This is a genomic window from Fodinicola acaciae (assembly GCF_010993745.1).
Taxonomy (GTDB): Bacteria; Actinomycetota; Actinomycetes; order Mycobacteriales; family HKI-0501; genus Fodinicola; species Fodinicola acaciae.
In genome coordinates, this window is record NZ_WOTN01000004.1 from 1 (window position 1) to 451,366 (window position 451,366).

The 451,366-nt window shown below is 66.6% G+C and carries 468 protein-coding genes, 7 tRNA genes and 3 pseudogenes; 230 read left to right on the forward strand and 248 right to left on the reverse strand.

Translation table 11 applies throughout. From position 1 onward, the window contains the following. Positions 1-117 precede the first annotated feature (117 nt). Positions 118-399, forward strand: coding sequence for a hypothetical protein (locus GNX95_RS35195; RefSeq protein WP_163512133.1), 282 nt, complete (start codon positions 118-120; stop codon positions 397-399). Positions 400-442: 43 nt separating this feature from the next. On the opposite strand, the gene GNX95_RS35200 is transcribed toward GNX95_RS35195, so the two are convergent. From GNX95_RS35200 to GNX95_RS44530, 6 genes are all read right to left on the reverse strand, one after another. Beyond that, positions 443-1,495 (reverse strand): Fic family protein, encoded by a 1,053-nt coding sequence (locus GNX95_RS35200; RefSeq protein ID WP_163512134.1) that lies wholly within the window; start codon positions 1,493-1,495, stop codon positions 443-445. A gap of 127 nt (positions 1,496-1,622) precedes the next feature. Beyond that, positions 1,623-2,114 carry a DUF3846 domain-containing protein gene (locus GNX95_RS35205; protein ID WP_163512135.1) on the reverse strand — a complete coding sequence of 164 codons (492 nt, stop codon included), beginning with the start codon at positions 2,112-2,114 and terminating at the stop codon, positions 1,623-1,625. Positions 2,115-2,283: 169 nt separating this feature from the next. After that, positions 2,284-2,541: a hypothetical protein gene (locus GNX95_RS35210; RefSeq protein WP_163512136.1), complete on the reverse strand. Its 258-nt coding sequence runs from the start codon at positions 2,539-2,541 to the stop codon at positions 2,284-2,286. 109 nt (positions 2,542-2,650) lie between these two features. Next, the gene (locus tag GNX95_RS35215; RefSeq protein ID WP_163512137.1) at positions 2,651-3,055 is read right to left on the reverse strand and encodes a hypothetical protein; all 405 of its coding nucleotides are present in this window, start codon (positions 3,053-3,055) and stop codon (positions 2,651-2,653) included. A 202-nt stretch (positions 3,056-3,257) separates the two neighbouring features. After that, complete coding sequence (locus tag GNX95_RS35220; protein WP_163512138.1) at positions 3,258-3,662, reverse strand: hypothetical protein; 405 nt, start codon at positions 3,660-3,662, stop codon at positions 3,258-3,260. After that, on the reverse strand, positions 3,646-3,834 hold the full coding sequence (locus GNX95_RS44530; RefSeq protein WP_163512139.1) for a hypothetical protein: 189 nt from the start codon (positions 3,832-3,834) through the stop codon (positions 3,646-3,648). The genes GNX95_RS35220 and GNX95_RS44530 overlap by 17 nt, the downstream gene beginning before the upstream one ends. 52 nt (positions 3,835-3,886) lie before the next feature. Here GNX95_RS44530 and GNX95_RS44535 point away from each other — a divergent pair. Next, positions 3,887-3,970: pseudogene (locus GNX95_RS44535) on the forward strand (hypothetical protein); the annotation flags it as partial. 117 nt (positions 3,971-4,087) lie between these two features. On the opposite strand, the gene GNX95_RS43600 reads toward GNX95_RS44535, so the two are convergent. From GNX95_RS43600 to GNX95_RS43940, 6 genes are all read right to left on the reverse strand, one after another. After that, positions 4,088-4,225, reverse strand: a complete 138-nt coding sequence (locus GNX95_RS43600; protein ID WP_246281892.1) for a hypothetical protein — start codon at positions 4,223-4,225, stop codon at positions 4,088-4,090. A 166-nt stretch (positions 4,226-4,391) separates the two neighbouring features. After that, on the reverse strand, positions 4,392-4,733 hold the full coding sequence (locus tag GNX95_RS35235; RefSeq protein WP_163512141.1) for a hypothetical protein: 342 nt from the start codon (positions 4,731-4,733) through the stop codon (positions 4,392-4,394). Then, complete coding sequence (locus GNX95_RS35240) at positions 4,717-5,106, reverse strand: hypothetical protein (protein WP_163512142.1); 390 nt, start codon at positions 5,104-5,106, stop codon at positions 4,717-4,719. The genes GNX95_RS35235 and GNX95_RS35240 overlap by 17 nt, the downstream gene beginning before the upstream one ends. After that, the gene (locus GNX95_RS35245) at positions 5,103-5,435 is read right to left on the reverse strand and encodes a hypothetical protein (RefSeq protein ID WP_163512143.1); all 333 of its coding nucleotides are present in this window, start codon (positions 5,433-5,435) and stop codon (positions 5,103-5,105) included. Before GNX95_RS35245 ends, GNX95_RS35240 begins: the two co-directional genes overlap by 4 nt. Continuing rightward, positions 5,435-5,704: a hypothetical protein gene (locus GNX95_RS35250; RefSeq protein WP_163512144.1), complete on the reverse strand. Its 270-nt coding sequence runs from the start codon at positions 5,702-5,704 to the stop codon at positions 5,435-5,437. Before GNX95_RS35250 ends, GNX95_RS35245 begins: the two co-directional genes overlap by 1 nt. 475 nt (positions 5,705-6,179) lie before the next feature. After that, positions 6,180-6,311, reverse strand: coding sequence for a hypothetical protein (locus GNX95_RS43940; protein ID WP_281356994.1), 132 nt, complete (start codon positions 6,309-6,311; stop codon positions 6,180-6,182). A gap of 213 nt (positions 6,312-6,524) precedes the next feature. Between GNX95_RS43940 and GNX95_RS44540 the strand changes: the two are divergent. The 4 genes and pseudogenes from GNX95_RS44540 to GNX95_RS35265 all read left to right on the forward strand — a co-directional run. After that, positions 6,525-6,737, forward strand: a pseudogene (locus GNX95_RS44540) (helix-turn-helix domain-containing protein); the annotation flags it as partial. A 47-nt stretch (positions 6,738-6,784) separates the two neighbouring features. After that, the gene (locus GNX95_RS35255; RefSeq protein WP_246281893.1) at positions 6,785-7,375 is read left to right on the forward strand and encodes a DUF5753 domain-containing protein; all 591 of its coding nucleotides are present in this window, start codon (positions 6,785-6,787) and stop codon (positions 7,373-7,375) included. Positions 7,376-7,391: 16 nt separating this feature from the next. Beyond that, positions 7,392-7,604 (forward strand): DUF397 domain-containing protein, encoded by a 213-nt coding sequence (locus tag GNX95_RS35260; RefSeq protein ID WP_163512145.1) that lies wholly within the window; start codon positions 7,392-7,394, stop codon positions 7,602-7,604. An 844-nt stretch (positions 7,605-8,448) separates the two neighbouring features. Further along, a complete protein-coding gene (locus tag GNX95_RS35265; RefSeq protein WP_163512146.1) occupies positions 8,449-9,330 on the forward strand; it encodes a hypothetical protein in 882 nt (293 codons plus the stop codon). Positions 9,331-10,383: 1,053 nt separating this feature from the next. On the opposite strand, the gene GNX95_RS35270 is transcribed toward GNX95_RS35265, so the two are convergent. Then, the gene (locus GNX95_RS35270) at positions 10,384-10,821 is read right to left on the reverse strand and encodes an NUDIX hydrolase (RefSeq protein ID WP_163512147.1); all 438 of its coding nucleotides are present in this window, start codon (positions 10,819-10,821) and stop codon (positions 10,384-10,386) included. 86 nt (positions 10,822-10,907) lie between these two features. Between GNX95_RS35270 and GNX95_RS35275 the strand changes: the two genes are divergently transcribed. From GNX95_RS35275 to GNX95_RS35300, 6 genes are all read left to right on the forward strand, one after another. Then, positions 10,908-11,684, forward strand: coding sequence for a GntR family transcriptional regulator (locus GNX95_RS35275; protein WP_425483934.1), 777 nt, complete (start codon positions 10,908-10,910; stop codon positions 11,682-11,684). 517 nt (positions 11,685-12,201) lie between these two features. Beyond that, positions 12,202-12,774 (forward strand): ATP/GTP-binding protein, encoded by a 573-nt coding sequence (locus tag GNX95_RS35280; RefSeq protein WP_163512148.1) that lies wholly within the window; start codon positions 12,202-12,204, stop codon positions 12,772-12,774. Beyond that, positions 12,771-13,361 carry a dTMP kinase gene (locus tag GNX95_RS35285; RefSeq protein ID WP_163512149.1) on the forward strand — a complete coding sequence of 197 codons (591 nt, stop codon included), beginning with the start codon at positions 12,771-12,773 and terminating at the stop codon, positions 13,359-13,361. The genes GNX95_RS35280 and GNX95_RS35285 overlap by 4 nt, the downstream gene beginning before the upstream one ends. Further along, complete coding sequence (locus GNX95_RS35290; protein ID WP_163512150.1) at positions 13,358-13,840, forward strand: HhH-GDP family DNA glycosylase; 483 nt, start codon at positions 13,358-13,360, stop codon at positions 13,838-13,840. The genes GNX95_RS35285 and GNX95_RS35290 overlap by 4 nt, the downstream gene beginning before the upstream one ends. Before the next feature lie 26 nt (positions 13,841-13,866). Then, on the forward strand, positions 13,867-14,790 hold the full coding sequence (locus GNX95_RS35295) for a radical SAM protein (RefSeq protein WP_163512151.1): 924 nt from the start codon (positions 13,867-13,869) through the stop codon (positions 14,788-14,790). Continuing rightward, positions 14,790-15,260 carry a hypothetical protein gene (locus GNX95_RS35300; RefSeq protein ID WP_163512152.1) on the forward strand — a complete coding sequence of 157 codons (471 nt, stop codon included), beginning with the start codon at positions 14,790-14,792 and terminating at the stop codon, positions 15,258-15,260. Before GNX95_RS35295 ends, GNX95_RS35300 begins: the two co-directional genes overlap by 1 nt. 1,642 nt (positions 15,261-16,902) lie before the next feature. Here the strand turns inward: GNX95_RS35300 and GNX95_RS35305 are convergent. The 4 genes from GNX95_RS35305 to GNX95_RS35320 all read right to left on the reverse strand — a co-directional run bounded on the left by GNX95_RS35305 (position 16,903) and on the right by GNX95_RS35320 (position 20,617). Then, positions 16,903-17,763 (reverse strand): hypothetical protein, encoded by an 861-nt coding sequence (locus GNX95_RS35305; RefSeq protein ID WP_163512153.1) that lies wholly within the window; start codon positions 17,761-17,763, stop codon positions 16,903-16,905. After that, complete coding sequence (locus tag GNX95_RS35310; RefSeq protein WP_163512154.1) at positions 17,760-18,356, reverse strand: hypothetical protein; 597 nt, start codon at positions 18,354-18,356, stop codon at positions 17,760-17,762. The genes GNX95_RS35305 and GNX95_RS35310 overlap by 4 nt, the downstream gene beginning before the upstream one ends. A 333-nt stretch (positions 18,357-18,689) precedes the next feature. Beyond that, positions 18,690-19,184, reverse strand: a complete 495-nt coding sequence (locus tag GNX95_RS35315; RefSeq protein WP_222854197.1) for a DUF3846 domain-containing protein — start codon at positions 19,182-19,184, stop codon at positions 18,690-18,692. Between the two features lie 335 nt (positions 19,185-19,519). Then, on the reverse strand, positions 19,520-20,617 hold the full coding sequence (locus GNX95_RS35320; RefSeq protein ID WP_163512156.1) for a hypothetical protein: 1,098 nt from the start codon (positions 20,615-20,617) through the stop codon (positions 19,520-19,522). A 239-nt stretch (positions 20,618-20,856) separates the two neighbouring features. Here GNX95_RS35320 and GNX95_RS35325 point away from each other — a divergent pair, with 239 nt between their 5' ends. After that, positions 20,857-21,105 carry a helix-turn-helix domain-containing protein gene (locus GNX95_RS35325; RefSeq protein ID WP_163512157.1) on the forward strand — a complete coding sequence of 83 codons (249 nt, stop codon included), beginning with the start codon at positions 20,857-20,859 and terminating at the stop codon, positions 21,103-21,105. Between the two features lie 46 nt (positions 21,106-21,151). Here the strand turns inward: GNX95_RS35325 and GNX95_RS35330 are convergent, their stop codons facing one another. Further along, entirely contained in the window at positions 21,152-21,520 is a 369-nt protein-coding gene (locus GNX95_RS35330; protein WP_163512158.1) for a hypothetical protein, read from the reverse strand. A 279-nt stretch (positions 21,521-21,799) separates the two neighbouring features. Here GNX95_RS35330 and GNX95_RS35335 point away from each other — a divergent pair, with 279 nt between their 5' ends. From GNX95_RS35335 to GNX95_RS35350, 4 genes are all read left to right on the forward strand, one after another. After that, complete coding sequence (locus tag GNX95_RS35335) at positions 21,800-22,234, forward strand: hypothetical protein (RefSeq protein WP_163512159.1); 435 nt, start codon at positions 21,800-21,802, stop codon at positions 22,232-22,234. Positions 22,235-22,594: 360 nt separating this feature from the next. Continuing rightward, entirely contained in the window at positions 22,595-24,244 is a 1,650-nt protein-coding gene (locus GNX95_RS35340; protein WP_163512160.1) for a DUF6119 family protein, read from the forward strand. Positions 24,245-24,520: 276 nt separating this feature from the next. Then, entirely contained in the window at positions 24,521-24,733 is a 213-nt protein-coding gene (locus GNX95_RS35345; RefSeq protein ID WP_163512161.1) for a hypothetical protein, read from the forward strand. A gap of 138 nt (positions 24,734-24,871) precedes the next feature. Next, positions 24,872-25,348 carry a pentapeptide repeat-containing protein gene (locus GNX95_RS35350; protein WP_163512162.1) on the forward strand — a complete coding sequence of 159 codons (477 nt, stop codon included), beginning with the start codon at positions 24,872-24,874 and terminating at the stop codon, positions 25,346-25,348. 158 nt (positions 25,349-25,506) lie between these two features. Here the strand turns inward: GNX95_RS35350 and GNX95_RS35355 are convergent, their stop codons facing one another. Genes GNX95_RS35355 through GNX95_RS35365 form a run of 3 tightly spaced genes read right to left on the reverse strand, consistent with a single transcriptional unit; the run spans position 25,507 to position 29,392 of the window. Beyond that, a complete protein-coding gene (locus tag GNX95_RS35355) occupies positions 25,507-26,751 on the reverse strand; it encodes a M24 family metallopeptidase (RefSeq protein ID WP_163512163.1) in 1,245 nt (414 codons plus the stop codon). Continuing rightward, a complete protein-coding gene (locus tag GNX95_RS35360; RefSeq protein WP_163512164.1) occupies positions 26,748-27,869 on the reverse strand; it encodes an arginase family protein in 1,122 nt (373 codons plus the stop codon). The genes GNX95_RS35355 and GNX95_RS35360 overlap by 4 nt, the downstream gene beginning before the upstream one ends. Next, complete coding sequence (locus GNX95_RS35365) at positions 27,866-29,392, reverse strand: N,N-dimethylformamidase beta subunit family domain-containing protein (RefSeq protein WP_163512165.1); 1,527 nt, start codon at positions 29,390-29,392, stop codon at positions 27,866-27,868. Before GNX95_RS35365 ends, GNX95_RS35360 begins: the two co-directional genes overlap by 4 nt. Before the next feature lie 386 nt (positions 29,393-29,778). On the opposite strand from GNX95_RS35365, the gene GNX95_RS35370 reads away from it, so the two are divergent. Next, entirely contained in the window at positions 29,779-30,384 is a 606-nt protein-coding gene (locus tag GNX95_RS35370; RefSeq protein WP_163512166.1) for a TetR/AcrR family transcriptional regulator, read from the forward strand. 153 nt (positions 30,385-30,537) lie between these two features. Here the strand turns inward: GNX95_RS35370 and GNX95_RS35375 are convergent, their stop codons facing one another. The 6 genes from GNX95_RS35375 to GNX95_RS35400 form a co-directional block, all read right to left on the reverse strand. Continuing rightward, on the reverse strand, positions 30,538-31,002 hold the full coding sequence (locus GNX95_RS35375) for a MaoC/PaaZ C-terminal domain-containing protein (RefSeq protein ID WP_163512167.1): 465 nt from the start codon (positions 31,000-31,002) through the stop codon (positions 30,538-30,540). 4 nt (positions 31,003-31,006) lie between these two features. Next, positions 31,007-32,635 carry a class I adenylate-forming enzyme family protein gene (locus GNX95_RS35380; RefSeq protein WP_163512168.1) on the reverse strand — a complete coding sequence of 543 codons (1,629 nt, stop codon included), beginning with the start codon at positions 32,633-32,635 and terminating at the stop codon, positions 31,007-31,009. A gap of 507 nt (positions 32,636-33,142) precedes the next feature. After that, positions 33,143-34,477: a flavin monoamine oxidase family protein gene (locus tag GNX95_RS35385; RefSeq protein WP_163512169.1), complete on the reverse strand. Its 1,335-nt coding sequence runs from the start codon at positions 34,475-34,477 to the stop codon at positions 33,143-33,145. A 112-nt stretch (positions 34,478-34,589) separates the two neighbouring features. Then, entirely contained in the window at positions 34,590-35,978 is a 1,389-nt protein-coding gene (locus GNX95_RS35390) for an NAD(P)/FAD-dependent oxidoreductase (RefSeq protein WP_163512170.1), read from the reverse strand. Between the two features lie 328 nt (positions 35,979-36,306). After that, on the reverse strand, positions 36,307-37,572 hold the full coding sequence (locus GNX95_RS35395; protein WP_163512171.1) for a flavin monoamine oxidase family protein: 1,266 nt from the start codon (positions 37,570-37,572) through the stop codon (positions 36,307-36,309). A 154-nt stretch (positions 37,573-37,726) separates the two neighbouring features. Further along, on the reverse strand, positions 37,727-39,154 hold the full coding sequence (locus GNX95_RS35400) for an amidase (RefSeq protein WP_163512172.1): 1,428 nt from the start codon (positions 39,152-39,154) through the stop codon (positions 37,727-37,729). A 374-nt stretch (positions 39,155-39,528) separates the two neighbouring features. Here GNX95_RS35400 and GNX95_RS35405 point away from each other — a divergent pair, with 374 nt between their 5' ends. From GNX95_RS35405 to GNX95_RS35440, 8 genes are all read left to right on the forward strand, one after another. Further along, on the forward strand, positions 39,529-41,139 hold the full coding sequence (locus GNX95_RS35405) for an ABC transporter substrate-binding protein (RefSeq protein WP_163512173.1): 1,611 nt from the start codon (positions 39,529-39,531) through the stop codon (positions 41,137-41,139). A gap of 20 nt (positions 41,140-41,159) precedes the next feature. After that, positions 41,160-42,143 (forward strand): ABC transporter permease, encoded by a 984-nt coding sequence (locus tag GNX95_RS35410; protein ID WP_163512174.1) that lies wholly within the window; start codon positions 41,160-41,162, stop codon positions 42,141-42,143. Next, a complete protein-coding gene (locus tag GNX95_RS35415; RefSeq protein ID WP_222854198.1) occupies positions 42,140-42,991 on the forward strand; it encodes an ABC transporter permease in 852 nt (283 codons plus the stop codon). Before GNX95_RS35410 ends, GNX95_RS35415 begins: the two co-directional genes overlap by 4 nt. Before the next feature lie 80 nt (positions 42,992-43,071). Further along, on the forward strand, positions 43,072-44,040 hold the full coding sequence (locus GNX95_RS35420) for an ABC transporter ATP-binding protein (RefSeq protein ID WP_425483952.1): 969 nt from the start codon (positions 43,072-43,074) through the stop codon (positions 44,038-44,040). Beyond that, on the forward strand, positions 44,037-44,849 hold the full coding sequence (locus GNX95_RS35425) for an ABC transporter ATP-binding protein (protein WP_163512176.1): 813 nt from the start codon (positions 44,037-44,039) through the stop codon (positions 44,847-44,849). The genes GNX95_RS35420 and GNX95_RS35425 overlap by 4 nt, the downstream gene beginning before the upstream one ends. Before the next feature lie 89 nt (positions 44,850-44,938). Next, entirely contained in the window at positions 44,939-45,433 is a 495-nt protein-coding gene (locus GNX95_RS35430; RefSeq protein WP_163512177.1) for a hotdog family protein, read from the forward strand. 83 nt (positions 45,434-45,516) lie between these two features. Next, a complete protein-coding gene (locus tag GNX95_RS35435; protein ID WP_246281894.1) occupies positions 45,517-47,112 on the forward strand; it encodes a class I adenylate-forming enzyme family protein in 1,596 nt (531 codons plus the stop codon). Positions 47,113-47,154: 42 nt separating this feature from the next. Next, on the forward strand, positions 47,155-47,757 hold the full coding sequence (locus GNX95_RS35440; RefSeq protein ID WP_163512178.1) for a TetR/AcrR family transcriptional regulator: 603 nt from the start codon (positions 47,155-47,157) through the stop codon (positions 47,755-47,757). Between the two features lie 275 nt (positions 47,758-48,032). Here GNX95_RS35440 and GNX95_RS35445 read toward each other — a convergent pair whose 3' ends face one another. From GNX95_RS35445 to GNX95_RS35465, 5 genes are all read right to left on the reverse strand, one after another. Further along, the gene (locus tag GNX95_RS35445; RefSeq protein WP_222854200.1) at positions 48,033-49,298 is read right to left on the reverse strand and encodes a flavin monoamine oxidase family protein; all 1,266 of its coding nucleotides are present in this window, start codon (positions 49,296-49,298) and stop codon (positions 48,033-48,035) included. 40 nt (positions 49,299-49,338) lie between these two features. Continuing rightward, positions 49,339-49,800: a cupin domain-containing protein gene (locus tag GNX95_RS43605; protein ID WP_246281895.1), complete on the reverse strand. Its 462-nt coding sequence runs from the start codon at positions 49,798-49,800 to the stop codon at positions 49,339-49,341. Then, on the reverse strand, positions 49,784-51,130 hold the full coding sequence (locus tag GNX95_RS35455; protein ID WP_163512179.1) for an aminotransferase class III-fold pyridoxal phosphate-dependent enzyme: 1,347 nt from the start codon (positions 51,128-51,130) through the stop codon (positions 49,784-49,786). The genes GNX95_RS43605 and GNX95_RS35455 overlap by 17 nt, the downstream gene beginning before the upstream one ends. Positions 51,131-51,329: 199 nt before the next feature. Beyond that, on the reverse strand, positions 51,330-51,995 hold the full coding sequence (locus GNX95_RS35460; protein ID WP_163512180.1) for a TetR/AcrR family transcriptional regulator: 666 nt from the start codon (positions 51,993-51,995) through the stop codon (positions 51,330-51,332). A 560-nt stretch (positions 51,996-52,555) separates the two neighbouring features. Next, the gene (locus tag GNX95_RS35465) at positions 52,556-52,810 is read right to left on the reverse strand and encodes a hypothetical protein (protein WP_163512181.1); all 255 of its coding nucleotides are present in this window, start codon (positions 52,808-52,810) and stop codon (positions 52,556-52,558) included. Between the two features lie 7 nt (positions 52,811-52,817). Here GNX95_RS35465 and GNX95_RS35470 point away from each other — a divergent pair, with 7 nt between their 5' ends. The 5 genes from GNX95_RS35470 (at position 52,818) to GNX95_RS35490 (ending at position 55,770) form a co-directional block, all read left to right on the forward strand. Then, the gene (locus GNX95_RS35470; protein WP_163512182.1) at positions 52,818-53,411 is read left to right on the forward strand and encodes a DUF5753 domain-containing protein; all 594 of its coding nucleotides are present in this window, start codon (positions 52,818-52,820) and stop codon (positions 53,409-53,411) included. Further along, positions 53,404-53,619, forward strand: coding sequence for a DUF397 domain-containing protein (locus GNX95_RS35475; RefSeq protein WP_163512183.1), 216 nt, complete (start codon positions 53,404-53,406; stop codon positions 53,617-53,619). Before GNX95_RS35470 ends, GNX95_RS35475 begins: the two co-directional genes overlap by 8 nt. A 327-nt stretch (positions 53,620-53,946) precedes the next feature. Next, positions 53,947-54,285, forward strand: coding sequence for a pyridoxamine 5'-phosphate oxidase family protein (locus GNX95_RS35480; protein ID WP_163512184.1), 339 nt, complete (start codon positions 53,947-53,949; stop codon positions 54,283-54,285). 464 nt (positions 54,286-54,749) lie between these two features. Beyond that, positions 54,750-55,346 (forward strand): hypothetical protein, encoded by a 597-nt coding sequence (locus GNX95_RS35485; protein WP_163512185.1) that lies wholly within the window; start codon positions 54,750-54,752, stop codon positions 55,344-55,346. Then, positions 55,336-55,770: a hypothetical protein gene (locus GNX95_RS35490; protein ID WP_163512186.1), complete on the forward strand. Its 435-nt coding sequence runs from the start codon at positions 55,336-55,338 to the stop codon at positions 55,768-55,770. Before GNX95_RS35485 ends, GNX95_RS35490 begins: the two co-directional genes overlap by 11 nt. Positions 55,771-55,848: 78 nt before the next feature. Here the strand turns inward: GNX95_RS35490 and GNX95_RS35495 are convergent, their stop codons facing one another. Genes GNX95_RS35495 through GNX95_RS35515 form a run of 5 tightly spaced genes read right to left on the reverse strand, consistent with a single transcriptional unit; the run spans position 55,849 to position 59,690 of the window. Further along, positions 55,849-57,066 (reverse strand): metal-dependent hydrolase family protein, encoded by a 1,218-nt coding sequence (locus GNX95_RS35495; RefSeq protein ID WP_163512187.1) that lies wholly within the window; start codon positions 57,064-57,066, stop codon positions 55,849-55,851. 26 nt (positions 57,067-57,092) lie between these two features. After that, the gene (locus GNX95_RS35500) at positions 57,093-57,572 is read right to left on the reverse strand and encodes an aminoacyl-tRNA deacylase (protein ID WP_163512188.1); all 480 of its coding nucleotides are present in this window, start codon (positions 57,570-57,572) and stop codon (positions 57,093-57,095) included. 9 nt (positions 57,573-57,581) lie between these two features. After that, a complete protein-coding gene (locus GNX95_RS44545) occupies positions 57,582-58,040 on the reverse strand; it encodes a threonyl-tRNA synthetase editing domain-containing protein (protein WP_425483937.1) in 459 nt (152 codons plus the stop codon). Between the two features lie 20 nt (positions 58,041-58,060). After that, positions 58,061-58,954, reverse strand: coding sequence for a cyclase family protein (locus GNX95_RS35510; protein ID WP_163512190.1), 894 nt, complete (start codon positions 58,952-58,954; stop codon positions 58,061-58,063). Beyond that, positions 58,944-59,690 carry a TauD/TfdA family dioxygenase gene (locus tag GNX95_RS35515; protein ID WP_163512191.1) on the reverse strand — a complete coding sequence of 249 codons (747 nt, stop codon included), beginning with the start codon at positions 59,688-59,690 and terminating at the stop codon, positions 58,944-58,946. The genes GNX95_RS35510 and GNX95_RS35515 overlap by 11 nt, the downstream gene beginning before the upstream one ends. Positions 59,691-60,377: 687 nt before the next feature. On the opposite strand from GNX95_RS35515, the gene GNX95_RS35520 reads away from it, so the two are divergent. Both GNX95_RS35520 and GNX95_RS35525 read left to right on the forward strand, forming a co-directional pair. Then, positions 60,378-61,700: a hypothetical protein gene (locus GNX95_RS35520; RefSeq protein ID WP_163512192.1), complete on the forward strand. Its 1,323-nt coding sequence runs from the start codon at positions 60,378-60,380 to the stop codon at positions 61,698-61,700. Between the two features lie 475 nt (positions 61,701-62,175). Further along, the gene (locus tag GNX95_RS35525; protein ID WP_163512193.1) at positions 62,176-62,706 is read left to right on the forward strand and encodes a hypothetical protein; all 531 of its coding nucleotides are present in this window, start codon (positions 62,176-62,178) and stop codon (positions 62,704-62,706) included. Positions 62,707-62,924: 218 nt separating this feature from the next. On the opposite strand, the gene GNX95_RS35530 is transcribed toward GNX95_RS35525, so the two are convergent. Then, positions 62,925-63,131: a hypothetical protein gene (locus tag GNX95_RS35530; protein ID WP_163512194.1), complete on the reverse strand. Its 207-nt coding sequence runs from the start codon at positions 63,129-63,131 to the stop codon at positions 62,925-62,927. A 348-nt stretch (positions 63,132-63,479) separates the two neighbouring features. Here GNX95_RS35530 and GNX95_RS35535 point away from each other — a divergent pair, with 348 nt between their 5' ends. The 6 genes from GNX95_RS35535 (at position 63,480) to GNX95_RS35560 (ending at position 68,644) form a co-directional block, all read left to right on the forward strand. Further along, positions 63,480-64,538, forward strand: a complete 1,059-nt coding sequence (locus GNX95_RS35535) for a ComEC/Rec2 family competence protein (RefSeq protein WP_163512195.1) — start codon at positions 63,480-63,482, stop codon at positions 64,536-64,538. Continuing rightward, on the forward strand, positions 64,531-65,229 hold the full coding sequence (locus tag GNX95_RS35540) for a hypothetical protein (RefSeq protein ID WP_163512196.1): 699 nt from the start codon (positions 64,531-64,533) through the stop codon (positions 65,227-65,229). Before GNX95_RS35535 ends, GNX95_RS35540 begins: the two co-directional genes overlap by 8 nt. A gap of 127 nt (positions 65,230-65,356) precedes the next feature. Further along, a complete protein-coding gene (locus GNX95_RS35545; protein WP_163512197.1) occupies positions 65,357-65,566 on the forward strand; it encodes a hypothetical protein in 210 nt (69 codons plus the stop codon). 191 nt (positions 65,567-65,757) lie between these two features. Continuing rightward, the gene (locus GNX95_RS35550) at positions 65,758-66,453 is read left to right on the forward strand and encodes a hypothetical protein (protein ID WP_163512198.1); all 696 of its coding nucleotides are present in this window, start codon (positions 65,758-65,760) and stop codon (positions 66,451-66,453) included. 635 nt (positions 66,454-67,088) lie between these two features. Then, on the forward strand, positions 67,089-67,694 hold the full coding sequence (locus tag GNX95_RS42790) for an NYN domain-containing protein (protein WP_222854201.1): 606 nt from the start codon (positions 67,089-67,091) through the stop codon (positions 67,692-67,694). A gap of 215 nt (positions 67,695-67,909) precedes the next feature. Beyond that, positions 67,910-68,644 carry a hypothetical protein gene (locus tag GNX95_RS35560; RefSeq protein ID WP_163512199.1) on the forward strand — a complete coding sequence of 245 codons (735 nt, stop codon included), beginning with the start codon at positions 67,910-67,912 and terminating at the stop codon, positions 68,642-68,644. Between the two features lie 62 nt (positions 68,645-68,706). Here the strand turns inward: GNX95_RS35560 and GNX95_RS35565 are convergent, their stop codons facing one another. Next, the gene (locus tag GNX95_RS35565; protein ID WP_163512200.1) at positions 68,707-69,444 is read right to left on the reverse strand and encodes a GntR family transcriptional regulator; all 738 of its coding nucleotides are present in this window, start codon (positions 69,442-69,444) and stop codon (positions 68,707-68,709) included. A gap of 302 nt (positions 69,445-69,746) precedes the next feature. On the opposite strand from GNX95_RS35565, the gene GNX95_RS35570 reads away from it, so the two are divergent. Beyond that, entirely contained in the window at positions 69,747-69,992 is a 246-nt protein-coding gene (locus tag GNX95_RS35570; protein ID WP_163512201.1) for a hypothetical protein, read from the forward strand. A 37-nt stretch (positions 69,993-70,029) separates the two neighbouring features. Here GNX95_RS35570 and GNX95_RS35575 read toward each other — a convergent pair whose 3' ends face one another. Both GNX95_RS35575 and GNX95_RS35580 read right to left on the reverse strand, forming a co-directional pair. Further along, positions 70,030-70,809 carry an oxidoreductase gene (locus GNX95_RS35575; protein ID WP_163512202.1) on the reverse strand — a complete coding sequence of 260 codons (780 nt, stop codon included), beginning with the start codon at positions 70,807-70,809 and terminating at the stop codon, positions 70,030-70,032. A 63-nt stretch (positions 70,810-70,872) separates the two neighbouring features. Then, positions 70,873-71,754, reverse strand: coding sequence for an MBL fold metallo-hydrolase (locus GNX95_RS35580; RefSeq protein WP_163512203.1), 882 nt, complete (start codon positions 71,752-71,754; stop codon positions 70,873-70,875). Positions 71,755-71,836: 82 nt separating this feature from the next. Between GNX95_RS35580 and GNX95_RS35585 the strand changes: the two genes are divergently transcribed. After that, entirely contained in the window at positions 71,837-72,265 is a 429-nt protein-coding gene (locus GNX95_RS35585; protein ID WP_222854202.1) for a MarR family winged helix-turn-helix transcriptional regulator, read from the forward strand. A gap of 321 nt (positions 72,266-72,586) precedes the next feature. On the opposite strand, the gene GNX95_RS35590 is transcribed toward GNX95_RS35585, so the two are convergent. After that, positions 72,587-73,510, reverse strand: a complete 924-nt coding sequence (locus tag GNX95_RS35590; RefSeq protein WP_163512204.1) for a hypothetical protein — start codon at positions 73,508-73,510, stop codon at positions 72,587-72,589. Between the two features lie 505 nt (positions 73,511-74,015). Here GNX95_RS35590 and GNX95_RS44550 point away from each other — a divergent pair. Next, positions 74,016-74,213 (forward strand): Lsr2 family DNA-binding protein, encoded by a 198-nt coding sequence (locus GNX95_RS44550; RefSeq protein ID WP_425483953.1) that lies wholly within the window; start codon positions 74,016-74,018, stop codon positions 74,211-74,213. 376 nt (positions 74,214-74,589) lie between these two features. After that, on the forward strand, positions 74,590-76,161 hold the full coding sequence (locus GNX95_RS35600) for a hypothetical protein (protein ID WP_163512206.1): 1,572 nt from the start codon (positions 74,590-74,592) through the stop codon (positions 76,159-76,161). A gap of 103 nt (positions 76,162-76,264) precedes the next feature. Here GNX95_RS35600 and GNX95_RS35605 read toward each other — a convergent pair whose 3' ends face one another. The 3 genes from GNX95_RS35605 to GNX95_RS35615 form a co-directional block, all read right to left on the reverse strand. Beyond that, a complete protein-coding gene (locus GNX95_RS35605) occupies positions 76,265-76,612 on the reverse strand; it encodes a hypothetical protein (protein WP_222854203.1) in 348 nt (115 codons plus the stop codon). A gap of 85 nt (positions 76,613-76,697) precedes the next feature. Next, complete coding sequence (locus tag GNX95_RS35610; protein ID WP_246281896.1) at positions 76,698-77,738, reverse strand: DNA-methyltransferase; 1,041 nt, start codon at positions 77,736-77,738, stop codon at positions 76,698-76,700. After that, complete coding sequence (locus tag GNX95_RS35615; RefSeq protein ID WP_163512207.1) at positions 77,716-79,455, reverse strand: antirestriction protein ArdA; 1,740 nt, start codon at positions 79,453-79,455, stop codon at positions 77,716-77,718. Before GNX95_RS35615 ends, GNX95_RS35610 begins: the two co-directional genes overlap by 23 nt. Before the next feature lie 127 nt (positions 79,456-79,582). Here GNX95_RS35615 and GNX95_RS35620 point away from each other — a divergent pair. Further along, positions 79,583-79,659 (forward strand) — tRNA-Lys (locus tag GNX95_RS35620). Positions 79,660-79,764: 105 nt separating this feature from the next. Here the strand turns inward: GNX95_RS35620 and GNX95_RS35625 are convergent. The 4 genes from GNX95_RS35625 to GNX95_RS35640 all read right to left on the reverse strand — a co-directional run bounded on the left by GNX95_RS35625 (position 79,765) and on the right by GNX95_RS35640 (position 82,849). Continuing rightward, positions 79,765-81,276: a tyrosine-type recombinase/integrase gene (locus tag GNX95_RS35625; RefSeq protein WP_163512208.1), complete on the reverse strand. Its 1,512-nt coding sequence runs from the start codon at positions 81,274-81,276 to the stop codon at positions 79,765-79,767. Further along, positions 81,276-81,551: a helix-turn-helix domain-containing protein gene (locus GNX95_RS35630; RefSeq protein WP_163512209.1), complete on the reverse strand. Its 276-nt coding sequence runs from the start codon at positions 81,549-81,551 to the stop codon at positions 81,276-81,278. Before GNX95_RS35630 ends, GNX95_RS35625 begins: the two co-directional genes overlap by 1 nt. A 37-nt stretch (positions 81,552-81,588) precedes the next feature. Next, the gene (locus GNX95_RS35635; protein WP_163512210.1) at positions 81,589-82,275 is read right to left on the reverse strand and encodes an ImmA/IrrE family metallo-endopeptidase; all 687 of its coding nucleotides are present in this window, start codon (positions 82,273-82,275) and stop codon (positions 81,589-81,591) included. An 82-nt stretch (positions 82,276-82,357) separates the two neighbouring features. Continuing rightward, the gene (locus GNX95_RS35640; RefSeq protein ID WP_343035072.1) at positions 82,358-82,849 is read right to left on the reverse strand and encodes a helix-turn-helix domain-containing protein; all 492 of its coding nucleotides are present in this window, start codon (positions 82,847-82,849) and stop codon (positions 82,358-82,360) included. Positions 82,850-83,296: 447 nt separating this feature from the next. Here GNX95_RS35640 and GNX95_RS35645 point away from each other — a divergent pair, with 447 nt between their 5' ends. Together GNX95_RS35645 and GNX95_RS35650 are read left to right on the forward strand one after the other, a co-directional pair. Continuing rightward, on the forward strand, positions 83,297-85,513 hold the full coding sequence (locus GNX95_RS35645) for a type IV secretory system conjugative DNA transfer family protein (protein ID WP_163512212.1): 2,217 nt from the start codon (positions 83,297-83,299) through the stop codon (positions 85,511-85,513). Between the two features lie 79 nt (positions 85,514-85,592). Further along, entirely contained in the window at positions 85,593-86,564 is a 972-nt protein-coding gene (locus GNX95_RS35650; RefSeq protein WP_222854204.1) for a replication-relaxation family protein, read from the forward strand. 94 nt (positions 86,565-86,658) lie between these two features. Here the strand turns inward: GNX95_RS35650 and GNX95_RS35655 are convergent, their stop codons facing one another. Then, positions 86,659-87,093: a hypothetical protein gene (locus tag GNX95_RS35655; protein WP_163512213.1), complete on the reverse strand. Its 435-nt coding sequence runs from the start codon at positions 87,091-87,093 to the stop codon at positions 86,659-86,661. A gap of 768 nt (positions 87,094-87,861) precedes the next feature. Between GNX95_RS35655 and GNX95_RS35660 the strand changes: the two genes are divergently transcribed. The 3 genes from GNX95_RS35660 to GNX95_RS35670 all read left to right on the forward strand — a co-directional run bounded on the left by GNX95_RS35660 (position 87,862) and on the right by GNX95_RS35670 (position 92,556). Continuing rightward, a complete protein-coding gene (locus GNX95_RS35660; protein WP_163512214.1) occupies positions 87,862-90,162 on the forward strand; it encodes a DEAD/DEAH box helicase in 2,301 nt (766 codons plus the stop codon). A gap of 864 nt (positions 90,163-91,026) precedes the next feature. Next, the gene (locus GNX95_RS35665; protein WP_163512215.1) at positions 91,027-91,953 is read left to right on the forward strand and encodes a hypothetical protein; all 927 of its coding nucleotides are present in this window, start codon (positions 91,027-91,029) and stop codon (positions 91,951-91,953) included. A 264-nt stretch (positions 91,954-92,217) separates the two neighbouring features. Then, the gene (locus GNX95_RS35670) at positions 92,218-92,556 is read left to right on the forward strand and encodes an anti-sigma factor antagonist (protein WP_163512216.1); all 339 of its coding nucleotides are present in this window, start codon (positions 92,218-92,220) and stop codon (positions 92,554-92,556) included. A gap of 163 nt (positions 92,557-92,719) precedes the next feature. Here the strand turns inward: GNX95_RS35670 and GNX95_RS35675 are convergent, their stop codons facing one another. The 5 genes from GNX95_RS35675 to GNX95_RS35695 all read right to left on the reverse strand — a co-directional run bounded on the left by GNX95_RS35675 (position 92,720) and on the right by GNX95_RS35695 (position 95,792). Further along, positions 92,720-93,007 carry a hypothetical protein gene (locus tag GNX95_RS35675; RefSeq protein WP_163512217.1) on the reverse strand — a complete coding sequence of 96 codons (288 nt, stop codon included), beginning with the start codon at positions 93,005-93,007 and terminating at the stop codon, positions 92,720-92,722. A gap of 1 nt (position 93,008) precedes the next feature. After that, on the reverse strand, positions 93,009-94,001 hold the full coding sequence (locus tag GNX95_RS35680; RefSeq protein ID WP_163512218.1) for a caspase family protein: 993 nt from the start codon (positions 93,999-94,001) through the stop codon (positions 93,009-93,011). A 6-nt stretch (positions 94,002-94,007) separates the two neighbouring features. Beyond that, positions 94,008-94,379 (reverse strand): TIR domain-containing protein, encoded by a 372-nt coding sequence (locus tag GNX95_RS35685; RefSeq protein ID WP_163512219.1) that lies wholly within the window; start codon positions 94,377-94,379, stop codon positions 94,008-94,010. A 280-nt stretch (positions 94,380-94,659) separates the two neighbouring features. Beyond that, a complete protein-coding gene (locus tag GNX95_RS44555) occupies positions 94,660-95,040 on the reverse strand; it encodes a TIR domain-containing protein (protein ID WP_163512220.1) in 381 nt (126 codons plus the stop codon). Positions 95,041-95,105: 65 nt separating this feature from the next. Then, complete coding sequence (locus GNX95_RS35695) at positions 95,106-95,792, reverse strand: DUF6338 family protein (RefSeq protein WP_163512221.1); 687 nt, start codon at positions 95,790-95,792, stop codon at positions 95,106-95,108. A 426-nt stretch (positions 95,793-96,218) separates the two neighbouring features. Here GNX95_RS35695 and GNX95_RS44560 point away from each other — a divergent pair, with 426 nt between their 5' ends. Beyond that, positions 96,219-96,629, forward strand: a complete 411-nt coding sequence (locus GNX95_RS44560; protein ID WP_163512222.1) for a helix-turn-helix domain-containing protein — start codon at positions 96,219-96,221, stop codon at positions 96,627-96,629. Further along, a complete protein-coding gene (locus GNX95_RS35705; RefSeq protein WP_246281898.1) occupies positions 96,535-97,080 on the forward strand; it encodes an ImmA/IrrE family metallo-endopeptidase in 546 nt (181 codons plus the stop codon). The genes GNX95_RS44560 and GNX95_RS35705 overlap by 95 nt, the downstream gene beginning before the upstream one ends. 75 nt (positions 97,081-97,155) lie before the next feature. Here the strand turns inward: GNX95_RS35705 and GNX95_RS35710 are convergent, their stop codons facing one another. From GNX95_RS35710 to GNX95_RS35755, 10 genes are all read right to left on the reverse strand, one after another. After that, a complete protein-coding gene (locus GNX95_RS35710; protein WP_163512224.1) occupies positions 97,156-97,875 on the reverse strand; it encodes an ImmA/IrrE family metallo-endopeptidase in 720 nt (239 codons plus the stop codon). 2 nt (positions 97,876-97,877) lie between these two features. After that, positions 97,878-99,638, reverse strand: coding sequence for a toll/interleukin-1 receptor domain-containing protein (locus GNX95_RS35715; protein WP_163512225.1), 1,761 nt, complete (start codon positions 99,636-99,638; stop codon positions 97,878-97,880). Positions 99,639-99,770: 132 nt separating this feature from the next. Further along, the gene (locus GNX95_RS35720) at positions 99,771-100,520 is read right to left on the reverse strand and encodes a replication-relaxation family protein (RefSeq protein WP_281356996.1); all 750 of its coding nucleotides are present in this window, start codon (positions 100,518-100,520) and stop codon (positions 99,771-99,773) included. A gap of 43 nt (positions 100,521-100,563) precedes the next feature. Then, a complete protein-coding gene (locus GNX95_RS35725) occupies positions 100,564-100,746 on the reverse strand; it encodes a hypothetical protein (protein WP_163512227.1) in 183 nt (60 codons plus the stop codon). A 281-nt stretch (positions 100,747-101,027) separates the two neighbouring features. Beyond that, positions 101,028-101,297, reverse strand: a complete 270-nt coding sequence (locus GNX95_RS35730) for a hypothetical protein (protein WP_163512228.1) — start codon at positions 101,295-101,297, stop codon at positions 101,028-101,030. A gap of 3 nt (positions 101,298-101,300) precedes the next feature. Further along, positions 101,301-103,463 (reverse strand): type IV secretory system conjugative DNA transfer family protein, encoded by a 2,163-nt coding sequence (locus GNX95_RS35735; RefSeq protein ID WP_163512229.1) that lies wholly within the window; start codon positions 103,461-103,463, stop codon positions 101,301-101,303. Positions 103,464-103,527: 64 nt separating this feature from the next. After that, positions 103,528-103,683: a hypothetical protein gene (locus GNX95_RS35740; RefSeq protein WP_163512230.1), complete on the reverse strand. Its 156-nt coding sequence runs from the start codon at positions 103,681-103,683 to the stop codon at positions 103,528-103,530. Next, the gene (locus GNX95_RS35745; RefSeq protein WP_163512231.1) at positions 103,680-103,892 is read right to left on the reverse strand and encodes a hypothetical protein; all 213 of its coding nucleotides are present in this window, start codon (positions 103,890-103,892) and stop codon (positions 103,680-103,682) included. Before GNX95_RS35745 ends, GNX95_RS35740 begins: the two co-directional genes overlap by 4 nt. Continuing rightward, entirely contained in the window at positions 103,889-104,098 is a 210-nt protein-coding gene (locus tag GNX95_RS35750) for a hypothetical protein (RefSeq protein ID WP_163512232.1), read from the reverse strand. Before GNX95_RS35750 ends, GNX95_RS35745 begins: the two co-directional genes overlap by 4 nt. Positions 104,099-104,210: 112 nt before the next feature. Then, a complete protein-coding gene (locus tag GNX95_RS35755; RefSeq protein ID WP_163512233.1) occupies positions 104,211-104,543 on the reverse strand; it encodes a hypothetical protein in 333 nt (110 codons plus the stop codon). 113 nt (positions 104,544-104,656) lie between these two features. On the opposite strand from GNX95_RS35755, the gene GNX95_RS35760 reads away from it, so the two are divergent. Continuing rightward, the gene (locus GNX95_RS35760) at positions 104,657-105,361 is read left to right on the forward strand and encodes a hypothetical protein (RefSeq protein ID WP_222854205.1); all 705 of its coding nucleotides are present in this window, start codon (positions 104,657-104,659) and stop codon (positions 105,359-105,361) included. A gap of 19 nt (positions 105,362-105,380) precedes the next feature. Here GNX95_RS35760 and GNX95_RS35765 read toward each other — a convergent pair whose 3' ends face one another. After that, a complete protein-coding gene (locus GNX95_RS35765) occupies positions 105,381-106,895 on the reverse strand; it encodes a hypothetical protein (protein ID WP_163512234.1) in 1,515 nt (504 codons plus the stop codon). 229 nt (positions 106,896-107,124) lie between these two features. Between GNX95_RS35765 and GNX95_RS35770 the strand changes: the two genes are divergently transcribed. Both GNX95_RS35770 and GNX95_RS35775 read left to right on the forward strand, forming a co-directional pair. Then, positions 107,125-107,478 (forward strand): hypothetical protein, encoded by a 354-nt coding sequence (locus GNX95_RS35770; protein ID WP_163512235.1) that lies wholly within the window; start codon positions 107,125-107,127, stop codon positions 107,476-107,478. Between the two features lie 377 nt (positions 107,479-107,855). Next, positions 107,856-108,824, forward strand: coding sequence for a hypothetical protein (locus tag GNX95_RS35775; protein WP_163512236.1), 969 nt, complete (start codon positions 107,856-107,858; stop codon positions 108,822-108,824). 265 nt (positions 108,825-109,089) lie between these two features. Here GNX95_RS35775 and GNX95_RS35780 read toward each other — a convergent pair whose 3' ends face one another. From GNX95_RS35780 to ssd, 4 genes are read right to left on the reverse strand one after another with little or no spacing between them, the layout of a single operon-like run. Next, entirely contained in the window at positions 109,090-109,845 is a 756-nt protein-coding gene (locus tag GNX95_RS35780; protein ID WP_163512237.1) for a type II secretion system F family protein, read from the reverse strand. Next, positions 109,836-110,654: a type II secretion system F family protein gene (locus GNX95_RS35785; protein ID WP_163512238.1), complete on the reverse strand. Its 819-nt coding sequence runs from the start codon at positions 110,652-110,654 to the stop codon at positions 109,836-109,838. Before GNX95_RS35785 ends, GNX95_RS35780 begins: the two co-directional genes overlap by 10 nt. Continuing rightward, a complete protein-coding gene (locus GNX95_RS35790; protein WP_163512239.1) occupies positions 110,651-111,841 on the reverse strand; it encodes a TadA family conjugal transfer-associated ATPase in 1,191 nt (396 codons plus the stop codon). Before GNX95_RS35790 ends, GNX95_RS35785 begins: the two co-directional genes overlap by 4 nt. Next, on the reverse strand, positions 111,838-112,947 hold the full coding sequence (gene ssd / locus GNX95_RS35795; protein WP_163512240.1) for a septum site-determining protein Ssd: 1,110 nt from the start codon (positions 112,945-112,947) through the stop codon (positions 111,838-111,840). Before ssd ends, GNX95_RS35790 begins: the two co-directional genes overlap by 4 nt. A 741-nt stretch (positions 112,948-113,688) precedes the next feature. Between ssd and GNX95_RS35800 the strand changes: the two genes are divergently transcribed. Beyond that, complete coding sequence (locus GNX95_RS35800) at positions 113,689-114,456, forward strand: HAD family hydrolase (protein ID WP_163512241.1); 768 nt, start codon at positions 113,689-113,691, stop codon at positions 114,454-114,456. Positions 114,457-114,733: 277 nt separating this feature from the next. Here GNX95_RS35800 and GNX95_RS35805 read toward each other — a convergent pair whose 3' ends face one another. Continuing rightward, complete coding sequence (locus GNX95_RS35805; protein WP_163512242.1) at positions 114,734-115,468, reverse strand: Fic family protein; 735 nt, start codon at positions 115,466-115,468, stop codon at positions 114,734-114,736. Positions 115,469-115,566: 98 nt separating this feature from the next. On the opposite strand from GNX95_RS35805, the gene acs reads away from it, so the two are divergent. The 3 genes from acs (at position 115,567) to GNX95_RS35820 (ending at position 118,819) form a co-directional block, all read left to right on the forward strand. Continuing rightward, on the forward strand, positions 115,567-117,537 hold the full coding sequence (acs, locus tag GNX95_RS35810; protein WP_163512243.1) for an acetate--CoA ligase: 1,971 nt from the start codon (positions 115,567-115,569) through the stop codon (positions 117,535-117,537). Positions 117,538-117,788: 251 nt separating this feature from the next. Next, positions 117,789-118,160, forward strand: a complete 372-nt coding sequence (locus tag GNX95_RS35815; protein WP_163512130.1) for a hypothetical protein — start codon at positions 117,789-117,791, stop codon at positions 118,158-118,160. A gap of 149 nt (positions 118,161-118,309) precedes the next feature. Continuing rightward, a complete protein-coding gene (locus tag GNX95_RS35820) occupies positions 118,310-118,819 on the forward strand; it encodes a winged helix-turn-helix domain-containing protein (protein ID WP_163512244.1) in 510 nt (169 codons plus the stop codon). Here the strand turns inward: GNX95_RS35820 and GNX95_RS35825 are convergent. Genes GNX95_RS35825 through GNX95_RS35850 form a run of 6 tightly spaced genes read right to left on the reverse strand, consistent with a single transcriptional unit; the run spans position 118,812 to position 126,328 of the window. Then, the gene (locus GNX95_RS35825; RefSeq protein WP_163512245.1) at positions 118,812-120,305 is read right to left on the reverse strand and encodes a class I adenylate-forming enzyme family protein; all 1,494 of its coding nucleotides are present in this window, start codon (positions 120,303-120,305) and stop codon (positions 118,812-118,814) included. The two genes, GNX95_RS35820 and GNX95_RS35825, sit on opposite strands and share 8 nt — an antisense overlap. Before the next feature lie 21 nt (positions 120,306-120,326). After that, complete coding sequence (locus GNX95_RS35830; RefSeq protein WP_163512246.1) at positions 120,327-120,950, reverse strand: hypothetical protein; 624 nt, start codon at positions 120,948-120,950, stop codon at positions 120,327-120,329. 51 nt (positions 120,951-121,001) lie between these two features. Beyond that, entirely contained in the window at positions 121,002-121,943 is a 942-nt protein-coding gene (locus GNX95_RS35835) for an AIM24 family protein (protein ID WP_163512247.1), read from the reverse strand. Positions 121,944-121,954: 11 nt separating this feature from the next. Then, positions 121,955-122,632: an AIM24 family protein gene (locus GNX95_RS35840; protein ID WP_163512248.1), complete on the reverse strand. Its 678-nt coding sequence runs from the start codon at positions 122,630-122,632 to the stop codon at positions 121,955-121,957. A gap of 9 nt (positions 122,633-122,641) precedes the next feature. Continuing rightward, entirely contained in the window at positions 122,642-124,024 is a 1,383-nt protein-coding gene (locus GNX95_RS35845; protein ID WP_163512249.1) for a TerD family protein, read from the reverse strand. A gap of 15 nt (positions 124,025-124,039) precedes the next feature. Continuing rightward, positions 124,040-126,328: an AAA family ATPase gene (locus GNX95_RS35850; protein WP_163512250.1), complete on the reverse strand. Its 2,289-nt coding sequence runs from the start codon at positions 126,326-126,328 to the stop codon at positions 124,040-124,042. A gap of 359 nt (positions 126,329-126,687) precedes the next feature. On the opposite strand from GNX95_RS35850, the gene GNX95_RS35855 reads away from it, so the two are divergent. The 12 genes from GNX95_RS35855 (at position 126,688) to GNX95_RS35905 (ending at position 141,244) form a co-directional block, all read left to right on the forward strand. Continuing rightward, positions 126,688-127,266: a TerD family protein gene (locus tag GNX95_RS35855; protein ID WP_163512251.1), complete on the forward strand. Its 579-nt coding sequence runs from the start codon at positions 126,688-126,690 to the stop codon at positions 127,264-127,266. Between the two features lie 227 nt (positions 127,267-127,493). Next, positions 127,494-128,654 carry a DUF475 domain-containing protein gene (locus GNX95_RS35860; protein WP_163512252.1) on the forward strand — a complete coding sequence of 387 codons (1,161 nt, stop codon included), beginning with the start codon at positions 127,494-127,496 and terminating at the stop codon, positions 128,652-128,654. A gap of 38 nt (positions 128,655-128,692) precedes the next feature. Continuing rightward, positions 128,693-129,673, forward strand: coding sequence for a tellurium resistance protein (locus GNX95_RS44095; RefSeq protein WP_187369755.1), 981 nt, complete (start codon positions 128,693-128,695; stop codon positions 129,671-129,673). After that, positions 129,670-130,332, forward strand: a complete 663-nt coding sequence (locus tag GNX95_RS35870; RefSeq protein ID WP_163512253.1) for a nucleotide exchange factor GrpE — start codon at positions 129,670-129,672, stop codon at positions 130,330-130,332. Before GNX95_RS44095 ends, GNX95_RS35870 begins: the two co-directional genes overlap by 4 nt. Positions 130,333-130,356: 24 nt before the next feature. Continuing rightward, positions 130,357-131,982 carry an Hsp70 family protein gene (locus tag GNX95_RS35875; RefSeq protein ID WP_163512254.1) on the forward strand — a complete coding sequence of 542 codons (1,626 nt, stop codon included), beginning with the start codon at positions 130,357-130,359 and terminating at the stop codon, positions 131,980-131,982. Between the two features lie 250 nt (positions 131,983-132,232). Then, positions 132,233-134,641 carry a zinc ribbon domain-containing protein gene (locus GNX95_RS35880; RefSeq protein ID WP_163512255.1) on the forward strand — a complete coding sequence of 803 codons (2,409 nt, stop codon included), beginning with the start codon at positions 132,233-132,235 and terminating at the stop codon, positions 134,639-134,641. A 203-nt stretch (positions 134,642-134,844) separates the two neighbouring features. Next, a complete protein-coding gene (locus GNX95_RS35885) occupies positions 134,845-135,999 on the forward strand; it encodes an HpcH/HpaI aldolase/citrate lyase family protein (protein WP_222854341.1) in 1,155 nt (384 codons plus the stop codon). A gap of 3 nt (positions 136,000-136,002) precedes the next feature. Continuing rightward, on the forward strand, positions 136,003-137,205 hold the full coding sequence (locus GNX95_RS42795) for a phosphoribosyltransferase family protein (RefSeq protein ID WP_222854206.1): 1,203 nt from the start codon (positions 136,003-136,005) through the stop codon (positions 137,203-137,205). A 1-nt stretch (position 137,206) separates the two neighbouring features. Continuing rightward, on the forward strand, positions 137,207-138,349 hold the full coding sequence (locus tag GNX95_RS42800; RefSeq protein WP_222854207.1) for a cysteine protease StiP family protein: 1,143 nt from the start codon (positions 137,207-137,209) through the stop codon (positions 138,347-138,349). Then, positions 138,346-139,161 carry an HAD family hydrolase gene (locus GNX95_RS35895; RefSeq protein WP_163512257.1) on the forward strand — a complete coding sequence of 272 codons (816 nt, stop codon included), beginning with the start codon at positions 138,346-138,348 and terminating at the stop codon, positions 139,159-139,161. The genes GNX95_RS42800 and GNX95_RS35895 overlap by 4 nt, the downstream gene beginning before the upstream one ends. A 10-nt stretch (positions 139,162-139,171) precedes the next feature. Next, positions 139,172-140,398, forward strand: a complete 1,227-nt coding sequence (mycP, locus tag GNX95_RS35900) for a type VII secretion-associated serine protease mycosin (protein WP_163512258.1) — start codon at positions 139,172-139,174, stop codon at positions 140,396-140,398. A gap of 9 nt (positions 140,399-140,407) precedes the next feature. Then, positions 140,408-141,244 (forward strand): alpha/beta fold hydrolase, encoded by an 837-nt coding sequence (locus GNX95_RS35905; protein WP_163512259.1) that lies wholly within the window; start codon positions 140,408-140,410, stop codon positions 141,242-141,244. Positions 141,245-141,275: 31 nt separating this feature from the next. Here the strand turns inward: GNX95_RS35905 and GNX95_RS35910 are convergent, their stop codons facing one another. The 16 genes from GNX95_RS35910 to GNX95_RS35985 all read right to left on the reverse strand — a co-directional run bounded on the left by GNX95_RS35910 (position 141,276) and on the right by GNX95_RS35985 (position 158,457). Then, positions 141,276-142,427: an SWIM zinc finger family protein gene (locus tag GNX95_RS35910; protein ID WP_163512260.1), complete on the reverse strand. Its 1,152-nt coding sequence runs from the start codon at positions 142,425-142,427 to the stop codon at positions 141,276-141,278. Then, entirely contained in the window at positions 142,424-145,168 is a 2,745-nt protein-coding gene (locus GNX95_RS35915; RefSeq protein ID WP_163512261.1) for a DEAD/DEAH box helicase, read from the reverse strand. The genes GNX95_RS35910 and GNX95_RS35915 overlap by 4 nt, the downstream gene beginning before the upstream one ends. A 76-nt stretch (positions 145,169-145,244) precedes the next feature. Beyond that, positions 145,245-145,823 (reverse strand): hypothetical protein, encoded by a 579-nt coding sequence (locus GNX95_RS35920; RefSeq protein WP_163512262.1) that lies wholly within the window; start codon positions 145,821-145,823, stop codon positions 145,245-145,247. 18 nt (positions 145,824-145,841) lie between these two features. Continuing rightward, positions 145,842-146,864: a WXG100-like domain-containing protein gene (locus GNX95_RS35925; RefSeq protein WP_484489526.1), complete on the reverse strand. Its 1,023-nt coding sequence runs from the start codon at positions 146,862-146,864 to the stop codon at positions 145,842-145,844. Positions 146,865-146,867: 3 nt separating this feature from the next. After that, positions 146,868-147,152 carry a WXG100 family type VII secretion target gene (locus GNX95_RS35930; protein ID WP_163512264.1) on the reverse strand — a complete coding sequence of 95 codons (285 nt, stop codon included), beginning with the start codon at positions 147,150-147,152 and terminating at the stop codon, positions 146,868-146,870. A gap of 32 nt (positions 147,153-147,184) precedes the next feature. Next, complete coding sequence (locus GNX95_RS35935; RefSeq protein WP_163512265.1) at positions 147,185-147,616, reverse strand: YbaB/EbfC family nucleoid-associated protein; 432 nt, start codon at positions 147,614-147,616, stop codon at positions 147,185-147,187. A gap of 36 nt (positions 147,617-147,652) precedes the next feature. Then, complete coding sequence (locus tag GNX95_RS35940; protein WP_163512266.1) at positions 147,653-148,267, reverse strand: hypothetical protein; 615 nt, start codon at positions 148,265-148,267, stop codon at positions 147,653-147,655. Between the two features lie 11 nt (positions 148,268-148,278). Then, on the reverse strand, positions 148,279-148,683 hold the full coding sequence (locus GNX95_RS35945; RefSeq protein WP_163512267.1) for a YbaB/EbfC family nucleoid-associated protein: 405 nt from the start codon (positions 148,681-148,683) through the stop codon (positions 148,279-148,281). A 63-nt stretch (positions 148,684-148,746) separates the two neighbouring features. After that, positions 148,747-149,805 carry a WXG100 family type VII secretion target gene (locus tag GNX95_RS35950; RefSeq protein WP_163512268.1) on the reverse strand — a complete coding sequence of 353 codons (1,059 nt, stop codon included), beginning with the start codon at positions 149,803-149,805 and terminating at the stop codon, positions 148,747-148,749. Between the two features lie 83 nt (positions 149,806-149,888). Further along, a complete protein-coding gene (locus GNX95_RS35955) occupies positions 149,889-151,013 on the reverse strand; it encodes a S8 family serine peptidase (RefSeq protein ID WP_246281944.1) in 1,125 nt (374 codons plus the stop codon). Between the two features lie 59 nt (positions 151,014-151,072). Then, a complete protein-coding gene (locus tag GNX95_RS35960; RefSeq protein WP_163512270.1) occupies positions 151,073-152,239 on the reverse strand; it encodes a hypothetical protein in 1,167 nt (388 codons plus the stop codon). After that, positions 152,232-152,852 carry a hypothetical protein gene (locus GNX95_RS35965; protein ID WP_163512271.1) on the reverse strand — a complete coding sequence of 207 codons (621 nt, stop codon included), beginning with the start codon at positions 152,850-152,852 and terminating at the stop codon, positions 152,232-152,234. Before GNX95_RS35965 ends, GNX95_RS35960 begins: the two co-directional genes overlap by 8 nt. Positions 152,853-152,978: 126 nt before the next feature. Beyond that, on the reverse strand, positions 152,979-153,272 hold the full coding sequence (locus GNX95_RS35970; RefSeq protein WP_163512272.1) for a WXG100 family type VII secretion target: 294 nt from the start codon (positions 153,270-153,272) through the stop codon (positions 152,979-152,981). Positions 153,273-153,312: 40 nt separating this feature from the next. Then, positions 153,313-153,630: a WXG100 family type VII secretion target gene (locus GNX95_RS35975; protein ID WP_163512273.1), complete on the reverse strand. Its 318-nt coding sequence runs from the start codon at positions 153,628-153,630 to the stop codon at positions 153,313-153,315. A gap of 109 nt (positions 153,631-153,739) precedes the next feature. Next, positions 153,740-157,708, reverse strand: coding sequence for a type VII secretion protein EccCa (gene eccCa, locus GNX95_RS35980; protein WP_163512274.1), 3,969 nt, complete (start codon positions 157,706-157,708; stop codon positions 153,740-153,742). A gap of 194 nt (positions 157,709-157,902) precedes the next feature. Next, positions 157,903-158,457, reverse strand: coding sequence for a hypothetical protein (locus GNX95_RS35985; protein WP_163512275.1), 555 nt, complete (start codon positions 158,455-158,457; stop codon positions 157,903-157,905). 290 nt (positions 158,458-158,747) lie between these two features. On the opposite strand from GNX95_RS35985, the gene eccD reads away from it, so the two are divergent. Then, complete coding sequence (gene eccD, locus GNX95_RS35990) at positions 158,748-160,139, forward strand: type VII secretion integral membrane protein EccD (protein ID WP_222854208.1); 1,392 nt, start codon at positions 158,748-158,750, stop codon at positions 160,137-160,139. 36 nt (positions 160,140-160,175) lie between these two features. Here the strand turns inward: eccD and GNX95_RS35995 are convergent, their stop codons facing one another. Both GNX95_RS35995 and eccE read right to left on the reverse strand, forming a co-directional pair. After that, positions 160,176-161,114 (reverse strand): hypothetical protein, encoded by a 939-nt coding sequence (locus GNX95_RS35995; protein WP_163512277.1) that lies wholly within the window; start codon positions 161,112-161,114, stop codon positions 160,176-160,178. Between the two features lie 95 nt (positions 161,115-161,209). After that, entirely contained in the window at positions 161,210-162,481 is a 1,272-nt protein-coding gene (eccE, locus tag GNX95_RS36000; protein ID WP_163512278.1) for a type VII secretion protein EccE, read from the reverse strand. A 63-nt stretch (positions 162,482-162,544) separates the two neighbouring features. On the opposite strand from eccE, the gene eccB reads away from it, so the two are divergent. The 4 genes from eccB to nhaA all read left to right on the forward strand — a co-directional run bounded on the left by eccB (position 162,545) and on the right by nhaA (position 166,851). After that, the gene (gene eccB / locus GNX95_RS36005; protein WP_163512279.1) at positions 162,545-163,951 is read left to right on the forward strand and encodes a type VII secretion protein EccB; all 1,407 of its coding nucleotides are present in this window, start codon (positions 162,545-162,547) and stop codon (positions 163,949-163,951) included. Between the two features lie 97 nt (positions 163,952-164,048). Next, positions 164,049-164,423: a hypothetical protein gene (locus GNX95_RS36010; protein WP_163512280.1), complete on the forward strand. Its 375-nt coding sequence runs from the start codon at positions 164,049-164,051 to the stop codon at positions 164,421-164,423. Between the two features lies 1 nt (position 164,424). Continuing rightward, positions 164,425-165,603, forward strand: coding sequence for a hypothetical protein (locus tag GNX95_RS36015; protein ID WP_163512281.1), 1,179 nt, complete (start codon positions 164,425-164,427; stop codon positions 165,601-165,603). A gap of 57 nt (positions 165,604-165,660) precedes the next feature. Beyond that, positions 165,661-166,851, forward strand: coding sequence for a Na+/H+ antiporter NhaA (gene nhaA / locus GNX95_RS36020; RefSeq protein ID WP_163512282.1), 1,191 nt, complete (start codon positions 165,661-165,663; stop codon positions 166,849-166,851). Between the two features lie 84 nt (positions 166,852-166,935). On the opposite strand, the gene GNX95_RS36025 is transcribed toward nhaA, so the two are convergent. Together GNX95_RS36025 and GNX95_RS36030 are read right to left on the reverse strand one after the other, a co-directional pair. Continuing rightward, positions 166,936-167,394 (reverse strand): universal stress protein, encoded by a 459-nt coding sequence (locus tag GNX95_RS36025; protein WP_163512283.1) that lies wholly within the window; start codon positions 167,392-167,394, stop codon positions 166,936-166,938. A gap of 50 nt (positions 167,395-167,444) precedes the next feature. Next, positions 167,445-167,981: a MarR family winged helix-turn-helix transcriptional regulator gene (locus GNX95_RS36030; protein ID WP_163512284.1), complete on the reverse strand. Its 537-nt coding sequence runs from the start codon at positions 167,979-167,981 to the stop codon at positions 167,445-167,447. A gap of 76 nt (positions 167,982-168,057) precedes the next feature. Between GNX95_RS36030 and GNX95_RS36035 the strand changes: the two genes are divergently transcribed. After that, positions 168,058-168,945, forward strand: coding sequence for an alpha/beta fold hydrolase (locus GNX95_RS36035; RefSeq protein ID WP_163512285.1), 888 nt, complete (start codon positions 168,058-168,060; stop codon positions 168,943-168,945). A 9-nt stretch (positions 168,946-168,954) separates the two neighbouring features. Here the strand turns inward: GNX95_RS36035 and GNX95_RS36040 are convergent, their stop codons facing one another. Genes GNX95_RS36040 through nth form a run of 4 tightly spaced genes read right to left on the reverse strand, consistent with a single transcriptional unit; the run spans position 168,955 to position 172,056 of the window. Then, on the reverse strand, positions 168,955-170,148 hold the full coding sequence (locus GNX95_RS36040; RefSeq protein WP_222854209.1) for a MarP family serine protease: 1,194 nt from the start codon (positions 170,146-170,148) through the stop codon (positions 168,955-168,957). Next, positions 170,145-170,846: an NUDIX hydrolase gene (locus GNX95_RS36045; protein WP_222854210.1), complete on the reverse strand. Its 702-nt coding sequence runs from the start codon at positions 170,844-170,846 to the stop codon at positions 170,145-170,147. The genes GNX95_RS36040 and GNX95_RS36045 overlap by 4 nt, the downstream gene beginning before the upstream one ends. After that, on the reverse strand, positions 170,843-171,379 hold the full coding sequence (locus GNX95_RS36050; RefSeq protein WP_163512286.1) for a TlpA family protein disulfide reductase: 537 nt from the start codon (positions 171,377-171,379) through the stop codon (positions 170,843-170,845). The genes GNX95_RS36045 and GNX95_RS36050 overlap by 4 nt, the downstream gene beginning before the upstream one ends. Next, the gene (gene nth / locus GNX95_RS36055) at positions 171,376-172,056 is read right to left on the reverse strand and encodes an endonuclease III (RefSeq protein WP_163513760.1); all 681 of its coding nucleotides are present in this window, start codon (positions 172,054-172,056) and stop codon (positions 171,376-171,378) included. Before nth ends, GNX95_RS36050 begins: the two co-directional genes overlap by 4 nt. A gap of 251 nt (positions 172,057-172,307) precedes the next feature. On the opposite strand from nth, the gene GNX95_RS36060 reads away from it, so the two are divergent. After that, complete coding sequence (locus tag GNX95_RS36060) at positions 172,308-172,982, forward strand: Crp/Fnr family transcriptional regulator (protein WP_163512287.1); 675 nt, start codon at positions 172,308-172,310, stop codon at positions 172,980-172,982. A 39-nt stretch (positions 172,983-173,021) separates the two neighbouring features. On the opposite strand, the gene GNX95_RS36065 is transcribed toward GNX95_RS36060, so the two are convergent. Both GNX95_RS36065 and GNX95_RS36070 read right to left on the reverse strand, forming a co-directional pair. Next, the gene (locus GNX95_RS36065; protein ID WP_163512288.1) at positions 173,022-174,401 is read right to left on the reverse strand and encodes a serine/threonine-protein kinase; all 1,380 of its coding nucleotides are present in this window, start codon (positions 174,399-174,401) and stop codon (positions 173,022-173,024) included. Next, positions 174,398-175,087: a TetR/AcrR family transcriptional regulator gene (locus GNX95_RS36070; protein WP_163512289.1), complete on the reverse strand. Its 690-nt coding sequence runs from the start codon at positions 175,085-175,087 to the stop codon at positions 174,398-174,400. The genes GNX95_RS36065 and GNX95_RS36070 overlap by 4 nt, the downstream gene beginning before the upstream one ends. A 52-nt stretch (positions 175,088-175,139) precedes the next feature. Here GNX95_RS36070 and GNX95_RS36075 point away from each other — a divergent pair, with 52 nt between their 5' ends. The 8 genes from GNX95_RS36075 to GNX95_RS36110 all read left to right on the forward strand — a co-directional run bounded on the left by GNX95_RS36075 (position 175,140) and on the right by GNX95_RS36110 (position 184,620). Beyond that, a complete protein-coding gene (locus tag GNX95_RS36075; protein WP_163512290.1) occupies positions 175,140-176,672 on the forward strand; it encodes a glycoside hydrolase family 3 protein in 1,533 nt (510 codons plus the stop codon). Then, the gene (locus GNX95_RS36080) at positions 176,669-177,790 is read left to right on the forward strand and encodes an exo-beta-N-acetylmuramidase NamZ family protein (RefSeq protein ID WP_222854211.1); all 1,122 of its coding nucleotides are present in this window, start codon (positions 176,669-176,671) and stop codon (positions 177,788-177,790) included. Before GNX95_RS36075 ends, GNX95_RS36080 begins: the two co-directional genes overlap by 4 nt. After that, positions 177,791-178,486: a PIG-L deacetylase family protein gene (locus GNX95_RS36085; RefSeq protein WP_163512292.1), complete on the forward strand. Its 696-nt coding sequence runs from the start codon at positions 177,791-177,793 to the stop codon at positions 178,484-178,486. A 155-nt stretch (positions 178,487-178,641) separates the two neighbouring features. Then, positions 178,642-179,565: a GNAT family N-acetyltransferase gene (locus GNX95_RS36090; protein ID WP_222854212.1), complete on the forward strand. Its 924-nt coding sequence runs from the start codon at positions 178,642-178,644 to the stop codon at positions 179,563-179,565. Positions 179,566-179,574: 9 nt separating this feature from the next. Continuing rightward, on the forward strand, positions 179,575-181,209 hold the full coding sequence (locus tag GNX95_RS36095) for an ABC transporter substrate-binding protein (RefSeq protein WP_163512294.1): 1,635 nt from the start codon (positions 179,575-179,577) through the stop codon (positions 181,207-181,209). Then, complete coding sequence (locus tag GNX95_RS36100; protein ID WP_163512295.1) at positions 181,206-182,189, forward strand: ABC transporter permease; 984 nt, start codon at positions 181,206-181,208, stop codon at positions 182,187-182,189. The genes GNX95_RS36095 and GNX95_RS36100 overlap by 4 nt, the downstream gene beginning before the upstream one ends. After that, a complete protein-coding gene (locus GNX95_RS36105) occupies positions 182,186-183,877 on the forward strand; it encodes a dipeptide/oligopeptide/nickel ABC transporter permease/ATP-binding protein (protein ID WP_222854213.1) in 1,692 nt (563 codons plus the stop codon). The genes GNX95_RS36100 and GNX95_RS36105 overlap by 4 nt, the downstream gene beginning before the upstream one ends. Continuing rightward, on the forward strand, positions 183,874-184,620 hold the full coding sequence (locus GNX95_RS36110) for an ABC transporter ATP-binding protein (RefSeq protein ID WP_163512296.1): 747 nt from the start codon (positions 183,874-183,876) through the stop codon (positions 184,618-184,620). Before GNX95_RS36105 ends, GNX95_RS36110 begins: the two co-directional genes overlap by 4 nt. Here GNX95_RS36110 and dhaL read toward each other — a convergent pair. The 3 genes from dhaL to GNX95_RS36125 all read right to left on the reverse strand — a co-directional run bounded on the left by dhaL (position 184,609) and on the right by GNX95_RS36125 (position 187,110). Then, complete coding sequence (gene dhaL / locus GNX95_RS36115) at positions 184,609-185,226, reverse strand: dihydroxyacetone kinase subunit DhaL (RefSeq protein WP_163512297.1); 618 nt, start codon at positions 185,224-185,226, stop codon at positions 184,609-184,611. The two genes, GNX95_RS36110 and dhaL, sit on opposite strands and share 12 nt — an antisense overlap. Before the next feature lie 177 nt (positions 185,227-185,403). Next, on the reverse strand, positions 185,404-186,213 hold the full coding sequence (locus GNX95_RS36120) for an alpha/beta fold hydrolase (RefSeq protein ID WP_163512298.1): 810 nt from the start codon (positions 186,211-186,213) through the stop codon (positions 185,404-185,406). A gap of 9 nt (positions 186,214-186,222) precedes the next feature. Then, positions 186,223-187,110, reverse strand: a complete 888-nt coding sequence (locus GNX95_RS36125) for an AurF N-oxygenase family protein (RefSeq protein WP_163512299.1) — start codon at positions 187,108-187,110, stop codon at positions 186,223-186,225. Positions 187,111-187,232: 122 nt separating this feature from the next. Here GNX95_RS36125 and GNX95_RS36130 point away from each other — a divergent pair, with 122 nt between their 5' ends. Both GNX95_RS36130 and GNX95_RS36135 read left to right on the forward strand, forming a co-directional pair. Then, a complete protein-coding gene (locus GNX95_RS36130; RefSeq protein ID WP_163512300.1) occupies positions 187,233-187,550 on the forward strand; it encodes a DUF4873 domain-containing protein in 318 nt (105 codons plus the stop codon). Between the two features lie 10 nt (positions 187,551-187,560). Then, on the forward strand, positions 187,561-188,478 hold the full coding sequence (locus GNX95_RS36135) for a small ribosomal subunit Rsm22 family protein (RefSeq protein WP_163512301.1): 918 nt from the start codon (positions 187,561-187,563) through the stop codon (positions 188,476-188,478). On the opposite strand, the gene GNX95_RS36140 is transcribed toward GNX95_RS36135, so the two are convergent. The 5 genes from GNX95_RS36140 to sp36 all read right to left on the reverse strand — a co-directional run bounded on the left by GNX95_RS36140 (position 188,475) and on the right by sp36 (position 194,314). After that, positions 188,475-191,996, reverse strand: a complete 3,522-nt coding sequence (locus tag GNX95_RS36140) for an adenylate/guanylate cyclase domain-containing protein (protein ID WP_222854214.1) — start codon at positions 191,994-191,996, stop codon at positions 188,475-188,477. The two genes, GNX95_RS36135 and GNX95_RS36140, sit on opposite strands and share 4 nt — an antisense overlap. Further along, a complete protein-coding gene (locus GNX95_RS36145; RefSeq protein ID WP_163512302.1) occupies positions 191,997-192,674 on the reverse strand; it encodes an MBL fold metallo-hydrolase in 678 nt (225 codons plus the stop codon). After that, positions 192,671-193,540: an NUDIX hydrolase gene (locus GNX95_RS36150; protein ID WP_163512303.1), complete on the reverse strand. Its 870-nt coding sequence runs from the start codon at positions 193,538-193,540 to the stop codon at positions 192,671-192,673. The genes GNX95_RS36145 and GNX95_RS36150 overlap by 4 nt, the downstream gene beginning before the upstream one ends. A 159-nt stretch (positions 193,541-193,699) precedes the next feature. Further along, on the reverse strand, positions 193,700-194,155 hold the full coding sequence (locus GNX95_RS36155; RefSeq protein WP_163512304.1) for a RidA family protein: 456 nt from the start codon (positions 194,153-194,155) through the stop codon (positions 193,700-193,702). Beyond that, positions 194,156-194,314, reverse strand: a complete 159-nt coding sequence (sp36, locus tag GNX95_RS36160; protein WP_163512305.1) for a Sp36 family protein — start codon at positions 194,312-194,314, stop codon at positions 194,156-194,158. A gap of 90 nt (positions 194,315-194,404) precedes the next feature. Here sp36 and GNX95_RS36165 point away from each other — a divergent pair, with 90 nt between their 5' ends. The 5 genes from GNX95_RS36165 (at position 194,405) to GNX95_RS36185 (ending at position 198,491) form a co-directional block, all read left to right on the forward strand. Continuing rightward, positions 194,405-194,995 carry a flagellar basal body-associated FliL family protein gene (locus GNX95_RS36165; RefSeq protein ID WP_163512306.1) on the forward strand — a complete coding sequence of 197 codons (591 nt, stop codon included), beginning with the start codon at positions 194,405-194,407 and terminating at the stop codon, positions 194,993-194,995. A gap of 124 nt (positions 194,996-195,119) precedes the next feature. Then, a complete protein-coding gene (locus GNX95_RS36170) occupies positions 195,120-195,821 on the forward strand; it encodes an Rv0361 family membrane protein (protein ID WP_163512307.1) in 702 nt (233 codons plus the stop codon). A 17-nt stretch (positions 195,822-195,838) separates the two neighbouring features. Next, the gene (gene bagA / locus GNX95_RS36175) at positions 195,839-196,864 is read left to right on the forward strand and encodes an ATPase BagA (RefSeq protein WP_163512308.1); all 1,026 of its coding nucleotides are present in this window, start codon (positions 195,839-195,841) and stop codon (positions 196,862-196,864) included. Beyond that, on the forward strand, positions 196,857-197,969 hold the full coding sequence (bagB, locus tag GNX95_RS36180) for an ArsA family ATPase (protein WP_163512309.1): 1,113 nt from the start codon (positions 196,857-196,859) through the stop codon (positions 197,967-197,969). The genes bagA and bagB overlap by 8 nt, the downstream gene beginning before the upstream one ends. Before the next feature lie 57 nt (positions 197,970-198,026). Continuing rightward, entirely contained in the window at positions 198,027-198,491 is a 465-nt protein-coding gene (locus GNX95_RS36185; protein WP_163512310.1) for a MarR family winged helix-turn-helix transcriptional regulator, read from the forward strand. Positions 198,492-198,509: 18 nt separating this feature from the next. Here GNX95_RS36185 and GNX95_RS36190 read toward each other — a convergent pair whose 3' ends face one another. Continuing rightward, the gene (locus tag GNX95_RS36190) at positions 198,510-198,821 is read right to left on the reverse strand and encodes a WhiB family transcriptional regulator (RefSeq protein WP_246281945.1); all 312 of its coding nucleotides are present in this window, start codon (positions 198,819-198,821) and stop codon (positions 198,510-198,512) included. A 225-nt stretch (positions 198,822-199,046) separates the two neighbouring features. On the opposite strand from GNX95_RS36190, the gene GNX95_RS36195 reads away from it, so the two are divergent. After that, positions 199,047-201,359 (forward strand): transglycosylase domain-containing protein, encoded by a 2,313-nt coding sequence (locus GNX95_RS36195; RefSeq protein WP_163512312.1) that lies wholly within the window; start codon positions 199,047-199,049, stop codon positions 201,357-201,359. Positions 201,360-201,991: 632 nt separating this feature from the next. On the opposite strand, the gene GNX95_RS36200 is transcribed toward GNX95_RS36195, so the two are convergent. Next, positions 201,992-202,435, reverse strand: coding sequence for a GNAT family N-acetyltransferase (locus GNX95_RS36200; RefSeq protein WP_163512313.1), 444 nt, complete (start codon positions 202,433-202,435; stop codon positions 201,992-201,994). Beyond that, positions 202,428-202,880, reverse strand: coding sequence for a GatB/YqeY domain-containing protein (locus GNX95_RS36205; RefSeq protein ID WP_163512314.1), 453 nt, complete (start codon positions 202,878-202,880; stop codon positions 202,428-202,430). Before GNX95_RS36205 ends, GNX95_RS36200 begins: the two co-directional genes overlap by 8 nt. Positions 202,881-202,943: 63 nt before the next feature. On the opposite strand from GNX95_RS36205, the gene GNX95_RS36210 reads away from it, so the two are divergent. Further along, positions 202,944-203,831, forward strand: coding sequence for a metallophosphoesterase (locus tag GNX95_RS36210; RefSeq protein ID WP_163512315.1), 888 nt, complete (start codon positions 202,944-202,946; stop codon positions 203,829-203,831). A 50-nt stretch (positions 203,832-203,881) separates the two neighbouring features. Continuing rightward, positions 203,882-203,955: transfer RNA gene (locus GNX95_RS36215), tRNA-Pro, on the forward strand. A 910-nt stretch (positions 203,956-204,865) separates the two neighbouring features. Here GNX95_RS36215 and GNX95_RS36220 read toward each other — a convergent pair. Further along, entirely contained in the window at positions 204,866-205,303 is a 438-nt protein-coding gene (locus GNX95_RS36220) for a heavy metal-responsive transcriptional regulator (RefSeq protein ID WP_163512316.1), read from the reverse strand. Positions 205,304-205,338: 35 nt separating this feature from the next. After that, positions 205,339-206,700, reverse strand: a complete 1,362-nt coding sequence (locus GNX95_RS36225) for an FAD-dependent monooxygenase (protein WP_163512317.1) — start codon at positions 206,698-206,700, stop codon at positions 205,339-205,341. A 59-nt stretch (positions 206,701-206,759) separates the two neighbouring features. On the opposite strand from GNX95_RS36225, the gene GNX95_RS36230 reads away from it, so the two are divergent. Both GNX95_RS36230 and GNX95_RS36235 read left to right on the forward strand, forming a co-directional pair. Beyond that, on the forward strand, positions 206,760-207,350 hold the full coding sequence (locus GNX95_RS36230; protein WP_222854215.1) for a TetR/AcrR family transcriptional regulator C-terminal domain-containing protein: 591 nt from the start codon (positions 206,760-206,762) through the stop codon (positions 207,348-207,350). Between the two features lie 58 nt (positions 207,351-207,408). Next, positions 207,409-207,618 (forward strand): hypothetical protein, encoded by a 210-nt coding sequence (locus GNX95_RS36235; RefSeq protein ID WP_163512318.1) that lies wholly within the window; start codon positions 207,409-207,411, stop codon positions 207,616-207,618. Here the strand turns inward: GNX95_RS36235 and GNX95_RS36240 are convergent. Further along, the gene (locus GNX95_RS36240; RefSeq protein WP_163512319.1) at positions 207,615-208,466 is read right to left on the reverse strand and encodes a DUF2268 domain-containing putative Zn-dependent protease; all 852 of its coding nucleotides are present in this window, start codon (positions 208,464-208,466) and stop codon (positions 207,615-207,617) included. The two genes, GNX95_RS36235 and GNX95_RS36240, sit on opposite strands and share 4 nt — an antisense overlap. A 54-nt stretch (positions 208,467-208,520) precedes the next feature. Here GNX95_RS36240 and GNX95_RS36245 point away from each other — a divergent pair. Beyond that, positions 208,521-208,861 (forward strand): annotated as a pseudogene (locus GNX95_RS36245) (YciI family protein). A gap of 39 nt (positions 208,862-208,900) precedes the next feature. Here GNX95_RS36245 and GNX95_RS36250 read toward each other — a convergent pair. The 3 genes from GNX95_RS36250 to GNX95_RS36260 all read right to left on the reverse strand — a co-directional run bounded on the left by GNX95_RS36250 (position 208,901) and on the right by GNX95_RS36260 (position 211,004). Beyond that, positions 208,901-209,968: a hypothetical protein gene (locus GNX95_RS36250; RefSeq protein ID WP_163512320.1), complete on the reverse strand. Its 1,068-nt coding sequence runs from the start codon at positions 209,966-209,968 to the stop codon at positions 208,901-208,903. 190 nt (positions 209,969-210,158) lie between these two features. Further along, on the reverse strand, positions 210,159-210,575 hold the full coding sequence (locus GNX95_RS36255; RefSeq protein WP_222854217.1) for a hypothetical protein: 417 nt from the start codon (positions 210,573-210,575) through the stop codon (positions 210,159-210,161). A 186-nt stretch (positions 210,576-210,761) separates the two neighbouring features. Further along, positions 210,762-211,004 (reverse strand): hypothetical protein, encoded by a 243-nt coding sequence (locus GNX95_RS36260; RefSeq protein ID WP_163512321.1) that lies wholly within the window; start codon positions 211,002-211,004, stop codon positions 210,762-210,764. 75 nt (positions 211,005-211,079) lie between these two features. Between GNX95_RS36260 and GNX95_RS36265 the strand changes: the two genes are divergently transcribed. Further along, a complete protein-coding gene (locus GNX95_RS36265; RefSeq protein ID WP_163512322.1) occupies positions 211,080-211,292 on the forward strand; it encodes a hypothetical protein in 213 nt (70 codons plus the stop codon). Here GNX95_RS36265 and GNX95_RS36270 read toward each other — a convergent pair. Continuing rightward, the gene (locus GNX95_RS36270; RefSeq protein ID WP_163512323.1) at positions 211,278-211,784 is read right to left on the reverse strand and encodes a DinB family protein; all 507 of its coding nucleotides are present in this window, start codon (positions 211,782-211,784) and stop codon (positions 211,278-211,280) included. The two genes, GNX95_RS36265 and GNX95_RS36270, sit on opposite strands and share 15 nt — an antisense overlap. Positions 211,785-211,917: 133 nt before the next feature. On the opposite strand from GNX95_RS36270, the gene GNX95_RS36275 reads away from it, so the two are divergent. From GNX95_RS36275 to GNX95_RS44565, 5 genes are all read left to right on the forward strand, one after another. Next, positions 211,918-213,678: a methylmalonyl-CoA mutase family protein gene (locus GNX95_RS36275; protein ID WP_163512324.1), complete on the forward strand. Its 1,761-nt coding sequence runs from the start codon at positions 211,918-211,920 to the stop codon at positions 213,676-213,678. Next, a complete protein-coding gene (gene scpA / locus GNX95_RS36280; RefSeq protein WP_163512325.1) occupies positions 213,675-215,849 on the forward strand; it encodes a methylmalonyl-CoA mutase in 2,175 nt (724 codons plus the stop codon). Before GNX95_RS36275 ends, scpA begins: the two co-directional genes overlap by 4 nt. A gap of 3 nt (positions 215,850-215,852) precedes the next feature. Then, positions 215,853-216,839, forward strand: a complete 987-nt coding sequence (gene meaB, locus GNX95_RS36285) for a methylmalonyl Co-A mutase-associated GTPase MeaB (protein WP_163512326.1) — start codon at positions 215,853-215,855, stop codon at positions 216,837-216,839. Positions 216,840-216,954: 115 nt separating this feature from the next. Continuing rightward, a complete protein-coding gene (locus tag GNX95_RS36290) occupies positions 216,955-218,346 on the forward strand; it encodes an OFA family MFS transporter (protein WP_163512327.1) in 1,392 nt (463 codons plus the stop codon). After that, the gene (locus GNX95_RS44565; protein WP_425483939.1) at positions 218,343-218,450 is read left to right on the forward strand and encodes an MFS transporter small subunit; all 108 of its coding nucleotides are present in this window, start codon (positions 218,343-218,345) and stop codon (positions 218,448-218,450) included. The genes GNX95_RS36290 and GNX95_RS44565 overlap by 4 nt, the downstream gene beginning before the upstream one ends. Before the next feature lie 1,411 nt (positions 218,451-219,861). Here the strand turns inward: GNX95_RS44565 and GNX95_RS36295 are convergent. Together GNX95_RS36295 and GNX95_RS36300 are read right to left on the reverse strand one after the other, a co-directional pair. After that, positions 219,862-220,029: a hypothetical protein gene (locus tag GNX95_RS36295; RefSeq protein WP_163512328.1), complete on the reverse strand. Its 168-nt coding sequence runs from the start codon at positions 220,027-220,029 to the stop codon at positions 219,862-219,864. Then, entirely contained in the window at positions 220,029-220,238 is a 210-nt protein-coding gene (locus GNX95_RS36300; RefSeq protein WP_163512329.1) for a hypothetical protein, read from the reverse strand. The genes GNX95_RS36295 and GNX95_RS36300 overlap by 1 nt, the downstream gene beginning before the upstream one ends. A gap of 196 nt (positions 220,239-220,434) precedes the next feature. On the opposite strand from GNX95_RS36300, the gene GNX95_RS36305 reads away from it, so the two are divergent. The 4 genes from GNX95_RS36305 to GNX95_RS36320 all read left to right on the forward strand — a co-directional run bounded on the left by GNX95_RS36305 (position 220,435) and on the right by GNX95_RS36320 (position 223,903). Further along, on the forward strand, positions 220,435-221,238 hold the full coding sequence (locus GNX95_RS36305) for an ABC transporter substrate-binding protein (RefSeq protein WP_163512330.1): 804 nt from the start codon (positions 220,435-220,437) through the stop codon (positions 221,236-221,238). Between the two features lie 114 nt (positions 221,239-221,352). Then, a complete protein-coding gene (locus GNX95_RS36310) occupies positions 221,353-222,204 on the forward strand; it encodes an ABC transporter substrate-binding protein (protein ID WP_222854218.1) in 852 nt (283 codons plus the stop codon). 87 nt (positions 222,205-222,291) lie between these two features. Further along, positions 222,292-223,095 (forward strand): amino acid ABC transporter permease, encoded by an 804-nt coding sequence (locus GNX95_RS36315; protein ID WP_163512332.1) that lies wholly within the window; start codon positions 222,292-222,294, stop codon positions 223,093-223,095. Positions 223,096-223,099: 4 nt separating this feature from the next. Beyond that, positions 223,100-223,903, forward strand: a complete 804-nt coding sequence (locus tag GNX95_RS36320) for an amino acid ABC transporter ATP-binding protein (protein ID WP_163512333.1) — start codon at positions 223,100-223,102, stop codon at positions 223,901-223,903. Positions 223,904-223,972: 69 nt separating this feature from the next. On the opposite strand, the gene GNX95_RS36325 is transcribed toward GNX95_RS36320, so the two are convergent. The 8 genes from GNX95_RS36325 to GNX95_RS36355 form a co-directional block, all read right to left on the reverse strand. Then, positions 223,973-224,344: a YccF domain-containing protein gene (locus tag GNX95_RS36325; RefSeq protein ID WP_163512334.1), complete on the reverse strand. Its 372-nt coding sequence runs from the start codon at positions 224,342-224,344 to the stop codon at positions 223,973-223,975. A 59-nt stretch (positions 224,345-224,403) separates the two neighbouring features. Further along, the gene (locus GNX95_RS36330) at positions 224,404-225,621 is read right to left on the reverse strand and encodes an RtcB family protein (protein ID WP_163512335.1); all 1,218 of its coding nucleotides are present in this window, start codon (positions 225,619-225,621) and stop codon (positions 224,404-224,406) included. 21 nt (positions 225,622-225,642) lie between these two features. Further along, positions 225,643-225,714 (reverse strand) — tRNA-Met (locus GNX95_RS36335). Positions 225,715-225,729: 15 nt separating this feature from the next. Beyond that, positions 225,730-225,852 carry a hypothetical protein gene (locus GNX95_RS43945; protein WP_281356997.1) on the reverse strand — a complete coding sequence of 41 codons (123 nt, stop codon included), beginning with the start codon at positions 225,850-225,852 and terminating at the stop codon, positions 225,730-225,732. Between the two features lie 64 nt (positions 225,853-225,916). Continuing rightward, positions 225,917-226,354 carry a hypothetical protein gene (locus GNX95_RS43625; protein ID WP_246281900.1) on the reverse strand — a complete coding sequence of 146 codons (438 nt, stop codon included), beginning with the start codon at positions 226,352-226,354 and terminating at the stop codon, positions 225,917-225,919. Positions 226,355-226,429: 75 nt separating this feature from the next. Beyond that, entirely contained in the window at positions 226,430-227,503 is a 1,074-nt protein-coding gene (locus tag GNX95_RS36345; RefSeq protein ID WP_163512336.1) for an aspartate-semialdehyde dehydrogenase, read from the reverse strand. Further along, positions 227,500-228,765: an aspartate kinase gene (locus GNX95_RS36350; protein WP_163512337.1), complete on the reverse strand. Its 1,266-nt coding sequence runs from the start codon at positions 228,763-228,765 to the stop codon at positions 227,500-227,502. The genes GNX95_RS36345 and GNX95_RS36350 overlap by 4 nt, the downstream gene beginning before the upstream one ends. A 137-nt stretch (positions 228,766-228,902) precedes the next feature. Next, positions 228,903-229,766: an EamA family transporter gene (locus GNX95_RS36355; protein ID WP_163512338.1), complete on the reverse strand. Its 864-nt coding sequence runs from the start codon at positions 229,764-229,766 to the stop codon at positions 228,903-228,905. 71 nt (positions 229,767-229,837) lie between these two features. On the opposite strand from GNX95_RS36355, the gene GNX95_RS36360 reads away from it, so the two are divergent. The 9 genes from GNX95_RS36360 to leuA all read left to right on the forward strand — a co-directional run bounded on the left by GNX95_RS36360 (position 229,838) and on the right by leuA (position 235,445). Then, positions 229,838-230,566: a hypothetical protein gene (locus GNX95_RS36360; RefSeq protein WP_163512339.1), complete on the forward strand. Its 729-nt coding sequence runs from the start codon at positions 229,838-229,840 to the stop codon at positions 230,564-230,566. Positions 230,567-230,616: 50 nt separating this feature from the next. Next, positions 230,617-231,093, forward strand: coding sequence for an Asp23/Gls24 family envelope stress response protein (locus tag GNX95_RS36365; protein WP_163512340.1), 477 nt, complete (start codon positions 230,617-230,619; stop codon positions 231,091-231,093). Continuing rightward, a complete protein-coding gene (locus tag GNX95_RS36370; RefSeq protein WP_163512341.1) occupies positions 231,093-231,395 on the forward strand; it encodes an Asp23/Gls24 family envelope stress response protein in 303 nt (100 codons plus the stop codon). The genes GNX95_RS36365 and GNX95_RS36370 overlap by 1 nt, the downstream gene beginning before the upstream one ends. Beyond that, complete coding sequence (locus GNX95_RS36375) at positions 231,392-231,607, forward strand: hypothetical protein (protein ID WP_163512342.1); 216 nt, start codon at positions 231,392-231,394, stop codon at positions 231,605-231,607. The genes GNX95_RS36370 and GNX95_RS36375 overlap by 4 nt, the downstream gene beginning before the upstream one ends. Positions 231,608-231,618: 11 nt before the next feature. Then, positions 231,619-231,801: a hypothetical protein gene (locus tag GNX95_RS36380; protein WP_163512343.1), complete on the forward strand. Its 183-nt coding sequence runs from the start codon at positions 231,619-231,621 to the stop codon at positions 231,799-231,801. Then, positions 231,798-232,166, forward strand: coding sequence for an Asp23/Gls24 family envelope stress response protein (locus GNX95_RS36385; protein WP_163512344.1), 369 nt, complete (start codon positions 231,798-231,800; stop codon positions 232,164-232,166). Before GNX95_RS36380 ends, GNX95_RS36385 begins: the two co-directional genes overlap by 4 nt. Then, positions 232,166-232,681 (forward strand): DUF6286 domain-containing protein, encoded by a 516-nt coding sequence (locus GNX95_RS36390; protein ID WP_163512345.1) that lies wholly within the window; start codon positions 232,166-232,168, stop codon positions 232,679-232,681. The genes GNX95_RS36385 and GNX95_RS36390 overlap by 1 nt, the downstream gene beginning before the upstream one ends. Further along, a complete protein-coding gene (locus GNX95_RS36395) occupies positions 232,678-233,220 on the forward strand; it encodes an alkaline shock response membrane anchor protein AmaP (protein WP_163512346.1) in 543 nt (180 codons plus the stop codon). The genes GNX95_RS36390 and GNX95_RS36395 overlap by 4 nt, the downstream gene beginning before the upstream one ends. Positions 233,221-233,741: 521 nt before the next feature. After that, on the forward strand, positions 233,742-235,445 hold the full coding sequence (gene leuA, locus GNX95_RS36400) for a 2-isopropylmalate synthase (RefSeq protein WP_246281901.1): 1,704 nt from the start codon (positions 233,742-233,744) through the stop codon (positions 235,443-235,445). A 101-nt stretch (positions 235,446-235,546) separates the two neighbouring features. Here leuA and GNX95_RS36405 read toward each other — a convergent pair whose 3' ends face one another. Then, the gene (locus tag GNX95_RS36405) at positions 235,547-236,671 is read right to left on the reverse strand and encodes an alpha/beta hydrolase (protein WP_163512348.1); all 1,125 of its coding nucleotides are present in this window, start codon (positions 236,669-236,671) and stop codon (positions 235,547-235,549) included. A 70-nt stretch (positions 236,672-236,741) separates the two neighbouring features. On the opposite strand from GNX95_RS36405, the gene GNX95_RS36410 reads away from it, so the two are divergent. The 4 genes from GNX95_RS36410 to GNX95_RS36425 all read left to right on the forward strand — a co-directional run bounded on the left by GNX95_RS36410 (position 236,742) and on the right by GNX95_RS36425 (position 240,881). Further along, on the forward strand, positions 236,742-238,058 hold the full coding sequence (locus tag GNX95_RS36410; protein ID WP_163512349.1) for an MFS transporter: 1,317 nt from the start codon (positions 236,742-236,744) through the stop codon (positions 238,056-238,058). Between the two features lie 170 nt (positions 238,059-238,228). Continuing rightward, on the forward strand, positions 238,229-238,930 hold the full coding sequence (locus GNX95_RS36415) for a response regulator transcription factor (protein WP_163512350.1): 702 nt from the start codon (positions 238,229-238,231) through the stop codon (positions 238,928-238,930). Then, positions 238,927-239,955, forward strand: coding sequence for a sensor histidine kinase (locus GNX95_RS36420; protein WP_163512351.1), 1,029 nt, complete (start codon positions 238,927-238,929; stop codon positions 239,953-239,955). Before GNX95_RS36415 ends, GNX95_RS36420 begins: the two co-directional genes overlap by 4 nt. A gap of 26 nt (positions 239,956-239,981) precedes the next feature. Beyond that, entirely contained in the window at positions 239,982-240,881 is a 900-nt protein-coding gene (locus GNX95_RS36425; protein WP_222854219.1) for a cytochrome c oxidase assembly protein, read from the forward strand. Here GNX95_RS36425 and GNX95_RS36430 read toward each other — a convergent pair. Further along, positions 240,855-241,976, reverse strand: a complete 1,122-nt coding sequence (locus tag GNX95_RS36430) for an FAD-dependent oxidoreductase (RefSeq protein WP_163512352.1) — start codon at positions 241,974-241,976, stop codon at positions 240,855-240,857. The genes GNX95_RS36425 and GNX95_RS36430 overlap by 27 nt on opposite strands. 82 nt (positions 241,977-242,058) lie before the next feature. On the opposite strand from GNX95_RS36430, the gene GNX95_RS36435 reads away from it, so the two are divergent. Together GNX95_RS36435 and GNX95_RS36440 are read left to right on the forward strand one after the other, a co-directional pair. Continuing rightward, positions 242,059-242,580, forward strand: coding sequence for a TetR/AcrR family transcriptional regulator C-terminal domain-containing protein (locus GNX95_RS36435; RefSeq protein ID WP_163512353.1), 522 nt, complete (start codon positions 242,059-242,061; stop codon positions 242,578-242,580). A 33-nt stretch (positions 242,581-242,613) separates the two neighbouring features. Further along, positions 242,614-244,500: a propionyl-CoA synthetase gene (locus tag GNX95_RS36440; protein ID WP_163512354.1), complete on the forward strand. Its 1,887-nt coding sequence runs from the start codon at positions 242,614-242,616 to the stop codon at positions 244,498-244,500. Between the two features lie 99 nt (positions 244,501-244,599). Here the strand turns inward: GNX95_RS36440 and GNX95_RS36445 are convergent, their stop codons facing one another. The 5 genes from GNX95_RS36445 to GNX95_RS36465 form a co-directional block, all read right to left on the reverse strand. Next, entirely contained in the window at positions 244,600-246,522 is a 1,923-nt protein-coding gene (locus GNX95_RS36445; protein ID WP_163512355.1) for an ABC transporter permease, read from the reverse strand. Next, complete coding sequence (locus tag GNX95_RS36450; protein ID WP_163512356.1) at positions 246,522-248,957, reverse strand: ABC transporter permease; 2,436 nt, start codon at positions 248,955-248,957, stop codon at positions 246,522-246,524. Before GNX95_RS36450 ends, GNX95_RS36445 begins: the two co-directional genes overlap by 1 nt. Positions 248,958-248,964: 7 nt before the next feature. Continuing rightward, positions 248,965-249,732 (reverse strand): ABC transporter ATP-binding protein, encoded by a 768-nt coding sequence (locus tag GNX95_RS36455; protein WP_163512357.1) that lies wholly within the window; start codon positions 249,730-249,732, stop codon positions 248,965-248,967. A 218-nt stretch (positions 249,733-249,950) separates the two neighbouring features. Beyond that, positions 249,951-250,619: a response regulator gene (locus GNX95_RS36460; protein ID WP_163512358.1), complete on the reverse strand. Its 669-nt coding sequence runs from the start codon at positions 250,617-250,619 to the stop codon at positions 249,951-249,953. A gap of 16 nt (positions 250,620-250,635) precedes the next feature. Further along, positions 250,636-252,387, reverse strand: coding sequence for a sensor histidine kinase (locus GNX95_RS36465; protein WP_163512359.1), 1,752 nt, complete (start codon positions 252,385-252,387; stop codon positions 250,636-250,638). Between the two features lie 172 nt (positions 252,388-252,559). Between GNX95_RS36465 and clpB the strand changes: the two genes are divergently transcribed. From clpB to GNX95_RS36480, 3 genes are all read left to right on the forward strand, one after another. Continuing rightward, the gene (gene clpB / locus GNX95_RS36470; protein ID WP_163512360.1) at positions 252,560-255,178 is read left to right on the forward strand and encodes an ATP-dependent chaperone ClpB; all 2,619 of its coding nucleotides are present in this window, start codon (positions 252,560-252,562) and stop codon (positions 255,176-255,178) included. A 76-nt stretch (positions 255,179-255,254) separates the two neighbouring features. Beyond that, positions 255,255-256,013, forward strand: coding sequence for a GntR family transcriptional regulator (locus GNX95_RS36475; RefSeq protein ID WP_163512361.1), 759 nt, complete (start codon positions 255,255-255,257; stop codon positions 256,011-256,013). Between the two features lie 9 nt (positions 256,014-256,022). Next, the gene (locus tag GNX95_RS36480) at positions 256,023-256,508 is read left to right on the forward strand and encodes a DUF456 domain-containing protein (RefSeq protein ID WP_163512362.1); all 486 of its coding nucleotides are present in this window, start codon (positions 256,023-256,025) and stop codon (positions 256,506-256,508) included. Here GNX95_RS36480 and GNX95_RS36485 read toward each other — a convergent pair. Next, on the reverse strand, positions 256,495-257,346 hold the full coding sequence (locus tag GNX95_RS36485) for a choline kinase family protein (RefSeq protein ID WP_163512363.1): 852 nt from the start codon (positions 257,344-257,346) through the stop codon (positions 256,495-256,497). The genes GNX95_RS36480 and GNX95_RS36485 overlap by 14 nt on opposite strands. A gap of 10 nt (positions 257,347-257,356) precedes the next feature. Further along, positions 257,357-257,827 (reverse strand): DoxX family membrane protein, encoded by a 471-nt coding sequence (locus tag GNX95_RS36490; RefSeq protein WP_163512364.1) that lies wholly within the window; start codon positions 257,825-257,827, stop codon positions 257,357-257,359. A gap of 67 nt (positions 257,828-257,894) precedes the next feature. On the opposite strand from GNX95_RS36490, the gene GNX95_RS36495 reads away from it, so the two are divergent. Next, positions 257,895-258,668, forward strand: a complete 774-nt coding sequence (locus GNX95_RS36495; protein ID WP_163512365.1) for an SDR family NAD(P)-dependent oxidoreductase — start codon at positions 257,895-257,897, stop codon at positions 258,666-258,668. A 60-nt stretch (positions 258,669-258,728) separates the two neighbouring features. Beyond that, positions 258,729-259,622 (forward strand): TIGR03621 family F420-dependent LLM class oxidoreductase, encoded by an 894-nt coding sequence (locus GNX95_RS36500; protein ID WP_163512366.1) that lies wholly within the window; start codon positions 258,729-258,731, stop codon positions 259,620-259,622. A gap of 4 nt (positions 259,623-259,626) precedes the next feature. Here GNX95_RS36500 and GNX95_RS36505 read toward each other — a convergent pair whose 3' ends face one another. After that, the gene (locus GNX95_RS36505; protein ID WP_163512367.1) at positions 259,627-260,727 is read right to left on the reverse strand and encodes an acyl-CoA dehydrogenase family protein; all 1,101 of its coding nucleotides are present in this window, start codon (positions 260,725-260,727) and stop codon (positions 259,627-259,629) included. A gap of 4 nt (positions 260,728-260,731) precedes the next feature. Then, positions 260,732-261,898, reverse strand: coding sequence for an acyl-CoA dehydrogenase family protein (locus GNX95_RS36510; RefSeq protein ID WP_163512368.1), 1,167 nt, complete (start codon positions 261,896-261,898; stop codon positions 260,732-260,734). A 217-nt stretch (positions 261,899-262,115) separates the two neighbouring features. On the opposite strand from GNX95_RS36510, the gene GNX95_RS36515 reads away from it, so the two are divergent. From GNX95_RS36515 to GNX95_RS36530, 4 genes are all read left to right on the forward strand, one after another. Further along, entirely contained in the window at positions 262,116-262,943 is an 828-nt protein-coding gene (locus GNX95_RS36515; RefSeq protein ID WP_163512369.1) for a hypothetical protein, read from the forward strand. A 76-nt stretch (positions 262,944-263,019) separates the two neighbouring features. Beyond that, positions 263,020-263,625: a hypothetical protein gene (locus tag GNX95_RS36520; protein ID WP_163512370.1), complete on the forward strand. Its 606-nt coding sequence runs from the start codon at positions 263,020-263,022 to the stop codon at positions 263,623-263,625. Between the two features lie 9 nt (positions 263,626-263,634). Next, positions 263,635-264,171 carry an orotate phosphoribosyltransferase gene (gene pyrE, locus GNX95_RS36525; RefSeq protein WP_163512371.1) on the forward strand — a complete coding sequence of 179 codons (537 nt, stop codon included), beginning with the start codon at positions 263,635-263,637 and terminating at the stop codon, positions 264,169-264,171. 126 nt (positions 264,172-264,297) lie between these two features. After that, complete coding sequence (locus GNX95_RS36530) at positions 264,298-264,744, forward strand: DUF6319 family protein (protein ID WP_163512372.1); 447 nt, start codon at positions 264,298-264,300, stop codon at positions 264,742-264,744. A gap of 64 nt (positions 264,745-264,808) precedes the next feature. Here GNX95_RS36530 and GNX95_RS36535 read toward each other — a convergent pair whose 3' ends face one another. Continuing rightward, positions 264,809-265,105 carry an ArsR/SmtB family transcription factor gene (locus GNX95_RS36535; RefSeq protein WP_163512373.1) on the reverse strand — a complete coding sequence of 99 codons (297 nt, stop codon included), beginning with the start codon at positions 265,103-265,105 and terminating at the stop codon, positions 264,809-264,811. 57 nt (positions 265,106-265,162) lie between these two features. Here GNX95_RS36535 and GNX95_RS36540 point away from each other — a divergent pair, with 57 nt between their 5' ends. Beyond that, a complete protein-coding gene (locus GNX95_RS36540) occupies positions 265,163-266,188 on the forward strand; it encodes a questin oxidase family protein (RefSeq protein WP_222854220.1) in 1,026 nt (341 codons plus the stop codon). Here the strand turns inward: GNX95_RS36540 and GNX95_RS36545 are convergent, their stop codons facing one another. The 4 genes from GNX95_RS36545 to GNX95_RS36560 all read right to left on the reverse strand — a co-directional run bounded on the left by GNX95_RS36545 (position 266,189) and on the right by GNX95_RS36560 (position 269,899). Continuing rightward, positions 266,189-267,826: a hypothetical protein gene (locus GNX95_RS36545; RefSeq protein WP_163512374.1), complete on the reverse strand. Its 1,638-nt coding sequence runs from the start codon at positions 267,824-267,826 to the stop codon at positions 266,189-266,191. Positions 267,827-267,838: 12 nt separating this feature from the next. Further along, positions 267,839-268,711, reverse strand: coding sequence for a TIM barrel protein (locus tag GNX95_RS36550; RefSeq protein WP_163512375.1), 873 nt, complete (start codon positions 268,709-268,711; stop codon positions 267,839-267,841). A gap of 358 nt (positions 268,712-269,069) precedes the next feature. Further along, positions 269,070-269,561: an SRPBCC family protein gene (locus GNX95_RS36555; protein WP_163512376.1), complete on the reverse strand. Its 492-nt coding sequence runs from the start codon at positions 269,559-269,561 to the stop codon at positions 269,070-269,072. Beyond that, positions 269,558-269,899, reverse strand: coding sequence for a metalloregulator ArsR/SmtB family transcription factor (locus GNX95_RS36560; RefSeq protein WP_246281902.1), 342 nt, complete (start codon positions 269,897-269,899; stop codon positions 269,558-269,560). The genes GNX95_RS36555 and GNX95_RS36560 overlap by 4 nt, the downstream gene beginning before the upstream one ends. Before the next feature lie 127 nt (positions 269,900-270,026). Between GNX95_RS36560 and GNX95_RS36565 the strand changes: the two genes are divergently transcribed. The 6 genes from GNX95_RS36565 to GNX95_RS36585 all read left to right on the forward strand — a co-directional run bounded on the left by GNX95_RS36565 (position 270,027) and on the right by GNX95_RS36585 (position 273,637). Further along, positions 270,027-271,166, forward strand: coding sequence for an inorganic phosphate transporter (locus tag GNX95_RS36565; protein WP_246281903.1), 1,140 nt, complete (start codon positions 270,027-270,029; stop codon positions 271,164-271,166). Between the two features lie 7 nt (positions 271,167-271,173). Further along, a complete protein-coding gene (locus GNX95_RS36570; RefSeq protein WP_163512379.1) occupies positions 271,174-271,413 on the forward strand; it encodes a hypothetical protein in 240 nt (79 codons plus the stop codon). A 93-nt stretch (positions 271,414-271,506) separates the two neighbouring features. Further along, positions 271,507-271,725 (forward strand): hypothetical protein, encoded by a 219-nt coding sequence (locus GNX95_RS36575; RefSeq protein ID WP_163512380.1) that lies wholly within the window; start codon positions 271,507-271,509, stop codon positions 271,723-271,725. After that, the gene (locus tag GNX95_RS43950; RefSeq protein ID WP_281356999.1) at positions 271,722-271,847 is read left to right on the forward strand and encodes a hypothetical protein; all 126 of its coding nucleotides are present in this window, start codon (positions 271,722-271,724) and stop codon (positions 271,845-271,847) included. Before GNX95_RS36575 ends, GNX95_RS43950 begins: the two co-directional genes overlap by 4 nt. 33 nt (positions 271,848-271,880) lie before the next feature. Next, complete coding sequence (locus GNX95_RS36580) at positions 271,881-273,005, forward strand: sensor histidine kinase (RefSeq protein WP_163512381.1); 1,125 nt, start codon at positions 271,881-271,883, stop codon at positions 273,003-273,005. Continuing rightward, positions 273,002-273,637: a response regulator gene (locus GNX95_RS36585; RefSeq protein ID WP_163512382.1), complete on the forward strand. Its 636-nt coding sequence runs from the start codon at positions 273,002-273,004 to the stop codon at positions 273,635-273,637. The genes GNX95_RS36580 and GNX95_RS36585 overlap by 4 nt, the downstream gene beginning before the upstream one ends. On the opposite strand, the gene GNX95_RS36590 is transcribed toward GNX95_RS36585, so the two are convergent. Further along, positions 273,630-274,280, reverse strand: a complete 651-nt coding sequence (locus tag GNX95_RS36590) for a TetR/AcrR family transcriptional regulator (protein WP_163512383.1) — start codon at positions 274,278-274,280, stop codon at positions 273,630-273,632. The genes GNX95_RS36585 and GNX95_RS36590 overlap by 8 nt on opposite strands. Before the next feature lie 75 nt (positions 274,281-274,355). Between GNX95_RS36590 and GNX95_RS36595 the strand changes: the two genes are divergently transcribed. Continuing rightward, complete coding sequence (locus tag GNX95_RS36595; RefSeq protein WP_163512384.1) at positions 274,356-275,369, forward strand: medium chain dehydrogenase/reductase family protein; 1,014 nt, start codon at positions 274,356-274,358, stop codon at positions 275,367-275,369. A gap of 27 nt (positions 275,370-275,396) precedes the next feature. Here GNX95_RS36595 and GNX95_RS36600 read toward each other — a convergent pair whose 3' ends face one another. The 8 genes from GNX95_RS36600 to GNX95_RS36635 form a co-directional block, all read right to left on the reverse strand. Further along, positions 275,397-276,146, reverse strand: a complete 750-nt coding sequence (locus GNX95_RS36600) for a DedA family protein (RefSeq protein WP_222854221.1) — start codon at positions 276,144-276,146, stop codon at positions 275,397-275,399. A 149-nt stretch (positions 276,147-276,295) separates the two neighbouring features. Continuing rightward, positions 276,296-278,044 (reverse strand): serine hydrolase domain-containing protein, encoded by a 1,749-nt coding sequence (locus GNX95_RS36605; protein ID WP_163512385.1) that lies wholly within the window; start codon positions 278,042-278,044, stop codon positions 276,296-276,298. Then, complete coding sequence (locus tag GNX95_RS36610) at positions 278,041-279,336, reverse strand: exo-beta-N-acetylmuramidase NamZ family protein (RefSeq protein WP_163512386.1); 1,296 nt, start codon at positions 279,334-279,336, stop codon at positions 278,041-278,043. Before GNX95_RS36610 ends, GNX95_RS36605 begins: the two co-directional genes overlap by 4 nt. Continuing rightward, complete coding sequence (locus GNX95_RS36615) at positions 279,336-280,190, reverse strand: endonuclease/exonuclease/phosphatase family protein (RefSeq protein WP_222854222.1); 855 nt, start codon at positions 280,188-280,190, stop codon at positions 279,336-279,338. Before GNX95_RS36615 ends, GNX95_RS36610 begins: the two co-directional genes overlap by 1 nt. Beyond that, positions 280,187-282,007 carry a glycoside hydrolase family 3 protein gene (locus tag GNX95_RS36620; protein ID WP_222854223.1) on the reverse strand — a complete coding sequence of 607 codons (1,821 nt, stop codon included), beginning with the start codon at positions 282,005-282,007 and terminating at the stop codon, positions 280,187-280,189. The genes GNX95_RS36615 and GNX95_RS36620 overlap by 4 nt, the downstream gene beginning before the upstream one ends. Positions 282,008-282,175: 168 nt before the next feature. After that, positions 282,176-282,829: a hypothetical protein gene (locus GNX95_RS42275; RefSeq protein WP_187369757.1), complete on the reverse strand. Its 654-nt coding sequence runs from the start codon at positions 282,827-282,829 to the stop codon at positions 282,176-282,178. Beyond that, on the reverse strand, positions 282,826-283,524 hold the full coding sequence (locus GNX95_RS36630) for a hypothetical protein (protein ID WP_163512388.1): 699 nt from the start codon (positions 283,522-283,524) through the stop codon (positions 282,826-282,828). The genes GNX95_RS42275 and GNX95_RS36630 overlap by 4 nt, the downstream gene beginning before the upstream one ends. Continuing rightward, the gene (locus GNX95_RS36635) at positions 283,517-284,098 is read right to left on the reverse strand and encodes a hypothetical protein (protein WP_163512389.1); all 582 of its coding nucleotides are present in this window, start codon (positions 284,096-284,098) and stop codon (positions 283,517-283,519) included. Before GNX95_RS36635 ends, GNX95_RS36630 begins: the two co-directional genes overlap by 8 nt. A 226-nt stretch (positions 284,099-284,324) precedes the next feature. Between GNX95_RS36635 and GNX95_RS36640 the strand changes: the two genes are divergently transcribed. From GNX95_RS36640 to GNX95_RS36660, 5 genes are all read left to right on the forward strand, one after another. Further along, positions 284,325-285,743, forward strand: a complete 1,419-nt coding sequence (locus tag GNX95_RS36640) for an FAD-dependent oxidoreductase (RefSeq protein ID WP_163512390.1) — start codon at positions 284,325-284,327, stop codon at positions 285,741-285,743. A 243-nt stretch (positions 285,744-285,986) separates the two neighbouring features. Beyond that, positions 285,987-286,157, forward strand: coding sequence for a 50S ribosomal protein L32 (gene rpmF / locus GNX95_RS36645; protein ID WP_163512391.1), 171 nt, complete (start codon positions 285,987-285,989; stop codon positions 286,155-286,157). Between the two features lie 208 nt (positions 286,158-286,365). Next, positions 286,366-287,391 (forward strand): class II fructose-bisphosphate aldolase, encoded by a 1,026-nt coding sequence (fbaA, locus tag GNX95_RS36650; protein WP_163512392.1) that lies wholly within the window; start codon positions 286,366-286,368, stop codon positions 287,389-287,391. Between the two features lie 5 nt (positions 287,392-287,396). Continuing rightward, positions 287,397-287,879 carry a sigma factor-like helix-turn-helix DNA-binding protein gene (locus GNX95_RS36655; RefSeq protein WP_163512393.1) on the forward strand — a complete coding sequence of 161 codons (483 nt, stop codon included), beginning with the start codon at positions 287,397-287,399 and terminating at the stop codon, positions 287,877-287,879. Then, positions 287,876-289,153 (forward strand): hypothetical protein, encoded by a 1,278-nt coding sequence (locus GNX95_RS36660; protein ID WP_163512394.1) that lies wholly within the window; start codon positions 287,876-287,878, stop codon positions 289,151-289,153. Before GNX95_RS36655 ends, GNX95_RS36660 begins: the two co-directional genes overlap by 4 nt. Here GNX95_RS36660 and GNX95_RS36665 read toward each other — a convergent pair. Next, positions 289,150-289,710, reverse strand: a complete 561-nt coding sequence (locus tag GNX95_RS36665) for a TetR/AcrR family transcriptional regulator (protein ID WP_425483941.1) — start codon at positions 289,708-289,710, stop codon at positions 289,150-289,152. The two genes, GNX95_RS36660 and GNX95_RS36665, sit on opposite strands and share 4 nt — an antisense overlap. A gap of 106 nt (positions 289,711-289,816) precedes the next feature. Between GNX95_RS36665 and GNX95_RS36670 the strand changes: the two genes are divergently transcribed. Further along, positions 289,817-290,764 carry an NADP-dependent oxidoreductase gene (locus tag GNX95_RS36670; protein WP_163512396.1) on the forward strand — a complete coding sequence of 316 codons (948 nt, stop codon included), beginning with the start codon at positions 289,817-289,819 and terminating at the stop codon, positions 290,762-290,764. Positions 290,765-290,818: 54 nt separating this feature from the next. Here GNX95_RS36670 and GNX95_RS36675 read toward each other — a convergent pair whose 3' ends face one another. The 6 genes from GNX95_RS36675 to GNX95_RS36700 form a co-directional block, all read right to left on the reverse strand. After that, on the reverse strand, positions 290,819-291,238 hold the full coding sequence (locus GNX95_RS36675) for a heat shock protein transcriptional repressor HspR (RefSeq protein WP_163512397.1): 420 nt from the start codon (positions 291,236-291,238) through the stop codon (positions 290,819-290,821). Next, positions 291,231-292,409: a molecular chaperone DnaJ gene (gene dnaJ / locus GNX95_RS36680; protein ID WP_163512398.1), complete on the reverse strand. Its 1,179-nt coding sequence runs from the start codon at positions 292,407-292,409 to the stop codon at positions 291,231-291,233. Before dnaJ ends, GNX95_RS36675 begins: the two co-directional genes overlap by 8 nt. Before the next feature lie 27 nt (positions 292,410-292,436). Next, on the reverse strand, positions 292,437-293,168 hold the full coding sequence (gene grpE / locus GNX95_RS36685) for a nucleotide exchange factor GrpE (protein WP_163512399.1): 732 nt from the start codon (positions 293,166-293,168) through the stop codon (positions 292,437-292,439). After that, a complete protein-coding gene (gene dnaK / locus GNX95_RS36690; RefSeq protein WP_163512400.1) occupies positions 293,165-295,039 on the reverse strand; it encodes a molecular chaperone DnaK in 1,875 nt (624 codons plus the stop codon). The genes grpE and dnaK overlap by 4 nt, the downstream gene beginning before the upstream one ends. Positions 295,040-295,192: 153 nt before the next feature. Next, entirely contained in the window at positions 295,193-295,681 is a 489-nt protein-coding gene (locus GNX95_RS36695; RefSeq protein WP_163512401.1) for a pyridoxamine 5'-phosphate oxidase family protein, read from the reverse strand. A gap of 1 nt (position 295,682) precedes the next feature. After that, on the reverse strand, positions 295,683-296,174 hold the full coding sequence (locus GNX95_RS36700; RefSeq protein ID WP_163512402.1) for a pyridoxamine 5'-phosphate oxidase family protein: 492 nt from the start codon (positions 296,172-296,174) through the stop codon (positions 295,683-295,685). Positions 296,175-296,282: 108 nt separating this feature from the next. On the opposite strand from GNX95_RS36700, the gene GNX95_RS36705 reads away from it, so the two are divergent. Together GNX95_RS36705 and GNX95_RS36710 are read left to right on the forward strand one after the other, a co-directional pair. Further along, positions 296,283-297,611, forward strand: coding sequence for an APC family permease (locus tag GNX95_RS36705; protein ID WP_222854224.1), 1,329 nt, complete (start codon positions 296,283-296,285; stop codon positions 297,609-297,611). Positions 297,612-297,623: 12 nt separating this feature from the next. Further along, entirely contained in the window at positions 297,624-298,586 is a 963-nt protein-coding gene (locus tag GNX95_RS36710; RefSeq protein ID WP_163512404.1) for a helix-turn-helix transcriptional regulator, read from the forward strand. 30 nt (positions 298,587-298,616) lie between these two features. Here the strand turns inward: GNX95_RS36710 and GNX95_RS36715 are convergent, their stop codons facing one another. Continuing rightward, complete coding sequence (locus GNX95_RS36715) at positions 298,617-299,216, reverse strand: NADPH-dependent FMN reductase (RefSeq protein WP_163512405.1); 600 nt, start codon at positions 299,214-299,216, stop codon at positions 298,617-298,619. Positions 299,217-299,410: 194 nt separating this feature from the next. On the opposite strand from GNX95_RS36715, the gene GNX95_RS36720 reads away from it, so the two are divergent. Together GNX95_RS36720 and GNX95_RS43630 are read left to right on the forward strand one after the other, a co-directional pair. After that, entirely contained in the window at positions 299,411-301,612 is a 2,202-nt protein-coding gene (locus tag GNX95_RS36720) for a (Fe-S)-binding protein (protein ID WP_163512406.1), read from the forward strand. 83 nt (positions 301,613-301,695) lie between these two features. After that, on the forward strand, positions 301,696-302,253 hold the full coding sequence (locus GNX95_RS43630) for a hypothetical protein (RefSeq protein WP_163512131.1): 558 nt from the start codon (positions 301,696-301,698) through the stop codon (positions 302,251-302,253). Here the strand turns inward: GNX95_RS43630 and GNX95_RS43635 are convergent. Beyond that, positions 302,250-302,402: a hypothetical protein gene (locus GNX95_RS43635; protein ID WP_246281969.1), complete on the reverse strand. Its 153-nt coding sequence runs from the start codon at positions 302,400-302,402 to the stop codon at positions 302,250-302,252. The two genes, GNX95_RS43630 and GNX95_RS43635, sit on opposite strands and share 4 nt — an antisense overlap. Between GNX95_RS43635 and GNX95_RS36730 the strand changes: the two genes are divergently transcribed. Both GNX95_RS36730 and GNX95_RS36735 read left to right on the forward strand, forming a co-directional pair. Next, positions 302,373-303,665 carry a hemolysin family protein gene (locus GNX95_RS36730; RefSeq protein ID WP_246281946.1) on the forward strand — a complete coding sequence of 431 codons (1,293 nt, stop codon included), beginning with the start codon at positions 302,373-302,375 and terminating at the stop codon, positions 303,663-303,665. The two genes, GNX95_RS43635 and GNX95_RS36730, sit on opposite strands and share 30 nt — an antisense overlap. Further along, positions 303,662-304,699, forward strand: a complete 1,038-nt coding sequence (locus GNX95_RS36735) for a hemolysin family protein (RefSeq protein WP_163512407.1) — start codon at positions 303,662-303,664, stop codon at positions 304,697-304,699. Before GNX95_RS36730 ends, GNX95_RS36735 begins: the two co-directional genes overlap by 4 nt. On the opposite strand, the gene GNX95_RS36740 is transcribed toward GNX95_RS36735, so the two are convergent. The 3 genes from GNX95_RS36740 to GNX95_RS36750 are packed head-to-tail and all read right to left on the reverse strand — an operon-like array spanning position 304,692 to position 306,839. Next, complete coding sequence (locus GNX95_RS36740) at positions 304,692-305,678, reverse strand: DUF4240 domain-containing protein (RefSeq protein WP_163512408.1); 987 nt, start codon at positions 305,676-305,678, stop codon at positions 304,692-304,694. The genes GNX95_RS36735 and GNX95_RS36740 overlap by 8 nt on opposite strands. Positions 305,679-305,688: 10 nt before the next feature. Then, positions 305,689-306,309, reverse strand: coding sequence for a GNAT family N-acetyltransferase (locus GNX95_RS36745; RefSeq protein WP_222854226.1), 621 nt, complete (start codon positions 306,307-306,309; stop codon positions 305,689-305,691). Beyond that, positions 306,306-306,839, reverse strand: coding sequence for a mycothiol transferase (locus GNX95_RS36750; RefSeq protein WP_163512409.1), 534 nt, complete (start codon positions 306,837-306,839; stop codon positions 306,306-306,308). Before GNX95_RS36750 ends, GNX95_RS36745 begins: the two co-directional genes overlap by 4 nt. A 53-nt stretch (positions 306,840-306,892) precedes the next feature. Here GNX95_RS36750 and GNX95_RS36755 point away from each other — a divergent pair, with 53 nt between their 5' ends. Beyond that, positions 306,893-307,810, forward strand: coding sequence for a helix-turn-helix transcriptional regulator (locus tag GNX95_RS36755; protein ID WP_222854227.1), 918 nt, complete (start codon positions 306,893-306,895; stop codon positions 307,808-307,810). On the opposite strand, the gene cutA (GNX95_RS36760) is transcribed toward GNX95_RS36755, so the two are convergent. The 4 genes from cutA (GNX95_RS36760) to GNX95_RS36775 form a co-directional block, all read right to left on the reverse strand. Then, positions 307,784-308,749 (reverse strand): divalent cation tolerance protein CutA, encoded by a 966-nt coding sequence (cutA, locus tag GNX95_RS36760; protein ID WP_163512410.1) that lies wholly within the window; start codon positions 308,747-308,749, stop codon positions 307,784-307,786. The genes GNX95_RS36755 and cutA (GNX95_RS36760) overlap by 27 nt on opposite strands. After that, positions 308,742-308,891 (reverse strand): hypothetical protein, encoded by a 150-nt coding sequence (locus GNX95_RS36765; protein ID WP_163512411.1) that lies wholly within the window; start codon positions 308,889-308,891, stop codon positions 308,742-308,744. Before GNX95_RS36765 ends, cutA (GNX95_RS36760) begins: the two co-directional genes overlap by 8 nt. Before the next feature lie 417 nt (positions 308,892-309,308). Continuing rightward, positions 309,309-309,698, reverse strand: a complete 390-nt coding sequence (locus tag GNX95_RS36770) for a hypothetical protein (protein ID WP_163512412.1) — start codon at positions 309,696-309,698, stop codon at positions 309,309-309,311. Between the two features lie 540 nt (positions 309,699-310,238). Further along, entirely contained in the window at positions 310,239-310,490 is a 252-nt protein-coding gene (locus GNX95_RS36775) for a CopG family transcriptional regulator (protein WP_163512413.1), read from the reverse strand. A 336-nt stretch (positions 310,491-310,826) separates the two neighbouring features. Between GNX95_RS36775 and GNX95_RS36780 the strand changes: the two genes are divergently transcribed. Further along, positions 310,827-311,081, forward strand: coding sequence for a hypothetical protein (locus GNX95_RS36780; protein WP_163512414.1), 255 nt, complete (start codon positions 310,827-310,829; stop codon positions 311,079-311,081). Between the two features lie 498 nt (positions 311,082-311,579). Then, the gene (locus GNX95_RS36785) at positions 311,580-311,810 is read left to right on the forward strand and encodes a hypothetical protein (protein WP_163512415.1); all 231 of its coding nucleotides are present in this window, start codon (positions 311,580-311,582) and stop codon (positions 311,808-311,810) included. A 59-nt stretch (positions 311,811-311,869) separates the two neighbouring features. Here the strand turns inward: GNX95_RS36785 and cutA (GNX95_RS36790) are convergent, their stop codons facing one another. Both cutA (GNX95_RS36790) and GNX95_RS36795 read right to left on the reverse strand, forming a co-directional pair. Further along, on the reverse strand, positions 311,870-312,193 hold the full coding sequence (cutA, locus tag GNX95_RS36790) for a divalent-cation tolerance protein CutA (protein ID WP_163512416.1): 324 nt from the start codon (positions 312,191-312,193) through the stop codon (positions 311,870-311,872). Beyond that, positions 312,186-312,788 carry a helix-turn-helix transcriptional regulator gene (locus tag GNX95_RS36795; protein WP_163513772.1) on the reverse strand — a complete coding sequence of 201 codons (603 nt, stop codon included), beginning with the start codon at positions 312,786-312,788 and terminating at the stop codon, positions 312,186-312,188. Before GNX95_RS36795 ends, cutA (GNX95_RS36790) begins: the two co-directional genes overlap by 8 nt. Before the next feature lie 155 nt (positions 312,789-312,943). On the opposite strand from GNX95_RS36795, the gene GNX95_RS36800 reads away from it, so the two are divergent. From GNX95_RS36800 to GNX95_RS36845, 10 genes are all read left to right on the forward strand, one after another. Then, entirely contained in the window at positions 312,944-313,387 is a 444-nt protein-coding gene (locus GNX95_RS36800) for a hypothetical protein (protein WP_163512417.1), read from the forward strand. Next, positions 313,387-313,596: a hypothetical protein gene (locus GNX95_RS36805; protein WP_163512418.1), complete on the forward strand. Its 210-nt coding sequence runs from the start codon at positions 313,387-313,389 to the stop codon at positions 313,594-313,596. The genes GNX95_RS36800 and GNX95_RS36805 overlap by 1 nt, the downstream gene beginning before the upstream one ends. Next, the gene (locus GNX95_RS36810) at positions 313,593-314,453 is read left to right on the forward strand and encodes an ABC transporter permease (RefSeq protein ID WP_163512419.1); all 861 of its coding nucleotides are present in this window, start codon (positions 313,593-313,595) and stop codon (positions 314,451-314,453) included. Before GNX95_RS36805 ends, GNX95_RS36810 begins: the two co-directional genes overlap by 4 nt. 77 nt (positions 314,454-314,530) lie before the next feature. After that, entirely contained in the window at positions 314,531-316,762 is a 2,232-nt protein-coding gene (locus tag GNX95_RS36815) for a cell division protein FtsK (RefSeq protein WP_163512420.1), read from the forward strand. A gap of 175 nt (positions 316,763-316,937) precedes the next feature. Further along, positions 316,938-317,309 (forward strand): hypothetical protein, encoded by a 372-nt coding sequence (locus GNX95_RS36820; protein ID WP_222854229.1) that lies wholly within the window; start codon positions 316,938-316,940, stop codon positions 317,307-317,309. A 47-nt stretch (positions 317,310-317,356) separates the two neighbouring features. Then, entirely contained in the window at positions 317,357-317,833 is a 477-nt protein-coding gene (locus GNX95_RS36825; RefSeq protein ID WP_163512421.1) for a single-stranded DNA-binding protein, read from the forward strand. An 84-nt stretch (positions 317,834-317,917) separates the two neighbouring features. Further along, on the forward strand, positions 317,918-318,814 hold the full coding sequence (locus GNX95_RS36830) for a bifunctional DNA primase/polymerase (RefSeq protein ID WP_222854230.1): 897 nt from the start codon (positions 317,918-317,920) through the stop codon (positions 318,812-318,814). Between the two features lie 217 nt (positions 318,815-319,031). After that, positions 319,032-320,156: a DUF3631 domain-containing protein gene (locus tag GNX95_RS36835; RefSeq protein ID WP_222854231.1), complete on the forward strand. Its 1,125-nt coding sequence runs from the start codon at positions 319,032-319,034 to the stop codon at positions 320,154-320,156. A gap of 136 nt (positions 320,157-320,292) precedes the next feature. Continuing rightward, positions 320,293-320,514 carry an excisionase family DNA-binding protein gene (locus tag GNX95_RS36840; protein ID WP_163512422.1) on the forward strand — a complete coding sequence of 74 codons (222 nt, stop codon included), beginning with the start codon at positions 320,293-320,295 and terminating at the stop codon, positions 320,512-320,514. Positions 320,515-320,517: 3 nt separating this feature from the next. Further along, positions 320,518-321,762 (forward strand): tyrosine-type recombinase/integrase, encoded by a 1,245-nt coding sequence (locus tag GNX95_RS36845; RefSeq protein WP_163512423.1) that lies wholly within the window; start codon positions 320,518-320,520, stop codon positions 321,760-321,762. A gap of 83 nt (positions 321,763-321,845) precedes the next feature. Here the strand turns inward: GNX95_RS36845 and GNX95_RS36850 are convergent. After that, a tRNA-Ser gene (locus tag GNX95_RS36850) sits at positions 321,846-321,935 on the reverse strand. A 67-nt stretch (positions 321,936-322,002) separates the two neighbouring features. Between GNX95_RS36850 and GNX95_RS36855 the strand changes: the two genes are divergently transcribed. Then, positions 322,003-322,788, forward strand: a complete 786-nt coding sequence (locus GNX95_RS36855) for an HAD-IIA family hydrolase (RefSeq protein WP_163512424.1) — start codon at positions 322,003-322,005, stop codon at positions 322,786-322,788. Here the strand turns inward: GNX95_RS36855 and GNX95_RS36860 are convergent. The 8 genes from GNX95_RS36860 to GNX95_RS36895 form a co-directional block, all read right to left on the reverse strand. Continuing rightward, positions 322,778-323,455: an alpha/beta fold hydrolase gene (locus GNX95_RS36860; protein ID WP_163512425.1), complete on the reverse strand. Its 678-nt coding sequence runs from the start codon at positions 323,453-323,455 to the stop codon at positions 322,778-322,780. The two genes, GNX95_RS36855 and GNX95_RS36860, sit on opposite strands and share 11 nt — an antisense overlap. An 18-nt stretch (positions 323,456-323,473) precedes the next feature. Beyond that, complete coding sequence (locus tag GNX95_RS36865) at positions 323,474-323,905, reverse strand: nucleoside deaminase (protein WP_163513775.1); 432 nt, start codon at positions 323,903-323,905, stop codon at positions 323,474-323,476. 23 nt (positions 323,906-323,928) lie between these two features. Next, the gene (locus GNX95_RS36870) at positions 323,929-324,621 is read right to left on the reverse strand and encodes a tRNA adenosine deaminase-associated protein (protein ID WP_163512426.1); all 693 of its coding nucleotides are present in this window, start codon (positions 324,619-324,621) and stop codon (positions 323,929-323,931) included. 53 nt (positions 324,622-324,674) lie between these two features. Next, complete coding sequence (locus GNX95_RS36875; RefSeq protein ID WP_163512427.1) at positions 324,675-325,169, reverse strand: tRNA adenosine deaminase-associated protein; 495 nt, start codon at positions 325,167-325,169, stop codon at positions 324,675-324,677. A 2-nt stretch (positions 325,170-325,171) separates the two neighbouring features. Continuing rightward, positions 325,172-325,354, reverse strand: coding sequence for a hypothetical protein (locus GNX95_RS36880; RefSeq protein ID WP_187369783.1), 183 nt, complete (start codon positions 325,352-325,354; stop codon positions 325,172-325,174). Between the two features lie 65 nt (positions 325,355-325,419). Further along, complete coding sequence (locus tag GNX95_RS36885) at positions 325,420-325,761, reverse strand: hypothetical protein (RefSeq protein ID WP_187369758.1); 342 nt, start codon at positions 325,759-325,761, stop codon at positions 325,420-325,422. After that, entirely contained in the window at positions 325,739-326,545 is an 807-nt protein-coding gene (locus GNX95_RS36890; protein ID WP_163512429.1) for a creatininase family protein, read from the reverse strand. Before GNX95_RS36890 ends, GNX95_RS36885 begins: the two co-directional genes overlap by 23 nt. Positions 326,546-326,575: 30 nt before the next feature. Beyond that, positions 326,576-327,826, reverse strand: coding sequence for a helix-turn-helix domain-containing protein (locus tag GNX95_RS36895; protein ID WP_163512430.1), 1,251 nt, complete (start codon positions 327,824-327,826; stop codon positions 326,576-326,578). Positions 327,827-328,388: 562 nt separating this feature from the next. Between GNX95_RS36895 and GNX95_RS36900 the strand changes: the two genes are divergently transcribed. From GNX95_RS36900 to GNX95_RS36935, 8 genes are all read left to right on the forward strand, one after another. Continuing rightward, positions 328,389-328,691, forward strand: coding sequence for a hypothetical protein (locus GNX95_RS36900; protein ID WP_222854232.1), 303 nt, complete (start codon positions 328,389-328,391; stop codon positions 328,689-328,691). 228 nt (positions 328,692-328,919) lie between these two features. After that, positions 328,920-329,936 (forward strand): LacI family DNA-binding transcriptional regulator, encoded by a 1,017-nt coding sequence (locus GNX95_RS36905; protein WP_163512431.1) that lies wholly within the window; start codon positions 328,920-328,922, stop codon positions 329,934-329,936. Then, entirely contained in the window at positions 329,929-330,900 is a 972-nt protein-coding gene (locus tag GNX95_RS36910) for a prephenate dehydrogenase (RefSeq protein ID WP_163512432.1), read from the forward strand. Before GNX95_RS36905 ends, GNX95_RS36910 begins: the two co-directional genes overlap by 8 nt. Positions 330,901-330,962: 62 nt before the next feature. Continuing rightward, positions 330,963-331,325: a hypothetical protein gene (locus tag GNX95_RS36915; protein ID WP_163512433.1), complete on the forward strand. Its 363-nt coding sequence runs from the start codon at positions 330,963-330,965 to the stop codon at positions 331,323-331,325. Then, a complete protein-coding gene (locus GNX95_RS36920; RefSeq protein ID WP_163512434.1) occupies positions 331,325-332,353 on the forward strand; it encodes a PHP domain-containing protein in 1,029 nt (342 codons plus the stop codon). The genes GNX95_RS36915 and GNX95_RS36920 overlap by 1 nt, the downstream gene beginning before the upstream one ends. 105 nt (positions 332,354-332,458) lie before the next feature. Then, a complete protein-coding gene (locus tag GNX95_RS36925; RefSeq protein ID WP_246281947.1) occupies positions 332,459-335,350 on the forward strand; it encodes an AfsR/SARP family transcriptional regulator in 2,892 nt (963 codons plus the stop codon). Positions 335,351-335,504: 154 nt separating this feature from the next. Further along, positions 335,505-336,944, forward strand: a complete 1,440-nt coding sequence (gene gndA / locus GNX95_RS36930) for an NADP-dependent phosphogluconate dehydrogenase (protein WP_163512436.1) — start codon at positions 335,505-335,507, stop codon at positions 336,942-336,944. Positions 336,945-337,128: 184 nt separating this feature from the next. Further along, positions 337,129-338,952: an AMP-dependent synthetase/ligase gene (locus GNX95_RS36935; RefSeq protein ID WP_222854233.1), complete on the forward strand. Its 1,824-nt coding sequence runs from the start codon at positions 337,129-337,131 to the stop codon at positions 338,950-338,952. Positions 338,953-339,024: 72 nt separating this feature from the next. Here GNX95_RS36935 and GNX95_RS36940 read toward each other — a convergent pair whose 3' ends face one another. From GNX95_RS36940 to GNX95_RS36960, 5 genes are all read right to left on the reverse strand, one after another. Next, on the reverse strand, positions 339,025-340,164 hold the full coding sequence (locus tag GNX95_RS36940; RefSeq protein ID WP_163512438.1) for a serine hydrolase domain-containing protein: 1,140 nt from the start codon (positions 340,162-340,164) through the stop codon (positions 339,025-339,027). A 71-nt stretch (positions 340,165-340,235) separates the two neighbouring features. Next, positions 340,236-340,397: a hypothetical protein gene (locus tag GNX95_RS36945; protein WP_163512439.1), complete on the reverse strand. Its 162-nt coding sequence runs from the start codon at positions 340,395-340,397 to the stop codon at positions 340,236-340,238. Further along, a complete protein-coding gene (locus tag GNX95_RS36950; protein WP_163512440.1) occupies positions 340,394-340,765 on the reverse strand; it encodes a hypothetical protein in 372 nt (123 codons plus the stop codon). Before GNX95_RS36950 ends, GNX95_RS36945 begins: the two co-directional genes overlap by 4 nt. Further along, positions 340,729-341,103 (reverse strand): hypothetical protein, encoded by a 375-nt coding sequence (locus GNX95_RS36955; RefSeq protein ID WP_163512441.1) that lies wholly within the window; start codon positions 341,101-341,103, stop codon positions 340,729-340,731. Before GNX95_RS36955 ends, GNX95_RS36950 begins: the two co-directional genes overlap by 37 nt. 37 nt (positions 341,104-341,140) lie before the next feature. Next, the gene (locus GNX95_RS36960) at positions 341,141-342,022 is read right to left on the reverse strand and encodes an alpha/beta fold hydrolase (protein WP_163512442.1); all 882 of its coding nucleotides are present in this window, start codon (positions 342,020-342,022) and stop codon (positions 341,141-341,143) included. Positions 342,023-342,108: 86 nt separating this feature from the next. On the opposite strand from GNX95_RS36960, the gene GNX95_RS36965 reads away from it, so the two are divergent. Next, complete coding sequence (locus tag GNX95_RS36965) at positions 342,109-343,488, forward strand: MFS transporter (protein WP_163512443.1); 1,380 nt, start codon at positions 342,109-342,111, stop codon at positions 343,486-343,488. Here GNX95_RS36965 and GNX95_RS36970 read toward each other — a convergent pair. From GNX95_RS36970 to GNX95_RS37005, 8 genes are all read right to left on the reverse strand, one after another. Next, positions 343,471-344,817 (reverse strand): serine hydrolase, encoded by a 1,347-nt coding sequence (locus GNX95_RS36970; RefSeq protein WP_163512444.1) that lies wholly within the window; start codon positions 344,815-344,817, stop codon positions 343,471-343,473. The genes GNX95_RS36965 and GNX95_RS36970 overlap by 18 nt on opposite strands. Before the next feature lie 47 nt (positions 344,818-344,864). Further along, complete coding sequence (locus GNX95_RS36975; RefSeq protein WP_163512445.1) at positions 344,865-345,176, reverse strand: hypothetical protein; 312 nt, start codon at positions 345,174-345,176, stop codon at positions 344,865-344,867. A 14-nt stretch (positions 345,177-345,190) separates the two neighbouring features. Beyond that, positions 345,191-345,472: a hypothetical protein gene (locus GNX95_RS36980; protein WP_163512446.1), complete on the reverse strand. Its 282-nt coding sequence runs from the start codon at positions 345,470-345,472 to the stop codon at positions 345,191-345,193. A gap of 232 nt (positions 345,473-345,704) precedes the next feature. After that, positions 345,705-346,340, reverse strand: coding sequence for a GntR family transcriptional regulator (locus tag GNX95_RS36985; protein ID WP_163512447.1), 636 nt, complete (start codon positions 346,338-346,340; stop codon positions 345,705-345,707). Further along, a complete protein-coding gene (locus GNX95_RS36990; RefSeq protein WP_163512448.1) occupies positions 346,337-348,577 on the reverse strand; it encodes a xanthine dehydrogenase family protein molybdopterin-binding subunit in 2,241 nt (746 codons plus the stop codon). The genes GNX95_RS36985 and GNX95_RS36990 overlap by 4 nt, the downstream gene beginning before the upstream one ends. After that, on the reverse strand, positions 348,574-349,065 hold the full coding sequence (locus GNX95_RS36995) for a (2Fe-2S)-binding protein (protein ID WP_163512449.1): 492 nt from the start codon (positions 349,063-349,065) through the stop codon (positions 348,574-348,576). Before GNX95_RS36995 ends, GNX95_RS36990 begins: the two co-directional genes overlap by 4 nt. Beyond that, positions 349,062-351,365 (reverse strand): xanthine dehydrogenase family protein molybdopterin-binding subunit, encoded by a 2,304-nt coding sequence (locus GNX95_RS37000; protein ID WP_163512450.1) that lies wholly within the window; start codon positions 351,363-351,365, stop codon positions 349,062-349,064. Before GNX95_RS37000 ends, GNX95_RS36995 begins: the two co-directional genes overlap by 4 nt. After that, positions 351,362-352,216 carry an FAD binding domain-containing protein gene (locus GNX95_RS37005; protein ID WP_163512451.1) on the reverse strand — a complete coding sequence of 285 codons (855 nt, stop codon included), beginning with the start codon at positions 352,214-352,216 and terminating at the stop codon, positions 351,362-351,364. The genes GNX95_RS37000 and GNX95_RS37005 overlap by 4 nt, the downstream gene beginning before the upstream one ends. A gap of 72 nt (positions 352,217-352,288) precedes the next feature. Here GNX95_RS37005 and GNX95_RS37010 point away from each other — a divergent pair, with 72 nt between their 5' ends. From GNX95_RS37010 to GNX95_RS37025, 4 genes are read left to right on the forward strand one after another with little or no spacing between them, the layout of a single operon-like run. Next, positions 352,289-352,957 carry an enoyl-CoA hydratase/isomerase family protein gene (locus tag GNX95_RS37010; RefSeq protein ID WP_222854234.1) on the forward strand — a complete coding sequence of 223 codons (669 nt, stop codon included), beginning with the start codon at positions 352,289-352,291 and terminating at the stop codon, positions 352,955-352,957. Continuing rightward, positions 352,954-355,620 carry an amidase family protein gene (locus GNX95_RS42805; protein WP_222854235.1) on the forward strand — a complete coding sequence of 889 codons (2,667 nt, stop codon included), beginning with the start codon at positions 352,954-352,956 and terminating at the stop codon, positions 355,618-355,620. The genes GNX95_RS37010 and GNX95_RS42805 overlap by 4 nt, the downstream gene beginning before the upstream one ends. A gap of 10 nt (positions 355,621-355,630) precedes the next feature. Next, on the forward strand, positions 355,631-356,428 hold the full coding sequence (locus GNX95_RS37020; protein ID WP_163512452.1) for an SDR family oxidoreductase: 798 nt from the start codon (positions 355,631-355,633) through the stop codon (positions 356,426-356,428). Then, positions 356,425-356,904: an SRPBCC domain-containing protein gene (locus tag GNX95_RS37025; RefSeq protein ID WP_163512453.1), complete on the forward strand. Its 480-nt coding sequence runs from the start codon at positions 356,425-356,427 to the stop codon at positions 356,902-356,904. The genes GNX95_RS37020 and GNX95_RS37025 overlap by 4 nt, the downstream gene beginning before the upstream one ends. A 5-nt stretch (positions 356,905-356,909) precedes the next feature. Here the strand turns inward: GNX95_RS37025 and GNX95_RS37030 are convergent, their stop codons facing one another. Continuing rightward, the gene (locus tag GNX95_RS37030; RefSeq protein ID WP_163512454.1) at positions 356,910-357,632 is read right to left on the reverse strand and encodes a mycothiol-dependent nitroreductase Rv2466c family protein; all 723 of its coding nucleotides are present in this window, start codon (positions 357,630-357,632) and stop codon (positions 356,910-356,912) included. 32 nt (positions 357,633-357,664) lie between these two features. On the opposite strand from GNX95_RS37030, the gene GNX95_RS37035 reads away from it, so the two are divergent. Then, positions 357,665-358,255, forward strand: a complete 591-nt coding sequence (locus tag GNX95_RS37035; RefSeq protein WP_163512455.1) for an MFS transporter — start codon at positions 357,665-357,667, stop codon at positions 358,253-358,255. Here the strand turns inward: GNX95_RS37035 and GNX95_RS37040 are convergent. Next, positions 358,137-359,402, reverse strand: coding sequence for an MFS transporter (locus GNX95_RS37040; protein ID WP_163512456.1), 1,266 nt, complete (start codon positions 359,400-359,402; stop codon positions 358,137-358,139). The genes GNX95_RS37035 and GNX95_RS37040 overlap by 119 nt on opposite strands. Positions 359,403-359,458: 56 nt before the next feature. After that, positions 359,459-359,884, reverse strand: a complete 426-nt coding sequence (locus GNX95_RS37045) for a MarR family winged helix-turn-helix transcriptional regulator (RefSeq protein ID WP_163512457.1) — start codon at positions 359,882-359,884, stop codon at positions 359,459-359,461. Between the two features lie 91 nt (positions 359,885-359,975). On the opposite strand from GNX95_RS37045, the gene GNX95_RS37050 reads away from it, so the two are divergent. From GNX95_RS37050 to GNX95_RS37060, 3 genes are all read left to right on the forward strand, one after another. Further along, positions 359,976-360,701: an SDR family oxidoreductase gene (locus GNX95_RS37050; protein ID WP_163512458.1), complete on the forward strand. Its 726-nt coding sequence runs from the start codon at positions 359,976-359,978 to the stop codon at positions 360,699-360,701. A gap of 85 nt (positions 360,702-360,786) precedes the next feature. Further along, entirely contained in the window at positions 360,787-361,680 is an 894-nt protein-coding gene (folP, locus tag GNX95_RS37055; protein WP_163512459.1) for a dihydropteroate synthase, read from the forward strand. Positions 361,681-361,794: 114 nt separating this feature from the next. After that, entirely contained in the window at positions 361,795-362,100 is a 306-nt protein-coding gene (locus GNX95_RS37060; RefSeq protein WP_163512460.1) for a hypothetical protein, read from the forward strand. Positions 362,101-362,143: 43 nt separating this feature from the next. Here GNX95_RS37060 and GNX95_RS37065 read toward each other — a convergent pair whose 3' ends face one another. The 4 genes from GNX95_RS37065 to GNX95_RS37080 form a co-directional block, all read right to left on the reverse strand. After that, a complete protein-coding gene (locus GNX95_RS37065; protein ID WP_163512461.1) occupies positions 362,144-362,623 on the reverse strand; it encodes a cupin domain-containing protein in 480 nt (159 codons plus the stop codon). Between the two features lie 141 nt (positions 362,624-362,764). Then, positions 362,765-362,837, reverse strand: a tRNA-Arg gene (locus tag GNX95_RS37070). An 18-nt stretch (positions 362,838-362,855) separates the two neighbouring features. Then, positions 362,856-362,946: transfer RNA gene (locus GNX95_RS37075), tRNA-Ser, on the reverse strand. A gap of 75 nt (positions 362,947-363,021) precedes the next feature. Then, a complete protein-coding gene (locus tag GNX95_RS37080; RefSeq protein ID WP_163512462.1) occupies positions 363,022-364,737 on the reverse strand; it encodes a phosphatidylglycerol lysyltransferase domain-containing protein in 1,716 nt (571 codons plus the stop codon). A gap of 165 nt (positions 364,738-364,902) precedes the next feature. On the opposite strand from GNX95_RS37080, the gene GNX95_RS37085 reads away from it, so the two are divergent. Continuing rightward, positions 364,903-365,607, forward strand: coding sequence for an EcsC family protein (locus GNX95_RS37085; protein ID WP_163512463.1), 705 nt, complete (start codon positions 364,903-364,905; stop codon positions 365,605-365,607). Here GNX95_RS37085 and GNX95_RS37090 read toward each other — a convergent pair. From GNX95_RS37090 to GNX95_RS37105, 4 genes are all read right to left on the reverse strand, one after another. Further along, complete coding sequence (locus GNX95_RS37090) at positions 365,594-366,370, reverse strand: reverse transcriptase family protein (protein ID WP_343035078.1); 777 nt, start codon at positions 366,368-366,370, stop codon at positions 365,594-365,596. The two genes, GNX95_RS37085 and GNX95_RS37090, sit on opposite strands and share 14 nt — an antisense overlap. After that, positions 366,267-366,779: a hypothetical protein gene (locus tag GNX95_RS37095; RefSeq protein WP_163512465.1), complete on the reverse strand. Its 513-nt coding sequence runs from the start codon at positions 366,777-366,779 to the stop codon at positions 366,267-366,269. The genes GNX95_RS37090 and GNX95_RS37095 overlap by 104 nt, the downstream gene beginning before the upstream one ends. 413 nt (positions 366,780-367,192) lie before the next feature. Continuing rightward, complete coding sequence (locus GNX95_RS37100; protein WP_163512466.1) at positions 367,193-367,804, reverse strand: phosphoribosyltransferase; 612 nt, start codon at positions 367,802-367,804, stop codon at positions 367,193-367,195. A gap of 3 nt (positions 367,805-367,807) precedes the next feature. Continuing rightward, a complete protein-coding gene (locus tag GNX95_RS37105; RefSeq protein WP_163512467.1) occupies positions 367,808-369,412 on the reverse strand; it encodes a Na+/H+ antiporter in 1,605 nt (534 codons plus the stop codon). 212 nt (positions 369,413-369,624) lie between these two features. Between GNX95_RS37105 and GNX95_RS37110 the strand changes: the two genes are divergently transcribed. The 3 genes from GNX95_RS37110 (at position 369,625) to GNX95_RS37120 (ending at position 371,954) form a co-directional block, all read left to right on the forward strand. Continuing rightward, positions 369,625-369,885: a UBP-type zinc finger domain-containing protein gene (locus GNX95_RS37110; protein WP_163512468.1), complete on the forward strand. Its 261-nt coding sequence runs from the start codon at positions 369,625-369,627 to the stop codon at positions 369,883-369,885. Between the two features lie 169 nt (positions 369,886-370,054). Further along, positions 370,055-371,068, forward strand: a complete 1,014-nt coding sequence (locus GNX95_RS37115; RefSeq protein ID WP_163512469.1) for a LacI family DNA-binding transcriptional regulator — start codon at positions 370,055-370,057, stop codon at positions 371,066-371,068. 70 nt (positions 371,069-371,138) lie between these two features. Further along, positions 371,139-371,954 carry a polysaccharide deacetylase family protein gene (locus GNX95_RS37120; RefSeq protein WP_163512470.1) on the forward strand — a complete coding sequence of 272 codons (816 nt, stop codon included), beginning with the start codon at positions 371,139-371,141 and terminating at the stop codon, positions 371,952-371,954. Between the two features lie 187 nt (positions 371,955-372,141). Here the strand turns inward: GNX95_RS37120 and GNX95_RS37125 are convergent, their stop codons facing one another. Then, positions 372,142-372,477 carry a hypothetical protein gene (locus tag GNX95_RS37125; RefSeq protein ID WP_163512471.1) on the reverse strand — a complete coding sequence of 112 codons (336 nt, stop codon included), beginning with the start codon at positions 372,475-372,477 and terminating at the stop codon, positions 372,142-372,144. Positions 372,478-372,542: 65 nt separating this feature from the next. Here GNX95_RS37125 and GNX95_RS37130 point away from each other — a divergent pair, with 65 nt between their 5' ends. Beyond that, a complete protein-coding gene (locus tag GNX95_RS37130; RefSeq protein WP_163512472.1) occupies positions 372,543-373,169 on the forward strand; it encodes a bifunctional 4-hydroxy-2-oxoglutarate aldolase/2-dehydro-3-deoxy-phosphogluconate aldolase in 627 nt (208 codons plus the stop codon). 115 nt (positions 373,170-373,284) lie between these two features. Beyond that, positions 373,285-374,487 (forward strand): ornithine--oxo-acid transaminase, encoded by a 1,203-nt coding sequence (gene rocD, locus GNX95_RS37135; protein ID WP_281357000.1) that lies wholly within the window; start codon positions 373,285-373,287, stop codon positions 374,485-374,487. Here the strand turns inward: rocD and GNX95_RS37140 are convergent. The 4 genes from GNX95_RS37140 to GNX95_RS37155 are packed head-to-tail and all read right to left on the reverse strand — an operon-like array spanning position 374,484 to position 377,722. Then, positions 374,484-375,578, reverse strand: coding sequence for a hypothetical protein (locus tag GNX95_RS37140; RefSeq protein WP_163512474.1), 1,095 nt, complete (start codon positions 375,576-375,578; stop codon positions 374,484-374,486). The genes rocD and GNX95_RS37140 overlap by 4 nt on opposite strands. Beyond that, entirely contained in the window at positions 375,575-376,084 is a 510-nt protein-coding gene (locus GNX95_RS37145; RefSeq protein WP_163512475.1) for a SigE family RNA polymerase sigma factor, read from the reverse strand. Before GNX95_RS37145 ends, GNX95_RS37140 begins: the two co-directional genes overlap by 4 nt. Before the next feature lie 50 nt (positions 376,085-376,134). Beyond that, positions 376,135-376,545: a DUF3151 domain-containing protein gene (locus tag GNX95_RS37150; RefSeq protein ID WP_343035079.1), complete on the reverse strand. Its 411-nt coding sequence runs from the start codon at positions 376,543-376,545 to the stop codon at positions 376,135-376,137. 34 nt (positions 376,546-376,579) lie between these two features. Next, on the reverse strand, positions 376,580-377,722 hold the full coding sequence (locus GNX95_RS37155; RefSeq protein WP_163512477.1) for a sialidase family protein: 1,143 nt from the start codon (positions 377,720-377,722) through the stop codon (positions 376,580-376,582). Between the two features lie 120 nt (positions 377,723-377,842). Here GNX95_RS37155 and GNX95_RS42810 point away from each other — a divergent pair, with 120 nt between their 5' ends. Then, positions 377,843-378,307, forward strand: a complete 465-nt coding sequence (locus tag GNX95_RS42810; protein ID WP_222854346.1) for a DUF5753 domain-containing protein — start codon at positions 377,843-377,845, stop codon at positions 378,305-378,307. 3 nt (positions 378,308-378,310) lie between these two features. Here the strand turns inward: GNX95_RS42810 and GNX95_RS37165 are convergent, their stop codons facing one another. From GNX95_RS37165 to GNX95_RS37180, 4 genes are all read right to left on the reverse strand, one after another. Continuing rightward, on the reverse strand, positions 378,311-379,255 hold the full coding sequence (locus GNX95_RS37165; RefSeq protein ID WP_163512479.1) for an alpha/beta fold hydrolase: 945 nt from the start codon (positions 379,253-379,255) through the stop codon (positions 378,311-378,313). A 164-nt stretch (positions 379,256-379,419) separates the two neighbouring features. Further along, on the reverse strand, positions 379,420-380,226 hold the full coding sequence (locus GNX95_RS37170; RefSeq protein WP_163512480.1) for an alpha/beta fold hydrolase: 807 nt from the start codon (positions 380,224-380,226) through the stop codon (positions 379,420-379,422). Between the two features lie 19 nt (positions 380,227-380,245). After that, on the reverse strand, positions 380,246-380,878 hold the full coding sequence (locus tag GNX95_RS37175; RefSeq protein WP_163512481.1) for a response regulator: 633 nt from the start codon (positions 380,876-380,878) through the stop codon (positions 380,246-380,248). After that, positions 380,875-382,029 (reverse strand): sensor histidine kinase, encoded by a 1,155-nt coding sequence (locus GNX95_RS37180; RefSeq protein WP_163512482.1) that lies wholly within the window; start codon positions 382,027-382,029, stop codon positions 380,875-380,877. The genes GNX95_RS37175 and GNX95_RS37180 overlap by 4 nt, the downstream gene beginning before the upstream one ends. A 132-nt stretch (positions 382,030-382,161) precedes the next feature. On the opposite strand from GNX95_RS37180, the gene GNX95_RS37185 reads away from it, so the two are divergent. Further along, positions 382,162-382,731 carry a hypothetical protein gene (locus tag GNX95_RS37185; RefSeq protein ID WP_163512483.1) on the forward strand — a complete coding sequence of 190 codons (570 nt, stop codon included), beginning with the start codon at positions 382,162-382,164 and terminating at the stop codon, positions 382,729-382,731. Between the two features lie 129 nt (positions 382,732-382,860). On the opposite strand, the gene GNX95_RS37190 is transcribed toward GNX95_RS37185, so the two are convergent. Beyond that, positions 382,861-383,409: a hypothetical protein gene (locus GNX95_RS37190; protein WP_163512484.1), complete on the reverse strand. Its 549-nt coding sequence runs from the start codon at positions 383,407-383,409 to the stop codon at positions 382,861-382,863. A 141-nt stretch (positions 383,410-383,550) separates the two neighbouring features. Between GNX95_RS37190 and GNX95_RS37195 the strand changes: the two genes are divergently transcribed. Further along, positions 383,551-384,978 (forward strand): amino acid permease, encoded by a 1,428-nt coding sequence (locus GNX95_RS37195; protein WP_163512485.1) that lies wholly within the window; start codon positions 383,551-383,553, stop codon positions 384,976-384,978. Here GNX95_RS37195 and GNX95_RS37200 read toward each other — a convergent pair. Continuing rightward, entirely contained in the window at positions 384,975-385,913 is a 939-nt protein-coding gene (locus GNX95_RS37200; RefSeq protein ID WP_163513778.1) for an acyl-ACP desaturase, read from the reverse strand. The two genes, GNX95_RS37195 and GNX95_RS37200, sit on opposite strands and share 4 nt — an antisense overlap. A gap of 169 nt (positions 385,914-386,082) precedes the next feature. Then, entirely contained in the window at positions 386,083-386,532 is a 450-nt protein-coding gene (locus tag GNX95_RS37205) for an Lrp/AsnC family transcriptional regulator (protein ID WP_163512486.1), read from the reverse strand. A gap of 67 nt (positions 386,533-386,599) precedes the next feature. Here GNX95_RS37205 and ddaH point away from each other — a divergent pair, with 67 nt between their 5' ends. The 5 genes from ddaH (at position 386,600) to GNX95_RS37230 (ending at position 392,003) form a co-directional block, all read left to right on the forward strand. Further along, entirely contained in the window at positions 386,600-387,472 is an 873-nt protein-coding gene (ddaH, locus tag GNX95_RS37210) for a dimethylargininase (RefSeq protein ID WP_246281904.1), read from the forward strand. A 309-nt stretch (positions 387,473-387,781) separates the two neighbouring features. Next, on the forward strand, positions 387,782-389,602 hold the full coding sequence (locus tag GNX95_RS37215) for a dynamin family protein (protein WP_163512487.1): 1,821 nt from the start codon (positions 387,782-387,784) through the stop codon (positions 389,600-389,602). Continuing rightward, positions 389,599-391,224, forward strand: a complete 1,626-nt coding sequence (locus GNX95_RS37220) for a GTPase (protein WP_163512488.1) — start codon at positions 389,599-389,601, stop codon at positions 391,222-391,224. The genes GNX95_RS37215 and GNX95_RS37220 overlap by 4 nt, the downstream gene beginning before the upstream one ends. A gap of 55 nt (positions 391,225-391,279) precedes the next feature. Further along, positions 391,280-391,549 (forward strand): type II toxin-antitoxin system CcdA family antitoxin, encoded by a 270-nt coding sequence (locus tag GNX95_RS37225; protein ID WP_163512489.1) that lies wholly within the window; start codon positions 391,280-391,282, stop codon positions 391,547-391,549. Positions 391,550-391,559: 10 nt separating this feature from the next. Then, complete coding sequence (locus GNX95_RS37230; RefSeq protein WP_163512490.1) at positions 391,560-392,003, forward strand: PIN domain-containing protein; 444 nt, start codon at positions 391,560-391,562, stop codon at positions 392,001-392,003. Between the two features lie 7 nt (positions 392,004-392,010). Here the strand turns inward: GNX95_RS37230 and GNX95_RS37235 are convergent, their stop codons facing one another. Both GNX95_RS37235 and GNX95_RS37240 read right to left on the reverse strand, forming a co-directional pair. Further along, a complete protein-coding gene (locus GNX95_RS37235) occupies positions 392,011-392,640 on the reverse strand; it encodes a trimeric intracellular cation channel family protein (RefSeq protein ID WP_222854236.1) in 630 nt (209 codons plus the stop codon). Positions 392,641-392,792: 152 nt separating this feature from the next. Beyond that, entirely contained in the window at positions 392,793-393,794 is a 1,002-nt protein-coding gene (locus GNX95_RS37240; protein WP_163512491.1) for a hypothetical protein, read from the reverse strand. Positions 393,795-394,169: 375 nt separating this feature from the next. Here GNX95_RS37240 and pdhA point away from each other — a divergent pair, with 375 nt between their 5' ends. The 6 genes from pdhA to GNX95_RS37270 all read left to right on the forward strand — a co-directional run bounded on the left by pdhA (position 394,170) and on the right by GNX95_RS37270 (position 399,844). Continuing rightward, on the forward strand, positions 394,170-395,285 hold the full coding sequence (gene pdhA, locus GNX95_RS37245) for a pyruvate dehydrogenase (acetyl-transferring) E1 component subunit alpha (RefSeq protein WP_222854349.1): 1,116 nt from the start codon (positions 394,170-394,172) through the stop codon (positions 395,283-395,285). After that, positions 395,282-396,271: an alpha-ketoacid dehydrogenase subunit beta gene (locus GNX95_RS37250; protein ID WP_163512493.1), complete on the forward strand. Its 990-nt coding sequence runs from the start codon at positions 395,282-395,284 to the stop codon at positions 396,269-396,271. Before pdhA ends, GNX95_RS37250 begins: the two co-directional genes overlap by 4 nt. A gap of 26 nt (positions 396,272-396,297) precedes the next feature. Then, positions 396,298-397,674 carry a dihydrolipoamide acetyltransferase family protein gene (locus GNX95_RS37255; protein ID WP_163512494.1) on the forward strand — a complete coding sequence of 459 codons (1,377 nt, stop codon included), beginning with the start codon at positions 396,298-396,300 and terminating at the stop codon, positions 397,672-397,674. A 70-nt stretch (positions 397,675-397,744) separates the two neighbouring features. Continuing rightward, positions 397,745-398,494: a DUF899 family protein gene (locus tag GNX95_RS37260; RefSeq protein ID WP_163512495.1), complete on the forward strand. Its 750-nt coding sequence runs from the start codon at positions 397,745-397,747 to the stop codon at positions 398,492-398,494. A gap of 137 nt (positions 398,495-398,631) precedes the next feature. After that, entirely contained in the window at positions 398,632-398,772 is a 141-nt protein-coding gene (locus tag GNX95_RS37265) for a hypothetical protein (protein ID WP_163512496.1), read from the forward strand. Positions 398,773-398,929: 157 nt separating this feature from the next. Next, positions 398,930-399,844 (forward strand): LppU/SCO3897 family protein, encoded by a 915-nt coding sequence (locus GNX95_RS37270; RefSeq protein WP_163512497.1) that lies wholly within the window; start codon positions 398,930-398,932, stop codon positions 399,842-399,844. 278 nt (positions 399,845-400,122) lie between these two features. On the opposite strand, the gene GNX95_RS37275 is transcribed toward GNX95_RS37270, so the two are convergent. The 12 genes from GNX95_RS37275 to GNX95_RS37330 form a co-directional block, all read right to left on the reverse strand. Continuing rightward, entirely contained in the window at positions 400,123-401,760 is a 1,638-nt protein-coding gene (locus GNX95_RS37275) for a phospholipase C (RefSeq protein ID WP_222854237.1), read from the reverse strand. Positions 401,761-401,768: 8 nt separating this feature from the next. Continuing rightward, positions 401,769-403,016: an iron uptake transporter deferrochelatase/peroxidase subunit gene (gene efeB, locus GNX95_RS37280; protein ID WP_163512498.1), complete on the reverse strand. Its 1,248-nt coding sequence runs from the start codon at positions 403,014-403,016 to the stop codon at positions 401,769-401,771. Next, positions 403,013-404,182 carry an EfeM/EfeO family lipoprotein gene (locus GNX95_RS37285; RefSeq protein ID WP_222854238.1) on the reverse strand — a complete coding sequence of 390 codons (1,170 nt, stop codon included), beginning with the start codon at positions 404,180-404,182 and terminating at the stop codon, positions 403,013-403,015. Before GNX95_RS37285 ends, efeB begins: the two co-directional genes overlap by 4 nt. A 242-nt stretch (positions 404,183-404,424) precedes the next feature. Further along, positions 404,425-405,282 carry a carbohydrate ABC transporter permease gene (locus GNX95_RS37290; protein ID WP_163512499.1) on the reverse strand — a complete coding sequence of 286 codons (858 nt, stop codon included), beginning with the start codon at positions 405,280-405,282 and terminating at the stop codon, positions 404,425-404,427. Then, positions 405,272-406,222, reverse strand: coding sequence for a carbohydrate ABC transporter permease (locus tag GNX95_RS37295; RefSeq protein WP_163512500.1), 951 nt, complete (start codon positions 406,220-406,222; stop codon positions 405,272-405,274). Before GNX95_RS37295 ends, GNX95_RS37290 begins: the two co-directional genes overlap by 11 nt. Beyond that, entirely contained in the window at positions 406,219-407,562 is a 1,344-nt protein-coding gene (locus GNX95_RS37300; protein WP_163512501.1) for an ABC transporter substrate-binding protein, read from the reverse strand. The genes GNX95_RS37295 and GNX95_RS37300 overlap by 4 nt, the downstream gene beginning before the upstream one ends. A 16-nt stretch (positions 407,563-407,578) precedes the next feature. Further along, positions 407,579-408,652 (reverse strand): glycoside hydrolase family 172 protein, encoded by a 1,074-nt coding sequence (locus GNX95_RS37305; protein WP_246281905.1) that lies wholly within the window; start codon positions 408,650-408,652, stop codon positions 407,579-407,581. 143 nt (positions 408,653-408,795) lie between these two features. Beyond that, positions 408,796-409,638 (reverse strand): amidohydrolase family protein, encoded by an 843-nt coding sequence (locus GNX95_RS37310; protein WP_163512502.1) that lies wholly within the window; start codon positions 409,636-409,638, stop codon positions 408,796-408,798. After that, positions 409,638-410,627 (reverse strand): ABC transporter permease, encoded by a 990-nt coding sequence (locus GNX95_RS37315; RefSeq protein WP_222854239.1) that lies wholly within the window; start codon positions 410,625-410,627, stop codon positions 409,638-409,640. Before GNX95_RS37315 ends, GNX95_RS37310 begins: the two co-directional genes overlap by 1 nt. Further along, complete coding sequence (locus GNX95_RS37320; RefSeq protein WP_163512503.1) at positions 410,611-412,125, reverse strand: sugar ABC transporter ATP-binding protein; 1,515 nt, start codon at positions 412,123-412,125, stop codon at positions 410,611-410,613. Before GNX95_RS37320 ends, GNX95_RS37315 begins: the two co-directional genes overlap by 17 nt. Continuing rightward, positions 412,110-413,150: a sugar ABC transporter substrate-binding protein gene (locus GNX95_RS37325; RefSeq protein ID WP_163512504.1), complete on the reverse strand. Its 1,041-nt coding sequence runs from the start codon at positions 413,148-413,150 to the stop codon at positions 412,110-412,112. Before GNX95_RS37325 ends, GNX95_RS37320 begins: the two co-directional genes overlap by 16 nt. Before the next feature lie 65 nt (positions 413,151-413,215). Further along, complete coding sequence (locus tag GNX95_RS37330; protein ID WP_163512505.1) at positions 413,216-414,199, reverse strand: aldo/keto reductase; 984 nt, start codon at positions 414,197-414,199, stop codon at positions 413,216-413,218. Positions 414,200-414,254: 55 nt separating this feature from the next. Between GNX95_RS37330 and GNX95_RS37335 the strand changes: the two genes are divergently transcribed. From GNX95_RS37335 to GNX95_RS37345, 3 genes are all read left to right on the forward strand, one after another. After that, positions 414,255-414,947 (forward strand): GntR family transcriptional regulator, encoded by a 693-nt coding sequence (locus tag GNX95_RS37335; protein ID WP_163512506.1) that lies wholly within the window; start codon positions 414,255-414,257, stop codon positions 414,945-414,947. A gap of 79 nt (positions 414,948-415,026) precedes the next feature. Next, positions 415,027-416,322 carry an enolase C-terminal domain-like protein gene (locus tag GNX95_RS37340; RefSeq protein WP_163512507.1) on the forward strand — a complete coding sequence of 432 codons (1,296 nt, stop codon included), beginning with the start codon at positions 415,027-415,029 and terminating at the stop codon, positions 416,320-416,322. After that, on the forward strand, positions 416,319-417,071 hold the full coding sequence (locus GNX95_RS37345; protein ID WP_163512508.1) for an SDR family NAD(P)-dependent oxidoreductase: 753 nt from the start codon (positions 416,319-416,321) through the stop codon (positions 417,069-417,071). The genes GNX95_RS37340 and GNX95_RS37345 overlap by 4 nt, the downstream gene beginning before the upstream one ends. A 54-nt stretch (positions 417,072-417,125) precedes the next feature. On the opposite strand, the gene GNX95_RS37350 is transcribed toward GNX95_RS37345, so the two are convergent. Further along, positions 417,126-419,147: a S53 family peptidase gene (locus GNX95_RS37350; RefSeq protein WP_163512509.1), complete on the reverse strand. Its 2,022-nt coding sequence runs from the start codon at positions 419,145-419,147 to the stop codon at positions 417,126-417,128. A gap of 250 nt (positions 419,148-419,397) precedes the next feature. Between GNX95_RS37350 and GNX95_RS37355 the strand changes: the two genes are divergently transcribed. The 3 genes from GNX95_RS37355 (at position 419,398) to sthA (ending at position 422,131) form a co-directional block, all read left to right on the forward strand. Further along, the gene (locus GNX95_RS37355) at positions 419,398-419,826 is read left to right on the forward strand and encodes a hypothetical protein (protein WP_163512510.1); all 429 of its coding nucleotides are present in this window, start codon (positions 419,398-419,400) and stop codon (positions 419,824-419,826) included. A gap of 367 nt (positions 419,827-420,193) precedes the next feature. Then, entirely contained in the window at positions 420,194-420,454 is a 261-nt protein-coding gene (locus tag GNX95_RS37360) for a hypothetical protein (RefSeq protein WP_163512511.1), read from the forward strand. A gap of 228 nt (positions 420,455-420,682) precedes the next feature. Further along, entirely contained in the window at positions 420,683-422,131 is a 1,449-nt protein-coding gene (gene sthA / locus GNX95_RS37365) for a Si-specific NAD(P)(+) transhydrogenase (RefSeq protein ID WP_163513785.1), read from the forward strand. Here the strand turns inward: sthA and GNX95_RS37370 are convergent. The 5 genes from GNX95_RS37370 to GNX95_RS37390 all read right to left on the reverse strand — a co-directional run bounded on the left by GNX95_RS37370 (position 422,119) and on the right by GNX95_RS37390 (position 426,624). Then, positions 422,119-423,255, reverse strand: a complete 1,137-nt coding sequence (locus tag GNX95_RS37370; protein ID WP_163512512.1) for a PLL family lectin — start codon at positions 423,253-423,255, stop codon at positions 422,119-422,121. The genes sthA and GNX95_RS37370 overlap by 13 nt on opposite strands. After that, the gene (locus GNX95_RS37375; protein WP_222854241.1) at positions 423,252-423,749 is read right to left on the reverse strand and encodes a SigE family RNA polymerase sigma factor; all 498 of its coding nucleotides are present in this window, start codon (positions 423,747-423,749) and stop codon (positions 423,252-423,254) included. Before GNX95_RS37375 ends, GNX95_RS37370 begins: the two co-directional genes overlap by 4 nt. Positions 423,750-423,908: 159 nt before the next feature. Further along, positions 423,909-424,940, reverse strand: coding sequence for a DUF8189 domain-containing protein (locus GNX95_RS37380; RefSeq protein ID WP_163512514.1), 1,032 nt, complete (start codon positions 424,938-424,940; stop codon positions 423,909-423,911). An 11-nt stretch (positions 424,941-424,951) separates the two neighbouring features. Next, positions 424,952-425,941 (reverse strand): DUF8189 domain-containing protein, encoded by a 990-nt coding sequence (locus GNX95_RS37385; protein WP_163512515.1) that lies wholly within the window; start codon positions 425,939-425,941, stop codon positions 424,952-424,954. Positions 425,942-426,030: 89 nt separating this feature from the next. Then, positions 426,031-426,624 (reverse strand): TetR/AcrR family transcriptional regulator, encoded by a 594-nt coding sequence (locus GNX95_RS37390; protein WP_163512516.1) that lies wholly within the window; start codon positions 426,622-426,624, stop codon positions 426,031-426,033. Between the two features lie 43 nt (positions 426,625-426,667). On the opposite strand from GNX95_RS37390, the gene GNX95_RS37395 reads away from it, so the two are divergent. Further along, positions 426,668-427,372, forward strand: coding sequence for an SDR family NAD(P)-dependent oxidoreductase (locus GNX95_RS37395; RefSeq protein WP_163512517.1), 705 nt, complete (start codon positions 426,668-426,670; stop codon positions 427,370-427,372). Between the two features lie 6 nt (positions 427,373-427,378). Here the strand turns inward: GNX95_RS37395 and GNX95_RS37400 are convergent, their stop codons facing one another. Then, positions 427,379-429,232 (reverse strand): acyl-CoA dehydrogenase, encoded by a 1,854-nt coding sequence (locus tag GNX95_RS37400; RefSeq protein ID WP_163512518.1) that lies wholly within the window; start codon positions 429,230-429,232, stop codon positions 427,379-427,381. Between the two features lie 245 nt (positions 429,233-429,477). Here GNX95_RS37400 and GNX95_RS37405 point away from each other — a divergent pair, with 245 nt between their 5' ends. The 3 genes from GNX95_RS37405 (at position 429,478) to GNX95_RS37415 (ending at position 431,503) form a co-directional block, all read left to right on the forward strand. Continuing rightward, positions 429,478-429,975: an RNA polymerase sigma factor gene (locus GNX95_RS37405; RefSeq protein WP_163512519.1), complete on the forward strand. Its 498-nt coding sequence runs from the start codon at positions 429,478-429,480 to the stop codon at positions 429,973-429,975. Further along, positions 429,968-430,723: a hypothetical protein gene (locus GNX95_RS37410; protein ID WP_163512520.1), complete on the forward strand. Its 756-nt coding sequence runs from the start codon at positions 429,968-429,970 to the stop codon at positions 430,721-430,723. Before GNX95_RS37405 ends, GNX95_RS37410 begins: the two co-directional genes overlap by 8 nt. Positions 430,724-430,792: 69 nt before the next feature. Next, the gene (locus GNX95_RS37415) at positions 430,793-431,503 is read left to right on the forward strand and encodes a hypothetical protein (protein ID WP_163512521.1); all 711 of its coding nucleotides are present in this window, start codon (positions 430,793-430,795) and stop codon (positions 431,501-431,503) included. Between the two features lies 1 nt (position 431,504). Here the strand turns inward: GNX95_RS37415 and GNX95_RS37420 are convergent, their stop codons facing one another. After that, on the reverse strand, positions 431,505-432,617 hold the full coding sequence (locus tag GNX95_RS37420) for a PP2C family protein-serine/threonine phosphatase (RefSeq protein WP_163512522.1): 1,113 nt from the start codon (positions 432,615-432,617) through the stop codon (positions 431,505-431,507). Positions 432,618-432,760: 143 nt separating this feature from the next. On the opposite strand from GNX95_RS37420, the gene GNX95_RS37425 reads away from it, so the two are divergent. Continuing rightward, positions 432,761-433,165 carry a VOC family protein gene (locus tag GNX95_RS37425; RefSeq protein ID WP_163512523.1) on the forward strand — a complete coding sequence of 135 codons (405 nt, stop codon included), beginning with the start codon at positions 432,761-432,763 and terminating at the stop codon, positions 433,163-433,165. A 135-nt stretch (positions 433,166-433,300) separates the two neighbouring features. Here GNX95_RS37425 and GNX95_RS37430 read toward each other — a convergent pair whose 3' ends face one another. Next, positions 433,301-434,470 carry a hypothetical protein gene (locus GNX95_RS37430; protein WP_163512524.1) on the reverse strand — a complete coding sequence of 390 codons (1,170 nt, stop codon included), beginning with the start codon at positions 434,468-434,470 and terminating at the stop codon, positions 433,301-433,303. A gap of 104 nt (positions 434,471-434,574) precedes the next feature. Here GNX95_RS37430 and GNX95_RS37435 point away from each other — a divergent pair, with 104 nt between their 5' ends. Continuing rightward, positions 434,575-435,843, forward strand: a complete 1,269-nt coding sequence (locus GNX95_RS37435) for an amino acid deaminase (protein ID WP_163512525.1) — start codon at positions 434,575-434,577, stop codon at positions 435,841-435,843. Here GNX95_RS37435 and GNX95_RS37440 read toward each other — a convergent pair. Beyond that, positions 435,807-436,268, reverse strand: a complete 462-nt coding sequence (locus tag GNX95_RS37440) for a TIGR03618 family F420-dependent PPOX class oxidoreductase (protein ID WP_163512526.1) — start codon at positions 436,266-436,268, stop codon at positions 435,807-435,809. The two genes, GNX95_RS37435 and GNX95_RS37440, sit on opposite strands and share 37 nt — an antisense overlap. Before the next feature lie 64 nt (positions 436,269-436,332). On the opposite strand from GNX95_RS37440, the gene GNX95_RS37445 reads away from it, so the two are divergent. From GNX95_RS37445 to GNX95_RS37460, 4 genes are all read left to right on the forward strand, one after another. Beyond that, positions 436,333-436,698 carry a winged helix-turn-helix transcriptional regulator gene (locus tag GNX95_RS37445; protein WP_222854243.1) on the forward strand — a complete coding sequence of 122 codons (366 nt, stop codon included), beginning with the start codon at positions 436,333-436,335 and terminating at the stop codon, positions 436,696-436,698. Between the two features lie 15 nt (positions 436,699-436,713). Next, positions 436,714-437,628: an RNA polymerase subunit sigma-70 gene (locus GNX95_RS37450; protein WP_163512528.1), complete on the forward strand. Its 915-nt coding sequence runs from the start codon at positions 436,714-436,716 to the stop codon at positions 437,626-437,628. Between the two features lie 69 nt (positions 437,629-437,697). Beyond that, entirely contained in the window at positions 437,698-438,264 is a 567-nt protein-coding gene (locus GNX95_RS37455; RefSeq protein ID WP_163512529.1) for a dihydrofolate reductase family protein, read from the forward strand. 10 nt (positions 438,265-438,274) lie between these two features. Beyond that, the gene (locus GNX95_RS37460; protein ID WP_163512530.1) at positions 438,275-439,195 is read left to right on the forward strand and encodes a DNA-processing protein DprA; all 921 of its coding nucleotides are present in this window, start codon (positions 438,275-438,277) and stop codon (positions 439,193-439,195) included. On the opposite strand, the gene GNX95_RS37465 is transcribed toward GNX95_RS37460, so the two are convergent. Both GNX95_RS37465 and GNX95_RS37470 read right to left on the reverse strand, forming a co-directional pair. After that, entirely contained in the window at positions 439,141-440,448 is a 1,308-nt protein-coding gene (locus tag GNX95_RS37465) for an APC family permease (RefSeq protein WP_163512531.1), read from the reverse strand. The two genes, GNX95_RS37460 and GNX95_RS37465, sit on opposite strands and share 55 nt — an antisense overlap. Then, a complete protein-coding gene (locus tag GNX95_RS37470; protein ID WP_163512532.1) occupies positions 440,438-441,277 on the reverse strand; it encodes a carbon-nitrogen hydrolase family protein in 840 nt (279 codons plus the stop codon). Before GNX95_RS37470 ends, GNX95_RS37465 begins: the two co-directional genes overlap by 11 nt. A gap of 122 nt (positions 441,278-441,399) precedes the next feature. Between GNX95_RS37470 and GNX95_RS37475 the strand changes: the two genes are divergently transcribed. After that, entirely contained in the window at positions 441,400-441,921 is a 522-nt protein-coding gene (locus GNX95_RS37475; protein WP_163512533.1) for a SigE family RNA polymerase sigma factor, read from the forward strand. Then, positions 441,918-442,433: a hypothetical protein gene (locus GNX95_RS37480; RefSeq protein WP_163512534.1), complete on the forward strand. Its 516-nt coding sequence runs from the start codon at positions 441,918-441,920 to the stop codon at positions 442,431-442,433. The genes GNX95_RS37475 and GNX95_RS37480 overlap by 4 nt, the downstream gene beginning before the upstream one ends. Positions 442,434-442,503: 70 nt before the next feature. Here GNX95_RS37480 and GNX95_RS37485 read toward each other — a convergent pair whose 3' ends face one another. Continuing rightward, complete coding sequence (locus tag GNX95_RS37485) at positions 442,504-444,036, reverse strand: alpha/beta hydrolase (protein WP_163512535.1); 1,533 nt, start codon at positions 444,034-444,036, stop codon at positions 442,504-442,506. 224 nt (positions 444,037-444,260) lie between these two features. On the opposite strand from GNX95_RS37485, the gene GNX95_RS37490 reads away from it, so the two are divergent. Then, entirely contained in the window at positions 444,261-444,575 is a 315-nt protein-coding gene (locus GNX95_RS37490) for a hypothetical protein (protein WP_163512536.1), read from the forward strand. A 26-nt stretch (positions 444,576-444,601) separates the two neighbouring features. Continuing rightward, positions 444,602-445,249, forward strand: a complete 648-nt coding sequence (locus GNX95_RS37495; RefSeq protein WP_163512537.1) for a class I SAM-dependent methyltransferase — start codon at positions 444,602-444,604, stop codon at positions 445,247-445,249. Here GNX95_RS37495 and GNX95_RS37500 read toward each other — a convergent pair. Continuing rightward, on the reverse strand, positions 445,233-445,631 hold the full coding sequence (locus GNX95_RS37500) for a GNAT family N-acetyltransferase (RefSeq protein ID WP_163512538.1): 399 nt from the start codon (positions 445,629-445,631) through the stop codon (positions 445,233-445,235). The two genes, GNX95_RS37495 and GNX95_RS37500, sit on opposite strands and share 17 nt — an antisense overlap. A gap of 47 nt (positions 445,632-445,678) precedes the next feature. Here GNX95_RS37500 and GNX95_RS37505 point away from each other — a divergent pair, with 47 nt between their 5' ends. The 5 genes from GNX95_RS37505 to GNX95_RS37525 all read left to right on the forward strand — a co-directional run bounded on the left by GNX95_RS37505 (position 445,679) and on the right by GNX95_RS37525 (position 449,330). Then, positions 445,679-446,149 carry a MerR family transcriptional regulator gene (locus tag GNX95_RS37505; protein ID WP_163512539.1) on the forward strand — a complete coding sequence of 157 codons (471 nt, stop codon included), beginning with the start codon at positions 445,679-445,681 and terminating at the stop codon, positions 446,147-446,149. Positions 446,150-446,184: 35 nt separating this feature from the next. Further along, complete coding sequence (locus GNX95_RS37510) at positions 446,185-447,147, forward strand: aldo/keto reductase (protein ID WP_163512540.1); 963 nt, start codon at positions 446,185-446,187, stop codon at positions 447,145-447,147. Positions 447,148-447,173: 26 nt separating this feature from the next. Further along, positions 447,174-447,845 (forward strand): alpha/beta fold hydrolase, encoded by a 672-nt coding sequence (locus tag GNX95_RS37515; RefSeq protein WP_163512541.1) that lies wholly within the window; start codon positions 447,174-447,176, stop codon positions 447,843-447,845. A gap of 84 nt (positions 447,846-447,929) precedes the next feature. Further along, on the forward strand, positions 447,930-448,100 hold the full coding sequence (locus tag GNX95_RS37520; protein ID WP_163512542.1) for a hypothetical protein: 171 nt from the start codon (positions 447,930-447,932) through the stop codon (positions 448,098-448,100). A gap of 42 nt (positions 448,101-448,142) precedes the next feature. Next, positions 448,143-449,330, forward strand: coding sequence for a winged helix DNA-binding domain-containing protein (locus GNX95_RS37525; protein WP_163512543.1), 1,188 nt, complete (start codon positions 448,143-448,145; stop codon positions 449,328-449,330). Here GNX95_RS37525 and GNX95_RS37530 read toward each other — a convergent pair. Further along, a tRNA-Gly gene (locus GNX95_RS37530) sits at positions 449,319-449,392 on the reverse strand. The genes GNX95_RS37525 and GNX95_RS37530 overlap by 12 nt on opposite strands. Positions 449,393-449,466: 74 nt before the next feature. Between GNX95_RS37530 and dcd the strand changes: the two genes are divergently transcribed. Further along, positions 449,467-450,045 (forward strand): dCTP deaminase, encoded by a 579-nt coding sequence (dcd, locus tag GNX95_RS37535; RefSeq protein ID WP_163512544.1) that lies wholly within the window; start codon positions 449,467-449,469, stop codon positions 450,043-450,045. Positions 450,046-450,347: 302 nt separating this feature from the next. Next, positions 450,348-451,310, forward strand: a complete 963-nt coding sequence (locus GNX95_RS37540) for a Fic family protein (RefSeq protein WP_222854244.1) — start codon at positions 450,348-450,350, stop codon at positions 451,308-451,310. Positions 451,311-451,366 lie beyond the last annotated feature (56 nt).

Sequence of the window (451,366 nt, forward strand, 5' to 3'; positions counted from 1 at the left end):
CCCCCCCCCCCCCCCCCGCTGGATTTTGATTTCAGCGTGGAGGGTGACTGTTTGCGCTGTGGAGCAGGTCTGGGGATAGGTCCGACCATCTATCAGCTCTAAACGAGGTAGTACGTCATGCATCGTGTTCCGCACAGCGAATTTCTCGAAGACTTCGTTCGTCCAATACAACTCAGGCCGCGCCAGACATTGGGACTTAAGATTGGCCCATTCGGCAGAGCCATTCGAACACCAAAGATCGAGTTCGATATCGAACCTGATGACGATGATGTCATAGTCTTCGGCCCGACCCGGCTCAATATCGACGATGACAGCTTCGTGCTGTACTACACGATCGACAACTACGCCGACCGGTCAGTACAGCTGATCGTTCATCGCATGCCGCTGCAGGGCTTCTGAGTGTTGTCACTTCTTGATACGGATATGTGACCCGAGCCGTATTTCAGGCCACGTCAACACTTCCGATCGGAAAATAATAGTTCTCGGCCGACTCCTGAAGCTGCTTCAAGTACAGCTCACGGAAGTTGGCCAGCGTGCCTTGTTCGTAGAATAGGATCAGGGCACCTTTGTATTCCTGTTCATCGACGCCACGGTAGGACAACGGCGGATAGCCGTACGCCAGTAGGACGGCGTTTGCCACGAGTCGAGAGGTTCGTTTGTTGCCGTCAGCGAAAGGTTGCAGGTAGGCCAGCAGCACCAGACAGGCCAATGCCTTCTCGACCGGCTGCTGCAGCTCATTGATGACTGCGATGACCTGGTCGAGTTCGGCAGCGATCTCGGTCTTACTGCCTGGCGGCGTGTAGACCGTGCCTGTAATGCCGACCGGCCGCGTACGCAAGCCGAGCGGAACGTCGAGACCTGCTACTAACAGCTCATGGACCTGTAGCACTTGCTGGCGGCTCAGCTGGCGAAAGTCCACCTGGTGCTGCCAGACATAGTCAAAGGCCCGCTTGTGGTTGAGGATCATGACCGCTTCGGCATGGTCGTGGCCGGATGCCTCTTGCGCGTCTCTCAGCAGGCGTTCGGTGTCCAGCAAGCTATAGGTGTTGCCCTCGATCTTGGAACTCTTCCAGCTCAACTCAATGACGAAGCGCTCCAGATCTCGCCGTGCCGTCAGACTGTCACCGACCCGCCGGCGAGCGCGCGCCGCTGTCTCAATGAGCGCGGGCAGCTGGCCGATGCTGCCGTCGAACAGCTGGAATAGATCCGGTTCCAGATGGCGGTAGCGAGCACCACGAGCGTCCGGATCCTGAGCCAAGTAAGCGTTAGCATCCCAGAGCACTACAGCCCCGGCCGGCCCAGTCAGCCGGTACTTCGTGGCGCGGGCTTCGCCGCGGGAGTGGATCAGGCCTTTGGCAAGCAGGTCATTGAGAGCCCGGATGGTCGTGACCCGACTTTCGCCGATGGACGTAGCGATGTCGGCACGCGACAAAGATACGCCTGCAGCCAGCAGACGCAGTATTGCTTGTTCTCGTGGGGAAATCGGCACATTCATGTATAACTATCGTAACAAAATGTGACGATTTTACCAAGCCATTGAGTCGATCGCACACCAGACCGACAACGAAACTCGACCGCTCGCGTAAGGTAAAACCCCGGTCGAACCTCGGCCGGGGCAAACGTTAGGCAGCGGGTACGACTCGTACGTCGGCAACCAAACTCCAGCGCTGACCAAGATCGACGGCGTAGACGTAGGCGCTGAACCAGTCATCGAACGTCCGCCGGTTCCGATACCAGCCATCGTCGCCATGGACCATGACCTCGACTCGAAACCGATCGCCATGAAAGAACAATCGGACGTAGTCGTCAGGCACGTTCCGGTCCTGGCTATGCCGGTCTGGTGCTCCGACCAGCAGCGCATCGCCGCAGATCGGGTCACGACCGCGGAAGGCACTGTTGTGCACCCAGAGGAGAACAGTCGCCCGTTGGTTGAGCGGCATGTGGTTCCACTTGCCGTGCTCGTTGACGTACAGCGAGGCACCCGGCCGCGCCAACGTCACCAGCTGCAAGTCACCCTCGACCGCAGCCCGATACGCCGCGATGTCGCCGGGAACAATCTGCTGTTTGCGCACGGGTTGTTCATCATCCGCCGGCAGATAGATTGCGGTGATCACCGATCACGCACCTAACGAGACCGCACGAACCTGTGCCTGATGGGCGGTCTGTCACCACCAGGCCCACACGCGAAATGGGTCTGCGCGTACGAGTCTGCCGGTGAATGTATGCGCCAAATATATCGCGCTACTGGTCGGACAGCCGCTCTAAGCGGGGCTTGTCCGTCATCTACGTCAGTTGCTCATCTATCGACCTGACCAGTTGACGGGCAGCATCGTCGTAGTGCATACGAAGCTCATTCGCCACGCACTGAGCTTTAGCCGCATCGCGCTCGGTCAACCGAAAAACCAACTCCGAGTAGAGCAGACGCTTGTACTCCTCGGCTTCGTTCGTACGCTCGGCGACATTCTGTATCTTAGGGAAGAATCCGGCCTCAATTCGGCCGACAATTTCACGTGAGCCGATATACAACGCAACAATCTGCATTGGCGTAAGCAAATCGATCGCAGCTGCTAAATTTGTTCAACTGATGACATGTACGACTTGATAGTGGCATGGAATGTCTTTTATAGCAAGCGCAAGCACCACACAGCGCTTACGCGCCGAGAGGCACCGTTGTGTACACCACACCGCCTTGGACCTGAAGTTGAGCGTCCGATGTCCATTCCGGATAAAACTGCGGCTTAACCATACCGTACGACGGATCGATCATCTCTACACCGTACGTATCTTGGCGCCATACCCGATGCCATTCGGTGTTGAATTGACAGGCTTCGGATTCCGGGAGTATCCGGCCGTGCGTCACCTCGGCAAACAGTGGCGTGAGATCCTTTGCCACAACCACGATGCGCAGGTTTGTGTTCTGGCAGGGGCCATATATTACCTGGACGGTGATATCGCGCTGGTTGGACGAGTACCAAGCAGCAGCGCCGAGCCCGATGCCGGAGGCCAGGACACAAGTCGCAAGCAGTGCCGCGACAAGCACTAACCCCTTCGACATACCGGCCAGTTTCGCGATACCTGACGATCGCTGCCTATCCGCCGTACGGACAGTCTGGACAGAGAAGAAAGTCCATGCGGCGCCGCCTAGACGAGCGTCAGGACCGACGATCGCACGGCGCCTGATCGGGAAGTCCGCGTCGCGAGCTGGGACGCCGCTGCGACGTCGGTGGATGGCCGCGTGCCGATGCCGGCGCTGGCGACTAGCCCTCCTCCTCGTCAGCTGCGGTCTTGGGTTGCGGCCGAATCCGCGGTAGCCGGCTGGCAGCAGTGCCGACCGGCGTAATCGTCAAGGAAGCACCACTCGGCAACTGCAATCTTTGTTGCGGCTGCGGCGAGCGGCGGTGGCTCTTGGGCCGCGGTTGAGTGGTGTCGACGGTGACGGGCTTCGGCAGCGGCTGGGGTTTCGGTTGGCAGATGTCGAAATCAGCCAACGGCAGCCCAGCTTCCGTGACCACCAGCTCGGCCTGGAGGTGCGCGTCGCATTTCCACGGCTCGCCACAGCGGCGGCAGGTGGTCTCGCCGGCGTCGGCAAACGGCAGATGGCGCTCCAGGCGAGCGATGGCGGCCTCGATCAGCAGCGGCAGATTCTCAGTCACGGCAGCCATCCACCAGCGAGGCGTCGTCCAAGGCGGGATTTCCGTACGACGCAATGAACGTCGCGGTATCCAGCTGCAAGAGATACGAGGCCCAGCTCTGGCAGGCATGAGCCGCCAGGTCTTCGCCATAGGCGGTGTAGTGTCTGGCCACGGCCAGGTAGATGGCGCGCTCGCGCTGCATCGTTGCCTGCAGCTGGTCGGCTGCGTGCGTCGAGCGGTCGGCTCCATTCCGGATGGAGGCCAGGAGTTCGTTCTGCTCGACATGGACAGCCAGCAGCTCGCACCAACGGCGGCGCAGAAAGCCGTGGCCATCAACCAGCACATCCGGCCGGCCGCGAATCCAGTCCGCCAGCTGCCAGCGCAAGCGGGCCACGGAGCTGCCAAATTCCGTGCGCAAATATCGCTGCGCCACGGGGCCGACCGGCATAGGCACCCTAGCCACGGCGGTCACAGCCACATGGCAGTTCGCCGTCCAGCAGCTTCTTGCAGCCGATGCACGTCCGCATTGAGGCATTGGTCGTGGCTAAGACTCCAGCCAGAAAGCCAAGCAGCACACCGAAGAAGAGATCCATAGGTTCTCCTTGACGCTGGAAGAAATACGGTCACCAACGCCAGCCCGGATACAGCGGCCCGCCAAACAAAACGGGTCACTGCTCGCCGGCTCCGGGCTGGCGTTGGGGTTGAGCTGCCGGCGAGCTTGGCGCGGTATGGCCGGCAGGGAACTGTGCGGTGGCGGGCTCACGCCGAGTTGTCCAAGTCAGTGCCGAGCTCGGCCAGCCACAGCTGCTCGACGTACCGCTGAGCGTCGAACGTTCGTAGATGTGCCGCCCAGCTCCAGTGCACGTACGCGGCCGGGACATCGTCGTCGCGAGCCCTTAGCTCACCAAGTTGCTGGCAGATATTGGCTTCACGCTGCACCAGTTGGTGCAACTGGTCGGCCAAGGCCGGCAGGCTGACACCTTCGCCGACACGAGCGCGTACGGCGTCCTTATCGTCCAGCACGTCCAAGAGCTGGTTGGACAACGCGGCGTACACGTGTCGCCCCAGCGTCGATCGCTGGCCGTCAGTCACGCTTGCCACCCAGTGATTCTTCGGCCTGTTCCAGCCAGATCTCTTCGACGTATTGCTGCGCATCCACCGTCCGCAGATAACCGGCCCAGGCATCGGCCAGGTACGAGGCGCAGGGGTCGCCGTCGACTAACCAGAATTTGCTCAGCCGCTGGCAAGCCGTGGCCTCGCGCTCCAGAATCTCGTTCAGTTCGCTCGGTAATTCAGCCCAGCTGCCATCTCGCCGCTCTACCCGGTCGATGAGCGCATATTTGGCCATGACGACGCCTTCCAGGTCGTCCAGGAGGCTGGAGTACTGCTTGTAACGCGCCGACGATGCTGGTGCCGATACCTTCGTTCGCCGGCGTCGGTGCCAAGCCGGCAAGACACGGCCGGAGGCAATCACGCCGGCACCTCGATCGAGGTGAGGCCAAACTGGGCCAGCCACAGCGTTTCGACGTATCGCTGGGCAGCAAGCTTGTTCAGGTAGCCAGCCCAATTCCAACTGGCGAGGGCGGAATGAATCTCGTCGTCGACCGTCCAGAAATCCGCCAGCCGGTCGCAGAGAACAGCTTCGCGTTGCACCAAGTCGTGCAATTGGAGCGCCAGTTCGCTCAGACTGCCGTCCCGCCAGGTAATGCGGCGACGCACAGTGGCCTTGGCATCCAGGATGGCCTGGAGCTGTTGCCAGGTGTCGACGTACTGCTGTTCCCGCTCGGCTAACGACGAGGCCATCACGAGCCGGCTTCCAGGCTCTGACCAGTGGTGCCGAGCAGCTGTTCGGCAACCTCTTGCCGCCGGTACCGCCGGACCGTACGCACGATCTTGCTGACTTCAATCCATTCCTGCGGCAGGCGGGAGTTGGTGTAGAGCGCGACGAGCGTCTGGCCACAGCGATCGCAAGCCCCGGCCAACAGCTCGGCGTGGCCATCCAAAATGGCCCGTGCGTCAATACAAGCTGAGACGGTGACGGTGTGGACGCAGTCCACGCTGGCAGCTGCCATAGCTGACCTTTCACTTAAGAAGACTGGAAAAACATCGAGTGCGGCTCATCTGGCCGGCCGAACAGTTCGATCATGGGAGCCCAGTTGCCGGGTCCAATGCGGTCGCTCAAGCCGCCCAGCAAGCACTGGCAAAACCAGCAGCGCGCCGCCAGAAGGAGCACCTTGCTGTCGGCCGGTACCCAGAGCTGCAAGCCGACACCGGGGACGTAGCGGTCGTACGGCTGGTGGTAGCCGTGGCGGCAACGCATGAATTCAGATCTCCGTTCGGCCGCACTGCAGCAAGTTCGACGTGGCCTGCCACTCACCGATGCGCTCTGGCGATTCGCGTCGGCCCAAGCCCAGCAAGTTGGCGCCGCAGCGCTGGCACGTCGCGCCGATCAGTTCGACGCGGACGCCGCCGACCCAGGCACAGAGGCCGAGACCGGGTAGGTAGAAGCCCATTGGGCGGTGCTCGCGACTGGCACAGGTGTGCATGTCAGATCAGGGAGTTCGGCGAGGCCGGAAACTTCCGGCAGATGTAGTCGGCGACCGTGTCCCAGGCCGCGGTGGGATCGCCTTCCGGCTTGACCAGCATCTGGCGGCAGTGCTGGCAGCGTGCCAGTTCCAACGTCTCCTCTGGTCGGCAGATCGCACCGGCAGATTCGCCGAGTAGATGGCGGTGGTGGCGGTTTAGGGGCATTTGCCCTCCCTGGCCCGGTCGCCCGTGTTGGCCCCGTTACGGTGATGGACACCCTGCCAGGGTTCGGCCCAGAATGCAATTCCCGATTTTCAACAGACCCGGAATGGTGCTGACCCGCCACCGTGGTGCACACTGACCGCCATGCCACCAAGGACAAGCCCCACCGTTCGCCGGCGCCGCCTGGCCGCAGAGCTGAAGCGGCTGCGAGTTGCGACCGGTATGACGATCGAGCAAGCCGCCAAGCAGGTCGACATCTCGAAGTCGTCGTTGTCGCGCATCGAGAGCACGGAAGTGTCGGTACAGGTGCAGAACGCCAAGGCGTTGCTGGAGCTGTACGGCGTCGACGAGGCGGACATCGAGCCGCTGCTGCAGATCGCGCGCGAAGCTCGCAAACGCGGCTGGTGGCGCATAAGTACAGCGACGTGTTGCCGGACTGGTTCGAGGTCTACGTCGGGCTGGAGGCGGCGACGTCAGAGATCAACAAGTACGAACCGGCGCTGGTGCCAGGCTTACTGCAGACTCCCGACTACACGCGCGCCATCATCCGAGCTGAACATCCCAACATCACGCCGGCCGAAGTCAACCGGCGGACGGAGCTGCGGATGCAGCGCCAGCAGCACGACGATGAACCGCCGAAGCTGTGGGTTGTGCTCGATGAAGCCGTCATCCGGCGGCCCGTCGCCGGTCGAGCCATTATGAAGGCCCAGTTGGAGCACTTGATCGAGGCGGCCAGCCTGCCCGGCAACGAGATCCAGATCTTAGGGTTCGCTGGCGGCGAGCATGGCTCGATGGGCAGCTCGTTCTCGATCCTGCGCTTCCCTGATCCGCAGGACACTGGAGTCGTCTACCTGGAGATGCGCGCTGGTAGCCTGTACTTGGAAGAACTGCACGAGATCGAGCAGTACACGACCCTGTTCAACCACTTGCGCGCCAGCGCACTTGGCCTACGCGAGTCGCTGGCCATGATGAAAGAGGCGGCAAAGGCACTGTGATTGGGAAGGGGGACAGATGAGCAGCATCGACCTGTCCCAAGCCGTATGGCGCAAGAGCACCAGGAGTAACGGCTCCGGTGACTGCGTTGAGGTGACCGACCACCTGCCGGGTGTGATCGGACTCCGTGACTCCAAGAACCCGGCCGGCTCAGCGCTCGTCGTACCAGCTGCCGGTTGGACGGCGTTCGTACGGCACGTTGGCGGCGGCAGCTTAGCCGCCGATCACTAGTCTCAACGTACGCAATGCAGCGCTCCGGCCGATTTGGCTGGGGCGCTGTTCGTTGTGGAGGAGAAGCATGCGCCGCTGATAGCAGCACTGGCTCCAACACTTCGGCCTTTTCCGCTACTACGATTGACGACTTAGAGGAAGCCGACCACGGCCCAGCCGATGGCGAGCCTCTGGCATGAAGTGACCTCTGCTTTTGATGACGTACCTGCCGACGAACTGGATCGGTCGTTGGACATGGCGAGACTGTGGTCCCAGCCGCGCAGTACTTCTTACGGCTCCCCCATGGCGTCCGCAGCCAGGCCAGTTTGCAGCCTTCGGCAAGCCTAACTCGGTGGCTGCAACAGCCGAGGGACGAAAGCAATCCACCGTAGAGAATGCGCTGGATGTTGTGTGTGTCGACGACATTGCTTACGACTGCCTGAGTCGGCCGACGCAATCGGCATAGAAATAGAATTATCTGATCGATATAGACGCATCGACCGAATCGAGATGATCGCACCACTACGCTTGGTCCGCGTCAACCTTGGACCCAAAACCGGCTAGGCGCCTGACCACAATTCCAGTCGAGTGCTCCTGCTCTGCTGCGCTATGCCTCAGCCGCACGCCGGCTAAGGTGATGGCGTTTGGCCCTAGTCAGCTCGTTACTCTGGACTAATCTGATCGAACTTTCGGCTGAACGACTGTGCCAAGGACTGGCCAGGTCCATACTTAGCAAAACAGAGGATACTACTTAACACAGAAGCGGGCATCCTTGGGTTAGCAACCAGGCACACGCCGCAGCGTCGAAGACGTCCACGTAATGGGTGATCACCCGCATGGAGAATCGAGGTAGGGAGCGTCATAGGTGTTAGACAGTTTCGTCGCATGGTTGGACGACTACCTCATCGGCAAGCATCCATCCGTCGTCGTAAGGTCCATCGTCGGTCTATTGGCCTTTGCTTCGCTTCTGGGCGTCATCATCGGCAACACCGCCGTGAGATTGGGGATTCTCCTCGCCGCACTTCTGCTTATTCTGGCTGCCGCACTAATCTTACTTGCAGATCGGCGAACGCTTCAGCAAACGTCGGACCGTTACCAACGCCTTCTCGCTCGATATTGCGAGTTCATCAACGCCGATCCCCAGCCAACGATACTGATCAAACATTGGGATCAGCATGTCGCAGTAGACTCAAAAGGAGACACGCACGAGTTCGTGACAATTAAGGCTGTGTCATTACGGGAAAATCTCTACTTTGTGACGCTACGCATTGGGCCAAGCTGGAGTCAACCCAAAAAGTATCGCGACAAGGTAAAGGTCGACATTCGTAGCCTTCTCATCGACGGGAATACCGGCACCAGCTGGGATGTTACTTCGTCATGGCTACACGACGGACGCATTAACATCGTTGCACATCTCCATGATCCCGTGAAGCGCGACAGCGAGATGACCATCCGCATGGAGCGGACCTGGCCAGGAAAATGTCTACCCCTGATGATGAACCATCAGCCTGATGAGTTCATCTTACGATTCAACGAAGCCATGCCCATAGAAGCGGCGAGGTACATCGTCGTTCTGCCGGCGGGAGCAGACGCCCACTACGAGCCCATAGGCTTTGCTCAATCGGATGCAGGGTTCGGTCTAGAAGCCGGAACGGATGCCGAAAACCGCCGGACGTTCACATTGACGACAGCGTCTTTCGACTCTAATCGTCGAGTAGGAATGAGGCTGGAGCTGAAGCGAAAATAGGAAAACACAGCCTTCACTGCTGAAGTGGCTGTGTTTTCGAAGCAAACCGCTTGCTAGTTGCCGTCTTCGCCACCAGATCGAGTCATGTGTCAATCCTCCTTCCATACAATCATGCACTGCGGGCCGAACCATGTCAAACCTGGATCAAATCGGACTCCGTGACGTCGTGGAGCTCGTCAACGCGCACAGACTACAGCTACCGGGCAGGACTGTTCGTGAGGACGCGCCGACTGGCACCTCATCGATCACTGCGATCCGGGTCGTACGAACGAGCGCCGAGATGTGGACTCAAGAATTTCGCCTGAATGCCCTCGCGCCAAATTTTCCAGCCCTTCGTTCAGAACCCATACGAACGCCACACCGATCGTGGAAAGATCCATCCGTCAAAACTGACATCAACGGTTTTGGCGGGCACTGCCGTCGGCGACGCCTCAAGCGTGAGCCGGAGCAGCTCGACGTGGTCGGCGGCGGTGCCTGACCCAGCATCGCCCGGCCACAGGGATCGCCGCGAGTGTCGCACCGCCAGCGTCTTCCGGACGGTCAGAAATGTCAACAACGGATGGAAACCCCACGTATGTTTCAGGTCGCGGCGGCGTTCTCCTTGTCCGGATGAGCCACCACGATCGTGGCATCCGCGTCAATAGTCAACTCCTCGGTCAGATCCGGCACCGCGCCAGCCGCCCACGCGGCTTCCCACGCCTGCTCGAAAGATCTCGATCCCGGTCAACCGGCGTCGCAGTCCGTGCGACTGTACGAACCTCTGTCATGTGGCGTGATTGAACGCAAAGGTCTACGGACTGATCGCATCGCCCTAGGTTTGCAACTGCGTGCTTCCGGCCTCGGTAATCTCCCATTTCGTACCGCGACGGTCTGGGTCCGTCCTGCTGCCAGGCCGGATGAGTCCCCAAAGACTCCTACGCGGTCACGTCATCACGGCTGCTGGTCCGGAAGGCTACCGAACATCACCCACGCACACCTCAAACCCGCAGCCTAAAACTTGACACAAATGTGAAGAAGCTGGCGACCAAGTTGATCTAGGAGCTACTGGCATCGCTACGTCGGGTCGGCTAAGAGATTGACACCATCGTGAGATCGAACGTGCGGTGCATCCGCATCCAGGGCATCGAGAACCCGGACGGCGTACGCCGGCGTCATCGCTTTAGTGACCTCGGCAGCATTCATCCAGGCGACCTCGCGCGCCTCGCTCGTTGGACGCGGTACTTCTAGACCTGGGTAGCAGCGGAAAACGAGAGCGACGATGCCGCGGACGAGGTTTTTGTAGACGCCAGTCAATCGCTCGACGGTCACGGTGATGCCGGTTTCCTCAGCAATCTCACGACGGAGCCCATCCTCGATACTCTCGTCGAGTTCCAGTACGCCACCTGGCATCTCCCAGTGGCCGTTGTCAGCCCGGCGGATGACAAGCACTTGGTCGTCATCGTTGACGATGATGCCGGCGACGCTGACGGAGTGCCGTGGCAGAGCGTTCACTGCGGTGCACCTCTCCGAGTTGCGATGTACACGGTTTCAGGTCGTGCCAGACTAGGACACATCTAGTGTTCTAGAGGAGTGACCTGGTGCTTTGGGGGGCCGTCGACCGGCGAGGTGATCGGCCAGCGTATCGGCAGATCGCGGCCATGATTCGCGACGCCATCCACGCTGGCCAGTTGACACCTGGCGAGCAGCTCCCCTCGTACGGCGAGCTGGCTGACCAGTTCGGGGTTGCCCTGATGACCGCCCGTCAGGCCGTGCAGGAGCTGAGCACCGAGGGCTTGATCTCGATCGAGCAGGGCCGTGGTTCCTTCGTCCGGCCGCGGGTGCCGGTCCGCCGGCTGGCCTCGGACCGGTTTGCTCGTCGACACCGCGAGGCCGGCAAGGCAGCCTTCCTGATCGAGGCGGAGAAGAGCGACTACACGCCAGGCGTCGATCAGATCCAGATTAGCCGCGGCTCGGCGCCAGCAGGCGTCATCGAACGGCTGCGCCTGGAGACGGGCGACGAGGTAGTCATCCGAGCTCGGCGCTATCTAGCGAATGGTCAACCAGTCGAGCTGGCCACGTCTTACATTCCAGTGGCACTGGCCGACGGTACGCCGATCAGCGAGCCCAATCCTGGTCCCGGCGGTATCTATGCTCGCTTGGAAGAGGCAGGTCACACCCTGGCGCGCTTCAGCGAGGACGTCGGCGCGCGCATGCCAACAGCCGAAGAAGCGCGCCAGCTGAAGTTGCCATCATCGACACCGGTACTCACCGTCATCCGAACGGCATACGACACGAACGACCACGCGGTCGAGGTCTGCGACACGGTCAAGTCGGCGTTGGCGTATGTCCTGCAGTACGACTTCTCGGCCCACTAGCGCAGCTAACGCTCCGTAGCTCACCAGCTCTCAACCGTTGCTGAAACTTATAGAAGACTAGTAGTATCGTCCGCAACTGAGGGAGGCCCCTTGTCTCGTACCTGCACCAGATTGCACCTCCACCGGCCGCCAAGACCCGACTCACCTGGTCCGCGTTAGATGGCGACTGGCAATGCCGGTTCGCCGGCTTGGACAACGTCGCGTCGTCAGCTTCCGCGTCACGGCGCCGAGCCGGTGACGGGCACCGGACAACGACGACTTTCGGAAAGCAAGTGTCCAGGCGGCTTCCGTCAACAATCAAGGCGAAGAGCCTCGACAAGTTGACGCCTGCTACAGGCGGTCGGCAATTGATCACCTGCGCAGGCATTCTTGCAACCAAAAATTGACGCTGCAAGAAGTGTCCCATCGCGCGGTCCTCGCGCCTATGGTCGCGTTGCCGGAGCGCTGCGCCCCCGCACGGCCAAAGACACACCCTTGGGCGGCGGTCAGTACGGAGTAGGACAAGGGATAGGACCAAATGACGAGGCGGGTGGCAGTGAAACGGGCGTTTAAAGTACTCGTCACCGGCACTCACTCGACCGGAAAAAGTACGTTAGTCGGCGAACTGGCTCGAAAGGTCAGCTTGACCGACTCGACGGTGTTGCCCGAGTCAGCCCGCGATTGTCCCTTCACCCTGAACAGGGAACAAAACGACATCAGTACAGCCTGGCTCCTGGCGGCACAGCTGTTGACCGAAACCGACTACCAGACTCGCCTGAATGTGCGCTGGCTGATATGCGATCGCGGCTTGCCAGACATCCTCGCGTATCACCAGGTCGCGACAGGCAATACACCGCCTTGGATGGATGCGCTGGCCGCGGAGTGGATGCCGTCTTACGACCTCGTCCTGCTGGCTCGTCCCGATCCAGGGAGATTCATGCAACCCGACGCGCTGCGCCTGGCTGACCGCAGGTTCCAAGCCGAGGTCCAGGCCGCAATCGAAGAACGGCTAACAACAACGGGCGTCAACCATTCACTCTTGCCTCACGATTTTAATGGTCGGATCGCTCTCGTGCGCGAGATATTGGCGAATTCGGGAGTGTCTGCATGAGCGGCATTCTCGTGGCGCTGGAAGGGCCAAAGTCTGTCGGCAAGACCACCCTGATCGGGAAGTTGCGACAGCAAACCACGACTCCTGACTGGCTATTCACCAAAGAGCCAACGGACAGCTTCAACCTTGGCAACGAACAAAAGTACGCCGGTGAAGATCTGGCCGCGCGTATCGCCTTGGATCGAGCTCGTCATGTCGAAAATGTGATTCGGCCTGCCCTGGATGAGGATCGCGTTGTCGTGACTGACCGGTACATCTTGTCGTCGTTCGTCTTTCACTGCCTCGACGGAACCGACGAAGACACCGTTAGGCGACTAAATAGCCAGTATCCCCATCCGGACATCATGCTTGTTTTACTTTGCTCTCCCCCAACACTGGAGCTTCGACGGAGCCAGATCGAAAGTCGCACGCGATTGTCCAATGCCATACCGCCGGAGCGGGAAATCCTTGGCTACCTTCGCTATCTGCGCGCGTGTCGGAGTCCAAGTACGGAAACATTGATTTGCTACAATGAAGAAATGAGAGATTGTGAGTATATCGCGCAAAAATTAGCCGTGTCAGTTGCAGTGCGGAGGCATCAGTCATGAGCGACTGGCTGCCGGATGGCAAGCTGCCAGATGTGGCAACAAAGCACGGCTCGTTTCTGTTTTTGGTCGGCACTATTCTCAATCAGAACATCTCCGGCGAACTGGCCTGGAAGGGCGTTGCCCGCCTGTCTGAACGAGTGAGTTTGGCACCGGAACAGCTCGTCGCCTGTCCGCTCGATGAGCTGACTGACAAGATTCGCCAGGCACCATCAATCCACCCGTTCGCAACTGCGATGGCGCGAGCTATTCATGCCGCCGCCGATCGGGTCTGTGAACAGTACGACGGCGACGCTCGGTCGCTCTGGCGTCAGACGGCCAGTGCTGATCATGTTGCGACTCGACTGATCCAGTTTCGGCAAATCGGCCAACACAAAGCTGACGTAGCGGTGTTTCTGCTCACCACCGTCTACGGCGAATTGGATACGGCACCAGAAGGGGTCGAGCACGCCTGCCCCTCACTTCTTGCCTACTTAAATTAGGCGCGTCCACGACAGGAGGTCGAGCAATGCTGACTGAGACCATCGCCTTCGACGACGAACGGCAGATCTTCACCGCCGACGACACGTCCACCGAGGAATTGGTCAGCCGGATGACCATCCCGCTCAGCTTGACCTTCCAGCTCACCCGCAACTGCAACTTCCGCTGCGTCTACTGCTCCGAGCCGCCCGGCATTCGCACCCGTCCGGTCGAGGAAGTGCTAGAGATGGTCGACAAGCTGTCCGGTATGCGTCGCATCATCTTCTCCGGCGGCGAGCCGATGGCTTACAAGCACTTCTGGCGGGTGCTGGAACACGCTCAAGGCAAGTTCGAGCGGATCGTCCTGTCGACCAACGCCAGCATGATCAAGCCAGGCGACGGCGACCGGCTCAAGGAGCTGGTCCACTACGTCGACATCACCGTCGACGGTCCACGCAAACAGCATGACGCCATCCGTGGCCAGTACGACAAGGTGATCAGGGGCTTAAGGCGAGTTGCCGAGGCCGAGATCCCGCTGTCGGTCATCTGCGTGTTCATGCAAGGCAACCGCAACGTCATTCACTACATCGCCCAGACTGGCGACATCTTCGGTGCCAAGAAGGTCAAGGTGCTGACGACCATCCCGAAGGGCATGAGCAAGAACCTGTTTGAGGACTTCACCTCAAGCGAGGACATCGAGGCACTTGAGGTGCGGCTGCGTGAGGAGAAGGAGCGTAACGGCTGGACGCCGCGGATCGTGATGACTGACTGGATGAAGGTCGGCCAGGGCCATGCCATCCTGATCGAGCCGAACGGCCGCGCGGTCGCCTCGCCGGTCTGGAACGAGCCGGAGTGCATCGATCCCTTCGCCGATCTGTCGAAGTGCACGGCCGAAGAGTTGTGGCAGGCCTTCCCGTATAAGATCAACCACCTGGCCAAGTACCTCGAACGGACCATGATTGTCATCGACTGATGCCACGACCTGCTGCCAAGAAGCCTGCTGATCGGCCACAAGCAACGGAGCTGCGCGAGATCAGCGAGTTCGCGCAGCAGCAAGCTGTCTTGCTCAAGTCGCTGTTTGGTTTCACGACGGACACCGAGTTTGCCCAGCTCAGCCTGCTGAAGCTTCAGGAGGAAGCTGGCGAAGTGGCGGAAGCCTACCTCGCATACCGGAAGCTCCAGCGGGCCGACAAGCTCAAATACACGGACGCCGAACTCAAGGCCAACCTCGGCAAGGAGCTGGCCGATGTCACAGTGGTCATCGCGCTGCTGGCTCACGCTGTCGGACTGGAGTTTCATGACATCCTGTCCAGCCGCCTCGACGATCTCTACGCACGTCGTCCTGGCATGAAGAAGACGATCAGTGACCGGCTGATGGCCTCATGGGAGAAGTCATCCCCGGTGGGCGATCAGTTGGAGCTCCCCCTGCCGGAGCCGTATTGAACCGAGGTTCCCGGACCCGCCAACAGAAGTGTGTTCTGCGTCGTCACTCGCTCCCTTGCTTGGACTGAGCAGGATGGTTCCACAGACCAGGATGCCTGCTGCTGCCCGAACAGGCAGACGCGCAGCAAGGACTTGGCGCACAGGCTCTGAGTCGGGATCCTGAGGTGACTAAATTGCGGGAGGTGGGATGTTGCCGTTGCCCGACGCCGTCGCTCGAACCCCGGATGTCGCAGCTCAGAGACGAGACGTGCCCGCAGCTGCAAGCCCGGGTATCTCGCACAATCGCCATGACTTCTTCGTCCTGCAGCGTCTGGCCGGAAACAGGGCAGTGTGTCAACTGGCGGCCACATCCATTGCGGTTCAGCGACAGCGTCGCCGCGCTGGAGCGGCCGCAGCCGTGCCGACTCCTCAGCGTTACCGGCCAACAACGGGTATCGGACAGTTCGACGTGGTGCTGCAGGACACTCCGCCAGGCAGGCCCGACATCCTTCGGGCTGAACTAAGACTCTTCTTCGACTTCGTTAATTCCAGGTTCTGGACCAATACACAACGACAAGCGTATATCAGCAATTACAGGCATCTTGCTCACAGCCAATGGTCGGATCGATTTGTTCTTAGGCAGATCGGTGGCCGTCGAAGGCATCGAGATCCGGTTCACGTTCAACTGTACGTCGTACCTGTCCTGGCAAACGAGCCTCGCCACTTTGACCTACTTATCCAGCGCCCAACTGGCAGCGATGACGATCGGGACAATGTCTACCCGCCGAGTCCGCTGACATCAACCGCAACCCCTGCAACCGTATTTGAGCGCGATTCTGGACCGCTACAAGCCGTTCCTGACGCAAGGCATCCTCGCGCTGGCTCCACATCAACGAGGGTCATCGGCGGACCCGTCCGAATTATGTTCTCGACCGGATCCGATCAGCTGCTACCGGTCGATGAAGGTTCACTGCGGACGGCAGCCGCCTCCATACAGGCTGGTCAGGCGGCTAGGATTCGCGCATTCACGGCACCGCCTCAGAACGAGACACTGGCAGCCGGCGGTTCACCTCCCGATCCGGAGGCGTTGTCGCTCAGACGCGCCGAAAGCGTACGTGACAGCATGGCCGCGGCAAATCCAGCTGCGCAACTTGAAGTCATTCCAATGGGTGTCGACAGTGCGGCGATATACCCACCCAGCGCGATGAGAGCCGAGGTCTCGATCGTTTCGCTTGAAGGCAGGAGAATCCTCGTACACGAGGTTGGCCACATGATTGGCCTTGGCGACGAGTACGAGGAGCCAGATCCTGCTAAGCGTGGACTCCAGTTCCACCATCGCGCCGGCGACTTGGTCGAGCACTCAGACTTGGCGACGCGCATCCGCCATTTACCGCCAGCAGATCCTGCACGAGGAGCTCAGCGAGGCCCAAGACCAAGGACACCCACAGTTGGCACTTTGATCGGTCCAGTGCACGCCGCCACCGACAACGCCAGCATTATGGAGGCTGGAGACGAGGTACGAGCTCGGCACTACGTCATCTTCGTTGAAGCTGTGGCCACATTGACGCACAGCACGCCGGCCGACTGGCAGATTGAGGGTTAGCGGATCGCTTTATCGAAGATGCAATGCTCACGTGCATCGATTCGAGCTTTGGTCGGCCGCCTACTTGTCTGGACGTTTGGGCGTCGCTCGTCCGACGTATCCCGTTGGCGTTCCAAGGCTCGGGCTGTTGTTTGTCGTACCGGTGTTTGTCTTACCTGCCTGTCCAGATGCTTGTTGTCGGGCCGCCTTAGCGCGGGCGAGAGCGTTATGAGCTTGCTGTGCCTGCTGCGGCGTCAGGTAGTTCGGACCTGCGGCAGCAGTCTGCTGAGGCGTACTTGCGACTGTCCCGGCAGGCACTTGTGATGGAGCCGAAGACATCGGCCAGCCGGTCGGATGCATCCGTGTCTGCTTGAGCTCAGCAACCTCACCGGCCAGATGGTCGATGAGCTGCATCGCTCCGGCGAGTTGTTGCTCCAAGTTGTGGATCTTGACGTGTGGATCAGTGTCCACGTCTACGCCCTGGGCACGCGGCTCGGCCAGTTTGTCTTGTTCGGCGCGCGCCTCCTCCTTTGCCTTGTACGCGTCGCCGACGTAGCTGACGCCTGTGCTAGCTGCAGCCGGCAGTAGCGTCGGCGACGCCGCCTTGACGGCACCCACGAGATCGGCACCACCCGGCCAGGACGAGATCTGCCCCGCCACAGCATGGAAGACTTCGCGCAGATGGTGGCCGTGGCCAGTCGGAATGGCGCCAACGTACTTGTAGAGAGCCGCTTGTGCGATAGCAACGCCGGCGCTGACTGACATCCGCAGCAAGAAGTCCAGGCGCATCTTGCCGCGGTTGAGCGCCATCTTGGTGTAGAAGCTTGCCAGGACCTTGGGATCGGTGATTCCAGTCGCCAGCGTCTGATGCCAACGCGGAACTCGATGTTGGTCTGAATGGGCGCCCCGTGGCCGTTTTAGAAAACCGCCCGCCGTACTCATGACACTGGCTGTAAGTGCGCTAACTGCATCGCCACCAGCATCGGCACTGCCTGGACGAACAGCTGGCCGGTCTGCTCGGTGTTCAACGGACCGTTGCGGTCGTTGAAGTGCTGGACGTAGTCCCAGATGCAGCGATCCGGCCAGCTCAAGCCCCAGATGGCATAGATGTCGTAATGGACCTCGACCTGCACATCGCCGCCGCGGCCAATCCGGAAGAGGTCCGGCCGGTCGGCTCGACTTCCCATGCCGCTGCCGAGCGGAAATAGCCGATGTGTCTGCAGGAACTCGATCGCTGATGCCGTCTCCGGCTCGAACTCGGTCAGCAGCCCGGTCTCGATCAAACGATCGATGTCGTCGACAATCTGTTCGACGGGATCGACGCCGGCCGCTGCCAGCTTAACCAAGCGCTCGCGGGTGAAAGTAAGGTCCTGGTGAGCCGGTACGTCGGCGAAGGCCAGCACCCAGGTGCGGTAGGCCGGCGGCGGCAGCTCAACGGTGTCGTTGCCGAGTACGATTTCGTAGTGCTCGACCTCGGTGGCATCGGCCGCGTGCCAGATGCCAAGATCGAAGCCGACTGGCAGAATAATGGCCACCGGAACTCCCCGTGATGGCGTACAGGTTCATCGAAGCTAACAAATGCACTGTAGGCAGGCGAGACGTCACACGGAATTGACCGCTATCCGAACGAAATACTCCTGAATGAGCATTTGCACGTGCAGCTGCACGTGAATTTCCTTATACTCGACTAGCGAGACGATACCTCTTCGATTGAGCAAGTTGCGAATCGCTTGTAGTCGTAAGATGTTCACTCGCGCGTCGACTCATTGGCTAACGAGGCCAACGTGAATTGTCAGCAAAGTTGGTTGCGAAAGTCTAGCGGTCAGCGCAGAGAAAAGCCCCGGTCAGATCCTGACCGGGGCGGTGCGTTAGGGCCGGATCACCCGCACCTCGCGGATCATTGGCCATCGTATGGTGGCGCCAAGCGCGTACCGATACGCCTGGAACCAGTCCGAGAACGTTCCGTTGCTGCGCTGCCAGCCACTCTCACTGTCGAACTGGGCTTCAATCACCAAAATGGCAGCCTCGACCAGATCGACATAGTGTTCCGGCGCCGACAGATCATCACCGTGCGGATCAGGCGGACCAACCAACAGAGCGTCGCCGCAAAGCACGTCCTGATTTCGGAGTCGACGGTTGTGTAGCCACATCAACGCTGTCGCGCGTTCGTTTACTGGCATCTCAAGCAGCTTGCCTTCTTCGTTGGCATACAAGGTCGCCGACGGTTGCTCTAGCTGAACAGCCTCCAGATGACCGCCGACCGCTGCCTGATAGGCATCGATATCTTGATTATCGACCTGACGCTTCTCGATCTGCCGGGTCACGTCTGCGGGAACGTGCAGTGCCGTGATCAAGTTGCTCACGCACCTAACCAGACCGTGAAATGCAGTGCCTGCTGGCCGGCCCGTCACCACCAGGCGGACATGCGCACTCGCAGATTTGCTGCGCATGTCCGCCTGGTGGTGAGATCGGGTAACGTCACTGAGCACTCGACGGTGCTCAAGGACAGGTTAGAGGCGGACTCATAGTGGCAACTGACAGTTGCCACTATGACCACTGTTCTGCACGCGCATCTCCATCATCGCCTTCATCGAGATACGTCTTGAATCCCGCGAACGTCATTTGGTTATGACTACCAGAAGGCGAGAGTTAGCCTCGATCGCTCACGAAACCATTATATAGCGCTCTAGCTATGCAATCAACCTCGCTGAGATAGCTCGTCGTTCAGCACCCAAACGAATGCCACGCCAGAGCGGGGAAAGATCCAACCATCGTAAGATACGCCGACAGTCCTAGCGGCCACAGTTGCCGGCGACCGGTCAATCCTGGCGCGCTCGACACCAGCGATGAAATCTAAGGTGTTGACTCGTTGAATACCTGCATCACCGTATGCCAGCTGCATCCGCCAGCCCTTGGTCGGCCGTGGCAATTCTAGATAGAGCAGATGACCGTGGCGCCGCACCAAAGCCCGGTATGTGAATGAAATCGTGATTTGCCTACCGTCGGCTATACCTAAATCGACAATATAGTGTTGGGAACCGGTGCGCTTGGCGCGCCGCAGCTTCCGCGGCTTACCGTCGACGGCAACGTCAAGCAGCTCGTAGGCCTCGGTCGTGCTGGCATCAATGCCCGAGGCCGGATCGAGGTACCAGACCGAGCTAGTTGCCGGATCGCGCAATAACTCGTTGTACTCCTCTAGGCCCGAGACGCAGGCAAAGCGCATCGTCGGGCTAGCTGGCGTGACCTTGTACTGGCAGCGGAAGGTGACCTCGAACATCGCGCCTTTGCCGCTACGTGGTCCGCCGTTCCACGGATTAAGCGTGACGGAAGTGTCAACGTCGTACCAGCGTTCCGGCGCACGGATGATCTGGTCCCGGAGATCGGCATATACCTCACCGGCGAGTACGGGGTCGCCGAGTCGTAGACCGAGCGCGTTAGTAGTCACCTGATCGAGGAGTTCGTCGGAAGCGACCCGCCGTAGCGTATCCGGACTGGCCGCCAGGCTCTCGACCACAGCGTCACGGATAGCTGGCGCCTCAGAGTGGACGACCTCCCGCAACTGCTCCCGTGTCCGCGCACCTTCATCTTGCCGATTGACGTACTCGAAGAAGATGGCCAGCAGACCTGTAGCGAACAAGGTCGAGCCGAGCTCAGTCAGTGGCAAGAAGGCCAACCAGGTCTGACCGGTCAGGCTGAGCCAGCGCACCAGCAGAAGCGTGATTATCCCGACGGCCGTCGAAGCAACAGCCAGCAGCTGCAATTTCGTTTTGTAGAGCCGATCAAGCGGGTTAGCCATTCACTAACCAATATAGCAAGATTCGCATTATTCTTGAACCTGCACGTGCAGCCTCCGGACACTACCGATGTCCGGAGGCTGTACGGCCTGAGATCAGGCGAGGCTCGGCTTAACCGCCACCGCCGCTCGTCTTCGACATCTGGTCACCCCCTGCCACCGGTCTCGATCGGGCACCCATTACCCGAACCAGAGAATATCCGATTTTGGGATATTGACAAGATGGACGGTCGTCTTGACTGGTGGACAAGTCGATCTACACCGCCGAGTACCAGCGGCTGTGCCAGGTTCTGCGGGATCTGCGGCGCGAGGCTGGGCTGACCCAGGTAGAGGTCGCCGAGCGCCTGGAGGAGCCGCAGTCGTTTGTGAGCAAGTATGAGTCCGGCGAGCGGCGATTGGATGTTGTGGAGTTACGACACGTCTCCGTTGCCCTCGGTGTATCTCTTGGCACCGTCCTCGACCGCCTCGCGCCTGAGTGGCTGAACGGCTAGTAAGTCACGCTAAGGAGGGATCCCGCGACAGTCCGCTCAACTGGCGCTATTCGGCCTTCGCCCAGTCCCACTTGCCCTTGATCTTCGTGATCACGTCGGCCAATTCGCGGTCTGTCCCGATGTCGGGCCGCGTGATGATGCTTATCAAGTTGCTCAACACTGTCCCGGCGCGGTAGATCCGAACGGTGTCGCCAGTAGTAGTTGCGGTCAGCGTTGGGTAGACCCTCAACCCCTCGTCGGCCAAGACAGTTTCCAGCTTCGTGGCGATCACTTTCTTGATTCGCGTGGTCGACTCGCCAGAAATGGCTCGCAGCCGGTCGGTGATCTCCACCCTTGGCAACGTGTAAAAGGCCTTATTGTCGAGCTCAGACTTCAGCTCACGGACCAACTTTAGCAGGTCGGTGTACGTCGGCATCGTCACACTTCCTCACGGGAGACGGCTGTTCCTGCGAAGTTACTCGCCAACGTTAAGAAATAAGATCGCCCGACTGCCTGCCTGAGTAGGGCCGTTGGTCCCTCCGCTAGCGATCCGCTGGTCGTCGGCAGCTCACCGAATGGCTCGCATGTAGCTGAATCTTCAGCCAAGACAGCCCTAATGCGACTTTCTCGGCGGACACTCATTTCACCAAGCAGTCAAAGCATTGTCTGCGGCGGCAGGAACACCGCGATATGCGGACGAGTGGGAGGGTATCCCGTGAGCAGTGGACTCGATCAGGCGATCAACGCACTCAACCTGGTGACGCGCAACATCGACGTCGACCGGTCTGGTTTTGACGAGGCACTTCAGGCCGAAGGCATCGATCCGGATACGGTCGTCGCCACGACAGTCTGTTCGTTTGGCCGTGTCAATATCGAGGCCAACGTCGACGCAGACACCTTGACCATCATCCATTATGGCGGCCGGTTCTCATCCCTTGGTCGGCGGAAGACATTTGGTGGCGGTATCAAGTACAACGCGCCGCAATTCAAGCAGTGCCGCGCATACGGCCCAGCAGAACACACAGATCACGAGGATTTGGCAAGTACTGCGCCGAGTTCGCCGGCGCCGATGACATCTTGCTCGGCAGACTCCAATGGCGCTGGCAAGCGAAACGGTTTCACGACAACCGAAACGAGATCGTGGCGGTAGCAGAGGAACGTGATCGCGTTCTGTCCATCCTCAGCAGCTGCGGCTACAGCCCGTATCCAGCATTGGGTGGAACTGCAGCCTGTTCTCAATGCAACGGCACCGGCGCCATTTGCATGAGTTCGACACATCTTTCGAATAAAGGCGGTCAGACTGTTAACCATTGCCACAAGCTGCGTGACCAGTCGCGCGAGGGCCAACACCGACTTGCGGCACAACTTTAAGACTGGTCAGCCGCCTAGTCAAAAAGCGGTGATGATCCTGGAGAGTTCCCGAACCTGCCGACGCCACTCGATCTTGACATGTACTCTTAGGCATCGACCAATCGCTTAGTGTCGCTACCTTCTGACCCAGGCGGTACCTATGCGCATCACTCTGTACCTATTACGTGAAGAAGCCGAGTTCGATCGCTCAACATTGCGCAACAGTTCGTCCTACACACCTTGGGCCGTCCGCGCGCCCGACGAAGATGACCTGGACTGGCAGTTGTTCGTGCGCCAAGCGCCGTCGAGCCCGCCCAAGTGGATGCCGGCGCTTGCGCCGATCATCGCCGACAGCGACGCGACAGAGCGGCAGCTGCTGACACGATCTGCCGGCGCGGTATTGCTGGCTCGTACCAGCGGACGCGTCTTCGTGCTGACGTTCGGTACGGGTTATCACGCTGTCGATGAGTCGCAGATGGAGCCGGACTTCGGCCTGATCGTGGCCGCCAACAGCGTCGATCCCCGCAAGCTCAAAGTGGCCGAAGCCCGCGGCATGGACAAGGGCATGCGGAACGCCGTCAGTTCGCTGCCGGTCCCCAACGAGATCTTCGCTCTCGGTCTGTCGACCAACGAAGAGTGGATCAAGCGATTAGGCGGCAAGGTCAGTGACGAGACCTTCGCTGCAAGCATCTCCGGCGCTGACTCGCTACGGCTGAGCATCGAGGACTTCAGCCTCGATCAACTCGGCGCCAAGCTCAAGCAGGTCCTGACTGTCTTTCAGCGCGACAGCTACAAGCAGGTGTTTCCCTTCCTCAACTACTTCCGCCGACTGCCAGCGAAGGACCCACTTATCGCCGAACTCGACGCTCAGCTGCTGAGTGATATGACCAGTCGGTCCGAGCAGGTCGGCTTCGCGGCACCCGACGAGTTCGAGTTCGCTACACCCGATTTCTACATGCTGCGCCGCCGCGGCCGCCGCAAGGAAGTCGAAGTCGGCGAGCTGAGTTCCGAGGCCGTCTACGATGCGCTCGATCAACTCGGGGCCTGGGACGACCCCCTACGCGGCGTGGACGTTGCCGCGTTCGGTGGCGCCGACCATATCGACGACGAGCGGATGCCGCTGGACCGTTACACCGTGGTCAATGTCCGCCGCCAGGTTGACGGGGTCGAGGATCGCTTCGCCCGGACGGCCGGTGCATGGTTCCGCATCGACCGCGACTACGTCGAAACACTGGAGCGGTTCATGGCCGGCGTTCAGGACATCACGCCGGACTTCCCGCTGCCGGTATGGGATGAGGACTGGCTCGTCGCCAACAACATCGAGGGCAAGTACGGCGAGGAGCGCTACAACAACCACGTCGGCAAGGAGTGCGGCTACGCCGTGCTGGACCGGAAGTTCTATCGTGGCCGGGCCGGTCAGAAGATCGAGGTCTGCGATCTTCTGACGCCTGCCAGGCAGCTGGTCTGCGTCAAGCGCCTGGACGGCGCCGACCGACTGAGTCACCTCTTCCAACAGGGATCCGTATCCTCGCGACTGATGCAGGACGTTGCCTACCAAACGAAGGTCCTCGACGCTCTCGATAGCGTCGGCGGCGGCCATGACTTCGGCGATCGATCCGGCTGGACGTTCGTTTTCGCCATCGCCACCAGTCGCACAGGTGCACTTCACGATATCCTGACGTTCTTCGGGCGCGTCGCCCTCATGACGCACGCTGAGGCGATCGCTGAGTTGGGATACAAGGTGGCGATCGCCAAGGTCGACTACGTCGCCGCGACGAAGCCACCACCGAGTGATCAAACAGACGACTGATCGTTCGCCAAAGCGATGGGCACCTGCCGCCGGCACGACAAGCAGCCGAACTACGCCTCTGAATCACAGAAGCTTGTCATTCCGCCCGACCAGTCGAGCCTAGGCAGGCAGCCTGTGCTTCTGCGATATCTCGTACCGCGCTGACTATCTGTAGCTTCGCGCGCATTAACCCGCATCTTCATACTCCCCTGCGGCTCCTGGCCAGTCGCGTGCGACAGGCCTGCGACAGGTGCGCTCTAGCATTTGCATGTCTTCGATTGGCGAGAGGAGGTAACAATGATGGGCAAGGCTTACGACCCGAATACCGGCGAGCCGATTGGCGAGCAGTGGGAATCCGGCGGCACAACCTACACCGCTAAGTCAACGGATGATCCAAAGGCGCCGGGCGGCTACTTCCTGTCTCAGCAGGACGAGCGCGGCAAGGAAACGGCCGTCTACAACGCTGACGGCACGCTCGCGGACGTTGACGCCAACAAGAACTGGCAGTAGCCAGGACTAGTGCAGACCTGGGCATGTCTGCGCGGACCAGTCGAATTGACAAGCGTCGAACAAAAACTACCCATCTTTGCCGTCTGGAGTATAATAGTACTTAGAACTATGAATAGGTACCGTTACCCACCAGCTTTCATGAACCAGTTAGTCACGGCGCTACGCTACGGTGACCGTGATTCCTTTGTTCAGCTGAAGTACCAACGCCTCCAAGAGGGCGACGTTCTCCGCTTCGACAACCTGGACTTGCGCGGCGTCGATCTGAGCACGGTACCGCTCAGTTTTACGTATTTCGTTGCCTGCAATCTAAGTAGTGCTAGCTTTCGCAGTAATTACTTACTACCCACAGCCTTCCAGCACTGTGATATGCAGCGTGTCGACCTGCGCGGTACAGGCGGAGTCGTCGATATGTACGCATGCGATCTACGCGATGCCGTATGGGATGAGCAGACGAGCCTTGGACCGATGAAGCTCGACTCCGAGCCGTCTAGACTTGAGGCAGTGCAGATGGACCAAAGGCTCCATCACTTCCTAGCCAATCAGGGCGTCCGGTTCAAGCTACGTAAGCCACTCGATGCCATATACGACATGGCGCAGAACTGCGCGTATCAATAGTACGCCGCCGGAACAAGCGCGGTACGGACCCATGCGGGAGATGCCACCTCCCGCTGCAACCAGTTTCCATCACCGAAACGGGGAATCTGACCGGCGCTCAATTGTCCTTTGACTCCTCACCAGGTGCAGCGAGGTCGAGCCGCGCAACAAGCCAGATCTCAGCCGCCGATGACGAAGAAGTCATTCGGCGTCGACTGTAGGAACTCTGCGCCGCTTGGGGTAACAAGCAGTGTGTTGATGCCCATGGTGAGTCCGGCGTGTTTGGGGAGGTAGAAGTTCGCCTCGAAGTTGAGGACTTCGTTTTCGATGAAGGCCGCCTCTGGGTCGGTGTCCTCGTCGTAAACGAACTCGCCGACCCAGTCCGGGGGGAAGGCGATGCCGAGCTCGTAGCCGCCGACCCACCAGCGGTCGTCCCAGACGCCAACCTCCTGGTAGTAGGCCTGTAGCGGCTGCATGACCTGGTGAACCGTCGCCCCTGACTTGAGGTGACCGCGGACGATGTCGAGCGCAGCGAGCGTGGGCTTGATGTAGTCGCTTATCACTGGGTCGGGCTCTCCGAGGGAGAAGGTCCGTGCCATGTTGGCGTGGTAGCGGAAATACACCCCGCTGACGTCGATGTTGACGATGTCGCCGGGCATGATCTTGCGCCGGGAGGCGAGCGCGTGGACGCATGCGCTTTTTGCTCCCGAGCAGACGGGCATCGTGATGCCCGGGTTCTCCCCGCCGGCCTTGGCCATGGCGTAGACGATCTCGGCGTAGACGTCGAGCTCGGTGATGCCGGGTTGGAGTGCCGACCTGGCCGCGGCCATGCCGATGTCGGCGATGCGTTGAGCGGTGCGGATGTGCGAGATCTCCTGGGGGCTTTTGTGCCGACGAGCCCGTCGGACGATCTGGGTTGCGTCGCTGATGACGCCGCCGGCGGCCTCGATGGCTGCCTGGAATGCCTCGCTGTCCAGGCGGTTGGGTCGGTAGCTGCCCATCTCCAGGCCAACGCGTGTGCCGCTGCGGACCCATCCCGCGTGCCGCAGTCCTGAGATGATGCCGTCGAGCAGGTCCCTGTCGCCGGCGAGGTGGATATGGGTCGATGCGGACGTGATCCGCGCCAGCAGCAGCTCGTCTTCGGTCTCGAAGTGCAGCCAGTGGTCGTGGTCGACGTGCACGGCGACACCGGATAGCGCCGGCCAGGCTGACGGCGACTGCCCGTGGTACCACTCAGCCTGGTAGCCGGTCAGCCAGCAGATCGCCTCGGGCGATGACAGGTAGATGAGGTCAAGGTCGATCTCGGCCATTGCCTGTCGCAGTCGCTGGTGGCGGTTTTGGTATTCCCCGATGGAGAAGGCGGGCTCCTGTTCGGGGTAGGCAGCGGCGAGGAACTGTTCCTTGTTAGACGTGGTGGCGGTCATGAGGGGAACTCCCAGAAGCGCGAGAGGTAGGTCTGGGTCAAGGTGATGCCGGCGTCTCCGTGGTGCGGGTTGTCGGGGAGGTAGCCGATCGGGTCACCGAGTTCGGCGGGCCGTCCGAGGAATCCCTCGCAGGTTGCGTGCAAGCAGTAGGCGGCGTACGAGAGGTGATAGCCGCCCTCCTGGACCGCGACGAATCGACCGCCGGTGACGGCGGCGGCGAGTTCTCGGGTGAGCATGCCGAGCCGATGGAAACCGCGCATCGTCAGGCACTGACGACCGTTGGGGTCGTAGGCACTGGCGTCCTGACCAGAGGAGATGATGAGCAGCTGTGGGTCGTACTGTTCGATGATCGGTCTGACGACCAACTTCCAGCCGGCGGCGTAACCAGCGTCTCCTGTGCCGAGAGGTAGTTCGATGTTGACGTTGTAGCCCATTCCGTCGCCCACGCCGATCTCGGCGGCGGAGCCGGTTTGGGGGTGGGTCGGGCTCCAGGTTCCGTGGCGCATGTGGAGGGAGACGTAGAGGACGTCGTCTCGGTGGTAGAAGAACTCCTGTGTTCCGTTGCCGTGGTGCACGTCCCAGTCGATGATCGCGACACGTTCCAGGCCGCTTTTGAGGGCTTTTTCCGCCATGAGGGCAGCGTGGTTGAACGCCCCGTATCCCTCAGCTTGTGTGGGCTGAGCGTGATGTCCGGGAGGCCGGACTAATGCGTAGGCGTGGTTGGTCTGGTGTGTGAGAACCGCGTCGACCGCTTCGAGTGATGTCCCTGCCGCCGCCAGGATCGACTCCCAGGCGTTTGACGATAGGACGGTGGTGTCTTCGATGTATCCCCCGCCGTTTTGGATGAACTGCCGAACGGATGCGATGTGGGTCTCGGGGTGCGCGGTCGCCAACTCCTCCACGGTCGCTAGCCGCCCGTCGCGCCAGGTGATGTGCTCTGCGATCGGTCCACGCTGGAGCACCGATCGCATGTTGATGATGCGATCTGCGTTCTCGACGTGGTTCTCGGCTACCTCGATCAGCGGTGAAGCGGCAACCTCCCCGAATGCCATTCCAGTGTCGTTGAGCAGGACACGGTCATCCCAGAACAGCCAGAGATCGTCGCTGGTGTCGGTCATGTCGCAGTTCCAGCCGAACCGCGGCCGGATTTTCCGATCATCCGGTTGAGGACGTTCTGGGTGATCTGCTGAACTCGCCGGTCTGGTAGTGCGGAGGGCAGTCCTTGCCACGTGGGGCGCTGGAATCCTGGTGGGTGTGACAGACCGGTTCCCCACCAGCAGGTGGCGGCGTTGAACACGATGTTGTTCGCGTCGCCGTAGTAGACGGTCGCCGCGTACGCACCGTCCCCGAGCAGCGGCTCCCAGGTGGGACCCGAGGAGATGACTTCCAGTCCTGGGATGTCGGTCGGCCCACCGTGCCACTCATGGCCGACCAGATTGGGGATGGACTCGCCCGCGTTCATGCCGGTCCCGTTGAAGACCCAGTGGTCGGGTGCGTCGCAGACCCAGTCGCCGACCCCTTCGATGGGCCAGTGGTTCCGCGCACCCATCAACAGCCCGTCGTTGGGGGCCTTCAGAGGGAACGGGTAGCTGGCGCTGTAGGCGAGTTCTGCCTCAGAGGGCACATAGCCAGACTCAGGGGATCGGTCTGGGCCGAAGGCGTCAACCCGAGAAAACACCCGCTCTGGCGTCCCCGTGGACGAGGGACGCATTCCTACCTCGAAGCAGTAGCTGTTCCCGGCGAAGAACCCGAGGCTGAGGCCTGAGTCTCGGGCGGCCGTCAGGTTGTCGTACATGCTGCGGGTCACGTACTCGTCGTGCCCGATCACCAGCGCGGCTCGTGCCCGGTCGAAACGTGCGGTCCCGCGGTGGGTGTCAATGTCAGCGCAGTAGGTGACGTCGTACCCCATCTGCTCAAGCCAGTAGATGAACGGGTACTCGAACACGAAGTACTCGCCCGTGCCCGGCAGCGGGGAAACGAAGTAGGTCGTCGACATGTAGGGGCGGTCGTGGCTGACAAAGACGTCGGTTCCGTAGTAGCCGGTGAGGTCGTCCTCGCCGTTGGAGTACAGAGAGAACGCCGTGGGCCAGCGGTTGTACGCCTGCCAGGTGAACTCGGAGGTCTGAGCAATCAGGTCGGCCTGCCGCTGGTCACGAACCACGAAGATGACATAGCTTTCGACGCCGTTGTCAGCTCGGGTCAACTTGCCGATATATGTGCCGCTCGTCCAGTCCTTGGGAATGTCGAGCGCGTAAGAGGGCTCCCAGTCACATTCGATCAGCCGGCCAGGCTTTGGGGACGGATCGGGCTGCTGCGCGCCGGCAATCGGACCGACCGAGGCCATGTGCCGGGCGCCGAGGCCCTGGTAGTAGCCCATCCGATAGAAGTCGATGGTGAAGTCGGTGGCCGGCGCGGTGCTGACGTGGATGGTGAGCGTGTCGCCGGGCAGGACGCTCGTCGCTGCGCACCAGCCTTCGATCTCGGCGTTCCGCCCGGAGTCCTGCCAGATCAGCCTGTCGGCGCCAGGCTTCTGTCCTGCGCTCACGCCGGGCCGGTAACTGAGCCGTCGCGGCAGCCAGTCGACCGTGCCGGGCTTGGCGTTTTCGACCGCGATCACATGTGGGCGGGTCGTGCTACTCAAGAGGACTCTCCTCAGGCTATGGAGCGTATGTGCCTCGCGCTGCGCAGGTGAGCGACATCCGCAGCGACACTCGCAGACCCGGCCGGCCAAGTGAGGCGAAGCATGGAATGCACTGTTCGCCGGCGCCGATCACGTCCAGCGGTGGCGTCGCGTATAGCCAGTGCACCGTGCCGACGGCCACACGCTAACAGAAGTAGTACGAAGATTCTACAACGTCTGTATCATTTCGTTGGTGGCGATCACTCTGATGGGCCTGGAGAGCTGATGGGCCGGGAGAGCGTGATTCCTCATTGAGTGACGCCAACTTGGCCCGCTGATGTGGGCCAGCAAGCTGTTAAGCTGCAGCTCGCAACATTGTCCGCCACAACAGTCGACGACGGTCAGGGATGCCTCGCTACGTAGATCATGAAGTACGCAAGCAGGCCATCCTCGACGCCGCCTTGGAGATCATGGCGAACGAAGGTTCCGACGGGCTCTCATTCCGCCGGATCGCCGAGATGGTCGGCGGAAACTCAACGACGGTCGTCACGCACTACTATGCCACTCAGCGTGAACTTCTCGATGATCTCCACGCGCGTCTGTCCGATGCGTGGGAGAGCCAGATTGCCTCTCTTGATCTGATCTCGGATAGCCCGCAAGAGCGGCTGCGGCAGCTGATCCTCTGGTTCATTCCCGAGACCGATGCAGACATCACCATGGAACGGGCTCGCATTCAGTTGATGGCACAGACCGAAGTCGATGAGGTATTCCGGTTGGCGTATCAGCGGTGGAACGCGTCGATGCGTGAACACCTCCGTGAGCGGTTGGTTCCGCTCGCGCCGGCCGAGCAGTTGGACAGTCTGGTCGACCTACTCCGCATCTTCACCCGCGGAACGGTTCTGTCGATGCTGGAATACCCCGGAGAGTGGCCCAGCGAGCGCCGAACCGCCGTGGTGGATCGTCTGATCTGCCTCATCGACCAGACGACCACCAATCCGGCCCTGCCTCACTGATTCCGCCTCACTGATTCCGCCACATTGGGTTCCGCCTCATTGGGTTCCGCCTCATTGGTTTCCGCCTGGGTTGACGGATCTTCGCAAAGGGCGGTAGCTGAACTGTCGGCGGGGATGACAGAGCCAGCCCCGTCACACACGCCTTCACTCGCGTTAGGCCGTCAGGTCATCCGGGACTCGGGGCAGGACGAGGACCCATAGGGCGGCCGTGAATCCCGGTCGGTCGTGACCCTGGACCTCGCCGACAAACTCGGTCAGGATGAGGTAGCCGCCGTTCTTCTGTTTGATTTCCGTGACTTCGCCGCGAGCCCGCAGCTTCTGCCCAACAAATACCGGAGTCACGAACCGGACTCGATCCAGTCCGTAGTTCATCGCGAACGCGTTGGGGTCATGCAACCGCGCAGTGGTACTCACCAGGTATGGAATCAGCGCCAGCAGGTGGAATCCCTCGATCATCCCATCCGGGAAGCTGTCGACATCCCATTCGTAGTCGTCGCGCACGTAGAACGTCGCCTCGTCGAAGAGCTCGAGCCGACGCTGGTCAACGGTGATCCACGGGCTCACGAATGTGCTGCCAAGACGCTGCGGAATCTCATCGAATGTGTAGCGATCAGGCACGCATTTACCTCCAAACGCCGTCGACGCGGTCATAGCTGTCTTCGCGAAGGTCGCCTTTCTCCTCTCTCAGAACACCTTTCGCGACTTTGTCCGAAGGGGTCAGCGGCAGTTCGTCCCGATACTCGACGTAGCGCGGAACCTTGAAGGACGCAAGCCGATCAGCCGCCCAGTTGGTGATCATGTCTGGAGTGACGGAAGCCTTGTCGAAACCGTCCATGAGCACGACGTAGACCTTCACCTCTTCGTCACGCCACTCGTCTGGCACCGCCAGGACGGCACAGTCCCGAACCTCGGGCATCAGGCAGATCGCCGCCTCAACCTCGGCGCATGAAATGTTCTCGCCGCTGCGGCGAACCATGTCCTTGGCGCGGCCGAGGAAGTACAACCAGCCCCGGTCGTCGCGTCGGGCGATGTCACCGGTGCGAAACCAACCACCGTCGATGAGCAACTCGGCGTTGGCGTCCGGGCGATTGTGATAGCCGAGGAACATGCCTGGTCCTCGCACGCACAGTTCACCGGCCTCGCCATTGGGAAGCTCATTGAGCTCCTCGTCAACGATCTTGAACTCTCGCAGCGGCATCGGAATACCAATTGACCGGTCGTACATCATCTCTGGCTGGTCGCGCGGCACATAGGTGCCAAAGCCGGTCTCCGTCATGGACCACGCGTCCCGGACAGCGACGCCGAACCTCGCCTCGATCGCCTTGATCTGCTCCGGCTCGGTCGCGTAGATCGACGCCGCATCAAGGTTGTGCGCTCGATCCAGCTCGCTCTCCGGAAACTTCAACAACTGCGGCGGGAGCCAACACCAATCGATGTCGTATTCGGCCAACCAGCTCAGCAGGCGCGTCAGGCTCGGCCGGTTCGGGATCATCGTCGTTCCTCCCGACCAGATGGTCACGGTGAGAAGCAGCGGTCCCGACATGTAGAAGTACGGCGAGTCCTCCAACGCACGCGCCCGGCCACGACCGGTAGCGGCATAACTCGCGGCGGCCGTCAGCCAGTATCGCTGGGTCAGCAGGCACCCCTTCGGGAACCCGGTGGTGCCCGAGGTGTACTGGATGTGGGTGACCTCGTCCAAGGACACCTGATGATCCAGGCCGCCGATGTCGTCGCGGACGGCACCGTTGAGTTCAAGCCGAACCTCGTTCGTGTGTGGTCTGAGAATGTTGGAGTCCGGAAGCCGGTTGAAGACCTCGGCGTCCGAGACGGCGCCACGAAGGTCGTCACTGACGATGAGCCAGTCGATGGCAGCATCGTTTGCGACATAGTCGAGTTCGGTGCTGGTGTATCGAGTGTTGATCGGCACGCAGATGGCACCGACCCTTGCCAACGCGAACGTCAATACCGGGAACAACGGAATGTTGGGCAAGAGCACGCCAACTCGGTCGCCGGGCTGAACACCCGCGGCCACCAACGCGGATGTCGCCTCGTCCACGAACCGCGAGAACTCGCTGTAGGTGACCGTACGACCCTTCTCGAAATAGTCCAGCAACGGACGATCGGCGAACCGCTCGACGCGATCAGCCAGGAAGGCATCGAGAGACTCCGGGACGCTCTCCAGAACTGCCGCTGCGATCCCATCCGGTGGTCCATCCGTCGGTTCGCGGTCCGACATGTAACCGACACCCATCGAAGTCCTTTCGACGAAACTGCTCCAGCTCGAAGCACGGGCGGCGAGCCGCCGACCGGAAATAGAATGCTCGTTGTACTACGTACGTGTCAATACCGCTCCAAGGTTCCAGCCAGGCGGTCGCAGGTCATCTCACCCACGACATGGGTGTCGAGACCACTGCCGGAATGACAGCGCCGGCGCGACGTACTCGAGGACGCCAAGGCGCCCAACCGGCGACGGATCGCAGGACCGCGCGCCACTACTCGGTCCGCCTGCCGCTCTTGACGCGCTTCCTCGTCGTCGCTAGAGACGAGACGGGTCGCGATGGGTCGGCGGCAAGTCGGCGGTGGCCACTAGCCCGCGGGCAGATCACTCACTTGTTGGACGCGCTCGACCAGCTCGGCGAGATGTCTCGCCGAGCGTCGCTTCAGCGCCACGTGATCACGTCCTCGCGCGTGCCAAAGCGGTAATCGCGGCTGCCGATCGACATGCCGACTATGCTGCGACGTCGGAAAACCGCAGGTATCAGGAGAGAATGCTCAGGACCGCGTCGGCGGCGGCCCGACCTGAGCGTATGGCCCCCTCGACGTGCATGAAGCCCACGCCTGCCAGCTCGGTCGAGGCATAGCGCACCGGGCCGCTCAGTTCGGCCAGCCGCGGCCGGAGCGCGACAGTGTCGCCCATGCCAAGGGTGGCGCAATAGGCGCCTTGCGTCCATGGGTCCGCGATCCAGTCGTGCTCGCGGAAGTCGACCGCAGAGGCTGCCTCTGGGCCGAAGTACGCTTGCAGAGATTCCAGGACCTGCGCTCGGCGCTGGTCGCGTGTCAGCTGTTGGGCGGCGAGCGCTCGGGCGCCGGCGATGAAGCCGACGAGTGTTGCGTGTCCGCTGCTGTGGCAGGTGTTGTCGTACACCTCATGCACGAGCTGTCCCGGACCGAAGCCCGTTCCCGAGAGTCCGGCCTCGCGCCAGAACGGCCGGTCATAAACGGCCTGGACCTTAATCACCCAGCCCTGTGACATCCGCTGCCCCAGTTGGAGCAGCCAGCCCGGCGGGGACGGCTGCTGGCGAATGGTCGACCACAAGTTCGGTGGCACTGCCACGATGACTGCCCGCGTCCGCACGTGCGTGCTGGTGGCCCGCACATGCACCTGCCCACCTGGGAGGACGTCAATAGAGTGCACAGCTTCCCCGAGCCGGACGACATCACCAAGTCCGGTGGCCATCGCCTCGGGAACCCGATGCAGGCCGCCCTCGACCCGCATGGCGAGCACCCGGTCGGGGTCCAGGAGGTCGTGCACATCGCCGCTGCCGCTGCCGAGCAACGCGATCACTTGCAGCGTCGAGAAGGTGGATGCGGGCTTGGTCATGAATGCCTCGGCCACCTCAAGCTGCAGCGTCGCACGCGCGTCTTGGTCGGTCACGTGGCACCTGAGCCATTCGGCGAAGGAGAGGTGGTCCAGTTCTGCTGCACGGGGGTGTTCCCATGGGCGCTGCGGGTCCAGCTGCGCCACCAGGGCGCCAAGACTCGTTACCGCTTTCGAGTGCGCCGCGCCGTGGTCACCTCCGAGATATACCGGCGCTCCGTCGCGGTAGCGCTCGAAGAGGCGGAGACCAAGTTCCTTCACGAGGTCGAGAGCGGCGTGCTGGTAGGGGGCCAACCACTGCCCGCCGTACTCGACGACCATGCCGTTGACCATCCGACCGTGCAACCGGCCACCGACCCGATCTCGCGCCTCCAACACAAACACCGACCGGCCCGCCGCGCGTAGTGCGCGTGCCGCACTGAGACCGGCAGCCCCCGCTCCAATGACGACGACATCGGCGTCCAGCTCGATCCCCCGCTGGTCAGTGGTCTGCATGGCTGCGCCTCCGGAGTTGGTGAACACAATGAGTGGTGGCCGCGTGCTCTATCGGTACCGACGGCGTCTCAATCAGAAATGCTCGTCGCCGCACGCACCGGAATGTGGCTGGTCAAGAGTCGAAACCCACGCCGAATCGATCCAAGGTCCGCAGCCACAGGTTGCGGTGCCCCGCGTGCTCATCTGCGCGTGCGAGCGCGGCCCGGGTCGCTTGGATGCCGAGCCAGGCGAGCGGCTCCGGCGGGAACGGCAGTGGTCTGTGTCGAACGATCTGCAGCTGCGTTCGTTGCGTTGGCTCGCCGGAGAGCAGATCAAGCATGACGTTTGCGCCGAACCGAGTGGCGGCGACACCCAAGCCGGTGTAACCGAGCGCGTATGCGACCTTCCCATGGAGTGCGGTGCCGAAGAACGCGAAGAAACGGGTGCAGGTATCGATCGCGCCGCCCCACGCGTGGGTGAAGGACAGTCCGGCAAGCTGCGGGAACGTGGTGAAAAAGTGTTCGGCCAGCCGGGCGAAGGTCTCCGGACGCTGGTCGTACTCGGTTCGAACGTGCCGGCCGAAGTGGTAGATCGCGTCGTAGCCGCCCCACAAGATCCGGTTGTCCGCGGTGAGCCGGTAGTAGTGGAACTGATTATTGATGTCGGCGAACCCTTCGCGGCCGTCCCAGCCGATCGACGCCATCTGCCCGTCAGTGAGCGGCTCAGTGACCAGGACGTGGTCATACACCGGCACGGTGTATAGCTTCAGTCGGCGAAGCAAGGGCGCGAACGCGTTGGTGCCCAACGCCACTTGGCGTGCGCGAATCGTTGAACCAGTGTCAGTGGTCAACTCGACCGCGTTACGGCGGCCGGTCATGCCGGTGACGCGGGTGTGCTCGGCGATGGTCACGCCCAGCCCCTCCGCCGCCTGCGCGAGGCCCCAGGCCAATCGCGCGGGGTCCACCAACGCGGCATCCGGATCATGCGCACCGGCAAGATAGGTCGGCGAGTTCAGCCGGGCCCGCACCTGGTCACGATCAAGGAATCGGTCGCCGGCGACCCGTAGGAAGTCCACCTGATGCGGCTGCAGCGCAACAGAGATCGTCCCGGTCCGCGCGAAATCGCAGTCGATCCCATACCGGGTGAGCGTCGACTGAATCTCGTTGAGGTTCTCGACGCCGAGCTTGTCGAGCAGTTCGATCTCATCCGGAAAGCGGCTGGCACCATTCTCACGTCCGTGGGTCAGGCTAGAGTCCGCGAACCCGCCGTTTCGTCCGGAAGCAGCCCAACCGAGTCGTTCGGCTTCAACCAAGATCACCCGGCGGTCCGGATGGCGTTCCTTGGCCAGTAGGGCCGTCCACAGCCCGCTGAAGCCGCCACCAACGACGGCCAGATCGGTGTCCAGGTCGGTGTTCCGGTCCGCCAGCAGCGCCGGTCGCGGCGCTGGCCGGGTATCGCTATCCAGCCAGAACGGCGTGGCCGAGGCGAGCGCCAGGCTCTGGCGAATGTCGCTGCTACGCATGAGCGCGGCCTGCGGTGGTCGTGTCGAGTATGTCGGCCGCCTTCGCCGCGCCGCGCCGGCCGATGACACGTCCTGCTCGCCGTGTCACCGTTGCCTCCGCGGACGGCACATCGCCGGGCGGGGCACGGCTGGCCAATGCGTCAGCAGATCGTCTGGCGCCAGCAGCACATGCGTCCAAGGTCCTAATGGAGGGAGTGCCGAGTCTTCAGGTTCGTCTAGCTGGGTGAGTGTGGTCATGGATCTGTGTCCATTCAGGTTTGTCGATTTGGGTTGGCGCGCGGCGCGTTCCGACAGGTTCGGAGTCGTGGCGCAGCAGCGGGCAGGCCCTTCAGCCGGTCGCTGCCGGGGTGATGCCCGTGGAAAGGTAGGCCTGCGCTCGACGTGCGGCGTCCGTCCCCGAGGTGATGGCGCCGTCCATCCAGCCGATCCATTGGCGTGAAATGTCCCCGCCGGCGAAGAGCACTGGGCCGGGATGCTGAGACAGGTCGTAGAGACGGTCGAGCTGCGCCGGTCGGGCGGTGCACCACGTACCCCGCGCAAAGTTGTCGCCGCTCCAGTCATGCCAGTGGTGTTGACCCAACCTCGCGTCCGGGAAACGTTCACCGAGCTGGGTGCGGAGCAGAGCCAACTGTTCGTCCGCCGTGCCGGTCCGAAGCTGGAAGCTGGCCAGCGCCGAACTGGTTGGTCCGGGCACGACGTAGGTCTCCACCAGGCCCGGCCATCCCCGAGTGGTCAGCGCGGCGTCGTGACCGTCGATCTGAGTCCACACCTTCGCCGCTCGCCCGGCGTGCCGACCGACAACGGGAACGGATTCGGGCAGATCTACAGCGTCCAAACAGTTGACGGGCACGGCCATGATCACGGCCTGCGCCTGCCAGGTGGAATCGTCGTCCAGGACGACCTCGCACCCGGGTGCGGCATGCCGTACGCCGGTGACGACGTGATTGAACTGGACGATGTCACCGAGGTCGGCCGCGACAGCCGCGGCGAGTTGACCGGACGGCACCCGAAGCGACTCGTCGGATTCCGCGTGAGCGAACGATCCATAGCCGGCGAACTCGTGCAGGAGCTGAAGGGCCGTGTATTCGTGCTCGTCGGCGCCGGCTAACTCGAATGACACGGCCAGGATGAAGTCACGGACGCGACCGTGCGCTCCGATTCGGTCCAGGTATGCGGCGAACGGGACATCGAGGTCGTCGAGACCGACGTGCCAGGCCGGATTGGCGAAGTCGATTCGCTTGGCGTCGGCGTCGATACGATTGCACAGCGCTGCTGACGCGGCGCCTTCTCCGGGGGCAAGGGCGCTGTCGGCAACCGCCACGCCGTTCGACACCCATGTCCCATCGCTGCTGCCGGGCCTCGCCGCAGACAGCCCATATCGCGCCAACTCGGCGGCAACCGCAGTGTGCACGCTAGGGCTGAACCATTCGGCACCCAGTTCGACGCGTGCCCCTGTTGCCGGGAACACCGTGCTCCAGGTGCGGCCGCCCGGACGGTCGCGCGCTTCCAGCACACGAACATGGTGGCCGTCGGCGCGCAAGTCTCGCGCTGCCACCAGGCCCGCCAGACCCGCACCTACGACGATGATGTCCATTGTCTGCCCTTCGTTAGTCTGCCCCTCGTTGACATGCGCTGCCGGCCGTTGGCGGTGTGGCCAAGCCACCGCAGCCATCGCGAGGCGACTTTTGCTCGTACTGCGAGGTTTGCCAGTGGCTGGGTCGAGTTAGCTGACGAGCTGTCCGCCGTCCCTACCCGCCGAGCTGGGGGTGGCGCTCGTACCACTTCGTGGCCCGCTCGAAGCGAGCGCACACCGAGATGAGGTCGGCGTCGGCCCACAACGGCCCGATGAACTGCAATCCGACTGGCAAACCGTCGTCGGTGAACCCGCCGGGCACCGAGATCGCCGGCAAGCCGGCGTGCGCGGGCGGCTCGGTCATCGCGTGGATGAAGTGACCCAACGCCGGGATCTGTTTGCCCTCGACGATCGCCGACGGACCGTAGTCGCCTCCGTGTGGGAACGCCGGGACGGCGGTCGTCGGGCTGACGAGCACGTGGGCGTCGGCGGTGGCCATGGCCGCGCGGAACGCGTCGTAGATCGCGGTCTTGCCGGTCCGGAACGCCGCGCTGACCTGGCGGCCGGTCACAGGGTCCGCCCGTCGCGCCAAGTCGATGATCGCGGGCCAGATCTCGAGGCCCCAGTTCTGCATCTCCTCGGCGAACTCCTGGTACGCGTGGCCGTTGATGTGGTCGAAGAACACTTCGGTGTCGGGGAGTTCGATCGACACCTCCTCCACGACGGCGCCAGCAGCGCGCATGTCGTCCAGCGCCGCGGCGAACACCTGGCGAGTCCGGGGGTCGAGCACTTCCTGGCCCAGGTCGAAGCATGCTGCGATCCGCACACCGGAGAGGTCGCCGGCGGCGTGAGCGGCGTCGATGTAGTTGTGCGTGTCCCGCGGCACGGCGAATCGGTCCCTGGGGTCATGTCCAGAGGTGACCTGCAGCACCATCGCCGCGTCGAGAACGGTCCGCGCGAGCGGTCCGTCGGTGGAATCGCCATCGGTGCAGTTCGCCGTCGGGATCCGGCCGATCGACGGCTTGATGCCAACCACTCCGCACAGCGCCGCGGGCACCCGAATCGAGCCGCCGCCGTCGGATCCCCACGCGATCGGACCGACACCGGCGCTCACGGCGGCGGCGCTGCCGCCGCTAGAACCGCCCGATGTGAAGCCCGGACGCCACGGCGTGCTCGTCGACCCGGTCAGCTTGCTCTCGGTGACGCCGATGAGTCCGAACTCAGGTGTGGTGGTCTTGCCCAACAGGATGACGCCCTCGTCCTTGAGCCGCGACCAGCCGATGCCATCGGTGTCCGGGACGTGATCTTTGAACGCGACGCAGCCGTAGGTCGTGCGCACGCCCTTCGTGTCGTGGTCGTCTTTGACCGTCATCGGCACGCCGTAGAGCGGCGGCAGATCATCGCCCGCGCGGAATCGCTTCTCCGCCTCGGCCGCGTTGGTCCGGGCTTGCCCAGCCGTCGGGGTCACCATGATGTTCAGCGTCGGCTGCACCTGGTCCATGCGCTCCAGCACCGCGTCGACGACCTCCACCGGAGACACGTCACCACGTCGATACAGCTCGCCGAGCTCCGCAGCGCTGGCCCAGATGAGGTTGTCAGTCATGCCGTCTCCTTAAGTCGTGAACGGGGAAGCGATAGTCGTGAAATCGCTGCTCAAGCTGGCGGCATCCAGCAGTGGTGGCAGGCGCGCGGACCGGTGGGACTGCGCGGTGCGGCTCGATCAGCCTCGCGGTCTCGCAGCTGATCTAGCTGCGATGAAGCGCACGGGAAGTTCTGGCTCGCACTCTAGCCTTGATATGACAAACGATATACAGTGCTTGTCACATTACGTGGATGAGACCTGCGCCACAACCCTTGTCCCGCCCGCTCGTCCCGCTCGTCACGACGCCGAAGGAGTACTCCTTGACAGCGACTCACGGTTCATCCGTCCACGTTCGGCGCCGTCCAGCCGTCGCGGCAACCGTCGTGGTTGCCGCGATGTCGCTCGCCGTTTCGCTTGCCGCCTGTACGGGTCCAAGTAACAAGAGCGCGAGCGCAGACAGCAACGCGCCGTCACCACCGGTGCCGGTGGTCGCGCAGTTGCCCGCTAGCGACAAGCCCGTCGCGACGGTGAGCTGGGTCCTCCCGGCCGGCGAGCCGAACACCATCGATCCAATGCTCGCCGTCGACTACAGCCCGGACTTCGTGGAGTCCAACCTGTGCGACTCACTGCTCACGCAGGGCTCCGACTTTTCCATCCGCCCGAACCTGGCCACAGCCACGCAGGTCAACCCGATGACTCTGCAGCTGACGCTGCGCTCGGGGGTGAAGTTCTGGGACGGGACGGCCCTGACGGTCGCGGACGTGGCGTACAGCCTTAATCGCATCAAGAACAACCCCGACTCGCCCGCCAACTACGGCTTCCAGTTCGTCAAGTCTGTGGCTGTCAGCGGCCCCAACCAGGTGACCGTCACCTTCACTCAACCCAACGAACTCTTCGTCAAGGAGTTGGCCACACCGACGGGTGCCGTCATCCAACAGGCGTACGCGGCCAAGGCGGGCGCCAAGTTCGGCACCGCCAGCGGCGGGGTGATGTGCAGCGGGCCTTACAAGCTGCAGTCATGGATCGCCGGTAACTCCATGACCCTGGTCAAGAACACCAGCTACTGGAACCCCGCGCTGCAACCCAAGATCGCCACGGTCAAGATCTCTTTCGCGACCGATACCTCCGCGATCACCCAGGGCCTGCTCTCGGGTGAGTTCGATGGCGCCTACGAACTCCCGGCCTCGGTCATCCGCGCACTCACCGGCGCCTCCACCGGCAGCGTCCACCTCGGAGCCTCGCCGCAATCTCTGGAACTCAACGTCACCCATCCGGGCGGCCTCATCGCCAACACCAACCTACGCAAAGCAATCATGACCGGCATCGACCGCGCGGCCCTGGCCCGCGCCGTCTACAACGGCGCCGCGCAACCCAACTACACGACCATCGCCAAGACCTCGTGGGACCCCGCCGCATTGCCGATCTATAAGGCTGCGTACGCCAAATTCGAGAAGGCCAACGCCTACAACCCGACCGCGGCAAAGGCCGCCGTCACGGCCAGCGGCTACCGCGGCCAGACCCTCAATCTGGGCATCCTGGCCGGCGACGCCACCCAATCGGCAGCCGCCCAGATCATCCAACACGACCTGGACACCATCGGCATCAAACTCGCGATCAAACAGCTGCAGCCCACCCAATACTCCCAAGCCGGCTCCCAAGCCTCGGGTCGCGCCGGGCTCGACCTGCTCCTGGGCAACACCTTCAACCAGGTCGCCGACCCCCTGGAATTTATCAGCCTGACGGTGCAAAAGGGCGGGCCGTTCAACTACACCAATTACGACAGCCAACAAACCACTAACAACATCAACCAAGCGTTGGCCACCTTCGACCCGGCCAAACGCGCACAGCTCATCATCGCCGCCCAGGACCAATACGAAGCTACCTACGGCTCGACGTCGCTGGTCAACATCTACGAGATCAGCTTTCTGAATAAGCGGCTCACCGGCGCCATCACATCATTCCCCTACATGTTCGTCCCATCCCTGGCCTACATCGGAGGCAAGTAGTGGCTCAGGTAGCGGCTCGCGTGGTGGCGCACATCGTCCCGCGGCTGCCGCGACCGATCCAGCCATTACTCCGGCCACTACTGCGATGGGTACTCGCGCCGCTGCTGACCGTGCTCGTCGCGTCGTTCGTGATCTTCGCGGCGCTAGCTCAAGCACCAGGAGACCCCGTGTACCGGCTCCTAGGCAACCATGCGACACCGGCCCAGGCGGCGTACCTGCGACATACGCTCGGGCTCGACCAGCCCATGTTGGTCCGCTACGGGCATTGGCTGGTCGGCGCGTTGCACGGCAACTTCGGTGATTCGATCACCTACCGCGCACCGGTGAGCACGCTCCTGGGCTCCCGGATCGAAACCACGCTGTTTCTTGTCCTGTACGCCGGCGCGCTGTGCCTCATCGTCGGCGTGGTCCTGGGCGTGATGAGCGCGACGATCCGGCCATTGTCGCCGGTGATCGCCGCGACTAGCGGGATCGGCGTCGCCATTCCCGGATTCGTGGCAGCGATCCTGTTGATCTCGATCTTCTCCTTGGCTCTGGGCTGGTTTCCCACTGGCGGCGCCGGCAGCGGGTTTAGCGACCGGCTCTGGCACATGACGTTGCCGGCGGCGGCGCTGGCGACCTCCTGGGCGGCCTACCTCACCCAGGTCACCCGCAGCGCTCTCGTCGAACAGCGTGGCAAAGAGCATGTGGAGACCGCGCGCATGCGGGGGCTGTCCACCACGCGGATCTTCCGCCACCACGTCGCCCGTAATGCCGCCCCACCGGTACTGACCGTGTCGGCGTTGACAGTCGCCGGTCTGATTATCGGAGCGGTGACCGTGGAGGCCGCTTTTGGCATCGACGGCGTTGGCTCCTTCCTGGTCACCTCGATCCAGGCGAAGGACTACAACGTCGTCGAAGCGTTGAGCGTGCTCATCGTCGTCGTGTTCATCGCGGCCACAACCCTGATCGACATCGCCGAGGTCCTCCTGGACCCTCGCCTTCGCGGGAAGGCCAGCCAATGACGACCCTGACCAGTGCGTCCAAGATCGCTCGTTTGCGACTGCCCACGGTCGGTGATCCGGCGATGCCGCTCATCGCCGGCGTGTGTGTGTTGCTGGTGCTGTTCGCCGTCGTGGGGCCATTGCTCACGGCGTGGGAGCCATCTGCCCTGGATCCGGCCAGCGCCAACGTCGGCCCGAGCGCGAATCACTGGTTGGGAACGGACTACCTCGGCCGTGATCTGTACAGCCGGGCCGCCTACGGTGCACGCATCAGCTTGCTCGGCGCGGCGCTGGTCGTGGCCGTGACGACCATCTTCGCGGTCGCCACGGCGCTGTCCGCGGCATGGTTCGGTGGCTGGGTCGACACGGTGCTCAGTCGCGCCATGGACATCCTGTTCGCGTTTCCGAGCCTGCTGTTCGCTCTCATCGCTGTCGCCGTGTTCGGCACCGGGCTCACCGCTCCCGTCATCGCCCTGGCGATCGCGTACCTGCCCTATCTCGGCCGTGTCATGCGCACGGTCGCACTGCGCGAGCGGAACATGGCCTACATCGAAGCTTGCGCGCTCGCGGGTATTCCGACCTGGCGGATCTGGTTGCGCCACCTCCTACCGGCCTTGCTGCCCTACCTACGTGCCCAAGCCACGATCGCGTTCGGCTACGCGATCGCCGACCTCGCCGCGATCTCTTTCATCGGGCTGGGGGTTCAGGCGCCCATCGCCGACTGGGGTGTGATGGTGGCCGAGGGCCGTGAGCCGTTGCTGAGCCGCTATCCGCTCGAATCGGTCGTCGCCGGCCTGCTCATCGTCGTGACCGTCGTCGCGTTCAACCTGCTCGGTGAGCGACTCAGCGCCCGGGCCGAGGCCCAATGAGCACTCGGAGCACAATGAGCACCCGAGCCGCCGACCCACAGCATGCCGACCGGCCCCACGAGCACACCTCGTTGCTGGAGGTGTCCGAGTTGAGCATCGACCTGCCCGTTGGTCGCGAACGCCGCAGAGTCGTCGGTGATGTGTCGCTCTCGCTGGTCAAGGGCGAATCTCTCGGCCTGGTTGGCGAATCCGGCTCCGGCAAGAGCATCACCTCACGTGCGATCTTGCGGGTGCTGCCCCGCACCGCACGCGTCGGTGGCAACGTCACCTACGACGGCTCGGACGTCTACCGCATGGGCCGCAAGCAACTGCGGGCATGGCACGCCAGCCGCGTCGCCATGATCTACCAGGACCCCAGGGCCCACATCAACCCTCTGCACACGGTGGGTGATTTCATCACCGAGCAGCTACGGGAAACCGCCGTTAGTCGCGACGACGCGGAACGGCGCGCGGCGTCCCTGTTGGCGCAGGTCGGCATCCCCGACGCGGACCGACGGCTGCGCCAATACCCGCATCAACTGTCGGGTGGGTTGCTACAACGCGTCATGATCGCGTCGTCGCTGTTGTGCGAGCCGGAGATGTTGATCGCCGACGAACCCACCACCGCGCTGGATGTCACCACCCAAGCCGATGTAGTGGCCACCATGAACGAGCTGCGCGACCAGCGTGAACTCGGCCTGATCTTCATCACTCACGACCTCGACCTGGCCGCCGCGGTGACCAACCGCATCGCCGTCATGTACGCCGGCACCGTCGTGGAGGTCGGAACGTCGGCGGCGGTGACCACCACTCCCCGTCACCCCTACACGGCCGGGCTGTTGCGCTCGCGGCCCAGCGCCGTGCGCAAGGCTGTGCTGGAGCCGATCCCCGGACGGGCGTTGAGTTCCTGGGAGGTGGAGCGCGGATGCGCGTTCGCCAGCCGCTGCACCTTCGCCACCGACCACTGCCGACAGCAGGCACCGCAACCACGTCAGCTCGAATCCACCACCGTCGCGTGCCACCGGGCCGACGAACTCGCCGACCAGCTCAGCCTCGGGGGTGAGCGATGAGCACATTGCTGACGGTGCAGAACCTGCGTAAGCAGTATGACCTACCCGGCGGCGGCCAGCCGCTCATCGCCGTCGAGGACGTGTCCTTCTCTCTGGCCTCCGGCGATTCGCTGGCGGTGGTCGGCGAATCAGGCTCAGGCAAGACCACCTGCGCGCGCATCATCGCCGGGCTGGAGCACGCCACCTCAGGCACGGTGACCGTCGCCGACAAAACCGTCAGCCGTGGACGCAATATCCGTGCCGGCGCAGCACAGATGGTCTTCCAAGATCCGTACGCCTCCCTGGACCCCCGCCAACGCGTCGACGCCGCCATCGAAGAAGTCCTGGCCGTGCATGGACACCGGCGTGGGCCGCAACGCAAGCAGCTGGCGGCAGAGCTCCTTGACAAGGTCGGCCTCGACGAGCGTGTCGCCGGCTCCCTACCCAAGCGGCTGTCCGGCGGGCAACGGCAGCGCGTCGCCATCGCACGAGCCCTGGCGGCGCGCCCACAACTGCTCATCCTCGATGAAGCCGTCGCCGCGTTGGACGTCTCAGTGCAAGCACAGGTACTCAACCTGCTCGCCGACCTGCGCGAGCGCGAAGGCCTGACCTACCTGTTCGTCTCCCATGATCTGGCGGTCGTACGTCAGGTCAGCACTCACTGCATCGTGATGTACCAGGGACGCATCGTCGAACGAGGCCGGACCGAGGACGTCCTCGACCACCCAGCCGACCCCTACACACAGGGACTGCTGGACGCGCTACCCCGGCCCGGCTGGATCCCACGACACCGCTCCACCCTGTCCACGGCTACCCAGCCCACCTCCTAAGCGGTCCCTTACCCCTTTAGCCCCACCCCTGCGCACCCCTGTGAGCCCTGCGCTCGCCGCCCCAAGAGCAATTAGGAGAAAAACGCCCCATGCCACTCGACCTCAACAACACCGAGGACGTCCAGACCATCCATATCGATCACCCCCGCGACGCCCTCAGCCTGATCGGAAAGAGGTTCGTCTCGCCCTGGTTCTCCATGGACCATGACCGCGCCGAGCTGTGGGAACAAGGCACCTACCTCGATCTGATCCCGGATGCCTATTACGAGGAGGGCTACGGCGACGGCCTCGTCGAGGGCTACCACCTCCTCGGGATGCTCGACTACCTGATGAATCAAGTGCTGACCACCGGCGGACGGTGGGTCACCTGGAACTACGGCCTCGACCGAGTCCGCTTCGTCAGTGTCATCCGCGAGCGCGACCGTTTCCGACTCACCGGGTCGATCGTCAACGTCGAAGAGCGAAAACAAGGCTTCCTGGTCACCAACGACATCGTCGCCGAGGTCCACGGCCGCGAGAAACCCGGCTTCATCGCCACGCAACTGGCCCTCTGGACCACCATCGGCGAGCCCGACCCGACCTGAACCACCCACGGCGGCACTGCCACCAGCGTCGCCGTCGCCTACACCCCTTGTATCCCCCGGCCGCACCACACATCGGAGCACACGTGACCACCCAGCAGTCCCTACAGATCAAGCTTGCCGACCACCACCTGGCGTTGCTCGGCAAGACCATCCCGCAAGCCCTCGACCATGCAGCACGGACGTGGGGCGACCGGCCCGCACTGTCGTTCGTCGAAGCACCCGACCGTCTGTCCTGGACGGAGCTCGCTGATGAGGTCGCGCGTGTCCGGACCGGATTGACCAATCTCGGTCTGGTCCGCGGTGAGCGGGTCGGCATCATGACGATGAACCAGATCGAGTTCCCGCTCGCGTGGCTGGCCGTCATCGACGCCGGCGCGGTCGCGGTGCCCCTCAACCCGAAATACACCCGCCGCGAGATCGAGTTCCTGCTCGACGACGTCGACGCGAACTGGCTGATCACCACCAACGACGTGCTGCGCGAACACGACAGCGCCACGTTCGCCACCGTTCCGGCCGAGCACGTGATCGTCGCCGGCGACAGCGCGCCGGACACGGCGACGCGGTTCGCTGACTTACGGGCCATCCTGGCGACGTCGCGCACCTACGAGGCAGATGTGCTGGACCTGATCGGCATCCAGTTCACCTCCGGCAGCACCGGACTGCCCAAGGGATGCATGCTGACCCATCAGTACTGGGTCGACGCTGGCGCCTATGGTGCCGCGTTGTTCGGGGACCCGCAGCACATCCTGGCCGACCACCCGTTCTACTACATGCAGAACCAGGCATACTTCTTCCAGGCGCTCGCCTCCGGCGGACAGCTTCACATCACGCCCGGCCTGAGCCGCCGCAAGTTCATGCAGTGGTTGGTCGACTACGAGATCGATCACGCGTGGATCGACGAGGACCTGCTCGAACAGCCCGTGACCGAGCTCGACACGCAGCTCAAGCTCAAGCTGGCACCGGTGGAAGGGATGCCGCCGGAGTTGCACAAGGCACTGGAAGAACGCTTCGGCCTCAAGGCCCGCGACCTGTACGCCAGCACCGAGGTGCACGGCGGCACGTTTCACCCGTGGGATCGTGACGACCTCGTCGGGTCGGGAAGCATGGGTCTGGCCTTCCCCAACCGTGAAACCAAAATTGTCGACTCGGACTTCAACGAGGTACCCCCTGGCGCTCCCGGAGAATTGGTCATCCGCGGACCGGGAATGATGCTCGGCTATTGGAACCGGCCCGAGGCCAACGCCGAGCTGTTCCTTCCCGGCGGTTGGTTCCGGACCGGCGACATCGTCCGCAAGACCGACGACGGCTACCACTACTACATTGGCCGGGTACGGGACGTGATCCGTCGAAGCGGCGAGAACATCGCCGCCGCCGAGGTCGAACAGCAGATCCAGTCAATGCCCGGCGTCCAGGAAGTGGCCGCCATCCCCGTCCCGGACGACGACCGGGACGAAGAGGTCAAGGTGATCATCGTCGCTTCCCCCGGCGCAGAACTCAGCGCCGAACAGGTCATCGCATGGGCACGGGAACGACTGGCAAAATTCAAGGTGCCCCGCTATGTCGAGTTCCGCGACAGCCTGCCGCACCTCGGCAGCGGCAAAATCGCCAAGGCAGAACTCAAAGCCGAGGAGCCGTTCACCGACGCGGTGATCGACACCAAGCCAGGCGCACGGCAGTAGTAGCTCGGCAGCTCGGTACGCGAATAGGAAAGGGACGATGCGTTGCCTCGATCGATAGATCGGACTCAGCGGCGACTTGAGGTAGCCAGGGCCGCCGCCCGCCTGTTGGCGGCCGGTGGCCCGAACGCGGTAACACTGCGTTCGCTCGCCGACGAACTCGGCGGATCGATCACGCTGGTCACGCATTACTTCCCCAACCGCAGCGCGATCTTCGAGGCGATTCAGGAGCTGTTGCTGATGGAAGGCGTGCGAGAACTCGCCGAAATCAGCGAGGATCTGTCGCAGACAGACAGGTTACGAGCCTTCCTGGAATGGCTGCTGCCGACCACCATCGAGTCCCTGGAGCTCGAGCGCATCCGCGTCGCGATGGTCACGGAGGCCGATCCGTCACTCAACCTCCGCCAGATGGTCGACCGGTGGGAGCGGGAGATGCGCGAGGCGATCTCCCGCTTCGTCGCGCCACTGGTCGGCCGGTCGGCGCTGCCGTTCTACGTCGACCTCGTCCGCGTGGTGCACAACGGCGTCGCGCTCTCGGCTGTCGAGCATCCCGATTACTGGACGCGTGAGCGGCAGCTGGCGTTCATCGACGCTGTCGTACCGCTCATCGAACACACCGGATCAGCACTGACACCTCGTCAAAGCTAGTGAGCCCCGGCCGCCCCGTTGTCCGTCGCTGTCGCTGCGTCACGACACCGTATATCCCTCCCGGGAGCACCATGCCTGAACGGACATGAACATCCTCCTCCACCACCGAAAACCTTCACCACGCCAAACTCGGGGTGCCGTGCCACCACCGCCAGCTCTGGCCGTCAGCCTCGTGCAGCCGTCCTGGTCCCGGCTCGACGACGTCGAGCTCCACGTCAACGCATTTGTGACGACCGTGACCGCCGATCTGGCGTCTATGGGGAGTCGCTATGCGGTTATGTGCTCGTTCCTTTCGTGTTCGCGGCCTTGAGCGTCAGGTCACCGCTTATACGGTCGGCCGCGTGCTCGCCGCTGCGGATGGCGCCTTCCATCAGCCCGGTGAACTTGGCGTCGGCGTACTCGCCGGCGAAGTAGATCGGTCCCACCGGCGCCACCAACTGGACGAAGTCATCGGCGGTGAACCCAGGGCTGGGTGCGGAGTAAGCACCCCGGGCCAGCGGATCGAGACTCCACATAGTCATCACCGGAGTGCGTGCCCGGTCGAATGCGAGATTCGGTCGCATGCCGTGGGTAGCGTTGATCCACAACATCGGGCCGTCCCGCAGTCCAGCTTCTGTCATCGCCGGCTCTGAGCCCATGAACCCGTTCAGGACGGGGGCCACCTTCCCGGCGGCGTCGATCGCTGTCCAGTTCCAGCACCGGTGGCGCACCGACATCACCGCGCTCGTGGCTGGGCGCTCGCGCAACGGGAGGTGGAGCTTGGCCGCATGCCCTTGCCTCGTCCGGCCGAGCACAGCACGTTTCCAGGACGGCAGCGGCAAGGCGATCGCATCGTCATCATGCACAAGCGGGAGCGGCAGAGCGATCACGACAGCGTCGAAGACTGCCTCGCCAGTTTCCGTGCGAATCACCGCGCCACGTTCGTCATATGAGACGCTGCGGACACGCTGGCGAAGTCTGACCACGTCGCCCAGGAGCTGGGCGAGCCGGTCCGGCAGGCGTTGGTTACCGCCGCCGACACGCCAACTCGGCAGCGGCTCGAATGACGCCGCATGCTCCAGCGCAGACGAGGCGACCTCGCCAGCGTTGACTGCCGCCGAGATCTCGATCCGTGCCCGGAGCGCTTCGATCAACGCAGGCGTCGAATCGAGCAGCTTGATGGCCTCAGCAGCGGTCGGCATGCCGGACAGCGAGCGGGCGATCTCAGCCGCTCTCCGCCCGGCCGAAGCGATCTCGTCCGTACCGATCTCGGGCGTCTCGGCGAGAGCGCGTACGTAGTAGCTCATGCCGGTGTCGACGAGAGAAAGATCCACCCGTTCCAGCAGGCGCCGCATGGCATCGTAGCCGTGGAGGACGAACTCCGCCCCGCGCTCGATGACCGCAGGTCCCAGAGCCGTATCGAGCGCCTCGGACCAAACTCGCCCTCCAACACGGTCGCGCGCCTCGAAGACCTCGACGATGCAGCCGCGCTCACGGAGTCTGATAGCGGCGGCGAGACCAGCAAGACCAGCACCGACCACCGCGACGCGAAAAACCATCATGAGAGCCTCTCCGCGACGTTATTTATCCAGCGGACAATGCCTAGGCTGCCGGTGTGACGTAGATTTTTCGGATGCGTTCCTTGACCGTCCAGGTGGTCCGATCGCCTCGCCTGAAGCGCATCATGTCGCCAGGTTTCAGCAGTTGAGGCTGGCCGTCGTTGACGGTCACGACCGCGGACCCCGCGATCACGACAAGGAACTCGTCGGCTTCCACGTCGCGGCATCCGCCCGCCGACATTTCCCACACACCGACCTCAACTGGTTCCGCGTAGGTCAGCAGTTCCATCAAACCGGCTTGTGGCAGCCCCTGGATCACGGTGGACGCGTCAATCGGTTCGAGCCGGATATCGAGGTCGTCAACCGACTTCGACGCGGTCAGATCGATCCTTGTAGCGTCACGCTGCCCGTCATTCTCATTCATCGTCGTCGCCGTCCCTGTTTCGAGGTTATAAATCAGATCCGAAACCGAGGCTGCTCGTAGACCATCATGAATCCAGCACATCGCCCACAGCCTGCACGAGCTGTTCACAAGACCAACGGAACAGCTCCGGTGCCATTGTCAACGCCGGTTGCACTCGGTACACCCATTTCTCAGGTGCACTGATCCCGAACACGCCTCGACGTAACGCGGCCTGATGGAAAGCGGCCTGGACCGCAGTATTTGGCTGCTTGGTCTCTTTGTTGGTGACGAATTCGATGGCCGCCCAGGCTCCATACTGACGCACGTCACCCACCTCCTTATATTGATCGATGAGCGGCGGGAGTATGTCGAGGCCGATTCGCTCCAGCTCAAGGGCATTCCGCCGAGCTGGTTCGAGAAGATCCAATCCGGCGAGGGCCCCGGCGACCGCTGCCGGTTCCCACACATAGGTGCCGGTCGTGTAGACGTGAGAGTCCGCCATGATCTCGTCGGTGCCGAGAATTGCCGCCATCGGCTGACCGCCGGCGGAAAATCCCTTTCCTACCAGCAGCATGTCGGGTTCCAGGCCCCACAGGTCGCCGGCCCACACCGGACCGGAACGTCCCATCCCTGACTGGATCTCGTCGCAAATGAGCAGCCAGCCGTGCTGCCGGCGCAGCCGCTCAAGGCCGTCCCAGAAGGCTTGCGAGGGCGCGTAAACGCCGAGCTCACCGGCGATCGGCTCGATCAGGACCGCGCCGATCTGCGTCGGCTCGACTTGGTGCCGGAGCAGCCACTGCTCGATGTAGTCGATGACGACGGTGTCATCGTGCGGACCAGGACCGGAGGTAAACGGGGCCCGGTAACGACTGGGATACGGGGCAAATACCAGGCCCGGAACGTAGGAGGCGTACCCAGAGGACTCAGAGGAGAGCTCGGTCGACGTCGTGGCCGCCAGGTAGGTCGACTCGCCGTGGTACTGCCCCAGGAACGCGAGGACCATCGGCCGACCTGTCCTCTCGCGAGCGAACTTGATCGAACCCTCAACCGCCTCCGTTCCGGTGACCGTCGGCGCGACACGAGTGATGTTCCTCGGCGCCAACGCGATCAGCCGCTCGGCCAGCTCCACCACCGGGGGCGACTGTAGGAAACACGAGATTTCCATGCCGTATCGATCCCATGCCTCCACAGTCGCCTCTCTGACCTCCTTAGGGAACGCGCCGTACGGCGAGGCGCCCCAGGCAGAGAGATGATTCGCGAACGTGTTTCCATCGACATCGCGAAGGAAATCCTCCGAGGTCTTGCCGTCCAAGATGAATGGCGACCCTTCGCTCAGGTGCATTTGCCGGTAGAAAACTCTCCCCTGGCGTTCGAAGATCTCCCTCGAACGGGGGCCGGGAAGTTCGGTCGTTACCTTTGGAAAGGACGTCATCAACTGCTCCCTTCTAGTATGCGTCCGCAGTCCTGATCTCGGTATCGGCGGCGAAGATCCTCTTGGAAGAGCGGTTTCGCGGCGAACGCCAAAGCAGGCGAACTTCAAGAGAATGCCAGCGCTGACGTGCCTGATCCGATGACGTTGGCGCCTCTTGTTGAGCCCGCGGCGTATTCCTGTGGTGAGGCGAGAATCATGCCTATCGAACTTTGTGCGAATGCCCAGACAAATCGCAGGTGAATCCGAGTTGGCCCGCCGCATAGCGGATGGCCAGCTCGTAGGCGCGTGAGGGTGGCACGTCAGGATCTTCCAGTGCTATCTGTACGGCCATTCCATCGAGTAGAGCTGACAGGGTCACCGCGAACTCTGCGGCGTCAACCGCTGTACTGAATTCACCGCTTTCCTGCCCCGAAAGCACAGTAGACGAGATCGTTTCCCGCCACCGCTCGTCAAACTTGCGACGCACCATTGCCACACCGGGATTGCGCGGCGACAGTGCCCAGAGGTCGAGCCAGAGCAGCCACGCTGTGCTCGCCGCAGGGTCAGTGTCCGGCAGGCAGGTCATCGCGATCAGTTCGGTGAGCCGCCCCGCGGCCGTCGGGATGGCGGCGAGCCGCTGAGTTCCCGCGGCGTACCACCCGTCCTCGGAGTACCGCAGCGCTTCGGTGAGCAGCTGGTCACGGGTCTTGAAGTAATAGATGACCAAGGCAGGCGACGCCCCTGCGTGCTCGGCGACATCGGTGATCCGAGTGTCGGCATAGCCACGCGCCACGATTACCGCAAGCGCGGAACGCAGCAACTGTTCCCGCCTAGCCGTCGAATCCTGCGCCGTACCGCTGCGACTGTCCGCAGTTTCCTGCGCCATCTGTCCTCGCAACCTGCCGCTCCGTGTCGCCAACGCCACCTAAGCCGACCTGTGTTTGACGGCACCAGACGCCTTGCCCCGGCGGCCTTGTCCAAGCTCTTGTAGTTGCCTTGCCGCCGATCATAACACCTTAACTGAATATTCAGTCAAGCAGCGGGCGGCAGCGACTACTCGGCCCGACCACCAGTGGATCAGCCCAGTTGGCGGTCAAATCGACGCCAACTGAGTGCCGCCCACATCGCGGCACGACACCCACCTGGGTAAGCGGCTGGTCCTTGAGCGTGAGGAGGCCAGCTCGCGCGGAAATGTCAGCCGATAAGCGCGGCTGTCCATGCCCGCGGCCACCAGCGCGCGGCCTTCCTCGCCGGCGAGCACGTCAGCCAGCGGATCCTCGAACAAGCGATCCGAGCGGGCACTCTCGCGGGCTCGTTCAGCGGCAGTGCAGCGAGCCGTACCGGCAACCGGATCCAGGTGGACAAGCGAGCGGCCATCCGTTTCGGATGCCGCGCCATGACTTTCCGTATTTTCTCATTGACGTGTCACCTTTCTAACGACGACGTTCAGGTGGTACGGGAATGCGGAAGGCCGGTGTTGGTTTGTCGGCTCGGCTGGTTCCGCCGGTGAGTGTCCGCGCGGATGAAGTGGATCAGGACCTGTACTGCGGTGGCACCGAACCCGCAGGTGAGCCCGATCCATACACCTGCGGCATGCCAGCCGAGCGCGTAAGCGCACAGCAGTATCGCCGGTACACCGACGCCCCAGTAGCCGACCAGGCTGGCGCGGAAGCTGGTCTTGGTGTCGCCGAGTCCGCACATGAGCCCAATGGCGATGTTCTGGCCACCTTTGGTGGCTTGCTGGGCGATGGCGATAAACAGCAGAGCTGAGGTGGTGCCCGGTCTACTCCAGACCGGCGCCTACGCCGAGACGCTGTTTCGCGCTGGCATGCGTCACCCCGAGGACGAGGAGATCGAGAAGCTCGTCAATGTCCGACTGGAGCGGCAATCGTTGCTGACGCGGCCACGAGCGCCGCATCTGTCAGTCGTTCTCAATGAGGCCGTCATCCGTCGGCCGACCGGCGGCCCAGCCGTCATCGTCGAACAGCTCCAACACCTTTTGGACATGATGCAGCGCACCTCGGTCTCGGTGCGCATCGTGCCGTTCGATGTCGGCACTCATGCTGGTGCTGCCAGCGGCCCGTTCTCCATCCTCAACTTCCCGATCGACCACCGAACCCAAAAACCGATCGAACCGCGCACCGCGTACGTCGAGACTCTGATTGGGTCGCTGTTCTTCAACGATCCGGATGAGGTTCAGTCGTATCAGAACATCCGCGAAGGTCTGGAGGCGTGCGCGCTTGACCAGAAGGCATCGGCCACACTCATCACAGAAGAGATAGAAAGGCACTCCCGTGAATGACCTGAGTGGCGCAACGTGGCGCAAGAGCACCCGCAGCAACGGCGGTGGTGGCAACTGTGTCGAGGTGAGTGACTACCTCACCGGCCACTTACTTGTCCGCGACAGCAAACTGCGCGACCAGAGTCCCATCCTGACCGTTTCGCCGACCAGCTGGGGCGCCTTCGTCATCGGCGTTCAAGCCGATCGCTTTGCGGTCGACGAGCACTAGCAGCCCATACACGCAACGGAGTGCCCCGCCAACATCGACCGGGGCGCTGTTGCGTTTAGGCATGGCCGATTGCAGCGCGTCCCGACTCGCGAACAATCCGTAGCCTTGCGTATGCTCATTCGCGGACAAACCACGTGCTCATAGGCACGACAGCTTGTCCGGAGGGGTCTCATCTCGGTTCCACGCTGGCGGTTCGGTCTTGAGGGAGGGCCCGAGCAGCCGCCGGAGCCGAGGTGGGCACCGCTTGGTCGCACTGGCCGATCTTCCGCTGTCGCGCCGTCGTATGCAGACTGTCCCAACCTGCTTTCCAACGTTGGGAAACATGCCATGCACGACAGCAACGGCCTTGAACTGCTTGACCATGATCAGTGCCTTGACCTGCTGGCTACTCAGCCAGTTGGCCGGCTCGCCACCGCAGCCCGCGGTGCCATCGTTGCCTTCGAGGTCGACGAGTACGACCAAGCCGTCGGGCACGGCTGGGGTGTGGTGGCCATCGGACCATCCGAGAAAGTCACCAACCCGACCGAGCTGGCCGCCGTCAGCAAGTTGCCACTCAGACCGTGGACTAGCATCGAGCGGCAGATCTTCATCTGCATCCGGGCGCATGTCGTGACTGGTCGCCGACTGCGGCACGCTACAACCAGCAGGCCTAATGGCCATACATAGTCTGCCTGTTGAGTTACGGTCAGCCGTCGTTCGGCGTAGCCGACCGCACCTTTGACCGCTGGTTCAGACCGGCCGCCAGGCTCACCCTTGACGACATGGACAGTGGTGCGACGCTTGTCGGTTGGGACCGGCTCCAACTGCCGGAACGTGTAGCCCCGCGCCGTGACTGCGCTGTGGCCCATCTCGCCGCCGACAGTACGCAACTCGCCCTCTGTGGCACCGAGCTGCTGGTACTGACACCCCAGCTGGCCTGGTGGGACATCCCTAATCCGCATCGTTGTCGGGACTGCACTCGCGTACGGCTGGCCGCCTGATTAGGCAATCCCGCGGTCTTCGACGCCGCGTAGGCATCTCGACGATGTCGTCCGACCATCCGGCCGAGTTGCGACCGGCAGCAGTCTCCTGACGTACGGAATGCGCACGGTTGGTTACAATCCGCACCTAATGCTGGCACAATGCCGGCTATGCGCGGGGAGCATCCATTTGACAACGATGGGATTGCTCGCCTGCTGGCTGTTCAGGCCAAAGGCCGTCGGTCACTACGCGGTGTTGGCGAAGAGTGGAACGACTGGACAGCTCGGATGTCCAGCGAGGGCCAGGCGGCTGTGCCGTGGGACTGGTCACCGCGGCTCAACATGTACATCCAGCGCACCTGCATCGGCGCCATGGTCATGACCGACCCCGACGGCCGCAACCCGCAACGGCTGCTCATGGCCAGCGGTCGCAGCGGTGAGTTCCCGGAGGCTGTCAACGAGCTGATCGAGGCCCGCAACCTTCTGACCGTGCCGCCGGACAACGAGTGGCTCGACGCTGAGATGCGCGGTATCCGCTACCTGAAGAAATTAGGCAAACGGCTCGGTGCCATGGGCGCGGGTTTTGACATTTGTTACGAGTGTGACGACGCCATTCGGGCCGAAGGCATCGTGCCGAGCACGCTGACAAAACGCCAGCGCGAGACCAACCAATTGCCGACACGCAAGCGTCAACCACCGCCACCAGACCTGCGTCCGCCGTATGATCCACCACCACGCCCGTCCGGAGGACCAAAGCATGGCCGCTAACCGACTGAAGCTGCTGTCGAAGGAGTTGTACGAGCAGTTGGCCGCTGCTGACGACGCCATCTGCCGGCGCGTCGCCGCGGTAGTCGTCGACCTGGCCATGGACACGGCGGCCGTCACCACCGGCCGCGAGGAGGCGACGGCCGCGCTCAACGCTGGACAGTACGGCGACAGCGAACTGCGGCAGTGGTTGCTCAAGGCCAGCAAAGACGCGGCCATGGCCAGCCACGAAGCCGAAGAACTGGATGGCAACCGCGCCGAAGCCGAACGGACGTGGAAGCTGGCGCGGGCGTACGAAACGGCCTACCAAGCCCTCGCCGCTGACGCGACGCATGCCGCTGGTGAGGCCCTTTACGAAGTAGCTGTCCTTGTTGGGCAAGATAGGGCTTTGGCTGTGGCTCGGCAAGTTCTAAGCGACGAATCATGATCGCGCACCCCGTCAACGGGGACACTGGCTGCTACGCACTGATACCTAGCCGCTGCATAGGAAGGCGCTCGACGGTACCTAACCGACAACTCGACCATCTTTAACGACAGCCCTTATTGATTTAAGAACATGAATGTTCTCATGAGGGTTACCTTGCACCGCAATCATGTTCGCGCGTTTTCCGATTGTTAAAGTACCGACTTCGTCAGCAATCCCCAGCGCATTCGCGCCACCAAGTGTGAGAGCCTGCACTGCGTCGGCTGGGGCTAGTCCCATCTTAACCATTGCAATTGGTTCGTCAGCGTTTTGGCCGTGAACACGCGGTGGCACCCCTGTGTAGTCACTCCCGCAGGCTAGAGGTATCTGACACCGCCTCGCCAGCTGGAACCCAGCCTCAATTGCGTCAATCGCCTCGGACTGCTTTCTACGGCGCCAAGTCGGAACGTTCACAAAATCCTTCTGGGTCTGCACAAAAATATCCCTGAGCGCGACCGTTGGGACCAGGATAGCGCCAGTTTTCAGAAAGAGAGTAGCTGATGCATCATCGAGATATGTTCCGTGCTCAATCGTATCGACGTTGGCGACAAGGGCAGTCATGATTCCCTTCGCTCCCTGTGCATGGGTTGCGACTCTTCGACCAAGCCGATGTGCCTCCTCAACGAGCGCTGTCGCCTCGGAGATGGTGTAGTGACTGTCCGAGGGGTGATCACCTTCGGAGCCGACGCCACCTGTGGTGCAGAACTTGATTAGATCAGCGCCAGCCCTCACAGCGATACGGACCGCTCGACGGCATTCGTCAATACCGTCTGCGAGCATCGCACCCTCAAATTGCCGCGCTTGTTCGAGCGGCAAGTATCGGTGATCACTATGTCCACCAGTCTGGCCAATAATCGGGCCGGCCGCCAAAACATCCGGGCCTTCAATCAACCCATCACGAATAGCCCTTGTAAGCGATAAGGCGATGTCGCTACCCACGTCTCGCACCGTTGTAAATCCGGCCCGGAGAAGCGCACGCAGATCATCGGCCGCACGTAGCACCCTGACATCGCGACTGACTATCACGCGATCGCTCATCTCGTACGACCGGCGACCTGACAGGTGGACGTGTGCGTCAATCATGCCAGGCATAAGCGTACAGTCACCGAGGTCAATGACGTCCTTTAATGACCCTGTAAACTTTCCAGAGTCCATGTCCGAGATCACACCGTCGGTGACACAGATATAGGCGTACGGGACGACTCTACCAGTCTCATCAATCATCCGGCGCGCAACGAACCGCTGGTCAGGCCCGGTCATCGAACTCCTTCAACTTGGCGGACTGGTTATTCAGCTTTCGGAGGCTTTGAGTAGGAGCCCCATTCACCTTCGACTGCGTTCAAGAGGTCGCCACCAGGCATCTCAATTGAGCTGGTCAACGAACCTGCATTGAATCGCACGAGTTCTTCCTCACCTAGATCACCGTCGACGTAAACGGGTAAGCCAAGGAGGTTGCCGAATGGTGGTACGCTCCCCTTGATGAGTCCGGTTTTCTCAAGGAGTTCTTCCTCAGTAGCGAGTCGTGCATTCTTGCAGGTCAACGTCGCCTTAACGGCCCGCCAGTCGAGTTGCCGATTGGCGGGCACGACGAAGAGCGCGTACACCTCGTTCGCCTTGACTAAAAGTGCCTTTGCTCCGCTCGATAGGGCGACACCTCGTACGCGCGCGGCGTCAGCGCTCGTTGCGACCGGCTCGTGATGACTTAGCTTGTATGCCACTCCAAGCTCCTTCAGCCGGCTCTCGATCTTCTGTGTGAGGTTGTCCATTTCTTTCTCCTATAGGTGAATAAATTTCTGTGACCACGGACCGACAGCGACAGCCATGTTCAATTCCTTATGCCATCCAAATGGCGTCGATGACACCTCCCAGTCTCCCGAGTCAGCCATCTTAGCGACCAGCTCCGCCAGGAGTCGACTCGAAACCTCTGGATCAGCAAGATCCTCAGACAAGTGGGCGAAGGCGTTGAAGACCAACTGTTGCGTACCGACATTTCGCGCGATCCGCCGGATTGCCTTGACTGCCCTGTTGATCTTCGACGCGTCAGCGGTCTCGATTGAGATTAGTAACAGAAGGCAGTGGTCCCAGCTTCCAGAGCGGTTCTCATCCGCGGTAACGGGATCCGCAAACTCTAGTCGCTGCTTACACGCGAAACTAAATTCGTTGCACTCTAACGTCAGTATACGCATTTCCATCATCCATGATACCAGAAATGTTTCGTCGAATAAATTCCGCATCTACGCAGCGGCATGAGGACCTAGTCTACAACGAAGTACGGGCGAACCAGCGCATTGTCGTTCAAGCTCTCAAGCTGAAGATTCAGAGGTGGCCCACTAAACGTCCCACACTTATTCGCAAGAGCGGCGGGTACATTTAGGTTTTCGTAAATTACGACCGACGCTTCGAAGAGTTGTTGATGCACGCTGCGTTCGCGCCAATGGGCGACTGCGGCCTTTACCATCGTCCGCACGCCTCGTTTGGCTTCGATGACACTCAGCTCATTCGAAATCAAAGGCAGCTCGTCTCCGCGGAGATTCGAAATTGGATCCTCCAATTGAAAAGCGTCGATTCCCACAAACGTTAGGGCCGAGGCTTCGCCAATGAGGAATTCTATCGCGTCTGACATCAGGAATGGTGCATAGAAGTACGCATGTTCCCATGATTCAAACACTCCGTTGGTCCAGAATCTCGACAGGCCGGAGTAAAGGAGGACCCCTTTGAGGTCCGGTATGACCGCGTCAACGCTCTTGAGTGCACCTTCAAGCTCTAGGCGCGACACACCAAGACCTCTACCGAGGGCGAGGAACTCATCAAAACGTTCTAGCCTACCGCGCCGAAAGACGCCTTCGTCCGTGAACCAGTCTTGTAGGGCTTCACACCGATGTGAAAAATCGAGGATTGCGCACGGCCCGATGAAGCGATCGATTGGTATCTGACCTACAGTCGGCCAACCGAACCGCGCACTCTCGACAAGGTGCCCAGGAAGGTCAACATGCGTCGCGGTGTTGGAATATAGATTGTCGATTCTTGACGTGATGAATAGGTGTCCATGCGAGTCACCCTCCTCGAATGACACCCTAGGTCTCTTATCGTTGGTAGCAAACGTGCAAGGGCCAACGTCGTTGACCGGGTGAGAGAGGTCATACAACACTGCGATTCCTTTCGAATGTCGGCGCGAAGTACAGTCGATTGATGTGACGAGGAGCAGCCTCGTTACTAATGAAAGCTGTTCGAGAATGCAGAACTCGTCGATTATTTACGATCGCCACAGATTGCGGTTCAAGAAAAATCTCCGATGTCGTCTGCTCGATCACGCTGCACAAGCGTAGGACCGCCTCGGCACCCTGGCGGGTAGCACTTCTAAGGTTATCCCGTCGAAAGCGGATAGCATAGCCGGGGGCGTTCGCGATTTCAGTCAGGATTGAACACTTAACCGAACCGCTGCCGGCATAGTGTGGTGGCGCAGGGAATAGAAACTGCTCCCGAAGCAACTCTTCGATTGTAGCCGCAGACAGGAGAGGCAAAATATCCGCCAGGTCGCAGAATCCTGAAATGCCTCCGCTGCCAGAGTCGTTCGTAATACTATGAAGGCACATGAATATCGGCGGGTCTTCTGCATATGACAAGTCCGTGTGACCGAAGAACTCCTTAGAGTTGTTAAACCCCGGCCGCTGACTGCGAACCGCAGGCTCCTCCTTGATCTCAATCAAATAGTCGCCCTCGTTGGGAAACTTGACCACATGACCGAGAATTTCACCGAGAACCATCAAAGCAAGATCGTGCGCTCGCGGCCGAGGTAAGCCAAGTATCAACGCTAAGCCAGCCTGAGCGTCACCACTGACGAAACCCGCGAGTGCAGGGTGAGCCTCCAAGAGCTCGCCTCTCACCTCGGGATGGTCAGCCACCATTGAGCTTGTTAGCTCTAGAATTCGTTCCTGACCGAGACCGCGATCCATCAAGTTGGAGCGCGAGAGAGTCTGAACCAGGAAGCCCTCTAGCGCCGAATCGCGGAGGTCGAACTTTAGGATATTCATCTCACGTCCCCAATGTCCTGAATCTTAGCCTAGCTTTACTGAAGCTTCTGAAATCCGTGTTTAGTCCACCTCTCCGCATCATTACCTGCGAGACAGCTGAACAATCTCTGGAAGACTTCTGCCGAGATGGACGATACGCTCGCTCACAAAACGTGGTGTACTTCTTGCATCACCAGTTCAAGATCGCAAAAACCCCACAGCACGGGGGTGCTGCTCATGACCCAGCAAGCTAGTCGTCCACGACCTAGCGGCCGGCCACCACGCACTACAACGTTGCAGGTTCGGCGAGTCGGTTCTGGCTCAGAGCGCGTGCTCGCTGCTTGGCTCCTGCGAGTAAGCCGTCTCGGCGCCCCAGGCAAGCCCTTTCCGACAGTTAGCGTCTTCGCCGCGGCTTTCCACGGTGGTCGCTGGTCCGAGCCAGTTGATGCCTACAAAATCTCGCGCTGGGAAACCGGCGTTGCTGTCGCACCTGAGCCAGCCGTAGCCCGCTACGAGGAGCTGCTACACCTCCTGCCCGGGTCCTTGGTATCAGTCCTCGACATGATCAACCGCTACCTGGCACCACACCTGGAGAGTGCATCGCGGCTGCTTCGACCGGGAGTTGAGAGCCTGACTGAAAATGACCATGACCACTTGGCCGATATCCTCGACAAAGTCCACCAGGACGCAATTGTCACCGGCAGCGAGTGGGACGAGCTGACCAGTTTCGTCGCCCGACAGCCGCACATCGGTCTCCTACGGCGCGGCAGCTGGCCACGGATGGCTGAGCGCCTGTTGTCCGAGCTAATCATCGCTGACGGCACTGCCTGGACCCAGCGCTACGAGTCGTTCAGTCGGCTGCTGGCTCACCCGACTGGTCAACGTGCCGCAGTCGCCGCTTGCGCCGACCTGGCAGCCGATCCGAGCAACCAGGTTTTCATCGACACTCTCTCGATTCTGGATGCCAGCCCACACCCTGACGCTGGCTATCAGCTGGTGCGACAGCTCAAACATCCCACCAATGACCAGGCATTCTACGGCGCGCTCCTCGGCTGCGTGCGGAAGAGCCAGTACGGGCACTTCAGTCCTGAGGATCGCCACCAGCTACTCAGCCTTACTGCCGACCTCAGCCGCAACCTGCCGCGGAGTGCCCGCCGCAGGCGGCTCGCCGAGCAAATCCACGGTGCGCTCCTCACCGAGGCGTCCGGCACGGTCCGCATTCTCCGCGCAGATGAAGTGTTTGAGCGGCATCGCTTGGCCGACCCCCATACAGCTGAGGTGATTACAGGTCGGCTATTAGTCTGCATCCGTAGTGCCATGACTGCCGAGCACGACGACTTCCATGATGATCTCCTGCCGGTACTGCTCGATGAACTGCTGTTCGGTCCGCTGTCCGACATCCGGCTCTTCCTCGCCATGCTGCTGGCGGCCAGTCCCTACCGCCGCGGCATCGCCGGCGCGCTAGCGGCCGAACTCCGACGGTCGACAGCAACAGCTGACGCTAATGTCGCCATCGCACTAATCACGGCACTGGCAGTCATCGGCGATAAGACGGAAGCGGACGTACTCCGCACCCTGATCATCCGACAGGACGTACCAGCAAAGGTCCGGTCCACAGCTGCGCGCTACATCGGGCACATGACCGCCGGTGACCCCAGTGACGCGTGTCGAGATGCCGCCGCGTTCCACCTCCATCGATGGCGGTCACGACAGGACGCGCAGAGCGCGGATCTGCTGGCTGACCTCACGTACGCACTCGGCATTACCGGTGACAACGCTCAACTGGACGTACTCGCCCAGCGCGACATACCGGCTAGCGCACGGATCGCCGCCGCCTGGTGGCGAAATATGCCTACTGCAGTTCGTTCATCAGCACAACGATGAACGTCCACGGCTACGAAGATCGCCTTTGCGGTCGTATCAAGGTCTTGCGGTCGTCGCGGTCGTCGCACGACGAGGTTTCGCTGCGGTACCTTACGCCCGCAGAACCGCGAGTTTCGGATAGCCAAACGATGGCATTCACCTTGTTCGTCCCAACGTTCTACCTCGTTCAGAAGTGGTCTTCAGCCACGGGACGCAGTGCGTAATTTATTGTCGGCAGTCTCATCTGTCCAGGGCAAGTGTCAGTAGTGGCCGAGGTATCCAACCATGTGCCAGCGAGGGACGGCAGCACGGTGGAAGTGGCGACGCTGGCGGTGCCCAGGAACTGACGGCCACCCGGCCAGGACGAGATCTGCGCGGCAACGGCGTCGAAGACCTCTTGAAGGCCACCAGCGCGTTGCAACAGTCACTGCGCAGACACGAATTGCTGGCTGTTCGGAGAAGTCACGAATCGCAGTCGACTCCCTACACTTCCGCCATGGACTGGAAGACCATCTTGCCACCGCTGATCGGTGCAGGTACTGGGGCTCTGCTGAGCGGTTTGATCTCATTCTGCGTGGCCCTCGTTGTTTTGTACAGGACCCGCAATAACACGCGGCTACTTGCGCGCGAACAGGCTGGGCTGGCGGGGGCTAGGGAGCTTCTCGGAGCAATGTTCGGCCTAGCTGAATATCTCGGACGAGAGATATCAAGTGAATGGCGCGATGGATTGCGGACGGCGTGGGAGCAATATATGCGAGCGGCGACGATCAACGGTGCCTCGATCCCGGACAGCGATCTATACAGACTCCTAGCGGACGTCGATGAATCACTAGGTAAGGCAGTCCCAGGCATGACCGAGCTTAACGATGAGGAATGTGAGTCAGTCAGATCGGCAGCATTGACTGCGCTTGGCTCTCTTATCACTCAGGTCGAACGTTGGCATAAGCGCGGCACTTTCCATACATTTGAGAATATTGCAGCAAATCTCAGGTCAGCTCTGGAAGAGAGTCGAGCACCGCACGGATAGCCCATCCACCTAACAGCGGCACAACGACAGCAACCCAGCACTGGCGCCGATACGACGGAGGCACTGCAGCCAGGTGGGCGGCGGAGCCGGCAGCGGTGGGGTCGGCGACGCCATCGTGATCCCGTCCTTTTCCCTCAGCCAGCGGACCCCGGGCTCGGCAGCGGAATGGCGCGACCGGTTGGCACCTGCCGGGCTGCCACTGCGTGAATGAGGAATACTCAGCCCCAGCCGCCGCACAGCCAGAACGTCAGAACCGTAAGCACGGAATGCAATGCGATGATGCCCGGTTTCGTAGCCGGCCGCCCCTCGATATACTGCGGGCCTGTTTCGGCAACCCACCAAGTACGACCGTTCAAGTAGGCCTGGCGGCCATCAGGCATGGGCTGCCAGCCCACCGGACGGTCGGAGGGAATGGCGAGCGTCATGATTTCTCCCAGAACTACAAGATTGCGGCCAAGCGGCCTACGTCGGCAGTACGCCGACGACAGCACCGGCGTGCCGTCGCAGAAGATCTGCGACTAGAGCCCTTTGCCTCGGTGTATCCACCCAATGGTGGCACCGACACCTCGGTCGGTCGGCGACAACACTGGAGCAAAGTTGCGGCCCGCGGGATGCGAACGGTAACGGCTGCTAGCTGGCTCGTCCTTATATACGGAGGTGGTTGAATCTTCAGTCAACAGCGCCACAGTCCTCCTGGTTGGCCGCACACTACGTCAAACGGGACTGCCAGGGCGAGCGTATGGACGCGCTGGTATACATGATGGAGGATTGGGATGTTCGAGCTCGACTTCCTGCCGGTCGAAACGACCTCAGGTACGGGATCCAAGAGCGGTGATGCCATCGCGGCTCGCTTCACGGTGCCGTCACTCGGCCGAGAGGCGGTACTGGTCGTCGACGGCGGGTACAACGAAACCGGCGATGCGATAGTTAAGCATCTCGCCGATTACTACGACACGGATCATGTCGACCTGATGATCTCCACTCATCCGGATATGGATCATCTCAACGGCCTCGAAGTTGCACTGAGCCAGCTCGACGTTGACGAACTATTGATCCACCGGCCGGGACTTCATCGTCGGAACCTCGAAGGTGACTTCAGCAACTATGCCGCTGTTAAGAGCCTTCTAGAGACGGCATCGAATCAGGGGGTGCTGGTGACTGAACCTTGGACAGGTCTCACTCGTTTCGACGGCCAGGTAGCAGTTCTGGGACCTACTAGGACATACTACGAACAACTACTGGACGACTACCTGGCCGAGGTACGCGGCAAGGCCGTATCGTTGGCGAGCAGGGCCCTGACTGCTACGTTCGGTAAAGCGAAGTCACTGCTGCAACGGGCGCTGAACTCCTATCCTCCCGAGACACTAACCGACGACGAAGGCGATACCAGCCATCGCAACAATATGTCCGTCATCACGCTGATCAGAGCCGACAATGAACGGCTCCTCCTTACCGGCGATGCGGGCATTCCGGCTCTAACGCAGGCTGTCGACTACTACGAGAACACTACGGTAGGTGTCTTTTCGAATTATCCGTTGCATCTGTTCCAGGTGCCACATCATGGCAGTCGCCGCAACCTCGGCCCAACGCTCCTAGACCGCATGTTCGGCACTGAGTTCGCACCCTTCTCGACAACATCAGCTTGCATAAGTTCAGCCAAGGCGGACGAAAAGCATCCGGCCCCGAAGATCGTTAACGCGCTCGGCCGTCGAGGATGTCGCGTAGTGGCGACCGAAGGACAAACGATCTGCGTCTATGGCGGCAAGTCTCCACGTCCTGGGTGGGGACCGATTCAACCGTTCCCGCCGCTCGACGAAGCCGACGATGATTAGCCTTGGCGGGCTCTTCAACAAGTACGAACGTAAGGCCCGCCTGTATCCAGGCCTCATCACACTCGCACCCATCCTGGTGCTCGCCGCGGCATTCTGGCGCGAACAGCTGACATGGATCTGGCCAATTGCGGCTTCTCTTGGCGGACTCTTCTTCCTGGCCCACTACGTTCGCGGTCGCGGCCAGACGGTGGAGCAGCGGCTCGTACGTCGCTGGGACGGCATGCCGACAACGCGGCTACTGCGATGGCGCACCGCCACTAACAGCGTCACGCGGCAGCGTCGGCGGACCAAATTGGAGGCCATCCAGCAACGCACCTTGCCTGATCAGCTAACAGAGCAACAGGATCCAAAGATCGCCGACGAACACTACGTTGACGCCACTCGGGCACTCATAGTCCGCCTACGCTCAGACGAAAAGCGATTCGGCCAGGTCCTAGACGAGAATATCGGGTACGGTTTTCGGAGGAATCTGTACGCTCTTAAGCCCGTAGCTTTGACGTTGCTGGCGTTTGCCTTGATTGCTGACGCATCCATCATGGGTCTGCGGGGCTTCCGCGGTGAGGTTGCTACCGTCGCTGTGATCCATCTGTTACTTACGCTCGCCTGGTTGAGCATCGTTCGCGCATCGTGGGTTCGCCAAGCCGGTGAGACCTACGCAGAGAGACTCTTCGAAGCACTCGATGACCTTTAACACGCTTCCAGCGAGGTCGAAGCACCAATCTTGGCGAATGGAGTATCGATCGACGTCTCAACCTGGACTAGTCGGCGGCGATAGCAGCGGCAACGTCCGCTAAAGGCTGCTGCATGGGAGGCCGAGAATGATCGTTGCAATAATCCTAGGTGCTATCGGGCTGATTGCAGCCTTTTATGCTCTAAGTGGGACCCTGATGGTCATCGAACGGCTCGGAGACTGGCTAAGGCCCAAGTGGGAACATTTCATCGAAAAAAATGGCGGCTTTATCTTCCTCTTGGTGCTCGCAGCATTTGGAGGCGTTATTGGAATAGTTGTGTATGTCGTCAGTCGGTAGATGCACACCTCGATCGGTTCGCGGCTGAGCGCTGAACCGAACGCGCCTTGCTCGGTTGCGTACGCAAGAGCCAGTACGGCCACTTCAGCGCCGACGACCGGCAACGGCTCCTTAGCATCACCGCCGAGTTGACACATGATCTACCACCAGGTGCCCGCACCCGGAGACTTGCCGAGCAAGTTCGCAGCGCGTTGCTTACCGACGCACGCGGGACCAAATGCATCAATCGCGCCGACGAGCTGTTCGAACAACAGCGGTTGGCCGACACAACGACGGCCGACGTGATCATCCGCCGCGTCTTACTCGGTATCCAGAACGCGGCGGACGCGGACCGCCAAGACTTCCATGACGACCTGCTGCTGGTGCTCCTGGACGAGCTGCTATTTGGGCCGCTGTTCGATATCCGCCTGTGCTTGGCCATGCTCCTGGCCGCCAGCCCGTACCGCCGCAGCGTCTCGCATGCTCTGGCTGACGAACTGCGTCGGCCGTCCACCATGGCGGACGTGAATATCGCCGTCTCTCTGGTCAACGCTCTCAGCGTTATCGGTGACGACGCTCACGCCGGCGTACTGCACAACCTGATAGTGCGACGCGACGTACCAGAAAAAGTTCCCTCCGCGGCTGCGCTTTACGTCGGCCACATGACCGCTGGTCGCTCTAGCGACATCTGGCGCGGCGCCGTGTCCTTCCATCTCCACCGCTGGCACGCTCAACGTGACCAACGGAGTGCCGATGTTCTGGCGGATCTGGTGTACGCCCTGGGTGTCAGCGGTGACGACGCGCAACTCGACGTGCTCAGCCAGCGGGAGGCTCCGATTGCTGCGCGGACGGCTGCCTCCTGGTGGCGCAACATGTCTAGTACGGTTCGCTCATCCGCCCGCGTCTGAAGCCGGATGGATCCGCGCGAGAGACGACGCGATGCGCACGATCTAGGTGTCCTCAACCCTCAGCGATAGCCAGCTCGAAGACACAGGGGCAGCGTCCGGCTGAATGTGCGGCTGTCGGCCTTGTCGACCAGCTGCGCAGACTGGCTCTCGCCCTCGGCCTGATCGTCATTGGACTTTCTGTCACGTGGCGGATGCCCTCGACCTGCCGATACGAGCAATCCTAGAGCGCCTAGGTCCGCAGTGGGATTGCTCGTCAGAGTAGGCGAAGCCCCTCAGGTCGACGCGTGTCACACTGTTCATCGGTTGGGCCTCCCAATCACCCGAGACGACTGTAGTTCGATCATTCGTTCGGATGGTTACGCTCAGCCATTTGGCTAAGGTGGCCGCAGGTCGTGGTTTCCTACGGCACACTTGGAGTGATGCAGGCTCTACATAGCAGTAGGAGTGCAGATGGGGCCAACCTCCCGCTCGCAGAGGTCAAGACCGCCCGTTGACGGTGCCGAGATCTTGAGCTACCGTTTGACTCATTCCAACCCCGCGACAACGGATCGTTGTACGCGCATGGCACCGCCGGGGAGTCCGAACTGGGCTCCCCGTATTGCTGCCTGGAGGGTTCTGTACTGAAAGGGTTGGAGATGGCACGTCGTACTAGGATCTTCATTGACTTCTGGAACTTCCAACTAAGTTGGAACGCAGCCACGACTAACGCCAAATGTGACTGGAAAGCGTTGTCGCCAGCGATCATCAATGCCTCAGCCAGTGTATTGTCGACTGTGGGACTGCTTGACCCGCTAGATCTTGAAGAAACACTTCTGTATGCCTCTGTCGATCCAATTGGTGAAACCGGCCTTCGCGAATGGCTCACTAACACAATAGATCGTCTACCAAGTTGGCACGTGTCAATAAGGGAAAGAGCGCCGCAGCCACGTAAGGTGTACTGCAAAAGCTGCAAACATACAATGAGCAATTGCCCTCAATGTGCTCACGCGTACGTATCAAAGCCGGAGAAGGGCGTTGATGCGGCGATCGTCACCGATATGCTCTCCCTTGCGTGGCAGGACGCATACGACATTGCCGTCCTAGTCACCAGTGACGCAGACTTCGTGCCTGCTGTTGAGCGAATTCAGGCTCGTGGCCTGAAGGTCATCAATGCGGGATGGGCAGGCCGCGGGCATGAACTGAAAGGCGCTTGCTGGGGCGCATTCGACCTTAATACTATTGCGTCCTCCCTTTATCGCTGACGTACATTGTTGGCGCGGCTAGGCGGCAAAGGCAAAGACTGACTAGACGCATTCGCTGGATGGCGCGAGCGTGTGGGGTCTGCTTCGCAACGCAGAAAGAATAGCGCACCACGGGGCTCAGCAAAAGAGACGTAAGGCGAACCACCACCATGATGAATGCAGGCGTACAATGTACAGATCAAGCGGTACTAAATTCACTGGTCAAAATACTCGTCTTGACAGATCCTTGGTTACGTCGGGCGCAGACCTTACCTCGCGATCCGGCGGCCGGCAGCTCGTTGCTTGGCGACGACAATGCGACAGCTCCGTACCATATCTCCCACGCCGTGATCAGCGCTCTGGTAAGCGCCGTCGACCATCTCGACGGCCTCCGGCAGCTCATCACAAGGGCCCAAGTCATCCATGGTCGCGTGCCGTTTACCCTGCTTCGAGCGGCGCTTGAGAATGCGTCCATCGCGGTCTGGCTACTGGCACCGCAGTCCCGCAACGAGCGCGTCTTCCGCAGGCTCCGGCTTCAGTGGGCTGATTTCAGTGATGGTGAAAATGCACGCGCGCTCACCGACGTACCTGCGAACAAGTCTTTGGAGGAGCGCAAACAAAAGTTACAAGATCTAGCGCGGGCTAGAGGGTTAGAGCAAGAGCGGATTGCCCAAATCGCAGCCCGCCCGGTGGCATGGAGCACCATCGTTGGCTTGGCCGCGGAGGAAGGGACACCGCTTGACCGCAATGATGCGACCTTAATCTGGATGCTCTGCAGCGGGATTGCTCACGGTCGCACCTGGGCAGCGCTCAACCTGCTCGACCGCGAGGAGGTCTCCAGGGCGGCGGAGCGGGTGCTTCATGTCAAGCTAACCGCCTCCGAGAAGAATATCCTTGTGATAGCCCAATGCACCGCGGCCATGATCCAGGCCGGATGGTCACTACTCGACCAGCGTAGCCTCGCACCCTGACCTATGACGGTCAGCAGCTCGTCAGCTGGTTTTGACTGATCAGCGAAGTCGTGCCGCAGCGATCACGTCAACCTGACCGACTCATACCGAATTCGATTGCGGTCTGCAGGCAGGACATGCCGCGTCAGCAGGATCGGCCTTTCCGCAATCCTGGCCAGGCGATCGTGGATCATAACCGCAGTGGTCTCAGCCGCGAGGTTGAAATCGCGAATTTCTACTGACGTGGCATTGCGCGCATAGACCGTGTCGGAATAGCCGTCCTCTTCAAGCCCACATCGAGCCATCTGGCGCTTGGCGCCTTCGGCTATCTTCGCCGGCGTCTCAAGGCCGGCTCGTCCGGCAATGTCACGTGGATAGTAAGAGATTTCGGTGAACCATGGCTCGCGGTCGATAAGTCGGTGGCACCGGCGCTCACACACCAGCTCGTCAGTGCCCAATTCCAGAAGCCGCGCGACATTAGCGTCCGGGCGATGGATGATCATCTGAAACTGCTGAGACGGCGTCCAGCCAGCAGACTCGATCTGGGTCCATGTATCACCAGTCGATGCGTCGTACTCGAAGTGTCGGATAAGGCGCACCCGCGTACCAAGCCGACCCTTCGATTCGACCAAGCCTTCGCGCTTGAGCACCGCCACAGCATTCCGAACTGTGGTGCGGGACATACCGTACTGATCTATCAACGCATCTTCGGTTGGCAGTTGATCACCAGGTTCGAGCTGCTGGTTGTCGATTTGTCGCCGTAGATCATCGGCGATTCGCCGATAGCCGTACCGACTCCGGCCTGTCTGTTGATCAATCATTGGGACCTCCTTTTCACCCTGCCGCGGCTGCGGTACGCCGCTCAGCATGACGCTTAACCGAGGCGATGACAACGGCGCCTGGCCACGACAGTGTTGTCATGTAAGGGAAAACTCTAAGGATCTTTAGAGTGGACTTGACGATGATGCAGGTCACGTCGTGATCAAAAGAGTGTGTGACGTCGATCCCATTTATGCCTGCCCTGCCGTAGGCAAGGCGGGCGACGCAGTGAACTGTCGGCGACCGCGCCAGGGGAACGTGGCCACCGACAGTTCGCGCTCTATCCACGCGGCGGATACGGATCGTGCTCGTAGGTGCGCTCGTCCTCGATCGTGCCGTTCTGACACATGATCTTGAGCTGACTCAGCGCGTTGGCGCGCGCGACCTTTACGCCGGCGTTGATCGCGCCCGACTTCAGCAGGTGCTGCGACAGGACCTGCAGCTCGTGTTTGACCTGCAGCGCGATGGTGGGTGGGGGCTCCGAGTACTCGCCTGGGCCTTCGCCACGCTGTTCGTCGCTGGCTTCAAAGGGGCGGTACGCAAGACCTGACTGGACGTCGGAATTTGGATGTCGTCCTTCTTGTGGCTTAGATCGTTTTGATTGTGCCGCCGTCGATGACGTAGTTGGCGCCGGTGATGTTGCCGGCCGCGTCGGACAGCAGGAATGCGATGAGGGCGGCCACTTCTTCGGGTTCGGTCATGCGGCCGGTCGTGACGTTCTGGGCTTGCACCATCTGCTGGACGAAGTCGTCAAGGCTCACGCCGGCCGCGGCGGCCCACTGGCCGACCTGGCCGTTCGGGTCTTGGTAGACGGAGGTGCGGACCAGCCCGGGAGAGATTGTGTTTACGCGCACGCCTTGAGGGCCGAATTCCTCGGCCAGGGACCTGCCGACCGCGCTGAGTGCCGCTTTGGCCGAGCTCATCGCCACCGGGAAGCCTCCAGGCATCAGGCCGAGGATCGAGGAGACGTTGACGATCACGCCGCGGCGCCGGATGAGGCTGGGCAGGGCCGCCCGAGTGGCACGGACGGTGGCGAGCACGTTGAGGTCGAACATGCTGGTCCATTCGGTGTCGTCGACATTAAGGAAACCGACGGTCGCCTTGTCGCCGCCTCCGACGTTGTTTACGAGCAGATCGATACCACCCAGCTCGGCCAGAGCGCTTTCGATGACGGCGGCGACTCCGTCGGCGGTGCTCAGGTCTGCCGGCACCGTACGCGCGCCGGTTTCCTTCAGTTCGGGCGTGATGGTCCGAGCGGCGCCTATGACTTGAACGCCTTCGTCAATCAGTGTCTGGACGGTGGCAAGGCCGATGCCGCGGCTGGCGCCGGTGACGACGGCCGTCTTGTTGGTGAGGTTGAGGTTCACGACACTCCAATTTCTGAACTATGGATACAAATTCAGCCTGCCCGGTAGACGGCCCGGCCGAGTTCAGGCGTCGATGGGCCGCCAGGCCGATCGGCCGTGTTCGATGTGGACGTGGCCGAAGGGCACGTCGGCGAAGTGGACGCCGAAGCCGATGGTGTCGGGTTTGGCCAGTTCGAGGACGAGGTCGTGGCGGAGCCTGGTGGACAGCTGGTGATCGTGGTCGAAGGTGTTCTTCCATAGCGGGTGGCTGATCTGGAGCGGGGAATGGAAAGCGTCGCCGAAGGCGACGACCCGTTGCCGGTCGGCGGTGATGACGTAGGCGGCGTGTCCGGCACTGTGGCCGGGGGTGAGCTTGACGGTCACACCAGGGAAGATCTCCTCGCCGTCGGCGACGGTGCGCACGTGCGGCTCCAGAGCCTTGATCATGTCGCCCAGGCCCTGCGCTTCGGCGAAATGGCGCTGGGTCCACTCGGGTTCGGCAACCAGGTAGTCGGCCGCGGTGAACGCGGGGTGGTCGCTGCCGGAAGCCGGGTGCCAGGCCCAACCGAAGTGGTCGTTGTGCAGGTGGGTGAGCGCGACGGCCTCGATGTCGGCAGGGCGCCGGCCCAGGGAGGCGAGGCTGTCCAGCAGCGCGCCGCCAGTGATGACGCCGAACGGATTCATCGGCGGCCCCACCGTCAACGGGCCGACCCCGGCATCGATGAGCAGGCCGCGGCCGTCGCGTTCGACGAGCAGCCCGCCGACGCTGGCCACCAGGTGCCCGCTTTCGTCCAGGTACGCGGCGTGCGTGACCCAGTCCTCCTCAGTGGGATCGGGCAGCAACATCCGGGCCTTGAGCGTGGCCACACCGTCGGGCACGTAGCTCAGCCTCGTATCCCCGAGGGTGAGGGTCCGGATGCCCGAGGGCCGCCGGAGCCGGTCGCCCAGGTGCGATGCCTTGTCCATGTGTCCAACCTCCAACTAGCTATGACTTCAATGTTTCAAGTCATAACTATCATGGGTTGAAGGAGATTGCTAGAGTCGACTCATGACCATGTCGGATGCACAGGTAGCCGAGGACTGGGAGCTGGGCAAGCTGGTGCATGAGCTGGACATGCAAAACAGCGCGCGGCAGCGCGAGCGAGTGGGCAAGCTCGGCCTCACCGTCGCGCAGGCCGCCGCGCTCCGCGAGCTGACCGGCCCGATGACCATGCGGGAACTGGCCGAGCGGATGAGCTGCGAACCGTCCAACGCCACCGTCGTGATCGACCACCTCGAAAATCAACGCCTGCTCGAACGGCGCCCCCATCCCACCGACCGCCGAGCCAAACAGCTGATGCTCACCCCCGAAGGTGCCCAGCGCCGGGAAACGCTGCTGACATCTCTACGGGACGAGGAACCTCTCCTGACCGGCCTGACCCAGCAGGAGCAAGACACGCTCCAAGACCTGCTGCGGCGAGCCCTCTCCCGCCACTGAAGGGGCCGCCCCGACCTAACGGCGCGCGCCAGCCGCAACCAATGGCGCGATAAGCACCGACCCTTCGGCGTACCGGCCAGTTTCCCGATACGTAGCGATCGCTGCTTACCCGTCGTGCGAACATCCGTACAGAAAGGGAAGGCCAAGCGGTCAGGTAGCCGTCGTGTCTAACTGAAGAACGGCATTTACGTCCACAACGTAATCAACGTTATGACGTGACAGAAAAATACGACATCCCGATTACAAAACGCCGTCCCGAAGCAGCGACATGGTGCCAGCCGGCCAGTGTTCCAAGCACCGGACATGACTGCCGTCACCGGCCTACTCGCCGAGCTGGCGCAGCATCGTCTCGGCCAGCTTGCGATGAGAACCAGATAGACCTTGGATGTCCTTCAGGCCGGCTAAGGACTCATAGCTGTCGGGCCTTACCGGTACGCCGCGGCGCACCCACACGTCATCCGGGCGGATCAAGGTGTTGGTTGTCAGGATCTGCGAGTCGTAGGCCAGCGTGATCTCGATGATGCGACAGAGATTATTGCTGTTGCGGGACAAGCGGCTCAGCGCCGGCACGAACAGCGTCGTCGGCTGGCCGTCGACTGCCAGTTGCAGTCGTTCGACGATGTACCGATCGAAGCGTGGCTCGATGGCGCTCAAGACCAGGTGTTGGTCGTTCTCTTCTGACGGCTTCGAGTCGACCAGCGCATCGCCGGCGGGCAGCTCCGGCAGCGGCGCTTCTGGCAGGCGGTAGGCGTGACGGCCACCCGCTGGGATAGCTTCGACCAGGGCCGTCAATGCAGCCCAGGCGCGCGGGTAGCGTTGCGCCAGTCCGCGGAACGGGTCGGGTCCGGGCAGAGCATCAAGTGGCGTACGTCGTCGCGAGGCCAGCAGGTGCGACAGCGGTCCGGCCGCCGCCGTCGTGATCAGCCGGATATGTTCGGCCTTGACGGCACGGTCGACATGCGCCTCTTCGAGGAGGCTGTTACGCACCACCACCGTCACGGCGGCTCGCAGTTCCAGTGCCGCGTTCCGCGGATCGTGCCAAGCGGCTTCCTCGATGAACGGGGCGATCAGGACGTCACGAGTCGGTTCGTCGTAGCTGGCGAAGGCTTCGGCCCGGTTGAGGATGTCCTGACCAATGGCTGCGGCCCGGTCGCTCGTCAGCCCACAGTCGTTAACCAGCAGCTGCGGCAGTTCCTGTCGACAGAAGGTGATCATGAGTTCGGGATCAGGCTGGTCTTGGCTCATCGCCTTGTTCTACGCCTGGCCGCCTCGATCATCTTTATAGAATACCGGTCATCGATGATGTACCGGCAAGACTCACGTCACCGCGTAGATGCTCGACAGCTTTTTGCGAATTTATTATACTAATGGCATTAGTATGTCAAAGATGCCATCTAAATACCAGCCCATTGAGTATCCATATTCGCCAGGTCCGCGACTACCCGCCGGTGACGTATCGATTAACCGACGCGGCCGCATTAGCCTTGCCATGCACTTCCTGCAGACCAACCAGCTGTCGGCCAGTAAACGAGTCCATATCTACTGGGAAGCAGCCCATCAATGCGTCGTCCTAGCCTTCACGACTTCAGATAATCCGAGAGCCTTCCCGCTCTGGCGCGTCTCGGGAATTCGATCCAGCTCTGATAGCCACGCCGTCTGGTTTGGAGGATTCTTCCACCCAAACAAAATCGACCCAGAACCATATGTCGGCCGGTACATCTGCCGGCCGACCAGCGCCGACGCCATCGGTATGACCGAGCGTGCTGGCGAGACGGTTTATGTCATCGATCTCAAACGGCCAGTCGGAACTGTTCGACGGACACGCCGTGACTCTCAGCCAGCCGCCGCCGAGATCCGGAGTTGGGCACAAGCCCACGATCTTCCTTTCCCTCGCCGCGGCCGACTACCTACTGCACTTGTCGAACGGTACCTCGCGTCCGAGCGTTGATTGCCATTTCACCCTATGTCAGTCGAGGTGGCGCGCCTTGTTTAGAATTCGTCGGTACGCTTCTTGTAATGGTCGACAGTCCGCTTGTAAACCTGGCCATAAAGTGCGCACTTGCCATCCCTAGATAATAGTCGAACATGGCGTCGACAACGTCTTGGCGCGCAGAAGACATCGGCGCCGATGTGACCGAGGGCTACCTCAGGTGATCACTCAAATCGGCGAGATGCGCCACCGGCCGGCATCGCAAATGCCCGCCGCTATTCGGTGCCAACGGTTGACCTTCGCGTTTCAAGCAATCTTTGATAGCGCCACGTATACGTGGCGATGAATAGATCACTTGATTTATTAACACATCGAAGTCACAATATGTACAGTAATGCTCGACGAATCCGATTCACTTTCACTCCTGCTGGCGCCGCATAAAGGCGGCCGTCAAGTTGACTGGCCAACTGAGCTAAGGAACCTTGCTGCAGCACAGCTTGAGGCCGCAACGGATGAACAGTTTCAATACCTACTCATGGAATTGGGATCTGAGATCATCCTAGAGACTGATTTCGACAACAAACCTCGGCACGACCTTATCCTGACCATCCTCACTAAGGCATCACCGAGTGAGCTAGCCGATGCCTGGGAGATGGCGCTTAGCTGGTGCGAGCTGGTGTCCAATTATAATCTTGAAGACATTGTCGATGACGACGACATCTGGGATGAGGATGCGATCCCCTCAGCTGTTGAGTGGCTCAAGGTGAACGCCGCCGATGAGCAGTTGGCCGCGATGTACGCACGAAATGGCCTGTCAATGCCACAAGCAAAGGATCACGGTTCCGCTCGCAATCACGGCCGCCAAGTGGCCGAGCTGGTTGATCAGATCACGCCACGTCAGCTGCTGGCATCCTGGCGAGTAGCGGTCGGCGTCAACCTCGAATCTCGTCGGGTTATACCGACGAGCGGACTCGTCAAGTTCGGCACTCATTGGAATTTCTACCTGAACCCTAAGTTGGCCGGCCAATCGCTGGTGATCCGAGCCGACGTCGACAGGATTGGTCTCTTCCTCGACGATCGATGCGTCTTTCTCGCACCGTCGGAGTTGAGTGAGGCGGACCTTAGCTTTGTTAGTGATGCAACTCGTACTCCGGAACCATTTGATTGGGCTAGTTTCGACGTGGTGGTTCCACCGGCAATCGAGACCACACGGACTCTGCCACCGTCAGGCGCTGTAGTACTCCGCGATAGGGTCCGCGTTTTCCTTGGTCCGGAACATGGTGGCCAGGTCGCAAAATTGCGTGTCGATGCAAACGAGACTGATGTTTATCTGGACGGTATGTTTCTCCATACCATGCGCGTAGGCCTGCCAGATCCTGACCGACAGGCGCTGGTCTTGGCGGGCAAGGCGCGGCCGATCGATCGAGTTCGTCCGACGCATGCTCGCGACAGGTCAGTAGCCGCGGAGTCTCCAGCTGATTCCTTCGACATCGACAGAGCGCGCAGGCTGTACGAGGATGACAAACTCACACTTGAGCAGACCGCCGAAGCGATGGCTGTTAAGCTATGGAAGGTACGGGCCCGTCTCATGGAGGCGGGGGTAGTGATGCGCCCTCGACATGCGATCCGGAACTCGAAATTTACTCCTGAATTGCTGGCCAAGGCTCGGAAAATGTATGAGGATGACCAACTGACCACGACTGTGATCGCTCAGCGCCTAGGCTTCAGCGCGTCCACGGTCGGACATAGCTTGCACGTTGCCGGTGTTCGGTTGCGCCCTGGCGGGCATACCACCATCCAGTTCACTCCCGATCAGCTGCGCCTGGCCCGCGACATATACCTGAACCAAGGCAAAGGATATAGAGCAGTCGCGAAGGCGCTTGGCACAAACTACAACGCCGTACGCCGGGCTCTTATCGAGGCCGGTGTCAAACCGCGGCCGCGAGTGGGAACCAGTGCTCGTTGAGCCCACTGCCGGTCAAACTCTGGTGGACACTGCAGAGGTGATAAGCCGGGAGTCTGGATGACTCCCGGCTTCTTGCTGCGCCTGTCGACGGTAATGCGAAGAGCTAGCCCTTCGCGCCGTCCGGCGGCGCAGCCTTCTTGCTACCGACGCTCTTGAGCGCCGGCTTGGCCGGCGGTCCATCCGCGGCCTGAGGCACGTCGTCCCCAAACAACGACTGGATGGCCGCCTGGCGGGCTTGAGCTTCGCGCTCGATCGATTCCAGCGCGGCCTTGGCCCTGGCGCCGAACGTCGGTTCGGCGCGCTTGGTCTTGACGTAGTGCTCGACTGCCAGCAGGGCGGCGTCGGCGAGCGACATGTCGTCAAGTTGGGCTACCAGCGTGAACTGCGCGTGCAATCCGGCCGGCAGCTTGATCCCCAGCGTCTTGACGCCAGGGCCGGTTAGTTCGGTCATGGTGACCGACCTCCTCGGTGTGGTGCGATCGGCCAGCTCCGGGTGAGCTGACGAGGTCGATCGCAGGCCACCGACGAGGTGCGACCTATGCCGCCGGCGAGGCTCGTGTCGCTAGCAGCCGCTGCATCGCCAGTTGCGCAAAATCTGTGTTCAGCTCGATGCCCAACCAGTCGCGATGCAGCTGCTCGGCGACCAGGGCGGTGGTGCCGCTGCCGAGAAACGGATCGAGTACTAAGCCAGGTTGAATACCAGCGTCACAGTCACATGTCGGCCCAAGTGCGCCACGACGAGCCGACCCGCCTAGCCCGCGTAGCATTGGCCGCTGCCAGGGCAAATAGCAGGTGGCGCACCGTTGCTCTGGACAGCCGGCGCGGATGGCACGTTCGGCCAATGCGCGCGGGAAGGTGGCGAAGTGGGCTCCCTTGAAGCCAACCGTCGGCAGGCGCCAGACATCGCCGGGATTCTTGCCGAGTGGATGTCCCACTAGGCCGGCAGCCTTGAGCTTGGCCAGTCCGGAGCCGCCATCACTGTTCGGTCCGCGCCAGTGCTCCGGCACGCTGTCTGTCGCCGTCGTCGACCGCGGCGGCCGGGTGACACTGACATGCGGCTCTCGGATGGCGTCCAAGTCGAAGAAGTACCGCTTCTGCCGGGCGAAGACGTAGACGTACTCGTGGGTGGCGCTAAGCCGATCACGCACCGGACTGGGCATCGGGTTGGTCTTGCTCCAGATGACCTTGTTGCGCAGCGTCCAACCGTCGGCCAGCAGGGCCGCGGCAAGTCGTTCTGGTGCCAGCAGCAGGCTTTTGGCTGGCGCGCCTTGGTTCTGGTGCAGGCTGTAGCTGTCGCCGAGATTCAGCCAGAGGGTGCCGGTCGGCACCAGTAGGCGAGCTACTTCGGCCATGACCTCGCGCAGCATCCCGACCCAGGTGTCGACATCTGGCTCCAGGCCGAACTGTCCGTCGACGCCGTAATCTCGCAGCCGAAAGTACGGCGGGCTGGTCAGCACCATGTCGACGGACGCATCCGGCAACCTACACAACTGCGCCTGCGCGTCGCCAACCAGCACCGTGTTGCGCGGCAGCTCGTCGACGCGGCTGGCGAGCTCAGACATCCGTGCGGAAGACATAAATGCCTCCTCCCGGCCGGTCAACGACGTCGAGGTAGTGGCTTCGTTCTTCCGCCAGCCCTTCGTAGTCAATGTGCACATGTTCGGCTAGCCAGTCTGGGATGTACTGCTGGAAGTTGCTGTCGTCCATGGCGGCAACGTGGGCCTCAGCCCAGGCATGCATGGAGTCGTACGCACCTTCGTAGGCGTCGGCAAAGGTGTCCAGGTCGTTCGGGTTGTGCAGGCCGACCACGGCGACGTAGGCCGCATACGCTTCGCCGTGCTCACGTAAACCGTTGGCCAGCTTGGAAACCGTGGCAAAGCTGGGATGCTCGCCGAGATCGTCATCCAGTCCCAATCGGCCAAAGTCGCTGTAGTCGAAGATGGCTGGTTCCTCGGCACCGAGTGTGCGGCTGCCACGCAACAGAAAGTTGGCCGCATCCTGGAGTTCTTCGGCGCTGAGCGTGGCGTCGAACCAGGCGCCGTGCAGGTGGCCGTTGGTGTAGTCGGCCAGACTGGCGACCCAGATGGTTGGCTCCAGCGGTTCGTTAGGCGAGCGCTGGCCCAACCCCGCACCGGCCACGGCGGACTCGTATGCCTCATGCTCGCGTTCCAGCGTCTCCCACTCCGCTTGCAACGCCTCGTCGGAGTCTGTCTCGAAGACCCGCACGTCGGCGTACGGCGTGCGCAGCATGACGATGCCGCCAGGCCGGCCATCTTGATACGGACAGCGGCCCGCCCAAAGGTCGTCTAAAGATGTGCGATCGCCAAGTTCGGCGTCGACGTGGTCGGCCAGCTCGAACAGGGCTTGCAGACGGGCGGCGTAGACTTCCGCTTCGTCCAGCTCACTGTTCTGCTGGTCGTCGGTGTGCCAGGTGGCAGCGTCTGCCCAGTGAAATGGGTCAGGTTCGTTTAGATTGTGGTCGGATTCGGTGGTTGAGGCGCGAAGCGTGGTCGTGTCGATGTCTGCAGCTGCCGGCTGGCGGCGTGGCGCATGGTTTGTCAGCTCAGTCCACCCTGGAACCGCGGCGGTCTCGCCGGCTTCTGCACGGCTGTTGACGTACGAGCCGAGAAACAGAATTTCCAGGTCAAAACCGCTATCGGCGTTGACCAAGGCGTCCAACTCCTGCATGACGCCATGTGCATCAACGACACCGGTAGCGGCCAAGGCAGCCAGCGGGCCATCGCTGCCTCGCATGAGGCGGCGGGCAATTTCACGTGCGGTGAGATGGTCGATATCGCAGCTGGCGGCTTCGGCAGCGGCCATACCGTCGGCGATGAGCCAATCGCGGTTCCGCTCAGCTTCCGCCACATCCCAAATGGCATGGCGGCGGCTGAGTTCTTCACTCGCCCGTTCGGCCCAACCGAGCACAGCAGCTGTTTCGCCAGCGGCCGCGCGGTCAGCGCAGTAGGCGGCCAGCGCGTCCATGGCGCCTTCGTAGTCGATGTCTTCGGCATTGGCGGCGGCGATTTCGGCGGCTAAGCGCTCGGCGTCGACCTCGCCAGTCCGGGCCAGCCGCAAGAACGCCGAGTCCAGACCGTCGTGGTACATGAAGGCAATCACGGCGGCCGTGGTGTCGTCGATGAGACGGTGCTCGGCTTCGGCCGACGTGACGCCTTCGCGGATGTGACTGTCGAACGGGTCGTCTAGGTAGGGCGGCTCTAGCTGCGGATCGTAGCCAGTGAAAGGGTTTCGGGAGGGTTCCGCCTCAAAGGGTCTGAAGGGATGTTGTTCCATAGCATGGTGGTTCCTATTTAGAGCTTGATTTTGGGTGCACGAACACTCACCTCATTTAGGTGCGAAAAACGATCTTGAAAAGAGTGATGCAGATGATAAAATAGAAGCGGCGATTTCAAATACTCATGGAGCCATAGCTCAGCTGGTTAGAGCAGTTGCCTCTTAAGCAATTTGTCCCGGGTTCGAGTCCCGGTGGCTCCTCCAAAGGGTTTGGAGTCGTTTTTGGTTGCTCAAACTCTCCTGGCGTAGTACGCCAGGGAGCGCGCTCACCAGTCGGCGGACCGCGCCCTGCAAGTTGCTGATCCCGGTTCACTCCGCAACCTCCTGTTCATCGCCCGTGTCATCGAGGTGCTCAAGAATCAGCCCTCCGTTGTTGGATGCTTCTTGAGTGACTTGAATCAGCGCACCACAGCACGGACACAAACCTTCCGCAGGATCTGGATTCTGACGGCACCCGCTGACGGCGGTGAGGCCAAGAACCCAGCGTCTTGTACGCGCCCGCATCACACTCTGCACAGAGGCGACTTGGTCGCTCCAGCGACCCCTGTTGGACCTCTTAAGACTCGGTTTTCCACAGGTTCGAAGCCGCAGGTCACCAGAGGTCATAGCAGAAAAATTGCCCGAAAAGTCGTTGTTTGACGGCGGTAGTTGACTGCTAGACGTTCTCTGGGTAACCACCTGACCGTCACCGAATACGAAGTTTGCGACCCTATCCAGGGCATCACGACGGGAGTCTATATCGTCGTGCTGATAGATCTGCTGCGTGACGGAGATTTGTGAGTGTCCGAGGATAAGCTGCGCGTCGCGCGCCGGCACGCCGAGCTTCTTGAGCAACGTCGCGGCGGTGTGACGCAAATGGTGCAGCTTGATAACCCGGACGCCAGCCTGATCGCACAGCTGCCAATACGTCCGCACCAGGTTTCGCGGTTCGATCGGTGTGTAGACGTCGGTCGTGAAGACGAAGTCATCGTCACTCACCGCGGACGACTCCGACGCGGAAGCATGGATCTTAGTCTGTCGAGCCTGATGGACGAGTAATGTCTGCCGAACGACATCGAGCATGGGCAAGTCACGTCGGCTGGCTCGTGTCTTCAGCTGCCGGTGCAGCAACTCGCGACCAACTCGTTGGAGTTGCTGACGAACGTGGATCTCGCCTTCTTCAAAGTCGATGTCTTGCCAGCGGAGGCCCAATACCTCGCCGCGCCGGAGGCCATACATGAGGAGCAGCAAGAAGATCGGGTACCAGCGATGGTCGACAATGGCGGACAGAAATTTCGACACTTCATCGCCCGACCATGGCTTGACCTCGGCCGGCTCATAGCTTGGCAGTTCGACCAAACGAGCCACGTTACGGGTCACGAGCTCTTCCTTCATGGCGCGAGTGAGCGCCGAGCTGAGCGTCTTTCTAATGATCTGGACGCGCCGAACGGAGCAGCCAGCTTCGAGCTGCTGGTTCAGATACGTCTGCACCATCGGCACATTAAGCCGGGTTAGTAACTTAGTTCCCAGAGCCGGCTTGAGATATAGCCGCGTGGCTACCTCGTAGTGCTCATAGGTCTTCGGGCTGAGGCTCGGACGGACGATGTGTTCGAGCCAGTAGTCAAGATAGGCGGCGAGCTTCCAACTCTTATCTGGAATCGGATTACCGCGGTGCGCGCGTGCCTGAGCCTCGACCAGCTTGGCGTGGGCCTCTTCACGCGTCTTGCCATAGACGCTGAACCGCTTACGAGCACCAGCGACCGTCCGAAAGAAGGCGGCGCCTTCATACCGGCCATCTTTCCGCTTATATATGGTCCCCTCGCCGATCGCCCGGCGAGCCATCAAAGGGTCTCCCCTTCGGCCGCCAGGCGCTTCAGCATCTCGTCCACAGCAACGGCCGGGATAAGTCGGCGGCGGCCGATCTTGATCGTGTTCAACTGGCGAGCCCAGATCAGCCGGTACAAGGTCCAGGAGCTGATCCTGAGCACCTCGCAGGCCTCAGTTACGGTAAGAAGTCGCCTCGGCGCGGCTGCAGCCGGCTGAGCGCCACCGCGCTTGAGCTTGTCGTCGTTGTCCCTACCACTGCCGCTATGCCAATTTGTCGTGTTGTCTTTCATACATTGCTATCTCCATTAGGTTTTCTTACTGAGTAGTCTAAGTCTGTGCTCCGGATAAGGCTGGTCGGTTGGCGGCAAGATGCTCGACCTGCTCGGTGATTGCCTGCCGCCCCTTCCGACAGACACATCTGGTGTAGCCGCGCCAACAGTTCGGCGCCAGATCGGCCTGACAAAGCCGAGTGCGAATCAGCTGCTCAGATACGTGAAAGAGAGTGGCTAGACCACTGACGCTGTGAGTACCCTTTTCCCGGGCCTGAATCAGCCATGGCGTCGGCACCAGCACACAACCGGCGAAGTACTTAGCGATGGCTTCGGTGCTCTCCGGCCGCCGCTGCGCAGAATCGTGATGCGACCAGTCTGGGTAAAGTGCTTCACGGAACGGATCGTCCAGGATGTACTTCAGCTTCTGAGCCAGAGCCTCGCGAGCCTGCCACACGTCATAGTCGGCGTTGACATGGATCTTCCAATGATCGCCGGTCCACTCGGTGACGCCAGCAAGTGGCTGCCAGACGAACTCAATGACGAGTTCAGGCCGCTCCATGACCAGCTCGATCTCAACCGGCGGCTTGGTGATGTCCAGCAGCCGCAGCAGCGTCGCCGCCTGGCGCTCAGCGATATCACGCGCTTCATCTCGACGTAGCTGCCGTGGCAGATAGCTGAGAATTGAGCTGGGCATAACAGCTCGAATGTCGTCGATAATGTTGGGTGGTGGCGTTTGTTCCATAACGTTCTCCTCGTAAGTTAGCTTGTTGTGCTGTTGCTTGGCGATTCGATCTTTATTTGTGAACAGGCTGGCTATGTCCGTCTTAGAGTTCCCTCCAGTCGACGCTCTTTGGGTCGAGCGGCGGGTCCTTGGCGACACGATCCGACTGGCGCTCGGTGATGCCGTGTTGCGACTGGAGTAGTTGAAAGTAGTCGGCCAGCCGCTGCGCATCTTCCTGGCTGAGATCGTATTTGGCATGAAGGTACGGCAGAAAGCTCGGCAAGGTTTCCGGTACGGAGTAACCAGCCAGACTGAACAGATCGTCATAGTTCAGGTCGAGGGCCGCTGCCAACCGTTGCAGCTTTTCTGGTGACGGATGTCTAAAGTATCCGGCTTCAAGACGCGAGATGTAGGCGACGTTCATGAACATCACCTCAGCCAGTTGGCGGGCTGACATTCTTTTCGCTTCGCGTGCTCGGCGGACGCGCTCACCGAGCTCACTTGAGGATGGTTCATTTTTGTGTTGACGTTTACCCATAGACACCAAGCTCCTCTCCGTCTCGTCAATTGCTATTCTTTCTCGATTATCGGTCATTTGAAACGCATAGGAAATAGTAGAATTTACAATGCCTTCTGCGCACCGTCTCCATATACCGCCGGGCAACAATAACTCATGTCATCAAGTTTGACTGTCCAGGGCGCATCTGCGGCCAGTACCAGGCAGCTGTCAATTTGACGCTTGCCTGGCCGGGCGGCGGCTGGCTTAGTAGAGCCCGGAGTGCGCTCAGTTTTCTTCCCAATCCGTCTACGACTCGGGAGGTCGTATGCATTGACCAAGCAGTATTTCAACAGGAACTCGCTCCATGTCCACGTCTAAGAAGAACATTCGCATTATCGGCCAGCGTCGGACCGAACTCGATCTGGACCGCCTGGCCGCCGCCCTGATCGCTCTGGCCGAACACCGTCGGACCACCGCGGAGAGCGAGGCAAACACCTGTCGGCGGCTACCAAAACCACGCAGCAGTCCCGAGGGTGAGACGCCATGAGCGTCGCCATCCTCGCCGGCATTGCTGGCTTCGTCCTGCTGAGCGTTGTCGTCGGTGACCGCTGGTTGGCGGCCCGTCGCTGGCAAAGTCACCTGACGGCCTACCGCTTCGTACCACCACGCGGCCTGACGAGCGGTCAACTGACCGCTTGGCTCGACATGTTGGCCAGCGCCAGCCGGCACCGACCGGTCGGCCTGGAAATCCGTGCCGACAACCGAGGTATCGCCTTCTTCCTGCTGATCTCGGCCGGTCAAACCGAGCTGTTGGCCCAACTGCGCGCCGGTTTGCCGGGCGTACGCATCGACGAAGCTCCGGATTATCTGACCGATCGCCCCGATCTGACCGCCGCCTGTGAACTGCGGCTGACCAATCTGGCCCAGCCGCTGGCACACGAGCGCGCCGAAACGACCGTCACCGCCTTGCTATCGGGCTTGTACCCGCTCCGCGGCCGCGAATCCATTCGCCTGCAATGGCTATTGTCCGGAGCCCGGGCCGTCGCACTGCGGCGAGATGCGGAGGACCAGGCACTTGTCCAGGCCCTGCGCCAAAAACAGACCGGCTCGCTGTTCGATGCTGTCGGCCGGATCGGCGTCAGCGCCAGCCAGCCAGAGCGGGCCGGTCATCTGCTGAACCAGCTGACGAACGCGCTCAGCACGCTCGACGCCCCCGGCGTGGCCGTCGTCCGGCGGCAGTTGTCATCTCGTCTGGTGATTCGGCGGCTCTACCAACGCGCTTTGCCGCTCACTACCTGGCCGCTGCGCCTCAACACCAGCGAGGCGGCCGGCCTGCTCGGCCTCCCGACCGGTACGCAGCAGCTGCCCGGTTTGGATCTGGGTCGAGCTCGCCAGTTGCCACCACCGCGCGACACGGCCCGCAGCGGCGTTGTCCTAGCCGAATCCAATTTTCCAGGCTTCCAGAACCGACCACTGGCGCTCAAGACGACCGACCGGCTACGCCACACCTACCTGGTCGGCCCGACTGGCGGCGGCAAGTCGACCTTGATCGCCAATCAGGCGCTGCAGGACATCGCCCGCGGCGACGGCCTGATCCTGGTCGATGCCAAGGCCGACTTGGTGAACGAAGTCCTGAGGCGCGTACCGGAGGACAGGACGGACGACGTCATCGTCCTCGATCCGTCCCGCACCGACCGGCCGATCGGCTTCAACCTGCTGCAAGCCGGCAATTCCGAGCACGACCGCGAGCTCGTCGTCGACCAGGTCGTCAATACCTTCTCGGAGCTGTGGCGCTCGTCCTGGGGACCCAGAACCAGCGAGACCTTGCGCTCGACATTGCTGACGCTCATCCACACCACAGCACCGCATGGCTCGGCCTTCACCTTGGTCGAGGCGGCCGAACTGCTGACCAACCCGGTTTTCCGGCGCAGCGTCTTGAGTCAGCCGACCGTGCCGGCCATGCTGCGGCCCTTCTGGTACGGCTACGACCAGCTAACCGACGCCGAGCGCTGGAAGATTATCGGGCCGAGTCTCAACAAACTGCGTCAATTCTCGACCCGTACGGCTCTCCGGCTGATGCTTGGCCAGAGCGACGGCATCGACATCGGCCAGATCTTCCACCAGCGCAAGATCCTGTTGGTACCGCTCAGCGCCGGCATCATCGGCAGCGACACGGCCCAGCTGCTCGGCTCGCTGCTCGTGGCCGGCCTGGCTCAAGCCACCCGCGCCCGCGCCGCCGTACTGCCAGACAAGCGCCGACCGACTTGGGCTTACTTGGATGAGTTCCAAGAGATCCTGCGCCTCGGCAGCGACCGTCAGCTGGCCGACATGCTGGCCCAGGCCCGCGGTTACGGCCTCGGCCTGATCCTGGCCAACCAGTTCCTCGACCAGCTGACGGAGCCGGTGCTGCGAGCCATTTTCGGGACGGTTCGCAGCCAGATCGTCTTCCAATGCGACTACGACGACGCCAGGATCCTGGAGCGCCGGTTCGCGCCCAGCCTGACGGCCGCCGACCTGATGGGCCTTGATGCCTACGAGGTGGCCATCCGACCGTGCATCGACGGCAGTACGCGGTTGCCGACCACGGGCAAGACGCTGCCGCTTTCCGAACCGCTGCGTGAGGCCGAAGAACTGGCGGCTCTCAGCCGTCAGCAGTACGGACGGCCGCGCCGTGAGGTCGAAGCCCAGTTGCAGGCCCGGATCGCCGTCGACACGGCGCAGCGACCGATCGGCCGTAGCCGGAAGGCCGGTACGTCATGACCGGCTTGCCCCACCCGACCGTTGGTATCGCCGTTGGGGTCGCTGCCGACCTCCGACGCCGGCGAGCGGCATATTTTCAGTGGTCAGCCGGCTGCTGTTTTCGAGTGCAGCCAATGAAAGACCTCGGCCTCTGCGAGGCCGAGGTATGACCGCGCGCAATCGGCCACAGGCAAGCCGAGCCAGCAAGGCGGCTATAGCTGACCTGGCCGCCCGGCTCAGCCCGCGCGACTGGGCCGTCATCGACAGCGTCAACCAGCTGCGCCTGCTGACCGGCCAGCAGCTGGAACGTCTGCACTTCAGCGACCTACATGGCAAGAGCCGAGCTGTCATGCGCTGGCGGGTACTCAAACGGCTGGCCGACGCCGAGATCCTGACGCCCTTGCCGCGCCGCATCGGCGGAAGCCTGCATGGTTCCGACCAGCTGGTCTTCGCCCTTGACGTCAACGGCCAGCGGCTACTGCGCCGGCGCAACCAACAGGCGGACGAACGCCGGCGCATCCGCCGACCAAGCCAGCCCGGCCAGCACTTCACCGCCCATACGCTGGCCGTCAGCGAGCTGTACGTCCGGCTTGTCGAGCAAGCCAGAGTTTGTGGTGTCGACCTCGACATGTTCCAGGCCGAGCCAGCTTGCTGGTGGCCGGCCGGCAACGCCGGCGGCTGGATCAAGCCGGACGGCTACGTCGCCATCTCGACGGCCGAGTTACGCGATCATTGGTGGCTGGAAGTCGATCTGGCCACCGAGGCATTGACGACGTTGGCCAACAAATGCCGGGTCTACCTCGACTTTTTCACCCGCGGCGGTGTCGGCCCGGACGGCGTCATGCCGCGCCTGCTGCTGACGGTGCCGACCAGCAAGCGGCTCGATGCCATCAACCGGATGCTCACCAGCTTGCACGTACCGGCAGACCTATTCACCGTCGTACGACACGAGGAGGCCGCTGGCGTCATCATCAGCAACCTGACCGCAGAGGACCCGGCTGCTAACGACTGTGGCTCGCCTGCCCGCGACTCGACCGATACGCTCAACAAAAATATAGTCTCACCAACATAGAACCGACAACCATTGGCGCGTCACGTCAGTAGCAATGGAAGGCGGCGGAAGCTGAGATCGCGCATGCAATCCAGTAACATCGCAAATTGGAGTCTCACCAGTCCCAACGGAAGCCGACGACCGTCTGTTCGATGTACGGGACAAATCGATGGAGCTCTCCGATCTCAGTGATTTCAACCTCCTCGGTGTGGACTGGAGTACCCCCTAGATAAGAATCCCAGACTGTCCACCAAGCCCGCTGCGGCTTCACACCTTCAAAGCAAACTCGCATGTCTACGTTCTCAGCTCTGCCGCGTGCGGCGCGCCGCACCTCAGTGCGGGGATTCGACGTCGGATAGTACGTAGATATATATTGCAGTGACGTCGGCTCATGTTTTGCAAGCGGCGGAGTAAGTCTGAATTCGACGCTAACGAAACCTGGAGCGCTTTCGCGGATTTCGGCCAGCGTCCCGCCCGTGACGACAACAATCTCGGCGAGGTTGTCTCTCGGATTATGTGTATAGGTGTCAACTCCGTCTTCGAGCGCCACGATAATATGGTTAGTCTCCTTCCTGGACAGCATGCGATTGTCGTCAATATAATATCTATTAAAGATAGCAACGCTTCGGTGCGGTTGCGGCGTTACTCTCGGCGCTATAACGTTCGTTACGGTGAAGGCAACACCATCTCCACCCGGTCCACCCCCGGCAAAAGCTCGCCAAACCGCATGACTGTCGTCAGCTCCAAACTCAAACGCTTCGGTGATCCAAGTGAGTGTCTCGTGTGTCAGGTGTTCTCCGTTAAGGGCACGCCCAATACGATCACGTAGCCGACGCGGGAGATCCTGATCCGCCTCAGCCCGGAGGCCGCGATCCCAGAGGTAGAGTGCAACGACTTGAGCCACACCGGCGTAGCTGATTTCAGATCCACGAGTCATCCTCCGTACGTGGCGCTGCCACCGGCGCCGGTACTCCTCGCGACTGACGAGCAACCCTCGCAATACCTCACCCGAACGGGCGATCCGAAGCTGCATTGAGCTCTCGGCCATGAGTCTCCAGACTCTACCGTGCGACGTAAGCGCGCCTATAGCGTGATCGACTGACACTGTAAGTGTAGGACCGAATTCCCTCCCGGCGCGACCGTGAGACCACCGAGCGGCCAGCGTCTAGGCCAAATCGGACACGAGGGAAAGAACGCACAAACGTGTCAGTAGTCGATAGAGCGGAGGCGGAGATCGAAATTGCCGAGTCCTTTCTATGATCAGCCAGCTAATCCCCGATTTGCATTGGGCTCCAACCAAGTCCACGTACTGAAGATAGTGGACTTTCTGCGCTGGGTTATCAAACGCGACCATCTATCTATCGCTGACTATTTGGACAAGATGGGACAGGAACCCTTCTTTTTGGTCGCAGCGACAGGGCTGGGCAAGACTGTGGCGGTCCCAATTCATGTTCTCATACGTGTGATGGAGAGGGTCGGTCAACAGCCCAATCCTCAACCTCGCGTTTGGGTCGTCGAGCCGCGCATTCCGATCGCGGAAGACCAAGCACAGTTCATGAATTCACTCTGGTTCAAGTATCTAGCGACCAAGCACGAACGGAAATTGCCGGCACTGTTTGGCAGCATCACTTCCAAAGGAAAGAAATTCCGCGACGCTCCGATACAGTTCGTGACAACCGGAATCTTCGAACTAATGGCCAGGCAAGGTGAGCTAGGCCCGGATCGCGACCGAGTCATCATTGACGAGGCTCACGTAACCATCGAGCAAAACGCCGGTGTCGAGCTCGGCATCGCGCTGGCCAGGAAGGCCAACGTTCCAGTCGACTACATGTCCGCCACCGTCGACACCACTACACTCGCTGACGATCTCCACCTCGGTAACATCATCAAGGCCGACCAACAACGATTCGTCGTCTGGAAGCACAATCTGATTCAGCCTCTCCGCGATGCCCTGCCACAGCTCATCAAGCTCACTCTCATCGAACCAGACACATCATCCGTCTACTTTCCACAAGCTGCCGAATACAGGCAGGCGGCGGAGGTAGTTGCTGGCGTCACAGAAGCTGGCCGTTCACATGGCCTCCTAGCCGTCGTCAACTCGTTCGCCGGCGAACATAGTGACGTCAAGCGGCTCGCGGACATCATCGGCCAGACTGCACCTGGCCTTCTAGTCCTCGAACTAGCCGGCGAGGTGGTGCGGGACGAACGGCGGATCGCCGAGTTCGAGCGCCGGCTTCGGGCAGCCGAAAACGCGCGACAGAACTACGTAATCTTGGCCACAAGCGTGGTCGAGATGGGTATTACCTTTCCTACGCTCGACTTCGTAGTCACGATGGACAGCGGGTATGACCAGGAGACGATCGGTGATCAAACGTTCCCTGTCGTAGCGCCGCTCGGCGTCAACTCGTTGCTCCAGCGGATCGGCCGCGTTGGCCGTCGTCGACCCGGCATCGCTTACATCAGCAACGAGGTCGGCGCCCCGTATGCCGAGTTAGACGACGACGCTCTGAATCGTAATGCACTTCGATATGAGCCGATTCACTTCCCTTTGGCGGCAGCACCGCTGACGGATTTAGCCTTCTATGCCTGTAAGCAACAATGGGACGATCTTGAGCGATGGGTGGCTGACCTTGAGCTGCCATCGAAACTGCACGTGAGCGCGGACCGCATGGAATATTTGCGCGAACAGCTCGACATGCTCGAAGGCCTTGGCATTGCCAAGAACAGGCAGATCACAGCGTTCGGTGAACAAATGGAGCGCTGGGTTGGTCAAGCCGACTTGGCCTACACTGTTCAACTCCAAAAGCGCTTCAACGAGGGTGCCACCCTCCCTGAGCTGATTTTCTGGACCGTGGCAACTGCACTCAGCACCACGCCACTTCGCACACTCCGTTCACAGCACGACTTCTTCGTTGATTACACTGGCGAGCATCGCGCGATCGCCCACGAGCTTGACGCCTGGCAAGGATTTGCGCATGAGGATATCGCGGCGTTCGGGATGATCTGTAGGGCTGCCGCCATGGCACCACAGATGCTGTTCGCCGGAGGTGGCGAGCTGGACGATTGGGACGAGCACGAGTTCCGACGCTGGTGCAACCTGTCTGGCACGGATAGCCGCAAACTCCGAAAGGCCGCGGCTGCAATCTCGGACGTGTGGAAGCTGTTTGGCAGGATCAACGGCGGCAATGAGCGATTTCCGGAGCTGCTTGGTTCGACTACGTCGACAAACGTTGCATCCTTGCCCTGGAGCACCTTGCTGATGGATCTGCCGGCCGCTGACCTCCATAGGCAGCTCATCGATCTGCCTGGAACTACGGTGGTCACGATCAGCAGAAACGACAGCGGCGTCCTGACTTGGCGAGACACGGTCCATGGTCACACCGGTCTAGTCCATCAGGACGATACACCGGTCTTCATCCAAGAAGGTGACTACACTGCCCGCCTCGTGCCAAGTCGCGACACAAAGGACGACGTAACGGCGTGGCGTCTTGCTCACCTCGGAACACTAGCGATTGAGGTTTCTGAGACGGACGGCGCAAATCCCGCATCGCCACCAACGGAGCTGGCAGGAAAAGGTTGGGTTCAGCAAGTTCTTTACAAGCTTGGCATCAAAGGCTAGTCCGTATTCGTTCTCCGGCGACAATAGGAGGAGACCACGTGGAACGTCCGAGTCAGACTTACTATTGCCAGAATCTTGGCTGCCCTAACGGGCACGGCTCCCCGTTCCAGAAGGCTCCTAGTGATTGGTGGGCGCAGAAGGGGCTACCTCTACCTAGAAACTGTCCTGACTGCAAAGAGTGGAAAGACTCACAGGCTGACGAGCGGATCCGTTGCCTTCAGTGCCAGCGGACTATTCCGATCGCCGCCAACTACAAGAAAAGCTACCACAAAAGTGTAGGCAGATATTCGCCGCCCGAGAAATGCTCGTCTTGCGAGCGGGGCGTTAAACCAAGGACAGGCACCAAGCCTCGGCCTCCGAGTCGAGCGATGAAGCATAAGGCTCAGCTCGTACTCGAGCTGCCGTCGAGCCGGCCGCTCGGGGTCTATCCGTTGGAGACCGACCTGAGTGCATATCAGCATAGGTTGAGGCACGGCGAGACGCGGCAGGAGCACATCGAACGGCACACTACCTGGTCGCCACATTCGATGGTAGACGGGAACAAGTCGCCAACGGCACTGGGAACTCAAGAGCCGTCAGTCGAGGCACTGCTGCGCTCCGCTGATATTGTGTCGCGTAGCCAAAACTCTGATCGTATTGCAGAGTATCGCGCTAAGAACGGTTACATTGTCAGAGTAACCTTGACCGACAGCGAGCAGCTTGAAGTTACCATCATAAATCATCGACAGCGCCGGAATGGCCAACATGAACTCGTGACCACCTACGACGGATACACGATCGAGAAGGTGCATAGCAAACTTCGCTCCGGCGACTGGGGATAACATGCGCCTTGCATGATATAATCAGTTAGGATTATGACTAGCTATGAGTAGACGTGAAAACGATCCGCTGGTCAGATGGAAGGCAGCTAACACGCCAGACCAAGCGACGCGGACCTTAATTACAATGTGGCTTGAGGCCGCAGTTGCACCAGAGTATGCCCTACAGATTGAGGAAGCTTATAGCGACTGGCTGACACATCGCACAGGGGAGCCGCCGGACCTTGTTGCCTGTGCAGCGTGGTATGGACTGACACGGCTGATGCTCCATGAATTTGATGTTCCACCAATTGCCGTCCCGGCGTTGGAATCTCCGTCCTGGCGCGACGCCGGGTATCACATGACCATCGACGATTTTGAGGACCGTTTGGCCGGTGTGGCCGGCGGTTTCCTTGAGCTGTGTGGCAACGATCCACAGCTATGCACGAGTGTTATCAGCCGGCAACTAATCAGCAAACTAGTCGAGCTAGATGAGCTGGCCGATCGGCCCGTGGAGAATACCTACACGAGTGGCGGATACACGCCGACCAACTTCGAGGCCAACCTGCGGGATGAGCTCTCTAGGGCTGGAGTCTCAGGGCAGGACTTTGAAGATGCTCTCGTCGAAGGGCTCGAAGACGGCGACGACTCTGCCGAACAAGACGTGTTTGATAGGCCTTTCGCTCTTCGTGAACAGCTTGAATGTTTCGCCTGGGCCATGGAGAAATTCCGCATCTTTGCAATAAGCGAACACAACGAAGAGTTGCGGTTGCCTAGTCAGGCGGTTTACGACGCGCTGATGCAGATCGACCTCAACAATCTGCACAAAAGTCTGATTGATATCGACCCGAAGCTCCGACGCATCTGGCAACATCTCGCGAGCCATGACTACTTCAAACTGAATTCGGTTACCGCTCCGGCGCGCTTCTGGTGGCGACATTGGGTGCAGCGTCGCCCTTCAGGACCGCAAAGGAAGCGTCAGAGCACTCGATAGAATTCGACCAACGAAAGCCGCACAGCCTCGGCAAACCGCCTCCAGCCATCGGGCAGTCAGTCTGGCCGTGCCGGCAGCTGTGGCTGCCGTCGTGGTGGCCGTCCTGGGGGCAACAGCCCCTTTAGGACAGCTATGTGGTAATACGGCTATCCCAATTTACCCGTGCGCTCCCGAACTGGATGAGCGGACGGGCGACTGAGCGACAATGCAGGTACGGCAAAATCCACACCAGATGTTCGGTGTGTCCAGCGAGGAGGTCGCGAGGTGGAGTTGAAGCTAGCTACCCGGTCGGAAGGAGCACGCACCATCGTCGAGGTCGGTGGGGAGATCGACGTCTATACCGCCCCGCGGCTGCGGGAGAAGCTGATCGAGCTGGTCGGCGCCGGCAACACGCACATCGTGGTGGACATGGAGCGGGTCGAGTTCCTCGACTCGACCGGTCTGGGCGTGTTGGCTGGCGCGCTCAAGCGGGTCAATGCGCAGAACGGGTCGTTGCGGCTGGTGTGCACCCAGGACCGGATCCTGAAGATCTTCCGGATCACCGGCCTGGAGAAGGTGTTCCCGATCTTCGCCACAGTGACCGAAGCGGTGGCCGCCGACTAGCTGATGGCCACCGTTCGCCTGGAGATCTCACCCACCCCCGCGCACGTACGCACCGCCCGGCTGGTCGCCGCAACTCTCCATACATCGTCTAATGAGGGTCTTCTTGTGATTCTGAAACTAAAACCGGTACCAAGACCACCCTCGCGAAAATGTCGAGGTGAGATCATACTTCGGTGAGCGCATCGGCAACCACGGGCAGATATCGCTGTACCTGCTCTCGGTCGCTCTCCTTCTCCTGGTCGGACAGCTCGGCGTAGGACATGTTCATCTGCGTAGTCCAACGCTCGACGAGTTCAGCAGGAATGATGAGGGAGCCGTCGTTAGCCCGCTCGCACTGCGAGTGTAGGTAGCGTTGCCAGTGTGACCACCGCTCGTGTTCGATCGCAGCCAACCGTTCCAGCAGGCTGGTGCTGTTGAGGACGCTGACGAGTCTTTCCGATGAGCCGGGCAAACTAGATTCGCCCTTTCTTCACAAGATTCCAATAATGCTGACCAAGTACCGTCAGCTCACATGACCTGCTCTCCATCGCAGCATGCCACATGTGAGGAGCGCCGACGGGACGAACGAGGTTTACGCTAACATACTTCTGCAACACCTTGAACGTAGCATTATTTGCCGGGTCGGGTGGCAGGATTGATTTATCCTTAAGCTGATCGGAGTTACGCTCCGGCTCATAGGAAGGGTCGAGGTGAAAGTCGTAGTCAGCGGTGGGAAAATGGTTGATTAGAGCTTGCAGGTCGCCGAGCAGAATTGGCGGCTCGGCCTTTCGAAGAGATACGAAAGTTTTTACGTTCGTCTTGAATACAGGACGCTGCGCCCATGGGCCGAGTGACTGATCGATATGTGCATATACACTTCCGGGCGTTATGTCTCCAACAAGATTTGCCGCTGCTCCATTGAGTGCATCGATGAACAAGCTCGTGAAGACACCGGACGTACCGTCCAGCGTCTCAAAGGCTGACTGGTCGGCGGTTGAGGCGGTGAGGATAGTAAGTCCATCGGAAAGTACAGCTAGTTGAGGTGTCACAGCGTTGTTAGCTGCGGCACCGCTGTGACAGCTATCCAAGATGACGATCTTGTTTTTCGCCCTAGAAGAGTTGGCCATCTTCATTACATCATCCAGGGCCAGTCCGTCGTCACCCGTCTCGGAGTCGCTTGCGCAAAGATAGCCGCCTGTATCCTCAATATAACCGTGGCCCGCAAAGTAAAAGAGGGCCACATCTGAGTCATCGGCGAAGAGCTCTCTAACAGAGTCCTTGAGGTGCCGTTTCTGCACTTGCAGTGGGAAGCTTGCCCCGGTAAGTACCTGTGGATTAGCGAAGTTCAAGGTGCCATCCGCATGGCGTTCCAGAACGGCCTTTACCGCGTTCGCGTCGTTGACACAGCCCCTGAGGCTTCTGAGGTTCGCGTAGTAGTCAATTCCGACGATCAGTGCTTTCCGCATAGCTTCCTACAAAGAGTCGATGAAGTTGCTTATGTTGACATCGGTCCACGGGTAGATCGAGATGCCGACAATATTCGTACGGTCGTCCTTGTAGGCCCAGATGCCGCGGATCGGTTTGCCTTCATCCTTCGCGCACTGGATCTCCCATTTCTGCCCGTTGGAGGTGAGGGAATTCTTGCTGACGAGGACGATCACACCGTCCGACCGTCGGATCCGGGTACGGACACGATCCTTCCATGCGGTGTCGTAAGGCTCCTTCACCGACATGTCAACGAACTCGAACGGCGCCCGCGGATGCAGGGACTGGCCTTTGAGAAAATCTCGCTGACGCTCATCTTCGATAGCAAACGCCACGAAGATCACTTTCTTGTCTGACACTTCGTCCCCTTTGACTTTTTGCGGGTTGTTGATCCCCGGCGTGGGAGTGACGACTGACCTCTCGTCAGCATCTGCCCGGCCGTGGCGGGGAGCCTAGCTGTGGCAATCGTTCGCAACTGGCGAGCTTGCATTACTGCACCCGAACGGATGATCTGGTATCAACGATTCGTGGAGACCAACGCGAAGTAACGCGCGTTCAGCACGATCGGGACTACCATTTGAAATGACAGCCGACCAATCGCTTGCCCTGGCCGTCGGTAGCCACGCTGCAAGCGCGGGATCAGGACAGACGGTCGATAAAGCTCGCAATATTTGACCACTTCCACAGCCGACAGGGTGCGGAGCCCATTACAGCAGGCTTCGTGCGGTATCCGTCATCTAGCCAGATTCCTAGAAGCGGCTTGCCCTCCTCGGCAGCGCATTTGATCTCCCGCAGCTGGCCGCTCGCCCTCGGCGTACTGCGGCTAATGAGAGCGATCACTCCGTGAGAGCGGCGGATTCTGGTCCGCACACGGGTTTTCCATGCCGAGGCGTACGGTTGCTTCACAGCCATATCTGTGAACTCAAACGGCGTCTTGGGATGAACTCTCATGCCCGTGAAGAGATTTCTCCGTGCCTCATCTTCCTTTGCAAACGCGATAAAGACAGTCTTCCTTGACATTGCTTCCTTCAACTCTCTTATGGATCGTCGTCGCTAGACGTGACGCGGCTTCCATCGCTATGCAATCAAGATCCATCGGGATCTTTAACGTACGTAACCATTAACGAGACGATCCTACGCGCGCTGATTACCGCCCCACTGACGCTGCCACATTTCTCGACTACAGCATCTCCTGGCGCGCGGTACTTGATGTCGCCGATGAGCGTGAGGTCCCGATCAGGCAGATCCTCCGACGATCTGGTCCAACTGTCGAGATAGCCGGAAATGAAACTCCCATCATCGAGGTTGCAGCCGACATGTACGTATGCGTCTGGCTGACCAACGAAGATCTTGGTCCAGGCCGAAAAGAATGGTTCGTCGGCGCGCTCACCCAGGACAGCTCTCACCGCCCTTAATGCGCGGATTGATCGCGAGGTCCAAGGCAGCGCGGCGACTGAGGTCATCACCGTGGCGCCGACGACAAGCAAGGCGCATGTCAGGATGATCTGCCGGTAGTTGACCTGAAAGTATGGCTCAGGTTGACGCACCAACGCGTCGAAATCGATCCTCCATATCGATACCAGAGTCGAGACGGCGATGAAGAGGGCCACCGCGGCGGCCTCGGAGACGATGCTGACGAACGCGATCGAGATGGTCTCTCGAAAGATCGAGTGGCGCCGGTCCGGTGCCACGCGTTCACGAATAAGTGTGTAGGTGAAACCCGGCACCAGAAGCACTACAAACAGAACGAGGCCCACCAGGGTCGTTGGCACGGCAACTCCGTCTTAAGCCGACTTGATTGGTGACGTCTTAGCTCTTCTTTGGCGGTGGTGGCGGAGGCGGAGGCTGAGTGGCGACCGTCGGCTGCCTTCGTCGTGGCGCGTTTTGCTGACCACCACGCTTCTCACCATCTCGCGGTGGCGGTGGCGGGGGCGGGGGTGTGCGGTTGATCATTGTTGTCTCCCTCGAATTCACGCTCCAACAGACCCGGGTTCTGCGTACGCGGGTGTCGGCGCCTCGCACCCCGGTCGGCTGAGTCCGGCCCTCGATCCAGTAGTTGTACGGACGGCACCCTACCGAACGTTGTCCGTGTAGTCGGCAGCGACACGCCGTCAACTACACGGACACTCCTCGACACGCATCCGTTGATACCTGTCCGTGTCGTTGACAACCTCTGCACTAGCCCGCAAGATCGGGGCGTGCCGAAGATCGAGAGCGAGTACAGATGGCTGGGCGCTACGATCCGCCGGCTACGCCTGGACCAGGCCCTCTCGCAGGAACGTCTGGCAGCTGAGACCGATATGAGCCGCTCCGCTCTTGCCAACGTCGAAGCTGGCCAGCAGCGGGTCGCCTTCCACCTCGTGCTTGCCCTGGCTCGTGCACTCCATGTCGATCCTGTGGAACTCCTGCCGCCGGCCCCCTCGGAGGACCTGTCCGTGGATGAACATTTGCGGCGACTAGGTGTACCGACAGACACAGCGCGTGCCGTCGCTAAGGTCGTAAACGGAGTGGCAGATGATCACAACGACGAGGACGATGACGAAACAAGAGCGCGCCGCATACCAGGTTCTCGCCACACATGGAGTCACGAAACCAGCAGTTCCCGTTGACCAGTTGGCGCGAGCCGAAGGCATCACAGTCGCCTATGAGGACGTCGGCCGCGCCGATGTGTCGGGTATGTTCTATCGCCAGCGCGATACCGCTGTCATCGTCGTCAATAGAGACCATTCATCACACCGACAGCGCTTCACAATCGCCCACGAAATCGGACATGCGCGACTGCACGACTCCGACACTTTTCTGGACGGTCTGGCAACACTTCGTTTTCGAGACGGCAAGTCCGCAACCGGGACTGACATAGAGGAGCGCGAGGCCAATGCCTTTGCGGCTGCGTTGCTTATGCCAGCGGAATGGGTGCGCGATCGCTTTCTTGGACTGGTTTCAGCTCACCGCGCGACCGGAGAGGACCAGGCGATCAGCCAACTGGCAGGTCACTTCGACGTCAGCGAACAAGCCATGCGGTTTCGTCTGGTAAACCTTAGTCTGATTGATCCGGCCTGAAGTCAGTAAGGTTTCGGCCATGCAAGCACAAATCGGCGGCGCCAAGTCTGGGCATCAAAAGCAAGCGAGTCTACGCTAGTCTGTGCGACGCCGGATGACGTATACATACTTTCTACCTAAGTAACCCACTTCGAGGGTCCACGCCTCCGAGACAGGGACTTCCTGGAAACGAGCACCACCACGATGCACTATTCCTGAGAGGTGCGCCTGAGTATCGATAGATTTTGGCATCGAGCTATACTCTTTGACGATCGTGCCATCTTTAGATGCAAATCCAGCAGTACATGGAAAGCACTCCGTTACTCGCAAGCATGTTGACGTGAGGGACGCCCCTGACCTTGCTGATAGAGCAAGGAGCTTACGCACCAATGGACCACCGTCACCCTGCTCCTCAACATGAGCCCTCGGCATAAGGAGTTCGGCAGCGAAAAGGTTGCATAACTTCTCCGTGGGTTGATTCTGCTGGTCCAGTCGCGGTGCTATCCGATAGAGCGCAGCGTGTCCAAGCTCATGTGCCATCGTGAAATTCTGCCGAGCCTTGTCGACATGGCCGCCGAGGAAGATGACGGACTGCCCTTCGATGAGCCGCAGCTCTCCATCAAAGGGTAAGTCTGGATCGGATCTAATCTCGACATCCAATACCGTGGCCGCTCGCTTAATTGCTGCTTCACCAAGGCAGTCGGAGCGGTTTGAGGTACCCACCGCGAAATCCACCCAGGTTTCCAGGAGTCGCTCCTGCCGCGCATCACCGAATTTTTCCCGGAGAAGGTCAGTTGCTCGCGTCTCCGGCAACATGACTATCCTCTGCTCCGAACCGTTGTCCGCGGAAGTTTTCGCAGAATTGGCTTCCAGTTGACCTTATTGACCCGCCGTCCAATAGTGACTCCTACCCGCGCGGCTTCTTGAGCGTTCAACATGTAGATGGCGTCAAGACGGCGCTTCGGGTTTGGCTCCTGGCGGGCCAGTTCATCGAGCTGTTCGCGACTAATCGGCACCTGAGTGATGCGTGTAGGATGCGCGAGCACCTGCTGCCATTTGCAGTCCGCAGCGAGATGCTCCTGTCCCAACCGGGTATAGATCTCTTCAGCTTCGACAAGCTGGTCGAGTGCTTGCACAAGACCAGTCTTCGGATGTGACTTGTGGATGATGCTGGCGCTGACACACAGTGCGCGAGCGAGAATTTCAGACCGAGGCGCGTCCGATTGGCCGCGCAGGCGTTTTACAACGTGGCTCACCAACTTTGCCGCCTCGCTCACACGCCGTTTTTCGTGCGCGACTTCGGCTTTAAGCAGGACCAGATCCATATACGCCTTCGAGCCCGCTGGGGGAATGAGCTTCTCAGCTTCATCGGCGCATCTAGCTGCATTCTCTAGATTATCGCCTCTGTCGCGAAGTCGGGCATTGACGAGCCAGGCCCGACCTTCAAGACTCAGACAGTCGCCAGCTTCTTCCGAGTCTTCACCGTCCAGCGCGAGGAACAAGCGCCGCGCCGTGTCAAGTTGCGACAAGCTACTTTCAAGGCATACAGATGCCGCAGCGTTATCGTTGACAAGGTCTTCAGCCATAATCCGTTGAAGCCTTCCGGCGCATTTTCTACCAAACGCCTCTGTACGACGGTCGCCGAGGTCTGTCGCCAAGTTCACGCCGTGCCGGATGGACTCCAGTCCGGCCTCAAGCTCATGAGCCCGCTGGAGGTACCAGGCTTCGCCACAAATCAGAACCCTTGCTTCATGCTCCAACTCGGACCGAAGCCTAGGCTCAGATCGCCGAGCGATCCTTAGGCACGCATCAGAGATCCGCTTCATAAGGACCAAGTCACCAGCCGCTTTGGCGATCTTCTCAGCGTCCGGAAACCCTTCGGCACATGTGGCCACCTCGACGCCGTCACCGGACTCAAGCAGGTTGAGCCAGACATTGACCGCTTCAAGTTGTCCCTCTCCGCGACGCTCCTGGAGCTCAGAGAGGATGCGCCGAACGTCAACGGACGATGCTTCCGGACGGCGGCCGTCCGGCTCGACGCCCTCGACGACCGGTCTATGTAGGGGTGCAGTTTCACCATTCATTTCTCCCCCAGTATTATCCAACGCCCGGATTCGTGTCAATAATTCCGTTATGCCTGCGGCGTCGTCAAAAGACACATACGTGACGAGAAGCCGACGCAGCGGCCCCGGCAATTCGTGGATCTGATCGGCTAGAACGACAGGAATGACCGGGCAGTTTTCGGTCAGTGTGTGATCGTGAAGCCGTAGGCTAATCGCTCGACTCTCATACAAGACACCTTTCCTGCTTTGCCTCTCGTCACCCACCCCGAAGCGGCTCGCGTAGTCCGGCGAAATGGCACAAACAACGATATCTTGGCGCGCCCGGTTTTCCATCCATTCCTGGATGGAGGACGGGTTTACGGTCACCAAGGCACGATCCCAGTGCACCGTGAGTCCCGCATCCTGAAGCTGGCCAACAAGCCACTGCGCCAGGTCGCGCCCTAGCTGATCATGAGCGTAGCTAACAAATACGTCCACGGCTTCGATATCCCCTAACGCTGAAGCCTTCGACGGCATTTCGAATGATGGGATGTCATACGAAAATGACGCCTAGGATCAGAGATATTCTATCTAGGCGCCCGAACCGAGCCCGCACGGGGAGGTGTCACTGGGAACGCTGCGGCACTGCCACGCGGACCACGATCGGCGTCATCGGTTTAGTAAGACACTCGCCGCCTCCTGAATTCGGCAGACCTCGAAAAGATCTCGCGCTTCTCTCGGCCCGAACGACGTGATGGCCTCGATCGCCCGTGTTCGCCGTTCGTCCGGCACAACGAAGACCACTCGCGGAAAGTAGGCGTCCGTCCAGACTCCGTACGCACGCCAATAGCGCTGACACTTCTCCCTGATCGTCCTGGAGTGCTCGGTGCCACGATCAACTTCCAGCCAGAAGGCGAACTTCAAGCCTCGCTGTCGGTCGCCGATCTCCACATACGCGTCCGGCGTCAATGTCACGTCGCCGACGACACGGTGGCATCCCGGCTCCGGCCGGAACTCGATCAGCTCGACACCGATGATCGGCAGCTCTGTCCGCAGCCGCACGAAACAGTCGGCGATCGCCAGGGTGTGCAGGCTAACTGCGCGCGGCGCCCAGTACGCACCTGACTTGCCGAGCATTGTCCAGCCACGGCGGCCGAGCTGGTAGACGTACTGGGCCGAGCCGCCGCCGTCACCACCGACTAACCGCCCGAGCCGTACGAGGTAGCCGCGCTCCACCAGCCGCTTCAACGCCCGCTCCCGCGGTGTCGCTGATGCCAGTCCGTCGAAGAGCGCACTGCCGATCTGTCGGGCACTCATCTGTCGGAAGCGCCCGACAAGCCGCACCACCTCGACATCCCTGGAGGAGACCGGCAACTCGCCCTCATGCCGCTCGCTCCTTCGGCTGTTTTCACTGCTCATGGGCCGTCACTCCTGTGGAGCGATCGACACGGCGACGCACACATCAGAGTTGCTGGTTTGCTAGCAGCATCTGCAACTGGTCGTACCACTCGTCGGCGTGCTGAGCTGCCAGCTCCACGTATTCCTTGGCGCCCCCGCCGTAGCGATCGTTGACTGCGGCAATCGCCTCCAACTGGCCGGCCGTCAACTGGTCGTACCCGGTGACCAAGCCGTCGAAGCGATCCAACCGCTGTAGCAGCAGTTCACACGAGCGGCGGAGATACGCCGTCTCCCCGACAACGTCTCGCGTTGATCGGTACATCGTCTTTTCACTCCCCACCAAGGTTTGGCTTCGGTTCGGTCCACAACTGCAGAGGCCCTGGCTCGATCAACAGGCACAGAAAGCCCTGGACATCGTCTGAACACAAGAAACCGTCGACCGAACCGCCAACATGGACACAAGCCGGGCTCACGGTTGAACTGCTCACGAGTGCCACATCCCAGACGATCTACGTGGCGACGCACGGATCAGAGATTCGGATGTGTCAGCACCATCTGCATCAGGCCGAACCATTCGTCGGTGTACTTAGTGGCCAACTCCAGGTGTTCCTTGGCACCGCTGCCGTAGCGGTCGTCGGCGGCAGCGATCGCCTCCAATTGCCCAGCCGTCAAATGCTCGTCGTATTCGGAAACCATGTCCTCAAAGCGATCAAGCTGCTGCAGCAGCAGTTCACACGAGCGACGGAGACAAGGCAGACATGCCGTCTCCCCAAGAACATCTGGTCTCGATTGGTCCATCGTTCAGTTCCACTCCTGTCCACCGATCTTCGGCTTCGGTCTGGATCCGCCACCATGTGGGCGGCGTCGCGCTGCAATGTCGGCTTCGACCTGCGCCGAGGGGCGCCCGTACATACGAGCCGACCGCACGCGCACGTCCCCAGCGCGACTGGTCGTCGCGGCCGGCGGCAATGTCTTGCCAGTGACCGGTTGACCGACCGCCGCGCCGGTCGCCAACCGGCAGATGACCTCGTACTGGCCCAGCTGCATCAGGTCGTCCTGACTGACCCAGCGGCCAAATTCGCGAGAGAAACTCAGGGCATCGTCGGCAGAGAGTTGGAAGACCACCTTGCTACGCGCGTTGGCCATCACCGCAGCTCGGAGGTCGTGCGGCAACGGTGCCAGCAGCTGATGAGCCAAGATCAGCCCGAGGTTCAGGCTGCGCGCCCTGGCCAGCATGTCGCCCGGCTCGATCGGCAGGCGCAGAAAGTCCTGGAATTCGTCCAAGTGCAGGAAGACCGGCCTGCGCAAGCCGCCGGCTTGGACGTGCGCCCAGATTGAGTTGATCAGCAGCGTGCCGACCAGACTGGCCGTCGCCTGGCCAACGCCGGCGAGGTTGACCAGCAGGATCTTCCCAGTCCGCAGTACCTCCGCCATGTCGAAGCTCGACGTGCCCTGGCCGATGATGTTCCGGATCTCCGGCCGCGCATTCAGCTGCCAGATCCGATCCAGCACCGGCTGGACAGCGGCGTACTGCCCTGGCTTCTTGTCGAAGCGCTGCCAGAAATGCTGGATCTCTGGCTCATGCACCTCGGCCAACAGCCCAGAACGCCAGGCCTCTTCGTCGGCGCTCATCGGCTGCAGCAGTGGCGCCAGGTCGACGAACGCCGAATCCGGCCGCACGGTCAATGTTCGCAACCCGTGGTAGAGCACTTCGCGTACCCAGACACCGCGCTGATCTCCATATAGGCGCTCGAACAGTGCGCAGATCCGCTCAATTGCCGCTCGCGATTGGCCGTCCCGCAGGATGTTGAAGCCGACCGGCCGCCCCGTGTCGGTTACGTCCAGGACGATGACCTCGTCCATCCGATCCTTCGGTACCAGCTGCAAGGCCTGCCGGAAGAGATCGCCCTTGCTCTCGATCAGGACGACGCCGTGACCGGCGGCCATATCTTGTGCGAGCAGGTTGGCCAGCAGGGTTGTCTTGCCGACGCCGGTCGGCCCGATCACCTGAAGATGCTTCAACGAATCCTCTGCGCTGATCGCCAACGGCCGCTCAGCGCCGGGAAAGTTCGACGTGGCCAGCACCCGCCCCGTCCGCGGCACTGCCTCGGTGGCGGGCATGTGCTTGGTCTGCGCTGGTGGCAGTCCGGCGATGTACGGCTGCCCGACCGGCCAGCCGAGTAGAGCCAACACCTCGCTGGCCGAGAGTTCCATTGGGAAGATCAACGGCGTTTTGGCGTCGACCACCCGCTGACGAACGACGCCGGCCGGGAGCCAGCGCCGGCGCAACTGCGTGTTGGCGTTACCGAATCCGTCCAGCGTCTGTCCGACGCGACGAACCAGCTGCGCGGCCTGCACTGGCTGATCGGCACCGGCTGCCAACCGCAGCACCGCCAAGAAATTCGGCTCCGCGAGCTTGGCCTGCCGGTCAGCCAGCTCCTCCCGGTTAGGGCGACCCAGCCGCTCTAGGTAGTTCAGGGCCGGGTGCAACGTCAGGACCGGCTTGTCCGACTCAGCCGGCGGATTTTCGGGCGCGGCCGGGCAGAGGACCAGTTGCAGCAGGACGGCCTCGCCAACGGCCAGCGTCTGGACCGCGGCCAACAGCGAGGCCACCATCGTCTCGACGTTGGCGGTGCGCAAACGCCGCTGCGGACGGGTCATCGCGACTTCGGCGACGGCCTGCCAGACCGGTCGAGTCAAGGTTCGGGCCGGCATCACCCGGATACCCGGCATCAACGTCCGCAACTGGCGGACGGCCAGTTCGGACTCCGACGCCGGCAGCTGCAACCAATATTCGATGCCGGCGCTGTTCGCCAGCAGCTCGAATGTCACGCTGCGGGTCTTGAGGACACCGAACCGCCAGCCACGGCCCAAGCCGGCGACGGCCGCCAACCAGGCGGTGACCTGGTTCGCCCGCAGATCAGCCGGAAATACCAGTCGAAAGACACGCCGCTCGCCGCTCATGGGTTCGCCTCAGCTGCGACGGAGCACCGGCGTCCAATGTGAACACCGGTGCTCTTCCTACCGGTCACCACCGCCATCGGCGGATGATGAAGCCAAAAATCCAGACCGTCAACAGGCCGACCAGCACGTACGGCAGCATCGGCTCGATCGTCCACCAGACGACGTTGACGACGACGGCTGTCAAGAGGACGAGCAACAAGCCGGATCGGATCCGCCTCACGATGACCACCACTCTTCAGCAGTCCGCTCGATCTCAGCCTTAGCCTTGGCGTGCTCACGATCGAGTTCAGCTACCGCGGCTTGTTCGCGACGAACAGCCGCCCGTACTTCTCGTCGCAGTCGTACGGCAGGATGCCGCAGGACGAAGACGACCGTCGCGACCGACAGGAGCACCGCCAGGACCATGCCGATGGCCAGCCAACCGATCACGACGGCTGGCCCGGATCATCCAGCCGACGCCGTGCGTGCCGAGCAGTCTGGATATAACCCTGCTGGATCCGCCGCAGCGCCTCGGCTTTGCGATCGTCGCCGCCAGCAATCAGGTGGCGCCGGTCTTCCAGATCGCCGTAGTCCTGAAGCACGCGCTGCACGAACGCCGCGTCCGCTTGGACTCCAACTTGATCGACTTCCGGCACCGTTCTGATGGCCGTCTTTCGCAACCGCTGTCCACAGGCCGAGCAGTAGCTAACCTGCTGCTGTGGTCGGCGCCGGCGCCATCCGCTAAACCACTTCATCGCGATCCCTGGCCTAGAACGCGAAGGGGTCGACTTGGCGACGCTGGACCTTCTCTACGACCGTGCCGTAACGCATGACGATGTTGAAGAGCGCCATGAACTTGGCTTCGTTACCACCGGCACGCTGCACGGCGTGGTCGAAGAGATCGGCGGTGTTGTCCATGCCGCGCTCGGCAATGCTGCGGCCGATCTCCAGCTCAATGGCCGCGATAGCCGCCTGGCTCCATTTCTCGCGGATCTGCGCCACCATGGCGCGGCCCTGTGAACTCAGGGCCAACCCGCCAAACGTTCGCATGATCGGCTGCATCTCAGCCCGAGCGGCGAACCGCTCCATGTCTCCGTTCACGCCATCTCCCCACCTCGGCATAGCCAGCTCCCAAACGGAGCTTGCTGATCGGGAAAGGTAGCGAGCGGTTGTCGCAGGCTTGTCGCATCAAGCCGCCGGGTACGGTCACGGGCATGACGCCGTCGAAGGCCGTTTTCTACGTCATGCCGCCGACGCGACCAGTGTCATTGGACCTGCCACCGCAGCTGGCCAGTTGGGATAGACACGATGCACCAGCTCAGCATCGCCTCACGGCCTTCGTTGACCACGTATACGCGCTGATCGGCGACCAGCTATGCCGGCTGCCAGACCCGCTCGGACTACAACTCGAAGTCGGCTTGCCCGTCGGGCAGGCGTTGCTGGACCAGCGAGACCTCGACAACTACCTCTTCCCGCTGGCCAGCCGGCTTCGCCGGCGCAGCGGTCGGACATTCGCCATGGTCAGCGGTACCAAGCGGCACGCCAGCCGTTCCTCGGTGCAGGTGGCGACGGCGTCAGTCGCCTTCGCAGCCGAACCGCTCTACAGCCTGCGGACAAGCGCCTCCCATACCTCGGAGCGCTACAAGCAGCAGATTTACGACCAGCTCCGCGGAACATCGCCATTGCCCGCCGGCGCCGTCGAGTTGGACCTCAGCTTCACCGTCGGATCCGGCCGGACGTGGCTGAACTTATGGAAGCCGACGATCGACGCGCTCGGGCCGCTGCTCGGCCAGGACGACCCGAAGCGCCACTGGCATCCGCGTGACGGCCGGATTACCCGGCTCGGCCTGCACAGCCAGGTCGATGCCGCACTCGGCTACGACGTTCTGATCGCTGTCCGAGCCGCTCCAGTTGCGTAGCACCCGGCGCAGGCGCGACCTAACTCTGAGCACTCGTACGAACAATTGTCGGCACGTTGTGCCACCACTGAGCCGCCGCACGAACGCTGGCTGGCCCAGCCTGGCTGAGCTGATCGAGTATCGACGTGTCCGAGATGCCGAGGCCGTGCGTGAGGCCGCCGAGAATCTCCGCAGAGGCCTCGTCACCACACGTTCGCCAGCGACTAACGTGGACGGAAGCGACCTCCTGCCAGGCAGTATTCGATGCTGTCTCGTCGAGATGGCCCAGAGCGCGCGCCGCAGCAACACGTCCACCGATAGGCAGGTCAGGCCGATCGACCAACAGCTGGAAGACACTGACGTGCCGCACCGCCGCCACCATTCGCATGGCGTTAATGAGCGAAAGCAGCAGCGCCGTATTCTCAACATCTTTAAATCGAGCCAACTCAGCGGCCAGCCCATCGGCCAACCGCTCGCGGTACGGACTGACACGGAACATCAGCACCAAGAGCATGCGGACATCGAAGACAGGACTGAACAACAACTCACGCAGAAGCACCGGCAGATCGTCGTCAAGGAGATCCCGGCCGTCAGTGGTGATCGGATGCATACCGGTCACCAGCCGGCTGACGATCACCTCCTCGACTGTCTCAGCGGCCAGGCGCCCATCGCCAGTGCCGGCCGACGGCGGCGAGCATCGCAGGCTTGAGAGGATCTGAGCAGCTAGTCGTCCATTTGGATCGCAGGTCGGCATACTCCTCTGCAGCTCGCGCAGCAATGGAACAAGGCGCCGGAGCTCAGGCCCGCCAAAGTGGCTCAGCTGGCTCTTGCGTGGACAAGCCAGCAAAGCCGCATAGAAGGCCCGATCATTTGTCGGATTAGTCAGCTGCCGGAGCACTTCTAGGCTGGCGTCTGGATGCGGGCTGGCATCGAGTACCGATATCACGTCGATAAATACCTGGTTGGTTGGGTCGGCGCCAAGCGCACCGCAGGCGGCGATCGCCGGTTGTTGACCACGAGGATGGGACAGCAGCCGGCTGTAGGCTTCGAAGCGCTGCACCCAGGCGCGATCAGTCGCGACGATCATCTCCGACAGCAGACGTTCGGCCATCCGATCCCAGCCATCCGTCCGGAAAGTGGCGTACGACGGATTTTGAGCGAGGTTGGCTGTCAACTCATCCCACTCGTGGCCAGTGATGACCGCGTTTTCGTCGATCTTGTCCAGCAGCGTCGTCAGCCGTCTTTCGCCGACTTCATCTATGGCCGCTGGCGTCCGCTCCAGCAACGGTGCACTCTTGATGGTCGGACTCAAGTACCGGTTGATCATGTCGACGACCGCTACCAGCGAATTCGGGCTGAGATTCAGCAGTTCCTCGTAGCGCCGGATCATGCAATGCCGAATCTGGAGCAGGCCACCTTCCCATTTGGAGATGGTGGCATCGCTGATCTCGTCCGGACAACATCCTCCCTTGAAGGCAGCAGCGAACCGGGTTGCGGTTGGAAAAGGATTACCTGCAGCGCCGACGCGGTTTACGTACAGCAGCCAGGCCGTCAAAGCGCGGCGCGCGTTCTGATCGACGACACGTCCAGGAAGACGACCACTCCGTGGCGGGCGCCCGCCACCAGAACGACGAGGTCTCGTAGCTGACACGTCACCACCTCGCCGCAATTCTTGCGAGCGGCCGACGGAGAGGCAAGAACTACGCCGCACCGACACCGCGGCACGTACGGTCCGCTCAGCAGCGCGCCAGGTTTCACAAGGGCATCACTTGCAGAGGAGTCTGATGAAGAAGCACTTGATGGCGGTCGTACTGGCTCTGGCGACGGCGGTGGGGCTGGTCTTGACGGTCGCTCCGCCAGCCCAAGCGGCAACAACCGGCTGGGTGTATGTCGTCTACGGCGACTGGAACTGCGCGAAAGGTGGCACAGTCACCGGGATCCAAGCCTTCAACGGCGGACTCTGGTCGACTAACTGGGACTGGGGCGACAACATCATCTACCCGCGGGTGTACTTCAACCAGCAAAATACGCTCAATGCCAATCTCTACTGCTCAACGGGGTGGTTCAGCGGGTACTACATCTACTCCTTGAACCGCAGATTCACACCTACGGCGAATAACCAGACGTTCTGGGTCTAGCTGGGCAGTCGCGGTGTATCTTGACGCCTCGCGCATGCTGTTGAGCGCGAGGCATCAAGAGTTTTCTAGTTTTCCAATATTGGGCATGGACGCGGAGTCTTTGCGTCGTCGATACAGGCCCGAAGGCTGTTTATAAGCCGCGAATCGAGAACAAGGTCCTTGCGAATCCGCTCATCGGCCGTCCGCAGATCACTGACCTGGAGATACCAGGCGATGTTGGTGACGATAAGGGCGGCGATCGTAATGATTACTAACACGAATAGATTGCTGCTATTTAGTTGTTTACTCATACGTCCATAATATATCGGTTACCCGCGCGCGCCAAGCCCGGATGGCTTCGCGCGAGACATACACTGACACGAATTGGAAGCCAATCTATGGCGCTCAAGGATTTACGGCAACGCTACCGGGAGGCTGCCGGCAAATATTTGGAAGATCTATTGCTACAGCCGGGACCAGCTCGCGATCAGTGGGTTCGTTGGGCTCGACGCCGGCACGTCCAAATCCAGCCCGGTGTCGTCTCACAGGAAGCCGTCCGCCTGGCACTTGTCGACCATCTGGATCAGACAGGCCAACTTAGCTTTGAGCAGCGACAGGCCATCCGCGGTGATGTCCGCATCTTGAAGGATTTGGTCAGCCGGGCTTTTCGGGGAGCTCAGCTGGAGGAAGATACGCTCAAGCTATTCCGAGAAACGTTCGGTCTGAGTTCGGATCAGATCGAGCGAGTTCGCCTAGTACGAGACGGCACTGAGGATTCGCCTATCGTGATCGGCACGATCGAGCGACCGCCATCGGTGGAGACACCGAGGCACCAGACGCTGATGCTTATGGAGGAGCACTACCTTGGCCCCGATGGCATTCCTGTCGGCCACGTCACGCACCAGACCATCCGCGCACTCGTCGACGGCCTGGACCACTTGCCTTACAGCTTTGACACCGATCAGGTCGAGGTCAAGGCGCTACAAGGCGGCACGGAGCGGGCCATGTACCGGACCGAGGTGACAGGCGAGCCGCTGTGGACAGTGCCGATTTATTTCTCGCGGCCCTTGCGCCGCGGCGAACGGAGGCGTCTGAAGTATCGGACCCGCTTCCGCTATGACAGCCCGCCGCCGCCTGACTTCCGACGTGGCGTCACCGGCCGACTGGAAGGCCTTGATATCCACGTCCACTTTCACCAGCGGCACTTGCCGAGGCAGGTCTGGTGGACACAATGGGAACACTGGGACCAAGACAGCGCGATCATCAGTGAGGAGCCGGTCTTGCTCGAAGACGGCGCCGTTCACCGCAATCTTCGCTACGTCGAGCGCGCGGCCATCGGCTTTCGTTGGGAATGGATCGACATATGAGCAGTGCCCGTTAGCAACGTTGGAAATCGGCCGCCATTTTCAGGCTAGGCTCGCCTTATTTCCAACAAATTCGCCGCTTTGACCATCAAATCCATCACCCGAGTCCTGGTAAAATACAGGGGTCGGCAGGGATGCACAGACAGACATTTGACTACTCCGCCGTGGACATCCCGTCCTCGGCCCGCAGCCGCTGGATCAACCTGCGCATCCGCGCACTCCTCTCGCTCTGCGGCCGGGACGGTCCCGGTCGCGGGTCGCCGGCCGGTCACCGCAGCACTCCGGCCAGCACCGAACCGACCACCGGCATCACCCCGAGCAGGACGAAGGCCGGCAGGAAACACAGGCCGAGCGGCAGCACGACCAAGACGCCGGCGCGGCGTGCGGACGCCTCGGCGGTCGCGTCGAGGTCGGCGCGGATCCGCTCGGCGACCGCCGTCGCTGTGTCGGCGAGCGCGGCGCCACTGCTCGCCGAACGCACGCCGGCCTGGATGAGGGCGGACGCCTCCGGCAGGTCGGCCAGCGACTGCCACGCCTCGTCCGGCGGAGCGCCCATGGACAGCGCATGGCCGACCGCCGCGAACCGCTCTCCGACCGGACCACCGACAGCGTCGGCGACCACACGCAAGGCGCTCTCGGTGGTCGCGCCTACGCGTACGGCGGCGGCAAGCAGGTCGGCGGCGAACGGCAGCCAGCCGGTCGCGGCGGCCCGCTCGGCGCGTGCGCCGGCCGGCTCCAGCCGGCCGCTGACCCGATGGATCGCCAATGCCGCGACCGCACCGACCGGCAACCCCCACCAGTCGCCGATCAGGACCCAGGTGGCGACACCGGCAAGCACCGCGGCCGCCACCATCCAGTGCCGCTTGCGCGCGGCCGGCGGCTCGGTCGGCATGCTCACCCCGCTGCTGACGACCGCGGTCAAGCGCGCCACGGCGACCGCGCGCCGAGCCGTCGGAGCCGTCCACATGACCAGCGCGGCCGCACTCAGCAACGCGGCAGCCGCGATCGCGGCACTCAGCTCCATGCCGGACCTCCGGCGGAGGCGATGATGCGGCGGCTCCACCGCAGACCCGCGGCCTGCAGCGCGACCGCCACGACACAGCAGGCCGCGCCGACCGGTGTGTGCAGGAGCATCCGCAGTGGGTCCGCAGACAGCGCGTAACCCATCGCCACGCCGGCCAACGGCAAACCGGCCAGCAACCGCGCCGTCATCGACGCTCCGGCCGCCTCAGCGGCCATCCTGGCCCGCCGCCGGCGAGTCGCGGCGAGATCGGCCTCCAGCCGGTCGAGGACGGCCGCCAGGCCGGCGCCTGTCGCGTCCGCCACTTCCCACGCCGCCGCGAGCCGGCGAGCCGAGTCACCGGCCGGTCCGCCGGCCGCCGCCCGCAGGTTGGCCGGCGTGCCGGGGCTGTCGAGAAAGCCGGCCTGCACGATGGCGTCCGGCGGATGCGCGCCGGCCCGCAGGTCCGCGGCCAGGGCGGCCAGCGAGGTCTCGACGCGACGGCGGTCGCTCTCGTCGGCCCGGCGGGCGGCACGGTCGAGCACGGCATTGGTGGCCAAGGTCGCGTACACGGCCGCGCAGAATCCGGCCACCGGTCCCTGCCATAGCAGGAACGGCAGGCCGGCCACTGTGGCCGTCGCGGCAACCGTACGGCGCGGCGCGGTCACGATCGCCGGCCAACGCTCGCGGACCGCCGCGCGCAGCCCTGCCAGCGAAACCGCCGGGGTCGGCGAGCCGAGCGCCTGGCCAAGCCTTGCGGTGACCGTACGCGCGGGCCACAGCACTACCACGGCCGCCGCCAGCAGCGCGACCGCCGCGACAAGCCCGTTCATGACCGCACCGCCGGAACCGCATCGATGCCGGCGCGGTCGGCCACCAATGCGCGCAGAGCCGACCAGCCGCTCGTCGGACCACCGCCGAGGCGCCACGCCGGCACGACCACGGCCCGGCCGGTCGCACGGTCGCGATCCAGGATCGAGATGCTGTCGACGACCCGCACACCGTCACGCCGGACCATGTGGATCAGGCAACGGACCGCCGGCAGCAGCTGAGCGTGCACGGCATCGCGGCCGAGGCCGCCGAGCGCGGCGAGCGCCTCCAGCCGTGCTGGCGCGTCACCGGCGGCGTTGGCGTGCAACGTGCCGGCTCCACCGTCGTGGCCGGTGTTGAACGCGGCGAGCAGGTCGATCACCTCAGGGCCGCGACACTCGCCGACGACGATCCGGTCGGGCCGCATCCGCAGCGCCTGCCGGACCAGGTCTCGCAGGGTGATCTCGCCAGCGCCTTCGGCGTTGGCCGGCCGGCCGCGCAGCGACAGCACGTGCGGATGCGCCGGACTGAGCTCGGCGGCGTCCTCGACGACCAGCACGCGCTCGGCCGGCGACACCTCGCCGAGCAGGGAGTTGAGCAGGGTCGTCTTGCCGGTGCCGGTGCCGCCGGTGACCAGGAACGCCAACCTGGCCCGGACGATGGCGCGCAGCAGACCGGCCGACTCGACGGTCAGCGACCGCCGCTCGCGCAGATCCTGCAGGGTGAAGGCGACCGGCCGGAACGTACGCAGCGACAGGCAGACGCCGCTGCCCGAGACAGGCGGCAGCACGGCATGCAGCCGCGTGCCGTCCGGCAGCCGGCCGTCGACATACGGGTTGCTGTCGTCCAGCCGGCGGCCGCAGGCGGCGGCCAGCCGCTGCGCGAACCGGCGCAGCGGCTCCTCGTCGGCGAGGTCGGCGGCCGCCTCGACCCGCGTCAACCCGGTGCCGCGGTCGATCCACACCTCGCCGGCGCCGTTGACGAGTACGTCGGTGACCTCCGGATCGGCCAGCAGATCGTCCAGCGGGCCGGCGCCGGCGATGTGCGACCGGAGCCGGCCGGCGATCTCCAGCACACCCTGGTCGGTCAGCGCGGCGCCGTGCTCGGCTCGTACGGCGGCCGCGACGTTGCCGGCGCTCGGATCGCGGCGGTCGGCCACCAGACGCCGGCGGACCCGGCCGACCAGCGAGGTCTCGGCGACGGCGGTCATGCCGCCTCCGCGACCGGCAGCATCTCCAGTGAGGAAAGCAGGCTGCGGCACACGTCGGCCAGCGGTCCGGCGCCTTTGCCGGCCGGCGGCTCGCCGCGCTCCAGCGCCGCGGCCAGGCCCGGCTCCGGCCGCAGCAGACCGGCCAGCGGCAGGCCGAGCGCCTTGGCTAGGTCGCGCGACTTGAGGCCGGCCGGAGCCGGGCCCCGTACGACGATGCGCAGGTCGGCACAGTGCGGCTGGAGCACCTTCGCCATCCGCGCGGCTGCCGCGCAGCCCCGCACCTCCGCCGGCACGACCAGCAAGGTGGTGTCACTGGCCTGCACGGCGGCCGTGGTGGCGTCGTCCGGCCGGCGCGGCAGGTCGACCACCACCAGATCGCGACCGCGCCTGCCGGCCTCCAGAACGGCTCGTACGGCCGCCGGGTCGGCCTCCAGCACGTCGCTGCGGTCCCAGGACAGCACACACAGCTCGCCGACCCTGGGCAGCGCCTTCAGCAGGCTCGGTGCGTTGAGCCGGCCCGGCGGACCGGCGGTCAGGTCCGGCCAGCGCAGGCCGGCGGTCTGCTCGCCGCCGAGCGCGAGGTCGATGCCGCCACCGAGCGGGTCGGCGTCGACCAGCAGCGGGCGCAGGCCCATCCGGACGGCGGTGACCGCCAGCCCGGCGGCGAGCACGCTCGCTCCGGCGCCACCACGACCACCGACCACCGCCACGACTCGGCCGTCCGCGCTCGGTCCTCCGTCGGCCGCGGTCAGCCGGTCGACCAGCCACGGCTCCGACGCCGGCAGCGGCATCACATGGTCGGCGGCGAGCTCGGTGGCCGCCTCCCAGACGCGGCTGTCGTCGGCCTGGTCGGTCACCACGACCACCCAGTCGCGCCGCGGCAGCCGCGCTCTGGCGCAGGCCGCGGCTGCCGCCGCGTCGAGCACGACGAGCGGCGCGGACTGCCAGTGCGGGCGAGCGGCGGCGGGGTCGTGCGCGACCTCCGGCTCCACACATGCGGCCGCGGCCAGCCGCAGCACGTCGTCGAGCAGGTCGGGCCGCTCGAAGACGAGCAACGGTCGGTTGGTCAGCTCGGTCAGCCACGGATCGGTCGTTCGGCGGGACACGGCGCTCCTCCTCGGTCTGGATCCGCACGCCGCGGTGTCGGGACGCCTGGCGTGGCGGTGACTCCAGCCTGGCCGGATCCGGCCGCCGGACAAGGGGGTCGACGCGAATCTGTGGATGGCCGATCGAGCTGTGGATAACGCCTGATCAGCGAAAATCTGTGCTACGCGCGCGGGCGCTGTCGGGAGAGCTGGCGACGCGCCGAAAGTGGCCTGGACGCTCGGGCGTGTCGCGCGCGCGTACGAACGCAAACAATGGGACACATAGCGCTTTAGAGGTACTAAACGTGCGAATAGCGGCGTAAGGTCAAAAACGCCGAGAATCACCCATGCGCGGGCAGGCGAGACTATGTAACGAAAATTTTACTCTGGCGGCCTCTCAACCCACCCCCCGCCCGATCTGGGTGGGGGTCCAGATTGAGACACAGGTACGACAGTTTCGGCCTGGATCGAGGTCGCGCGGCGGTGAGCTGCGGCGTGTCGTGCCAGACACGCGGCGGAAAGGGGACGACCCCCGCCGGGGGGTGACGGGGGTCGTCTGGGTCCGACTCCGGGGGGGGCCGAGCCGGACCCGCTCGGTGGGTGCTGGGGGAAGCACCTCACCGAGGGATCATCAGGGCACGGCTTGGACCAATGCCCCAGCGCGGATACTAATACCGCATCACGGTCTGTGGTGGCATAAAACCGAACTGTGTCCCGCCTACTGGTCTGACGACGGTTGGTGCCGACGATTACGATCTTCGCATGGGGCGCACCGCCGCGTTCTTCGATCTTGACAAGACGGTGATCGCGAAATCCAGCGTGCTGGCCTTCGGCCGCGCGTTCTATCGTAACGGGCTCATCACTCGAAAGATGGTGGCCCAGGGTGCATACGCGCAGTTCCGGTACGTGTTGCGCGGCGCCAGCCACGGCCAGATGGACCAGGCCCGCGACCGGCTCGCGGCCGTCACCCGCGGCTGGTCGGCCGCCGAGGTCAGCGCCATCATCGAGAGCTCGGTGCGGGAGCGGATCGGTCCGATCGTGTACGCGGAGGCCGCCGACCTGATCGACGAGCACCGCGCGGCCGGTCGCGATGTGGTCATTATCTCTACCGCCGGGGTCGAGGTGGTCCGGCCCATCGCCGCCATGCTGGGGGTCGACCAGGTGGTCGGCACCGAGCTCGCGATCGTGGACGGTCACTACACCGGCGAGGTGGTCAGCTATCCGGCCGGCGAGGGGAAGGTCGAGGCGATGATGCGGCTGGCCGAGACGGCCGGCTACGACCTCGCCGACTGCTACGCCTACAGCGACTCGGTGACCGACGTGCCGATGCTCGCCGCCGTCGGTCATCCGACCGCCGTCAACCCCGACAAGGCGCTGCGCGAGATCGCCGCCGACCGCGGCTGGCCTGTCCGGGATTTCCACCGGCCGAGCCGAAAAAAGCTCAACGCGTTGGCGATCGGCGGTGTCGCGCTGGCCGCCGGCATGATCATCGGCTGGCTCTGGATGGAGCGCCCGAGCCGCCGTCTCTGAACCGGTCAGGAAAAGAAAACCCGCTGGTAGGGGTTCCATCACTGGCCGTAGAAGGCGTACAAAAAGCACACGGACTTCTTGAGCGAGCGGACTGGTTTCCCTCCTTCCAAGAGCTCCGTGCACGAACACCGGGAACCCACGCGCGACCGGCCGCGAAACGGCAGTTCGGCGACGGACTTTTCCAGGCCCGTCACCGAAATGATGGTGCACGCATGTTATCCCGGATCGTCCGTGGCATCGGCGGCGTCTCCGTTGAGGCGCCGCCTTTTACCGCGTTCTAAGCGTTTTCCGACACGCGATCACAGATCGCCCGGCCTTCGGCGGCACCGGCGGCGACCGCGGCGCAACAGTGTTTCAGCCACGCGCGTACGCCGTCGGGCGTGCCGGTCGCGTACGTGCCAGCCGCACCGCGATATTCCGGTTCACGCGCCAGATGGCCAGCATCGGGCACCGACACCGCTTTGGGATCCAGGCCACGCTGGATGAGTACGAGCCGGCTGGCGGCTCGCGCGACCACCCCGTTCGGCCCCGGAAATGCCTGCGACGTGAGGATTTCACCGTGTACGACCGCCGCGACGACGACCGCCGGCGCCTCGGTCGGCGCGGCGAGCACGTCCATCAACGCGTCCAGCCGCGCGACATCGCCGCTGGGTCGGCCGAGCTGCTCCTCGGGCAGAATGTCCCGCGCGGCCAGCAGATGCAGCCGCGCCAACGCCTGCCGGGGCGCGCGGCCCCAGGTCTCGGCCAGCGACCCCAGCGCTCCGCTGACCCGCAAAGCCCCTTGTACGACGCTGTCGGTCACCGCGCCGGACCGCACGGCCTCAAGGTCGTACGAGGCGCCTTCCAACGCCGCCGACGCGTGCGCGCCACGCAGCGCCGCCTCGGCGCTGACCGGGGCCGACTGCCGCCGCAGCCGGTTGTGGCCGAACAGCCGGTCGATCTCCTGACGCGCCTGCTCAGCGGCCTCGGCGACCTCCGGCAGGTCCAGCAGAGGTCTCAGCACATCGGTCACGAACGGCCAGCGTACGGCAGGCCCTGATGGCGTGACCAAACGCGTTTGACTAGGTTTTCCTTCGAAGGCTTTCATGCGCAACCCGCCGGAGGAGATGTATGAGTTCGCCAGAGAACCCCACCCTTTCCAACCTGCTGAGCGAAACACGGCGGTTCGACCCTCCGGCCGAGCTGGCGGCGGCCGCCAACGTCACGGCAGACGCGTACGAGCAGGCCGCGGCCGACCGGCTCGCGTTCTGGGAGACCCAGGCCCGGCGGCTGGACTGGAGCCAGGAGTGGGACAAAGCGCTGGAGTGGGACGCGCCGTTCGCGAAGTGGTTCGTCGGCGGCAAGCTCAACGTCGCGGTCAACTGCCTCGACCGGCACGTCGCCGCCGGCCGCGGTGACAAGATCGCGCTCTACTGGGAAGGCGAGCCCGGCGACACGCGCGAGATCACGTACGCGCAGCTGCTCAAGGACGTCAGCAAGGCCGCCAACGCGCTGACCGAGCTCGGCGTCAAGGCCGGCGACCGGGTGATGATCTATCTGCCGATGATCCCGGAGGCGGTGGTCGCTTTCCTTGCCTGCGCACGGATCGGCGCGCCGCACTCGGTGGTGTTCGGCGGATTTTCCGCCGACAGCCTGCGAAACCGGATCAACGACGCGCAGGCCAAGGTGCTGATCACCGCCGACGGCGGCTATCGGCGCGGAAAACCCAGCGGTCTCAAGCCAAACGTGGACGAGGCCATCACCGACACGACGATCGAGACCGTGCTGGTGGTCAAGCGTACGGAGCAGGAGATCGGCTGGACCGAGGGTCGCGACCGGTGGTGGCACGATGTGGTCGACCACCAGCCCGACACGCACGAGCCGCAGATGTTCGACTCCGAGCACCCGCTCTACATCCTCTACACCTCCGGTACGACCGCCAAACCAAAGGGAATCCTGCACACCTCCGGCGGTTATCTGACCCAGGTGTCCTACACGCATCACGCGGTCTTCGACCACAAGCCCGAGTCGGACATCTACTGGTGTGCGGCCGACATCGGCTGGGTCACCGGCCACAGCTACATCGTCTACGGACCGCTGTCCAACGGCGCCACCCAGGTGATGTACGAAGGCACACCGGACACGCCGCACCAGGGCCGGTTCTGGGAGATCATCCAGAAATACCGGGTGACGATCCTCTACACCGCGCCGACGACGATCCGTACGTTCATGAAGTGGGGTGCGGACATCCCGGCGAAGTTCGACCTTTCTTCGTTGCGGGTGCTGGGAAGTGTCGGCGAGCCGATCAACCCGGAGGCGTGGATCTGGTATCGGGAGAACATCGGCGGCAACAAGGCGCCGATCGTGGACACGTGGTGGCAGACCGAAACCGGCGCGATCATGATCAGTCCGCTTCCCGGCGTCACGTCGACCAAACCCGGCTCGGCGCAGACGGCGTTGCCGGGCATTTCCGCGGATGTGGTCGACGACACCGGAAAACCGGTCGGCAACGGTGGCGGTGGCTATCTCGTGCTGACCGAGCCGTGGCCGTCGATGCTGCGGACGATCTGGGGTGACGACGAGCGGTTCAAGGAAACCTACTGGTCGCGTTTCCACGAGCAGGGTTTCTACTTTGCCGGTGACGGCGCCAAAAAGGACGAGGACGGCGACGTCTGGCTGCTCGGCCGGGTCGACGACGTCATGAACGTTTCCGGTCACCGGATCTCCACCACCGAGGTCGAGTCGGCGCTGGTCTCACATCCGAAGGTGGCCGAGGCCGCGGTGGTCGGCGCGACCGACCCGACGACCGGCCAGGCCATCGTCGCGTTCACGATCCTGCGCGGCGACGCCGGCGAAGGCGGCGACGAACTGGTCGCCGAGCTGCGCAACCACGTCGCCAAGGAGATCGGACCGATCGCGAAACCGCGGCAGATCCTGGTCGTACCGGAGCTGCCGAAGACCCGGTCCGGCAAGATCATGCGGCGGCTTCTGCGCGATGTCGCGGAAAACCGGCAGATGGGTGACGTGACCACGCTCGCCGACCCGACGGTGATGAACCTGATCCGCGACGGCGTCGACAAGGGCACCGGCAAGGAGGACTAGTGTCATGCGCCGGGAATTCGCTGAAGATATGAGGCGAATTCCTGGCGCAGGACACTAGCCACCACGGGTGGTCCGCCGCCGGCGGCCCACCCACCATGTCGGCTAGGTCCGCGCCCGAAGGCGAGGACTGACCGCGAGTCCGGAAGTCGTGTCCGAACGGGTGATTCCGGTACGTCGCGCGGTGGACTGAAATGACCGAGGTTTGTCGGCGGTCACACCGGTGTGCCGCCCCACAGGTACGGGGAGATGTCATGGGCCAGCCCGGTTATCCGCAACAGCAGCCGAACGTGCCGCCGGTCCCGCAGCAGGGTGGCTATCCGCAGCAGGGTGGTTATCCGCCGCCGCCGCAAGGCGCGTATCCGCCACCGGGCCTGGGTTACCCGCCGCCGGCCTATCCGCCGGCGCCTCAGCCGGCCGGCAACCCGCAGCGTGCGGCGGCCAACAAGAGTGGCCTGATACAGATCGGCGTCGGTGCGGCCATGATTCTCGGCGGCATCGTGATCTCCGTGGTGACGTACGCGCTGGCCGCCAACGGCGGCGTCTACTTCGTCGCCTGGGGCCTACCGGTCTTCGGCGTCATCTCGATCATCCGCGGCATCATCACCATGATCCGCGGTCGTTGACACGGGGACAAACAGACTGGTCTGATGGTGGCGTGACTCGCCCGGAGCTGACCAGGCGCCGGCACGTGGACTTCGCGCGTGTCGGGACCCAGGCGTGTGCGGGATCGGTTCGTCTCTGACCGATCCGGCCCGCACCCACCGAGGACACCATGTCACCCAGCTCCACACTCGAACTGTCCGTCGCGCCTGACGTCGTACGCATTGGCGACCGCGGCAGGCCCAGACAGCTGACCGTCGTCATGCACATCAGCGCCGACCACGGCAACGCCTCGACCCTGGCGGCGCAGGTGATCGACGCGGTCCGTACGGCGGTGGAGACACCGCCGGCGCCGCTGCGCGTGGTCGACTTCGGAAAGACCGCCGACCTGCGGATCGACACCGAGGCGCGGCAGGTTTCCTATCGCGGCGACGTGATCGCCTTCACCAGGCTGGAATACGACCTGCTGGCATTCCTGTGCCAGCATCCGCGCCGGGTGCACCGCCGCGCCGCTTTGCTGGCCCAGGTGTGGAAGTTTCCCGACAACTCGCCATCAGAGCGCACCATCGACATCCACGTACGCCGGATCCGCAAGAAACTCGGACCGGAGTTCGACCTGATCACCACGGTCCGCGGCATCGGCTATCGGCTCGACCCCGGCGACCAGGTGGAGATCAGCTGAGGCGCAGCGCGGACAGCAGGCCTTTCTTGTCCGGCTTGCCACTGGGCAGTGTCGGCACGTGCGCCACCAGCGTCATCGTGGCCGGCACCGCGGCCTCGCCGAGCTCTGCCGCGACCAGCGTTCGCAGCTCGTCCAGGTCGGGCTCACGATCGCCGGCCGCGACAAGGAAAGCGTGCGCCGCCTCACCGGTCCTCTCGTCCGGCGCGCCGACCACGTATGCCTGGTCGACGTCCGGATGGGAGGCCAACACCTGCTCGATCGGTCCGGCGTAATGGATGATCGCGTTGACGATGATGACGTCACGCGTGCGTCCGGTCAGATAAAGGAAACCGTCCTCGTCGAGGTGGCCGAGATCGCGCGTACGCACCCAGCCGTCGACCAGCACCTCCGCCGTTTCGGCCAGATCGCGCCAATATCCGACCAGCGCGTACGGCGCGCGTACGAAGATCTCGCCGACCGTGCCGGTCGGCACCGGGTTTCCGTCCTGGTCACGGATCTCCACGTCGATCTCGGCCACCGGCCGGCCGACCGAGTTGATGCTGTGCGGCCAGCGCCGGACATCCTGCGCGGTCAGCCAGGTGAGTACGCCGATTTCGCTTTGTCCGTAACCTTCTCGCATCGCGCTGCCGATCCGCTCGAAGGCCTCGGCGCGGCGGTGCGGCGCGAGCGGCGATCCGGCCACCTTGAGCATCCGCAGGGTGCTCAGGTCGACCGTACGCGTGCGCAAGACGTCGAGCACGCGATGCAGCCGCGGCACCGTCAGCAGGCACGCGCTGATCCGCAGTCTTTCGATGATCCACGGAAAATCCGGCAGACCGGCCGGCACGACGGCGGTGCCGCCGGAAAGCAGGCACAGTGCCAGGTGCTCCTGCATGACCGCACTGAACAGCGTGCCAAACAACAGAAAACGCCGATAGCCGGTGGCCAGCTCGGCGGTCACCGGGCTCCATCTCGCCGGCTGCCACGACCAGTGCACGCTCATGCCGGCGTACGAGAACACGACCCCTTTCGGGTCGCCGGTGCTGCCGCTGGTGAACAACACCTGCGCGACATCTTCCGGGCGGCCGCCAGCGACCGGTTTTTCGTACGACGACAGCAGTTCCGGACCGATCCGTAAAACCTTCGCGCCGTCGGCCGCGGACAACAATTCCTCGGTCGCCGCCGCGTCATCGACGACCAGCGCGGCCAGATCACTGCCGACGACGTGCCGCAACTGCTTCGGCGTCAGGCCGGCGCGTACGCCGACGACCCGGCAGCCGAGCGTGTTCGCGGCCATGATGGCGGCGAAACCCTCCGCGGTGACACCGGTGGCGATGCCGACACCGGACCCCTGACCGAGGCCGGCGGCGCGAAAACCGGCGACCATCCGGCCGATCAGCTCCAGCAGCTCACCTCGGCTGACCACCCGCGCGCCGAGCTCGAAAGCCGGAGTGTCCGGCGCCTGCTCCAACGCATCCAGCAGCGCCTGCGGAAAGACGGATTCCACCGGTCGTGCAACTCCTTCGTTCTATGCCACGCTTCGGACCAGGCCGCGCAGCCACTGTGGCCACCGCGGACCGGTGTAAAACCGTTCCGGCACCAGGAAACGCAGGTCGCGGACCCGGCGGACCCGCTCGTCGAGCACCGGCAGCAGGACGAACTCGAGCTCGAACGGCGCGGCGGCGTGACCGAGCTCGGCTTCCACGTCGGCGACGATATCGCCATTCGTCCGCGATGGCATGAGTTCGGCCGCACCACGCCGTTTTCTCCGGTGGTTCCACCGCTCGGCCTCGGTCCACCTGGCGCGGACGATCCGGGCCAGGTCCGGCCAGTCGGCCAGGCCGGCGAAATCCGGCGGCGCGTACGACAAAGCCGACGGCCCGTGCACGCGTACGTGCCGGTAGTCCTCACTCGGGATGGTCGCCCTGGACGCGTCGATCACGTCGTGCCACCACGCGTGCCAGCCCTCGGCGAGACCCGTTCGCTCGCCTTCGCTGGCCGCCGGCAGCGGATCGACGTCGAGTGGTCCCGGGACCATCCCACCGGCCGGCACGTTGATCCGCTCCGCGGCGCGGATCCACAGCGGCAGCTCGAGCGCGAAGTTCCACTCGTCGATGGCAATCCGCCACGACGGGATCGCTTCGTGCTCCATCCCTCAACGATAGTCCCGCAGAACGCGAGTCGATCAGGCGATGGCGTTTTTCTAGCGACCACCCAGAAGTCCGCCAAGACCCCCGAAACCACCGCCGCCACCGCCGAAGCCGCCACCCTGGCCACCGAAGAAGTTGCCGGGCGCGCCACCGGGTTGCTGCGCACCGCCGAGACCGAAGCGCTCGGCGAGGCCACCGGCGGCCAGCGCGTTGTACGGCGGCAGCAGCTCACACGGCTGCACGACCACAAAGCCTTCACCGCTGAACTGCATCTGCCAGGACTCGCCGGTGTTCCCGCGCGGCTTCCACACCGACGACGTGGTGACCGCCGCCTGCATCGCCACCTGCAGGCTGGTCGACCAGCCGATGACCGCGTCCGCGTCGGCGAAGTAGTAGTTCTGCGGGTTGACGTTCATCACCAGCGGAGCACCGGTGGTCGTCACCACGAGCCGGCCGCGACCGGTGAACTCCAGGTTGAACGCACCGGCGCCGGCGACCCCGGGGCCACCGGTGTCGATCCGTACGATGTCCCAGTTGAGGCCGGTGGTGAAGGCCAGCACGTTCTGGCTGTCGACGGTGAAACCGTCGTTTGCGTTGGACAGGTCCAGAATGTGTACGTCCTGCGCCTGGTTGGCCAGATAGACCGTGCCGCTGCCGTGGCATTTCATCAGGCCGAGGTGCTCGCCGGCCAGCAGGCCGCGGAAATGGTGCCCCCAGCCCTCGTAGTTGCCGTCGAAGCTGACCGCGCCCTGATAGGCCACCATGGCACCGGTCCGCGCGTAGAACTCCTGCATGCCGGACTGCTGACTGAGGTTGGCCTTCAGCATTTTCCCGTTCTGCAGGGCAAACGCGTCGGCCGACGGGTTGGGCTGGTTGCCGAGCAGTGTGCCAGAGCCCTGTCCGCCGAAGCCGCCGAATCCGGCTGGCGCGCCTGGCATCGGCGGCGGCATGGGCGGCATGCCCGGTTGCGGATATCCCTGTGGTGGATAGGTCATCTCTGTCCCCCTCAGCCCCGGACCGAGAACGTCGGCCTGGCGTCCTCACTCGGCTGTACGATCACGAATCCCTGGCCGGAGAAACCCAGCTGGAAGGCCTCGCCGGAACCCCGGCCGATCAGGCCGCCGAGCTTCATCGTGCGCTTCGGCTGCACCTGCAGGCCGTCGGTGTAGGCGACCAGCGCGTCGGTGTCGACCAGCGTCTGCGCCTCGCGCGTGTCCAGCATGATCGGCGTGCCCTTGCTGGTCAGCGCGACCCAACCGTGGCCGCGGACGACCACGTTGAACATCCCCATGCCGGACAGCATGCTGACGCCCTTGACCCGCTCGATGCCCCACTGCAGGTTCATGTCGAAGGCCAGGATGTTCTTGCCGTTGACCGAAAGTCCCTCACCGGCCAACTGCAGGATGATCACGTCCTTGCCATAGTCGGCCAGATAGAGCAGGCCCTGTCCGGTGGCGATCATCAGCGGTACGCCCTCGCCGGTGGCCCAGGATTTCAGCCACTGACCCAGCTGCGGCGGGTTCGGGTTGAAGTCGATGAGTCCCTCGTACGCGATCATCGAACCGGTGCGGGCAAACAGGTCCTGGCCCGGCTGCATGACCACCTTGGCGATTTTGGAGCCATGGTTGGACATCCGGTCGAACAGCTGGGTCGGACCGTAGTTCTGCAGCAAACTCGATTCCACGGTTTCCCCCTAGACCTCGTACGGCTGCACGACGACGAAATGGCCCTGCAGGCCCATGAACTGCAGCGCGGCCGGCTCGCCGGACACACCGGCGTAGATGTTGCGCTGGATGCGCACCTGGCTGGCGACGCTGACCCGCATGCCGGCCGTCCAGGCCACCACCGCGTTGACGTCGGCGAAAGTCGGGCCCTGCACCGGGATCGTCACCGGCGTGCCGTGCGTCATGATCACCATCGTCCCCTGGCCGCTGACCAGCAGGCTGAACATCACGCCACCGGGGATGCCGGCCGACTCGATGCGCTGGATTTCGGTGCGCAGGGTGGCGTCGAAGGCGAGAACGTTGTTCGCGTTGACCGACAGCGACTGCCCGTTGAGCTCCACGATGTGCAGATCCGTGGCGTCCTCGGCGAAAAACACCTCGCCGTTGCCGGTGCACCGCATCAGCTGCAGCTTCTGGCCGGTCATCCTGGCCTCGAAAAACTGCCGGAGGCCGCCGGAGCCCTTGTAGTCGAAGTCGACGTTTCCCTGATACGCGACCATCGAGCCGCGTTTCGCGTACGCCTCCGGGCCGAGCGTGCACTTGACCATCTTCGAGCTCTGCTTGGTCCACCTGCCGGTGGTCGGCGCCTCCTTGTATTTCTGCAGGCTGACCATCGCGCCAGGCCGGGTCGGCTGCGCGTTGATCGGCAGGTCCGGTGCGGCGGCCGCCGGAGCGGCGCCACCAACCGGCGCGGCGGCAGCCTGCTGCGGTGGCGGAGGTGGTGCCTGTTGTGGCGGTGGACCCGGTGGCGGAGCGAATCCCGGCGTGCCACCGGCCGGAGCCGGCGGCGGCGCGAAACCGGGAGCGGCGGCCGGCGCCGGCTCCTCCTCGGCCACCTCGCCACCGAAGGACTTCAACAACTCGGCCAGGCCACCGGCGAAACCCTGTCCGACCGCGGCGACCCGCCAGACGCCTTTCTTGTAGACGTCCGCGATCATCACCGCGCGCTCGGCGCTGAAATCGTTGCCACTGAACGAATAGCGCATCACCTCGGTGCCGCCGGCGACCAGCCGGAGATAGCCGCGGGTGATCGCCTTCGCGCTGCCAGGTCCGTCCAGCGCCGCGCAGAAGGTGAGTTTTTCGATCTTGGCTGGAATCTTGTCCAGAGTGATACGGAACGAGTCGGTGTCACCAGACTGCGGCCCGAGTTTCTGGATTGCCCCTTCCGGTGACTTGGGCTGGTTGAAGAAGACGAAATAGCTGTCGTCGGACAGCTGGCCGTCCTTGTCCAGGCCGAAACACGAGATATCCCAGTCGCCGGGAGCCTCCAGCACGATCCCGACGTAGAGGTCCGTGCCGTTGGTCAGCGCGGACAGCTGGCTTTTCTGCCCGCGTACGAACTCAGTTGCCACTTGCCTTCCCCCTCATCAAGCGGACCACTCCTGCGGCGAAGGCACATCGTCGGGAGTGATCACTCGGGCCAGCGCGGCCTGTTGTTCCTCGGTCAGCTTCTCACCCATCAGCTCGGCGACCTCCAGCTCGCCGACCAGTCGCCGGGCCTGCCGGACCAGCACGTCCTCGTAGACCGTGCGGGCCGTACGCGCACTGGCCCAGCCTTCGCGGCCGGCCAACTGGCCGAACAGCGCGGCCAGCGCCTCGGGCACGCCGTCGGCGAGCTCCAGGCCGGACTCCTTGGCGAACAGCTCGACGACTTTGGTCGCGTCCGTCGCGGACATGTCCGAGAACGTAAGCGTTTTGGTGAAACGCGAACGCAAACCCGGGTTGGAGTCGAGGAAATCGGCCATCGGCGAGGGATATCCGGCCGCCACGACGACCAGGTCGTCGCGGTGGCGCTCCATCGCCACGATCAGCTCGGCGACCGCCTCCGGACCGAAGTCGCGACCGTCCCCTGTGGACAGTGCGTACGCCTCGTCCACGAACAGCACGCCGCCGAGCGCCGCCTCGATCGCCGCACGGGTCCGCTGCGCGGTGTGGCCGACATAGCCGGCGACCAGGTCGCGACGGGTCACCGTGTGCACGTGACCGCGCGAAAGCACCCCGAGCGCGGCGAAAATCTGGCCGAGCAGCTCGGCGACGGTCGTCTTGCCCGTACCCGGATTCCCCACCAGGACGAGGTGATGGCCGCGGCTCGGCGCCGACCCACCGACCGACTGGCGCATCCGGGTCACCCGTGCCAGGTCGACCAGGTCGCGCAGCGCGCGTTTCACCTCGTTGAGGCCGACCAGGCTGTCGAGTTTGGCCAGCGCGTCAGCCAAAGCGCTGTCCGATCCCGGCGTCTTCGATCCCGCGTCGGCCGTCACCGGCAGGTCGTCGACGGTCAGCAGACCGAGCTTGCGCAGGTCGGTCAGCGTGCCGTCGGCCAGCCGGTGCGCCTGCCGCTCGACGGTCGCCTCGTACAACCGGCGGACCGTACGCGCGCCACCTTCGCGCAGGTCGGCGGGACCGGTGCGCAGGTGCTGGGTGAGCCGGTCTGCGACGCCGTCGTCCAGGCTGTACTCGCCGAGCTTGGCCAGTCGCTCGAACAGCGACACCTGCTCCTCGACGGTCAAAGCCGGCAGCCGTACGACCGTGGCGACCCGCGTCTTCAGCACCGGATAGGCCTCCAAGAGCCGGTCGCCGCCGGACGGCTTCCCGGCCAGGATCACCACGGTGTCCTCGGCCTGCGCGTCCATCAGACGCGCGATCAGGTCGATGACCGGGTCGAGCGCCTCGCGCGGGATCTCCGGCGAGTTGAACGCCTGGATGTCGTCGATCAGCAAGGTGCCGCCGCGTGCCGCGTCGAAGGCAGCGTTGACCGCGTTGGTCGCCTGGCCATAGCCACCGGAGAACAGGTAGTCGGGGTCGACCACCGCGAGCTGGCCCTGCGGCAGCAGCCGGAGCGCGCCGAGCAGGTCGGCGACGATGCCGGCGCCGGTGGACGTGCCGGTCCCCTGCGGTCCGAGCAGCGCCAGGTGCCTGGCCGTACGCGAGGCCTTCATGCCGGCCTCACGGCGGCGCTGCTCGACCCGCGCGACACCGGTCAGCCGCTTGACCTCCGCCTTCAGCGGCTCGGCGCCGACCATCGCGGCCAGCCGGCTTCGCACCTCCTCGAGCCGAGCGTCCTCCGGCGCGCGGCTGGGATCGCGTACGCGACCGGGCAGCGGCGTCGTGTCGACCGAAAGTCGCAGCTCGGAGGTGCTGGGCCGCTTGTCGACCGGCACGCCGCATGCGTCGGCGAGCATGCCGGCCAGGTCCGCGGCGGCGCGGTCCGGCACCGGGCCGGCGACCACGACCACCTCGCGGCCCGGCAGGTCGATGGCCAACCGGCGGACCTGCGACACCAGCTCGCGCGCGGTCGCCTCGGCGCCGGTGTCGTCGCGCGTACGCGTGAAGGTCATCGTGCCTGGCTTGTCGGAACGGGTCGTGCGGTGCCAGGCCGGCAGGATCGTACGCATCTCCTCCTTGCGCACCGACGGCACGTCGACCGTGAAGGTGACCTGGCGGGCCACCCGCGGACCCGGCTGGTAGGGGTTCATCCGCACCAGGTATTCGACGCCGACCTGTCCGCCGCCCGCGCCGTCCCACCGCAGGCCCACCGCTGACTCCGGCCAGGTCGTGCGTACCGAGGTGAGGGTGCGCTCCAGCCAGCTCCAGCCAGGCAGCGCGGTGGACGCGGCGACCTCGCGCATGCCGCTGGCCGGGTCGCGGTCGGACACGTCGACCCACCCGGTGGCGCTCTCGCTGATGACGTCCTCCTGTGGTTAGTGCTAGCCAGCAGTGTGCCAGGGCGGCGCAGCCCGGCCGCACCGAAGCAGCCATCCGTCCACACCACAATGCCCGACGGGGCAAGTGGTCGTACCGAGCAGCCAGATGGCCAGCCGATGGTCGGTGGCCGGCCGTACGGCTGGCTGGACCTCGGCTGAACAGGCTTAGAAGCTGCTGAGAGCGCATGCCGCGCTGCGGAGGTTTGGGAACGATGGATACAGTCAGGCTCGTTCTCTGCATGTCCGGCGTACGACGACCGCGCGAGAGGCAACGGCACGGTCGGCCTCGCCTCAAATCGGGAGGAATTCCAGTGGGAGTCAGTCTCTCCAAGGGTGGCAACGTATCGCTGACCAAGGAGGCCGGCGGCAGTCTGACCGCGGTCACCGTCGGTCTGGGCTGGGACGCGCGTACGACCACCGGCGCCGACTTCGACCTCGACGCCAGCGCGCTGCTGCTCAACACCGGCGGCAAGGTGCCGACCGACCAGCACTTCGTCTTCTTCAACAACCTGAACTCGCCGGACGGCTCTGTCCAGCACACCGGTGACAACCTGACCGGTGAGGGTGAGGGTGACGACGAGTCGATCAAGGTCGGCGTCGCGTCCGTACCGGCGGACATCGACAAGATCGTCTTCACCGTCTCCATCTACGACGCGGAGAACCGCGGCCAGTCCTTCGGCCAGGTGCGCAACGCCTACATCCGGGTCGTCAACGACGCCAACGGCCAGGAGCTGGCCAGGTACGACCTCACCGAGGACGCGTCCACCGAGACCGCGATGAACTTCGGCGAGCTCTACCGGCACGGCGCCGAGTGGAAGTTCCGCGCGGTCGGCCAGGGCTACGCCTCCGGACTGGCCGGCATCGCGCGCGACTTCGGCGTGAACGTCTGAGACGTTCCGTCAGCGCCCGACCACGCAACGCATGGGGTCCTTTTCGTGCATGTCCGGCACGATGGGACCCCTGTGTTGTTCCAGGCCGGGCCACGTACGGCTGGCGTCGCGGGGATGCGTCGTACCGATAGGCTGGCCGGACCGATGGCCGGTGGCTCCGGGTGATTTCTTGGCCAGGACTTGACCAGACCGGTCGCGGCCGTACTGGCGTCAACTAGGGGGACCCCTTGATCCTCAAGACCTTCCGCTGGGCTTTCGTGGTGACCGCGATCGGCCTCGCCGGCGGCTTCCTGCTCGGCTTCCGCGAAGGTGGTGGCATCGCCGGCGCCTTCGAGTCGCTGGTCCTGGTCGCCATCCTGACGATCCTGGAAATCTCGCTGTCGTTCGACAACGCCGTCGTCAACGCCACGATCCTGGAGCGGATGAGCGCCTTCTGGCAGCGCATGTTCCTGACCGTCGGCATCCTGATCGCGGTCTTTGGCATGCGGCTGATCTTCCCGCTGATCATCGTGTCGATCACCGCGCCGCTCAACCCGGTCACGGTGATCGAGCTGGCGGTCGCCGGCGGCACCGGGCCGGGCAGCTACGCGCAGCACCTGCACGAGGCGCACCCCGCGATCGCGGCCTTCGGCGGCATGTTCCTGTTCATGATCTTCCTCGGCTTCGTGCTGGAGGAGCAGGAGCACAGCTGGCTGGCCTGGCTGGAGAAGCCGCTGGCCCGGATCGGCAAGCTCGACCAGCTCAACGTCGTCATCGCGCTCATCGTCCTGCTGATCGCCAGCGCCACCCTGAGCACCACCGCGGCGCACCAGACCGCGGCCGTCGTACTGATCGCCGGCGTGCTCGGCGTCGTGACGTACCTGCTGGTGAACGGCCTCGGCGAGCTGTTCGAGACCTCGGCCGACGAGGCGCACGAGGAGGAGCACGGCGAGGCGGTCGCCAAGTCCGGCAACGGCAACCTGGTCAAGGCCGTCGGCAAGGCCGCGTTCTTCCTGTTCCTCTATCTGGAGGTCCTGGACGCGTCCTTCTCCTTCGACGGCGTCATCGGCGCGTTCGCCATCACCTCGGACATCTTCATCATCGCGATCGGTCTCGGTGTCGGCGCCATGTACATCCGGTCGCTGACCGTCTACCTGGTCCGCAAGGGGACCCTGAACGAGTACGTCTACCTGGAGCACGGCGCCATGTGGGCCATCGGCGCGCTGGCGGTGATCCTGCTGATCACCATCCGGTACGAGGTGCCCGAGGTGGTCACTGGCCTGATCGGTGTCGCCTTCATCGCGGCGGCGTTCATCTCCTCGTTGGTCCGCAACCGGCGGCTCGGTGGCGACGATTCCAGCGACGATGCCGGCGAACCCAGCGGCGACCAGGAAGCCGTGAAGGTCTGACGTACGACTTGGCACAGCCTGAGGAGGACTGACCAGCAATGCCTATCGACTACACCCGGCCCCCGAAGAAGCCGCAGGGTGGCGGCCAGCCACCGGCGGCGCCTCCGGCCGCGCCTCCAGCGGCACCGCCAGCCGCGCCACCGGCGGCACCACCGGCCGGTGGTGGCTATCCGCCACCGGCTCCTCCGGCCGCGCCACCGCAGGGCTACCCACCGCAGGCTCCGCCGGCGGCACCGCCACAGGGTTACCCGCCGGCGCCGCCGCCGCAGGGTGGCTATCCGCCGCCGCAGGGCTATCCGCCACCGCAGCAGGGCTATCCGCCGCCGCAGGGTCAGCCGTACCCGCCGCAGGGCCAGCAATACCCGCCGCAGGGTCAGCCACCGGCACCGCAGGGTGGCGGCGTGAACCTGAGCAAGGTGACGCTGACCAAGCAGGCGCCGGCGGTCTCGCTGACCAAGCAGGGTGGCGCGTCCGGCGTCATCCGGGTCAACCTCAACTGGTCGCAGCGCCAGGGTGGCGGCTTCTTCAAGCGGCTGGCCGGCGGCGGTGACGTCGACCTCGACCTGGGCTGCCTGTTCGAGTTCAGCGACGGAGACAAGGGCGTCGTACAGGCGCTCGGCAACGCCTTCGAGGCGATCCCGCTGTCCGGCGGCAAGCCGCTGATCTGGCTGTCCGGCGACGACCGGTCCGGCGCCAGCCAGGGTGGCGAGGACATGTTCATCGACCTGTCCCGGTCGAACATGATCCGCCGGATCCTGGTCTTCGCCTACATCTACGAGGGCACGCCCAACTGGGCCGCCGCCAACGGTGTGGTGACGATCTTCCCGCAGAGCGGCCCGCAGATCGAGGTGCACCTCGACGAGCACGACCCGCGCGCTCCGATGTGCGCGATCGCGCTGCTCACCAACCAGAACGGCGAGATCGTGATCAACCGCGAGGTCCGCTACGTACGCGGCGCGCAGCGGATCCTGGACCAGACCTACGGCTGGGGCCTGAACTGGACCCCGGGTCGTAAGTGACCACGCCTGAGGAGGAGCAGCCGTCCGGCGGGGAACCGCCGGACGGCGAGTCGCCGCCGGACGGCGAGCTCGGCACGCCGGATCCGGTCGAAGTGGTGAAGACGGCGGTCGAGGATCTGAAGACCGACGTGAAGACCGAGCTGGTCATGCTCGGCACCGACCTGACGGCGCTGCGCAACGACCTCAACGGCCTGCCGGACGTGCTGGAGGAGCTGCGCCGGCTGCGGTCCCGCGACGCCGACCTGGTCGACCGGCTGCACAGCGAGAACACCAAGCTGCGCGAGGGTGAGCTGGCCAAGGCGCTCGCGCCGCTGCTGTCCGGCCTGCTCCGGCTGCACGACCAGATGGTGCAGCTGGCCGGCGACGACAAGGCCAGCGACGCGGCGATGCTGCGCAAGCAGCTGCTGCAGATCCTGGACACCGCCGCCGGCGTACGTTCGTACGAGCCTCAGCCCGGTGATCCGTTCGACTCCGAGCGCCACCTCGGCGTCGGCCGGGTGAAGACCGGCGACAAGGCGGCCGACGGCACGATCGTCCGCACCGTCCGGCTCGGCTTCGGCCGCGACGACGGCTCGACCGTACGGGTCGCCGAGGTCGAGGTCGCGCAGTACGTCCCAACCGCGCTGACGCCGGGAACCGAGTCGGCCAGCGATTCGTAACACGTTCATGATGGAGGCAGTCCGGTGACCAACCCCGGCACCAACAAGGTCTACGGGATCGACCTGGGAACGACATATTCGTGCATCGCACAGGTCGACGAGTACGGCCGGCCGGCGGTCATCCCCAACGCCGACAGCCAGCCGGCGACGCCGTCCGTGGTGATGTTCGACTCGCCGACCGACATCGTGGTCGGCATCCAGGCCAAGCGCAACGCGCGCGTACGTCCCGACGATGTCGTCAGCCTGGTCAAGCGGCACATGGGTGACGACGACTGGCGCGTACGCGTGCACGGCCAGGACTACTCGGCGCCGGCGATCTCGTCGCTGATCCTGCGCGCGCTGACCACCGACGCCGAGCGCGCGACCGGCCAGACGGTGACCGACGTGGTCATCACGGTGCCGGCGTACTTCGGCGACGCCGAGCGCAAGGCGACCAAGCTGGCCGGCGAGCTGGCCGGGCTGAACGTCGTCGACATCATCAACGAGCCGACCGCCGCGGCGTTCGCGTACGGCTTCGCGCAGGCCGGCGACACCGCCGAGGAGACCGTGCTGGTCTACGACCTCGGCGGCGGCACCTTCGACGTCACGGTCATCAAGCTGGCCGCCAAGAAGATCCAGGTGGTGGCCACCGACGGCGACCACGAGCTGGGCGGCGCCGACTGGGACGACCAGCTCACGACCTACCTGTCCGCGCAGTTCGTCGCCGAGCAGCCGGACGCCGGCGATCCGCTGGACGACACCTACGGCGCGCAGGACCTGCTGACCATGGCCGAGGAGACCAAGCAGTCGCTGACCGGCCGCGAGCAGGTCGACGCGTTCGTCATCCACAACGGCGGCCGCGCGTCGATCACAGTGACCCGGCAGGCGTACGAGGAGCTCACCGCGAGCCTGCTGGAGCGGACGATCGAGCTGACCAAGCGGGTGCTCGCGACCGCCGCCGAGCGTGGCGCGCCGACCATCGACAAGGTGCTGCTGGTCGGCGGCATGTCGAAGTCGCCGGCGGTGGCGCGGCGGCTGCAGGAGGAGTTTGGCTTCACGCCACAGCTGGCCGACCCCGACCTCGCGGTCGCCAAGGGTGCCGCGATCTACGGCCAGAAGAAGGAGCTGGAGGCCTTCGTCGAGTCGGCCGGCGGCACCGACAAGGCCGCCGCCGTACGAGACGCGGCGGCCAAGTACGGCCTGTCCGCGACTGCCGCCGCGGTTTTGGTCGACACCGAGGTCTCGAACGTGACCAGCCGCGGTTTCGGGTTGGCGCTGGCCGACGGCAGCGGTCAGCTCTACGTCGAGTTCCTGGCGCACGCCAACGACACGTTGCCGGTCGAGAGCGAGCAGCGGTTCTTCACCGTCGCCGACAACCAGACCGAGGTGCTGGTCGAGGTGTACGAGCAGGCCACGGCCGACGAGAGCGAGCGGATCGGCGACAACAAGAAGATCGTCGAGGGCCGGCTGCTCGGCATCCCCGCCGGCCAGCCGAAGGGCACGCCGGTGGACGTACGGTTCGCGATGGGCCGAGACCAGACCATCGAGGTCACCGCGCGGCACTCCGCCGTACACGAGCCGCTGGTGCTGCGGGTCGAGGCCGGCATGGCCAGCGACGAGGTCCGCAACGCCGAGCGCGCGAAGGTCGACCTGCTCAAACCCAAGGCCTAGCGGTGCCGCTGGACATCAGCCGACGCAATCGGATTCCGATTGCGTCGTCCGTACCGGTTCTACCTGCGCTTTTGCCGCGCCACGCAGCAATCGGACCTCGCTGTCGGCGTCCGTTTGGAACCTTGTCGACCGCCTACCCGCGAGCAGCGGTCAACAAGGTGACAAACGGACACCCGGTCGCCGGCCAGAATGCCACCCCGAGGCGAGAAACCGCAGGTCAGGCCGCCTCTGGCGAAATGGAGGTGGCGCGGTGACCCTCGACACCAACGCTTACCGGAAGAACGTACTGGCCCGGCTGCTCAACGAGCCGGGCCTCGCCGACCCGCAGACCGGTGACCCGTTCCTGGTCTGCGCGGTCGACCCGGACGCCGACGACGCGACCGCGGCCAAGCAGTTGGACGAGGTCCTCGCGTTCTGGAACAAGGAACGCAACCATCCGCGCTACCGCGGCCTGGCCGCGCAGCTGGTCGGTCGCCGGGCCGAGTACGAGTCGATCCTGCTCAACAGCGGCGCGCGTAAAGCCGCCGCGCAGCGGGTCACCCAGGCGAGAGAGTCGGCGCAGGCCGAAGGCCTGGCCGTGCTGGACGACCTGGCGCACCGGCTCGGCGACATTCCGCGCTCCAAGCTCGACGCGCTGAAGCGGATCGCCGCCCACCACGGCGTCGACGCCACCACCTTCGCCGGCTGGAGCGCACGTCGGCGCATCGTCGAAGACACCGAGGCGGTGCCGTGGGACGACGCCGTACGCCGGCAGATCCGCCGCAGCCTGGACGAGCTGGCCACGCTGGAGCACCATCGTCCCGGTTTCCCGACCCTCTACTCGCTGCTCAACCTGGAGAACGACGCGCCGGTCGAGCGGATCCGGCAGGCGGCGGATGAGCTCAACCAGATCAACGCCGGCGCACGGCGCGACCGTCGCAAGACGCTGCTCGGCGACCTGCTGGCGACCATCAAGACGCGGCTGCTGGCCGCCGACGGTCCGGCGCGCTATAAGGCGAGCCTGAAGGCCGACGCGCGTGACCTGATCCGTCCGGAGATCGAGATGCTGGCCGTGGTGACCGGCGAGATCTCCGCCGAAGACCACCAGACGCTGGTCACCGCGCTGGTCGGCAACGACTGGGGCTTCTCGGCCGCCGACGCGCGCGAGATCATCCGGCAGGTCGCGGCACAGGCCGGCGCCGCCGTCTCGGTCGCCGTACACACACGCGACATCATCGTCTGCGGCCTGTGCGAGCGTCCGCAGACCGAGACCGCGCCGACCTGCCGTTACTGCGGCACCGCGCTGCACCTCACCTGCCCCTCGTGTGGCCAGCAGCAGCCGTCCGCGGCGATGCTCTGCGGCAACTGCGGCACCTCGCTCGCGGCCTATCGGCGCACGTACGACGCCATCCGCATGGCGCAGGAGCTGCCGCCGACCGAGGCCGAGACCGAGCTGACCAAGCTGCTGACCACCGCACCTGACGCGCGGATCGTACGAGACGCGCTCAACCGGCTGCCGCTCGCGCCACCGACCGCGGTCACCGCGCTCGCCGAGGCCGACGCCGTACGGGTGCGGTGGCAGCCGTCCGCGTCGACCGGCGAGGTCGCCTACCGGTTGGCCAGGCAGATCACCGCCGCCGGTCAGGAGGCGACCCGCGGCCTCGGCCGTACGACGGCGACCGACTTCGAGGACGCCGGCGCGCCCGGCGGCCTGCCGTTGCGCTATCAGGTCACCGCGGTGGCCGGCGACCGCTCGAGCGTGCCGGTGCACTCCGACGAGGTGCTGGTCGCGCGCGAGATCGAAGGCCTGGCGGCGCGCACCGTACGCGTCGACGGGGCGCCGGCCGTGCGGATCAGCTACCGCGACCCCGGCGGCGCCGGCCTGGTCGCGGTCGAACGGCTCGGCGACACGGTCACGCCGATAAAGGCTGCCAGCGGCGTCGCCACCGACACGTCCGTACGGCCAGGCGACACGGTCACCTACCGCGCGCGCGTCACGTATCGCGGCGCCGGCGAGCCGATCGCCACCGAGGGCCGCACGGTCGAGCTGACCGTCGACGCGCTGCCGGTGCCGGTGCCGGAGATCTGGTTCAGTCCGCAGGCCGACGGCAGCGTACGGCTCAGCTTCGACCATCCACCGGCCGGCCAGGTGAGCATCTACGCGACGACTGGGCCGACCGCGACGCCGGTCGCCGCGTGGGGGACGGATGTCGACCTGCAGTCGCTCCGGCGGCAGGCGCGGCTGGTCGGCACCGGCACGCGCCGGATCATCGACCGTGCCGCGTCCGGCCGGGTGATCTACACGCCGGTCACGATCGTCGGCGACCTGGCCGTAGCAGGCAACTCACGTACCGTCATCGCCGCGCCACCGGTGACCGGACTTTCCGGACGAGATCAGGGAAACCAGATCGTCGTCATGTTCACCATGCCGATGGGTGTGACCGAGGCGGCCGTACGGTGGCGCCGCGACCAGTTTCCGGAAAGTGCCGACGATCCGGCCGCGACCGGTGAGAACATCACCAACACCAAGCTGGAAATAGCCGGTGGCCTGACAATTCCGGCACCTGACGACGGACGTCCAGTGTTCATTGCGGTTTATCCCACAGTTCGTCTCAGCACGTCGGGCCGGCCCGTCCCAGCTAGTGTGTCGACGACTTTGGTCATGCGCGGGGGACGTTAGGGCAACACGAGTGGACGGCTGGCGGTTATTGCCGTCATACTCTCTGCTGGCCTGAACCTTAGTTGATGTTGTTACGAAACTGTTTCGTGCTGCTGTGAACAGGCTTGCTGGACAACGGGTTCTACCCTTGGACGGCCGCACAACCAGGCCACCAACGACAAACTGCCTAATCCGATGGGGGTGCCGCCGTGCGTCACTTCGCCATGCTGACCGACTTCGAACGGTCGGCGCTTTTCCACCGTCAACCGACGCCGTTCCACCGTGACAGCGACCGCGAGGTGCTCTCGGTCGCGCTCGGCGCCACCTTGTACGCTCCGGCCACTCGACCGCGACTCACCGAGGACATCCGCCGGCAGGCCATTCGTGGCGTCGCGAGCATGGTGGTCTGCCTGGAGGACGCGATCTCCTCCGACGACGTGCCGGCCGCGGAATACAACGCGATCGAACAACTCAAGGCATATCGGAATTCCACCGAAGAAGGCCCGCTGCTGTTCGTACGCGTTCGCGCTCCCGAACAAATCATCGATCTCACCCGCCGGCTCGGCGACGCCGTCGACGTCCTGACCGGTTTCGTACTGCCGAAATTCACCGGCGATCTCGGCAAGGAGTTTCTGGACGCCCTGGCCAAAGCGTCGGCCAATTCCGGCCATCGCCTGCTCGGCATGCCGGTGCTGGAGTCGCCGGACATCATCCATCGGGAAACCCGGGTGGAAAGTCTGGCGCGGATCGCGGAAATGCTTGAACAACACCGGGAAAACGTGCTGGCCGTACGGATCGGCGCCACCGATCTGTGTTCCGCGTACGGCCTGCGCCGGCCGCGCGGCATGCCGATATACGACATCCGGCTGGTCGCCGACGCGATCGCCGACGTGGTCAACGTCCTCGGCCGCGCGGACGGCAGCGGATTCGTGGTGACCGGCCCGGTTTGGGAATATTTCGACCCCAACAACGCGGTTTTCGACCAGCGCCTGCCGGAGGAGCCGTTCGACGAGTCCAAGCGCGGCCGCCGGGTCTACAAGCAGATCATCGACCGCGACCTGGAAGGTCTGCTGCACGAGATCGAGCTGGACAAAGCCAACGGATTGGTCGGAAAAACCATTATCCACCCCAGTCACGTCGCGGCCGTACACGCTCTGAGCGTGGTCACTCACGAAGAGTATGTGGACGCCAACGACATTCTGGCCGCGACCGGCGGGGGCGTACGCGCCAGCGAGTACGCGAACAAGATGAACGAGGCCAACCCGCACCGTGCGTGGGCCGAGCGGATCCGCATCCGCGCACGGGTGTTCGGCGTCACGAACCCGGAGGTTTCCTGGGTGAACGTACTCGGCGCACTGCTGTCTCCGGTACCGTCCTGATTGATGGCAGATGCGGTTTTCCCCGAGTCGGACTGGTCGGGCACCTGGGTGTCGGACCGGCTTGGCGTACGGTTGCGCACCACCGCCGGCCGTGCTCTGCACGACCTGCTCGGCCTCGCGGTGCGGCGCAACCCGAAGCGCGCACATCTGCTGGTCTCGACCATCCTCGGCAAACACGTCCCGACCGATCCACGCGCGGTGCACGGCGCCGGCGTCGAGCTCGGTGAGTTGGTCGCCCGCGAGCTGACCGGCCCGGCGGTCGTCATCGGCAACGCCGAAACGGCGACCGCGTTGGGACATTGTGTCGCCGAAGCGCTCGGTGCGCCGTATCTGCATTCCACTCGGCGGCCGATCGACGGTGTCGAACCATACGGCGGTTTCGCCGAGGCGCATTCGCATGCGACCGACCATCTCCTGCTGCCGACCGAGCCATCGGTTTTGGCCGCGCTGAACGATCCCGCGACCACCGTCGTCCTGGTCGACGACGAGCTGTCGACCGGCGCGACCGCGCTGGGGACGATCGCCGAGCTCGACCGGCTGGCGCCGCACCGGTCGTATTTGTTGGCGAGCCTGGTGGACGTGCGGTCCGAGGCCGACAAAGCGCGGGCCGGCGAGGTCCGCTCCGTGTCGTTGTCCAGCGGCGTCGTCGAGCTGCCTGACGGCGTATTGGAGGCCGGTCAGCGGCTGGTCGCGGAAATGACAACACCCTCGCCGGTTTTGGCTTCGTCAAAGGCTTTCGAGCGCGTCCAGGTCGAGTGGGACGCGCCGGTCGGTGGACGGCAGGGGATCACCGCCGCCGGCACGTCGCAGCTCGGAGCGTGCGCCGATCTGGTCGGCAAGACCATCGCCGGTCAGCTTTCCGGTGCGGAATCGGTGCTGGTGCTGGGATTCGAAGAGCTGATGTATGCGCCGTTGCTGATCGCTTCGGCGATGACCGAGGCGCTGCCGGGCGTACGCTATTCCACCACCACACGGTCTCCGGTGCTGGCCGTCGACGATCCCGGTTATGCCATCCGTACGAGCCTGAGCTTTCCGTCGCATGACGACCCCGCCGACGGACCTGGTGCGCGTTTTGCTTACAACGTCAGGCCTTGCGACGCCATCGTGCTCGTCGTCGACGCGCCGGCCGACACACCTGCGCTGCACCATGGCCTGCTGGCTCAGCTGACCGCGCTCGCCGACCGCGTGCTGCTGGTGGTGATCTGAGTTGAGCACGCTTCCGTCGCCGCTGGCCGGTCCGGCGTTTTCGTCGTACGCCTCGGAAGAGGTCAGCTGGCTGCTCACCGATCTGTCCAATGTGGAGCTTGAAGCGCCGACAGAGGAACGCGAGGAGGCGATCCAGTCCGGCGGCGCACATTATGCCGAGTCGCTTCCGGTGGAATACCAGCCGAGCGAGGAATACCAGCACCTTTTCCGGCAGGCGCTGAAAACTTCGGCAGGCCGGGTCGCGTACGCGGTCGGGCTGGTCACCGAACTGGTGCTGGCCGAGCGCGGACCGCGGCCGGTGTTGGTGTCGCTGGCGCGCGCTGGCGTACCAATCGGCATCCTGATGCGCCGCTGGGCCGCGTACGCACACGGACTTTCGTTGCCACATCACGCGATCAGCATCGTACGCGGTCGCGGCATCGACACCGTCGCGCTGCGCTGGCTGGCCGCCAACCACGATCCGGCGACCGTCATGTTCGTCGACGGCTGGACCGGCAAAGGCGCGATCACCGCCGAGCTCGCCGACGCGGTCGCCGGCACGGCCTTCTCCGGCCGGCTCGCCGTGCTGGCCGATCCCGGCAGCTGCGTCGATCTTTTCGGCACGCGCGAGGATTATCTGATCCCATCGGCGTGCCTCAACTCGACGGTGTCCGGCCTGGTGTCGCGTACGGTCCTCAACCGCGAGCTGATCGGACCGGACGATTTCCACGGCGGCAAGTTCTATGCCGATCTCGCACCCGCGGATGTCTCGGCCGAGTTCCTCGACACGATCTCCGCCGAGTTTCCCGCCGTCGCCGAGAAAGTCGCGCGCGACGCTCTGTCCACAGTGGACCGTACGCCGACCTGGTCCGGCTGGAAGGCGGTCGAGGCCATCTGCGCGGAATACGGGATCGGCGAGACCACGCTGGTGAAGCCCGGGGTGGGCGAGACCACTCGTGTGCTGCTTCGGCGCGTACCATGGAAAATCCTGGCTCGGCGCGGCGCGGGCGACGACCTCGCGCACGTGCGACTGCTGGCCGAGCAGCGCGGTGTCGAGGTCGTCGAGGTCGACGACCTGGCATACACCTGCGTCGGCCTGATCCATCCGAAGTTCACCCGCGGCGCGACCGGCAGCGCCGGCACGTCGGTTGGTGCGCACTCATGACCGTGCTGGTGGCCAGCGACCTGGACCGTACGCTCATCTATTCGCGCGCCGCGGCCGAAACCGACGCCAGCGACCTGATGTGTGTCGAGCTCTACGACGGCGAGCCGCTGTCCTATCTGACACCGCGCGCGGCCGACGGCCTGCGGCGGCTCGCCGAGCGCACCGAGCTGGTGCCGGTGACGACGCGTACGCGCGAGCAATACCAGCGGATCACTTTGCCCGTGCCACCAAGGAAATACGCCATCTGCGCCAACGGTGGTCACCTGTTGGTGGACGGCGTGCCGGACGTGCGCTGGCACCTCGCCGTCCGCCGCCGGCTCGCCTCGGTGTCCGCCGAGCTGGCCGAGGTGTCGGAATGGCTGGCGAAGACCGCCGATCCACAGTGGACACTCAAGCACCGCGAGGCCGAGGACCTGTTCTGCTATCTGGTGGTCGACCGGGCCGCGATGCCACTGTCCTATGTGGACGAGATGATCGGCTGGTGCGAGCCGCGCGGTTGGGAGGTCTCGGTGCAGGGCCGCAAGGTCTACGCGGTGCCGCGCGAGCTGACCAAGAGCGGCGCGGTCGCCGAGGTCGCCGGCCGGATCGACGCCGACACCGTACTCGCCGCCGGCGACTCGCTCCTGGATGCCGAGCTGCTCGCCGCCGCTGATGCGGCCGTACGACCAGGCCATGGCGAGCTGGCCGACTCCAACTGGACCGCTCCGCGGGTCACCGCGCTCAGCGCGCGCGGCGCGGCCGGCGGCGAAGCCATCATCGACTGGCTGCTCGCCGCCGCCGAGCACCGCGTCGGCGGTGGCACGCTCGGCTAACCTGAAGACCGTGAGACGGATCGCGGGGGTTGTGATCGCCGGGCTGCTCGTCCTCGTGCCGACCGGCGCCTGGGCCGCGCCGTCGCCGACGCCGAGCGCGGACAGCTCCGGCTCCTCGTCGAGCAACAACGCCAAGTGCGTGCAGCGCGGCGACCCGTATCCGCAGGTGCCGTGGGCTCAGACGCGGCTCGACCCGGAGGCGGCCTGGCCGCAGTCACGCGGTCATGGTGTCAGGGTCGCGGTCGTCGACTCCGGCGTCTCGGCCGTTCATCCGCAGCTGCGCGGCCGCGTCGAAGGCGGCGCCAGCGTCATCCCCGGCGGCGGCTCGCCGACCGAGGACTGCGTCGGGCACGGCACGATCGTCGCCGGCATCATCGCCGGCCAGGGCGAGAACGGCACCGGTTTCCACGGCGTCGCGCCGGAGGCCGTCATCGTGCCGATCAAGACGCTGGAAAACCTGCAGGTCCAGGAGGGGCTGGAGCCGCGCATCGCGGCCGGCATCCGGGCCGCGATCAGCCAGCACGTGCAGGTGATCAACCTGTCGCTGACGACCACCAACGACGATCCGCAGGTGCGAGCGGCCGTCCAGGACGCGATTGACAGCGACATCGTCGTCGTGGCCGCCGCCGGCAACCAGAACCAGCAGGGAAACCAGAAGCAGTATCCGGCCGCCTATCCCGGCGTGCTCGCCGTCGCCGCCATCAAGCGCGACGGCACGCGCGCCGACTTTTCCGAGACCGGCGACTACGTGGCGGTGTCGGCACCTGGCGCGGAGATCGTCGGACCGTCCGGTGCCGGCAGCGGATACGTCGGCGACCAGCAGGGCGGCACGAGCTACGCGGCGCCGTACGTGTCCGGCGTCGCCGCGCTGGTGCGTGCGTACTATCCGCGGATGCGCGCCAAGGAGGTCGTGCAGCGCATCCTGGAGACCGCAGACCGGCCCGGCACCGGTCCCAACGAGCAGGTCGGATACGGCGTGGTCAACCCGTATCGTGCGGTCAACGCGATCCTCACCACCGGCGGCCAGGCACCGCCGCGAGCCGGCGCGCTGCCGGCGCCGTCGGAGTCGGACAAGGACGCGCTGACCCGAACCGTCGCGCTCATCGTGGCCGGCGTGCTGCTCTTCGCCGGCATCCTGGTGCTGGTCGGCGCGTACGTCGTCCCGCGCGGCCGCGCGCGCGGCTGGCGGCCTGGCCGGCTGATCGTTTCGACCGGTAAACCGGGTCCGAAGCCGTAGACTGCGGCCATGCCGTTGCGCGCGACCGTCACGGTCAACAACCTGGAGTTCCAGTATTTCGAGGACGGGCCGCCCGACGGTCCCGCAGTGGTCCTGCTGCACGGTTTTCCGCAGAACCACCGCGAATGGGACGCCGTCGTCGACCGGCTCAACGACGCCGGCATCCGGTCGATCGCGCTCGACCAGCGCGGTTACTCACCCGGCGCCCGGCCTGCCGGCGTCGCCAACTATGCCGTGCCGCTGCTGGTCGGCGACGTGATCGGCCTGCTCGACGCGCTGAACCTGCCGACCGCGCACGTGGCCGGCCACGACTGGGGTGCGATCGTCACCTGGCAACTGGTGGCGCATTTCCCGGACCGGTTTCTGGGCGCCGTGCCGGTGAGCGTGCCGCATCCGGTGGCGTTTGGCGAGGCGCTTCGCGCCGACCCCGACCAGCAGCAGATGTCGCGCTATTTCGAGCTGTTCCGCACCGAGGGCAAGGCCGAGGAGGTGCTGCTCGGCAACAACGCGGCCGCTCTGCGGACCATCTTCACCGGCCTGGAGCCGGACGCCGTCCAGGCGTACGTGGAGCTGCTCAGCCAGCCGGGGGCGCTGACCGCCGCGCTGAACTGGTATCGCGCGGTCGACTTCAACGCGATCCCGGAGATGCCGGAGATCCGTAACCCGATCACCTTCGTGTGGGGCTCGGACGACGCGGCGCTCGGCCGGGTCGGCGCCGAGGCGACCGGGTCGAAGGTCGCTGGACCGTACGAGTTCATCGAGCTGCCGGGCGTCGACCACTGGGTCCCGGAGCGGGCTCCGGACGTCGTCGCCAACGCCATCATCAAGCAGGTGCACGCCGCCTAGGTGTACCCGGCCAGGACGTTTACACCTAGGCCTAACCATCGATCAGGTCGGCCGGGTCGTCGGCGGCCGGGCCGTCCAGGTCCCAGCCGGCGCCGGACCGCAGCAGCCGATACCACCGGCCGTCGTGGCCGAGCCGCAGCTGTACGTCCCCGCAGGTCACCTTGTTGCGCTGGACGCGCGCCTCACCGCCCCACTCGGTCATCGCCTCGCGCGCGGGAGCGAGCGCGGACGGGTCCGGCAGCCAGTCGTCGCGTACCACCGCGACGCCGCCGGCGCCGGCCTCGCGCCAGGCGATGGCCCACCGGACCAGCGTCTTGGTCGGCACACCGAGCCGCTTGGCCAGCGCCGGCACGTCCGCGCTGCCGAGCATGCCGGCGGCACGCCTGGCGATGTCGACCTCGGTCTCCAGCGCGAGACCGCCGTCGCCAACGCCGACCGCCACTTCCCACGCACGCGAGGCGGCATCCGCGGCAAGCGCCGTCAACATCGGCACGGTCACGCCACTCTCGGCCGGCGGGTCGACCGGCAGCGGCGCCGGCCGGCCCGGAGTGGCAGGCGGCAACTGCGGCCTCGGCAACGGCGACAGGTCACCGCGGCCGTACGCCTCGGCCGGATCGATGCCGACCGGCTGGCGGCGCGGCAGCGACGCGCTCGACCGGTTGCCTCGACGCGCCCGCAACGCCGCCAGCACCTCGTCCTTGGACCGGCCGCGCAGCAGCAGGAACGCGAACGGGTCGGCGTCGATCGCGTCGGCGACCAGATAACAAACGGCCGCCGCGTGCTTGCACGGATCGGCCCAGTCGGGACACGAACAACGCGGCTGGATCTCGCCGGCACCCGGCAGCAGGTCGCAGCCGGCCTGCTGCACGTCCTGCGCCACCTCGGCCGGCAGCTCGCCATCGAGCAACGCCGCCAGCCGACCCATTTTCGCCGCGATGGAACCGAAAACACGGTCCCAGGCAGGGTCGTCGAAGGTCGCCACCCGGATGACCACCTTGTATGGCTGCGGACGGCGGCCGCGTACCGTCGCGGTGATCCGGCCGCGGCCGATGGTGAGGCCGCTGACCGTCCCCTGGCGCGCGTACGTCCGGCCACGCGGCAGCCGGTTGCTGTCCAGCTTGGCCCGCTGCTCCAGGCCGACGATCCACTGCCGCCCCCACCAGGTGCCACCGAAGCGCTTCACGCCGCCACCTCCACGTCCTGTCCGAGCCGGACCAGGTCGGCCAACTCCTGGTTGGAGAGCTCGGTCAGCCAGGTCTCGCCACCACCGACGACGGCTTCGGCCAACGCGCGCTTGCTTTTCACCAGCGTGTCGATCCGGTCCTCGACGGTGCCTTCGGTGATCAGCTTGTGCACCTGCACCGGCTTGGTCTGACCGATCCGGTAGGCGCGGTCGGTCGCCTGATCCTCGACCGCCGGATTCCACCAGCGGTCGTAGTGAATCACGTGGCTCGCCCTGGTCAGGTTGAGCCCGACACCGCCGGCCTTCAACGACAGCAGGAAAACCGGCACCTCGCCGCGCTGGAACCGCTCGACCATCTCGTCGCGCTGGCGCGGACTCGTGCCGCCATGCAGGAAAAGCGTACGAATGCCGCGGCCGGCCAGGTGCTTTTCCAGCAGCCGGCCCATTTCCACGTACTGCGTGAAGACCAGCACCGACTCGTTTTCCGCCACGATCACATCGAGCAACTCCTCCAGCGCAGCCAGCTTTCCGGACCGATTGCCGATCGGGCCGTCCTCGTGCAGATATTGAGCGGGGTGGTTGCACACCTGCTTCAACGCGGTCAGCAGCTTGAAAATCAGGCCGCGGCGGTCCATGTCGCCCTGCGCCTCCTCTATCTGCGCCAGGATTTCCTCGACGATGGCGCGATAAAGCGTCGCCTGCTCGACGGTGAGCTGGACGATCTGGTCGGTCTCGGTCTTCGGTGGCAGCTCCGGCGCGATGCCGGGATCGGTTTTCTTGCGCCGCAACAGGAACGGACGTACGACCTTCGCGAGCTTCTCGGTCGCCTCCTGGTTGCCATAGCGCTCGACCGGAATGGCGACCTTTTTCCGGAAGCTCTCCTGGCTGCCGAGCAGGTGGGGAGTCGTCCAGTCCAGGATGGCCCACAGCTCGGACAACCGGTTTTCCACCGGCGTGCCAGTGAGCGCGAGCCGAGCCGCCGCCGGGATCCGCCGCAGCGACTTCGCCGTACGGGACAACGGATTCTTGGCGTGCTGCGCCTCGTCGGCCGCGACCAGGCCCCAGTCGATCGTCGCCAGCGTTTCGGCGTCGCGGCGTACGACGCCATAGCTGGCCAGCACCACCTCGTCATGCCGCAGATCGTCGAGGTGGCGCTGGCCGCCGTGATAGCGGCGTACGGGCAGATGCGGCGCGAACTTGGCCAGCTCACGTTCCCAGTTGCCGAGCAGCGTCGTCGGACAGATCACCAGCGTGGGGCCACTCTTCCGGTGCAGATGCAGCGCGATCAGCTGGATGGTCTTGCCCAGACCCATGTCGTCGGCCAGGCAGCCGCCGAGACCGAGCTCGGTCATCGCGTTGAGCCAGGCGAGGCCACGCTGCTGATACGGCCGGAGGGTGGCCCGCAGCTCCGCCGGCGTATCGATGCTTTCGGTGTCCATTGTGGACAGCCGGTCGGCCAGCCGGGCGATCTCGGGCGCGGCCTCGAACTCGATGGTCTCACCGTCGACGTCGATCTCACCGGTCAGCGCCGCGGACAGCGCCTCCAACCCGGTGAGCTGGCGGTCGCGCTGCTTGCGCAGCTTGCCGATCAGCGCGCGATCCACCTTGACCCAGCGGCCCCGCAACCGGATCAGCGACCGCTTGGCCGCCGCAAGCTCGGCGATCTCGTCCTCGGTCAGGACCTCACCGCTCAGCGTCGGCCGCCAGGAGAACCGGAGCAGCGACCGCATCGTCATCGCCGGCTCGGTCAGGCTCTTCGGCGCCTCCATGCCGCCTTTCAGCTTCACCTCCTCGACCAGGAGGTTCGCCGGCCACAGCACGTCGATGCCGGCATTGTTGAGCCGCGCGGCGCCGTCGCCGAGCAGGTCCTCGACCGACTCGTCGTCGAGCGGGATCGCCGTCGGGCTTTCCTGCTCCAGGATCGGCCCCATCGGCGGCCACGCGCGCGCACCTCTCCTCAGCGCGAGCAGCAGGTCCGACTCGGCGTCCTCGCCAAACCTGGCAACCACCGCCGCCGGCGCGTGCCACAGCTCCTCCGCGTCGAGGATGAGGCTCGGATCGGCGATGCTGCGCAGCTGGACGACCGCCATCCAGCTCTCCGCATCGTCGTCGGGCACCTCAAGGCGCAGCACGACGCGTACGCCGGCGTGCTCGGACTGGTCGAGCGCGTCCAGCCAGTCGAGCGGACCGGCGATCTTCGCCGGCTCTGCCGTGGTGAACGCCGGGGCATCGACCGCCGTCGGCGCGCCGCTGGTGCGTACGAAGGTGTCGGCGAGCGCGTCCCAGAACAGCCTGACCAGCTCGCCCGGCTGGTGGATGTGCTTGTCGCCGAGCGGCACCGCGTACGCTCTGACCGGCATCGCCGTCGTCATCCGGGCCAGCCAGTCGTGGTCGTACGGATCGAGCGGGCCGACGCGCCAGCTGCCGTAACCGTCGGCCGTACGCGCGGGCACGATCCGGCCCCTGGCCATCAAGCCCAGGCCGGCCAGCGCCGCCACCGACCACACCCTGACCGTCAGACTCGCGTCGGTCGGGTTGGTCAGCAGCAGCGGCAGCGCCTCCTGCACCGGCACCATGCGTGCCGGCACCTGCCGTCGCCTGATGCCGGACCTGCCGCGCAACACCAGCTCGATCCAGCCGTCGTTGTCGACGTCCGGACCCCAGAACGCAACCCTGCCATGCCGCGCCACCCCGTCAGCGGCCGGCACGAACACCGCCTCGGTGCCAGGAGTCAACCTCATAACCCGACCGTAGACACCCCCGCCGACAAAACCGCGCCGGTGGCCCCTCAGCCACACCGTGAGAGGCAAGCAGCACTCAGCCGACCGGCGTCACGGAATCGCGATCAAGTCTCATCGCTGCAGCGAACTCCAGAATGACCGCACCGGCCGGAGCCGAGCCTTGACACAGCAGGGTCAGATCAGGCCGATCCTGATCCTTTGCCAACGCGACGATCGCACCTGACCTCAGCACGACCACCGCAACGAGCAGATCCCGGTCGTCCTGCGCGACCTTCTCGAACAGAAACGGAAAGCGGTTGACGCTCGCCTTCACCTCGGCGATCGGCCGGTAGTCCGACCAGTCCCAGATGGACAGGTCCGCCGCGGTGAATGCCGAGACCGGCCACGGCCGGAAGTCCTCCAAGCTTTCCACGACCCGGTTGAGGAAGAACCGGAAGTCCGCGTCCGGAATACGCTGGTCCGGCACCAGCTGCGCACCTGAAGCCAGGGCCGCACGAATACCCTCGAGCTGAACGGCTGGCGGATCGCCGAACATGCGACTGTCTATCATCGCCCGAGCAATCTCGTCCGCAACGTGGCGATCGTGGATGTCTCGAAACTGCACGGCGTACAGAATGCGTTGCACGATAAGCTGCCAGTTGACACTGTCGGACATCATCTCACCTTAACGCGACTAGCCAATGGACACCGAATCCGGGACGATGCCGGCGGCTTTGAGCCGGCTCAGAGCCTGGTTCGTGAACTCCGGCGCTGGTTTGTAGTGTCCGCTTCGGTCGGTCAGCTCGACGAGTTTTCCATTGCGTACGCTCAATTCGCCAGCCGACGCGACCGGCTTACCACCCAGGAAACTGGAATGGTGAAACTGACCAGGACTGTGAAAGTTCGACGCATAGAGGTTGCCGTCTTTGTCCATCACGAAAATAGCCTTGCCGCCGCCGCTGTGGGCCGAATGACCGAGGCTCGTGTCGAACGGATTCCCGTTCGCGTCGTACAGTTTTCCATCCTTGGTGAACAGCCGGAACTGCTGTCTTCCCGCGTCGTCGAGGTAGTGGACCTGACTGCCCGGCCACACCTTGTTTCCGGGAAGGTGCTCGCCGGCGTAACGCGAGTCCATCGCCGTGGTCTTGAACTCCTTCTTCGCGAACTTGAACTTCTTGAAGAGCTTGCGAAGATATTCGGCCGCGTGCTTGAAAAGTCTGACCACACCGTCGCGGATCATCTTGATAATCCGGCTCATCACGGTCTTGAGCGCGACCCTGGTGGCCGCGATGTTCGGCGGAATGCTGGCGAGCGAGGCACCCAATGTCTCGATCGCGGCAGCGATCGCGATCGCGATACGAATCGCCAGGAAGATGAGCTGAACGATAACAATGATCTTGAGTATCAGCACGATGATCGCCGCCACGATCAAAGCCGCGCCGATCAGGTACGCAGCGACGACCCCGTCCGACATCGCCTGCTCAGGCCCGTCCTCAGCCGTCCACGAATTCTGGAAAGCCGTTATGTCGCCACCGGTGTTCTGCGTCCACACCGACTGCGCGTGACCACCGGAAGTCACGACGGCTGTCTCCAGCTTTCCGGCGAACTCGAGCCAGTGCTGGCCAGCCTCGAACAACTTCTCCTCGTCGGCCTCCGGCCAGTTGAAGCCGACCAGATTGAGGACCTCGACAAGCTCACCAGGAAGTTGCAAGCCCACCGTTTACACCGAAAATCCACCGAAACCGAGCTCATTGCCGGTCTCGGTCGCCTCGTGGTTGTTCGCCGCGTACGTCACCTTTGCGCCGTGCATGTCAAGCGTCTCCGCAAAAGATGCGTACGTCTGCAGTGCGATGTCCATAACCTCCGTGTACGCCGCGCCGATCAGGCTGCCAGCCTCGTCACCGCCCCACGGCGACCCGTCACCGGTCACCTGCGCCGCCAGCGTCTGCACATCCCGCGACAACGTCCCGCCTGTGTCGGAAATCCCACGCGCGGAGGACCGCATCCACTCTGGCGTAACGTCGAAACCGCCGCTGGTCATCGCCGCTGCTCCAGGCGACGTACGATGCCTTCGAGCGCCTCGCCGAACACGTCCAGCTGCCTGCTCGCATGCAACTGAGTCTCATCGAGCCTGTTCCCCAACTGGCCCGGATCAACCACCGGCAGACCTTCGGCGGCCACCTGCTGCCGCGCAATCGCCTCGTCCTGCGCCTTCTGGACAGCCTTCGTCAGCTCCTCCGCGAGGGTGTGGCTGTCCAACCGCATCGCCTTGGCGTCGATCGTCAGCTTCTGCAGTCGGCCTCCTGACGCCACCTCCGCGCGCACCAACTCGTTGGCCGCCGTCGCCGTGACCGGAGCCGTCTCGGCTTTCCCTCCTGGCCGTACCTCACCCAGCCCGGCCAACGCCTGCCGGGCTTCACCCAGCAGCCGATCGATCTCGTTCGCCCCAAGGCGTCCAAACTCTGACACGTCCAGGATGATAACCGCCTGCGGCCAACGCGCCGCCTACTCATTGCGACCTGGGTCACCGATTCGGCCGACCCTAGCGTCCAGCATCGACAAGATCGGTTGGTAAAGGTCTCGATTGACCAGGTCGACTCTGACAACCAGAGGCGCGCCAAAGACTCGTTGGTTGAGGGCCATTTCATGCTGGGCGGCCGGTAGTAGACCTTTGAACGATGTGCTGTCGGCGGGATACAGGACGAACATCCTTCGACCTTTGCTGTCGAGAGTCTGCCTCCAGCGTTCGATGTCAGTCCAACTCAACGAGACATCGTATTCCGGCTTGCCAACTTCGGGTGCGAGTCGAGCGCGTTCCTTCGCCGTCGCGGGCCGCAGCCTGATCGCCACTCCGCTCTGGTCGAACCTGGCGACCGGCAACGCGGCCCATCGATGAATAAGACGACGTGTGATCGGACCAGTCAAGGCGAACAAAATCGCTCCGACGACCGCCAGCGCCACCAAGAACTCGAACCGCCCTCTTGATACGACGAGAGGTACACCAACCACGAGGAGGAGCACAAAGACAAGCGTCGGCCAGATTTCCGGGAATCGCCATCCGATGAGGCGCCAGAGCGTACGAGGCGACTGCAGCGTGACAACCGTTTCATCACTACTCATCGAAGGCCGCCTTAGCGCAGCTGACGCATAACGTGATCGATCGTTGACTGCAGATCCTTGCTCTGGCGCTGAAAATCTTCCATAGCGCGCGCGACGACGCCACTGCTGTCATGACGCCTGGCGAGCTCGAGTGGATCGACATTGGAGCCCAGGCCGCCAATTGTTTCCGTTATCTTGTGAGCCACGTCGTCGATTGCGGCCGTGACCGCTTTCATGAGCTCCTCACTCAACGCTTCCGAACCCAGCCGCATTGCCCTTGGATCGATCTTGATCTCTGATGGCTTGCCACCGGGCTTCACCCGAGCGGTTACAAGTCCATCAGCCGCTTCGCCGCTGCCTTCCAGGTCCGCGAGAGGCATATGTTGACGCGACAATTTCTCGATCTGCTCTCGAGCCTGTCGCATCGCGTCGTCCATATCTGCCGGATATCCCGTTGGCATCTTCGGTTCCCTTTCAACAAGCATTTGACATAAGTGCGCTCACCAACTGATGACGAACTCCTGCAGGTCAGGAACACCCTGCTTTCCTGAGTCGCTCAAGGTGAAGGAGCTCAGCGCGCTAAAGACGGCTTGGATGACCGCTCCGGCAGCGGCCGCTATGCCGGCGACTACTCCGACACTCGTGCTGGTTGTTGCGCTCGTCGCCGTTCCTGCTTCAACCGAAGCGGCCTCTGCCTCAGCAGTGGTCGGAGGAAATGCCTTGAAAGGCAGCAAACTGATCAGGAACGTGAGCAGCGGCAGCGCGAGCTTCGCGAGGAAGAGCCAGAGCACAACGAGTGCGCCAGCGAAAACCCGCAACGCCGTTCCGATGATCTTGAGGGAGTCCGCTGCCTGCGTCAATTCGGCGCTGACCTTGTTCATCCAGTCGGTGAACTTGTTGACTGCGTCGCCTTCCCAGCCACCTCGTGCCAGGACGACCTGAGCGTCGAATCGCTTGACGATATCCGTGGTGAGAGTGCTCGACGCAGTCAGAATAGTGTCGGAAGCCGACCAGATGCTGTCGATCCGTGCGAGGCACGTCCCCAGCGCGATTGCCGCGACGATGCAGGTCGGTTCGAGCGCGGAGCACACCCCCATGATTGCCAGGATCGCTATCTGCGCCTCAAGTGCCAATCCACCAGCGACACCGATAGCCGTTGTCGGATCCACCGAGCTTCCAATGTCTGTTGCCGTACGCACGATGCCCGTATCACCGAGAGCGTCTCCATACGAATCCTCGTGGTACTTTGTGCCAGCCGAAAACCCGCGAACGTGAACATTTTCGACACGATCATAGTTGTTCGCGGCCGTCGTCAGGTTCGACCCGATCTGGTGGAACAGGCTGACTCCAGCGGAAAGATTTTTAATGAGATAATCCATTTGCTGGATGTAAGCCGCTTCAAGGAAAGAGAAAGCCGCACCGAAACCTGGCGCGTCGATCTGCGAACCGTTGGTCAAGTTTGTAACGATCTCCTGCAGATCTTTCTTCAGTTGGCCGTCCAGAACTCCAGCTGCGGAACGCAGATTATTGGAGTTTACCTTGTATCCTCCGCCACCCATGAAGATAGCCCTTCGTTATACTCTGGCTGCGGAACAGCAGCCGGCCACAAACGAAAGTCGCGTCGTCCGTGGCCGTCGGTCGGTCACGAGCTGTTGCGTCCCTGCCTTCCCCGTGCACTAGCCACCAGCACGATCACGACAACGAGAACAATCAAGAAGAGAACTGCACCGAAGATCGCCAACCCAATGGGGTTGATGCTGATGCCGAGCCCCTCGGAGCTGGTGTGCGAATCCGATGACGATGGCTGCGCGGACGGCTGGCCCGATGCGCTGGCCGGCGCACCGAGCGGGTTACTGGAAACCTCAGGCACGGGCGCGGTCAAGGCGCCGATGACATTGACCGTGCCGTAGCCGAAGTACTGATCACGACCTGGATCGCCTTGATCCTTCGCCGTCTTGATCAGCCGATTGATGACACTCGGCGCATTAAGACTCGGGTATTTGGACCGAATAAGTGCCGCGACACCAGAAACGATCGCCGTCGAGTTACTCGTACCATCCGAGACCAGATATCCGTTGTCACTTGCGGCCCGTGGCACTGGCGCGATGATCCGATATCCAGGCGCGGCGATGGCGACCTGCGGACCACGGCTCGAGCCCGACCAGAAACTCGCCGATTTGTCCGTCGCAGAGACCGCGACAACGCCGGGGATGTTAGCTGGAGAGCCAACAGCCTGACCCGTTTGTTCGACATTTCCCGCACCGGCCACAACTACAGCATCATGCTGCTGTGCATATCGGACTGCGTCGACCAGTGCAGGCGGTGGAGTCTCGGGGGCTGCGACGGAAAGGTTCACCACCTTCGCACCGTGGTCGACCGACCAGCGAAGGCCATTAGCGATGTCGTCATCGCTTTTCACCGCGACAGGAAGAATCTTTGCGCCAGGAGCGATGCCCAACATGTCGTTCTGGCCGCCACCCTGCCCGGCGATGATTCCAGCCATCGCGGTGCCGTGACCTTTGGTCGTATCGCTGTCGGTAAGACCGTCTGGGCTTGCTGGAACGCCGAACTCAGTGCCCTGGAGAAGGTGTCCACGCAGGGTCGGTGTCGTTCGGTCTGTTCCAGTGTCGAGGACGGCGACGATGACCCCATCACCACGACTAATCTGCTGGGCCTGCGAAATCCTCAACGCGCCGATATGCCACTCAAGACCGCGAACCGTGTCGGCGCTGGCCGGCGTCGGTGTCACGAACATGAGCGCGGCCACACCGAGCAAGGCCATTAGCCTGCTCGCTAGGTGGCCACCTTTGTTGCAGCGAGTCATAACTAGGCATTCCCGCCGAGGACAGGCGGAGCCGCGTCAGTGCCTTCGCCCCAGACGTCGTCGTCCTCCTGCAGCCAGGTCGAGCGTTCATCACCGCCGTCGCCTTCTTGACCATGTCCGCCACGCCCCAAGAGACCTGCGCCTCCCCGACCGGCTCCTCGTCCCGCTCCACCGGCACCGCGTCCAGCCCCGGCGCCGAGCGGCAATGCACCGAAACCAGCCGGACTCACCGCTTTGCCGAGCGCTCCGCCTCCCGGGATTCCGCCGCTGCCGAGCCCACCAGAACCCAGCCCTGACCCGCCGCCGAGCCCGGCCGTACCGATGCCGCCTCCACCACCTGCCAGTCCGGAGCCAGTCGGCAGATGACTGCCACCGCCCGTCGGTGTGTGCGTGGTGGGGAGATGTGGCGGGGTGCTCGGTGGATACGTCGGCGTCGTAGGTGGATGTGTGGTCGTCGGTGGATGTGTGGTTGTCGGCGGAGGTGTGTTTGGCAGATGAGTCGACGGTGGCTTGGGGGTCTTCCCGAGGTCCGGGCTTCCGGTGCTCCCTGGTGGGGTGGCACCACCTGTGAGGTCCGGCTTTTCTGTGTGGGTATCGACGCTCGACGGTGGTGCCGCTGCGCCAGGTGCGCCGTCGGAGGTCGCGCCGGTCTTCTCGACCAGCGGGTCGTAGATGCGGCGCGCGTCGTCGGTTTGGTCGTTGAGCCAGTCGGTCAGGCCCGCCAATGCGTCGTACGCGAAGTTGTGCTTCACCGAGAGCTCGAAGAAACCAACCTGGATCTCGGCATGCGAGTTTCGTGCGGCGAGTACGTCCGGGAGTGCTGACGCGGGGATCGGCATCTCGCTCTGGGCCTTCGTCAGATCCGACGCAGCGGTCGACAGCGTCTGTACGATGCCGGCCCCACCGGGCCCGGTTCCTTTGTTGGCCGCCTGGATCGCCGTGTCGATGTGCGTCGCGATCGTCTTGATGTGCTTGGCCCAGGCGTCGTAGCCAGGCCCGCTCCACACCTTGTTGTCCTTGAGGTCGGTCACGTTCTTGTTCAGGTTCTGGACGACCGAGTCAAGGTTGGCGAGCAAGGTCTTCCAAGCATCGCTGGCCGCCGTGATGTCACCAGGCCGCCCCTGTACGACGACCTGGCTGACCATGGTCTCCCATGGAACGTCAGACATCGTATCCGCTCCCCGAGGTTGAAGACGACGTTGACGACGTCGAGGTCGTAGACGAATGACCGTTCTTGTTGCTGGCGTCAGCGAACGCCTTGTCGATCGCCGCGGCATTGGCCTCGTTCAGGTCTTCACCGCTCTGGTAATTGCTCTTCAGCTGTCCAGTCGCCGTCGCCGCGTCCTGGAGCTCCGGCATCACCTGTTCGTACATCTTGATGAAGCTGTCGTAGAGCGACTTGTGCTTTTGCCAAAGGGTGCTCGCTGACGAGAAAGTGCCGAAGTGAGAGTTTTCCTGCGTACGACCGGTCAGCTCAAGAAACTCTGGCATCTTGTTGTACAGGCCGTTCAGATATGTGTGCATGTCGTTCAACCAGGTGATCGTCTGGTCCAACGACGTCAGGTCCCACTGCGACGGGTTTTCCGCGCCCCCGAGGTCCTTCGACACGTTCTTTGACTTGTTGCTTCCCACGGTCAGCGAAAACCCACCGTAGAGCGTCGGCCCGCCGAACTCGTGATGCTCGATCGTGGTCTCGCCGCCATGATGCGTGACCGTGTCATGACTAAACGCGCCACCGGCCGGTCCACCGGGGCTCCAGTCGTCCTTGTCACCTTTGCCCATGGCACTTTCCGCCTTTCACCGGCGTGCGCTCCGCGGCGCAGTCCCCGTTCGTACGTGCAGAGTCTTCAATAACACGATGGCCCCGGCCCATGGTGGGGCGGGGCCATCGACACAATGCGATCTGGTTCAGCTGAAAGTGTTCTTGTTCGCCGTCTCGACAGCCTTGTAGTTGTCGTTGGCCGCGGACACCGAGGTGCCGATCGCGTTGAGAATGTTGGCCATGTCGTTGAACTTCTGGTCGACGATGCCCTGCTGCGTGTGGTACGCGGTGGACGCGTCACCGGTCCACTGGCTCTGGAAGTTCTTGATGAACGTCGTCAGGTCGTTGAGCTGCGTGGAGATCCGGCCCCACGCGAGCTTGATGTCGATGTGACCCTGCTCCAGGATCGCGTATTCGACTTTGGTCTGGTCGCCAGACATGGATTGTCACCCGTTCCTTGAGGTCAGTCGATAAGTCGGATCACTTGACGTTCAGCGAGCTGAGAATGTTCGAGAACGTCGCCTGCTCGTTGTCCTCGGACGCGTCGTACGTCGCACCGACCTGCTGGAGCAGATCCGCGATGTTGTTCAACGCGTTGATCAACTGAACGGTGTCGTCATTCCACCGGGTCCGCACCTCGTGGAACTTCGCGGCCGCCTTGCCGGCCCATCCGCCGTGCATGGCGTCCAGCTTGTTGGCAAGCTGGTTGAGCTCGCTCTGCAGGTCACCAGCAACCTGTCGGACATGGTTAGAGGCTGACGCGTGCGCGCCTTGTTCATAGGCTTGGCCGCCGGCCATGGTCCACCCCGTTCCCTCTCGTCAACTGGCCGTCCACCGGCCCCAACGGAACTGAGAGTACCCGAATGGTGCAACCCCACGTGGAAAGTTCTCCACAGGGGAGGACTCATCACGAATCAGGCGGACAGTAGGCCAGCTGCACCAGCTGTACGCCATCCTTACGACGCACCATCGTGCCGCGGCCGGGCGGCTGTGTCGACGGCCGTACGTTACCCATCAGCGGTCCCTCGTCGCGGCTGCCGGACATCACCAGGCCGGGACTGCCAATCTCCTTGATTCGCTGGATAACCGGCTCGTAGATGGCCCGTCCGGCGCCACCGGACCGGCGCGCGATGATCAGGTGCAGACCGATGTCGGTCGCTTGCGGGATGAACTCCAGGAGGGCTTGGACCGGGTTGCCGGACGGTGTGACGACCAAGTCGTAATCGTCGATGACGACGTAGAGATCCGGTCCTTTCCACCAGCTGCGCGTGCGCAACTGCTCGGCGGTCAGATCGGGTCCCGGCAGCCGTTGCGTCATGGCTGTCTTGACGTCGTTGACCATTGGCTGGAGTGTCGCGCTCGACGCCGCATAGCCGATGACGTGTTCCGTTTCCACGGCTCCGAGCAGACTGCGTCGATAGTCGGCGATGAGGATCCGTGCCTGGTCCGGTGTGTAGCGCTGGACGAGGCCCTTCAGCACGTGCCGCAGGAATGCCGACTTGCCGCATTCCGAGTCGCCGAAGACCAGGAAATGCGGATCGGTCTGGAAGTCCAGCATCACGGGCTTCAGCTGAGCTTCATTGATACCGATCGGCAGGCCGGCCGGGTCGTCCGGCGGCGGGATTTCGGAGACCTGCAAGAGCGTCGGCAGCAGACGTACGGCCGGTGCCGGCGCGTGCGGCCAGGCTTCACGCATGCGGTGTACGAGATCCGCGACGCCGTCAGTGAGGTCTTCGGAGGAACGTTTCCCGTCAATACGCGGCAGCACACCGAGAAAATGCAGCTTTCCCGGCGCGAGGCCGCGGCCCGGCGAGCCGGTCGGCACATTCTGCGCGGTCCGCCGGTCGATCTCGGACTCGCTGGCGTCGCCCAGTCGCAGCTCGAGCTTTGTGCCGAGCAGGTCGCGGATGTTCGTGCGCAGCTCCAGATAACGCGCGACGGAGATGACGACGTGTACGCCGTAGCCGAGACCTCGAGCGGCGATCTGCGTGATCGTCTGCTCCAAGTCCTCGTATTCCTGCCGTACGGTGCCCCAGCCGTCGACAACCAGGAAGACGTCGCCGAACGGATCGTCGGTGATCTCACCGGCGGCGCGGCGGCGCCGGTAGGTCGCCATCGAATCGATGCCGAGCTCGGCGAACCGCTTTTCGCGCTCGTCCAGGACCGTGGTGACCTCCGCGACCACTCGGCGGACCACCTCGGCCTCGGTACGTGCGGCCACGCCACCGAGATGCGGTAGTCCGCGCAGGCCGGCGAACGTGCCGCCACCGAAGTCCAGGACGAAGAACTGCACCTCGCGAGGGGTATGCGTCAGCGCGAGCGATGTCACGAGGCCGCGCAGCATCGTGCTCTTGCCGCTCTGCGGACCACCGATGACGGCGACGTGACCGCCGGCGCCGTCGAGTGGAGCCCACATCGTGTCGCGTCGCTGGTCGAAGGGCCGGTCGACGATGCCGACAGGCACGGTCAACCTTCCCAGTCCCGGCCAGCCGGCCGGGCAGAGGCCGCGGTTGGGGTCGGTGCTGAGGGGTGGAAGGAGGTCGTCCAAGGTCGGCGGGTCATCGAGCGGCGGCAGCCAGACCTGGTGCGCTGGCGGGCCCTGGCCGGTCAGGCGGCGTACGACGACGTCCAGCAAGGTCTCGCCGACTCGGTCCTCGTCGTCGCCGTTGTCGGCATCCGGCGTCTCGTCCGGGCGCGGCACCTCGACCGGCGCCAAGGTGTACGGGACGACCTGTTTCGCGGCGGCGGCGACGCGACCGGCGGACGGGGTCTCGCCGGGAGCGTGGTACGCGCCGGAGACGTACGCCGCGCGGAACCGGATCATCGTCTGCGTGTCGATTTTGAGATAGCCGTGGCCAGGTGCGGACGGCAGCTCGTACGCGTCCGGCACGCCGAGCACGATCCGTGACTCGACGGCGGAGAAGGTGCGCAGGCCGATCCGGTACGACAGATGCGTGTCCAGGCCGCGAAGTTTGCCTTCCTCCAGCCGCTGCGACGCCAGAAGCAGATGCACGGCGAGCGACCGGCCGAGCCGGCCGATCTGGACGAAGATGTCGATGAAGTCGGGTTTTGCCGACAGTAGCTCGGAAAACTCGTCGCAGACCACCAGCAGGCTCGGCAACGGCTCCAGATCGGCGCCGGCCAGCCGAGCGCGTTCGTAGTCGCGTACGGACGAATAGTTGCCGGCCGCGCGCAGCAGCTCCTGACGGCGCACCATCTCGCCGTTGAGCGCGTCCTGCATCCGGTCGACCAGGTGCAGCTCGTCGGCCAGGTTGGTGATGACGGCGGAGGTGTGTGGCAGGTTCACCAGCGGCGCGAAGGTGGCTCCACCCTTGAAGTCGACGAGGACGAAGTTCAACGTCTCGGACGAGTGCGTGATGGCCAGGCCGGCGACCAGCGTACGCAGCAGCTCGGATTTACCCGAGCCGGTCGCGCCGATCAGCAGGCCGTGCGGTCCCATGCCTTCCTGTGCCGACTCCTTGATGTCCAGGTCGACCGGCAGGCCGTCCGGACTCAGACCGATCGGGATCCGCAGCCGCTCGCGGTTGGGCCGCGGCCGCCAGGTCACCGCCGGCGTCAGCGCGCCGACCTCGCCGACGCCGAGCAGGTCAGGCAGCTCGGTGGCGACCGACAGAGGTTCGTCGCCTCCGCTCGCCTGGCTCATCCGGTACGGCGCGAGCTGGCGCGCCAGGCCGTCGGCCTGCGACCAGGACAGCTGATCCGGTGCGCCGACGGAGGACGCGCCGGTGCGGCTGACGATCGACACCGTCGGCATGCCTTTACGGTCACGCTCCAGGCGCAGCACCAGCGTCGACCGCGTCACGTCGCGCGGCACATGGCCGGACATGTCGATCACCGTGGCGCCTTGCAGGCCGGCGCCGACCAGCTGGCACTCCGCCGTGACCTCGCCGCCGTCGAGCACGACCATCAGGTGTGGCTGGTCGGTGACGTGCGGGTTGTTCGGCGAGTGGCGGGACCGGCCGGCCAGCAGGTCCTCGAACTCCGACTCCAGCTCCTCCAGCGTCTCGGCGACCCTCCGGCCGGGACCCGCCGCGTCGCCGGCACCGGCACGCAACGCGTGCGGCAGCCACTTGCACCACTCCCAGTCGGCCCACCGGTCGTACGGCGAACAGATCGAGACCCACAGGTCGTCGGGCGAGTGCAGCGCGGCCGCCTGTGCGAGCATCGAGCGTACGAAGTCGGTCGCCAGCTCGCGGTCGCCTTGGACGATGATCCGGCCGAAGGCACGGATCGAGAGGGCCACCGGCAGGTCCGGCACGGTCGTGTGCGTGCGGACAAACCGGCGCAGCGCGATCGCCGACATCGGCTCGAGGTCTTCGACCGGCTTGGTCTCCGGCGTCACCAGCTTGACCGCCAGCCGCTGCGGACCGACGGCGATCCGCAGCTCGCCGAAGTCGTCGTCGGTGACCCGGCGTTCCCACAGCCGGCTGCCGGAAACGACCGACCACAACGCGTCCGGCGCCGGATGCCGCCAGGTGAGCGAGGCCCGCTGCTGCTTGGACGCGCGGCGGACCTGCCGGCGTACCTGCGCCAGATAACGCATGTAGTCGCGGCGCTCGGCGTTGAGCTCGGCTTTCTCGTCGGCTCCGCCGCCGCCGAAGCTGCCGAGCATCGCGCCCAGCATCGACACGCCGAACAGGCCGCCGGCGATGTAGGTGATCGGACCGCCGCCGCGGCCGGCGTAGAGGAAAGCGAGCGCGCCGGCGCCGGCGATCGCCGGCAGAATCTGCAGGAACCGGCCGAGGCTCTTGGGCAGCTGCTCCGGCAGCTCGGGTGGCGACTCCAGCAACACCTCGCCGCGGGGCATGGCCGGCCCGTTGCGGCGAGGAGGACGGCGAAAGAGAACGGTCGCCATCGAGTCAAGCCCCCGTCCAGTCCGTACTGTCAGAGTGATGCGTGGTCACACGCCTCTGGCCATGTTAGGTAGTCCGTACACGATCAGGAATCACCAGGAGGCCCTCGGCCCGCCAGCATCATCGCAGAAAGCCGGAGCCGCAGAGCGTTTCTCGTTTTCGTAGCTGATTCGCCAGCTCTTCGTCCGAGGACACATCATGATGTCTCGCCGTCGGGAAACGCCGGGGTACGCACAGGTACGGAAGTCCATTGCCGCAGGTCCTCGACGAAGGACCGAATATCCGTGTCAGCACCGCTCAGCTCGCCAGCCCAAATCCTTCCGGCCCGGCCGGTCGAGCGGCCAACGGCCGATGTGCGCAGGTTGACCAGGACGAGAAATCTGTCTCGCGGCCCGGAAACAACGTCGATGCTTTCGAGATCTGACCACGCCAGTCGCAAATGGCGACCCAGCCGATGCGCGACGACGACTCCGGAAGCGGAAAAGGTGCTCGCTCCAAACTGGCCGGTGCTCATGTACAGGACGACCGACAGGAGAGCGATCAGGCCGCCGGCGACAACCAAACCGATCCGTATCGACCCGATGAAGGTGAGGATGTCGTTTGGACCGCGCGCCGGGCCTCCCGACGCGCCGACCACGACCGAGACGATGCCGACGATCGCAGCGGCTATGCAAAAACCCGCCAGCCCTGTCGCTCGAATTGACCGGTGACATACAACGATCTTGTCGGCACCCCGATCGGAGCTGTTCATCGCCACTCAGCCCTTTGGCTCACGGTAGATGGAGGGGCTCTTGTAGTGGATCGTCAACTTCTGGAAGTCCTCACGGTCCGCTCAGGTCGTACGGCTTCGCCGCATCGGTGTCACAATGGTTTCCCGGGTATTCCTGAGCGGAACTCCCCTGTCCCGTTGCAGGCTGTCGCGGCCTCACCGTACTACCCCGCGTCACCCGCCTACCGCTTGTCGCGGGCCGGGGAGGTCAGTGCCGGCCTGGCCTGCGGTGAGTAGTCTGCGCACTGCCGGGAATGACGGGGAGGACGATCGTGCCAAGCGCAGGCGCAGGGCTGTGTCGCGTCACCGTGGTGGCGCCGAAGACCCGGATCGACCTCGCTCTTCCGGAGGACGTGCCACTGGCCGAGCTGGTGCCGACGCTCCTCCGGTACGCGGGCGAGGAGATGGCGGAGTCCGGCTGGGCCAACGGAGGCTGGGCGTTGTCCCGGCTCGGCGCGGCGCCGCTGGACACCGGTCGCAGCTGCGTACAGCTGGAGATCCGGGACGGCGAGCAGCTGCACTTCACGCCGCGTTCGGCGGCGCCGCCCGAGGCGGTGTTCGACGACGTGGTGGACGCGATCGCGACCGCCAGCAACGACCGCGGTGGCCGGTGGGACAAGCAGACCAGCCGGTTGGCCGGGTTGACCGCGGCGGTCGTCGGGCTGGTGTTGATGGCCGTGGTGATCACCACTGCCGGGCCACCGCAGTTCTTCGGCGCGGCGATCGCCGGCTTCGTCACGATCGGGCTGATCGGTGCGTCGGCGGTCATCTCTCGCGCTCTGTCCGACGCACGCACCGGCAGCGTGCTCGGCGTGATGGCCATCCCGTACGCGTTCGTGACCGGTCTGCTCGCGCTCGGCGGCTCTCGTACGCTGCCGCAGCTCGGCGCGCCGCACGTGCTCGTCGGATTCACCCTGATGACCGTGGTCGCGATCCTGGTCGCGTTGGCGGTGGCCGAGTCGGTGCCGCTGTTTCTGGCGATCGCGATCGCCAGCTTTTTCGGAGCGGTCGGCGCGGCGTTCGTCGTGCTGACGCCGGCCAGCGCGGCAGGTGTGGCGGCGGTCGCCTCAGCCGTGGCAATGGGGGCCGCACCGGCGTTGCCGCTGTTGTCCTTCCGGCTGGCTCGGCTGCCGATCCCGACGATCCCGACCGGCCCGGAGGACCTCAAGACCGACACGCAGACGGTGCCAGGCGCACAGGTGCTGCGGCGCAGCCAGCTCGCCGACCGGTTCTTCACCGCACTGCTGGTGGCGACCGCGTTGATCGTCGGCGTGACCGAGGCACTGCTCGTGCTGGACGGCTCGGTTTACGCGTGGTCGTTGTGCGCGGTCATCGCCTTCGCGCTGCTGCTGCGCGCACGTGTCCTCCGCAGTACGAGCCAGCGGCTGCCCGTACTGATCACCGGTCTGGTCGGCCTCGGTCTGCTCGCGCTGGGCGCCGCGGCCGGCGGCAATCTGCTGATCCGGCTGGCGGTGGTCGTCACCAGCATGCTGGCCGTGGTGATCGTGATCCTGCTGACCGGCCTCGTGCTACCGGGCCGGCGGTTCTCGCCGTTCTGGGGACGCGCGCTGGACATCATCGAGGTGCTGCTGGTGGTGGCGATCGTGCCGCTGGTGGTCGGTGTGCTCGGGCTCTACTCGTACGTGCACGGCCTCAACGGCTGAGCCCAGCGACACAATCGGAATCCGATTGCACCGCGGTCAGTCGCCGCGGCGCGGCCGGCCGAAGGCCTCCTGCTCGATCTTCGTCGCGTTCATCCACAGGTAGCGGTCGGCGCCGCCACCGAGCAGCGCCATCATGTCGTCGCGCATCGCCTGCATCAGGCCGGCGGTATGCGGCGTCAGGCGCAGCACGGCACGTGCCGCCGAGGCCTCGATCGGCGACAGCCGCTGCATCATCACCAGGTCCGACTCGCCGACGGCGCCGAAACCGTACGCGGACAGCTCCGGCAGCACGGTCAGCTGCGTCTGCCACATCCCCAGCGCCGGCGCGACCGGCCGCGGACTGTTGCCGGTGTCGTTGACGACCAGACCTGGAGCCGACGCCGTGCCGCCGACCATCGCGGCCTCGGCGGCTGGTACGACCTGCACGCGATCGCGCTCGCCGGTCGCCCACAGGCCCCAGTCACGCCACGCCTCCGGCCGCTGGGTCTGGATGACGATCCGCGCACCGACCGCCAGCGCGCGAAACAGGACGACCCGGGTGATCCACAGGCCGCCGATCAGCGTGAGCCGGGTCGACTGCTCGCGGAACAGCCGTACGACCACCGGCTTGGTCTCCACGTCCACGCCGAGCAGGACACCGGCCGGATCGACCGGAAACGCCAGTCGGTCCAGCTCGGCGACCGCCAGGCCGTGCGCCGGCAACTGAGCGGCGGCCGGTGTGCCGAGGTTGAGGTCCGGATCGGTCGGCCGCAGCGGTCGCAGGCCGCGACCGTAGACGGTGCCGCGCGAGACCGGCGATGAAACCGGTGAGGTGCCGGAGGACGGGCCGCCGGACACCGCTCCCGACGGCGCCGAGCCTGGCCGCGTCACGACGCCGAGGCCGGATGCCGGTCCGGCCGATCCGGACGCCGGTGCGGCGCCGGAGACCGGAGCGCCACCAGCCGGCAGCACCGGTCGCGGCTGCGGCGGCGGCACCTGTGGAGGAGGTCCCTGTGGAGGAGGTCCCTGTGGAGGCGGTGGTACGGACGCTCGACCGCCTGGCCGCGGCGGAGGCGGCTGGCCCGGACCTGTCATCGCAATCCCCCCGCTGTCGGTGCCGTTGCATACATCCCGGCGGCCTGCTGACCGGGCAACGCGCTCAGCCTGGCGCCGGCGCGCTGCGCGATGCCGCGCGCGGCGTCGACCGCGGCCGGCAGCACCGACGACGGCGCGGCCAGCCGGATCGCCGTACGGATGCCGGCGACGCCGTCGACCGGGTCGTCCATCGTGAGCGCCACGGTCGTGCTCGCCCCAGGCGTACGCGCGAGCGCGGCGATCAGACCCGGCTCGCCGGGACGCTGGTCCGGCCACCGGCTCACCGCGAGGGTGCGGTGCGCGAGACCGCTGACCGCGACGTGGTCCCAGCGCTCGTCGAACCGGCGCTCGGCGGTCAACCCGGCCGCGTCGACGCCGCAGCACCGAGCCAGCGCGTCCAACAGCGCGGGCGCGTCGAGTACGCGGTGGTCGACGCCGGCCGCCGCGAACACCTTGGCCAGCCGGCCGACGGTGGCCGCCAGCGCCTTGGCCACGCCGTCCGGACCGCCACCCCGGCTCGCCGCCGCGGCCGCCGCGACCTCGGCCGGCAGTCGTACGGCCAGCCAGGTGTGCCGTTGAGCGGCGATGGCGCCAGCGTCCAGGCCCGGCAGCTGCGCGTACGAGGCGACCGCCGGACTGGCCGCCGGCAGCTGCGCCGTCGGCGCCGGCACGGCATGTGTCACCAGCTGGATGCGTACGCCTCGGACACCGCCTTCGACGAGCACCTCGGCCAGAGCGTCCAGCGGCAGCCCGGCGCTGCCGGCCGCGCGCAGGCCGACCGGGTTGGCGATCGCGATCGCGGCGAACCAGCCGTCGCCGTCCGAGCCGATGCCGACCCTGTTCATCCGGTCGAGCACATCGTGCAGCACCAACGTCGGCGCCAACTCGGTGAGCGCGCGCAGCCGCGGATCCTCGACGTTCGGCCGCGGCCGGCGGCGCCGCCGGCCGGCCAGTTCCCAGCGCAGGCCGATCGCCTCGAACAGCCACCGGCCGCCGGTCGGTACGAACGCGAAGACCAACAGGACGACGGCGACGAACCCACCTGCGGCCAGGCCGATCGGCCCGAAGGCGAGACCGAGCAGCACACCGGCCGCGGCGACCTGCAGCGTCACCACCTGACCGACGGCGACCGCGCCGAGCCGGCCACGGCGCCGCTGTGCCACCGGCCGGACCGGACCGCTCGGCGGCGGCTGACCCGGCGTGCCCACCCTGGCGGCACCTCGTGCGGCCGGCGGCTGAGCCGGAGGGTTGGCCGGAGGGATCGACATGAGCCCGTATTGTAGGGACGCCTGGCGACAGATCAGGCGAGAGCCAGAACGGGGAGTCCGGACGTGACCTCACGCCGCGAGCAACTGGAGGCGTACCGGTTCGTCACCCGGCGGATCGGGTCCGCGCTGCTGTTCGGCGAGCCGGAGACCAACGAGCTGCCGATGCGCCGGCTCGGCCTGTCCACCTTCGGGTCGGTGATGATCGCCGTGCTGGTGGTCGCCGCGGTCGGGGTCATCGGCTTCATCAACCCGTCCGGCAACACCAGCTGGAAGAACTCCCAGTCGATCACCATCGAGAAGGAGACCGGCACCCGGCTCTATTATCACGACGGCAGGCTCTCGCCGATCCTCAACTTCTCCTCGGCGCTGCTGATCGTCGGTTCGCCGAATCCGCCGGTCAACACCGTCTCGCGCAACTCGCTGGCCGACGTGCCGCGCGGCGCCGCGTACGGCATCGTCGGCGCTCCTGACCTGCTGCCCAGTCCGCAGCAGCTGCTGAAAGACCCGTGGTCGGTGTGCGCCGGCACGATCGTGGACCCCTCCACCGGTCAGAAGAAATACGTCGGAGTGTCGGTCGGTGGCGGCATCAACGGCGACGACCTCGGCGACAAAGGCGTACTCGTGCAGCCGACCGGCTCCTCGGACGTCTTCCTGCTGTGGAACAACCAGCGGCTGAAGGTGCCGGACGCCAACGTCGAGCGCGCGTCGCTCGGCTGGGCCACAGCGTCGGTGGTCGAGGTCGGAGCGGCCTTCCTCAACGCCGTGCCCGCCGGCCCCGACCTGGCCAAGCCGACCATCGACAACGCCGGCCAGGCCGGCCCGCCGATCGGCGGCCGCGCCACCAGGATCGGCGACGTCGTCGAGCTCGGTAACACACCGCAGTTCTTCGTCGTGCTGTCCGACGGCCTGGCGGTGCTGCCGGCGACGGCGGCCAAGCTGATGCTTGCCGGCGGGCAGCCGATCCAGCTGGACCCGACGACGTACGCGTCGGCGACCAAGTCGCAGACCCAGTCGGTGGTGCCGAAGGGCTATCCGCTCGGCGACGTGCCGCAGCTCGCCGCGATGAACGCGCCGACCTCGACGGTCTGCGCGTCGCTGTCCAGTTCGAACGGCTCGGACGTGCGGATCTCGACGCTGGCCAGTACGCCGCCGGCGTTCACCGACAAGGATCCGACCGTGCCGCCGTCCAACTCGACGGCGACCACCCCGACCGCCGACCGGGTGTACGTGCCAGGCGGCCGTGGCGCGGTCGTACGCGACCTGCCGGCGCCCGGTGTCACCACCGGCACGCTCTATCTGGTCACCGACTCCGGCGTACGCTTCCCGATCGCCTCGCAGACCGACCTCGGCGCGCTCGGCTACGGCGACGTGACGCCGCAGGCGGTGTCGACGAACGTACTCAGCCTGCTGCCGACCGGGCCGACGCTGTCGATCCAGGCGGCCAGGAATGCGGTCGTTACCGGTCGATAACGGCCTGTGGACAAACCACCGCACGAGGTTGTCACGGCCGGCTACGCTGTCCGGTGAAGCGGCCTTTGACCTTCAGATGACGACGGGGAGATCGACGATGAGCGTCGAGTTCGACATCCACTCGCTGCAGGACTTTCGTAAGGCGTTGGCGCAGCGGCAGAAGCAGGCGCAGGCGATCGTGACCGCGGTGACCAACCACCTGCAGCCGAGCAGGCCACCGGTCGGCGGGTTCGCCGACGCGAGCCTCTACGCCAGCGACATGCGGACGAAGAACTCCGCCTATCTCGACCGGGTCACCAAGCTGCGCGACGCGCTCGACGTGGCGCTCACCGGCACCGACCAGATCATCAAGAACTACCAGACGGTGGAGGCGCTCAACCACGCCAACGCCGCCGACATCGCCGACCGGGTGGACACCATCGCCACCACGCTGAACCCGAAGAAGGACCAGAACACGAACGGGGCCGTGTGAGATGACCGCGGACAAGTACCTGAAGACCGACTACAGCAAGATCCCGCACGAGCAGCTCTACAACCAGCTGCACGAGGGTAAGGCCGGCAAGGACTTCGACGACGCCGCCGCGCTGTATGACAAGCAGCGGCTCGACGCGCACACGCTGGCCGGCGACATCGGCGGCGACCTGCGCAAGCTCGAGCAGGTGTGGAAGGGCGAGGCCTTCGACGCATACAAGACTGCGGTCGGCGCGATCTCGACCTTCGCGGAGAAGCTCGGTGACGACTTCAGCACCACGTTCCACACGCTGAGCGGTCTCAAGCCGCACCTGGCGCAGGCGCTGAAGGACATGCCGAACCCGAAGGACACCGACGACAACGACTCGACGATCGGCGGCGCGGCGGCCGGCGCCGCGGCCGGTACGGTCATCGCCGGCCCGGTCGGCACGGTGGCCGGTGGCATCGTCGGCGGCATCTTCGGCCACGACCGGGACGAGCAGCAGCGCAAGGCCGCGCACGCGAAGGCCGCGCAGGTCGTCTCGACGTACGCGCAGTATCTGGCCGGCGCCGGCGTCAACGCCACCGCCGAGGTGCCGCAGCAGCCGCCGCACCTGCCAACCCACGTCAACACCAGCAGCCCGACGCTGACCAGCACCAGCGCCGGTCCCGGCACGACGGGCGCACCGGCGCACCTGACGGTGGACAAGCCGGCGGATCCCAAGCACGGGCCAACGACCACACCGGTGTCCGATCCGCCGAACCTCGACCAGGACCGGCCGACGACCACGCCGCCGCCTTCGACGGTTGGTACGCCGCCGGTCGGCACGCACACGCCGAGTGGAGCCGGCCTCGCCGGTGGTGGGGTCGGCGCACTGCCGGCCACCGGTCTCGGCGGTGGTGGCCTCGCGTCCGCCGGCATCGGTGGCGCGAGCGCGGGCGCTCCCGGCCTGGCCGGTGGCACCGCCGGTGCCGGTGGCGCCGCTGGCCTGTTCGGCACCGGCTCCGGCCAGAACCTCGGCGTCGGTGGCGCCCGCGGCGCGAAGAAAGGCGCTGGCAAAGGCACTCGTGGCGGTGCCGGAGCGGGTCGCCGTGGCGAGGACGACCAGCCGGAGGAATACGAGACCTGGTTGACCGAGGACGAGATGGTGTGGGGCAACGACACCGACGCGCCGCCGCCGGTGCTCGGCGAGAAGTCCTGACGACTCCGTTTCGCTGAGCGGCGCGATCTGTGCTGTATTGGCGCAATGGCCCGCCGCGTGTCCAAACCCAGCCGTGCCGCCGCGATCGCGGCGGCGGAGTTGGCGCGACTGCTGCGCACCGAGACCGTCGGCGGCGCGTTGTTGTTGGCCGCCGCGGCTCTCGCCTTGGTCCTGGCCAACACGCCGCTGGCCGGCGCGTACGAGTCGATCCAGAAGCTGACCGTCGGGCCGGACGTCCTGCATCTGCGGCTGAGCCTGTCCAGCTGGGCCAAGGACGGCCTGCTCGCCGTCTTCTTCTATGTCGCCGGCTGCGAGCTGAAACGCGAGCTGGTCACCGGTGAGCTCTCGTCGGCGCGCCGGGCGGCGCTGCCGGCGATCGCCGCCATGGCCGGCATGGTCGTGCCGGCGGTGGTGTGCCTCGCGGTCGGTTTCGGCGCCGACGGCATCGGTGCGGCGTGGCCGGTGCCGGTCGCGACCGACATCGCCTTCGCGCTTGCGGTGCTGGCGATCAGCGCACCGGGCCTGCCGCCGGGCGTACGGATTTTCCTGCTGTCGCTGGCCGTCGTCGACGACCTCGGCGCGATCCTGCTGATCGCCGCGCTGTTCACCGGCAAGATTTCGTTGCTGGCACTGGGGATCGCCGTGGTGCTGCTGGCGGTTTTCTGGCTGCTCCAGTATGGCCGCGTGCGCAGCACGTGGATCTATCTGCCGCTGGTGCTCGGTGTCTGGATCGCCGTGCACGCGTCGGGACTGCACGCAACGCTCGCCGGCATCGCGTTGGGTCTGCTCACGCGCGTACGCACCGATGCGGACGAGGACCTGCCGCCGGCCGTACGGATGGAACACCTGCTCAGTCCGCTGTCGGCCGGTGTGTGCGTGCCGCTGTTCGCGTTTTTCGCCGCCGGCGTCCCCGTCGACGGCAAAGCGCTTGGCGGTCTTTTCACCGACCGGGTGGCCATCGCGGTGATCGTCGGGCTGGTGGTGGGGAAACTGGTCGGCGTCGCCGGTGGTGCGTTGCTGGCCGTACGACTGCGGCTGGGGCGGCTGCCGGACGGGATGGGGATCCGAGACCTGCTGGCCGTGTCGCTGTTGGCCGGCTGTGGATTCACCGTGAGCCTGCTGATCGCCGAGCTGTCGTTTGGCGAGAGCGCGCGCGGCGAGCGGATTACGCTCGCGGTCATGGTCGGGTCGGTGATCGCGGCGGTGGTCGCCGGCATCGTCCTGCGCGTACGCGCGCGTTCGAGCTAGTGTCCGATTGTCACCTCGCGAGACATCGCCGCAGGTCAACCGCCATCCGACGACGCAATCGGAATCCGGTTGCGTCGTCCGTGGTCAGGGGACGACGACGACCGGCTGGTCGCAGCGGCGGACGATCCGGCCGGCGACCGAGCCGACCAGGCGGTGCAGCCGCGACGCGGACCGGCCGACCACCACGGCGTCGGCGCGCAGCTCGTCGGCGACGGCGAGCAGCTCACGGTCCGGCGATCCCATCCGCTCGACCAGTTCCCACTGCACGACACAGCAGGACAGCACGTCGCCGACCTGGCCGATGAGGTCGGCGTCGGCGATGTCGTCAGGCAGCACGTCGAGGGCGCCGAAGCCGGTCGGCATCACCGTGCCGGTGGAGCGTACGTAGACGACGACCAGCCGGGTGCCGAGCCGGCGCGCCAGGCCGGCGGCGTACGCCAGCGCGTGCTCACTGGACGCGGACCCGTCGAAGCCGGCTATGACCGGCGCGGGTGACGGCGAAAACGATTCCTCACCGTGCGCTGATCCAGCGGGGTCCCTCACCGGTTCGTATCCCACCGCTGTCGCCTCCTCGGCTTCCACACGACGTCGAGTCAGGCGTCCGGCCCGGAGCCGGACACGTGGTTTCTATCACCTATCCCGGCGGACGGCCCGCCGGACAGCCCTAAAAGTGACTGAATTTCCGTGACCGCACGACCCAGCCGACGCTGTTGCTCGGCGGTCAGATCGTCCAGGATCGCCATAATTCGGACGCGGAGCGCGTCGCGCGACTCGTCCAGCCGGGACAGGCCGTACGACGTCACCGAGACCAGCACGGCGCGCCGGTCGGACTCGTCGGACCGGCGGGTCACCAGGCCCTGCGCCTCCAGCCGCGCCACCAGCGCGGTCATCGCCGGCTGTGAGCAGCGCTCGTAGTCGGCCAGCCGGCTGATCCGGGTCGGACCGAGCTCGTCCAGCAGCGCGAGCACCAGCACCTGCGAGGTCGACAGCGTGCCGGCACCGACGCGCTCGCGCGCCACCAGGCGGATCAGCCGACTGGCCGTGTCGACCAGGCCGTCCGCGACCGCGCGCCGCGGATCCTCACCCAGTCCCAGCCGGAACGGGTCGACCGCGCGTACGTCGACGCTCACCCCTTGAGATTACATAGCCTGGTTATGTATCCGCAACCGGTCCCGCCCGCCAACCTCCGTGTGACACGCTGGATCGGTGCAGCGAGCCGACGACTCGTTGGTGCTCATCGACGGTCCCTGGCGGCACCGCGGCGTCGACGCCAACGGCAGCCGCTTCCATGTGGCCGAGACCGGTGACGGACCGCTGGTGTTGTTGCTGCACGGCTTCGGCGAGTTCTGGTGGACCTGGCGCCACCAGCTGGCGCCGCTCGCGGCCGCCGGCTATCGCGCGGTGGCGGTGGACCTGCGCGGCTATGGCGGCAGCGACAAACCACCGCGCGGATACGACGGCTACACGCTCGCCGCCGACATCGCCGGCCTGGTACGCGCGCTCGGCGAGCGCGACGCTGCCGTGGTCGGCCACGACCTCGGCGGCTATCTGGCCTGGTCGACCGCCTGCCTGCATCCGCGTACGGTCCGGCAGCTGGCGCTGGTCGGCAGTGCTCGCCCGCGCATCGCCGACCTGCGCCGCGACCGCGACTTCGCGCTCTTCCAGCTGCCGCGCTACGAGCATCGGCTGACTAGCGACGGCGGCGCGGCAATCGGGACCCGATTGCGCACCCGTTCCGGTCCACAGTGGACGCGGACGGCGGATTTCGCCGCGTACGAGCCGGTCTGCCGGCAGGCCTTCGGCATCCGGCAGGCGGCATTCTGCGCGCTGGAATACCACCGCTGGGCCGGCCGGTCGATGGTGCGGCCGAGCGGTTGGCGGTTTGCGCGGCTGCTGGCGACACCGTTGGCGCAGCCCGTCCTGCAGCTGCACGGTGAGGCCGACCCGTACGTCCTGCCGGCGACCGCCGCCGCTGCCCGCACTTACGCGGACGGGCCGTACGAGTGGCAGCTGGTGCCCGGCGTCGGCCACTTTCCGCACGCAGAGGCGCCTGCCGAGGTCACCGCGCACCTCATCCGCTGGCTCGCGACGTGAATCCGCCGCTCATTCGTGCGTGCAGGTGCGCGTGGAGACAGGGGTGGTGAGCCGGGAGGCGGCGTCGACGACCGGCTGCGCCTCCTTGGCGGTCAGCGCGAAGCCCGTGTCGGCGTCGTCCAGCGACGCGGCGAAGACCACGCCGTAAACCTGGCCGTCGGTGCTCATCAGCGGACCGCCGGAGTTGCCGCCGATCACCTGGGCGCGCAGCGAGTAGATGTCGCGCGTGACGCGCTGCGACTTGTAGATGTCGGGTCCATACAGCGAGCGGTTGTCCCGGATCCGCGCGGGAGTCGCCGTGTAGCCGCCGTCGGCCGGATAGCCGAGCACGATCGCGTCGGCGCCGTTGGACGCCGAGTCGTCGAAGGTGAGTTTCTTGGCGGCCAGGTCCGGCACGTACAGCACCGCGAGGTCGCGCTCGGGGTCGAAGTAGACGACGTTGGCGTCCAGCCGGTGGCCCTGCTTGTCGATGACGTGCAGGTTTTCGGTGACGCCGGCGACCACGTGCGCGTTGGTGAGCACGTGCTGCGGCGAGATGACGAAGCTGGAGCCCTCCAGCTGCTTGCCGCAGCTCGGTGCGTCGCCGACCACCTTGACGACCGACTCCCACGAGTTGAGCACGACCCGAGACCTGGCCAATGCCGCGTCCGGCGCGTTGACGTTGGGGACCTTGGTCGGGGTCAGGGGGTCGAAGATGTCCGGGAACTCGCCGGAGTCGATGATGTCGGCGAAGTTCATGTAGAGCTGCCGCACCGGCGGCGGTACGACGCCGTTCACCGCCGGGATGATCGCCGAGTGCCTGACCTGGTATGACAAACCCGGAAACGGCGCGCGGGCGAGCGGCACGGCGACCATCCAGCCGACCAGCAGCACCGCGATCACCGACAGGCCGGCACCGGCGACGCTGTCCACCGCGCGCGCACCGTGGTTGTGCAGCCGGTCGCGCAATGCGGAGCCGAGGATCACCGCGAGCGCCTGTCCGGCACTGGCGACGAGGAACACGACGACCAGGGCCAGTACGAGCCGCCACAGCTGGTCGTTGACCCGCTCGGCGAGCAGCGGCGCCAGCTGCAGGCCGAGCAACGCGCCACCGATGAAGCCGACGAAGGACAGCAGGCCGACGACGAAACCCTGCCGATAGCCGTTGATGGCGAAGAGGATGGCGATGACCACCAGGACGATGTCCAACACGCTGCCGGTCACCGGCGTCCCTCCTCGAGCCCGCGGTCTCTCGCCGTAGATGGAACGTCCCGGACCCGCTCGGCGTGCCACGGTACGGTCCAACCGCCCAGATCCAGCAGCGCGGCCACCAGAAACCCGGTGAACCCCCACACCAGCATGCCGCGCACCTGGAAGCCCGGCCCCTGGTAGCCGGACGGATGGCGGACCATCACGCGGTTGGCCGGGTCGGCCAGCTCCGACACCGGTACGCGGGTCACCGTGGCGACCTCTGCGGCGTGCACCGGCGCCACCGGATGCGGCCGCTGCCACCACGCCAGCACCGGCGTGACCAGGAACTTCGACACCGGCACCGGCAGTGGCCGGAGCTGACCCAGCACCCGTACGGTCGTGGTGTCCAGGCCGGTCTCCTCGTACGCCTCACGGAGCGCGGTGTGCGCCAGGTCGCGGTCGCCGGGATCGGCGGCACCACCCGGAAACGCCGGCTGGCCGGCGTGGTTGCGCAGCGTATCGGCCCGCTGCAGGAGCAACAGGTCCGGACCTGGTACGACCCCGTCGCCGTTGGCGTCCGGCGCGTTCTCGCCGAAGAGCATCAACACGGCGGCCGTACGGCCAACCGCGGCCGTCACGCGCCGATAGTTGCTGAGCGGCCCCTCCAGGCCCTCGCCGACCGCGTCGGCGAGCTTTCGCATCCAGTCCGGCGGCTCCGCTGGTTGGCTCATCCGACGACCACGCCGAGATACCGTTTGACCAGGTCAGCCAGCGCTTTGTCGGTCAGCACCGGACCGGCGTACAGGTAGGTCACGGCGCCTTTGGCGTCGACGAAGACGGTGACCGGCAGGTTGGCGCGACCCAGGCCGCGTTCCACCGCGGCGTTGGGGTCGAAGACGTTCGCGAACCGGATGCCGACGTCCTGAGCCGCCTGCACCGACCTCGTCGGGTCGTCTTTCGTCGCCACACCGAGCACGACGAGATTGTCGCGCGCCTTGCTGTGCAGCCGTTGGAACGCCGGCATCTCCTGGCCGCACGGTGCGCACCAGGAGGCCCACAGGTTGACGACCATCGGCCGGCCGGTGAGCCGGTCCAGGCTGACCGTCTGTCCGCTGCCGTCCATGCAGGTCACGGTGACCGCCGGCAGCTTCCCCCCGGCGGCCGGCCGCGGACACGCGGCGAAGCCGGAGCCTTGGAACGGCACGGGCGCAGCGGCGCAACCGGCCACCACGGCCACGGCGAGCATGGCCGCCAGCCACCTCATGGCTTGACCATCGCCGCCAGTTCCTCGACGCGCGGGCCTTTGAGCAGCTTGACGGCGTCGGCGTACGCGGTCGGACCGGTGCCGTACGACGGACACAGCGACGCCAGGGTGCAGGCGCCACAGGCCGGCTTGCGCGCGTGGCAGACCCGGCGGCCGTGGAAGATCACCCGGTGCGACAGCATCGTCCAGTCCTTGCGCGGGATCAGCTCGCCGACGAGGTGCTCGACCTTGACCGGGTCCTCCTCGGCGGTCCAGCCGAACCGGCGGACCAGCCGGCCGAAGTGCGTGTCGACGGTGATGCCCGGCACGTCGAAGGCGTTGCCGAGGATGACGTTGGCGGTCTTGCGGCCGACGCCCGGCAGGGTGACCAGGTCGGCCAGCCGGCCCGGCACCTGTCCGTCGTACCTCTCCACCAGCGCCTGGCCGAGCTTGATCAGCGAGGAGGTCTTGTTGCGGTAGAAACCGGTCGGCCGGATCATCTCCTCCAGCTCGACCCGGTCGGCGCCGGCGTAGTCGGCGGCCGACCGATAGCGCTCGAACAGCGCCGGGGTCGTCTCGTTGACCCGCTTGTCGGTGCATTGCGCGGACAGGATGGTCGCCACCGCCAGCTCCAGCGGCGTGCGAAAGTCCAGCTCACAGTGCGCGTCGGGATGCGTCTCAGCGAGGATCTTGTGCATCTTGCGGGCCCGGCGGGTGAGCGCCAGCGCCGACTCCGGCTTGGTTTTGGCGGGGCTGACGACACCAGTCACCTTGCAGAGCCTACGGCGGGGATACGACAGAATGCCGGGCCGGGGGTGGCCGACGACATAGGCTCAAGTGGCCACATTCCACCCGCCGGAGCGTGCCTAACCGCACATGCCGGCGGAAAGAGCCCTAGACTCACGGCGCGGTCTCTCGATGATCGTTCACAGCACGCGGAGGTGCGGACATGGAGGAAGTGCTCGCGCGGGCGGGTCTGTTCCAGGGGGTTGACCCGGAAGCGGCCGAGGCGCTGGCAGCTCAGCTGGAGCATCTCGACGCGCCACGCGGCCAGGTCATCTTCTCCGAGGGGGACCCCGGCGACAGTCTCTACATCGTGGAGTCCGGCAAGGTCAAGGTCGGCCGCCGGGCCGCCGACGGCCGGGAGAACATGATCGCCGTGTTCGGTCCGAGCGACATGTTCGGCGAGCTGTCCCTGTTCGACCCGGGCCCGCGCACCGGTACGGCGGTCGCGGTGACCGACGCGCGCATCGCGCGGCTGCGCCAGCAGGCGTTGCGGCCGTGGATCACCAATCGGCCGGAGATCGCCGAGCAGCTGCTGCGCGTACTGGCCCGCCGGCTGCGGCGTACGAACGACGCGCTGGCCGACCTGATCTTCACCGACGTGCCCGGCCGGGTCGCCAAGAACCTGCTGCAGATGGCCGCGCGGTTCGGCTCGCGCGAAGGCAACACGCTGCGCGTCACGCACGACCTCACGCAGGAGGAGCTGGCGCAGCTGGTCGGCGCGTCCCGCGAGACTGTCAACAAGGCGCTCGCCGACTTCGCCTCCCGCGGCTGGCTGCGGCTGGAGGGCAAGAGCGTCGTGCTGCTCGACCACGAGCGGCTGGCCCGCCGCGCTCGCTAGCGGTCCAGTTCCGGGCAACCGGATGCGGAGGACGCCAGGTCAGTTGTTGACGATGAGTACGGCCGTGACGATCGCGCCGACGATGATGCCGGCGGCGACCACGATGCCGGCGGTGATCAGGATCAGCTGGCCGTTGCTGAACCTGTCCAGGAACGACTCGCTCTGCGCCGGCGGCGGCGGCGCCGGATGCGCGGTCACCGAGTACGGCTGGGACGGCGGGCCGACCGGAGGCGGCGGCGCCGGATAGCCGCCGGGCCGGCCACCGGCGGACACCGGCCGGTGCGGCGGACCAGGCGGCACCGGAGGAACGCGTGGCGGGCCTTGTGGCGGATACGGTCCCGGCGTACGGAACTGCGGCGGACGCACCTGCTGCGGCGGCTGTGGATAACCCGGCGCGCGTACCAGCGGACCAGGCACCGGAATGCGGCCGGTCGGAGCCGTCTGCGGCACCTGAACCGGCGAGGGCGAGGGTGACGGTGGCGCGCTCGGCGGTCCGCTCACCACCGCCGGACTCGCGACCGGCGACGGCGGATGCGCCGACGGCGGCGAGGTCTTGTGCAACGACGTCGTCGACCCCGGCGGCGGCAGCGACAGCGACTCCAGCGCATAGCGGAGCTCTTCGGCGCTCTCGTACCGGTCGTCGACGTGGCTGGCCATCGCGTGCCGCAGCACGTCCACGAACTCCACCGCGACACCGTCGATGTCGGGGATCGGCCGGTCCTGCAGCATCACGACGGTGGCCAACGACGGCGTTCCGGTGGCCGGCCACCGCGGCGGGCGGCCGGTCAGCAGCGCGTAAAGCGTCGCGCCGAGCGAGTAGACATCGGCGGCCGCGGTCGGATGCCGGTCGGCCTTGAAGACCTCCGGCGCCGAGTACGCCGGGGTCAGCGCGTCGAGTGCCAACGACGTGTAGCGCTGCGAGTGCAGCATCGACGCCAACCCGAAGTCGGCCAGTCCCGGCTCGCCGAACGCGCGGATCAGGATGTTGCCCGGTTTCACGTCGCGGTGCAGGATGCCGGCGCTGTGTGCGGCCGACAGGGCGCGCGCGATCTTGACACCGACATCACGTACGCGCCGCTCCTCCAGCGGCCCCTGGCGCTTCAGCAACGCGGCGAAGGAACCGCCGGTGCACAGCTCCATGACCAAGTACGGGTGGTGGTCGCCGGTCACGCCGGCGTCGTACACCGGCACGATGTGCGGATGCGCGGACAGCCGGCCGGCCGCCTGCGCCTCGCGGAGGAACCGCCGCCGGTCGCGCTCGTCGTCGACCGACCGCGTGTCGATCTTCAGCGCGACCTCACGGCCGATCGAGGTCTGGGTGGCGACGTAGACCGTCGCGTATCCCCCGCGGGCCAGCACCCGAAGGTTGCTGTAGCCGGGAACCGGCGAGATCGGGACCCGGCCGGTCGGTCCGGTCACTCCTGCAACCAGGGAAGCGGCTCGTCCGGATCAAGCTCGAGCCCGCGGTCGCGCAGGGCGCCGCCGATGCTGCGCAGGATGCTGCCGTTGATCAGGTCGGCGATGCCCTGCCGGTCCATCGTCCGGTGCTCCAGCCACCAGTTGCCGACCGACTCGACGAAGCCGACCACCCCGAAGGCCATCGCGTCGACCAGCTCGTCGTCGGTGCCTTCGTGCCGCAGGAAGCGGTGGAACATCGTCGCGATGTGGGTGGCGAGCGCACTCTTCATGTTGTCGACGACGTCCGCGCCGGTCCTGGTGAACGCCGCGTACTGCACGACGAAACGATACAGATGCGGGTGTTTTTCCAGGAACTGCAGGTAGGTGTCCACGGTCTGGCTGACCAGCTCGCGGGCCGACCCGACCTCGGACAACCGCGCGGTCAGCTGCTCGACCAGCATGCGTACGGCCCGCTCGGAGATCGCGCGGTGCAGGTCCTGCTTGTCCTTGAAGTGCCGATAGAGGATCGGCCGCGCCACTCCGGCGAGGTCGGCGATCTGCGCCGTCGACGCGTCCGGACCGAACTCCTCGACCGCTGAGGTCGCCACCTCGACGAACTCGGCGCGCCGCTGAGCCCGGTGGTTGTCCCAGCGGGACCGGCGACCATCCACCCGGCCACCGGTTTTGCGCTCGACCGTACCCGCCATCAACCCACCATAACGAAGGGGACAATGACTCCGCTTCGATAAGGTCCTATCAATGGATTCCATGACGGTGGCGCAGAAGGTCGGACAGCTTTTCGTGGCGCCAGTTGGCCGGCACTCGCCGACCGCGCTCCGGTTGCCGCCTGACCAGCGCAGCGGCGCGGTGCACGTCGACACGGTGGCCGCGACCTGCGAGTTGGTCGAGCGGTACGGCCTCGGCGGCGTCTGCTATTTCCCCTCGCGGGCCGGCGGCGACGACCTCGACACGGTCGCCGAGCTGACCCGCGCCGTCCAGCACGCCGCCGACGTGCCGCTCCTGGTCGCGACCGACCAGGAAGGCGGCACGGTCGCGCGGCTTCGCGTGCCGGAGCTGGCGGTGCCCGGTGCGATGGCGCTGGCCGCGACCGGTGACACCGGCGCGGCGCGAGAGGCGGCGCGGATCATCGCCTCGGCGCTGCGTTCCCTGGGAATCAACCAGAACTACGCGCCGGTCGCGGACGTCAACGTCGATCCGGCCAACCCGGTCATCGGCGTACGGTCCTTCGGCTCCGACCCGCAGGCGGTGGCCGCGTATGTGACCGCGCAGGTGCAGGGCTACCAGGAGTCCGGTGTCGCCGCGACGGTGAAGCATTTTCCCGGCCACGGCGACACTTCCGCGGACAGCCACGTCGGCCTGCCGGTCGTCTCGCACGACCACGACCGCTGGCGCGAGGTCGACGCACCGCCGTTCCGGGCCGCGATCGCCGCCGGCGTCGAGGCGGTGATGACCGCTCACCTGGCCATGCCGGCGCTGGACCCGTCCGGCGAACCGGCCACCATGTCACCGGCGATTCTCGGTGGCCTGCTGCGAAAAGAGCTCGGTTTCGACGGCATCGTCGTCACCGACGCGCTGGACATGGCCGGTGCTCGCGAGCGCCACGGCGACGCGGAGGCGGCCGTACGAGCGTTGCTCGCCGGCGCCGACCAGCTGCTGATGCCGGCCGATCTGGAGGTCGCCGTGGCGGCGGTCATCGAGGCGGTGGAGTCCGGCCGCGTGTCGATGGAACGGCTCGACGAGTCCGTACGGCGTGTGCTGACTCTCAAACGAAAACTCGGACTCTTCGACGGCCTGCATTACGAGGTCGACAGTCCGACGCATCCCGGCGGCGCGCTGCGACTCGCGCTCGCCGGTGTCACGACCGTCGGAGATTTCCAGCCACTCAACGGATCCGTCGCACTGGTCGGCTGTCTCGGCACCGGTGCCGACGCGTTGTCGGGCGCACTCGGCGCGACCAAGACGGTCGACACCGGCAGCGATCCAGACGCGGAAACCGTTACCGCCGCTGCGCAAGCCGCGAGCGGCTGCGACCGCGCCGTCGTCGTCACCCGGTCGGCGTGGCGGTGGCCGGGCCAGAAAGCGTTGCTGGACGCGATAAACGTGCCGTTCGTCGGCGTCGCCATCCGCGAGCCGTACGACGCCGGTCTCGCCTCGCGCGCGCGGAGCTGGGTCCTCAGCTATGGCGACGACGCGCTGGCGATCGAGGCACTGGGATGGGTCCTGACCGGCCACGCCACCGCCGGTGGCCGGCTGCCGGTCGACCTGCCGTGAGCGTACGGACCGGCATCGAGCGGCTGTGTGCTCAGCCGGACCTGCTGGCTGGTCCGGTCGGCCTGGTCACCAACCACACCGGCGTTTTGCCAGACCTGACACCAGGTGCGGTCGCCGCTTTGCGCGCAGGCGTACCACTGACCGCGCTTTTCGGTCCGGAGCATGGCATCGGTGGCACCGCGCAAGCCGGAGACAGCGAGGACGCCGACCGCGATCCGGTCACCGGACTGCCGGTTTTCGACACGTACAAACACAAAGGCGAGGCACTCGAGGCGATGCTGGCCGCGTCCGGCGTACGCACGCTGGCCGTCGACCTGCAGGACATCGGCGCACGGTTCTACACCTACGTGTGGACGCTGCACGACCTTATGGCCGCCGCCGCTCGCGTCGGGATCGCTGTCGCCGTGCTCGATCGCCCCAATCCGATCGGCGGATTGCTTGCCGAGGGACCGTTTCTCCAGCCGGGTTGGGAGAGTTTCGTCGGCCGTACGGCGATCCCGATCCGGCACGGACTCACCTATGGCGAACTGGCACGGACGTTCCCGATCCCGGACGTGGATCTCACCGTCGTCGAGATGACCGGCTGGCGCCGCGGCACTGTCCACAGTGGACAGCCGTGGGTCTTTCCGTCGCCGAACATGCCGACGCCGGACACGGCGCTGGTCTATCCGGGGACCGGCCTGTTCGAAGGCACCAACCTGTCCGAGGGACGCGGCACCACGCGGCCGTTCGAGATCGTCGGCGCTCCGTACGTCGACGCCGGTCTGGCGCCGGCGCTCAACGCCCTGGAGTTGCCGGGCGTACGGTTTCGTGCCCTGTCGTTTGTCCCAACATTCGGGAAACACGCCGGAGAGGCGATTTCCGGCGTACAACTGCACGTCACCGACCGGCAGGCGTTCCGGCCGGTGCGTACGGCGGTCGCGATGATCGCCGAGATCCGCGAGCGCTATCCGGACGACTTCGGCTGGCGGCCGGCCGCATCCGGCCGCCGGCACATGATCGACCTGCTGTGGGGAAGTCCTATCCTGCGTGAGTCGGCGGCATCGGTCGACGAGCTGGTCGGGACGGTCGACTCGCCGCGATGGGCCGAGTCGTTTCTGCTGTATCCGGAGGAATAGTTGAGCCGCACGGTGCTCGCGGTCGGCGCGCATATCGGCGACATGGATCTGGCGGCCGGGCCGATGCTCGCGCAGCACGTGCTCGACGGTGGTCGTGCCGTGCTGCTCGCGCTGACGCCAGGCGAACGCGGACATCCGAAGATGTCGCCGGCCGACTACAAGATCCAGAAGATTTTCGAAGGCCGCCGGTTCGCGGCCGCGATTGGCGCCGACTTCCAGGTCTTCGACGACCAGTCGGACGGGTTTCTCGGTCTCGACGACGAGATCTGCCTGCGTGTCGCCGACGTGATCAGGGACGTGCGCGCCGACGTGGTGATCGCGCACTGGCCGCGCTCGATCCATTCCGACCACGAGAACGCGTCGCGGATCGCCGAGCGGGCTCGCTTTCTGGCCGGCCTGCCCGGCGTCGAACGCGAGCAGCCGCGGCATCCGGTCGGATCGCTGCTCTACGCGGAAAACTGGGAGGACGCGGAGGGGTTCGCACCGACCGAATACCGGCTGGTGAGCCCGGAGGCCAAGCAGAGGTGGGCCGCCGCCATGGAGGGTCAGGCATTCGCGCGCGGTGAGACGTACGGCTTTCGTTACAACGATTACTATGCCGCTCAGCTGCGAATGCGCGGCTGCCTGGCCGGCACGGATTTCGCCTGTGCGGTGGCATCCGCGGACGGTCACCGACGGCTGGTCGAGAAGTTCTGAGATTTACGAACCATGTTCGGCGACGACTTACGCACCTCTTTACGTAAATCGTTGACATCAGTAATGACGCATCCGTAATCTCGCCACACGGACATCCGACGTCCGGAAGGCGGAGAATGGCGGAAATCTGTTACCGGTCGTTTCGATCGTCCGATGTGGACACCATCGTGGCGGCCTGGAACGAGAGTCTCCGGCCGGATCCGGTCGACCGCGAGTGGTTCGTCGAGTACGTGCTGCTGGACGAAAACTTCGATCCGGCCGGCCTGTGCGTGGCCGAGGCGGACGGCGAGCTCCTCGGCTGCGCCTACGCCGTACGGCGGCTGACGCCGGCCAGCGGCACCGATCTGCAGCCAGAGCTGGGCTGGATCCCGTTCGTTTTCGTTGTGCCACAGGCGCAACGCAGTGGTGTCGGCCGCGCACTGCTGCGGAAGGCCCTCGACTTCCTGCACGCGGCTGGCCGGACGACCGTCGACTTCGGTTGCTACACACCAAACTACTTCGTGCCGGGCCTGGACGCCGAGGCGTATCCGGCCGGCCTCGCATTCCTGCGGGCGGCTGGTTTCGCCGTACGCGGCGCACCGGTCGCGATGGACCGGTCACTGGTCGGCTATGTCATGCCGGACGAGGTCGCCGATCTGCGGCGTATCCGCACGGCCGAGGGTTTTCGCTTTGGTCATCCGGAAGCCGGCGACATCCCCGACCTGCTGGCCTTTGCCGGTCGGGGTTTCGCACCTGACTGGGCCGAAGCGATCCGTGCGTCGCTGCTGCGCGGCGACCTCGGCTTTGGTCTGCGGCGCATTCACCTCGCCTGGCGGCGGGAGGAGATCGTCGGTTTCGCGATGCACGCGGCCTATCGCGGGATCCCGGACCGGTTCGGACCGTTCGGCGTCGCCGGCGACCTGCGCGGCACCGGACTGGGGAAGATCCTGCTGCACCAGACGCTGACCGCGATGCGCGCAGAAGGCCTGCACTCGGCCTGGTTTCTGTGGACCGGCGAGGAAAGCCCGGCCGGGCGGCTCTACAAACAGGCCGGTTTCGCGGTCACCAGGCGGTTCCAGCTCATGCGCCACGTGTTGTAAGGAGAGTCCATGCGATCGAAGGCAGCCGCCGTCTGCGCCGCGGTCATCGCCGCGACTTCGTTGACCGCGTGCGGTGGCGGGCAGGGGTCCGGCACGAAGGACACGCTGGTGGTGATGGCCGACTCGGCGGCCAGCTACCAGCGGCTGTTCAACCCGTTTTCCACCTCTGTCAACAAAGGCGCGCAAGGCCTGATCTACGAGCCGTTGATCGCGTACACGCCGATGCGACCGGGCCAGGGCATTCCGTGGCTGGCCACCTCGCAGCAATGGTCGGACGGCGGCCGCGAACTGACCCTCGGCATCCGCGAGGGCGTGCGGTGGTCGGACGGAAAACCGTTCTCCAGCAAGGATGTCGCCTTCACCTTCGATATGCTGCGGAAAAACCCGGCGCTGAACATCTCCAACATCGCCACCACCTCGGCGACAGCGCCGGATCCGAAGACGGTGGTGCTGAGCTTTCCGCAGCCGGCGTACGCGCAGGCGGTCAAGATCGGCGGCATCACGCCGGTGCCGGAGCATGTCTATGCCGGCAAGAACCCGCTGACCTTCGCCGATCCCAACCCGGTCGGCACCGGACCGTACACATTGGACACTTTCTCGACCCAGGTCTACACCTTCAAGGCCAACCCGAAATACTGGCAGAAGGACAAGATCAAGGTCCAGCGCATCCAGTATCCGGCGGTGTCCGCGAACAGCTTCACCAGCCTGCTCGGCCAGGGTCGGCTGGACTGGGCCGGCGGCTTCGTCGCGCACGTCGACCGGATCTTCGTCGACAAGGACAAGGTGCACAACAAGTACTGGTATCCGGCCGACGGCCTGGTCAACCTGGTGTCCAACCTCAAGCGCGCACCGCTGGACAATCTGGCCGTACGCAGGGCGATCAGCGGCGCCATCGACCGCGCGGCGCTGTCCAAGGTGGCCGTGCTCGGCTATGAGCAGCCGGCCTCACCGACCGGCCTGGTCCGTCCAGCGTACGACTCCTTCCTTGACCCGCAATACAAAGACCTGCGGTTCAGCACCGACGCCGCGGCCGCCAACGCGGCCCTCGACCAGGCCGGTTTCCGGAAAGGCTCCGACGGCATCCGCATCGGCCCCGGCGGAAAACGGATGGCCTTCACAATCCTGGTGCCGAGCGGATTCAGCGACTGGGTCACCATGGCGCGGCTGATCCAGAGCCAGCTCAAGGCGATCGGCATCGAGATCGACCCGCAGGGCAAGTCGACGCAGGCGTGGAAAGCCGCGCTGAAGACCGGAAACTACGACATGGCGATCGCCGGCTCGGTCGGCGGCTCCACACCGTATGACCTGTATCGCGCGTTCCTGTCCAGCAAGCTCACCGCTCCGGTCGGCCAGCAGGCGCTGTCCAACTACTCGCGCTGGTCGGACCCGGCGACCGACAACTTCCTCGGCACTTTCGAGCGCACCGACGACAAAGCGCAGCTGAGGGCGGCCGTTTTCGGCCTGGAGAAGGTGATGGTCGAGCAGCTGCCGGTGATTCCGTTGCTTGGCAGCGCCAACTGGTCGCAGACCCGGACCACCAAGTTCACCGGCTGGCCGTCGGCGCAGGATCCGTACGCGTTGCCGGCGCCGTACCAGTATCCGGACAACCTGCTCGTCCTCACCCATCTGAAGCCGGCCGGATGAGGTTCGTCGCGCGGCGGCTCGGGCTCTATCTGGTGATCGCCTGGGCCGCCATCACGATCAACTTCCTGATTCCCCGGCTGATGCCCGGCGATCCGGTCGATCTGCTGGTCGACCGGCTCAAAGGCAACGTGGACCCGGCCGCCATCGCCTCGCTGCGCGAGGCCTTCGGCCTGAGCGATGCCGACCTTTTCACGCAATACGTCGACTATCTCGGCCACCTGTTCCGCGGCGACCTCGGCCGGTCGATCAGCTTCTATCCGACCGCGGTCTCCGACGTCATCGCCACCACGCTGCCGTGGACGCTCGGCCTGATCGGCGTCTGCACGGTCATCAGCTTCGTCCTGGGCACCTCCGCCGGCATCGTCGCCGCATGGCGGCGCGGCGGCTGGACCGACCTGCTCGTGCCGTCGACGACTTTTCTCCACTCCATCCCGTATTTCTGGATGGCGCTGCTGCTGGTTTTCGTTTTCGGTGTCCTGCTTGGCTGGCTGCCGATCAGCGGCGCGTACGACACCGAGCTCGCGCCGAGTCTCAGCGGTGAGTTTCTCGGAAACGTGGCCTATCACGCGCTGCTGCCGGCGATCACGATCGTCGTCAGCTCGATCGCCGGCTGGCTGCTCGGGATGCGTAACATGATGATCACCACGCTCGGCGAGGACTATGTGACATTGGCGCAGGCCAAGGGATTGTCGCGGCTGCGGGTGATGACGATGTACGCAGCGCGCAACGCGATCCTACCGAGCTTCACCGGTTTCGCGCTGTCACTGGGGTTCGTGGTCGGTGGCTCGATGCTGACCGAGGTCATCTTCTCGTATCCGGGTGTCGGCTACACGCTCTACCAGGCCGTCCAGAACGAGGACTTTCCGTTGATGCAGGGGCTGTTCCTGGTCATCTCGCTGTCCGTACTGGCCGCCAACCTGCTCGCCGACCTCGGCTACGTACTGCTCGACCCACGTATCCGGATCGGCGGCGCGACGTGAAGAAATTCCTTCCGCGATCGCGAAAAATCACTGTCGGCGCCGCGATCATGCTGTTTTTCGTCCTGCTGGCGGTCATCGGACCGTTGGTCGTCGGCATCGACCCGACCGCGACCGGCGCCGACTCGATGCAGCCTCCTTCGGCTGAGCACTGGCTGGGCACGACCCAGGCCGGGGAGGACGTGTTCGCTCAGCTTGTCTACGGCAGCCGCGTATCGCTGGCCGTCGGCCTGCTCGCGTCGGTCGTCGCGACCGTCGTGTCGGCGGTCGTCGGCCTGGTCGGCGGCTATCTGCGCGGAGTCGTCGACGAAGCACTTTCGTTGGTCACCAGCATTTTCCTGGTGATCCCGGCACTTCCGCTGCTGATCGTCATCGCCGGCTATCTGCCGGCGAAGGGCATCGAGTCGGTGGCGATCATCATCAGCGTCACGGCCTGGGCCTCCGGCGCCCGGTCGATCCGTGCACAGACACTGTCGATCCGCAACCGCGACTACATCACCGCCGCACGCGCCAGCGGTGAGACGCTGCCGCGGATCATCTTCTTCGAGGTGCTGCCAAACGAGATTCCGTTGCTGGCCAGCAGCTTTCTCTTCACCATCGTGGTCGGCATCCTCGCCGAGGCCGGACTTTCCTTTCTGGGGCTCGGCAGCCTGACCACGATCAGCTGGGGCTCGATGCTCTACTACGCGCAGCAGGCGCAGGCTCTGCTGGCCGGCGCGTGGTGGTGGTTCCTGCCGCCGGGCCTGTGCATCGCCTTGATCGGCACGGCTTTGGCGCTGGTCAACTTCGGCATCGACGAATACGCCAACCCGCGGCTGCGGACCGTACGCGCCAGCAAAACGGCACCGATCGACCCGCCGGACTCCGAGCCGGCGCCTGGTCCTGGCTTCGACGCGCCGCCGGTGCTGGATATCCGTAACCTGTCGGTGGACTACCTGACCGCCGACGGACCCGTACACGCCGTGAAAAACGTGAGCCTGACGCTGCACCGCGGCGAACTTCTCGGCCTGGCCGGCGAAAGCGGCAGCGGAAAGTCGACGCTGACCGGCGCGGTCGCCAGGCTGCTCGGCCGGTCGGCGCGCGTCACCGCCGGATCCGCGGTTTTCGCCGGTGGCTCGGACATTCTCACGATGGGTCCGGCGGAGTTGTCGCGTTTTCGCTGGAACGAGCTGTCGATCGTGTTGCAAAGCTCGATGAACGCACTCAATCCGGTGCTCAGCGTCGGCGCGCAGTTTGACGACGTGATCGCTCGCCATCGGCCGGAGATGCCAAAACCGAAGCGGCGCGCTCTGGCGGGGCAGCTGTTGGAAGACGTCGGGATCGACGCCGGCCGGCTGCGTAGTTATCCGCACGAGCTGTCCGGCGGCATGAAACAACGTGTCGGCATCGCGATGGCGTTGGCACTGGATCCAGCGATCGTCATCCTCGACGAGCCGACCACGGCGCTCGACGTGCTCGTACAGCGGCAGATCCTGGATTTGTTGCTGGACCTGCGAAAACGGCACGACTTCTCGGTCGTCTTCACGACCCACGACCTGTCGCTGCTGTTGGAGATCTGCGACACGATCGCCATCATGCGGCGAGGCGAACTGGTCGAGTACGCGACCGCCGACGACGTGCTGCACCGGCCGAAACACGAATACACCAGGAAACTGCTGGACTCCCTGCGCGCGCTCGGAGTCGCCGTATGACCGTACTCGAAGCGCGTGGCCTGGTCATGGACTTCGGCCGGTTCCGAGCCGTCGATGACGTAAGTTTCGCGTTGCAGCCTGGGAAAATGACCGCGTTGGTCGGTCAGAGCGGCAGCGGAAAGAGCACGGTCGCGCAGTTGCTGGCCGGTCTGCAGACTCCGACCGCCGGCGAGATCCTGCTGGACGGCACGCCCGCGCGCGTACGCCGGCGGCGCGACTTTCGGCGCTACACCGGCGATGTGCAGATGGTGCTGCAGGACCCGTTTGCCTCGTTGAACCCTGCGCACACAGTGCGCTATCACCTGACCCGCGCGTTGCGTAACCACGGATTCTCACCGGACGGTGAGGTCGAGCGGTTGCTGGAAACCGTACGCCTGGCGGCAAAACTCGCGAACCGATTTCCCCATGAACTCTCCGGCGGCGAGCGCCAACGCGTCTCACTGGCCCGCGCTCTGGCTGCGCGTCCGCGCGTTTTGCTTGCTGACGAACCGGTGTCGATGCTGGACGTGACGATCCGGCTCGGCGTACTGACGCTGATCGACCAGCTGCGCGAGGAAAACAACCTCGCGGTGCTCTACATCACCCACGACCTGGCGACCGCGCGACAGTTCACCAGCGAGCTGATGGTCATGCACAAAGGCAAAATCGTCGAACGCGGCGACAGCTCCTCGGTGATCGACAAGCCTCAGCACCCCTACACCCGCGACCTCCTCGCCGCCATCCCGCACCCCTCACGAAGGTGACTTTCGTGGTGGTTGGAGGGTGGTGGCCAGTGCGCGGAAGATCAGTGCGGTCGAGGTGGCGCCGGGGTCCTGGTGGCCGATGCTGCGCTCGCCGAGGTACGACGCGCGGCCTTTCCTTGCCTGCAGCGAGATCGTGGCTCGCGCGCCCTCTTCGGCCGCGTCGGCGGCTGCCGACCACGACCGCTCACGTTCGAAGGCGGCGACGGCCGGTGCGTACGCGTCGACGATCGTCTTGTCGCCTGGCGAAGCCTTGCCAAGCCGGGTGATCGCGGCCAGGCCAGCTTGGAGTGCGGCGAGCAGCTGCTGGTCGTCGGCGGACGGCTCCGGCAGCGCCGCGCCGATGGCGCGGAACGCACTGCCGTACAACGGTCCCGACGCGCCACCGACCTTGCTGATCAACGTACGGCCGATCGCACTGAACACCTCGCCGACGGCCTTTGGCTCCAGGTCGTCGAGCATCTCCAGCACGGCAGTGAATCCTCGCCGCAGGTTGGTGCCGTGGTCGGCGTCGCCGATCGCCGCGTCCAGCCGGGTCAGCTCGTCCGCTTGCTCGCCGACGCTCGCCGCGATGGCCCGGATCCACCCCTCCGCCGCGTTGACATCCACCTCGCCACTCTCGCACACGCGGCGATGTCCGATCGAGACTTTGTTGACCTTCTCCAACGTTGGAGAAGGTCAACAAAGCGGCATTCGGACACCGAATCGCGTGTCCGATTGTCACGTCCGACAGCATTTGTGCAGGTCAGGGCACCTCCGACGACGCAATCGGATTCCGATTGTTTTTTACGTACGCACGGCCAGGTCGGCGCGGCGGCAGGTGGCGAGGATGGTACGCGCGACCAGGCCGGGGTCGTCCTGCATCGGCACGTGACCGCAGCCGGGCAGCGGTACGTGTCGCGCGTCCGGCAGCGCGCGGGCGGCGACTTTTGCCTGTCGTGGCCACAGGATCCGGTCACGAGTCCCCCAGGCGACGGTCGTCGGTACGGTCGGCGGCGGCGCGGCGAAGCGATAGTTGCGGCCGGCCGAGGCGACCGCGTCGAAGGCCGGCGCGTGCGCCATCGACTCGAGGTCGCCGCGCATCTCTTCGATGTCCAAAGTGGACGGACGGCCGTACAGCAGGCTGGCGCCGGCCAGCCGCAGCCGCGGATTGCCGACCAGCATGTCCCGGCTGCGCGACGACATCGCCGAGCGACGCATGTTGGACAGCACACCGATGGCCCACACCCGACCGGCCGGGCCGAAGAAACCGGCCGGCGATAGCGCGGTCATCGACGCGGCACAACCGCGCGAGGCGACCTCGAGGCCAAGCGCGCCGCCGAGCGAGTTGCCGGCCAGATGCGGCTTCGACAAGCCAAGTTGGTCAGCGATCTCAAGAAAAGTGTCGACCGCCGCGAGCATGTTGTACGGCCGGTCCGGGTCCGGCGGCGCCGACTTTCCAAAGCCCGGCAGGTCGATCGCCCACACGTCGTGCTGCTCGGCCAGCAGGTCGAGCACGGGTTTCCAGGCCTGCCAACGATGTCCGATGCCGTGCAACAGCACCAAAGGCGTGCCGGTGCCGCGCCGCTCGTAGACCAGGTCCTCCACGCGATACATGGCGGCCTCCTAGCCGATCAGTCCGGAACGCCGCCACCACGGCCGTCCCGGCCCTTTCGTCAGACCGACCTCGTCGAGAAAGTCCACCAGCCGCTCACCCGACCAGCGCAGTGTCTCGCGGAAATGCGGATTGCGCCGAGCCTCGCGCGCGGCCTCGCGCGGATTCAGGCCGACAGCCGCATAACACTGCGGTCGTACGAGCGTGCCGGCGATGACCTTCGCCGCCGCACCGGTGATGAACTGGTGCCAGGCTCGTGCGATCGGCGACGCCGCGGCCATCTGCCGGACGATCTCCTCACGTGCGAAGGTGACGTGCCGAGCCTCCTCCAGCACGTGGATCCGGCTCACCATCCGCACCAGCGGCTGGACGTTCTCGTCCCTCATCCCCTCACGCTGATAGCGGTCGAGGATCTCCTCGGCGATCAGGATCGCCGCGTAATTGCTCGGTCCGAAGCCAAAAGTCTTGATGAACCGGCCGAGCTCGTGGGTCAGCCGCGGCGCGCGATAGGCCGGTACGCCGATCCGCTCGACCAGCCGGCCGAACATCACCGAGTGCCGGCACTCGTCGGCGATCTCGGTCAGGGCCCACTGCGGATGCCGGGTGGTGGGGTCGGAGCTGTACGTGTCGCGCAGCAGCATCTGCATCAGGATCATCTCGAACCAGATGCCGGCGGTCGCGATGCTGGCGACCTCCTGCTTGGACAGCTCGACGCGCTGCTCGTGGGTCATCTGCTCCCACAGCCTGGTGCCGTAGAGCGAGACGCGGTGCTCCGGCAGGTAGAACATGCCCTCGACCAGCGGCGCTTCCCAGTCGATGTCGACGTCCGGGTCGTAGGAGTTCTTGGCCGACGAGTTGAGCAGCCGTTCCGCAGTCTTCTCTCGAATCGCGGCGGTCATCGCGTACCCCTCCGGGTTCGTGCTTCCAAAAGTAAGCGCTACATCTGGTAGCATGTTCTGCGTCGTGGCCGGTTGTCAAGCCGCCGGCACGCCGAGACGACGCCTGCTCACCGGAGTGACAAATGACCGAGCACGAGCACGACGAAGAGGGCTACACCGGGCCCGCCACGCTCGTTTCCAGCGACGCCGAGCTGGCCGTCCAGGTCGAGCTGCGCGGCTACTTCCAGCCGATCGACGGCCGATATCACTGGTACGGCCGGGTCGCCGCGGACCCGGCGGTGACCGAGCTGGCCGGCAACGGACGCAAGCAGGTGGTGGTGCGTACGCCGGGCGGCGAGGCGGTCGGCACGCTGTCCGACGTGGACCCGTGGGGCCGCTTCCGCGTCACCGGCACGAGCCGCCCACCCTTCGCCGTCGAGACCGCACCGGCCGACGCATAACCTCTCATGTGTGGATCTGGCTGACGCGCTCGAGGAGCTGGCAGGTGAGCTGCCCGCGCGGCGACTGGCCGACGAGGTCGAGCGCTGGCAGCGGATCTATCGCGATCCGGCGGCGGACCTTGCGGCGGCACCGCGGCTGACGCCGGAGCAGGCGATCGCGTACGCGGTCTATCGGATGCCGGCGACGTACGCGGCGACCACGGCGGCGCTGACCGAGGTCGCTGCCGCGATGCCGGATTTCGCGCCGGTCAGCATGCTCGACATCGGCGCCGGCGCCGGCGCGGCGAGCTGGTCCGCGACCGATGTTTTCCCATCGATGAAAGACATCACCGCGATCGAGCGCGACCCGGCGATGCGAGCGGTCGGCCAGCGGCTGGCGGAGCGGACGTACGTCACCGCCGATCTCGCGACCAAGCGGGACTTTCCGAGCGCCGACCTGGCGGTCGCCAGCTACAGCCTCAACGAACTGTCCACTGTGGACACTGTGATCGCCGAGCTGGCACGGAAAGTCCAGACCATCGTCATCGTCGAGCCTGGCACGCCACGCGGTTTCGCCGGCATCAGAGCGATCCGTCGACAGCTCGTCGACCTTGGCATGCGCGTCGCGGCTCCGTGTCCGCATGACGGCGAGTGTCCGATCGTCGACCCGGACTGGTGCCACTTTTCCGTACGCCTGCAGCGATCGGCCGTCCATCGGCGGGCGAAGCGAGCCGATCTCGGTTACGAGGACGAAAAGTTCAGCTATGTCGCGGCCACCCGGCTGCCGGTCGAGCGCGCGTCGGCCCGCGTACTTCGCCATCCGCAGATCCGCTCGGGTCACGTGATGTTGCGGCTCTGCCGGGACGGCATCGAGGACGTGACCGTCTCGAAACGCCAAGGCGACGCCTACAAACGCGCGCGGCGCATCTTGTGGGGAGACGCGTTTTAGCGGCAGAGCAGCCGCTCGGCCAGGCCGTCGGTGGCGCGGCGCTCGCTGACCTGCTCGGTCGCGTACGCCAGCGTGCAGGCCTCTTCCATCGCCTCGCACGCCAGCTGTGTGGCACCGGTCGCGGCCAACGCCTTCGCCAAAGCACGTGCGGCGACGACTCGGCTGCGTACGTCCTCGGCTGGCACGTCACGCGCGCGCTGGGCCCATGACAACGCCTCGTCGGAGCGACCGGCATCGACCAGCATCGCCGCGTAATGCGCCAAGGCCTGGCGGCGCGGAAACACCAGCGACGGACTGGCGGCGGCCTTCGCGACATCGGTGAGCAGGCTGATCGCCTCGTCCAGATCGCCCTGCGCGCGCCGCGCACGAGCCAGCAACACGACCGGACCGACCGCGGCGGCCTCGGTGACCTGCAGCGGTGTGATCAGCTCCAAGGTCACGCGCGCGTCCGCCTCGGCACCGACCGCGTCGCCGGCGTCGAGCTTGCAATAGCCGAGCAGCGTACGCGCGACGCCGAAGGTCAGCGGATGCGCCGCCTGCTCGGCAATCCGTACGGCCTCGACGAAAATCGGCGTGGCCGTGCCGGCCAGAGCGGCCGGATCGGCGCACCGATCGCGTGCGACGACGCCGCGTACGACCAGCGCCAGCGACCGACCCCAGGCATCGTCCAGCTGCTCGAAGGCACGCAGCGCGACCCGGGCCTCCTTGTCGGCCTTGGCCAGCTCGCCGAGCTCGGCCGCCGCGTACGCGTCGACCATCCGCACCGCCGCGCCACCCCACTCGTCGCCGAGCCGCTCTGCGTACGGCAGAAACTCGGCGGCGAGCGCTCGCGCTTGGCGCAGCCGGCCCTGCAGGAGCCGTACGAAAGCCTCGGTGCCGGTGACCCACGACCGACCGGCGACGTCTTTCAGGTCAACGAAAAGCGTCGCGGCGCGATCCAGTGCCACCTCGGCGCGGTCGAAATCGCCGCGTGAGGTCGCCGACCAGGCGATGTTCTGCAGCGCCCAGCCCTGACCGGGACGGTCGTGCTGGGCCAGTGACAGCTGATAGGACTGCAGGAATCGCTCGTCGGCGTCGGCGAGCCGCCCGGTCAGATAGTCGAGCATGCCCAGCCGGCGCAGCGCCTCGGTCTCGTACTCCGGCAGCTCCGCCTGCTGCGCGACGGTCCGCCACGCGGCCGCGGCCTCCTCGAAGTGGCCGAGCGCCCGCTCGGCCTCACCGATGATCAACAGTGAACCGGCCGAGGTGACCTTGTCGCTGGCCGACACGTCCTGATGCAGCCGCTCGGCCAGCGCCAACGCCTCGGCGTAACGGCCCGTGCGTACCCATGCGCGCGCTCGCGCCAGCGTCAGCTCCACCGGCAGCTCGTCCTTGGCCAACGCGGCCGCGCGGTCGAGGAAACCGGCCGCCTGCGCCGGCTGCGAGTCGGCGAAAGCCGCTGCGGCGAGCCGACCCAGCGCCGCCACGCCGATCGAGGCGACCGCGCGCGGATCGGCGCCGGGCGCCAGCCGCATCGCGTCGGCCAGGCTCAGCGCCTCCTCGGCGTGCCGGGCGACGAACGTGTCGCGCTCGATGCCGGCCAGCTCCGGGTCGTCAGGCGCCAGCGTCTCGGCCCAGCGGGCCAGGTGCGCGTGCCGGGCGGCCAGGTCGGTCTTGCCGACACCGGCGTACGCGGCCTGGCGCATGAACGCGGTGACGAACGTGTAGCCGCCGCGGTTGGACGGCCGCAGCATCCGCCGCGCGACCAGCTCGGCGATGTCCTTTGGCAGCCGCTCCAGCTGCAGCGGGACGCCGACCGCCTGCTCCGACCGCAGCACCGCCAACGCGCGTACGGGGATGCGCTCGCCGACCACCGCCGCGTCTCGCAGCACCGCGCGAGCGCCGGCCGGCAACGAGTCGATGCGAGCGGTCAGCACGGCGGCCAGGTCGACCGACAGCAGCCGGCCGGACAGGCTGCCGGGCTTGAGCTGCCAGCCGGCGCTGCCGCCGGTCAGCGCGCCCTGCTCGACCAGCAGCGCGACCAACTCGGCCAGATAGAACGGGTTGCCCTGCGCCATCGCCAGCAGCCGTTCCTGGTCGGCCGCCGGCAGCTGGCCGCCACCGAGATACGCGCGGAGCAGCCGCGCGGAAGCGGCGCCGGACAGCGGCGCCAGGGTGGTGACCTCGGCGTCCGGAAAGCGGCTGAGCAGCTCGCTGCCGCGCGCCAGCTCGGCACGGCCGAGCAGCAGCGTCAGCACCGAGCACCCCTGCAGCCTGGTGATCACGTCGGCCAGCGCGGTGGCCGTCTCCGGCGGCGCGTTGTGCGCGTCGTCGATGATCAGCACCACCGGACAGGTCTCCTCCGACATCGCGCGCAGCAGGTTGGCGACCGCGGCCGGCACGATGTCGCGCGCCTCGGTGCCAGGCGGCCGGCCACCCGGCACGACACCTGACCGTGGCGGCGTCTCCGCGGAACCGACCAGCTCCAGCAGCGGCTCGAGCGCGGCCTGCAGGTCGGCGCCGTCCGTGTGCGTGCGCAGCCGCTCGACCGTGCGGCGCACCCGATCGGCGACCTCGGCGCGGCTGTCGTCCGGCTCCACGCCACAGGCCTGCCGGACCAGCCGGACCAGCGGACCGAGCCGGCCGTCACCGTACGCGGCGCAGCGGACCCGCAACGTGCAGCCGTGCAGCGTGTTTTCCGCGTACCGGCCGAACTCCGTGCCGAGCCGCGTCTTGCCGATGCCGGCGTCGCCGGTGACCACGAGCAGGTGGCTCGACTCGCGGTCGGAGACCTCCAGATAGCGGCCGGCGAGGCGTCCCATCTCGGCCTCGCGGCCGATGAACGGCGCCTCGTCGCCGAGCCCCGGCCGCGCACCTGGCGCATCGCGCAGGCTGAGCAGCTCGTACGCCTCGACCGGCTCGCGTTTTCCCTTGAGCCGCAACGGCGGCAGCCGCCGCCAGGCGGCACGGTCACGGGTCGCGCGCTGGGTCGCGACGCCGGCGTACACGCCGCCGACACCGGCCGCGTCGGCCAGCCGCGCCGCGGTGTTGACGGTGTCGCCGATGACCGTGTATGACAGCGCCGCCTGCACGCCGGCCGCGACCTCGCCGGTGTTCAGGCCGACGCGCAGGCCGAGCCGGCGGCCACCGCCGACCTCGTCCTCGACCATCCGGCGTACGGCTCGCTGCATGGCGAGCGCCGCGCGTACCGCCCGCTCGGGATCGTCCTCGTGTGCGACCGGCGCGCCGAAGACCGCCATGATGCCGTCGCCGACCAGCTTGTCGACGTTGCCGCCGAAGGCCGTCACGGCCTGCGCGCAGGCGGCCATCACGCGGTCGGTGACCGCGCCGACCCGCTCCGGGTCGAGCTGCTCGGACCACGCGGTGAACTCGGACAGGTCGCCGAACAGCACCGTCACCACCCGCCGCTCGGTGGGGATGCCGACGGTGGCGGCCGGCAGAGCCGCGCCGCAGGCGTGACAGAAGTGCGCGCCGGGGACCGCGACGGTCCCGCACACCGGACATCTCACCCCGGTCACCTACGGCAATCCACGGAGATATTCCAGCTGCGCGCGTACGGATGCGGTCGCCGCCGGCCACACCGACCGGTCGACCTCGGCGTACACGCGCTCGACGACCTGCTCGGCGGTCGTGTCTCCGGCCGCCAGCGCGTCCCTGACCTGCTGCAACCGCTCCTCGCGATGGCGCAGATAGTCGCCGGCGACCGCCTGCAGGTCAGGCAGTGTGGGGCCGTGGCCGGGCAGCACCTCCAGCGGACCGAGGTCGCGCAGGACCCGCAAGGTCGACAGATAGGGACCGAGCTTGTCGACGACCGTCGTGCCGCGGCCGAGGATCGTGTCACCGGTGAACGCGGCCTGGTCGCGCCAGACGAAGGTGTACGAGTCGTCGGTGTGGCCGGGCGTGTGGATCGCGGTCAGGCCGGGGACGACCTCCTCGCCGTCCTCGTACGCACCTGGCTCGCGGACCGGTGCGTTGGTCAGCTCGGCGAGCCGCGGCACCGCCTCGGTGTGGTCGAAGTGGTGGTGCGTGGTGATGATCAGGCTGACCGGACCGAGCGCGGTGATCGCCTTCAGATGGCCGTCGTCGAGCGGCCCCGGGTCGATGACCACGCCGCCGTCCAGGACGTACGTGTTGGTGCCGTCGAGCGTCATCGGGCCGGGGTTGGGCGCGAGGATCTGGGTGACGCCGTCGGTCATTCCGCCTCCCGTACGTACGCCGGATCCTCCGGGGTGACGAACCGGAACGCGCCGCTCTCGGTCGGATGCAGCTGCGGCGTGATCCGCTCGATGTGCCGGCCCTCGGCCGCCTTCAGCGCGTCGGCGGCCGTGGCGAACTCGGCCAGGTCGAGCAGTGTGTAAGCGGTCGGCGGCACCATGATCCGCTCGCCCGCGTCCAGCTCGGCGATCGCGTCGGCCGGCCGCACCCAGGCCACGTCGGACGCCTCCGCGGCGACCGCGCCGGTGCGCTGGCCGGGCGGCAGCGCGGCGAGCAGGAAGCGCGTGTCGAAGCGGCGGATCTCGACCTCCGGTGTCAGCCAGTGCGACCACGGCCGGAGCAGGTCGGCGCGGATCCTCAGGCCGTGCCGGGTCAGCAGCTCGGTCAGGCTGGTCCCGCGGTTTTCCAGCGCTCGCGCGGCTTCCTGCCACTCCGGCGTACTCGTGTCGCCGACGACCGTCTCGTCATCGGGGCCGGCCAGCAGGACACCGGACTCCTCGAACGTCTCGCGTACGGCCGCGGCTATCAATCCGCGAGCCAGCGGCTCGTCGGCGGACAGGCTCGCGGTCCACTCCACCGCGGGCGGCCCGGACCACGGCACGTCGACGGCCCCGATGTCGGCCGGATCGACCGTGCCGCCGGGAAAGACCGTCATGCCGCCGAATGCCTTCATCGAGCCCTGCCGGCGGAGCAGATAGGTCTCCAGGCCGCGCCGGCCGTCGCGCAGCAGGATCACCGTCACCGCGTCCCGGACCGGCGCTTTTTCGCGCGGTTGCGACGGATCCCGCGCACGCGCCTTCGCGGCCTGGGCCGCGATCGCGGCGGGGATCTCGAACTGGCGCCTCACAACAGCACATCGTATGTGCTGGGACCGACGTTTCGATGTCCTTAATGCGCGGCTTGCACCGCCTTGAGGCGCATCGCCGCTGCTCAACGGTGGTTTGTCACACTCGTACGCGCCACCGGGACGACGCGATCGGAATCCGATTGCGTCGTCCGTGGACGGCTATTCGACCTCGAGGATGGCTTCGACTTCGACTGGTGTGTCCAGCGGCAGCTGGTAGACGCCGACGGCGCTGCGCGCGTGCTTGCCGGCCTCGCCGAAGACCTCGCCGAGCAGCTCGCTCGCGCCGTTGATCACCACCGGCTGGCCGGTGAAGCCGTCGGCCGACGCGACGAAGCCGACCAGCTTCACCACGCGTACGACGTTGTCCAGGCCGACCAGGTCCTCGACCGCGGCCAGGATGTTCACCGCGCACTGCCGCGCGTGCTTGGCGGCGTCCTCCTGGCTGACCTCGGCACCGACCTTGCCGGTCACCGGCAGCTTGCCGTCCACGAACGGCAGCTGGCCGGAGACGTAGACATAGTTGCCGGTCCGCAGCGCCGGCACGTACGCGGCGGCCGGCGGCACCACCGGCGGCAGGTCGATGCCGAGCTCGGCGAGCTTGTCCTTGACGCTCATCTACGCCTCCTTCGGCCGCTTCAGATAGGCGACCAACTGCTCGGTGTTGGGCCCGGGAATGACGGCCACCAGTTCCCAGCCGTCCTCCCCCCAGTTGTCCAGGATCTGCTTGGTGGCATGCACCAGCAGCGGCACGGTCACGTACTCCCACTTCTGCATGGCCGCACCATAACCCGGCGCACGCTGAGGTTTAAGGCAGCCCTAATCACCCCTGGTTACCGTCACCGTCCGTTAACCGAGGGGGAATCCATGAGCTACCCACACCAATCGGGCTTCGACCCACAACCTCCGCCGAAGAAGTCGCGCACAGGCCTGATCGTCACGCTCAGCGTCGTCGGTGCGGTCGTCCTGTTGCTCTGCTGCGGTGGCGTGGCCGGCATCTTCCTGTTCAACCCGCTCAAGCCGGCGAGCCAGCCACGGCCACAGACGCAGACACCCGCCGCGCAACCAAGCAGCAGCGCGAGTACGCGCAGTCAACCTGACAACAACACGGGCGGCGCGTCCACCGCACGCGATGCCGCCGATCGCTATCTGACCGCGGTGAAGAGCCGCGACGACAAGGCAGCGGCACCGGTGACCTGCGCGTCGCTCGGTCAACAGCCGCCACCGGGAATGCCGGCCGGCCTCGACCCCTCCACCATCCAGGTGAAGAGTTTTACTTACACCATCAGCAAAGACGACGCCACCAGCGATACGCACCACGACGTCACCGCGCCAACACAGATCACGCTCACGGTCGCCGGTGAGGACTACGACGCCACCGGCACGTACAAGCTCGGCGTCGACAAGCAAGGCGGCGGTTGGAAGGTCTGCCAGGCGAGCTTCAGCCTGGACGGCTGACCAGCGCGGTTGGCAGCTTCCGCCGGCCCGCGCTGCGGGTTCGCCACATACGACTACCCTGGACGCCATCGAGGCGAGGCCGTCGCATTTCGACCGCGACGGGGATCTTTGAGGGGAAATCGCGATGAGCTACCCGCCAGGGCCGTACGACAAGGGATACGGCGGCCAGCCGGACCCTGGATACGGCGGACAGCCCTCCGGCCCGGGATATGGACAGCAGCCCGGCTACGGCCAACCGGACTACGGACAGCAGCAGCCGGGCTACGGCCAGCCGTCCGGTCCGCCGGGGTTCGGCCAGCCGTCCGGAGCGCCCGGCTTCGGTGATCCCAACGCCGGCTTTCCGCCGCCTCCGCCGAAGAAGAGCAACACCGGCCTGATCATCGGCATCGTCGGTGGCGGCGCGGCGTTGGTGCTGTGCTGCGTCGGCGTCATCGTCGTCCTGTTCATCACCGGCGTCTTCGGCGGCGGCGGAAGCGCGCGGTCGGCGGCCGAGACGTATCTGAAGGGCTTCGCCGACAAGGACGGCAGCAAGGTCTCCAGCGTGCTGTGCAACAAGCTCAAGAGCGGCAGCTCGTCGGACGCTCCCGGTCCGATGTCGACCTCGTCGTCCAGCTCCGGCTCCGGCTACTACACGTTCAGCTACACCATCACCAACGACGAAGAGGTCTCCAGCAGCGAGCACCAGGTGAGCGCCAGCATCAACTACTACGGCAGCTACAACGGCACCTCCGCCACGCTCTCCGGCACGCTGAAGATCGAGGTCGACAAGGAAGACGGTGCCTGGAAGGTCTGCGACTTCGACACCAGCGGCCTGAGCCAGGGATAGCCGACCACGGTCTGTTTATGGGGTCGGGCACTTCTGCGAGCGTCCGACCAGCCGGCCGACTAGCCTGTCAACCCGTGTCCACACGCAGCGACTGGCCGACCGCTCGGCTGCACGTGGTGACCGGCAAAGGCGGCACCGGCAAGACCACCGTCGCGGCCGCCATCGCACTCGCGCTGGCGGCCGACGGCAAGCGCACGCTGCTGGTGGAGGTCGAAGGCCGGCAGGGGATCGCGCAGCTGTTCGACGTGCCTCCGTTGCCGTACGAGGAGCGGAAAATCGGCTCGGCGCCGCGCCGCGGCGAGGTGTGGGCCCTGGCCGTCGACGCCGAGGAAGCGCTGCTGGACTACCTGGAGATGTTCTATCGGCTCGGCCGCGCCGGAAAGATCCTCAAGCGGTTCGGCGCGATCGACTTCGCCACCACGATCGCGCCAGGCGTACGCGACGTGCTGCTCACCGGCAAGGTGAAGGAGTCGGTGACCCGGATGGAGCGCGGCCACCGGCGATACGACGCCGTGGTGCTGGACGCACCGCCGACCGGCCGGATCGGCCGCTTCCTCAACGTCACCTCCGAGGTCGCCGGCCTGGCCAAGGTCGGCCCGATCAAGACCCAGAGCGACGGCGTGGCCGCGGTGCTGCACTCGCCGCTGACCGCCGTGCACGTGGTCACACTGCTGGAGGAAATGCCGGTGCAGGAGACCGCCGACGCGATCGCCGAGCTCGGTGAGCTGTCGCTGCCGGTGGGTACGGTCGTCGTGAACCAGGTGCGCGAGCCGCGGCTGGCCGGCACCAAGGTCAGCCAGGCGGAGCTGAGGCGCGGCCTGACCGCGGTCGGCCTGCCGGTCGACAAGCCGACGCTGACCGCGCTGGTCGAGGAGGCGACCGACTATCGCTCGCGCGTGGAGCTGGAGCAGCGCCTGCAGGGTGAGCTGGAAGCGCTGGAGCGGCCGATGCTGCGGCTGCCGTTCCTGCCGGACGGCGTCGACCTCGGCGGCCTGTACGAGCTCGCCGAGACGCTGATCGAGCAGGGAGTTCAGCGTGCCTGAGCTCGACGTCGACGCGCTGCTGAAAGATCCGAAGACGCGGATCGTGGTCTGTTGCGGCTCCGGCGGCGTCGGCAAGACCACCACGGCCGCGGCGATCGGCGTACGCGCGGCCGAGCTCGGCCGGCGTACGGTCGTGCTCACCATCGACCCGGCCCGCCGGCTGGCGCAGGCACTCGGACTCACCGAGCTGGACAACACCCCGCGTCCGGTGTCCGATGTGGACGGTGACCTGCACGCGATGATGCTGGACATGAAACGCACCTTCGACGAGGTCGTTCTGGCCCACACGGACGCGAAAAAAGCCGAGGAGATCTTCGCCAACCCGTTCTACCAGGCGATGTCGTCGACGTTTTCCGGCACGCAGGAATACATGGCGATGGAAAAACTCGGCCAGCTGCGCGCGGCCGACGAGTGGGACCTGATCGTCGTCGACACGCCGCCGTCCCGGTCGGCGCTGGATTTCCTTGACGCTCCACAACATCTGGCCAAGTTCCTGGACGGCCGGATGCTGCGCATCCTGCTCACGCCGGCGCGCGTCGGCGGCCGCGGCATGTTCAAGATGCTGGCCGGCACGCTGTCCTTCTTTTCCAAGGCGATGACCAAAATCCTCGGCGCGCAGCTGATCGGTGACCTGTCCACCTTCGTGTCCGCGCTGGACTCGATGTTCGGCGGTTTTCGGGAGCGCGCCGACGAAACCTACCGGCTGCTGCAGACGCCGGGCACCGCCTTCCTGGTGGTCGCCGCGCCCCAGCCGGACGCCGTACGCGAGGCGGCGTACTTCGCCGACCGGCTGGTCGAGGAGGACATGCCGCTGGCCGGCCTGGTGCTCAACCGGGTCGACCAGGTCGCCGCCGCCGAGCTGACCGCCGAGCAGGCACTGGCCGCGGCGCAGCAACTCGAGGCCTCCGGCGAGTCGCCGACGACCGCCGACGTGTTGCGCGTACACGCCGACCTGGTGGCTTTGGTGCAGGCGCAGGCCAGGATCGCCGACCGGTTCACCGCGGCGCATCCGACCGTGCCGCAGGCGACCGTACGCACGCAGCCGGAGGACGTACACGACCTCGCCGGCCTGCGCCGCGTCGGCGCCGCCCTGGCCGGCGACTGACCGCGTTCCGCCGTGTCGGCGGCATGTCGCGGGCGGACGTACGGCCATAATGCCGGGATGAGCGACGAACCACGCTGGCTGGACACACAGGAGCAGGCCGCGTGGCTGGGGTTCGTCAAGATCACCAGGCTGCTGTTCGCCCGTCTCGACCAGGAGCTGTCGGCGCGCAGCGGCCTCTCACACAGCGACTACGTCGTGTTGGTCGTGCTGTCGGCGCAGAGCGACCGGCGGATGCGGATGGGGATGCTCGCCGAACTCACCACGGAGTCGCGCAGCCGCCTCTCGCACCACATCGCGCGACTGGAGCAGGCCGGCTGGGTGCGCCGGGAGGACGACGCCACCGATCGTCGCGGCTCGGTCGCCATCCTGACCGACAAGGGCTTCGCGACGCTGGAGAAGGCGGCACCGGGACACGTCGAGGACGTACGCCGCCACCTGTTCGACCACCTGAGCGCGGCCGAGGTGCGTACGCTCGCGGAGATCACCGCCAAGGTGAACGCCGCGCTGGAGCGGAAGGCCTGACGACCAGCCTCGCCCTGGTCAGGCGGTCGGCTGGAGCTGGTGTTGCTTGCGTGCGGAGTCGAGCAGCTTGGACCAGGACTGTACGTCCGGACGGCGGCGCAGCAGTGCGCGGCGCTCCCGTTCGGTCATCCCACCCCAGACGCCGAACTCCACCCTGTTGTCCAGGGCGTCGGCCAGACACTCGGTCCGCACCGGGCACCCCATGCACACCATCTTGGCCTTGTTCTGCGCAGCCCCCTGAACGAATAGCTCATCCGGGTTGCGCGTGCGGCAAGCCGCTCTGGAAGCCCAGCCCTCGACCCGATCGGTCACGTCCGGGACCCCCCTCAGTGTTGTGGTCTTAACCCCTGGAGAGACGGTAGGAAACCGGACACCAGGTGCCACACCGGCTGATCGGTCCGATCTGACATCAGCCGAACGGTTGAGTTGGTGTGTCCAGCACCACCTTGACAACCCGCTTACAGCTTCGAAACAAGCGTGTAACCTGCGACTACTCGCCGTACGTGCGCGACCGCGGCTCAACTCCTCCGTCAATCGCCGCGTACTCTCGATCGGGTGACCAGCGTTCGAAGTTCCAGCCTGATGTCCAACCTGGTGTCGCTGTTGATGGCCGGGTTGCTCGCCGGAGTGGTCGTCGCCGCCGCAGCATTCCCGGCCGCCGCGGTCGCCGGCCTGACCGCCAAGGCTGGCGCCAACACCTTCGAGTCGCTGCCGAGCGAGCTGCAGACGCCGCCGCTGCCGCAGACCACGACCGTACTCACCGCCGACGGCAAGTTCGTCACGCAGCTGCACGGTGACCAGAACAGGCTGCCGGTGTCGCTGTCCAAGGTGCCGAAGGTGCTGCAGAACGCGGTGGTCGCCATCGAGGACAGCCGGTTCTACGAGCACCACGGCGTCGACCTCAAAGGCATCCTCCGCGCGTTTGTCAGCAACAGCAACGGCGGCAGCGGCACGCAGGGCGCCTCGACCATCACCCAGCAGTACGTCCGCCAGGACCTGGCGCTGACCGCCAAGACCGAGGCGCAGGTCGAGGCCGCTACGGCCAACACCATCGGCCGCAAGCTGCGCGAGATCCGCTACGCGGTGGCGCTGGAGAAGAAGAACACCAAACAGGACATCCTGGAGAAATACCTCAACACCGTCTACTTCGGTAAGAGCGCGTACGGCGTCCAGGTCGCCGCGCAGCGATACTTCGGCAAGGACGTGAGCCAGCTCGACCTCAGCGAGGCGTCGTTGCTGGCCAGCTTCATCCAGAGCCCCACGTACTATCCGAAGCACCCGAAGGAGGCCGAGGTCCGCCGGCAGTACGTGCTGACCCGCATGCAGCAGCTCGGCTACGCGTCCGCGAAGGACGTGGCGGCCGCCAAGGCGCATCCGCCGACGATCAAGCTGCAGTCGCTGCCCAACTCCTGCCTTCCCAACGGCTCGATCACCGAACGGAACAACTGGGGTTACTTCTGCGACTACCTGCGGATCTGGGCCCAGCAGAACCCGGCGCTGGGTCAGACCGCTGACGAGCGCTGGAACAACATCCTGTCCGGTGGCTACACCATCAAGCTGTCGATGGACTCCGGCATCCAGTCCGACGCGCAGGACGCGGTCGACAACCGCGGCGCCGGTCGCGGCGCCAGCCTGACCCAGGGCATCGCGATGATCCAGCCGGGCACCGGCAAGGTCAAGGCGCTCGCGGTCAACCGTACGTTCGCCAAGGGCAACGGCGACCAGTACGACCAGTTCCCGCTGCTCACCGGCGACCCGGCACACCAGAGCACCGCCGGCTATCCGTCTGGTTCGACCTTCAAGATGTTCGTCATGCTCGCCGCGCTGGAGCAGGGCATCCAGCTGGACACCGGTTTCTACTCGCCGCAGACCTTCTGTCCGCCGGGCCGTACGGACGGCTATTGCACGACCAACGCCAACAAAGACGGCTCGATGAACGGCTATCGCAACATGTGGAGCGGTTTCGGCGAGTCGGTCAACACCTACTTCATCCAGCTGGCGATGAAGGCCAAGATCACCAATGTCGCCAAGGCGGCGCAGAAGGCCGGCATCACCTTCTGGGGCACCAACAGCCTCAAGTCCATCCTGGACCAGGGTGACGGCACACACTCGCGGCTCTCGCTGACCTTCGGCCAGGGCTCGGAGACCTTCCCTCTGTACATGGCCAACGCGTACGCCACAGTGGCCGCGCGCGGCATGTATTGCGCGCCGACGCCGATCCAGTCCGCCACCGCACCGGGCGGCAAGCCGGTCGACTGGGCCAAGCCGGACTGCAAGCGCGTGTTCTCGCAGGGTGTCGCCGACGCGGCCACCGACGCGGCGCGTTGTCCGGTCGGACAGTCGGCCAAGACCGGCTCCTGCGGCTGGCCGACCGGTGGCTCGGTCGGCGGCGCGATCAGCCGGCCGGTGGCCGGCAAGACCGGTTCGACGCCAGAAAACCGGCAGGTCTGGTTCGCCGGCTTCGTGCCACAGCTGGCCGGCGCGTCGTTCTCCACGGACTCGAAGAATCCGTTCGGCGGGGCCACCAACAACGGCAACACCAACGTCGCCAACCAGATCTTCAGCTCGGCGATGTCGCAGGCCGTCGAGAACATGCCGGAAGAGGACTTCACCGCACCGCCGGACAACCTGGTCAGCGGTGGCACGCACGACCACTCCGGTGAGCCCGACCCGACACCGAGCGGCAGTAAGGCCACCCCCGACTCGCGGCACACCGGTGGTGGAAACGGTGGCGGCGGCAACGGTCATGGCGGCGGCAACGGTGGCGGCAACGGCACCGGCCACGGCGGTGGCATCCCCGGCCTGCCGTTCGGCTACTTCGCCAACAATGCCGCGACCACCAGCCGCCGGGTCAGCCCACAGGTCTGAGTGACCGTGGGGCCTCCCCACGTGCGCCAGTCTTGAGTTTTAACCTCTGGGCTGGTGACTGGTTCCGCGCCACTGGACACCCGACGGCTGGCAACGTGAGGGTCCCCGGCTGGCCGACCCCGCTCCCAGAGCTGCCCATCCGGGTCATCGTCGGGCAGCGCAGCGACCGCGTGATGTCCTTTCAGCCATCGGCTGCGCGGACCGGCCCGGAAGGTGTCACGGCGTCCCGATAGGTGGCGAAAGGGTCCACGCAATGGGAGCCAAAGGTCCGCGGCACGCTAAATGTCCGTCTTGTGAGGTTTGCCAGAGGGGTGAATCTCGAGTTACTGGCGCTAGACGCACGAAACACGGCTTTCAGCCTGCGTGACCGCCAGCCCCTGCGGTGGGTGTGACTGCCGAGGCCAGTAATGCCGTTGTGACTGCTCGCCGGGCCGAACTCAATGTCCAGGGGAGCCAATTGCCCGGTTTGATGTCACCACCCTAGCCGCCGCTGGATGTTCACAGAGAGACTCCTTACGCGCGCCTGGATCGCGACGGCGTGGAAGTCGCTGCGTCCCATACTGGTCCGCCGCGACAGCTGACCCGATCACAGTCCAGGACCTGCGATGCACGTAGGGAAGCCCTGCGGCGTTTCAGAGGTGCTTGGTGAAGAAGACGCGGTGGAAGCCGTCCTCGTCCGCCCGGTGGGTCTCGACGTAGCCGCGCCGCGGGTAGTACGCGAGGTTCTCGGTCATCGCGGCGTTGGTGTAGAGCCGGATCTCACGGAATCCGAGCCGGACGGCCTCGTGCTCGGCGTGCGCGAGCAGCTGCCGGCCGATCCCGCCGCCCTGCGCACCTGGACGTACGGCGACGTTCTCCAGCAGCAGGTGGTCGGCCTGCGGCACGAGCACGAGCAGTCCGACGATCCGCTCGGTCTCGGCGACCCAGGTGTGTCCGGCGCGTACGGCTGCGCCGTAGTCGGCCGTCATCGGCTCCGGCAGCCGTCCGATGCGCGGCACATAGTGCACGTACGCGGCGCGGGCCAGCTCCACCAGCACCGGCACGTCCTCCGGTGTGGCGAGCCGCAGCTCAGCCAAGCTGCCGGCGTACTTCCGCCGACACGCGGCCGCCGTCGGCGCGGCCGGTCACCTTCGGCATCAGCGCCTTCATGACCTGACCCATCGCCTTCATGCCGGCGGCGCCGGTCTCCTCGATAGTCTGTGACACCAGGCCGGTCAGCTCCTCGTCGGACAGCTGCGCCGGCAGATAACGCTCGATGATCGTGTTTTCCGCACGCTCACGCGCGGCCAGCTCGCCGCGGTCACGTGAGTCGAACACGTCGGCGGCCTCGCGGCGCTTCTTGGCCTCCGCGGTGAGCACCGCGAGCACCTCGTCGTCGGCCAGCTCGCGGGCCGACTTGCCGGCCACCTCGGCGGTCTTCACCGCGGCCAGCATCATCCGCAGCGTGGCCGTGGTCAGCTCGTCGCGTGCCTTCATCGCGGTGGTCAGGTCGGCCGTCAGGCGGTCCTTGAGTGCGCTCACGGTAGAAGAGGCTATTCCCTGGCACCTGCGAGCCGCAGCTTGGCCACTACTAGCCTGGTGAGCATGAAGTTGCGCACCGGGTTGACGTTGGCCGCAGTCGCCGGCGGGATCGCCACCGTCGGATACGCGGCCGGGATAGAGCGGACACGGTGGACGCTGCGCCGCTTCGACGTGCCAGTGCTGCCGCCGGACGCCGAGCCGCTGCGGGTCCTGCACATCTCCGACCTGCACATGACCCCCGGCCAGCGGTCGAAGCAGGAGTGGGTCCGCGAGCTGGCCGCACTCGACCCCGACCTGGTCGTGGTCACCGGCGACAACCTCGCGCACGTCGAGGCCGTCCCGGCGGTCGTACACGCGCTGACCCCGCTGCTGGAGCGGCCTGGCGCCGTGGTCTTCGGCAGCAACGACTATTACGGTCCGCTGCCGAAAAACCCGTTCCGCTATTTCGGCAAACCGCAGGTGCGCAAGTTTGGACCGGACCTGCCGTGGCAGGATCTGCGTGACGTGTTCACAGCCTCCGGCTGGGCCGACCTGACCAACGCGCGCGCCACCATCAAGGCCGGCGGCCGCCACATCGCGCTCGCCGGCGTCGACGACCCGCACCTTGCGCAGGACGACTACGACCGCGTCGCCGGCCCCGCCGACCCGACCGCCGACCTGCGTATCGGCCTGTCCCACTCACCGGAGCCCCGCGTACTCGACCGCTTCGCCGCCGACGGCTATGACCTGCTGCTCTGCGGCCACACGCACGGCGGTCAGCTGCGCGTACCCGGCTATGGCGCGCTAGTCACCAACTGCGGCATCGACCGCGACCGAGCCCGCGGCCTGCACCACTGGTCCGGCGACACCTGGCTGCACGTCTCGGCCGGCATGGGCACGTCCCCGTACGCGCCGATCCGGTTCGCCTGCCCGCCGGAGGTGAGCCTGCTCACGCTGATCCCGAACGGCTGAGCCTGCTGCACGACCGGTCATCGGCCTCGGCTAGACTTGTCGACGCACCCCGGGGTGTGGCGCAGCTTGGTAGCGCGCTTCGTTCGGGACGAAGAGGTCGTGGGTTCAAATCCCGCCACCCCGACTCGGGTTAGTGCAGCTCAGGGCCGGTTCTCCAACAACGGAGACCGGCCCTGAACGCGTCACGACACGTGCCGGTGAGAGATTTGATGAGAAACCTGCGAGACGATCCTGAAGGCCGGCACCTAGCTCGGCCGACTACGACTACAGCGAGTCGCCGTCGTCAACATGCTGCGCCATATTCCGCGATGACCTTGCGTAGTGGAGGCGCTGGAAGGGCATCGACGTCGTAGCCGGGGTTATCGGCAGCTCGCGCTATCTGAGTGCAAAATCCAGTGTCGTCGGGAGAGTCGTCACGAAACGTCTCCAGCGTTGGCCGACAGTGAATGATATCGACATCGCCGACCAGCTGAGCGACGGGCGGATATCGCGGTGTCACAAAGCGCTCAATCAGGTTGTTATCCGATGTTCGTAAGGTGCAGCTCGCAGTTGGCATCGGGTCCGACGACTCTGAGTCTGGGGTGTCAGCAACTGCGGGTTGACTGGAGTCGTCCACGGATGGCGCGCTCGTTGACGATGTCTGATCGCTGCCGCACGCTACGCCGCCGATGGCGATGGTGACAGCGGCAGTCAGAACGCCGATGGACCGAAGTAGGCGGTCTGGCAGGTGCATCGTTCGTTCTCCGCTCAGAGCCGGCTGGGAGACTTCTGAAGGTAGGTGGATCACGACCGACGCGTTGGACGATGGAGCGAAAGTCGAACGATCGCTACCGGAGACTGGACGTTTGCCGTCCGACCAAGGACCTTTGACCTGGAGAGTTGGGAGATGACCTTGGCTCCCGCCGCCCTGACTCGGGTTGGTGCAGGTCAGGGCCGGTTCTCCGGCAACGGAGACCGGCCCTGATCACGTCAGCAGCCGCAGTCGCAGGTCGGGTCGAGGCAGTCGGGGTCGCAACAGCAGGACAGCATGGTGGTCACCTCCATTCCGGGCTTGGGCACCAGGTGCCGGGGGTTGGATCGGCACAGTTGGCGGTGGGGATGGTGGACAACATCGTGACCATCTGGGTACGAAGAGCGGCGAGTCTGGCCATTTCGGTGTCCAGCTCGGCCAGCCGGCGACGCAGGAGGTGTTCGGCTGGTTCGCAGGGGCAGGCGCCGGTGTCGCGTACGGCCAGGAGGTCGGCGATGTCGTGCAGGGTCAGGCCGAGGCGCTGGCCGCCTTGGATGAACTTCAGCCGGTCGATCGCCTGGTGGTCATAAATCCGATATCCGGCCGGCGTACGTGCCGGCGGAGGCAGCAGGCCGGCGCGTTCGTAGTAGCGGATGGTGTCCGCGCTCAGGCCAACAGCCCTGGCCAGTTCGGCGACTCGCAGGCCTCGGATCGGTGCCGCCGTGGTGGTCGTGTCGCTCATGTCCTCGACGGTAAACCTTGGAGCAGGCTCCAAGGTCAAGCCGGAATTCGCGGCTTTCCGAACCATTGGTGGAGGGCGGCGGCAAGAGTCGTTGGCGCGGAAGGCTGCCAACAGACATAGCCGTCCGGACGTACGAGCATCGAGACGCCGCCCGGCAGAGCGGTGACTCGGTCGCGCCATGGTTCGGCGGCGGCGAGGAGCGTGCGGTCCGACGTCGCGTCCAGAAGGACGCCGCGACCAGTGACGAACGGCTCGCGCGGCACCTCCATGGGCGCGAAGCCGCCGCAGTCGTACGACACGTCGAGTCCGCTGATCATCTCGCCGAGGAAGGTGTTGACCGCCGGAAGATCCATCATTGTCGCGAAAACCTCGCGCAACGGCGTGACCTGCGGTCGCGGGTCCATCAACGCGACCTGAGCGCGGGTGTTGTGCAGTACGCGCTCGGCGACCGGCCTGCGTTCGACGGCGTAGGTGTCGAGCAGGTCGGCCTGGCCGCGGACCGCGTACGCGAGCTTCCAGCCGAGGTTCATCGCGTCCTGCAGGCCGAGGTTGAGGCCCTGCCCACCAAACGGCGAATGGACGTGTGCCGCGTCTCCGGCAAGGAAGACGCGACCGCGCCGGTAGTCGTCGGCAAGTCGTGTGTTGTCAGTAAAGCGTGACATCCACACAGGTTGTGCCGGGATGTCGACGTGACGGCCGGCGACGCGGTCGACAGCAGAGGAAAACTCATCGAGTGTCATCGGTTTGTCCTCAGGCGGCCCGTCGAACTCAACGACCACGACGCGCGCTGGCGTGATCTGCATGATGCCGCCGCTCGTACGATGCCAGCCAAGACCCGGATTTTCGTGCAGCTCAGGCACCGACACGTCGCCGAGCCGGCCAGTCAGCGTCGGTCCGCAGCCGTCGAAGGAAAAACCGGCCAGCTTACGGACAACGCTGCGGCCGCCATCGCATCCCACCACATAATTGGCACCGTACGTCTGACCGTCCATTGTGGATAGCCGAACACTGGCACCGTCCTGCGCAAGACCGACGACCTCCTGACCGCGCAGGATGACCGCACCCAGCTCGACAGCGCGCTTTTCCAGGAAAACCTCCAGCTCCGCCTGCGGAATGCCGACGAAGTCCGGCCGACTCGTGTCGAGCCGGTCCAGCCGGATCTTGCGTATGCCGGCGAAATGCGCGAGAGGCACCCGACGCGAGTGGCTTTTGCGCAGGTCGCCAAGGAGTCCGCGGATATCCAGGCACTCGGCCGTACGCGCGTGCAGTCCGCCGGCCTTCGAGAAGCCGGTCGGCGCCGGCAGTCGCTCCAGGACAGCGACCTCGAGGTCCCACAGCCTGAGCTCGGCAGCCAGCATCAGGCCAACCGGCCCGGCGCCGACAACGATAACGTCCATGTCGCTCTCCTTAACTTGTTAAACAACGAGACTGCCTTTAACTTGTTAAGGTGTCAACCGTGGAACGGGAACCCCTGACCAGAGACCGCGTGGTGGCGGTGGCGCTGAGGTTGCTCGACGAGGACGGCCTGGAAAAGCTCACGTTGCGGCGGATCGCGACCGCGCTGGAGGTCAGGGCGCCAGCGCTTTACTGGCACGTCGCCAACAAACGAGCGCTGCTCGACTATCTCACCGACGCGATGCTGGCACGTTCAGTGGCGGCATTGCGACCGCCGACCGCCGACGAGCCGTGGCCGGAGTGGCTGCACCGCGCGGCGGCCGCGCTGCGACGGTGCCTGTTGCGTCACCGCGATGGCGCCAGGGTCGCGTCCGGCGCCGACCTGACGCGTGCGGTCGCGCTCGCGGAGTGGTTGAAGCGTACGGTCAACGTCCTCTGCGACGCCGGGTTCGACCGGCACGACGCGCTGGTCGCCGGCGGCGCGCTGATGAGCCTGGTCATCGGTCGTACGGCCGAGGAGCAGGCGCTGCCCGCCGGCGGCATGATCGAGACCGGCCGCCGGCAGTCCGCCGACGCTCGCGCGCGTCAGGCGGTCGGCATCATGATCACCGGCCTGCGGACGATCCTGCACGAGTCGGGGTCGGCTCGGTGACTTGCGGTGACCTCCTAGACTCGCCTCGCCGATCGACGAAGTCACAGGAGTTTCCGTTATGAACAAACGCATTCCGACAGTGATCGCCGCCGCGATCGTGCTCGCCGGCAGCCTGTCCGCGTGCGGCGGCGGACAGAGCTGTACGACGACGACACGGTCCCCCGGCATCGGCGCTCCGTCGCCGAGCCCGACGCAGACCTGCCGCGCGACCCACAGCTCCACACACGACTCGTCGAGCACGTCCAGGAAGCGCAAGCGCAAGTCCTAGACGTACGCGAGGAGGTCTTCGAGCGGCTGCGCCACGCTTTCGGCGGCCGTACGACCGGTCGCGGCCAGGTAGGCGTCGACGATCCGCAATCCGACCGCATAGCCGGCGAAGTCCGGCACACCGACCGGCTGCTGACCCATCTCCGCGGCGACCGCGTCGCCGAAGATGTATGGCGTCAGGTTTTCCATTCCGGCCACGTCGATCGAGCCGGTGATCCGCTCGTACGCGGCATCCAGCTGCGCACCGCCGAGCGCGGTCGTCCACGGACAAAGCCCCTGCGGTCCGGCGAGCTCCCGCGCGAACGCCTCGGCGAGACCTTCGGAAATGACCCATTCGCCGACGGTCACGGTCGCCGGATTCCAGACCACGTTGGCATAGCGGACGTTGTGATGCAGCTCGTGCGCCGCCGCGTGACTGATTTTCGCCAGGCTCGTCTCGGTCGGCCACATCGTCAGCATGACAACTCCGGGAATGCCACCCATTCCCAGATAGCCGGAGCTGCGCCCGACCAGATGGGCATCGTCAGGATCGCCGAGCAACAGCACGACGTGGATCTCGTCGGCATGACGTACGCCGACCGGCTCCAACCTGTCCCACGCCGCAGCCATCGACTCGCTGATCCGGTCCCACACCTTCGCTTCCCGCAGCTGCTCCAGAGCGGCGGCGAAACGCGCGTCGTCACCGTCCAGGAGCTTGGCGAGGCCGCGGTGCATTTCCGGCCGGTCCATCGGTACGTACGGATTGCCGAGCGGCCTGACCAGCTCCAGGAGTGCGTCCCTGCGCTGGCCGACCGGCCGGTCCAGCAGCTCGCGCATGCCGGCGTCGGTGTCGTGCACGATGATCTTCATAACTCTGGACCGTAATGTCTCCACCCACTGGAGACGCAATGCCGAGGAGCCCAGGTGAAGCGGTATTTGCTCAGCATCTACCAGCCCGACGGCGACCCGCCACCACCGGAAGTGCTGGAGCCGATCATGCGCGACCTGGCAGCGGTCAACGAGGAAATGCGCGCCGCCGGGGCGTGGGTTTTCGCGGCCGCTCTGAGTCCGCCGGACACCGCCACCGTGTTGCAGGCAAAGGACGGCGAGGCGCTGTCGACCGACGGGCCGTACGCCGAGGGCAAGGAACACATCGGTGGTTTCACCGTCCTGCAGGCCGAGGATCTGGATGCCGCGCTGGGATGGGCCGCCGGATCGCCGCCGTGCTGAATCCGCTGGCCATCGAGATGCGGCCGATGGAATAAGGCGGTGGAGGGTGGCGCCGGCGCGCCACCCTCACACGACTAACCGGTGTAGTGCTTGATGGTCTGGTGCGCGTTGTCCTTACCGTGCGCGAACAAAGCCCACGGCCGCGCCTGTGTCGTGGCCGCGGCGTACTGGAAGACCAGGTCGGTGCCGACGCCGGAGATGCCTGGCACCTCCTGCCACTGGCCGCCGGTCCAGCGTACGAGCGTCACGACCGGATAGCCGGAGTAGGACGTGGACTTGTTTGCCCAGACGGTGCCGGTGGCGGCGATCCGCGGCAGATAGCTCGTCCACTGCTGTTTGTCGTCGACGGCCGTCCAGGCATGGCCGTCCCAGTGCAGCGGGTTGCTCTTGATGCCACCGTTGCCGTCGTTGGTGACGGTCGGGCCAGCGGCCCACGCCTCGTTGCCGGTCAACGCGACGATCGACGACGCGGCGCCGTCGACCTGCGTCCAGGTGGCGCCGTTTCCGTGCAACAGTACGGATTTTCCGCTCTCGGTGAACTTCGCCCAGAGGTCGTCGGCGCCACTGCCGGCCAGCTCGACGCCGGGACTCGCGAAACCCGCCGCCGGTGCCGGCGTGACGATTTTCCACGACGAGCCGTCGAAATGCACCAGCCGCTGGCCGTCGTACGTCGGCTGGTTGCCCGGCGTCTGCGTGACACCCCAGACGTTGTTGGCGCCGACGGCCAGCAGGCGTACGACATTCCACTGGTTTGGCACCGGATGCGTCGTCCACTGCTGTCCGTCGAAGTGCGCGGTGCCGGCGGCCACGTCGCCGCTGCCGCCGATCCAGATGTCCGACGACGACGTGCCGGAGATGGCACGCGCGTCACCGACGTTCGGGACGGTGACCGACGACCACGACGCGCCGTCGAAATGCCGCAGCACCGTGCCTTCGGTCGGATACGGGTTGACCGTACCGACGACCCACGCGTCGCTCTCGCTGGCCGCGTAGATCCCGTAGTACGTCGCGTTCGGCGTGTCCAGCGTGTAGCTCGTCCAGGGGTCGGCCGCCGCGACCGGCCCGCTGACGCTCGCCACGGCGAGGACGGCGGCACCGGCCACCGCGGCCCCGGATCTGGCGAGCTTTCCGACAATTCCCACAAGCACCTCCTGAGAAATCGTTTCCCGGGAGTACGTTGGCATGGGTTTCTCAGAGTTTTATGAGCTTTGGACCAGATTGCCGGTCGGACCAGCGACTTTCGGGTTCCGCCGGGAAATCCTCGGCATCCGCCGCAGCGGCCGACCATCGTCTCGCTTGCGCAACGTCGCAAGATTTCGATCTACGACCGCCTCATCGCGCGGACGACGCGTCGGCGGCGGCACGCGCTTCCTCAGACATCCACCAGCCGACGAAAACCCACAGCGCCAGACCGGCGAGACCGTCGGTGATGATCGTGGAAAACCAGTACCACTCGACCGACGGCACGCCGGAGGTGAAATGACCGAGGCTGACCAGGCCGGTGAACGAATAGATCAGCAGGCAGGCACGTGCCGGCCAGGTGCGGCCGCGAAGGAAGTGGCGATAGCCGAGCAGTCCGACGACCGTCAGCACCGGCCAGGCCACCACGATCGCTATCTGGGTGGCGACCAGCGGCACCAGCGCCGGCTGCGGATAGCGGTCGACGCGCAGGAAGTTGTCGGTGTAGTGCAGCCCCGTCGAGACGATGTTGGCGATGAGGATCACCAGCAAAACCCGCTGTCCACGCATGGTGTCGCTCCTCGGGGGGACGAACTTCTACGACTCGTAGAATACGACTGGATCACCTTGCGCACAACCAACGCCGTCACCTACGCGCTGGCGCCGCAACCGGTCAGCGTCGAGGTCGACGGTGTTCGTGGCACCTGGCGCGGACTGCCTCGGACTCGGCCGCACGGTGTTGACGATCGACACGGTCTAAGGAGGCAGGCACGCCTCACAGACTGTCCGCACGTAGACGACGCGCGTGCTGCCGTTGTGGCCGTGGATCGCCTCGATGTCGGCGACCGAGTCCCACACCATGATCTGCCGGATGCCGGTCGTCGCGCCGGTCCACTGCGTGACCGCCTTGCCGTCCGGGAACACCACACCCCACGCGACGATGCCGACGCCGGAGACGCCGGACGGGTCCGCGGAGCGTACGAGCGCGAAAGCCTTCATGCCTCCACGATGCGGACCCGCACCGACAGTTTCGGCGAGCACAAACTGTCAGACCGGGCTGTCAGGATCGGCGGCATGGAGCTCATCCCGTACGCCAAGGAGGATCGCTGGCTCACCGCGGCGATCGACGGCGACGACGACATGATGAAGCATCTCGGCGGCGCGATCCGCGAGGACCAGATCGACGCGCTGTGCCGCAGGTTTGGCTTCCGGCTGGTCGAGGAGCGCGATCTGGACTTCCGCGGTCACCGGCTCCGCGTCAACGACTGGGTGCTAGTCGCCGGTTGAGCCGTCGGCCATCTCGCGCAGGATGTCGAGATGGCCGTTGTGCCGCGCGATCTCCTCGATCAGATGGAACAGGATCCACCGCAGGTTCATGATCCTGCCGTCGCGCAGCGGCAGCTGAGCCGGCGTGTCCAGGTCCACGTCGGCCAGCCGCTCGTCGAAGCGGCGGCTCTGCTCGTCGTACTCGTCGAGCAGCTGCGTGATCGGATAGTCGACGGCGATGCGGAACTCGCGATCCGGATCCTCGTCGGTCCACGGACCGCGGTCCGGCTCACCGAAGAACCGGTTCTCGATCCAGCTGTGCTCGACCCAGCGTACGTGGTTGACCAGACCGGACAGCGTCATCAGCGGCGAGCCGGGCAGCTGCACCAGCTTGGCGTTGTCGGCGGACACGTCCTCGCACTTCGCGCGCACGGTCGCGCGTACGTAGTTGAGCATCGTCAGCAGCACGTTGCGCTCGTCGAGCGCGCCTTCAGGCAGGTCAGTTCTTGTCATCGCGGGGAATGATCCTGCCGTACGACACGACTGTCGACCGATATTCGTCTGAAGCGATTCCGTAGGCGGGCAGGGACGAATCTCATATCGTTCAGGAGAGCGGAACACCGCCAACCCTCCCTACGATCCGGTTATGACGGCGTCCGAGAAACCCCTGACGCTCGCCGCGGACTTCCCGCCGGCCAGCAGGGACGACTGGCGCGCGCTGGTGGAGAAGGTGGTCGGCAAGGCCGGTCTGACGCCGGACGCGCTGGTCAGCCACACGTACGACGGCATCGAGCTGCGGCCGCTCTACACGATCGACGACTCCGTCGGCGACATCGGTCTGCCCGGCCTTTCGCCGTACGTGCGTGGCAGCCGCCCGCAGGGCGCCGTGCCGGACGGCTGGGACGTGCGGCAGCGGCACGCGCGGCCCGATCCGGCCGCGGTCCTCGCCGACCTGGAAAACGGCGTCACCTCGCTGTGGCTCGCCGGCATCGCGCCGGAGCACCTGCCGGCCGTGCTTTCCGAGGTATATCTCGATCTCGCGCCGGTCGTTTTGGACGCTGGCGAGCAGGCCGAGGCCTCGGCGGCCGCGATGTTCGAGCTGTATGAGGAAAAGTCGGTGCCGGCCAGTGCGGCGCGCGGCAACCTCGGCGCCGATCCGATCGGTCTGCGGGCGCGCACCGGCCGTGTGCAGGACCTGGATGTGGCCGTACGACTGGCAAAACGCTGTGTGGCCGACTTTCCGCAGCTGCGCGCGGTCGTCGTGGACGGCACTCCGTATCACGAGGCCGGCGCGTCCGAGGCGCAGGAACTCGGCGTCACGATCGCGACCGGTGTTGCGTATCTCCGCGCGCTGACCGACGCCGGTCTGAGCATCGACGATGCCTTGCGGCAGCTGGAATTCCGCTACGCGGCGACCGCGGATCAGTTCCTGACCATCGCAAAACTGCGCGCCGCTCGCCGGCTTTGGTCTCGTGTCGCGGATGTGAGCGGTGGCTCGTCCGGCGCTCAGCATCAGCACGCGGTGACCTCGGCGGCGATGATGACGCGGCGCGATCCGTGGGTCAACATGCTGCGTACGACGCTGGCCTGTTTCGGCGCCGGCATCGGTGGCGCCGAGGCGATCACGGTGTTGCCGTTCGACGCGGCGCTCGGCCTGCCCGACGCGTTCGCGCGCCGGATCGCGCGGAACACCCACGCGTTGCTGATGGCCGAGTCGCACGTGGCACGCGTGATCGACCCGTCCGGCGGTTCCTGGTATGTCGAACGGCTCACCGACGACCTGGCGCGAGCCGGCTGGACGTTCTTCCAGGAGCTGGAAAAGGCCGGTGGTCTGCCGGCCGCTCTGCGGCTCGCCGCCGAGAAAATCGCGGCGACACAGGAAAGACGGCGTGACGACATCGCGCACCGCCGGCAGCCGATCACCGGAGTGAGCGAGTTTCCGCACCTGGCCGAGAAACCGGTCGTACGGCCGGCCGCACCGACGACCGAAACCGGTGGCCTGCCACGGATCCGCTACGCCGAGGACTTCGAGCGGCTGCGCGACCGCAGTGATGCCGTGCTGGAGAAAACCGGTGAACGGCCGAAGGTTTTCCTGGCGACGCTGGACAAGGTGGCCGTACACACCGCGCGGTCGACCTTCGCGGCCAACCTGCTCCAGGCCGGCGGCATCGAGCCGGTCGCCGGACCGCCGGAGGATTTTGCCGGCAGCGGCGCGAAGATCGCCTGCGTCTGCTCGTCGGACGAGGTCTATGTCGAGCGGGCCGAAGAAACCGTCAAGGCCCTGCGCGCGGCGGGTGCCGAGCGGGTGCTGGTCGCCGGCCGCCGGTCGTACGGCGCCGACCAGCGGATTTTCGCCGACTGCAACGCGATCGAGGTCCTCACCAGCCTCATGGAGGTGCTGGCATGATCCCGGACTTCACCACCGTCGACCTCGGCGAGCCGATCACCGACGGCAACACCGAGCGGTGGCAGGCGGCCGTCCAGGCCGAGACCGGCAAGGGACCGGACGCGCTGGTCTGGGAGACGCCGGAAGGCATCGGCGTGCGACCCGTCTACACCGGCGACGACCTGGCCGGCCTGGATTTCCTGCGGACCTATCCGGGAATCGTGCCGTATCTGCGCGGGCCCTACCCGACGATGTACGTCAACCAGCCGTGGACGATCCGCCAGTATGCCGGATTTTCCACCGCACAGGAGTCCAACGCCTTCTATCGCCGCAATCTGGCCGCCGGCCAGAAAGGCCTGTCGATCGCCTTCGACCTGCCGACGCACCGCGGCTATGACTCCGACCATCCGCGGGTGGCCGGCGACGTCGGCATGGCCGGCGTGGCGATCGACTCGATCTATGACATGCGGCAGCTCTTCGACGGCATTCCACTCGACCGGATGAGCGTGTCGATGACCATGAACGGTGCCGTCCTGCCGGTCCTCGCTTTGTACGTCGTGGCCGCCGAGGAGCAGGGTGTGCCGCCGGAGAAACTGTCCGGGACCATCCAGAACGACATCCTCAAGGAGTTCATGGTCCGCAACACCTACATCTATCCGCCGCAGCACTCGATGCGGATCATCTCCGACATTTTCTCGTACACGTCGCAGAAAATGCCGCGGTTCAACTCGATCTCCATCTCCGGCTACCACATGCAGGAGGCCGGCGCGACCGCCGACCTGGAGCTCGCCTACACGCTGGCCGACGGCGTCGAATACATCCGCGCCGGCCTCGACGGCGGCCTGAGCATCGACGCGTTCGCGCCGCGGCTGTCGTTTTTCTGGGCCATCGGGATGAACTTCTTCATGGAGGTCGCGAAAATGCGCGCGGCCCGGCTGCTGTGGGCCAAGCTGGTCAGGCAGTTCGAGCCGCGGAGCGACAAGTCGCTGAGCCTGCGTACGCACTGCCAGACCTCCGGCTGGTCGCTGACCGCGCAGGACGTCTACAACAACGTCGTACGCACCTGCGTCGAGGCGATGGCCGCGACGCAGGGGCACACGCAGTCGTTGCACACCAACGCTCTGGACGAGGCACTGGCACTGCCGACCGACTTTTCCGCGCGTATCGCCCGAAACACACAGCTGCTGTTGCAGCAGGAGTCGGGCACGACCAGGGTCATCGACCCGTGGGGCGGCAGCGCGTACGTCGAACGGCTCACCTACGACCTCGCGCGCCGAGCCTGGGACCACATCACCGAGGTCGAGCAGGCCGGTGGCATGGCCGCCGCGATCGAGGCGGGGATCTCGAAACTGCGCATCGAGGAGGCGGCGGCGCGTACCCAGGCACGCATCGACTCCGGCCGCCAGCCGGTGATCGGCGTGAACAAATACCGCGTCGACAAGGACGAGGAGATCGAGGTCCTCAAGGTCGACAACACCTCGGTACGCCGTCAACAGGTGGAAAAACTGCGCCAGCTGCGCGAGGAGCGCGACGACCGGAGCGTACGGGCCGCGCTCGACCGGCTGACGAAAGCCGCCGAAACCAAGGAAAACCTGCTGTCGGCGGCGATCGACGCGGCGCGCGCGATGGCGACCGTCGGCGAGATCTCCGACGCGATGGAGAAGGTCTACGGACGGCATTCCGGTCAGATCCGGACGATCTCCGGCGTCTATCGCGACGAGGTTGGCAAGGTGGCGAACGTGGAGGCGGTACGCGAGAAGGTCGAGGCTTTCGAGGCGGAGGAAGGCCGCCGGCCGCGGATCCTGGTGGCGAAGATGGGGCAGGACGGCCACGACCGCGGCCAGAAGGTGATCGCCACCGCCTTCGCCGACCTCGGTTTCGACGTCGACGTCGGTCCGCTTTTCCAGACGCCGGCCGAGGTCGCCATGCAGGCGGCCGAGGCGGACGTGCACATCGTCGGCGTCAGCTCGCTTGCCGCCGGTCACCTCACTCTCGTGCCGGCTTTGCGCGAAGAGCTCGACAAACTCGAGCGCTCCGACATCCTGATCGTGGTCGGTGGCGTGATCCCGCCGCAGGACCATGAAAAGCTGCGCGAGGCCGGCGCCGCGGCGATTTTCCCGCCGGGGACGGTGATCGCCGACGCGGCCGGCAAGCTGCTCGACGACCTGGCCGACAGTCTCGGCCACCACTGAGTCATGGCGCGGGCCGTCGATGTCCAGGAGTACGCCGAAAAGGTGCGCGGCGGCTCGCGTACGCACCTGGCCAGGGCCATCACTTTGGTCGAGTCACGGCATCCCGAGCATCGCAGGCAGGCGCAGGAGCTGCTGGTCGAGCTGATGCCGGCGGCCGGCGGCGCTCACCGCGTCGGCATCAGCGGCGTGCCAGGTGTAGGAAAATCGACCTTCATCGACGCGCTCGGCACCCGGCTGACCGGCGACGGACACCGGGTCGCGGTGCTGGCCGTCGACCCGTCGTCGAGCCGGTCCGGCGGCAGCATCCTCGGCGACAAGACGCGGATGACCCGCCTTTCGGTGGATCCACACGCGTTCGTACGCCCGTCGCCGACCTCCGGCACGCTCGGCGGCGTCGCGACCGCGACCAGAGAGTCGATCGTGCTGGTCGAGGCGGCCGGCTATGACGTCGTACTCGTCGAGACCGTCGGCGTCGGGCAGTCGGAGATCACCGTCGCCGGCATGGTGGACTGTTTTCTCTACCTCACGCTGGCCAGGACCGGCGACCAGCTGCAGGGGATCAAGCGCGGCGTGCTGGAGATCGCCGACATCATCGCGGTCAACAAAGCCGATGGCGAGCACGAAAAGGAGGCAAGGAAGGCGGCGCGCGAGCTCGCCGTCGCGTTGCGGTTGCTGCAACAACCGGACGCCAGCTGGCAGCCGCCGGCGTTGACCTGCAGCGGTCTCACCGGCGCCGGCCTGCCGGAATTGTGGGCCGAGGTGGACAAACACCACAGGATCGGCGTCGAAACCGGAGAACTGGCGGAAAAACGCCGGCGCCAGCAGGTGGACTGGACCTGGGCGATCGTGCGTGACCGGATCGAGGACCGGCTGCGCCACCATCCGGACGTACGCCTTCTCGTGCCAGACCTGGAGAAACAGGTGCGCGCCGGCGACCTCACGCCAAGCCTGGCCGCGGCCGAGATTCTGAAAGCATTCGGAGCGTCGTAAGAGCCTGTTGGTAAACAATTTCGTTCAACAGTAGTGTTGCGCGGCAGCGGCCGATCTGTGGTAGGAACGTCGTTGCATACTTCATACTGCTTTCCGGCCGTACCGGAGGTGGGTAGTGACCAGCTTTCTCTCCCGCGAGCGGACGATCGCCGGGCCGGAGTTCAGCCGCTGGCTGATCCCGCCGGCCGCACTCGCTGTCCACCTGTGCATCGGCCAGGCGTACGCCACCAGTGTTTACAAGACCGCGCTGGTCAAACACCTCGGCGCCGACCAGACCTCGGTCGGCATCGTCTTCTCCATCGCGATCGTGATGCTCGGGCTGTCGGCCGCCGTCGCCGGCACCTGGGTCGACCGCAACGGCCCGCGTAAGGCGATGTTCACCGCCGCGTGCTTCTGGGCCGCCGGCTTCCTGGTCGGCGCGCTCGGCATCGCGACCAAACAGCTCTGGCTGATCTATCTCGGCTATGGCTTCATCGGCGGCATCGGCCTCGGGATCGGTTACATCTCGCCGGTTTCCACCCTGATCAAGTGGTTTCCGGACCGGCCGGGACTGGCCACCGGCCTTGCCATCATGGGATTCGGCGGCGGCGCGCTGATCGCCAGCCCGCTCTCGACGCAGCTGATGAGCCTGTACGACCCGGCGTACGTGCCGTCCGACCCGAAGTCGGTGGCCAGCGGATCGGCCGTGGCGCTGCTTTTCGTCACGCTCGGCATCGTCTATTTCATCGTGATGATGTATGGCGTTTTCACCGTCAAAGTGCCGGCCGACAACTGGAAGCCGGCCGGCTTCGACCCGGCGGCCGAGACCGCGAAACCGTTGGTGTCAAAGGCGGACGTGTCGGCGGCGAATGCGATCAGGACGCCACAGTTCTATTTCCTCTGGCTGGTGCTTTTCTGCAACGTCACCGCCGGCATCGGCATCCTGGAACAGGCCGCGCCGATGATCCAGGACTTTTTCCGTGGTGACAACGGCGTTTCCACCGTCGCGGCGGCCGCGGCGACCGGTTTCGTCGGCCTGCTCTCGATCGCCAACATGGGTGGCCGGATCCTCTGGTCGACCACCTCGGACCTGATCGGCCGCAAGCCGATGTACATGATCTATCTCGGCGTCGGCATCGTCCTCTATCTCGTGCTCGCCTTCGCCGGCCACCTGCACACCGCGCTGTTCGTCCTCATCACCGCGCTGATCCTGTCGTTCTACGGTGGCGGTTTCTCGACGGTGCCGGCGTATCTGCGTGACCTGTTCGGCACCTACCAGGTCGGCGCGATCCACGGCCGGCTGCTCACCGCGTGGTCGGCCGCCGGCATCGCCGGCCCGCTGATCGTGAACGGTTTCCTTGACGCACAAGGAAAGCCCGGCACACTGACGGCCAGCGCGTATCAGCCGGCGCTGTTCACCATGATCGCCATCCTGCTGGTTGGCTTCGTCGCCAACCTGCTGATCCGCCCGGTCGCCGAGCGCTTCCACGAGCCGAAGAGCGCCACCACCGAAGGGGCCACGGCATGAACATGAAGGTCCGCGTCGCGATCGGCTGGGTCCTGGTGAGCATCCTGCTCGCGTACGGCGTCTACCAGACGCTCACCAAGGCGTTCCTGCTCTTCACCGCATAGGCGGTTTTGTCATACGCTGCGCGGCGTCGTACACCAGACTCCCGGCAGCGAGGCCCAAGCGTAAGCGAGTAATGATGTTTGTGCCCGCCACGCTTCTCGACGACGCGGCGTACGCCTGACAGACCGGCGAGAACGTCGTCCGCCGTGCGTGACGGTCGCCAAGTATGGTTTTCCGCCCAGCCGATGAGTTATCGTCGAGTCACGGAGGGTCGTCATCGTAGATCGGGTTGTATGGGCAGTACGAGACTATGGAAGGACGTTGATAGGCCACTCATCGGCGATAAGAGGCTCAATGAATGTCCAACGGCTGATCACAGACGGCCAGTTGGAGGTGATCGTTCCAGCCGACAAATATCGAGAGAGTCTTCCGTCCAGTTCATTGCCTGCGTACGACGCTCTACTCATCATCTGACCGGTTGTTGGCCGGTTGGGATGGCCAACCGGCGCGCGGATTCGGTGGAACGGCCGATGTCGTCGCCTTAGCGCGAACGAATGGCACGCCAGTCACGGTCGTCTGACCTAAAGGCGTTTCGCGCGGTAGCTAGTCTTCGGTCTCGACATGCCGATATTGCCCGGAGAGCAGGACCTTCCGGCGCACATGGAAGGGTTCGCAGTGGATGCCGGACCGGCGGAGCCGAGATGCCGAGATGCCGAGAACAGGATGGCCGAAGCGCGCGACTCCCTGAATGAGGCTCGATCGCATTTCCGAGTGCGGCCGCCGGATTGGCGAACGAACAGCGTTGCGTGGACAGTATGGATGCCCCAGCAACTACAGAAAGCCCTCCCGGCACGCATGGCCAAGCGCTGCATGGCCGCCGGAATCGTCATCGCTGCTGATGGAAGGCCTTTCCCAGTGGCGCCGGATCAGTCCGGAGCGGAAGCTGTCCTGACGGCGTTGCGAACAGGCCAGTACGGCGAGACACCACTCCGGGCATGGCTCCGGGAGCAATGGCTAGACGCAGAAGCGCACAGCGACAACGCGGCTGAAGCCGGCGACGATGCCGCCGGAGTCGGATACGCGCGACGCGCACGCGCCTTTGCGGCCAGCTACCACGCAGTCGCGGCCGACACTGAAGCTGCGGCCCTCGACAGCGTGTACGAAGCCCGGAACATGGCCCGGCCACGAGACCAAGTCGACGCCATCGTTAGCGGCATACTCGACAGTGGTCCACGATAGCCGCCGTCACACTTGCTCGGCACTCGGTAGCGTTTTCCCTGGTCGCAGGAACTCATGGTGACGAAACTGGGAACCAAGTCTGGTGACCGGTTTGCGTGCGGCGGAGCCGCTCGGCGTGGCGGCGCGACGTGGGCAGTTTCGCCGTGCCGGCAGGGCGGCCTCGGTCGGAGGGATGTAACAGCGGCTCGACTGTCGCCCCTCGGAAACGGCGACCGGCCTCGGGACCAAAGCTCCCTAGCGAGGGCGCTTGACCAGGATGCGGCCGGTGGCCGTACGGATGGCGACGAGGCGATAGCGAGCCGGTGCGACCGGCGCCACCGGCTCGCGGCGCGGCCACTCGCGGTGCCGCTCGTGGCGGCCGAGCACGGTGAACAGGGTCCGGGATGGCGCGGCGACCGGCATCAGACGGCCTCCAGCAGCCGGACCGGCATCGGAAACTGGTACGCCGACACGTCCGACCGCTCACACGGCCACGCCGACCCGCAGTCCGCACACAGGCCGTCGAGCTGGACGTGCGTACCGGTCTCGGCCTCGACCGACGGCGCGGTGACGATCATCATCCAGCCACCTGGTTGTTGCGGACAGCGATGCAGAAACCTCCGCGCGTTCATTTCCCCATCCCCCCTCGACGCGGCCGCCACTCACCCGAACGGCCACTAAGGGTTCAGTCTTATGGACAAGGCGTGATCGGCCGCGCCCAAGCCGCGCATATCGGTCATACTTCCTTCGCATAGTCGATGGGCCGGCCGATGGCCGCGGCCGGCCAGCTGCGACTATGCGTATCTGGTTTCAACGTTGGAGGAGCCGGTGACCCGCAGATTCGTCCGCCTGCTGGCGATTGGCACAGCCGCGCTGGCCATCGCCGCGTGCACCAAGACCACTGCCGGAGCGACGCTCGGCAACGGGGTGAAGCTGGTCAAAGCCGGCACCCTGACGGCGTGTACGCACCTGCCGGCGCCGCCGTTCGAGTCCAAGGACGCGAGCGGCAAGTTCGTCGGGTTCGACATCGACCTGGTCGGCCTGTTCGCCAAGAAGCTGAACGTGCAGCCGACGTTCATCGACACGCCGTTCGAGGGCATCCGGACCGGCGCCGACCTGCGCACCGGTAAGTGCGACCTGGCCGCGACCGGCATCACCATCACGCCGGAGCGCAAGGCGGTGCTGGACTTCTCGGTGCCCTACTTCGACGACGCGCAGGGCCTGATGGTCAAGGCGACCACGCCGTACCACCAGCTGACCGACCTGCGCGGCAAGAAGGTCGGCGCGCAGAGCGGCACGACCGGTCTCGACTATGCCAAGGCGCACGAGAAGGCCGACGGCTACAGCACCGTCGAATACCAGGACGTGGCGGCCATGCAGCAGGCGCTCGCGACCGGCCAGATCGACGGAGCCGTCCACGACCTCTCGGTCTGGACCGACTTCGTCAAGCACAACACCGGCTACCGGATCGCGTCGACGTTCACCACCGGCCAGCAGTACGGCATCGCGCTGGCGCGTGGCGCCAACCCGAAACTCCTTAGCGTTGTCAACGATGTCATCACCACGGCCAAGGCCGATGGCACTTATGCGGCGATTTACAAGAAATGGATCGGTACGGCCCCACCGGCGTAATCACACCGTCACACCGCAAAATATGCAGGTTAACAGCGCGGAAACCGAATCTCTGCGACGATGGTCGCCGGACGGCGGTGCTCGGCCGCCGCGGAAAGTTGGGAGGTGGCGTCGGTGCGGACGCTTCGACGCGTCGGCGGACTGATCGGTGTCCTCGCACTCGCGGTTGGTGCGAGTGCCTGCGTGAAAAGCGAGGCACCGGCCACGTCGTCCGACGGTCTGTCCCTGGTGAAGGCCGGGACCCTGACGGTCTGTACGCACCTGCCGTTCGCGCCGTTCCAGGAGCGCAACACGGCGGGCAAGATCGAGGGCTTCGACGTCGACCTGATGGATCTGGTCGCCAAGAAGCTCAACCTGACCCAGGAGATCATCGACACCCCGTTCGAGGGGATCAAGTCCGGCCAGGACCTCAAGACCCGCAAGTGTGACGTGGCCGCGGCCGGCATGACGATCACCAAGGTGCGGCAGAAGGTCATGGACTTCTCCGTGCCGTACTTCGACAACACCCAGTCGCTGTTGGTGAAGGCGGGCTCGCCGTACAAGACCTTGGCCGACTTCAAGGGAAAGAAGATCGGTGGCGAGACGGCCACGACCGGCCTGCAGTACGCGCGTGACAACGCCGCCAAGTATGGCTACGAGGTGGTCGAATACCAGGACACCACATCCATGCAGCAGGCCATCGCCACCGGCCAGGCGCAGGGCGGCATGGAGGACCTGCCGATCTGGACCGTACTGGTGGAGAAGGAAAAGGGCTTCAGCATCGCCGCGAAGTTTCCCACCAACGAGCAGTACGGTTACGCCGTCGGCAAGGGGATGAACCCGAAGCTCCTGTCGACCATCAACGACGTCATCAGCACCAGCCTGAAAGACGGCTCGTACGCCAAGCTCTACACCAAGTGGATGCACCTGACGCCGCCGAACCCGCTGGTCACCCAGGGCCAGACGCCGCCGGAGGGCAGCGCCTAGCGGTTTTCCCGTCCCGGCCGGAGCTTTCCGGCCGGGACGTTTTCTTTTGTCGTTCCTTTTGTGTTCTGCCGAGAAACAGGAGACCGGATGGCCTCGTTCACGCTGACGCGTACCCAGCGCCGGCGGACCTCGCTGGGGATCCAGTACGCGATCTTCGTCGTCATCGTGCTGGCGCTGCTGTTCAGCGCGAACTGGAAGCAGTTGGCGGACAGCTTCTTCCGGCTGGACATCGCCGCCAGGCTGTTCCCACAGATCATCACCGTCGCGTTGGTCAACACCGCGCTTTTCACCGTGCTGGCGTTCGTTTTCGGCCTGACACTGGGGTTGCTGATCGCGCTGATGCGGCTGTCGCCGGTCGCGCCGTACCGGTGGGTCGGCACCGTCTACGTGGAGATCTTCCGCGGCCTGCCGGCGTTGCTGTGGCTTTTCATGGTGGCGTACGCGATTCCGACCGCCTTCCCCGGCTATCAGATCGCCGGCGGCGTCTACGGCAACGTCGCGATCGGTCTCGGCATGCCGGCCGCGGCGTACATGTCGGAGACCATCCGCGCCGGCATCCAGGCGGTGCCGAAAGGACAGACAGAAGCCGCACGGTCGCTGGGCATGTCCGGCCCGCGCGCGATGTTTTCCATCGTGTTGCCGCAGGCCTTCCGGATCGTGATCCCGCCGCTGACCAACGAGATCATCCTGCTGGTCAAGGACTCCTCGCTGGCGTACGTGCTCGGCGTGACGGCAAGCAGCATCGAACTGACGAAATTCGGCTCCGACCAGACCAACGCCAACGTCAACCCCACGCCGTTGGTGATCGCCGGTCTGTGTTACCTGATCATCTGCCTGCCGCTGTCACAGCTCGTCCAGCGCCTCGAGCGCCGCTATCAGAAGGCACGGTGAGAAAATGGCCGAACTGACCAAGAAAACCGAGCCGACTGCGACGACCGACGCCGATGTCGCGATCGAGATCCGTGAGCTGCACAAGTATTTCGGCCAGTTGGAGGTGCTCAAGGGCATCGACTTCTCGGTACGCCGCGGCGAGGTCGTCTGTGTGATCGGACCGTCCGGCTCAGGAAAGTCGACGCTGCTGCGCTGCGTCAACATGCTGGAGCAGCCAACCAGCGGCAAGATTTTCGTCAATGGCGCGGAAGTGACCGACCCCAACGCCGACATCGACCGGCTGCGCCGCTCGATCGGCATGGTTTTTCAGCAGTTCAACCTGTTTCCGCATCTGTCGGTGCTGAACAACCTGACGATCGCGCAGCGCCGCGTTCTCAGGCGCAACCGCGCCGAGGCGGAGCGGATCGCGATGGAAAACCTGACCGTCGTCGGCCTTGCCGACAAGGTGCACGCGTATCCGGCGCAGCTTTCCGGCGGCCAGCAACAGCGCGCGGCGATCGCTCGCTCGCTGTCGATGGGGCCGGCGCTGATGCTTTTCGACGAGCCGACCTCGGCGCTTGACCCCGAGCTGGTCGGCGATGTGCTTGCGGTCATGCGAAAACTCGCCACCGACGGCATGACGATGATGGTCGTCACGCACGAGATGTCCTTCGCTCGCGATGTGGCCGACCGGGTGGTATTCATGGACGGCGGTGTGGTGGTCGAGCAGGGACCGCCCGCCGACGTACTCGGCAACCCGCAGCACGAGCGCACCAAGACCTTCCTGGCCCGCGTACTCAACCCCACCAAGGTCGACACCCCGACCTGACCACCGCGAGGGTGACGCTTTGGCGGTCACTTGCCGCGTGGCGACCGTCAAACGTCACCCTCACGTCGGTCAGACCTCGACGATGTCCTTGCCGAGCGGCACCAGCGAGACCGGGATCAGCTTGAAGTTGGCGATCCCGAGCGGGATGCCGATCACCGTGACGCACAGGGCGATGCCGGTCATGATGTGGCCGATGGCGAGCCACCAGCCGGCGACGACGATCCAGATGACGTTGCCGAGCACGGACATGATGCCCGCGCTCGGCTTGTCGACGATCTTGTGTCCGAACGGCCACAACGCATAGCCGGCGATCCGGAACGAGGCGATGCCAAACGGGATCGTCACGATCAGGACGCAGCAGATCACGCCGGCGATGCAATAGCCGATGGCCATCCAGATGCCGCACAGCAGCAGCCAGATGACGTTCAGGATGGTACGCACGACACCCATCCTGACGCGCCGTCAGCCGGTCCGCATCGGGGAAGTCACCGATTTCGGTGTCAGCCCTTGACGCAGATGACCTGCTTGATCCTGGCCACCACCTCGACGAGGTCGCGCTGCGCCGAGATGACCTCCTCGATGTCCTTGTACGCACCGGGAATCTCGTCGACCACGCCGCGGTCCTTCCGGCACTCCACCCCGGCGGTCTGCTCGGCCAGATCGTCGGTGGTGAAGGCCCTCCGCGCCGCGTTGCGACTCATCCGCCGGCCGGCGCCGTGCGACGCCGACTCGTAGGAGTCGAGGCTGCCGAGGCCGCGCACGATGTAGCTGCCGGTCCCCATCGACCCGGGAATGATGCCGAGATCGCCGGCGCCGGCCCGGATCGCCCCCTTCCGGGTGACGAGCATCTCCACGTCGTCGATCCGCTCCCGCGCCACATAGTTGTGGTGACAGGAAATCGGCTCGTCGAAGGCGACCCGCGGCAGCGCGCCCGCCACCGCGATCTGGAACAGGGCCATCATGACGTCCCGGTTGCGCCGGGCATAGTCCTGAGCCCAGAACAGATCGTTGCGGTAGGCGTCCATTTCCGCTGAGCCGGCAAGGAAAACCGCGAGGTCGCGGTCTGGCAGGTCGGCATTGTGCGGCAGCTTGCGGGCCACCGACATGTGCCGCTCGGCCAGTTCCTTGCCGATGTTGCGCGAACCCGAGTGCAACATCAGCCAGACCCGGCCGGCGTCCGCGCCGTCCTGCTCCACGCACAGCTCCAGGAAATGGTTGCCACCGCCCAAAGATCCAAGCTGCGACTGCGCGCGCGTGCGAAGTTTCTCGACGCCACCGCGCAAACCGTCGAACCGCTTCCAGAAATCGGTCCAGCCACGGGAACGTACGAGCAGCTTGCCGTGCTTGTCGCGCAGCCTGTTCGGATCGACCGGATTCTTGTGCGCGTTGAACCCGACCGGGATGTTCTTCTCGATGGCCGTCCGCAGTTTTCGCAGATCGTCAGGCAAATCCTCGGCGGTCAACGACGTGCGTACGGCCGTCATGCCACAACCGATGTCGACCCCGACCGCTGCCGGCGCCACGGCGTCGGCCATCGCGATGACACTGCCGACCGTCGCTCCCTTGCCGAGATGCACATCTGGCATCACGCGTACGCCGTGAGTCCACGGCAGCGACGCGATGTTGCGCAGCTGGTCCAAAGCCTGCGATTCGACGGTGGCCGGATCAGCCCACATCCACACCGGCGCCTTCGTGCCGCCGAGCACGTGATAGGACATTTTTCGCTCCAATGTTGGGTGTCCCCCGAGCAGGACTCGAACCTGCGCACACGGCTTATGAAACCGCGGCTCTGGCCGCTGAGCTATCGGAGGATAAGGACGAGTTTTCTAGCGAGCCGGCCGGCGGCGCCACTGACCGGCCGGCAGCGAGGTGCGCCGGAATCCGCGCAGCCTCAGCCGCTCTGGACAGCAACCGAGCAGAACGCGCCGCTGACGCGTCAGTTTTCGCACCGGCACAGCGTCCACCTCCCGATCAGTGTCTCGTCCTTACGAAGTCGCCGCCCACCATACGCGGTCACAGCAACCCACACGCAAGCCATTTCCGCGTCGACAGACCCGCCTCGAGATGTCCACGATAACGATGTGTAGCCCGTCTGCTGAGCTCCGTCAGCTTCATTACCTGAAAGCTCTTGTCGAGCATTGCCCCCTCGTGCGGATTGTCGATGGTCGCTTCCAGGAGAAGCAGATGGTGTGTCGGAACTGTCGAGCGTGCTGGACGAGTTACGAAGAAAAGGGGACGAACGTCAGCATCGCGGTTGCGTTGGTCGAGGACGCGGCGCTCGATCGATACGACACAGCCGTCATCGTTTCGGCAGACAGTGACCTGTGTTGTCCGGCGGTCCGTTCGGTCAACCGCGTGGATCCCGCCAAGCGCGTGATAGCGGCCTTTCCGCCGAAGCGGTTTTCGAGCGAGTTGAAGGTAAACGCCGACGGCGTTGGCCACGTTGGCCACGACAAGGTCCGCGAATGTCAGCTTCCGAAGCGCATCGTACGGCGCGACGGGACGGTTTTGGAGCGGCAAAAAATGCTACGCGGTGAGTTCGGCGGCGACCAGCTCGGCGATGTGAGCCGTGTTGAGCGCGGCCCCCTTGCGCAGATTGTCGCCACAGACAAACAGATCCAGCGTGTTCGGAAAGTCGAGCGCCTGGCGTACCCGGCCGACGAACGTCGGATCGGCGCCGACGGCGTCGGCCGGCGTGGGAAACTGCAGCGAAGCCGGCTCGTCGATGACAACCACGTTCGGCGCCGCGGACAGCACCTCGCGCGCCTCGGAAACCGTGACAGGCGAAGCAAAAGTCGCGTGTACGGCCAACGAGTGGGTCGTCACCACCGGCACGCGTACGCAGGTGGCGGACACCTTCAGGTCGGAAATGCCGAGGATTTTCCGCGACTCGTTGCGGACCTTGATCTCCTCGGAGGCCCAGCCGTCGTCCTTCAGCGACCCTGCCCACGGCACCACGTTCAACGCCAGCGGTGCGGGGAAAGGCGACGGCGCGTCGCCGAGTTTGTCGGCCAGCGCGGCGCGTACGTCCCCGGCGCGTACGCCGAGATCGCGCCGGCCGCCGACCACGGCGAGCTCGTCGTAGAGCCGGTCGACGCCGGCCTGGCCAGCGCCGGAGGCGGCCTGGTAGGACGCGACGACCAACTCGGTCAGTGTGAAGCGCGCGTGCAGCGCACCCATCGCGTCCATCATCGTCAGGGTCGTGCAGTTGGGGTTGGCGATGATGCCCCGCGGACGTACGCGCGCGGCGGCGGCGTTGACCTCCGGGACGACCAGCGGCACGTCGGGATCCATCCGGAAGGCGCCGGAGTTGTCGACCGCGACGGCACCGGCGGCGGCCGCGACCGGCGCCCACTGCGCCGAAATCTCGTCCGGCACGTCGAACATCGCGACGTCGACGCCGTTGAACGCCTCGGCGGTCAGCTCCTGCACGACGACTTCCTCGCCGCGTACGGTCAGCCGCTTGCCGGCCGACCTTTTCGAGGCCAGCAGCCGGATCTCGCCCCAGATGTCGGCGCGCTCGGACAGGATCGACAGCATCACGGTGCCGACCGCTCCGGTGGCGCCGACGACGGCCAGGGTTGGTTTGCGCTCGCTCATCGGCCGGTCCCTGCGTAGACGGTGGCTTCCTCGTCGCCGGACAGCTCGAAGGCCTCGTGCACGGCGTGTACGGCGGCGTCCAGGTCCTCGGAGCGTACGACCACCGAGATACGGATCTCCGAGGTCGAGATGATCTCGATGTTGATGCCGGCGGCGGCCAGCGCGCTGAAGAACCTGGCCGACACACCTGGCTGCGACCGCATGCCGGCACCGACCAGTGACACCTTGCCGACGTTTTCGTCGTAGATCAGATGTGTGAAGCCGAGCTCGTCCTGCAGCGTCTCCAGCGCCGCGGTGGCGGCCGGCGCGTCCGCCTTCGGCAGCGTGAAGGACACGTCCGTGCGGAAGGTGTCGGCGGACGAGACGTTCTGCACGATCATGTCGAGGTTGATCTCGGCGTCGGCGACGACCTCGAAGATCCGCGCGGCGACACCGGGCCGGTCCGGCACGCCGACGACGGTGATCTTGCCTTCGCTGCGGTCGTGGGCGACGCCGACGATGACTGCCTTTTCCATGCTCAGGTCCTCAATCGAGCCGGTCACCATGGTGCCCGGTTTGTCGGAGTACGACGAGCGCACGTGGACGGGGATCTGGTTGCGGCGCGCGTACTCCACCGACGGCAGGTGCAGCACCTTGGCACCGCACGCGGCCAGCTCCAGCATCTCCTCGTACGTGACCTCGGGCAGATGACGCGCGTTCTGCACGATCCTCGGGTCGGCGGAGTAGACACCGTCGACGTCCGTGTAGATCTCGCAAACGTCGGCGTTCAGCGCGGCCGCGAGCGCGACCGCGGTGGTGTCGGAGCCGCCGCGACCGAGCGTGGTGATGTCCTTGGTGTCCTGCGCGACGCCCTGGAAGCCAGCCACGATGGCGATCGCACCGGAGGACAACGCGGAGGTGATCCGCCCCGGCGTGATGTCGATGATCCGCGCCTTGCCGTGCTTGGAGGTGGTCAGTACGCCGGCCTGCGACCCGGTGAACGAGCGCGCCTTGGATCCGAGCGAGTGGATGGCCATCGCCAGCAACGCCATGGAGATCCGCTCGCCGGCGGTGAGCAGCATGTCCAGCTCACGTCCTGGCGGGTTGGGCGCCACCTGGTTGGCCAGATCGCGCAGCTCGTCGGTGGTGTCCCCCATCGCGGAGACGACCACGACGACGTCGTCGCCGTTCTTCTTCGTAGCGACGATGCGCTCGGCGACTCGCTTGATCCGTTCCGCGCTCGAGACCGAGGAGCCGCCGTATTTCTGCACGACGAGTCCCACGGGTGGTCCTCTCGGTTTCGGCGGTTATCGACGGGGCAAGGTTACCGTTGAGCGGGGGCCGGTCCACAATTCAGATAACCGCCGGTGTGATCAGGCTCGCGAAGTTTTGTGGCGTACGGGGGCCGGCGCGTGAAGCCTTATCCCGCCGTGATCAAGGCCACGGCCAGCCCGGCCAGCAGCAGGCCGGCACCCTGCTGCCGGCTGATCCGCTCGGACAGGACAAATCGCGCCAACGCGATCGTCGCGGCCGGATAGAGCGAGGTCAGCACGGCGACGACGGTCAGCATGCCGACGTGGGTCGCCAGGAAGTACGTCATCACCGCGACCGCGCCGAGCACTCCGACCGCGGCAGGACCGGCGAGCGTACGCACGGTCAGCACGTCACCGGGTGGCGGCGCGCCGGTCGCGGCGACGATCCGCCGCCTAGCGACCAGATAGAACAGCAACGCCGGCGGCACCGACAACACCTGCTCGGCCGCCGTCGGCCACAAACCGGAGCCGCTGCCGGCCTGCTGCAACGCGATGAAGAGCAGGCCGAAGCCGACGCCGGCCATCAGGCCATCGAGTACGCCGGACGGCCGGTCAGGCTGCTCGTCCTTCGCGGCCGACACCAGCCAGACCGCCGGCAGCGCCAGCACCAGGCCGATGCCGGCGACCGGGCCCGGCCGGTCGCCGATCGCCAGGCCGACCAACGCCGGCAGCACCGCCGCGACCACGCCGGACAGCGGTGCGACGACGCTGATCCGAGCGCGCGCCAGACCGCGATAGAGCGCCAGGCTGCCGAGCGCGCCGCCGAGTCCGCCGAGCCCTCCCCAGAGGATCGCGCCGATCGTCGGAGATCCGCCGACGATGAGCGAGACGATGACGGTGATAAGAGCGGCACTGACTTGGCCGAAGACGCCGACCAGCGCGTAGTGCATGCGTCGCGACGCGACCCCGGCGACGAAGTCGGAGCTGCCGTACGCGATGGCGGCCAACACCGCCAGGATCACCGCGACCATAGCCCCATCCTCACCCAACACGGACGTACGGTTAACCGGGATCTTGGCCGGCTGCTGACACACTGGGACAGATGCGTACGACGTTGTGTGCACTGGCCGGCGTGGCCGCGGTCGCCACTCTGGCCGGCTGCTCGGGGTCCGCACCGCCGGCGCCGGACACGTCCGCGAGCTCCGCTCCGCCGCCGCTGCCGGCGCGCCAGCTGCTCGCCGCCAGGGCCGCGCAGGCCACCGCGCTGACCTTCACCGCCACGTACGCGTTGACCGACGGCAAGGCGCAACCGGCGGCCGACACCTCGGCCAGTCCGTCGCCGAGCGGAGCGCCGCCGCAGGCCGCGCAGAGCGTCACGATCGCGCGTACGCAGGACGGCTACAAGCTCGACATCGTCAGTCCGACGCAGGTGATCTCGCTGGTGCACACCGGCGCCGGCACGTACAAGTGCGCGCTGAGTGGCGCCACGCCGGGCTGCACACAGGTCGCCGCGGCCGGTCAGTCACCGCCGGCCGACGACGACTTCACGCTGCTCAAGGTCTTCACCAGCTGGCCGCAGCAGCTGGCCAGCCCGGCCACCGCGATCTCGGTCAGCCAGGCCGGCAACTCGGTCGCGGCGACCGGCGCCTGCTTCGACGTCGACGTCGTGAGCGCGTCGATCGCCGCTCCGGTCGATCCGGGTACGTACTGCTATGACACCAACGGCGTGCTCACCGGCCTGCGTACGGCCAGCGGCACGCTCAAGCTCGTGTCGTCCGGCCAGGCGCCGGCGGCGATCGCGCTGCCGGCCCCGCTGGTCGCCAACGGGTGACTGGTTTCACATAAGCTGGTCACCACAAACTGGATGAAAGGAACGCCGCCATGCCGGAGTCCGCGGGTGCCAGCAAGGCCACCGCACCGTCGACCCCCACGTTGAAACCCGGCGGTGCCATCGAGAGCCTGACCGGCCCGGAGGGCCGCACGATCATCGCCGACGGCGTCGTCCAGAAGATCGCCGGCATCGCGACCAGGGAGATCTCCGGCGTCTACGACCTCGGCGGCTCGATGGGGCGCGCGCTCGGCGCACTCCGTGAGCGCATCCCGGTCGGCGGTGGCGGGCCGAGCCTGACCGCCGGCGTGTCCGTCGAGGTCGGCGAGCGGCAGGCGGCGGTCGACCTGAACATCGTCGCCGAGTACGGCGTGTCGATCGCGGACCTGGCGGCGGCGATCCGGCGCAACGTCATCGACTCGGTGGAGCGGATGACCGGCCTGGAGGTGACCGAGGTGAACATCGCGGTCAACGACATCCACATCCCCGGCGACGAGCCGGACGCCGAGGAGCCGGCCAGGGTCGTCTGATGGCGACGACAGTGTCAGCCACGGAGACGCACAGCGCGCTGGCGTCCGCCGTCGCGGAGGCCGTGCTGGCCTGTCCCGGCGTCGCCGGACTGCGCGGTGGCCGGTTCGGAGACATCGCGACCTACCTGCCGGGCCGGCGGATCGACGGCGTACGGCTGCGGCCGGACGGTGTCACCATCGGCCTCGCCGTCCACTTTGGACAGTCGGTTTTCGCCGTGTCGGCGGCGGTCCGTCTGGTCGTACGCGATGTCATCGGCGACGTGCCGGTGGACGTGGCGGTCGACGACGTGGTGGCGGCATGACCGCCGAGGCGCGGCGGCGGCGCGCTTTTCGTGAGTTCGTCAAGGAAAATCATCCGGACCGGGGCGGCGACCCGGCGATTTTCGCGGCCGGCGTCGAGGCTTTCCGTGCCGGACCGGCGGTGACCACGGCGTATCGCGACCGCTGGTATCTCGGCATCGCCGGCTGGGTCAACCGGCGGATCCAACGACGTTTCCACCCGCGCGTCCGGTGAGAGGAATGCGTATGTCACGCGCCACGATTGGGTTGTTCGCTGGTCTGCTGGTGGCGGTCGCCACCGCGGTCGGCGGCTTTTTCGGCTTTCTCGCGGCGATCGTCTTCGGCGCGGTCGGCCTCGGCGTCGGGATGATCCTGGACGGCCACATCGACATCTCCAGCTATCTCGGCGGCGGCCGGCGGCCGCGATGACCGCCGTCGCTCCGGCCGAGGAACGCGGTTCGCTGGACATCGAGGACCGGGTCGTCGAGCGGATCGCGGCCTTCGCAGCGGCCGAGATTCCGGAGGTGTCCGGGCCGCCGCGGCGCGTACTCGGCGCGTCCTTCGGCTGGATCGGCACGCCGCCTCGCGCGAGCGCGCGGATCGTCGCCGGCCGCGCGTCCGTACACCTGCAGATGTGCGTGCGGTGGCCGTGCGGCATCCGGTCGGTGTCCGAGCGCGTACGCGAGCACGTCACCGAGCGGGTCACCGCGCTGACCGGCCTGCGGGTGAGCACGGTGGACATCACCGTCTCCGCGCTGGAGGACGACACCACGACCGGGCCGCGGGTGGTCTGATGCGGATCGTCAACCGGCTGCTCGCGCTGGTGCTCGGCATCGGGATGGTGGCTTTGGGCGCGGTGGTGACGACCGAGGTCGTACGCGCCAACTTCGGCCGGCCGCGGTGGATCCTGCCGTACGACCGGCTGTGGGCGTATCTGACCTCGCACGCCTGGACGTCGCCGTCGGTCCGGCTGGTTTTCGGTGTCGCCGCTGGCATCGGACTGGTGCTGCTGGTCATGCAGCTGTGGCCGCGACGCCGCCGGTATGTGCCGCTGGCCGGCGCCGCCGACGGCATCGACGTCGTGGTGCCGCGCCGGTCGTTGCGCATGGCCATCGATGCCGCTGCCGTTGGCGAGGCAGGCGTACGCGCCGCGGCCGTGCGGCTCGGAGCGCGGCGCGCGGACGTACGCGTGGTGGCCGACGACGCCGACGTGGTGCCGAAGGTGACCGAGCGGATCACCGAACGGATCGACGCCATCGGACCGGAGAAGCCACTGAAGGTGACCGTGCGGACGGTGTCGGACCGATGAACCGACGTGTCGACCGGGTCAACCGCATCGTCCTGGGGCTGCTCGGCCTGGCGCTGCTCGGCGGTGGCGGTTTCGGGCTGTTCCTGGGATTCCGGCGCTCTGACGTACTCGCGACCGGGCTGCCGCGCGGGGTGTGGCTCTGGCCCTCGGTGGCCGGTGTGGCCGTCGTGCTGGCGTTGCTCGGACTCTGGTGGGCCCTGGCGCAGCTGCGCACGGACCGGGTCAGCCGGCTGGAGCTCGCGGTCGACCCGGCGGCTGGCAGCACGACGTTGCTGTCGCGGGCCCTGCTGGACGCCGTCGGCAACGAGATCGCCGACTATCCGGGCGTGTGGCGCGCCACCGCGCGACTGGCCGGCCGGCCGTCGCGACCGCTCCTCGTGGTCAGGGTCACCGTCGAACCAGGCGCCGACCTCGGCGCCGTACGACACCGGGTCGAGGCGGAAGCGATCGCACACGCGCGCGCGGCTTTGGAGACGGACATCCCGGTGCGACTGGAGTTCGCGATGGCCGGCGGCGCGCCGACGCGTACGCTCGCCTGACCGTACGCGACGCTAACGATCCGCCGCTGCACGGCGAAACTGTCATACCCACAGGTAAAACTCAGCCCCCACCCAAATCGGGTGGGGGGTGGGTTCGCGTGGAAGACTTACAAACAAGAAATTCGCACGCAAGGGGCCCCTGCGCGCCAGGCGCACGTAGGGAGTCCCTGCGGCCAACCAACGCCGCCGGCCCGAAAATGTCGGCCCCACCTGGAAGAATTGAATCCGGGGGTCCCCAAACGCGACCCGAAAAAGCACCCCCGAAAACCAGCCTTCCACCGGCCACAGACACTTTCGCACCGCACGACAGGTCCAGATAGTGGGACACCGGTTTCCGTATGGCGGCCGGCGTCCCGTACGGTGGGCTCCGTGCGGATGGCGCAGCTCCTCCTTCGCTGCCGCGGCGGGGCCTGACAGGACAGGCCGGCTCCCCGTCGCGGAGTTCGGTGTTGCCTCCGCCGGCCCTCACCGATGACTGAGGAGCCACCCCCGAAATGCCCGCACCGCAGCAGCCTTCCCCGATGCCAGTCCAGCGCTACAAACCGTTCCACGAGCTCGTCCAGACCATCGACCTGCCGGACCGTACGTGGCCGGCCAAGCGGGCCACCGAGGCGCCGCTGTGGTGCGCGGTCGACCTGCGCGACGGCAACCAGGCGCTGATCGACCCGATGACGCCGGAGCGCAAGCGCCGGATGTTCCAGATGCTGTGCCGGATGGGTTACAAGGAGATCGAGGTCGGCTTCCCCGCCGCCAGCCAGACCGACTTCGACTTCGTGCGGGAAATCATCGAAAACGACATGATTCCCGACGACGTCACCATCCAGGTGCTGACGCAGGCCCGCGACCACCTGATCCACCGCACGTTCGAGGCGATCCGCGGCGCCAAACAGGTGATCGTCCACCTCTACAACTCGACCTCGATCCTGCAGCGCCGGGTCGTTTTCGGCCTGGAGAAGGACGGCATCACCGACATCGCCGTGCAGGGCGCGCGGCTGATCCAGAAGCTCACCGAAACGGTCCCGGACACCAAGGTCCGCTATCAGTATTCGCCGGAGTCCTACACCGGCACCGAGCTGGACTACGCGGTGGAGATCTGCAACGCGGTCAACGACGTCTGGCAGCCGACACCTGACCGGCCGGTGATCGTCAACCTGCCGTCGACGGTCGAGATGGCGACCCCGAACGTGTACGCCGACTCGATCGAGTGGATGAGCCGCAACCTGGCCTATCGCGACTCGGTCATCCTGTCCCTGCATCCGCACAACGACCGCGGCACCGGTGTCGCCGCCGCCGAGCTGGGATATCTGGCCGGCGCGCAGCGGATCGAGGGCTGCCTGTTCGGCAACGGCGAGCGCACCGGCAACGTCTGCCTGGTGACGCTGGGGATGAACCTGTTCAGCCAGGGCATCGACCCGCAGATCGACTTCTCCAACATCGACGAGATCCGGCGTACGGTCGAATACTGCAACCAGCTGCCGATCCACGAGCGGCACGCGTGGGGCGGCGACCTGGTCTACACCTCGTTCTCCGGCTCGCACCAGGACGCGATCAACAAGGGCCTGAACGCCATGAGCCGCGCGGCCGAGGCGGCCGGCAAGTCGGTCGACGACATGCCGTGGGAAGTGCCCTACCTGCCGATCGACCCGAAGGACATCGGCCGCACGTACGAGGCGGTCATCCGGGTCAACTCGCAGTCCGGCAAGGGTGGCGTCGCCTACATCATGAAGGCCGAGCACCAGCTCGACCTGCCGCGCCGGCTGCAGATCGAGTTCAGCCAGGTCATCCAGCGGCTGACCGACAGCGAGGGCGGCGAGGTGTCGCCGGCCAGGATGTGGGACATCTTCACCGACGAATACCTGCCCGGCTCGGCCGTACCGTGGGGCCGGCTGGCCCTGGCCAACTACCGGACCACCGCCGACGCCACCGCGACCGGCGACGACAAGCTCGTCGCCGACATCACCCTCGACGGCGAGGCACGCCAGCTCGAGGGGATCGGAACCGGCCCAATCGAGGCCTTCACGTCCGCGCTCGGCGGCGTCGGCATCGAGGTCAGGGTCCTGGACTACGCCGAACACGCTCTCACCTCCGGTGAGGACGCGAAGGCGGCCGCGTACGTGGAATGCCAGATCGGCGATCTCGTGCTGTGGGGAGTCGGCGTCGACGCGAACATCGTCACCGCCTCGCTCCGTGCGGTGGTCAGCGCGGTGAACCGCGCTTCTCGCTGACCATCGCAGCAGGACCGCCACGGCAACCGTCGATCACGTCCCTGTCGCGTGCTGTCCTCGTCGTGCCCGCGGGGGCTGTCCGTACGTGCGGACAGCCCCCGCTAGCCGTATGTGTCAAGAAAACGCGCCACCACGGCGACCGCCGTCTGGGTCTGGAACGAACCCCAGTTGATGTCGAAACCGTGGTCGGCGTAGGGCAGATACAACGCCTGATGGCGTACGCCGGCCTTCGTCAGCGCACCATCCAGCAGCTTCGACTGGCTCACCGGCACGATCCGGTCGGAGAGACCGGCGACGATCAGAGTCGGCGGCCGGCCGGGCTTCGCGTACGTGAGCGGCGACAGCTTCCGGTATTCGGCCGGCCGCTGCGCCGGCGTGCCGGCCATCACGGCGGTCCAGTCCGTCGACGCGGCGAGATCGGTCGGACCGTACAGGTCGACGACCGCGCGCGGCTTGCCTTCCGGCAGCTGGCAGCTCGGCGGCAGGCCATCGGCGGCGGTCGTGTATGCGGTCATCAGCGCGAGATGTGCTCCGGCCGACTGACCCATCAGCGTGATGCGTCCGCGATCGACGCCATAGCTGCCGGCGTTGGCGGTGATCCAGGCCAGCGCGCATTTCGTGTCGCCGACGATCGGCGCCAGGTCGCTGCCCGGCGGCAGCTCGCCGTGCAGTCGGTATTGGACGTCGAAAACCGTGTAGCCGACCGAGCTGAACAACCGGTCCCATCGAGGCGTACGGCTGCGGTCGCCGGAAATCCAGCCGCCGCCGTGGATCAACACGATCGCGCGCTTGTTGGAATCCAGCGGCCGCCACACGTCGATGTTGAGCTGATGGCCGCCGATAACGGCGAACCGCACCGACTTTGCCGTCACCGGCTCGCCGGCGTTGACCGTGAACGCGTTGGAAATCAGCGGTGTGACGGACACGCCGATGCCGGACTGGTTGGCCGTGGTGAGACCGCCGAAGGTGGGGACGAGGCTCACCGAGCCCGAAAGCAGGACGGAAAGCAGCGCCAACGCCGCCGCGAGCCACCGTCTCTTCCAGACTGTCAACGCGAGTACGACGACGGCGAGCACGGTGACCACGAGGAAATCCGGCGCGAAACTCAGGGCGATCGCGCCGTACTGCGTCGGGCTCCTGCTGACCAGCACGACGTACGCGACGACCGCGGAAAGCGCGCAGAGGACGGCGGCGACGGCCAGCAGCGGCCAGCCTCGTACCGGCATCCGCCACTCCTTTCACTTCCGGGACGCCAGGATATTCGGTGCGCCGAAATTGTCGGAGGTAGGTGCTCCAATGGCGGTGAGCACACTCACCCCGGCCGGCCGGAAATTCCGTGGACTGCCGGCCGGCCGCACCGGAGAATGGACAGACGTGAAGCTGACTCCCTATCGCCGTGTGCTGGCGGCGCCGGGGATGACCCGGCTGTTGATCATCACCACCATCGCGCGCATTCCCGGCCTGGCCGCGAGCATCGTGCTGACCCTTTACGTGGTGGGGAATTTGCACCGCGGATACGCCGACGCCGGCCTGCTGGCGACCGCGATGACCATCGGCGTCGCGCTCGGCGGTCCGTGGCGCGGCCGCGCGATCGACCGTTACGGCGTACGCGCCGCGCTGCTGCCGTCGATCGTCGGCAGCGCGGTTTTCTGGGGTTTCGCGCCGTTCCTGAGCTATCCGCTGCTGGTGCCGGCGGCGCTGCTGGCAGGCCTGCTCAACCCGCCGGTGTTCGGCATTTCCCGGCAGGCGATCGGCGTCATGCTGCCGGAGGAGCTGCGGCGCACCGGGTTCGCGCTGGACTCGGTGCTGGTCGAGATCTCATACATGATCGGTCCGCTGATCGGCGTACTCGTGTCGACCACCGTCTCGCCGGTGGTGACCATCCTCGGATTGGGTGCCTTCCAGGTCGCCGCGTGTGTCGCGCTGATCGTCCTCAACCCGCGGGTGTCCGCGGTGAGCCGTGACTCCGTCGGCGAGCCGGCGGTGAAGCGTACGCGGCTGATCAGCAGTGGACTGGTGGCCGTGCTGGTGCTGATGGCCGCCTCGACGCTGGCGCTGGCCGGCAGTGAGGTGGCCGCCATCGCGGTGCTGCGCGACCAGCACCAGGACGCGGTCGTCGGCGTCGTACTCGCTGTGTGGGCCGTCGGCTCGATGATCGGCGGTTTCCTGTACGGCGGGGTGTCCCGCGCGTTGTCCAGCGCGACGCTGGTGATCGCGCTCGGCGTCGGCACGGTGCTGCTGACCGCCGCACCCAACTGGTGGGTCCTGGCGATCGCGCTGCTGCCGGTCGGCATGCTCTGCGCGCCGTCCATCTCGGCCACCGTCGCCGACGTGAACAAGCTCGTCCCGGCCGTACGCCGCGGCGAGGCGATGGGCTGGCACGGCACCGCCGGCACCGCCGGTGTGTCGATCGGCGCGCCGCTGGCCGGCTTCGCGATCGACTATCTGGGGCCGATCTGGGGGTTCGCGGTCACCGGTGGCGTCGGCCTGGCACTCGCGCTGTTCGCCATCGGCCTGGCGCGCTTCGGCTCCGGCCGCGGCCGCCCCGCCACCCGCCGCCTCTTCCGCCGCACCGCCGCCGACCCCACCGTCACCCCAGCCGCCGCCAGCTGACCTCGCCGGCCATTTCACCGTCGCCTTCGGCACGGGTCGGCTGCACCTCGCGTTTTTTCGTGGCCGCCGGCACGGTCGGTCCGATTGTCACCTCGGTGGACGTTTGCGCTGGTTGTTGGTGTGGCGTGCGTACAATCGGAATCCGATTGGGTCGACGGTCAGGAGCGGTCGTGAGCGCGCGCGTGCTGGTGGTCGACGACGATCTGACCGTACGGGACGTGGTGGAGCGCTATCTGACGCACGCCGGCTATCGGGTGGACGTGCGCGGTGACGGCGCGGCGGCGTTGGCGGCGGTGCGGGCCGATCCGCCGGATCTGGTGGTCCTCGACCTGATGTTGCCGGGCGTCGACGGCCTGGAGGTCTGCCGGCAGCTGCGCGCACGCAGCAGCATCCCGGTCATCATGTTGACCGCGCTCGGCGAGGAAGAAGACCGCGTGGTGGGGTTGGAGACCGGCGCGGACGATTACGTCACCAAGCCGTTCAGTCCGCGCGAGCTGGTGTTGCGGATCGGCCTGGTTTTGCGGCGTGCCAACGGATCCGACGGGCTCGGCCGGTCGGCGGGGTCGGTGAGCGACGGCGACCTGGTGCTCGACCTGGACGGCCGCAGGGCGACGCTGGCCGGCGAGGAGCTGGTGTTGACGACCCGCGAGTTCGACCTGCTGGCGCATTTTCTCAGGCATCCCGGCCAGGTCCACCGCCGTCCCGACCTGCTCGAGCAGGTGTGGGGTTGGAGCTTCGGCGACCAGTCGACGGTGACGGTGCACGTACGCCGGCTGCGCGAGAAGATCGAGGCAGACCCGGTGCATCCCAAGCGGCTGGCGACCGTGTGGGGTGTCGGATATCGGTACGACCCGCAGTCCGGCCAGCAATGAACCATTTCCTCGCCGTCGCGCTGACCGCTCTGGCCAGTACGCTTCCGGTCGTCCTGGTCGGCAGCGTCGTGCTGCACCGGATGCGCCGCCGCTCGATCGCCACCGCGCTCGCCGTGCTCGTCCTGGTGCCGGTGATCGCGACGCTGACCGGCGTCCTGTTCGTCAGTGGTTTCATGGTCAACCTGACCAATGTCGTGCTGGTCTGCCTGCTGGTGGCGGCGGTGTGCGTGCCGGCCGGTCTGATGCTCGGACGGCAGATCGCTGCCGACAGCGTGTGGGAACGAGAGGCACGGGCACGCGAGCGCAAGCTGGAGTCGTCGCGCCGGGAGCTGGTCGCGTGGATCAGCCACGACCTGCGTACGCCGCTGGCCGGCATCCGGGCGATGACCGAGGCGCTGGAAGACGGCGTGGTCAGCTCGCCGGAGGAAATCGCCGCCTATTCGCAGAACATTCGCCGCGAGACCGAGCGGCTGTCCGCGATGGTCGACGATCTTTTCCATCTGTCGCGGATAACCGCCGGCGCATTGCGGCTGACGCTCGCGCCGGTCTCGCTCGGCGAGGTGGTTTCCGAAGCGTTGGCCGCGGAAAGCGCCGGCGCCGCGCGCAAGGACGTACGGCTCGCCGCCGCCGAGGAGGCGGATTGGCCGGTCGTCCAGGGCAGCGACACGGAATTGGCTCGTGTGCTGAGAAATCTGCTCTCCAACGCCATCCGGCACACGCCGGCCGGCGGTTCGGTCGTGGTGGCGGCCGGCGTCGACGGCGACGAGGCGTGGCTGCGCGTGGACGACGGCTGTGGCGGCATTCCCGACGACGAGCTCGGCCGTGTTTTCGACGTCGCCTATCGCGGCACGGCATCGCGTACGCCTGGCGCCTCCGACGCCGGAGGCGGCCTCGGCCTGGCCGTCGCGCGTGGCCTGGTGGAAGCACATTCCGGCCGGATCAGCGCGGAAAACCACGGACCGGGCTGCCGGTTCGAGGTGCGGCTGCCACGGAAAGCGGAGACCATCGCGCAGGCCGGAACCTGACCGCTCTTTCGTACGTTCACCGAAACGTGCAACCGCTGACGATGACGACCGCGGTGACGACCTGGACGCCAGACGCGCTGGGCCTGCTGCTCGCGGTCGGTCTTGGCACTGGTTATGCCTGGTGTTTACGAAAAGTGCCAGGCTGGCCGCTCGCCCGCACGGCCGCGTTTTTCGGTGTCGGCCTTGGCAGTTTGCTTGCCGTTTCAGTGACTTTCGTTGGCGCGTACGACGATGCGCTTTTCTGGGTCCGCGCGGTGCAGGTGATCGTGTTGTTGATGATCACGCCGTTCGGCCTGGCGCTCGGTGCGCCGCTGACGCTGGCAAAAGAGGCGTCAAACAACGACAAAATCGATCGGATCCTGGCCGGCCGGACGGTGAAGTTTCTGACGTGTCCGCCGGTCGGCTCCATCATCCTGCTGGCCACACCGTGGCTGTTGTATTTCACCGGCTGGTACGACGCCGTCCTGCGTGACGGCGGCATCGACGCGGCCAGCCGGCTCGCGCTGATCGCCATCGGTTTCGTCTATTTCTACGGCCGCCTGCAGATCGATCCGATGCCGCGCCGCTATCCGCATCTGGTCGCCGTCGGCATCACCTTCGTCGAGGTGGTTTTCGACGCGGCGCTGGGTTTGGTGCTGTGGCTGGGGCCGAAGCTGGTCGGTCATTACGACCGCGCCTGGGGACCCAGCCACCGCCTCGACCAGATCATCGGCGCCGGTGTGTTGTGGATCGGTGGCGACGTCGCCGGTCTTCCCTTCCTCGCCGCGTTGTTTCGCCGAATGATCGCCGACGACGCCAAGGAGACCAGGAAGGTCGACGAGGAGCTGGACGCGCAGGAACCGACCGGAAAACTCTGGTGGGAGGACCATCCGGAGCTGTCAGAGCGATTCCGCCGGGAGTCAGGACGACCCCGAGGACGATACTGAGGACGGCACGAACTTCTTCTGGTTCTGCTTGGAAAACTCCACCGCCGCGTTGCCGCGTTCGAGCATTTCCTTCTGATACGCGCGCAGGTCGCCGTCGCCGACCAGCCGCGCGCACAGGGTTTCCGCGTCGCGCAAGGCAGTGTTGGCGCCGTTGCCGCCGCTGGCCAATGTCAGGTGTGCCGCGTCGCCGAGCATGGTCACGCGCTCGGCGTCCCAGCCGGTCACCGGCTGGTCGAGCACCTGCGCGAAACCGATCACACTGTTGTGCGCGTCGGCCCTCGCGATCAGGTCGACGATGTCCGGATGCCAGTCACGCAACAGATCCCGCACGACCGCGATCGCCGGCGGCGGCTGGTCGGACGGCTGTCCGGCCGGATGGTCCGGCGGGATCAACATCACCCAGCGGACATAGCTGTCGGTCGGCGGCAGGCCGAGTTTGCCAGGCGGCGTACGAAACTCCATCCGTCCGAGCATCAGCGTGATGCCGGGTCCCTTGACCATCGTGCCGCGGCCGTGCACCAGCCGGCGAAACTGGTCGGTCAGCTGCGTACGTCCCATCGCGCCACCGAGATCGGCGGTCTGGAAGCCGACGTGCGGCAGCAAAAGCCGTCGTACGGCCGAAAAGCCGCCGTCGGCACCGACCAGCACGTCGCCGGACACCTCGGTGCCGTCGGTAAAAACAGCCCGCACGCCGGCGGTTGTCTCGGAAAAGGACGCGAGCTTCTTCCCGTATTCGATCCGGTCTTGCAGGCCACCCGCCAAGACATGCCGGAACACGTGCCGGTCGACCACCCGCGCGTCCTCCGGCGGACCGATCTCGTCACCGCTGGCCAGCAGCCGCAGCTGGTCGTCGAAGAGCAAACCCGGTCCGGTCAGGTCGCCGCTGGTGGCGACCGCCAGCTCGTACGACTCCTCCGGCAGGCACGCGCGCAACGCCGACCAGCCATAGTCGAGCAAACCGATCCGATATCCCTGGAAACGCGCCTCCATGCCCGCGTCCTTCTCGTATATCCGCACGTCGACGCCGGCTTTGCGGAGTCCCTGAGCAAGCGTCAGGCCGGCCAGTCCGGCGCCGATCACCACTACCCGTGTCATGTCGTCCTCCTCATGTGAACTTTGTTCACGTGAACAGTGTTCACGCAACGGTGACCTGTTGTCAACTGGCAAGATGGCCGTCATGTCACGCCGCGACGAGGTGCTGCAGGCGGCCGTCGAGCTGCTCGACGAGGTCGGTCTGGACGCGCTGACGACCCGGCGGCTGGCCGCCAAGCTCGGCGTGCAGGCCGGCGCGCTCTATCGGCACTTCGCGAGCAAGCAGGCGCTGCTCGACGCGGTCGTCGGCCACCTGATCGACGAGGCGGCCGACGGCACGCCGGAGCTGACCGGCGAGTGGGACCACGTGTTACGGGTGATGGCCTTCGGCATGCGGTCGGCGATGCTCGCACACCGCGACGGCGCGCGGCTGATGACCACCTTCCAGGTGCCGTCGGCGGCCGGCGAGCAGGCCTTCAACCGTACGATCGAGCTGTTGGTCGAGGCCGGCCTCACCGCCGAGGCCGCGGTGTCGGCGGTGGACACGCTTTTCGCGTACGTCAACGGTTTCACGATCGAGGAACAGGCTCGCGGCGGCGACCGCGACCTGGCCTTCCGCGCAGGTGTCGAGCTGATCCTGGCTGGCATCCGCGCCGGCCTGCCGTAATGTGAGGTGATCCGCAGTGGAGGTGTGTCGCCGATGGCGTCCTATCGCGAGACCTACCAGCGCAGCCTGAGCGATCCGGCCGGCTTTTGGCTTGACGCGGCCAACACGCTCAGCTGGCACGTGCCGCCGACGGTGGCGCTGGACGACTCCAGACCGCCGTTCTTCCGCTGGTATCCGGACGGCCGGCTCAACACCTGCCACAACGCGCTGGACCGGCACGTCGAGCACGGCCGCGGCGGACAGCCGGCGCTCATCTACGATTCGCCTGTCACCGGCACGAAACGTACGTACACGTACGAGCAATTGCGTGACGAGGTCGCGAAATTCGCCGGTGTGCTGGCCGGTCTCGGTGTCACCGCTGGCGATCGCGTGGTGATCTACATGCCGATGATCCCGGAGGCGGTCATCGCGATGCTCGCCTGCGCCCGGCTCGGCGCGGTGCACTCGGTGGTCTTCGGCGGCTTCGCGCCGGCCGAGCTGGCCGTACGGATCGACGACGCACAGCCGAAAGTGCTGGTGACCGCGAGCTGTGGCATCGAGGGAAAACGGGTCATCGAATACAAGCCACTGGTCGATCGCGCGTACGGCCTGACCCGTAACCGGCCGGGAAAAACCATTGTCCTGCAACGCGAACAGGCCACCGCGCTGATGCGCTCAGGCGAGCTGGACTGGACCGAGGTGATGCGCACGGCGACACCGCATCCGTGCGTGCCGGTGGCCGCCACCGACCCGCTCTACATTCTCTACACCTCAGGCACCACTGGAAAACCGAAAGGCGTCGTACGCGACAACGGCGGTCACGCGGTCGCGCTTTCCTGGAGCATGACCAACATCTATGGCATCCGGCCGGGCGACGTGTGGTGGACGGCGTCCGATGTCGGCTGGGTCGTCGGACATTCGTACATCGTCTACGCGCCGCTGCTGGTCGGCGCGACAACCGTTTTGTACGAAGGAAAACCGGTCGGCACGCCGGACGCCGGCGCGTTCTGGCGAGTGATTTCCGAGCACGGCGTGGCGGCGCTTTTCACCGCCCCGACCGCGTTTCGCGCGATCAAGAAAGAGGACCCGCTCGGCCGGTTCCTGGCCAAGCTGGACCTGAGCCGGTTCCGTACGCTCTTCCTGGCCGGCGAGCGGCTCGACCCGGCAACTTATGAGTGGGCCGACAAAATTCTCGGCGTGCCGGTGGTGGATCACTGGTGGCAGACCGAAACCGGCTGGCCGATCTGCGCCAACCTGCGCGGCCTGGATCCGATGCCGATCAAACCGGGGTCGCCGAGCGTGCCGGTGCCGGGTTATCGGGTGGAGATCCTGGACGAGGCCGGTCGGCCCGTACCGGCCGGCACAGAAGGCGCGGTCGCGATCCGGCTGCCGCTGCCGCCTGGCACGCTCACCACGCTGTGGAACGACGACGACCGCTATGTTTCCGAGTATCTGTCCCGATATCCGGGCTACTACCAGACCGGCGACGGCGGTTACGTCGACGACGAGGGCTATGTCTATGTGATGGGTCGTACGGACGACGTCATCAACGTCGCCGGCCACCGGTTGTCGACCGGCGCGATGGAGGCCGTGCTCGCCGGCCATCCGGCGGTCGCCGAGTGTGCGGTGATCGGCGTCGCCGACGACATGAAAGGCCAGGTGCCGCGCGGTTTCGTGGTGCTCAAGAGCGGCGTCGACACCGACCCGGCGCAGGTCGTCGCGGAGCTGGTGCGGCGCGTACGCGACGAGATCGGCGCGGTCGCCGCGCTGCGGCGCGTCGACGTGGTGGCCGGCCTGCCCAAGACCCGGTCCGGCAAGATCCTGCGGCGCACGATGCGCGGCATCGCCGACGGTCGCGAGGAACCCATGCCCTCCACCATCGAGGATCCCGCCGTCGTCGAAACCCTCCGCCCCATCCTGACGCGCCGATTGTCCGATTGAAACCATCGGACGCCGATCCGCGTGTCCGAATGCGACCGTGAGAAATATCTGTGCAGGTCAGGGCCTATCCGACGACGCAATCGGAATCCGATTGCGTCGTCAGGTGTCGGCGAGTGAGCTGGTCGGGGTGAGGCGCGCGCCGCGGATCGCCGGCCCGGCGGCCGCGGCGACGGCCAGCAGGGTCACGGCGACGACCGAGATCAGCAGCGGCAGCGGCGGCACCAGGCTGGCCTTGACGTTCATCATGGACACGCACGCGATCCCGTACGCGTAACCGACCAGGCCGCCGCTCACCGCGGTCGCCAGCGCCAGCAGTACGGCCTCCGCGATCACCTGCAGGCCGACACCGGCTCGCGTCACCCCGAGCGCGCGCGACAGCGCGAGCTCGCGCCGCCGCTCGGTCACCGACACGGCGGTCGTCGCGACGACACCGCTCACCGCGGCCAGCACCGACAGGCCGAGCAGCCCCCAGCCGAGGTAGGAGGCGGTGTCGAAGGTCGCGACATCGCGGCCGGTCAGCGACTCGCGGATGGACGCGCTGCCAACCGCGCCGAAGGCCAACAGCGCGAACGCACCGGCCAACGGCATCGCCACGGAGGCGGCGCGCCGAGGCGTACGCGACGGCTCGCGGGCGGCCACGCGTACGGTCGGACCGAGCCGGCCGAGGAAGAACAGGCCGACCAGGCCGCGCACCAGCCACGGCACCACCAGCGGTCCGAGCGCGCCAAACAGGCCGAGCATCGCCAGCACCGCCGACAACAACAGCGGAAAGAAGCTCTGCGCGGCCAGTCCGATGACGACCAGGCCGATCGCCGGCACCATCAGCAGCACACCGGACATCACCCGCAACAGGCCGGCCTGCCGCTCGACGGGCGCGTCCGGAGCCGCCGAGAGCGCCGCGACCGGTGGGACGCCGGAGGCCTGGAAAGCCGGTCGCAACGCGGCGAAGACCGCGGTCACGACGCCGAGCACGACGGCGATGAACGCGAGCAGCGGCGACGGCGGCCCAGGAATGATGCCGGCGCTGCCGATCAGAGCCGACACGCCGACGGCATTCAACCCGGCCAGCATCCCGACCGCGACGAACCAGCCGGACGCGACCGCCAGGAAGGCTGCGACCAGGCCGATGATCACCGCCTCGACCACCGACACCGCGATCAGCGAGGGCCGCGACGCACCGAGCGCGCGCAGCAGAGCCGTCCGTCGTACGCGCGCCGACGCCACCGCGCGAAAAGCCGCACCGGCCACCAACGCGGCGGTGGCCAGGGCGAGCAGGCTGAACAGTACGAAGAAAGAGCTGGTGACGCCGATCGGACCAGGCTTTTCCTGAGCGCGCAGCTCGGATGCCTTGTCGACCTCGTATTCAGCGCCGATGGTGCCCTGGATCCGCGGCATCAACGTGTCGACCGGTATGCCGTCGGCCGGCACCACGTCGATCCCGTAGATCGTCGGCACGTCCAGATGCGCGCCGAGGCCGGCGGTCGCGACCAGGCCGATGCCGCCTGGCCGGCCGAGGTCCTGCGCCGACACGCCGACGACCTGAGCCGGCAGCGCGGCGCCGGTCGTGTGGTCGACCAGCGTGACCGTGCTGCCAATCGGATGCCTACCGGCGTTGACCTCGTCGATCGCGACCTCGTGGTCGTTGGCCGGCAGCCGTCCACGCAGGATCGTGGTGGTCGCCAACCGCGGATCGCTCGGCTCGATGCGTACGCTCACCTCGTTTGGCAGGTCACGCAGCCGGGCTTCGGCGACCTGCCGCGGCTGCGCCAGCTTGATCCCCGGCATCTGCCGCAGCTCGGTCACCACGCTCGACTCGATCTCCGAGCCTGGCTTGCGCACCACGATCGCCGACCCCCGCGGCGTGTGCGGCTGGTTGCGCTGGATGGCGGCGTCGTACGCGCCGCCGACCAGCACCGACGCGACCACACACGCCAGGCCGACAGCCAGCGCCAGGCCGGGAAGCAGCGTGCCGAGCGGACGCTGCCGCAGGTCGGCGACCAGTACGCGCAGGACCGGACCCATCAGGAGGTCGCCAGCGCTTCGACCGGTGAGATCCGCGCGGCGCGACGGGACGGCAGCCAGCCGGCCAGCAGGGTCAGCACCACCAGCACCGCGACGACGCCGGCGAGCTCGCCGACCGGTACGACCAGGCCGATGCCGATCTGCAGCACGCCGAGCAGCAACCCCGCGTACAACGTGCCGAGCACCAGCCCGATCGCGGCGCCGACCAGGCCGAACACCGCCGACTCCAGCACGATCGAGCCACGCAGGCCACGGCGCGACAGGCCGAGCGCACGGAGCAGGCCCGACTCGGTCGTACGCTCCACGATCGACAGCGACATCGTGGTCGCCACGCCGGTCACCGCGATGAGGACGGTCAGCGCCAGCAGGCCGAGCGCGATGAGCGTCACGGTGGCCAGCGGTCCCTGATACTGCGCGCGTGCCTGGTCGATGTCCTGCACCTGCACGCCGGGCAGCGCGCTCGCGGCGGCCCTGCTGGCCTCGACCGCGGTGTGTCCGCTCGCCGGGTCGATCAGCACCTGGCTGATCGGTGCGTCCGGCGCGACCTTGGCCAAGTCGGCGGGCAGCACGACGATGCCGAAGCCGGTCTCCCAGGTCGCCGCGACCTTCACCGTCACGGAGTGGTTCTTGCTGGTCACGACCACCGAGTCGCCGACGTGTACGCCGAGCTTGCCGGCCAGCGTGGTCGGAAGGCCGATGGTCCCCGGCCGTACGTCCGACGGTCCGCCGCCGGCGACCTTGGCGTTTTGCAGGCTCGGCACCTTAGCCACGTCCATCGAGTTGACGGTGGTGCCCGGCAGCTGGTTTCCGTTGGCGCTCAGCCCCACCTCGGCGGCGTGCACCGGCACGGCGACGCCGATCGCTGGATGCTGCGCCAGCTTCTGCACCGCCGACGCCGGAATGTTCTCGCCGGCGGCGATCACCGCGGTCGGAAACTGTGCGGCCAACCGTGCGTCCGCGTACGCCTGCATCGACGACGTGCCGACCAGCAGGCCGGTCACCAGCGTCACGCCGAGCGCGACCACCGAGGTGGTGGCGGCGATCCGGCGCGGCGACCGGGACGCGTTGCGGATCGCCAGCCGGCCGGTGACCTTCGACAACGCGGTCGCCGGCAGGCCGATCACCCGCGCGATCGGAGGCACGACGAACGGTCCGAGCGCGAGCAGTGCGCCGAAAGCGAAGGCACCGGAGACGACGATCCCAAGCGCGGACACCTCCGGAGAGTGGATCACGACCGCGCCGAGCGCCACCACCACGGCAGCGCCGATGCAGAGAATGCCGAGCGCGAGCCGGCCCCAGCTGACCTTCTTCGCCGCGTCCGCGACGGCGGCCGTACGCAGCGCCGCCACCGGGGCGACGCGTGAGGCCGAGACGGCCGGCGCGAGCACCGACGCGACGGTCACCACGACCGCGCCGAGGACGCAGGCGGTGGCCACCAGGAGGTCGACCGCCGGAAAGGTGATCTTGACGCCGGTCGCGCGTACGACCGCGATCACCGCATACGAGATGCCGAGCGCGGCGAGCACACCGGCCACACCGGCGACCAGGCCGGTCACCGCACCTTCGATGGTCAGCGCGCCGACGATCTTGCCGCGTTTGGCACCGATCGAGCGGAGCAGCGCGAGCTGGCGCATCCGCTGCGCGAAGACGATCCGGAAGGTGCTCGCCGCGACCAGACCGGCGGCCAGCACGGCGACCAGTACGAACAGCCGCAGCACCAGGAACAGGCTGTCGACCGCGCGCGTCGCTTCGCTGGCGTCCGCGGCGCGTACGGTGGCGCCGTCCTGCACGGTCGCGCCGGGTGCCAGCGGCTTGATCCTGTTGACCAGTGCGGTCGCGTCCGTGCCGGCGGCGGCGCTGATGTTGAGCCGGTAGACCTGGCCACCGAGCGCACTCAGGCCGGCGGCGGAGACGTATCCGCCGCCGCTGTCGTGGCCTTCGACGATGCCGCTGACGGTCAGTCGGACCGTCTTCTTGGTGTCCGGCAGGGTCGCCGCGACGGTGTCACCGACCTTGAGATTGCCGTCTTTGGCGCTGTCCGGCGTGAGCGCGATCTCGCCGGCCTGGCTCGGGAAGTGGCCGGACTTGACGGTCACCAACGACAGCGGTCCACGGCCGGGGTCGGAGCGGATGAACAGGCCAATGCCGCCGGCCTGCGCGTACGCGGTGCCCTGCGCGGCCACCTGGGCGACACCAGGCGCGGCTTTCACGTCCGCGATGACCTTGTCGGTCAGCGGCTTCTCGTCGCTTTTCACGACGACGCTGGTCGCCGGTGTCGTGGTGCTGAAGGAGTCGCTGAGGGTCTGCTTGACGACGTCCTGCACGAGGAAGGTCGCATACGCAAAGGCGGTCGCGACGATCACCGCCAGGGAGGTGAGCAGCAGGCGGGTCGGCCGGCTGGCCAGTCCGCGCAGCTGCGTACGGATGACGCTCATCGCCGGCTCAGGCCCCCAGGTGACGCAGCGCGTCGACGACGGAGTCCTGGGTCGGCTGGTGGATCTCGCCGGCCAGCCGGCCGTCGGCGAGCAGCACCACGCGGTCGGCGTACGCGGCCGCTACCGGGTCGTGGGTGACCATCACGACGGTCTGGCCGAGCTCGCGTACCGACCGACGCAGGAAGGACAGCACCTCGGCGCCGGACCGCGAGTCGAGGTTGCCGGTCGGCTCGTCGGCGAACACCACGGCCGGCTGGCTGACCAGCGCGCGAGCCACCGCGACGCGCTGCTGCTGACCGCCGGAGAGCTGGCTCGGCCGGTGCTTGAGCCGGCTGCGCAGCCCCAGCACGTCGACCAGGTGGTTGAACAGCTGCGCGTCCGCGCGGCGGCCGGCCAGCTGCAACGGCAGCAGGATGTTTTCCTCGGCGGTCAGCTGCGGCAGCAGGTTGTAGGCCTGGAAGACGAAGCCGATCTGCTCGCGGCGGACCTTGGTCAGCTGCGCGTCACGCAGCTTGGTCAGCTCGGTGGAGCCGACCCAGACCTGGCCGGCGGTCGCGCTGTCCAGGCCGGCCATGCAGTGCATCAGCGTCGACTTGCCCGACCCCGAGGCCCCCATGATCGCGGTGAACTGCGCGCGGCCAAACTGCACGCTGACCCCATCCAACGCGCGTACGGCCGCTTCGCCGCTGCCATAGACCTTCACGAGATCGCGAGTGGCCGCAGCCGGTTGGTGCGCGGCCTGCGGGGGTACGGCGACCGCCTGCGGTGCTGCCATGGTGGTGATGCCTTCCTGTGGAGACGTGAATCGACCAACCACAACTTTGCTTCGGCAAGGGCTTGCGGCGCGTCCACACGCGGTCGCCGGCTCGCGCGCCGTGAGGATCATTCGCCGGGCCGGACATTCATCCCCAAGTCGTAGACAGCCGCAGGGCCTCCCTACGTGCCGCTGGTGCGCGCGTAGGGAGGCCCTGCGGCCGATGAGGTCTAGGGCCTCTAGCCGGACGGACGCACCAGTCCGCGTTCGTACGCGAGCACCACGGCCTGCACACGGTCGCGCAGTTTGAGCTTGGCGAGGATGCGGCCGACATGCGTCTTCACGGTCGCCTCGGAGAGGAACAGCTTGGCGGCGATCTCGGCGTTGGACGCGCCGCGCGCGACCTCCAGCAGCACCTCGCGCTCGCGCTCGGTCAGCGCGGCCAGCGGGTCCGGGCCCGGCTGCGGGTCCGGCAGCGCGGTCGCCACGTGGTCGAGCAACCGGCGGGTCGTCGACGGCGCGATGACCGCGTCGCCGCGGAAGACCGTACGCACGGCGGCCAGCACACTCTCCGGCGGTGCGTCCTTCAACAGGAAGCCGCTGGCGCCGGCACGCAGCGCGGCGAAGGCGTACTCATCGAGGTCGAAGGTGGTCAGCACGATGACCTTCGGACCCTCCTCCCCGGTGCGTTGCGCGAGCAGCCGGCGGGTCGTCTCGACGCCGTCCATCCGCGGCATCCGTACGTCCATCAGGATCACGTCGGCGGCGGTGACGGCCAGCTTGGTCAGCGCCTCGGCGCCGTCGCCGGCCTCACCGACCACCCGCATGTCCTCCTGCGCGTCGACCACCATGGCGAAGCCGGCGCGCACCAGCGCCTGGTCGTCGACCAGGAAAACCCGAATTGTCATGCCGTGTATCCGATCATCAGGTGGGACGGTACGGCAGCCGGGCCTGGACCTGGAAGCCGCCACCCGGTCGCGGGCCGGTCCGCACCGAGCCGCCGACCACCGACAACCGCTCCCGCATGCCGACCAGTCCATGGCCGCCGCTGGCCGGATCGTCGGGATCGCGCGGCTTGGGACCATGGCCGTCGTCGGCGACGGTGACCTCGAGCGCCTCCGGCGCCCAGTGCAACACCACGGTGGCGTGCGCGTCCGGACCGGCGTGCTTGAGCGTGTTGGTCAGCGACTCCTGCACGAGCCGGTAGACCGCCAGCTCCGCGGTCGGTCCGAGCCGCTTGCGGTCGCCATCCTCGCTGTGCCGCACGTCCAAACCGCTGTCGCGTACGCGAGTGATCAGCTCGTCGAGCTCGTCCAGCGCCGGCTGCGGACGGTTTTCAACTGCCGCGTCGCGGCCGATCGGCGCGTTGCTGCGCAGCACGCCGAGCAGGCCACGCATGTCGGCGAGCGCCTGCCGTCCGGCGTCGGCGATGGTCCCGAGCACCTCGGTCGCACGCTCTGGATTGGCCTTCGCCGCGTACTGGCCGCCCTGCGCCTGCGACACGATGACCGCCAGCGAGTGCGCGACGACGTCGTGCATCTCGCGCGCGATCCGGTTGCGCTCCTCGACGACCGCGCGTTGAGCACGTTCTTCGCGCTCGGCCTCGGCGCGTTGAGCGCGCTCTTCGAGCGTGGCGAAGTACGCGTAGCGGACGCGGCGAAACTGGCCGAGCCCCCACGACGCGAACACCGCGGCCACGATGAACATGAACAGGAAGAACAGCGCCAGCGCGAGACTCGGCTCCCGGGAGAATGCACCGGACAGGCCGATCGCGATCCGGATCGACTCGGCCATGCCGCCGGCGATGCCGAGGCCGAAGGCGATCGCGCCGGCCGGTCGCCGGCCGTACGCGCAGACCGAGTAGGTGACCAGCAGGAACAGCAGGTCGGACGGAAACGGCACCCAGGTGATCAGGACCTTGATCGCCAGCGCCGCCGTCACGACGATCAGCGCGGTGATCGGCATGACGCGTCGTACGACCACCACGCCGTGCGTCACCAGCACGATCAGCACCAGCAACGCGACGACCGGCGCCGGCGGCGCGTACATGCCGGTGCCGACCGCCAGCGCCAGCGAGACCGGCGCCATGAACAGCAGCAGAACGATCGCCAGGATGCTGTCGGACAGCCACGGGTTGCCGCGCAGCCACGAGTCCAGGCGCTCCAAGAAGCGGCGGCGCGGCCGGCCGGCCGGTGAACCGTACGTGGTGCCGCGCGCCACGCCGGGTCCGACCGGCACCGGCGGTGGCACCTGCGCGGGACGGAAGATCGCCTGCGTGATGGTCGGTGGACCGGAACGCCCGCTCGTCGCCGGCACCGGTGGCGGCTCCGGCCGGGGCTCGAACCGCGGCGGTTTGGGGCCGAGCCGCGGCGGTGCCGGCGGCTGCCAGCCGGCCGGCGGCGGGTACAGCGGCTGCGTCACCGGCACGGACGCGGATCCGCGTGCCGGCGGCCGGCTCGGCTCGGCCGTCTCCAGGGTCGGCACCGGCACCGTCACAGCCTTGCCGACCAGCGGACTGAGCTCGTCGGGCTTGACCCGCAACGTCGGCGTGTCGTCCGCCGAGGCAGCCGAAGAGGCAGGCTCAGTGGCCTGGGTGGGTGACTCCGGCTGGCCAGCCTCGCCAGCCGGCAGCACCCTGGTGGGTGTCACCGGCTGATCGGGGTCTGGCGTGGTCACGTTCACGACTGTATTTGGCGTATCTGGTAATGGCGTCGACCTGCCGGGTGATTGCTGGACCACCACCGGTCGTATGGTCTCGGGCTATCCAGTCAGACTTGAGTGGAATAGACTCAACTTAATTGTGTTGGAATTATCGTAACGGCTGGTTGAACACGCTGCTGAGGAGCCAATGAACGTCGAGATCCTGACCAATGCGAGCCGCGAGGTCGTGTCGCAGGCGGTGTCCGTCGCGAGTACGCGCGGTCACGCGACCGTCGAGCCGGCGCACCTGCTGCTGGCCCTGCTGGACGTGAGCTCGTCCACCGCACCGGCGCTGCTGCGCGCGGTCGGCGCCGACCCCGCCGGCATACGCGCCGCGGCGGCCACCGCGCTCGACCGGCTGCCGTCGGCGAAGGGTGCCAGCGTCGCCGAGCCGCAGCTTTCCCGCGAGCTGGCCAACGTGATCACCGCCGCCGAGCAGGTGATGCGCTCGGCCGGCGACGAATACCTGGCCACCGACCACCTGCTGGCCGGCCTGGCCAGGGCCGGTGGCGCGACCGCGTCGCTGCTGCGCTCGCATGGCGTGACCGAGGACGGCCTGGTCGCGGCGTTTCCGTCGGTACGCGGCGGTGACCACAAGGTCACCACGCCGGACGGCGAGGATTCCTATCAGGCGCTGGAAAAGTACGGCGTCGACCTGACCGCCGCGGCGCGCGACGGCAAGCTCGACCCGGTGATCGGCCGCGACACCGAGATCCGCCGCGTGGTGCAGGTGCTGTCCCGGCGTACCAAGAACAACCCCGTGCTGATCGGTGAGCCGGGCGTCGGCAAGACCGCCGTCGTCGAAGGCCTCGCGCAGCGGATCGTCGCCGGTGACGTGCCGGAGTCGCTGCGCGGCAAGCGTCTCGTCGCGCTCGACTTGGCCGCGATGGTGGCTGGTGCGAAATACCGCGGCGAGTTCGAGGAGCGGCTGAAGGCCGTGCTGGAGGAGATCAAGGGCTCCGAAGGCCAGGTCATCACGTTCATCGACGAGCTGCACACCGTGGTCGGCGCCGGCGCGACCGGCGACTCCTCGATGGACGCGGGCAACATGCTCAAGCCGATGCTGGCGCGCGGTGAGCTGCGCATGGTCGGCGCGACGACCCTGGACGAATATCGCGAGCACATCGAGAAGGACCCGGCGCTGGAGCGCCGGTTCCAGCAGGTGCTGGTCGGCGAGCCGTCGGTGGACGACACGGTCGGCATCCTGCGTGGCCTGAAAGAGCGTTACGAGGCGCACCACGGCGTACGCATCGCCGACGCCGCGCTGGTCGCCGCCGCTCAGCTCTCCGACCGCTACATCACCTCCCGGTTCCTGCCGGACAAGGCGATCGACCTCATCGACGAGGCGGCGTCCCGGCTGCGGATGGAGATCGACTCCTCGCCGATCGAGATCGACCAGCTCCGCCGGGTCGTCGACCGGCTCAAGATGGAGGAGTTCGCGCTGTCCAAGGAGGACGACGCGGCCTCGCAGGAGCGGCTGCAGCGGATCCGCCGCGACATCGCGGAGAAGCAGGAGGAGCTGTCCGCGCTGACCGCCCGCTGGGAGCAGGAGAAGTCCGGCCTCAACCGGGTCGGCCAGCTGAAGAAGGAGCTGGACGAGCTGCGCGGCCAGGCCGAGCGGTTCCAGCGCAACGGTGAGCTGGCCAAGGCCTCCGAGCTGTTGTACGGCCGGATCCCGCAGCTGGAGAAGGAGCTGGCGGTCGCCGCCGAGACCGAGGAAGAAGCCGCCGCCGGTGAGCCGATGGTCAAGGACGAGGTCGGTCCTGACGACGTCGCCGAGGTGGTGTCCGCGTGGACCGGCGTACCGGCCGGCCGGATGCTGGAAGGCGAGACCGCCAAGCTGCTCCGGATGGAGGAGTCGCTGAGCCAGCGGGTCGTCGGCCAGCCGGAGGCCATCGCCGCGGTGTCCGACGCCGTACGCCGGGCCAGGTCCGGCATCGCCGACCCGGACCGGCCGACCGGCTCGTTCCTGTTCCTCGGCCCGACCGGTGTCGGCAAGACCGAGCTGGCCAAGGCACTCGCCGCGTTCCTGTTCGACGACGAGCGCGCGATGGTGCGGATCGACATGAGCGAGTATTCCGAGAAGCACTCGGTCGCTCGGCTGGTCGGTGCGCCTCCCGGCTATGTCGGCTATGAGGAGGGTGGCCAGCTGACCGAGGCCGTACGCCGCCGGCCATACACAGTGGTCCTTCTCGACGAGGTCGAGAAGGCGCATCCGGACGTGTTCGACGTGCTGTTGCAGGTGCTCGACGACGGCCGGCTCACCGACGGCCAGGGCCGCACGGTCGACTTCCGCAACAGCATGCTGATCCTCACGTCCAACCTGGGTTCGCAGGCGATCACCGACCCGACGCTGGACGACAAGGGCCGCGAGCAGGCGGTGTTGGCGGTCGTACGCCAGCACTTCAAGCCGGAGTTCCTCAACCGGCTCGATGACGTGGTGGTCTTCCACGCGCTGGACACCGAGCAGCTGGCGTCCATCGTGGACATCCAGATCGCCCGGCTCGGCGCGCGGCTGGCCGACCGGCGGCTGGCGCTGGACGTGCTGCCGGCGGCTCGCGAGTGGCTGGCGATCAACGGCTTCGACCCGGTCTATGGCGCGCGTCCGCTGCGCCGGCTGGTGCAGGCCGCGATCGGCGACCAGCTCGCCAAGGCGCTGCTGTCCGGCCAGATCGTCGACGGCGACACGATCGAGGTCGACGTGACCGACGACCGCAACGGCCTGACCGTACGCCGCGCCGACCGGGCCTCGCTCCAGAAGGCCTGATCTTCGCCGCAACTGGTCTACCCAAGGTGAGCAGGGGTTGGGAGGAAAGGGTGGCGGCCGTGGGGATACTGGTTCAGTGCCTCGAAGCCGCCACGAGATCGATCTGACCACCCTCAGCGCCCAGCAGCTGGCCGCCGGCCGGCCGAAGGGCCATCAGCTCCGCGAGATCCTGGAGGACCTGGCGCAGACCAAGGGCCCCGGTGGCCTGATGCCGTCCGAGCGGGTCATCGCCGAGCACTTCGCCGTCTCGCGTACGACCGTGCGGCAGGAGATCGAGCGGATGGTGTCCGACGGCCTGTTGTTTCGCCGCCACGGCCACGGCACGCTGGTGGCCGAGCGGCGGGCGGCGCACCTGGACCTGCTGACCTCCTTCACAAAGGACATGCAGGCTCGCGGCATGGTGCCGGGGTCGGTGCCGCTGTCGGTGGCCACCGAGCCGGCGAGTCCGCGGCTGGCCGGACGGCTGCAGGTGCCGCCGGAGGCACCGGTGCTCCGGCTGGTGCGGCTGCGTACGGCGGACGGCGTGCCGATGGCCGTCGAGCGCACCGACCTGCCGGTGGTCCGCTTCCCTGGCATCGAGGACCTGGACTGGACCGACCGGTCGCTGTTCGAGACGTTGCGGGAGCGCTGGTCGGTGCATCCGGCGACCAGCGACGCGCACATCGCCTCCGTACTGCCGGACGCCGAGCAGGCCGACCGGCTGGCCATCGGCGCCGACCAGCCGTGCCTGCTGATCGACGGAGTCACGCGGGACACCACCGGCGCGGTCATCGAGTGGAGCCGGTCGCTGTTTCGTGGCGACCGCTACGAGGTCCTCGCGCACGTACGACGTTAAGGTCTGCGCATGGAAGCGCTGCTTATCACCATCAGCTCGGTCCTGATCGTGGTCGGGCTCGTCGGCGGCGTCATCCAGGTGGTGCCGGGTCCGGCGCTGTGCTGGGTCGGCGTGCTGGTCTGGGTGATCTTCACCGACGCCGGCTGGGGCCGCTGGGTGGTGCTCGTCGTGGCGACGCTGCTGGCGATCGTCGGCACGATCGTCAAGTTCGCGATCCCGGGCAAGCAGCTCAAGGAGTCCGGCGTACCGACCGTCACGATCCTCGCCGGCATCGTGCTCGGCATCGTCGGCATGTTCGTGATCCCGGTCGTGGGCCTGTTCGTCGGGTTTGTCCTCGGCGTCTTTCTCGCCGAGGCGTTGCGCGCGAAGAGCTTTTCCGGTGCCTGGCCGTCCACGGTGGAGGCCCTGAAGGCGACCGGCCTGTCCGTGCTGATCGAGCTGTTGACCGCGTTCGCGATCGCGGTGACCTTCGTCCTCGGCGTCATATTCGCCTGATCGCGGTGGCAAACTCGGCGCTGTCGCAGGAGTCGACGGCGGCGCGTACGTCCAGGTCGATCCACTGCGCGATGTCCGGCAGCTCCGGATGCGCGGCGGCCTGCAGCACCAGCCACGGGATCCAGGCGATGATGCTAAGGGCGTGATAGAGCACGGCGCGGTCGGTCAGCTCGGCGGTGCCCGCGTACGCGACGACCAACGGCTCGACAGCGGCGGGTGGCAGGGCGGACATCGCGACGGCGTTTCCCAGCTCCGCGGCGATGTCCCCGTCGGCCGCGTATTCGAAGTCGATCAGCCAGACCCGGTCGCCGGCGTCGAGCACGTTGCCGGCGGACAGGTCGTTGTGGCACGGCACCACATCTCGCGCTGGACCGAGCGTGGCGGCGATCCGCTCGGCCTGATCGGTGAGCTGGTCGAAGCCGTCCGGCAGCGCGAGACCGGATTTCCTTACTCCATCGGAAAACCGTGCCAGAGACTCGAGATGGTCGAGGCGGCGCCCGAGCAGCGGTTGTGCGTGCAGGGCCTTCAAAGCCGCACACAGACGCGTACGAAATCCCTTGTCGAGCAAGGCATCCGCGGCCATCGCCGGGGCATCGATCCAGCCGGTCAGCGTCTCGCCGGAGGCGGCGGTGGCGAGGACCGGCGGCGCCACGCCGGCCTCGTACGCCTGCCGGGCCGCACGCCGCTCGATCGTACGGTCGATGCCGAGCAACGAATCGTCGCTCGCCGGCTCACGCCACACCGCGACCGGCTGGCCGTCAATATCGACACGCCAGTTACGGTTTGTCGTGCCACCGGACAGAAATGTGAGAGTGCTTCCCTCCGGCTGGAGGTCCACGGCTAGCGCGTCACCAAGGAGCGATCTCGCTGGCCTTGTCGGCGGCCTTACGCGCGGCACGGCGTGCGCGCCAGCCGACCGATGGGCGGCCGGCGGTGTCGACGGCGGCCAGCAGCACGCCGCCGAGCAGGCCGAGGTCGGCGACGAAGCGGGCCTGCTTGGCCGGCACGTCCTGCGACTGCGCGGCCCAGAACGAGTCGCGCGCGATCGTCGTGCCGGCCAGCGACAACGCGAGCGCCGCCGCGGCGAGCCGCGGAAAGCGGCCGGTCGCCAGCAACAGTCCGCCGGCGATCTGCACGCCGGCGTTGGCGCGTACGACCACGTCGGTGTGGGTCTCCTCGATGCCAAGCGGCCTGGCCAGCCGCGCGCCGAAGCCCTCGGCGAGCTCGGCGGCGGCTTCCTTGCTGCGCAACGCGGTGACCCCTTCGTTGATCACGGCGGCGGCCAGCAACGGTCGTGCTATCCGGCGTACGACGCTCACGGTTCCTCCTGCTCCTCACCGGCAGGATTCCCCACCGGCGTCGAACGAAAACGTTACGGTCGTCGGCATGACGACGCGACCCACGGCGCTGGTCACCGGCGCCACGGCCGGCATCGGCGCGGCCTTCGCGAAAGCACTGGCGGCCGGTGGCTATGACCTCGTGCTGGTGGCACGTGACCGCGAGCGGCTGGAGAAGGCCGCCACCGACCTCGGCGCGACCCACTCGGTGCTGGTGGCCGACCTGGCCACCGACGACGGCTGCGCGCTGGTCGAGCAGCGACTGTCCGATGTGGACAACCCGGTGGACCTGCTGGTCAACAACGCCGGCATCGGCCTGCGCGGCGCCTTCCGGTCCAACGGCCTGGAGGCGGAGCTGCGCCAGCTCGATCTCAACGTGCGTGCGGTGCTGCGGCTGACCCACGCGGCGCTCGGCCCGATGGTGGAGCGGCGCCGCGGCGCGATCGTCAACGTGTCGTCGGTCGCCGGTTTCGCCACGACGGCGCCAGGATCCACTTATGGCGCCACGAAATCCTGGGTGACCGCATTCAGCGAGTCGGTGCACCTGTCGGTCCGGCTCAAAGGCGTACGCGTGATGGCGTTGTGCCCCGGCTACGTACGCACCGAGTTTCACGAGCGCGCAGGCATCGACGTCGGCGACCGCGGCGGTCCGATGTGGCTCGACGCCGACCGGCTGGTCGCCACCGCGCTCGCCGACCTGCGCCGCGGCCGTACGGTCAGCGTGCCGAGCGTGCAGTACAAGGCGATCGTCGGCCTGCTCCGGCACGCACCTCGGTCGCTGCTCAACGCCGTACTCACACGCTCGTCACGTGCTCGCGACTAGCGTAATCGCCGAGCGCTGAATCGAGGTGGCCAGCGGCGGCGCCGGGCATAGGGTCGCGACATGACATCGCGAGCATTCCGGTTCGGGCTCAACCAGCGCGAGATCCAGGACCGGGACACCTTCGTCGAGCACTGCCGCTGGGCCGAGCGCAGCGGCTTCGACACCCTGCACCTGCCGGACCACCTGCAGTCGCCGTCGCCGTTTCCGGTGATGATGGCGGCCGCCGACGCCACCGAGCGGCTGCGGGTCGGCACGCTCGTGCTCAACATCGGCTTCTGGAACGCGGCGCTGCTGGCGCGCGAGGCGGCGAGCGTCGACCGGCTGTCCGGTGGCCGGCTGGAGCTGGGGGTCGGCGCCGGTCACATGAAGTCGGAGTTCGACCTGGCCGGCATCGAGTGGGAACCGGTCGGCAAGCGCGTGCAGCGGCTGCGCGAGACGGTCGTACGCCTCGACGAGCTGCTGACCGACCCCGACCACCTGCCGGCCGTCGTCCAACGGCCGCGGCCGCCGCTGCTGATCGCCGGCACCGGCGACGGCCTGCTGGAGCTGGCCGCCGAGCACGCCGACATCTTCGGCTATGGCGGCCTGTGGCAGCAGAAAGGCCAGCCGCCCGGCACGTTCCGGCTGGCCACCGCCGCCGAGACCGACGAGCGGATGGCGTTTCTGCGCGACCGCGCGGGCGACCGCTTCGACCGGATCGAGCTCAACGTCCTCATCCAGGCGGTGGAGATCACCGACGACCGCGCGGCGGCCGCGGCACGGCTGTCCGCCGATCGGCTGGAGGGGATGGATCCGGCCGAGATCCTGAGTACGCCGACCGTGCTGATCGGCTCGGTGGAGGAGATCGTCGAGCAGCTGCACGAGCGGCGCGACCGCTATGGCTTCACCTACATCTCCTGCCACCAGCACCTGGCCGAGGACATGGCCAAGGTCATCGCCGCCATCAAGGGCTGAGGGGTCAGGCGTCGAGCAGCCAGGCGGCCAGCTCCTCGCGCCACTGCGACGCCGAGCCTTCCCAGGAGGCGATCCACTGCGCCCGCTTGTACCAGCGCTGCAACGGATTCTCCCAGGTGAAGCCGATCCCGCCCATGCTCTGGATGGCGCGCTCGCAGCCGGCCGGCGCCACCTCGCTGACGCACGCGGCCGCCGCCGCGACCGCCTCCTCGGTGTCGTCGGCGCCGGTGTGTACGGACCAGGCGGCGCGATACGCGAGCGAGCGCGCCAGCTGCAGATCCGTGTAGACGTCGGCCAGCTGGTATGCGATGCCCTGGTACGAGCCGATCGGCCGGCCGAACTGCTCACGCTGCCGCGCGTGTGACACAGCCATGTCCAGTGCGCGCTGCATGACGCCAACACCTTCGCAGGCAAGCAAAGCCGCGGTCTGCTGGCGTACGGCGGTGAGCACCGGCCGCGCGCGCCCCGGCTCCACCACCACCTCGGCCGGCGTGTTGTCCAGCGTCAGCTCCGCGTACGGCCGGGTGGTGTCCACAGTGGACATGAGCCGCAGCCGGCGCGCGTCCGGACGCGTGACGAACAGGCCGACGCCGGGCTCGGCCTGCGCCACGACGACCACGTACTGTGCCGTGTTGGCCGCCGGCACCCGGGTTTTCACACCGGACAACCGCCAGCCGTCGCCAGCCTCCTCGGCGCGGCAGTCCACCGAGACGGCGGCATGCGCGAGCGTCAGCGCGCCGCTGTCGGCCCACGCCATCGTCGAGGTCTTGCCGCCGCGGCCACCGAGCACCGGCGCGGCCATCGACACGTGCATCAGCCACTGCACCGGCAGCAGGCCATAGCCGGCTTCCTCGGCGATCACCGCGAGATCCAGCACGGTCAGGTCGTCGTCCAGCCAACCGAGCTGGCTGAGCTCGTCCCATGCCTGGTCCGGCGTCGGCTTTTCGGCCTTCTTCTGGTTTTTCTCGTCGGCCGCCTTCTCGGCGGCTTTTTCGCCGATCCACTCGACGATCCGCTCGACCGGCCAACGGTCGGCGAGCCAGTCGCGCGCGGTCGAGCGCAGCGCCTCCTGCTCGTCGGAAAAGGCGAAATCCACTGTGGACACTCTCCTAACGAGACCGCGGCAGGCCGAGTACGCGCTCGGCGACGATGCTACGCAACACTTCCGACGTGCCGGCTTCGATGGTGTTGCCGCGGCTGCGCAACTGCTGGTATTGCCAGTAGCCGGACCAGAAACCGTCCTCGCCGTCCAGTTGCGCGTCCGGTCCGAGCAGCTCCAGCGCGAGCTTGGTGAGCCGCTGGTTGGTCTCCGACCAACGCAGCTTCGTGATCGACGCCTCCGGCCCCGGCACCCCCGTACGCGCCAGCCCGGCCAGCGAACGGTAGGCGGTGTAACGCAGGCCCTGCATCTCGATCCACAGGCCGGCGAGCCGGTCCCTGGTCAGCGGGTCGGCGTCGGCACCGGTGCGCCGGGCGGTCGCCATCAGGTTTTGCAGCGCCACGTCGAGCCGAGCGGTCAACGCGAAACCGAGCGTGCCGCGCTCGTGCAGCAGCGTGGTCATCGCGACGCGCCAGCCGGCGCCGACCTCGCCGAGCACGCAGTCGGCCGGGATTTTCACCTCTTCCAGGAAAATCTCGTTGAACTCCGGGTCACCGGTGATCTGCCGCAGCGGTCGCACCGTGACGCCTTCGGATTTCATGTCCAGCAGGAAATACGTGAGGGCGCGGTGGTTTTCGGCCTCGGGGTCGGTGCGCGCGAGCAGGATGCAGAAGTCGGCGATGTGCGCGTACGACGACCAGACTTTCTGGCCGTTCACCACATAATGGTCGCCGTCCTTGACCGCTTTGGTGCGCAGGCTGGCCAGATCCGATCCGCTGGAGGGCTCGGAGAAACCCTGGCAGAAGATCTGCTCGGCGGACAGGATCGCCTTGAGGTGCTTGGCTTTCTGCTTGTCGGTGCCGTGCGCGATGATCGTCGGGCCGGCCATGCCGAGACCGATCACACCGATGTGGTCCGGCGCGCCGACCCTGGCCGTCTCCTCCAGATAGATCGCCTGAAAGGACGGCGGCTTCCCGCCACCGCCGAACTTCGCCGGCCAGGTCAGCCCGGCATAGCCGGCGTCGAACAGCCGTTTGCTCCACGCGCGGGAGAAATCCTCGTCCCAGCGGCCCGGTTCTGGCGTACGCTGGCCCCAGTCGGCCGGCAGGTTCGCGGCCAGCCAACCACGCAGATCGTCCCGGAAGGCCGCCTCGTCGGCGGTGTCGGACAGATCCACTCGTCTCCTCCCTCTCACCGAGCCCCGTGCGCTATCGGGCAGCGTCCCGGATCACCGCGGGCAATTTCCGGATCAGCGTACGCAGCCGCTGCTTACGCTAGTAGCCGCGCCGCCCGAGCCGCGGCAGAACACTCCAGTTGCCACCGCTCGGAGCGCGATTTCCGCACCGCCGGTGCGACCGGAACGTAAGCACACGCCTGCCGGCGGAGGGAATTCGGTGTCGTACAACAAGGATCATGGCGGCGGCGAAACGCGTCAGATGCCGTCCAACCCCGACTCCAGTGGTGAGATGTCCCATCCACGGCCGAACCCCCAGCAGGCCTACACCGGCCAGACCACCGGCGACGTGCCATATGCGCCGGCCGACTATCCGCAGCGATATCCGGACCAGGCGACCGGTGGCGTGCCGTATGACATCTATGGCGACGACTACGACCCGGCCGACTACCAGGCGAGCGGCGACCTTGGCTACGACGTGCCTGGCCAGATCGGCACCGGCAGCCCGCAGACACCGAACGCGCCATGGGCTCCCGCCTCGCCGGCCGCCGGGATGCCGGCGTCCGTGCCACCGGCGCCGCCGTCGAACGCCCGGCCGGCCAGTGTCAAAGGCGCGGTCGGCTGCCTGATCGCCCAGCTGGCCATCGTGTTGCTCAACTTCGGCCTGCTCCTGCTGACCCAGGACGACATCACCAAGATGGCGATCAAGGACTCCACCTTCGCCGGCTTCACGCCGGAGAGCGTCGCGCAGTTCGTGCGGATCGTGGTGTACGTGCTCGGCGGAGCGGAGGTCGCCTTCAGCCTGTTCCTCGCGGTCATGGCGCTGTTCGTGCTGCGCCGCCGCGCGCGCACGTTCACCCTGGTGCTGGCGATCGTCTGGCTGGTGGCGCAGATTGGCCTGCTGGCGTTTGGCGGTGTCGTGCCCGCCGGCGCCGGCACCAGTGCGCTCAGCAACGCGCTCAACGGCATCCTCATCCTAGTCATCGCCGCCGGTGTGGTGATGCTGGTCCTGCCGTCGACCGGACGTTGGATCCGCAACCGCACCTGACCGTACGCGCGCGACCCTCGCCGCTGCCCGATGAGGCACGGTAGGGTGCGCGCGTAGGCGTGCGGAGAGGGTGCGGGTGTCATATCGGGACGACCGTGAGTCGATGCCGAGCGGCCTGCCGTACGACGTGCCTGGCCGTGGCGGCGCCGGAGTCCCGTTTCCGTCCCCGCAACCGCTGACACCGCAGTCCGGCCCACCGGTGAGCGGTGGCCGGCCCACCGCGGTGACGCTCGCCGGCCTGTGCCTGATCGCCGACATCGCCGTCTTCGTGGTGTCCTTCGCGCTGGTGGTGATCAATCAGGACGCCTTTGTCGCCGAGACGCAGCGCCAGCTCCAGCAGCTGACACCTGACCTGCCGTTCGACATCCCGACCTTCGTACGCGTCACGTTGTTCGGCATGGCGCTCGTGCAGCTGCTCATCAGCGTGGTGATCGCGGTGTTCGCGCTGCTGCTGATGCGGCGCCGGCGGATCCCGTGGATCCTCGCCACGATCCTGTCCTGGCTTTTCCTGATCGGCCAGGTCGTGGCGTTCCTGAGCACGGCCGGCACGCCGGCGCCGGAAGACCTGCAGGCGGCCAACGCGGTCGGTCAGGTGCTCACCGGCATGAGCATCCTGATGATCGGCGTGGCGGCGGTGGCGCTGGTGCTGCCTTCGTCGGCGCGCTGGTTTCTCCGGCGTTAGTGTGTGCTCGTGCCCGATCGCGACGAACTGCTGGCCCTCATCCGCGACCTCGCCGTGGTGCACGGCAGGGTGACGCTCTCTTCCGGTCAGGAAGCCGACTACTACGTCGACCTGCGCCGGGTGACGCTGCACCACGCCGCCGCACCGCTGATCGGCCGCGTGATGCTGGAGGTGACCGACGGCTGGTCGTACGACGCGGTCGGTGGACTGACCCTCGGCGCCGACCCGGTCGCCACCGCGATGCTGCACGCCGGCGCGGCGGCCGGCCGCAAGCTCGACGCGTACGTGGTGCGCAAGGAAGGCAAGGCGCACGGCCTGCAGCGGCGGATCGAGGGACCGGAGGTGGCCGGCCGGAGCGTTCTGGCGGTCGAGGACACCTCCACGACCGGTTCCAGCGTGCTCTCCGCCGTCGAGGCACTGAAGGAGGCTGGCGCGTCGGTGTGCGGAGTCGCGGTCGTGGTCGACCGTGGAGCCGGCGACGTCGTACGCGCGGCCGGCCTGGACTATCGCGCCGCCTTCAGCCGCGAGGACCTCGGCCTGTCCTGACGCGACACGCCGAGGCCCGGGCTTATCGAACACGCGTTCTAGTGACAGCGTATTCTGTGCCGCGCGGGACCCGGCTCGGCACACGTGCGGACGCCGGGTCACACCATTTGTCATGGAAAGGAAAACATGGCCGAGCAGAGCACGACCGAGCGTCTGGAGTCCGCAGCCGAGGACACGACGATGGACACGCCGGCGACCGCTTCCGCGACCGCTGACACGCCGGCCACCGCGGAGGCCGAGTCCGCCGACAAGCCGACCCGTGGCCGGCCGCGCAAGAGCACGGCACGCAAGACCCGCCAGGTCGCGCTGACGCTGACGGTGACCGGCTCCGAGGACGGCGCCGACTGGCGCGCCGAGGTCGTCCACGGCACCACCCGGGTCGTACCGGAGCTGGCGGTGTCCGCGGCGGCGGTGGTCGCCGCCGCCAAGGACCTGCACCCCGACATCGCCGAGGCGATCGACGGCATCCTGGAGACCGCTCGCGAGCAGCACCGCAGCCGGGTCGAGCAGCTGCAGGCCGAGCTGGCCGCGGCACAGGCGGCACTGGCCAGCCTGGACGGCGAAACCGGCTGATCCCGGTCGGGACAATCGGGTCCCGATTGATCACAGGGCGCCTGCGGATTCGTCCGCGGGCGCCTTATCTGCGCGCGGCCTTGCCAGCGCGTACGTCGGCGATGATCGCACCGAGCGCGCCGGCCACCGCGTCCACCGCCTCCGGCACGAGCGAATAGCAGATCGTCGTGCCGTCCCGCCGCGTACGCACCACGCCGGCCGTCCGCAGCACCTTGAGATGACCCGAGATGGTCGGCTGCGAGACCTCGAAGTAGTCGGTGAAGTCGCAGGCACAGGTGTCCGGCTCGCGAGCCAGCCGGCGGACGATGCCGAGCCGGATCGGATGCGCCAGCGCCTTCAGGACTTCCACCTCGTCGAGCATGGTGTTAGCTTAACGGCAGGTGCCAATATAGGGCTATGCCGATATAGGAGGCGCGCTATGGTGGCGTCACCGGAGCTGGACGAGGCCCTCGACCGGTTGTCCCGGACCGGTCCGGAGTTTCGCGGCGGGCTGTCCAACCACGGCCCGATGGTGGCCGAAGCACTCGTACGACTCGGCTGCGCCGACGCGGTCGAGTCGTGGGTCGACGGCTATCTGGCGCTGCTCGACGAGCCGGCGCGGCCGAGCGACCGGATCACCGAGGACGGCTGGCGCGACGCGCTCGGCGACTATCGGAGAGTCGGCGACTGGCGCGCGTACTTCACCGACCAGTTGGCCGAGGCGCCGTGGCGCGCGGTGCTGGCTCAGTGGTGGCCGCGGCTGGTGCCAGGCATGGTCGCCGGCGCCACACACGGCGTGATTCGTACGTCGCAGGCGGTCCGCGGCCTGGCCGACGACGAACACAATCCGCAACGGATGGCCGAGCTGGCCAGCGGCCTGGCATACTGGTCGGCACGATACGTCGAACTGCCGGGCGCCGGGCCGCTCGCCGGCGAGAAGACGCCGGCTGAGGCGCTTGCCGCGCTGCCCACCACCGCGGTCGCCGAGAACGGCCTGATCCTCGACCAGCTTGGACCGCTCGTGCGGCTGCCGGAGTTTGCCGACGGCGTCGCCGCGCTGCGACCACCGGTCGCGATCAACGCCGCTTTCGGCACGCTGACGCGTACGTTCGCCGACGTGTATGTCCACTTTGGACGCAACGAGCCGATCGGCCTGGTGCACGCGGTGACCGCGCCGACCGCCGTACGGTCGATCCTGCCGCATTTGCCGGAGGTGGTCTGGCGGCCGACGCACGACGCGCTTTGGCACGTCGGCGCGGCGCTTTTTGCCGCCTTCGCACAGGGGAAACCGCGCGACGACGCACCCGTCGGCGCGCCGCAGGATCCGGCCGTCTCGGTCGCCAACGCGGTCGCGAGCGGCGACGCGCACGCCATCAAGCTGGCCGAGGCGTGCCTGCGCGAGCACGCCACGACCGGCGATCCGACGTATCTGCACGCCGCCAGCCGCGGCATGTACGCCGCCTGATCAGCAGGTGGCGGCGGTGTTGGGGTCGACCGGACTTCCCCTGGTGGCCATCGTGGTGATCGAGTTTGGCGGGGCCGGCACGATCAGGTAGCTCGGGTTCATGCTGCAGGTGACGCGGAACGTGTAACCGTCACCGGATCCGACCGCGACACCGTCGCCGCGGATGGTGATGACCCCGGGCGTACTCGTCGACACCATGAAGCTGCCGTCGGTGCTCTGGTCCGGTGTGCCGAAGGACGGCAGCGTGCTGATCGTCCAGTGCAGGTTGCTGTAACGCGTCAGCGTCACGTTGCCGCTGGTGAACCGGCGCGGGTCGGCCAGCTTCATCGGACAGCTGGGCGGCGTCGGGGCCGCGACGGCCTGCGCCGCACAACCCTGGATGTGCGCGCGGATCTGCGACAGATAGACATCGGTCGCCGCCGTACCCATCGTCGCGCGCAGCGGGAGCTGCGTGGTCGCCGCCTTCGAGTTGCCGGCCGAGGCGACCACCAACGGCTGGTCGGACACCGTCACGTACGACGGCACCAGCGACGCCGGCGTGTAGACGCCGGGGAAGACGTTGTAGGTGGTGGCCGTCAGCGTCGCCGGAAAGGACTTGCCGTTGAGCGAGATGTAGCTCAGGGCTTTCGGCGCGTTGAGCAGGACGCGCGTGTATGGCTCCGGGATCCGCCAGTGCGACTGGCCGGACGGCGGGTTCTGGTCCTCGACCAGCGAGAGATAGCCGCTGCCGCTCACCGAGCCACTGGTGATCCGTACCGCGACCAGCCGTTCTTTCTTGTTGTCACCGGCATTCGGGTCGCCGGCGTCCTCGAGCGAGGCGACCTGCCACGAGGTGCTGAGCGCGTCCGCCGTGAGAAACACGTCGGCACTGGTCGGCTGGGTCGTCGGCCGCGCGATCTGCAGAGCGGTCGTCACGTTCTTCGCGCGCAACGCGTCCAGGAACTTGCGCGCCGTGTCGACCGGGTCGTCGCCGCGGGTCAGCAGCACGATCACCGGAATGGAGACGGCGACCAGGATCAGCACCAGCAGGATGCCGCCGCCGACCAGCAGCAGCGGCATCATCGCCTTGTTGCGCTGCGCCGGCGGCGGTGGTCCTCCCGGTCCCCAGCCGGAGGTCGGCTGGTTCGCCGGATAGCCGCTGGTCGGCTGGGCCGGATAGCCGGTGGTCGGCTGGGCCGGATAGCCGCTGGTGGGCGTCGGGACCGGCGGCACTGGTGGCACGCCGCCGGAGGTCTGCTGCGTCGGGTAAGAGGCACCGGAGGTCTGCTGGGTCGGATACGACGTGCCAGATGTCGGTGCCGCGTACGGCGTGCCGCTGGACGGCTGCTGCGTGCCATAGCCGCTGGTCGGCTGCTGTTGACCCCACTGCTGCTGGCCCCACGTCTGCGCGGCGTACGGGTCGACCGTCGACGATGACGGCGTCCCGTACGCCTGCTGCTGCGCGGTCTCCTGTGCGGGCGCCGGCGGCGTGGTGAACGAGCCGCTGGCCGGCTCTTCCTTGCTGGTGCTCAGCGGCGGCGTGCCATACGGGTTGGACGCGTACGGTTCCGCTGGCTGGCTGGCCGGCACGGAGGTCGTCGGCGGCTGGCTGTCCGGACTGCTCTGGCTTGGCTGGTCGCCTGGTTCCGGGGTGCTCACGACCCCACCCGCTCACTGCTCCAGAAGCGTACGCAGGTAGGCAACACTGACGGCGACATCGGTTTTCGGCCCTTCTCCCTCTGGCGCGCTGGCGAGCTGGATGTCCTGCTCGAGTACGTACCAACCCCGGTAGTCCGCCGCGCCCAACGCGCGAACGACGGCCGCGACATCGATGTCACCGGCGCCGAGCGGACGGAAGACGCCGTCGGCGACGGCGTCGCTGAATGGCTGTTTTCCGGTCGCGACCAGGCCGGCCCGGTCGGCGTCGACGTCCTTGAGATGGACGTGGCCGATCCGGTCCGCGTGCCGGACCGCGAGCTCGACTGGATCACCGCCACCGCACGCCACGTGGCCGGTGTCCAGGCACAGCGGGACACCGCTGCCGTCGAGCACGCGCTGGATCTCCGCGGGTTGCTCGACGACCGTCCCGACATGTGGATGCAGGCTGGCCGTCAGTCCGGCCTCGGCGCAGACCGCGGCGGCCGCGTCAGCCGTCGCCAGCAGCGTTTTCCACTGCTCGGCGGACAGCTCGGGACGCGTGTCGTAGCCGTCCCGTCCGGTCGCCGCGGCGAGCACCACCGAGTCGCCGCCAGCCGCCGTGAACCGTTCGATGCACGCGGCCAACGGCGTACGCCAATCCCAACCGGCCTCGTGCAGGACGAGCGGAGTGAAACCGCCGACCAGGGTCAGCGACTCGGCTTCGAGCGCGGCTCTGAGGGCCGGGCCGTCCGCCGGCAGGAACCCGTCCGGACCCGCCTCGGTCGCGGTCACGCCGAGCTCGCGCATCTCGGCGAGCACCCGCCGCGGCGCCAACTGGTGTCCCCAGCCGGGGACCTCGCTGACCCCCCACGAGATCGGTGCCGCCGCGATTTTCGGCCCGGACATGTGGCTCCAAGTCGTCAGGTGGCTTCACGCCGTCGGATCTTTCAGCGTGAGGCTATCCGACCGCTGCCACCCCCGGCGAAACGTCCGGCTCACCCTTTCGCACAGTTCTTCCGCCCGCTTGGCGTGTCGGCCCCCGCGACACGCCGCCCCCACCGCAAAACTGTCGTACCCCACCGATTATGTTGCCCCCACCCATTCCGGGTGGGGGGTGGGTGTGAGGACGTTCCCATCTCGAAAATGTTTGTCAGGGGTGCCTCTCGACCCACCCCCCGCCCCGAGCACTGGGTGGGGGTCAAAAGTGCCATGGGGGTATGACAGTTTCGCGCCGTAGCGGGTAAATCGGTGCGGTCGGCGTTCGCTATGGCAGCTGGTTGGCCTGCTCCTTGTAGTACGCCCGCATGGCCGGGAAGTAGTCGGCGAAATCTGGCAGCGCGGTGTCGTGGTGCGCCGCCATGAGCATGTCCAGGTAATACTCCCAGCCGGGACCGACCTCGTCGGCGCCGATGCCGGCCGGGTCCAGGTGCTGGACGAACCGGAGGCCGGTCGAGTCACCCTGGCCGGTCAGCCACACCTCCATCCGCCAGTTGCCAAACTGGTCGCTCGACGAGAGCGCGAGATGGCGCGGCGGCTCGCAGGCGTCGATCCGCAGGTCGCACCAGGGCGCACCTTCCTCGTACGACATCTGCACCTCGACCGTTCGCCCCACGCCGGCCTCGCCGCGCCACGGGCCATACCAGCGCGCCGTCCGCGACGACTCGGTGAGGCTGGCCCACACGTCGTCGACGGAGCCGCGGAGCGTACGTGTGATCTCCAGGTCGCCACCGGCCAACAACCGTCCAGTCGGCTTCATCCCGTCTCCTCCCGATCCTGCGCACGCTCGCGACGCGCGCGGTAAACCTCGGTCTGCAGTGCGTCGAACCGGTGCTCCCAGTCCGCCGGCCGGCGGAACTGGTCGATCCACTCGGCGATCTCGTCCAGCGGCGCCGGGTCGAGCCGATAGATCCGCTCGCGGCCGACCAGCTCGTCGTGCACCAGGCCGCACTCGCGGAGCACGCGCAGGTGGCGGCTCACCGCCGGCCGGCTGATGTCAAAGGACGCCGCGATCTCACCGGCCGTACGCCGCGAGTCGCGCAGCATCACGAGGATCCGGCGGCGGACCGGATCCGCGATGGCGCTCGCTGCTCGCACGGCAAAAGCGTAACACATTGGTTACATGTCGCCTTTGTCTATGTTCCGCATGACCTGTGAGCAACAGCCAGATGAACTCTGATTGCGGCGGTTGCCGTACGCGCGGCCCGCGGCGCTCCATATGAGGGTGACTACCGGTCTGATCATCGTTGTCGTCGTCACCGCACTGGCGTTCGACTTCACCAACGGCTTTCACGACACGGCCAACGCGATGGCGACCTCGATCGCCACCGGCGCGCTGAAACCGAAGATCGCCGTGCTGGTGTCGGCGACGCTGAACCTGGTCGGCGCCTTCCTGTCCATCTCGGTCGCGGCGACCATCGCCTCCGGCGTGGTGGACGCCAAGGTCGTCACGCCGCAGGTGGTCTTCGCCGGCCTGGTCGGCGCGATCGCCTGGAACCTCGTCACCTGGTATTTCGGCCTGCCGTCCTCCTCATCGCACGCGCTCATCGGCGGCGTGGTCGGCGCGACCCTGGTGGCGCTCGGTCCGGCCGCGGTGAAGTTCGGCGGCATCGTGTCCAAAGTGCTGATCCCGGCGGTCGTATCGCCGCTGTTGGCCGCGCTCGTCGCCGGCGTCGCGACCTACGTGGCGTACGTCCTCACCGACCGGCAGCGGCAGTCGACGGTGAAGACCGGTTTCCGGGTCGGCCAGATCGCCTCGGCCTCGCTGGTGTCGCTCGCGCACGGCACGAACGACGCGCAGAAGACCATGGGAGTGATCACGCTCGCGCTGATCACCGGCGGCCTGCTGCCGGCCGGCTCGGCGCCGCCGGTCTGGGTCATCCTGAGCGCCGGCCTGGCCATCGCGCTCGGCACCTACATCGGCGGCTGGCGGGTCATCCGTACGCTCGGCAAGGGCCTGACCGAGATCGAGAGCCCGCAGGGTTTCGCCGCGGAGACCTCGTCGGCGGTGGTCATCCTCGCCTCGTCGCACGCCGGTTTTCCGCTCTCCACAACGCACGTCTGCTCCGGCGGCATCATCGGCGCCGGCGTGGGCAAGCGGCTGGCCCGGGTGCGGTGGTCGGTCGCCGGCAAGATGGCGGTCGCCTGGATCCTCACGCTGCCGGCCGCCGCCATCGTCGGCGCGCTGGTGGGCCAGGGCGCCAGCGCACTCGGCGCCGCCGGCGTGTGGATCATGGCCGCGGTGGTGGCCGCGTTCGCGCTCGGCATCTGGCTGCTGTCGCGGCGCAACACCGTCGACGCCGGAAACGTCAACGATCCGGTCGATTCGGCGTCCGAGCCGGTCCCGACCGCCGCTGGAGTGTGAGGCCGACATGATCGAATGGGGAACACTCGGCGTCGTCGTACTGACCTCGCTGGTCGCCGGCGTCGTGATCGTCACGCTGTTCGCGCTCGGCATCGTGTCGTTGAGCAAGGCACCGCCGCTGCGCGCGCGTAACGACGGCAAGGCCGAGGACGGCAGGCCGGGCTGGTACGTGCCGGCCGTCGCCTGTTTCCTCGCCTGCGCCGCCGCGATCGTCTACGGCGTGGTCGTCATGCTCAGCAAGGGCTGACGATCTCCACCTCCTTCTCCACCCGCGGATGGTCCAACTCCACCCACCTCCGTCCGTAGCGTCAGAGCCGTCAACGACGCTCAGGAGGCGCAGATGCAGGTCCTTTTCGATTATTTGTTGCTACGCATGGTCTATGTCGGCGCGGTCGCGGTCGGCCTGATCATCCTTGGCTTCGTGGCCATGGTGATCCTCAAGAAACTCGAGCTGTGGGATCGCGTACGTGCGTTCCTGGAGCCGATCCTCCGGCAGAAGCTCAAGGAGCGGGGCGGCATCGCGTCGGTCATCGAGCAGCGGATCGGAGAGAAGAAATGAACGCCTCCGACATCCTGTTCGAGATCCTCATGGAGCGCCTGCTGATCGGCGCGGGTATTTTCGTCGGTGTCATCGTCCTGCTTTTCGTACTGGCTTTCCTGTACAAGAAGTTCGTGAAGTAATCGGGGTCGCGGTTGAACCGGTACGTCGCGCGGATGCGCCAGTGGTTCGGCAGCGCCGACCCGGAAACCGGCCTGGCGATGCGACTGCTCGGCACCGCGTTGCTGGTGGCCAACCTGATCCTGGCGCGGCCAGGCGGTCCGCCGCTGCTCGGCTGGAGTGTGCTGCTGGTCGCCTTCGCCGCCTGGATCTTCTACGTGGTCGGCGATCCGCGTTGGCCTGTCCCCGCGGCGATTGGTCTGGTGGCGGCCTCGGCGCTGCCGACCTTGCTGCTCGGACCGACGCGCGACAACACCGCGGTTTTCGCGGTGTGCATTCCCTTCGCGGTGTTGGCGGCGCACATTCGCGTACGCGTGTGGGTCGTCGTCGCGGTCAGCGTTGCCGAGATCGCCGTCGCGATCGCCGGACTGACGCTGTTTGGTCGCGGTGCCACCGAAATCGTCAGCGACATCGCGGTCCTGGTGGTGCTCGGCGCGTTTGGCCTGGCCCGCCGGCAATACCGGATCCACGCGCAACAGACGCAGGACCTGCTCGTGCAGACGCGGCTGGCACAGCGCGAGAAGGCACGTGCGGCCGCACTCGACGAGCGCGCACGGATCGCTCGCGAAATGCATGACGTGCTCGCGCATTCGCTTGGTGCGCTGAGCGTGCAACTCGATGTCGCGGAGGCATTGTTGAGCGAGCGCGGAGACGTCGAAAACGCACTCGCGCGCGTACGCCGGTCGCGCCGGCTCGCCGTCGACGGCCTGGCCGAGGCACGCGCCGCGGTGGCCGCGCTGCGCGCGGACATCCCGCCGCTGGCCGACGCGCTGACCGAGTTGGCCGGTGCGTACGCGCGCGACCATGATGTCGAGGTGGACTTCCAGACGACCGGCGAGCCCGTGCCGCTGTCGCCGGCGGCCGAGGTGTCGCTGCTGCGTACGGCTCGGGAAGCGCTGACCAACGCGGCAAAACACGCGCCGGGTGCGCCGGTCGCGATGACGCTGGCGTACGCGGACGGCTGGGTCAGGCTGGTCGTACGCAACCCGGCTTTGGCCGAGGAGACCGGAAACGGCTATGGCCTCGCCGGCATGCGCGAGCGGATCGCCCTGCTGGAAGGAAAACTGCGCGCCGGCTGGGACGGCGAGTGCTGGCAGGTGGTCGCCGAGGTGCCGGTGTGATCCGCGTGCTCGTGGTCGACGACCAGCAGCTCATGCGCGAGGGTTTGGTGGCACTGCTGGACATGCTCGACGACGTCGAGGTGGTCGGCAACGCTGGCAACGGGCGGGACGCGCTGGCGCGACTCGCCGAGACGCCGGCCGACGTGGTGCTGATGGACCTGCGCATGCCGGTGCTCGACGGCGTCGACACCACGAAGCAGATTTCCGCTCGCTATCCGGAAACCGCGGTCCTGGTCCTGACGACGTACGACGACGACTCGTCCATCGCCGCCGCGTTGCAGGCGGGTGCGCGCGGATATCTCACCAAAGACGCCGGCCGGGTGGAGATCGCCGCCGCGGTCCGGTCGGCCGCCGCCGGCCAGTCGACCTTCGATCCGGCGGTGTCGGCGCGGCTGGTCGCGGCGTTGAGCCGCGCGGAACCGGCGAAACGCGAGCTGCCGGACGGACTGACCGAGCGAGAAGGCCAGATTCTCGCGTTGATCGGCCGCGGCCTCAGCAATGCCGAGATCGCCGCGCAGCTGTTCATCGGCCAGGCGACGGTGAAGACCCACATCAACAACGCGTTCGCGAAGATCGGCGCCCGCAACCGCGCCGACGCCACTCGTTACGCGTACGACCACGACCTCAGCTGATCGCGGCCTCGACCTCGGCCGCATAGAGCAGCGCCGGATCGAAGGTCATGCCGGTGAAATGGCCGGCGATCTCCAGGCTGAGCACGCCCTGCATCCGCGTCCAGAAGACGAGCGCCCGGCGCAGCACGGCCTCCGACACGCCGTCGTCCGGAGACCACGCGCGATGTGTCGCCAGGTCCTTCTCGAAGGCCGCGGCGGCCGCGGACGTGGCCGGCGGGGCGAGCTGGGCGAAGGCGTCGACCAGCACGGCCATCATGCGTGCCGTGATCGCGGTGGCCTCCGGTGGCGCGTGATAGCCGGGCACCGGTGTGCCGTAGATGAGCAGATAGCGATGCGGCTCCGCGACGGCCCACTCGCGGGTCGCCTGCGCCAGCGCGGAGAGCTTGGCCGCGGGCGTACGAGCTGACGCGGCCGCGGCCTCGCAGGCGTCGGCCAGGTCGCGGTAAGCCTCGAGCACGAGCTCGGTGATCAGCTCGTCGCGGCCGGCGTAGTAGCGATAGAGCGCCGGACCGCTCATCCCCATCTGTTTGGCGATCGCGTTCAGCGACAGCGCCGACGCACCGGTCGTGGCGACCTGGCTCCACGCGTGCGTCCTGATCTCGTCGCGTACCTGCTCGCGATAGCGCTGCCGTGGACCGGCCATGGCGACCCCTTGCTTGACATCGTGAATGTGAGGTCATCATACTCTAGTTATAACTTCTAACTCTAGCGAGAGGCTATGGAGATGCTCGAGGTCGTGCTGCCAGGGGTGGTGGAGCCGGAGGGTCTGCAACTGCGTACGGCTGCGGCGCCGACGCCGTCGGCTGGCGAGGTGTTGATCCGCATGGAGGCGACCGGCGTGTCCTTCGCCGAGCAGCAGATGCGCCGCGGCCGTTACTACGACCAGCCGCCGTTTCCGTTCGTCCCTGGATATGACCTGGTGGGGACGGTCGAGACGGTCGGCGATGGCGTCGATGCCGCGTTGACCGGCCGCCGGGTCGCTGTGTTGACCAAGGTCGGCGGCTGGTCGACACATGTGCTCGCTGAGGCGGCCGACGTGGTGCCGGTGCCGGACGGCCTTGACCCCGTCGACGCTGAGACGGTCGTCGTCAACGGCATCACGGCGTGGCAGATGCTGCATCGCAAGGCCCGGATCGCCGCCGGTCAGACGATCCTGGTGCACGGCGCCAACGGTGGCGTCGGCTCGACGCTCGTCCAGCTGGCGCGGCATGCCGGCGTACGCGTCATCGGTACGGCAGCACCGCGCCACCACGACCGGCTGCGCGGTCTCGGCGTCACGCCGATCGACTATCGCTCAGACGTGCCCGCGGCCGTACGCAGGATCGCGCCGAACGGCGTCGACGCCGTCTTCGACCACCTCGGCGGCCGTAGTGTCGTCGACTCGTGGCGACTGCTCGCGCCCGGCGGCACGCTCGTCTCGTATGGCAGCGCCACCACCCGCGACGACACCGGCTCCAAGCAGTGGCCGGTGCTCAAGATCCTGCTCCGCGTCGTGATCTGGAACGCGCTGCCCAACCGTCGCCGGGCCTTCTTCTACAACATCTGGGCGGGCCGGGGCACCGCGCGGTTCCGGGACCAGCTGCGAGAAGACCTCGGCCAGGTGCTGCGGGCGATGCGGGCGGGCGACCTCACCGCGCAGGTGGCCGCACGCTTTCCACTGGCGGAGGTCGCCGAGGCCGTACGCGTGGCGGAGTCCGGCACGGTCACCGGCAAGGTCGTGCTGACGCCTTAGGCCCTACGGTCTGTTTCGAAACAGACCCTAAGCGCGGTCGGCGGCGTGCTTCGGCTGGTGTTCGCCGGCCTCGGCCTCGCGGCGCTGCGCGCGCTTGTTCTTGACCAGCTCGATGACGACCGGGATCACCGACAGCACGACCACGGTGGCGACCACCGGCAGGATGAACTTCTCGATCGGGAAGGCCGCGCCGACCTTCTCGCCGAGGAAGTGGCCGATCAGCAGGATCGAGTCGGTCCACAGCACGCCACCAATGACGTTCCAGACGAAGAACCGCCTGGCCGACATCTCCAGCACGCCGGCGACCGGGTTGAGGAACGTCCGCACCAGCGGGATGAACCGCGCGAGCACCACCGACTTGCCCGGGCCAAACCTGTTGAAGATCCCCTCCGCCTTGTCCACGTACTTGCGCTGGAAGATCACCGAGTTGGGCCGGTCGAACATCGCGCGGCCGAACTTGGCGCCGAGGAAATGGCCCAGCTGCGCGCCGGCGATGGCGAAGACCGGACAGCCGACCAGCAACAGCGGCAGGCTCAGCTGCAGGCCGAACGCCTTGGTCGCGATGCTGGTGGTGGCGATGCCGGCGGTGAACAGCAGCGTGTCGCCAGGCAGGAAAAAGCCGATCAGCAGGCCGGTTTCAGCAAAAAGGACGGCGTAAACACCGAAAAGGCCGAATGCCTGGATGTAGTCCTTCGGATCCAGCGGGTTGAACGACAGCCCCTGCTTCGTGGCAAGGGTGTCGGTCACGTGCTGCGTGGCGTAATCGCGGAGGCTCACCGTTACAAGGCTACCTGGCCGGCCGGTCCATCCGGTCCGCCGGCCTCAGCCGCTCCTCAGAAATCGACCATACCCCTAGTGGGGCTCGAAAAGCCGCAACGCCTCGTTACGGGCGGATTCCGCTCATAACGAGGCGTTGCGGCGAAGGATCAGTGGTCGGTGCGGGTGAAGCCGTCGGCCTGCAGGAGCCATGGCTGGCGCTCGGCGTCGGCGACCGTGCGGTAGCCAGCGCGTACGCGGATGCCGTCGACGTAGACGCCGCGGCCCTCTTCCGACGGGTCGGTCTTGTATTGCCACCGTACGAGCGCGGCCGCGGGGATGTCGGCGGTCGCGGTCATCCAGCGCCGGCCGAAGAAGCCGGAGATCTGGCCGTTGTCGTAGGCCTTGCCACCGACCACCGGCGAGCTGACCTTGAACGGCAACGCCGTCCAGGTGGCGCCGTTGTCGGTCGAGACGGTCAGGCTGAGGATGTCCGAGTCGGCCTCGGTGTCCACGAAGAGGTCGAAGTCCAGCCGGCCGGCTTTGGGCACGTCCAGGGTGAGCCCGGACATACGGTTGTCGCCATAGCCGGAGAACCACTCGTCGCGGCCTTCGGCCGGACCGACCGGCAGCGACTCACCGACCAGCCGTGCCGCCGTACGCCGCGCCGGGTTGATCGACGGTCCGCTGCGCACCGGATGCACGCGGTTTGTCAGCAGGATCTCGAAAGTGTGCGACATCGGGTCGATGACGATCGTCGTGCCGGTGAAGCCGGTGTGGCCCGCGGTGGTCGGGCTGGACAGGGCGTCCATGTACCACCGGTGGTTGAGCTCGAAACCGAGGCCGTGCTGCGCCTCCGGATCGGTGAAACCGGGGTTGAAGTTGGTGAACAGCATCTTCACCGACTTCTCCGCCAGAATGCGGTGGCCACGATACGTGCCGCCGTTGAGCAGTGTCTGGGCCAGAATCGCCAGGTCGTCCACCGTGGAGAAAAGGCCGGCATGGCCGGAAACACCGCCGAAGGACCACGCGTTTTCGTCGTGCACGCTTCCCCACACGATGCCGCGCGGCGGGTTCGCCTCGTATTCGGTGGCGGCGATCCGCGGCTTGAGCGAGGCCGGCGGGTTGTACATGGTGTCCTTCATGCCGAGCGGGCCGGTGATCCGCTCGCGGACCAGCTGGTCGAGCTTCTTGCCGGTGACCCGCTCGGCCAGCACACCGAGGTTGATCATGTTCAGGTCGGAGTAGAGATAGAACGTGCCGGGCGCGTGCGTCAGTTTCGCGCGTACGGCCGCGTCGATCCGCGAGGCCGGGTCGGGATAGGTGCTCCACAGCGGCAGCCAGGCCGGAAAACCGGACGTGTGCGTCAGCAGCATCCGTACGGTCACGTCCTGCTTGCCATTGTCGGCGAACTCCGGCACATATTGCGCGACCGGCGTCTCCAGGCCGATCTTGCCGCTCTGGATCAGCTGCACGATCACGATCGAGGTGAACAGCTTGGTCATGCTGGCCAGGTCGTAGATCGTGTTCGTGCGCGCCGGAATCTGCTGCTCCGGCGGCAGCTCGTTGGTCGCGTCGGCGTATTTCACCGCCGATCCGATGGCCTCCTTGTCGACCAGCACACCGTCGTGGCCGACGATCCAGCTGGCCCCGGGAAACAGCGGGAACCCGTTGGCCTGCTTGGCAAGGTAGGCGCTCAGCTGCGGCCGCAGCTGGTCGATCTCGCTCGCGGTCAGGCCGGCCCGCGCCGGACTGCCGGTGCGCAGGGTCGTCCACGGCGAGGCGAAACCGCCGTATGGCTGGTCGAATCCGCGATGGAACCCGTACGCGCTGGCCGGCTGCGCGCCGCTCAGTGTCGCGGAAACCGCGGTGGTCACACCGATCGCGAGCGCCGCGACGCGAACAATGCTTCGTCTCATCGAGACCGTCCTCCGTAGAGTAGGTACGGCGCGCGCTGTCGGTTGAAAGCGGCGACCTCGGGTTTCCAGGAGGCGACGATCTCGGCCACCTCCGCGCCGGCGTCGATCTGCGAGCGCAGCCGGTCCGAGCCGGACAACAGATCGAGCCAGTACTGGCTGCCGCTGTGCACCCAGCTGAAGTTCGGGTATTTCCGCGCCTCGATCAGCATCGCGACCGCCGTCTCGATCGCGCGGAAACGGTGCGGGTCGGTCACCGTGACCTCCACACCGGCGCAGGTTTTGCCCGCCTGGTCCTCGAAACTCGGCACGAAGTAGGCCTCGCGGAAGCGTACGCCCGGCAGTTTCCTGGCGTTGAGCCGGTCGCCGAACTTGTAGTCCAGGTCCGGCGAGCCGATGAACTCGAACGGCCGGGTGGTGCCGCGACCTTCGGACAGCGGTACGGCTTCGAAATAGCAGGTGCCGACGTACACCTGCGCGGTTTGCTGCGTCGGCATGTTCGGCGACGGCGGGACCCACGGCACGCCGGTCTCGGTGGCGAGCATGTTGGCGCGCCAGCCGGTGCACCGGATCACCGACAGGTTCTTTCCGAGTTTCGCGCCGACTTCGGCCTGCAGGAACTCACCGTCGTAGAACCGCGCCAACTCGCCGACGGTCATGCCGTGGCGCTGCACGATCTGTTTGAGGCCCACGCCGGAGGTGAACCCCGGTCGCATCAACGGACCGTCGGCCTCGCCGCCGACCGGGTTCGGCCGGTCGAGGACGACGTATTTCCGCCCGGTCGCGGCGGCCGCGGCCATCGAGTTGTAGAGAGTCCAGATATAGGTGTAAAAACGGGCGCCGACATCCTGGATGTCGAAGATGACCGTCTCGACGCCGGCCTTGTCGAAGAGCGTCTTGAACTTGTTGATGTTGGCGCCGTACGCGTCGTAGACGGTCAGTCCGGTCCGCGCGTCGGTGCCGGTCCCCTCCGAGCCGCCGGCCTGCGCGCTGCCGCGGAAACCGTGCTCCGGACCGAAAACTCCGGCGATGGTCAGCTTCTTGTTGGTGACCATCGAGTCGACGATGTGGCTGTAGTCCGGCAGCACGCCGGTCGGGTTGGAGATCACGCCGAGCTTCTGCCCGGCGAACATCGACCAGTTGGCGGCGGCCGCGACCTCCGCTCCGGTGCGTACGCGTCCCCAGCCGGGCAACCCGGCGGCCGCCGGCAACGCCGGCGCGGCGACCGCACCGGTGACGCCGACCGCGCCACCGACCGCTGCGCCGAGCACGGCCCTTCGACCCAGTCCTGCCATCACAATCCTCCCACTGGTACGGAAAGGTCGGCGAGCATCGGCCGGTGATCGGACGCCGTTGTCGCCAGAAAGCTGTCCGGGACGACCGCGTGCCGCGCCGTGATGCCGGCCGAGGCGGCCACGTAGTCGATCCGGATCGTCGGTGTGCCGGCCGGATAGGTGAAGCCGGCGGCCGTGCCGTAGGTGTCGGTGAGCCGCGTCCACAGTGGAGCGATCTCCGGTGCGGTCGGCGCGGCGTTGAAGTCGCCGATCAGCAGCTGCCGCGCGTTTTTCCGGTCCTCGGCAAGGATTTTCAGCGTGTCGGCGACCTGCATCCGGCGTACGGCCGGGTCCGAGCGATAGTCCAGATGCGTCACGTACGCGTGCACCAGCGTGCCCGGCGTCGCGATCACCGCCTCGCCGAAACCGGGCGCCGGTTTCGGCGTCGGATTCGGCTCCTGCGTCGACAGCCTGGTCAGCTCGTGGTTGGTGAACGAGACGATCGGATAGCGCGACAGGATCGCCACGCCGAACTCGCGCCGCGGCTGACCGGCGGCCGGTGGGTCGAGCGAGTAGATCGGCGCGAACCGTACGAACATGTGCAGCCGGCGGCCGAGTGCGGTGGCGGTGTCGTCCCAGTTGCTGCGCGCACCCCAGTGCACGTCAACCTCTTGCAGGCCAACGACATCGGCGTGCGTCGACGCGATCGCCGCCGCCGTACGCGACAGGTCATAGACGTTGTCCTCGCCCGCGCCGGCGTGGATGTTGTAAGACAACACCCGCAACGGCACGGAAAACCCGTGCGCCGACGCGCTCGCCGGCGCCAGGCCGACGACAATCAGCAGTGACAGCAGGAAAACGGCGGCGCGTTTCACCATGAGAGTCCAAGACCGTAGGGATAGAGCGGCTTGTCGACGTCGCCGGCGGTCGGGATCGCGACCGGCAGCTTGCCGGCCGGCCTGACCTCGCCGAACAGCACGCGGGCGAGTGATTCCATCGACCCGGCGCCATAGGAGAAGGTGGCCAGATAGGTCTGCGCCTCGGTGAGATACGCGATGTCGTACGGATCGCGCACCGCCACCACGACGACCGGCTTACCGGTCGCGATCAGGTGATGGACCAACTTTTGTTGCCGGCCATCGGGATCGGTCGGCGTACCGGTCGGATTGGTGACCTTCGTGTCGAACGCCTTCATGGTCAGCACAACGGTGAGATCTGACCCCTGCGCGGCATCGACGGCGGTGGCGATCGACGTGTCGGCAGGTGTCGCGCCGGTCTCCACGACCCGCGTCGTGGCACCGCGTTTTCCAAGCGCACCAGCCAAAGCCGGCAGCGTGCTCGCACCCCAGCCGGTCACCAGGACCTTGCGGGCGCCGGTTGTCAGCGGCAACAGCTTCGCGTCGTTCTTGATCGCCGTGACCGTGCGATCGGTGATCGCCTGCGCGGCCGCCAGATGCGCCGGCGTGCCGACCACCTGCGGCACGCGCGAGGCGTCCACGTACGGCCGGGTCAGCACGCCCTGCTTGAGTTTCAGCAGCAGGATGCGGAAAACCGACTGGTCGATCCGGCTCTCGGTGAGCTCGCCGGAGCGTACGGCGGCCAGCACGGCGTTGTACGCCACGTCCAGGTCCGGCGGGTTCAACAGCATGTCGACGCCGGCTTTCAGGGCCAGCACCGGCACGCGCGCATCGCCGTATTTCTGCCGTACGCCGGCCATTCCGAGCGAGTCGGTGGCGATCACGCCGCGGAAACCGAGCTCACCGCGCAGGATGCCGGTCAGGATCGGCTTGGACAGCGTGGCCGGATCGCCGGAGTTGTCCAGCGCCGGCACCTGGATGTGCGCGGTCATGATCGCGTCGATGCCGCTGGCGATCGCCGCCTTGAACGGCGGAGCGTCGATCTGTTCCCACTGTTGGCGCGTGTGGTTGATGACCGGAAAGCCGTAATGGCTGTCGACCGCGGTGTCGCCGTGCCCGGGGAAGTGCTTGGCGGTGGCGGAAATCCGCGCGTCTCGCTGATATCCGGTGACCTGAGCGGACACCATCGACGACACCAGCTGCGGGTCGGATCCGAAGGAGCGTACGCCGATCACCGGGTTGAGCGGGTTGACGTTGACGTCGGCGACCGGCGCGAAGTCCTGTGTGACGCCGACGGCCTTCAGCTCCTGGCCCTGGATCCGCGCGGTCGTACGCGCGTCGGTGGCACTGCGTCCGGCGCCGGTGGCCATGTTGCCGGGAAACTGCGTCGCCGGCGGTCCGATCCGGGCGACGATGCCGCCTTCCTGGTCGATCGAGATCAGCAGCGGCAGGTGCGCGCCGGAGCCGATCGCCGCCCGCTGCAGTCCGTTGGACAGACCGGCGGCCTGCTGCGGACTGTCGACGCTGTGCGTCCAGGCGAAGTAGAGAATGCCGCCAAGGTGGTATTTCTGCACGATCTCGCGCGGCGTCGCGAGGCCGAACTCCTTGACGTTGTCCGGATCGGCGGAGTCGACGGTGCGACCGTACACGTGCGTCGTGAAAAGCTGGCCGACCTTTTCTTCCAGCGTCATGTGGCCAATTGCGGACATCGCGACCGCGGTCGGCGTGTGCGAGGTCGCCGCGGCACCGGTCAGCGGCAACGCGGCCAGCGCGGCCACCACCGCGACCGGCCGCCGGATTTTGTTGTTGGACAGCACAAAACCAGCGCGGAACAAGAATGCCTCCCAGCCGGAAGCAGAGCGACGACGCGGAATACGGCGAGGAAACTAAATTCCTCTACGTGCGAGACGTTCGAAAGCTACCTTCAGCGGTGCCGGCGGTCAATGACAGCGCCGGGCAGAATCACCTAACTTGTCCCGAAATAGAGCAGAAAATCGCGGATGTCAGCCGGCGTTCGTCCGGATGGTCGTCGCCATCGCGGAAAGCAGCGTACGGTCGGCAACCGGTCCTTCCACCACGACCGCGTAGTGATACGGCGAATCGTCAAATTTGGTGAAACGCGAGAGCGCGGCGAAATAGCTGGCCGACGACTGCGTTTCCGCGGTCGCGGTGTCGATGTCGACCTGCACCAGCCGGCGCACCTCGCCGAACCAGGCCACCTGCCAGTCCACCGTCAGCACGTTGCGGCGCAGGATGTTGCAGTCCTCCGGGCACGGCCGCCAGACCAGCCGCAGCCGGTCGGTCACCTTGGCCGGGTCGGAGCTGTTGGCGCACTCGTAGCTGAACACACCGAGCCCGGCGCCGTCCGGCTGGCACGTCCAGGTCGCCGGCAGCACGACGTCGAACGGCAGCGCCGGCAGGGCGTCCGCGTTGACCGCCGCTGTGCCGGGAAGGCTCGGCGATCCGGACGGCGACGGGCGGTCGCTCGGTGTCGGCGAGGGAGTCGGAGAGGGCGTCGGCGACGGCGTCGGCCGGCTGGAGGTCGCCGGAGCCGTGGTCGGCTGGCTCGCCGGCCGCGACAGCGCGTACCAGCCGATGCCGGCGAGGACCACGACCGCCACGGCGGCCGCTGCGAGGACGATCCACCGGCGGTTCATCGCTGCGCCTGCATCCGGATGTCGTTGACGATCTGCTGCATGAGGACGGTGTCGGCGACCGGACCGTCGATCGCCACCGCCACCTGCATCCGCGCCTTGTCGTTGTTTGCCCTGGCGATCAGCGAGACCCACAGGTGATAGCGCGCGGCGGCGGTCACCTGCGCGTACTGCGCCGCCATGTCGGCGACCGTCCAGGACACACCGGCCGGCGGAGCCCACGCGGCTGGCCAGCCGTGCCGCGCCAGCTGGTCGCGTACGGCCGTGCCGCAGCCGTTGACGCAGTCACGGGCCATGATCCGCAGCTGGATGGTGAACGTCGTCGCGCCGCTGTTCACGCAGTCGGCGCGTACGCCGTAGCTCGCGTCGGTGGTCAGCGGCACGCAGACCCAGCCACCCGGCAGCTTGAACGCGAAGGGCAGGTTGAGGTCATTGCGTACGCCGACCTTGGCGTTGTCCGGGAACACCGGACCGACCAGCGGTTGCAGGCGTGCCGGCGGCGTCCATTTCGCCGGCTTGTTGGTCGGCGTGTAGCCCACGAACGGCGGCGACGGACTCATGGACGGCTCCGGCACGGCTCGTACGATGTCGGACGGCCGCTCGATGGCGGAGTGGACCAGCGCGCCGGAGAAGTACGCGATGGTCAGCACCAGCACCGCGATAACCGCCGGCACCACCAGCTTCGCCGGCTTAATCACGGCCCACCGCCACCCGCGACAGCGCCTGCTGCGCGAGCAGCGTGGCCGTCCGGTCGGTCAGCTTCTGGGACGCGGCGACGACCGTGTAGCGGACCGTCACGATGTCCTTGCCGGCGCGCGCCACCACCCTGGAGGTGACCGGGTCGTTGCCGCCTTTGACGCCGTGCGTCAGATAACCCTCGTCGCCGACGCCGGAGATCAGGTGATAGGCGGCGCTGCGGTGGTCGACCTGCCGGTCGTACGCAAGCATCGCCTCAGCGTGCGCGACGGCGTCGCTGCCCCGATAGCGGTTGACGATGACCGAGAGGTCGGCCCGCGGCGTCTGCCGCGGCACGTTCGGGCCGGTCGCCACGTGGCAGGTGACGCTCGAATACTGGTCGGTGACCGGCTTGTTGTCGGCCTTCTGGATGCCGGCCTCGGGGACCAGCTGGTTGAGCAGCTCGCGCCCGATCGCCCGGCAGAGGCTGGTCGGCAGCGGGATGTCGGCGGCGACCACCGACTGACCGACCGGGTTGGTCAACCATCCGAGTCCGAACATCGCCGCGACGCCGACACCGGTCACGATGACACGCATCGGAACGCCGCTGACTCGGATGACTCCTCCCCTCGGTTCAGAGGGTGTCTGGACACTGTGGTGGCCGAGAGTCGAGATCCAAACGCCGCTCTGCCGGTGTTTGGGCTCGGCTATCGGTTGCCACAGTGTCCAGACACCCTCCTACCTGCCGAATTCTAGGGTGGCTGCTGTCATCGCCTGTCCGGAGCCCTGCGCAACGGCGATCTTTTGCCGGATGATCGTTGGTATGAAAGAGCGTCTGGTGGTCATCGGCGGCGACGCCGGAGGCATGGCGGCGGCCTCGCAGGCGCGCCGGATGCGCGGACCGGAGGAGCTGGAGATCGTCGCGCTGGAGCGCGGCGACTACACCTCATACTCCGCGTGCGGCATTCCGTACTGGGTCGGCGACCAGGTCGCCGCCGGCCCCGGCTCGCTGGTCGCGCGCGATCCGCAGACGTTCCGCGACAAGTTCGCCGTGGACGTACGGCTGCGCCACCGCGTCACCAGCATCGACCTGTCCGCCGGCCTGGTCGGCGTGAGCGACGACGGCACCGGTGCCGAGCTGGCGCTGCCGTACGACCATCTGATGATCGCGACCGGCGCCGAGCCGGTCCGGCCGCCGTGGTTCACCCGGCAGATCGAGGACGAGGTCGACGGCATCCACTTCGCGCAGACGCTGCCGCAGGGCGCCGACCTGCGCGACGACCTCGAGGTGGTGCCCGGAGGCCGCGCGGTGATCTGCGGCGGCGGCTACATCGGCGTCGAGATCGCCGACGCGCTGCTGCGCCGCGGCATGGACGTGACGGTCGTCCAGCGCTCCGCCGAGATCATGACGGCGTTGGATCCGGACATCGCCGCCGAGCTGCGCGTCGCGATGGAGAAGGCCGGCGTGACCGTACGCACCGGAAACGCGGCGACCGGCGTCAAGCACCGCGACGGCCGGGTCGCCGCCGTGCTTCTTGAGGACGGCACCGAGGACGGCACCGAGCTGGCCGCCGACCTGGTCGTGCTCGGCCTCGGCGTGCGTCCACGCACGTCCATCGCCGCGACGGCCGGCCTGGAGCTCGGCGTGTCCGGTGGTCTGGTGACCGACGAGCAGCAGCGCGTACGCCGTGCCGGTCAGGTCCTCGAGCGGGTCTACGCGGCCGGCGACTGCACCGAGGTCTGGCACCGCGTACTCGGGCGGCACGCGTTCATCCCGCTCGGCACGCACGCCAACAAGCAGTCACGGGTCGCCGGCATCACCATCGGCGGCGGCGCGGCGTCCTTCGCCGGCGCGGTCGGCACGGCCATCACCGGCTTCTGGAGCGGCGACATCGAGGTGGAGGTCGGCCGCACCGGCCTGAGCTGCCGCGAGCTCAGCGCCGAGGGCCGGCCGTACGTGGAGGCCACCATCCACGGCACCGCGATCTCCGGCTACATGCCGTCGCCGCCGTCGGTGACCTGCCGCCTGGTCGCCGACCCCGCGAGCGGCGTCATCCTCGGCGGCCAGCTCATCGGCGGCCGCGGCGTCGCCAAGCGGATCGACGCGGTCTCGCTGGCTGTCTGGCACAAGCTGGCCGCCGCCGACCTGGTCGACGCCGACCTGGGTTACTGCCCGCCGCTGTCGCCGACCTGGGACCCGATCCAGATCGCCGCCCGCAAGCTGCTGGCCAAGCTCGGCTAGCTCGGGAAAATCGGTTGGGAGCTGGCTGGCCGCGGTTGTACGGTGCCGGCATGGCGAGTCCAGAGGCGTCCAGAAGCTAGCCACCGAGCCGTCGGTGGCCTGTTCCATCCCCGTACGGCTCAGACGTCTGTCGATCTCCTGCCTACGCAAGGACTCCGCCGTGCATCCGGTCCTGACTCCGGCCGTCCCCGATCCACCTCGCTCCGTAGTCCCTCATTCACCTCGGACTATGGGAGCGACGACATGGCATCTTCCGGTTTCCGGAGAAAATCCCGATCCAGAACGAAAAGCCGGCGCGCACACTGGAAGGCCACCGCGCCGGCCGTGACGACGTGCGCCGAGTGCGGCAACGCCAGGCGACCGCACCACGCCTGCCCGCACTGCGGCACCTACCAAGGCCGCACCGCGGTCTGAGAGACAGCGCTATGGTGGGGTTCCGTCCGGTGCCGGCAGGCGGCGTTTGGGCTCGGCTATCGCGTGCCTCGGTTCCCCAACAGTCTCTGAGACGTGGCGTACGCGACGAGGTGTGGCGGGACGGTGGCCGGTAGGGTTGGCGCTGGTTGGCCCGGCTGGCCGGGTCGTACGCGGATCGTATCTGGTTCGATACAGAGGAGCGGTTGCAATGCCTGTCGCCACGCCCGAGGTCTACGCGGAGATGTTCGACCGCGCGAAGGACGGCTCCTTCGCGTATCCGGCGATCAACGTCACCTCGTCGCAGACGCTCAACGCCGCCATCCGCGGCTTCGCCGAGGCCGAGAGCGACGGCATCGTGCAGGTGTCGACCGGCGGCGCCGAATACCTCTCCGGCCCGACCGTCAAGGACATGGTGACCGGAGCGACCGCGCTCGCAGAGTACGCGCACGTGGTGGCCAAGCAGTATGGGGTCAACATCGCGCTGCACACGGACCACTGTCCGAAGGACAAGCTCGACGGGTTCGTACGGCCGCTGCTGGCGATCTCCGCCGAGCGCGTCAAGAACGGCCAGGAGCCGCTGTTCCAGTCGCACATGTGGGACGGCTCCGCGGTGCCGCTCGAGGAGAACCTGGAGATCGCCAAGGAGCTGCTGGCGCAGGCCGCCGCGGCCAAGATCATCCTGGAGATCGAGGTCGGCGTGGTCGGCGGCGAGGAGGACGGCGTCGCCAACGAGATCAACGAAAAGCTCTACACCACGGCCGACGACGGCCTCAAGACCGTCGAGGCGCTGGGCACCGGCGAGCACGGCCGCTATCTGACCGCGCTCACCTTCGGCAACGTGCACGGCGTCTACAAGCCGGGCAACGTCAAGCTGCGGCCGGAGATCCTCAACGAGATCCAGCAGGCGGTCGGCCAGAAGGTCGGCAAGGACAAGCCGTTCGACCTGGTCTTCCACGGCGGCTCCGGATCGCTGCCGGAGGAGATCTCGGCCGCGGTCAGCTACGGCGTGGTGAAGATGAACGTCGACACCGACACGCAGTACGCCTTCACCAGGCCGGTCGTCGAGCACATGTTCCGCAACTACGACGGCGTGCTCAAGATCGACGGCGAGGTCGGCAACAAGAAGCAGTACGACCCGCGCGCGTGGGGTAAGTCGGCCGAGGCCGGCATGGCGGCCCGGGTCGTCGAGGCCTGCCAGAACCTCAACTCCGCGGGGACCTCGTTGAAGAAGTAGTGAAGGTGCGCAAACCGGAGACGGAGCAGCTCTACGCGGACGAGTTCCGGGTCTTCCTGGAAAACCGCTATGCCGTGCTGCTCCGTTTCGGCTATCTGCTGACCGGCGACCTCGCCGAGGCCGAGGAGCTGCTCGACTCGGTGCTCGCCAACGCGCGCCGCCACTGGCATTTCGTCCGCTATGCCGGCGCGGAGGTGCACGTACGCAAGCGGCTGCTGACCCTCGCGCTGGCCTCCTGGTGGCGGGTTTTGCTCGGCAGCAGGCGAAAGAAGTACGCGCCGCCGCGCGCCGAGGTCACCGCGCCGGACGACGAGACGGCCGCGATGTGGCAGCGGCTCGCCGGCCTGCCACGGCTGCAACGCGCCATCTTGGTGTTGCAGTATGACGAAAACCTGCCACTGCCGGGGATCAGCGAGATCGTCGGCCTGCCGCCGAAGCGGATCACCAGGCTGGCCACCGAGGCACTCCACCGGCTGGAAACGGCATGAACGACGGCATGAACGAGGTGGAGCAGCAGTCCGCCACCGAATCGTTGCTGCGTAAGACCTTCGCGGCGCGTACGCCGGTGGTGCCGGTCGACCCGCATCCGGCGATCCACCGGCACGACCGGCGACAGCGCCGGTTTTTCGCGGTGACACTGGCAAGTGTGCTCGCCGTCGCCGCGCTCGCCGTCGGCGTCCCGGCCGCGGTCACCGCGCTGTCACGGCAACCGGAGGTGTCGCTGGCGACGCCGGCCGCCGGCAGTGGCCTGATTCCGTGGCGTGCGCGCGGCGACCGGATCAGTGACACGGCCGCGATCACCACCGCGCAGCGCGCGTGGTCGCGCCGGACCGAGGCCGACCCGGCCGTACGAGACGTGCACCTGCTCTATGCCGCGTCGTCGTCCGACGGCGTTTTGGTCGTGCTGCAGGGATTCGACAAGGACGGCGAGGCAAACGCCGCGCTCGCGCGCTATGCCGCCGGCGGCGCGTACGTCGAGTGGAGCGGCCTGGTGCCGAAGGTGGCGCCACTCGCGCTGCTGTTCCCCGAAGGTCTGATCGGCCAGCGCATGCTGCTGGATCCGCGATTTGCCAGCAGTGGCACCAAAATCACCATCCGCGAGGACCGTGGCGCCGGCCAGGACGGCGGCTTCACGCTGCCGGTCGCTGCCGACGGCCTGTCCGGCGTCATCCCTCCGCGCGGCGGCGCGCTGCCGACCAACGACTCGTTCGACTACGACGTTTCCGTACAACGCAACGGTAGGCAGCAGCCGGTCGCCTCCGGGTCGGCCGCTTTTGGCTCTCTGATTGGCACTCCGACACCGGTGACGGTCGCGCCTCCACCGGCCGGCTGGACCGGCGACGGCATTCCGTCCGGCCGGATGCTGGCGCTGGCCGAGAAAGCGCGCCGGCAGCTCGGTGTCGGCACGTTGACCGTCGCCGAGCTGGGTCGCTTCACTCCGGTCACCATCGGCCGCGGCGAAGTCGCCGGCGAGGCGTTGCTGGCAACCTCCGGCGATCGCCGTTGGCTGGTCACCGGCTTTGCCATCAACGAAAACCTGACCTGCGTACGGACGACGCCGGTCACCACCGTCACGATCGTCGCGGCGGCCTGCCAAAACGCGGTCATGGCTTCGGCGGCAGCTCCTGCTTCCACGCTGTGGCTGGGAAACACGCGGCTCGGCAACGCGTCCGTCACCGCCGCCGACCCCGGCGGCAGCCGCCAGCTTCAGGCTCGTACGGCCACCGGCCAGGTGGTCGCCACCGCGACCGTCACGTCCTAGTGGTCTGTCTGCAGTCCGTCCATCAGGAGGTTGAGCAGGCGAGCCGCCATCGCCGCACGCTCCGGTGAGCCGGCCACGGTGAAGATGCCGATGAGAGCGGCGGCGATGTCTTCGGCGGAAACGTCGGCTCGGAGTTCTCCGCTCGTACGGCCCGCCTCGAGGATGTGGTCGATGGCCGCGAGCAGCTCGGTCCGGGTGTGAGCATGTGCGATCTCGCCGGATTCGATCATCGCGAGCAACGTGTCGAGCATGCCGTTCTTGGTCGCGATCCAGTCTCCGAACAGGTCCATCCAGCGCCGCAGCGCTGCCGGCGGGTCGAGGTGAGTGAGCAGCTCGCCGGCACTTGCGGTGAGCCGCGAGACCTGGCCCCGGTAGACCGCGTCGACCAGCGACTCGCGGGTGGGGAAGTGCCGGTAAAGAGTGGCGATGCCGACCCCGGCCTCGTTGGCGATCGCGCGCATCGACGGCTCGGTCTCGGCCGAAGCGAACAAGCGGGTCGCGGCGACCAGCAGGTGTTCGCGGTTGCGGGTCGCGTCGGCGCGGGGCCTCCGGGTCACGGCAGGAGCCAAAGCGGATCACGCTCCACTTGTGCTAGGTTGAGGTCAGGCAAAACGAAGCGTAGTCCGTTTACGCTTCACGGACCGCTCCAGGAGGCAGCCGCGCATGAACGAATCGAGCATCGCCACCGGCCGGGCCGTCCAGTTTGAGTCATTCGGCGGACCGGAGGCACTGAGCATCCGCGAAGTGCCCGTGCCACGCGCCGGCTTGGGGCAGATCCGCGTGCGGGTCACCGCGGCCGGCCTGAACCCGATGGACTGGTTCATGACCTCTGACGCGGAGACCGCCGCGCGATTCGGCTTGAGCCTGCCGTGCGGCTTCGGCACCGACTATGCCGGGGTCGTGGATCAGGTCGGCGACGGTGTCAGCGACTTCGTGGTCGGTGACCGGGTCTTTGGTGGCGCCCTGTCGCGCGCGGTCGCGGACTACGTCGTGGTGGATGTGGCGGGGACCATCGTGGACGGCGGCGAGGCGCACCGCACTCCTGACGGCCTCGACGACCGCACCGCTGCCACCCTGACGATTGCCAGCCGTACGGCAGCCGCGGCTCTCGCCGTGGTCAACCCGGGCGCGGGCGACACCGTACTCATCGGCGGCGCGGGAGGCGGAGTCGGCGTGTTCGCCGTCCAGCTCGCGCGCCGCACTGGCGCGCGAGTGATCGGCACGGGGTCGGCGACCTCGGCCGATGCCCTGCGAGCCCTGGGGGCCGAGCCGGTCGCCTATGGGGACGGTCTGGTCGACCGGGTCCGCACGCTGGCTCCCGCCGGCGTCACCGCGGCCATGGACCTGCACGGGACGGACACGGCGTACGCGGCGCGCGAGCTTGGCGTGCCGGACGAGCGCATCACCACCATCGCCGGCCAGCTCGACGGCATCATCCCGGCTAACGGTGCCAACGCAGCGCCGAGCGCCATCGAAGAGATCGCTGGGCTGGTCGCGGCGGGACGGCTCCGGGTGCCGATCGCGGCAAGCTTTCCGGTCGAGCGGATCCGTGCGGCGGTCGAGCTTCAGGCCGGACGGCACGTGCACGGCAAGGTCGTCATCGACCTCTAGAGGCCGCATGGCCCCCATGCTTGCGTTGAACGCAAGCATGGGGGCCATGCGCTCCTACCGTCGTTTGGGCTTCCAGACGACCAGGGCGTTTTGGTTGAGCGGCACCAGATCGCGCCGGTATGACGCGTGTACGGCGGCCTGCACCTCGGCGACCTCGCGGTGCGCGGCCTCCAGCTCGACGACCAGCTCGTGCACGCGTTCCTGCAGCGCGGCCACCTGGTTTTCCAGGTCGATGATCCGCTTGATGCCGGCCAGGTTGACGCCGTCTTCCTGCGACAGCCGGGAAATCGACCGCAACAGCGCCACGTCACGGGTGCTGTAGCGGCGACCGCCGCCGGCCGTCCGGCCCGGCTGCACGAGCCCGAGCCGGTCATACTGTCTCAGCGTCTGCGGATGCATGCCGGCCAGTTGCGCGGCCACCGAGATGACGAAGACCTTGGCGTCTTCCGGCACGCCGATGACATCGTCAGCCATGGCGGTTCACCTCACGCTCCAGGTTGGTCCGCGGGTCCTCGTCGGTGAGCTCCGCGTACGCCTTGAGGGCCTGTTTGGCTTCCTCAGACAGGTTTTTCGGGATCACCACGTCGATGGTGATCAGCAGATCGCCGACGCCGCCTTTCGGCTTGGACACGCCGCGGCCGCGCACGCGAAGCGTACGCCCGCTCGGCGTGCCGGCCGGCACCTTGACGGTGACGGCGCCGTCGAGGGTCGGCACGCGGATCGACGTCCCCATCGCCGCCTCCGGAAACGTGACCGGCACCTTCAGGGTCAGGTCGTCGCCGGTGCGGCCGAACAGCTCGTGCTTGCGTACGTGCGCGATGACGAACAGGTCGCCGGGCGGACCGCCGCGCCGGCCCGGCATTCCCTTGCCGCGGATCCGGATCCGCTGGCCGTCGGTGACACCCGGCGGGATCCGTACGTTGAGCGTGCGGGTCTTGGTGACGCCGCCGGTCCCTCGGCAGGTTGGACACTTCTCGTCCACCACTGTGCCGGCACCCTGACATTCGCGGCACGGCTCGGAAAAGCTGAACGCACCCTGGTCACGGCTCACCAACCCGCTGCCGTGGCAGACCGGACAGGTGCGCGGCGTGGTGCCGGGTTTCGCGCCGGAGCCGTGGCAGGTGTCGCAGACTCCCGGCGAGTTCAGCGTGAGCGGCAGCGTGACGCCGTGCGCGGCTTCGTCGAAGTTGAGCGTGGCCTCGGCCTCGATGTCACCGCCTCGGTTGGGACCGGACGCGCGGCCGCCGCCGCCGAAGACCGAGCCGAACAGGTCGCCGAGTCCGCCGCCGGCCGGACCGGCCGTCGGACCGGCACCACCGCCGGCACCGCGCAGCAGGTCGGACAGGTCGAACGGCATGCCGCCGCCGAAACCGCCGGTGTCGCCGGCCTGCCGGCGAAAAGCGCCGGCGCCGAACAGCGACCGTGCCTCGTCGTATTCCTTGCGCTTGACCGGATCCGACAGCACGCCGTAGGCCTCGGAGACCTCCTTGAACCGGCGCTCGGCCTCCACGTTTCCGGGGTTCTTGTCCGGATGCAGGTCGCGCGCGAGTGCGCGATAGGCCTTCTTGATCTCGTCCTGACTGGCCTTCTTGGAGACGCCCAGCGCCTTGTAGAAGTCCTTTTCCAGCCAGTCCCTCGCACTCACCGAGCGTCCCTCCTCTCCATGTTCGTCTTACTCTTCGTCGGCGGCCGGGACAGCGGCATCCGGGTCGGGACCGGCGACCGGGTCGGCCGGCGCGGCAGCCGGCGCGGCCGGGTCAGCCACCTCCACCATCGCGGCCCGGACCAGCCGCTCGCCGAGCAGATAGCCGGGCCGGAACACGCGTACGCAGGTCGGCTCGGTCACGTCGGCCGACTCCGAGTGCATGACCGCCTCGTGCCGGTTGGGGTCGAAGGGGTCGCCCTTCTCACCGAACGCCACCAACCCGGCCTTGGCCAGCGTGGCCTGCAGCTTCTCGGCGACCGCGGCGAACGCGCCGGTCAGGTCGCCGTGCTCGCGAGCCCGGTCGATGTCGTCGATGACCGGCAGCAACGCGGTCAGCACCGCGGCGGTGGCCTGCTCGCCGGCCACCGCGCGGTCCCGCTCGACCCGGCGGCGATAGTTGGCGTATTCGGCGGTGACCCGCTGCAGGTCCGCCGTACGCTCCTCGAGCTGCTTGCGCACTCCCTCAACCTCAACATCGGCCCTGGCCGGCTCGTCCGCCGCGGTCTCCTGGCCGGCCGACGGCTCGTCGGCCGGCTGCTCGCCCGCTGGCGGACCGCCAGCGGGCTGCTTGGACGTGGCAGCGGTCGGACCGGGTGACGGCCGGCGCGGCTGACCCGTTTCCGGGTCGATGCGCCGGCGGTCCCGTACGACGACCCGCGGCTCCTCCGCCTCCGGCTCACGGCCTTCCGGTGACGTCATGACTTCTTGTCGTCCTCGTCGACGATCTCGGCGTCCACCACGTCGTCAGCGGACTGCGCGCTGCCGCCGGCCTGACCGGTGCTCGCCTGCTGCGCGCCGGCGTCATCGGCGTCGCCGCCGGCGGCGCTGGCCTGCGTGTTGGCGTACATCGCCGCGCCGGCCTCCTGGCTGGCCTTGGCCAGCTTCTCCTGCGCGGACTTGATCGCCTCCAGGTCGGAGCCGCCGAGCGCCGAGCGCAGGTCGCCGAGCGCGTCGTTGATCTCGGTCTTCTTCTCGTCCGGGATCTTGTCGCCGTTCTCGGCGAGGAACTTCTCGGTCTGGTATTGCAGGGACTCGGCCAGGTTGCGGGTCTCCGCCTCCTCGCGGCGCTTCTTGTCCTCCTCAGCGTGCGCCTCGGCGTCGCGCATCATCCGCTCGATGTCCTCCTTCGGCAGCGCGGAGCCACCGGTGATGGTCATCGACTGCTCGCGACCCGTACCCAGGTCCTTGGCGTTGACGTGCACGATGCCGTTGGCGTCGATGTCGAAGGACACCTCGATCTGCGGCACGCCACGCGGCGCCGGCGGCAGGCCGGTCAGCTCGAACATGCCGAGCTTCTTGTTGTACGCCGCCATCTCGCGCTCGCCCTGGTAGACCTGGATCTGCACGCTCGGCTGGTTGTCGTCGGCGGTGGTGAAGACCTCCGACTTCTTGGTCGGGATCGTGGTGTTGCGCTCGATCAGCTTGGTCATCACGCCACCCTTGGTCTCGATGCCGAGGGACAGCGGCGTCACGTCCAGCAGCAGGACGTCCTTGACCTCACCGCGCAGCACACCGGCCTGCAGGGCCGCGCCGACCGCGACGACCTCGTCGGGGTTGACACCCTTGTTCGGCTCCTTGCCGCCGGTCAGCTCCTTCACCAGCTCGGTCACCGCCGGCATCCGGGTCGAACCGCCGACCAGCACCACGTGGTCGATCGCGCTGGTGGAGATGCCGGCGTCCTTGATCGCCTGCTGGAACGGCGCCTGGCAGCGGCGCAGCAGGTCCTCGGTCATCCGCTGGAACTCCGACCGGCTGATCGTCACGTCCAGGTGCAGCGGACCGTCGGCGCCGGCCGTGATGTATGGCAGGTTGATGTTGGTCGACTGCGAGCCGGACAGCTCGATCTTGGCCTTCTCGGCCGCCTCGCGCAGCCGCTGCATCGCCATCTTGTCCTTGGACAGGTCGATGCCGTTCTGGCTGTTGAAGGTCTTGACCAGGTGGTCGACGATCCGCTGGTCCCAGTCGTCGCCGCCGAGGTGGTTGTCGCCGTTGGTGGCCTTCACCTCGATGACGCCGTCGCCGATCTCCAGCAGCGACACGTCGAACGTGCCGCCACCGAGGTCGAAGACCAGGATGGTCTGCTCCTTCTCACCCTTGTCCAGGCCGTACGCGAGCGCCGCCGCGGTCGGCTCGTTGACGATCCGCAGCACGTTCAGGCCGGCGATCTCGCCGGCCTCCTTGGTGGCCTGGCGCTGCGCGTCCTCGAAGTAGGCCGGCACCGTGATGACCGCGTCGGTCACCGGCTCACCGAGATAGGACTCGGCGTCGCGCTTCAGCTTCTGCAGCACCCGCGCGGAGATCTCCTGCGCGGTGTAGTTCTTGCCGTCGATGTCGATCTTCCAGTCGGTCCCCATGTGCCGCTTGACCGACCGGACGGTGCGATCGACGTTGGTGACCGCCTGACGCTTCGCGACCTCGCCGACCAGCACCTCGCCGTTCTTGGCGAAGGCCACGATCGACGGCGTCGTCCGCGAGCCCTCGGCGTTGGCGATGACGGTCGGCTCACCACCTTCCAGCACAGAGACGACCGAGTTCGTCGTACCAAGGTCGATTCCGACCGCACGTGCCATTACTTCCTCCGTAGGCTGACGAGTTGAGCTGGACTGACTCAATGTTGCACACGTCCCGACCTGGTCGTCAAACCAGACTTGAGCTGGGTCGTAGCAACTTTCCCAATCGGTCCAACGTCAGCCTACCGGAGGACATTCCCGCTGGTACGCGCACTAGTCCTTGTGGACCACGCGCTCTGCCTCTCCCGGCCTCCAGATGTGGATGTCCAGCCGGTCGCCGGCGACCTCGACCGACGATCCGCCGGTGATGTCTGCGCTGAACAGGTCGAACGGCACTTCGGTCAGGTCATAGCCACTCTCCGCACGGAAGCCGGTGATGTACGTCTCGCGTACGTCCGGATCGGTGACCTCCGTCGCCACCCCGAAGAGTTTTGCGTCACCATCGCTCACCTTCGTGTCGACCGTGCCCGTGTGCAGGCAGAAGCGCGGGTCGCGGCGGAGGTCCTTGGACTTGGTCGTGTCGGCCATGCCGCCGAGCCACAGTTGGTCGCCGAGCACGATCGGCTCCATCGGGCTGATCCGCGGAAAGCCGTCCGACCGCAGCGTGGCGATCAGGCTGAGGCGCCCGGTCGCCTTGAGCCGGCGCGTGAAGACGCCGGCGATGTGCGGTGCGGCGGCGGCGAACTCGGTCCAGTTGGTCATCTCAGTGCTTCCTCACTATGCGTTCGGTCTCGCCTGGCTTCCACACCGTCACGTCCATGTGCCCGTCACCGACCTCGACCGCCGACGCGCCGGTCAGATCGGCGACGTAGAACGGGTCGAAGTCACGTCCTCGCAGGTCGAAGCCGACATCGTCGTACAGCTTCCGCGCGAACCTCTGATGCAACTCCTTGTCCCGCAGATCGCGTACGGTGCCGAACAGCTTGGCGTCGCCGTCCTTGACCTCCGTGTCGACGGTCGCGGTGTGCAGGCAGAACCGCGGGTCGCGCGCCAGGTCGACGAACTTGGTCGTGCCCGGCATGCCGGCGAGCACCAGGTGGTCCTCGAACATCCGCGGCTCCAGCGGACTGATCCGCGGGAAGCCGTCCCTGCGCAAGGTGCCCAGCAGGCACAGGTTGCCGGTCGCCCGATGTCGCCGTACGAAGATCTCGGCGATCTTCGGCGCAGCTTCGGTGAACTCTTTCCAGGTGGTCATACGCGCGACGCTATCGACAAACCTTGCCAGCCGCTGTCATGGTTTCTCGGCAACACACCGGACGCAATCCGCGCGTACGCTCGCCACCGACGATCTTTGGAGGAGTGCGTGACCAGCACGGATGTGAGCCTGCCGCGGACGCTCGGACTGCGCGAGCTGATCGCCAACGGCCTGTTGTTCATCGGTCCGGCGGCACCGTTCAGCGTGTACGGACTGCTCGACGCGCGCGCCAACGGCGCGGTGGCGACGGTCTACCTGGTGGCGACCATCGCGGTCGCGTTCACCGCGATCTCGTACGCGCAGATGGCCAGCCAGGTGCCCAAGGCTGGCTCGGTGTCGGCGTACGCGCAGGCCGGCCTCGGGCGGATCCCGGGCTTCTTCGCCGGCTGGATGGCCGGCCTGGACTACCTGTTCATCCCGAGCCTGGCCGCGCTGTTCACCGGCATCGCGACCAACGCCCTGGTGCCGGCGATCCCGACCTGGCTGATCACCGGCGTGGCGTTGGTGCTGATCACCGGCCTGAACATCGCCGGCGCCAAGGTCGCCGCGCGGGTCGGCATCGCCGTACTGATCATCGAGATCGTCATGGTCGCGGTCTTCGTCGTGCTGGCGATCGCGGTGCTGGTCGGCGGCGCGCCACATCGTCCGTGGCTGTCACCGTTCACCTCGGTCGGCGTCTTCGCGCTGGCGCCGGTGCTGACGGCCGCGTCGGTCGCCGTGCTGTCCTTCCTCGGCTTCGACGGCATCGCGTCCTTCGCCGAGGACAACAACGGCGATCCGAAGCAGGTCAGCAAGGCGCTGCTGATCTGCTTGGCGGTGGCCGGCGGGCTCTTCGTCGTGCAGACCTATCTCGGCGCGCTGCTGATGCCGGTCACGCCCGAGCAACTGGCCGCGAAGCCGGCCGACCAGGGCACCGCCTTCTACACGATGTTGCAGACCTCGATCGCCGGCTGGTTCGGCACGACGGTGACCGTCATCAAGGCGGTCGGACCGGTCTTCGCGGCGATGGTCGCGCAGGCGGCCGCCAGCCGGCTGATGTATGGCATGTCGCGGCAGGGACACCTGCCGGCCGCGCTCGGCCGGGTCAACGCGCGGACCCGTACGCCGGTCGCGGCGATCCTGGTGTCGGCGGTCAGCACGCTCGGCATCGCGGTCGGCGCGGCTCTGCTGCCCAATGGCCTCGACCTGCTGTCGTCGCTGGTCACGGTCGGCGCACTGGTCGCCTTCGGGATGCTGCACGCATCGGTGATCGGCTATTTCCTGGTGAAGCGGCGCAGCCGCTCGTGGTGGCCGCACCTGGTCGTACCGGTCGTCGGCGCGCTGGTGATCCTCGCCGTGCTGGTGTCCGCGAACCCGCTGGCGCTGACTGTCGCCGCTGGCTGGCTGGTCGTTGGCATCGTCTTCGTGGTCGTACGACGTAACCCTGTCAAGGCGTGACATGGTTGAGGCGTGCGCGCGAGTCGGTTGGTCCAGTTGCTGCTGCTGTTGCAGACGCGTGGCCAGCTGACCGCACCGGAGATCGCCGCTGAGCTGGAGGTGTCCGTACGCACCGTCTACCGCGACCTGGAGGCACTGTCGGCTGCCGGTGTGCCGGTGTATTCCGAGCCTGGCCGCAACGGCGGCGCTCGGCTGGTGGACGGCTACCGTACGCGGCTGACGGGATTGACCACCGAGGAAGCCGACGCGGTCCTGTTGTCCGGACTGCCGGGTCCGGCGGCTGACCTCGGGCTCGGCACGGTGTTGGCGGCGGCTCAGCTGAAGATGCTGGCGGCGCTGCCACCGGAGCTGCGCGGTCGCGCCCGGCGCGTGTCGGAGCGGTTTCACCTGGACGCGCCCGGCTGGTTCCGGCGGCCGGAGGAGACGCCGGCGTTGGCTGTGGTCGCCGACGCGTTGTGGAGCGATCGGTCTGTCGAGGTGTCGTATCAGCGATCCGACCGCGTGGTGGCGCGTACGCTCGACCCGCTTGGCTTGGTGCTGAAGGCCGGCACCTGGTATCTGGTCGCCCGGTCCGGCGACGCGGTGCGGTCGTACCGGGTCGGCCGGATCGTGGCGGCTGAGCTGGCGGATCCCTTCGAGCGGCCGGAAAACTTCGACCTGGCCGAGTTCTGGGCCGCTTCCAGCGAGGAATTCGCGCGATCGATGCTGCGTTTTCGCGCGCGCTGCCGGATCCGCGCGTCGGCGCTGCGGCTGCTGAAGCTCGCCATCGAGCCGGCGGCCGTCGAGGAGGCGCTCGCGTCGGCTCAGCCGGCGGACGCGGAGGGCTGGATCGAGATGACGATTCCGAGCGAGGCGCCGTACGTGCTCGCCACCGCCGTCCTGATGCTCGGCGAGCACGCCGAGGTGTTGGACCCGCCGGAGCTGCGTGCCGAGATCGCCGCGCGTACGGCCGCCGCCGCCGCGCTCTATCTCTGAGCGCGGCTCAGTCTCTCAGAGGCCATCCGGTCAGCTGGCGCGGTCGGAGGATTCGGAGAGGGTGTCGGCGGCGAGGCGGCGTGCCAGGGCGAACTCGGCCACCTGCTGGCCGACCGTCTCCAGCTGAAACCGTACGGTGTCGTCGACCAGCTCGCCGTCAGGCGCGAAGACCCCCGCGGCGGCGTTGACGGTGGCGCCGAGCGGGCTCGGCCAGCCGCGCAGGGCGTGTACGACCGTACGGATGCTGGTCAGCGTCGAGACGGTCGCTTGCCAGCCGTGCGCGACCGCGATGCAGCCGACCGGGATGCCGTCGAGGTACGGCCGCGGGTCGTGCCGCGTGTCCTCGACGTAGTCGAGCGCGTTCTTCATCAGGCCGGACATCGTGCCGTGATAGCCAGGCGAGGCGACGATCAGCGCGTCCGCGCGGCGTACGGCGGAGAGGAAGGCCGCGGCCTCGGCGGTGCGTACGGTGGCCTCGGTGTCATAGATCGGCAGCATCAGGGAGCGGCCGACGATCAGCTCGGCGGTTAGGCCGCCGGCTTCGGCGGCGGCGATGGCGACCCGCAGGGCTCGTTCGGAGGTCGAGTTGGGACGCGTCGATCCACCTATCCCCAGCACCCTCACGGTCACCACTCCAACCTACCTCCGCCACGCACGAGCAGCGGCTGCCGAAAGCGGCCGATGACCGGCGGCGAGTGGCATTCTTCACCGCTCCACGACAAGATAAGTTACCGGCCAGTAGCGTAGGGTCGGCTGGGTAATGCCGGAAATCCGGCGCGGTCGTACGCTGTCGGCCAGGCGAGACACCGGTGGAGGGGAACGCGATGGTTGTCCGGCTCGTGATCGGCCTGCTCATGACCGTGGTCGCTGGGGCCATCGCCGGCCACCGGCTGTGGTGGCTGTTCCGGCTGGTACGCAGCGGCCAGCCGGCGGTCGACCGCACCGACGACTGGCCGAAGCGGCTGGCCGCGCAGGTCACCGAGGTGTTCGGCCAGAAGAAGCTGCTCAAGTGGACGATCCCCGGCGTCGCGCACTTCATCACCTTCTGGGGCTTCATCGTCCTGTTCCTGACGATCATCGAGGCGTACGGCGCGCTGTTCAAGAAGGACTTCGCGATCCCGTTGATCGGCACCTGGCCGGTCGTCGGCTTCCTGGAGGACCTGTTCGCGGTCGCGATCATCCTCGCGCTGATCGCGTTCACCGTCATCCGGTTCCAGCAGCAGCCCAAGACCCTCGGCCGCGCCTCGCGGTTCTACAAGTCCCACACCGGGGCCGCCTGGTTCGTGCTCTTCATGATCTTCAACGTGGTGTGGACGCTGCTGCTGATGCGCGGCGCACAGGTCAACACCGGCGTTTTTCCTTACAAGAGCGGGGCTTTCGCCTCGTACGCGGTCGGCGCCCTGCTGCATCCGCTCGGCGTGCCGGCCAACGAGGTGCTGGAGACGGTCGGCACGCTCCTGCAGCTCGGCGTGGTGCTCGCCTTCGGCGTTTTCGTCGTCTATTCCAAGCACATGCACATCGCACTGGCCCCGCCAAACATCCTGTTCTCGCGGCGGCCCCGCGCGCTCGGCGCCCTGCTGCCTATGTATTCCAACGGCAAGCCGATCGACTTCGAGGACCCGGGCGACGACGACCTGTTCGGCCGCGGCGCGATCGAGCACACCACCTGGAAGGGGATGCTCGACTTCGCCACGTGCACGGAGTGCGGCCGCTGCCAGAGCCAGTGCCCGGCCTGGAACACCGGCAAGCCGCTGTCACCGAAGCTGCTGATCACCGACCAGCGCGACCACCTGTTCGCCAAGGCGCCGTATCTGCTGGCCGGCGGCGGAGTCAGCGCCGCGGGCGAGGAGAAACTGTCCGACGAGAAGCTCGCGGCGTTGCCAGAAGGCGTGCGGAAAGAGGTCGAGCGCCCGCTGGTCGGCAAGGTCGAGGACGGTGGCGTCATCGACCCCGACGTGCTGTGGGCCTGTACGACCTGCGGCGCCTGTGTCGAGCAGTGTCCGGTCGACATCGAGCACATCGACCACATCGTCGACATGCGCCGCTATCAGGTGCTGATCGAGTCGGCCTTCCCGTCCGAGGCCGGCGTGATGCTGAAAAACCTGGAAAGCAAAGGCAACCCGTGGGGTCAGAACCCCAACGAGCGGGAGGACTGGACCAAGGGCCTGGACTTCGACGTACGCCGGGTCGAAGGCGAGATCCCGGACGAGGTCGAGTATCTGTTCTGGGTGGGCTGCGCCGGCGCGCTGGACGACCGCGCCAAACGTACGACCAAGGCGGTCGCCGAGCTGCTGCACACCGCCGGCGTCGAGTTCGCCATCCTCGGCAACGGCGAGACGTGCACGGGTGACCCGGCGCGCCGGATGGGCAACGAGTTCATCTTCCAGATGCTGGCGCAGCAAAACGTGGAGACGCTCAACGAGGCGTTTGGCGAGCGGCCGGTGGAAAAGCGCAAGATCGTCGCCACCTGCGCGCACTGCTTCAACACGCTGGCCAACGAGTACGAGCAGGTCGGCGGCCGCTATCAGGTCGTCCACCACACGCAGCTGCTGTCCCAGCTGGTCGCGGACGGCAAGCTCACGCCGGTGACGCCACTGGAGTCGACGCTGACCTATCACGACCCGTGCTATCTCGGCCGGCACAACCGCGTCTTCACGCCGCCGCGCGAGGTCCTGCAGGGCCTGCCCGGTACGACGTACAAGGAGATGCCCCGCTTCGGCGAGCGCTCTTTCTGCTGCGGCGCCGGCGGCGCGCGGATGTGGATGGAGGAGAAGATCGGCCAGCGGGTCAACCAGAACCGCACGCAGGAGGCGCTGGAGCTGAAGCCGGACGTGATCGCGATCGGCTGCCCGTTCTGCCTGACGATGCTCTCCGACGGTGTCAACGAGAGCGAGTCCAAGGACGACGTCGAGGTCCTGGACGTGTCGCAGGTGCTGCTGCGTACGGTCAAGCCGACCACGGCCGCGGCCGGCGCCGCGCCGACCGGCACCACAACGGCCGAGGACCCCACGACCACGCAGCCCTGACCCCTTTTGCCGCAGGGTCGCCCTACGTGCGCCAGGTGCACGCAGGGCGACCCTGCGGCATTCCCGGGCGCTAGGTTGGCAGCGTGGCGAGGAGAGGCGACCCGTACGAGGGCGCGTACGACCGGTCGGAGGCCCGGCGGCGGCTCGAGGAGCCGTCCCTGCGTGACCTGGAGCCACACGTCGGCATCCCGTTCGGCCGGCTGCCCAAGCTGCCGACCCGGTGGCTGCTGATCGCCTTCGTCGCCTTCGTCGCGCTCGGCGCCGGCTTCGTCATCGCCAACCCCAATGGCCGGCTGCCGTCCGGCAACTGCGACCACACCAGCCTGACGCTGCGCTCGGCCGACCAGCCGACCGGCTATCCGGTCTCCTGGACCGCGACCGGGCCGAAGGGCCGGTACGTCCTCACCGTCGGTGTCACCAGGCTGGACAGCCAGCTCCACATCCTGGCCACCGACAAAGGCAACGAGACCGACGCCTCGGTCGAGGGCGGCCAGTTCACCATGGACGGCTGTCGCGCCTCCGGTACGTTCCAGGTCCACCAGGGCCGAGGCACGCAGCAGGCACGCATCTTCCGCCTCGACGGCGGCGCACCACGGGCGGTGGCCACCGCCGAGCTGACCTCGCGCGGAACTCCCGGCTAGACCGACGTACGATCAATGGCCAGGAAAATATTGGGGGGCCGACTATCGACGTCCTGGCGCTGCTGGCGTTCGTCCTGCTGACCGGGGCCAATGCCTTTTTCGTCATCGCCGAGTATTCCCTGGTCACCGTCGACCGTGCGCTCGTACACGAGCAGGCCGAGGCCGGTGACGGCCGCGCCAAAGGCGTGGCTCGCGCACTCCAGTCGCTGTCCTTCCAGCTCTCCGGCGCTCAGCTCGGGATCACCCTGGCCGCGCTGCTCACCGGTTATCTGGCCAAGCCGGCCATCGCGCACCTGCTCGACCCCGGCCTGATGGCGCTCGGGATGAGCCAGCAGTTCGCCGACGGCGTGGCCACCGCCATCGCACTGGTCATCGCGACCGTCTTCACGGTGCTTTTCGGCGAGCTCGTACCAAAAAACGCGGCCTTGGCGGTGCCGATGCCGCTGGCCCGGTTTTCCGCGCCGGTCCAGCGGATCTTCTCGATGGTCTTCCGGCCGCTCATCGTCGTGCTCAACGGCACCGCCAACGGCCTCGTACGCGCGCTCGGCATCGAGCCGCAGGAGGAGCTCGCGTCGGCGCGTTCGCCGGAGGAGCTCGGCCTGCTGGCGGCGATCTCGGCCCGCGCCGGCGCGTTGCCAGGTGAGACGGCGACGCTGCTGCAGCGGACGATCCGTTTCGGCGACAAGCGCGCCGCCGAGGCGATGACACCGCGGGTCGACGTGGTCGGGCTGCCGGCCGACGCGACCGTACGCGACCTGCTCGACCTCGCTCGCGAGTCGGGCCACACGCGGTTTCCGGTGTACGACGGCACTTTGGACACCGTCGTCGGCATCGCCTCGGTCACCAGCGCACTGCAGGTGCCGGCCAACCGCCGCGACACCACCGGCGTACGCCGGATCGCGCACGAGCCGCTGCTGGTGCCGGAGAGCCTGGAGCTGGACACCACGCTCAGCCGCCTGCAGGACAGCGACACGCAGATGGCGATCGTCGTCGACGAGTACGGCGGCACCGACGGCATCGTCACCGTCGAGGACCTGGCCGAGGAGCTGGTCGGCGAGATCGCCGACGAGTTCGACGAGCCGGACGACGCCGCCGAACCGGAGTCGGCGGTCGCGCCGGCGACCACCAGCTCTGAGACCGTCACCTCACCGCACGCCGACAGATCCGTGCTGGTCAGCGGCCTGCTGCGGGAGGACGAGCTGGCCGAGCAGGCCGGCTTCCGGCTGCCGGACGGACCGTTCGAGACCCTGGCCGGCTTTCTGATGGCGCGGCTCGGCCACATCCCGGCCGAAGGCGAGACGGTGACCGAGCGAGACTGGGAGTTCACCGTCACGTCGGTGGAGAAGCACCGGGTCGAGCAGGTGCGGATCGTCCAGCCGGAGGTGCCGGAAGAGGACGTGACCGGCGGATGACCGCACTGCAGTTCGCCGCGACCGTGCTCCTGCTGCTGGGGAACGGGTTCTTCGTCGGGTCGGAGTTCGCGATCATCTCCGCACGGCGTACGCAGGTCGAGCCGCTGGCCAGGGCCGGCTCGCGGCGCGCGGCGGCAGCGTTGCGCGCGATGAGCGACGTACCGCTGATGATCGCCGGTGCGCAGCTGGGCATCCAGATCTGCTCGCTGGGCCTCGGTGCCATCGCCGAGCCGCTTTTCGCCGGCCTGCTGGAAGATCCGTTCAAGGCGTTGCACCTGCCAGAGGGCCTGGTACATCCGGTGGCATTCGTCATCGCGCTGGGTCTGGTGACCTATGGCCACACCGTGATCGGCGAGATGGTGCCGAAAAACCTGGCGCTGGCCGGACCGGACCGGCTGGTGCTCTGGGTCGGTCCGCCGATGCTCGCCTTCTGCGTGGCCACCAGGCCGATCCTGCTCGCCCTGCGCTGGGTCTCGGAGAGCCTGCTGCGGCTGATCCGGATCGAGACGCCGGACGAGGTGAAGACCGTCTACACGGCCGAGGAGCTGGCCAGCCTGGTCGCCGAGTCGCGCACCGAAGGCTTGCTGGACGCCGACGACCACAAGCGGATCACCGGTGCTCTGACGCTGACCTCGCGTACGGCCGCCGACTTCATGTCGCCGTGGTCGCAGGTCCGCACGGTCACCTCCGACGTGAGTCCGGCGTCGTTGGAGACCCTGTCGGTGGCCACCAAGCTGTCGCGTTTTCCGGTCATCGACCGGCACAGCCGCGCGGTGCTCGGCTTCGCACATGTCAAGGAGGTGCTCGGCATCTCCGGCGAGGCACGCCGCGCACCGCTGGCGAGCGACGCCGTACGGCCTCTGGCCGTGGTCGCGCCGGCCACGCCGCTGGCCGAGGTGCTGCTGATCATGCGGCGTACGCGGTCGCACCTGGTGCTGGTCTCCGACGGCGGGAAGCCGCTCGGCATCCTCACCCTCGACGACGTGCTGGCCGCGGTCGTCGGCGGCGACCTCCCCGCCAGTGCCGCTATCTGAACGGCACCAAGCCGCGGCCGCCTTCGCGCAGCCGCACCAGATCCGGTGCCTTCGCCAACCCCGCCTCGTAATCGCGGGCCACCTCGATCACGACGTGCGCCGCGAGCGCGACGATCGCGCGCTCGGCCTGCTCGTACGACCAGCTGTGCACGGCAGTGGCCTCCACGTGGACGGCTCCGGAGAACGGCCGCAGCAGCAACGTGAGATCCCAGCGCTCGGCCAGCACGAGCATGACCCAGAGCCGGTTCATGCTGAGCCCGACCAGGCCGCCGTTACGCCGCACGGCGTAGCTGACTCTCGTCGCGGCCACACCGAAAACGCGCTCGCTGATCATCGGCGGCCACTCGACCAGCTGCGCCTCCGGCGGCAGCTCGATCCGCGGCGACGGCTCGGCCAGGAAGCCTTCCATCGGCTGCACGTCGTAGGTGCCGACCACGTCGACCAGCCGATATGCCTCGGCGCTGACGTCGAGCCGGATGGCGCCGGCGTCCGGGTCCTCGCTGATGGTCGGCACCGGGCTGACCGGACTCACCTCCGCCGGATAGTCCTCGACGCGGTTGTCCGAGCCGGGCAACGGATGCGGCCACCGCTCGCCGGTCGCCGACTCGTACGCCTCCACCGGCACGTACAACAGCATCTCGGCGGCGAAGTCCCACACACCGCCGAACCGGGCCGGATCGGCCAGCACCTGCTCATACGTGGCACGACCGGCGCAGACGACCGCCGCGCGCGCGTCGAGAAAACCATCGGCGTTCAGCGGCGGCGCGGGCTCGGACCGGTCGTCCTCGGAGTCCCAGACCTGCTGGCTCCACAGCTCCGGCAGGTCGAGCCGGCGCAACACCTGGTCCAGCCGCTCGCCAAAGGCGACGATCTCGGTCACCGGTCCGGCGGCCAACCGCGCGGTGAGCCGGTCGAACGCCGGCTCGGCGACCCGGCCACCGAGCTCGCCGACCAGCTGCCAGAACTCGTCCTCGGTCATCGGCGCGAGCCTATCCGCTGCCTCCGAGGTCGAGGCGCATGACGACCCGGCGTTTGCTCGGACGGCTGACCGCGGTGAAGCCGGCCTCCTCGAAGACCTGGACGCTGCCGACGTGCAGCTCACCCCAGGTGATCTCCTTGCCAGGCTCGGTGATCATCGCGTACGCCTCCAACGCGAGCGCTCCACGCTCGCGCGCGTAGTCAACGGTCGCGGCTGCCAGCGCGTACGTGATGCCGCGTTTGCGATATCCCTTGCGGACCGTGAAACACGTGACGGCCCAGACGCTGTCGTCGGCCTTGTCCTCCTGGCGGCCGCTCCAGACCGTACGCAGGCCACGCAGGCGCGGATAGGCCGTACGCGGATCGACCGCGACCCAGCCGACCGGCTCGTCCTCGAGATAGGCGATCAGCCCGGAGGTCTCGGGAGAGTCGGGGTCGTCGCAATGTGTCTGCTCGCGCAGCCGGTCGCGCCGCTCGTCGTCGCTGAGGTCCCAGTGCCAGCCAGCCGTCTTGAACCGCTGGCAATAACACCGGCCCGGATAGTCGGTGGTGCCGAAGACGGCCTGGACGTCCTGCCACGACGCCTGGTTGGCCGGGACGATCGTCAGCTGCTCGCGGGTGATCGCGGTCAATCCGCCGGGTCCTCTCCGACCAGTCCGTCGACCGACTCTCGCAGCAGGTCGATGTGGCCGACGTGCCGCGCGTACTCCTCGATCATGTCCATCAGCATGCGCCGCAGGCTGGGTTTGCGGCCGTCCGGCCAGGTGTACGCGGCGAGTCGGTCCAGGCCGCCGTCGGCGAGCGCGTCGGCCACCGCGACACGGGACCGCTCCACCGACGCCTGCCACCGAGCCATCAGCTGCTCCGGTGAGTCGGCGTCGGCCGTACGCCACTCGTAATCCGAGTCGGTGGCCCAGTCGACGGCGTCCCACGGCGCCGGCATCGCGCGGCCATGCAGCTTCCACGTGAACATGTCGTCTTCCACCAGCGCGAGGTGGTTGAGCAGCCCACCGAGGGTCATCGTGGACGGCCTGAGGGTCTTGCGCAGGCCGGTCGCGTCGAGGTTTGCGCACTTCCAGGCGACGTAGCGGCGTTGGCGCTCCAACCCACCGAGCAACGTGTCGACTTCGTTTCCGGCCGCTGGCGGCTCTTTCAGGATCATGGCCGTACGGTAACCGTTATCCCGGACGATCTGCTTCCGCGATGATGGCGGACATGACCAGTCCAACCGCGCGTGCGCTGCTGGCGCTGGAGGCGATCCAGGACAGCCCTGGCATCACGGCGCAGCGGCTCGGCGACCGCCTCGGCGTCACCGAACGCGCCGCGCGCCGTTACGTCGCGATCCTGCGTGAGGCCGACCTGCCGATCGAGTCGTTGACGGGTCCGCTCGGCGGCTATCGCGTCGGCCGCAGCCTGCGCCTGCCACCGCTGATGTTCACCGCCGCCGAGGCGATGGGGATGGTGATGGCCGTCCTGGAAGGCCACCGCGACGCCGCCGACCCGTCCGACGTGGTCGGCCGTGCGCTGGCCAAGATCATCCGCGTACTGCCAACGCGGATCGCTGAGCCGGTGCGCGCTTTCCGCGAGATCACACCGCCGGTCGGCGGCGACGTACGACCGGATGCCGCGACAGTGGCGCGGCTCGTCGAGGCCTGCGACACGGCTCGGCGACTGCGTCTGGCCTACTGGACGGGGACGATGGACGTCGATCCGTGGGCCGTGGTGTTGCGGCACAGCCGCTGGTATTTACTTTGCTGGTCGCACAAAAAGCAGGCGCGGCGGGTGTTGCGTGTCGACCGGATCTCCTCTGTAGAGACGCTGGCCGATTCCTTCACGCCGCCGGCCGGACTCGACGCGTTGCGCACCTTGGAGGATCACCTGTCCCAAGGCTGGACGCACGCTGTGGACGTCGTCCTCGACGCGCCGATCGCCGACGCCACCCGCTGGCTGTCCCGCAGCCTCGGCCGCGTCGAGGCGATTTCCGAGCGACAGAGCCGATTGGTGGCCACCACCGACAATCCGGAGTGGTACGCACGGCAACTCGCCGCGCTGCCCCTGTCCTTTCAGGTGATTGGATCGGCGGAGCTCAAGGCGGCGGTGGTCGCACTAGGGGAGCGGCTGATCGGGTCGTGATTTTCGCGGCAGGTGGCCGGCCGCGGCCAGAATCGCCGCGGCGACGTCCTCCGGCGTACCAGCACTGCTGATGATCGTCGCGCCGAAACGTCGATAGCTTGCCTCGGCCTCGGCATTGCGTTGGAGCGCCGCGACCAACTCCTCCGGATGCTTGCCGAAGGCATTCGTCGTACGCGTCAGAAGGCGGTCTCGGAGGGTCGTGTTGTCGACCACCAGGCAGACGACGAGGTCGAACAGATCCCACACCTCGTTCTCGTTTTCCACCGTTCCAAAGAGAAACGCGCGGTCGCCAGACGTACTCTCCGCCAGCGCCTCAATCTTCGCGCGGCTGATCCGCCATCCAAAGCGATCAAGCCAGCCGGCCGGCGCCGGATAGGGCGGATCGACAACGACCTGCCCGGTCTTGCGGTCGACCCAGTGGTTGTAGCCATCCCAGTCGGCATCGACCGCCTGCTCGCCACGGCTCTTCAACAACGTACAAACCGTCGACTTGCCGACGCCTGAACTGCCCGTCACCCACACCAACCCCACCACCGCAGCATCGCACAACCACCGGTTGGCTTCGTTGCGATGACGCCAGGGGCATGGACGATCCGGCGTCGCCATGGGCCGTGCGCGAACTCGACGTTTTGTGCCGCGACACGCCGCGAACCCTGCCGACAACGTCAAGTTCGCGGAGCCGCAACCGCTTCTCGCGTACGGATGCTGGTCGTTGACGCGCTGCACGATCTCGTCAACCAGGCTCATTTTGGTGTGACATATGAGCATCGCTTCGGGCTTGTCGTTGATCTGGTTGTCCCAGCGGTAAACGGCGCGGATCGGCGCGATGTTGTGTGCGCCGGCCGCCAGGCGGTCAGAGACCAGCTGGCGGGAGAATTCCATCAACCAGTCCGCATCTGGCGCGGTGATCGTGACACGGCAGACTGGCTCGTCACTCATCGTATTCCGTTTTCAGCTGCTCGGTGATCTCGGCTTCCTCAGCCGTGCGCGCCATGCCAAACCATATTAGCTCAGCCTGCTGGCGGAACTGGACTCCTTGAAGCGCGATGCGCTCCTCACCGTTACGGAAGGTCTGCCACACGACCACCAGTCGCCGGACAGCGCGAACGCCTGGCCTCCGAGCGGAGGGCCAGGCGTTTTGGCTGGTCAGTGGCGGTGGTGGTGGGATTTGAACCCACGGAGGGCGTGAACCCTCACACGCTTTCGAGGTCTGCGACCACGCGTCCAGCGACAACCGGCACTGTCCATAAGCTGCGCAAACACGTTGCGCTGAACGTCTGCGGACGGCTCCGTACAACCCTGAATGAGACGAAAACTGAGACGATAGCCGAACTGCCGGTACTGGAATCTCACCTGCGGTGCAGCGTCGGTCAGATTGCCATACTCCGCGCCGCATGAGTACCAGCGACAAGCAAGGCGAGAGCATCTGATTCCATACCGTACCTATGGAATCAGACGCTCTCGCCTTACACAGTTGAACAATTGCTAATGTAATTGCTTAAGCGGAGTGGCGTCCGAAGTAGAAGCCCACCACGAGTCCGACCGCCGGCAATATCGGCACGACGAAAACGTCAAGCAATTTGCCGAGTTCGTCAATACCTATGGCGTGAAAAGCCAACGCCAGTAGCGCCGCGAGGCCCCAGGCACCGAGGTACCCAATCAGCAAACGTACTAGCCGACCCCGCGTCCGTTCTCGAAGCTCACGCTCCGACGGTTGCAGCAGTCCTGGAGTCATGGGTTCATCGGCCGAAAGCTTCCCGCCGACATCAGTTGCCGTTTTCTCGCTGGAATCAGAGCCGGAAGCAGACTCATCTGACCCAACGCGAAGAATGATCTCGTCCGGGAGACAGAGCCCTTCTTCCATCTCCTCGTCTGAATGCAGTGACATTTCGCACTCGCTTTGTCCGATGACAAATCAATCAACAAACCAAAATGTGCTAGGGATATCTAAGGCGGTGCGCGCTGTATATTCAAGTGGACCTCCCTTTAGCGACTACGACTACGAGGGCTTGAAATAACTCCCATAAGGATGTTGCCTCCTCAGAGGTCTAACAACTCACTCCTGTACGGTTGCGTCTCTCCGTGGGTTAACTAATCAATGTCGACCGGAGAAGCTCAATCGACACCGACCTTCTTTCGGTGTAGCCACACTCCCCCGCGTGGTCAGTGCGGCCTGGGATAGACCAGACGATGTGGAACCCAAGCCTCGTTGCCATACCTCGCCTGAACCAAAATCGACTGGTAACCGGCGACGCAATATTCGTCATACGGGATTACCAATCCGATCGGCGGACCGATCGGAAAGCCAAAAGCCACTACACAATTCACCTCCTTCATTACAAGATTTGAGCAGCACGAAATGAAGGGCGATCTCTGACATTCAGAACGATTTGGTTATCAAAGAACGTTAGTTAGCCAGTCGGCAAACTTAAAGAGGAAAGATTAATTCCTTTAGAGTTTTGTCTGGCTCCTCGATTAGTATTCTCGCTCCACGCTGCGCGGCATCATCGATATATTTCTGAGTCGAGATGGCCCGGCGCAACGCCTCGGTCAGCGTTACCCCTCGGCGACTTGTGATCGTGCGTATCGCTTCGGCGGCCTCCGCAGACAGATTTACAGAAAGGCGGACCCCCTTGCCCTCCTGCCTATCATTATTCATTTGCTTCTCCTCAAGCAGCACCTGTCGGTGATCCAGACGATCAGCCGGCGGCCCCCTGGCGGTGGCGTACCGCGCAGATCCGACCAACGCCTCAGCGAAGGTCGCCTCTTGACCACACACCATCATCACCTCCTCGACACACCTAAAGTACACCAGAAACCCGCATCATGCATGCGGCACGCCCTCTCGATACGCCGCCCCTTGCCGGCCAGCTCGACTGCTTGGACTGCAGGGCGCTAGGGGTTTCCACCCGCCGTGATTACCGGTGTCTTAATAGTCCTCTCCCCGGGACGTGTTCGTCCCATATGCTGGCGCCAGTCGCAGAGGGTGATTGGGCGATCGAAAGGACAGCGATTTATGAGCATTCGGGAGGCACTTCTTTATGCTCGCCGGAGGGAGCACGACCACGAAGCGGGCAAGATCTACATCGTTCCCGATGGCTTGCGGCTGGATGACGAGATCGAAGTCAAGCATCTGATTTCGATGTGCAAGTTCTGCGCGCAGCATCTGCATGCACTCGGCCTGTACGTCGATGGCGAGCACAAGAGCACGACTAAGTGGATATCCAACGGCGAGGCAGCAAGGGCCGGTTGGAAAGCGCGCAACTCGTAGACTGGGCCGCCGCTAGACCGCCGTCGAATTTTCCAGCAGTGACAAAGTAAAGCTGGCCGGATGGGTCCGGTTGCAGGCTTCTACCGCCTGGGTGAGGGAGTGCGGTGGAGCACATATCTCCTGGGCTCGTCCGGCCTTTCATCGGCTTCAGTCCGGCCATCTGCGGGTTCCCCGATCCCCATCGTCACCGCAGATAGCTGGGCTGGGGCCTCACTTTCTCTTGGAGGTCTCCGGCGTGGTCGTCGTACGCGTTGACTCGGTGCTGGCGCAGACTGCGCGAGAGCATGCCCGTGAGCATCAGCCCGTTGCCCGACGCGATGGCGCCTGGTGCCGATCTTGCGATGATTCGTGGCCGTGCGACGTGCGGGCTAATGCCGACGCAGTATTGCGCGCTGCGGGAGTCGATCCCCGATCGCTGGATAATCGCCGGTCCCGACCATCTCCCCGTGGTACGGACCGCGTCGGCACGGGCCACAAGACGTATGTGGTGGTGGGTCGGTGATCGAGGTCAGGCAGGTGCTATCGCTGCGCCGGCAGGTCGTACAGGCGCGGCTTGATGCCACGCGGGAGCTGCACACTGCCCGGATCAGTGCCGATCAGCGGCGGGTTGATCATCTAGCGGGCAAGGCGCTGGCTATGCAGATGATCGTTGACATGATCGATATCGAGTTTCAGCTAAACGTCGACGAGGAAGAATATCCAGCGCTCGGCCGGCATCGCCGCGCCTGATCTCATTAACGAAATGCCCCGCCTCCGGCCATCGTGGCCGGAGGCGGGGCATTTTGCGTTTACCGTGTCTCGTCGCGAATCCACTGGAGGTACGGCGGATTGCCCGCGTCGATGACGTGCGCGATGACGCACGGGACTACGTATGGGTGCTGGTCGTTGACGCGCTGCACGATTTCGTCAACGAGGCTCATTTTGGTGTGGCAGATGAGCATCGCTTCCGGCTTGTCGTTTATCTGGTCGTCCCAGCGGTGAACCGCGCGGATCGGCGTGATGTTGTGTGCGCCGGCCGCCAGGCGGTCAGAGACCAGCTGGCCGGAGAATTCCAGTAGCCAATCCGCATCCGGCGCTGTGATCGTGACACGGCAGACTGGCTCGTCAGCCATCGGATTCCGCCTTCAGCTGCTCGATTATCTCGGTCGCTTCCTCCCCCGTGCGGGCCATGCCACCCCATCCACTGACGATCTTCCCGTCGAAACTCTCGCCGAGCCAACGCCCGCGCATCGCCGAGCCCTTGCCGTTGAGGGCGAAGAAAAGCACCCCTTTTGAGCGGGTGGCTTCGTTCGTCGCGGCGTACCAACCCATCAGCACGTCGTTGTTCCAGAGGCGCAATTCGCCGCGCCACAGGTACCCGCCACCCTCGTCTGCTTTTAAGCCGTGGCTGATGGCCTGCATCTGGATTAGCTCGGCCTGCTGGCGAAACTGGACTTCCTGGAGCGCGATGCGCTCCTCGCCGTCGCGGAATGTCTGCCACGACGACCACCAGTCGCCGGACAGATTGACGGCGTGCGTCGGCACTCCGGCCAGCTCACCGACCGAGATTTGCAGCGCGTTCGCGATGGCGAGCGCGACCGAGAGCAGCGGCTGCTGCTCTCCCGCCTCGTACCTGCGGATCTGGCGCTTGTCGACGCCAGCCATAGCGGCCAGTTCAGCCTGCGACAGGCCGAGTTCGGCCCGCCGCTGCTTCAGGACTTCGTGCATCTCCACCCCTACATCCTAGGACGTTCTGGTCCCCCTGGGGACCTCCCCGTCCCCGAGAGGACTAAGAAGTCCTTGACAAGGACGAGTTCGCCCCTCAGGGTAGAGGACGTAAGCGTCCCCCGATGGGGACTATTAGGGCGACGAGGAGTAGCGACATGACGGAGAACCGGACCGGTGGACACGGCTATCTCGGCTGGTCACATCCCCTCGCACGAATCGCAAACCGGCACTGCCGAGCACACAACCGGCCAGGCGTCTCCGGCTGGACTGGTGGAGTCGGCGCGGTTGCGTGCGGTGCCTGCTGGGAGCGCGCGATTCGCGATGACGAACGGGTCGTAGTCGAGTACGGCCTGACCCGGCAACAGGGCCGCGACATCGATGTGGTGGATGAGATCGCCGTTGAGCGTGCGTGCCGTGGTGAGCAGGTGCGGCTGACTCGCGTTGAGCGGTCGATTGCCGCCGTCCAGCTTCGCGACTGCGTTGGGCTGACGAACTACCAGATTGCTCGCCGGCTGCACATCAACTCTGAACTTGTCCGGCAGGCACTCGCCCTGGCCGATGCCACCGCCGCGCGTGGCGCTCTGGCTGAGGTGGCCTGATGTCGCTCGCCGAGCTGGTCGACTGGATCGAGGCGGCGATCTGGGATCGGCATGACGCGCGGCAGCAGTCGGCCGGTTTCCAGGTGATCCGGCTGGGTCGCTGGACGCGCCGCTACCGCCATCCATACCTGTATCTCGCCATCGCCGCGTACGCCGAGCGCGAAGCGGCCGAGCAGGCGAGCAACCGCGAAACGGAGCCTGTGCGATGACCACGACGACCACCGAACGGCCTAAGGCGTACCCACCACCTGTCGAGGCGCTGCTTCCCAAGGCGCGCAAGCTGACGGCCAAGCTCGGAGAGGTCCCTTCACGGAACCGGCTTATGACCGAGCTGCGAATCGGCGCACCCAAGGCACGCGCCGTACTGGACGCGCTGACCGCTCCGTCCGATCAGACCGACAACATCCCCGCGGCTACTTCTCCGAACCGACCGGCCGTCGTGCCTGCTGAGGCAACCGGCGACAGCGGCCAGCAGACCCGCGAGCAGACCGAGTTCATCGCCGAAACCACGGCCGGCACCGCTCCTCTTTCCGCCGATGTGGTCAAGCCGGAGTCGCCGCAGGTGGCGACGTCCGTAGACCCGGGTACGGCTGAGCAGCCTAAACCGGCGTCGAAGCCGCAGAAGTCTGTCAAGACGTGGCCGGTGCTGCTCCTGGCCGCTCCGGCGTTCGTGGCGATCTGGTCGGGGTGGGTCGGACTCGGCGCGCTGACCGGGTTCGGGGTGGTGCATCCGCTTCCCGGGATCCTCGACGGGTTCTCGATCAATACCGCGATCACGCTGCCGATCGGCGTGGAGACCTACGCCGCGTACGCGCTGCGTGCCTGGCTCACCACCACAGCGCCGACCACGGCCCGGACATTCGCGAAGGTGTCCGCGATCGGCGCGCTGATTCTCGGCGCGCTCGGCCAGATCGCCTACCACCTGATGAGCGCGGCCGGCATCACGACTGCGCCGTGGTGGATCACCACCGCCGTTGCCTGCCTGCCGGTTGCCGTGCTCGGCATGGGGGCTGCTCTCGCGCACCTGCTCCGTACCGACTCCAGCGCTGATTCGTCCGGCTCTTGAATTCGCCCGGAGCGCGGCCACCTGGCCTAGGAAACCGGGCCGCGCTCCGGCCACCCCCAAGGGAGGTAGTGCACATCATGTCCATTGAACCGACTGACAACAACAACGACCCGGCCGGCACGGACTGGGACGCGGAGCTGGCGCAGCTAAACGCCAGTGACAACACCGAAACCGGCAGCGGCACCAACGTCGTACCGCTGCGCAAGGCCAGCGCCGACGCCGACCGGTTCGACTCCTCCTATGACGTGGACCTGGACGAGGATGACCCCGAGTCCGCGTCGCAGCTGGCCAAGGCGGACCGGCATTTCACGGTGGCGCTTCCGGATGAGGAGCAGCGGGAGGCGATCATTCCGGCCGCGTTCCGGCCGGCCAACATTCGCCGGACTCTGACGCGCGTCGCGCGGCGATGGCTGCACATCGCGGGTTTCCATGCGGTGCGGTTGCCTTGGTACGGCGCGAAAACCGTACTGTTCGGCGGAATCGGCGCGCTCCGCCTGGTGGATCGTCAGCTGCGGTGGTGGTGGCTGGCCGAACAGACCCCAGTCCGGCGCGCGGTCGCCGACAACGCGCACCGCGACCCGCAGGAAGCGGCCAAGGTGTACGCGCGGCTGCTGGAAGAAGCGAAAGTGACGCGCCGCTGGCGCGGGTTCGTGATCTTCTGCGAGTGCGTAGGCGCGGCTGTTTTTGGTCCGCTGCTGTGGAATATGGCGCCGTGGTGGCTGCTCGCAGGTGTCGGCGCGGTCGCGCTCGGCGGACTGGCGCACTTGGGCCGGCCGGCGCACAAGCCGATCATCTCGCACGCGGTCATCGCGCCACGGTTCCGCAAGCTCAACCTGGACATTGTGCTGCGTGCCTACTACGCGGCCGGGCTCGGGCACCCGGACAAGCCCGGCCAGCAGGTCCAGTTCGGTGCGCAGATGACCCGCGACGCGCGCGGCGTCGGATCTCAGGTCGTCGTTGACCTCCCGTACGGCAAAGGCTGGTCCGATGTCGTGACCGCCAAAGAGAAAATCGCGTCCGGGCTGGACGTGCACATCAACCAGGTCTACCTGACCCGTGACGAGACCAGCAGCCGCCGGCACACACTGTTTGTCGCCGACCGGGACCCGCTGGCCATCCCGGCCGGCAAGACGGACCTGTTGGACCTGAAGCCGCGCAACATCTGGCGGCCGGTCCGATTCGGCAAAGACGAGCGAGACCAGCTCGTCACCCTGTCGCTGCTATGGATCTCCGTCCTAGTCGGTGCACAACCGCGTAAAGGCAAGACGTTCGCCGCGCGGCTGCTCGCCTTGCACGGCGCGGCTGACCCGTGGGTGAAACTTGTCATCGTCGACGGGAAAAACTCCCCAGACTGGCTCAAGTTCCGGCTGGTCGCACACCGCATCATCTTCGGTGCCGTCCCCAACAGCAACGATTCCGACCCGATCGGCAACCTGTTGGCCGCGCTGGACGAGATCCTGGCGCACATCGAGCGGGTCAACGAAGTACTCAAGACCCTGCCGGTGGACCTGTGCCCCGAGGGCAAGCTCACGGAGCAGCTGGCGCGGGACCCGCGCTTCCCCGATCTACGGGTGTGGCTGATCGTCATGGAGGAATTCCAGGTCTATTTCGAGACCGAGGACCAGGCCGTGAACAAGGAAATCGCGGCGAAGCTGTCGCGGATTCAGGCGGTCGGGCCGTCCGCTGGCGTGATTATCCTTTCCAGCTCCCAAAAACCCTCCGGCGTCGGCGCTGGCGACGTGCAGCGGCTGTTCAACCGCTACCGCGACAACCACGCCGTGCGGTTCGCGCTGCGCTGCGGCAACCGCACCGTCTCTGAGGCAGTGCTTGGCGGAGACGCCTACTCCGAAGGCTTCGACGCATCCTCCCTGCCAGTCGGAGACCGGTTTCGGGGCCTGGGTTACATGTACGGCGCCACGGACGACACTCCCACCACCCGCACCTTCCTGGCCGACCACGGCGACGCGGAGAAGATCCTGACCGCCGCTCGCGCGCACCGCGAACGGGTCGGCACCCTGTCCGGCATGGCCGCCGGGGAGGACATGGCCCGCACGACGCGGGACGTGCTGGCCGACGTGCTGCTGGTGTTCCTGGCGGATGAGCGGCTGCACTGGCAGACCATCGCCGGCCGGCTGGCCGAGCAGATGCCCGAGCAGTACGCCGACACCACGCCGGACAGTATCTCCGCGCAGCTGCGCTCCCTCGGCGTGCCATCGGTGAACGTCAACCGCGACGGCCAGGTACGCAAAGGCGCCAAGGCCGTCGACATCAAGACCGCCATCGCTCGCCGCGACGGCAACGGAGTGTAACCGTTCAGCGAGGCTCTAGAAGTCGGTGAGGTAGCGGCCGGGCCGCTACCGGTAGCGGCAGCGCTACCGGCCCCCGCTACCTCCCCCAACCCACCTGATCAGCCCGTATTTCCGCAGGTAGCGGGTAGCGGGTCACCCCTTCCGCGCCCAAAAAACAGTCCCTGGAGGCACCCCGATGGTCCACCTCGCCGCTACCGCCACCCTGACCGCCGCTACACCCGGTAACCATCCGCCGGTCGTTGACGGTCTGTACGCATTGCTCGGCCAGCTGCTCGGCCAAGCGCTGCCATGGCTGCTGCTGGCGCTGCTGGTGTGGGTGCCGGTGTACCTGCTGGGCTGCTGGCTCTGGCCGTTCGGCAACTGCCGAGGATGCGGCGGCACCGGCAAACGCAAAGCACCCGGCCTGTTCGGCAAAGCCTTCCGGACCTGCCCGCGCTGCGACGGCAGCGGCCTGCAACTGCGCGCCGGCCGGTACCTGATCAACCGGCTACTGGCCAACTACCGCGCCGCGCGGCGGCACGACGACCGCCGCGAACGCCAGCTCTAACCCCGTCCACCCATCTCGTTCCAACCGTCCTGAAAGGACACCCTGTCATGCCTGGACTTCCCGAGATCACCATCGTCGGCACCCTGACCGGCGACCCCGAACAGCGGTTCACCACCAGCGGCATCGCAGTCGCCAACTTCACCGTCGCGTCCAACGATCGCCGCTACAACAAGGAAAGCGGCCAGTGGGAGGACGGGGACGCGACCTTCCTGCGCTGCTCGATCTGGCGCGACTACGCCGAGCACGTCACCGAATCCCTCGCACGCGGCCAGCGCGTCATCGTCGTCGGCCAACTGCGCCAGCGCAGCTACGAAACGACCGAAGGCGACAAGCGCACGGTCGTTGAGGTCGACGTACGCGAGATCGGCCCCGCGCTGAAGTGGGCCACGGTCAAGGTCACCAAAGCCGCACGCAGCAACGGAAACACCGCGCGCAACGGCGCTGAGTCCGACCCATGGACCGCTCCGGCCGCTTCAGCCGCGCGGGCTAAGGCCAGCGGCTACAGCGAAGAGCCACCGTTCTAAACCCCCCTTTCCGGCTGGCGCGCCGGACCCGTCTCGGCGCGCCAGCTCATCCCCCTCGATCACCACGACCAGGAGGAGACGACCGTGATTACCCCGCTTGACCTCACCGTCGCCGGCTGGGAGCTGGCCGCGCGCGGCTGGCCGGTTTTCATGCTCGGCCGGTCCAAGCGACCCGTCGCCAACTGCCCGGACTGCCGGCCCGGCGCCACCGACGGGCACGACCCGGAGCACTGCGACTGCCTGACCTGTCACGGCTTCTACGCCGCCACCGTCAACCCGGCCACGATTGCCGCCATCGTGCGCGCCGTACCCGGCGGCCAGCTGGCCGTACGGACCGGCACCCGCGCCGGCCTGGTGGTGGTCGACGTGGACCCCGCACACGGCGGCATGGCCAGCCTCACGCGGCTGATCGATACCGGCCTGGCCACACCGACCGCGCGCGTGATCACCGGAACCGGCGGCCACCACCTGTACTACCGCCACCCCGGACAGCCAGTGCTGTCCCGGCCGCTGCCTGGATATCCCGGCATCGACATCAAAGCCGATGGCGGCTACGTCGTGGCTCCGCCGTCCACGAATCGACGGACCGGCCGGTCATACACCTGGGTGACGGACGGTCGCGCGGTAGAGGAGATGCCCCCGCCGCTGATCTCCGCGTGCCTGAGCCAGCAGCGGCCAGAACCGACACTGAATGCCGCCTCAGATGTCGCGGTGCGCACCGTTGCGGCGGGGGGCATCTCTTACCCCGGCAGGCTGCTGGACAGCCACCTGGACGCCGTGCGCCGCGCACCGGTTGGCAAACGCCGTACGACGCTCTATGGCGCCGCGCGTGGCGTGGCCCGGATGGTCGCGGCCGGAGCGATCAGCCATACCGACGCCGTGGCCGCGCTGACCAAGGTAGGCCGGGAAGTCGAGCAGTCCGAGCGGGAGATCTGCGCGGCGATCGCCGGCGGATTCCGCGACGAGACGGCAGCGGCATGACCAGGGCCAGCTGCAAACGCGCGAGCGGTCTGGATTGGCGCGACCGCAGCCACTGGGGAGGCGGACGGACGTTGCCCTGCTGGCATTGCGGACGACCGGCGTTCTGCCGCGACGACACCGGCCGGCCGGCACACAAGACCTGCGCCGAGCAAATCACCAGCGACCTAACCGAACGGCGGGAGATCACCGCATGACCAAGACAACGACCGGCGTCGAAATGCTCGACGCCATTCGTACGGCCGTCACCCGGTACGTAGTGATGCCGAGTCCGGCGACCACCGATGCCGTCACACTGTGGATCGCCGCAACGCACGCTCAACCGGCCTGGGCTCACGCCCCGCGGCTTGTCATCCGTGGCCCGGAACGGCGCTGCGGAAAGTCCCGGCTGCTCGATGTCGTCGAGGCCCTGAGCCGCGACCCGCTGCTGACCGTCAACGCGTCCGCCGCTGCTGTTTATCGGTCCGTGAGCGTTGATCCGCCGGTCATCCTGGTCGATGAGGCTGACACGATTTTCGGTGCCAAGGCTGAGGGAAACGAAGACTTGCGGGGCCTGCTCAACGCTGGTCATCAGCGCAATCGGCCGGCCGTGCGGTACGACGCTGCGACCAATAGCGTGCAGCACCTGGAAACGTTCGCGATGGCCGCGCTCGCTGGCATCGGCCAGATGCCCGACACCATCGAAGACCGCGCCATCATCGTGCGGATGCGCCGCCGCGCGGCCGGTGAGGACGTGGCGACCTTCCGGTACAAGCGCGACCGCCAGCCGCTGCGCGCGTTCGCGACCAAACTGACCAACTGGCTGCGGGCCGACCTGAAAGCCCTTGAACGCATTGAGCCAGAAATGCCGATCGAAGACCGCGCCGCTGACACCTGGGAACCGCTGGTGATCGTCGCCGACCACGCCGGAGGGGACTGGCCGGAGCGTGCCCGTACGGCCGCCAAGACGCTCACGCAGCAGGCCAGCGACGACGGCCAGGTCTCTGACAGGGTGCGGCTGCTGGCCGATTGTCGTACCGCTTTTGGCGTCGACACGGCGCTTTCCACGGCCGCACTGCTGGATCGGCTCAAAGCCAACCCAGAAGCGCCATGGAGCGAGTACGGGCCGAACGGCCTGACCGCGATGCGGTTGGGAAACATCCTGCGCGAGTACGAGATTCGGTCCGGCAACATCCGGTTCCCGGACGGAAAACAGGCCAAGGGCTATCAGCGCGTCGACTTCAACGACGCCTGGAAACGGTACTGCCCCCGCGCGCTCGCAGCTGTTCCGGATGCCACTTCCGGAGGGGACGCCGTCCAAGCCGTCCCAGCATCATTTTCGCAGGTCAGGGCTGGGACGCCTTAAAACCGTGGGACGGCTAAGCCGTCCCAGCAAAACAAGCCGTCCCAGGGCTGACCTGCGGAAACGACCCTGGGACGGCTTGGACGGCACATCCCCTCAGACATCGCCAGATCGACTACTCATCAGCGGGAGATGACACATGTTTTCCGAGCAGCAGACCGGTCGTCGGATCGTCCTCACCGTCGAGGAGGCAGCCGAACAGCTTGGCATCGGCCGCACGCTGATGTACGCGCTCGTCAAGAGCGGCGAAGTGGAGTCAGTGAGCATCGGCCGGCTTCGCCGCATCCCCAACGACGCTCTCCATTCCTACGTCGATCGCATGCGCGGCATCATGAGCAACGCCGCTGGAAAGGTGGCGTGATCGATGGCAAACACCCGTCGCCCGAATGGCAGTTCAAGCATTTACCTCGGCAAGAATGGCAATTGGCACGGCCGCGTCACGGTCGGTGTGAAGGACAACGGAAAGCCTGACCGGCGGCATATCGAGCGCAAAACTCAGGCATCGGTCATCAAGGCTGTACGCCAGCTGGAGAAAGAGCGCGACGCCGGCCGCGTACGTAAGCCTGGAAAGCTGTGGACGGTCGCAGAATGGTTAACGCACTGGGTGGAGACAATCGCGGCAACGCACGTCCGCGAAAACACGCTGGCCGGATATCGCGTGGCTGTGAACATCCATTTGATTCCGGGAATCGGCGCGCACCGACTCGCGAAGCTGGAGCCGGAGCACCTTGAAAAGTTGTACGCGCGCATGATGAGGAACGGCAGCGCGGCCGGTACGGCACACCAGGCGCATCGAACGATTCGTACGGCGTTGAACGAGGCGATGCGGCGTGGACACGTCACGCGCAATGTCGCGACTCTCGCCAAGGCACCCCGGCCAGGTGACGTTGAAGTCGAGCCGTACTCGGTTGATGAAGTGAAACGCCTGCTTGAGGCGGCCGGCCGCGACCGGAACAGCGCTCGGTGGGCCGTGGCGCTGGCTCTCGGCCTGCGCCAGGGCGAAGCGCTCGGTTTGAAGTGGTCGGATGTCGACCTGGAAACGGGGACGTTGGTGGTACGGCGCGCTCGACAGCGTCCCCGCTGGAAGCACGGATGCGTCACGCCGTGCGGCAAGAAGTTCGGCGGCTACTGTCCCGATCGTCGGCCGCTCCGAACGGAGACGGCTGATACGAAGTCGCGCGCGGGTCGCCGGAGCATGGGCCTGCCGGACGCGTTGATAGCCCTTCTGCGTACCCATCGCGCGGAGCAGGAAGCAGAACGGGCCAAGGCAGGCCAGCTGTGGACTGAGGGAGGTTGGTTGTTCGCCACGCCGACCGGCGGCCCGCTGAATCCGCGCACCGACTGGTCGGACTGGAAGCGGCTGGTCGCGAGAGCCGGTCTGCGTGACGCGCGGCTGCATGATGCGAGGCACACGGCCGCGACCGTACTTCTCATCCTCGGCGTATCCGACCGGGCCGTGATGGGGATCATGGGCTGGTCGGATTCCGGCATGGCGAAGCGCTACCAGCACATCACCGCGCCAGTCCGACAGGACATCGCACGGCGGGTCGGCGCGATGCTCTGGAGCGTGGGCGAGAGCCCCGGAACTGAGACGGAGCGAGCCTCGTAGAGGCAAATGAGACGAAAACTGAGACGGAACGGCAAAACGCCGGTCACCCCCGTTGGGAGGTGACCGGCGTTTGTGCTGGTCAGTGGCGGTGGTGGTGGGATTTGAACCCACGGAGGGCGTGAACCCTCACACGCTTTCGAGGCGTGCTCCTTCGGCCGCTCGGACACACCACCGCCAAGAATGATACCGAGCGGCATGGCCTCGACTGCAGACAGGGGCCGGTGCTGGGATCATGGCGGCATGGCTGACCGCGGTCCGACCGAATGCTGGCTCACCGACATGGACGGCGTGCTCGTCCACGAAGGCGTCGCCGTGCCGGGTGCCGGCGAGTTTTTGCGGCTGTTGAGGGAGACCGAGCGGCGTTTCCTGGTGCTGACGAACAACTCGATCTACACGCCGCGCGATCTGCACGCCAGGCTGCAGCGGTCCGGCCTGGACGTGCCGGCGGACAACATCTACACGTCGGCGCTGGCGACGGCGCAGTTTCTGGACACACAGCGGCCGAATGGTACGGCGTTCGTGATCGGTGAGGCGGGGCTCACGACCGCCCTGCACGAGATCGGGTACGTGCTGACCGACACCGACCCGGACTACGTCGTGCTCGGCGAGACGCGGACATACAGCTTCTCGTCCATCACCCAGGCCATCCGCCTGATCGACAACGGGGCGCGGTTCATCGCGACCAACCCCGATCCGATCGGGCCGTCCAACGAGGGCTCACTGCCCGCCACCGGCTCGGTCGCCGCGCTGATCACCAAGGCGACCCGTGTCGAGCCGTACTTCGTCGGCAAGCCCAACCCGCTGATGATGCGCAGCGCGCTCAACACCGTGCAGGGCCACAGCGAGACGACCGCGATGATCGGCGACCGGATGGACACCGACGTGATCGCCGGCATCGAGGCGGGCCTGGAGACGATCCTGGTGCTCACCGGCGTCACCGCGAAAGCGGAGGTGGAACGCTTTCCCTATCGGCCGTCCCGGGTGATCGCCTCGATCGCCGACCTCATCGACGAGGTCAGACCTTAGGCTCCGGGATCGCCTCGCAGAAGGCGGTGACGGCCGAGACGAACTCGGTCGGGTCGGGTTGGTGGAGCAGCGGGCCGGCCTTGGGCAGCACGCGGAAGGTCGCGCCGGGGATGCCGAAGGCGAGCGCCTTTCCAGCACGTACGCCAGCGCGGTCGCGGCCGCCGGCAAGCACCAGCGTCGGCGCGGTGACCCGGACGAGCAGCGGACGGAAGTCGGCGGTGCCGATCTCGCGCCAGCCGGCCATCAGCGCGGCGCGCGGATAGCCGGGTCGGGTGAGCCGGCGGGTCGGAGTGGCGTGCATGACAGCCGTACGCATCCGATACGCGGCCGGGCTCGGCCGAGCGGTGGCGCTGGCCAGGATCAGGCCGCGTACGCGGTCAGGATGGTCGACGGCCAATTGCAGCGCCACCATCGCGCCGAGCGACAGGCCACAGACAAAAGCCGGACCGCGGTCGGTGCCGATCAGGTCGGCGACGAAACTCGCGGCGTCGTCGAAGCGAAACGGACCGCGCCCGCTGAAACCGCCGAACCCCGGCAACTCCGGTGCCACCACGTGAAAATCCCGGGTGAAGGCGTCGAGATTCCACATCTCGGGCCCGGAACCGAGGCTGGGGAGCAACACCAGCGTCGCGTTCGTCGGCTTGCCGCTCCTGATGACCTCGACCACTAGATGACAGTACGCCGTTTAGCGGTGGTCGCGGAAAAAGTCGCGCAGAGAGGCCGCACATTCGGCCTCAAGGACTCCGCCGACCACCTCGGGCCGGTGGTTGAGACGGCGGTCGCGTACGACGTCGAAGAGCGACCCGACCGCACCTGCTTTCGGGTCCCAGGCACCGAAAACCAGCCGCTCGACCCGCGCGAGTACGAGCGCGCCGGCGCACATCGTGCATGGCTCGAGGGTGACGACCAGCGTGCAGCCGGCCAGTCGCCAGCTGCCGAGCACGTCGGCAGCGCGCCGCATCGCGACGATCTCGGCGTGTGCGGTTGGATCACCAGTCGCTTCCCGTTCGTTGCCGGCAAAGGCGATCTCGGCGCCGGCCGCGTCGAAGACGACCGCGCCGATCGGTACGTCGCCGGTGGCCGATGCGCCGGCGCCGGCCGCCAGCGCGCGCCGCATCCGCTCCTCGTCCGCGGGCGAGATCACAGCGTCGCGTTGTCCCGCAGGTCCTCGTATTCCGAGCCGCAACCGGCGCGCTCGCACACGTCGGCGATCACGTCGCTGGGCAGCATGCCTTCGTGCGCGACCAACGCGAGCAGCTGGCTGGCGCTGGTGCCGAGGTCGGACAGCAGGCCAGGGTCGCCGACCGGCTCGCCGGCGCTGGCGGTGCCGCGACCACTCTCGGAGTCGTCGCCGCCATCTTCGTCGGAGTCGCCGCTGTCCCGCTCGGCGACCGCCGCGGCGGCGGCTGGACCGGTCGGCCGGTCGGGGTCGGCCTCGTCGAGGTCGTCGAGATCCTCGTCCTCGGCCTCCTCGTCGTCCAGCTCCTGGTCGAGCTCGTCGATCTCGTCCACGTCCTCGACCGCCTCGATGCCCGAGCCACGCGCCGGCGTACGCACCGGCTCCAGGTCGGCGAGCAGCGCCGCGCCGACCCGCGACAGCGACGCGAATGCCGCGTCACTGCCGAAAACCCGGAAATCGTCGTCCTGGTCGAGCCGGAGCACGGCGAGAAACTCGTCCTCGGACTCCACGAAAAGCAGAGCGGTGTCGGCGTCCGGCGCCGACTCGCGAAGCGCCTCGGCGGCTTCGTCGACATCCTCCACGTCGTCGAGGTCCAGCTCAGCGGCGGTCCAGTCCCCGTCCGTACGCGTCAGAGCAGCGGCGTAGTACGACACAGTTCTCCCTCAGTTCCTGCGGCCCGTACCAATTTAAAGGGGAACTTCGGTGCTCATCGGACCGGGCCCAAATCCACCGCGGTCGAGTATTCCGCGGCGAAGCCGAGCCGGTGCGCGATGGCCGACACCATCTCGTCGGCGTAGAGGTCGAGGTCGGCGAGGATGGCACCGAGCTCCAGGTCGTTGAGTCCGTAATCGGCGAGAATGCCGCGATCGCCGGCCGGCCACACGTCGCTGAGGTCCTCCGGCTGTTCCTCGCCGAGCAGGTCGAGCAGCTCCGCGGCGAGGTCGTAGTCGGCGGCGGCGGTCACGTCGGACAACAGGATCCGCGGCTGCTCACCGCTGCCTTCCCGCAGGATCGCGAAAAACTCGTCGTCCACGTTCACGATGACGAACGAGCTCGCCGCCGGGTTGCCTTCCGTGAGCGCGTCGATCAGACCGTCCAGGTCGTCGATCAACTCGTCGGAGAGACGCCGCACCGACCAGACACCTTCCGTACGCACCACGACGAGCGCGAAGCCCCCGAGCCCGTCGTCCGGTTCGGCCATGATCAGGCGATGCGCTTGCGCTGAGCGATGATCTCGCGCAGCCGGTCGACCCTGGCTCGCCGCTGCGCCACCCGCGCGCGCAGGGACTGCGCCTCCGCCATCTCGGCGAGCAGCTGCGCGCGCCGCCGGTGCCGCTCCGGGTCCAGTCGCTGCAAGCTCCAGGAGGGCATGGTGAAACCGGGCATGGAAAAACCCTGCCGAGAAGACTCGCCGCGGTCAAGCGATCGCGCGGATTTTCCCCGCCGGGGACTCATCTGTTCACCCACGTCGACACGATGAGTACGACCACCAATGCGGCCAGTGCGGATCCGGACATCAGCGCCGAACCCACCGCGACGCCGCGGTCACCCAACCGCAACAACAACCAGGCCGCCGCGCTCAGGATCGCGATGGTCACGGCGAGTCCGGCGGTCAGCGCGGTCGGGGTCCAGCTGATCGCGACCGTCTCCAGCACGTACAACAGCAGCGTGCCGCCGAAGCCGGCGGCCACCAGCCCGGCGCGGATCGGCCGGGTCTCGCGATAGCCCGGCGGCCGGTACGCGACCGCCGGATGGTGCTGCTGCGGAAAACTAGGATCCGCTGATTCGGACACCGAAAACCTCTCCACGGGGACCGTCGCAATGCACCGACACTAGCCCGGGGAGGGTCCCCCCTGGCACCGGTGCCGGCTGCAACGCGAGCACCCGCAGGTGGTCGGCGAACGACTCGGTCAGGCTGTCCAGCAGGTCCTTGCCCTTGTCCGGGGTGGCCTCCGACGATCGGCCGATGATGCCGCTCGGCGTGTAGCCCCGCATCCCGACGACCAGCAGGTGCGGCCGCTCGGCGGCGTGGTAGTCGCTGGTCAGGTACGTCGGCCGGACGTACTCCGGGCATTCGGCCATCAGCAGCGAGGTCTCCATCTCGCCGCCGTGCATGTCCTCGCCGTCGGTGGTGGTCAGGCCGGCGTATCGGCGGGCCGTCTCCCAGTCGGCGCGGCCGGGGAAGAGGCTGACGCAGGGGCCGTCCACGTTGGCCTCCTGGACCACGTTGGACAGCACGTAGTTGCCGCCGTGGCCGTTGACGATCACCAGCCGGCGGATGCCGGCCCTGGCCAGGCTGGCCCGTACGTCGTCGACGACGGCCATCAGGGTCTTCGCGGAAATGCTGACCGTGCCGGGGAAGCCCTCGTGCTCGTGCGAGCACGACATGGTGACCGGAGGAAGCAGGAACAGGCTGTGCGCCTTCGCGATCCGCTTGGCGATCAGGCACGCGACGATCGTGTCGGTCGCCAGTGGCAGATGATCGCCGTGCTGCTCGAAGCTGCCGACCGGCAGCACGGCTATCCGGGAATCGCGGCCGTACTCATCAGTCGACGTCGCTGTCGTGAAGAGGTCCACGGAGAATCTCCTGTCAGGTGTTCCCAGCTGTTACAACGCGGCGAGAGCGTGCTGTAGTCGCTGGGCCTCGCCGCGAGCACCGCCAGCGAGGAGAATGTCGTGGATCCGCCGCAACTGCTTCTCGGTGCGATGCGACCGCGTCTGCGCGGCGATGGCGATCGAGTGCTCGGCCACCGTCACCGCGTGCTCCGGCTCGTTGTCGCGCGCGTGCGCCACACCGAGCCGCGCCAGGCACAGCCCCAGGTCGCGCCGGAAGGTCGGCTGCCAGGCGGCCAGGCCCTCCTGCAGGGTGGAGATGGCCTTCTTCGGCTTGTTGAGCTCGACCCAACAGTGCGCCGCTTCCATCTCCAGGTATTCGGTGGTGCAGTAGTTGGCCAGATCCGACGACTCGTTGCTGGTGCCGGCCTCTTTGCCGTTCACCGCGTATCGGAACGCCTGCTCCAGGGCTCGCGCGCAGGCGTCGTGGTTGTTCTTCAGCGCGTGTGCGTACGCCTCCTGGCGCAACGCCACCGCGCGCACCTGCGGCGCCAGCACCTGCGGGGTCTGCAGTGCAGCCCGCGCGAGCGCGAGAGCCAGGTCGGGCTTGCGCGCGTCGCTGGCGATGTTGCTCTTACGCATCCGGATGTACGACGCGAGGTGCCGGTCGTTGGCCTCGTCGGCCATGTCCAGGGCACCGGAGGTCCACTGCATCGCCGACCGCAGGTCGCCGACGTCCTGGTAGAGCCAGCCGGCGAACTCGGCGAACCGCGCGCCGGCCTTGAGCAGGTCGACGCGGCCGCGGCCGACGGTGCCGTCCAGCAGCCGCTCGATGAACGCCACCTGCTGCGGCACCACGGCCAGCAGCGAGCGCGGACCGGCGATGTTGTCGGTCGTCGCGTACTGGCGCAGCGTGCCGAGCAGCGACTCGGCGAGTGCCGGCTCGGTGCGGCTGGCCGCCGCCGACACCATCGGACCGCCGGGCAGCGGGATCATCGTGCCGGCCTGCTGGTCCGGACGTTCCCTGGTCGGCTGGTCGTCGACGTCGAACCACAGCAGCTCGCTGGGGATCCGCAGGCAACGCGCGTAGTCGATCAGCTTGTCCAGCTCACGGACCCGGTTGTGACCGGTCTCGATCCGGCTCAGCTGGCCCTGGGTGATCCCCAGCCAACGGCACAGCCGGGCCTGCGAGAGCGGCCGCGGGCCGTGTGACGGATGGCGACGGTACGCGCGCACCACGACGCCCATGTCGCGGCTGGCGAGCGCGTCGCGCATCTGGTCGGTGGCCCAGAACTCCGGGCTCATCTCCGGCGCTCGCTGTCCTTGCGAGTTCTCCACCCGCGAGCACGGCGAGCAGCGTGCTTCACGGTTGTCATGCGCGAGGCGAGCGCCGCAACCGGCGCAATACCTTGCCGACACTTATCCCACCCCCCAAGGTGACCGGTCATCGGTTCGGTGGTGACCGGCGAGGCCCACGTTATCCTCGGGTTTTTCCGATATTCGCTACGCGCATAATACTTATTCTGCACGTGCAGATGCACGTTAACGGACAACTCGTATGCTTCTCGTCACGGCGGGTGTGGATGCCGTCACCCAGGGGGTAGATCCAGACGGGTACGGCCACACATCGGAGTGCACCCGCATGGGGAGGGGGACCAGGCGTGAACCTGTCGGGGGTAGTGCAGCAGTCGGAGTCCGAGGAACGGCCGCGCTCGCACGCGAAGGTCGCGAAGCAGCCGCCGCCAGGACCAGCGACAGGGCCGGCGACAGCCCCGCCGCGATGGCCGAACGGCCGGCCGACCAACCTGCCGGCAGCGGTCACCGTCGTCCCGTTGAACGTCGAAATCGCAGGTCCAAGGCCCGCACGATGAGCCGGCCGGGGACCATCACCAGGCCGACCGCCAGGTCCCGCACCGTCACCTTTCCGATCGCACCCGACGAGTTGCCGCGGCAGTTCGTGCTCTATCGGCACGCCGACGTGAGCGGCGTGTCCGGCATCGGCGTGGTCGCCTGGGGCACGGCGTACGCGGACGGCAAGGCGGTGACCCGGTGGCGCGGCATCACCAGCGGCATCGACCAGATCACCGTCTGGGACCACGTCGAGGACATCCTCGGCGTACACGGACATGACGGCGCGACCGAGCTGATCTACCTCGACACGCGCGATTAGCCGATTTCTGGCCGTAATGTGATCTCGACCGTGCGAACGCACGTGCAAACCGGTGCACGTGCGTTCGATGGACCGGCGGTCACCCGGCGTACGCGATTTCATCCGGTGCGCGCATAATCGCAGCTCCACCAGCAGCGACATCTGGTCAGAGAGATTTTCGCACGAGTTGCCGGCGCGCCGCCATGCGGCCGGCCGTACGCTTTGTCCCACTTGGTGTGAGGGGCAGGGATGGCCGAACGCATTCGCGACATCCGCGATGTCGCACGGGCCGCCGGCGTCTCGGTCGGCACGGTGTCCAACGTGCTCAACCGGCCGGACCTGGTCGCGCCGGCTACCCGGGAACGGGTCGAGCGGGTCATCGCGCGGTCCGGCTTCGTCCGCAACGCCTCCGCGCGGCAGCTGCGGCAGGGACGTACGCGCACGATCGGTCTGGTCGTGCACGACGTGATGAACCCGTTCTTCGCCGAGGTCGCGCGCGCTGCCGAGGACGCGGCGGTGGAGCGCGGATACCTTCTATACCTGTGCAACAGCGCCGGCTCCGCCGAGAAGGAGTCCGCCTACTTGCGCGCGCTGCTCGAGCAGCAGGTCAGCGGCGTGCTGCTGTCGCCGTTGCGCGAGATGCCGGACGTTGTGACGACGCTCCGGTCGCGCGGCACGCCGGTCGTACTCGTGGACAGGGCCAGCGATCGGCCGGACCAGTGCTCGACCGCGGTGGACGACGTGCACGGCGGCGATCTGGCCGCCAGCCATCTGCTCGCGGCGGGTTGTACGCGGATCGGCCTGGTGACCGGGCCGTGGACGACGCGGCAGTTCGCCGACCGGCGCGCCGGCGTACGGCGTGCGCTGCGGCGCGCGAAGCTGCCGGTGCGCGAGCACCTGCGCGAGGTGATCGTGCCGGAGATGATGACGCCGGCGGCCGGCGAGCGCGCGGCCGGTGAGCTGCTGACGAGTTGGACGCCGGATGGCATCTTCTGCGCCAACGACGTGCTGGCACTCGGTGTGCTGCGTGGCCTGCTGCATCACGGCGTACGCGTGCCGCGTGACGTGGCCGTCGTCGGCTATGACGACATCGAGCTGGCGTCGGCGGCACCGGTGTCGCTGACCTCCGTACGCCAGCCGACCGCCGAAGTGTCGCGGCGAGCCGGTGAGCTGCTGCTCGACGAGTGCGACCACCCGGCCGACCACCGGCACCAGCAGCTGGTCTTCAAGCCGGAACTGGTCGTACGAGAATCGACCCATGGCTGACGATCAGCGTTTTGGCCACAGGCCAAAGATCAGCGTGCTGGGGCTGGGATTGATCGGCGGGTCGCTGCTGCTGCGGTTGCGCGAGCTTGGTTATGAGGTCAGCGCGTACGACATCGACGCGCGTACGCGAGAAGCCGCGGGCGCGGCCGGCAGCGTGGCGGAGGCGGTCGATGGAGCCGCCATCGCGGTGGTCGCGGTGCCGCTGCCGGCGATGGAAGAGGTGTTGGCGCGGCTCGGCCACTTCGACGGCGTACTGACCGACGTGACCTCGGTGAAGCGACGGCCGGCCGAGTTGGTGGCGAAGGTGTTGCCAGAGGTTCGCTATGTCGGCGGCCATCCGATGTCCGGCACGGAGAGGTCCGGCTTCGCGGCGGCCGACCCGGGCCTGTTCACCGGTCGCGCGTGGGTCCTGTGCCTGGACGAAGGCACGAAGATCGACGACTGGCTCGCGCTGGCGGACGTATATACCGGTCTCGGCGCTCGCGTCGTGCCGGCGACCGCGGCCGAGCACGACGAAGTGGTCGCGGCGATCAGCCATCTGCCGCATCTCGTCGCCAACGGCATCGCGGTCGGCGCCGATGCGCCGCTCGCACTTGGCTTGGCGGCCGGGTCGTTTCGCGACGGTACGCGCGTGGCGGCAACGCGCGCGGAGCTGACCGCCGCGATGTGTGGTGGCAATTCGGAGGCATTGGCGGCTCGGCTGGATGCGCTGATCGCGGAGTTGTCCGAGGCACGGCGGCTGCTCGACGCGCCGGATCCGATCGCCGCGCTGACGCCGTGGCTGGCCCGCGGCCAACGCGTACGCGCCGACTGGCCGCCAGCAGCCGGTGACGAGCGGACCGAGGCGGCGACCGCCGAGGGTTTGCTGGCCCTCGGCCGGGAGGGTGGTTGGGTGACCGCCGTGTTGAGTACGGTGGCCGATAACGGACAGTCGGTGTCGACCGTCCGGCCCGTTGGCCGATGATGCGCAGGTCAGCCGCACGACCCCGAAACGGTGATCGTCACCTGATGGGAGATGCTTTGCACGTGCGTACTTTCGACACCTCAAACGGCACTGGGATCGACGCCTTCGCACCTGTCGAAGGCTGGTCCTTCATCAGCGGCATCGAGCCTCGCGACGGTGGTGTCCGTACGGACGACGCCGGCACGGTGACCGGTCCGATGACCCTGCGCACCGAGGTGTTGCCCGACGGCGAGGCGGTGCTCTACGTGCAGCCGCTCGGCTATGAGCACTGGCATCCGGTGACCGGCGGCCACTACCACTGGGCCGAGATCCCCGCCGCCGGCAGCCCACGGCTGGCCGAGCGGTGCGCCGAGCAGGTGCACGTCGCGGCGACACGGCTGCTGTCCACCGGCTGCACCGACGCGTCGTCGCTACGCTTGCACTGATGACCGAACCGCGCGATGCGCTCGCAGACCTGAAGCGCATCGCGTTTCTGCTCGAGAAGGCCGGCGAGTCGACGTATCGCGTCCGGGCCTTCCGGTCCGCCGCGACCGCGATCGCCGGGCGTACGGACCTGGCCGAGCGTGCCGCGAACGGCACGCTGAAGGAGATCAAAGGCGTCGGCGAGGTGACCGCGCGGTGCATCGCCGAGTCGGTGGCCGGCGAGGAGCCGGTCTACCTGCGCCGGATGGAGGCCACCGGCGGCGAGCCGGTCGCTGCCGGCGGAGAGCGCATCCGCGCCGCGCTGCGCGGTGACTGCCACAGCCACACCGACGCCTCCGACGGCGGCTCGCCGCTGACCGAGATGGTGATCGCGGCGGTCGAGCTCGGCCACGAGTATCTGGTCGTCACCGACCACTCGCCGCGGCTGAAGGTGGCCAACGGCCTGTCCGCCGAGCGGTTGCGCAAGCAGCTCGACCAGATCGCCAAGGTCAACGAGGCGGTCGCGCCGTTTCGCGTACTGACCGGGATCGAGGTCGACATCAACGAGGACGGCACGCTCGACCAGGAGGAAGAGTTGCTGGCCGAGCTCGATGTCGTCGTGGCCTCGGTGCACAGCAAGCTGCGGATGCCGGCAGACGAGATGACGCCGCGGATGCTCGCCGCGGTGTCCAATCCGCACGTCGACATCCTCGGCCACTGCACTGGCCGGCAGGTGAAGGGCAAGAGCCGGCCGGAGTCGCAGTTCGACGCGAAGCAGGTCTTCGCGGCCTGCGCCGACGCGGGTGTCGCGGTGGAGATCAACTGCCGGCCGGACCGGCTGGACCCGCCGAAGCGGCTGCTCCGGCTGGCGATCGAGGCCGGCTGCCTGATGTCGATCGACTCCGACGCGCACGCGCCGGGACAGCTGGACTGGCAGCCGTACGGTTGCGAGCGCGCGGCGCTCAGCGGCGCGCCGGTGGAGCGGATCGTGAACACCTGGCCGGTCGACGACCTGCTGGCCTGGAGCCGCGAGCGCCGCCTGCCGGCCTGAGCGCCTGATGACCGCATGGCCACCATGCGTGCGTCCAGCGCACGCATGGTGGCCATCCGACCAGCTCGATCGTTTGGTGGGGTCGGCGATAATAAGAAGGTGTCCATGCGGTTCGGCGTGCTCGGCGACCTCGCCGCCACCACCGGCGATGGTGAGCCGATCGCGCTCGGTCCACGCAAGCAGCGGCTGACCCTCGCCGTGTTGCTGGCCAAGGCCAACCAGGTCGTGCCGGTCGACCAGCTGATCGACGCCGTCTGGGGTGCCACCCCTCCGAAGACCGCCGGCAAGAACCTCCAGGTGTACGTGCATCACCTGCGCCAGCTGATGGACGATCCGGCGCGGATCAGCCGCGAGCCGACCGGCTATCGGCTGCGCGTCGACCCCGGTGAGCTCGACGCCGACCGGTTCACCGAGCTGGTCGGCGAAGGCCGGCCGCGCGAAGCGCTGAGCCTGTGGCGCGGCGAGCCGTACGCCGGCCTGCACAACGTCGAGGAGCTGAAGGCCGCCGCCGACCAGCTGACCGACCGCCGGCTGGCCGCGATTGAGAGCCGCGTCGACGCCGATCTCGCGGGCAATCTCGCGGGCACTGCCGGACTCGTCGACGAGCTCACCGACCTGGTCGAGAAGTGGCCGTGGCGAGAGCGGTTCGTCGGTCAACTGATGCGCGCGCTGCACCGCGCCGGCCGGCAGGCCGACGCACTGGCCGTGTACGAGCGCGGCCGCGCGGCGATGGCCGACCGGCTCGGCATCGACCCGAGTCCACAGCTGCGCCGGATCGAGCGCGAGGTGCGCGCCGGCGCGTACGTCCCGGTGCCGGCGCAGCTGCCGGCCGACGTCGCCGGTTTCGCCGGCCGGCACGAGCATCTCGACGCCGACCACCGGATCATCGCCATCAGCGGTCCGGCCGGCGTCGGCAAGACCGCGCTGGCGATCCGCATCGGCCACCGGCTGCGGCCGAGCTGTCCAGACGGCCAGCTCTACGTCAACCTGGCCGGCGCGCACGGCCGTCCCGGCGACCCGACCGCCGTACTCGCCGGATTCCTCCGCGCGCTCGGCACACCGTCTGCGGCCATCCCGGACAGCCTCGGCGAGCGGACCGCCCTCTATCGCGAGCTGCTGGCCGGCCGCCGGCTGCTCGTCGTGCTCGACAACGCCGCCGACCAACGCCAGATCGAGCCGCTGCTGCCGGACAACGACACCTGTCGGGTCGTCATCACCAGCCGGGTGCGGCTGCCGGTCGGCCACCAGATCGACCTGCGGCCGCTGGAGCTGGCCGACAGCCTCGACCTGATCCACCGGATGGTCGGCGACCGCGAGGACGCCGAGGCGGCGCGCGAGCTGGCCGAGCTGTGCGGCGGCCTGCCACTCGCGCTGAAGGTCGCCGGCGCCAAGCTGGTCACGCGTACGCACTGGACGCTGCGCGAACTGGTCGACCGGCTCGGCGACGAGCACCGGCGGCTCGACGAGCTGCGCTATCGCCAGCTGGAGGTGCGCGCCAGCTTCGCGCTCAGCTACCAGGGCCTGACCGAGCCGGCCGCGCGGCTGTTCCGCCTGCTCGGCCTGCTGGACAGTCCGGACGTGGCCGGCTGGGTCGCCGCGGCGCTGCTGGACTGCGCGATCGCGGACGCCGAGCCGCTGCTGGCCGAGCTGGTCGACACGCAGCTGCTGGAGTCAGCCGGCCGCGATGCCGCAGGCCAGCACCGCTATCGCTTCCACGACCTCCTCCGCGTGTACGCGCGCGAACGCGTGCGTACGGAGGAGGAAGCAGCGGAGCGTACGGCCTCACTGGCACGTGCGTTCGGCGCCTGGCTGACCCTGCTCGACCGCGCGCATGCGGCCGTCTTCGGTCGTGGCCAGCAGACATACGCGGCCCGCTGGTCGCCACCGGACGGCTGGCCCGAGCTGCTGCTGGACGCCTCGCTGGCCTGGCCGGACTCCGAGCGCGCCAACCTGATGGCCGCCGTACGGCAGGCGGCCGACCAGGCCGAGCTGGCCGACTTCAGCTGGGAACTGGCGGCGTTGGCGATCGAGGAGTTCTCCGCACTGGACGAGGGTGAGGACTGGCGCGACGCCGGCGCGTACGCACTGGCCGCCCTGATCCGGCTCGGTCACTCACGCGGCCAGGCCGCGGTCGGCCTGCAGCTCGGCGCACTGCACGCGGGTCGCCGGCGATATGCCGAGGCGGTCGCCGAGATCGATCGCGCACATGAGCTGTTCACCGAGATCGGCGACGGCCACGGCGTCGGACTCGCGCTGCGGCACCGCGGCATCATGGCGATGGCCGCCGGAGACCTGCACGGGTCGTGGGATCTGCTGCAGGAGGCACGCGCGCTGCTGAGCGAGAGTGGTGACCTCGGCGCGGAGGCGCACGCGCTCGTTTACCTTGGCCGCATCGCCGCCGCACGCGGCGAAGTCGAGGTCGCACTGCGTACGTTTGCCGAGTCCACCGAGCTGGCTCGGCGCGCGCCGGCGGAGAAACTGTTCTACGAGGCCACGTTCTGGACCGGCCAGACGCTGCTGTCCTACGGCCGGCCGGGAGCCGCCGAGACGCTGCACACCGCGGCCGACCAGCTGCTCGCGCTCGGCGCACGGGTCGCCGACGCGTATGGCCTGCTGGCGCGGGGCGACGCCTGCCGAGCCGCCGGCCGGCTGGCCGAGAGCAACACCTTCTTCGCCGAGTGCCTGACTGTCGCGCGGCAGAACCGCGACCGGCTCATGCAGGCTCGCGCGCTGGCCCGGATGGCACAGCTGGCCGTACGACGTGGCCGCGGCGCGAAGGCCGTCGACCTGGTCGAGCAGTGCCTGCCGCTGGTCGAACACGGCTGTCCACCACTCGACCACGCGCAGCTGCTCGACGCGGCCGGCGACGCGCACCACGCGGCCGGCTCGGCCACGAAAGCGGCCGCGTACTGGCGGCGCAGCGCCGACCTGCTGGCCGCGCTCGGCCTGGCCGACGCCGACCGGATCGCGGCCAAGCTGTCCGCGGCTGCGAGTTGAATCACGGACTATCCCCGGCGTTTCGTGGGTTGCCCTCAACAACGGGTGACTTTCTCGCCTGTTTGTCCATTTTCCCGCACCGTCCCAGGACGCGCGTGGCCAGCACGCCTGGTAGGAACGATGCGGTAGCAAAACGTTAAGGGGAGACCGGCAGATGGCTGAACAGGCACAGATCGGGGTGACCGGACTGGCGGTCATGGGCCGCAACCTGGCCCGCAACCTCGCCAGACACGGACACGCGGTGGCTCTGCACAACCGCAGCCAGGCCCGCACCGACGCGCTGGTCGCCGAGCACGGAGACGAAGGCACGTTCGTCCCGTCGACCTCGATGCAGGAGTTCGTGGCGTCGCTGGAGCGGCCCCGCCGGGTGATCATCATGGTCAAGGCAGGCGGCCCGACCGACGCGGTGATCGAGGAGCTGGCGCCGCTGATGGAGCCGGGCGACGTGATCGTCGACGGCGGCAACGCGCTGTTCACCGACACGCGCCGGCGCGAGGCCGAGCTGCGCAAGGCCGACCTGCACTTCGTCGGCACCGGCATCTCCGGTGGTGAGGAAGGCGCGCTGCACGGTCCGAGCATCATGCCCGGCGGCTCGGCGCAGGCGTACGAGTCGCTCGGCCCGCTGCTGGAGTCGATCGCCGCCAATGTGGACGGCACGCCGTGCTGCACGCACGTCGGCCCGGACGGCGCCGGCCACTTCGTGAAGATGGTGCACAACGGCATCGAGTACGCCGACATGCAGCTCATCGGCGAGTCGTACGACCTGCTGCGCAACGGCCTTGGCATGGCGCCCGGCGACATCGCCAACGTCTTCCGGCAGTGGAACTCCGGCGATCTGGAGTCGTATCTGGTGGAGATCACCGCCGAGGTGCTCGGCCACGCCGACCACGACACCGGCAAGCCGCTGGTCGACGTGATCACCGACGCCGCCGAGCAGAAAGGCACCGGTCGCTGGACCGTGCAGTCCGCGCTCGACCTCGGCGTACCGGTCACCGGCATCGCCGAGGCGGTGTTCGCTCGCGCGCTGTCCGGCCACGCCGAGCAGCGGGTCGCCGCCCGCGAGCTGCCGGGGCCGTCCGGCAACTGGGGGCTGTCCAACTCCGACGCCTTCATCGCCGACGTCCGCAACGCCTTGTACGCCTCCAAGGTCGTCGCGTACGCGCAGGGCTTCGACCAGATCCGCGCTGGCTCCGAGGCGTACGCCTGGAACGTCAACCTCGGCGCGATGGCGACGATCTGGCGCGGCGGCTGCATCATCCGCGCGCGCTTCCTCGACCGGATCCGTGAGGCGTACGACAAACGTGGCGACCTGCCGTCGCTGCTGGTCGACGACTACTTCACCGAGGCCGTCGGCCAGGCGCAGGCGTCGTGGCGCCGGGTCGTGGCCGGCGCCGCGCAGTACGGCGTGCCAGTGCCAGGCTTCGCGTCCGCTCTGTCCTACTACGACGGTCTGCGCGCGCAGCGGCTGCCGGCGGCACTGACGCAGGGCCTGCGCGACTTCTTCGGCGCGCACACCTACCGGCGCACGGACAAGGACGGCACCTTCCACACGCTGTGGGCCGAGGAGGGTCGCCCGGAGGTCTCCACCGACTGATTTTCTTGTCGGCAGCGGACGCAATCGGATTCCGATTGCGTCCGCTGATGCCCGCTGACCTGCGGTTGCGCGTACGCAGGTTGCAATCGGACACCCGTATGTCCCCGGCTGGGTTAGGGTGGCCGTCCAGGACCGTAACGGCATGTTTCCTGCCTGACCTCACTACCCGACTGGGATGCGCCTGATGAGCCTCGACACCTGGTGGATCGGCCCGACCGCGCCACGTAGCATCGCCGACATCACCGCACGGCACGCGGAGAAGATCCCGGACAAGGTGGTGATCCAGCGCCGTGTCGAGCGCAGCTGGCAGCCGGTCACCGCGAAGCAGTTCCACGCCGAGGTCGTCCAGGTCGCCAAGGGCCTGATCGCGCGCGGGGTGACGCCAGGTGAGCGGGTCGCGCTGATGGCCAAGACGCGATACGAGTGGACGCTGTGCGACGCGGCGATCCTGGCGGCAGGCGCGGTGACCGTGCCGGTCTACGAGACCTCCTCGGCCGACCAGCTGGAGTGGATCCTCGGCGACTCCGGCGCGGTCGCCGCGATCGTGGAAACCCCCGGCCACGACCGGCGGCTGGCCGGCCTCACCGACAAGCTGCCTGAGCTGCGCGACCACTGGGTGATCGACGGTAAGGACGAGGGCCACACGCTGGCCAGCCTCATCGAGGCCGGAAAGGACGTCGACGACGCGGAGCTGGAGCAGCGGCGCGACGGGATGAGCCGCGACACGCTCGCGACGATCATCTACACCTCCGGCACCACCGGCAGGCCGAAGGGCTGCGAGCTCACCCACGGCAACTTCCTGGCCGAGATCATCAGCGCGGTCGAATGTCTGCCGGAGCTGTTCGAAGGCGACGACGCCAGTACGCTGCTGTTCCTTCCGCTCGCGCACGTGTTCGGCCGGATGATCCAGATGGCCGTACTCATGTCCGCCGCCAAGCTGGCGCACAGCGACGTCGGCCGACTGACGGTCGACCTGCAGCCGGTCAAGCCGACCTTCGTCCTGGCCGTGCCGCGGGTCTTCGAGCGCGTGTACGACCGTGCGCGCAGCCGCGCCGCGTCCGGTGGCCGGGAGAAGATCTTCGACCAGGCGGTGAACACCGCGATCGAATACAGCAAGGCGCTGGAAACCGGACGGCCGGGCCTGGTGTTGTCCGGCAAACGCGCGGTCTTCGACAAGCTGGTCTTCAGCAAGCTGCGCGAGGCGATGGGTGGCCAGGTCAGGTGGGCCGTGTCCGGCGGCTCGGCGCTCGGCGAGCGGCTGGCGCATTTCTTCCGCGGCGCCGGCGTGACCGTGCTGGAAGGCTATGGCCTCACCGAGACGACCGCGGCCGCCGCGGTCAACACGCGCGCCGGCACCAAAATCGGTACGGTCGGCCGCGCATTGCCTGGATTCGAAATCAAAATCGCTGACGATGGCGAGATTTTGCTGCGGGGTGGCCACGTTTTCCATCGCTACTGGAACAACGAGGCAGCCACCAAGGAAGCGCTGACCGACGACGGTTGGTTTCGCACCGGTGACCTGGGCTCGCTGGACTCCGAGGGTTATCTGCGGATCACCGGCCGGAAGAAGGAAATCATCGTCACCGCGGCCGGCAAGAACGTCTCGCCCGGTCCGCTCGAGGACATCGTCCGCTCGCATCCGCTGATCAGCCAGGCGATGGTGGTCGGCGACGGACGTAACGCGGTGGCGGCGCTGATCACCCTCGACGCCGAGTCGGTGCCGCAGTGGCTGGAGAGCAAGGGCCGCGACAAGAAGACCCCGATCGCCGACCTGGTCGAGGATCCGGACGTGCTGGCCGAGATCCGCAAGCCGATCGACGCCGCCAACGCCACCGTGTCGGCCGCGGAGAAGATCAGTCGCTTTCGCATCCTGACGGTGGACTTCACCGAGGAGGCCGGGCACATCACGCCGTCGCTGAAGCTCAAGCGCGCGGTGATCACGCGCGACTTCGCCGACGAGATCGAGGCCTTGTACGCGCGTAAAGGCTCCGCCTCGCGCGCCGAATAACCCTCTCGCGAGGGTGACGTTTGACGGCCGCCGCGCCGGCGCCGACCGCCAAACGGCATCCTCGGCAGGGGGTCAGCCGCAGAGTTGGTGCTGGACGAGGGTGTCGACCGCGTCCTCGACCGCCTTACCTTCCTGCAGGGTCGTGGCGGTCTGCGCCGACATGGAGACGACGACACTTCGGCGACCGTCGGCGGAGACGGCCGTACGGGTCTTGTAGCCGACCTGGTCGCCGGCCGGAGCCCAGTACGACCCGCCGCAGGTCAGCGGCCGGACGAACACACCGAGGGCGTAGCGGACGCCAGGCCACAGCCAGCTGACGTCCTTGTCGACGGTGACCGTGCGGTCCATCTCGGCAAGCAGCCGCGGCGACAGCAGTTTGCCGCCGCGCAACGCGCGGATGAAGGTCTCCAGGTCGGCTGTGGTCGACAGCAGGCCACCGGAGGCGTCCGCGTCGACGATCCTGGTCACGTCGACCACCGGCTCACCGACCGCGAAGCGCTGATAGCCGTGCGCGTGCGGACCGGGGATTTCCGGAGAATAGCCAGGAAAACTGGTGTGCTTCAGGTGCAGCGGCCGGACGATCCGGCGATCCACCTCGACATGCCATGGCCGGCCGGTCACCTTGCCGATGATCATGCCGAGCAGGGCATAGCCGGTGTTGGAATAGCTCCAACCGGTGACCGGCGGGTGTTTCATCGCACCGCGTACGATTTCCTCGGGCGTGTGCATGTCGAAGCGGTGCTCGCGAAACTCCTGCTCCGTGGTGAGGTCCGGATAGTTCCCGTCGTAGATGCCGGCGGTGTGATAAAGCAGCTGTCGCACGGTGATCCGCGTGCCGTCGTTGCCGTTTCCGGTGACGACGCCAGGCAGCCATCGCGCCACCTTGTCCTCCAACGACATCCGGTGCTCGCCGGCCAGTTGGAGCACCACGGTGGCGACGAACGTCTTGTTGGTGCTGCCGATCCGGAACCGGCCGTTGGGCGGCACCGGCTGGCCGGTCGCCACGTTGCCGACCCCGCTGGTCACGTTTTGCCGGTGGCCGCCGACGTACGACCTGGCCTGGATGCCGGTGATTCCGAGCGCGTGCAACGCATCCGCGTCATGCTGCAACGTCGTCTTGTCTGCCGCCGCGGCGGTCAACGGCAGCAGGCACAGGGCGGCCGCCACGGCTATCGTCTTTCGTATCACCAAAACTCCGATCTTCGAGGACATCCCCTCGGACCCTGCCAACCGGCCGCCGCCGGCACGACCGGCTCAGCTATCGAGTTTTGGTACGGCTGGCCCTACCTGGGCCGCAGATCGACGGTCCTGGACAGCCGCAGGCAGTGCGGCCGGAAGCCGACCGCCGGCCAGAACCGCGACGCGAGCAGGTTGGTGGTCCGCCAGTCGGTCGCCATGCCGGTCTCGCCGCGCTCGACCGCGTCCGCCAGCGCGGCCCGTGTCACCGCGAGCCCGACGCCAACGGCTCCGCCTCGGCCTCCGCCGCCCAGACGATGACGAGCCCGACCGCCCGGCCATCCCGCCGGCCGAGAAAATACCGCGCACTGTTCTCGTTCAGATTTTTGCTGTGTACGACGGGCAACCGGTCGTAATAGTCGTCCGACCGGCGCATGAACACCGGCGACTCGTGCAGATGCCCCGGCAGCGCACGCAGCAGCGGCAACACCTCGTCGAGGTCCTCTGGACCGGCGGCGGTGACGCGCAGGCCTGGCACCGGCCGCGCCGGCGGCAGCGTTTTCAGCGCGTGCATGCCATATTCGGCCTGGTGCCCGAAGGTCAGCCGCTGGAAGGTGGCGACGATTCCGGCGCGCACAAGGGAACGTGCACGGCGTGGGTGGTTTCGCCGGCGGCCACCCATTTCGCGGCCGCCGCCGCGTACGCCCGCACCAAGCCTTCCGGGTCGCCCGCGGCGCAGAACGGTGGCGACCACCTGCCGTACGGGAGTCGGCTCGCCGCCAGCACGGCGACCACCGCACCCTTTCGAGTCGTGACCCAGCATTCCCCCTGCTGGCGGAGGATCTCCAGCGCACCCACGGGATCGTCGGGCGCGGACGACAACAGCGGCTCCGCTCGCCGCGCGCGTGCGTGCAGCTCGGCGACCAACATGGCGGCCGCTGGCAAATCCTCGTCGGTCCCCCGTCGTACGCGCATGCCCGGACGTTAGGCCGCCGCGGCGTGGCCGTCGACCTTATTTCATGCCGGTGGTGGAGGTGGACAGCGACCGCGGATCCCGCCGCCGCCAGCCGCCGCGCTCGACCGTGGCGAGAAACCGGTCGACGGCCGCGTTGAACAGCTCTGGCTCCTCCAGGTTGGCGGTGTGGCCGGTCCGCGGCAAAATCTGCAGGCCGGCGGTCGGGATCGTCCGTTTCAGCATGAGATCCGCCTCCAGGCAACCCTCGTCCTCGTCGCCGACTAGGACAAGCACCGGTGTCTCGATCGCCGCCAGTTGTGCTTGCAGCGCATACAAAGACGGCCGCGCGGACTGCACTCCGCGCATCGTGAGTGCTGAGCCGGCGGACGAATGCTCGGCCAGTTGCGCGGCAAACTCGGCCCATCCGCGCGGATTCTTGTTCTGGAACTGCACACGCGCCGGTCCGAGCGCATATCGCTTCGCGACCTCGGTCGCACCTTCGGCCTCGAACGCGGCGGCGGTTGCCTCGCATTCGGCGCGAAACGCGCCCTGCCGGTCCGGATGGGCGCCATAGCCGGCGCCGGCGACGACCGCGCCGCGTACGCGGTCAGGATGCCGCAACACCAGGTGCAGAGCCGCGAAACCTCCCATCGACAATCCGACGACGTGAGTTTCCGTGATATCCAACGCATCCAGGACCGCGACCGCGTCGGCGACCGCGCGCTCCTGCGAGTACGCGGCCGGATCCGCCGGCACGTCCGACGGCGGATAACCACGCGCGGCGTACGTGACACATCGGTAACTACCCGAAAAATGCCGCACCTGCGGCTCCCAGCTTCGGTGGTCGCCGGCGAACTCGTGAATGAACAGGATCGGCTCGCCAGATCCGGTCTGCTCGACGTGCAACCGCACTCCGTCATTCGTGGTGATTGCCGGCATATCGCCTGCCCCTCTCGGCGCGACCATTGAAATATGGTATACCAACTGATATACCAGAGCCTTCCCAGCACGCGGGAGGTGGATCGGTGAAAACCGGTGACCAGATCGTCCAGGAGCTGCCGTGGCGGTGGCGGACCCAGGGAATGATCTTCCTGGTCGGCGGCCTCGGATTCATGTTCGACGCGTGGGATGTGACGCTCAACGGCTTCCTCATCCCCCTGGTGTCGGCGCAGTGGTCGCTGACCAAACCGGAGGCCTCCTGGGTCGGCACGGCCAACCTGATCGGCATGGCGGTCGGTGCGTTCGGCTGGGGTGGCATCGCCGACATCATCGGCCGGAAACGCGCGTTCAGCCTGACTTTGCTGATGTTCTCGGTGTTTTCCGTGCTCGGTGCACTGTCGCCGAGTTTCCTGGTGTTCTGTGTCTTCCGGTTCTTCGCCGGCGTCGGCCTCGGCGGCTGCATTCCGGTCGACTACGCGCTGGTCGGTGAGTTCACGCCGGCGAAGGTACGCGGCCGCGTGCTCACCGCGATGGACGTGTGGTGGCCGATCGGCGCCACGCTGTGCGGTGTGGTCTCCACGGCTTTGCTTGCCGTGACAGCGATCGACAGCTGGCGGCTGATGCTGCTGGTGATGGTTTTGCCGGCACTGTTGCTGTTCTGGATCCGGCTGTCGGTGCCGGAGTCCCCGCTCTATCTGATCCGCCGCGGCCGTGAGGCCGAAGCGCGTACGATCATCGAGAAACTCGTCGCACGGACCGGCGCCACGGTCGAGCCATGGACGTTGCCTGACGCGCGGAGCGCGCCACGGCTGTCGATGTTCAGTGTGGTCAAACAACTTCGCGACCTCTGGCGGTTCAACGCAGGTGTCACGGCTGTCTCGTGGGCCTTGTTCCTCACGGTTTTCCTGCTTTACTACGGCGCGCTGACCTGGCTGCCGACGATCCTGAAGACCGAGGGTTACGGCAATTACGCGGCATTCATGGTGACCACGTTGATGACCGCGGTCGGCATCGTCGGCGTGCTGGTCTCGGCCTGGCTGGTGGACGCGGTCGGCCGGAAATGGGTGATCGGCCTGAGCGGACCGGTCGCCGCGTTGGCGCTGGTGTTTTTCGCCGTACAGCTGGAGATGCCGACCGCGGCGAAGATCTGGATCGGCGCTTTTGGCTTCATCATCGAGCTGACCATCCCGGCCCTTTACGCATACGTGTCGGAGCTCTATCCGACCGAGCTGCGCGCGAGTGGCTTCGGCTGGGCCTCCACGGTCAGCCGGGTCGGCGCCGGTTTCGTGCCGCTGATCTTCGGCTCGCTGCTGTGGCCGGTCCTCGGACTGCCGCTGACCTTCGTCGCGATCGCCGTGATCGTCACCGCGGCATCGGTCGCGATGGCTTTCCTGACACCGGAAACCCGCGGCCGCGAGCTCGACCAGATCGAGTCCGAACGTACGCCCTCAGGGGTTGCGATGTGAGGTCACCAGCTGGTCGATCGCCCGGCCGAGCCGGCCATATTTTTCGGTGTATTCCACCGGTTGGGTGCCCGGTGGATCGGCTGGCCGGTCCGCGTCGACAAACCGCGAGCCGAGATTGCTGAGCACGACGACGATGTAATGCCGGCCGGGTTTTCCCGGCAGCGAATGGACGATCCCGGCGTCGCCGCCGGCGCGTGCGACCAGGCCGGTCTTGTGTGCGAAGGTCACCTCGGCGGTTTCGTTGCACGGCCGTACGTCCCGGCCGAAGTCGCGGCCACCGACGTTGTCCATCTTTCCGGTCGACGGGTTGATCCAGCGCGACGGCGTGCGCTGGGGGATGCCCGGCGCCGGATACTCTCGGCCGCACCAGTTGGTCGTGGACAGCACCTGGTTGAGGCCCTGGTTTCCCAGCTCGGACAGGAAAAACGCGCGTGAGCTGTCGGAGAGCACGGCCTTGCCGACCGGTTTTCCGTCCGGTGCGGTCCAGTAGGTGCCGGGTCCGCCGTTGACGATCATCAGCAGCTTGGCGGTGTCGAGCGAGCTCATGTTGGACCCGGTCAGTCCCGGCACCTCGTGCAGCGTCGGCATCCCGAGTGCGGCGAAGTCGCGGTCCAGCGCCTTGCGGTCGACCAGCAGCTGGATCAGCGCGCAGGTCGACTCGTTGCTGGAGATCGTGATCATCTCGTCGAAAAACCGGCGCACAGTCTTGGTTTCCGGCCCGCCACACCGATCTCGGAAGGTCGGCGCCGTGTATCGGTAGGTGTCGTCGAGTGTCAGCCTGCCTTGGTCGACCAACCGCAGCACGGCGAAGCCGACCATGAGTTTCTGCACCGACGCGGGATATGGCGTCATGAAGTCGATCGGCGCGTTCTGCCGGCCCGCAAGCACGTCCTTGGTGCCTTGTCCGGCATGCGCATCCCATTGCTGTTCGTCGAAATATCGCCAGCGGACCGTGCCAGCGGTCAGGTTCTGGTCCATTGGTACGGCGACGCCGGCCGGATATTTGGGGCTGAACAACACATCCGCGGCCGCCAGCGCCTGACCTGTCGAGCTCAGCTCGATGACCGCCAGGTCGAGGTTTGGCGGCTGGTGGATCTTTCCTCGCGGCACTCCGGACGGTGGCGTCGTGTCGACCACGTCCCCGAATTTCTGCGCGCGTACGGCCTGAAGAAGCTCTTCGGCCAACCGGTTGTCGTTGCGTATGAGGCTCGTCGTCGCCTTCGGCGTCGCGCTGGCCCTGGTGCCACCTGGGCTCGGCGAGCCGCAGGCGGCCAGCACCACCGCTAACGCGGCGACCACCGCCGCACCCCCGTGTCGTATGTTCCGCACGGTGACACCGTACGCGCTGGTGGCGCTGACCTGCTGCTTCTACCCGCTCAGCAGAGCCGGACCTGCCAGTTGGGGTCCGCGATCAACGAGGCGAAGTAGCCGTATCCACCGCCAGCGACGGTTTGGCACGTTCCGGTGGACTTTCCGGCGCTTGGCAGGAACACCTGGAAGTTGTACGTCGCCGTGCACTGGTTGCGCACCACGTAGACGACGCCGCTGCCAGTCTGCGGCGGCGTCTGGTAGGCATGCCGCACGCCGCAGAAACCTGGATCGGCGGCCGCCGGCGCGGCGGCGGCGATCGACGATCCCAATGCCAGCAACGTGGCCGCCACCACGGCGGCCGTCCTTCTTTTCGTCACGCCAGCCCTCCTCGTCAGCAGATGATGATCAGCCAGTTGGGATCGGGAATTCTCATGTAGAACGTGTCGTCGCCGTACGCCGGAATCCACGCACAACTGCTCTCGAAACCGTCCGACGGTGTCCGTATCCTCATGTTCATGCCGTAGCCGCAGCGGTTGCGCACCTGGTAGGCGATGCTCATGCTGCCGCCGACCTGTGTCGGCCCGCCGGCGCGTACGCCGCAGAATCCTGGATCCGCCGCTGCCGGGCTCGCCGGGCCGACGGCCAATGCCGTCGCGGCGACCAAACCGGCCACCGCCGTCGCCGCCGTTCGCGCCGATCTTCTCGATATTCGCACCACGTCCCCTTTCGGCAATAACGCATTTACCGGCCGGTGGACGCCACGCTAGGACAGAAGTCCTGTCAGCCCGGTCTCACTTCGCTGTCAGAGGGCGTCTGGAAACTGTGGTGGCCGAGAGTCGAGATCCAAACGTCGGCAGGCGGCGTTTTGGGCTCGGCGATTGGTTGCCACAGTTTCAGACGCCCTCTCAGTGCGGGTCGAGGTGCTGCACACCCATGATGTGTTCGTACGTGGCGGCCGAGGCGGCTTCGGCGTCCCTGACCCGCAACGCGTCGATGATCGCGGCGTGCTGCCGGACCGACTCCTCGTGCGTGCGCAGCACTCGTGGACCACCGTGCAATGCCTGCCACAGCAACCGCATCAGCGACAGCAGCAGCGGACTGTGCGCGTATTCGTAGACGGCGAAATGAAAATCGCGGTTGAGACCGTCATAGCGCGGATCGTCCTCGGCCAGCGGCCGCATCCGATCATTGATGTCGACCAGCTTGGTGATGCCGTCCTCATCGATCTTTTCCGCCGCGAGCGACGCGGCCAGCGACTCGAGCACCGCGCGAATGCGGAAGTTTTCCTCGGTGGAGCCGGAATCGGCCTCCACGACGGTGAATCCGCGATGCGTGTCGCCGACCACCAAACCCTCGGACTCCAGCCGGCGCATCGCCTCGCGCACCGGTGTCTGACTGACGTGGAAACGCGCCGCCAGGTCGCGCTGGCGCAGTTGTTTGCCGGCGGTCAGGTCACCGGTGATGATCAGCTCGCGGATCAGCGCGACCACCATGTCGGTTTTGCTGACATAGTTGACCTGGGGGGCATCGGCGTTCGTCATTTGTCGCGCTCCATCAACAATCTCACTCGATCTGCCGTCATCGGCAGCACCTCGACGCTGTCGTCCAAACCAAGAGCATCGCGCACAGCCCCGGCCAGCGCACCACCCGCCGCGCTCAGTCCGCCTTCGCCGGCACCGCGTACGCCGAGCGGATTTCCCGGCGCCGGTGCGTCCTCGGTCACCAGCACGTCCACGTGCGGCACTTCCGCGGCGGTCGGCAGCCGATAGTCCATGAATGTCACCGACTGCGGCTGCCCGGCCTCGTCATAGGTGAATTCTTCCAACAAAGCGCCGCCGACACCCTGTGCGACACCACCGACGAGCTGGCCTTCGACCATGGTCGGATTGACCGCGCGACCGACCTCGTACGCGACCAGATAACGCAGCACGCGCACGCCCGCCGTGCCTGGATCCACCTCGACAACGGCGATGTGCACGCCGTACGGATAGGTCATGTGCTCGACCTCGAAACGGCGTCGCGCCGACAGGCCGGCCGGCTCGCCGGGCCGCAGCTGGTCGCCGGTCGGCTGACACGCGCGTACGACCTCGGCCAACGACACTTCGGCGCCCGGAGAGTCGGCGACCCGGATGACACCGCCGCCACACTCGAGTTTGTCTGGTGTCACCGCGAGAATCCTGGCGGCGATCTCGATCGCGCGTTCGCGTACGGCCGCAGCCGCCGCCTGCACGGCACCGCCGCTGACAACGGTCGAACGCGAGGCCCACGATCCGCCGCCATATGGCTGCAAATCGGTGTCACCGTTGACAACGTGCACGATCTCAGGGTCCACACCGAGCTCGTCAGCGGCGATCTGTGCCATCGCCGTCTCGATGCCCTGGCCGAGTGACGTGCCGCCGGTGTGGACGTGCACCGCGCCCGTGCCGCTGACCAGCACGTCGGCGGTGTCCTGCGGACCGAGACCGCTCTTTTCCAGGAACATCGCCACACCGAGACCGGCGAGCCGACCGCCGGCGCGTGCACTGTCCACTTCGGACCGATAGCCGAGCCGATCCGCCTCCGCGACGGCTTTTGCCAGCAGTCCTGGGTAATCCGCCGTGTCGAGGACGACGTCCGTGCCGAGCGTACTCATCGCACGAGCGTGTGGCAGCTCGGCCGCCGTCAGCAGGTTGCGGCGGCGCAGCTCGACGCGGTCGATGCCGAGCCGGTCGGCGGCCACGTCCAACAGCTGCTCACGCGCCGACGTGCCTTCGAAACGACCCGGTGACCGATACGTTCCACACGGCGTCTTGTTGGTGAGCGCCACCGTGATGTGTCCCGCGTACGCCGGCACACGGTATGGACCCGGCAGCATAGCCAGTGTCAGCTCCGGCACGATGATGCCGTGCGTGCGGCAATAGGCGCCGTTGTCGTGCATGACATCGTCGCGCAGGCCGAGAATGCGTCCGGTTTCGTCGAAGGCGGCGCAAATCCGATGCCGTTGCTGGCGCGAGTGGTTGGTCGCGACCAGGTGCTCGGCACGGTCCTCGATCCATTTCACCGGCCGGCGCAGCTTTCTGGCCAGCCACGGCACCAGGAAGTCCTCTGGATAGAACTCGCCGCGTACGCCGAAGCCGCCGCCCGCGTCCATCGCGCGGCCGTGGATCAACGTCTCGTCGATCTCCAGCATCCGCGCCAAAACGGCCTTGTTGTAGACCGGCACCTTGGTCATGCCGAAGATCTCGACCGCTCCGGTCACCGGATCCGGCACGGCCAGCAGGCCGCGCGGCTCCAACGGCACCGCACTGTGCCGGCCGATCGTGAAGTCCAACTCCACAATCTCCGCGGCGGTTTCGAAGGCCGTCGCCACATCGCCATAGCCGAGCGAAAAGTCGGCGGCCGCGTGAGCTTTCGTCGCGGTGACAACGGGTTCGAGCTCCTCGATGTCGACCGACACCTGCTCGGCGGCGTCCTCGGCCGCGTACGGATCGTCGGCGAGCACGACCGCGACCGGCTCACCGACGTAACGGACCTCGGTTGCCAGCACCGGCTGGAGAAAGTCCGACAGGTCGACGCCCTGCACCTTGAGCCGCACCGGAATCCGCAAGTCCGGCACGTCTTTTGCGGTGAAAACCGCGATCGCCGCGGGAGCGTCGATCGATCGTACGCGGCCGTGCGCGACGGTTGACCGTATGACCCGCATCCACAGCTGGCCGGGCCGGTCGGTGTCGTCGGCGAACCGGCCGAGACCGCGGACCAGCCGGGCGTCCTCCTTGCGAGGCAGCCGCGCGCCGATCATCCCGATGCCTTCGCTCGATCGGCCGCGACGCTGCAAACCGCCTCGACTATGCCTTGATAGCCGGTGCAACGACACAGGTTGGCCGCGACCACTTCGCGCACCTCGGCCTCGTCGGCTGGCCTTCCGTCCTTCTCGGCCAGATATGCCTCGGCCAGCATGAGAAAACCGGGCGTACAAAAGCCACACTGCAGGGCGTGACAACGGCTGAAAGCCTGCTGCAGGTCGGAAAGCTCGTCGCCGTCCGCCAGGCCTTCGACCGTGCGGACCTCGCAGCCGTCCGCCTGTACGCCGAAAATCAAGCACGCGCGAACCGGCTGACCGTCGAGCAAAACTGTACAGGCGCCGCAGATGCCGTGCTCGCAACCGACATGCGTGCCGGTGTAACCGAGGTCGTGGCGCAGGACGTCGACGAGCGTACGCCGCGACTCGACCGCCAACGTGTGCTCGTCTCCGTTGACTGTCAACGAAATCAGCTGCATGTCCGTCATCGGTTGCCTCCGGAGCTGGCGAGAACCTGGTGCGGCAGCACGGGGATGTGGTCGAAGTCCGAGCCGAGCGCGTCGTTGATCGCGTTGAGCACGGCGGCCGGTGCGCCGATCGTGCCGCCTTCCCCCATGCCTTTGGCGCCGGTCTCGCTGTGCTGCGACGGAGTTTCCAGGTGGAAGATCTGGATCGGCGGGATTTCAGCCGCGGTCGGCGCCAGATAGTCCATCAGCGACGCGGTGGCCGGCTGGCCGTCCGCGTCGTAGACGAGCTGCTCGTAAAGGGCGGCTGCGATTCCCTGTGCCACACCGCCACGCACCTGACCGTCGACGACCAACGGATTGATGACGACTCCGCAGTCCTCCACGACGACGTAGCGTTCGACGCGTACGCCGCCCGTGCCTGGGTCGATCGACACCAGCGCCGCATGAGTCGCGTTGGAGAACGTGCCAGGCGGATCGGCACTTTGCCTGGCTTCTAGCGCATAACGGCAGTCGTCCGGCAGCTGGTGGGCCTGGAAGTGCACCAACCGCGCCATCTCGGCGACGCTGACCTCAGCACCAGGGACACCGCGTACGCGTGCGGCGCCTTCCGACAGCTCGACGTCCGTTTCGCTGACTTCCAACAGAAAGGCGGCGATCCTGCGCAGCTGGCTGGCGACCACCCCGGCGGCTTTCCCAGCGGCGCCACCACCGATGACGATCGAGCGGCTGCCGAAGGTCCCCCAGCCGTACGACGTCAGATCGGTGTCGCCCTGCCGCAGCCGCACCTGGCCGGGGTCGATGCCGAGCTGGTCGGCCACGATCTGCGCGAAAGTCGTCTCGTGGCCCTGACCGTGGCCGCAGGTGCCGGTGGTGACGACGACCTCGCCGGTCGGATCCATTCGCACGTGCGCGGTGTCGTAACCAGGCGTCATCCGCATCCGGCGCTGCGACATCGTCGGCGTGCCGTATGCGGTTCGCTCGGAAAAACAGGAAAACCCGATGCCGGCGAGCAGACCGCGGGACCGCAGACGGTCACACTCGGCCGGCCAGTCGCTGGTCTTCTTTTCCGCCAGGTCCAGGGACTCGCGATAGCTGCCTTCGTCGTAGCTGATGGCATTGACGCCAGCGTACGGAAACTTGTCGATCAGGTTGCGGCGCCGCACGTCCAGTGCGTCCATCCGCAACACCGCCGCGGCCTTTTCCATCAGCCGCTCCATCACCAGCACGATCTGCGGTCGTGAGACGCCGCGATATGGCGCTGTCGGTGGTTTGTTGGTGGCAACTCCGCGGCCACGCGCTCGATAGGCCGGCACCTTGTACGCGCCGGGAAGCTCGGTCGCCGCCATCAGCGGCTCGACCGCGCAGGTGAACGGATAGGCCGAGTACGCGCCGATGTCGCAGCGGATGTCGGCCGCCAGCCCCAGAATCCGGCCGTCCGCGGCGAAAGCGGCTTTCACCGCGTAATGTTGCTCGTGTCCGTGAAATGCCGCGGTGAGGTTTTCCTGCCGGTCCTCGATCCACTTGACCGGTCGGCGCAGCCGCAACGCCAGTGCCGCGACAACGACCTCTTCCCGTCCCACGACGCATTTCAGGCCGAACCCACCGCCGACATCCGGCGCGATCACGCGTATCGTCCGCTCCGGCAGGCCGAGCGCCTGCGCGATGCCGGAGCGCACCTGGTGTGGCACCTGTGTCGAGACATGCACGACGACCTGCTCGTCGCGGTCGTCCCACTCGGCCAGGCAGGCCCGGCCTTCCATCGGCAGCGCCGCGACCCGGCCGCTGTCGAACTCCGCCTCGACGACCACCGGCGCCGTCGCGAGAATCTCGTCCAGCCGCTCGTCGTCGAACATCACCAGATCGACCACGCAGTTGTCGGTCAGTCCACTGTGGACAGCCGGTCCGTCAGCAGCCGATCGCAGGTCGGTCACGGCAGCGCGGGGGTCCCAGTCGACCACGACCAGCTCCGCGGCATCCTCGGCCGCGTACGGATCGTCCGCCACCACGACGGCCACCGGCTCGGCCACATGCCGTACGCGGTCACCGGCCAGCAGCGGCATCCTCGTCGGGGTGAACTCGTCTCTTTCCAACACCGCCAGTAAAAACGGATCGCCGAGGTCGGCAGAGGTGAACGCACCGACCGCCGTTTTGGCGGCTTCTTCCAGATCGATCGAGGTGATGGTGGCACTGGCGTGCGGACTGCGGACGAACGCGGCGTGCAACGTCCCCGGAGGCCGCATGTCGTCCACGAACCGGCCACGACCGCGCAACATCCGGCCATCTTCCTTGCGCGGCACCTTCGCACCGATCCACCTGGTCATCCCCGCGCCGCCTCGGCCAGCGCTCGGCTCACGAGAGTGGCGGTGAGTTTCCGGCGATAGTCGGAGCTGCCGTGGCCGTCGGACGGCGGATCGATCTGTTCTGCCGCCAGCTCACCGATATCGCGCCAGGTGTCCTGGCCGGCGGGCCGACCGGCGTACGCGTCGAGGCCGTCGACCGCGAAAGGCGACGGATCCACTCCACCGAGCACGACGCGACCGGATTTCCAAGCGCCGTCAGCGATGTCGACGTCCACGGCGGCCGCGACGATCGCGAAATCCCCCTGCCGTTGCGCGAACTCGGTCAGTGCGGCGTGTGGCGCCGGTCGTGGAAACCGGATCTCCACCACCATCTCGTCAGGCTCCGCGGCGGTGGTGAAAAACCCGTGGAAAAACTCCGATGCTGGCACCTCGCGCTTGCCTTTTGGCCCCACCAGCGCGATCGCCGCGTCGAGCAGGACCGCGAGCAGGCACCATTCGGAGGTCGGGTCGGCATGGGCGATGCTGCCGCCGAAGGTGCCGCGCGTTCGGATCGGATAGTGACCGATCCACCGAGCCGCGCGTGACAGCACGGAAAATCCGTCGCGTACGGCCGGATCGGCGGTCATCTCGACGGCACGGTGCCGGGTCAGCGCGCCGATGTGCAGACCGGCGGCGTCGCGGCGCAGATAGTCCAGGCCGCCGATCCGGTTGATGTCGACCAGATCCGTCGGCCGGGCCAGCCGGAAGTTCATCATCGGCGCCAAACTCTGTCCGCCGGCCAGGATCTTCGCGTCCGGGCCCAGCTTCTGCAGCAGCCGCACGGTCTCCGGCACATCATATGTCCGGTGGTAGGTGAAAGCGGCCGGTTTCACGCCACCTCCTCTGGTCCAAACGGCGCACACTTGGTATACCATATTTCAACCTGCCGATCACTGGAGTCGCCCGTGACGCCATCCATCCGCCGCGAGCCGGCCGCCGGACACGTACGGATCACGCTGGATCGGCCGGGCCGTCGCAACGCGCTCGACCTGGCGACGGTCGACGCGCTGATCGCCGCCTTCGACGAGGATCCCGCGGCGATCGTGGTGCTCGACAGCGCGGACCCGCGCGCTTTCTGCGCCGGCGCCGACCTCGGCATCACGGACGAGGAACGCGCACAAGTCTCGGATCGGCTCTATGCCTGTTATCGCACGATGGTCGAGCGCCCTGGACCGGTCGTCGCGGTGGTGGACGGACCAGCGGTCGGTGGCGGTACGCAGCTCGCCAGTGCGGCCGATTTGCGTGTCGTCGGACCAAACGCACGGTTTCGCTGGGTCGGTCCCGGCCACGGACTGGCCGTTGGCGCCTGGATTCTGCCGTCGCTGGTCGGCCGTTCGGTCGCCTTCGAGTTGATGTGGACCGGCCGGTGGCTGGAGGCCGCCGAGGCGCAGCGGATCGGCTTCGCTCTCGCGGTGGAGCACGAAGAACTGGTCGAGCAACTGGTGTCGCTGGATCCGGCCGCGATGGCACGTACGAAGGCGATCGTCAACTCCGACGGCCTGCTCGATCGGCTCCGCGCCGAGCGAGAGAACAATGTCGCGAGCTGGGCCGGATCGGTGGCGGGACTGCGATGACCGACTGGCAGGCCTGGAGTGAGCAGGCGTGGCGCCGGCACTCGGCTGCCGCGGTGTCGTGCGACCAAACCCTGACCCAGCTTGCTTTTCGCAGTGCTCAAGCCTTTCCCGACCGTGTTGCCGTACGGATCGACGGCGTGGCCCTGACCCACGGCGAGCTGGATCGGGCCGCCGCCGCGGTCGCCGCGGATTTGGACGTACGCGCGGGCGATCGCGTGCTGCTAGCCGGTCCGTCCACTGTGGACTTTGTCGTCGCCTATCTGGGCATCCTGCGCGCCGGCGGCGTTGTGGTGCTGGCAAATCCGGCTCACACCGCGGCCGAGTTGGCGCATCTGGTGGCCGATTCCGGTGCCACACATGCCTTCGCGTCGGCCGAGGTGGCCGAGCGGCTGCCGGATCTGCCGGTCACCCTGCTCGACCCGGACCGACGCAATCGGAATCCGATTGCGTCGCCGGTGGCGGTGCCGTCCGACCCCGATGCGGTCGCGTTGCTCGCGTACACCTCAGGAACGACAGGAAAACCGAAAGGCGTGCCGCTGACCCACCGCAACCTGGTGGCCTCGATCAGCGCGGCCATGGCCGCCTGGCGGTTCACCGCCGACGACGTGCTCGTCCACGCGCTGCCGTTGTTTCACCAGCACGGACTCGGCGGCATCCACGCGACGCTGATCGCTGGCTCCACGGCGGTCATGCTGTCGCGTTTTTCTCCAACGGAGCTGGCAAAAGCCGCGGCAGGAGCCACCGCGCTGTTCGCCGTGCCGACCATGTACGAGCGGCTTTGCGAGGCGGGACAGTCGCTCCCTGGACTCCGGCTCTGCGTCTGCGGCTCCGCGCCGCTCAGTCCAGCTTTGGCCGAGCGTACGGCGAAACTGCTCGGTCAACTGCCGCTCGTGCGCTATGGCACCACGGAGTCCGGTCTGGATGTCTCCAATCCGCTGGACGATCCGCGTCCGGACACCGTCGGCATTCCGCTTCCCGGAGTCTCCTGCCGGCTGTCCGCCGACGGCGAGATCCAGCTCCGCGGGCCGCAGGTTTTCCGTGGTTACTGGCAAAACGAGGAGGCGACCGCGGAGGCATTCACGGCTGACGGCTGGTTTCGCACCGGCGACCTCGGGAGGCTCGACGACGGCCACCTGGTGATCGCCGGCCGGATCAAGGAGCTGATCATCACCGGTGGTCTCAACGTCTATCCGCGCGAGGTCGAGCTCGCGCTCGAGGCACACCCAGCCGTCGCAGAGGCGGCGGTCGCCGGTGTGCCGGACGAGCGCTGGGGTGAGCAGGTCACCGGTTTCGTCGTCGTACGCGACGAAGTCAGCGAGGACGAGCTGATCGACCACCTGCGGTCGCGGCTCACCGCTTACAAGTGTCCGAAGCGGATCTATCGGCTGTCCGCGCTTCCGCGCAACCACATGGGAAAGGTCGTGCGCGGCTCGCTGACACCGGCGCTGGCAGCCGTCCATCGAGCCCGCGATACCGCGCATCTCGGCGCTTTCGTCGAGGTTGTCGACGGCGTTGGGCACGGAGTTCCGTTGGCGGTCAAGGATCTGGTCGATGTCGCCGGCCAGACCGTACGCAACGGCACGCCGGGCCTCGGACATCGCACGGCCACCGAAGATGCCGAAGTTTTCGCGCGACTGCGGGAATCCGGTTACGTGGCGATCGGCCGCACGCGCGTGCCGGAGCTCGCCTGGTCGACACTCACGCCGGGCTGCCGCAACCCGTGGGATCCGGCGCGTACGCCCGGTGGCTCCAGCGGCGGCTCCGCGGTCGCCGTCGCGACCGGTGTGGTCACCGCCGCCATCGGCACCGACACCGGCGGGTCGATCCGCATCCCGGCCGCATTGTGTGGCGTCGCCGGCCTCCGGCCGACGCACGGCGTGCTGCCGATGCGCGGCATCACCGCGCTGTCTCCGTCGATGGACACCGTCGGGCCGATCGCACTCACGGCGGCGGAATGCCTGCGGCTGTACGAGATCATGGGTGGCGCCGTCGAGCCGGTGTCCGATGTGGACGGTCTGCGGGTCGGCTGGCCGGTCGACCTGTGGGACGGCAAAGCCGAGCCGGAGGTGCACCGGCTGGTCGAGGACGCCGCGGACGTGCTTCGCGCGGCCGGAGTGGAGATCCTCGAGGTTTCGCTGCCGGTGGCACGGAGATTCGCTCGCGGCGCCGCATACGCGACGATGCTGGTCGAGTCGGCGCGGCTCTGGTGGGAGGCAAGCCAGCAGGTTCCTGACGGTCTTGGATCGCACACGACCTCGTTGCTGCGGACCGGATCGCAACTGTCCACATCGGACTTCGCGAACGCACGCCGGCAGGCCGCGGACGTACGGTCCGAAGTGGACGGCGTGCTCGGCACGGTCGCGGCCCTGCTGCTGCCGACCGTGCCGGCGGTCGCGGCGCCGTCGGCCGCAGCGACCATCCGCCTCGGAGATCGCGACGAAGCCGTGGAATCCGCGTACTTCCGGCTCACCGCGATGGCATCGACGACCGGCCATCCGGCGCTGTCGGTGCCGGCTGGCCTGACGATCGACGGGCTGCCAGTCGGTGCGCAACTGGTCGGCGGACGCCGGCAGGAAGCGCGTTTGTGCCAGTTGGGAACGATCATCGAGGCCGGGCCGAGCGCTCAGGCCCTGGCTGTCGCGCGGCGGCGGCTCGCCAAGTGAGGAGTGGAGCATGGATCTGCGGTTGACCGGCAAGGTCGCTTTCGTGACGGGCGCGAGCAAAGGCATCGGTCGCGAGGTGGCGGCCCAACTTGCCAGCGAAGGCGCCGATGTGGTGGTGACGGCGCGTACGGCCGAGCCGTTGGAGCTGGCGGCAAAGGAAATCACCGATGCCACCGGTCGTACGGTCGTGCCGTTGGCCGGCGACATGAGCAAGTCCGAGGACGTCGACCGCTGTGTCGCCGCGACGCTGGAAAAGTTTGGCCGCATCGACATTTTGGTGACCTGCGCCGGAAGCTCGCCGGGCGGGCTGCTGGAGGAGCTGACCGAGGACCAGTGGATGTCCAGCCTCAACCTGAAGTTCATGGGCTACGTGCGGTCCGTACGCGCCGTCATCGGACACATGCGTGAGCGCGGCGAAGGCGCGATCGTGTTGGTGGTCGGCAATGACGGCCTGAAGCCGAGCTATTGGGAGATGACCGCCGGCGCCGCCAACGCCGCCGACCTCAACTTCGCCTCGTCGGTGGCCGAACAGTATGGCCGCTATGGAATCCGTTGCAACACGGTGAATCCGGGCCCGGTCAACACCGACCGGTGGGACGGCCTGGAGAAGGCTTTCGCGCGGGACAAGAAGGTCAGCCAGGACCGCGCTCACGAGCTGGCCGAGGCGTCGATCCCGTTCGGCCGGATCTGCGAGCCGGCCGAGGTGGCCTCACTGGTCGTCTTTCTCGCCTCGCCACGCGCCAGTTTCATCAACGGGGCGCACATCCCTGTCGACGGCGCGCAGCGCAAGGCCATTATGGACCTGTGAAGATCACGCATTCGGTCCCGCTGACCACCGACCCGGTGGCATTCCTCGCCGGCCTGTCCGACTATGCCGACCGCTTCGGCGAGCTCCGAGCCGACGTGGGACCGCTGCAGGTGGTCTACACCGGCAGCCTGCGGATGCTGTCACTGGAGGACTCGACCGCCACGTTTCGCGTCAATGGCACCGAACTCGCTGGTCAAGGCGACGCCGACGCGTACGCGATCGCCCGTGTCGCGCCTGGCTCGGTGTCCTTCGACGTCGATCTGACCGTACGCGGACTGGTCGCGCGGTTTGGTGGTGATTTCGTGCACGATGTCGTCACGCAGCGACTGGATTCCTTTGTCCGCGCGGTCGAAACCGAGCCGCCGGTCGCCGAGCCGGATCCGCGCGTCCTGGTCGCGGTCGGCGCGGCAGCCGTCGCGGCCGTCGCGGTGGCCGCCGTCCTCGTGATCCGTCGTCTACGCGGGAAACGCTCGTAGATCCGCTATTTCTGCTGGCGGCGGCTGCCGCCGTGCCAGTCCTCCTGCTTGCCGACCTCGCCAGTCCGTACGCCGAAAGACGGCAGTTGCGGACGCTCGCGCAGGCTCCGTTTGAGCTCGGCGAAACCGGGAAAACCCGCCAGGCCGACGACGTGTTCCCAGAGTTGCTCGGCTTCGTCCTCGGCCGGCAGCCGGCTGATCACCGGGCCGAAAAACGCGACGCCGTCCGGCGGCTGGAAATGCAGGATCGGCGTGCCGACATCCTTGCCGGTCAACGAAAGTGCTTCGTCGGTCTCGGCCTGGATCTCGGTGTCCCACTCCGTTTCGTCCAGCGCCGCGGCCAAACCGGCCGGCAGGCCGACCTCTTCCAGGATCGGCGCGACAAACTCGGCGGTGCCTCGGCGCGCGACGACGGCGGCCTCGTCCGGCACCTTGTCCTGCTCGAAAATCCGCGCGCCCATCGCCGCGTACAACGGCGCGACCGCCTCGCGACCGTGTTCGGCACGCGTACGCGCGGCGACCCGCAGCAGCCGCAGACCGGAGGTGTGACTGGCCTCGTACTCCGGTGGGAAGTGCGCGTCGTAGTCGATGTGCGAGTTGAGCAGCCGCAGCGAGATGAACCGCCAGTCGACCGAATAGTCGCGCCTGGCCTGCACGATGCGCACCCACTTGCTCGTCATCCACGCGAACGGACAGACCGGATCGAAGTAGAAGTGCACATCAGCCATGTCCACGAGCCTAGACTTCCTAGACTCCACCTGTGACCACTCCTCATCCACGTCCGCTGTGGACGCTGGCGGCACCCACGCTCGGTGCGATGCAGGCGGCCTATCTGACGACGACGTTCTTTCCGCCGATGGGCCCGATCGTCCAGCGCGACCTGCACCTCAGCCAGCTGGTCGTCACCGGCCGGCTGATCGCGTACGCCGTGTTCCTGCTCGGTGGCGTCGTAGCCGGACTGCTGCTGGCGCGCCGCTGGCCGGTGGCCGTCCTGCCGGCCGCCGCCGTACTGATCCTCATCGGACTGGTGCCGGAGGCATTCGCACCTTCGCTGGGGATGCTGCTGGTCGGCACGTTCGTCACCGGGCTCGGCGGCGGCCTGATGGTCGGCGCCGCCTTCGCTGTGGCGGCACGGTCCTGTTCGCCGATGAAGGTGATGTCCGGACTCGCCGGCGCGATCGTGCTGTCGCTGGTGGTCGGCTGGGTGGCGACCCTGGTGCTCGCCACGGCGTTCAGCTGGCGTCTTGCCTTCCTGGCAGCGCTGCCGGTGGCCTTGCTCGTGCTCGCCGGCCTCGTGGTGGGTGAGATCGTCGTGCTCGTACGGCGGCCCGCACCAGCAGCAAGGGCGTGACGAGCAGGAGGAGACCGGCGAGGCCGACGGCCGTACGCACTCCGGTGAAGCTGGCCACGACACCCCACAGCGCCGTCATGGCCGCGATGGTGGCGTTGCTGGTGACCGACCAGGCGGCGAGCGTACGCGCGATCAGGCTCTTGTCGGTCTGCTCAAGCCGATAGGTGGCGACCACTGGGTTGAAGACGCCGATGCACGTCACCAGGCCGAACTGCAGCCCGATCACCAGCGCGATCCCGCCAACCCCCGGACCGACGAAAGCCAGGCCGATCGGCCAGCACACGCGCAGCACACCGGAGGCGAGCATGACGCGCCGCTGTCCGAAACGGGCGACGAGCGGCCGCGCCAACCGCGCACCGACCAGGCCGCCGACGCACGGCGCGGCGAATGCGAGGCCATACTGCCACGGCGGGAATCCGAGCTGCCGCAACAGAAGTATGGCCATCAGCGGTTCGGTCGCCATGATCAGCGCGTTGACCACGACCGAGTTGAGAAACAACGGGCGCAAGACCGGATGTGCAAGCGTGTGGCGCCAGCCTTCAACGAGCTCGCGCGCTCTGGCGGCGCCGGTCCGCGCCGGCCGCGGCTCCGTACCGCCGATCGCGCTGATTCCGGCCGCTGACAACAAATAGCTGACCGCGTCGGCCAGCATCGTCGTCACCGGGCCGAAAACTCCGATCGCGGCACCACCGAGCGGCGGACCGACGACGGTCGCGGTCCACATCGTCGACTCGAACCTCGCGTTGGCCACCAGCAGTTTTTCCGGTCGTACGAGCGTTTTCAGGTAAGCGCCGCTCGCCGCGTTGAACGCGATCTTCGCCCCCGCGACGACCACTGCCACGACCATGAGCTGGCCGATGCTGAGCATCCCGAGCGCGTACCCGACCGGAACGCTGACCAGCGCGGCAAACCTGGCCAGGTCCATGGCGATCATGACCGGCCGCTTGCGGCGAAACTCGACCCACGGTCCCAGCGGCACCGCGACGACGGCTCCGACCGCCAGGCCGGCCGCCGGCAGCAACGCCACCTCGACCGGACCGGCGTGCAGGACGGTGACCGCGATCAGCGAGAAGGCGCCGAGACTCAGCCCCGAGCCGTACGTGCTGACCGCGTACGCGGCCCAGAGCCAGCCGAACCGTCTCCCCATGCCGGCGATCCAACCAACCCGGCGGCCGCCGGCTCAAACAACCGACGCGCGGTGTCTCACAACTGCTCGTTGTCCTGCCGGCTCAGCGCCGCACTGACCACGGCGGCCAGCTCGGCCATCTGTTTCTTTTCAGTGGCAGGCAAATCGGCGCATCGCTGCCCGACCACCGCGGCGAACTCGGCGCGAATACGCACGACGAGCTGGTCGCCCTCGTCCGTCAGCACCGGCTTGACGATGCGCCGATCGTCCGGATCCGTCTGCCGCACCAACAGCCCACGGCGTACCAGCCGGTCGACCATCCCGGTCATGTTGGACTTGTCGCAGCCGAGCCGGCGCGCCAGCTCGCCGAACGACAGGCTTTCCAGGTCGAGCTGCCGCAGCAGCTCCGCCTGCTGCACGGTCAGGTCAAACCGGCGAGCCGTCGCGCCATAGAGCACCGCCACTTCGCGATGCAGCGCGCAAAGCGCAGCGGGGAAGTCCATTCCACATAGTTTAACCACTTGACCGTTGGTACTCTCAACCAAATCTGTTTAGCATGTCGACTGTTGATGTTGTCAACTTTTGGAGACGGACATGCGTACGACACTGGTCACCGGCAGCTCGCGCGGCATCGGCCGCGCGATCGCCCTGCGGTTCGCCGGGCCTGACACCAATGTGGTCGTCAACTACCGCACCGATGCGAATGCGGCGGCCGAGGTGGTCGACGAGGTCGCCGCCCGCGGCGGCAAGGCCGTCGCCATTGGCGCTGACATCGCCGACCCCGTGCAGCTCGACCGGCTGTTTGACCAGGCAGAACAGCATTTTGGCGAGCTGGACGTTGTCGTCGGCAATGTCGGTACGGCGCGGTTCGCGCCGGTCGCCAGGACGACCGACGACGACTTCGACACGATGTTCGCCACCAACGCGAAGGCGACGTTTCGGCTGTTGCGCGCCGCGGCCGGCCGGGTACGAGACGGCGGCCGCATCGTCGTCATCTCGGCCGGCGTGACCGCGACCGTACAACCAGGCACCGGTGTCTACGCGGCGAGCAAAGCGGCCGGCAACGAGATGGTGCGGATCCTCGCGCACGAACTGGGGCCGCGGTCGGTGACCGTGAACGCCGTACGACCGGGACCGGTGCGTACTGGCGCGCTGCTCGGCAACCGGAGTCCCGAGCAACTGCGGGAGCTCGCCGCCGCCACGCCACTGCGCCGGATCGGCGAGCCGGACGACATCGCCGCGGTCGTCGACTTTCTCGCCTCACCGGACGGCGGGTGGCTGACCGGCCAGCTCATCAACGCCGGTGGCGGGCTGTTCTGATTTCTTTCTGCGCGACCGTTGGTTAGCCTGTCGAGGGTCGTCACGACGCGAGACGGCCAGTCGACGTGCGGTGAGAGGTGGAAGCATGTCCGGGGCCGGCGCTCAGCCAATTGACCTGGTGTTTCGTGGCGTCCGAGTGGTGCGTGACCGCGCGCTGATCATGGCCATCGTCAACCGGACGAAAGACTCGTTCTACGACCAGGGCTCGACCTTCGACCTGGCGCCGGCGCAGGACGCCATCCACCGAGCGGTGGCCAACGGAGCCGACGTGATCGACATCGGCGGCGTACGCGCCGAGGCCGGGCCCGAGGTCACCACCGCCGAGGAAGTCGACCGCATCGTCCCGATCGTCCGCTGGGCTCACGAGACCTACCCGGAGCTGATCATCAGCATCGACACCTGGCGCGCCGAGGTCGGCGACGCCGCCTGTGCGGCCGGTGCGCACCTGATCAACGACAGCTGGGCCTCCGCGGAGCCGGAGCTGATCGACGTGGCCGCCGCCCACGGCGCCGGCTACATCTGCACGCACACCGGTGAGCAGGCACCGCGATCGGTCCCGTTCCAGCATCATTACGACGACGTCGTGGCGACCGTCGTCAAGGAGACGACGCGGCTTGCCGAGCTCGCGGTCTCCAAAGGCATACCGCGCGAGGGGATCCTGATCGACCCGACGTGGGGGATCCTCTACGGCAAGGACACCGGCTACAACGTCGCCTTGCTCGGCGGCATCCGCACTTTCGTGGAGACCGGCTGGCCTCTGCTGGTGGCGATCTCCAACAAGGACTTCATCGGCGAGATCCTCGACGCCGACCTCGGCGACCGGGTCGCCGGCACGCTGGCCGCGACCGCGTACGCGGCCAACGAAGGCGCCGCGATGTTCCGCGTCCACGAGGTGCGGGAAAGCCGGCACGTGGTGGAGATGATCGCCACCATCAACGGCATCCGGCCGCCGTCGCGTACCTTCCAGTGGACCGGTTGATGTCAGTCATCTGACAGCAGGATGACAGCGATCGGGACGTTTCCGGCTGCTTCGGTCACATACGCTGTCCGCGCCATTTGGCAGCGTAAAAGCACCGATTGAAGGGGAAACTCCATGAAGTTCACCGTGGCACGCCGGGTCGGCATCGCCATCGGAGCCGGAATGTTGATCGCCGCCGCGTGGAGCGGCACGGCGCAGGCGGCCTCGACGCCGGCCGCCAGCCCTGCCACCACCGCTGTGGTCGCGGCACCGGCGGCGTCTGGGAGGCACTGGTGCGGGTTCAGCTACGACAAGTGCGTACAGGACCAGAACACGTTCCAGCACTACGGCTACAAGGTGAGTCCCATCTACTACGCCGAAGGCAACACCTGCACGCCAGAGCACACCTGCAACGGCTACTGGTTCGACTGGTGGGAGTAAGCCGGATCTGAACCGCGGCCCTGCACCGCCTGGTGCAGGGCCTTCATCTGTCGCCCCGCACGGGATCGCGATAAAGATTCGCGAGTATGTGGCGCATCTCCTCGTCTGTCGTCCACGGCTGACCGGTCCGTGGTTCGCGGCCCCACGGCATGTCCCGCCGGAATGCCTCGACCGTACGCACCGTGCCGTCGGGTTGGACGACTCGGAAGAGCGTACCGATGCGTTGTTCGGCGACGACCCGCATCGTCGAGCCTTCGCGAGCCAGGAAAGCGTGTGGTGTCCGGCACGGTATGGATACGACATCACCGGCAACGCAGTCGACGGCTTCCTCGCCGATCCAGACGGTGACGCGTCCGCTGAGCACGTGCAGGATCTCTTCGCCGTCGTGCAGGTGTTGAGGGCCTGTTTCACCGGATTCCAGGCGGCCCTGCACCAGCAACAGTCGGTCCAATCCTGAGTCGGGACCTGCGATAGTGCGCCATCCGGCATTCGCCGGCATCGCCGCTCGAGTCACAGCAGTCATCCAGCAGAGCCTAAGAGGTCACGATTGGCACCCCGCCGACGCGGTGGTTGCTGCACTTTGCCGCTGCACCTAGCATTCTGGGCAGAACAGAGGCCCTGTCCCGAATCCGGGACAGGGCCTCTGACCTGTCTCAACCTGACGCGCGCCCGGCAGGATTCGAACCTGCAACCTCTTGATCCGTAGTCAAGTGCTCTATCCGTTGAGCTACGGGCGCAAGCAAAACACACCACCGCGGAGGCTCCGGGATTCGAACCCGGGAGGGGGTTGAAGCCCCCAACCGCATTAGCAGTGCGGCGCCATAGACCAGACTAGGCGAAGCCTCCCGGGGCCTCGTAATCAACGGGCCACCGACGAAGAACGATACACACCGGGTCCGGCGGTCGACAAAGCAGGGTCGATCACTGGCTCGACTGTACGGCCTGGCGCTCGCCGAAGCCGAGCGGTACGCGGCCGGCGAGGCGGCGGATGGCGGCGGGGCGGGTCCAGAAGGCCTCGGCCTCCATGGCGGCCATCGCGATCGGGATGAGCGAGCCGGCGGACGGATAGCACACGAAGCGCGGGATCCAGACCGGCGCGAACTTCTCGTTGAACCGGTAGAGCGACTCGATCTGCCACCAGCGGGAGGCGAAGGTGAGCATCTTGCTCCAGCCGCGGCTGATCGGGCCGGCGCCGAGCTTCTCGCCGCGGGCCAGCGCGGAGCGGAACATCGCGAAGTTCAGCGAGACCCGCTTGACCCGCAGCTCCGGGCATTTTTCCAGCAGCGAGCAGATCAGAAACTCGTTCAGGCCACCGTCGGCCTCGCGGTCCCGGCGCATCAGGTCGAGGGACAGGCCGTCGGGTCCCCACGGTACGAAGTTGAGCAGCGCACGCAGCTGCTCGCCGTCCTCGTTGACCGTGTGCGCGGTGACGACGACGCAGTCGCCGTCCTCCAGGTCACCGAAGCGACCGAGCGCCATCGAGAAGCCGCGCTCGGTCTCGGCGCCGCGCCAGGCGGCGGCGACGCGGGCGAGCTCGGCGGTCTCCGGCTGGGTCAGCTCGGCCAGCCGGCGTACGCGCGCGACATAGCCGGCGCGCTTGACCCGGTTGACGGTCTGCCGGACGTTGCGCATCGACCGGCCGGAGAGGCTGAAGTCGGCGACCTGTACGACCGCCTCGTCGCCGATCTCCAGCACGTGCAGGCCGGCCTCCCGCGCGTACACCGTGCCACCCTGCTCCGAGCAACCGATGACGGCAGGCAGCCAGGCGTATTCGCGGCACAGCTCCAGGAACGGCTTGATCGCGCCTGGCCAGGCCTCCGGATCGCCAATGGGGTCGCCTGAGGCCAGCGCCACGCCGGCGACCACCCGGTATGGCACGGCGGCCTTGCCGGTCGGCGACCAGACCACGCTTTTGTCCGTACGCAGCGCGAAATAGCCGAGCGAGTCGCGGGCGCCGAAGCGGTCGAGCAGCTCGCGCAGCCGCCTGGAGTCGTCGTCGGTCAGGTACGCCTTCGGCTCCAGCGGCCGGAGCAGCAGGTACGCGCCGATGATGATCGCCAACACGGTGACGCCGACCAGTGCGGAGCCGACCATGTTGGCGACCTTGTCGTTGCGGAACGGCACGGTGCCGTCGAGGCCGACGAAACCGGTGAGCACGGTCCAGGCCGACTCGAGCATGGTCGGCCGATAGCCCCGGCGGTGGTAGACGCCGATCGCCAGCATGCCCGCGAGGAAACCGACGACGTAGATCACGACGACCGCACCGACAGCGATCCATCGGGTCGATCGGTCGCCCTTGGCGATGAACTCGGCGCGCGCGTAGATCAACAAAGCGAGCAGCAGCGCGGCGAGCACGGCCGCCTCGAAGCCGAAACCCTTGCTCAGGTGCGTGACGATCAGCACAGCGCTGATCGCGACGGCCAGCCGCCAGGCCCGTTTCTTGCGCCGCCGCAAACCATGCGCGAGCAGAACGAGCACAATGCCGGCGGCGATCGCCAGCATGATGGCCGCGAAGGTGACCGGTTTGGGGATGAACTCGGAAAGTACGCGCAGGTGGGCGCGGCTGCGCGGAAGGACCGCGCTCCAGATGCTGATCAGGCCGTACAGCGCGGACAACGCGGCCAGCGCCAACGGCATCCAGCGCCGCTGGCTTCGCCACCACGGCGTGGCAGAGCCAACTGCACTGTCCCCGCGTTTCGTCTCCACGATGCTCCAGTTTGCCTGTCGACCGGCGTTCGCACGCGAGCGGCCGACTCCTCGGAGGATTCCCAAGGATTCTTTGCAGCAAGTATTCTGAAACAGGTGAACGCGACAGCCGGACAGAACGTTCCACCGCCGGAGACGGCCGACACCGATCGTCCGATCCTGCCCGAGGGGCTCTTCGCCGAGCTGCGCGCGGATCCGTTGCACGCGCCAGAACATCTCGCTCTCGAGGCGGTGCGCCGCACCGGCCCGGTGGCCCGCGCCTGGGTCGCACAGTGGCGCTCGCCACGTGCCACTCCGCGCTGGCAGGCCCGGCAGATCCAGAAGCGGTTCACCTGGCACGCGCGCTATTCCGGCGCCGCCGGCGGCGTGTTGGGGCTGCCTGGCGCGGTCGCCGATGTGGCCGTGCTGTCGTGGACACAGGCCCGGATGATCGTGCATCTGGCGGCCGCGTACGGATTCGACCCCTGCGACCGCGAGCGTGCGGCCGAGATCCTGTTGCTGACCGGCGTGTACGACGCCCTGCACCTCGCCGAGACCGCGGTGAAGGTCGCCGCACGCCGCGCGCCGGCTGCCGAGCTGCTGAAGCACGGCGGTGGCGGGTCGGTGTCGGAGGTGGCGGCGCGGCTGGCCGTGATGGTCGGCATGAAGCTGGGCAAGCGCGCGTTGTTACGCGCCGTGCCACTCCTGTCGGTGCCGCTGGCGGCGATGGGAAATGCCGGCTCGACGAAGAAGCTGGCGCGCAAGGCGATCGGGATGTACGAGCACAAGGCGGCCGGACGCGCGGCGATCACGCACCAATGAGCGCGTCGAAAGCGGCTCGCAGCCGCGCGCCGTGGTCCGGATTGGCGGCCGCCACCCAGGAGATCCGGCCGAGCAGGTGGTTGGCGAAATCCGGATGACCGTGCCGGTTGGCCGCATCGAGGCCGTTTGTCGAGGCATCGTGCAAAATCGCGCGCAGCCGATCGCGCTCGGCCCGGGTCGCGTTGGGTCGGTCGTTGACGACCAGGCCGCCGACCAGCTGCCGGACGCCGGCCCGCGCGATGACGGTTTTCCTTGAGTTGACGTGAAATCCCTCGTCCGTGCAGATCTTTTCCACCGTACGGACAAGTTTCTCGGCCGGCATCCGCCGGTCGCCGGAAAACGTCAGGTCGTCGGCATATCTGCTGTAGGTGGCGTCCAGCCGGTAGGCGCAGAGGTTGGCCAGCGCAGGGGAGGTCGGTGCGCCTTGTGGCAGATGAGCGGTGGCGAGTTTGGCGCACAGCCAGCGATGCGCGGCGGCCAGACCCGGATCGCTCGGCGGCGCGGCCGCGTCGCGTACGGCCGCCGGTGTCGTCGTGGTGAGAAGGCCGGCGAGTTGGTGAGCGACCGGCTCGGCATAGCCGATCGTCCGCAGCACTCCGTAGACCCGGCCGGCGGTGACGGTCGCGAAATACTGGCGGAGATCCAGGCGTACGACCACGTCACGGCCAGCATGCAGTCTCGCGTGGGTCAGCGCGGACCGGCCGGCGACGAAGCCGTGCGCCGCGGGATGTGCCGGCACGGCGGCCAGAATGCCGGCGCCCACTCGGCGCTGCAGCTCCTGGAGTGTCCACTTTGGACATCCGAGCAGCCGCCTGTTTCGGCACCCAGGTGCACCGATAGTGGCGCAGCCGCTCGGAAATGTTGGTGTGGCGGAGCCGCCGCTGCGGATCGGCATACCAGCCGAGCGAGTCGACGTCGAGGCCGAGCCAGCCGGCGAGATCGGGGATGGTGTCCAGAACGGGCACCGGCCAGCGCAGCTCGCCGTGGCGGACCGGCGTCGGCGTACGGTGGCGCGGCCGGCCGACGCGCTCCGGTGACGGCAGCCGGCCGCTGGCCGCGATGAAGTCGGTGAGCTCGCGCGGCCGGTCGGCCGGATAGGCGCGCCAGCAGTGATCGGCGAGCCGGCGGGTCCACATCGAGCGGCCGATCGTCCAGCCGGCGCGCTCGACCATCGCGTCCGGCTGCCAGTCGCGAGATATGCCTCGGCGGCGAGCTCGCGGCGTGCCTGGTCCATCGCCTCCCCCGTGGGTTTCGTTCACCGTACGCGCGTCCTGGTCGCCGCGCCGAAACTGTCGGTGGTGGCTGGAACAATAAAAATCGGGGATCCCCCAGGGACCGTGGCCGGATTTTGGCGCCCCCGAAAACAAGCCTTCCATCGCGCGCCGACAGTTTCGGCGATGCCGAGGTGGCGGGCAGCATGTCAGGCAGGGTGGACCCGACCGGTCCGGCCGTGCGTGCGCCGGTCTGCGCGCCGGCAGGGACGCGCATGCGACGAGATGTCCAAGCACCTCCTCACCCCTGGGGGTTCCCAGGACACCGTCCACGAAGGACGGTTGGGGCTCGGGCCCACGCTGCGGCGCTCAGGTTAGCCGAGCAGCGAGCGGACCTCGTCGTCGCCGACCTCGGCGAAATCGCGGTAATACTGGCCGACCGACCCGAAACTGGCCGGCCGCCACGGACAGATCACCTGGTCACAGGCCATCGCGGCCAGTCCGGGCCGCGACCCCACCGGTACGGCCAGCCAGACCTGGGCGGCTTCCTGGACAGCGGCGACCGCCGCACGCGCCGAGACGCCACGAGCCAGACCATCGTCGACCAGCACGACCGTATGACCGGCGAGTCGCGGCGGCGGTCGGCGGCGATAGGCGGCCACTCGCCGTTCCAGCTCGGCACGTTCGCGGGCGATCACTCCGTCGAGCGTCGAGGAGTCGATCCGGAACCGGCGCAACATGTCCTCGTCGAGCACCGACGCCCCGTTCTCGGCGATGGCACCGATCCCCAGCTCCGGCTGCTGCGGCAGGCCGATCTTACGTACGACCAGCACGTCCAGCCCGGCACCGAGCGCCTTGGCGACCGGCACAGCCACCGGTACGCCGCCGCGTGGCAGCGCCAGCACCAGCGGATCCGCCGGCGCCAGCTCGGCGACCGCGGCGGCCAGCACCTCGCCGGCCGCCGCGCGGTCCCGGTAAGGCCGCATCCGTCACTCCCGTGCGAGCATCGCTTCCTCGAGGTCCAGCTCGTGGGTTACCCGCCGGAGCACCTCGTCATCGATCTGCCGACTGTCCCGCATCCGTACGAAGACCGCACGCTCGGCGGTCAGCATCTCGCGGCGCAGCCGCCGGTACGCGGCCGACGGCGTCTCCTTGGCGCCGGGACCGGGACCGCTGCCGAGCCGTTCCCAGGCGCCGAGCTGCCGGCTGTCGGCCCAGGCCCGCAGCCGCTCGGCGACGCCGTCCGGCGGCTCGACGTCCTCCTCGGCGAGTACGGTCTCCAGCCGCTCGACCGCGGCGCGGATCGCCGCCTGCTGCGCGTTGGCCTCGGCCAGGTTGTCGGCGAAGGCGTCGTTGGCCGAGATGCCGAGCTTGCGGATCACCGTCGGCAGCGTCAGGCCCTGGACGACCAGCGTGCCGAGCACGACGCAGAAGACCAGATAGAGGATCAGGCCACGGCCAGGCACGGTCTCCGGGATCGCGAAGGCCGCGGCGAGCGAGACCACGCCGCGCATCCCGGCCCAGGAGATGATCGCCGGCTGGCGCCAGTTGGGATACGGGTCGCGCTCGCGGATCTTCCGCACCAGCAGCCGGGGCAGATACGTCGCCGGATAGACCCAGACGATGCGTACGACGATCACCAGCACGATCACGCCGATGCCGCTGAGCACCAGGCCGACCGGCGACAACCCCGGACTCTTCAGCACGCTGGGCAGCTGCAGGCCGATCAGCGCGAAGACGATCGACTCCAGGAAGAACTTCACCATCTTCCACACGCCACCGGCGATCAGCCGGCTGGAATAGCCGGTCTGCGCCTTGCGATGTCCGAGGTAGAGACCGACGACGACGACCGCGAGCACACCGGAGGCGGCGAACTCGCCGACGTGGATCGACTCGGCGATGGCATAGACGCCGAACGGGATGAGCAGCGCGAGCACGTTGTCCAGCACCGGGTCGGCGACCCGGAGGCGCACCCACTGCAGGATCGGCGCGGCGATCAGGCCGACCGCGACACCGCCGACCGCCGCGAAGATGAAGGCCGCGCCGCCTTCCCACAGCGACACGCCGCCGCCGAGCGCGGCCGCCAAGGCGACGCGGTACGCGGTCAGGCCGGTCGCGTCGTTGAGCAAGCTCTCCCCGCCGAGCACGGTCAGGATCCGCCGCGGCAGGCCGAGCGACCGGCCGATCGCGGTCGCCGCCACCGCGTCGGTCGGTGCGACCAGCGCGCCGAGCATGAAGGCCGCGGGCAGCGACAGGCCACACGCATAGTGCATGACGACTCCGACGACCACGGTGGTCGCCAGCACCAGACCCACCGACAGCAGGCCGAGAGCTCGTGCGCTCTGCCGCAGACCGAGGTACGAGCTCTCCGACGCCTCCGCGTACAACAGCGGCGGCAGCGTCAGGAAGAGGACGACCTCGGGACCGAGCCTGGTCAGCGAATAGTCCGCCATGCCGAACCGGTCGAGGATCAGCCCCACCCCGAGCCCGACCAGCACCAACAGGATCGGCGCCGACAGCTTCAGCTTCTTCGCCACCCCCGCGACCACCACCGCACCGATCACCAGCGCGAACAGCGTGAACGTCCCGTGCATGCCTCTCCCCAAGCTCACCGGCCGGCTAAGCATTCGCCACCATGATGGAGCAGACTCCAGAGGTGGCCACCAAGCCACCAAGGCCGCCGGCTACTACGAAGGCGTACGGCGCGCCGGCTATTCCGGCCGGCCGAAGCGTGTTAGCGACCGCCGCCTCGGCCGCGGACCACTACCTTTACCCACGTACGACCCGATCACGAGGAGAAACCCCCATGCCTAGCTGTACGCACATGAGCGGCGTCGATGTGGACATCGCGCCGCGGACACCGGGCGAGTGCGAGGACTGCGTCGCCGAGGGCGGCCGCTGGGTCCACCTGCGCGTCTGCCTGTCCTGCGGCAAGGTCGGCTGCTGCGACTCGTCGCCGGCGCGGCACGCGTCCGCGCACTTCAACTCGGAACATCACCCGGTGATGCGGTCCGGCGAGCCAGGCGAGGACTGGCGGTGGTGTTTCGTCGATCAGACCCTGGTGTGAGGGAGTCCGACACCGCACACCAGGGTCCAGCTGTGGATCCGAGCCGAGATGTTGTCACGTTCGGATGTGAAGAGTTAACAGGTACGCGCGTACTGTTGTAAAGAGTGTGCAGGCGTTTTCGCCTTTTCGGTCAGGTTCAGGTTCGGTTTCGGTTGGGAGGCCGGCGCGGATGGGTGCCAGTTTGAGAGACGTGGCGCAGCGCGCCGGCGTGTCCGTCAAGACCGTCTCCAACGTCGTCAACGGCTATGAACACGTGACCCCGACGACCAGGGCCAAGGTCGAGGCGGCGCTCAGCGAGCTGAACTACAAGCCCAACCTGTCCGCTCGCAACCTGCGCCGCGGTCGGTCCGGGATCATCGCGCTCGCGCTGCCCGAGCTCGACTCGCCGTACTTCGCCGAGCTGGCCCGCGCCATGATCAAGGCGGCCGAGGACGCCGGCTACACCGTGCTGATCGACCAGACCGACGGCCTGCTGGAACGCGAGCGGCACGTGCTCGCCGGCATCCGTCCACAGCTGGTGGACGGCCTGATCGTGAGCCCGCTCGCGGTCGGCCGCGAGGAGCTGGCGGCACGTACGGACGACACGCCGATGGTGCTGCTCGGCGAGTCGGTCTTCGAGGGGCCGGCCGACCACGTGGCGATCGACAACGTGGCCGCCGCCGGCATCGCCACCGAGCACCTGGTGTCGATCGGCCGGCAGCGGATCGCGGCCATCGGCGTACAACCGCCGGACGGCCAGGGAACGGCGCGGCTGCGGCTGCAGGGCTACCTGGACGCGCTCGGCGCGGCCGGCCTGCCGGTCGAGGAGGACCTGATCAAGCAGGGTGAGACGTTCCACCGCAAGGACGGGGTGAAGGCGGTCCAGGAGCTGCTCGCGCTGCCGGAGCCGCCGGACGCCGTGTTCTGCTTCAACGACCTGCTCGCGCTCGGCGCGATCCGCGGCGCCCACGAGGCCGGCGTACGCGTGCCGGAGGACATCGCGATCGTCGGGATAGACGACATCGAGGACGGCCAGTACAGCACGCCGAGCCTGACCACGATCTCGCCGGACAAGGACCAGATCGCGCGGCTGTCGATGGAGTTCCTGCAGTCGCGGATGGCCGGTGACCGGGACGCCGCGCCGCGTGAGGTGCAGGCCGATTTCCGCCTGATCGAAAGGGAAAGTACCCGCGGACGCCATTAAATGGTTGGCTCGCACCGGTTATGGTGACTTGTTGGCCAACCTGTGCACCGCTTCTGGCGTCTGGGGACATATGACTAATCGGCTGTTGTTCGTGTCGTTGGGGCTGGTCGGCGTTCTCGCGCTCACGGCATGTGGCCAGAAGAGCAACGTCTCCACGCCACCACCGCGTACGACCACCGCCGCTTCGGTGTCCCCGACGCCATCGGTCTCGCCGACACCGTCCGCGTCACCGTCCCGCGTGGTGCCACCGCAGACCAGCCAGTACGGCGGACAGCCGCTGTCCGGTGGCGGCAAGGCGCCGCTGCGTACGGTCGGCGGCAAGCGCGTCGCGCTGACCATCGACGACGGGCCCGACCCGACCTGGACACCGCGCTATCTGCGGCTGCTGGCGAAGCTGCGGATCAAGGCGGTGTTCTGCCTGATCGGCGAGAACGTGCGGCGCTATCCGGGGCTGGTGAAGCAGATCGTGGCCGGCGGGCACACGCTGTGCAACCACACGATGCATCACGACCTGAAGATCGGCCGGCGCAGCTCGTCGACCATGCACACCGACCTGACCGGCACCACCGCGGTGATCATGCGCGCCAGCGGCGGCGTACGGCCGGTGTTCTTCCGCGCGCCTGGCGGCAACTGGACCTCGCGTCTGCTGGCCGAGGCTCGCCGCGACGGCATGACACCGCTGGACTGGAGCGTCGACCCGCGCGACTGGTCACGGCCCGGTGTGGGGCACATCACCTCGGTGATCAAGAACGCCAAACCCGGCTCGATCATCCTCTGCCACGACGGCGGCGGAAACCGCTCGCAGACATACGCCGCGCTGCAGAAAGCCCTGCCGGCGCTGAAGTCGCGGCGGCTCGCCTTCGTCATCCCGACGCCGGAGAAATAGGGCCTGTTTCGAAGTCCCACGTGGATGAGAGTCGAGATCCAAACGTCGTCTGGCGGTGCGGCGGGACCGCCCGGCGCGGCAGCGCCACGTGGGCGGTTTCGCCGTGCCGTCAGACGGCCCGAGACAGATGTGACAGCGGCTCGGCCATCGCCGCGTGGGACTTCGAAACAGGCCCTAGCCGGGACGGTCACTCGGCGGACTGCGAAGGCTCCAGTACGAGCGTCACGCGGCCGTCGGTGATGCTCTTCAGCGTCACCATGGTCTGCGCGATCGTCCGGCTCTGGCCGACCCGCAGCGGCAGCGGCTTGGCGTTGATGGAGACGATGGCGCCGTCCTGGTCGACCGAGTCCAGCCGCACGACGGTCTTGATCTTGTCGATGGTGACCAGCGTGCCGTTGCCGGACAGCTGCGCCGTACACCGCTCGCCTTCGCAGCTCACCTGCGCGCGCGGTGTCGCGTTGCAGCCGGCCACCGCCAACACGGTGGCCAGCGTCGCGGCCACCACCCACCGCCGCATGTCCATTGGCACAACGTAATCCGTCAACGTCACTTTGCCGGAGCCAGGTGCGGCCGGAGATGATGGGAGGCATGCTGACGAGCCGCGAGCTGCGGGATTTGCTGGCCACTCATCGCCTGGTGGCGATCGTCCGCGGCACGGACCCGGACGCCGCGTTGCGGACCGTGGTGACGCTGGTCGAGTCCGGCGTGCCGCTGGTCGAGGTCTCGCTGACCACTCCGGACGCGGCCAAGGTCATCTCCGCGGCGGCCGCCGAGCTCGGCCAGGGGGTGGGCGCTGGTACGGTCCGCAGCGTCGCCGACGCGCAGCTGGCGCACGACTGCGGCGCCACCTTCGTCGTCACACCAGGCCTGTCCGCCGGCGTACACGCCGCGCTCGACGAAGGCCTGCCGGTGCTGGCCGGCGCCTTCACCGCGACCGAAGCGCTGCAGGCCGACGCGGCCGGCGCGACCGCGGTCAAGCTGTTTCCGGCCGCGACCGGCGGTCCGGCGCATCTCAAGGCGCTCCGCGATCCGCTGCCGGACCTCGACTTCGTACCCGTCGGCGGCATCGGTCCCGACGTCGTCGCCGACTACTTCGCCGCCGGCGCGCTGGCCGTCGGTGTCGGCTCACCGCTGGTCGGCGACGCGGCCTCCGGTGGCGACCTCGGCGAGCTGAAGCAGCGCGTCAAGGCCTTCCTCAGCATCATCGGCGGCTGAGACGGTGGTGGACGCAACGAACCGCGCGTCCAGCTGACGCCTGCGCAACGTTCTTGCGCGGATCGACATGGCGAGCCGCTGTCACCGATGCCCGGATGGCCCCGATACTGACAGCGTGACCTCGCTGACCAGCACCCCCGTGTCGTACGCCGAAGCCCACGCGGCCCACAACTACCACCCGCTGCCGGTGGTGATCGCCGAAGCCGAGGGCAGTTGGGTGACCGACGTCGACGGCAAGCGCTACCTCGACATGCTGGCCGGCTATTCGGCGCTGAACTTCGGCCACCGCCACCCCGCGCTGGTCGCCGCCGCCACCGAGCAGCTGAGCCGGCTCACGCTGACCAGCCGCGCCTTCCACCACGACCGGTTCGGCGAGTTCTGCGAGAAGCTCGCGCGGCTCACCGGCAAGGACGCGGTGCTGCCGATGAACACCGGCGCGGAGGCCGTTGAGACCGCGATCAAGGTCGCGCGCAAGTGGGGCTACCAGGTGAAAGGCGTGCCGGACGGGCAGGCCCGGATCGTCGCCTGCGGCGGCAACTTCCACGGCCGTACGGTCAGCATCATCTCGTTTTCCACCGACCCGGACGCGCGCGCCGACTTTGGCCCCTACACGCCCGGCTTCGTGGTCGTCCCGTACGGCGACCTGGACGCCGTGACCCGCGAGATCGCCGATGAGCGTACGGTCGCCGTGCTGGTCGAGCCGATTCAGGGCGAGGCCGGCGTGATCGTGCCGCCGGCGGGTTATCTTGCCGGCATCCGCGAGGCCTGCACCAGGCACAACGTGCTGATGTTGGCCGACGAGGTGCAGTCCGGCCTCGGCCGCACCGGTGCGACCTTCGCCTGTGAGCACGAAGGTGTCGTGCCCGACCTGTACGTCCTCGGCAAGGCGCTCGGCGGCGGCATCCTGCCGGTCTCCGCGGTGGCCGCCGACTGGCCGGTGCTCGGGGTGATCAAGCCCGGCGAGCACGGCAGTACGTTCGGCGGCAACGCGCTGGCCTGCGCGGTCGGCTCCGCGGTCGTCGATCTGTTGGAGACCGGTGAGTTCCAGCGCCGTGCCACCGAGCTCGGCGAGCACCTGCACGCACGGCTGCGTACGCTGCCGGCCGACGCCGTCACCGCCGTACGTGGCCGGGGCCTGTGGGCCGGCGTCGAGTTCGCGACCGCGGTCGGCACCGGACGGCAGGTGTGCGAGCGGCTGGCCGAGCATGGTGTCCTGGCTAAGGACACGCACGGCTCGACCATCCGGCTCGCTCCACCGATCGTGATCACCGCCGACGAGATCGACTTCGCGGTCGAGCAGATCCGAGCGGTGCTTTAAAGCACCTGGATCGGCACGTTGACGGGCGTTTCACCGCTGGCGTCGATGATGACGACGTTCAGCGGTGGCATGCCGGTCGCCGCGCACGGCACGCTCGACGGCAGCGCGCCGGTGGCCATCGTGTGGTCGCCGAGGCCCACGAAGCCGAGGCTCTGGATCGGTCCGCCGTAGGTCACCCCGACCTTCGGACCGTGAAACGGCACAACGGTCGCCACATACACCGTCTTGCCGCCGGCCGCGCAAAACGCGACCTTTCCCTCGGCTGACTTCACGTTTGCCAAAGCATCGCTGGAAAGTACGCGCTGCCGACCGGCGATCGTGGCATTGATGGTGACTTTGTCGCCCGACTTGGTCGCCCATGCCTTGGCTCCGGCGCCGAGGTCCTGCTTCTCGCCGTACTCGAATGGCACGGTGGTCTCGATGACGTTGGAGCAGCCGGCGTGCTCGCCGGTGTAACCCATCGCGTCTGACTGCAGCTCCGGAAGGCTGATCTGCGGCGTCATGCACGCGGATCGCTTCAGCTGCGCGGAAAGCAGCCACAGGTCGCCAATCCGGGTCGCGGTCAGCGCCGCCTTGGTCCGGCCGGAGTAGGCCCAGCCCGGCGCCGGCCGGTCGGTGACCAGGCCGATCGGTACGGTCTGCGCACCTGGCGCCACACAGGTGAGCGGCGACGCGAACCTGTCGGCGATGTCGGTCTGCGAGACGGCGCCGCTCTTGTCCAGCCGGTTCGGCTCGTCCTTCGGACAGCCGGTCACCTGGAAGTGGAAGACGAGTTTTCCACCGTCCTGGGCGATCCAGGCGTACGCGCCGCCCGGCTTGCTGGGATCGCCGATCGGCACTTTCTCGCCGATCTTCACGGCCTTGACCTTCGTCACCGGCGGTGCCGCCGGCCGTACGGTCACGTGGTCGGCCGGGCGCAGGGCCACGCCACCGGCGATCACGAGAGTGACCGCGCCGGCCACCGCGGCCGCCGTGAGGCCGCGCCGGCGGCGCATCCGCTTGCTGGTCGTCAGCGCCCGTTGGCCGAGACCGACCGGCGGTTGGAGATCCTCGACCAGATCGCTCAGAGCGTCGCGCAGTTCGTTGGTCATATCGTCGCTTCCTGATGGAAAAGCTCGCGAAGCTCAGGAGCGAGCTCGCGCAGCCGGGCCAGTGCACGGGAGGTCTGGCTGCCGACAGTGGATTCCGAGCAACCGATGATGTCCGCGACCTGACGCTCGCTCAGGTCCTCGAGAAACCGCAGCACGATGACCGCACGCTGTTTCGGTGCCAGCAGCCGCAACGCCTTCTGCAGGCTCATCCGGATGAGCGTGCGGTCGCTGTGGTCCGGCACGGCATGGTCGTCGGTCAACGGCGTCTCGGCGAAGTGTTTTCGCCGCCAGCCGGTGACGCACTCGTGATACATCACCCGCCGCACGTACGCCTCCGGGCTGGTGTGCACCTTGGCCCAGCGCAGCGCGGTCCTGGCCAACGCCGTCTGGATCAGGTCCTCGGCGGCGTGCCGGTCACCGGTCAGCGCGTACGCGGTGCGGAACATCGCCGTGCCGCGATAGGCGACGAAGTCCAGGAACTCACGTTCCAGTTCTGCCTTCACCATGACCTCCTCACCGCACTAGACGCGAGTCGGAGACCAAATCTTGCAAGCGACTATCGAAGAGCTTCGGCGGCGGCCGGATCGCTGTCCTTCAGAAACTGCGCACAGCGGGTCGCCTCGTCGGCCTCCTCGATGGCGGCGGCGGCGCGGCCGAGCGCGTGCAGTGCGCGGAGGAAGCCGCGGTTGGGCTCGTGTGACCACGGCACCGGTCCGTGGCCCTTCCAGCCGGCGCGGCGCAGCTGGTCCAGGCCGCGGTGATAGCCGGTGCGCGCGTACGCGTAGGAAGCGACCGGGTCGCCGGCCGCGAAGGCTCGGTCGGCCAGCGCGGCCCAGGCGGCGCTGGAAGCCGGATAGCGTGCCGCGACCGACGACAGGTCGCCGTCGCCGAGCTCGGACAGTGCCTGAGCGGCCGGGTCGGCGGGCAGCAGGGTGGGGTCGGGTTCGCCAAGCAGGTTGTGCGTCATGGTCCCCATCCTGCACCGGCGAACTCGGCAATCGTCAGCTGGCCGGCACGGTCAGTGGCCGCAGACCGCCGTCGCCGGTGACGACCCAGTAGGCCTTTTGCCACCTGTCCTGCACCACGCACGTGCCGTCGGTGGCGCGCAGGAGCTGTCCCGGATGTACGCCGCGCGCGGCCGGCCGGAAGGTGCTGCCGTGATCGCGACTGATCGAGAGGGCGGTCGTGTCCTGGTCGCGTACGACGGCGAGCAGGTCGCCATTGGCGAGTACGCAGGTGTCGCCAACCGGCGACTGGAGGTCACTGGCGACCGTCTGCCAGCTGCGGCCGCCGTCCAGGGTCCGAAGCACCGACGTGCCACGCTGGTAGAGATCGGTCAGCGCGTACGCGTATCGTCCGTTGGCGGCAAAGGAAAACGTGTCGTCGTACGCGATTTCCCGTGCCGCCCATGACTTTCCGGCGTCCCGGCTGACATAGACGCGGTTGTCGGTCTTGACCCACAGCGTGCCGGACGGATCGTGGATTGCGTTGGTCGGATCGGTGTCGGGTCGTACGCCGGTCAGCGTGCTGATCAGGTGTTGGACGCCGGTCCGCGGATCGACCGCGGAGGCTTCGCACGACTGCGTGCAGTACGGCTGCAACGGCCAGCCGGCCGGCACGGTACTGATCGGGTCGCCGAGCTTCAACGGAGGCATTCGCGGCCCCAGCGCCGACGGGCTGCCCATCGTCCAGCTCCGACCGTCGTCGGTGGTGACGTACGCGCCGATCTGCACGCTGTGCGCGGCCAGCAACACCGGCTCGTACTCACCGAGGCCGCGGTTGACCTGGTCGGGAAGCTGTTGCGCGACCCAACGTCTGCCGGCATCCGTGGTGCGGGCCAGCGCGTAGTCTTCGGTGCCTGTGTTGACGACGGCGAAATGCGTATCGGCGTCCACCGGCAGGAGCCAGCGCAGCTTCGCGCCGAGCAGTGAGACCGAACCACCTGGCAGGCTCGGCGTCGAGAACACGATGCTGGCGACCAGCGCGGCGCATACGACGATCGCGGCGCCGGCCACCCCGGCCGCGATCAGGCGAGGCCGGCGGCGGCGCCGCGGCGGCGCGTACGAGGCGCTGAACGCCTCCGGATGCCGCGTACGGTGCCACTCGTCCTCGGACAGCAGCGGATCCTGGCGTTCGATCTCCATGCGACGCCCTCCCGTCAGCCAACTATGGGCATGACGCATGCGACGCACAACCCCGAAGCGGTCGCGGCTGGATGCGTTGCGTAGCCGCCTGACGACCCGCTCTATCTTCCGGAAGAGGACCTGAGAATCGACTGGATTCTCAACGAAGCCGTCATTCGCCGAGTCGTCGGCAGCCGCGAGGTGATGGCCGATCAACTGCACCATCTCGCCACCTTCGACACCAATGCCAATCTCAGCATCAGAGTCCTGCCTTACGCCGCTGGCGCACACACGGCGATGATCGGTCCTTTCGACATCCTCGAATTCCCTAAGGACAGCGAGCCGACGACCGTCCACATCGATGGCCTGACCGGCAGCCTCTATCTGGAAAAGGAAAAGGAGATCCACGCATATCGCCGTATTTTCGAGAAACAGCAGCAACGCAGCGCTCAGCCGAAAAGAGTCGCGAGACCTGATCTTGCGAACCGCGAAGGAGTTCAGCAGTGCCTGACGTTTCCAGTTTCCGGTGGCGCAAGAGCAGTCGCTCCGGCAGCCAAGGCGGCGAGTGTGTCGAGGTCGCCGGTGACCGCCGCTGACGCCAAGTGAGCGTCAGCCCACGAACGCCGACAGCGCGCTGACGACCGCGGCCGGCTGTTCCTCGACCAGGAAGTGCCCGGTGTTGTCGATCTTCTCGACCTTGACGTTCACCCCGCGGGTCGGCAGGTCGGCGCTGAAGTAGTCGTAATTCATCGGAGATGCCAGGCCCAGCAGCGGCGCGGCGATCTTGCCGTAGGTCTTCCCGTCGGCGATGTCCTGGTTGAACGCCTTGTACCAGGCGTTGCCGGCCCTGATCGCCTCCGGATGGTCGTACGCGGCGGCGTAGATCGCCCGGTCGCGGTCGTTCACCGCCGCACGGTTTTCCAGCAGGTTGTCGAAAGTCCAGTCCACCAGGTAGCGGAAGCGGCCGGCGAGCAGCTGTTCCGGCAGGCCCTGCACCTGGTTGAAGGCAAACCACCAGAGGTTGAACGGCTGTCCCGGCGGCGTCAGCATCGGGATCCGGAAAAGACCCTCGTCGGGATGGCTGACGTCCATCAACGTGACCGAGCGCGTCGCGTCCGGATGGTTGACGGCGAAACTGAAAGCCACCATGGACCCGATGTCATGACCGGCGACGTGCGCCGACGAATAGCCCAGCTGCCTTATCAGCTCATAGATGTCCTTTGCCATGTTTTTCTTGTCGTAGCCGGCGGCCGGCTTGTCCGATCCGCCCATGCCGCGCAACTCGGCGACGATCACCCGATATCGCTGGGCCAGCGCGGGCATCACCTTGCGGTATTCCCACCAGGTCTGCGGCCAACCGGGCAGCAGCACCAACGGCTGTCCCTGACCGCCGGCGACGTAGTGCAGTCGCGCACCGTTGACTTTCGCATACGCACTGCGAAAACCGGCCGGCAACGAAGCCGCAGACGCCGACGCCGCGGCTGGTCCGCCAACGACGGCGGCGCCGGTCACGGCCGCACCGATGGACAGCAGATTTCTCCGGTTGATCGACATCTGTACGTCACTCCCGCACGTCGATTGAACAGCTGGCGCCGCCTGAAAGTAACAGCCTGGTGAGGCGACATCCGCGATATCTCCTGACGAGATGACGAATGTAATGGACCGGCCGCGCTTGCCTGTCGGACATTTTGCCGCCGTTTCGTCACACTGGATGCAGGTCAGGTCGCGAGGAAGGTGAGAACGTCGCTGAAGAAACGCTTCTGGGTGACGATGGCGTGGCCGGCGTTCTCGTACATGACGAATTTTCCGTGCGGCAACCGCGAAGCCGTCTCGCGAAACATCTCCGGCGTCCAGAAATGGTCGCGCGCACCGCAGATCACCAGTGTCGGCGTCTGAATTGTCGCCAGCCGGTCGCGGATGTCGAATCCGTCTTCGGCGCGGAGCACGGCGGCCGGGTCGCCGGGGTCCTTCACCCGTACGAAAACGCTCGACAACGACAGCGGCACCGTGAGCAACCTCTGCAGGACCGGACTGGCGGTGAAACCGGCGGCCATCGACGGCGCGTGGAATTTCCCGGTCTTTTCCAGCTCTTCGGCCAGCTCCAGCTGAGCTTTCTTCGCAACCGGGCCGAGAGTGTAGGCGGCACTGGCCGCGACGGCCCTGCGTACGACCTCGGGATGGTCGGCGATCAGTTGCAGCACGAGGGATCCGCCGGTGGAGTGGCCGATCACGTCGACCGGCTCACCAAACTCCTCGGTCAACGCCGTCGCGTGGTCGGCGGCGAGGTCGGCGAAGGTGGTGCCGCGCGCCAGACCCGGCGCGCGGTTGGTGAAATAGACCTCGTAACCAGCCTCGGCAAGCGGTCGGATCGTACGGAGTGCGATCCGACGGCCGAAGCCGGTCGGGTTCTCGTGGACCGGCGTGAAGCCGCACAGATAGACCAGCGGCCGGCCGGCGCCGAGCTTCAGATACGGCATGCCGCCTTTGAACGTCCCCTCGACGACTGCTGGCATCGAGGCGTCCACGATCTCATAGCGTACGTCGTCACGTCTGCGAGCGGGCAATGATGGCCGCCTGTACGCGGCTGCGCAGGCCGAGCTTGGCGAGGATGCGGCTGACGTGTGTCTTCGTGGTGGCCTCGGCCATCGACAGCTCGGCCGAGATGTCCTGGTTGGACAGTCCGCGGCCGATGCACTCCAACACCTCACGCTCACGGGCGGTCAACGAACTCAGGTCAACGTCGGTGGCCAGCTCGGACGGCGCCGAGACCTGCGCGAACGCGGCGATCAGCCGGCGGGTGACGGCCGGCGCGATCAGCCCGTCGCCACTGGCCACCAGGCGTACGGCGTCGACCAGCTTGTCGGCATCGGTGTTCTTCAACAGGAAACCGGCTGCTCCAGCGCGCAGCGCGCCGAAGACGTACTCGTCGAGGTCGAAGGTCGTGAGGATGAGTACGTCGCAGACGCCGGCCAGCTCGCGGGTCGCGGAAATGCCGTCGAGCCGCGGCATCTGGATGTCCATCACCACCACGTCCGGCTTCAGCTCACGGCACAGCGCGACCGCCTGCTCGCCGTCCTCGGCCTGGCCGACGACCCGCACGTCCGCCGCCGCATTGAGGATCATCACCAGGCCGGCGCGTACGGCCGGCTGGTCGTCGGCCACCACGACGCGAATCATCTGACCGGCAACTCCGCTCGTACTCGCCACTGTCGGTCCTCCGGACCCGCCTGAAACTCGCCACCGAGCATCTCCGCACGCTCGGCCATGCCGACCAACCCCGACCCGCTGCCCTGTACGCGTGACGACCCGCCGCCGAGCGGACTGTCGACGGTGATCAGCACCGACTCCGGCCGGTAGTCGATGCATACGGTCGCCGCGCCGCCGGCATGTTTCACCACGTTGGTCAGCGACTCCTGGACGATCCGGTAGGCGGCCAGGTCGACCGCGACCGGCAGCGGCCGCACGGCGCCTTCCACCTTCAGCGTCGCCTCGGCGCCGGAGGCGTTGGCCTGGTCGATCAGCCGCTGTACGTCGTCGATCCGCGGTGTCGCGCTCGGCTCGCCGTCGGAGTCGTCGCGGAGCAGATAGATCATCTCCTTCATCTCGGCCAGCCCGGCGTTGCTGCTCTGCCGGATCACCGTCAGCAGCTCGCGGACCGCGTCCTGGTCGAGTCCTGGCACCGACAGGCCGGCGGTCGACTGGATGGAGATCGCCGAGAGGTGGTTGGCGATGACGTCGTGCAGCTCGCGCGCCATCCGCGTACGCTCCGCGGTCACCGCCGCCTTCCGGTCGAGCTCGGCCAACCGCGCCAGCTGATCGGCGCGCAGCCGCTCGTCACGCGCCTGCTCGCGGTGGCGCCGGATGTCGAAGCCAGTGAAGACCGGCACCACGAGCACCAGTCCGAGCTGCACCGGGATGAGGATCGCCACGTCGAAGCGTCGCTCAAGGATCAGCATGACCGCGGCCGCCACGATGGTGACCGCGGCCGACAGGCTCAGCAGGACCTGGAACATCCGCCGCGGACCGTACACGGTGGCCGCGTAGAGGACATCGGTGAACATCAACACGGTGCCGAGGGACGGTCCGATGGCGATGTCCGCGACGAACGCGACCGTGCCGATGCCGAGGCAGAGCACCGGCACGGTCCGGCGGAACAGCATCGCCAGGCCCATCAACAGCAGCGTGCCAATAAGGAACGTGGTCGGTATGGCCGGCAGCAGCCTGCCGGTGTGCGTGTAGCTGCCAAGCGAGTAGAGCAGCCAGCTGGCGGTCGCCGCGCCGACCGCGATGAGCGTGTCGCGACGGTCGAAAAGCGAGGTCAGCTGCACCCGTACATCACATCACTGAGGTCGTACGTCCGCGTCCGACCGGCGGCGGGACGGCGAGTCCGACGAAGGATGTACGCGCGAATCGTTGCCGCTAGGGACGCGGATCGCCGTACTTGCCGGAATGCTTGAACCATGATTGTCGCTGCTATCGCCGCCGGTGAGATCGGCTTCTGGGTTTTCCTGCTCGGCGGCCTGGCCGTCCGCTATCTGCTGCGCAAGCCCAAGCTCGGCGCCGCGCTGCTGATCTGCGTGCCGCTGGTCGACGTCGGCCTGCTGGTGGTCACCGCGATCGACCTGCGCAACGGCGCCACCGCCAACTTCACCCACGGCCTCGCCGCCGCGTACCTCGGTTTCTCGGTCGCCTTCGGACACAGCATGATCCGGTGGACCGACCAGCGTTTCGCGTATCGGTTCGCTGGCGGACCGCCGCCGGTGAAAGCGCCGAAGTATGGCCGCGAGCGCGTCGTCTACGAGTGGAAGGACTTCGGCAAGGCGGCCATCTCCTGGGCCATCAGCTGCGGCCTGATGGAGCTGGCCATCCTGCTGGTGGACGCGCCGGAACGTACGGCCGCGCTGACCGGCTGGATCCAGCGGCTCAGCGTGATCGTCGGCATCTGGGGGATCTGGACGGTCTGCACCACGATCTGGCCCCCCAAGCCGAAGAAGCCAGCCGACCCCGAGCGCATCTCCGCCGACCGGTGACGGTCAGAGAAGCCCCGACCAAACAAGGCCAACTGGCTCTCGTCATGTACGGCGGCCCGACTTCGGGCTCGGTGCTGGCATAAGTGACGCGAGCGTGCCCCGACTGACGTTGGTGCGCCTGCGTCAAGCTCACACGGCACGTAGGCCGTAGAGCGAGGCCGCCGTGTCGGCGTGCGCGGCGGCGGAGAGCAGCCAGTCACGGACAGGATGGGCGTCCACAGCGGTCGACGTCGTCAAGGCCGCGGCGAGTGCCCGCAGCTGCGCACCGCTCAGCAACAGACCCTTGCCATCGGCGAGGTAGATGAGGGTGCCGTCGGCGACGAAGGCCGGGACGCGAATTGTCGAACTCTGGCGACCAATGGCCAGGTCGGTCGTCACTACGGCGACTCGACCAGCCGTACGTAGATCGATCCGCCGCCTACGGAGGCATCGCACAACCAGGACCGTCTCCTCCAGCCAGACCGCACGGCTGACGCTCATCAGCACGAGCACGCCGGCCGCGGCGACCAGCCAGACGGGAAAGGTCAGGACTCCGAGAACCGCAACGACCTCTCCCGCCGTTGTGCCGGCCGCGGCGGTCAACCCGATCCCGACGACGATCATGATCGGGCTGACGGAAACCAACAACGCGGCGTTGCCGTAAGGCACGCCCCTGCCGAGACTGATGCGATCAACCATCTGGCCGACGCTATTCCCGCGTGGCCGTCCCGCCATGCCGGATTCGCGCCAGCACAGCTGACGGTCCAGGCGCCTGACCCAAACGGGACACGACGAATTCCTGGTGTGGTGTCACTCGGCCAAGCCGGCTAGTTTGCCGCAATGAGCCTGTTCTCGACCTCTCCCACCGGGATCTTCCGGCGCAAGCCGGTCGACGCGATCGAGCCGGAGACCGAGGGAGGCGGGCTCGCCCCTGTCCTCGGCCTGTGGCAACTGACGGCACTGGGCATCGGCGCGATCATCGGCGCCGGCATCTTCGCGCTGGCCGGTACGGTCGCCGCGCAGCAGGCCGGGCCGGCGGTGCTTTTCTCGTTCCTGGTCGCCGGCGTGGTGAGCCTCGCGGCCGCGTTGGCGTACGCCGAGTTCACCTCGCTCATCCCGCGCGCCGGCACGGCCTACACGTACGGCTATGCGGTGCTCGGCGAGATCGCCGGCTGGTTCATCGGCTGGGACCTGCTGCTGGAATACACCGCGATCGTGGCCGTCGTCGGCATCGGTGTCTCCGGTTATGTCGGAGCGCTCGTCGAACAGGTCGGCATTCACCTGCCGGCGTGGATGCTGGGCGCGCCGACCACCGGTCCCGGCCACGTTGTCGACCTGGTGGCGGCGCTGCTCTGCCTGCTCATCGCCTTCCTCCTGACCCGCGGCGTCCGGTCGGCGGCACGCGTGGAGACCGTGCTGGTCTGGGTCAAGGTCGGCATCGTCCTGCTGATTCTGGTGGTCGGTGTTTTCTTCATCAGCACCAAAAACTACGTGCCGTTCGTGCCTTTTGGCTGGGGTGGCGTGTTTTCCGGTGCGGCGATCGTGTTTTTCGCGGTCTTCGGCTATGACGCGCTCAGCTCCGCCGCGGAGGAGTCGGCCGACGCGCGCAAACACCTGCCGAAGGCGATGCTGCTCTCGTTCGCCATCTGCATGGTGCTCTACGTGCTCGCCTGTCTCGTACTCACCGGCATGGTGTACTACAAGAACATCGCGCCGAAGGGTGCGTTCGCGCACGCCTTCGAAGGGGTCGGCCTGCCCGGCATCGCCACGATCATCTCGGTCGGCGCGATCCTCGGCATCGTCACCGTGATGTTCACGTTCATGTTCGCGGTGACGCGCGTCTGGTACGCGATGAGCCGCGACGGCCTGCTGCCGCGCTGGTTCTCCAAGGTCAGCCCGCGCCACCGCGTACCGACGCGGGTGACCTGGATCGTCGGCATCGCCTCGGCGCTGATCGCCGGTTTCGTGCCGATCGGCGACGCCGCGGAGCTGACCAACATCGGCATTCTGCTGGCCTTCGTCGTCGTGTGTAGCGCGGTGATCGTGTTGCGCTATCGGCACCCCGAACTCGAGCGGCCGTTCCGCTGTCCCGGCATGCCCGTGGTGCCGGCGATCGGCATTGTCGGCGCGATCTGGCTGACGATCTACCTCAAGCCGCTGACCTGGGTCCGGTTCGTCAGCTGGTTCGTCATCGGCCTGGTCATCTATGCCGCGTACAGCTACCGGAAGTCTTTGCTCGGCAAGCGGATGCAGCTGACCAAGGACTAGCCGGCGGCTTTGCGAGCGGCCCGCTCGCGCATGCGTTCGCGCTGCTCCTCGAACTTGGTCGCCTGACCGTCCAATGTGGACAGGAAGGCGGCCAGCTCGTCGCGGGCCTTCGCGCCTTCGCCGGTCAGGTCGTCGCGCTCGAAGACCTTCCAGAACCGCAGGATCGGCTGGACGACCTCGTCGTGGTGCAGCCGCAGGTCGTAGATGCCGGCCTTCGCGATCGCCACGGCCTGCCGGGCGAAGTTGTCCATCGTGGAGCCGGGCATCTCGAAGTTGACGACCTCGTCGCGTACGGCCTGCATGGTCTCGTTGGGCGCCCGGTCGAAGGCCGCCTTGACCAGGTTGCGGTAGAAGACCATGTGCAGGTTCTCGTCGACCGAGATGCGCGCCAGCAACTGGTCGGCGATCGGGCAGCCGGAGGCCTTGCCGGTGTTGCGGTGCGAGACGCGGGTCGCCAGCTCCTGGAAAGAGACGTACGCGACGGCCTCGAGCATCGTCTTGTCGCCGGAGTCGTAGCCGGCGGTCATGTGCGCCATCCGCAGCTGTTCCAGCTTCACCGGGTCGACACCGCGAGTGACCACCAGGTAGTCGCGCAGCGCGATGCCGTGGCGGCCCTCCTCGGCGGTCCACCGGCCGACCCACTCACCCCAGGCGCCATCGCGGGAGAACCGGGTGGCGATCTCGCGGTGGTAGGAGGGCAGGTTGTCCTCGGTCAGCAGGTTGACGATCATCGCGGTCTTGGCGGTCTCGTCCAGCTTGGAGTCTTCCGGCTTCCAGTCCTCGCCACCCAGAAACGCGAAGTCGCGGCCCTGGCTCCACGGCACGTAGTCGTGCGGGTTCCAGTCCTTGGCCAGGCCGATGTGCCGCTCCAGATTCTGCTCGACCACCGGCTCCAGCTCATAGAGCAGCGCGGTCTGCAGCGAGGGGTCGGACATGCGGTCAGCCGTGGCGGTCACTGTGCGTACTCCCAGAACTCGAAGTGGCCGTAACTTACGGGAACGTAGGTGTAGGTTACGGCACCGTAGGGAGACGATGATAGGTACTGAGGTAGCCCTCACGTGTGATACCCGAGTAGCTATCCCCGGGTAGTACTTCCAGGGGATGTCAGGTCAGCGCGGCCGGCCGCTCCATCAGCATGGACAGGACGATCGTGCTGCGGGTGGAGTTGACGAACCGCTCCGCGCGCAGGCCCTCCAGCGCCTCCTCCAGGTGCGAGATGTCGCTGACCCGCAGGTGCAGGATCGCGTCCGCGTCGCCGGACACCGTGTACGCGGCGACCACCTCCGGATGCCGCAGCGCCGCCCGGCGGATCTCGGCCGGCGACGTACGGCCGGCGCAGAACAGCTCGACGAAGGCCTCGGTCGTGCCGCCGAGAGCGGCCGGCGCGATGACCGCGGTGAAACCGGTGATGACACCTTCGGCGCGAAGCCGGTCGACCCGCCTTTTCACCGCCGGCGCGGACAAAGCCACCTGCGCGCCGACGTCCGCGTACGAGCGCCGCGCGTCCTCGCCGAGCGACGCAATGATCTTGCGGTCAATGGCGTCTATCTGCAACGAACCGCTCCTCAGAGGCAATGACAACGGCTATCTCGACCGCCGAGCGTAACCCAAACTGATCATCGTGGAGACCAGCATCGGCGCACCGGTTTCGCCGGCCCTCGGATACGCACCGGCCACCGTCCAACCGCGCGTCGCGCGTCACCGGACCTATCTCATGTGCCGGCCGACGCATTTCACCGTGTCGTACGCGATCAACGCCTGGATGGACCCGTCGGTCGGCGTCGACACCGCACTGGCAGTGGCCCAGTGGGAGGAGATCCGGCGGACGTACGAACGGCTCGGCCACACGGTGCACCTGCTGCCGGAACAGGCCGGCCTGCCGGACATGGTCTTCGCCGCCAACGGTGGCTTCAGCGTCGGCGGCGTGTTCTATGGCGCTCAGTTCACCTATCCGCAACGCGCGGCGGAGCGTTTCGCGCACCAGGACTGGTATGCCGGGGACGGCTGGCCGGTCGTGCCGGGGACGTTCACCAACGAAGGCGAAGGCGACTTCACGTATCTGCCGGGCCGCGACTTGGTGCTGGCCGGCTATGGCTTCCGCACGGACGTACGCGCGCATGCCGAGGCCGGTCGCGTGCTGGGTCGCGCGGTGGTGTCGCTGGAGCTGGTCGACCCGCGGTTCTATCACCTGGACACCGCGCTGTTCGTCCTCGACGACCAGACGATCTGCTATTTCCCGGGCGCTTTCGGGGAAAAAACGCGTGAGCTGCTGGCGGAGCTGTTCCCCGGCGCGCTGCTGGCCACCGAGGAGGACGCGCTCGCCTTCGGCCTCAACGCGGTCAGCGACGGACTCAACGTGCTGCTGCCGGCATCGGCCACTGGCCTGGCCGCACCGCTCGAGGACCTTGGCTACCGTACGGTCCTGCTGGCCGACTCGGAGCTGCGCAAGGCCGGCGGGAGCGTCAAATGCTGCACCGCGGAGCTGCGACCCTGACCGGTTTCGCCTGCGGCGGTGGAACTTTTCCGACAAAACCGGGGGAAAGCCGCGGCCATTCGGGGGGAAATGCCGGTTTGTCCGCGCTCCGTTGCCGCATGGCGATAACGTCGTCACCGCCGAAGGCGTGGACGGTATGCTCCGTCCACACTGGACGTTCGAGGCGGTCGCGCTGGTCGTGTCGAGCGGTGCAGGACATACGACGAATTGGGACACAGCGCCAGGCGGCCAGCCGGCCCAGACAGGCGGATTGTGCCGTGGCGAGGCGCGAGGCAGGCTGGAGGGGTGCTGTCCGATCGCACTGCCCCGATGGCCGGGGCCCCGGGTCTGCTCGAGTCGGTCGAGCAGTTGCTGCGTGTCGTCACCAGCACCCGGTTTCCGCTGGCCATCCCCGGCGCGCCGGCCGCTCGTAAGGCGCGCGTCGCGTTGATCAACCAGGCTGAGGACTATCTGCTGCCCCGGCTGCAGCGGGCCGACGCACCGCTGCTGGCGGTGGTCGGCGGCTCGACCGGCTCGGGCAAGTCGACGCTGGTGAACAGCCTGGCCGGCAAGCGGCTCAGTCCGGCCAGCGTGCTGCGGCCGACCACCCGCTCACCGGTGCTGGTCAGCCATCCGGCGGACGTGAAGTGGTTTTCCGACGACCGGATCCTGCCGCGGCTGCGGCGCACCAACGACCCCTCCGCGCAGGACCGCGGCAGCGAGGTGTCCAAGCTCGCCGTGGTGACCGCCGCCGCGCTCACGCCTGGCATCGCGCTGCTGGACGCGCCCGACCTCGACTCGATCGTCGACGCCAACCGCGACCTGGCCACCGAGCTGCTGGCCGCGGCCGACCTGTGGGTCTTCGTGACGACCTCCAGCCGGTACGCCGACGCCGTGCCGTGGGATGCGCTGCGTACGGCCGAGACCCGCGGCACGAGCGTGGCGATCGTGCTCGACCGGCTGCCGAAAGGCGCCGAGGAGATCGCGCAGCACCTGCGGCAGATGCTGCGCAAGGAAGGCCTTGGCACCGCGCCGCTGCTGGTGGTGCCGCAGACGCCGCTGCAGGACGGCCTGCTGCCCGGCGAGATCATCAACCCGGTGCGCCAGTGGCTCGCCTCGCTGGCCAACGACGGCGACCAGCGCCTCGCCATCGCCAACAAGACGCTCGACGGCGCGATCGGCAGCCTCCGGCCGCGGACGACCGCGCTCGTCCGACATGCCAGCGCCCAGGACGCCGCCGCGGCCGATCTGCGCGAAGACGTGCAGGGCACCTACCTGCGCGAGCTGGAGCAGGTCTCCTACACCATTGACGGCGGCGACATCCTGCACGGCGAGGTGCTGGCGCGGTGGCAGGAGTTCGTCAGCAGTGGCGAGCTGGCCCGCACGATCCGGGCCAGGGACGGCAAGGCGCGCAACCAGCTGGCGGCCGCGTTCGCCAGCCGGTCCGTGCCGGGCGAGGCGCTCAGCCGCGCGATCGCCGGCGCGCTGGCCGCCGCGGTCGAGCAGGCCGCCGAGCAGGGCGCCGAGGCTTCGGCGCTGCGCTGGAAGTCACGCGACGCCGGCGCCGCGATGCTGGCCGAGCACCCCGACCTGGCGCGTGCGTCCACCGGTTTCGGTGCGACCGCCCGCCGAGCCGTCGAGGACTGGCAGGCCGCGGTGATCGAGCTGGCCAGGCCGACCGTGCCGAGCACGACACCGGCCAAGAACGTGGAGGCGGCCGCCACCGCGGCAGGCCTCGCGGTGATGACCGCCGCCGTGTTGCCGGTCGGCCAGCTGGTCGACGGCCTGCCGGCGCCGTCCCGGCGGGCCGGCTCGGGCGATGCCGAGGCGCTGGTGAGCTCGGTCCGGCGTACGTTCGAGGGTCACGACACCCGTCGGATGGCCCGCCGCGCGAAGGGAATGCTGCTGGAATCCGTACGTGACCTGCTGGAGGGCGAACGCCGCCGGTTCGAGGCCCGGCTGACCGACGCCGGTGTCGGCGAGCGCACCAACGAGCGGCTGCGTGAGGCCGCCGGCGCGGTCGAGGCGGCCAGGCTGGCCGCCGGCGGACGGGACCGTCCCCGACCGAGCCGCGCCGCCTCCCGTGAGCACTGGTCGCAACGTCATTCGGCAGGGCCGCCGAGCCCGCGGCCGGTGCGGACTCGGACGTGACGGTGACCGAACCAGCGAAAGTCAGCGGCGCACTGGAGCGGGAGTCCGCGCAGCGCCTGGCCACCGTGTCCAACCGGCTCGACGCCCTGCGGCGGCTGCTCGCGGCCGGCTCCGGCCGGGTCGACGAGAAGCTGCTGGACGTGGGCCACCGGCTGCTGGAGCGTTCCGGCGAACGGCTCCGGCTGTCCACCTCGCACACCGTGGTCGCGCTGGTCGGCGCCACCGGCAGCGGCAAGTCGTCGATGTTCAACGCGCTGACCGGCATGCAGCTGTCGGCGGTGAACGTACGCCGGCCGACCACCTCGCTGCCGCACGCCTGCATCTGGGGTGCCGAGGGCGCCGACGAGCTGCTGAAGTGGCTGGCCATCTCGCCGCGGCACCGGGCGATCCTGGACGGCGACGAGCAGGCCGAGCTGCGGGGCCTGGTGCTGCTGGACCTGCCCGACCACGACTCGACCAACGTCACGCACCGCCTCGAGGTCGACCGGATGGTCGGCCTGGTCGACCTGCTGGTGTGGGTGCTCGACCCGCAGAAGTACGCGGACGCGGCGATCCACCAGCGCTATCTGCGCGAGATGCCCAACCACGAGCAGGCCACCGTGGTGCTGCTCAACCAGATCGACACACTCGCGCCGGGCGATGTCGGCGGGGTCCTGCAGGACGTACGCCGGCTGCTGCACGAGGACGGCCTCGGCGAGGTGCCACTGCTGCCGACCTCGGCGAAGACCGGCGCCGGCCTGGACGAGGTGCGCAAGCTGTTCGCCGCGTCGGTCGCCGACCGGCGTACCGCCGTCGACCGGATCTCCGCCGACCTGGACCGCGTGTCCGACACGCTGTCCACGCTGGCCGGGCCGTCGGTGCCGGAGGAGGTCGACCGGCCGACCCAGAACGCGCTGGTCGACGACCTGGCGCAGGCCGCCGGCATCCCGGCGATCGCCGAAGAGGTGCACGACTCGTACGTGTGGCGCGCCCGCCGGCTGACCGGCTGGCCGTTCGCCCGGCTGGTCAGCCGCTTCCTGCCGGACCCGCGGTCGGCGGCGGAGAAGGAGCTCGGCGGCGGCCGTGCCGGCGCGAGCGGCGGCTTCGTCACGCCGCGCGCGATCGGCCGTGCCGAGGTCGACGGTGCCCTGCGCTCGCTCGCCGACCGGCTCACCTCGACGATCCCGTCGCCGTGGCACACGACCATCGCGAAGGCCACCCGTGCGCACGCCGAGGACGTCCAGCCGGCGCTGGACCGGGTGCTCAGCGAGACCGACCTCGGCCTGGACCAGAAGCCAGGCTGGTGGCGTGCGATGTGGGTCGTCCAGTGGATCCTCGCCATCGCGGCGGTCGCCGGTGCCGTCGGCACGGTCGTGGCCGCCATACAGCCGAAGCTGCTGCCAGGCGGTCTGGTGCTGCCGGTCGCGCTGCTCGCCGGCGGCCTGGTTTTGGGGCTGCTGCTGGCATTGCTCAGCCGGTCGCTGGTCGCCAGCGGCGCGCGTCGAGCGCAGTCACGAGTGTCGCTGCGGTTGCGTGACGGAGTCGTGGCGGCCGTACGCGAGCACGTCCTCGGTCCGATCCGTGCCGAGCTGACCGCGTACGCGACAGCCCAGGATGCGTATCAGGTGCTCCGCCGGGGCTGACCCGGCCCGATATGCCGCTGATTGCGGGTCGGTAGGATGGCGGTAGCATCAGGGTATGACGAGTGCGAACAAGCGGAAGATCAGCGTGACCATCGACGCGGAGCTGCTTGACGAACTCGAGAAAGCGGGGGTCAACGTGTCAGCCCAAATCAACGAGGCGCTCTCACTCGAGCTGGATCGGCGCAGGCGTCAGGCAGCGCTGGCGGCCATGCTGGACGAGATGGCCGCCGAACGCGGCCCGCTCGACTCGGCCGATGACGAGGCGCTGATCCGTCACTACATGCGGCTGCTGGGTGGTCCCAGCGCCGCCGCAGCGGCTTCGTAGGCCGGCCACCATGCGATTGGTCCTCGATGCCGAGGCAGTCAACGCACTGATGGACGCGAACCATCCGGCGGAGCGGCGGGTTCGCGGTGCGGTAGAAGCGGCGCGAAGGCTCCGGCGTGACGTAGTGATCCCGACGGTAACGCTGGCCGAGCTTTATCGTGGCGCCTCCAGGAGCAAGTGGCTGGACGGATTGCTTGCTCGGGAGCACGGCGACGGCATGCTGTTGCGGGACACCGACCGGCAGCTCGCTCGGCTCGTCGGCGCCGTGCTGTCGGAGGCTGGCGCGGGTTCTGACCTGCTCGCCGACGCGCATGCCGTCGCGGTCGCCGTCGAGGCCGGCGGTGGCGTCGTGATGACGGCGGACGAGCCGGATCTTGCTCGGCTGGCCGCACCGTATCGGACGGTCGTGGTGGAAAGCGTGGACGGCGGAAAACGCGCTCGGCGGCGGCACTGAGCGGCGGTCAGCGGCGGGGATGCGGAGCCCGCCAGTTGTAGCGCAACGCCAGCATCCGCAAGGCAAAAGCCACCGCGGCCGCGGCGACCGCCAGCACCGGCGTGGTGACGTGGACCCAGTAGCCGATGGCGATGATCGTCGCGCCGAACAGCGCGGGGATCGCGTACATCTGGCTGTCCTTACGCAAAACCGCCGGATCGCGGCGGGCCAGCAGATCACGCAGTACGCCGCCGCCGACCGCACTCGTGGCACCGAGAATGACCGCTGGCAGGCCAGGCAGGCCGAAGAGCAGCGCCTTCTGCGTGCCGACGACACAGAACAGACCGACGCCGGCCGCGTCCACCAACGTCACGAACCGCGCGACTCGTTCCAGTTGGCGGTGCCAGACGAAGACCACGCCGGTGGCGATCAGCGGAGTGATCAGATAGGCGGGTTGGAAGAAAGCCGCCGGGGTCGTACCGAGGAGCACGTCGCGCAGGACACCGCCACCTAGCGCGGTGGTCTCGGCGAGCACCGCCATGCCGACGATGTCGAAGTCACGCTCGACCGCGAGCTGAGCACCGGACAGCGCGAAGGCGAAGATGCCTACCAGCTCCAGGACGAGGTAGCCGGTCGCGAGGGTGTCCACAGCGTTCACGGCCGCAGCGTACGTGCCATGGCGCGGTGGCACCGCGCGAAAATACCTGATACGGCGAGAAACCGCGGGGGGGGTGGGTCCGTATGGCACCTTACATAGATGGAAAGTTGATCTTGGTCGCGCCAAACCCGACGCACGGTCGGCGCGGAGAGCTACGAGCTGCTGCTCGAAGGAGTCGGCGCCGGCTCGGTGGTGGTCGTCGACGGGCTGCTGGTGCCTGAGCCGGTCGGTGGCGGGTCGGAGGCCGGCGGTGACGACGGCGCCGGCTCGGATGCTGGGTCGGAGGCTGGAGGCGTGGTGCTCCAGTTGCCGGACGGCTGCGGCGCCGGCTGTACGGCGACGCCTGTCGACGGCTCAGGCGCGCGATGACGGCCCGGAGCGGCCGGCTGTGACGGCACCCGGTGCCGGCCGACGTACGGCGTGCGGGTCGGGTCGGGATGCGAGGCCGGCGGCTGCAGGAGCGCCGGGACCTTCGGCGTGTCCGGCGGCAGCGGGGTCTCGACCGGCGTCCGCTGCTGCGGCACGTTGACCCGGTCGCACGCGTTCGACGGCAGGGTGATCGGCTCGGCCAGCGGACCGTACTCCGGACTCTCCACGGCCATCGACCGCGGCGTGCCGCTGTCGGACGACGACGCGCTGAACGGCGTCGGGATGTGGATCTTGATGAAGCCGAGATCGATGTCGAACCCGCCGCTCTCCGGCGGTGCCGGTGGCGGGACCGGCGCCGGCTGCGACGGCCAGCTGCCGGTCGGCGGGCGGTGGTCGGGTGTCTGCGAAACCGGCGGCCGGCCGATGCCGCCACCGGGAAGACCAGGACCGCCACCGGCCGGTCCACCCGGCAACTGACCACCTGGCGGAATGACGATGACGCCGGTACGCGATCCCGGCACGACCGGCTGCCCGGCCGGCGGCCGGCCACCGGGACCAACCGGGCCACCGGGACCGCTGGGGACGCTGTCGCCGCCGGCCGAGCTCACCCACGGCGTGCTGGTGACCAGCGGCAGGTTGAGCTGCGAGGTGCCGAGTACGAGCAGGACGGCGCTGGCGCCGGTCGCGATGGCGGACAGGCCGGCGATGCCGGCGATCGGCCCCCGTCCGGCCAGTGGGCCGCGACGGATCGGACGCGGGGTGAACCGCTCCGCTGTCCCCGCCACGCCATCAGCCCCCTCTAGCAGCAGCGAACTGCATACAAACTGACCGTACGGAATGCACCGCAGGTCCGGCACCGCGCGAACGCTTCGAACACCGGGCCCGAACGGTCCACGCCGCCTCGTCCGATCAACCGACTTGCCGCTGGCCTCCGACCTGTTCTACTGCTGTGCGTGTGTGCTCCGGCTCACCTGTTGCGCCTCAGTCTGACATGCTGGGGAACAGGGTAGCGACAAGGCAGTCACGCGTTGTCGCGGCACGGTAACCCCGGCCGCGGAAATGCGCAAACAGCGTTCTCATGTGAGCGCGCTGAAGGGCCCCGGCCCGCGTACGGCGATCCCGTGCGGGGACGGTTCACGACAGGAGAAGGCATGTCAGCCATGTCAGGGGGCGATCCCCAGCTCGTTCAGCTGCTCACCCCGGAGGGTGAGCGAGTCGAGCATCCCGACTATCACCTCCAGCTCTCCGACCAGGAATATCGCGACTTCTACCGCGATATGGAGCTGATCCGCCGGGTCGACTTCGAGGCGACCGCGCTGCAGCGCCAGGGTGAGCTGGGCATCTGGGCCTCGCTGCTCGGCCAGGAAGCGGCCCAGATCGGCTCCGGCCGGGCCCTGAAACCGCAGGACATGGCCTTTCCCACCTATCGCGAGCACGGAGTGGCGTGGTGCCGCGGCATCGACCCGATCAACATCCTGTGCACCTGGCGCGGCAACGACCAGGGTGCCTGGGACCCGAAGGTGCACCGGTGCCAGCTCTACACGATCGTCATCGGCGCGCAGACGCTGCACGCGACCGGCTACGCGATGGGGATCGTCAAGGACGGCAAGGTCGGCGGCGACGATCCGGCGAAGAACGAAGCGACCATCGTCTACTTCGGCGACGGCGCGACCAGCCAGGGTGACGTGAACGAGGCGTTCATCTGGTCGAGTGTGTTCGCCGCGCCGCTGGTGTTCTTCTGCCAGAACAACCAGTACGCGATCTCCGAGCCGCTGGAGCGGCAGACCCGCGTGCCGCTCTACCAGCGCGCCAACGGCTTCGGCTTCCCGGGCGTGCGCGTCGACGGCAACGACGTGCTGGCCACGTACGCGGTCACCACCGCGGCACTGGATCGGGCGCGCTCCGGCGACGGCCCGAGCTTCATCGAGGCGTACACCTATCGGATGGGTGCGCACACGACCAACGACGACCCGACCAAATACCGGATCGCCAGCGAGGTCGAGTCGTGGAAGCTCAAGGACCCGGTGGCCAGGATGAAGTCGTTCCTGATCCGCCAGCAGCTCGCCGACAACGACTACTTCGACTCGGTGCGGGCCGACGCCGACGCACTCGCCGCCAAGCTGCGCTCCGAGGTGCTGGCGCTGACCGACCCGGCACCGCTGAGCATGTTCGACCACGTGTTCCCCAACGGATCAGCCGAGCTGGACGCCCAGCGCGCCGGCTTCGCGCGATATCTCGACAGCTTCGCCGACGCACCGGCTGGAGGTTCCCGATGACCCGCACGATGACGCTGGGGAAGGCGATCAACGCCGGCCTGCGTACGGCGATGGAGGAAGACCCGAAGGTCGTCCTGATGGGTGAGGACATCGGCCGGCTCGGCGGTGTCTTCCGTATCACCGACGGCCTGCAGAAGGACTTCGGCGAGGACCGCGTCATCGACACGCCGCTGGCCGAGTCCGGCATCGTCGGTACGGCGATCGGTCTCGCGCTGCGCGGCTATCGGCCGGTCTGCGAGATCCAGTTCGACGGATTCGTCTATCCGGCGTACGACCAGATCGTCGCGCAGCTGGCCAAGATGCACTACCGCTCGGCCGGCCGGCTGACCCTGCCGGTCACCATCCGGCTGCCTTTCGGTGGCGGCATTGGCGCCGTGGAGCACCACAGCGAGTCGCCCGAGGGTTACTTCGTCCACACCGCCGGCCTGAAGGTCGTCGCCTGCTCCACGCCGGCCGAGGCCAACGTGATGATCCGGCAGGCGATCGCCTCGGACGACCCGGTGATCTTCCTGGAGCCCAAACGCCGCTATCACGAGAAGGGCGAGGTCGAGCCGGAGGCGTCGCTGGACGACGCGTTTCCGCTGCACGCCTCGCGGGTGCTGCGCGAAGGCGGCGACTGCACGGTCGTCGCGTACGGCCCGATGGTCCGCGTCGCGCTCGACGCCGCCACCGCGGCCGCCGCGGACAGCGGTCCGGCGCTGGAGGTCATCGACCTGCGGTCGCTGTCGCCACTGGACATGGAGCCGATCTATGCGTCCGTACGCAAGACCGGCCGGCTGGTCGTCGTGCACGAGGCGCCCGGCACGCTCGGCGTCGGTGCCGAGCTGGCCGCGCGCGTGCAGGAGGAGTGCTTCTATTCGCTGGAGTCGCCGGTGCTTCGGGTGACCGGCTTCGACACGCCGTATCCGCCGGCCCGGGTCGAGGACCACTATCTGCCCGACCTCGACCGGGTGCTGGACGCCGTCGACCGTAGCCTCGCGCACTGAGTGCCTAGTAACTAGGAGCCCGCTGGATGACCGTCAAGGAGTTCAAGCTGCCAGACCTCGGCGAGGGGCTGACCGAGGGAGAGATCCTGCAGTGGCTGGTCGAGCCGGGCCAGCAGGTCGTGCTCAACCAGCCGATCGTCGAGGTGGAGACCGCCAAGGCGGCGGTGGAGATCCCGTCGCCGTACGCGGGCGTGGTCAAGGACCTGATGTTCGAGGCCGGCACGACCGTGGACGTCGGTGCGGTGATCATCCGCATCGAGACCGACGCGGCCGGGCCGGAGGAAGCGCCGGCCAACGGTGAGGATCCGGACGAAGGCAAGACGGCGCTGTTGGTCGGCTATGGACCGAAGGCCGTCAGCGCGACGCGGCGACCGCGCCGCCAGCCGTCCGAGCCGGCGCCGGTCGACGGGCCGGATCTGCCGCTGCTGCCGACCATCCCGGACTCGCTGCACTCGGCGGTGAAGCCGGTGCGCCACGGCGGACTGGAGATCGGCCGCGCCTTCGAGCGGGCCACCGCGGCCGCCAGCGCGCCGGTGCGCGCGAAGCCGCCGGTGCGGAAGATGGCGCGTGACCTCGGCGTCGATCTGGCGACCGTACGCGCGACCGGTCCCGGCGGCACGGTGACGCGTGACGACGTGCAGCGAGCCGCCAAGGTGGCCACCGAGCCTGTGCAGGTCGTGCCACCGGTGGCGCGCAAAGCCGACGGACCGCGCGAGGAGCGGCGGCCGGTCAAGGGCGTCCGCAAGCTCACCGCGGAGGCGATGGTCGCCAGCGCGTACACGGCGCCGCACGTCACCGAGTGGCTGACGGTCGACGTGACGCGGACGATGGAGCTGGTCGACCGCCTCAAGGCCGCGCCGGAGTTCGCCGAGCTGCGGGTCAGCCCGCTGCTGGTGGTGGCCAAGGCGGTGCTGGCGGCGATCCGCCGGCATCCGGACGTGAACGGCACGTTCGAAGGCGAGGAGATCCTCGTCAAGCACTACGTCAACCTCGGCATCGCCGCCGCGACGCCGCGCGGCCTGGTCGTGCCGAACATCAAGGACGCCGACGCGATGTCGCTGGTCGAGCTGTGCGCGGCGCTGAACAAGCTGGTCGCGGTGGCCAAGGAAGGGCGTACCGCCCCGGCGGACATGGCCGGCGGGTCGTTCACCATCAGCAACGTCGGCGTCTTCGGCGTCGATGGGGGCACGCCGATCATCAACCCCGGCGAGGCGGCGATCCTGGCCGTCGGCGCGGTGAAGCTGATGCCGTGGGTGCACGACGGTGAGGTGAAGCCGCGGCAGGTGATGCAGCTGTCGCTGTCCTTCGACCACCGGCTGGTCGACGGTGAGCTGGGATCCCTGTTCCTGGCCGACATCGGCCGCGTACTGGAGGATCCGTCGACGCTGCTGCTCTGGAGCTGACCGTGCGATGACTTCCGGCCGGGCCGCCGGTCTGTCCTGGTGTCGCAGGCCTGACACCGAGGAGGACACCATGGCATACGACCCGGCCGGAAAGCCATCCATCGTCGATCTCTCCACCTGGGAAGCCGCTCGCGACGAGCTGCTGGTCCGCGAGAAGGCCCATACGCGCGAAGGCGACGCGATCGCGGCCGCGCGCCGGCGACTGCCGATGGTGGAGTTCGACGGGACGGTCGAGGTCGTCGGAGCCGACGGCCCGGTCCCCTTCCTCGATCTGTTCCAGGGCCGCCAGGAACTCGTCGTCTACAAGCACATGTGGCACGACGGCGCGCCGCACCAGGGTCAGTGCGAGGGCTGCACGTACGAGGCGTGGAACCTGAGGGACGCCGTCTATCTCAACGCGCGCGGTGTCTCCTTCGTCATCCTGACCACCGGCCGGTGGGACGAGGTGGCGCCGTTCGTCGAGTTCATGGGCTACACGCAGCCGTGGTATTCGGTGCGCGACCTGCCGGCGCCGGTCGGCGACAGCATGGGCCACCTCACCTGCTATCTGCGCGACGGCGACCGTACGTTTCTCACATACTCCACGACCGGCCGCGGCAACGAGCCGGCCAACGGATCCTTCGGCCTGCTCGACATGACGCCCTACGGCCGCGGCGAGACCTGGGAGGACAACCCGGACGGCTGGCCGGAGGGACGGCACGCCTGCTGGTATTGGCGGCTGGACGTGGACGGAAACGCCGACTGGGGTCCGACCAGCCGGCCGGCGCCGCAGTGGACCCGGCCCGGCGCGACACCGGAGAAAACCCTTGGCCGGCACTGACTTGTTAGGCGGGCCACGCTCACTGTGATGAACAGATCGAGGTCAGGTGAGCGCCCTCACCTTCGAATCGCTGGCTTTCTGGGCGTACGAGGAGTGTAATTGAATGCGTAGCCAACGAAGCCTACGAGAGGAAGACCGTGCAGAACCTCGTCCGCAAATACCGTGAGCACCGGGCCAGCGTCCGCCGCAGCCGGGCCATCGAGCGGGCCATCGCCTCGGCGACCTCGCCCTCGATGCGCGAGGAGCTGCTGGCGATCGCGAACCGCGACTTCTCATAAGACCGGAGCGCCTGTCCGTCCCCCGATCGGCGGACGCTCCGCATCGAACGCGCACTGGCGAAGATGCCGGTGCGCGTTCTGCGTGTTTGGGCCTGCCGCGCTGGGACCCGTCCCGGCGACTCGATAACGTTGCGGTAGGAGCCAGGAGGGAGCCGAGGTGCCTGACGCAGGCGACAACGAGTCGCGGCCGGTCGACGGGCCACCGTCCGGCGCCAAGCCGTGGCCGGCCGAGTCCGACCCGCCGGCGACCGCCGGCCCGCCGGACGAAGGCGAGACCGCACCGATCGATCCGGCGTTGCTGAAGATCGCGCGGCAGGAGGCGGCGCGTACGGCGGCCGGTGCGGCTGACGAGGAGGAAGCCGAGCCGGAGAAGCCGAAGCGGCTCGGCCCCAAGCCTCCTGAGCTGCGTGGCCGGCCGGCGGTGCCACCGGCCCAGCCGACCACAGCGCTGCCACCGGCGTTCCCGCCAGGCCCGAAGACGCCACCACCGATGCCATCGCCGTGGGCTCGTCCCGGCAGCCAGCCACCGCCCGTCCCGCCCGCGGTCCCATCAACAGTCCCGCCGGCAGTCCCGCCGGCAGTCCCGCCGGCAGTCCCGCCGGCACAGCCGTCCACCGGCACGCCGTACGCCGGGCCGCCACATCCCGGCCCCGGTCACACCGGCCAACAACCGGCGATCCCGCCACATCCAGGTCCCGGACACACCGGTCAACAGCCGGCCATCCCGGCCACCGGCCCCGGTTACGGTGCGCCGCCGCGAAAGCGCGGCCGGGTCTGGTGGATCGTCGGTGCCGCGGTCGCGGCCTTCCTGTTGATCGCCGGCTGCGCGGTCGGCGTGACGCTGGTCGTGGTGCCGTCGATGGCCAGCCAGGCGATCGAGCAGGGACAGTGCGTGAAGCGCGCCGGTGACCGTACGCTCGTGCCGGCCAACTGTCAGACTCCCGGCGCGCTGAAGGTGCTGCAGCGGCTCGATGGCACCGTCGACGGCTCGAGGTGCCCGAAGCAGACGACGACCGTCTTCACCCATCGCGAGGACGACGACCCGTACGTCCTCTGCCTCGGCCAGCCGTGAAACCGCAGGGACTCCCTGCGTGCACTTGGCCCAAGTAATACTTGGCTAACAAGACATCAAACCGGGCAATTGGCACCCCTGGACATTGAGCTCGACCCGGCGAGCAGTCAGAACAGCATTACTCGCCTCAGCAGTCACACCCCACCAGAGGGGCTGACGGTCACGCAGGCGTGAAAGCCGTGTTTCTTTGCATCCAGCGCCAGTAACTCGACATTCACCCCACCGATAAACCTCACAAGACAGACATTTGGCGTTAGGGAGTCCCTGCGGCTGATGGCTCAGTGCGAGACGACCGCGCCGGTCTTCTCGTCGAGGATCAGCGACCGCGTGTTGGGCCGCTGGTAGAAGTTGAACAGGCCGTTCCACCACGGCGACCCGATGCTGGTCGCGCGCGTGTCGTAGGAGTTGTCGCCGATCCGGCCGACGCCCCAGTTGTCCTCCACGAACCGGATGATCGAGGTCTGGTCGGTGACCCGGTGGTCGACGGAGTTGACCCGGCTGTACGGCGAGATGACCAGCAGCGGCGTACGCGGGCCATAGCCGCACCGGTCGAGCTTGTGGCCGGCGGCCGGCTTGCCCTGGCAGGCGGCCTGGTCGAGGTTCTGGTCCTGCGAGCCGTTCACCAACGGCGGCATGACGTGGTCATACCAGCCGTCGGAGTCGTCGTAGGCGATGACGACCGCGGTCGACTTCCACTCCGGCGACTTCTGCAGCTGGTTGATCTCCCTGACCACGAACGCCTGCTCGTCCAGCGGGTCGGAGTAGCCGGCGTGGCCGTCCTGGTATTGCGGCGCCTTCAGGAAGCTCACCGCCGGCAGGTGGTTGGCCTTCACGGCGGCGTCGAAGTCGGTCACGTCGTACTGGTGGTTGGCCTGGTCGGTGCTGCCGATAGCGGCCACCGACGACGGCGGCAGGTGCTTGGGGTTGGCGGTGGACTCGTAATACTGGAACGGCTCGTGGTGCGGGCTGTAGTCCACGACCGAGTTGCCGCCGACGTTGTTGTGCTTCGTGCCGCAGACGGCGTATCCGTTGGCCGTGCCGGTGGGCTTGAAGCCGCCCTGGAACCAGCCCCAGCTGATCTTCTTCTTGTTCAGCAGGTCGCCGATGTTCTGGCCGGTCATCACGCCGAGTGCGTTTTTGCTGGTGTGGTTGGCATCCGAGCAGTCGTCGAAGGCCGGGTCGGGGTCGTTGGTCATCGTCCCGACGCCGTTCTTGTCCGGCGACTGCACCGTGTACGAGTCGCTCACCTTCTCACCGGTGACCGAGTCGACCGCGTAGATTCCGTGCGTCTGGCCGGAAACCAGGTTGATCGCGCCGGGCGACGACGGACCGTAGACGGAGTTGAAGGAGTTGTCGCTCATCGCGTAATGCTGCGCGTAATTCCACATCGCGGTGACGGTGTTGCCGTCGTAGTAGTCCATCACCAGGCCCGGCTCGCCGAACAGGATCGGCTGGCCGGTGCACTTGTCGGTCTCGGTGTGCTGGACGAACTGGTCGACCTTGCCGCCGTTGTAGGCCTGCTGCTCGTTCTTGTAGTTGTGGTTCTGGTCGCAGGTCATCGCCTGCGACGGCGCGAGCCGCTTGGGGTTGTAGAGATTGGGGTTGTGGGTCAACAAGGCCGGGCTGAGGCCGTTGATCCGCGGCGTGTTCGACTTCGGATGAAACGGCGTGCCGTCGGCGTTGGTGGCGTGTGGGTAGGTGCCGAAGTAGTGGTCGAACGAGATGTTTTCGCCGAAGATCACCACCACGTGCTTGATCGGCGTCGACGTGTGGCTGTGGCCGGCCGCGTCGAACATCGTCACCGAGTCGCCGCTGGCCACCTGCGCCGCGGCCGTCCCGCCGGTCGCGGCCAGCGCCACCGCCGAGACGCCGGCGACCAGCAACGCCACCGGGTGGCGCCGCCGGAGCTCCTTCACCTTCTGCATCATGAGCTGGTTTTCCCCTCCGATCGGAACAGGCCGCGACCCAGGAAGTCGGCGCGGTCCCGTACGCCTGGCAGCACGTAGAAATAGCCGCCGCCGTACGGTGAGATGTAGTCGACCAGCGGCTCGTCCACGAGCCGGGTCTGCACGGCCTCGAACTGCCGTACCAGATCCTGTTGGTAGCAGACGAAAAGCATCCCCATGTCGAGGTTGCCGACCTCGTCGACGCCGTTGTCGTAGTTGTACGGCCGGCGCAGCAACACGCTCGACGCGGTTTTCGCCGTGCGCGGGTTGGCCCGCCGGATGTGGCTGGTCAGCGGGATCGTCGAGCCGATCGGGTCGGCGGCGAAGTTGGGGATGTCCGTCTCGTGGTTGCCATCCAGCGGCGCGCCGGTGTCGCGGCGGCGGCCGAACATGTTCTCCTGCTCGGACATCGCCACCCGGTCCCAGAACTCGACCAGCATCCGGATCAGCCGGACGACCTGATAGCTGCCGCCGGCGGCCCAGGCCGGCTCCGACTTTCCGCTCCACACCAGCTGTTTCATCAGCGACACGTTGGAAGCGGCCGGATTCGCCGTGCCGTCCTTGAAACCCATCAGGTTGCGCGGCGCGCCGTCCGGCCGCGACGGCGACAGGAAACCGTCGGCGCGCCACCGGATCTGCATGCCGCCGCGGGTGTGCCGGGCCAGGTCCCGCAGCGCGTGGACGACCGTGTCGCGGTTGTCGGCGCAGAGCTGTACGGAGATGTCGCCGTGGCAGAGCTCGGGTTTGAGAGCGTCGTTGGGAAACGTCGTCATCGGCTTGAGCTTCGCCGGCTTCCGCGCCGCCAGTCCGTATCGCTGGTCGAAAAGCGACGCGCCGACGCCGACCGTGACGGTCAGCCGGTCAGGTCGTACGTCCGGGCCAACCACACCGGAGTCCGTTGGCGGTGCCGAGATTCCGGTGTCCAGCGGCCGGCCGCCAATGCACAGGAAACGTGCGCGATCGGTGATCGTGCGGAACAGGTCGGCCAACTCGTCCTGACTGTCCACAGTGGAGTCGAAGGAGACGATCGTCGCCTCTTTTTGTTGTGGTGTCACGACCCCGGCCTGTGTCGTGCCGTGAAACGGTACGGCCACGGAGCCTGCCGGCTCGGCCTCGGCCGGCGTCGACCTGTTGCTCGCCTCCAGGCCGATGGCCGCTCCGGCGGCCGCCGCGATGCCGCCGGTGATGGCTCCGGCGATCAGCCGCCGGCGCGGAATGGCCGTCACGAGACCCTCCGCGCGTCGCAGATGACGGCGATCGGCGCGAGCCGTTCCAACGCGTCGCCGAGCGCGCTGCTGATCGCCTGTCGCCGAGCCGTGGGCAACGCGCCGAACGGCTGGCCCCGACCGGTGTCCAGGGCTGTCTGCAGGCGGTTGAGCGACACGTCCAGAGCCGGCAGACCGGCGTATCGGCCCTGCAGCACCGGCCGCAAGGTGCCGAGCACCATCCGGGTGCCGTCCAGGTCAGCCTCGGTGGTCGCCACCATGCTGTCGCTGCCGTAGTCGGTGTGGCCGGTCAGCTCGTCGCGCGAGGCGTCCTCGAGGATCTCGTGCGTACGCAGGCCGAGATCGCGCGGATCGACCTGCGCGTCGGCAAACTGCGACTGCAATGTCCTCGTGTCGGCCAACAGCTTGTCGGCGAAGGTCTGCAACGACGGCGGCGGCGCGTTGTGCCACAGGCCGTACTCGATCCGGTGGAAACCGGTGAAACCCGCGTCCGTGACGCCGCCAGGCAGGCCTGCGGTCGTGCCGTTGATCGGTCCGTCGATGTCACCGAAGGCGTCGTACGCGGCACCGAGCCGCTGGTAGGACAGGTGCGCGGTCAGCCAGGCCGCCTGCGCCGACGCGCGGTCGCCGGACGCGACCGCCTGCCGCAGGGCCGTCGTGTCGCGGATGAGCGTGCCGATCCCGGCGGAGACCAGCCGTTGGTACGCGCGCACCGGCGCCACCAGGTCGGCCCGCGTCACCGGGCGTATGCCGCTGGTGCCGGTCGCCGCGCCGCCGATCCGTACGGTCGGACCGGTGATCGGGTCGGTGTCCTCGATGACGCATTTGAGTGCGTACGCGCCAGCCGGCAGCGACACGTGCATCGGCCGCGTGGTCGCCGGTCCGAGTGCCTCGACCTCGGCGAACACCGTGCCGGACGCGGCGTCGACGACGTATGCCTCGGCGCTGCGGTCGTCGAGGTTGTGCACGTAAAGAACCTGGTCGCCGGCGTGCGGCGCGTTCCAGCCGTCACCACAGCCGCTGCGCGCCACCGTGAGCGTGTTGTCCGGCTGTCGCGGACCCGGCGCGAGCGTACGCGTCACCAGAAAGGCGGCGACGAAGGCCGCCACGGCGATGATCACGTACACCGGCCACCACCAGCGGCGGCTGGCGATCAGGCCGGACACGGCGCCGTGTTCCGCACTGCGGTGAGCCTCCAGCGATTCTTTACCGAACTTTGACGTAACATTTACCGCATATCGGTATCCGTCGGATATCTTGGCTGGCTGGGCTCGCCGAAGCAAGACACGCCGCGTGCCGTCCAGGCGAACAACACATGATGAACGCGCAGCGCTCAGGCCTGTTACGGGACAAAACCGAGTTGTCCCGCAACAGGCCTGAATGGGTCAGTGGCCCGAACCGGCCGTGGTCAGCTCTTCAGGCCGGAGGTCTTGATCGACTCGACCAGCCGGCGCTGCAGGATGAAGAACATGATCATCGTCGGCAGCGCGGTCAGCGTGGAGCCGGCCAGCAGGTAGGACCAGTTGGCGCCGCCACCGACGGTGACCTGGTCCTGCAGCAGCTGCAGGCCGACCTGCACGGTGAACAGCTTGTCGTCGGCGATCACGATCAGCGGCCAGATGAACGCGTTCCAGTTGGCCAGGAAGAAGAAGACGGTCAGCGAGGCCAGGATCGGCCGGGACAGCGGCAGGATCAGGTGCCAGTAGACCCGCCAGTGACCGCAGCCGTCCACGATGGCCGCTTCCTCCAGCTCCTTCGGAATGGTGATGTAGTACTGGCGGAGCAGGAAGATGCCGAAGGCGTTGAACAGCGCCGGCACGATCAGGCCGGCGTAGTTGTTGAGCATGTGCAGCTCGCGGACGATCACGAACAGCGGGATCAGGATCACCGGCGCGGTCACCAGCAGGGTCGAGAAGACCAGGACGAAAACCGTGTCCCTGCCCCGAAAACGCAGCCGTGCCAGCGCGTACGCGGCCATCGAGTGGAACAACAGCGCGACGACGGTGACGATCGCCGACACGAAGAAACTGTTGAGCATGTAACGCAGGAACGGCACCTGCGTGAAGATGAAGACGAAGTTGTCCAGGGTCGGATGCGCCGGCCAGAACGCGCCGGTGCTCGCCTCGGTCTGGGTCTTGAAGCCGCCGGTGAACAGCCAGAGCAACGGAAACAGCGCGAAGATCGCGACCAGCACGGCCACGACGAACTGAGCGACCGTGGCCGGACGCATCTTTCGGCGCGTACGCACCAATGTCTCAGTCGCCATAGCTGAACCTCCCGCCTCGGGTGGTCAGGAAGATCGCGGTCGAGCAGATGAGCATGATGACCACCAGGAAAGTGCCGATCGCGGCGGCGTAACCGTATTCGCCGTACTGGAAGGCCTGTTGGTAGATGTAGAAGATCAGCACGTTGGTGCTGTTGGCCGGGCCACCTTTGGTGAGCACGTAGATCATGTCGAAGGCGCCGGTCAGCGCGGCCACCGTCGAGGTGAGCAATACGAAGAAGCTGGTCGGCTTGAGCAGCGGCCAGGTGATGTGCCGGAAGTTGGACCACGCGCTGGCGCCGTCGATCCGCGCCGCTTCGTAGTATTCCAGCGGGATGTCCTGCAGGCCGCCGAGCAGGATCACCATGTAGTAACCCATCTGGACCCAGATGGTCACCGCGATCGCGGTGCCCAGCGCCAGGTTGGGGTTGCCGAGCCAGGCCTGCGGCGGAATGCCGAACCAGCCGAGAAACTGGTTCACCACACCGACCTGCTCGTCGAGCATGAAGCGCCAGATCAGCGCCACGACCACGATGCTGATCGAGAACGGCAGGAAGTAGGCCGTACGGAAGAAACCGACACCGGGCAGTTTTTGCTTGACCAGCAAGGCAAGCAGCAGGCTGACCACAAAACCGCCGGGCACCAGCACGAAAACGTAGATGAGCGTCGTACGCAGGCTGGACATGAACACCGGGTCGGCGAAGATCCGCTGGTAGTTGCCGAAGCCGACGAAGTCGTACTGGCCGAAGCCGCTCACCTGGAACAGGCTGAGCACGAAGGACAGGATCATCGGGATGCCGACGAAGACGGTCAGGCCGATCACGTCCGGCGCCAGGAACAGCGCGGCCGCCCAGCCTTCCCGCTGTTTCCGGCTGAGGCCGGGTTTTCCCTGCGTCGCGACGGTCTTGGTACGCGAAACGTGCGGGGCTACGCTTGTGGTCACAGGATTTTCGCCCCCTCGTACGACTTGAGGTACGCGTCGATGGACGCTGCCGCGATCTCGGCTTCGTCGGCCGCCTTGTGGCCGGCCAGCATGGTGTTCTGGATGGCGTCGGAGATCGCCTTGTAGATCACCGGCGGATAGCGCGGCTCACCGCGGGTGCCGGGATAGATGTCGTCCTTGAACTTCTTCATGACCGGCGAGCTGTAGCCGCCCCGGGCGGTGCCGAGGTCCAGCGCCGACTTTCGCGGCGAGATATCGCTTTTCGCGACCGTGCACCAGTCGGCGACCCGCTTGACCGAGTCGGGGCTCATCGAGCCGACCGCCTCCACGCAGAACTTCGCGGCCGCCTCCGGGTTGCGGCCGTTCTTGTTGGCGCAGAAGGCCCAACCGCCGGCGATGGTCGCGTAACGGCCGCCCGGCGGGGTCGGCAACCGGAAGATGCCGTATTTGGTTTTCGGCAGCCGCAGGCGAAAGTCCGAGACGTTCCAGATGCCGCTCTGCCACATCGCCGCCTGGCCCTTGTCCAGGCCGGCCGGCAGGTCGCCGGCGGCCACCGGTGTCCGCGGCGAGACGCCTCTGTTGACGCCGTCCTGGAACAGCTGCAGCGCCTGGATCGCCGCCTTGGAGTCGAAAACCGACTGGCCGTTGGGCCCGACCGCGTCACCGCCACCCTGCCACATCCACGGATACCAGGTGAAGTTCTGGTAGTAACCCTGCACCGGCTCGAAAACCATGCCGTAGCGCGATGGCGTCTGCAGTTTCTTGGCCAGCTCCAGCAGATCTTCCCAGGTCTTGGGCAGGTCGGCCTCGGACAGGTGCGCCTGCTCGAAAACCTTCTCGCTGTAGTAGATCGCCAGCGGCTCCTGCTCCATCGGCAGCGCGTACACCTTGCCGTCGGCCATCCTGGTGTCCAACGCACCGGGCAGATAGTCGGCGATCGCTTCCTTGGTCATGAACGGCGTGAGGTCCATCAGCACGCCGCCGTTGAGATAGCGCAGGAAATCGCCCGGACTGATCAGGAAGATGTCCGGTCCGCTGCCCGCCGCGAACGCCGTTTGCAGCTTGTTGGTGTTGGTGTAGTTGGGGATGAACACCGCCTGCACCTGCTGCTTGTTCTTCTTGTTCCAGTCGGCGATGTAGGTGTCGAACCAGCCGCCCTGGGCGATCGAGGTCGGCGTACGCAGTGGGTTGGGGGTGTAGAAGTTCCAGAACTGCAGCGGCTCCGAGCTGGTCGCCGCGGACTTTCCGCAGCCGGCCAGCGCGGTCGCGCCGACGGCCGCGGCACCGACCGCGGTGGCGCCGGCCTTGAGCAGGCTGCGGCGAGAGATGCCGGTCGCCATTTTCTGCCTCCTGCTTTTAGATAACCTCGATGTGATCGCGGTGCGGGGTCGCCGGGTTCTGGCCGGCGGGGGTGTCCAGATACCAGAAGGCGGTCGAGGCGATGTCGTCCTGCAGCGGCAGATAGCGACCGCTCTGGCCGCGCCAGCCGAGCGCCTGGATCGTCACGCGTACGTCCTCGGTGAACCGGATCGGATCCGGGATGTGCCAGCGATACATGCCAAAACGCTGCTGGCTGCGATAGAGGCCGTCCGGCCGGAGCACCTGGTTGAGGCCGAGGAACGGTGTCGTGAACGCCGTGTAACCCTGCTCCGGCACGTCGAAGTTCCAGGCGCCGCCGAAGTAGTCCTCGGTGCCGGTGCCGCAGATGGTCGGAAACTCCTGGTCGCCGTCCAGGAAGAACTTGATCTCGCCTTCGCCCCACCAGCCGGAGTTGTTGACGCCCCAGGCGAGGTAGGTCCCGACGTAATGGCCGGCACCTCTGACACCGTCCAGGACGGTGTGCACCTCCTGGTATGGCAACGGGTTGCTGCGCCGCCATTGCGCGTGGAAATAGCTGGCTTCCTCGGCCACCTCGGTCACGCTGTAGTCGACCTGGTAGTAGAGCACCACATCTTCGTCACCGAGGTTTTCCAGGGTGATTTTCGCGGCCCGCCGAAACGGCATTTCCCAGTAGCTGTTGAAGCCGCCGTTCGGGTTGACCGCGACCGGCAGCGAGCTCACCTGGCTGAACTGTCCCCAGCCGTTGCAGAAAAAGTCGCCCAGCGGCACTTCGACCGCCGGCTGGCTGTCGTTTTCCCAGTAGAACCGCAGCAAAGTCTTGCGCCAGGCGTGGTAATGCGTCGTCATCCAGATGTGCTGGATGATGCCGCTGCCGGTGATGTCGGCGATGGTGTACGTGTCGCCGGCGGCGATTTTCACGCTCGGCGAGACTTTCCAGCCACGGCCGAGGTTTCCGGCCGCGTACGCGCCGGTGCCGTCCTCGGCCATCGCGCCGCGGCCCTTTTCGCCGCTGACGTTTTCCGCCGAGATGGATCTGGTCTGCGCCGTGCTGCGGAGGGAGAGTTGACCGAGCCCGAAACCTGCTGTCACGGTGTGATTCCTTGTTAACCGAGGGTGAGCGAGTAAACGATTTCTCGTGACCTTAAGTCCGGCTTGTGACCCACGTCAAGCCGGCGCCTGAACTGGCTATCGAGCTGTCCGGTTATCACCAGAAATGTATTCTGGCAACGCTGTCAGCCGAGCCGGTAGACACGTCTGGCGGTGGTATCCGACACCGCTTCGCGCTCGCCTGGAGTGAGGCCGGACAGCAGGTCGCGCGCGGTGTCGAGGACGCGCTCGTACGAGCCGGCCAGCGTGCAGACCGGCCAGTCGGAGCCGACCATCACCCGGTCGGGTCCGAAGGCGTCCAGGACGGTCTGCGCGTACGGCCGGAGGTCGTCGACCGTCCACCGCGACCAGTCGGCCTCGGTGACCAGGCCGGACAGCTTGCAGGTGACGTTGTGGCAGGCCGCCAGGCGGCGTACCAGCGTCGTCCACGGCTCCAGCTCACCTGCCGCGACCGGCGGCTTGGAGCAGTGGTCGAGGACGAACGGCACGTCGGCCAGCTCGGTCGCCGTCTCGATGGCGGCTTCGAGCTGGTGCGGCAGCGTCAGCAGCTCGTACACCAGGCCGGCGTCGCCGACCGCGCGCAGGCCGCGGCGTACGTCGTCGCGGCACAGCCAGCGCGGATCGGGTTCACCCTGCACCTGGTGCCGGATGCCGCGCAGAAAGCCGCCTCCGCGGCCCGCTCGCAGCTCGGCGAGGCGCTCGGCGACCGATTCGCCGGTCAGGTCGACCCAACCGGTCACAGCGCCGATGAGCGGCTCGTTCTCGGCGATGGCCAGCAGCTCCGGCGTCTCCTCGGCGACCGTGACGGTCTGTACGACGACCGTCGTGTCGACACCCGCCGCCTCGGCCAGCGGCCGAAGATCGTCGACGGTGAAACTCCGCCGGATCGGCGCCATCGCCTCACCGGTGATCCAGTCCTGGTCGCGTACGTCCAGGTCCCACAGGTGGTGATGCGCGTCCACCGTCATCAGTTCTGCGACTTTCCACTCGTCAGTCGTGCGAGGACGAGCGCGATCAGGATGATGACGCCGTAGATGGCCTGGTTCCACTGCGCGGAGACACCGGCGAGCACCAGGATGTTCTGGATCAGGCCGAGGACGATCACGCCGCACAGCGCGCCGAAAAGGGTGCCACGGCCGCCGTCGAGGCTGATGCCGCCGATGACCGCCGCCGCGAACACGGTGAAGATCATCCCGGAGCCCTGGTTGGCGGCGACCGAGCCGAGCCGGCCGGCGAGCATCAGACCGGCAAGTGCGGCAAGGAAACTCGCGACGACGAACGCGCCGAGCAGCACGCGGTCGGCGCGGATGCCGGCCGCACGAGCGGCGTCGACGTTTCCGCCGACGGCGTACAAAGAGCGTCCGCCGCGGAAGAATCCGAGCGTGATCATGCCGATGGCGAAGATGACCGCGCAGATCCAGATCGACGCGGGCATCCAGAGCCAGCTCGCCGAGCCGAGATAGAAAAACTCCGGCGGAGCGTTGAAAAGGCTTTTGCCGCCAGTGAAACCGATGACGCCACCACGCAGCACGATCAGCATGCCAAGCGTCACGATGAACGCGTTGAGGCCACCGCGTACGACCAGGAGACCGTTGAGCAGTCCGACCAGCACGCCGACCAACAGGCAGATCGGAATGGTCCAGATGCCCGGCAGTCCGAGATAGGTCGCCACCAGCAGGCCAAGCGCTGGTGCGAGGCCGATGGTCGACTCCAGCGACAGGTCGAACCGGCCGGCGATCAGCACGAGCGCTTCGGCCAGTACGAGCAACGAAAGCTCGGTCTGCTGCTGGAGGACGTTGATCAGGTTTTCCGGTGTCAGAAAGGTCGATGGCGACACGAGGACGCCGACGATCATCAGCACGAGAATGGCCGGCAGCAGTGCCAGGTCGCGCAACCGGCTGACCAACAGCGAGTTGGTCGCCCCGCGGACCGGCGCCTGTTTAGCCAATGACGTCACTGACCCCCTCCATCCCGGCCACCAGGTCGGCGTCCTGCCAACCGCGTGCACGCTCGTCGGTGACCCGGCCGGCGAACATCACCAGCACCCGGTCGCAGCCGCGCAGGTCGTCCAGCTCGTCGGAAACGATCACGGCCGCTTTCCCAGCGGCTGCCGCGTCGTCGACCGCGGCGAGCAGAGTCTCCTTTGCGCGTACGTCCACCCCGGCCGTCGGCCCGATCAGCACGAGCACCTCGGGCTCGCTGGCCAGCGCCCGCGCCATCACGACTTTCTGTTGGTTGCCGCCGGAAAGACCGGTCAGCGGCAGGCCGACCGACGGCGTCTTGATGTCCAGCGACTCGATGGCCTGCCGCGCATGCTCCGCACGCGCTTTCGGCGAGACGAACCCGGCCGAGCCGAGCCGGTCCCAGATCGTCATCGTCACGTTTTCGGCCACCGACATGCCTGGCACGAAGCCGGTCGCACGCCTGTCCTCCGGCACGAAGCCGATGCCGGCCTTCAACGCGGCCGGCACGCTGCCGGGACGTACGCGTTTTCCGGCGGCTTCAACGGAACCGCCGGTCGGCGCCCGCATGCCGGCCAGCGTTTCGGCCAGCTGGACGGCACCGCTGCCGGCCGCGCCGGCGATGCCGACGATTTCGCCTGGCGCGACGTCGAAAGACACGTCCGCGTACGAGCCGGTCAGGCTCAGGTTTCGGACGGCCAGCGCCTTCGCGCCGGTTTTCCTTGCCGTTACGGCCGTACGCTCACCACGCAGGTGACCGGCACGCGACGCGTCCGGACCGGTCATCGCGGCGACCAACGCGTCGGTGTCCAGCTCGTCGACCGGCGCGGTGATGACGTGCCTGGCATCGCGCAACACGGTCACGCGTTGGCACAGCTGGTAAATCTCCTCCAGGTGATGCGAGATGTAGCAGAAGGTCACGCCGCGTTCCTGCAGGCCGCGGATCTTGCCGAAGAGCCGCGCGATGCCGGCGCCGTCCAGCTGCGCGGTCGGCTCGTCCATGATGACAAAGCGCGCGCCGTGGCTGAGCGCGCGAGCGACCTCGACCATCTGCCGTTGTTCCACGGTCAGATCCGCGGCCAGCTGGCCTGGCTTGACGTCCACGTCGTACGACTCGAGCAGCTCGGCGGCACGTTTTCGCAGCCGCGGCCAGGAAATCGGGCCGTGGCCACTTTGCCTGTTGAGAAACAGGTTTTCCGCCACGCTGAGCGTGTTGATGATGGTCGAGTGCTGATAGACGCAGGCGACCCGGCGCCGCCAGCCGTCCCGGTCGGTCAGGCTCGGCGCCGGTTCTCCGTTGAACAGCACGGATCCGGCGTCCGCACCGGTCAGGCCGGTGAGCAGCGAGACCAGCGTGGACTTGCCGGCTCCGTTGCGGCCGACCAGGGCATGCGTCTCGCCGGTCGCGATGGACATCGACACGTCGTCCAGCGCGACCGTCGTACCGAAGCGCTTGGTGAGACCGCGCGCCTCGGCGATTATTGGTTGGCCCACAGGCTCTTGTCCGTCGCGGCGACCGACTGGTAGGCGCCGATCTTCTCCGGCTTCACGGTCACCAGCGGCGCCGGCAGCTGGTCTTCCAGGCCGTTGGGCAGCTGGATGATGGTCGAGCCGTGATCGGTCGGCCCGGGCTTGAAAGTCTTGCCGGCAAGCGCGGCTTTCGCATAGAACAGGCCGTAATACGCGTACGTGTCGGCCGGTTGCGAGACGGTGGCGTCGATGTCGCCGCTCTGGATGCCGGTCAGCTCCTGTTTGATGCCGTCGTTGGAGACGATCTGGATGTGGCCAGGCGTGCCGGCCTTCTTCAGCAGGCCTTTCTGTTTGAGCAAAGCGATCGTCGGTGCGAGGAAGACACCGCCGGCCTGCATGTAGATGCCCTGGATGTTGTTGTTGGTCTGGCTCAACACGGTCTGCAGGCCGGCGGAGGCCTTGTCGGCCTTCCACTCGGTCGGCACCGCGTGCACCACGATCTTCGGATATTTGGCCTTCATGCAGCTGGCGAAGGCCTCCGACCGGTCACGGCCGTTGATGGAGGCCAGATCCCCCTGGAACTCCACGACGTTTCCGGCTCCGTGCAGCTTCTCGCCGAGATAGCTGCAGGCCTTTTCGCCGTATGCCTTGTTGTCGGCGCGTACGACCATGAAGACCTTGCCGGCGTCCGGCCGGGTGTCCACCGAGACGACCGGGATCTTCTTGGTGTCCAGCTGGTCCAAAGTGGACTTGATCGCGCCGGTGTCCTGCGGTGCCATCACGATCGCCTTGGCGCCGCGAGTGACCAGCGACTGCACGTTGGCGACCAGCGTGCCGATGTCGTTGTTGGAGTTGGTCGGCGGCAACAGTGTCACGCCGAGGCTGGATGCCTTCGCCGGCACGAAAGTGTTGTATGAGTTCCAGAAGTCGGAGTCCGATCGCGGGAAGTCGACGCCGATCTTCGCGCCACCGGCTCCGGACACGCCGCCACAACCGGTCAAGGCCAACGCCGTCACGGCGAGAAGGGTGACGACCCGCGATCGCTTCATCGAGACCTCACCTAACCGAAGATCCTATAGGGTCGCTTCATCTTTCTGGTTGGCCGCTGGACCTGTCAAGACGGCTTGTGGGTTTCGTCGAGCAAACCCTCGGCGACCAGCTCGCTCCACAGCTCCGCCGGCACCTCCTGACCGTACATTTCGACACCATCGATCACCTCGGCCGCACTGCGCGCACCGAGCAATATCGTCGCCACTGCCGGATGAGAGGCGGCAAACCGCAATGCGGCAGCTTTTAGCGATACACGATGGCGCGCGCAGACATCGCGCATCTTCAGGGCTTTGTCCACGATCGGCCGCGGAGCCACCCCGTAGTTGTAGAGCGCCTGGCCTTCCGGATCGGCGAGCACGCCGGAGTTGAAGACACCGCCGATCACCACGCTGACGCCGCGCTCGACGCAGGCCGGCAGCAGGTCGGCGGCACCGCTTTGGTCCAGCAGCGTCCAGCGACCGGCCAGCAGGACAGCGTCGATATCGGTCTCGCGGACGAACCGCGTCGGAATCCGCGACTGGTTCATGCCGACCCCGATCGCGCCGACGACCCCCTGCTCGCGCAGCTCGTGCACGCGCGCGTACGCGCTGGTCAGCGCCTCCTCCTCGTGGTCGTCCGGATCGTGAAGGTAGACGATGTCGACCCGGTCGAGGCCAAGCCGCGCCAGGCTCTCCTCCAGGGAGCGCGAGATGCCGTCGGCGGAGAAGTCGAACTCCAGGTCGGCCGGCTCCGCGTCGGCGAAGATGCCTTTGGAGCCGCCTTCGCGCGGATGCACCAGCCGGCCGGCTTTCGTGGACAGCACGTACGATCCGCGGTCGATGCCGGCCAGCGCGACCCCGAGCCGCCGTTCGGACACTCCATGACCGTACTGAGGTGCGGTGTCCAGATAGCCGATGCCGGCGGACAATGCGGTGGAGACGACCGCACGAGCCTCGTCGTCGGCGACATGACTGTAAAGGCCGCCGAGCGCGGCACAGCCGAGGCCCAGAGCGGTCACCGAAACGCCGCTGTGGCCAAGGTTGCGGCGCTCGCTGGCGAGATAGGTCATGCTGATCTCATTTCCTACATCGAATAGGCTGGATCTTTTCAGAAGGGGGTCGGTCATGGCATCCGTCCCGGTGGATCGGCCCGCGGTGCGGTTGCCGCAGCGCAACGTGCTCTCCGACGACGTGTACGAGTCGGTGAAAGCGCTGATCATGGACCATGTCGTCGAGCCTGGCGCGCGGATGTCCATCGACGGCCTGGCGCGCGATCTGCAGGTCTCGCCGACACCGCTGCGCGAAGCGCTGGCGCGGCTGGAGTCCGACGGACTCGTGGTGAAGCAGCCGCTGCGCGGCTATCGCTCGACGCCACTGCTGACCACCGAGGAGCTGACCGCGCTCTATGACTTCCGGCTGCTGATCGAGCCGTGGGCCGCGGCGCAGGCGGCCGCACGAATCGACGACGCCGGCTCGGCGGCGCTGCAGGAGGAGATGGAGACCGGCGCACACGTGCCGGAGGGTGGCGACTACGAGACGTTCAAGTCGCTGACCCTGCACGACACCCGCTTCCACGACCTGGTCGCGCGGCTGTCCGGCAACGAGCCGCTGCGGCTCGCCCTGGAGCGCACCCACTGCCACCTGCACACCTTCCGGCTCTATTACTCCAGCGGCATCGGCTCGCAGGCGGTCGCCGAGCACCGCGCGGTGGTGAAGGCGATCGCCGGCGGCCGGCCGGAAGCGGCCGAGAAGGCCATGCGGCGCCACCTGGAGAAGGCGCTGCGCCGGCTCGTGGTGGCGACCACCGACGGCGAATAGCGTCACAGGAAGTTTCCTATAGGAAATCCGAGCGGTTTGCTAGGGTCCTGAGTAAAGCCGGCTCTCGAGGGGACCTGCCATGCCGCGGATAAATGCCATCACCGTCTCCGACGTACGGTTTCCGACGTCCAAGGAGCTGGACGGCTCGGATGCGATGAACCCGGATCCGGACTATTCCGCCGCATACCTGACGCTGCACACCGCGGACGGTCCGGTCGCGTACAGCATGGTGTTCACCATCGGCCGCGGCAACGACGTGGTGGCCGCGGCCGTACGGTCATTGGCGCCGTACATTGTCGGCCGGGACGTCGACGACCTTTGCGGCGATCTCGGCGGTTTCTATCGGGAGCTGGTCTACGACTCGCAGCTTCGCTGGCTGGGCCCGGAAAAAGGCGTCATGCACATGGCGATCGGCTGTGTCGTGAACGCGGTCTGGGACCTGGCAACCCGCAGGGCCGGCAAGCCACTGTGGAAATATCTTTCCGACCTGACGCCGTACGAGCTGGTCGACCTGGTGGATTTCCGTTATCTCACCGACGCTCTCACCCGCGACCAGGCGATCGACCTGCTCACCGCACAGCAGGCCGGCCGCTCCGAACGCGAGACTTTGTTACGCGCCAAGGGACATCCGGCGTACACGACCACCCCGGGTTGGCTCGGCTATTCCGACGAGAAGCTGGCCCGGCTGGCGCAACAGGCGGTCGAGGCCGGTTTCGGCCAGATCAAGCTGAAAGTCGGCGACAACCTCGACGACGACAAGCGCCGGATGGCGTTGGCGCGCGAGGTGGTCGGCGACGACATCGGTGTGGCCACCGATGCCAACCAGCGCTGGGACGTGGCCGAGGCGATCGCCTGGATGAACGAGCTGCGCGACTTCCGGCCGGCCTGGATCGAGGAGCCAACCTCACCGGACGACGTCCTCGGCCACGCGGCGATCCGCCGTGGCGTGTCGCCGATCCCGGTCGCGACCGGTGAGCACGTACAGAATCGCGTTGTTTTCAAGCAACTCCTGCAGGCTTCGGCGCTCGACGTCGTACAGATCGACGCGTGCCGAGTCGGTGGCGTCAACGAAAACCTGGCGATTTTGCTGTTGGCGGCCAAATTTGGTACGCCGGTGTGTCCGCACGCCGGCGGCGTCGGCCTTTCCGAGCTGGTCCAGCACCTGGCGATGTTCGACTACGTGGCAGTGTCCGGCACGCACGCCGGGCGGCCGCTGGAGTGGGCCGACCACCTGCACGACCATTTCCAGGTGCCGGCGCGGATCAGCGGCGGCGCGTACGTGGCGCCGGACAGCCCCGGCATCGGTGCCGAGATGCATCCGGAGTCGGTGGCGCGGTTCAGTTTTCCGGACGGACCCGAATGGAGGAGCTCGTGACCGATTTCGACGGCACTGCGGCGATTGTCACCGGTGGAGCTTCCGGCATCGGCCTGGCCGCGGCGACGTTGTTGGCCAGCCGTGGGGCTCAGGTCGCCTGCCTGGACGTGAAAGCCGACGACGTACCGGCGCCGCTGGTCGGAATTTCCTGCGATGTCACCGATGACGCGGCCGTACGCGCGGCCGTCGACGCCGCCGTGGCGCGGTTTGGGCGGCTGGATGTCGTGGTGGCCAATGCCGGCGTCGGCGCGCAGGGGACGGTCGAGGACAACTCCGACGAGGAATGGCTGCGCGTCTTCGATGTCAATGTTTTCGGCGTCGCGCGTACGATCCGCGCCGCGCTGCCTGCTTTGCGGTCCTCCGACCGCGCTTCCGTGGTCGTCACGTCGTCCATTGCCGCTGTGGCTGGCATTCCGCAGCGCGCTCTCTACAGCGCGACCAAGGGTGCGCTGCACGCGCTGATGATGGCGATGGCCGCCGACGCGGTTTATGACGGCGTACGCGTGAACGCGGTTGCTCCCGGCACCGCCGACACACCGTGGGTCGGCCGGCTGCTGGACAGCGCTCCCGACCCGGCCGCCGAGCGAGCCGCGCTGGAAGCGCGCCAGCCGATGGGCCGGCTGGTGAGTGCCGACGAGGTCGCGCACGCGATCTGCTATCTGGCGTCGCCGCTTTCCGGCTCCACCACCGGCACGCTGCTCAACGTCGACGGCGGCATGTTTGGCCTGCGCCTGCGTCCCCGAAGCTGAAAAACGGAACGCCCCTTCCCGTGCGGCACGGGAAGGGGCGTTCCGTCTTTTGGGCTAGTGGACGTAGCCGAGCGTGGCCAGGAAGGCCTCGCCGTTCGGCGTACCCACACCGGTCACGTCGTCATAGCCGGGCCGGACCCAGATGCTGGTCTTCACGTTGAAAGTGCGCAGCACCGTCGTCGTGCCGGCGCTGGCGTCGACGTTGTTGTTGAAGTTGACCCGCGCCACCGACGGCACGGACAGGTCGGCGCGTACGTCGTGCAACGCCGCACTGCCGGCCAGCGCGTAGATCGCCGGGTTGACGAACCCGTGCGGGCGACCGGAAATCTGGTCGGCCAGCGCGATGATGCCGGCGGTCAGTGGCGCCGAGAGGCTGGTGCCACCGATCCGGTATTCGGCGTATTTCACCGAGCCGTCGGGGAAGGTCTGCGTCTCACCGACCCGGAAGCCGGTGTTGGCGTCGCCGACCGCGGAGATGTCCGGGATCGAGCGAGCCGGCTTGCCATAGCGCTTGGCGATGGACGCCGGCACGACCTTCTGCTGGTACCACGGCTGGTCGAAGAGCTGGCTCGTGCCACCGCCGCCGCCACCGGAGAAGCTGCCGGGGATCGGGCCCCACTTGCCGTCCTTGAGCGTGCTGGAGAAGGTCGACCAGCCGGTCTCGCCGCCATAGCCGTTGTTCTTGTCGACCGCGAGCGAGGTGCCGCCGACCGCGGTCACCAGCGGGTCGGTGGCCGGGAAGTTGACGCTCGGCTTGCCGTCCTGGTTGACCGTGGAGTTGTCACCGGCGTCGCCGCTGGAGAAGTAGAAGCCGATCCCCTCCAGGGCGCCCTGGAAGAACACCTGCTGGTAACCCTGCAGCAGATCCGGGTCCTCGCCCTCGCCGGTGCTTCCCCACGAGTTGGAGACGATGTTGGCGAGCTTCTTGTCGACGACCTTGTTCAGGGCGTCGAGCAGGTCGCCGTCGTCGCAGCTCGCGCCGGCGACGTACGTGACGTTGGCACCCGGTGCGACCGCGTGCACGGCCTCGACGTCGAGGGTCTCCTCGCCGTACCAGCCCTGCTCACCGCACTGGTCGCCGTTGACCTTGTCGTCGTAGCCATACCGGAAGGCCGCCGGCAGGACCTGCTTGAACTGGCCCTTCCGGAAGGCCGGCTGGCCGTGGTCGGTGGCGTAGCGGTTGGCGTCGGCCAGGATCGTCGGCGCCGCGTACGCGTCGATGATCGCGACCGAGACACCGCGACCGTCGAAGCCGGCCTTGACCGCGCGGTTGAGACCGTACGCACCCTGCAGCTGCGCCGGCGTGTAGCCGCACGTCACGTACGGCGGCACCTTGCCGTTGGCGGCCGGCAGGCCGGTCCCCGGCTTCTGCGCGAAGTAGTCCGAGCACGGCGGCGCCGGCACGAACGCGGCCGGCGGCGGCGCGTCCGGGCTCGCCTTGCTGGTGGCCTTGGCCGCACGCGACTGCGCGGTCGTCACCGGGTCGACGGTGTGGTCGGCCTTCATGGTGTTGCCGACGCTGGCGATGCCGGACACCGCGGTGACGATCTTGGCCAGGCTGGCCGGCACGGTCGTCTGCGAGGCGGCGGCGCGGACCGTACGGCCGTCCTTGGCGTAGTTCTTGACCGAGGTCTGGAAGGCCTTCTGCACCGCGTCGACGGTGCCGGTCGCTGCGACGTACAGGCGGTTGTCGGGGATCTGGCTGACCTTCAGGCCGTTGGCGTCGAGGAACTGCCGCACGGCGGCGACGGCGCCGTCGCTCGGCGCGTACTGCGCGCGATATTGGTCTGGCGTCAGGAAATGCCGGTAGCGCGGGCTGGCCGGGTCGCTCACCGCGCGTACCGCGGAGGCCAGGCCGGCGGTGTTCTGGCCGGCCAGGTAGAGCTTGACGGTCACCTGCTGGCTGGGGTTGGCTGCGCCGGTCGGCGTGCTGTGCCGCACCCAGTCGGGCTGCGCGTCACGTACGGCCGCACGGCCGTTGTTTGGTGCCGCGAATCCGGCCGTGGTGCCGAACGGCGCGACCAGCGCCACCGCGGCCCCGGCCGCCGCGGCGGCGATCAGGTGGTGTTGACGCATACGGTGGTAAGCCCCTTCCGCCAGTTTCACAGGTGTCGCAGAGACTTTCTCCCCTGCGATCGCCGGCCGCAAGCAAAATGCAAATAATTCTCCCGGACGAGCGGGAATTTTGCCTTGCTGTCGCGGTGAATCACGGTGAATTGGGACAAGGTGGACCGGGTTAGTAAAGTATTAATGAGCAAACTTCGACTGACTTTTCACGTTGCGCCGGACCGGGCATGATGACATCTGCGACATATTCTGACGGGGAGTGATCGATGAGTACGCCAACGCCGAAAAAGCGGACCTCGCACTGTTCGACGCGGTCGTACGCGACCTGGCCGCGGTCGAGGACTGGTCGGTGTTCTGGCTGCCGGTGAACGACTCGCTGCTCGGCCGCGACTACGGCAAGCGCGTACAAGCCGCCACCGGCTGGCAACCCGTCCTCCCGACACCGAAATGCCAAACGGCACTGTCACCATCGACTTCGACCTCCCCGGCGGAGGCGCCGTCAACGCGTGGTCCACAAGTGTCCAGATCAGCCACCCTTGGCCGGCCTGGCAGCTGGATCTTCCGGCCGACGCAGTCGACGAGGATCGCCTCGGCACCGCGCGGTCGGCAACCATCGACGCGGCGGACAGGTTCGCGCAACACCTCTCGGCGATGCTTGGTGGTCCGGATGTGGGGCCGGTGCTGGTGACCGCGGAGACAACGCCAGCGCCTCTCAAGGTCTCCTATCCGGGTACGGTCGCCGGTTGGACACGGACCAACGGCACCATTCAGCTCGCGTTCACTCAGCACGGGTTGATGTTTCCCGGTGAAGGCGCCAGTCCGGACTCACCAGCGACCGACCGTAACGCTGGAACGCCTCGCCGACGCCGAGACGATCGACAAACCGGACCTCTGGGACGACGAGATGGCCGGTGTCCTGCGGCCACACCTGGCAGCCGCCGTCGCCGACCGGCCGGAGATCGCCGGACGGATTCGGGACGACAAGGCAGACCTGAGCTTTCCGAAGTTCGCCGCGTTGGTCTGGCGAGAGGGGCTTTCGACGCAGTACGCGCGAGGTGGACGGACAGGTCGGTGTCATCAACACGGCGCCGTACGAGGGACGGACGTGGTTTCAGAACGAGCGGCCCGCCGCGTTGAGCAATGGTCACACCACTCGCGACGACATCGCCTACATCGGCTTCACGCACAAGCCGCTGTCGTACGAGCAGGCGAAAACCCAGAAGTCGGAGCCGTTGCCGGCCTTCACCGGGCCGATGACCGACCGGCAGGCGGACGCGCACATCAGCTTCCCGCGAACAAACCCGGCCAGGACATGACGGTTGGCTTGCAGACGCACGCCAATCTCGCCGAACTCCTCCAACACGCCATGGACACTCGCGACAATGAGCGAGCCAGCCGGCCTCGGCCGCAGGTGCACCGGCCGTCGACGCATCCGCAATGTGCACCAACCAGGCGCGCTCCGCGGCTCAGGTAGCGAGCCGGGCCGGGCGGGATGCAGCATGGATGGCGGATGGCCGGTCCAGCCGAAGGGGAGAACCGACGACATGTACGACTTCGACCTGCTGGTGCTCGGATCCGGGCCGAGCGGCCAGAAGGCCGCGATCGCCGGCGCGAAGCTGGGCGGCCGGGTGGCCATTGTCGACCGGCGGCACATGGTCGGCGGCGTCTGCATCAACACCGGGACGATCCCGTCGAAAACCCTGCGCGAAGCGGTCCTCTATCTGACCGGCCTCAACCAGCGCGAGCTGTACGGCCAGAGCTATCGCGTCAAGGAGGACATCACCTTCGGCGACCTGGCGGCGCGTACGCAGCACGTGGTGAGCCGCGAGGTCGACGTGATCCGCAGCCAGCTCGGCCGCAACCGCGTCGCGCTGCTCACCGGCTCGGCGCGTTTCCTGGACGACCACACGATCGCGATCCGCAACGAGGACGGCTCCGACGAGCGGAAGGTGTCCGCCGACAAGATCGTCATCGCGGTGGGCACCAAACCGGCGCGTCCGTCCACTGTGGACTTCGACGGGCGTACGGTGGTGGACGCCGACCAGATCCTGCGGATCGACCGCATTCCGCGCTCGCTGGTGGTGGTCGGCGCCGGGGTGATCGGCATCGAGTACGCGTCGATGTTCGCCGCGCTCGGCTCGAAGGTGACGGTGGTGGAATCGCGCGAGCGGATGCTCGACTTCTGCGACCTGGAGGTCGTGGAAGCGCTGAAATATCACCTCCGCGACCTCGCGGTGACCTTCCGCTTCCGGGAAACCGTCGCTGCGGTGGAGCGCCACGAGGACATGACGCTGACCTTGTTGCAGAGCGGCAAGAAACTGCTCGCCGACACGGTGATGTATTCGGCCGGTCGGCAAGGTGTCACCGACGAGCTGCGCCTGGAAGCCGCCGGCCTGGAAGCCGACAACCGGGGCCGGATCAAGGTCGACGACAATTTCCAGACCACTGTGCCGCACATTTACGCGGTCGGCGACGTCATCGGTTTTCCGGCGCTGGCGGCGACAAGCATGGAGCAGGGCCGGGTCGCCGTGCACCACGCCTTCGGTGAGCCGGTGGAACATCTGTCGCAGCTCTATCCGATCGGCATCTATTCGATCCCGGAGATCAGCTTCGTCGGCAAGACCGAGGACGAGCTGACCGAGTCGTCGATCCCGTTCGAGGTCGGCGTGGCGCGCTATCGCGAGCTGGCGCGTGGCGCGATCATCGGCGACTCCTACGGCATGCTGAAAATCCTGGTGTCCAACGAGGACCGCAAGCTGCTCGGCGTACACGTCTTCGGTACGAACGCCACCGAGCTCGTCCACATTGGACAGGCGGTGATGGGCTGCGGCGGCACGGTCGACTATCTCGTCAACGCGGTGTTCAACTATCCGACGCTGGCCGAGTCCTACAAGGTGGCGGCGCTGGACGTGCTCAACAAAATGCGTGCCGTGCAACGGATTTCCACGCCGGCCAAGCCGAAGAAGGCGGCGAAGAAAGCTCAGGAGGCATAGCCGCCGTACGGTTCCCACTGTCCTCGCGTCGGCGCGGATAGGGGCGCCGTGTAAGCCCACACCTCGGCGGTCGGCGTACGCACCAGGACCACCAGCGTGTCGGAACTGGACATGACAACCGTTGGCGTGCAGGCGATTCGGGTGGTCGCGATATTTGGCGGAGTGCCGATCTGCGTCGGCGCACCACCGCCGGACCACAGCCACAGATGTCCGTTGAGGCCGCGAAACCACACCAGTCCGCCGACGATGGACGCGCCGGACGAAACGCGCGTGTCGAAAAACGGCTTCACCATCCCGGTGCTGGACGAGCCGTCCGCACAGATCTGCTGGCGATAGACCTTGGCATCGCCGTCTCCGCGGGTGGTGACGGCGGCGCAGCCGCGCGCGTCCCCGATCGGCATGGCGATCGGCGCCGCCGAGGTGGTCACGCCGGTCGCCAGCCAGTTCGCGTCCAGGTCGGCGGGCCGCACCACCGCGTATTCCAGCTCGTCGGCTGATTTCCGTACGGTCACGAGAAGTTTGCCGCCGATCGCGGTGATCGACGGAGCCGACGTCGTCGGTCCGCCACCGAGCGAGGTCCAGTCCGTCCAAGTGCCGCCACTCGTCCATCGCAGCAGCACATCGCCAGTTTTCCCGCGCGCGGCAAGATAAACGTCGTTGCCGAGCGAGGTGGCCGAAGGCGACGACGTGACCGGCCCGTCGAGCGCGGTCCACACGCCGGATCCGGGCGTACGCACGTTGATCCGGCCATCCCTGCCGCGGGTCGCGACCAGCAGCCCGTTCCGGGTCGCCGCACCGGCGACCCGCTGCGGCGAGATGTCGCCGAGGTTCGCCGGCGCCACGACCGGACCGGTGGCCAGCGCGGACGGCATCGGCGGCGGACTCTGGCGTGCGCTGGACAGCGGCGGCGCCGGCGTGCCGCGGCCGAGGCTCAGGCCGCCGACCGTGCCGAGTCCGATGGCCGCGAGTCCGACGACCGCCGCGACGCTGGCGATCAGCCGCCGGCGGCGTACGCGCCTGGTGCCGTCGGCGACCGCGCGGTTCACGTCGACCGCCGACGGCACCTCGGTGTCAGCGGCCACGCCGAGCAACCGCCGTGTTTCGTCCTCGTGTGGATCGGTCATCGGGTGGCTCCCGCAGGTGGGTTCAACGCCGTCTTCAGCGCTTCCAACCCCCGTGCGGTCTGGCTTTTCACCGTGCCGGTCGAGCAGCCGAGCACGTCGGCCGCTTCCTGCACGGAAAGGTCGCCGAAGTATCGCAGGACGAGCACCACTCGCTGCCCTTTCGGCACTTGACGCAAGGCGTTTCGGACCGCCAGCGCCTCGGCCGGATCGGCGGCCGCGTGCTCGGCCTCCGGCATCTGGTCCAGCAACCGTACGCTGGCCCATTTGCGCCGCCGGTCGTCGATGAAGACCCGATAGAGCATCCGGTGCACGTATCTGTCCAGGTTGTCGGCCTTGCTGGCGCGTTTCCAGTGGACGAACAGCCGGGTCAGCGTCTCCTGCAGCAGGTCGTCGCCACGAGCCGGATCGCCGGCGAGCAGGGTGGCGATCCGGCGCAGTCGCGGTGTGCTCGCGGTGACGTACTCGACGTAGGCGTCCCGCTCCTCCGTGCGCACGTCGACAGTTGTAACGCGACGGCGCGGTGGGGACCAAACCGCCGTAGTGGACAGTACGGACATCCGCTGTCAGCTCGTCCCTGGCCGTACGCGCATCGCCGTCTCCTCCTCGCCTGTCATCCCGATGACGGGACTGGCCGGCGGATCGGTTGCACGAGGTCAGGTGGCGACGCCGCCGAGGCTGGTCCAGGTGCCACCGGTGTCGCCGGTGCCGACCTGGTCGGACGGCGGCTGATAGATCCAGGCACCGCCCTGGTCGTCGCGCACCAGCACGGTCAGCGGATCCATCGGAAAGATGTCCAGCGGCGGCATCCGATAGCCGGCGACGGTCGGCGTGCCGGCCAGTCGCCGTCCGTCCGCCGGCACGCCGACCCGCACGCCACTGGCCCACAGCGCGCCATCCGTGCCGCGATACCAGTACATGTTGTGACCGGCGTTGGAGCTGCCCGGTGTGTACGAGATGCCGGAGGCCGTGGTGTCGCTGACGGTCGGCCGCCAGTCTCCCCCGGGCGTGGTCAGGCACAGCGGACGTTCGACGCCGGTGCCGTTGGCCGTACGGGCCTGGACATACGCGACGTTCGGCAGGCCGAACGGAGTGGTGCACGCATGCGCGAGGCTCAGCATCGGCGCGGCGGTCGTGACCTGGCCGTCGACCGTCCGCCAGCCGGTCCAGGACGCTCCGTTGCTCGGTGGCAGCAGCGTCCCCGGCTTGAACAGTCGCACCTGGATCGTGCCGCTGGCGGTGAGCGCCGCGACCGCCAGATACGCATCCTCACCGTCACCGGCCTCCGGCGCCGCCTGCAACGACGGAGCGCCGTAGGTGGTGCCGCCGATGTTGTGCCAGGCCGTCCACGCGCCGGTCGGCTCGCGCCAGCGCAGCAGCACGTTGCCGTTGCTCGCTCTGGCCGCGACGTAAACGCGACGATCCTCGTCGACGGCCGCCGCCGGCGAGCTTGCCACCTGCGTCCCCATCATCGCCCAGGCACTCTGCTGACCGGCCGGCGACACGAGCTTCTGATAGACATAGCCGGTCGTGCCGCGTACGAAAACGTGCAGTCCGTCGGCCGCGTACGCGCCGGCGACGCGCTGCGGTGAGATGTCGTACGGCGCCGCCTGCGCCGCCGTCGCGGCGCTCAGGATCCCCAGTGACACTCCTGCCGCCGCGTAGATGATTCTTCGGAATAACCGCATTTCTCCGCCTCTCAGGTCGCGATGCCGCCGAGATTGGTCCAGGTGCCGCCGCTGCCGTCGCCGGCGGCCGGTGCGTAGAGCCAGCTGGTGCCGTTGTTGTCCCTGATCAGCAGCGAATCCGGATCGGTCTGCGGCTGCTCGAAAACCGGCACGCGATAACCAGCGACCGACGGCGTACTGGCGATCCGGAGCTGGTCCTCCGGCACACCAACCTCGGAGTCGTTGGCCCACAGCGCGCCATTTGTGCCGCGATACCAGACACGTCCCCGGCCGTCGGCGTCGACGCCGGACGCGGTCGTGCCGACCGTCGGGCTCCAGGTGTCCGGCCGCCCGGCGCAGAAAAACCGGCTGATGCCGGTGCCGCCGGTCGAACGTCCTTGGAAATACGCGACATTGGGCGGCATGATGTCGTCAGGCGCCGGGCATGCCTTGCCGGCCGACAGCATCGGTGCCGCGCTGAGCACCTGGCTGTCCAGCGCGATCCATTGCGCGTACACCGGTGACGGCGGAGTCAGGCTGCCTGGCTGGAAAACGCGCAGCTGCGCGCGCCCGGCGCCGTCTCTGGCCGCGACCACGACGCTCGCCATCTGCTGTCCCTGGTCGGGAACAGCCTGCAACGCCGGCGCGCCGTACGTCGTGCCGCCGACGTTTTTCCAACCGGTCCAGCTGCCGTCCGGCTCACGCCAGCGATAGAGCACGGTGCCGTTCTGAGCCCGCGCGGCAACGTAAACCCGGCCGTCACTGTCCACTGTGGACGCTGGCGAGCTGGACAGCGGCGTGGTGTCGAGCACCTTCCACGGTGTTTGCTGACCAGTGGCCGTGACGACCTTTTCGTAGAGATAGTTGGTCGTGCCGCGGACAAAGACGTGCAGTCCGTCCGATGCGTACGAGCCGGCGACCCGCTGCGGCGAGATATCGGTCGGCGCGGCCTGTGCCGGCCCGGCCGTCAATGCCAACGCGCCAGCCAAAACCGCCACACCGACGATTCGTCTTGTGTGCAATGGACATCCCTCCCCGAAATGGCGGAGACCAGGTGGCCTCCACACCGTGAGGACGGGTCCGGTGACCGAAACCGTTGCACGCCGATCGGTCAGTCGAGGCGTACGACTCCGGCGAGGATCGCCAGCAGCAGGTCATCGAGCCGGACGCGGCCGCGGCCAAGCTTGGTCGCCAGCTCGTCGCAGGTCGTGAAGCTGGTGATCGCACCGACCGCGGCGACCGCCGTATCGACATCGAACGGCTGACGAAGTCGACTCTCTTCGGCGAGCCGCGTGACGAACAGCTCCACCTGGTCGAAGCGCCAACCTTCTCGACTGCTGACGACCTGGTGCGCCTCCGGATCGACAGCCGCCAGGCCGATCAATCGGCGAAACAGATCGGGGTCCGTACGCCAGAAACGGCACAGCTCAGCGACCATGGCGCGGAAGGCCGCGACCGGGTTGTCCAACGCTGCCGCCGCACGCACGCCGGTCACCAGGCCGGCGCGCTGTGACAGGTCTTCCGCGACCGCGTCGAGCAGACCGAGCTTGTTGCCGAACTTCCGGTAGATCGTCACTCGGGTGACCTCGGCGTCGGCAGCGACCTGCTCGAGGCTGAGGTTACGGAAGCCGGCCGCGATCAGCTGGCGCCGAGCGGCGACCAGGATGTTGGCTCTCGTCCGCTCGGCCGCGCGCGCTCGTTCCACGGACCTGATGATACAGCTCGTATCTTGTGATACGACTTGTAACATGACATCGAATCCGGTGGCGCTGGTGACAGGTGCGAACAAGGGACTGGGGAAGGAGACCGCGCGACAGCTCGCCGAGCGGGGCGTGGTCGTCGTGCTCGGAAGCCGTGACCGTGAGCGCGGCGAGGAGGCGGCGCGCGAGCTGGCCGGGACGGTGGTCCCGATGCGGCTCGACGTGACCGACGCCGGCAGCGTACGGGAGGTCGCCGGCTGGCTGGAGGCCACCTACGGCCGGCTCGACATCCTGGTCAACAACGCCGGCGCGGTCGTCGACCAGCTGGCCGAGCGGACGACCGCGGCCGAGATGCGACAGACGTACGAGGTCAACGTCTTCGGCGTGGTCACGGTCGTGCACGCCATGTTGCCGCTGCTGAACAGGTCGGCCGAGCCGCGCGTCGTGAACGTCTCCAGCACGACCGCGTCGATGTCGCTGACCAGCGGCGGCACCGACTTCGGCGGCGACGCCGGCCTGCGGATGGCCTATTCGTCGTCGAAGGCGGCGTTGAACATGCTCACGGTCCAGTACGCCAAGGCGCTGCCGCACATCAGGATCAACGCGGCAACGCCCGGCTACACGGCCACCGACATGACCCGGCACCGCGGCACGCGTACGGTCGCGGAAGGGGCGCGCGTCATCGTCGACCTCGCGTTGACCGCCGACACCACCGGCGGTTTCTTCAACGACCGCGGCCGCGTGCCGTGGTGAGGCCTTCTAGAAGGCCTCTTCCGGCACGTCCATGAGGTCGAGGCCGGTCGAATCGACGATCACCTTGCGCGCCGCCAGCTCCGGCAACACGGTCTCGGTGTAGAACTTCGCCGCGGCCAGCTTCCCCGTGTAGAAGGCCTCGTCGGCCGGCTTGAGACCGCCGCGGTCCAGCGCGGCCAGCGCGACCTCGGCCTGCCGTACGAGCAGCCAGCCGACCACCAGGTCGACCAGCGACAGCAGGAAGCGCGAGGTGTTCAGGCCGACCTTGTAGACGTTGCGTACGTCCTCCTGCGCCGACATCAGGTGGCCGACCATCGTGCCGAGCATCCCCTGCACGGCCGCCAGGCCGGCGCCGACCGCGGCGCGCTCCTGCTTGAGCCGGCCGTTGCCGTCGTCGGCGTTGACGGTCGCCTGGATCCGGGTCGCCAGCGCGGTGAGCGCCTGGCCGTTGTCCTTGACGATCTTGCGGAAGAACAGGTCCATGCCCTGGATGGCGGTGGTGCCTTCGTAGAGCGTGTCGATCTTGGAGTCGCGGATGTACTGCTCGATCGGATAGTCCTGCAGGAAGCCGGAGCCGCCGAAGGTCTGCAGCGTCTGCGACCCCAGCAGCTCGTACGACCGCTCCGAGCCGCCGCCCTTGACCAGCGGCAACAGCAGGTCGTTGAGGTGTTCGGCGGCCTTCTCGGCCTCCGCGTCGCCGGCGTGCCGGGCCTGGATGACCTCGTCCTGCACAGAAGCGGTGAACTGCACCAGAGCGCGCAGGCCCTCCGCGTAGGACTTCTGCAGCATCAGCGCACGGCGTACGTCGGGGTGGTGGGTGATCGTCACGCGCGGCGCGGTCTTGTCGGTCTGCTTGGTCAGATCGGCGCCCTGTACGCGCGTCTTCGCGTATTCGAGCGCGTTGAGATAGCCGGTGGAAAGCGTCGCGATGGCCTTGGTGCCGACCAGCATCCGCGCGTACTCGATGATCTTGAACATCTGCCGGATGCCGTCGTGCACCTCGCCGACCAGCCAGCCCACCGCCGGCTCGCCGTCGCCGAAGGTCAGCTCACAGGTGGTCGAGGCCTTCAGGCCCATCTTGTGCTCGACGTTGGTGACGTACGCGCCGTTGCGCTCACCGAGCTCGCCGGTCTCGTGGTCGAAGTGGAACTTGGGCACCATGAACAGGCTCAGGCCCTTGGTGCCGGGGCCACCGGCGCCAGGCGTGTCGACCGGCCGGGCCAGCACGTAATGGATGATGTTCTCGGTCAGGTCGTGCTCGGCCGAGGTGATGAACCGCTTGACGCCCTCGATGTGCCAGGTGCCGTCCGGCTGCGGGATGGCCTTCGTCCGGCCGGCGCCGACGTCCGAGCCGGCGTCCGGCTCGGTGAGCACCATGGTGGCGCCCCACTTGCGGTCGACGAAGATCTGCGCCCACTTCTTCTGCTCGTCGGTGCCGAGCCGCCAGAACGTGCCGGCGAAGGACGGGCCGCCGGCGTACATGAACGCGGCCGGGTTGGCACCGAGCACGAGCTCGGCGATCGACCACCAGAGCGCGCGCGGCGACGCCGTGCCGCCGAGCTCCTCCGGCAGGTCGAGGCCGATGTAACCGGAGTCCATCAGCCGGCCGAAGGTCGCCTTGAAGCTCTCCGGCATGGTGACCTCGTGGGTCTTCGGGTCGAAGACCGGCGGGTTGCGGTCCGCGTCCGCGAACGGCACCGCGAGGTCCTCGCGGACGAACCGGTCGACCTCGGACAGGATGTTGCGGACCGTGTCCGCGTCGAGCTCGGTGAACGGCCCCTTCTCCAGCCGGTCGGCGGTCCCGAACACCTCGAAGAGGTTGAACTCGAGGTCCCGGAGGTTGCTCTTGTAGTGCGCCATCGTGATCGCTTCCCTCGCCAGCAGGGGTCAAGTGCTCTATTACCCGTCAGTAACTCCTGATATTACCCGCTGGTAACGCGGCACAACAGAGGTTGGCTGTGAAACCGCGCTCAACCTCGGCGTACGTCCGCGCGTTGATACGTCAGAAGGCGCGACGCAATGGTCCTTGAGGCGGACGTTCAGACCGGAAAGGCGGGATATATCTGACGGTGACTGTGGCGGTGCGCCGGCCGAAGGCGGAGGCAATGGGAGCTGTGACCGGACAGCCCTACGAGGCTTGCTTCCGCGATCTCTTCGCGCTCGCGTACCGGGTCGGATACCGCATCCTCGGTGACCGGAGCCAGGCCGAGGACGTGGCCGCCGAGGCGTGTGCCCGGGCGTACGCGCGCTGGCGGACCGTGAGCGCGCACGCGGAGCCGTGGGTCGCCAGGGTCGCCGGCAACCTCGCGGTCGACGAGGTGCGCCGGCGGGTCCGCTGGCGGCGCCGCGAGCCAGCCCTGCTGGAGCCGGACACCGGCGGCGACCCGCACCGCGTCGAGCGGCTGGACCTGCAGGAGGCGCTGCAGGCGCTGTCCAAGCGGCAGCGCGAGGTGCTGATCCTGCGATACGTCGCCGACCTGTCCGAGCGCGAGGTGTCCGAGCTGCTCGGCTGCTCCGTCGGCACGGTCAAGTCGACCGCCTCCAGAGCCGCCGCGCTCGTACGCGACAACCTGGCCGGAGGGGAGGTGCGTGACCGTGTCTGACCTGGACTTCAGCGGACTGGACGACCCCGAGCCGCCGGTCGCCACCGACAGCCGGCTGGAGGCCGCGGTGACCCGCGGCCGCCAGTTGCGGCGCCGCCGCGGCGCGCTGACCGCCGGCGCGACCATGGCGGCCGTCGTGCTGGTCGTCGCGCTGGCCGGTGTCGTCGGCCTGGTACGCACACACCTCGGGCCGACCGGCGGCGTGCCGGCGGCCGGCGGGACCACCAACTCCACCGCGATCGCTCCGCCGACCGCGACACCGCTGCCCGATCCCTCGGCGCCGACCGCGACCCGGGACGTCAAGCTCAGCGAGGTGCTCAGCACCGACGGCGTGGGGCCGTACATGATCGGCACGCCGACCAAGCTGCTGCAGGCCGACGGCACGCTGCCCCTGCGGCCGGTGAGCGCGGCCTGTCCCAACGTGTACGCGCCGACCGGCAAGCTCGACCCGGCGACGCTGCGGATCGTTGCGGAGCCACCGGGTTTCGTGGGGCTGGTCGAGGCCAAGGGCCTGGAATACGTGACCCCCAGCGGCGCGTACGTCGGGATGCCGGAGGCTCGGCTGGCCGAGGTCTATGGCGCGCAGCTGCTGCCGGTCGCGAAGGTCGGCGCGAGCTACGCGTACACCGTCGGCACCGTCCATGTCGTCGGCTTCGTGGTCACCGACGGCCAGGTCAGCAACCTGCTGGCCGGCACCAAGCAGAGCGTGGTCGAGAAACTCAAGTCGGGGACCGTCTTCGACTGCTGACCAGCGTTTGTTCGACCGGTGCCGGCGGGCCGGCACCGTCCTTCGACATACCCGGAACGGAGGTGACCGGTGATCGACCTCGACCTTCGCCATCTCGACGACGTCGAGCCGCCGGTCGCAACCGAGCAGCGGCTGGGTCTGTCGATGGTGCGCGGACGAGCGCTGCGGCGTAAGCACCACCTGTTCGCGACGACCGCCGCGACCACCGCCGTGGTGCTGGTCATCGCGCTCGCCGGCGTGGTCGGCCTGATGCGACCGCACCTCGGCACCGCGATCGACCCGGCCGGCGGCACCCCCACCAGTCAGGCAGGTCCACCGGACGCGTCACCGACCCCGCAGCCGTACGAGATCAACGCCGACGGCATCGATCCCTACCTGATCGGCGCCGACGCGGAGCCGCTGGCCAAGGCGGGGAAGCTGTCCACGCCGGCAGCCGTGTCGAAATGCCCGGCGACGTACGTGCCACTGGGGACGTACAAGGGCGCGCCGCTGCGGATCGGTGTGTCCGACGGCCAGATCGCCATCGTGGTGGCCTCCGGCGAGGTCTTCCACACGCCGAACCACGCGATCGTCGGCATGACCGAGGACGAGCTGAAGCGGACCATCGACGCGGCTCAGCTGGTGGCCGTGCCGACACCGCGCGACCAGGCATACACGATCGGCCGGTCCAACGTGATGGCCTTCGTCTTCCTGAACGGCCGGATCACCCTGCTGGTGGCCGGCCCGAGGGGCCTGGTCACGCAGCTGCTGCAGACGGGTGCGCTGACCGCCTGCCGCTGACCTACTCCTCGACGGCGGCGTCCCATTCCCAGGCCGGGATCGGCTGGCTGGTGCCGGTGCTGCCGGCGCCGGCGTATTCGAGCAGGACCAGGGCGATGTCGTCGTCGAGCAGGTTGCGGACCCAGTCCTTCAGCGCGTTTTCCAGCGAGACCAGGCCGTCCTTGACGGTGCCGTGGCCGAGGATCCGCCAGGACCGCTCGGCCAGCGGGAAGAACTCCCCGTCGCGGCGCGCCTCGGCGATGCCGTCGGTGTAGAGCAGCAGCCGGTCGCCTGGCTGCAGCCGCTCGACGCGCGGCCGGGCCACCGGCAGGAAGCCGAGCGGCGGCGCCGGCGCCGGCGGGTCGAGCGGGGTGACGCCACCGTCGCGCAGCAGCAGTGGGGGCGGATGTCCGCAGTTGAGCACGGTCAGCGTGCCGCCGCGCTCCTCGACCACGGCGGCGGTGACGAAGTCCTCGTAGCCGACCGACCTGGCCACCGCGCGGTCCAGGTCGGCGACCACGGCGCGCAGGTCGGCGCGCTCGTGTGCCACGTGCCGGAACGAGCCGAGCACGGTCGAGGCCAGCCGGACCGCCTCCAGGCCCTTGCCGCGTACGTCGCCGATCAGCAGCCGCACGCCGTACGGCGTCTCCAGCGCCTCGTACAGGTCGCCGCCGATCTCCGCGCCGGCGGTGGCCGAGATGTAGCGGTGCGCGACCCGCAGCTGGCCGATCTCCGGGTCGATGTCGCGCAGGATCGCCTGCTGCGCCTCCTTGGCCGCCCGGTTGAGCTCGGCGACCGCCTTGCCTTCGCGGCTGCGCAGCGAGGCGAGCAGGCAGCCGATGCCGGTGGCCGCGGCGACCGCGACCGTACGCGTCGAGGACTCCAGGTCCAGGCCGGCCGCCTGCACGAACGGCCAGGCCAGGCACAGCGCGGTGCTCAGCGCGCCGACCAGGGCCACCTGCCGGGCCGTGCAGTAGGTGGCCGCGAGCAGCGGCGGACCGACCAGCATCGCCAGATAGGGCGTCAGCGGCCCCTGGACCCAGTCGAGCACGACGATGAGCACGGCGGCCGCGGCCGCGCCGACCAGGCAGATGGTCGGGATGGACCCGTTACGCGCATCCGACGACCGTGCCATCTGGTCAGCATGCACTCTCCGAGGTCGAGTCGTTGCAGTCACCCCCCGGATTCGGTCGTGGTGTTTCAGTTTTGTGCAATCCAGGCCGGCGCGGCAGTCTGATCCTGGAGGTCTTCACCAGAAACTCAGTTGAGGAGATCACCATGGTGCAAAGTCCGCCGGCTGGCTATCCGGTCATCACGCCGTACCTCTACTACCGCGACGTCGCCGCGGCCATCGATTTTCTGACCGAGGCCTTCGGCTTCACCGAGCGCACGCGGACGAAAAACCCGGACGGCGACATCTCGCACGCGGAGGTCTCCTTCCGCGACGCCGTGGTCATGCTCGGCTGTCCATCGCCGGACTACCAGGTGCCACGCGAGGCGAGCCACCTCGTGCACGTGTACGTGGAGGACGTGGACAGCCACTTCACCCGCGCCAGGGCGGCCGGCGCGACGGTGATCGCCGAGCCGGAGACCAAGCCCTACGGCGACCGCAACTATCTGGTCGAGGATCTCGAAGGCCATCAGTGGGGCTTCTCCCAACACGTCGCCGACGTGACCGATTAGCTCTGCTCACCATCCGCCGGTCCGGCGCGAAACCGTCGTACGCACCCGCCAAAGTTGGCCCCCACCCAGATCGGGTGGGGGGTGGGTTCGTGTGGAATGTATGCAAGCAAGAAAAGTTGAGCTTGAAAGTGGACCTCAACGACCCGGTGTCAGGATGAGATCCGCGAACGCCTCCCACTGCCTGGCCGGGTCGTCCATGGTGCCGCCGCGGGCGTCCAGCTCGGCGCGCGCGACCTCGCGGCCGAGGTTGTAGTTGATGACGTAGGCGCGATAGCGACGCATGAAGTCGAGCCTTTTCGTTGCCTGCTCTGGTGTCATCAACGCGTAAGCGGTAAGCCAGCGGACCGCCTCAGCCTCGTCCATGGTCCCGCCGAGGTGCCGGCGAGCGACCTCATTGGTGGCGAAGTCGAGGCGTTCGGCGATCCGTCGAGCCCGGTGGTAGTCGGTCACCTGCGCCGGATCGAGCGCGGTCAGCGGGGCAAGGACCTCGCGCAGGTAGTCGAGTCGTTGGGTGCCGGGAAAAGCGACGTCGACGGCCAGCATCGCGGTCCCCTCCAGGATCAGCGCCATCGGGCTGAAGAGGGGATAGATGGTGAACTCAAGCCAGCCGCGTTCGGCCACCAACCGCTGTTCGTGCAGGACACCGGCCACGTGATGGCCGGGATACCCCTCGTGGCCGGCCAGGTCGAGGACCCTGTCGATGTGGATCGGAATGTCGACGTTGACCTGGATCCGGCTGCGTGCGCCGCCGAGATAGGTGTTCTGGCCGCTCCAGGGTTGGCCGGTGACGAGCTCGAGGTCGAAGCTCTCGTCGTCCGGCAGGTCCAGCCGCGCGACCGTACGCTCACGGCATTCGGCGATCGCGACCTTGACGGCCTGCTCGAGTTTGTCCGGGTCCACCACGACGTTCCGCGCGAGAGCGGCGTATCGCTCGGCCGCGGTGCCGGTTCCAGGCAGTACGTCGTCCAGCTCGCTGACCAGGGCCGCGAACTCCTCCTCGGTGTGGCCGGGGTCGACGGCGCCGTAGATGGCCGCCGACTCCTCGTCGAAGCTCGGCGTCGCGCCGCCGATAATGTCGGCACGCGCGGCCATCGCGCGCAGCTGTCCGGCGAGTTGCCGGCCGCGCTGGCTGTCCGGTGGCAACTCGGCCGCCGCGGCACGAGCCGCTGTGCCGATCTGCGCGGGCGTCAGATGCTCAGCGTCCTCTCGCCAATGCGCCGGTCCGTAGTATGCGTCGACATAGTCAGGGTCGTGTCGTCCGAGCGCCAGCACGAGTTTTATGTATCTCTCCGCGATGTCGTCCATGGCCTGGATGCTAGGGTCTGGGCCAGCGCGGACCGACACTTTGGTGTGGTCCTGATCCGGTCGGCCGGTATCGATGCAGACGGGCGCATGAGAGAGTGCTCCGGGTGAGGACCGCTTCGTACGAGCAGCTGATCCGCGAGCCGATCGACGCTCAATACAAAGGCTTTCCGGCGACCGACACGACGCACACGATCGGCACGGTCGCGTCCGCCGGCTGGCAGCTGACCGACTTCATGTTCCCGGTGCTCGTGCTCAAACAGGAGCCGCTCGAGCACAACCTGAAGCTGATGGCCGACTGGTGCGCCGAGCACAACGTCTCGCTGGCGCCGCACGGCAAGACGCCGATGGCGCCGCAGCTGTTCCTCCGCCAGCTGGACGCCGGCGCCTGGGGTGTCACGGCCGCGACGACCAGCCAGGCGCGGATCATGCGGTCCTTCGGCGTACGCCGGATCATCCTGGCCAACGAGCTGGTCAACCCGGCCGCGCTGCGCTGGGTCGGCCAGCAGCTCGACGCCGATCCGGAGTTCGAGATGTTCTGCCTGGTCGATTCCAGCTACACGGTCGACCGGATGACGGCGCTGCTCGCCGGCGTACGCCGGCAGCTGCCGGTGTTCCTGGAGGTCGGCATGCCGGCCGGCCGCGCCGGCGTACGCGACCACGCCGAGGCGCTGAAGGTCGCCGCGAGCATCGCCGCCTCGCCGGCGCTGCGGCTGGCCGGCGTGGAGGCCTTCGAGGGCGTCGCCGGCTCCAACCGCGAGCCACAGACGCTGGCCGAGGTCGACGACGTGCTCAGCCGGATGGTCGAGCTGCTCGGCGAGATCGACAAGGCGGGACACTTCGACGGCGACGAGATTGTCTTCACCGCCGGCGGCAGCTCCTACTTCGACCGCGTCGTGGCGGCGGCGGAGCGCATCGGCACGCTCAGCAAGCCGGTGCGTACGGTCCTGCGCAGCGGCTGTTACCTGACCCACGACCACGGCTCGTACGAGGTCACCTCACCACTGCGAGCCGGCCAGGACGGACCATCGCTGCAACCGGCCCTGGAGGTCTGGGGCGAGGTGCTGTCGACTCCCGAGCCAGGCCGCGCGATCGTGGGCTTCGGCAAGCGCGACGTGCCGTACGACCAGACCCTACCCACCCCGCTGACCTGGACCGACGCGACAGGCACGCAGACCGGGGTGGCCGGTCGCGCGACCGTCGAGAAGCTCAACGACCAGCACGCCTACCTGTCGTACGCGGACCTGGACATCAAACCGGGAGACCTGCTGTCCTTCGGCATCTCCCATCCGTGCACCGCGTTCGACAAGTGGCGGCTGATCCCGGTCGTGGACGCCGGCTATCGGGTCGTCGACGCCGTGCGTACGTTTTTCTGAGCCCAGGGTCCGTTGCCGGTGATCCGGTGCGGCGTGACCCGGACGATCACCGCGTCCGGGTCGGGCCGGCGCGGGCCGAGCAGAAACTCCTCGACGCCGAGATAGCGCCTGGCCTCCGCGTCCATCAGCTCGGCGTAGTCGTCGGCGATGTCCGGCCCGACGATCGTCGCCGTCCCGTAGACGAGCAGATACTGGTTGAGGCCGCGCTCGTCCTTCTGGTCGTCCTCGACCAGCACGCTGACCCTCGGGTTCAGCCGGATGTTGCGCACCTTCGGCATGTGTTTGCCCATTCCCATCACGATCTGGTCGCCGTCCCTGGCGCCCCAGAGCAGGGAGGTCTGCGGACTGCCGTCGGGGTTGACGGTGGTCAGTACGACATTGTGTGCGCCTTCGAAAAGGCGATGAGTGGTCTCTGGAAGCCGCATGTCGGCGAGCCTAGGAATCCGATTGTTACCTGGCGGTTCCTCAAGGCCCGGCTACCGTTTCGGCATGGACGCCAACATCTTCCTGGCCGACTGTCCGGCCCGACTGGCGATCGAGATCATCGCCGACAAGTGGGCCGTCGTGGTGATCGCCGGGTTGTCCCGCGGACCGTGCCGGCACGGCGACCTGGTCGCGCTGATCGGCGGCATCTCGCGCAAGATGCTGACGCAGACGCTGCGAAAACTGCAGAGCTACGGGCTGATCGAGCGACGTGCCTATCGTGAGGCACCGCCGCGGGTCGAGTACGCGCTGACGCCGCTCGGCCAGACCCTGCTGCATCCGGTCGCGGTGCTCACCGACTGGGCCATCGACAACGGAGAGGCCGTGCTCGACGCGCAGGAGTCGCTGGCCAAGGTGCCGGCCGCGATCTGACTGCATGATGGGCCGATGGATCTCGAACCGTACCGTGGCGAGCTGCTGGCCTACTGCTATCGGATGGTCGGCTCGTTTCACGAGGCGGAGGACCTGGTGCAGGAGACCATGGTCCGCGCGTGGAAGGCCCGCGACCGGTATGACCCGACGCGCGCGTCGGTGCGCACGTGGCTCTACCGGATCGCGACCAACGTCTGCCTGACCGCACTTGAGGGCCGTACGCGGCGGCCGCTGCCGTCCGGGCTCGGCGCGCCGAGCGACGATCCGCGGGCGCCGCTCACCCCGGCGCTCGACATCCCCTGGTTGCAGCCGTTTCCGGATGCGCGTACGGACACCGAGGCGAGGACCGACCTGCGGCTGGCGCTGGTCGCGGCGATGCAGGTGCTGCCGGCGCGCCAGCGTGCCGTCCTGGTGCTTCGCGAGGTGCTTGAGTTCAGCGCCGGCGAGGTCGCCGCGCAGCTGGAAACGACCGTCGCGGCCGTCAACAGCGCGCTCCAGCGAGCCCGTGCGGCACTCGCCGGCGCGGGAGAACTCGGCGACCTCAAGGAGCCCGACGATCCCGACGCGCGCGCCGTGATTCACCGGTACGCGCAGGCGTTCGAGGCGGCCGACGTGCCGGCGCTCGTACGGCTGCTGACCGATGACGCCGTGCTGGAGATGCCGCCAGTGCCGCTGTGGTATCGCGGCAGCCGCGACTATGGCCTGTTCATGGACCGCGTGTTCCAGATGCGCGGGACCGGTTGGCTGACCAGGCAACTGACCGCCAACGGCCAGCCGGCGTTCGCCGCGTACGCATCGGAGCCCGGCGGCGGTCACCAGCTCCACACGCTGCAGGTCCTCACGGTCGCCAAGGGCCAGGTGACACACAACGTGGTGTTCGCCGATCCACGCGTGTTCGAGGCTTTCGAGCTGCCCCGGCGAATTTCTTGATCTGGCGCGATGAGTCCGGCGAGTGTCGCCGGTAGGTACGGGTGACCATCCAACGAAGGGACACCCGCCATGAGCGTCATCGTCATCCAGTTCGTCACCCTCGACGGCATCGTCTCCGATCCGGACGGCTCCGCCGGCACCCCGGCCGGCGGCTGGGCCTTCCGGCACGGCCCGGAGACGGTCGCCGGCGACAAGTTTCGCCTCGGCAGCGTCCTCGACGACGGCGTGATGCTGCTCGGACGCACCACCTGGCAGCTGTTCTCCCGGCTCTGGCCGGGCCGCGACGACCCGTTCTCTCAGCGGATGAACGCGGCGTCCAAGCTGGTCGCCTCGCGTACGCTCACCGACACCTCGGCATGGTCCAACTCGCGGGTCATCGACGGCGACCTGATCGACGCCATCAGGAATGAGCAGCGGGATGTGGTCATCACCGGCAGCCTGAGCGTCGTCCACGTGCTGATGGCCGAGGACCTGGTCGACGAATACCGGCTGCTGACCTTCCCCACCATCCTCGGCGGCGGAGACCGGCTCTTTCCGGCCGGCTCGCCGGCGGCGTATCTGGAGTGCCTGTCGGCCGAGCCGGCCGGCGCCGCCGTCCTCACCCGCTTCGGCCGGACTGTCACCCCCGCCGGCTAATGTCGTACATATGTTCGATAGACTGGCGGAGCAGGTGGCGGTCCTCGCGCTGACCGAGGCGTCGCCCGGCCCGTGGTGGCGGACCGCGGCGGCCATCGAAGATGCTGGCAGCGCGCTGGCCATCCGGCACGGTCACGGCCCGATCCCGGAGCAGCACCGCGATTACGTGGCGGTGCTCCAGGATCGCGCCGGGTCGACCAGCCTCCCGGCGATGGCCGAGCGGATCGAGGACGCCGCCGAGCGCGGGGTCCGGCTCGTCACGGTGCTCGACGACGACTATCCGGTCAACCTGCGCGCGATCCACGACAAGCCACCGTTTCTCTGGTATGCCGGCACACTGTCCGCCGCCGACGCGCGCGCCATCGCCGTGGTCGGCACCCGCGGCGCCTCCGACGACGGCCTGCGCCGCGCCCGCCGGCTCACCGCCGGTCTGGTCGAGGCCGGTGTCACGGTCGTGTCCGGTTTGGCCAGCGGCATCGACACAGCCGCACACCTGACCGCGTTGGAGACCGGCGGCCGTACGCTGGCGGTGCTCGGCCACGGCATCCTGCGACCGGTCTATCCCAAGGAAAACCGTGGCCTGGCCGCTCGGATCCGGTCCGGTGGCGCGGTGATGTCGCAGTTCTGGCTGGAAACTCCGCCACAGCGCACGACTTTTCCGTTGCGCAACGCGGTCACCAGCGGCCTGGCGACCGGCACGGTCGTCATCGAGGCATCGGCCACCAGCGGCGCGAAAATGCAGGCCAGACTGGCACTCCAGCACGGCAAGCGACTGTTTTTGTTGTCCTCGTTGGTCGATTCGGAAGACTGGGCGCGCAAGTACGCGCGCCGGCCCGGCGTAACAGTGGTGAAGACGATCGAAGACGTCCTCGGCGGCTATTCGGAGAAGGTGACCTCCGGCGGTGGCCGGCGGAAACCGCGCGTCAGATAGGCGAGCAGGGCGACACCGAGCACCAGCCAGCAGGCACCGATGATGATCGCCTGGCGATCCAGATTGGTCAGCAGCCACACATCCACCGCGGCACCGATCAGCGGCACGACCAGGTTGAGCAGCCAGCCGCGCGCGCCGGTGAGCGTACGGCGCCGGATCGCCAACGCGATCACACAGAGGTTGACGAACGTGAAGGCGGTGAAGGCGCCGAAGTTGATGAACGACGCGGCCGTGGAGATGTCCAGGAAAACGCCGATCAGCCCGACGAAACCGATGATCGCGATGTTGATCAATGGGGTGTGGAACCGGTTGCTCAGAAAGGCGAAAACCCGCTTCGGCAGCACCGAGTCGCGACCCATCGCATAGAGCAGCCGGGACGCGCTGGCCTGCGCGGCGATGCCGGAGGCAAACTGGGTGATCACCAGTCCGGCGAGGAAAACCGCCGCGAACAGCCGGCCGCCGATCACGCCGGCGATCTCGTACGCGGCCGAGTCGGGATGCGCGACGTGGACCGTCGAGGCGACCAGCTGGGTCGCGTACGAGGCGATCACGAATATGGCGCCACCGATGATCGTGACGAGCACGATCGCGCGCGGGACCGTACGCTTCGCGTCCAGCGTTTCCTCGGTGAGCGTGGTGATCGCGTCGAATCCGAGGAAGGAATACGCGGCGACCGCGGCACCGGCGGCCACCCCGGACACCGACGCACCGGCATGCCAGAAAGGCATCGTCGACAGGCCGCCGCTGGTGTGCGTAAACGAGAGGATGACGAAGAAAAGCAGCACGAGCACCTGCATCGCCATCAACAACAGATTGACGTTTGTCGCGAGCTTCAGGCCGAGCACGTTGAGGATCGTTGTCAACACGATGAAAAGGACGATCCACAGCCAGGTCGGCACACCGGGAACGGCCGTCGACAGATACGACGCACCGATCAGCCAGATGACCGTCGGCAGCCAGAAATAGTCGAGCAGCACGGCCCAGCCGACCAGGAAACCGACGCGTGAGTCGATCGCGCGACGCGTGTACGTGTAAGCCGATCCGGCCACCGGAAAGGCGCGCGACATCCGGCCATAGCTGATGGCCGTGAAAAGCATCGCCACCAACGCCAACAAATACGCCGTCGGCACGACTCCGCCGGAATCCTGGTCCAGGACACCGAAAGTGCCGAGCACGATCATCGGCGCCATGTACGCCAGGCCGAACAGCACCAGCGGTCCGAGCGTGAGCGTACGGTTCAGGTCACTGCTCATGCGGCCCCCTCCAGGTCTCCGGGTCGATCCGGCCGCGGTAGGCCGGCAGCTCCAGCGCCGCGTCACCGGGCCGGAACTGGTCCCACATCCGGTTCAGTCCAGCCGTGCCGAAGCGGCGTACGCGCGCCACCTCGTCGAAATCCAGCACGTCGGTCAGCACCTCCGGCGCGCGGCCGGCGGCGACGCGTACGCGGCCCTCCGGGTCGACCACCAGGCTCTGGCCGACACCGGTCGGCGCGGCCGCGTTGGGGCTCAGCACGTAAACCTGGTTGGCGATCGCGTTGGCCCTGGTCAACACCACTTCCTGTGCGCGGTCGCTGGTGGTCGTCTGGGTCGGGTTGATGATCACCTCGGCGCCGAGCCAGGCCAGCTGCCGGGACACCTCCGGAAACCAGGCGTCGTAACAGATCGACAGTCCGACCCTGCCAAGGTCGGGCAGGTCGACGACGACGAAGTCGGTGCCTGGCCGGTATGGCTCGTACGGCCGCCACGGAAAACACTTCCGATAGGCCGCGGCCAGCTTGCCGGTCGGCGAGAACAGGACGGCGGTGTTGTAGACGGCGTCGCCGGCTCGCTCGCACAGCGTGCCGGGCAACAGCCAGATTCTCAGGTCGCCGGCCAGCTCAGCGAGCATCGCCGCGCGCGGACCGCCCAAAGGCTCGGCCGCGTCCGGATTACGCGCGGTGTCACGGAAAAGATGCAACTCCGGGTAAACCAACAACCGGGTTTGCGGAAAGCGTTCCACGACTTCGGCCACGTCGGCCGCGAACGCCGACTCGCCGGCGACCGGCTCCGCTTGGACCAGCGCGAAAGGCAACCAGCGAGCCATGACGATCAGCATGACGAGCCGACCGGCGTCCCGCCAGACGGAGGACAGAATGTGGACACACACCGACATAGATCCGCCGGGGTGAAACGTCTCTAGATGTGTAGGCCTACAGATGGGGTGGCATGGACGCGGCGGCCAAGCAGCGGTTCGCGGAGTTCGTGGCGGCACGGACTCCGGCCCTGATGCGCCTCGCGTACCTGCTCACCGGTGACCAGCACGCCGCCGAGGACCTGCTGCAGACCGCGCTCACCAAGGCCATGGTGCGGTGGCGGACGCTGCAGCGGGACGATCCCGAGGCGTACGTGCGCAGGGTCATGTATCACGAGCAGGTCAGTTGGTGGCGGCGGGCGGCCCGCCGCCGGGAGACCACCGTCCACGAACTGCCCGACACCCCACTCGCCGACCCGAGCGACCAGTCGGACCTGCGGATGCAGACCCGGCAGGCGTTGCTGAGGCTGACCGCCAAACAGCGCGCCGTGCTGGTGCTGCGCTATTTCGAGGATCTTTCCGAGACGCAGGTCGCCGACGCACTCGGCTGCTCGGTCGGCACCGTACGCAGCCAGACGGCCAAAGCGGTCGCCAGGCTCCGCCAGCTCGCGCCAGAACTCGCGCGTATGACCACGTTCGAGGAGGTCACGCCATGACTTCACCGATGGAGGACGCGATCAGGGAGGCGCTGCGCGAACTCTCCCAGGAGGCAGTCCCGTTGGATCTCACCAATAAAGCAGTCCGCGGCGCGACCCGTCGCAAGCTCACCGTCGCGGTCGCCAGCGCCGCCGCGGTCGCGGCGATCGGCCTGAGTGCGCCGCTCGCCTTCGCCGCGACCGCCGGCAAGCCGGTGCCGGCGACCCCGCGGCCCGCACCGAGCTGCGTGGCCTCGGCGACTCCGTCGGCGCCGGCCGGTCCGAGCGGGCCGGCACCGGTGTCACCGTGTCCGCCGGTGCCGTCGGCATCGCCGTCGCCGGACCTGCCGCCCGGCTCGCCGAGCGTGTCACCGCCGCCGAGTCCCGGGCATCCCGGCGGTCCGCGGCCATCGACGTCACCATCGGTGTCGCCGCCAGCCCCGTCACAGTCACCGTCGGCGCCGTCACCGGCCAACCCCCACCCGTCGGCGTCGGCGCCGGCGGACCCTGGACCCGCGCCATCGCGGTCCTGAACAGAGGTGGGGTGGTCCGGCCGGACCACCCCACCTCGTACGCCACAATCGGAATCCGATTGTCACGCTCCTACCGCGGCAGACCTGGCCGGTCGTTCGCGGTGGCCGCCTTCGCCGCGCTCTTGGCGGCGGCCGCGGTCGGCGTCGGGTGCGGGTCACCGACGCAGCTCACGTCCTTCTTCGGCAGGTTGCCGTTGAGCAGCCAGTCGGTGCCATAGCCCATCGTGCAGGTGTTCTTCGACTGGTAGAGATACTGGCCGTGGTTCCACTGGCCGGTGACCGTCACCAGGCGCGAGTTACGCAGTGCCTTGTGCATGTTGAGCGCACCCGGATACGGCGTCGCCGGGTCACCGGTGGCGTTGATGACCAGGATGTCGCCGCGGAAGTTGACCTTGGTCGCCTGCTTGGCGCTGTACGGCCAGAAGGCACACGGCAGGTTGAACCACATGTTGCCGTAGACCAGGAACGGATAGTTCTTGTACTGCCGAGCCGCGTCCGCATACCACTTCTGCAGGTTGTGCGGCCACGCCTTGTCGTTGCAGCCGACCGTCGTGTAGATCGCGTTGCCGTTCTCACCGGCCAGGTCGGTCGGACCGTACTGGTCGGCCAGCGCCTTGTCGTCGTGCTTGTTCACGTAGTCGCTGACCGCCTGCGCAAGGCCCGGCCACGTGCTGTCGGCGTACATCGCGCCGGAGCCGATGTTGTCGAACTCGGCGGAGCCGAGCACGCCACCGACCGGCTTCTTCTTCACCGCGGCGCGTACGGCGTACCAGTTTTTCGACACCGCGCCTTCGGTTTTGCCGAGGTGGAAGACGGCGTCGTTGCTGGCGGTCCAGCGGAGGAACTCGTGGAACGACTTGTCGAACGCCACGTTCTGGCCGAGGTTGTCGTCATACCAGACACCGGTCGGGTCGACCGCGCTGTCCAGGATGAACCGGCGCACGTTGTCGGGGAACAGCGACGCGTAGACCGAGCCGAGGTAGGTGCCGTACGAGTAGCCCAGATAGTTGATCTTGCGCTCACCGAGCGCGGCGCGGATGAAGTCCATGTCGCGAGCCGTGTTCGCGGTGTTGATGAACCTGACGTCCGGCCCGTTCTTCAGGCAGCCCTGCGCGTAGTACGCGGCACGGCCGGTGTTGATCGCGAGGTCGCGGCGCGAGCTCGGGATCGGCTCCGGCAGCGGGCCTTTGTAGAACGTGTCCGGGTCGACGCAGTAGATCGGCGAGGAAAGGCCGACGCCGCGCGGGTCGAAACCGATGACGTCGTACGCCTTCTTCAGCGCGTCAGGCAGCCGGTTTTGCACGCTTTGCGCGTACTGGACACCGGTGCCGCCGGGACCGCCGCGGTTGACCAGCAGCGCACCCTGCCGCTCGGCCGCCGTACCGGTCGCCTTGGCCCTGCTGATGACGACGCTGAGCTTCTTTCCGCCGGGATGCGCGTAATCCAGCGGCACCTGCAGCGTGGCGCACTGCAGCGTCGCCGAATAGCCAGGCGGACACGACCCCCAGTTGACGCTGCTCGCACCGGCCTGCGGAGCCGCCGTGGCAGCGAGCGGGCTGGTCAGGACGCCGGCGCCGATCGCGGCCACCGCTCCTGCCACCATGATTCTCCTCATAGAACCATCCCCTCCTGGCGTACCGCACCGATCTGGTCGGCCATCGCCGGATGAGGATGCTGCCAGACAATCGCGTTTTCCGAGGTTGATCAAAGAAAATTGGTTTTCGGTTGTCCCGGTACGTCCCCGTGTGCGTACCGTTTCGGCGCGGACAGGCAAAGTTGTGACCTGATGCATTGACGGCGTACGCGGATGGGTCGACGGTGGCTGCCATGCGCAACCGCGACCTGTGGGACCACGAGGACCTGCCGCCGGAGCTGGTGCGGCTGCGACAGCTGATCGCCTGCGAGCTGCACGCGCAGTTCACGCTGCGGATGGCCGTCGCGTACGAGGACATCCCGGAGGTCGCGGACGCCGTCGCGCACCGGCTCGAACAGGCCTTCCGGGTCGAGTGGTCGCCGGTCTGGGAACAGGATCGCGGCGAGGACGACGAGTCGCTCGGCCCGGACAGCGCGGTTTTCTATGGATCGCGGCTTTCCTCCGACCGATTCCCGATCTTCGACCACGACTGGCCATCCGCACGGTGAGCTCGTACGGGTGGTTGAGTGGGGATATGCGGGATGCCTGGGGACTGAACGAGCGGCTTTTCGCCGCCTGGTATCCGTGCGTGATGGGCCTGTCCGAGCGGGCCGGCGGTGCCGCGATCCGCCACGAGCTGCTCACCGGCGCCGCCGGCCGCACGCTGGAGATCGGCGCCGGCAACGGCTACAACCTGCCGCACTATTCGGCCGCGGTGACCGAGCTGGTCGTCAGCGAGCCGAGCCCGTACATGGTCGAGCACCTGCGCAAACGGCTGGAGGCCACGCCGCCGCCGGTCGGCTCGTGGGACCTGGTGCAGACCGGTGCGGAGGCGTTGCCCTTCGACGACACCAGCTTCGACACCGTCGTCGCCGCGTATGTGCATTGCACGATCCCTGACCCGGCCGCGGCGTTGCGCGAGATCCACCGGGTCCTGCGAGACGGTGGACGCTATCTTTTCCTTGAGCACGTACGGGATCGGTCGCTGTTCGGCAGTCTCCAGGACCTGGTCGAGGTGCCGCACGCGTACGTCGCCGCCGGTTGCCACCCCAATCGCCGCACCGAGGACCTGCTCGACGCGTCACCGCTGACGGTCGAGCGGCTGGAACACGGCACTCTGCCGATGGGTTTTCCCACCGTACGACCGACCATCCGTGGTGTCGCGGTCAGAACGGCTTCGTGAGATCGACAAGTCCGGCCTTCGTTGGCCGGAATCCGCACCGAGCATAGAAAGTTTCCAGGTGCGGCACATAGTCGGCGTGCAGCCACCGCGCTCCGCGCGCTTTCGCCTCGACGGCAGCCGCGCGTACGAGCCGTACGCCTAATCCGTTGCGGCGCTCGTCAGGATGCACTGTCGTGTCCAGGACGATCGCGTGGATGCCGCCGTCGGTCGCCACGTTCACGAAACCGACCAGCCGGTCGCGGCGTGCGGCGGTCACCCATAGCAGGCTTCTTTCCAGGATGCCGGCGAAAGACCGCGGCCGATGGCCTGGCCACGACGCGGCGAACAGCTCGTTGAGCGCGTCGTCGGTCGTCGCCTCCCGTACGGCGATTGTGATCGTCATGCGAACAGTTTGACTTTGAGTGCACTCTAAGGCCTAGCGTGTTTTCCGTGACCACGACAGAGCAGCTCAACGACCTGATCACCAGGGCCGCCGAGGACGGCCTGCCGGACCTGCGCGACCTGCTGGCCGCGTCGGTCACCGCCGGCGACGCGGGCGACCTGCCGCTGACCGTCGGCCAGACCGCCGAGCTGCTCGGTCTGTCGGCTCACACGCTGCGCTATTACGAGCGGATCGGCCTGGTCGACGTGGAGCGTAGCGGTTCGGGTCAGCGCCGCTATGACCGCGAGGCGCTGGCTCGCGTCGTCTTCATCACGCGACTGCGGCTGTCCGGCATGTCGATCAACGACATCGGCGAATACATCCGCCTGGTGGAGCAGGGGACCGGCACCGAAGAGCAGCGGCTGGAGCTGCTTTACCGGCACCGCGCCAAAGTGCAGCGTCAGTTGGACGAGCTGCGGTTCACCATGGCGGTGATCGACTACAAGATCACCACCTACGGTGGATCCTGCGGCTTTTAGTTTTCCTTTTCCTGAATTGATTGGACGGCTTTGTCATGCCCAAAATCCGCGATCTCGACGTTTCCCGGCTCGGCCTCGGCCTGATGGGGATGAGCTTCGGCTATGGCCCCGGCGACCGCGCCGAATCGTTGGCCACCATCAACGCGGCCATCGACAGCGGTGTGACTTTCCTTGACACGGCTGACATGTATGGCAACGGCCGCAACGAGGAACTGCTCGCAGAAGTCCTGCGTACGCGCCGGTCCGAGGTCACCGTGGCGACGAAGTTCGGCATTGTCACCGATGCCGACAACAATGTCGTCGGCATCAACGGCTCACCCGCGTACGCGGCGACCGCTGTCGACAATTCGTTGCGGCGGCTGGGAATCGACACGATTGACCTCTATTATCTGCACCGCGTCGACCCGACCGTACCGATCGAGGAGACGGTCGGCGCGATGGCCGACATGGTCGCGCAAGGAAAGGTGCGCCACCTCGGCCTGTCCGAGGCATCGGCTGACACTCTGCGGCGTGCCAGTGCCGTCCATCCGATCACCGCAGTGCAGAGTGAGTGGTCGATTTTCAGCCGTGACATCGAAACCACTATCGTGCCGACCGCTCGCGAGCTCGGCATCGGCCTCGTGCCGTACAGTCCGCTCGGCCGTGGCCTGCTCACCGGCGCCACCCGCGACCTCTCCGCCGACGACTTCCGGCGTACGCAGCCGCGCTGGCAGGGTGACAACCTCGAGGCAAACCTGGCACTGGTCGAGCAGATCCGCGCGATCGGCACCGAGGTGGGTGCCACCCCGGCCCAGGTCGCACTCGCCTGGCTGCTCGCGCAGGGCTCCGATGTCGTGCCGATCCCTGGTACGAAACGCCGCACGTACCTGGCCGACAACCTCGGCGCGATCGACGTGTCGCTGTCCGCGGAGCACCTGGAGCAACTGTCCAAGCTGAGCCCGGTCGGCGACCGCTATCCCGACATGAGCTGGGTCTCCGGCGAAAGCGCTGCCGGTTAAGGTCGCGGGGACGACCGGGAGGCGCGATGGCGACGTACGTGTTGGTGCCGGGCGGGTGGCGCGGCGGCTGGTATTTCGAGCCGCTGGCGCGCCAACTGCGCCGGCACGGCCACGAGGCGTACGCGGTGACGCCGACCGGACTCGGCGACCGCGGGCATCTCGGTGCGGCGACGGTCAACCTCGACACCCACGTCCAGGATGTGGTGGCGCTGTTGGAAAGCGAGCGCATCGCCGACGCGGTGCTGTGTGGCCACAGCTATGGCGGCATGATCGTCGCCGGCGTCGCCGACCGAGTGCCACACCTGATCGACGCGGCGGTTTATTGCGACGCGTACGTGCCGGCGGACGGCCAGTCCTGCTGGCAGCTGACCAGCGACGCGTTTCGCCGGATATTCCTGGAAAATGCCAGCCAGGACGGCTTCAGCGTGGCGCCGCCAGCCGGTTCCGACCCGCGCTGCACGGCGCATCCGCTGGCGTCTTTCCTGCAGCGACCGCGGCTGACCAGCGCCGGCGAGCAGCTCCGCCGCCGTGACTTCGTCTATCTCTCGGGCTGGCCGGAGACGCCGTTCACCGCGGTCTACGAGCGACTGCTCCGAGACCCACGGTGGCGCGTACATTCCCTGCCGGTCGGCCACGACGTCATGGCCGCAGCAGCCGACGACCTGCTCGACATCCTGCTGGACGTGCCGACCGGTTAGCCAGTTTTGTCGATCGCGCCACGATCGAGGCCGATATCTGACAGTATTGACGACGTCACAGGCAGCCACGTCGGGGAGTGCGCCATGCTCGGGACGATCGTCGTTGTCGCCGTACTCGCTGTTCTCGTCTTCGGAGCTGTGGGCTGGTGGGTCAATCGACATCCGGCGACCCGCAAAATGCACAACCGCTGGTTCTTCGGTGCGCTCGCGGTCGTGGCCCTGCTGCTCGTCCTCTATCTGCTCGGCTCCAAGTGATCAAACAGTGTCGTGATGTGACGCCAGACGTACGATGCGTCAATGGCGGAGAGTGTCACAAAAAGCCAGATCGCCGCGTTTCGGCTCAACGCTCATCATCTCGCGGGCCGGCTGAGCGAGAAGTCCCTGCTGGACGCGGCTGGCGCGTGCGGCGTACAGAACAGCCCGCCCGGATCGGCATCGCTGGCCCTGCACGCAAGGGTCGAGAATGTCACGTCAGAGCGGATGAACGAGGCCGTCGCCGGCGAGAAGAGCCTGCTGCAGACCTGGTGCGTACGTGGAGCGCCGTTCTATTTCCCCACTGCTGACGGGTCAGTGTTCACCAGCGGCGTACTCCCTGTCACCGAGAAGGCCCAACGTCATTTCATCCTTGGCGTGGAGCAGTCGCTCGATCGGCTCGGCATGAGCGTCGCGGAGGTGGTCGGACTGATCGCTGACAGGATCGGTGACATCCTGTCCGGCCGCCAGCTGGCGATCAACGAACTCGGCGCCGAGACGGCCACGCGCATCGCCAGCGTACTTCCCGGGAAACAAAGGACAATCTGGGAGGCGGAGGGGCCGTACGCGAAAGGCCAGCCGCTCGGGGAAGCCATCGTCCACTTCTGCCTCCGCATTCTCACGCTGCAAGGCATCGTCTGTTTCGCGCCCCGCACTGGAAACAAGGCGCCTTTCGTACTCGTCGAGGAATGGCTCGGCCACTCACTTCCCCAGATCGACCCGACCGCGGCCCGCGCCGAACTGCTCCGCCGCTATCTGCGCTGTTACGGTCCATCCACGCGCAAGGATTTCGCCGCGTGGCTGGGCGTCTTCGCTGGCGACGTGGATCCGTGGTGGAATCCGGTGGAAAACGAGCTGACTCCGGTCGATGTCAACGGCCCGGCTTGGATTCTCACCGAAAGTCTCGATGCGTTGCGGGCGTCGTCGCCGGCGACAGGCGTACGGCTGCTTCCACCGCGCGATCCGTACACGCAACTGCGCGATCGAGAGTCCATCGCCGACAAGAAGTTTCACCGGGAAATCTGGAAGACGCTCGGCGATCCCGGCGTCCTCCTCGTCGACGGCGCCGTCAGCGGCACCTGGCGACCGCGCAAAACCGGACGCAAGCTGACCATCGCCGTGCGTGCGTTCTCGTCACTGCCCGCCAGCCGAAAGAAGGCGCTCCAGAACGAAGCGGAAGCGGTCGCCACGCTGCGCGGCGCGACCACCCTGGACCTCGAGTGGAGCGGATGACGGGAATCGAACCCGCACTGTCAGCTTGGGAAGCTGAAGTTCTACCATTGAACTACATCCGCAGAAGTGCTCCAGACACTTTAGCAACCATGGCCCGCGCAGGCGGGCTCGGATGGCCATCAGTACGCTCACTAGGGTGCTGCTGTCCGATCGCGACCTGCTCAAGGCCATCGACGAGGGCCGGCTCGGCCTGGATCCGTGGGAACCCGAGCTCATCCAGCCTTCCAGTGTGGACGTACGACTGGACCGCTGGTTCCGGGTCTTCAACAACCTGAAGTACACCCACATCGACCCCTCCAAGCAACAGGACGACCTGACCTCGCTGGTGGAGACCGAGCCGGACCAGCCGTTCGTCCTGCACCCCGGCGAGTTCGTCCTCGGCTCGACGCTGGAGGTCGTCAGCCTGGCCGACGACGTGGCGGCGCGGCTGGAAGGCAAGTCGAGCCTCGGCCGGCTGGGGCTGGTGACCCACTCGACGGCCGGCTTCATCGACCCCGGCTTCTCCGGCCACGTGACGTTGGAGCTGTCCAACCTGGCCAACCTGCCAATCACCCTGTGGCCTGGCATGAAGATCGGCCAGATCTGCGTGTTCGCCCTGTCGTCGCCGGCCGAGCACCCGTACGGGAGCACCAAGTACGGCTCGCGCTACCAGGGCCAGCGCGGCCCGACCCCGAGCCGCTCGTTCCAGTCCTGGCGCACTTGGCCCACCCGCTAGGGACGGTTCGTTACACAAAGCTTCAATCGTCACCCAGAGTACCTTCGCGCATACCGTATCGCGGCGAGATTGACAAATCATCTGTGAACTTTGACAGATGATTTGTCAATCTCGCATACTCGCTCCAGCTGTTTCTGACGCCCGACCTGGACGAGGACGATCGGCGCGTCGTCGCCGAGATCGAGAGCTACCGAGCCAAGCTGCGCCTCTACCTGCGGGAACCACGACGGTGGAAGGGGCAGCTGCGACGCAACCTGAAGGCGCGCGCAGTGCGTGGCTCAAACAGCATTGAAGGCTACGACGTGAGCTTGGACGACGCGTTGGCGCTCATGGAAGACGAGGAGCCACTTGACGCAGATCGCCTCACCAGTCTGGAGATCATCGGCTATCGAAACGCGCTGACGTACATCCAGCAACTAGCCGATGACGCGGAATTTGTCCTTGATGAATCATTGCTGCGAAGTCTGCATTTCATGATGCTCGGGCATGATCTTACGAAGAGTCCTGGCCGATACAGGCGCGGGCCGATATACGTGCATGATGATGAGCGAGACCTCACCGTATACGAGGGGCCCGATCGCGACGACGTGCCTCGTTTGATGCGAGAGCTTGTTTCCGGTCTACAGTCCGTTTCCGATAACTGTCCTGTGTTCGTCAGAGCTGCGATGGCTCACCTGAATTTGGTCATGATCCATCCATTTCGCGACGGGAATGGGCGCATGGCGCGCGCACAGCAGACTCTGATTCTGGCGCGAGAGAAGATTCTCGCGCCAGAGTTCAGCAGCATCGAGGAGTGGCTTGGACGGAATACCAGCGAATACTACCGGGTGTTGGCGTCGGTCGGTGGAGGTTCCTGGCATCCAGAACGCGACACAACGACATGGGTAAAGTTCAATTTAGTCGCTCATCATATGCAGGCACAGACCGTATTGCGGCGAGTTGACGACGCCTCTCGGATCTGGAGCTGGTTGGAGCAGGTTGTCGAAACCAGGCGCTTGAATCCGCGGATGCTCAACGTTCTCTATCCGGCAGTGATGGGGTTCAGAGTACGACGAACCTCGTACGAAAAGGACGCGGAAATCGAGACGGGCACGGCGAATCGCGATCTCCGAATGATGGTCGACAAGGGCCTTCTCATCGCGAGAGGTGAGACCAAAGGCCGATACTACGCTGCGACGCAGGACCTGCGTCGAGAGCGACAGGACCTGATGGGGAAGCGGGCAGAATTGATCAATCCCCATGCGGCTGCGGTCAACCTCTATTGAGACTCCATCGACTGAGGCTCGCGCACCGCCCAGCCTGCGTATGGGCGGCTGCCCGG

Coding starts and splice junctions, on each gene's coding strand:
- GNX95_RS37395 (WP_163512517.1), top strand. CDS start 426,668: ATGACATCGAATCCGGTGGCGCTGGTGACAGGTGCGAACAAGGGACTG.
- sp36 (WP_163512305.1), bottom strand. CDS start 194,314: ATGCAGAAGTGGGAGTACGTGACCGTGCCGCTGCTGGTGCATGCCACC.
- GNX95_RS36580 (WP_163512381.1), top strand. CDS start 271,881: ATGCGCCAGTGGTTCGGCAGCGCCGACCCGGAAACCGGCCTGGCGATG.
- GNX95_RS36825 (WP_163512421.1), top strand. CDS start 317,357: ATGCCTGGACTTCCCGAGATCACCATCGTCGGCACCCTGACCGGCGAC.
- GNX95_RS37120 (WP_163512470.1), top strand. CDS start 371,139: ATGACTAATCGGCTGTTGTTCGTGTCGTTGGGGCTGGTCGGCGTTCTC.
- GNX95_RS35330 (WP_163512158.1), bottom strand. CDS start 21,520: ATGCCGACGTACACCGACCTGCTAAAGTTGGTCCGTGAGCTGAAGTCT.
- GNX95_RS35250 (WP_163512144.1), bottom strand. CDS start 5,704: ATGGCAGCTGCCAGCGTGGACTGCGTCCACACCGTCACCGTCTCAGCT.
- GNX95_RS35425 (WP_163512176.1), top strand. CDS start 44,037: ATGAGCACATTGCTGACGGTGCAGAACCTGCGTAAGCAGTATGACCTA.
- GNX95_RS36370 (WP_163512341.1), top strand. CDS start 231,093: ATGGCGACGACAGTGTCAGCCACGGAGACGCACAGCGCGCTGGCGTCC.
- GNX95_RS36170 (WP_163512307.1), top strand. CDS start 195,120: ATGAGCTACCCGCCAGGGCCGTACGACAAGGGATACGGCGGCCAGCCG.
- GNX95_RS37155 (WP_163512477.1), bottom strand. CDS start 377,722: ATGGAGATCGAACGCCAGGATCCGCTGCTGTCCGAGGACGAGTGGCAC.
- GNX95_RS35770 (WP_163512235.1), top strand. CDS start 107,125: ATGAAGAAGCACTTGATGGCGGTCGTACTGGCTCTGGCGACGGCGGTG.
- GNX95_RS35390 (WP_163512170.1), bottom strand. CDS start 35,978: ATGCGTAGCAGCGACATTCGCCAGAGCCTGGCGCTCGCCTCGGCCACG.
- GNX95_RS35220 (WP_163512138.1), bottom strand. CDS start 3,662: ATGGCTGCCGTGACTGAGAATCTGCCGCTGCTGATCGAGGCCGCCATC.
- meaB (WP_163512326.1), top strand. CDS start 215,853: ATGGCGCGGGCCGTCGATGTCCAGGAGTACGCCGAAAAGGTGCGCGGC.
- GNX95_RS36990 (WP_163512448.1), bottom strand. CDS start 348,577: ATGATCGGCGCGCGGCTGCCTCGCAAGGAGGACGCCCGGCTGGTCCGC.
- GNX95_RS36935 (WP_222854233.1), top strand. CDS start 337,129: ATGAGCCTCGACACCTGGTGGATCGGCCCGACCGCGCCACGTAGCATC.
- GNX95_RS37430 (WP_163512524.1), bottom strand. CDS start 434,470: ATGGACGACATCGCGGAGAGATACATAAAACTCGTGCTGGCGCTCGGA.
- GNX95_RS35565 (WP_163512200.1), bottom strand. CDS start 69,444: ATGATTGATCAACAGACAGGCCGGAGTCGGTACGGCTATCGGCGAATC.
- GNX95_RS37175 (WP_163512481.1), bottom strand. CDS start 380,878: ATGATTCGCGTCGTGGTGGCCGACGACCAGCCGGCCGTACGCGCCGGC.
- GNX95_RS35780 (WP_163512237.1), bottom strand. CDS start 109,845: ATGGAGCTGAGTGCCGCGATCGCGGCTGCCGCGTTGCTGAGTGCGGCC.
- leuA (WP_246281901.1), top strand. CDS start 233,742: ATGCCAGTCCAGCGCTACAAACCGTTCCACGAGCTCGTCCAGACCATC.
- GNX95_RS36845 (WP_163512423.1), top strand. CDS start 320,518: ATGGCAAACACCCGTCGCCCGAATGGCAGTTCAAGCATTTACCTCGGC.
- GNX95_RS37310 (WP_163512502.1), bottom strand. CDS start 409,638: ATGACGGTGGACGCGCATCACCACCTGTGGGACCTGGACGTACGCGAC.
- GNX95_RS36895 (WP_163512430.1), bottom strand. CDS start 327,826: ATGAGCCCGGAGTTCTGGGCCACCGACCAGATGCGCGACGCGCTCGCC.
- GNX95_RS36940 (WP_163512438.1), bottom strand. CDS start 340,164: ATGTCCTCGAAGATCGGAGTTTTGGTGATACGAAAGACGATAGCCGTG.
- GNX95_RS37490 (WP_163512536.1), top strand. CDS start 444,261: ATGCGCAACCGCGACCTGTGGGACCACGAGGACCTGCCGCCGGAGCTG.
- GNX95_RS36695 (WP_163512401.1), bottom strand. CDS start 295,681: ATGACCAACTGGACCGAGTTCGCCGCCGCCGCACCGCACATCGCCGGC.
- GNX95_RS37495 (WP_163512537.1), top strand. CDS start 444,602: ATGCGGGATGCCTGGGGACTGAACGAGCGGCTTTTCGCCGCCTGGTAT.
- GNX95_RS37300 (WP_163512501.1), bottom strand. CDS start 407,562: ATGGCGACCGGCATCTCTCGCCGCAGCCTGCTCAAGGCCGGCGCCACC.
- GNX95_RS35885 (WP_222854341.1), top strand. CDS start 134,845: ATGCTGACCGACTTCGAACGGTCGGCGCTTTTCCACCGTCAACCGACG.
- GNX95_RS37440 (WP_163512526.1), bottom strand. CDS start 436,268: ATGCGGCTTCCAGAGACCACTCATCGCCTTTTCGAAGGCGCACACAAT.
- GNX95_RS35260 (WP_163512145.1), top strand. CDS start 7,392: ATGAGCAGCATCGACCTGTCCCAAGCCGTATGGCGCAAGAGCACCAGG.
- GNX95_RS36320 (WP_163512333.1), top strand. CDS start 223,100: ATGGCCGAACTGACCAAGAAAACCGAGCCGACTGCGACGACCGACGCC.
- GNX95_RS36050 (WP_163512286.1), bottom strand. CDS start 171,379: ATGAGGTGGCTGGCGGCCATGCTCGCCGTGGCCGTGGTGGCCGGTTGC.
- GNX95_RS37425 (WP_163512523.1), top strand. CDS start 432,761: ATGGTGCAAAGTCCGCCGGCTGGCTATCCGGTCATCACGCCGTACCTC.
- GNX95_RS36865 (WP_163513775.1), bottom strand. CDS start 323,905: ATGCGGCGCGCGCTGGCGGCCGGCGCCGGCGCATCGGCCACCGGCGAC.
- GNX95_RS37225 (WP_163512489.1), top strand. CDS start 391,280: ATGACGAGTGCGAACAAGCGGAAGATCAGCGTGACCATCGACGCGGAG.
- folP (WP_163512459.1), top strand. CDS start 360,787: ATGTCCGGGGCCGGCGCTCAGCCAATTGACCTGGTGTTTCGTGGCGTC.
- pdhA (WP_222854349.1), top strand. CDS start 394,170: ATGTCAGGGGGCGATCCCCAGCTCGTTCAGCTGCTCACCCCGGAGGGT.
- GNX95_RS35590 (WP_163512204.1), bottom strand. CDS start 73,510: ATGAGCCAAGACCAGCCTGATCCCGAACTCATGATCACCTTCTGTCGA.
- GNX95_RS37215 (WP_163512487.1), top strand. CDS start 387,782: ATGGCCGGGGCCCCGGGTCTGCTCGAGTCGGTCGAGCAGTTGCTGCGT.
- GNX95_RS35815 (WP_163512130.1), top strand. CDS start 117,789: ATGGGCCAGCCCGGTTATCCGCAACAGCAGCCGAACGTGCCGCCGGTC.
- GNX95_RS35465 (WP_163512181.1), bottom strand. CDS start 52,810: ATGTGCGGACTCGGCGACACCAAGACCAGCTTCCGCGCCAGCCTGGTC.
- GNX95_RS36060 (WP_163512287.1), top strand. CDS start 172,308: ATGGAGGAAGTGCTCGCGCGGGCGGGTCTGTTCCAGGGGGTTGACCCG.
- GNX95_RS37150 (WP_343035079.1), bottom strand. CDS start 376,545: ATGACGCACAACCTGCTTGGCGAACCCGACCCCACCCTGCTGCCCGCC.
- GNX95_RS35735 (WP_163512229.1), bottom strand. CDS start 103,463: ATGAGCGGCGAGCGGCGTGTCTTTCGACTGGTATTTCCGGCTGATCTG.
- GNX95_RS36840 (WP_163512422.1), top strand. CDS start 320,293: ATGTTTTCCGAGCAGCAGACCGGTCGTCGGATCGTCCTCACCGTCGAG.
- GNX95_RS37115 (WP_163512469.1), top strand. CDS start 370,055: ATGGGTGCCAGTTTGAGAGACGTGGCGCAGCGCGCCGGCGTGTCCGTC.
- GNX95_RS44095 (WP_187369755.1), top strand. CDS start 128,693: ATGCCTATCGACTACACCCGGCCCCCGAAGAAGCCGCAGGGTGGCGGC.
- GNX95_RS35405 (WP_163512173.1), top strand. CDS start 39,529: ATGTCGCTCGCCGTTTCGCTTGCCGCCTGTACGGGTCCAAGTAACAAG.
- GNX95_RS35280 (WP_163512148.1), top strand. CDS start 12,202: ATGACGAGGCGGGTGGCAGTGAAACGGGCGTTTAAAGTACTCGTCACC.
- GNX95_RS36955 (WP_163512441.1), bottom strand. CDS start 341,103: ATGCGCGTACGACGGGGGACCGACGAGGATTTGCCAGCGGCCGCCATG.
- GNX95_RS35680 (WP_163512218.1), bottom strand. CDS start 94,001: ATGCGGAAAGCACTGATCGTCGGAATTGACTACTACGCGAACCTCAGA.
- GNX95_RS36640 (WP_163512390.1), top strand. CDS start 284,325: ATGAAAGAGCGTCTGGTGGTCATCGGCGGCGACGCCGGAGGCATGGCG.
- GNX95_RS37290 (WP_163512499.1), bottom strand. CDS start 405,282: ATGGCGACTGAGACATTGGTGCGTACGCGCCGAAAGATGCGTCCGGCC.
- GNX95_RS36315 (WP_163512332.1), top strand. CDS start 222,292: ATGGCCTCGTTCACGCTGACGCGTACCCAGCGCCGGCGGACCTCGCTG.
- GNX95_RS36440 (WP_163512354.1), top strand. CDS start 242,614: ATGGCGTCCTATCGCGAGACCTACCAGCGCAGCCTGAGCGATCCGGCC.
- GNX95_RS36360 (WP_163512339.1), top strand. CDS start 229,838: ATGCGTACGACGTTGTGTGCACTGGCCGGCGTGGCCGCGGTCGCCACT.
- GNX95_RS36805 (WP_163512418.1), top strand. CDS start 313,387: ATGTCGCTCGCCGAGCTGGTCGACTGGATCGAGGCGGCGATCTGGGAT.
- GNX95_RS43605 (WP_246281895.1), bottom strand. CDS start 49,800: ATGTGCTGGATTCATGATGGTCTACGAGCAGCCTCGGTTTCGGATCTG.
- GNX95_RS35470 (WP_163512182.1), top strand. CDS start 52,818: ATGGCGATGTTCTGGCCACCTTTGGTGGCTTGCTGGGCGATGGCGATA.
- GNX95_RS36225 (WP_163512317.1), bottom strand. CDS start 206,700: ATGGACGTTATCGTTGTCGGCGCCGGGCCGGTTGGCCTGATGCTGGCT.
- GNX95_RS35430 (WP_163512177.1), top strand. CDS start 44,939: ATGCCACTCGACCTCAACAACACCGAGGACGTCCAGACCATCCATATC.
- GNX95_RS36130 (WP_163512300.1), top strand. CDS start 187,233: ATGACCGAGCACGAGCACGACGAAGAGGGCTACACCGGGCCCGCCACG.
- GNX95_RS36880 (WP_187369783.1), bottom strand. CDS start 325,354: ATGCCCGGTTTCACCATGCCCTCCTGGAGCTTGCAGCGACTGGACCCG.
- GNX95_RS44565 (WP_425483939.1), top strand. CDS start 218,343: ATGAACATGAAGGTCCGCGTCGCGATCGGCTGGGTCCTGGTGAGCATC.
- GNX95_RS37405 (WP_163512519.1), top strand. CDS start 429,478: ATGGGAGCTGTGACCGGACAGCCCTACGAGGCTTGCTTCCGCGATCTC.
- GNX95_RS35920 (WP_163512262.1), bottom strand. CDS start 145,823: ATGTCCGACAGTGTCAACTGGCAGCTTATCGTGCAACGCATTCTGTAC.
- GNX95_RS36185 (WP_163512310.1), top strand. CDS start 198,027: ATGAGCGACGAACCACGCTGGCTGGACACACAGGAGCAGGCCGCGTGG.
- GNX95_RS36145 (WP_163512302.1), bottom strand. CDS start 192,674: ATGACCGACGGCGTCACCCAGATCCTCGCGCCCAACCCCGGCCCGATG.
- bagA (WP_163512308.1), top strand. CDS start 195,839: ATGGGGTCGGGCACTTCTGCGAGCGTCCGACCAGCCGGCCGACTAGCC.
- GNX95_RS37500 (WP_163512538.1), bottom strand. CDS start 445,631: ATGACGATCACAATCGCCGTACGGGAGGCGACGACCGACGACGCGCTC.
- GNX95_RS37040 (WP_163512456.1), bottom strand. CDS start 359,402: ATGGGGAGACGGTTCGGCTGGCTCTGGGCCGCGTACGCGGTCAGCACG.
- GNX95_RS37100 (WP_163512466.1), bottom strand. CDS start 367,804: ATGCGGCCTTACCGGGACCGCGCGGCGGCCGGCGAGGTGCTGGCCGCC.
- GNX95_RS36595 (WP_163512384.1), top strand. CDS start 274,356: ATGGAGATGCTCGAGGTCGTGCTGCCAGGGGTGGTGGAGCCGGAGGGT.
- GNX95_RS37185 (WP_163512483.1), top strand. CDS start 382,162: ATGATTGTCGCTGCTATCGCCGCCGGTGAGATCGGCTTCTGGGTTTTC.
- GNX95_RS35445 (WP_222854200.1), bottom strand. CDS start 49,298: ATGATGGTTTTTCGCGTCGCGGTGGTCGGTGCTGGTCTTGCTGGTCTC.
- GNX95_RS35195 (WP_163512133.1), top strand. CDS start 118: ATGCATCGTGTTCCGCACAGCGAATTTCTCGAAGACTTCGTTCGTCCA.
- GNX95_RS36810 (WP_163512419.1), top strand. CDS start 313,593: ATGACCACGACGACCACCGAACGGCCTAAGGCGTACCCACCACCTGTC.
- GNX95_RS36815 (WP_163512420.1), top strand. CDS start 314,531: ATGTCCATTGAACCGACTGACAACAACAACGACCCGGCCGGCACGGAC.
- GNX95_RS36960 (WP_163512442.1), bottom strand. CDS start 342,022: ATGCCGGCAATCACCACGAATGACGGAGTGCGGTTGCACGTCGAGCAG.
- GNX95_RS36575 (WP_163512380.1), top strand. CDS start 271,507: ATGCAGGTCCTTTTCGATTATTTGTTGCTACGCATGGTCTATGTCGGC.
- GNX95_RS35820 (WP_163512244.1), top strand. CDS start 118,310: ATGTCACCCAGCTCCACACTCGAACTGTCCGTCGCGCCTGACGTCGTA.
- GNX95_RS37105 (WP_163512467.1), bottom strand. CDS start 369,412: ATGCACGGGACGTTCACGCTGTTCGCGCTGGTGATCGGTGCGGTGGTG.
- GNX95_RS36675 (WP_163512397.1), bottom strand. CDS start 291,238: ATGGCTGACGATGTCATCGGCGTGCCGGAAGACGCCAAGGTCTTCGTC.
- GNX95_RS36735 (WP_163512407.1), top strand. CDS start 303,662: ATGACCGCACTGCAGTTCGCCGCGACCGTGCTCCTGCTGCTGGGGAAC.
- GNX95_RS36450 (WP_163512356.1), bottom strand. CDS start 248,957: ATGAGCGTCATCCGTACGCAGCTGCGCGGACTGGCCAGCCGGCCGACC.
- GNX95_RS35485 (WP_163512185.1), top strand. CDS start 54,750: ATGCGCGGGGAGCATCCATTTGACAACGATGGGATTGCTCGCCTGCTG.
- GNX95_RS36125 (WP_163512299.1), bottom strand. CDS start 187,110: ATGACCGCCGCGATTCGAGAGAAGACTGCGGAACGGCTGCTCAACTCG.
- GNX95_RS36610 (WP_163512386.1), bottom strand. CDS start 279,336: ATGGCAGGACTGGGTCGAAGGGCCGTGCTCGGCGCAGCGGTCGGTGGC.
- GNX95_RS36445 (WP_163512355.1), bottom strand. CDS start 246,522: ATGGGTCCGGTCCTGCGCGTACTGGTCGCCGACCTGCGGCAGCGTCCG.
- GNX95_RS36270 (WP_163512323.1), bottom strand. CDS start 211,784: ATGACAAGAACTGACCTGCCTGAAGGCGCGCTCGACGAGCGCAACGTG.
- GNX95_RS35305 (WP_163512153.1), bottom strand. CDS start 17,763: ATGAGTACGGCGGGCGGTTTTCTAAAACGGCCACGGGGCGCCCATTCA.
- GNX95_RS37330 (WP_163512505.1), bottom strand. CDS start 414,199: ATGACCTATCTCGCCAGCGAGCGCCGCAACCTTGGCCACAGCGGCGTT.
- GNX95_RS35285 (WP_163512149.1), top strand. CDS start 12,771: ATGAGCGGCATTCTCGTGGCGCTGGAAGGGCCAAAGTCTGTCGGCAAG.
- GNX95_RS37455 (WP_163512529.1), top strand. CDS start 437,698: ATGAGCGTCATCGTCATCCAGTTCGTCACCCTCGACGGCATCGTCTCC.
- GNX95_RS35630 (WP_163512209.1), bottom strand. CDS start 81,551: ATGAAAGACAACACGACAAATTGGCATAGCGGCAGTGGTAGGGACAAC.
- GNX95_RS37045 (WP_163512457.1), bottom strand. CDS start 359,884: ATGGACTTCCCCGCTGCGCTTTGCGCGCTGCATCGCGAAGTGGCGGTG.
- GNX95_RS37340 (WP_163512507.1), top strand. CDS start 415,027: ATGCCGCGGATAAATGCCATCACCGTCTCCGACGTACGGTTTCCGACG.
- GNX95_RS36385 (WP_163512344.1), top strand. CDS start 231,798: ATGACCGCCGTCGCTCCGGCCGAGGAACGCGGTTCGCTGGACATCGAG.
- GNX95_RS36605 (WP_163512385.1), bottom strand. CDS start 278,044: ATGAGACGAAGCATTGTTCGCGTCGCGGCGCTCGCGATCGGTGTGACC.
- GNX95_RS36405 (WP_163512348.1), bottom strand. CDS start 236,671: ATGCCGGTACGAGGCTGGCCGCTGCTGGCCGTCGCCGCCGTCCTCTGC.
- GNX95_RS37335 (WP_163512506.1), top strand. CDS start 414,255: ATGGCATCCGTCCCGGTGGATCGGCCCGCGGTGCGGTTGCCGCAGCGC.
- GNX95_RS35605 (WP_222854203.1), bottom strand. CDS start 76,612: ATGACCGAACTAACCGGCCCTGGCGTCAAGACGCTGGGGATCAAGCTG.
- GNX95_RS35395 (WP_163512171.1), bottom strand. CDS start 37,572: ATGGACATCATCGTCGTAGGTGCGGGTCTGGCGGGCCTGGTGGCAGCG.
- GNX95_RS35455 (WP_163512179.1), bottom strand. CDS start 51,130: ATGACGTCCTTTCCAAAGGTAACGACCGAACTTCCCGGCCCCCGTTCG.
- GNX95_RS42275 (WP_187369757.1), bottom strand. CDS start 282,829: ATGAACCGCCGGTGGATCGTCCTCGCAGCGGCCGCCGTGGCGGTCGTG.
- GNX95_RS35615 (WP_163512207.1), bottom strand. CDS start 79,455: ATGGAACAACATCCCTTCAGACCCTTTGAGGCGGAACCCTCCCGAAAC.
- GNX95_RS37465 (WP_163512531.1), bottom strand. CDS start 440,448: ATGAGCAGTGACCTGAACCGTACGCTCACGCTCGGACCGCTGGTGCTG.
- GNX95_RS37380 (WP_163512514.1), bottom strand. CDS start 424,940: ATGCGGTTATTCCGAAGAATCATCTACGCGGCGGCAGGAGTGTCACTG.
- GNX95_RS43600 (WP_246281892.1), bottom strand. CDS start 4,225: ATGGATCTCTTCTTCGGTGTGCTGCTTGGCTTTCTGGCTGGAGTCTTA.
- GNX95_RS37030 (WP_163512454.1), bottom strand. CDS start 357,632: ATGGCTGATGTGCACTTCTACTTCGATCCGGTCTGTCCGTTCGCGTGG.
- GNX95_RS36045 (WP_222854210.1), bottom strand. CDS start 170,846: ATGAGCCAACCAGCGGAGCCGCCGGACTGGATGCGAAAGCTCGCCGAC.
- GNX95_RS35970 (WP_163512272.1), bottom strand. CDS start 153,272: ATGTCTGGCGACCAGACCAAAGTCGAATACGCGATCCTGGAGCAGGGT.
- GNX95_RS37110 (WP_163512468.1), top strand. CDS start 369,625: ATGCCTAGCTGTACGCACATGAGCGGCGTCGATGTGGACATCGCGCCG.
- eccCa (WP_163512274.1), bottom strand. CDS start 157,708: ATGGCGACCGTTCTCTTTCGCCGTCCTCCTCGCCGCAACGGGCCGGCC.
- GNX95_RS36820 (WP_222854229.1), top strand. CDS start 316,938: ATGGTCCACCTCGCCGCTACCGCCACCCTGACCGCCGCTACACCCGGT.
- clpB (WP_163512360.1), top strand. CDS start 252,560: ATGAACGTCGAGATCCTGACCAATGCGAGCCGCGAGGTCGTGTCGCAG.
- GNX95_RS44550 (WP_425483953.1), top strand. CDS start 74,016: ATGACCGAGCGTGCTGGCGAGACGGTTTATGTCATCGATCTCAAACGG.
- GNX95_RS36260 (WP_163512321.1), bottom strand. CDS start 211,004: ATGAAGGCTTTCGCGCTCGTACGCTCCGCGGACCCGTCCGGCGTCTCC.
- GNX95_RS36455 (WP_163512357.1), bottom strand. CDS start 249,732: ATGGCAGCACCGCAGGCGGTCGCCGTACCCCCGCAGGCCGCGCACCAA.
- GNX95_RS37200 (WP_163513778.1), bottom strand. CDS start 385,913: ATGTCCGACCCCTCGCTGCAGACCGCGCTGCTCTATGAGCTGGAGCCG.
- GNX95_RS36070 (WP_163512289.1), bottom strand. CDS start 175,087: ATGGCGGGTACGGTCGAGCGCAAAACCGGTGGCCGGGTGGATGGTCGC.
- GNX95_RS36460 (WP_163512358.1), bottom strand. CDS start 250,619: ATGACAATTCGGGTTTTCCTGGTCGACGACCAGGCGCTGGTGCGCGCC.
- GNX95_RS35530 (WP_163512194.1), bottom strand. CDS start 63,131: ATGACGCTCGCCATTCCCTCCGACCGTCCGGTGGGCTGGCAGCCCATG.
- GNX95_RS35940 (WP_163512266.1), bottom strand. CDS start 148,267: ATGAGTAGTGATGAAACGGTTGTCACGCTGCAGTCGCCTCGTACGCTC.
- GNX95_RS35295 (WP_163512151.1), top strand. CDS start 13,867: ATGCTGACTGAGACCATCGCCTTCGACGACGAACGGCAGATCTTCACC.
- GNX95_RS37095 (WP_163512465.1), bottom strand. CDS start 366,779: ATGGTCGAGCGCGCCGGCTGGACGATCGGCCGCTCGATGTGGACCCGC.
- GNX95_RS37230 (WP_163512490.1), top strand. CDS start 391,560: ATGCGATTGGTCCTCGATGCCGAGGCAGTCAACGCACTGATGGACGCG.
- GNX95_RS37260 (WP_163512495.1), top strand. CDS start 397,745: ATGGCATACGACCCGGCCGGAAAGCCATCCATCGTCGATCTCTCCACC.
- GNX95_RS35345 (WP_163512161.1), top strand. CDS start 24,521: ATGATGGGCAAGGCTTACGACCCGAATACCGGCGAGCCGATTGGCGAG.
- GNX95_RS37525 (WP_163512543.1), top strand. CDS start 448,143: ATGGCGGAGAGTGTCACAAAAAGCCAGATCGCCGCGTTTCGGCTCAAC.
- eccE (WP_163512278.1), bottom strand. CDS start 162,481: ATGTCGATCCCTCCGGCCAACCCTCCGGCTCAGCCGCCGGCCGCACGA.
- GNX95_RS37080 (WP_163512462.1), bottom strand. CDS start 364,737: ATGCCGTTGGCGCTGGCCGCGTTGTCCGCGCTGTACGGCCTGATCAGC.
- GNX95_RS36700 (WP_163512402.1), bottom strand. CDS start 296,174: ATGACCACCTGGAAAGAGTTCACCGAAGCTGCGCCGAAGATCGCCGAG.
- GNX95_RS36235 (WP_163512318.1), top strand. CDS start 207,409: ATGAACAAACGCATTCCGACAGTGATCGCCGCCGCGATCGTGCTCGCC.
- GNX95_RS36540 (WP_222854220.1), top strand. CDS start 265,163: ATGGTGGCGTCACCGGAGCTGGACGAGGCCCTCGACCGGTTGTCCCGG.
- GNX95_RS37165 (WP_163512479.1), bottom strand. CDS start 379,255: ATGTCGATCAACCGGAGAAATCTGCTGTCCATCGGTGCGGCCGTGACC.
- GNX95_RS36570 (WP_163512379.1), top strand. CDS start 271,174: ATGATCGAATGGGGAACACTCGGCGTCGTCGTACTGACCTCGCTGGTC.
- GNX95_RS35385 (WP_163512169.1), bottom strand. CDS start 34,477: ATGCAGACCACTGACCAGCGGGGGATCGAGCTGGACGCCGATGTCGTC.
- GNX95_RS36780 (WP_163512414.1), top strand. CDS start 310,827: ATGAGCATTCGGGAGGCACTTCTTTATGCTCGCCGGAGGGAGCACGAC.
- GNX95_RS37480 (WP_163512534.1), top strand. CDS start 441,918: ATGACTTCACCGATGGAGGACGCGATCAGGGAGGCGCTGCGCGAACTC.
- GNX95_RS37370 (WP_163512512.1), bottom strand. CDS start 423,255: ATGACCGATCCACACGAGGACGAAACACGGCGGTTGCTCGGCGTGGCC.
- GNX95_RS35540 (WP_163512196.1), top strand. CDS start 64,531: ATGATTAGCCTTGGCGGGCTCTTCAACAAGTACGAACGTAAGGCCCGC.
- GNX95_RS35985 (WP_163512275.1), bottom strand. CDS start 158,457: ATGAACAGCTCCGATCGGGGTGCCGACAAGATCGTTGTATGTCACCGG.
- GNX95_RS36800 (WP_163512417.1), top strand. CDS start 312,944: ATGACGGAGAACCGGACCGGTGGACACGGCTATCTCGGCTGGTCACAT.
- GNX95_RS37060 (WP_163512460.1), top strand. CDS start 361,795: ATGAAGTTCACCGTGGCACGCCGGGTCGGCATCGCCATCGGAGCCGGA.
- GNX95_RS37050 (WP_163512458.1), top strand. CDS start 359,976: ATGCGTACGACACTGGTCACCGGCAGCTCGCGCGGCATCGGCCGCGCG.
- GNX95_RS35210 (WP_163512136.1), bottom strand. CDS start 2,541: ATGCAGATTGTTGCGTTGTATATCGGCTCACGTGAAATTGTCGGCCGA.
- GNX95_RS36750 (WP_163512409.1), bottom strand. CDS start 306,839: ATGATCCTGAAAGAGCCGCCAGCGGCCGGAAACGAAGTCGACACGTTG.
- GNX95_RS37420 (WP_163512522.1), bottom strand. CDS start 432,617: ATGGCACGGTCGTCGGATGCGCGTAACGGGTCCATCCCGACCATCTGC.
- GNX95_RS36855 (WP_163512424.1), top strand. CDS start 322,003: ATGGCTGACCGCGGTCCGACCGAATGCTGGCTCACCGACATGGACGGC.
- GNX95_RS35800 (WP_163512241.1), top strand. CDS start 113,689: ATGGGGCGCACCGCCGCGTTCTTCGATCTTGACAAGACGGTGATCGCG.
- gndA (WP_163512436.1), top strand. CDS start 335,505: ATGGCTGAACAGGCACAGATCGGGGTGACCGGACTGGCGGTCATGGGC.
- GNX95_RS36835 (WP_222854231.1), top strand. CDS start 319,032: ATGCTCGACGCCATTCGTACGGCCGTCACCCGGTACGTAGTGATGCCG.
- GNX95_RS37125 (WP_163512471.1), bottom strand. CDS start 372,477: ATGGACATGCGGCGGTGGGTGGTGGCCGCGACGCTGGCCACCGTGTTG.
- GNX95_RS36255 (WP_222854217.1), bottom strand. CDS start 210,575: ATGCGTGGACAGCGGGTTTTGCTGGTGATCCTCATCGCCAACATCGTC.
- GNX95_RS36590 (WP_163512383.1), bottom strand. CDS start 274,280: ATGGCCGGTCCACGGCAGCGCTATCGCGAGCAGGTACGCGACGAGATC.
- cutA (WP_163512416.1), bottom strand. CDS start 312,193: ATGGCTGACGAGCCAGTCTGCCGTGTCACGATCACAGCGCCGGATGCG.
- GNX95_RS35830 (WP_163512246.1), bottom strand. CDS start 120,950: ATGGAGCACGAAGCGATCCCGTCGTGGCGGATTGCCATCGACGAGTGG.
- GNX95_RS35960 (WP_163512270.1), bottom strand. CDS start 152,239: ATGTCTGACGTTCCATGGGAGACCATGGTCAGCCAGGTCGTCGTACAG.
- GNX95_RS35320 (WP_163512156.1), bottom strand. CDS start 20,617: ATGGCTAACCCGCTTGATCGGCTCTACAAAACGAAATTGCAGCTGCTG.
- GNX95_RS35545 (WP_163512197.1), top strand. CDS start 65,357: ATGATCGTTGCAATAATCCTAGGTGCTATCGGGCTGATTGCAGCCTTT.
- GNX95_RS36480 (WP_163512362.1), top strand. CDS start 256,023: ATGGAAGCGCTGCTTATCACCATCAGCTCGGTCCTGATCGTGGTCGGG.
- GNX95_RS36390 (WP_163512345.1), top strand. CDS start 232,166: ATGCGGATCGTCAACCGGCTGCTCGCGCTGGTGCTCGGCATCGGGATG.
- GNX95_RS35460 (WP_163512180.1), bottom strand. CDS start 51,995: ATGGCGCAGGAAACTGCGGACAGTCGCAGCGGTACGGCGCAGGATTCG.
- GNX95_RS35525 (WP_163512193.1), top strand. CDS start 62,176: ATGGACTGGAAGACCATCTTGCCACCGCTGATCGGTGCAGGTACTGGG.
- GNX95_RS42795 (WP_222854206.1), top strand. CDS start 136,003: ATGGCAGATGCGGTTTTCCCCGAGTCGGACTGGTCGGGCACCTGGGTG.
- GNX95_RS36795 (WP_163513772.1), bottom strand. CDS start 312,788: ATGCACGAAGTCCTGAAGCAGCGGCGGGCCGAACTCGGCCTGTCGCAG.
- GNX95_RS44555 (WP_163512220.1), bottom strand. CDS start 95,040: ATGTCAAGGAAGACTGTCTTTATCGCGTTTGCAAAGGAAGATGAGGCA.
- GNX95_RS42790 (WP_222854201.1), top strand. CDS start 67,089: ATGGCACGTCGTACTAGGATCTTCATTGACTTCTGGAACTTCCAACTA.
- GNX95_RS35775 (WP_163512236.1), top strand. CDS start 107,856: ATGGCGCTCAAGGATTTACGGCAACGCTACCGGGAGGCTGCCGGCAAA.
- GNX95_RS35785 (WP_163512238.1), bottom strand. CDS start 110,654: ATGAACGGGCTTGTCGCGGCGGTCGCGCTGCTGGCGGCGGCCGTGGTA.
- GNX95_RS36120 (WP_163512298.1), bottom strand. CDS start 186,213: ATGTATCGCGTGGAGGACCTGGTCTACGAGCGGCGCGGCACCGGCACG.
- GNX95_RS35790 (WP_163512239.1), bottom strand. CDS start 111,841: ATGACCGCCGTCGCCGAGACCTCGCTGGTCGGCCGGGTCCGCCGGCGT.
- GNX95_RS37020 (WP_163512452.1), top strand. CDS start 355,631: ATGGATCTGCGGTTGACCGGCAAGGTCGCTTTCGTGACGGGCGCGAGC.
- GNX95_RS35640 (WP_343035072.1), bottom strand. CDS start 82,849: ATGACCGATAATCGAGAAAGAATAGCAATTGACGAGACGGAGAGGAGC.
- GNX95_RS35915 (WP_163512261.1), bottom strand. CDS start 145,168: ATGAGGTTGACTCCTGGCACCGAGGCGGTGTTCGTGCCGGCCGCTGAC.
- GNX95_RS37470 (WP_163512532.1), bottom strand. CDS start 441,277: ATGGCTCGCTGGTTGCCTTTCGCGCTGGTCCAAGCGGAGCCGGTCGCC.
- GNX95_RS36100 (WP_163512295.1), top strand. CDS start 181,206: ATGAGGTTCGTCGCGCGGCGGCTCGGGCTCTATCTGGTGATCGCCTGG.
- GNX95_RS36365 (WP_163512340.1), top strand. CDS start 230,617: ATGCCGGAGTCCGCGGGTGCCAGCAAGGCCACCGCACCGTCGACCCCC.
- GNX95_RS35760 (WP_222854205.1), top strand. CDS start 104,657: ATGACGCCGTCGAAGGCCGTTTTCTACGTCATGCCGCCGACGCGACCA.
- GNX95_RS36500 (WP_163512366.1), top strand. CDS start 258,729: ATGACATCGCGAGCATTCCGGTTCGGGCTCAACCAGCGCGAGATCCAG.
- GNX95_RS36380 (WP_163512343.1), top strand. CDS start 231,619: ATGTCACGCGCCACGATTGGGTTGTTCGCTGGTCTGCTGGTGGCGGTC.
- GNX95_RS35715 (WP_163512225.1), bottom strand. CDS start 99,638: ATGCCGTCGAAGGCTTCAGCGTTAGGGGATATCGAAGCCGTGGACGTA.
- GNX95_RS35495 (WP_163512187.1), bottom strand. CDS start 57,066: ATGACCGGGCCTGACCAGCGGTTCGTTGCGCGCCGGATGATTGATGAG.
- GNX95_RS36355 (WP_163512338.1), bottom strand. CDS start 229,766: ATGGTCGCGGTGATCCTGGCGGTGTTGGCCGCCATCGCGTACGGCAGC.
- grpE (WP_163512399.1), bottom strand. CDS start 293,168: ATGACGTCACCGGAAGGCCGTGAGCCGGAGGCGGAGGAGCCGCGGGTC.
- GNX95_RS36410 (WP_163512349.1), top strand. CDS start 236,742: ATGGCGGTGAGCACACTCACCCCGGCCGGCCGGAAATTCCGTGGACTG.
- GNX95_RS36985 (WP_163512447.1), bottom strand. CDS start 346,340: ATGACGAACGCCGATGCCCCCCAGGTCAACTATGTCAGCAAAACCGAC.
- GNX95_RS44530 (WP_163512139.1), bottom strand. CDS start 3,834: ATGCAGCGCGAGCGCGCCATCTACCTGGCCGTGGCCAGACACTACACC.
- GNX95_RS35355 (WP_163512163.1), bottom strand. CDS start 26,751: ATGACCGCCACCACGTCTAACAAGGAACAGTTCCTCGCCGCTGCCTAC.
- GNX95_RS36910 (WP_163512432.1), top strand. CDS start 329,929: ATGGCTGACGATCAGCGTTTTGGCCACAGGCCAAAGATCAGCGTGCTG.
- GNX95_RS44545 (WP_425483937.1), bottom strand. CDS start 58,040: ATGCGGAATTTATTCGACGAAACATTTCTGGTATCATGGATGATGGAA.
- GNX95_RS36295 (WP_163512328.1), bottom strand. CDS start 220,029: ATGCCGGTCGCCGCGCCATCCCGGACCCTGTTCACCGTGCTCGGCCGC.
- GNX95_RS35635 (WP_163512210.1), bottom strand. CDS start 82,275: ATGGAACAAACGCCACCACCCAACATTATCGACGACATTCGAGCTGTT.
- GNX95_RS35290 (WP_163512150.1), top strand. CDS start 13,358: ATGAGCGACTGGCTGCCGGATGGCAAGCTGCCAGATGTGGCAACAAAG.
- GNX95_RS35370 (WP_163512166.1), top strand. CDS start 29,779: ATGCCTCGCTACGTAGATCATGAAGTACGCAAGCAGGCCATCCTCGAC.
- GNX95_RS36395 (WP_163512346.1), top strand. CDS start 232,678: ATGAACCGACGTGTCGACCGGGTCAACCGCATCGTCCTGGGGCTGCTC.
- GNX95_RS36670 (WP_163512396.1), top strand. CDS start 289,817: ATGAACGAATCGAGCATCGCCACCGGCCGGGCCGTCCAGTTTGAGTCA.
- GNX95_RS35300 (WP_163512152.1), top strand. CDS start 14,790: ATGCCACGACCTGCTGCCAAGAAGCCTGCTGATCGGCCACAAGCAACG.
- GNX95_RS37130 (WP_163512472.1), top strand. CDS start 372,543: ATGCTGACGAGCCGCGAGCTGCGGGATTTGCTGGCCACTCATCGCCTG.
- GNX95_RS35600 (WP_163512206.1), top strand. CDS start 74,590: ATGCTCGACGAATCCGATTCACTTTCACTCCTGCTGGCGCCGCATAAA.
- GNX95_RS36265 (WP_163512322.1), top strand. CDS start 211,080: ATGGAGCTCATCCCGTACGCCAAGGAGGATCGCTGGCTCACCGCGGCG.
- GNX95_RS35950 (WP_163512268.1), bottom strand. CDS start 149,805: ATGGGTGGCGGAGGATACAAGGTAAACTCCAATAATCTGCGTTCCGCA.
- GNX95_RS35665 (WP_163512215.1), top strand. CDS start 91,027: ATGAGTAGACGTGAAAACGATCCGCTGGTCAGATGGAAGGCAGCTAAC.
- GNX95_RS35535 (WP_163512195.1), top strand. CDS start 63,480: ATGTTCGAGCTCGACTTCCTGCCGGTCGAAACGACCTCAGGTACGGGA.
- GNX95_RS37195 (WP_163512485.1), top strand. CDS start 383,551: ATGAGCCTGTTCTCGACCTCTCCCACCGGGATCTTCCGGCGCAAGCCG.
- GNX95_RS35930 (WP_163512264.1), bottom strand. CDS start 147,152: ATGCGGTCCTCCGCGCGTGGGATTTCCGACACAGGCGGGACGTTGTCG.
- GNX95_RS37140 (WP_163512474.1), bottom strand. CDS start 375,578: ATGACCAACGAACTGCGCGACGCTCTGAGCGATCTGGTCGAGGATCTC.
- GNX95_RS36240 (WP_163512319.1), bottom strand. CDS start 208,466: ATGAAGATCATCGTGCACGACACCGACGCCGGCATGCGCGAGCTGCTG.
- GNX95_RS36435 (WP_163512353.1), top strand. CDS start 242,059: ATGTCACGCCGCGACGAGGTGCTGCAGGCGGCCGTCGAGCTGCTCGAC.
- GNX95_RS36155 (WP_163512304.1), bottom strand. CDS start 194,155: ATGAGCGTCAAGGACAAGCTCGCCGAGCTCGGCATCGACCTGCCGCCG.
- GNX95_RS35905 (WP_163512259.1), top strand. CDS start 140,408: ATGCCGTTGCGCGCGACCGTCACGGTCAACAACCTGGAGTTCCAGTAT.
- GNX95_RS36530 (WP_163512372.1), top strand. CDS start 264,298: ATGGCCGAGCAGAGCACGACCGAGCGTCTGGAGTCCGCAGCCGAGGAC.
- GNX95_RS35200 (WP_163512134.1), bottom strand. CDS start 1,495: ATGAATGTGCCGATTTCCCCACGAGAACAAGCAATACTGCGTCTGCTG.
- GNX95_RS36905 (WP_163512431.1), top strand. CDS start 328,920: ATGGCCGAACGCATTCGCGACATCCGCGATGTCGCACGGGCCGCCGGC.
- GNX95_RS35215 (WP_163512137.1), bottom strand. CDS start 3,055: ATGTCGAAGGGGTTAGTGCTTGTCGCGGCACTGCTTGCGACTTGTGTC.
- GNX95_RS35480 (WP_163512184.1), top strand. CDS start 53,947: ATGCACGACAGCAACGGCCTTGAACTGCTTGACCATGATCAGTGCCTT.
- GNX95_RS37475 (WP_163512533.1), top strand. CDS start 441,400: ATGGACGCGGCGGCCAAGCAGCGGTTCGCGGAGTTCGTGGCGGCACGG.
- GNX95_RS35340 (WP_163512160.1), top strand. CDS start 22,595: ATGCGCATCACTCTGTACCTATTACGTGAAGAAGCCGAGTTCGATCGC.
- GNX95_RS36995 (WP_163512449.1), bottom strand. CDS start 349,065: ATGACGGACATGCAGCTGATTTCGTTGACAGTCAACGGAGACGAGCAC.
- GNX95_RS36330 (WP_163512335.1), bottom strand. CDS start 225,621: ATGTCCTATCACGTGCTCGGCGGCACGAAGGCGCCGGTGTGGATGTGG.
- GNX95_RS37510 (WP_163512540.1), top strand. CDS start 446,185: ATGCCCAAAATCCGCGATCTCGACGTTTCCCGGCTCGGCCTCGGCCTG.
- GNX95_RS42805 (WP_222854235.1), top strand. CDS start 352,954: ATGACCGACTGGCAGGCCTGGAGTGAGCAGGCGTGGCGCCGGCACTCG.
- sthA (WP_163513785.1), top strand. CDS start 420,683: ATGTACGACTTCGACCTGCTGGTGCTCGGATCCGGGCCGAGCGGCCAG.
- GNX95_RS37000 (WP_163512450.1), bottom strand. CDS start 351,365: ATGACCAGGTGGATCGGTGCGAAGGTGCCGCGCAAGGAAGATGGCCGG.
- GNX95_RS35720 (WP_281356996.1), bottom strand. CDS start 100,520: ATGAGCAGTGAAAACAGCCGAAGGAGCGAGCGGCATGAGGGCGAGTTG.
- GNX95_RS37250 (WP_163512493.1), top strand. CDS start 395,282: ATGACCCGCACGATGACGCTGGGGAAGGCGATCAACGCCGGCCTGCGT.
- cutA (WP_163512410.1), bottom strand. CDS start 308,749: ATGAGTGACGAGCCAGTCTGCCGTGTCACGATCACCGCGCCAGATGCG.
- GNX95_RS35520 (WP_163512192.1), top strand. CDS start 60,378: ATGATCAACCGCTACCTGGCACCACACCTGGAGAGTGCATCGCGGCTG.
- GNX95_RS36660 (WP_163512394.1), top strand. CDS start 287,876: ATGAACGACGGCATGAACGAGGTGGAGCAGCAGTCCGCCACCGAATCG.
- GNX95_RS37190 (WP_163512484.1), bottom strand. CDS start 383,409: ATGGTTGATCGCATCAGTCTCGGCAGGGGCGTGCCTTACGGCAACGCC.
- acs (WP_163512243.1), top strand. CDS start 115,567: ATGAGTTCGCCAGAGAACCCCACCCTTTCCAACCTGCTGAGCGAAACA.
- GNX95_RS35245 (WP_163512143.1), bottom strand. CDS start 5,435: ATGGCCTCGTCGTTAGCCGAGCGGGAACAGCAGTACGTCGACACCTGG.
- GNX95_RS35350 (WP_163512162.1), top strand. CDS start 24,872: ATGAACCAGTTAGTCACGGCGCTACGCTACGGTGACCGTGATTCCTTT.
- GNX95_RS36720 (WP_163512406.1), top strand. CDS start 299,411: ATGGTTGTCCGGCTCGTGATCGGCCTGCTCATGACCGTGGTCGCTGGG.
- GNX95_RS35580 (WP_163512203.1), bottom strand. CDS start 71,754: ATGGACAAGGCATCGCACCTGGGCGACCGGCTCCGGCGGCCCTCGGGC.
- GNX95_RS35380 (WP_163512168.1), bottom strand. CDS start 32,635: ATGGGTGTCGGTTACATGTCGGACCGCGAACCGACGGATGGACCACCG.
- GNX95_RS35415 (WP_222854198.1), top strand. CDS start 42,140: ATGACGACCCTGACCAGTGCGTCCAAGATCGCTCGTTTGCGACTGCCC.
- GNX95_RS36900 (WP_222854232.1), top strand. CDS start 328,389: ATGAGCCGGCCGGGGACCATCACCAGGCCGACCGCCAGGTCCCGCACC.
- GNX95_RS35965 (WP_163512271.1), bottom strand. CDS start 152,852: ATGGGCAAAGGTGACAAGGACGACTGGAGCCCCGGTGGACCGGCCGGT.
- GNX95_RS35945 (WP_163512267.1), bottom strand. CDS start 148,683: ATGGACGACGCGATGCGACAGGCTCGAGAGCAGATCGAGAAATTGTCG.
- rpmF (WP_163512391.1), top strand. CDS start 285,987: ATGGCATCTTCCGGTTTCCGGAGAAAATCCCGATCCAGAACGAAAAGC.
- GNX95_RS36430 (WP_163512352.1), bottom strand. CDS start 241,976: ATGACACGGGTAGTGGTGATCGGCGCCGGACTGGCCGGCCTGACGCTT.
- GNX95_RS35710 (WP_163512224.1), bottom strand. CDS start 97,875: ATGTTGCCGGAGACGCGAGCAACTGACCTTCTCCGGGAAAAATTCGGT.
- nth (WP_163513760.1), bottom strand. CDS start 172,056: ATGCACAAGATCCTCGCTGAGACGCATCCCGACGCGCACTGTGAGCTG.
- GNX95_RS35585 (WP_222854202.1), top strand. CDS start 71,837: ATGACCATGTCGGATGCACAGGTAGCCGAGGACTGGGAGCTGGGCAAG.
- GNX95_RS36555 (WP_163512376.1), bottom strand. CDS start 269,561: ATGAAGCCGACTGGACGGTTGTTGGCCGGTGGCGACCTGGAGATCACA.
- GNX95_RS36275 (WP_163512324.1), top strand. CDS start 211,918: ATGACGGCGTCCGAGAAACCCCTGACGCTCGCCGCGGACTTCCCGCCG.
- GNX95_RS36740 (WP_163512408.1), bottom strand. CDS start 305,678: ATGACCGAGGACGAGTTCTGGCAGCTGGTCGGCGAGCTCGGTGGCCGG.
- GNX95_RS36420 (WP_163512351.1), top strand. CDS start 238,927: ATGAACCATTTCCTCGCCGTCGCGCTGACCGCTCTGGCCAGTACGCTT.
- GNX95_RS37145 (WP_163512475.1), bottom strand. CDS start 376,084: ATGGTGAAGGCAGAACTGGAACGTGAGTTCCTGGACTTCGTCGCCTAT.
- GNX95_RS36015 (WP_163512281.1), top strand. CDS start 164,425: ATGACCGCGGACAAGTACCTGAAGACCGACTACAGCAAGATCCCGCAC.
- GNX95_RS37255 (WP_163512494.1), top strand. CDS start 396,298: ATGACCGTCAAGGAGTTCAAGCTGCCAGACCTCGGCGAGGGGCTGACC.
- GNX95_RS36095 (WP_163512294.1), top strand. CDS start 179,575: ATGCGATCGAAGGCAGCCGCCGTCTGCGCCGCGGTCATCGCCGCGACT.
- GNX95_RS35360 (WP_163512164.1), bottom strand. CDS start 27,869: ATGACCGACACCAGCGACGATCTCTGGCTGTTCTGGGATGACCGTGTC.
- GNX95_RS36535 (WP_163512373.1), bottom strand. CDS start 265,105: ATGCTCGACGAGGTGGAAGTCCTGAAGGCGCTGGCGCATCCGATCCGG.
- fbaA (WP_163512392.1), top strand. CDS start 286,366: ATGCCTGTCGCCACGCCCGAGGTCTACGCGGAGATGTTCGACCGCGCG.
- GNX95_RS36165 (WP_163512306.1), top strand. CDS start 194,405: ATGAGCTACCCACACCAATCGGGCTTCGACCCACAACCTCCGCCGAAG.
- GNX95_RS37450 (WP_163512528.1), top strand. CDS start 436,714: ATGGATCTCGAACCGTACCGTGGCGAGCTGCTGGCCTACTGCTATCGG.
- GNX95_RS36210 (WP_163512315.1), top strand. CDS start 202,944: ATGAAGTTGCGCACCGGGTTGACGTTGGCCGCAGTCGCCGGCGGGATC.
- GNX95_RS36550 (WP_163512375.1), bottom strand. CDS start 268,711: ATGTCCGGGCCGAAAATCGCGGCGGCACCGATCTCGTGGGGGGTCAGC.
- GNX95_RS36075 (WP_163512290.1), top strand. CDS start 175,140: ATGGATTCCATGACGGTGGCGCAGAAGGTCGGACAGCTTTTCGTGGCG.
- GNX95_RS37065 (WP_163512461.1), bottom strand. CDS start 362,623: ATGACTGCTGTGACTCGAGCGGCGATGCCGGCGAATGCCGGATGGCGC.
- GNX95_RS35400 (WP_163512172.1), bottom strand. CDS start 39,154: ATGACTGACAACCTCATCTGGGCCAGCGCTGCGGAGCTCGGCGAGCTG.
- GNX95_RS35625 (WP_163512208.1), bottom strand. CDS start 81,276: ATGGCTCGCCGGGCGATCGGCGAGGGGACCATATATAAGCGGAAAGAT.
- GNX95_RS35490 (WP_163512186.1), top strand. CDS start 55,336: ATGGCCGCTAACCGACTGAAGCTGCTGTCGAAGGAGTTGTACGAGCAG.
- GNX95_RS36920 (WP_163512434.1), top strand. CDS start 331,325: ATGACCGAACCGCGCGATGCGCTCGCAGACCTGAAGCGCATCGCGTTT.
- GNX95_RS36925 (WP_246281947.1), top strand. CDS start 332,459: ATGCGGTTCGGCGTGCTCGGCGACCTCGCCGCCACCACCGGCGATGGT.
- GNX95_RS43950 (WP_281356999.1), top strand. CDS start 271,722: ATGAACGCCTCCGACATCCTGTTCGAGATCCTCATGGAGCGCCTGCTG.
- GNX95_RS35645 (WP_163512212.1), top strand. CDS start 83,297: ATGAGCGTCGCCATCCTCGCCGGCATTGCTGGCTTCGTCCTGCTGAGC.
- GNX95_RS35895 (WP_163512257.1), top strand. CDS start 138,346: ATGACCGTGCTGGTGGCCAGCGACCTGGACCGTACGCTCATCTATTCG.
- GNX95_RS36220 (WP_163512316.1), bottom strand. CDS start 205,303: ATGAGCGACACGACCACCACGGCGGCACCGATCCGAGGCCTGCGAGTC.
- GNX95_RS36345 (WP_163512336.1), bottom strand. CDS start 227,503: ATGAGCGAGCGCAAACCAACCCTGGCCGTCGTCGGCGCCACCGGAGCG.
- GNX95_RS36375 (WP_163512342.1), top strand. CDS start 231,392: ATGACCGCCGAGGCGCGGCGGCGGCGCGCTTTTCGTGAGTTCGTCAAG.
- GNX95_RS35705 (WP_246281898.1), top strand. CDS start 96,535: ATGATCACAACGACGAGGACGATGACGAAACAAGAGCGCGCCGCATAC.
- GNX95_RS37400 (WP_163512518.1), bottom strand. CDS start 429,232: ATGGCGCACTACAAGAGCAACCTCCGGGACCTCGAGTTCAACCTCTTC.
- GNX95_RS36755 (WP_222854227.1), top strand. CDS start 306,893: ATGACCAGTCCAACCGCGCGTGCGCTGCTGGCGCTGGAGGCGATCCAG.
- GNX95_RS36770 (WP_163512412.1), bottom strand. CDS start 309,698: ATGTCACTGCATTCAGACGAGGAGATGGAAGAAGGGCTCTGTCTCCCG.
- GNX95_RS37445 (WP_222854243.1), top strand. CDS start 436,333: ATGGACGCCAACATCTTCCTGGCCGACTGTCCGGCCCGACTGGCGATC.
- GNX95_RS36635 (WP_163512389.1), bottom strand. CDS start 284,098: ATGCGTGTCATCGTGACCGGTGTCGGCGTCGCGGCGATGTTCGGACTC.
- GNX95_RS36875 (WP_163512427.1), bottom strand. CDS start 325,169: ATGGCCGAACCGGACGACGGGCTCGGGGGCTTCGCGCTCGTCGTGGTG.
- GNX95_RS35835 (WP_163512247.1), bottom strand. CDS start 121,943: ATGACCTATCCACCACAGGGATATCCGCAACCGGGCATGCCGCCCATG.
- scpA (WP_163512325.1), top strand. CDS start 213,675: ATGATCCCGGACTTCACCACCGTCGACCTCGGCGAGCCGATCACCGAC.
- GNX95_RS37325 (WP_163512504.1), bottom strand. CDS start 413,150: ATGAAGCGATCGCGGGTCGTCACCCTTCTCGCCGTGACGGCGTTGGCC.
- GNX95_RS37460 (WP_163512530.1), top strand. CDS start 438,275: ATGTTCGATAGACTGGCGGAGCAGGTGGCGGTCCTCGCGCTGACCGAG.
- GNX95_RS37485 (WP_163512535.1), bottom strand. CDS start 444,036: ATGGTGGCAGGAGCGGTGGCCGCGATCGGCGCCGGCGTCCTGACCAGC.
- GNX95_RS35500 (WP_163512188.1), bottom strand. CDS start 57,572: ATGGACAACCTCACACAGAAGATCGAGAGCCGGCTGAAGGAGCTTGGA.
- GNX95_RS36110 (WP_163512296.1), top strand. CDS start 183,874: ATGACCGTACTCGAAGCGCGTGGCCTGGTCATGGACTTCGGCCGGTTC.
- GNX95_RS35610 (WP_246281896.1), bottom strand. CDS start 77,738: ATGTCTTCCGCACGGATGTCTGAGCTCGCCAGCCGCGTCGACGAGCTG.
- GNX95_RS36300 (WP_163512329.1), bottom strand. CDS start 220,238: ATGAACGCGCGGAGGTTTCTGCATCGCTGTCCGCAACAACCAGGTGGC.
- GNX95_RS35975 (WP_163512273.1), bottom strand. CDS start 153,630: ATGGCCGGCGGCCAAGCCTATGAACAAGGCGCGCACGCGTCAGCCTCT.
- dnaK (WP_163512400.1), bottom strand. CDS start 295,039: ATGGCACGTGCGGTCGGAATCGACCTTGGTACGACGAACTCGGTCGTC.
- GNX95_RS36010 (WP_163512280.1), top strand. CDS start 164,049: ATGAGCGTCGAGTTCGACATCCACTCGCTGCAGGACTTTCGTAAGGCG.
- GNX95_RS37515 (WP_163512541.1), top strand. CDS start 447,174: ATGGCGACGTACGTGTTGGTGCCGGGCGGGTGGCGCGGCGGCTGGTAT.
- GNX95_RS37350 (WP_163512509.1), bottom strand. CDS start 419,147: ATGCGTCAACACCACCTGATCGCCGCCGCGGCGGCCGGGGCCGCGGTG.
- GNX95_RS36495 (WP_163512365.1), top strand. CDS start 257,895: ATGACGACGCGACCCACGGCGCTGGTCACCGGCGCCACGGCCGGCATC.
- GNX95_RS35730 (WP_163512228.1), bottom strand. CDS start 101,297: ATGGACCAATCGAGACCAGATGTTCTTGGGGAGACGGCATGTCTGCCT.
- GNX95_RS37520 (WP_163512542.1), top strand. CDS start 447,930: ATGCTCGGGACGATCGTCGTTGTCGCCGTACTCGCTGTTCTCGTCTTC.